This window comes from Flavobacterium sp. (genome assembly GCF_052437795.1).
In the GTDB taxonomy this organism is placed as follows: domain Bacteria; phylum Bacteroidota; class Bacteroidia; order Flavobacteriales; family Flavobacteriaceae; genus Flavobacterium.
Map to the genome: position 1 here is coordinate 288,143 of NZ_JBQVPA010000002.1, position 461,373 is coordinate 749,515.

Annotated in this window: 435 protein-coding genes, 7 tRNA genes and 2 pseudogenes (2 of these 444 only partly in view); 247 read left to right on the forward strand and 197 right to left on the reverse strand. The window is 43.8% G+C overall.

All coding sequences use genetic code 11. From position 1 onward, the window contains the following. From porL to ACT6R0_RS08000, 5 genes are all read left to right on the forward strand, one after another. Positions 1 to 236: the 3' end of a type IX secretion system motor protein PorL/GldL gene (gene porL, locus ACT6R0_RS07980; RefSeq protein ID WP_444653186.1), read on the forward strand. The gene continues 400 nt to the left of window position 1, outside the view; 236 of the gene's 636 nt are visible here — the last part of the coding sequence; its start codon lies beyond the left edge, outside the window; its stop codon occupies positions 234 to 236. Positions 237 to 290: 54 nt separating this feature from the next. After that, on the forward strand, positions 291 to 1,829 hold the full coding sequence (gene porM / locus ACT6R0_RS07985; protein ID WP_444652820.1) for a type IX secretion system motor protein PorM/GldM: 1,539 nt from the start codon (positions 291 to 293) through the stop codon (positions 1,827 to 1,829). 36 nt (positions 1,830 to 1,865) lie between these two features. Continuing rightward, complete coding sequence (gene porN, locus ACT6R0_RS07990) at positions 1,866 to 2,774, forward strand: type IX secretion system ring protein PorN/GldN (protein ID WP_444652818.1); 909 nt, start codon at positions 1,866 to 1,868, stop codon at positions 2,772 to 2,774. A gap of 63 nt (positions 2,775 to 2,837) precedes the next feature. After that, the gene (locus tag ACT6R0_RS07995) at positions 2,838 to 3,875 is read left to right on the forward strand and encodes an NAD(P)/FAD-dependent oxidoreductase (RefSeq protein WP_444652817.1); all 1,038 of its coding nucleotides are present in this window, start codon (positions 2,838 to 2,840) and stop codon (positions 3,873 to 3,875) included. A 44-nt stretch (positions 3,876 to 3,919) separates the two neighbouring features. Continuing rightward, positions 3,920 to 5,833, forward strand: coding sequence for an ABC-F family ATP-binding cassette domain-containing protein (locus tag ACT6R0_RS08000; protein ID WP_444652816.1), 1,914 nt, complete (start codon positions 3,920 to 3,922; stop codon positions 5,831 to 5,833). Between the two features lie 34 nt (positions 5,834 to 5,867). On the opposite strand, the gene ACT6R0_RS08005 is transcribed toward ACT6R0_RS08000, so the two are convergent. Both ACT6R0_RS08005 and ACT6R0_RS08010 read right to left on the reverse strand, forming a co-directional pair. Then, entirely contained in the window at positions 5,868 to 6,185 is a 318-nt protein-coding gene (locus ACT6R0_RS08005; RefSeq protein ID WP_444652815.1) for a hypothetical protein, read from the reverse strand. Positions 6,186 to 6,290: 105 nt separating this feature from the next. Then, on the reverse strand, positions 6,291 to 7,259 hold the full coding sequence (locus ACT6R0_RS08010; RefSeq protein WP_444652813.1) for an App1 family protein: 969 nt from the start codon (positions 7,257 to 7,259) through the stop codon (positions 6,291 to 6,293). An 89-nt stretch (positions 7,260 to 7,348) separates the two neighbouring features. Between ACT6R0_RS08010 and ACT6R0_RS08015 the strand changes: the two genes are divergently transcribed. Then, the gene (locus ACT6R0_RS08015) at positions 7,349 to 8,203 is read left to right on the forward strand and encodes a diacylglycerol/lipid kinase family protein (RefSeq protein WP_444652812.1); all 855 of its coding nucleotides are present in this window, start codon (positions 7,349 to 7,351) and stop codon (positions 8,201 to 8,203) included. Between the two features lie 98 nt (positions 8,204 to 8,301). Here ACT6R0_RS08015 and ACT6R0_RS08020 read toward each other — a convergent pair whose 3' ends face one another. The 3 genes from ACT6R0_RS08020 to ACT6R0_RS08030 all read right to left on the reverse strand — a co-directional run bounded on the left by ACT6R0_RS08020 (position 8,302) and on the right by ACT6R0_RS08030 (position 10,397). Continuing rightward, positions 8,302 to 9,444, reverse strand: coding sequence for a GNAT family N-acetyltransferase (locus ACT6R0_RS08020; protein WP_444652810.1), 1,143 nt, complete (start codon positions 9,442 to 9,444; stop codon positions 8,302 to 8,304). Positions 9,445 to 9,518: 74 nt separating this feature from the next. Further along, the gene (locus tag ACT6R0_RS08025; RefSeq protein ID WP_444652808.1) at positions 9,519 to 9,998 is read right to left on the reverse strand and encodes a DUF1761 domain-containing protein; all 480 of its coding nucleotides are present in this window, start codon (positions 9,996 to 9,998) and stop codon (positions 9,519 to 9,521) included. A gap of 63 nt (positions 9,999 to 10,061) precedes the next feature. Beyond that, the gene (locus ACT6R0_RS08030; RefSeq protein WP_444652807.1) at positions 10,062 to 10,397 is read right to left on the reverse strand and encodes a hypothetical protein; all 336 of its coding nucleotides are present in this window, start codon (positions 10,395 to 10,397) and stop codon (positions 10,062 to 10,064) included. 116 nt (positions 10,398 to 10,513) lie between these two features. On the opposite strand from ACT6R0_RS08030, the gene ACT6R0_RS08035 reads away from it, so the two are divergent. The 7 genes from ACT6R0_RS08035 (at position 10,514) to ACT6R0_RS08065 (ending at position 17,740) form a co-directional block, all read left to right on the forward strand. Further along, positions 10,514 to 10,690 carry a DUF5522 domain-containing protein gene (locus ACT6R0_RS08035; protein ID WP_444652805.1) on the forward strand — a complete coding sequence of 59 codons (177 nt, stop codon included), beginning with the start codon at positions 10,514 to 10,516 and terminating at the stop codon, positions 10,688 to 10,690. Positions 10,691 to 10,757: 67 nt separating this feature from the next. Beyond that, on the forward strand, positions 10,758 to 12,743 hold the full coding sequence (locus ACT6R0_RS08040; RefSeq protein WP_444652803.1) for a urocanate hydratase: 1,986 nt from the start codon (positions 10,758 to 10,760) through the stop codon (positions 12,741 to 12,743). 68 nt (positions 12,744 to 12,811) lie between these two features. After that, positions 12,812 to 13,366 (forward strand): DUF4136 domain-containing protein, encoded by a 555-nt coding sequence (locus ACT6R0_RS08045; protein WP_444652802.1) that lies wholly within the window; start codon positions 12,812 to 12,814, stop codon positions 13,364 to 13,366. Between the two features lie 100 nt (positions 13,367 to 13,466). Continuing rightward, a complete protein-coding gene (locus ACT6R0_RS08050; protein ID WP_444652800.1) occupies positions 13,467 to 14,258 on the forward strand; it encodes a leucine-rich repeat domain-containing protein in 792 nt (263 codons plus the stop codon). Next, on the forward strand, positions 14,236 to 15,696 hold the full coding sequence (locus ACT6R0_RS08055) for a T9SS type A sorting domain-containing protein (RefSeq protein WP_444652799.1): 1,461 nt from the start codon (positions 14,236 to 14,238) through the stop codon (positions 15,694 to 15,696). The genes ACT6R0_RS08050 and ACT6R0_RS08055 overlap by 23 nt, the downstream gene beginning before the upstream one ends. Then, positions 15,684 to 15,746, forward strand: a complete 63-nt coding sequence (locus ACT6R0_RS08060) for a hypothetical protein (protein WP_444653184.1) — start codon at positions 15,684 to 15,686, stop codon at positions 15,744 to 15,746. Before ACT6R0_RS08055 ends, ACT6R0_RS08060 begins: the two co-directional genes overlap by 13 nt. A gap of 233 nt (positions 15,747 to 15,979) precedes the next feature. Beyond that, complete coding sequence (locus ACT6R0_RS08065) at positions 15,980 to 17,740, forward strand: aromatic amino acid hydroxylase (protein ID WP_444652797.1); 1,761 nt, start codon at positions 15,980 to 15,982, stop codon at positions 17,738 to 17,740. A 117-nt stretch (positions 17,741 to 17,857) separates the two neighbouring features. On the opposite strand, the gene ACT6R0_RS08070 is transcribed toward ACT6R0_RS08065, so the two are convergent. The 12 genes from ACT6R0_RS08070 to ACT6R0_RS08125 form a co-directional block, all read right to left on the reverse strand. After that, positions 17,858 to 18,472: a DUF4230 domain-containing protein gene (locus ACT6R0_RS08070; protein ID WP_444652795.1), complete on the reverse strand. Its 615-nt coding sequence runs from the start codon at positions 18,470 to 18,472 to the stop codon at positions 17,858 to 17,860. Between the two features lie 390 nt (positions 18,473 to 18,862). Continuing rightward, entirely contained in the window at positions 18,863 to 19,510 is a 648-nt protein-coding gene (locus tag ACT6R0_RS08075; RefSeq protein WP_444652794.1) for a response regulator, read from the reverse strand. A 9-nt stretch (positions 19,511 to 19,519) separates the two neighbouring features. Further along, complete coding sequence (locus tag ACT6R0_RS08080) at positions 19,520 to 21,460, reverse strand: tetratricopeptide repeat-containing sensor histidine kinase (protein ID WP_444652793.1); 1,941 nt, start codon at positions 21,458 to 21,460, stop codon at positions 19,520 to 19,522. A gap of 48 nt (positions 21,461 to 21,508) precedes the next feature. Further along, complete coding sequence (locus ACT6R0_RS08085) at positions 21,509 to 21,784, reverse strand: hypothetical protein (RefSeq protein ID WP_444652792.1); 276 nt, start codon at positions 21,782 to 21,784, stop codon at positions 21,509 to 21,511. An 88-nt stretch (positions 21,785 to 21,872) separates the two neighbouring features. Further along, positions 21,873 to 22,391, reverse strand: a complete 519-nt coding sequence (locus tag ACT6R0_RS08090; protein ID WP_444652790.1) for a DUF6252 family protein — start codon at positions 22,389 to 22,391, stop codon at positions 21,873 to 21,875. 96 nt (positions 22,392 to 22,487) lie between these two features. After that, on the reverse strand, positions 22,488 to 23,468 hold the full coding sequence (locus tag ACT6R0_RS08095; protein WP_444652788.1) for a hypothetical protein: 981 nt from the start codon (positions 23,466 to 23,468) through the stop codon (positions 22,488 to 22,490). 77 nt (positions 23,469 to 23,545) lie between these two features. Next, positions 23,546 to 24,502, reverse strand: a complete 957-nt coding sequence (locus ACT6R0_RS08100; protein WP_444652787.1) for a GSCFA domain-containing protein — start codon at positions 24,500 to 24,502, stop codon at positions 23,546 to 23,548. Positions 24,503 to 24,505: 3 nt separating this feature from the next. Next, positions 24,506 to 25,243 (reverse strand): hypothetical protein, encoded by a 738-nt coding sequence (locus ACT6R0_RS08105; protein WP_444652786.1) that lies wholly within the window; start codon positions 25,241 to 25,243, stop codon positions 24,506 to 24,508. A gap of 99 nt (positions 25,244 to 25,342) precedes the next feature. Further along, entirely contained in the window at positions 25,343 to 26,080 is a 738-nt protein-coding gene (locus ACT6R0_RS08110; protein ID WP_444652784.1) for a hypothetical protein, read from the reverse strand. Positions 26,081 to 26,219: 139 nt separating this feature from the next. Then, entirely contained in the window at positions 26,220 to 26,984 is a 765-nt protein-coding gene (locus tag ACT6R0_RS08115; RefSeq protein WP_444652783.1) for a hypothetical protein, read from the reverse strand. Positions 26,985 to 27,153: 169 nt separating this feature from the next. Continuing rightward, entirely contained in the window at positions 27,154 to 29,781 is a 2,628-nt protein-coding gene (gene alaS, locus ACT6R0_RS08120) for an alanine--tRNA ligase (protein WP_444652782.1), read from the reverse strand. Positions 29,782 to 29,856: 75 nt separating this feature from the next. Continuing rightward, on the reverse strand, positions 29,857 to 30,276 hold the full coding sequence (locus ACT6R0_RS08125) for a GxxExxY protein (protein WP_444652780.1): 420 nt from the start codon (positions 30,274 to 30,276) through the stop codon (positions 29,857 to 29,859). Between the two features lie 141 nt (positions 30,277 to 30,417). On the opposite strand from ACT6R0_RS08125, the gene ACT6R0_RS08130 reads away from it, so the two are divergent. The 8 genes from ACT6R0_RS08130 to ACT6R0_RS08165 all read left to right on the forward strand — a co-directional run bounded on the left by ACT6R0_RS08130 (position 30,418) and on the right by ACT6R0_RS08165 (position 37,871). Continuing rightward, positions 30,418 to 31,395 carry a M23 family metallopeptidase gene (locus ACT6R0_RS08130; protein WP_444652779.1) on the forward strand — a complete coding sequence of 326 codons (978 nt, stop codon included), beginning with the start codon at positions 30,418 to 30,420 and terminating at the stop codon, positions 31,393 to 31,395. Next, positions 31,395 to 31,724 (forward strand): MerR family transcriptional regulator, encoded by a 330-nt coding sequence (locus ACT6R0_RS08135; protein WP_444652777.1) that lies wholly within the window; start codon positions 31,395 to 31,397, stop codon positions 31,722 to 31,724. Before ACT6R0_RS08130 ends, ACT6R0_RS08135 begins: the two co-directional genes overlap by 1 nt. Further along, a complete protein-coding gene (locus ACT6R0_RS08140; protein WP_444652775.1) occupies positions 31,714 to 32,334 on the forward strand; it encodes a LemA family protein in 621 nt (206 codons plus the stop codon). The genes ACT6R0_RS08135 and ACT6R0_RS08140 overlap by 11 nt, the downstream gene beginning before the upstream one ends. Before the next feature lie 2 nt (positions 32,335 to 32,336). Further along, positions 32,337 to 32,774 (forward strand): TPM domain-containing protein, encoded by a 438-nt coding sequence (locus ACT6R0_RS08145; RefSeq protein ID WP_444652774.1) that lies wholly within the window; start codon positions 32,337 to 32,339, stop codon positions 32,772 to 32,774. Continuing rightward, entirely contained in the window at positions 32,771 to 33,559 is a 789-nt protein-coding gene (locus tag ACT6R0_RS08150) for a TPM domain-containing protein (protein ID WP_444652773.1), read from the forward strand. Before ACT6R0_RS08145 ends, ACT6R0_RS08150 begins: the two co-directional genes overlap by 4 nt. Beyond that, positions 33,441 to 34,427 carry a TPM domain-containing protein gene (locus ACT6R0_RS08155; protein WP_444655788.1) on the forward strand — a complete coding sequence of 329 codons (987 nt, stop codon included), beginning with the start codon at positions 33,441 to 33,443 and terminating at the stop codon, positions 34,425 to 34,427. The genes ACT6R0_RS08150 and ACT6R0_RS08155 overlap by 119 nt, the downstream gene beginning before the upstream one ends. A 99-nt stretch (positions 34,428 to 34,526) precedes the next feature. Further along, the gene (locus ACT6R0_RS08160) at positions 34,527 to 35,369 is read left to right on the forward strand and encodes a TPM domain-containing protein (protein ID WP_444653182.1); all 843 of its coding nucleotides are present in this window, start codon (positions 34,527 to 34,529) and stop codon (positions 35,367 to 35,369) included. A 123-nt stretch (positions 35,370 to 35,492) separates the two neighbouring features. After that, positions 35,493 to 37,871: a DUF5686 family protein gene (locus ACT6R0_RS08165; RefSeq protein WP_444652771.1), complete on the forward strand. Its 2,379-nt coding sequence runs from the start codon at positions 35,493 to 35,495 to the stop codon at positions 37,869 to 37,871. Positions 37,872 to 38,111: 240 nt separating this feature from the next. Here ACT6R0_RS08165 and ACT6R0_RS08170 read toward each other — a convergent pair whose 3' ends face one another. Both ACT6R0_RS08170 and ACT6R0_RS08175 read right to left on the reverse strand, forming a co-directional pair. Continuing rightward, positions 38,112 to 40,940, reverse strand: a complete 2,829-nt coding sequence (locus ACT6R0_RS08170) for an outer membrane beta-barrel protein (RefSeq protein WP_444652770.1) — start codon at positions 40,938 to 40,940, stop codon at positions 38,112 to 38,114. 100 nt (positions 40,941 to 41,040) lie between these two features. Next, entirely contained in the window at positions 41,041 to 43,851 is a 2,811-nt protein-coding gene (locus tag ACT6R0_RS08175; protein WP_444652769.1) for an outer membrane beta-barrel protein, read from the reverse strand. A 153-nt stretch (positions 43,852 to 44,004) separates the two neighbouring features. Between ACT6R0_RS08175 and ACT6R0_RS08180 the strand changes: the two genes are divergently transcribed. After that, complete coding sequence (locus ACT6R0_RS08180; RefSeq protein ID WP_444652768.1) at positions 44,005 to 44,568, forward strand: hypothetical protein; 564 nt, start codon at positions 44,005 to 44,007, stop codon at positions 44,566 to 44,568. 58 nt (positions 44,569 to 44,626) lie between these two features. Here ACT6R0_RS08180 and der read toward each other — a convergent pair whose 3' ends face one another. Together der and era are read right to left on the reverse strand one after the other, a co-directional pair. Continuing rightward, the gene (der, locus tag ACT6R0_RS08185) at positions 44,627 to 45,937 is read right to left on the reverse strand and encodes a ribosome biogenesis GTPase Der (RefSeq protein WP_444652767.1); all 1,311 of its coding nucleotides are present in this window, start codon (positions 45,935 to 45,937) and stop codon (positions 44,627 to 44,629) included. 107 nt (positions 45,938 to 46,044) lie between these two features. Continuing rightward, the gene (gene era, locus ACT6R0_RS08190; protein WP_444652765.1) at positions 46,045 to 46,929 is read right to left on the reverse strand and encodes a GTPase Era; all 885 of its coding nucleotides are present in this window, start codon (positions 46,927 to 46,929) and stop codon (positions 46,045 to 46,047) included. 116 nt (positions 46,930 to 47,045) lie between these two features. Between era and ACT6R0_RS08195 the strand changes: the two genes are divergently transcribed. Together ACT6R0_RS08195 and ACT6R0_RS08200 are read left to right on the forward strand one after the other, a co-directional pair. Then, a tRNA-Met gene (locus ACT6R0_RS08195) sits at positions 47,046 to 47,118 on the forward strand. 123 nt (positions 47,119 to 47,241) lie between these two features. Continuing rightward, positions 47,242 to 48,417, forward strand: coding sequence for a tyrosine-type recombinase/integrase (locus ACT6R0_RS08200; protein ID WP_444652764.1), 1,176 nt, complete (start codon positions 47,242 to 47,244; stop codon positions 48,415 to 48,417). 313 nt (positions 48,418 to 48,730) lie between these two features. Here ACT6R0_RS08200 and ACT6R0_RS08205 read toward each other — a convergent pair whose 3' ends face one another. From ACT6R0_RS08205 to ACT6R0_RS08285, 17 genes are read right to left on the reverse strand one after another with little or no spacing between them, the layout of a single operon-like run. Beyond that, positions 48,731 to 49,069 (reverse strand): hypothetical protein, encoded by a 339-nt coding sequence (locus ACT6R0_RS08205; RefSeq protein WP_444652763.1) that lies wholly within the window; start codon positions 49,067 to 49,069, stop codon positions 48,731 to 48,733. A gap of 15 nt (positions 49,070 to 49,084) precedes the next feature. After that, positions 49,085 to 51,586: a zincin-like metallopeptidase domain-containing protein gene (locus tag ACT6R0_RS08210; RefSeq protein ID WP_444652762.1), complete on the reverse strand. Its 2,502-nt coding sequence runs from the start codon at positions 51,584 to 51,586 to the stop codon at positions 49,085 to 49,087. Then, positions 51,587 to 52,051: a hypothetical protein gene (locus ACT6R0_RS08215; protein WP_444652760.1), complete on the reverse strand. Its 465-nt coding sequence runs from the start codon at positions 52,049 to 52,051 to the stop codon at positions 51,587 to 51,589. Positions 52,052 to 52,053: 2 nt separating this feature from the next. Continuing rightward, positions 52,054 to 52,431, reverse strand: a complete 378-nt coding sequence (locus ACT6R0_RS08220; RefSeq protein WP_444652759.1) for a hypothetical protein — start codon at positions 52,429 to 52,431, stop codon at positions 52,054 to 52,056. A gap of 3 nt (positions 52,432 to 52,434) precedes the next feature. Continuing rightward, positions 52,435 to 53,046: a peptidoglycan-binding domain-containing protein gene (locus ACT6R0_RS08225; protein WP_444652757.1), complete on the reverse strand. Its 612-nt coding sequence runs from the start codon at positions 53,044 to 53,046 to the stop codon at positions 52,435 to 52,437. A gap of 1 nt (position 53,047) precedes the next feature. After that, entirely contained in the window at positions 53,048 to 53,701 is a 654-nt protein-coding gene (locus ACT6R0_RS08230; RefSeq protein WP_444652756.1) for a peptidoglycan DD-metalloendopeptidase family protein, read from the reverse strand. Then, a complete protein-coding gene (locus ACT6R0_RS08235) occupies positions 53,677 to 54,258 on the reverse strand; it encodes a hypothetical protein (RefSeq protein WP_444652755.1) in 582 nt (193 codons plus the stop codon). Before ACT6R0_RS08235 ends, ACT6R0_RS08230 begins: the two co-directional genes overlap by 25 nt. Continuing rightward, positions 54,248 to 54,613, reverse strand: a complete 366-nt coding sequence (locus tag ACT6R0_RS08240) for a hypothetical protein (protein ID WP_444652753.1) — start codon at positions 54,611 to 54,613, stop codon at positions 54,248 to 54,250. Before ACT6R0_RS08240 ends, ACT6R0_RS08235 begins: the two co-directional genes overlap by 11 nt. Next, positions 54,610 to 54,957 (reverse strand): hypothetical protein, encoded by a 348-nt coding sequence (locus tag ACT6R0_RS08245; protein WP_444652751.1) that lies wholly within the window; start codon positions 54,955 to 54,957, stop codon positions 54,610 to 54,612. Before ACT6R0_RS08245 ends, ACT6R0_RS08240 begins: the two co-directional genes overlap by 4 nt. Next, positions 54,954 to 55,766 (reverse strand): hypothetical protein, encoded by an 813-nt coding sequence (locus ACT6R0_RS08250; RefSeq protein ID WP_444652750.1) that lies wholly within the window; start codon positions 55,764 to 55,766, stop codon positions 54,954 to 54,956. Before ACT6R0_RS08250 ends, ACT6R0_RS08245 begins: the two co-directional genes overlap by 4 nt. Continuing rightward, on the reverse strand, positions 55,766 to 56,848 hold the full coding sequence (locus ACT6R0_RS08255; protein WP_444652748.1) for a hypothetical protein: 1,083 nt from the start codon (positions 56,846 to 56,848) through the stop codon (positions 55,766 to 55,768). Before ACT6R0_RS08255 ends, ACT6R0_RS08250 begins: the two co-directional genes overlap by 1 nt. Before the next feature lie 55 nt (positions 56,849 to 56,903). Further along, positions 56,904 to 57,410, reverse strand: a complete 507-nt coding sequence (locus tag ACT6R0_RS08260; RefSeq protein ID WP_444652746.1) for a hypothetical protein — start codon at positions 57,408 to 57,410, stop codon at positions 56,904 to 56,906. Continuing rightward, positions 57,410 to 57,874, reverse strand: coding sequence for a hypothetical protein (locus ACT6R0_RS08265; RefSeq protein ID WP_444652745.1), 465 nt, complete (start codon positions 57,872 to 57,874; stop codon positions 57,410 to 57,412). Before ACT6R0_RS08265 ends, ACT6R0_RS08260 begins: the two co-directional genes overlap by 1 nt. Positions 57,875 to 57,876: 2 nt before the next feature. Then, positions 57,877 to 58,320: a hypothetical protein gene (locus ACT6R0_RS08270; protein WP_444652744.1), complete on the reverse strand. Its 444-nt coding sequence runs from the start codon at positions 58,318 to 58,320 to the stop codon at positions 57,877 to 57,879. Between the two features lie 2 nt (positions 58,321 to 58,322). Next, entirely contained in the window at positions 58,323 to 58,808 is a 486-nt protein-coding gene (locus ACT6R0_RS08275; RefSeq protein WP_444652743.1) for a hypothetical protein, read from the reverse strand. A 1-nt stretch (position 58,809) separates the two neighbouring features. Continuing rightward, positions 58,810 to 59,028 carry a hypothetical protein gene (locus tag ACT6R0_RS08280; protein ID WP_444652742.1) on the reverse strand — a complete coding sequence of 73 codons (219 nt, stop codon included), beginning with the start codon at positions 59,026 to 59,028 and terminating at the stop codon, positions 58,810 to 58,812. A 2-nt stretch (positions 59,029 to 59,030) separates the two neighbouring features. After that, entirely contained in the window at positions 59,031 to 59,816 is a 786-nt protein-coding gene (locus ACT6R0_RS08285) for a hypothetical protein (protein ID WP_444652741.1), read from the reverse strand. 81 nt (positions 59,817 to 59,897) lie between these two features. Between ACT6R0_RS08285 and ACT6R0_RS08290 the strand changes: the two genes are divergently transcribed. After that, positions 59,898 to 60,029 carry a hypothetical protein gene (locus ACT6R0_RS08290; protein ID WP_444652740.1) on the forward strand — a complete coding sequence of 44 codons (132 nt, stop codon included), beginning with the start codon at positions 59,898 to 59,900 and terminating at the stop codon, positions 60,027 to 60,029. 93 nt (positions 60,030 to 60,122) lie between these two features. Here ACT6R0_RS08290 and ACT6R0_RS08295 read toward each other — a convergent pair whose 3' ends face one another. The 5 genes from ACT6R0_RS08295 to ACT6R0_RS08315 form a co-directional block, all read right to left on the reverse strand. Beyond that, on the reverse strand, positions 60,123 to 60,491 hold the full coding sequence (locus tag ACT6R0_RS08295) for a hypothetical protein (RefSeq protein ID WP_444652739.1): 369 nt from the start codon (positions 60,489 to 60,491) through the stop codon (positions 60,123 to 60,125). Positions 60,492 to 60,574: 83 nt separating this feature from the next. Then, positions 60,575 to 61,156, reverse strand: a complete 582-nt coding sequence (locus tag ACT6R0_RS08300; protein WP_444652737.1) for a hypothetical protein — start codon at positions 61,154 to 61,156, stop codon at positions 60,575 to 60,577. Between the two features lie 66 nt (positions 61,157 to 61,222). Beyond that, positions 61,223 to 61,738, reverse strand: coding sequence for a hypothetical protein (locus ACT6R0_RS08305; RefSeq protein WP_444652735.1), 516 nt, complete (start codon positions 61,736 to 61,738; stop codon positions 61,223 to 61,225). Between the two features lie 22 nt (positions 61,739 to 61,760). Then, the gene (locus ACT6R0_RS08310) at positions 61,761 to 62,732 is read right to left on the reverse strand and encodes a hypothetical protein (protein ID WP_444652734.1); all 972 of its coding nucleotides are present in this window, start codon (positions 62,730 to 62,732) and stop codon (positions 61,761 to 61,763) included. Then, positions 62,732 to 64,183 (reverse strand): hypothetical protein, encoded by a 1,452-nt coding sequence (locus ACT6R0_RS08315; protein WP_444652732.1) that lies wholly within the window; start codon positions 64,181 to 64,183, stop codon positions 62,732 to 62,734. Before ACT6R0_RS08315 ends, ACT6R0_RS08310 begins: the two co-directional genes overlap by 1 nt. A 200-nt stretch (positions 64,184 to 64,383) precedes the next feature. Here ACT6R0_RS08315 and ACT6R0_RS08320 point away from each other — a divergent pair, with 200 nt between their 5' ends. From ACT6R0_RS08320 to ACT6R0_RS08340, 5 genes are all read left to right on the forward strand, one after another. After that, positions 64,384 to 64,728: a LexA family protein gene (locus ACT6R0_RS08320; protein WP_444652730.1), complete on the forward strand. Its 345-nt coding sequence runs from the start codon at positions 64,384 to 64,386 to the stop codon at positions 64,726 to 64,728. Position 64,729: 1 nt separating this feature from the next. Then, positions 64,730 to 65,989: a Y-family DNA polymerase gene (locus ACT6R0_RS08325; RefSeq protein ID WP_444652729.1), complete on the forward strand. Its 1,260-nt coding sequence runs from the start codon at positions 64,730 to 64,732 to the stop codon at positions 65,987 to 65,989. 3 nt (positions 65,990 to 65,992) lie between these two features. Then, positions 65,993 to 66,646, forward strand: coding sequence for an SOS response-associated peptidase (locus tag ACT6R0_RS08330; protein ID WP_444652727.1), 654 nt, complete (start codon positions 65,993 to 65,995; stop codon positions 66,644 to 66,646). 9 nt (positions 66,647 to 66,655) lie between these two features. Beyond that, positions 66,656 to 67,144, forward strand: coding sequence for a hypothetical protein (locus tag ACT6R0_RS08335; RefSeq protein ID WP_444652725.1), 489 nt, complete (start codon positions 66,656 to 66,658; stop codon positions 67,142 to 67,144). Positions 67,145 to 67,209: 65 nt separating this feature from the next. Then, positions 67,210 to 67,341 (forward strand): hypothetical protein, encoded by a 132-nt coding sequence (locus ACT6R0_RS08340; protein ID WP_444652723.1) that lies wholly within the window; start codon positions 67,210 to 67,212, stop codon positions 67,339 to 67,341. An 859-nt stretch (positions 67,342 to 68,200) separates the two neighbouring features. Here the strand turns inward: ACT6R0_RS08340 and ACT6R0_RS08345 are convergent. The 18 genes from ACT6R0_RS08345 to ACT6R0_RS08430 form a co-directional block, all read right to left on the reverse strand. Further along, positions 68,201 to 69,346 (reverse strand): hypothetical protein, encoded by a 1,146-nt coding sequence (locus ACT6R0_RS08345; protein ID WP_444652721.1) that lies wholly within the window; start codon positions 69,344 to 69,346, stop codon positions 68,201 to 68,203. Continuing rightward, entirely contained in the window at positions 69,343 to 70,044 is a 702-nt protein-coding gene (locus tag ACT6R0_RS08350; RefSeq protein WP_444652720.1) for a DNA adenine methylase, read from the reverse strand. Before ACT6R0_RS08350 ends, ACT6R0_RS08345 begins: the two co-directional genes overlap by 4 nt. Before the next feature lie 4 nt (positions 70,045 to 70,048). After that, positions 70,049 to 70,630, reverse strand: a complete 582-nt coding sequence (locus tag ACT6R0_RS08355; protein ID WP_444652719.1) for a hypothetical protein — start codon at positions 70,628 to 70,630, stop codon at positions 70,049 to 70,051. A gap of 302 nt (positions 70,631 to 70,932) precedes the next feature. Beyond that, entirely contained in the window at positions 70,933 to 71,079 is a 147-nt protein-coding gene (locus ACT6R0_RS08360) for a hypothetical protein (RefSeq protein WP_444652717.1), read from the reverse strand. A 4-nt stretch (positions 71,080 to 71,083) separates the two neighbouring features. Continuing rightward, positions 71,084 to 71,257 (reverse strand): hypothetical protein, encoded by a 174-nt coding sequence (locus ACT6R0_RS08365; protein ID WP_444652716.1) that lies wholly within the window; start codon positions 71,255 to 71,257, stop codon positions 71,084 to 71,086. Continuing rightward, the gene (locus tag ACT6R0_RS08370) at positions 71,247 to 72,020 is read right to left on the reverse strand and encodes a hypothetical protein (protein ID WP_444652715.1); all 774 of its coding nucleotides are present in this window, start codon (positions 72,018 to 72,020) and stop codon (positions 71,247 to 71,249) included. Before ACT6R0_RS08370 ends, ACT6R0_RS08365 begins: the two co-directional genes overlap by 11 nt. Next, complete coding sequence (locus ACT6R0_RS08375; RefSeq protein ID WP_444652714.1) at positions 72,017 to 72,178, reverse strand: hypothetical protein; 162 nt, start codon at positions 72,176 to 72,178, stop codon at positions 72,017 to 72,019. The genes ACT6R0_RS08370 and ACT6R0_RS08375 overlap by 4 nt, the downstream gene beginning before the upstream one ends. After that, entirely contained in the window at positions 72,175 to 72,471 is a 297-nt protein-coding gene (locus ACT6R0_RS08380) for a hypothetical protein (protein ID WP_444652712.1), read from the reverse strand. Before ACT6R0_RS08380 ends, ACT6R0_RS08375 begins: the two co-directional genes overlap by 4 nt. Before the next feature lie 16 nt (positions 72,472 to 72,487). After that, complete coding sequence (locus tag ACT6R0_RS08385) at positions 72,488 to 72,637, reverse strand: hypothetical protein (protein ID WP_444652711.1); 150 nt, start codon at positions 72,635 to 72,637, stop codon at positions 72,488 to 72,490. 10 nt (positions 72,638 to 72,647) lie between these two features. After that, a complete protein-coding gene (locus ACT6R0_RS08390; RefSeq protein WP_444652710.1) occupies positions 72,648 to 72,875 on the reverse strand; it encodes a hypothetical protein in 228 nt (75 codons plus the stop codon). A 2-nt stretch (positions 72,876 to 72,877) separates the two neighbouring features. Next, positions 72,878 to 73,138: a hypothetical protein gene (locus ACT6R0_RS08395; RefSeq protein WP_444652708.1), complete on the reverse strand. Its 261-nt coding sequence runs from the start codon at positions 73,136 to 73,138 to the stop codon at positions 72,878 to 72,880. Between the two features lie 8 nt (positions 73,139 to 73,146). Next, the gene (locus ACT6R0_RS08400) at positions 73,147 to 73,380 is read right to left on the reverse strand and encodes a hypothetical protein (protein WP_444652707.1); all 234 of its coding nucleotides are present in this window, start codon (positions 73,378 to 73,380) and stop codon (positions 73,147 to 73,149) included. A gap of 1 nt (position 73,381) precedes the next feature. Continuing rightward, a complete protein-coding gene (locus ACT6R0_RS08405; protein ID WP_444652706.1) occupies positions 73,382 to 76,285 on the reverse strand; it encodes a hypothetical protein in 2,904 nt (967 codons plus the stop codon). Next, positions 76,285 to 76,512: a hypothetical protein gene (locus ACT6R0_RS08410; RefSeq protein ID WP_444652704.1), complete on the reverse strand. Its 228-nt coding sequence runs from the start codon at positions 76,510 to 76,512 to the stop codon at positions 76,285 to 76,287. The genes ACT6R0_RS08405 and ACT6R0_RS08410 overlap by 1 nt, the downstream gene beginning before the upstream one ends. After that, a complete protein-coding gene (locus tag ACT6R0_RS08415) occupies positions 76,512 to 76,871 on the reverse strand; it encodes a hypothetical protein (protein WP_444652703.1) in 360 nt (119 codons plus the stop codon). The genes ACT6R0_RS08410 and ACT6R0_RS08415 overlap by 1 nt, the downstream gene beginning before the upstream one ends. 2 nt (positions 76,872 to 76,873) lie before the next feature. Then, positions 76,874 to 77,131 (reverse strand): hypothetical protein, encoded by a 258-nt coding sequence (locus tag ACT6R0_RS08420; protein ID WP_444652701.1) that lies wholly within the window; start codon positions 77,129 to 77,131, stop codon positions 76,874 to 76,876. A gap of 1 nt (position 77,132) precedes the next feature. Further along, positions 77,133 to 77,501, reverse strand: coding sequence for a hypothetical protein (locus ACT6R0_RS08425; protein WP_444652700.1), 369 nt, complete (start codon positions 77,499 to 77,501; stop codon positions 77,133 to 77,135). 7 nt (positions 77,502 to 77,508) lie between these two features. Further along, positions 77,509 to 77,691, reverse strand: coding sequence for a hypothetical protein (locus ACT6R0_RS08430; protein ID WP_444652699.1), 183 nt, complete (start codon positions 77,689 to 77,691; stop codon positions 77,509 to 77,511). A 327-nt stretch (positions 77,692 to 78,018) separates the two neighbouring features. Between ACT6R0_RS08430 and ACT6R0_RS08435 the strand changes: the two genes are divergently transcribed. The 5 genes from ACT6R0_RS08435 (at position 78,019) to ACT6R0_RS08455 (ending at position 81,330) form a co-directional block, all read left to right on the forward strand. Continuing rightward, a complete protein-coding gene (locus ACT6R0_RS08435) occupies positions 78,019 to 78,414 on the forward strand; it encodes a hypothetical protein (protein ID WP_444652698.1) in 396 nt (131 codons plus the stop codon). Beyond that, complete coding sequence (locus ACT6R0_RS08440) at positions 78,411 to 78,899, forward strand: hypothetical protein (protein WP_444652696.1); 489 nt, start codon at positions 78,411 to 78,413, stop codon at positions 78,897 to 78,899. Before ACT6R0_RS08435 ends, ACT6R0_RS08440 begins: the two co-directional genes overlap by 4 nt. 718 nt (positions 78,900 to 79,617) lie before the next feature. Continuing rightward, positions 79,618 to 80,163, forward strand: coding sequence for a hypothetical protein (locus ACT6R0_RS08445; protein WP_444652695.1), 546 nt, complete (start codon positions 79,618 to 79,620; stop codon positions 80,161 to 80,163). Positions 80,164 to 80,388: 225 nt separating this feature from the next. Beyond that, entirely contained in the window at positions 80,389 to 80,838 is a 450-nt protein-coding gene (locus tag ACT6R0_RS08450; RefSeq protein WP_444652694.1) for a KTSC domain-containing protein, read from the forward strand. A 126-nt stretch (positions 80,839 to 80,964) separates the two neighbouring features. Then, positions 80,965 to 81,330, forward strand: a complete 366-nt coding sequence (locus ACT6R0_RS08455) for a CoA-binding protein (protein WP_444652693.1) — start codon at positions 80,965 to 80,967, stop codon at positions 81,328 to 81,330. Here the strand turns inward: ACT6R0_RS08455 and ACT6R0_RS08460 are convergent. Continuing rightward, positions 81,305 to 82,813: a sodium:solute symporter gene (locus tag ACT6R0_RS08460; RefSeq protein ID WP_444652691.1), complete on the reverse strand. Its 1,509-nt coding sequence runs from the start codon at positions 82,811 to 82,813 to the stop codon at positions 81,305 to 81,307. The two genes, ACT6R0_RS08455 and ACT6R0_RS08460, sit on opposite strands and share 26 nt — an antisense overlap. Positions 82,814 to 82,925: 112 nt before the next feature. Here ACT6R0_RS08460 and recR point away from each other — a divergent pair, with 112 nt between their 5' ends. The 27 genes and pseudogenes from recR (at position 82,926) to ACT6R0_RS08595 (ending at position 114,126) form a co-directional block, all read left to right on the forward strand. Next, on the forward strand, positions 82,926 to 83,546 hold the full coding sequence (gene recR / locus ACT6R0_RS08465; RefSeq protein ID WP_444653181.1) for a recombination mediator RecR: 621 nt from the start codon (positions 82,926 to 82,928) through the stop codon (positions 83,544 to 83,546). A gap of 295 nt (positions 83,547 to 83,841) precedes the next feature. After that, positions 83,842 to 84,828 carry an SDR family oxidoreductase gene (locus ACT6R0_RS08470; protein WP_444652690.1) on the forward strand — a complete coding sequence of 329 codons (987 nt, stop codon included), beginning with the start codon at positions 83,842 to 83,844 and terminating at the stop codon, positions 84,826 to 84,828. 3 nt (positions 84,829 to 84,831) lie between these two features. Then, on the forward strand, positions 84,832 to 86,103 hold the full coding sequence (locus ACT6R0_RS08475; protein ID WP_444652689.1) for a nucleotide sugar dehydrogenase: 1,272 nt from the start codon (positions 84,832 to 84,834) through the stop codon (positions 86,101 to 86,103). A 28-nt stretch (positions 86,104 to 86,131) separates the two neighbouring features. Further along, entirely contained in the window at positions 86,132 to 87,529 is a 1,398-nt protein-coding gene (locus ACT6R0_RS08480) for a UDP-glucose 6-dehydrogenase (RefSeq protein WP_444652687.1), read from the forward strand. 101 nt (positions 87,530 to 87,630) lie between these two features. Further along, positions 87,631 to 88,635, forward strand: coding sequence for an NAD-dependent epimerase (locus ACT6R0_RS08485; protein WP_444652686.1), 1,005 nt, complete (start codon positions 87,631 to 87,633; stop codon positions 88,633 to 88,635). A gap of 22 nt (positions 88,636 to 88,657) precedes the next feature. Further along, complete coding sequence (locus ACT6R0_RS08490; RefSeq protein WP_444652684.1) at positions 88,658 to 89,608, forward strand: GDP-L-fucose synthase family protein; 951 nt, start codon at positions 88,658 to 88,660, stop codon at positions 89,606 to 89,608. Position 89,609: 1 nt separating this feature from the next. Beyond that, complete coding sequence (gene gmd / locus ACT6R0_RS08495) at positions 89,610 to 90,761, forward strand: GDP-mannose 4,6-dehydratase (protein ID WP_444653179.1); 1,152 nt, start codon at positions 89,610 to 89,612, stop codon at positions 90,759 to 90,761. A gap of 7 nt (positions 90,762 to 90,768) precedes the next feature. After that, positions 90,769 to 92,199: an oligosaccharide flippase family protein gene (locus tag ACT6R0_RS08500; RefSeq protein ID WP_444652682.1), complete on the forward strand. Its 1,431-nt coding sequence runs from the start codon at positions 90,769 to 90,771 to the stop codon at positions 92,197 to 92,199. A 1-nt stretch (position 92,200) separates the two neighbouring features. Then, positions 92,201 to 93,943: a heparinase II/III family protein gene (locus ACT6R0_RS08505; RefSeq protein WP_444652681.1), complete on the forward strand. Its 1,743-nt coding sequence runs from the start codon at positions 92,201 to 92,203 to the stop codon at positions 93,941 to 93,943. Next, positions 93,940 to 95,034, forward strand: coding sequence for a non-hydrolyzing UDP-N-acetylglucosamine 2-epimerase (wecB, locus tag ACT6R0_RS08510; RefSeq protein WP_444652679.1), 1,095 nt, complete (start codon positions 93,940 to 93,942; stop codon positions 95,032 to 95,034). Before ACT6R0_RS08505 ends, wecB begins: the two co-directional genes overlap by 4 nt. Continuing rightward, complete coding sequence (locus tag ACT6R0_RS08515) at positions 95,024 to 96,145, forward strand: hypothetical protein (RefSeq protein ID WP_444652677.1); 1,122 nt, start codon at positions 95,024 to 95,026, stop codon at positions 96,143 to 96,145. The genes wecB and ACT6R0_RS08515 overlap by 11 nt, the downstream gene beginning before the upstream one ends. Beyond that, entirely contained in the window at positions 96,142 to 97,302 is a 1,161-nt protein-coding gene (locus ACT6R0_RS08520; RefSeq protein WP_444652676.1) for an O-antigen ligase family protein, read from the forward strand. Before ACT6R0_RS08515 ends, ACT6R0_RS08520 begins: the two co-directional genes overlap by 4 nt. Before the next feature lie 2 nt (positions 97,303 to 97,304). Further along, positions 97,305 to 97,832 carry a GNAT family N-acetyltransferase gene (locus ACT6R0_RS08525; protein ID WP_444652674.1) on the forward strand — a complete coding sequence of 176 codons (528 nt, stop codon included), beginning with the start codon at positions 97,305 to 97,307 and terminating at the stop codon, positions 97,830 to 97,832. Positions 97,833 to 97,842: 10 nt separating this feature from the next. Then, positions 97,843 to 98,976, forward strand: a complete 1,134-nt coding sequence (locus ACT6R0_RS08530; RefSeq protein WP_444652672.1) for a polysaccharide (de)acetylase — start codon at positions 97,843 to 97,845, stop codon at positions 98,974 to 98,976. A 30-nt stretch (positions 98,977 to 99,006) separates the two neighbouring features. Then, positions 99,007 to 100,134: a polysaccharide (de)acetylase gene (locus tag ACT6R0_RS08535; protein WP_444652670.1), complete on the forward strand. Its 1,128-nt coding sequence runs from the start codon at positions 99,007 to 99,009 to the stop codon at positions 100,132 to 100,134. Positions 100,135 to 100,142: 8 nt separating this feature from the next. Continuing rightward, positions 100,143 to 100,721 carry a serine acetyltransferase gene (locus ACT6R0_RS08540; protein ID WP_444652669.1) on the forward strand — a complete coding sequence of 193 codons (579 nt, stop codon included), beginning with the start codon at positions 100,143 to 100,145 and terminating at the stop codon, positions 100,719 to 100,721. A gap of 156 nt (positions 100,722 to 100,877) precedes the next feature. Next, a complete protein-coding gene (locus ACT6R0_RS08545; protein WP_444652668.1) occupies positions 100,878 to 101,978 on the forward strand; it encodes a glycosyltransferase in 1,101 nt (366 codons plus the stop codon). Further along, positions 101,966 to 103,093, forward strand: coding sequence for a glycosyltransferase (locus ACT6R0_RS08550; RefSeq protein ID WP_444652667.1), 1,128 nt, complete (start codon positions 101,966 to 101,968; stop codon positions 103,091 to 103,093). The genes ACT6R0_RS08545 and ACT6R0_RS08550 overlap by 13 nt, the downstream gene beginning before the upstream one ends. A gap of 3 nt (positions 103,094 to 103,096) precedes the next feature. Next, the gene (locus ACT6R0_RS08555; protein WP_444652666.1) at positions 103,097 to 104,239 is read left to right on the forward strand and encodes a glycosyltransferase family 4 protein; all 1,143 of its coding nucleotides are present in this window, start codon (positions 103,097 to 103,099) and stop codon (positions 104,237 to 104,239) included. Further along, positions 104,229 to 104,834 carry a sugar transferase gene (locus ACT6R0_RS08560; protein ID WP_444653177.1) on the forward strand — a complete coding sequence of 202 codons (606 nt, stop codon included), beginning with the start codon at positions 104,229 to 104,231 and terminating at the stop codon, positions 104,832 to 104,834. Before ACT6R0_RS08555 ends, ACT6R0_RS08560 begins: the two co-directional genes overlap by 11 nt. Positions 104,835 to 104,846: 12 nt before the next feature. Beyond that, positions 104,847 to 105,857, forward strand: coding sequence for a sugar-transfer associated ATP-grasp domain-containing protein (locus tag ACT6R0_RS08565; protein WP_444652664.1), 1,011 nt, complete (start codon positions 104,847 to 104,849; stop codon positions 105,855 to 105,857). Between the two features lie 12 nt (positions 105,858 to 105,869). Then, a complete protein-coding gene (locus ACT6R0_RS08570) occupies positions 105,870 to 106,934 on the forward strand; it encodes a hypothetical protein (RefSeq protein WP_444652663.1) in 1,065 nt (354 codons plus the stop codon). Between the two features lie 49 nt (positions 106,935 to 106,983). Beyond that, positions 106,984 to 107,544 carry a sugar transferase gene (locus ACT6R0_RS08575; protein ID WP_444652662.1) on the forward strand — a complete coding sequence of 187 codons (561 nt, stop codon included), beginning with the start codon at positions 106,984 to 106,986 and terminating at the stop codon, positions 107,542 to 107,544. A gap of 88 nt (positions 107,545 to 107,632) precedes the next feature. Continuing rightward, the gene (locus ACT6R0_RS08580; RefSeq protein WP_444652660.1) at positions 107,633 to 108,766 is read left to right on the forward strand and encodes a DegT/DnrJ/EryC1/StrS family aminotransferase; all 1,134 of its coding nucleotides are present in this window, start codon (positions 107,633 to 107,635) and stop codon (positions 108,764 to 108,766) included. A 134-nt stretch (positions 108,767 to 108,900) separates the two neighbouring features. After that, positions 108,901 to 110,846, forward strand: a pseudogene (locus ACT6R0_RS08585) (polysaccharide biosynthesis protein). A 102-nt stretch (positions 110,847 to 110,948) separates the two neighbouring features. Further along, positions 110,949 to 111,731 (forward strand): polysaccharide biosynthesis/export family protein, encoded by a 783-nt coding sequence (locus ACT6R0_RS08590; RefSeq protein WP_444652659.1) that lies wholly within the window; start codon positions 110,949 to 110,951, stop codon positions 111,729 to 111,731. A 4-nt stretch (positions 111,732 to 111,735) separates the two neighbouring features. Beyond that, positions 111,736 to 114,126 carry a GumC family protein gene (locus ACT6R0_RS08595; RefSeq protein WP_444652658.1) on the forward strand — a complete coding sequence of 797 codons (2,391 nt, stop codon included), beginning with the start codon at positions 111,736 to 111,738 and terminating at the stop codon, positions 114,124 to 114,126. Positions 114,127 to 114,159: 33 nt separating this feature from the next. Here the strand turns inward: ACT6R0_RS08595 and ACT6R0_RS08600 are convergent, their stop codons facing one another. The 3 genes from ACT6R0_RS08600 to ACT6R0_RS08610 all read right to left on the reverse strand — a co-directional run bounded on the left by ACT6R0_RS08600 (position 114,160) and on the right by ACT6R0_RS08610 (position 117,194). After that, entirely contained in the window at positions 114,160 to 114,897 is a 738-nt protein-coding gene (locus ACT6R0_RS08600; protein WP_444652657.1) for a tyrosine-protein phosphatase, read from the reverse strand. An 80-nt stretch (positions 114,898 to 114,977) separates the two neighbouring features. Continuing rightward, on the reverse strand, positions 114,978 to 116,108 hold the full coding sequence (locus ACT6R0_RS08605) for an Lnb N-terminal periplasmic domain-containing protein (protein WP_444652656.1): 1,131 nt from the start codon (positions 116,106 to 116,108) through the stop codon (positions 114,978 to 114,980). A 12-nt stretch (positions 116,109 to 116,120) separates the two neighbouring features. After that, positions 116,121 to 117,194 carry a putative type IX sorting system protein PorV2 gene (locus ACT6R0_RS08610; protein ID WP_444652654.1) on the reverse strand — a complete coding sequence of 358 codons (1,074 nt, stop codon included), beginning with the start codon at positions 117,192 to 117,194 and terminating at the stop codon, positions 116,121 to 116,123. Positions 117,195 to 117,293: 99 nt separating this feature from the next. Between ACT6R0_RS08610 and ACT6R0_RS08615 the strand changes: the two genes are divergently transcribed. The 5 genes from ACT6R0_RS08615 (at position 117,294) to ACT6R0_RS08635 (ending at position 121,956) form a co-directional block, all read left to right on the forward strand. Continuing rightward, a complete protein-coding gene (locus ACT6R0_RS08615; RefSeq protein WP_444652653.1) occupies positions 117,294 to 118,043 on the forward strand; it encodes a CDP-alcohol phosphatidyltransferase family protein in 750 nt (249 codons plus the stop codon). Between the two features lie 3 nt (positions 118,044 to 118,046). Beyond that, positions 118,047 to 118,907: a GH25 family lysozyme gene (locus ACT6R0_RS08620; RefSeq protein ID WP_444652651.1), complete on the forward strand. Its 861-nt coding sequence runs from the start codon at positions 118,047 to 118,049 to the stop codon at positions 118,905 to 118,907. Positions 118,908 to 119,074: 167 nt separating this feature from the next. Then, entirely contained in the window at positions 119,075 to 120,514 is a 1,440-nt protein-coding gene (locus ACT6R0_RS08625; RefSeq protein ID WP_444652650.1) for an MBOAT family O-acyltransferase, read from the forward strand. A gap of 3 nt (positions 120,515 to 120,517) precedes the next feature. Next, complete coding sequence (locus tag ACT6R0_RS08630) at positions 120,518 to 121,426, forward strand: hypothetical protein (protein WP_444652649.1); 909 nt, start codon at positions 120,518 to 120,520, stop codon at positions 121,424 to 121,426. Positions 121,427 to 121,560: 134 nt separating this feature from the next. Beyond that, a complete protein-coding gene (locus ACT6R0_RS08635) occupies positions 121,561 to 121,956 on the forward strand; it encodes a 2-dehydro-3-deoxyphosphooctonate aldolase (RefSeq protein WP_444652647.1) in 396 nt (131 codons plus the stop codon). 50 nt (positions 121,957 to 122,006) lie between these two features. Here the strand turns inward: ACT6R0_RS08635 and lptB are convergent, their stop codons facing one another. From lptB to ACT6R0_RS08655, 4 genes are read right to left on the reverse strand one after another with little or no spacing between them, the layout of a single operon-like run. Continuing rightward, on the reverse strand, positions 122,007 to 122,795 hold the full coding sequence (lptB, locus tag ACT6R0_RS08640) for an LPS export ABC transporter ATP-binding protein (protein WP_444652646.1): 789 nt from the start codon (positions 122,793 to 122,795) through the stop codon (positions 122,007 to 122,009). A gap of 17 nt (positions 122,796 to 122,812) precedes the next feature. After that, positions 122,813 to 123,175: a carboxymuconolactone decarboxylase family protein gene (locus tag ACT6R0_RS08645; protein ID WP_444652645.1), complete on the reverse strand. Its 363-nt coding sequence runs from the start codon at positions 123,173 to 123,175 to the stop codon at positions 122,813 to 122,815. After that, positions 123,168 to 124,007, reverse strand: a complete 840-nt coding sequence (gene tatC, locus ACT6R0_RS08650; protein ID WP_444652644.1) for a twin-arginine translocase subunit TatC — start codon at positions 124,005 to 124,007, stop codon at positions 123,168 to 123,170. Before tatC ends, ACT6R0_RS08645 begins: the two co-directional genes overlap by 8 nt. 1 nt (position 124,008) lies before the next feature. Further along, on the reverse strand, positions 124,009 to 124,974 hold the full coding sequence (locus ACT6R0_RS08655) for a KpsF/GutQ family sugar-phosphate isomerase (protein WP_444652643.1): 966 nt from the start codon (positions 124,972 to 124,974) through the stop codon (positions 124,009 to 124,011). Between the two features lie 88 nt (positions 124,975 to 125,062). Here ACT6R0_RS08655 and recQ point away from each other — a divergent pair, with 88 nt between their 5' ends. Next, entirely contained in the window at positions 125,063 to 127,258 is a 2,196-nt protein-coding gene (gene recQ / locus ACT6R0_RS08660) for a DNA helicase RecQ (protein ID WP_444653176.1), read from the forward strand. A 162-nt stretch (positions 127,259 to 127,420) separates the two neighbouring features. Here the strand turns inward: recQ and ACT6R0_RS08665 are convergent, their stop codons facing one another. Both ACT6R0_RS08665 and ACT6R0_RS08670 read right to left on the reverse strand, forming a co-directional pair. Next, entirely contained in the window at positions 127,421 to 127,657 is a 237-nt protein-coding gene (locus ACT6R0_RS08665; protein ID WP_444653174.1) for a hypothetical protein, read from the reverse strand. A 128-nt stretch (positions 127,658 to 127,785) separates the two neighbouring features. Beyond that, positions 127,786 to 128,136, reverse strand: coding sequence for a hypothetical protein (locus ACT6R0_RS08670; RefSeq protein WP_444652641.1), 351 nt, complete (start codon positions 128,134 to 128,136; stop codon positions 127,786 to 127,788). Between the two features lie 225 nt (positions 128,137 to 128,361). Between ACT6R0_RS08670 and ACT6R0_RS08675 the strand changes: the two genes are divergently transcribed. Genes ACT6R0_RS08675 through bglX form a run of 3 tightly spaced genes read left to right on the forward strand, consistent with a single transcriptional unit; the run spans position 128,362 to position 133,106 of the window. Beyond that, entirely contained in the window at positions 128,362 to 129,450 is a 1,089-nt protein-coding gene (locus ACT6R0_RS08675; RefSeq protein WP_444652640.1) for a GDSL-type esterase/lipase family protein, read from the forward strand. Beyond that, complete coding sequence (locus ACT6R0_RS08680) at positions 129,437 to 130,819, forward strand: sialate O-acetylesterase (protein WP_444652638.1); 1,383 nt, start codon at positions 129,437 to 129,439, stop codon at positions 130,817 to 130,819. Before ACT6R0_RS08675 ends, ACT6R0_RS08680 begins: the two co-directional genes overlap by 14 nt. A gap of 7 nt (positions 130,820 to 130,826) precedes the next feature. Beyond that, positions 130,827 to 133,106, forward strand: coding sequence for a beta-glucosidase BglX (gene bglX, locus ACT6R0_RS08685; protein WP_444652637.1), 2,280 nt, complete (start codon positions 130,827 to 130,829; stop codon positions 133,104 to 133,106). Between the two features lie 83 nt (positions 133,107 to 133,189). On the opposite strand, the gene ACT6R0_RS08690 is transcribed toward bglX, so the two are convergent. The 4 genes from ACT6R0_RS08690 to ACT6R0_RS08705 form a co-directional block, all read right to left on the reverse strand. Beyond that, positions 133,190 to 133,771: a PhnA domain-containing protein gene (locus tag ACT6R0_RS08690; RefSeq protein WP_444652636.1), complete on the reverse strand. Its 582-nt coding sequence runs from the start codon at positions 133,769 to 133,771 to the stop codon at positions 133,190 to 133,192. 77 nt (positions 133,772 to 133,848) lie between these two features. Further along, complete coding sequence (locus ACT6R0_RS08695) at positions 133,849 to 135,405, reverse strand: NAD(P)/FAD-dependent oxidoreductase (protein WP_444652634.1); 1,557 nt, start codon at positions 135,403 to 135,405, stop codon at positions 133,849 to 133,851. Positions 135,406 to 135,489: 84 nt separating this feature from the next. Then, a complete protein-coding gene (locus ACT6R0_RS08700; RefSeq protein ID WP_444652633.1) occupies positions 135,490 to 135,993 on the reverse strand; it encodes a hypothetical protein in 504 nt (167 codons plus the stop codon). Between the two features lie 4 nt (positions 135,994 to 135,997). Further along, a complete protein-coding gene (locus ACT6R0_RS08705) occupies positions 135,998 to 137,050 on the reverse strand; it encodes a DUF2891 domain-containing protein (protein ID WP_444652631.1) in 1,053 nt (350 codons plus the stop codon). A 186-nt stretch (positions 137,051 to 137,236) separates the two neighbouring features. Between ACT6R0_RS08705 and ACT6R0_RS08710 the strand changes: the two genes are divergently transcribed. Both ACT6R0_RS08710 and ACT6R0_RS08715 read left to right on the forward strand, forming a co-directional pair. Next, positions 137,237 to 137,956 carry an SRPBCC family protein gene (locus ACT6R0_RS08710; protein ID WP_444652630.1) on the forward strand — a complete coding sequence of 240 codons (720 nt, stop codon included), beginning with the start codon at positions 137,237 to 137,239 and terminating at the stop codon, positions 137,954 to 137,956. Positions 137,957 to 138,041: 85 nt separating this feature from the next. Further along, positions 138,042 to 140,411 carry a GAF domain-containing protein gene (locus ACT6R0_RS08715; RefSeq protein ID WP_444652628.1) on the forward strand — a complete coding sequence of 790 codons (2,370 nt, stop codon included), beginning with the start codon at positions 138,042 to 138,044 and terminating at the stop codon, positions 140,409 to 140,411. Between the two features lie 91 nt (positions 140,412 to 140,502). Here ACT6R0_RS08715 and ACT6R0_RS08720 read toward each other — a convergent pair whose 3' ends face one another. Continuing rightward, a complete protein-coding gene (locus ACT6R0_RS08720; RefSeq protein ID WP_444652627.1) occupies positions 140,503 to 141,684 on the reverse strand; it encodes a Pycsar system effector family protein in 1,182 nt (393 codons plus the stop codon). 26 nt (positions 141,685 to 141,710) lie between these two features. Here ACT6R0_RS08720 and ACT6R0_RS08725 point away from each other — a divergent pair, with 26 nt between their 5' ends. Beyond that, positions 141,711 to 145,436 carry a metallophosphoesterase gene (locus tag ACT6R0_RS08725; protein ID WP_444652626.1) on the forward strand — a complete coding sequence of 1,242 codons (3,726 nt, stop codon included), beginning with the start codon at positions 141,711 to 141,713 and terminating at the stop codon, positions 145,434 to 145,436. Here the strand turns inward: ACT6R0_RS08725 and ACT6R0_RS08730 are convergent. Together ACT6R0_RS08730 and ACT6R0_RS08735 are read right to left on the reverse strand one after the other, a co-directional pair. After that, the gene (locus ACT6R0_RS08730; RefSeq protein ID WP_444652625.1) at positions 145,419 to 146,270 is read right to left on the reverse strand and encodes a hypothetical protein; all 852 of its coding nucleotides are present in this window, start codon (positions 146,268 to 146,270) and stop codon (positions 145,419 to 145,421) included. The two genes, ACT6R0_RS08725 and ACT6R0_RS08730, sit on opposite strands and share 18 nt — an antisense overlap. 126 nt (positions 146,271 to 146,396) lie before the next feature. Then, a complete protein-coding gene (locus tag ACT6R0_RS08735) occupies positions 146,397 to 146,885 on the reverse strand; it encodes a hypothetical protein (RefSeq protein WP_444652624.1) in 489 nt (162 codons plus the stop codon). A 232-nt stretch (positions 146,886 to 147,117) separates the two neighbouring features. Here ACT6R0_RS08735 and ACT6R0_RS08740 point away from each other — a divergent pair, with 232 nt between their 5' ends. The 4 genes from ACT6R0_RS08740 to ACT6R0_RS08755 all read left to right on the forward strand — a co-directional run bounded on the left by ACT6R0_RS08740 (position 147,118) and on the right by ACT6R0_RS08755 (position 149,229). Further along, a complete protein-coding gene (locus tag ACT6R0_RS08740) occupies positions 147,118 to 147,645 on the forward strand; it encodes a YciE/YciF ferroxidase family protein (protein ID WP_444652623.1) in 528 nt (175 codons plus the stop codon). Between the two features lie 14 nt (positions 147,646 to 147,659). Then, complete coding sequence (locus ACT6R0_RS08745; RefSeq protein WP_444652622.1) at positions 147,660 to 148,514, forward strand: SDR family oxidoreductase; 855 nt, start codon at positions 147,660 to 147,662, stop codon at positions 148,512 to 148,514. Positions 148,515 to 148,541: 27 nt separating this feature from the next. Beyond that, positions 148,542 to 148,847, forward strand: coding sequence for a hypothetical protein (locus tag ACT6R0_RS08750; protein WP_444652620.1), 306 nt, complete (start codon positions 148,542 to 148,544; stop codon positions 148,845 to 148,847). 109 nt (positions 148,848 to 148,956) lie between these two features. Continuing rightward, entirely contained in the window at positions 148,957 to 149,229 is a 273-nt protein-coding gene (locus ACT6R0_RS08755) for a hypothetical protein (protein ID WP_444652619.1), read from the forward strand. A gap of 79 nt (positions 149,230 to 149,308) precedes the next feature. Here ACT6R0_RS08755 and ACT6R0_RS08760 read toward each other — a convergent pair whose 3' ends face one another. Beyond that, positions 149,309 to 149,599, reverse strand: coding sequence for a hypothetical protein (locus ACT6R0_RS08760; RefSeq protein ID WP_444652618.1), 291 nt, complete (start codon positions 149,597 to 149,599; stop codon positions 149,309 to 149,311). Positions 149,600 to 149,843: 244 nt separating this feature from the next. Here ACT6R0_RS08760 and ACT6R0_RS08765 point away from each other — a divergent pair, with 244 nt between their 5' ends. The 9 genes from ACT6R0_RS08765 to hemL all read left to right on the forward strand — a co-directional run bounded on the left by ACT6R0_RS08765 (position 149,844) and on the right by hemL (position 155,042). Beyond that, complete coding sequence (locus ACT6R0_RS08765) at positions 149,844 to 150,068, forward strand: hypothetical protein (protein ID WP_444652616.1); 225 nt, start codon at positions 149,844 to 149,846, stop codon at positions 150,066 to 150,068. 1 nt (position 150,069) lies between these two features. After that, on the forward strand, positions 150,070 to 150,351 hold the full coding sequence (locus tag ACT6R0_RS08770; protein ID WP_444652614.1) for a SemiSWEET family sugar transporter: 282 nt from the start codon (positions 150,070 to 150,072) through the stop codon (positions 150,349 to 150,351). A 107-nt stretch (positions 150,352 to 150,458) separates the two neighbouring features. Next, a complete protein-coding gene (locus ACT6R0_RS08775; protein WP_444652612.1) occupies positions 150,459 to 150,926 on the forward strand; it encodes a hypothetical protein in 468 nt (155 codons plus the stop codon). 11 nt (positions 150,927 to 150,937) lie between these two features. Further along, complete coding sequence (locus ACT6R0_RS08780) at positions 150,938 to 151,087, forward strand: hypothetical protein (RefSeq protein WP_444652611.1); 150 nt, start codon at positions 150,938 to 150,940, stop codon at positions 151,085 to 151,087. Between the two features lie 152 nt (positions 151,088 to 151,239). Continuing rightward, positions 151,240 to 151,692, forward strand: a complete 453-nt coding sequence (locus tag ACT6R0_RS08785; protein WP_444652610.1) for an MgtC/SapB family protein — start codon at positions 151,240 to 151,242, stop codon at positions 151,690 to 151,692. A 54-nt stretch (positions 151,693 to 151,746) separates the two neighbouring features. After that, on the forward strand, positions 151,747 to 151,911 hold the full coding sequence (locus tag ACT6R0_RS08790) for a hypothetical protein (RefSeq protein ID WP_444652609.1): 165 nt from the start codon (positions 151,747 to 151,749) through the stop codon (positions 151,909 to 151,911). Positions 151,912 to 151,976: 65 nt separating this feature from the next. Further along, positions 151,977 to 152,867 carry a 1-aminocyclopropane-1-carboxylate deaminase/D-cysteine desulfhydrase gene (locus ACT6R0_RS08795; protein ID WP_444652608.1) on the forward strand — a complete coding sequence of 297 codons (891 nt, stop codon included), beginning with the start codon at positions 151,977 to 151,979 and terminating at the stop codon, positions 152,865 to 152,867. 3 nt (positions 152,868 to 152,870) lie between these two features. Continuing rightward, complete coding sequence (locus ACT6R0_RS08800; protein WP_444652607.1) at positions 152,871 to 153,749, forward strand: glucosaminidase domain-containing protein; 879 nt, start codon at positions 152,871 to 152,873, stop codon at positions 153,747 to 153,749. A gap of 6 nt (positions 153,750 to 153,755) precedes the next feature. After that, positions 153,756 to 155,042, forward strand: a complete 1,287-nt coding sequence (gene hemL, locus ACT6R0_RS08805; RefSeq protein ID WP_444652606.1) for a glutamate-1-semialdehyde 2,1-aminomutase — start codon at positions 153,756 to 153,758, stop codon at positions 155,040 to 155,042. Between the two features lie 49 nt (positions 155,043 to 155,091). Here the strand turns inward: hemL and ACT6R0_RS08810 are convergent, their stop codons facing one another. Together ACT6R0_RS08810 and ACT6R0_RS08815 are read right to left on the reverse strand one after the other, a co-directional pair. Beyond that, positions 155,092 to 155,481, reverse strand: coding sequence for a hypothetical protein (locus ACT6R0_RS08810; protein WP_444652605.1), 390 nt, complete (start codon positions 155,479 to 155,481; stop codon positions 155,092 to 155,094). An 80-nt stretch (positions 155,482 to 155,561) separates the two neighbouring features. Further along, the gene (locus tag ACT6R0_RS08815) at positions 155,562 to 156,020 is read right to left on the reverse strand and encodes a hypothetical protein (protein ID WP_444652604.1); all 459 of its coding nucleotides are present in this window, start codon (positions 156,018 to 156,020) and stop codon (positions 155,562 to 155,564) included. A 106-nt stretch (positions 156,021 to 156,126) separates the two neighbouring features. Between ACT6R0_RS08815 and ACT6R0_RS08820 the strand changes: the two genes are divergently transcribed. From ACT6R0_RS08820 to ACT6R0_RS08835, 4 genes are all read left to right on the forward strand, one after another. Further along, a complete protein-coding gene (locus ACT6R0_RS08820; protein WP_444652603.1) occupies positions 156,127 to 156,498 on the forward strand; it encodes a hypothetical protein in 372 nt (123 codons plus the stop codon). 122 nt (positions 156,499 to 156,620) lie between these two features. Further along, positions 156,621 to 157,445 carry an MbnP family protein gene (locus tag ACT6R0_RS08825; RefSeq protein ID WP_444652602.1) on the forward strand — a complete coding sequence of 275 codons (825 nt, stop codon included), beginning with the start codon at positions 156,621 to 156,623 and terminating at the stop codon, positions 157,443 to 157,445. A gap of 3 nt (positions 157,446 to 157,448) precedes the next feature. Continuing rightward, positions 157,449 to 158,492, forward strand: a complete 1,044-nt coding sequence (locus ACT6R0_RS08830; RefSeq protein WP_444652601.1) for a cytochrome-c peroxidase — start codon at positions 157,449 to 157,451, stop codon at positions 158,490 to 158,492. Further along, a complete protein-coding gene (locus ACT6R0_RS08835; RefSeq protein WP_444652600.1) occupies positions 158,492 to 159,421 on the forward strand; it encodes a transporter in 930 nt (309 codons plus the stop codon). The genes ACT6R0_RS08830 and ACT6R0_RS08835 overlap by 1 nt, the downstream gene beginning before the upstream one ends. A gap of 86 nt (positions 159,422 to 159,507) precedes the next feature. On the opposite strand, the gene lysS is transcribed toward ACT6R0_RS08835, so the two are convergent. Next, positions 159,508 to 161,202 carry a lysine--tRNA ligase gene (gene lysS / locus ACT6R0_RS08840; RefSeq protein WP_444652599.1) on the reverse strand — a complete coding sequence of 565 codons (1,695 nt, stop codon included), beginning with the start codon at positions 161,200 to 161,202 and terminating at the stop codon, positions 159,508 to 159,510. A 128-nt stretch (positions 161,203 to 161,330) separates the two neighbouring features. Here lysS and ACT6R0_RS08845 point away from each other — a divergent pair, with 128 nt between their 5' ends. Further along, positions 161,331 to 162,068, forward strand: a complete 738-nt coding sequence (locus ACT6R0_RS08845; RefSeq protein WP_444652598.1) for a hypothetical protein — start codon at positions 161,331 to 161,333, stop codon at positions 162,066 to 162,068. A 114-nt stretch (positions 162,069 to 162,182) separates the two neighbouring features. Then, positions 162,183 to 162,908, forward strand: coding sequence for a lipoyl(octanoyl) transferase LipB (lipB, locus tag ACT6R0_RS08850; protein WP_444652597.1), 726 nt, complete (start codon positions 162,183 to 162,185; stop codon positions 162,906 to 162,908). Here the strand turns inward: lipB and ACT6R0_RS08855 are convergent. Next, positions 162,873 to 163,463: pseudogene (locus tag ACT6R0_RS08855) on the reverse strand (ribonuclease HII); the annotation flags it as partial. The gene lipB and the pseudogene ACT6R0_RS08855 overlap by 36 nt on opposite strands. Here ACT6R0_RS08855 and ACT6R0_RS08860 point away from each other — a divergent pair. From ACT6R0_RS08860 to ACT6R0_RS08895, 8 genes are all read left to right on the forward strand, one after another. After that, entirely contained in the window at positions 163,414 to 163,557 is a 144-nt protein-coding gene (locus ACT6R0_RS08860) for a hypothetical protein (RefSeq protein ID WP_444652596.1), read from the forward strand. The pseudogene ACT6R0_RS08855 and the gene ACT6R0_RS08860 overlap by 50 nt on opposite strands. A gap of 142 nt (positions 163,558 to 163,699) precedes the next feature. Then, the gene (locus tag ACT6R0_RS08865) at positions 163,700 to 165,592 is read left to right on the forward strand and encodes a S8 family serine peptidase (RefSeq protein ID WP_444652595.1); all 1,893 of its coding nucleotides are present in this window, start codon (positions 163,700 to 163,702) and stop codon (positions 165,590 to 165,592) included. Positions 165,593 to 165,854: 262 nt separating this feature from the next. After that, a complete protein-coding gene (locus ACT6R0_RS08870) occupies positions 165,855 to 168,911 on the forward strand; it encodes a SusC/RagA family TonB-linked outer membrane protein (protein WP_444652594.1) in 3,057 nt (1,018 codons plus the stop codon). Between the two features lie 17 nt (positions 168,912 to 168,928). Continuing rightward, positions 168,929 to 170,509 carry a RagB/SusD family nutrient uptake outer membrane protein gene (locus ACT6R0_RS08875; RefSeq protein ID WP_444652593.1) on the forward strand — a complete coding sequence of 527 codons (1,581 nt, stop codon included), beginning with the start codon at positions 168,929 to 168,931 and terminating at the stop codon, positions 170,507 to 170,509. Positions 170,510 to 170,527: 18 nt separating this feature from the next. Then, positions 170,528 to 171,352: a hypothetical protein gene (locus ACT6R0_RS08880; protein ID WP_444652592.1), complete on the forward strand. Its 825-nt coding sequence runs from the start codon at positions 170,528 to 170,530 to the stop codon at positions 171,350 to 171,352. Between the two features lie 116 nt (positions 171,353 to 171,468). Next, on the forward strand, positions 171,469 to 173,451 hold the full coding sequence (locus ACT6R0_RS08885) for a putative porin (protein WP_444652591.1): 1,983 nt from the start codon (positions 171,469 to 171,471) through the stop codon (positions 173,449 to 173,451). A gap of 108 nt (positions 173,452 to 173,559) precedes the next feature. Then, complete coding sequence (locus tag ACT6R0_RS08890; protein ID WP_444652590.1) at positions 173,560 to 174,921, forward strand: pyridoxal-phosphate dependent enzyme; 1,362 nt, start codon at positions 173,560 to 173,562, stop codon at positions 174,919 to 174,921. Between the two features lie 269 nt (positions 174,922 to 175,190). Continuing rightward, positions 175,191 to 175,703 (forward strand): 3'-5' exonuclease, encoded by a 513-nt coding sequence (locus tag ACT6R0_RS08895; RefSeq protein WP_444652589.1) that lies wholly within the window; start codon positions 175,191 to 175,193, stop codon positions 175,701 to 175,703. 57 nt (positions 175,704 to 175,760) lie between these two features. Here ACT6R0_RS08895 and ACT6R0_RS08900 read toward each other — a convergent pair whose 3' ends face one another. Beyond that, on the reverse strand, positions 175,761 to 177,434 hold the full coding sequence (locus ACT6R0_RS08900) for a GLPGLI family protein (protein WP_444652588.1): 1,674 nt from the start codon (positions 177,432 to 177,434) through the stop codon (positions 175,761 to 175,763). Between the two features lie 95 nt (positions 177,435 to 177,529). Here ACT6R0_RS08900 and ACT6R0_RS08905 point away from each other — a divergent pair, with 95 nt between their 5' ends. From ACT6R0_RS08905 to ACT6R0_RS08920, 4 genes are all read left to right on the forward strand, one after another. Further along, on the forward strand, positions 177,530 to 178,798 hold the full coding sequence (locus ACT6R0_RS08905; RefSeq protein ID WP_444652587.1) for a DUF2851 family protein: 1,269 nt from the start codon (positions 177,530 to 177,532) through the stop codon (positions 178,796 to 178,798). Positions 178,799 to 178,869: 71 nt separating this feature from the next. After that, a complete protein-coding gene (locus tag ACT6R0_RS08910) occupies positions 178,870 to 179,097 on the forward strand; it encodes a PspC domain-containing protein (protein ID WP_444652586.1) in 228 nt (75 codons plus the stop codon). Between the two features lie 12 nt (positions 179,098 to 179,109). Next, entirely contained in the window at positions 179,110 to 180,015 is a 906-nt protein-coding gene (locus ACT6R0_RS08915; protein WP_444652585.1) for a ComEA family DNA-binding protein, read from the forward strand. Positions 180,016 to 180,025: 10 nt separating this feature from the next. Continuing rightward, positions 180,026 to 181,168 carry an acyl-CoA dehydrogenase family protein gene (locus ACT6R0_RS08920; protein WP_444652584.1) on the forward strand — a complete coding sequence of 381 codons (1,143 nt, stop codon included), beginning with the start codon at positions 180,026 to 180,028 and terminating at the stop codon, positions 181,166 to 181,168. 85 nt (positions 181,169 to 181,253) lie between these two features. Here ACT6R0_RS08920 and ACT6R0_RS08925 read toward each other — a convergent pair whose 3' ends face one another. Next, positions 181,254 to 181,574 carry a hypothetical protein gene (locus tag ACT6R0_RS08925; RefSeq protein WP_444652583.1) on the reverse strand — a complete coding sequence of 107 codons (321 nt, stop codon included), beginning with the start codon at positions 181,572 to 181,574 and terminating at the stop codon, positions 181,254 to 181,256. 387 nt (positions 181,575 to 181,961) lie between these two features. On the opposite strand from ACT6R0_RS08925, the gene rpsU reads away from it, so the two are divergent. The 17 genes from rpsU to ACT6R0_RS09010 all read left to right on the forward strand — a co-directional run bounded on the left by rpsU (position 181,962) and on the right by ACT6R0_RS09010 (position 196,885). Beyond that, positions 181,962 to 182,156 carry a 30S ribosomal protein S21 gene (rpsU, locus tag ACT6R0_RS08930; RefSeq protein ID WP_444652582.1) on the forward strand — a complete coding sequence of 65 codons (195 nt, stop codon included), beginning with the start codon at positions 181,962 to 181,964 and terminating at the stop codon, positions 182,154 to 182,156. A gap of 68 nt (positions 182,157 to 182,224) precedes the next feature. Next, a complete protein-coding gene (locus tag ACT6R0_RS08935; RefSeq protein WP_444652581.1) occupies positions 182,225 to 183,127 on the forward strand; it encodes a tyrosine-type recombinase/integrase in 903 nt (300 codons plus the stop codon). Between the two features lie 22 nt (positions 183,128 to 183,149). Continuing rightward, positions 183,150 to 183,452, forward strand: a complete 303-nt coding sequence (hpf, locus tag ACT6R0_RS08940) for a ribosome hibernation-promoting factor, HPF/YfiA family (RefSeq protein WP_444652580.1) — start codon at positions 183,150 to 183,152, stop codon at positions 183,450 to 183,452. 92 nt (positions 183,453 to 183,544) lie between these two features. Continuing rightward, positions 183,545 to 183,618: transfer RNA gene (locus ACT6R0_RS08945), tRNA-Thr, on the forward strand. A gap of 42 nt (positions 183,619 to 183,660) precedes the next feature. After that, positions 183,661 to 183,741 (forward strand) — tRNA-Tyr (locus ACT6R0_RS08950). A gap of 97 nt (positions 183,742 to 183,838) precedes the next feature. After that, positions 183,839 to 183,910: transfer RNA gene (locus ACT6R0_RS08955), tRNA-Thr, on the forward strand. 52 nt (positions 183,911 to 183,962) lie between these two features. Continuing rightward, entirely contained in the window at positions 183,963 to 185,150 is a 1,188-nt protein-coding gene (gene tuf / locus ACT6R0_RS08960) for an elongation factor Tu (protein WP_341695648.1), read from the forward strand. 58 nt (positions 185,151 to 185,208) lie between these two features. Next, a tRNA-Trp gene (locus ACT6R0_RS08965) sits at positions 185,209 to 185,279 on the forward strand. Between the two features lie 17 nt (positions 185,280 to 185,296). After that, positions 185,297 to 185,491 carry a preprotein translocase subunit SecE gene (gene secE, locus ACT6R0_RS08970; protein ID WP_444652579.1) on the forward strand — a complete coding sequence of 65 codons (195 nt, stop codon included), beginning with the start codon at positions 185,297 to 185,299 and terminating at the stop codon, positions 185,489 to 185,491. Between the two features lie 9 nt (positions 185,492 to 185,500). Further along, positions 185,501 to 186,052 (forward strand): transcription termination/antitermination protein NusG, encoded by a 552-nt coding sequence (gene nusG / locus ACT6R0_RS08975; protein WP_444652578.1) that lies wholly within the window; start codon positions 185,501 to 185,503, stop codon positions 186,050 to 186,052. Positions 186,053 to 186,121: 69 nt separating this feature from the next. Continuing rightward, positions 186,122 to 186,559 (forward strand): 50S ribosomal protein L11, encoded by a 438-nt coding sequence (gene rplK / locus ACT6R0_RS08980; RefSeq protein WP_444652577.1) that lies wholly within the window; start codon positions 186,122 to 186,124, stop codon positions 186,557 to 186,559. Between the two features lie 21 nt (positions 186,560 to 186,580). Beyond that, positions 186,581 to 187,270, forward strand: a complete 690-nt coding sequence (gene rplA / locus ACT6R0_RS08985) for a 50S ribosomal protein L1 (RefSeq protein ID WP_444652576.1) — start codon at positions 186,581 to 186,583, stop codon at positions 187,268 to 187,270. A gap of 23 nt (positions 187,271 to 187,293) precedes the next feature. Further along, positions 187,294 to 187,809 (forward strand): 50S ribosomal protein L10, encoded by a 516-nt coding sequence (gene rplJ / locus ACT6R0_RS08990; RefSeq protein WP_444652575.1) that lies wholly within the window; start codon positions 187,294 to 187,296, stop codon positions 187,807 to 187,809. 62 nt (positions 187,810 to 187,871) lie between these two features. Further along, entirely contained in the window at positions 187,872 to 188,249 is a 378-nt protein-coding gene (gene rplL / locus ACT6R0_RS08995; protein ID WP_444652574.1) for a 50S ribosomal protein L7/L12, read from the forward strand. Positions 188,250 to 188,386: 137 nt separating this feature from the next. Then, a complete protein-coding gene (gene rpoB / locus ACT6R0_RS09000; RefSeq protein ID WP_444653173.1) occupies positions 188,387 to 192,199 on the forward strand; it encodes a DNA-directed RNA polymerase subunit beta in 3,813 nt (1,270 codons plus the stop codon). A gap of 71 nt (positions 192,200 to 192,270) precedes the next feature. Next, positions 192,271 to 196,569, forward strand: a complete 4,299-nt coding sequence (rpoC, locus tag ACT6R0_RS09005; protein ID WP_444652573.1) for a DNA-directed RNA polymerase subunit beta' — start codon at positions 192,271 to 192,273, stop codon at positions 196,567 to 196,569. A gap of 4 nt (positions 196,570 to 196,573) precedes the next feature. After that, entirely contained in the window at positions 196,574 to 196,885 is a 312-nt protein-coding gene (locus ACT6R0_RS09010; protein ID WP_444652572.1) for a DUF3467 domain-containing protein, read from the forward strand. A gap of 414 nt (positions 196,886 to 197,299) precedes the next feature. Here ACT6R0_RS09010 and ACT6R0_RS09015 read toward each other — a convergent pair whose 3' ends face one another. Continuing rightward, the gene (locus ACT6R0_RS09015) at positions 197,300 to 199,711 is read right to left on the reverse strand and encodes an RNA-binding domain-containing protein (RefSeq protein WP_444652571.1); all 2,412 of its coding nucleotides are present in this window, start codon (positions 199,709 to 199,711) and stop codon (positions 197,300 to 197,302) included. A 154-nt stretch (positions 199,712 to 199,865) separates the two neighbouring features. On the opposite strand from ACT6R0_RS09015, the gene mutL reads away from it, so the two are divergent. From mutL to ACT6R0_RS09035, 4 genes are read left to right on the forward strand one after another with little or no spacing between them, the layout of a single operon-like run. Further along, positions 199,866 to 201,734, forward strand: coding sequence for a DNA mismatch repair endonuclease MutL (gene mutL, locus ACT6R0_RS09020; protein ID WP_444652570.1), 1,869 nt, complete (start codon positions 199,866 to 199,868; stop codon positions 201,732 to 201,734). After that, the gene (locus ACT6R0_RS09025; protein WP_444652569.1) at positions 201,731 to 202,483 is read left to right on the forward strand and encodes a rhomboid family intramembrane serine protease; all 753 of its coding nucleotides are present in this window, start codon (positions 201,731 to 201,733) and stop codon (positions 202,481 to 202,483) included. Before mutL ends, ACT6R0_RS09025 begins: the two co-directional genes overlap by 4 nt. Position 202,484: 1 nt before the next feature. Continuing rightward, a complete protein-coding gene (locus tag ACT6R0_RS09030) occupies positions 202,485 to 203,390 on the forward strand; it encodes a rhomboid family intramembrane serine protease (RefSeq protein ID WP_444652568.1) in 906 nt (301 codons plus the stop codon). Between the two features lie 27 nt (positions 203,391 to 203,417). Then, on the forward strand, positions 203,418 to 204,449 hold the full coding sequence (locus tag ACT6R0_RS09035) for an endonuclease/exonuclease/phosphatase family protein (RefSeq protein WP_444652567.1): 1,032 nt from the start codon (positions 203,418 to 203,420) through the stop codon (positions 204,447 to 204,449). A gap of 94 nt (positions 204,450 to 204,543) precedes the next feature. Here ACT6R0_RS09035 and ACT6R0_RS09040 read toward each other — a convergent pair whose 3' ends face one another. From ACT6R0_RS09040 to ACT6R0_RS09080, 9 genes are all read right to left on the reverse strand, one after another. Continuing rightward, entirely contained in the window at positions 204,544 to 205,158 is a 615-nt protein-coding gene (locus tag ACT6R0_RS09040; RefSeq protein ID WP_444652566.1) for a WbqC family protein, read from the reverse strand. 20 nt (positions 205,159 to 205,178) lie between these two features. Then, a complete protein-coding gene (locus ACT6R0_RS09045; RefSeq protein WP_444652565.1) occupies positions 205,179 to 205,547 on the reverse strand; it encodes a four helix bundle protein in 369 nt (122 codons plus the stop codon). Between the two features lie 67 nt (positions 205,548 to 205,614). After that, positions 205,615 to 207,177: a signal peptidase I gene (lepB, locus tag ACT6R0_RS09050; RefSeq protein WP_444652564.1), complete on the reverse strand. Its 1,563-nt coding sequence runs from the start codon at positions 207,175 to 207,177 to the stop codon at positions 205,615 to 205,617. A gap of 42 nt (positions 207,178 to 207,219) precedes the next feature. Then, complete coding sequence (gene dapB / locus ACT6R0_RS09055) at positions 207,220 to 207,921, reverse strand: 4-hydroxy-tetrahydrodipicolinate reductase (protein WP_444652563.1); 702 nt, start codon at positions 207,919 to 207,921, stop codon at positions 207,220 to 207,222. A gap of 5 nt (positions 207,922 to 207,926) precedes the next feature. Continuing rightward, complete coding sequence (locus tag ACT6R0_RS09060; protein ID WP_444652562.1) at positions 207,927 to 208,496, reverse strand: DUF5683 domain-containing protein; 570 nt, start codon at positions 208,494 to 208,496, stop codon at positions 207,927 to 207,929. After that, the gene (locus ACT6R0_RS09065) at positions 208,496 to 209,395 is read right to left on the reverse strand and encodes a ParB/RepB/Spo0J family partition protein (RefSeq protein WP_444652561.1); all 900 of its coding nucleotides are present in this window, start codon (positions 209,393 to 209,395) and stop codon (positions 208,496 to 208,498) included. Before ACT6R0_RS09065 ends, ACT6R0_RS09060 begins: the two co-directional genes overlap by 1 nt. Continuing rightward, positions 209,392 to 210,171 carry a ParA family protein gene (locus tag ACT6R0_RS09070; RefSeq protein WP_444652560.1) on the reverse strand — a complete coding sequence of 260 codons (780 nt, stop codon included), beginning with the start codon at positions 210,169 to 210,171 and terminating at the stop codon, positions 209,392 to 209,394. Before ACT6R0_RS09070 ends, ACT6R0_RS09065 begins: the two co-directional genes overlap by 4 nt. Before the next feature lie 252 nt (positions 210,172 to 210,423). Continuing rightward, positions 210,424 to 211,713 carry a T9SS type A sorting domain-containing protein gene (locus ACT6R0_RS09075; protein ID WP_444652559.1) on the reverse strand — a complete coding sequence of 430 codons (1,290 nt, stop codon included), beginning with the start codon at positions 211,711 to 211,713 and terminating at the stop codon, positions 210,424 to 210,426. Positions 211,714 to 211,898: 185 nt separating this feature from the next. Then, positions 211,899 to 212,780, reverse strand: a complete 882-nt coding sequence (locus tag ACT6R0_RS09080) for an SDR family oxidoreductase (RefSeq protein ID WP_444652558.1) — start codon at positions 212,778 to 212,780, stop codon at positions 211,899 to 211,901. 160 nt (positions 212,781 to 212,940) lie between these two features. Between ACT6R0_RS09080 and ACT6R0_RS09085 the strand changes: the two genes are divergently transcribed. Both ACT6R0_RS09085 and ACT6R0_RS09090 read left to right on the forward strand, forming a co-directional pair. After that, complete coding sequence (locus tag ACT6R0_RS09085; protein ID WP_444652557.1) at positions 212,941 to 213,450, forward strand: hypothetical protein; 510 nt, start codon at positions 212,941 to 212,943, stop codon at positions 213,448 to 213,450. A 12-nt stretch (positions 213,451 to 213,462) separates the two neighbouring features. Then, positions 213,463 to 214,221 carry an LVIVD repeat-containing protein gene (locus ACT6R0_RS09090; RefSeq protein WP_444652556.1) on the forward strand — a complete coding sequence of 253 codons (759 nt, stop codon included), beginning with the start codon at positions 213,463 to 213,465 and terminating at the stop codon, positions 214,219 to 214,221. Between the two features lie 159 nt (positions 214,222 to 214,380). On the opposite strand, the gene ACT6R0_RS09095 is transcribed toward ACT6R0_RS09090, so the two are convergent. The 8 genes from ACT6R0_RS09095 to ACT6R0_RS09130 form a co-directional block, all read right to left on the reverse strand. After that, positions 214,381 to 216,252 carry a mucoidy inhibitor MuiA family protein gene (locus tag ACT6R0_RS09095; protein ID WP_444652555.1) on the reverse strand — a complete coding sequence of 624 codons (1,872 nt, stop codon included), beginning with the start codon at positions 216,250 to 216,252 and terminating at the stop codon, positions 214,381 to 214,383. A 75-nt stretch (positions 216,253 to 216,327) separates the two neighbouring features. Further along, positions 216,328 to 217,155, reverse strand: coding sequence for a hypothetical protein (locus ACT6R0_RS09100; protein ID WP_444652554.1), 828 nt, complete (start codon positions 217,153 to 217,155; stop codon positions 216,328 to 216,330). A 40-nt stretch (positions 217,156 to 217,195) separates the two neighbouring features. Continuing rightward, positions 217,196 to 217,756 (reverse strand): hypothetical protein, encoded by a 561-nt coding sequence (locus ACT6R0_RS09105; RefSeq protein ID WP_444652553.1) that lies wholly within the window; start codon positions 217,754 to 217,756, stop codon positions 217,196 to 217,198. Beyond that, a complete protein-coding gene (locus tag ACT6R0_RS09110) occupies positions 217,757 to 218,644 on the reverse strand; it encodes a tetratricopeptide repeat protein (protein WP_444652552.1) in 888 nt (295 codons plus the stop codon). 111 nt (positions 218,645 to 218,755) lie between these two features. Next, a complete protein-coding gene (locus ACT6R0_RS09115) occupies positions 218,756 to 219,289 on the reverse strand; it encodes a hypothetical protein (protein ID WP_444652551.1) in 534 nt (177 codons plus the stop codon). A gap of 251 nt (positions 219,290 to 219,540) precedes the next feature. After that, the gene (locus tag ACT6R0_RS09120; RefSeq protein ID WP_444652550.1) at positions 219,541 to 220,059 is read right to left on the reverse strand and encodes a hypothetical protein; all 519 of its coding nucleotides are present in this window, start codon (positions 220,057 to 220,059) and stop codon (positions 219,541 to 219,543) included. 42 nt (positions 220,060 to 220,101) lie between these two features. Continuing rightward, complete coding sequence (locus tag ACT6R0_RS09125; RefSeq protein ID WP_444652549.1) at positions 220,102 to 220,830, reverse strand: DUF72 domain-containing protein; 729 nt, start codon at positions 220,828 to 220,830, stop codon at positions 220,102 to 220,104. Then, entirely contained in the window at positions 220,827 to 221,558 is a 732-nt protein-coding gene (locus tag ACT6R0_RS09130) for a DNA-formamidopyrimidine glycosylase family protein (RefSeq protein WP_444652548.1), read from the reverse strand. The genes ACT6R0_RS09125 and ACT6R0_RS09130 overlap by 4 nt, the downstream gene beginning before the upstream one ends. 118 nt (positions 221,559 to 221,676) lie before the next feature. On the opposite strand from ACT6R0_RS09130, the gene ACT6R0_RS09135 reads away from it, so the two are divergent. From ACT6R0_RS09135 to ACT6R0_RS09160, 6 genes are all read left to right on the forward strand, one after another. After that, on the forward strand, positions 221,677 to 222,078 hold the full coding sequence (locus tag ACT6R0_RS09135; protein ID WP_444652547.1) for a 5-fold beta-flower protein: 402 nt from the start codon (positions 221,677 to 221,679) through the stop codon (positions 222,076 to 222,078). An 83-nt stretch (positions 222,079 to 222,161) separates the two neighbouring features. Continuing rightward, positions 222,162 to 222,737: a hypothetical protein gene (locus tag ACT6R0_RS09140; RefSeq protein ID WP_444652546.1), complete on the forward strand. Its 576-nt coding sequence runs from the start codon at positions 222,162 to 222,164 to the stop codon at positions 222,735 to 222,737. Positions 222,738 to 222,814: 77 nt separating this feature from the next. After that, positions 222,815 to 224,521, forward strand: a complete 1,707-nt coding sequence (locus tag ACT6R0_RS09145; protein ID WP_444652545.1) for a T9SS type A sorting domain-containing protein — start codon at positions 222,815 to 222,817, stop codon at positions 224,519 to 224,521. Positions 224,522 to 224,530: 9 nt separating this feature from the next. Then, positions 224,531 to 226,846 carry a BspA family leucine-rich repeat surface protein gene (locus tag ACT6R0_RS09150; RefSeq protein ID WP_444652544.1) on the forward strand — a complete coding sequence of 772 codons (2,316 nt, stop codon included), beginning with the start codon at positions 224,531 to 224,533 and terminating at the stop codon, positions 226,844 to 226,846. A 94-nt stretch (positions 226,847 to 226,940) separates the two neighbouring features. After that, positions 226,941 to 228,485, forward strand: coding sequence for a glycosyltransferase family 39 protein (locus ACT6R0_RS09155; RefSeq protein WP_444652543.1), 1,545 nt, complete (start codon positions 226,941 to 226,943; stop codon positions 228,483 to 228,485). A gap of 100 nt (positions 228,486 to 228,585) precedes the next feature. Further along, positions 228,586 to 229,485, forward strand: a complete 900-nt coding sequence (locus ACT6R0_RS09160; protein WP_444652542.1) for a DUF808 family protein — start codon at positions 228,586 to 228,588, stop codon at positions 229,483 to 229,485. A 2-nt stretch (positions 229,486 to 229,487) separates the two neighbouring features. On the opposite strand, the gene ACT6R0_RS09165 is transcribed toward ACT6R0_RS09160, so the two are convergent. The 7 genes from ACT6R0_RS09165 to ACT6R0_RS09195 all read right to left on the reverse strand — a co-directional run bounded on the left by ACT6R0_RS09165 (position 229,488) and on the right by ACT6R0_RS09195 (position 234,562). Further along, the gene (locus ACT6R0_RS09165; RefSeq protein WP_444652541.1) at positions 229,488 to 230,111 is read right to left on the reverse strand and encodes a hypothetical protein; all 624 of its coding nucleotides are present in this window, start codon (positions 230,109 to 230,111) and stop codon (positions 229,488 to 229,490) included. Positions 230,112 to 230,122: 11 nt separating this feature from the next. Continuing rightward, positions 230,123 to 230,452, reverse strand: a complete 330-nt coding sequence (locus tag ACT6R0_RS09170; protein WP_444652540.1) for a hypothetical protein — start codon at positions 230,450 to 230,452, stop codon at positions 230,123 to 230,125. 53 nt (positions 230,453 to 230,505) lie between these two features. Next, a tRNA-Pro gene (locus ACT6R0_RS09175) sits at positions 230,506 to 230,579 on the reverse strand. A 66-nt stretch (positions 230,580 to 230,645) separates the two neighbouring features. Next, positions 230,646 to 232,568 carry a choice-of-anchor tandem repeat GloVer-containing protein gene (locus ACT6R0_RS09180; protein ID WP_444652539.1) on the reverse strand — a complete coding sequence of 641 codons (1,923 nt, stop codon included), beginning with the start codon at positions 232,566 to 232,568 and terminating at the stop codon, positions 230,646 to 230,648. Between the two features lie 61 nt (positions 232,569 to 232,629). Further along, the gene (locus ACT6R0_RS09185; protein ID WP_444652538.1) at positions 232,630 to 233,265 is read right to left on the reverse strand and encodes a carbonic anhydrase; all 636 of its coding nucleotides are present in this window, start codon (positions 233,263 to 233,265) and stop codon (positions 232,630 to 232,632) included. A 116-nt stretch (positions 233,266 to 233,381) separates the two neighbouring features. Then, the gene (locus tag ACT6R0_RS09190; RefSeq protein ID WP_444652537.1) at positions 233,382 to 234,080 is read right to left on the reverse strand and encodes an OmpA family protein; all 699 of its coding nucleotides are present in this window, start codon (positions 234,078 to 234,080) and stop codon (positions 233,382 to 233,384) included. A 32-nt stretch (positions 234,081 to 234,112) separates the two neighbouring features. Continuing rightward, positions 234,113 to 234,562, reverse strand: coding sequence for a lipocalin family protein (locus ACT6R0_RS09195; protein ID WP_444652536.1), 450 nt, complete (start codon positions 234,560 to 234,562; stop codon positions 234,113 to 234,115). A gap of 318 nt (positions 234,563 to 234,880) precedes the next feature. Here ACT6R0_RS09195 and htpG point away from each other — a divergent pair, with 318 nt between their 5' ends. From htpG to ACT6R0_RS09220, 5 genes are all read left to right on the forward strand, one after another. Further along, a complete protein-coding gene (htpG, locus tag ACT6R0_RS09200) occupies positions 234,881 to 236,767 on the forward strand; it encodes a molecular chaperone HtpG (protein ID WP_444652535.1) in 1,887 nt (628 codons plus the stop codon). A 380-nt stretch (positions 236,768 to 237,147) separates the two neighbouring features. Further along, positions 237,148 to 237,648, forward strand: a complete 501-nt coding sequence (locus ACT6R0_RS09205; RefSeq protein WP_444652534.1) for a lipocalin family protein — start codon at positions 237,148 to 237,150, stop codon at positions 237,646 to 237,648. 123 nt (positions 237,649 to 237,771) lie between these two features. Next, a complete protein-coding gene (locus ACT6R0_RS09210) occupies positions 237,772 to 238,179 on the forward strand; it encodes a DUF2721 domain-containing protein (protein WP_444652533.1) in 408 nt (135 codons plus the stop codon). A 67-nt stretch (positions 238,180 to 238,246) separates the two neighbouring features. Beyond that, positions 238,247 to 239,623, forward strand: a complete 1,377-nt coding sequence (locus tag ACT6R0_RS09215) for a DUF1800 domain-containing protein (RefSeq protein ID WP_444652532.1) — start codon at positions 238,247 to 238,249, stop codon at positions 239,621 to 239,623. 11 nt (positions 239,624 to 239,634) lie between these two features. Beyond that, a complete protein-coding gene (locus tag ACT6R0_RS09220; protein ID WP_444652531.1) occupies positions 239,635 to 240,801 on the forward strand; it encodes a DUF1501 domain-containing protein in 1,167 nt (388 codons plus the stop codon). Between the two features lies 1 nt (position 240,802). Here ACT6R0_RS09220 and ACT6R0_RS09225 read toward each other — a convergent pair whose 3' ends face one another. Further along, positions 240,803 to 241,414 carry a murein L,D-transpeptidase catalytic domain-containing protein gene (locus ACT6R0_RS09225; protein ID WP_444652530.1) on the reverse strand — a complete coding sequence of 204 codons (612 nt, stop codon included), beginning with the start codon at positions 241,412 to 241,414 and terminating at the stop codon, positions 240,803 to 240,805. Positions 241,415 to 241,539: 125 nt separating this feature from the next. Here ACT6R0_RS09225 and ACT6R0_RS09230 point away from each other — a divergent pair, with 125 nt between their 5' ends. From ACT6R0_RS09230 to ACT6R0_RS09250, 5 genes are all read left to right on the forward strand, one after another. After that, the gene (locus ACT6R0_RS09230) at positions 241,540 to 242,439 is read left to right on the forward strand and encodes an EamA family transporter (protein WP_444652529.1); all 900 of its coding nucleotides are present in this window, start codon (positions 241,540 to 241,542) and stop codon (positions 242,437 to 242,439) included. Positions 242,440 to 242,466: 27 nt separating this feature from the next. Continuing rightward, positions 242,467 to 242,826, forward strand: coding sequence for a DoxX family protein (locus ACT6R0_RS09235; RefSeq protein ID WP_444652528.1), 360 nt, complete (start codon positions 242,467 to 242,469; stop codon positions 242,824 to 242,826). A 249-nt stretch (positions 242,827 to 243,075) separates the two neighbouring features. Continuing rightward, complete coding sequence (locus ACT6R0_RS09240) at positions 243,076 to 243,351, forward strand: DUF2805 domain-containing protein (protein WP_444652527.1); 276 nt, start codon at positions 243,076 to 243,078, stop codon at positions 243,349 to 243,351. Between the two features lie 84 nt (positions 243,352 to 243,435). Beyond that, on the forward strand, positions 243,436 to 244,830 hold the full coding sequence (locus tag ACT6R0_RS09245) for an alpha/beta hydrolase family protein (RefSeq protein ID WP_444652526.1): 1,395 nt from the start codon (positions 243,436 to 243,438) through the stop codon (positions 244,828 to 244,830). A 48-nt stretch (positions 244,831 to 244,878) separates the two neighbouring features. Next, positions 244,879 to 245,220 carry a hypothetical protein gene (locus ACT6R0_RS09250; protein ID WP_444652525.1) on the forward strand — a complete coding sequence of 114 codons (342 nt, stop codon included), beginning with the start codon at positions 244,879 to 244,881 and terminating at the stop codon, positions 245,218 to 245,220. Between the two features lie 376 nt (positions 245,221 to 245,596). Here the strand turns inward: ACT6R0_RS09250 and ACT6R0_RS09255 are convergent, their stop codons facing one another. Beyond that, entirely contained in the window at positions 245,597 to 248,011 is a 2,415-nt protein-coding gene (locus tag ACT6R0_RS09255; protein ID WP_444652524.1) for an outer membrane beta-barrel protein, read from the reverse strand. 513 nt (positions 248,012 to 248,524) lie between these two features. Between ACT6R0_RS09255 and argS the strand changes: the two genes are divergently transcribed. From argS to ACT6R0_RS09280, 5 genes are all read left to right on the forward strand, one after another. Then, on the forward strand, positions 248,525 to 250,312 hold the full coding sequence (gene argS / locus ACT6R0_RS09260) for an arginine--tRNA ligase (RefSeq protein ID WP_444652523.1): 1,788 nt from the start codon (positions 248,525 to 248,527) through the stop codon (positions 250,310 to 250,312). Between the two features lie 99 nt (positions 250,313 to 250,411). Beyond that, a complete protein-coding gene (locus ACT6R0_RS09265) occupies positions 250,412 to 251,908 on the forward strand; it encodes a hypothetical protein (RefSeq protein WP_444653172.1) in 1,497 nt (498 codons plus the stop codon). Continuing rightward, the gene (locus ACT6R0_RS09270) at positions 251,898 to 253,319 is read left to right on the forward strand and encodes a LysM peptidoglycan-binding domain-containing protein (protein WP_444652522.1); all 1,422 of its coding nucleotides are present in this window, start codon (positions 251,898 to 251,900) and stop codon (positions 253,317 to 253,319) included. The genes ACT6R0_RS09265 and ACT6R0_RS09270 overlap by 11 nt, the downstream gene beginning before the upstream one ends. Next, a complete protein-coding gene (locus tag ACT6R0_RS09275) occupies positions 253,319 to 254,989 on the forward strand; it encodes an MBOAT family O-acyltransferase (protein ID WP_444652521.1) in 1,671 nt (556 codons plus the stop codon). Before ACT6R0_RS09270 ends, ACT6R0_RS09275 begins: the two co-directional genes overlap by 1 nt. 106 nt (positions 254,990 to 255,095) lie before the next feature. Further along, complete coding sequence (locus tag ACT6R0_RS09280) at positions 255,096 to 256,490, forward strand: peptide-N-glycosidase F-related protein (RefSeq protein WP_444652520.1); 1,395 nt, start codon at positions 255,096 to 255,098, stop codon at positions 256,488 to 256,490. A gap of 57 nt (positions 256,491 to 256,547) precedes the next feature. On the opposite strand, the gene ACT6R0_RS09285 is transcribed toward ACT6R0_RS09280, so the two are convergent. The 3 genes from ACT6R0_RS09285 to ACT6R0_RS09295 are packed head-to-tail and all read right to left on the reverse strand — an operon-like array spanning position 256,548 to position 260,575. Further along, the gene (locus tag ACT6R0_RS09285) at positions 256,548 to 259,094 is read right to left on the reverse strand and encodes a TonB-dependent receptor (RefSeq protein ID WP_444652519.1); all 2,547 of its coding nucleotides are present in this window, start codon (positions 259,092 to 259,094) and stop codon (positions 256,548 to 256,550) included. 10 nt (positions 259,095 to 259,104) lie between these two features. Next, positions 259,105 to 260,007: a FecR family protein gene (locus ACT6R0_RS09290; protein WP_444652518.1), complete on the reverse strand. Its 903-nt coding sequence runs from the start codon at positions 260,005 to 260,007 to the stop codon at positions 259,105 to 259,107. A 46-nt stretch (positions 260,008 to 260,053) separates the two neighbouring features. Continuing rightward, complete coding sequence (locus ACT6R0_RS09295; protein WP_444652517.1) at positions 260,054 to 260,575, reverse strand: RNA polymerase sigma factor; 522 nt, start codon at positions 260,573 to 260,575, stop codon at positions 260,054 to 260,056. Positions 260,576 to 260,854: 279 nt separating this feature from the next. Between ACT6R0_RS09295 and ACT6R0_RS09300 the strand changes: the two genes are divergently transcribed. Next, positions 260,855 to 261,313 carry a hypothetical protein gene (locus ACT6R0_RS09300; protein ID WP_444652516.1) on the forward strand — a complete coding sequence of 153 codons (459 nt, stop codon included), beginning with the start codon at positions 260,855 to 260,857 and terminating at the stop codon, positions 261,311 to 261,313. A 50-nt stretch (positions 261,314 to 261,363) separates the two neighbouring features. Here the strand turns inward: ACT6R0_RS09300 and ACT6R0_RS09305 are convergent, their stop codons facing one another. Then, a complete protein-coding gene (locus tag ACT6R0_RS09305; protein WP_444652515.1) occupies positions 261,364 to 262,107 on the reverse strand; it encodes a LytR/AlgR family response regulator transcription factor in 744 nt (247 codons plus the stop codon). Further along, complete coding sequence (locus ACT6R0_RS09310) at positions 262,104 to 263,921, reverse strand: tetratricopeptide repeat-containing sensor histidine kinase (protein ID WP_444652514.1); 1,818 nt, start codon at positions 263,919 to 263,921, stop codon at positions 262,104 to 262,106. Before ACT6R0_RS09310 ends, ACT6R0_RS09305 begins: the two co-directional genes overlap by 4 nt. A gap of 156 nt (positions 263,922 to 264,077) precedes the next feature. Between ACT6R0_RS09310 and ACT6R0_RS09315 the strand changes: the two genes are divergently transcribed. Next, positions 264,078 to 264,281, forward strand: a complete 204-nt coding sequence (locus tag ACT6R0_RS09315; protein ID WP_444652513.1) for a hypothetical protein — start codon at positions 264,078 to 264,080, stop codon at positions 264,279 to 264,281. 53 nt (positions 264,282 to 264,334) lie between these two features. On the opposite strand, the gene ACT6R0_RS09320 is transcribed toward ACT6R0_RS09315, so the two are convergent. Both ACT6R0_RS09320 and ACT6R0_RS09325 read right to left on the reverse strand, forming a co-directional pair. After that, positions 264,335 to 265,753: a class I adenylate-forming enzyme family protein gene (locus tag ACT6R0_RS09320; RefSeq protein WP_444652512.1), complete on the reverse strand. Its 1,419-nt coding sequence runs from the start codon at positions 265,751 to 265,753 to the stop codon at positions 264,335 to 264,337. Continuing rightward, on the reverse strand, positions 265,743 to 266,582 hold the full coding sequence (locus tag ACT6R0_RS09325) for an SDR family NAD(P)-dependent oxidoreductase (RefSeq protein WP_444652511.1): 840 nt from the start codon (positions 266,580 to 266,582) through the stop codon (positions 265,743 to 265,745). The genes ACT6R0_RS09320 and ACT6R0_RS09325 overlap by 11 nt, the downstream gene beginning before the upstream one ends. A gap of 99 nt (positions 266,583 to 266,681) precedes the next feature. Between ACT6R0_RS09325 and ACT6R0_RS09330 the strand changes: the two genes are divergently transcribed. Both ACT6R0_RS09330 and ACT6R0_RS09335 read left to right on the forward strand, forming a co-directional pair. Next, a complete protein-coding gene (locus ACT6R0_RS09330; protein WP_444652510.1) occupies positions 266,682 to 267,350 on the forward strand; it encodes a methyltransferase domain-containing protein in 669 nt (222 codons plus the stop codon). After that, a complete protein-coding gene (locus tag ACT6R0_RS09335) occupies positions 267,347 to 268,030 on the forward strand; it encodes a VanW family protein (protein WP_444652509.1) in 684 nt (227 codons plus the stop codon). Before ACT6R0_RS09330 ends, ACT6R0_RS09335 begins: the two co-directional genes overlap by 4 nt. Before the next feature lie 44 nt (positions 268,031 to 268,074). Here ACT6R0_RS09335 and ACT6R0_RS09340 read toward each other — a convergent pair whose 3' ends face one another. The 11 genes from ACT6R0_RS09340 to ACT6R0_RS09390 all read right to left on the reverse strand — a co-directional run bounded on the left by ACT6R0_RS09340 (position 268,075) and on the right by ACT6R0_RS09390 (position 276,918). Continuing rightward, entirely contained in the window at positions 268,075 to 268,572 is a 498-nt protein-coding gene (locus tag ACT6R0_RS09340; protein ID WP_444652508.1) for a hypothetical protein, read from the reverse strand. Beyond that, positions 268,569 to 269,282, reverse strand: a complete 714-nt coding sequence (locus ACT6R0_RS09345; RefSeq protein WP_444652507.1) for a hypothetical protein — start codon at positions 269,280 to 269,282, stop codon at positions 268,569 to 268,571. Before ACT6R0_RS09345 ends, ACT6R0_RS09340 begins: the two co-directional genes overlap by 4 nt. A gap of 87 nt (positions 269,283 to 269,369) precedes the next feature. Next, positions 269,370 to 270,062 (reverse strand): hypothetical protein, encoded by a 693-nt coding sequence (locus ACT6R0_RS09350; protein WP_444652506.1) that lies wholly within the window; start codon positions 270,060 to 270,062, stop codon positions 269,370 to 269,372. 120 nt (positions 270,063 to 270,182) lie between these two features. Then, positions 270,183 to 270,443, reverse strand: a complete 261-nt coding sequence (locus ACT6R0_RS09355) for a TFIIB-type zinc ribbon-containing protein (protein ID WP_444652505.1) — start codon at positions 270,441 to 270,443, stop codon at positions 270,183 to 270,185. Between the two features lie 48 nt (positions 270,444 to 270,491). Then, positions 270,492 to 270,893 (reverse strand): GreA/GreB family elongation factor, encoded by a 402-nt coding sequence (locus ACT6R0_RS09360; RefSeq protein WP_444652504.1) that lies wholly within the window; start codon positions 270,891 to 270,893, stop codon positions 270,492 to 270,494. 11 nt (positions 270,894 to 270,904) lie between these two features. Next, a complete protein-coding gene (locus tag ACT6R0_RS09365; RefSeq protein WP_444652503.1) occupies positions 270,905 to 272,197 on the reverse strand; it encodes a Glu/Leu/Phe/Val family dehydrogenase in 1,293 nt (430 codons plus the stop codon). Beyond that, positions 272,190 to 272,330, reverse strand: coding sequence for a hypothetical protein (locus ACT6R0_RS09370; protein WP_444652502.1), 141 nt, complete (start codon positions 272,328 to 272,330; stop codon positions 272,190 to 272,192). Before ACT6R0_RS09370 ends, ACT6R0_RS09365 begins: the two co-directional genes overlap by 8 nt. 155 nt (positions 272,331 to 272,485) lie before the next feature. Beyond that, entirely contained in the window at positions 272,486 to 273,823 is a 1,338-nt protein-coding gene (locus tag ACT6R0_RS09375) for a sigma-54-dependent transcriptional regulator (protein ID WP_444652501.1), read from the reverse strand. After that, positions 273,823 to 274,932 (reverse strand): sensor histidine kinase, encoded by a 1,110-nt coding sequence (locus ACT6R0_RS09380; RefSeq protein ID WP_444652500.1) that lies wholly within the window; start codon positions 274,930 to 274,932, stop codon positions 273,823 to 273,825. The genes ACT6R0_RS09375 and ACT6R0_RS09380 overlap by 1 nt, the downstream gene beginning before the upstream one ends. Before the next feature lie 126 nt (positions 274,933 to 275,058). Then, positions 275,059 to 275,580, reverse strand: a complete 522-nt coding sequence (locus tag ACT6R0_RS09385; protein WP_444652499.1) for a hypothetical protein — start codon at positions 275,578 to 275,580, stop codon at positions 275,059 to 275,061. Between the two features lie 189 nt (positions 275,581 to 275,769). Then, a complete protein-coding gene (locus tag ACT6R0_RS09390; protein WP_444652498.1) occupies positions 275,770 to 276,918 on the reverse strand; it encodes an SIR2 family protein in 1,149 nt (382 codons plus the stop codon). A 196-nt stretch (positions 276,919 to 277,114) separates the two neighbouring features. Between ACT6R0_RS09390 and ACT6R0_RS09395 the strand changes: the two genes are divergently transcribed. The 3 genes from ACT6R0_RS09395 (at position 277,115) to ACT6R0_RS09405 (ending at position 280,696) form a co-directional block, all read left to right on the forward strand. After that, positions 277,115 to 278,206, forward strand: coding sequence for a hypothetical protein (locus tag ACT6R0_RS09395; RefSeq protein WP_444652497.1), 1,092 nt, complete (start codon positions 277,115 to 277,117; stop codon positions 278,204 to 278,206). A gap of 195 nt (positions 278,207 to 278,401) precedes the next feature. Then, positions 278,402 to 279,508 carry an IS3 family transposase gene (locus ACT6R0_RS09400; RefSeq protein ID WP_444652496.1) on the forward strand — a complete coding sequence of 369 codons (1,107 nt, stop codon included), beginning with the start codon at positions 278,402 to 278,404 and terminating at the stop codon, positions 279,506 to 279,508. Positions 279,509 to 279,538: 30 nt separating this feature from the next. Continuing rightward, positions 279,539 to 280,696: an IS3 family transposase gene (locus ACT6R0_RS09405; protein WP_444652495.1), complete on the forward strand. Its 1,158-nt coding sequence runs from the start codon at positions 279,539 to 279,541 to the stop codon at positions 280,694 to 280,696. A 144-nt stretch (positions 280,697 to 280,840) separates the two neighbouring features. On the opposite strand, the gene ACT6R0_RS09410 is transcribed toward ACT6R0_RS09405, so the two are convergent. The 10 genes from ACT6R0_RS09410 to ACT6R0_RS09455 all read right to left on the reverse strand — a co-directional run bounded on the left by ACT6R0_RS09410 (position 280,841) and on the right by ACT6R0_RS09455 (position 290,740). After that, entirely contained in the window at positions 280,841 to 281,440 is a 600-nt protein-coding gene (locus ACT6R0_RS09410) for a hypothetical protein (RefSeq protein ID WP_444652494.1), read from the reverse strand. A gap of 14 nt (positions 281,441 to 281,454) precedes the next feature. After that, positions 281,455 to 281,883: a hypothetical protein gene (locus tag ACT6R0_RS09415; RefSeq protein WP_444652493.1), complete on the reverse strand. Its 429-nt coding sequence runs from the start codon at positions 281,881 to 281,883 to the stop codon at positions 281,455 to 281,457. A gap of 24 nt (positions 281,884 to 281,907) precedes the next feature. Further along, positions 281,908 to 282,672, reverse strand: a complete 765-nt coding sequence (locus ACT6R0_RS09420; protein WP_444652492.1) for a Swt1 family HEPN domain-containing protein — start codon at positions 282,670 to 282,672, stop codon at positions 281,908 to 281,910. Positions 282,673 to 282,914: 242 nt separating this feature from the next. Continuing rightward, positions 282,915 to 283,283, reverse strand: coding sequence for a hypothetical protein (locus ACT6R0_RS09425; protein ID WP_444652491.1), 369 nt, complete (start codon positions 283,281 to 283,283; stop codon positions 282,915 to 282,917). 50 nt (positions 283,284 to 283,333) lie between these two features. Then, a complete protein-coding gene (locus ACT6R0_RS09430) occupies positions 283,334 to 284,407 on the reverse strand; it encodes a DUF932 domain-containing protein (protein WP_444652490.1) in 1,074 nt (357 codons plus the stop codon). A 34-nt stretch (positions 284,408 to 284,441) separates the two neighbouring features. Then, a complete protein-coding gene (locus tag ACT6R0_RS09435) occupies positions 284,442 to 284,834 on the reverse strand; it encodes a single-stranded DNA-binding protein (protein WP_444652489.1) in 393 nt (130 codons plus the stop codon). 739 nt (positions 284,835 to 285,573) lie between these two features. Then, the gene (locus tag ACT6R0_RS09440; RefSeq protein ID WP_444652488.1) at positions 285,574 to 286,098 is read right to left on the reverse strand and encodes a condensin complex protein MksE; all 525 of its coding nucleotides are present in this window, start codon (positions 286,096 to 286,098) and stop codon (positions 285,574 to 285,576) included. Beyond that, on the reverse strand, positions 286,085 to 287,260 hold the full coding sequence (locus ACT6R0_RS09445; protein ID WP_444652487.1) for a hypothetical protein: 1,176 nt from the start codon (positions 287,258 to 287,260) through the stop codon (positions 286,085 to 286,087). The genes ACT6R0_RS09440 and ACT6R0_RS09445 overlap by 14 nt, the downstream gene beginning before the upstream one ends. Before the next feature lie 28 nt (positions 287,261 to 287,288). Continuing rightward, a complete protein-coding gene (locus ACT6R0_RS09450) occupies positions 287,289 to 288,083 on the reverse strand; it encodes a hypothetical protein (protein ID WP_444652486.1) in 795 nt (264 codons plus the stop codon). Further along, positions 288,080 to 290,740, reverse strand: coding sequence for an ATP-binding protein (locus tag ACT6R0_RS09455; protein ID WP_444652485.1), 2,661 nt, complete (start codon positions 290,738 to 290,740; stop codon positions 288,080 to 288,082). The genes ACT6R0_RS09450 and ACT6R0_RS09455 overlap by 4 nt, the downstream gene beginning before the upstream one ends. Before the next feature lie 551 nt (positions 290,741 to 291,291). On the opposite strand from ACT6R0_RS09455, the gene ACT6R0_RS09460 reads away from it, so the two are divergent. The 5 genes from ACT6R0_RS09460 to ACT6R0_RS09480 all read left to right on the forward strand — a co-directional run bounded on the left by ACT6R0_RS09460 (position 291,292) and on the right by ACT6R0_RS09480 (position 298,501). Continuing rightward, entirely contained in the window at positions 291,292 to 292,374 is a 1,083-nt protein-coding gene (locus tag ACT6R0_RS09460; RefSeq protein ID WP_444652484.1) for a ComEC/Rec2 family competence protein, read from the forward strand. Beyond that, positions 292,367 to 293,716 carry an ABC-three component system protein gene (locus tag ACT6R0_RS09465; protein ID WP_444652483.1) on the forward strand — a complete coding sequence of 450 codons (1,350 nt, stop codon included), beginning with the start codon at positions 292,367 to 292,369 and terminating at the stop codon, positions 293,714 to 293,716. The genes ACT6R0_RS09460 and ACT6R0_RS09465 overlap by 8 nt, the downstream gene beginning before the upstream one ends. After that, entirely contained in the window at positions 293,691 to 294,248 is a 558-nt protein-coding gene (locus ACT6R0_RS09470) for an ABC-three component system middle component 1 (RefSeq protein WP_444652482.1), read from the forward strand. The genes ACT6R0_RS09465 and ACT6R0_RS09470 overlap by 26 nt, the downstream gene beginning before the upstream one ends. After that, entirely contained in the window at positions 294,238 to 297,387 is a 3,150-nt protein-coding gene (locus ACT6R0_RS09475) for a hypothetical protein (RefSeq protein WP_444652481.1), read from the forward strand. Before ACT6R0_RS09470 ends, ACT6R0_RS09475 begins: the two co-directional genes overlap by 11 nt. A 130-nt stretch (positions 297,388 to 297,517) precedes the next feature. Next, positions 297,518 to 298,501, forward strand: coding sequence for an N-acetylmuramoyl-L-alanine amidase (locus ACT6R0_RS09480; RefSeq protein WP_444652480.1), 984 nt, complete (start codon positions 297,518 to 297,520; stop codon positions 298,499 to 298,501). 225 nt (positions 298,502 to 298,726) lie between these two features. On the opposite strand, the gene ACT6R0_RS09485 is transcribed toward ACT6R0_RS09480, so the two are convergent. Together ACT6R0_RS09485 and ACT6R0_RS09490 are read right to left on the reverse strand one after the other, a co-directional pair. Continuing rightward, positions 298,727 to 300,679, reverse strand: coding sequence for a hypothetical protein (locus ACT6R0_RS09485; protein WP_444652479.1), 1,953 nt, complete (start codon positions 300,677 to 300,679; stop codon positions 298,727 to 298,729). Between the two features lie 11 nt (positions 300,680 to 300,690). After that, positions 300,691 to 302,052, reverse strand: coding sequence for a hypothetical protein (locus ACT6R0_RS09490; protein WP_444652478.1), 1,362 nt, complete (start codon positions 302,050 to 302,052; stop codon positions 300,691 to 300,693). A gap of 244 nt (positions 302,053 to 302,296) precedes the next feature. Here ACT6R0_RS09490 and ACT6R0_RS09495 point away from each other — a divergent pair, with 244 nt between their 5' ends. The 8 genes from ACT6R0_RS09495 (at position 302,297) to ACT6R0_RS09530 (ending at position 323,762) form a co-directional block, all read left to right on the forward strand. Then, positions 302,297 to 302,950: a hypothetical protein gene (locus ACT6R0_RS09495; protein WP_444652477.1), complete on the forward strand. Its 654-nt coding sequence runs from the start codon at positions 302,297 to 302,299 to the stop codon at positions 302,948 to 302,950. 279 nt (positions 302,951 to 303,229) lie between these two features. After that, positions 303,230 to 305,443, forward strand: a complete 2,214-nt coding sequence (locus tag ACT6R0_RS09500) for a hypothetical protein (protein ID WP_444652476.1) — start codon at positions 303,230 to 303,232, stop codon at positions 305,441 to 305,443. A 2-nt stretch (positions 305,444 to 305,445) separates the two neighbouring features. Beyond that, positions 305,446 to 307,227 carry a hypothetical protein gene (locus ACT6R0_RS09505; RefSeq protein ID WP_444652475.1) on the forward strand — a complete coding sequence of 594 codons (1,782 nt, stop codon included), beginning with the start codon at positions 305,446 to 305,448 and terminating at the stop codon, positions 307,225 to 307,227. After that, positions 307,217 to 308,272: a hypothetical protein gene (locus ACT6R0_RS09510; protein WP_444652474.1), complete on the forward strand. Its 1,056-nt coding sequence runs from the start codon at positions 307,217 to 307,219 to the stop codon at positions 308,270 to 308,272. Before ACT6R0_RS09505 ends, ACT6R0_RS09510 begins: the two co-directional genes overlap by 11 nt. Positions 308,273 to 308,275: 3 nt before the next feature. Next, the gene (locus ACT6R0_RS09515) at positions 308,276 to 315,172 is read left to right on the forward strand and encodes a hypothetical protein (RefSeq protein ID WP_444652473.1); all 6,897 of its coding nucleotides are present in this window, start codon (positions 308,276 to 308,278) and stop codon (positions 315,170 to 315,172) included. Positions 315,173 to 315,195: 23 nt separating this feature from the next. Beyond that, the gene (locus ACT6R0_RS09520; protein ID WP_444652472.1) at positions 315,196 to 321,087 is read left to right on the forward strand and encodes a hypothetical protein; all 5,892 of its coding nucleotides are present in this window, start codon (positions 315,196 to 315,198) and stop codon (positions 321,085 to 321,087) included. 17 nt (positions 321,088 to 321,104) lie between these two features. Beyond that, positions 321,105 to 321,971, forward strand: a complete 867-nt coding sequence (locus ACT6R0_RS09525) for a hypothetical protein (protein WP_444652471.1) — start codon at positions 321,105 to 321,107, stop codon at positions 321,969 to 321,971. A 48-nt stretch (positions 321,972 to 322,019) separates the two neighbouring features. Then, a complete protein-coding gene (locus tag ACT6R0_RS09530) occupies positions 322,020 to 323,762 on the forward strand; it encodes a hypothetical protein (protein ID WP_444652470.1) in 1,743 nt (580 codons plus the stop codon). A gap of 45 nt (positions 323,763 to 323,807) precedes the next feature. Here ACT6R0_RS09530 and ACT6R0_RS09535 read toward each other — a convergent pair whose 3' ends face one another. The 4 genes from ACT6R0_RS09535 to dinB are packed head-to-tail and all read right to left on the reverse strand — an operon-like array spanning position 323,808 to position 329,137. Then, the gene (locus ACT6R0_RS09535) at positions 323,808 to 324,242 is read right to left on the reverse strand and encodes a DUF1810 domain-containing protein (protein WP_444652469.1); all 435 of its coding nucleotides are present in this window, start codon (positions 324,240 to 324,242) and stop codon (positions 323,808 to 323,810) included. Positions 324,243 to 324,274: 32 nt separating this feature from the next. Beyond that, the gene (locus ACT6R0_RS09540) at positions 324,275 to 324,892 is read right to left on the reverse strand and encodes an alpha-ketoglutarate-dependent dioxygenase AlkB family protein (RefSeq protein ID WP_444652468.1); all 618 of its coding nucleotides are present in this window, start codon (positions 324,890 to 324,892) and stop codon (positions 324,275 to 324,277) included. Next, positions 324,889 to 327,978 (reverse strand): DNA polymerase III subunit alpha, encoded by a 3,090-nt coding sequence (locus tag ACT6R0_RS09545; RefSeq protein WP_444652467.1) that lies wholly within the window; start codon positions 327,976 to 327,978, stop codon positions 324,889 to 324,891. Before ACT6R0_RS09545 ends, ACT6R0_RS09540 begins: the two co-directional genes overlap by 4 nt. Before the next feature lies 1 nt (position 327,979). Next, positions 327,980 to 329,137, reverse strand: coding sequence for a DNA polymerase IV (gene dinB / locus ACT6R0_RS09550; RefSeq protein ID WP_444652466.1), 1,158 nt, complete (start codon positions 329,135 to 329,137; stop codon positions 327,980 to 327,982). Between the two features lie 86 nt (positions 329,138 to 329,223). On the opposite strand from dinB, the gene ACT6R0_RS09555 reads away from it, so the two are divergent. From ACT6R0_RS09555 to ACT6R0_RS09570, 4 genes are all read left to right on the forward strand, one after another. After that, a complete protein-coding gene (locus ACT6R0_RS09555; RefSeq protein ID WP_444652465.1) occupies positions 329,224 to 329,985 on the forward strand; it encodes an XRE family transcriptional regulator in 762 nt (253 codons plus the stop codon). Between the two features lie 192 nt (positions 329,986 to 330,177). Further along, positions 330,178 to 331,719, forward strand: a complete 1,542-nt coding sequence (locus ACT6R0_RS09560; RefSeq protein WP_444652464.1) for a MauE/DoxX family redox-associated membrane protein — start codon at positions 330,178 to 330,180, stop codon at positions 331,717 to 331,719. 74 nt (positions 331,720 to 331,793) lie between these two features. Further along, positions 331,794 to 332,072, forward strand: a complete 279-nt coding sequence (locus tag ACT6R0_RS09565) for a DUF6520 family protein (protein WP_444652463.1) — start codon at positions 331,794 to 331,796, stop codon at positions 332,070 to 332,072. Positions 332,073 to 332,150: 78 nt separating this feature from the next. Then, entirely contained in the window at positions 332,151 to 332,426 is a 276-nt protein-coding gene (locus tag ACT6R0_RS09570) for a DUF6520 family protein (RefSeq protein ID WP_444652462.1), read from the forward strand. Between the two features lie 26 nt (positions 332,427 to 332,452). Here the strand turns inward: ACT6R0_RS09570 and ACT6R0_RS09575 are convergent, their stop codons facing one another. The 3 genes from ACT6R0_RS09575 to ACT6R0_RS09585 are packed head-to-tail and all read right to left on the reverse strand — an operon-like array spanning position 332,453 to position 339,499. Further along, the gene (locus ACT6R0_RS09575; protein WP_444652461.1) at positions 332,453 to 335,029 is read right to left on the reverse strand and encodes a S9 family peptidase; all 2,577 of its coding nucleotides are present in this window, start codon (positions 335,027 to 335,029) and stop codon (positions 332,453 to 332,455) included. Positions 335,030 to 335,052: 23 nt separating this feature from the next. Next, positions 335,053 to 336,447 (reverse strand): RagB/SusD family nutrient uptake outer membrane protein, encoded by a 1,395-nt coding sequence (locus tag ACT6R0_RS09580; RefSeq protein WP_444652460.1) that lies wholly within the window; start codon positions 336,445 to 336,447, stop codon positions 335,053 to 335,055. A 16-nt stretch (positions 336,448 to 336,463) separates the two neighbouring features. Then, complete coding sequence (locus ACT6R0_RS09585; protein WP_444652459.1) at positions 336,464 to 339,499, reverse strand: SusC/RagA family TonB-linked outer membrane protein; 3,036 nt, start codon at positions 339,497 to 339,499, stop codon at positions 336,464 to 336,466. A gap of 671 nt (positions 339,500 to 340,170) precedes the next feature. On the opposite strand from ACT6R0_RS09585, the gene ACT6R0_RS09590 reads away from it, so the two are divergent. From ACT6R0_RS09590 to ACT6R0_RS09670, 17 genes are all read left to right on the forward strand, one after another. Continuing rightward, positions 340,171 to 340,524 carry an XRE family transcriptional regulator gene (locus ACT6R0_RS09590; RefSeq protein ID WP_444652458.1) on the forward strand — a complete coding sequence of 118 codons (354 nt, stop codon included), beginning with the start codon at positions 340,171 to 340,173 and terminating at the stop codon, positions 340,522 to 340,524. 260 nt (positions 340,525 to 340,784) lie between these two features. Continuing rightward, positions 340,785 to 341,132 carry a hypothetical protein gene (locus tag ACT6R0_RS09595; RefSeq protein ID WP_444652457.1) on the forward strand — a complete coding sequence of 116 codons (348 nt, stop codon included), beginning with the start codon at positions 340,785 to 340,787 and terminating at the stop codon, positions 341,130 to 341,132. A 235-nt stretch (positions 341,133 to 341,367) separates the two neighbouring features. Next, positions 341,368 to 342,498, forward strand: a complete 1,131-nt coding sequence (locus tag ACT6R0_RS09600; protein WP_444652456.1) for a hypothetical protein — start codon at positions 341,368 to 341,370, stop codon at positions 342,496 to 342,498. Between the two features lie 49 nt (positions 342,499 to 342,547). Next, a complete protein-coding gene (locus ACT6R0_RS09605) occupies positions 342,548 to 342,952 on the forward strand; it encodes a hypothetical protein (RefSeq protein ID WP_444652455.1) in 405 nt (134 codons plus the stop codon). A gap of 47 nt (positions 342,953 to 342,999) precedes the next feature. Beyond that, positions 343,000 to 343,647 (forward strand): hypothetical protein, encoded by a 648-nt coding sequence (locus ACT6R0_RS09610; protein WP_444652454.1) that lies wholly within the window; start codon positions 343,000 to 343,002, stop codon positions 343,645 to 343,647. 133 nt (positions 343,648 to 343,780) lie between these two features. Then, positions 343,781 to 344,440: a hypothetical protein gene (locus ACT6R0_RS09615; protein ID WP_444652453.1), complete on the forward strand. Its 660-nt coding sequence runs from the start codon at positions 343,781 to 343,783 to the stop codon at positions 344,438 to 344,440. A gap of 145 nt (positions 344,441 to 344,585) precedes the next feature. Then, positions 344,586 to 345,371: a hypothetical protein gene (locus ACT6R0_RS09620; RefSeq protein WP_444652452.1), complete on the forward strand. Its 786-nt coding sequence runs from the start codon at positions 344,586 to 344,588 to the stop codon at positions 345,369 to 345,371. Between the two features lie 152 nt (positions 345,372 to 345,523). Continuing rightward, the gene (locus ACT6R0_RS09625; RefSeq protein WP_444652451.1) at positions 345,524 to 346,042 is read left to right on the forward strand and encodes a hypothetical protein; all 519 of its coding nucleotides are present in this window, start codon (positions 345,524 to 345,526) and stop codon (positions 346,040 to 346,042) included. 138 nt (positions 346,043 to 346,180) lie between these two features. Then, positions 346,181 to 347,788, forward strand: a complete 1,608-nt coding sequence (locus ACT6R0_RS09630) for a DUF4209 domain-containing protein (RefSeq protein ID WP_444652450.1) — start codon at positions 346,181 to 346,183, stop codon at positions 347,786 to 347,788. 107 nt (positions 347,789 to 347,895) lie between these two features. Further along, positions 347,896 to 348,375, forward strand: coding sequence for a hypothetical protein (locus ACT6R0_RS09635; RefSeq protein ID WP_444652449.1), 480 nt, complete (start codon positions 347,896 to 347,898; stop codon positions 348,373 to 348,375). A gap of 11 nt (positions 348,376 to 348,386) precedes the next feature. Beyond that, positions 348,387 to 348,608 carry a hypothetical protein gene (locus ACT6R0_RS09640; RefSeq protein ID WP_444652448.1) on the forward strand — a complete coding sequence of 74 codons (222 nt, stop codon included), beginning with the start codon at positions 348,387 to 348,389 and terminating at the stop codon, positions 348,606 to 348,608. A gap of 70 nt (positions 348,609 to 348,678) precedes the next feature. Beyond that, complete coding sequence (locus ACT6R0_RS09645) at positions 348,679 to 349,770, forward strand: DUF3800 domain-containing protein (RefSeq protein WP_444652447.1); 1,092 nt, start codon at positions 348,679 to 348,681, stop codon at positions 349,768 to 349,770. Positions 349,771 to 349,817: 47 nt separating this feature from the next. After that, positions 349,818 to 350,561 carry a hypothetical protein gene (locus tag ACT6R0_RS09650; protein ID WP_444652446.1) on the forward strand — a complete coding sequence of 248 codons (744 nt, stop codon included), beginning with the start codon at positions 349,818 to 349,820 and terminating at the stop codon, positions 350,559 to 350,561. A gap of 23 nt (positions 350,562 to 350,584) precedes the next feature. Beyond that, the gene (locus ACT6R0_RS09655; protein ID WP_444652445.1) at positions 350,585 to 350,863 is read left to right on the forward strand and encodes a hypothetical protein; all 279 of its coding nucleotides are present in this window, start codon (positions 350,585 to 350,587) and stop codon (positions 350,861 to 350,863) included. A gap of 61 nt (positions 350,864 to 350,924) precedes the next feature. Continuing rightward, positions 350,925 to 351,758, forward strand: coding sequence for a hypothetical protein (locus ACT6R0_RS09660; RefSeq protein WP_444652444.1), 834 nt, complete (start codon positions 350,925 to 350,927; stop codon positions 351,756 to 351,758). 17 nt (positions 351,759 to 351,775) lie between these two features. Next, positions 351,776 to 352,312, forward strand: a complete 537-nt coding sequence (locus ACT6R0_RS09665; RefSeq protein WP_444652443.1) for a hypothetical protein — start codon at positions 351,776 to 351,778, stop codon at positions 352,310 to 352,312. A 50-nt stretch (positions 352,313 to 352,362) separates the two neighbouring features. Continuing rightward, positions 352,363 to 352,827: a hypothetical protein gene (locus ACT6R0_RS09670; protein WP_444652442.1), complete on the forward strand. Its 465-nt coding sequence runs from the start codon at positions 352,363 to 352,365 to the stop codon at positions 352,825 to 352,827. 14 nt (positions 352,828 to 352,841) lie between these two features. Here ACT6R0_RS09670 and ACT6R0_RS09675 read toward each other — a convergent pair whose 3' ends face one another. Beyond that, positions 352,842 to 354,476: a helix-turn-helix domain-containing protein gene (locus ACT6R0_RS09675; protein ID WP_444652441.1), complete on the reverse strand. Its 1,635-nt coding sequence runs from the start codon at positions 354,474 to 354,476 to the stop codon at positions 352,842 to 352,844. 399 nt (positions 354,477 to 354,875) lie between these two features. Between ACT6R0_RS09675 and ACT6R0_RS09680 the strand changes: the two genes are divergently transcribed. From ACT6R0_RS09680 to ACT6R0_RS09720, 9 genes are all read left to right on the forward strand, one after another. Then, the gene (locus ACT6R0_RS09680) at positions 354,876 to 355,580 is read left to right on the forward strand and encodes a hypothetical protein (RefSeq protein WP_444652440.1); all 705 of its coding nucleotides are present in this window, start codon (positions 354,876 to 354,878) and stop codon (positions 355,578 to 355,580) included. Between the two features lie 285 nt (positions 355,581 to 355,865). Beyond that, entirely contained in the window at positions 355,866 to 356,741 is an 876-nt protein-coding gene (locus ACT6R0_RS09685) for a helix-turn-helix domain-containing protein (protein WP_444652439.1), read from the forward strand. Between the two features lie 61 nt (positions 356,742 to 356,802). Beyond that, complete coding sequence (locus ACT6R0_RS09690; RefSeq protein WP_444652438.1) at positions 356,803 to 357,648, forward strand: RteC domain-containing protein; 846 nt, start codon at positions 356,803 to 356,805, stop codon at positions 357,646 to 357,648. 253 nt (positions 357,649 to 357,901) lie between these two features. Then, on the forward strand, positions 357,902 to 358,207 hold the full coding sequence (locus tag ACT6R0_RS09695; RefSeq protein WP_444652437.1) for a helix-turn-helix domain-containing protein: 306 nt from the start codon (positions 357,902 to 357,904) through the stop codon (positions 358,205 to 358,207). Between the two features lie 79 nt (positions 358,208 to 358,286). Then, positions 358,287 to 359,705, forward strand: coding sequence for a DUF3945 domain-containing protein (locus ACT6R0_RS09700; RefSeq protein WP_444652436.1), 1,419 nt, complete (start codon positions 358,287 to 358,289; stop codon positions 359,703 to 359,705). 3 nt (positions 359,706 to 359,708) lie between these two features. Next, positions 359,709 to 361,799 (forward strand): DNA topoisomerase, encoded by a 2,091-nt coding sequence (locus tag ACT6R0_RS09705; RefSeq protein WP_444652435.1) that lies wholly within the window; start codon positions 359,709 to 359,711, stop codon positions 361,797 to 361,799. Next, on the forward strand, positions 361,789 to 362,676 hold the full coding sequence (locus ACT6R0_RS09710) for an ORF6N domain-containing protein (RefSeq protein ID WP_444652434.1): 888 nt from the start codon (positions 361,789 to 361,791) through the stop codon (positions 362,674 to 362,676). The genes ACT6R0_RS09705 and ACT6R0_RS09710 overlap by 11 nt, the downstream gene beginning before the upstream one ends. A 139-nt stretch (positions 362,677 to 362,815) precedes the next feature. After that, complete coding sequence (locus ACT6R0_RS09715; RefSeq protein ID WP_444652433.1) at positions 362,816 to 363,253, forward strand: DUF1896 domain-containing protein; 438 nt, start codon at positions 362,816 to 362,818, stop codon at positions 363,251 to 363,253. Continuing rightward, positions 363,240 to 368,645 carry an N-6 DNA methylase gene (locus tag ACT6R0_RS09720; protein ID WP_444652432.1) on the forward strand — a complete coding sequence of 1,802 codons (5,406 nt, stop codon included), beginning with the start codon at positions 363,240 to 363,242 and terminating at the stop codon, positions 368,643 to 368,645. The genes ACT6R0_RS09715 and ACT6R0_RS09720 overlap by 14 nt, the downstream gene beginning before the upstream one ends. Positions 368,646 to 368,688: 43 nt before the next feature. Here the strand turns inward: ACT6R0_RS09720 and mobC are convergent, their stop codons facing one another. From mobC to mobA, 3 genes are all read right to left on the reverse strand, one after another. Next, positions 368,689 to 370,689: a conjugal transfer protein MobC gene (mobC, locus tag ACT6R0_RS09725; protein ID WP_444652431.1), complete on the reverse strand. Its 2,001-nt coding sequence runs from the start codon at positions 370,687 to 370,689 to the stop codon at positions 368,689 to 368,691. A gap of 181 nt (positions 370,690 to 370,870) precedes the next feature. Continuing rightward, a complete protein-coding gene (gene mobB, locus ACT6R0_RS09730) occupies positions 370,871 to 372,160 on the reverse strand; it encodes a conjugal transfer protein MobB (RefSeq protein WP_444652430.1) in 1,290 nt (429 codons plus the stop codon). 8 nt (positions 372,161 to 372,168) lie between these two features. After that, positions 372,169 to 372,600: a conjugal transfer protein MobA gene (gene mobA, locus ACT6R0_RS09735; RefSeq protein WP_444652429.1), complete on the reverse strand. Its 432-nt coding sequence runs from the start codon at positions 372,598 to 372,600 to the stop codon at positions 372,169 to 372,171. A 373-nt stretch (positions 372,601 to 372,973) separates the two neighbouring features. On the opposite strand from mobA, the gene ACT6R0_RS09740 reads away from it, so the two are divergent. From ACT6R0_RS09740 to ACT6R0_RS09820, 17 genes are all read left to right on the forward strand, one after another. After that, positions 372,974 to 373,144 carry a hypothetical protein gene (locus tag ACT6R0_RS09740; RefSeq protein ID WP_444652428.1) on the forward strand — a complete coding sequence of 57 codons (171 nt, stop codon included), beginning with the start codon at positions 372,974 to 372,976 and terminating at the stop codon, positions 373,142 to 373,144. A gap of 190 nt (positions 373,145 to 373,334) precedes the next feature. Beyond that, complete coding sequence (locus ACT6R0_RS09745; RefSeq protein WP_444652427.1) at positions 373,335 to 374,102, forward strand: ParA family protein; 768 nt, start codon at positions 373,335 to 373,337, stop codon at positions 374,100 to 374,102. 5 nt (positions 374,103 to 374,107) lie between these two features. Continuing rightward, entirely contained in the window at positions 374,108 to 374,557 is a 450-nt protein-coding gene (locus ACT6R0_RS09750) for a DUF3408 domain-containing protein (RefSeq protein ID WP_444652426.1), read from the forward strand. 11 nt (positions 374,558 to 374,568) lie between these two features. Continuing rightward, a complete protein-coding gene (locus ACT6R0_RS09755) occupies positions 374,569 to 375,201 on the forward strand; it encodes a conjugal transfer protein TraD (RefSeq protein WP_444652425.1) in 633 nt (210 codons plus the stop codon). Between the two features lie 30 nt (positions 375,202 to 375,231). Continuing rightward, a complete protein-coding gene (locus ACT6R0_RS09760) occupies positions 375,232 to 376,056 on the forward strand; it encodes a hypothetical protein (RefSeq protein WP_444652424.1) in 825 nt (274 codons plus the stop codon). A gap of 195 nt (positions 376,057 to 376,251) precedes the next feature. Continuing rightward, positions 376,252 to 376,557, forward strand: coding sequence for a DUF4134 domain-containing protein (locus ACT6R0_RS09765; RefSeq protein WP_444652423.1), 306 nt, complete (start codon positions 376,252 to 376,254; stop codon positions 376,555 to 376,557). Between the two features lie 11 nt (positions 376,558 to 376,568). After that, entirely contained in the window at positions 376,569 to 376,901 is a 333-nt protein-coding gene (locus ACT6R0_RS09770) for a DUF4133 domain-containing protein (RefSeq protein ID WP_444652422.1), read from the forward strand. Continuing rightward, positions 376,898 to 379,402, forward strand: coding sequence for a TraG family conjugative transposon ATPase (locus ACT6R0_RS09775; RefSeq protein ID WP_444652421.1), 2,505 nt, complete (start codon positions 376,898 to 376,900; stop codon positions 379,400 to 379,402). The genes ACT6R0_RS09770 and ACT6R0_RS09775 overlap by 4 nt, the downstream gene beginning before the upstream one ends. Before the next feature lie 23 nt (positions 379,403 to 379,425). Next, a complete protein-coding gene (locus tag ACT6R0_RS09780) occupies positions 379,426 to 380,055 on the forward strand; it encodes a DUF4141 domain-containing protein (protein WP_444652420.1) in 630 nt (209 codons plus the stop codon). Between the two features lie 11 nt (positions 380,056 to 380,066). Continuing rightward, positions 380,067 to 381,062, forward strand: coding sequence for a conjugative transposon protein TraJ (gene traJ, locus ACT6R0_RS09785; protein WP_444652419.1), 996 nt, complete (start codon positions 380,067 to 380,069; stop codon positions 381,060 to 381,062). An 11-nt stretch (positions 381,063 to 381,073) separates the two neighbouring features. Further along, positions 381,074 to 381,697 (forward strand): conjugative transposon protein TraK, encoded by a 624-nt coding sequence (gene traK / locus ACT6R0_RS09790; RefSeq protein ID WP_444652418.1) that lies wholly within the window; start codon positions 381,074 to 381,076, stop codon positions 381,695 to 381,697. A 10-nt stretch (positions 381,698 to 381,707) separates the two neighbouring features. Further along, on the forward strand, positions 381,708 to 381,968 hold the full coding sequence (locus tag ACT6R0_RS09795) for a nitrogen regulatory IIA protein (protein WP_444652417.1): 261 nt from the start codon (positions 381,708 to 381,710) through the stop codon (positions 381,966 to 381,968). Positions 381,969 to 381,974: 6 nt separating this feature from the next. Continuing rightward, the gene (gene traM / locus ACT6R0_RS09800) at positions 381,975 to 383,255 is read left to right on the forward strand and encodes a conjugative transposon protein TraM (RefSeq protein WP_444652416.1); all 1,281 of its coding nucleotides are present in this window, start codon (positions 381,975 to 381,977) and stop codon (positions 383,253 to 383,255) included. A 24-nt stretch (positions 383,256 to 383,279) separates the two neighbouring features. Continuing rightward, positions 383,280 to 384,185, forward strand: coding sequence for a conjugative transposon protein TraN (traN, locus tag ACT6R0_RS09805; protein ID WP_444652415.1), 906 nt, complete (start codon positions 383,280 to 383,282; stop codon positions 384,183 to 384,185). A gap of 10 nt (positions 384,186 to 384,195) precedes the next feature. Further along, positions 384,196 to 384,753, forward strand: coding sequence for a conjugal transfer protein TraO (locus ACT6R0_RS09810; RefSeq protein WP_444652414.1), 558 nt, complete (start codon positions 384,196 to 384,198; stop codon positions 384,751 to 384,753). Positions 384,754 to 384,764: 11 nt separating this feature from the next. Next, the gene (locus ACT6R0_RS09815; protein ID WP_444652413.1) at positions 384,765 to 385,199 is read left to right on the forward strand and encodes a TraQ conjugal transfer family protein; all 435 of its coding nucleotides are present in this window, start codon (positions 384,765 to 384,767) and stop codon (positions 385,197 to 385,199) included. Between the two features lie 469 nt (positions 385,200 to 385,668). Continuing rightward, positions 385,669 to 386,235 carry a sigma factor-like helix-turn-helix DNA-binding protein gene (locus ACT6R0_RS09820; protein ID WP_444652412.1) on the forward strand — a complete coding sequence of 189 codons (567 nt, stop codon included), beginning with the start codon at positions 385,669 to 385,671 and terminating at the stop codon, positions 386,233 to 386,235. Positions 386,236 to 386,457: 222 nt separating this feature from the next. Here the strand turns inward: ACT6R0_RS09820 and ACT6R0_RS09825 are convergent, their stop codons facing one another. Genes ACT6R0_RS09825 through ACT6R0_RS09845 form a run of 5 tightly spaced genes read right to left on the reverse strand, consistent with a single transcriptional unit; the run spans position 386,458 to position 390,015 of the window. Then, positions 386,458 to 387,264, reverse strand: coding sequence for a PRTRC system ThiF family protein (locus ACT6R0_RS09825; RefSeq protein WP_444652411.1), 807 nt, complete (start codon positions 387,262 to 387,264; stop codon positions 386,458 to 386,460). Beyond that, complete coding sequence (locus ACT6R0_RS09830) at positions 387,261 to 387,986, reverse strand: PRTRC system protein B (protein ID WP_444652410.1); 726 nt, start codon at positions 387,984 to 387,986, stop codon at positions 387,261 to 387,263. Before ACT6R0_RS09830 ends, ACT6R0_RS09825 begins: the two co-directional genes overlap by 4 nt. Next, the gene (locus tag ACT6R0_RS09835; protein ID WP_444652409.1) at positions 387,979 to 389,148 is read right to left on the reverse strand and encodes a hypothetical protein; all 1,170 of its coding nucleotides are present in this window, start codon (positions 389,146 to 389,148) and stop codon (positions 387,979 to 387,981) included. Before ACT6R0_RS09835 ends, ACT6R0_RS09830 begins: the two co-directional genes overlap by 8 nt. A 19-nt stretch (positions 389,149 to 389,167) precedes the next feature. After that, positions 389,168 to 389,386, reverse strand: coding sequence for a PRTRC system protein C (locus ACT6R0_RS09840; RefSeq protein WP_444652408.1), 219 nt, complete (start codon positions 389,384 to 389,386; stop codon positions 389,168 to 389,170). A gap of 23 nt (positions 389,387 to 389,409) precedes the next feature. Next, positions 389,410 to 390,015 (reverse strand): PRTRC system protein E, encoded by a 606-nt coding sequence (locus ACT6R0_RS09845; protein ID WP_444652407.1) that lies wholly within the window; start codon positions 390,013 to 390,015, stop codon positions 389,410 to 389,412. Between the two features lie 644 nt (positions 390,016 to 390,659). On the opposite strand from ACT6R0_RS09845, the gene ACT6R0_RS09850 reads away from it, so the two are divergent. Continuing rightward, positions 390,660 to 392,228, forward strand: a complete 1,569-nt coding sequence (locus ACT6R0_RS09850) for a recombinase family protein (protein WP_444653170.1) — start codon at positions 390,660 to 390,662, stop codon at positions 392,226 to 392,228. On the opposite strand, the gene ACT6R0_RS09855 is transcribed toward ACT6R0_RS09850, so the two are convergent. Beyond that, positions 392,188 to 392,261, reverse strand: a tRNA-Met gene (locus ACT6R0_RS09855). The two genes, ACT6R0_RS09850 and ACT6R0_RS09855, sit on opposite strands and share 41 nt — an antisense overlap. Positions 392,262 to 392,411: 150 nt before the next feature. Between ACT6R0_RS09855 and ACT6R0_RS09860 the strand changes: the two genes are divergently transcribed. Both ACT6R0_RS09860 and ACT6R0_RS09865 read left to right on the forward strand, forming a co-directional pair. Beyond that, positions 392,412 to 392,804, forward strand: coding sequence for an START-like domain-containing protein (locus ACT6R0_RS09860; RefSeq protein ID WP_444652405.1), 393 nt, complete (start codon positions 392,412 to 392,414; stop codon positions 392,802 to 392,804). A gap of 53 nt (positions 392,805 to 392,857) precedes the next feature. Continuing rightward, the gene (locus ACT6R0_RS09865) at positions 392,858 to 393,697 is read left to right on the forward strand and encodes an aminotransferase class IV (protein ID WP_444652404.1); all 840 of its coding nucleotides are present in this window, start codon (positions 392,858 to 392,860) and stop codon (positions 393,695 to 393,697) included. On the opposite strand, the gene ACT6R0_RS09870 is transcribed toward ACT6R0_RS09865, so the two are convergent. From ACT6R0_RS09870 to ACT6R0_RS09895, 6 genes are all read right to left on the reverse strand, one after another. Beyond that, on the reverse strand, positions 393,694 to 394,254 hold the full coding sequence (locus tag ACT6R0_RS09870) for a YqgE/AlgH family protein (protein WP_444652403.1): 561 nt from the start codon (positions 394,252 to 394,254) through the stop codon (positions 393,694 to 393,696). The genes ACT6R0_RS09865 and ACT6R0_RS09870 overlap by 4 nt on opposite strands. A gap of 209 nt (positions 394,255 to 394,463) precedes the next feature. After that, a complete protein-coding gene (locus tag ACT6R0_RS09875) occupies positions 394,464 to 394,742 on the reverse strand; it encodes an HU family DNA-binding protein (RefSeq protein ID WP_444652402.1) in 279 nt (92 codons plus the stop codon). 187 nt (positions 394,743 to 394,929) lie between these two features. Then, positions 394,930 to 395,877: a methionyl-tRNA formyltransferase gene (gene fmt, locus ACT6R0_RS09880; RefSeq protein ID WP_444652401.1), complete on the reverse strand. Its 948-nt coding sequence runs from the start codon at positions 395,875 to 395,877 to the stop codon at positions 394,930 to 394,932. Continuing rightward, positions 395,878 to 397,770, reverse strand: a complete 1,893-nt coding sequence (locus ACT6R0_RS09885) for a RecQ family ATP-dependent DNA helicase (protein WP_444652400.1) — start codon at positions 397,768 to 397,770, stop codon at positions 395,878 to 395,880. Positions 397,771 to 397,772: 2 nt separating this feature from the next. Further along, the gene (locus tag ACT6R0_RS09890; protein WP_444652399.1) at positions 397,773 to 398,342 is read right to left on the reverse strand and encodes an AAA family ATPase; all 570 of its coding nucleotides are present in this window, start codon (positions 398,340 to 398,342) and stop codon (positions 397,773 to 397,775) included. Between the two features lie 119 nt (positions 398,343 to 398,461). Further along, positions 398,462 to 399,250, reverse strand: a complete 789-nt coding sequence (locus ACT6R0_RS09895; protein WP_444652398.1) for an SRPBCC family protein — start codon at positions 399,248 to 399,250, stop codon at positions 398,462 to 398,464. A 301-nt stretch (positions 399,251 to 399,551) separates the two neighbouring features. Between ACT6R0_RS09895 and ACT6R0_RS09900 the strand changes: the two genes are divergently transcribed. Then, complete coding sequence (locus tag ACT6R0_RS09900) at positions 399,552 to 400,049, forward strand: hypothetical protein (protein ID WP_444652397.1); 498 nt, start codon at positions 399,552 to 399,554, stop codon at positions 400,047 to 400,049. Positions 400,050 to 400,271: 222 nt separating this feature from the next. On the opposite strand, the gene ACT6R0_RS09905 is transcribed toward ACT6R0_RS09900, so the two are convergent. From ACT6R0_RS09905 to ACT6R0_RS09925, 5 genes are all read right to left on the reverse strand, one after another. After that, on the reverse strand, positions 400,272 to 400,496 hold the full coding sequence (locus tag ACT6R0_RS09905; protein ID WP_444652396.1) for a hypothetical protein: 225 nt from the start codon (positions 400,494 to 400,496) through the stop codon (positions 400,272 to 400,274). 183 nt (positions 400,497 to 400,679) lie between these two features. Then, positions 400,680 to 400,964: a hypothetical protein gene (locus tag ACT6R0_RS09910; protein WP_444652395.1), complete on the reverse strand. Its 285-nt coding sequence runs from the start codon at positions 400,962 to 400,964 to the stop codon at positions 400,680 to 400,682. A 99-nt stretch (positions 400,965 to 401,063) separates the two neighbouring features. Beyond that, positions 401,064 to 401,996 (reverse strand): 1-phosphofructokinase family hexose kinase, encoded by a 933-nt coding sequence (locus ACT6R0_RS09915; protein ID WP_444652394.1) that lies wholly within the window; start codon positions 401,994 to 401,996, stop codon positions 401,064 to 401,066. A gap of 167 nt (positions 401,997 to 402,163) precedes the next feature. Continuing rightward, positions 402,164 to 402,463, reverse strand: coding sequence for a hypothetical protein (locus tag ACT6R0_RS09920; RefSeq protein ID WP_444652393.1), 300 nt, complete (start codon positions 402,461 to 402,463; stop codon positions 402,164 to 402,166). A 144-nt stretch (positions 402,464 to 402,607) separates the two neighbouring features. Next, positions 402,608 to 403,207 (reverse strand): alpha-ketoglutarate-dependent dioxygenase AlkB family protein, encoded by a 600-nt coding sequence (locus ACT6R0_RS09925; RefSeq protein ID WP_444653168.1) that lies wholly within the window; start codon positions 403,205 to 403,207, stop codon positions 402,608 to 402,610. Positions 403,208 to 403,299: 92 nt separating this feature from the next. On the opposite strand from ACT6R0_RS09925, the gene ACT6R0_RS09930 reads away from it, so the two are divergent. From ACT6R0_RS09930 to ACT6R0_RS09955, 6 genes are all read left to right on the forward strand, one after another. Beyond that, positions 403,300 to 403,605 (forward strand): hypothetical protein, encoded by a 306-nt coding sequence (locus tag ACT6R0_RS09930; RefSeq protein WP_444652392.1) that lies wholly within the window; start codon positions 403,300 to 403,302, stop codon positions 403,603 to 403,605. 206 nt (positions 403,606 to 403,811) lie between these two features. Then, positions 403,812 to 404,096: a DUF493 family protein gene (locus tag ACT6R0_RS09935; RefSeq protein ID WP_444652391.1), complete on the forward strand. Its 285-nt coding sequence runs from the start codon at positions 403,812 to 403,814 to the stop codon at positions 404,094 to 404,096. An 8-nt stretch (positions 404,097 to 404,104) separates the two neighbouring features. Then, entirely contained in the window at positions 404,105 to 404,803 is a 699-nt protein-coding gene (locus tag ACT6R0_RS09940; RefSeq protein WP_444652390.1) for a DUF4290 domain-containing protein, read from the forward strand. 16 nt (positions 404,804 to 404,819) lie between these two features. Continuing rightward, positions 404,820 to 406,130, forward strand: coding sequence for a UDP-N-acetylglucosamine 1-carboxyvinyltransferase (murA, locus tag ACT6R0_RS09945; protein ID WP_444652389.1), 1,311 nt, complete (start codon positions 404,820 to 404,822; stop codon positions 406,128 to 406,130). 83 nt (positions 406,131 to 406,213) lie between these two features. Next, positions 406,214 to 406,891, forward strand: a complete 678-nt coding sequence (locus ACT6R0_RS09950) for an SIMPL domain-containing protein (RefSeq protein WP_444652388.1) — start codon at positions 406,214 to 406,216, stop codon at positions 406,889 to 406,891. A gap of 37 nt (positions 406,892 to 406,928) precedes the next feature. Then, positions 406,929 to 407,312: a hypothetical protein gene (locus ACT6R0_RS09955; RefSeq protein ID WP_444652387.1), complete on the forward strand. Its 384-nt coding sequence runs from the start codon at positions 406,929 to 406,931 to the stop codon at positions 407,310 to 407,312. Positions 407,313 to 407,357: 45 nt separating this feature from the next. Here the strand turns inward: ACT6R0_RS09955 and ACT6R0_RS09960 are convergent, their stop codons facing one another. Together ACT6R0_RS09960 and ACT6R0_RS09965 are read right to left on the reverse strand one after the other, a co-directional pair. Further along, complete coding sequence (locus tag ACT6R0_RS09960; RefSeq protein WP_444652386.1) at positions 407,358 to 409,004, reverse strand: S41 family peptidase; 1,647 nt, start codon at positions 409,002 to 409,004, stop codon at positions 407,358 to 407,360. A 174-nt stretch (positions 409,005 to 409,178) separates the two neighbouring features. Continuing rightward, positions 409,179 to 411,641, reverse strand: coding sequence for a DUF5686 and carboxypeptidase regulatory-like domain-containing protein (locus tag ACT6R0_RS09965; RefSeq protein ID WP_444652385.1), 2,463 nt, complete (start codon positions 411,639 to 411,641; stop codon positions 409,179 to 409,181). A gap of 160 nt (positions 411,642 to 411,801) precedes the next feature. On the opposite strand from ACT6R0_RS09965, the gene ACT6R0_RS09970 reads away from it, so the two are divergent. Genes ACT6R0_RS09970 through ACT6R0_RS09980 form a run of 3 tightly spaced genes read left to right on the forward strand, consistent with a single transcriptional unit; the run spans position 411,802 to position 413,141 of the window. Beyond that, on the forward strand, positions 411,802 to 411,978 hold the full coding sequence (locus ACT6R0_RS09970) for a hypothetical protein (protein ID WP_444652384.1): 177 nt from the start codon (positions 411,802 to 411,804) through the stop codon (positions 411,976 to 411,978). A 59-nt stretch (positions 411,979 to 412,037) separates the two neighbouring features. After that, entirely contained in the window at positions 412,038 to 412,835 is a 798-nt protein-coding gene (locus ACT6R0_RS09975) for an NYN domain-containing protein (RefSeq protein WP_444652383.1), read from the forward strand. 18 nt (positions 412,836 to 412,853) lie between these two features. After that, complete coding sequence (locus tag ACT6R0_RS09980) at positions 412,854 to 413,141, forward strand: hypothetical protein (RefSeq protein WP_444652382.1); 288 nt, start codon at positions 412,854 to 412,856, stop codon at positions 413,139 to 413,141. 252 nt (positions 413,142 to 413,393) lie between these two features. Here the strand turns inward: ACT6R0_RS09980 and ACT6R0_RS09985 are convergent, their stop codons facing one another. The 4 genes from ACT6R0_RS09985 to ACT6R0_RS10000 form a co-directional block, all read right to left on the reverse strand. Then, positions 413,394 to 415,868 (reverse strand): DUF5686 and carboxypeptidase regulatory-like domain-containing protein, encoded by a 2,475-nt coding sequence (locus ACT6R0_RS09985; protein ID WP_444652381.1) that lies wholly within the window; start codon positions 415,866 to 415,868, stop codon positions 413,394 to 413,396. A gap of 3 nt (positions 415,869 to 415,871) precedes the next feature. Continuing rightward, positions 415,872 to 416,288 carry a type II 3-dehydroquinate dehydratase gene (gene aroQ, locus ACT6R0_RS09990; protein ID WP_444652380.1) on the reverse strand — a complete coding sequence of 139 codons (417 nt, stop codon included), beginning with the start codon at positions 416,286 to 416,288 and terminating at the stop codon, positions 415,872 to 415,874. Positions 416,289 to 416,601: 313 nt separating this feature from the next. After that, a complete protein-coding gene (locus ACT6R0_RS09995) occupies positions 416,602 to 417,147 on the reverse strand; it encodes a porin family protein (RefSeq protein ID WP_444652379.1) in 546 nt (181 codons plus the stop codon). 21 nt (positions 417,148 to 417,168) lie between these two features. After that, a complete protein-coding gene (locus ACT6R0_RS10000; protein ID WP_444652378.1) occupies positions 417,169 to 417,693 on the reverse strand; it encodes a porin family protein in 525 nt (174 codons plus the stop codon). Between the two features lie 226 nt (positions 417,694 to 417,919). Between ACT6R0_RS10000 and ACT6R0_RS10005 the strand changes: the two genes are divergently transcribed. The 4 genes from ACT6R0_RS10005 (at position 417,920) to ACT6R0_RS10020 (ending at position 420,646) form a co-directional block, all read left to right on the forward strand. Continuing rightward, entirely contained in the window at positions 417,920 to 418,525 is a 606-nt protein-coding gene (locus ACT6R0_RS10005) for an outer membrane beta-barrel protein (protein WP_444652377.1), read from the forward strand. A gap of 102 nt (positions 418,526 to 418,627) precedes the next feature. Then, complete coding sequence (locus ACT6R0_RS10010; protein ID WP_444652376.1) at positions 418,628 to 419,155, forward strand: porin family protein; 528 nt, start codon at positions 418,628 to 418,630, stop codon at positions 419,153 to 419,155. Between the two features lie 203 nt (positions 419,156 to 419,358). Continuing rightward, positions 419,359 to 419,922 (forward strand): porin family protein, encoded by a 564-nt coding sequence (locus ACT6R0_RS10015; RefSeq protein ID WP_444652375.1) that lies wholly within the window; start codon positions 419,359 to 419,361, stop codon positions 419,920 to 419,922. 82 nt (positions 419,923 to 420,004) lie between these two features. Continuing rightward, positions 420,005 to 420,646 carry a porin family protein gene (locus ACT6R0_RS10020; protein WP_444652374.1) on the forward strand — a complete coding sequence of 214 codons (642 nt, stop codon included), beginning with the start codon at positions 420,005 to 420,007 and terminating at the stop codon, positions 420,644 to 420,646. A gap of 51 nt (positions 420,647 to 420,697) precedes the next feature. On the opposite strand, the gene ACT6R0_RS10025 is transcribed toward ACT6R0_RS10020, so the two are convergent. Then, positions 420,698 to 421,312: a porin family protein gene (locus tag ACT6R0_RS10025; protein WP_444652373.1), complete on the reverse strand. Its 615-nt coding sequence runs from the start codon at positions 421,310 to 421,312 to the stop codon at positions 420,698 to 420,700. A gap of 93 nt (positions 421,313 to 421,405) precedes the next feature. On the opposite strand from ACT6R0_RS10025, the gene ACT6R0_RS10030 reads away from it, so the two are divergent. The 3 genes from ACT6R0_RS10030 to ACT6R0_RS10040 all read left to right on the forward strand — a co-directional run bounded on the left by ACT6R0_RS10030 (position 421,406) and on the right by ACT6R0_RS10040 (position 424,287). Beyond that, on the forward strand, positions 421,406 to 422,308 hold the full coding sequence (locus tag ACT6R0_RS10030; protein ID WP_444652372.1) for a site-specific tyrosine recombinase: 903 nt from the start codon (positions 421,406 to 421,408) through the stop codon (positions 422,306 to 422,308). An 82-nt stretch (positions 422,309 to 422,390) separates the two neighbouring features. Then, positions 422,391 to 423,905 (forward strand): PAS domain-containing sensor histidine kinase, encoded by a 1,515-nt coding sequence (locus ACT6R0_RS10035; RefSeq protein ID WP_444652371.1) that lies wholly within the window; start codon positions 422,391 to 422,393, stop codon positions 423,903 to 423,905. Further along, a complete protein-coding gene (locus ACT6R0_RS10040) occupies positions 423,892 to 424,287 on the forward strand; it encodes a response regulator (protein ID WP_444652370.1) in 396 nt (131 codons plus the stop codon). Before ACT6R0_RS10035 ends, ACT6R0_RS10040 begins: the two co-directional genes overlap by 14 nt. Positions 424,288 to 424,374: 87 nt before the next feature. On the opposite strand, the gene ACT6R0_RS10045 is transcribed toward ACT6R0_RS10040, so the two are convergent. Continuing rightward, on the reverse strand, positions 424,375 to 424,623 hold the full coding sequence (locus ACT6R0_RS10045) for a hypothetical protein (protein ID WP_444652369.1): 249 nt from the start codon (positions 424,621 to 424,623) through the stop codon (positions 424,375 to 424,377). A gap of 267 nt (positions 424,624 to 424,890) precedes the next feature. Here ACT6R0_RS10045 and ACT6R0_RS10050 point away from each other — a divergent pair, with 267 nt between their 5' ends. The 4 genes from ACT6R0_RS10050 (at position 424,891) to ACT6R0_RS10065 (ending at position 429,994) form a co-directional block, all read left to right on the forward strand. After that, on the forward strand, positions 424,891 to 425,961 hold the full coding sequence (locus tag ACT6R0_RS10050; protein ID WP_444652368.1) for a LamG domain-containing protein: 1,071 nt from the start codon (positions 424,891 to 424,893) through the stop codon (positions 425,959 to 425,961). A gap of 325 nt (positions 425,962 to 426,286) precedes the next feature. Further along, entirely contained in the window at positions 426,287 to 427,627 is a 1,341-nt protein-coding gene (gene ffh / locus ACT6R0_RS10055) for a signal recognition particle protein (protein ID WP_444652367.1), read from the forward strand. A 78-nt stretch (positions 427,628 to 427,705) separates the two neighbouring features. Beyond that, positions 427,706 to 428,587 (forward strand): bifunctional 5,10-methylenetetrahydrofolate dehydrogenase/5,10-methenyltetrahydrofolate cyclohydrolase, encoded by an 882-nt coding sequence (locus tag ACT6R0_RS10060; protein WP_444652366.1) that lies wholly within the window; start codon positions 427,706 to 427,708, stop codon positions 428,585 to 428,587. Positions 428,588 to 428,749: 162 nt separating this feature from the next. After that, complete coding sequence (locus tag ACT6R0_RS10065) at positions 428,750 to 429,994, forward strand: aspartyl protease family protein (RefSeq protein WP_444652365.1); 1,245 nt, start codon at positions 428,750 to 428,752, stop codon at positions 429,992 to 429,994. A 52-nt stretch (positions 429,995 to 430,046) separates the two neighbouring features. On the opposite strand, the gene ACT6R0_RS10070 is transcribed toward ACT6R0_RS10065, so the two are convergent. The 5 genes from ACT6R0_RS10070 to rluF all read right to left on the reverse strand — a co-directional run bounded on the left by ACT6R0_RS10070 (position 430,047) and on the right by rluF (position 434,677). Beyond that, positions 430,047 to 430,880, reverse strand: a complete 834-nt coding sequence (locus tag ACT6R0_RS10070) for an oxidoreductase (protein ID WP_444652364.1) — start codon at positions 430,878 to 430,880, stop codon at positions 430,047 to 430,049. Positions 430,881 to 431,075: 195 nt separating this feature from the next. Beyond that, positions 431,076 to 431,918 (reverse strand): SDR family NAD(P)-dependent oxidoreductase, encoded by an 843-nt coding sequence (locus tag ACT6R0_RS10075; protein WP_444652363.1) that lies wholly within the window; start codon positions 431,916 to 431,918, stop codon positions 431,076 to 431,078. Between the two features lie 82 nt (positions 431,919 to 432,000). Then, the gene (locus ACT6R0_RS10080) at positions 432,001 to 432,897 is read right to left on the reverse strand and encodes a helix-turn-helix domain-containing protein (RefSeq protein WP_444652362.1); all 897 of its coding nucleotides are present in this window, start codon (positions 432,895 to 432,897) and stop codon (positions 432,001 to 432,003) included. Positions 432,898 to 433,206: 309 nt separating this feature from the next. Continuing rightward, the gene (locus tag ACT6R0_RS10085) at positions 433,207 to 433,650 is read right to left on the reverse strand and encodes a hypothetical protein (protein ID WP_444652361.1); all 444 of its coding nucleotides are present in this window, start codon (positions 433,648 to 433,650) and stop codon (positions 433,207 to 433,209) included. Positions 433,651 to 433,822: 172 nt separating this feature from the next. Further along, complete coding sequence (gene rluF, locus ACT6R0_RS10090; RefSeq protein ID WP_444652360.1) at positions 433,823 to 434,677, reverse strand: 23S rRNA pseudouridine(2604) synthase RluF; 855 nt, start codon at positions 434,675 to 434,677, stop codon at positions 433,823 to 433,825. A 105-nt stretch (positions 434,678 to 434,782) separates the two neighbouring features. On the opposite strand from rluF, the gene ACT6R0_RS10095 reads away from it, so the two are divergent. Next, positions 434,783 to 436,441, forward strand: coding sequence for a S8 family peptidase (locus tag ACT6R0_RS10095; RefSeq protein WP_444652359.1), 1,659 nt, complete (start codon positions 434,783 to 434,785; stop codon positions 436,439 to 436,441). A gap of 58 nt (positions 436,442 to 436,499) precedes the next feature. Here the strand turns inward: ACT6R0_RS10095 and ACT6R0_RS10100 are convergent, their stop codons facing one another. The 4 genes from ACT6R0_RS10100 to ACT6R0_RS10115 all read right to left on the reverse strand — a co-directional run bounded on the left by ACT6R0_RS10100 (position 436,500) and on the right by ACT6R0_RS10115 (position 440,030). Next, on the reverse strand, positions 436,500 to 437,342 hold the full coding sequence (locus ACT6R0_RS10100; RefSeq protein WP_444652358.1) for an alpha/beta fold hydrolase: 843 nt from the start codon (positions 437,340 to 437,342) through the stop codon (positions 436,500 to 436,502). A 38-nt stretch (positions 437,343 to 437,380) separates the two neighbouring features. Continuing rightward, a complete protein-coding gene (locus ACT6R0_RS10105) occupies positions 437,381 to 438,160 on the reverse strand; it encodes a zinc ribbon domain-containing protein (RefSeq protein ID WP_444652357.1) in 780 nt (259 codons plus the stop codon). A 126-nt stretch (positions 438,161 to 438,286) separates the two neighbouring features. Then, entirely contained in the window at positions 438,287 to 439,381 is a 1,095-nt protein-coding gene (locus ACT6R0_RS10110) for a Nif3-like dinuclear metal center hexameric protein (protein ID WP_444652356.1), read from the reverse strand. Between the two features lie 67 nt (positions 439,382 to 439,448). Next, positions 439,449 to 440,030, reverse strand: coding sequence for a hypothetical protein (locus ACT6R0_RS10115; protein ID WP_444652355.1), 582 nt, complete (start codon positions 440,028 to 440,030; stop codon positions 439,449 to 439,451). A 236-nt stretch (positions 440,031 to 440,266) separates the two neighbouring features. Here ACT6R0_RS10115 and lpxK point away from each other — a divergent pair, with 236 nt between their 5' ends. Together lpxK and ACT6R0_RS10125 are read left to right on the forward strand one after the other, a co-directional pair. Then, positions 440,267 to 441,292, forward strand: a complete 1,026-nt coding sequence (gene lpxK, locus ACT6R0_RS10120; RefSeq protein ID WP_444652354.1) for a tetraacyldisaccharide 4'-kinase — start codon at positions 440,267 to 440,269, stop codon at positions 441,290 to 441,292. Then, a complete protein-coding gene (locus tag ACT6R0_RS10125) occupies positions 441,264 to 442,076 on the forward strand; it encodes a purine-nucleoside phosphorylase (RefSeq protein ID WP_444652353.1) in 813 nt (270 codons plus the stop codon). The genes lpxK and ACT6R0_RS10125 overlap by 29 nt, the downstream gene beginning before the upstream one ends. Positions 442,077 to 442,118: 42 nt before the next feature. On the opposite strand, the gene gap is transcribed toward ACT6R0_RS10125, so the two are convergent. Further along, positions 442,119 to 443,120 carry a type I glyceraldehyde-3-phosphate dehydrogenase gene (gap, locus tag ACT6R0_RS10130; RefSeq protein ID WP_444652352.1) on the reverse strand — a complete coding sequence of 334 codons (1,002 nt, stop codon included), beginning with the start codon at positions 443,118 to 443,120 and terminating at the stop codon, positions 442,119 to 442,121. Positions 443,121 to 443,157: 37 nt separating this feature from the next. Next, entirely contained in the window at positions 443,158 to 444,048 is an 891-nt protein-coding gene (gene lipA / locus ACT6R0_RS10135) for a lipoyl synthase (protein WP_444652351.1), read from the reverse strand. Between the two features lie 147 nt (positions 444,049 to 444,195). Between lipA and ACT6R0_RS10140 the strand changes: the two genes are divergently transcribed. After that, on the forward strand, positions 444,196 to 444,666 hold the full coding sequence (locus ACT6R0_RS10140; protein WP_444652350.1) for a protease complex subunit PrcB family protein: 471 nt from the start codon (positions 444,196 to 444,198) through the stop codon (positions 444,664 to 444,666). A 32-nt stretch (positions 444,667 to 444,698) separates the two neighbouring features. Here the strand turns inward: ACT6R0_RS10140 and ACT6R0_RS10145 are convergent, their stop codons facing one another. The 8 genes from ACT6R0_RS10145 to recF form a co-directional block, all read right to left on the reverse strand. Next, the gene (locus ACT6R0_RS10145; RefSeq protein ID WP_444652349.1) at positions 444,699 to 445,538 is read right to left on the reverse strand and encodes an energy transducer TonB; all 840 of its coding nucleotides are present in this window, start codon (positions 445,536 to 445,538) and stop codon (positions 444,699 to 444,701) included. A gap of 108 nt (positions 445,539 to 445,646) precedes the next feature. Then, a complete protein-coding gene (locus ACT6R0_RS10150) occupies positions 445,647 to 446,174 on the reverse strand; it encodes an RNA polymerase sigma factor (RefSeq protein ID WP_444653167.1) in 528 nt (175 codons plus the stop codon). Between the two features lie 38 nt (positions 446,175 to 446,212). Beyond that, a complete protein-coding gene (locus ACT6R0_RS10155; RefSeq protein ID WP_444652348.1) occupies positions 446,213 to 447,319 on the reverse strand; it encodes a glycosyltransferase in 1,107 nt (368 codons plus the stop codon). A gap of 92 nt (positions 447,320 to 447,411) precedes the next feature. Continuing rightward, complete coding sequence (locus tag ACT6R0_RS10160) at positions 447,412 to 448,902, reverse strand: LytTR family transcriptional regulator (protein ID WP_444652347.1); 1,491 nt, start codon at positions 448,900 to 448,902, stop codon at positions 447,412 to 447,414. Continuing rightward, complete coding sequence (locus ACT6R0_RS10165; RefSeq protein ID WP_444652346.1) at positions 448,899 to 449,555, reverse strand: hypothetical protein; 657 nt, start codon at positions 449,553 to 449,555, stop codon at positions 448,899 to 448,901. The genes ACT6R0_RS10160 and ACT6R0_RS10165 overlap by 4 nt, the downstream gene beginning before the upstream one ends. A 326-nt stretch (positions 449,556 to 449,881) precedes the next feature. Further along, entirely contained in the window at positions 449,882 to 450,895 is a 1,014-nt protein-coding gene (gene murB / locus ACT6R0_RS10170) for a UDP-N-acetylmuramate dehydrogenase (protein WP_444652345.1), read from the reverse strand. A gap of 96 nt (positions 450,896 to 450,991) precedes the next feature. Continuing rightward, entirely contained in the window at positions 450,992 to 451,663 is a 672-nt protein-coding gene (locus ACT6R0_RS10175; RefSeq protein ID WP_444652344.1) for a DUF2461 domain-containing protein, read from the reverse strand. A 63-nt stretch (positions 451,664 to 451,726) separates the two neighbouring features. Next, on the reverse strand, positions 451,727 to 452,806 hold the full coding sequence (gene recF, locus ACT6R0_RS10180; RefSeq protein WP_444652343.1) for a DNA replication/repair protein RecF: 1,080 nt from the start codon (positions 452,804 to 452,806) through the stop codon (positions 451,727 to 451,729). A 145-nt stretch (positions 452,807 to 452,951) separates the two neighbouring features. Between recF and ACT6R0_RS10185 the strand changes: the two genes are divergently transcribed. The 3 genes from ACT6R0_RS10185 to ACT6R0_RS10195 form a co-directional block, all read left to right on the forward strand. Further along, on the forward strand, positions 452,952 to 453,737 hold the full coding sequence (locus ACT6R0_RS10185; protein WP_444652342.1) for a tetratricopeptide repeat protein: 786 nt from the start codon (positions 452,952 to 452,954) through the stop codon (positions 453,735 to 453,737). Between the two features lies 1 nt (position 453,738). Further along, the gene (gene ribH, locus ACT6R0_RS10190) at positions 453,739 to 454,233 is read left to right on the forward strand and encodes a 6,7-dimethyl-8-ribityllumazine synthase (RefSeq protein WP_444652341.1); all 495 of its coding nucleotides are present in this window, start codon (positions 453,739 to 453,741) and stop codon (positions 454,231 to 454,233) included. A 344-nt stretch (positions 454,234 to 454,577) separates the two neighbouring features. Next, positions 454,578 to 461,373, forward strand: the 5' portion of a protein-coding gene (locus ACT6R0_RS10195; RefSeq protein ID WP_444652340.1) for a GEVED domain-containing protein. 7,478 nt of this gene lie beyond the right edge of the window; 6,796 of the gene's 14,274 nt are visible here — the first part of the coding sequence; the start codon lies at positions 454,578 to 454,580; its stop codon lies beyond the right edge, outside the window.

Sequence of the window (461,373 nt, forward strand, 5' to 3'; positions counted from 1 at the left end):
TTGCTTCACAGAAAAAATACAGCGAAGAAATGTCTCAGGCTGCCGCGCAAATGGAGTCATTGAACAGCCTGTACAGGGTTCAGCTTGAAAGCGCTTCACGTAATGCTGAAGCTAACAAGGAGATCGCTGACAACGCAGTTAAGCTAAAAGAGCAGATGGGTGCTATGACACAGAACATCGCTTCTTTGAACAATGTTTACGGCGGTATGCTTTCTGCTATGGGCAACAGGGGCTAATCTCTAATTAGCAATTAATTTTATTTAACTAAAAGAAAAACAAACTAATTAGAAATGGCAGGAGGAAAATTAACCCCAAGGCAGAAGATGATCAACCTCATGTACCTGGTTTTCATCGCGATGTTGGCATTGAACATGTCAAAAGAGGTACTATCGGCCTTCGGCCTTATGAACGAGCAGTTTGAGTCTTCTAACGTAGAGGCTAAGAAAACTAACGATCAATTATACGAAGTTATTAAGCAAAAGGCTTCTGAAAGCGCTTCATTCGCTCCGGCTAAAGTAATATCGGATAAAGTAAAAGTGATCTCTGAAAAATTCGTTGCTTATATCGAGACACTTAAAGGTGATATAACAAAGGATATTGAAAGGGACGAGAACGGTAAGCTTCCATATGAGGCTATGGACAAAGGAGACAAGATCGACGAAGGCTGGTTCGAAGGAGACGGCTATTCGCCAAGAGGTAAGGAATTTGTTGCCGCTATCGAAAAATACAAATCTGATATCAAAGCTGCTGTAGGTAACGATGTGAAATACAAAGCTATTGTTAGGGAACTTGATAACAAATTCGCTACTGCTGATATCACTGACGGTGAAGGCGTAAAAAAGAAATATCTTGATTACCACTATAAAGGTTTCCCTTCGATCGCATCTTTAACGAAGCTTTCTGCCATGCAGAACAACGTTAAGGTAATGGAAGCTAACGTTTACAACCTTGCTCTTGGTAAGGCGGCTATCGATGCTACATCGATGAACAAATACCAGGCTATCGTTGTATTAGACAAAAATGCATATTTCCAGGGTGAAAAAGTTACCGGTAAGGTAGTTCTTGGAAGGTATGACGAAGATACTAAACCTGTATCTTTCGAAGGCCCGGGTAAAATTGACCCGGCTACAGGCCAGGCAAAAATTGAAATGACCGCAGGTGGTGTAGGTGAGCAGAACATTAAAGGTAAATTCAACTTCCTTGAAGATGGTAAGAATGTTCCATTGGCATTTGAAGGTACTTATGTTGTAGTTCCTAAGCCGAACTCAGCTACTATCTCTGCTGACAAGATGAATGTTGTTTACCGTGGTGTTGATAACCCGATCTCAGTATCATTCGCAGGTATCGGTTCTGATAAAGTTTCTGCTTCTGCTCCGGGTATGAGGGCTGCTGGAAAAGCTGGTCAGTATATGCTTACACCTGGTTCAGGAACTGAAGTTGTTGTAAGTGTTACCGGTAAGCTTCCTGACGGATCATCTGTTAGTGATAGGAGAGCATTCCGTATCAAAGGTCTTCCTAACCCTACCGGTCTCGTAAGGGGCGAGGTAAACGCTAAAGGCTCTAAGTCAAACCTTGAAGTTGTAACTGTATCTGCTATCATGGAAGATTTTGATTTCCCTGTAACAGTTAACGTTACACAATTTAACCTTAGGGTTCCGGGACAGCCAACGATCGTTGTTCAGGGTAACAAAATGGATTCAAGGGCTAAAGCGGCGATCGCTAAAGCAGGTAAGGGTGATATCGTAGTTATTTCTGATATCAAAGCTAAATTCACTGGTATCGACCAGGCGCCGAAAAGAGTTTCAACGTGTACGTTCGAAGTTCAGTAATAGCTTAATTATTTTAACATACAAAAGTATAGACACATGAAAAGGATTTTTTCAATGCTGGTTTTCTTCAGCCTCGTATCCGGGGGAGTGTATGCGCAATCAAACCTTTTGAATGCAAAGACTCCTGGAGAGATAGGTAAGAAGACCGCGCAACAGGATTCACTGGATAATGATAATCCGCTTCCTTACGGCTACGTGGGTGACAGGGATGTATTGCTGGCCAGGAAAGTATGGGAACGCATTGATATTGATCAGAGGGTTAATTTCCCGATGTACTTTCCTATAGAAGGTAATCTTGGTCCTGACAGACAGCCCCTTTACCACGTTCTGTCGAGCGCTATACGTGATGGTAGAATTACCGAAGTGTATGATGACAGCTACTTTACAACTAAGAAAACACTTAAGGATATTGAGGCTTCCCTGACAAAGATCGATACAACCGACGCAGGTATTGAAGAAATGAACACTGATCTTGCAGCATACAGGTCTGGTAAAAAGACCATATCGCCGGAATATATCAACAGGACTGACATTGATGCCAGTCACGTTGCCGGGTATGATGTTGTAGGCTTATGGTACTTTGATAAGCGTCAGGGTGAATTGAAATACAGGATGCTTGGTATTTCTCCTATCGTTCCGGATGTTTACACAATGAACGAGGCAGAGAAGACATACATCAATATTTTTTGGGTATTCTTCCCGGCGGCAAGGAACGAGCTTCACAAAGCCAAAGCCTTTAATGAAAAGAATTCTGCCATGCCAATTACGTTCGACCACCTTTTAAACTCAAGGCGCTTTAGCGGCGTTATGACTAAAGAGGAGAACGTTTACGGCGATAGGCTTATACAGGACTATTTGAAAGATAATTCACAAATGCAGCTGCTTGAAGCGGAACGTATCAAAGATAAGATCCGTAACTTTGAGCAGGACATGTGGAATTACTAATTTCATTGTTCTAAAATAACAAAAACTCTTACCCTTGTGGTAAGAGTTTTTTATTTTTACCCCATGAAAGATCTTATCATTGTAGGTGGTGGGCTGGCCGGGATCAGCTTTGCAGAAACGGCTTTTCGCGAAGGGAAGACCTTTACGATTATTTCTGATGACTCTCAAAATTCATCATTAGTAGCCGGCGGGCTGTATAATCCTGTTATCCTGAAACGGCTGAACATGCCACAGGATGCAGTATCGCACATGGCATTCATCAGACCATTTTATAAAGCCATTGAAGAACGACTGAACATCAGGTTTGACATTCAAATGCCGATATACAGGAAATTTGCTTCTGTTGAGGAACAGAACAATTGGTTTGCTGCAGCAGATAAGCCGGGTCTTGATCAATTCCTGTCCTTAAATATCATCCACAAAAACTATCCGTGCATTCCTTCCCCGTGCGGTTTTGGCGAAGTATTGCATACAGGCTATCTGGATACGGCGGCACTGGTTACAGGCTACCATAACTTTCTTCGGGAACATGATAGTTTAGTAGAGGAGAAGTTTGATCATCATTCTCTTGTGATCCATGAGGGTCATATTGAATACAAGGGCTTACAGGCTTCAAATATTGTTTTTGCCGAAGGATTTGGAATAAAGAAGAATCCGTTGTTTAAAGATCTGCCATTAAACGGCACGAAGGGTGAGATGTTGGTTATTGAAGCGCCAGACCTTGAACTGGATGCCATTATCAAAGCGGATGTGTTTATCCTTCCATTAGGTAATAGTCTGTTTAAAGTTGGTGCGACCTACGAATGGGAAGACAAAACCAATACACCCACCGATGCTGCACGTGCCGAACTCGCTGCCAGGCTTGAGGAGATCATTACCTGCGATTATAAGGTTGTACATCAACTCGCAGGCATTCGCCCAACGACCAAAGACCGCAAGCCCCTGATTGGAACACATCCAGATCATAAGAATGTACACCTGCTAAACGGTTTAGGTACTCGTGGGGTAATGCTCGGCCCACCCATGGCAAGGGAGTTATTCGACTCTATTGTTTCCGGCGATCCTGTCCGTAAGGAAGTAAATCTGGTGCGGTTTATGTAATACGGTTTGTAAATGCTACCTTTGCGCAAAATTGCAGACACATAATGCTGAACATACATAATTTATCGGTGTCCTTTGGCGGGACCTATTTGTTTGAAGAAGTAACTTTCAGGCTCGGCGCCGGCGACAGGGTAGGCCTTGTGGGTAAGAACGGGGCGGGTAAGTCGACTATGCTGAAGATACTCTCAGGAGACATCGCGCCTGATTCTGGTGTTATCGCGACCGAAAAAGAAGTGAAACTGGGTTTCCTAAGGCAGGATATTGACTTTGTCAAAGGCCGCACAGTACTTGATGAAGCTTATCAGGCATTCGAGGAAATTAAGGCTGCGGAGAAGAAAATAGATGACATCAATCACCAGCTGGTGACCCGTACCGATTATGAAAGTGAGTCGTACTCAAAACTAATTGAAGACCTGAGTGACCATAGTCACCACTATGAGATACTAGGCGGTTACAACTACGTAGGGGATACTGAAAAAATATTGCTGGGGCTTGGCTTTAAACGTGAGGATTTTGATAAGCTGACCGATACCTTTTCGGGTGGATGGCGTATGCGTATCGAACTGGCAAAACTCCTGCTCCAAAATAATGACGTGCTGTTGCTCGATGAGCCTACCAACCACCTCGATATCGAGAGTATCATTTGGCTCGAATCCTTCCTGAGGAATTATCCGGGAGTAGTGATCATCGTATCGCACGACAAAATGTTCCTCGATAATGTGACCAATCGGACTATAGAAATTTCATTGGGCAAGATATACGACTTCAATAAACCATATACCGAATACCTTGATCTTCGACACGAGATAAGAGAGAAGCAGCTGGCGACGCAAAAGAACCAGGAGAAGAAGATCGAGCAAACCGAAAAGCTTATCGAAAAGTTCAGGGCTAAGGCATCCAAAGCTTCGATGGCACAATCGCTCATCAAAAAGCTGGATAAGGTAGAGCGAATAGAGGTGGATGAAGATGATAATTCGGTAATGAGCATATCGTTCCCTGTTTCGCAAACTCCCGGGCGTGTGGTGGTCGAAGCCGAACACGTTACAAAAAAATACGGTGAGAAAACTATTTTAAAGGATATTGACCTTTTGGTGGAACGAGGTAGCAAAATTGCATTCGTAGGCCAGAATGGACAGGGCAAATCGACTCTGATAAAAGCCATCACCAAGGACATAGATTATACCGGGAACATAAAGTTGGGTCATAACGTACAGTTGGGTTACTTTGCGCAAAACCAGGCCGAATACCTCAATGGCGAGATCACCCTGCTTGAGACCATGGAAAATGCCGCTACCGACACCAACCGCATGAAAGTGCGCGACATGCTGGGCGCTTTCCTTTTCCGGGGGGATGATGTTGAAAAGAAGGTTAAGGTGCTTTCCGGGGGTGAAAGGAACAGGCTGGCGCTTTGTAAGCTGCTGCTTCAGCCTATTAACGTACTGGTAATGGATGAACCTACCAACCACCTTGACATCAAGTCTAAGAATGTACTGAAAGCCGCCCTTCAGAAGTTTGAAGGTACGCTGCTGCTCGTATCGCACGACAGGGATTTCCTTCAGGGGATGGCCAATACGGTTTATGAATTCAAAGACCAAAAGATAAGGGAATACCTGGGCGACATTAACTTTTACCTTGAGCAGCGCAATATGCAGAATATGCGCGAGGTGGAGAAAAAAGACCCTGTTGTAAAAGAGGCTCCTAAAGCAGCGCCAAAGCAGCCTGTATCTTATGAAGACCAGAAAAAGAATAAAACCCTGCAGAACCGTCTTTCAAAAATAGAGAGCCAGGTACAGGAACTGGAAAGGGAGATCCAAAAGGATGACCGTGCGCTTGCCGAACATCCGGAGAAGTTAATGGGCGACCCTGCCTTCTTCTCGGCTTACGAAAAGAAAAAGAAAGACCTGGATGCCCTGATGGAAGAATGGGGAACGGTACAGGAAGAAATGGAAAAGGCATAAAATAAAAGTCTCCGCAGTGGCGGAGACTTTTTCGTTAATTCTTAGTCTTAATTTCGACTTCCTTCTTTTGGTTGGTGATGATCACATTATTCTTTTTCTCACCATCCTTGCTTTGAATGCTTACACCGTCTTTACCAATGCTTACCGAAGTTCCGTCAGGCTCCTCTTCAGCTTTTGTGGTCGTTGTGGTCGTAGTGCTGGTAGCAGTAGTGTTATTTGTTTGTGGCTGCGGCGTTGGTTCCGGGGCCGGCTCTTCCACTGGTGGAGGTGTTACAGGAACAGGCTCTTCTTTCTTTTTGCAGGATGCCAACATCATTAGCGACAGTCCAGCCATCATGATCACTTTTTTCATATTCTTACTTTTAAGGTTATCTATGCAGATTAAAATTAACCATTTTGTAAGGTATTTTATCTAATAATATCTTAAAATTAACAGATTGTGTATAAAAGTGAATTATCATGCGATGAGCCCTATCCTTTTAGAATGCTCGATCGCTTCACTGCTTTCTTTAAAATAGCATACAGCTACACCCATCGACTCAATATTTTTGATAGCTTTTACCGCTTTGTCTTTTTTGTGCCTCCCGGTCTGGCGTATGTAAACCGCCTTTACAGTAATGGGGAACATCTTACAGATGTCTTCATACAAAAAAGGGTCGTGCTGGGAGTCATCCCCTAGTAGGGTATACTTAAGGTGTGGGTAAAACTCAAGGATATGCTTAATTTTGTCAAATTTATGGTTGTGGTTGCCGCGCCCTGTCACAAAAAAATCCATCAGGCTGGTCTTAATATCTTTGAGTAATAGTACAGCCCTGGGCAGTTCATGTTTTTCGGTAAACTTGACAATGAAGCTATACAGGTTCCATTCGCTGCTGGATACATAGAAAAAAGCGTTCGTCTCTTCCATGGCGTTACGTCCCGCGGTACTCAATGCTTTGTAGTGTGCCACCACATCTTCATATGTCTTTCGATTATTGATGTTCTTCCATAAGAGGATGTATAGCTTCTTGAAAGCATTACGTGTATGTGATACCAGGAACGTGTCGTCGATATCCGAGATGAAGCCGAGATTGCCTGTATAAGGGTGGATGTAACTGCCTTTTTCCCGGATCTCCTCACCCTCATGGAAAATACTCACATAATAATCCGTCCAGCCATATTCGACACTTTTTTTTAACGGTATGCAGAATTTGAAATATCCATCGTCAAACGACTTTGTGTGTATCTTCATACCTCGATGCTCAAGATACACATCAGCATTAGGGATGGTCTTGATGCGGAACATCCGTATGATGGATTTCGCGTTCTTAAATCGCTTCTTTTCAAATTCGTAATCACCTGCCGTATTTGGCCGGAATACATGCCCCAGAACTATGAGTTCCTGCTCATTGGCATAACCACGGTAAAGTTTTAAAACTGGCTTCATGAAATTTTATAAATTTGATAAGAGTTAACGAGCTTCATTTTTCTAAATTTAATAAAAAATTCAGGATGTATCCCCTAAAGAAATGTTTATTGATCGTTAATCCTATTGCAGGAGGGAATGACAAGACCGAAATTATAAATGCTTCACGCGAATTTGCCCAAAACGAGGGTGTGGAACTAATAGAATTTGAAACTACCGGCGAGGATGACGAGAACGCTATCCGCTCCCTATACAAAGAACATAGGCCGCAACGCATACTCGTAGCCGGCGGCGATGGTACCATAAAAATGGTTGCCGAGGCAGTGGAACACAATGATGTGATCATTGGAGTGCTTCCCGCGGGCTCTGCCAACGGCTTATCGGTCGACCTGGAGCTGCCAAACGATATTCAGGAGACCCTGAAGATAGCTTTCCATGGCAACGTGATGGAAATGGATATGGTATGCATAAACGATAAAAAGAGCCTTCACCTTAGCGATATTGGCGTAAATGCAGAGCTCATCCGTAATTATGAAGGCAGTAAAATTCGCGGTAAGCTGGGGTATGCGCTGCAGGCGATCAGCACTCTGACTGACCTTGACCCACCTTTTCATGTTAAGATCGAGGCCAATGGTAAAACGATAGAGACCGAAGCCCGTATGGTGGTAATGGCCAATACGCAGCGCTACGGTACCGGGGTGACTATAAATCCAGTAGGGAAAATGGACGATGGCAAATTTGAGATCGTTATCCTGAAAAGCATGGATGTTTTCCTGATCGGGAAAATAATCGCAGGGAATATACCGCTGGACAGTGAAGAGGATGTCGAGATCATCTCTACACAGCAGGCACTTATTACGACCAATGTACCGGTTTGCTTCCAGATCGATGGCGAATACTGCGGAGAAGAAGAAAGGCTTGAAGTAAGGATCCTGCACAGGCAAATGAAGGTAGCGGTTCCATAGCATTATACTCTCGCAAGTTTTCCGGTAGAGATGCAGTGACTGCGATTTATATCGGCTATTCACTTACGAAATGCATCCAATGTGTTTATACGGTAAGGTCACCTGAACGGACTCCTCTCTTTCCATTCCACTTTCGGGTCGAAATATGGGAATAGCTTTGCCATGAACGCATTCAATAAGGGGTTGGTGTGCTTTATGATGCCGTATACCTCTTCGGCTTTTGCGCCTACAGAACTCTTTATCTCCATAGCCGAACGCGCAAAGATCACGTGCTTAAAACCTTTCTTTATGGCATAGCTTACCATGTCGTAAAGCATGTTCAGATAGAGCATCTTTTCTTTTTGGACGGCATCATCATAGCCAAGGAAATAAGTATCCATGTCGCTGCCGTTCTTGATAAGCGTGTTAAAGCCTATAAGTTTCCCGTTAAGGAAGTAGCCGTAAAAAAGAAAGTCGTCCTTCAGTTCCCTTTTGAAAGATCCAAAATGGTCCTTCGGTAAATGAAACGTATTGAACGAGGCATTCCCGGCTACAGTGAGGTACAATTCGTGGATGCGGTCTTGCTGTTCAATAATTTCCTCTAAGCTCAGCTTTTTCTTTTCGATGCCTTCCGACTTCTTGCGCGCACGGTTGTATTGTGTGCGGTATTTGGTGTTCAGGTCGGCGAGGTAATCTTCAATGTTGCCCCAGTTTTCTTTTATCGAAAAGATCATGTTGGGCTGGGTACAAAACTGGTAATACCCATTAAAACCTGCCGCTTTAAAGTCGGGTAGCTCTTCGCGGTTGAAATCCTTTATTGCCAGCACATTCATGTACACGCATTTTTTGCGGTACTCGCGCGCCAGTTGCTGTAGTGATCTTCGCAACAGCGATAAAGCCGTCGTTTCGGGAACTGCATCGGTAAGCAGGTAAGCATTTTGGCCTGTCAGCGTATTGTTGCCTATGACAAGTATATGCGAAGAAAATTGTTTGAAAATATAGTCTTTTAGAGAAAAACGCCTTTTTTCTTCCACAAAAGTATTCACACGGCTCAGGTTGATGTACTGCGCCAGGGCGATGCCGCAGAGCGTACCGTCCTTAAACAGCCCGATGAAGTGGCACTCCATGTTATCCGGAGCCGATCGCTCCAGCACCGAAAGGTAGCTACGGGAAAGGAAAGCATTCTGTTCGGCTATGGTATCCCATGTAGCCGGGAGCGCTTCCGCGGAATTGAAAATGGTAAAAGAAAAGTTTTGGTCCAAAGTTGTTATTTCACAAAAGCCCCCAAAGATACTGAAACCTCCGTGAGCTGTGTTGCTTTTACATAACGATATGTTTATTCCCATGCGCAAAGTATGCCGCCCATTATTGTAAGGCAGACGATAAAATATCCGGCGTTGATCAATATGTATTTCCAGCCTTTGCCTTCAAACTGGGCATTGATCCCGATAGATGGCAGTATGATGAACAGCCCGGCCATGAAACCATGCAGCGCACCGTGCTTAAAGGTGCGGAAATTATGCGCATAGTCCGCCATGAAGGCAGTATAGGATGGTTTTACCTCGGTGAGGTCACCGCCTGTAAGCTGAAGTGCTCCGATCTGGTGGATAACCAGGGTTGGCAGTATAAACGCCAGCATGAACGAAAATATTAGGGTAAGCCCGAATACCTTGAGCATGTTGGCTTTGCGTGCGCTTTCTTCGGTAACCCCGGTTTCACGCATCCATACGGTGCCGAATACACTTTTGTGATACCAGATAAAGCCTATAGGCAGGGTTACTATCGTTGCCACAAGTATGGCCGGAAAATTCATCATGATCGCTTTGTTTTATGGTTCGTTATAACAAATGTATCAAATTTATCATAAAGCCATAAATTATTATTGTTCTGAATGCAAGTACTTTAAGAAGCTCCACAGCCGCCTGTTAGCCAAATAGTCCAGGTCTGCCTCATTGCCATATGCCTCCCGCTCAAAACTGATATTGCGGTAGGCTTTTTTTGCATCCTTGTACCGTAGACGATTGATAAGATATTCTGTTACATACCAAAGGTAAAAAGGCAGTATGAGCAGTTCGACCTGTTGTCGGAGGTGGATGCGCTCGTGGTTGATGAGTGTCTTATTATCCCTCATATTTTGGTCGTGCACAAAGATGAACGGGAATATTGCCATGGCAGCGTAGCCTTTAGGGACGAGGTATTTGGAGGTGATAATCATTTACATTAATGAAAGAAATCGGCGTCTGTCCGCAAGATCCGTGTCATCCGCCTTCCTTTTTCTATTTATTTTGAATTTAGATCAACAATAAATGTAAAGTTCCTAAATTTGCGCATATGACAGGGCAAAATTTAGGAAATAAATTAACCGAGGGTGAAGATTACTACCTTACCCCCGAAGGTTACAAGGTATTCACCGAGGCATTCCACCTTAAAAGAGGCTACTGCTGCAAGAGTGGCTGCCGCCATTGCCCTTACGGATTTGACAAACGAACAGGAACTAATAAAAAATAGTTTTCAGTCGCAGTCGCAGTTTCCAGTTTGGACTGCTGACTAAGACTGGGACTGCAAACTTAAAAAAATGACATTCCACGAACAGATACAGGAAGGCATCCCTTCCGTTTTACCACAGCCTAAGCCTTACGAAACTGACATCAACCACGCACCCAAGCGTAAGGAGATATTATCTGCTGAAGAGAAGAAACTGGCGCTCCGCAATGCATTGCGTTACTTTGAGCCGCAGCACCATGCTGAACTCGTAAAGGAATTCAGCCACGAACTGGAGACCTATGGGCGCATTTATATGTACCGCCTGCGTCCTGACTACCGAATGTATGCACGCCCTATTAGCGAGTACCCCGGCATTAGCGGGCAGGCCAAAGCCATTATGCTCATGATCCAGAATAATTTGGACTATGCCGTGGCACAGCACCCGCACGAACTGATCACCTATGGCGGCAACGGAGCGGTGTTCTCGAACTGGGCACAGTACCGCCTTACTATGAAGTACCTTAGCGAAATGACCGATGAGCAGACGCTTGTGATGTATTCGGGGCACCCAATGGGACTGTTCCCGTCGCACAGGGAAGCACCAAGGGTAGTGGTAACCAACGGAATGATGATACCCAACTACTCCAAGCCGGACGACTGGGAGAAGTTCAACGCGCTGGGTGTAACGCAATACGGGCAAATGACCGCGGGAAGCTATATGTATATCGGTCCACAAGGCATTGTGCACGGTACGACGATAACGGTGTTGAACGGCGGACGCAAAATATCCAAGAACGGTGAGGGACTGGACGGAAAGGTATTCGTAACCTCCGGCCTTGGCGGGATGAGCGGCGCGCAGCCCAAAGCAGGCAACATCGCGGGCTGCATCACTGTATGTGCCGAAGTGAACCCTAAAGCCGTACACACACGCCATTCGCAGGGGTGGGTGGATGAAGTAGTGACCGACATCAACGAACTCGTGAAGCGTGTCCGTTCGGCGAAAGCCAATAAGGAAGTAGTATCTATTGCTTACCAGGGAAACGTGGTGGACGTGTGGGAAGAATTTGATAAACAAAATATTTATATCGATCTGGGCAGTGACCAGACCTCACTGCACAACCCTTGGGCAGGCGGGTATTACCCGGTGGGGTTATCTCTGGAAGAGGCCAATACCATGATGGCTGAGAACCCGGAGCAGTTTAAGGAAAAAGTACACGCATCGCTGCGCAGGCAGGCAGATGCTATTAATAAGCATACGGCAAAAGGCACGTATTTCTTCGATTATGGGAATGCATTCCTGTTGGAAGCTTCCCGTGCCGGCGCTGATGTAATGGCGGCCAACGGCATCGACTTCAAATATCCGAGCTACGTGCAGGATATCATGGGGCCTATGTGCTTTGATTACGGCTTTGGGCCGTTCCGATGGGTGTGTGCTTCGGGCAAGCCGGAAGACCTGGCCAAGACCGATGTCATTGCCGCGAACATTCTGGAAGAAATGGCCAAAACCGCGCCTGATGAGATAAAGCAACAGATGCAGGACAATATAAAATGGATACGCGGCGCACAGGAGAATAAGCTGGTTGTAGGCTCGCAGGCTCGCATATTGTATGCCGATGCCGAAGGTCGCATTAACATTGCTCGGGCATTTAACGAAGCTATTGCAAAAGGCGAAATAGGCTACGTGATACTGGGGCGTGACCACCACGATGTGTCCGGTACCGACTCCCCGTACCGCGAGACCTCCAACATTTACGACGGCTCGCGTTTTACGGCCGACATGGCGATACATAACGTTATTGGCGACAGCTTCCGTGGGGCTACATGGGTGAGCATCCATAATGGCGGCGGCGTGGGCTGGGGCGAGGTGATCAACGGGGGCTTTGGTATGGTTCTTGATGGTTCTGCAGATGCATCAAGACGCTTAGGATCAATGCTTTTCTGGGATGTTAACAACGGTATAGCGAGGCGCAGCTGGGCCAGGAATGATGAGGCGATATTCGCTATCAAACGGGCCATGGAAGCGCAGCCGCTACTGAAGGTCACACTCCCGAATAAAGTGGACGATACCTTACTCTAAACGGTATTCATAAGAGAGGTTGATCTCAAGATCGGTGCAAATGCTATGAATAATTAACTCTCTATTTTATGAAAACAGTAAAATTGCTATCGTTGCTATTTATTACCGCGCTCACGGTGTCGTGCAGCTCGGTACGTGTTTCGTCAGATCATGACGAATCCGTGAACTTTGACCAATACAAAACATATGGTTTTCTAAAGGACGGTATCGACAAGTTGGAAGTATCCGACCTCGATAAGAAAAGGATCATGCGCGCCATTGATGCCGAGCTTCAGAAGAAAGGCCTTACCAAGAGCGAAAAGCCGGCCCTTTTAGTGAACATCTTTACCAAAGCTAATAAGCAGGTAGATGTGAACCGATGGGGCGGTTACTATGGTTGGGGCGGCGGCTGGGGTCCCGGATGGGGTTGGGGCGGACCCTGGGGCTGGGGCGGTAATTATGCCTCGGTAAGTACTTCCACCCAGGGTACGCTGTACATTGATCTTATCGATGCCGCAAAGAAAGAATTGGTATGGCAGGGCGTTGGAGATGGAGTGCTGACGCTTAAACAGGATAAGAAGCAGGAGCGCATTAATGAATTTGTTGAAGAGATTCTTGCGCAGTTCCCTCCGAAGAAAAAGTAAGGCATAATTTATTAAAAAGTAGTCCGTTATATAACGGACTACTTTTTTTGGCACGCAACCTTTAAGAAATTTCGGTATCTACCAATAAACCAACTTTACTATGAAAAAAACTTTACTATTGTTACCGCTGCTGGTGGCAGGGATAATGCAGGCGCAGATCGTGAATGTTCCGGATGCGAATTTTAAGGCTTTACTGTTATCTGCTAATCCGAATAACTACACTGCAAGGGATGCGGATAATAGCTTTATTAAAATTGACGTAAATGAGGATGGTGAAATTCAGTTGTCAGAGACTATGAATGTATATCATCTAAATGTTACTTCAGATGTAATTGCTTCGTATCAGGGAGTGCAAAGTTTTACCAATCTGGAATCATTTTATTGCGGTGGAGAGAGTCTTATGTCACTTGATATTAACGGGTTGAATAATCTGAAAAAAATAAATTGCAGCAATTCGCCACTTACTTCGGTAGAAATAGGGTCTCTAACAAATTTAGAGGATCTAGCGATTTATTCATGTAATTTAAATGCATTGAATGTTGCCGGTATGAGTAGTCTTAAAAGGATTTTTTGCGCTGAAAATTCAATAGAAGTTTTAGAGGTTTCAAATCTGCCAAACTTAGAACAATTAAACTGTAGTAGTAATTTGTTGACAGAATTGACACTATCAAACCTCCCTGCATTACGAGATTTAAATTTTAGTAATAATCCTTTAGAAACTATAGATCTTAGTCAGGTCAATAATCTATCAAGTTTGAGGGCAAATGATTGTCCATTAACTTCTCTTGATGTTACTATTGCCAACTTTCCGTTTTCTGCAACTCAGAGGCAGCAATATTACAGAACTAGACCTAAGTCAATCAGATCAAATGTTTTTACTTCATTTGGATGATAATGAATTGCTTGAATCTATAAATTTGAAAAATGGAAATATTGAGAATTCATTTGAGATTCATATTAGTGAAAGTAATACAGCTTTACAATACATATGCATCGATGAAGATGATCAAATTTACGCTGATTCTGATGTATTATTCAGTACTTACTGCACCTTTACCCCGGGCGGCGATTACAACGTTATAACAGGTTCATTGCTTTTTGATAATGACGGCAACTGCGATACGAATGGTACGGTTATCAGTAATATAAAACTCAATATCAATGATGGCACAGAGAGTGGCTCAACAATGAGTAGTACTGGTCTTTACAACTTCTTCACCCAGGCAGGAACTTACACCATTACCCCCGATCTCGAGAACGACCTGTTCACTATCAACCCTCCATCTGCCGAGGTGAGCTTTACTGCTGTAGACAGCCTCGTTACCACCCAAAACTTCTGCCTTACGCCAAACGGCGACCACCCCGACCTCGATATCGTAATTGTACCATTCGGTGCACAGCCGGGTTTCGATGCTAATTATAAAATTGTTTACCGTAATAAAGGCAACCAGACACTTTCGGGCTCAGTAGTATTTACGTATCGGGAAGATGTATTGGACTTTGTATCGGCCAATCCTCCGCAGGATGCTTCAGCTTCAGGTTCGCTAACTTGGGATTATAACGATTTGGCACCCTTTCAGCAGCGCGAGATCTTTGTAACGTTAAATGTTAACGGACCAATGGAAATACCTCCTGTCAACATTGACGACCAGCTTGGATTTACGGCAACCGTCAGCCCTGTTGCGGCAGATGAAACTCCGGGCGATAATGTTTTTGAACTCAAACAGATAGTTGTAGGCTCTTTCGATCCTAACGACATTACCTGTCTTGAGGGTGATTCGGTCCATCCGGATAGAATAGGGGAGTACTTGCACTACAATATCAACTTTGAGAATACAGGGACGGCTCCCGCCACTTTCATTGTGGTAAAGGATGTGATCGATACTACGCAGTTCGATATGGCCACCTTGCAGACGATCAATGCATCGCACCCTGTGCAGGCAACTATAACAGGTAACAAAGTAGAGTTCCGTTTTGATGATATCGATCTCGGGCCACAAGGTAAAGGCAATGTGGTTTTCAAAATAAAAACACTCAATACGCTCCAGGTTAATGACGATGTGACCCAGCAGGCCGACATTTTTTTCGATTATAACTGGCCGATAGTGACCAATGAAGCTATAACGGTATTCGAGGTATTGAGTCGTGGCGAATTTGAAAAAGATACGTCGGTAAAAGTATACCCTAACCCATCCAACGGTCTTGTGAGTATTACAGCGGCTTCAGTAATTAGATCGGTTGAACTGTATGATATGCAGGGCAGGCTGCTACAGGCACGAGCAACATTTCGCTTGATATTTCAGGCCGTGCTGCCGGGATGTATTTTGTAAAAGTTGTGACCAAAGCCGGTATTAGGGTAGAGAAGGTCATTAAAAAATAAATTTACGATCTGCGATACTAAAACAGTATTCTTCTCAGTTCTATATAGACTGTTTATTACTGTTATTAAATTATTACTTTGTTTCTGTTCTGGGCCGTGGCGTAAGCCGCGGCTTTTTTATGTTGACTATCTAACCAACCGTTTCCATTGAACGAAAATTAAATATAAACTTTATGTTTTATTGGTATTAGATGAGAAATTCGTAATTTTACGAAGTTACTAATGAAGAAACTATGAGCGCACCCATTGAGAGCAATCCTTTAATTGACAGGCTTCCGAAGCATTTGATGCAATTCATAAAACCGCAGGACTACAGCGATTACACACCAATTAACCAGGCGGTGTGGCGCTACGTGATGCGTAAAAATGTAGATTACCTCAGCAGGGTCGCGCACAGTTCCTACCTCGACGGATTGAAGAAGACAGGCATCGAGATCGATAACATCCCGAGCATGTACGGCATGAACCGCATACTGCGTGAAATTGGCTGGGCTGCCGTGGCTGTGGACGGCTTTATACCGCCCAACGCGTTCATGGAATTCCAGGCATACAATGTATTGGTTATAGCATCAGACATCCGCCAGTTGGAACACATCGAATATACCCCCGCGCCGGACATCATCCACGAGGGGGCAGGGCATGCGCCGATTATCGCCAATCCTGAATATGCCGAGTACTTAAGGCGTTTTGGTGAAATTGGCTGCAAGGCCATATCGTCGTCGCACGATTATGAGATCTATGAGGCGATACGCCTGCTTTCCATATTAAAAGAAGCAGAGGGCACACCACAGGAGGAAATTGACGCTATTGAAAAACGCGTTGATGAATTACAGAACCAGGCGGTTGAACCATCGGAAATGGCGCTCATACGCAACCTGCACTGGTGGACGGTAGAGTACGGGCTCATTGGTACTGTGGAAGATCCAAAAATATACGGCGCCGGCCTGCTTTCCTCCATCGGTGAAAGCGCATGGTGCATGACCGATAATGTAATAAAACTGCCTTATGACCTCGAAGCTGCTTACCAGGGCTTCGATATCACCAAGCCGCAGCCTCAGCTTTATGTAACGCCCGATTTTGCGTTCCTGAGCCAGGTGCTCGAGGAGTTCGCCAACAAAATGGCATTGCGTATCGGAGGGCTTTCAGGGGTACAGAAACTTATTACATCGAAAGCGCTGGGTACAGTTGAGCTAAGCACGGGCATACAGGTGTCGGGGACGTTCACCAATGTGATCGAGAATGAGGGAAAACCTGTTTACATACAAACTACCGGCAAAACGGCCTTGTCCTACCGTGATAAGGAATTGGTGGGCCATAGCGGCGACTATCATTCCGAAGGGTTTGGCAGCCCCATAGGCAAGCTGGTGGGCATCAACCTCGCCATTGAGGACATGAGCCCACGCGACCTGAAAGCATACGACATTTACGAAGGACTGAGGGCAACACTTGAGTTTGAAGGCGACATAAAAGTGAGCGGCGAGATCATTACCGGGACGCGCAACATCCAAGGCAAGATCATCATCATCAGCTTCAAGGATTGTACCGTTACCCATGGTGATACTGTGCTTTTCCAACCGGAGTGGGGCATCTATGATATGGCTGTGGGTAAAAAAGTAGTTTCGGCCTACTCAGGCCCTGCCGATGTGAGCAGCTTCGACCTGATCACACACGTGCCATCGAGTAAGACGATCAAGGCTAAAAAGTCAACCGAAAGGGAAGAATTGGAAGGCCTTTACCAAAACATCCGAAGCATAAGGGAAGGCAAGGGGCAAACGATCACAATTGCCAATACTTTTGAGAAAGTAAAGGAAAGCCACCCTAACGACTGGCTGTTGTCATTAGAGATCGCTGAGGTGCTGAATAAAATTAATGATAGCGAACTGCTGCCTGAAGTGATCGCACACCTGGATGCTGTTAAAAAGGAACGCCCCGAAGTCGCGCACCTTATCGATGGCGGCCTCGACCTCATATTTGAAAAAGAAAAAGCAATTTAGTTTTTTCCTGTATTCCTGTTATTGCGAGCATAGTTTACGGAGCGCGGCGATCGTCCTTGCCGGACATACGACCGGAGGAAAGATAGCTTCGTCGTTCCTCCCCGCAATGACAAGGACCTAAAAAATCCCGTCATTCAGTTTTTGATCATCCATTTGCTGTCCGTTGTACTTTAGTGTCCATCCCATCGAATTGGTCAGTATGAGGATCTTTCCTAACTCGCTTATCAGGCGGTTTTGCGCATTGCTTTTCAGTGATGACCTTTCGATCTTCTTTGTAATGCTTTCCTTAGCCTGTTTGCTGATCTTGTTGTAGTCATCCCCGCTAAACTCGTTGAAGCCATTCTGCTCTACATCATAATATTTCAGTTCAGGACTTATCTTTATTTCTTCCTTGGGGATATTTACGATAGTGATCGTTTTTGCTGCCTCGTCAACATCATATTTAATTTGGCTAAGGTCGTAACCTACGGTTACCTCGGCATTCACTATTACAATGGCTTTTTTCTCGGCATCAAACAGGTTCAGGAACCCTTTTTTTGTGTTCTTGTAAGTAAGGACCTCACTGAAATGCCCTTCCGTTACTACCAGCTTGCTGACATTCCTAAGCTGTTCCTGTATCAGGGCGCTCTCCTCGATCACGGTCGTGCCGCTATCATCCTTAAATCCGCAATATTTGAACAACAGGATGATCACCCCAACCGCAATGATACCCAAAAGTGCCTTCCTTACCATCTTTTTATTTTAAAGTTAGTAAGAATTGTAAGGCAGGGATGTTATAATTAGCTTAAAGTTGACTGCAGGGATGATCACCGAAGACAGAAGATAGGTTAAATGAAAGCCGTAAACCGTAAACCAAATAAGGATATTGCTCTTCGCCTGCTTCACCACCCTCGGTCTTAGAACGCACCCGGAGAGAATAGGTTATCGGCAATAGTGACAGGCCCACGAATAATACGAACTGAATTTTAGCAATTGTTTTCATAATGATCAGAAGTTAAATTTGTTTATCCAAAATTCTGATCTATGATTAAGGCGATCGATAAGGCAACTGACTTATTTTTTAATCCCCAAAACAGATCTCAAATCACAAAAAAGCTCCGGCCCCAAACCTCGGTCCTTTGACTAAATGATATTATTATGCCTTGCCTTTTCAACAGCCTCCATTTTGTTGTGTACCTGTAGCTTTGAGTATATGTTCTCGATATGCTTGCGTACTGTGCCGGTAGAGATGAACAGATTAGTCGCTATCTGATTGTAATTTAGGCCTTTGCTTAGCTGTTCCAGTACTTCGGTTTCGCGGATGGTAAGCGCAACATTGATAGACGATGCCGGTGTACGGTTCTCAATGGGGTTGCGCAGCAGTTTTAAGGCCTTTAAAGCTATGGATGGTGTCATGGCTGCGCCGCCTTCCATGGTTTCGACGATGCCCTTGTGCAATTCGCCCGACTTCACATCCTTAAGCAGGTAACCGTCCGCGCCTGCTTTTATGGAGTCGAATATGCGCTCGTCATTGTCAAAGATCGTCAGCATGATGATCTTTATGTGCGGGTACTTGGCCTTTACGGCAAATGTAGCCTCAATGCCGTTCATTTTGGGCATCTCGATATCCATGATGATAAGGTCGATGTTGGGGTTGGCATCCAGTTTTTCCAACAGTTCTTTTCCGTTCAGGGCTGTGAACCGGCACGCCAGATCATCATAAAAAGATAATTTTTCTTTGACGGCCTTCTGCAGGAAAGTGTTGTCTTCGGCTATTGCTATTCGTATCATGCTATTGTGTTAGGCGTTGTCTTTTTTGTCCGGGAGAATGGCCGTGATCGTGGTGCCCTTGCCGGGAGCAGATGCCAGATCAAAGCTTCCGCCAATGTCCTCAACGCGTTTCTCCATATTCAGCAGTCCATTTCCGGGGTCGGTCCCGTTCAGGTCAAAACCTTTCCCGTTGTCAGTTATAGTGATCTTTATGGCCTCGTCCTCGTGGGTAATGTCGATCGCTACTACGCTGGCTCCGGAATGCTTTATTGCGTTGTTCACGGCCTCCTGTATAGTGCGGTAAATGTTCATGCCTTCCAATGATGAAAGTGTTGCCTGCTCCAGGCTTTCGGCAACGGTAAAGGTAAACGCCACATCTTCTTTTGCCTGTTGCGCCTTATCGATAAAATTGAATATCCGTACCCGCAGCTGTTCGAAGGATATGTCCTTATTGTTCATAGCCCATATCGTGTCGCGCAGTTCCAGTATGGTATCGCGGGTAAAGGCAGAGATATTGTTGAGCCTGCCCGCAATGGCCGGATCCTCTATAGTATATGCTTCGTTGATATTATCTACAGATGATATGATGAAGGTAAGCTGAGAGCCGATGTTGTCGTGCAGGTCCTTCGATATTTCAAGGCGCTGGCGCTGCAGCCTGTTCCTGGTCTCTATTTCTTTTAGGGCCTCCTTCAGGGTAAACTCTTGTTTTAGCTGCATGTTCTTCAGCTTTTGCTGCCTGTAGATAAGGTAGCTTACAATGAGCGAGAATATAACTACTATCGAAAGTATGATGATGAGCGTATTGCGCTTCCGGGCCTCGGCTTCTTTCAGTAAAAGCTCCTTTTCCTTTTTCTCGGTCTGGTATTTCTTCTCAAGTTCCATGGCCTCGCCCAGTACGCGGTCCTCCACCTTTACCCCCATGGCATCCTTATATTTTTGTAAATGGTAGTCGGCACTGTCCTGCATTCCCAGCGAGCCATATATCGGCACCAGGTCCAGGTGGAGCCTTTCGGTCTCACGACGATCCATTTTTTTCATTTCATCCAATGCCTTCAGGTAGTACCCTTTGGCCTTTTCATCCTGGTCCAGTTTTTTATATGAGATACCCAGGCCGTTGTTTATTTTGGCAATGTCATAGTTGGACTTGACCTTTTTAGCGATCTCAAGGCTTTTTTCGAACATGGGGATCGCTTCCTTTGGCTTTTCCATGGCATTGTATAAAAAGCCAAGGTTCATGTAAATGGTCGACAGCACTGTAGGGTCGCCCTGTGTGGTTGCTATCGCCAGTGCCTCCTGATAATAATTTTGTGCTTCAGGCAACCGTTTTTGGACCTTGTTAAGGTTACCCAGGTTGATGAGCACCATGGCCAGCGGTATCTTTTGTCCAGAAGCTTTCCTGTACGTGGCTACTTCCTTGTACAACATTTCGGCCTGTGTGTAGTTTTCCATTTTTTCATACAGCAGGCCTATGTTATTCTTCAGCATGTCCACCTTTTTGTGGTCTTTTACAGATTCAAAATACCTAAGCGCGTGCGTGTAATTTGCCATGGCGCTGTCGCGTTGCCCAATGCGTTCGTATATCACGCCAAGGTTGCTCATTGTTCCCGCCACGCCCGGTACGTCTTTTAATTTTTTGCGCAATTTTAGGCAGGCGAGGTAGTTTTCGTAGGAATCGTCCATGGCCCCTTTGTTCAGGTAAACGGCACCAAGGTCGCTGTGTACCTGCGCTATGAGTTTATCATTATTTTGCCCTTTGGCAAGGGCCAATGCCTTTTTGCCGTAAGCAAGTGCAGAATCTATGGAAACATTGGCATAATACCATGTAAGGTCGCTGTACACAACTGCTTTCCGCTCGGGAGTTATGGGGCGTGATAGCTCTGCCTTGAGCGTATCGATCATTTTTTTTGGATTTTGGGCATGCAGGTGGATGCCCGTGATAAAAAACAGGAGTGTGAGTATTTTTTTTACCATGATCCAAAATTTGAATAAATATAGTTAATAAATGAACAATCGGTAGGTTCAGTCTTTTTTTTCAGCTACCTGTTCCAGGAACTCGCGCATAAGCTCTTCAATGTCGGTAAGGAGGCGGGTTTTCACACGCTTCATCTTTTGCTCCAGATCGCCCGAAATTTCTGCCTCCATAGCCTGCGACCGGTTAATGGCTATTACATCCTGTATCATGCCATGCAATAGTTCCATGTTCTTGCGGTGTTGGGTTATCGAGTTCCGTGCCCTGACAATGATAGCCGCAATAAGGACGAGCAGGGCTGCGTTAAGGAGTATGAGGAAAGCCATGGTTTATGGGATTAAATGAGAAAAGAAATACGGCCGTAGCCGTATTTCGTAAGCAACCAACACAAATTGAAAAAAATACTATGATCTTTTAGTTGGCATAAATGCCCCTGAATTTTCCTTGTGTCACGGTTTTGCTTTGCGAGCAGTCGTCATCGCTCTTGCCTGTAAAAGTGAATGTGCCTTCGATCTTTTCAGCGCTGTAATGCGTTACTTTCAGTTCGCCCTCTGCTCCGGCACAATCTGCACTGCTGGCAAATGCTGTCTCTGTAGCTGTATCAAAAAATGCAACTGCATTTTCGGAAGCAGGGCCTACGTCATAGGTCCCTGTGGCGGTAATTCCCATAAGTGTGATCACCATGGTGTTGGTATTGCCGCTTGTAGCTGTTATGGTGATAAAAGTGTCATCGCCAATAACCTGCTTTGTTGCCGATGCTGCATTGAAGCCCTGTTGTGACAAAGTTTCAAAAGTCGACCCGCCTACTTTCGCGCTGATGTAGGTTCCGCTTGGTGTATTTCCGCCCGTGTTCCCGTCGCTGTCGTCGCTGCAAGAAGTTAGTAGGGTAGTTGCTGCGATAAGTACCATTACTGTTTTGTAGATTGTTTTCATAGTTTTAAAAGATAAATGATTATGTGATTTTTATTTTACAAAGGTTTACAATTGGCGTATGCCGTTCAATACGAAGAGTTGCGTATATTTTAAATTTTAATGTACGTATACGTCAAGCACATTCTCGTCATTGTTCTCAAAAGGAGCGGATACAGTAGCTTCAGTAAGGTTAAAAATGTACGATCTTGACCTGGCATATCCTTCTCCGGTAACGGTCAATACTCCTCTGTTGGAATCTGAGGCCATGGCAACGCGATAGGAGATCCATCCCCCCGAAAGGCCACTAACAATGGTCATGTCTGATGAAGTTTTAGTATCCATGCTTATTATGCGGACCTTGATCTCGTTGCCGTCTGCATATGGTATTACTGCAAGTTTACTGTCGGTAGTAAATACACCATGGCCTACGGCATATTCTCCGATCCCATCAAACATTTCATTGTGGTATAGGCTTCCTGCGCCATTGTCGCCTGTGCGGTCTATTATTTGAACGCGTGGGCCATTGGCAGCAGCAACAGGGTCTAGCAGCAAATAAGCCAGGTCACCTGTAATGTCGGCGGCATCATACTGTCCGGGCAGGGTTTGCAGCCCGGTCCCGTCGGTATTTACAATTTGCAGCTTTCGGGTAGCGTCGGGCCAGTAGGTTTCTTCTACAAAAAATATCTTATTGCCGCTGAGGTATCTTATCGCCCCAAAAGACACATTCGTGTTGTCGGCGGTATATATCGCGTTATCGCCGGCCCCGTCGATCGCTGCTACACGAATTTGGCGGGTGCTCACCACATCAGGAGAGAACGACAGCGTTTGATAGTCGCCATACGCGATCTTGTCGCCCTCCGGGCTAATAGCGAGCCCGCTGAAATAGCTGCTGGAGTTTTGCAGGCGGTCGAGTACGATAGCAGGATTGGCACCGTTCCCGTCCATGGTAATTACCTTTGCGGTATCTATGGCTACAAGTACAAGTTCGCAGGGTTCATTCGGCCCGGGACCCGGATCGGTGGGGTCGTCGCTACTGCATGAGGCCAGAAGCCCGGCAGTGACGCATAAAAATGCAGGAAGGATCTTAGTGAGTTTCATAATTATCGGGTTTGAAGTTTACATTGCAAAGATGTAAAGCTTGCAAAGCCAATTCAATACGAAACTATACGTATATTTTAAAACCGTATATGCGGATGCTGCTGCTGTAAAGCGGTGATCTTATCATTTAGCTTCGATAAGAAATCCCTGTGTTGCGCCGAATCGGCGTTGAACGGGCGATGCTGCAAACCCTTTTGTATATTGTCGGCCAGCTTCATGGTAGCCAGTGCTTCGGGGGTAATGAAAGCATCGGAAAAGCGTTCCCAAATGTAGCTGATGGCTATCTCATTGGGATGTATCATGTCTTCCGCATAAAAGCGGTAATCGCGCAGTTCATCCATCATTATTTCGTAGGAAGGAAAATAAGTGGTTGCCGGTTGATGGTTGTTAGTTGTCAGTATTTGCTGGAGGGCTGTGATGAGGTTGGCCTTGCTCCACTGGTTTTGTGTAAAGCCATCCTTTATGTGGCGCACCGGCGATACGGTAAAGATGATGTGTGCCTCCGGGTTAGCAACTTTTACCAAAGCGATGATGTTTTGCAGGCTTTGGCATATGGCATCGACAGAAAGTAGTTCTTTAGTAAATTCCTTTTGTGGTACTTTGTGGCAGTTGGCAACAAGCTCACCGTTTGCATTGCTGCGGTATACCCATGCCGTGCCCAGCGTAATGATAAGGTGCGATGCGGTTTTTATTTCGGCATTAGCCAATGTGGCAGCGCTGTTGAGGTTTTGAAGCAAAATATCCTTGTAGGGATGGCTGAGGTCAGAATGTGCGTCGAAGCAGTGCCAGCGTTCGTTATGGAAAAAAATATCACCTTCGGTAAACGTTTTCCCGTTTACAGCGAAGGCGATGAATTTTTCAAGGGCAAGCGGGTGGAACAGTATTCCAAACGGGTTGGTGGTATTCGTGAATTTAAAATAGTCCAGCTTTTGCCCTATGTTTACCGCAAAACACGAACCCAACGACACCACCCTGCTATTGTAATCGATAGGATAACTGCTTTTTTGGATGGGTATTTGGGTTGTGAACTGCATTGTCTATTCGTAATAGTATTGCGTGGTATAAACCGAACCGCCAATGTTCTGCTCGGCTTTCACAGGGTAATTGGCAGCATTGTAAGTGTAGGTATAGGTGTAGGGCTCCCCGTCACCGGTGTAGGAAAGGATGTTATTTGGCCCGCCCTGGCGTAGTTCCATATTCATGACATCTATGGCAAATGTGTTCTTAGTAGGGCTGTTCTTAGTATCATACGTGTATGTGTTCTCAGAATTAAAAACGGTATATGCTACAATGTTCCCATTTTCAAACTGATACGATCCATTGCTGACAAGTTCAAGGTTATTCTCCATTCCAGAGAAAAGCTCAAACGATACTGTTCCGTTCGTGTTGTAAGTGAATTCCGTTCTTTGGATATAAGTGGTGTTTTCCCAGGCATTGAATATCGAAGTAGTCGTTGAAGACAGTTTACCCTGTGTATCATAAGCAAATATAGTCCTTGTCGTAACTTCCCCGTCTTCCTGACGCTCCATCTTGATCAGCCTATCGGTAGAATAGGTGTAATTTATAGATAAATAGGTTTCCTCTTCATTACCCACAGTTATTTTCGTAAGCCTGTTGCCATCATAGTCATATCTGAATATGTTGGAAAAGCCGTCATCGCTTGTTACCACTATCTTCTTTAGCAATACAGTGTCATTATTTGAGGCATCATCATCACCTGAACATGATGTCATTAATATTAGGATGACGGATGCCAGTGCAAAAAACTTTTTCATACTATGAGTTTGTCGTTATTTTATGCAATGATAGCAAAAAGCAATGATGTTTTAAAAAAAATACGCCCCGGTCAGGAGGCGTATTGATTTTTCTAAATGTTACTCGTAAATGTATTGGATGTTTATGGTTTCGGTACCCCAATTTTGAGAAACGGTCACGGGGTAGTTGTCAGCATTGTAAGTATACGTAGCCGTATACCCTTCGCTAAATTCCTCGCTGTTGTAGGCCGTGATGTTGTTCACGCCGCCTTCCTGCCATGACAGGTTAAGCATTGCTACGCCTGTAATGTTCTTTTCAGGGCTGTTCTTAGTGTCATAGCTGTAGGTAGATGTGTTGGAGTCAGTAACATATTGCGTGATGTTTCCGCCCAAAACAGTTACAACGCCATCCTGAACGTGGTCCGTTTGCGAGGTGTGGTTGCCGGTGGTTTTTACCGTAGTTATCGTGTTGTTGTCATTGTAGGTAAATACGGTTTTGTCAGCCCATGGTTCCTGTTCGTCAAAAACATATTCGATAACCGATGTAAGCCTGCCCTGTGCGTCGTAAGTCATTACATTTCGTTGGGAAAGCTCGTTCTCTTCTATATATTCGATCTTGGTCACGTTGTCACCAGTGTAGGTAAAGTTGGTCTTAGCGCCATCACTGTGGTGTATGCTCGATATCTTGGTGCCGTTGTAGTGGAATGTAGAGGTAAGCGTGCTTCCGTCCTCATACGTTTCTATTGCCTTCTTTATCAATACCACATCGGTATTGTTGTTGTTTGAAGAACTATCGTCATCAGAACATGATGTCATCATGAACAGCGCAATGGCTGCCGCAGCAAAGATCTTTTTCATTTGGTAATTGATTTGTTAAGTGAGTTATAATTTCTGCAATATTAACAATTAAGGCAGGTAAATATTGCATCGTTCCATAAAAGAAAATGCCATTTCGCAAATAGTTTTGGAAATGGCATTTTGAGGACCTGTTTCAGGATTAATAAAAATACTGAATGTTGTATACTGTACCGTTTGTGTCGGTATGTACAGCCGTTACAGGATAATCTTTATTATTGTACGTGTAGTTGGTAAGGGTGTTAGCGGTTTGCCCATTAACAGATACCAGCGATGAGGTAATGTTATTAAAGCCACCTTCAAATTGCGAAAGCAGCAGGAACCCGTAACCAAAAGCTTCCTTGAGCGGCGCGTTCTTGAAATCGAAAGAATAGTTAACTACTTTATTGCCTGCGCTTCCCTCAAATTTTACGATATTGCCGTTGCTGGCAAGTGTCATCGTACCGGTCTGTATCTCTTCGTCCTGGCTGCTATCGTCGCCTTTTAGCTGTACGAGATCCACTTTGTTGCCATTGTAGGAGTAATTGGTGCGTACGGCATAATTGTTCGCCGGGTTCGCCAGGTCATATACATAGTCTACATGCGCGCCAAATATCCCGCTGTTGTCATACAGGAATGTTTCTTTCCTGATCAGTCCACCATCTTTATAATGCCTTATCTCGGTTAGGAAGTTGCCCTGGTATGCAAAATTTTCAACTGTGCCGTCGTTGTGGTTTATGGCAGTTATCTTATTCTCCTCATAGGTGTAGGTAGATATGGATTCGCTGCCGTCGGGCGCGGTTTCAATGGTTTTTTTAAGAAGGATAACGTCATTTTCACCCGGAGGGTTGCCCACACCCGATGGCCCGTCATCCGAGCATGATGCCAACAGCCCTAAGGCCATAAGTACAAATACGATCTTTTTCATAGCTTTATTTTAAATTCAACCAAAGGTATGAAAAGTTTAAAAGGCGAAAGTCAATAAAGTTGAAAGTTCGAAAATCGCAACTAATGTAAAAAATTAAAGCGGCAGGAATAACAAACCTGCTATCCTGACGCTTTAAGACTTTAAGACTTTTGACTTTAAGACTAATGCATTACTTCACAAACTCCACAGCCGCGCCCAGTGCTTCATTAATGCCTTCAGGGTTCTTGCCGCCTGCCGTTGCGAAGAAAGGCTGCCCGCCGCCGCCGCCCTGTATGTATTTGCCCAGTTCGCGTACCACCTGCCCGGCATTGAGGCCTTTGTCAGCCACAAGCTCTTTGGAGATGTAGCACGTCAGCATGGGTTTGCCATCGGTTACGGTAGCCAGTACAAGGAACAGGTTCGTGCCGAGGCTGCCCAGTTCGTACGCAAGGTCCTTAGCGCTATTAGCATCAAGACCCACCTGTTTGGCAAGGAACTGTATGCCGTTGATGTCCTGCAATTCATTGGCCAGGTCGCCCTTCAGGTTTTTAGCCTTGTCGCGAAGCAGTGCCTCCAGTTGTTTTTTCAGCTTTGTGTTTTCATCCTGCAACGATACCACTGCTTTCAGGGTATCCTGCGGGTTTTTCAATGCATTGTTTATTTCTTCAAGCGCTTTTTCCTGCTTTGCGAAGTGATCTTTCACGGCTTCGTTGGTTATAGCCTCAATTCGGCGTATGCCTGCCGCAACCGCGCCTTCGCTCACGATCTTAAAGTACCATATGTCGGCTGTGTTCTTCACGTGGATGCCCCCGCAAAGTTCCATGCTCTCGCCAAATTTAATTGCACGTACATTGTCGCCATATTTCTCACCGAATAACGCCATGGCGCCTTCTTCCACCGCCTGTTTGAACGGGATGCTCCGGCGTTCGATAAGCGGCAGGTGCTCCTGTATGCGGGCGTTCACGAAGTCCTCCACCTGCTGCAGTTCCTCATCGGTCACTTTGGCAAAGTGCGAAAAGTCGAAGCGCAGGTAGTTCGGGCTTACCAACGAGCCTTTCTGTTCCACGTGCGTACCCAATATTGTCCTTAGTGCCTGGTGGAGCAGGTGGGTAGCCGAGTGGTTACTCGCCGAATCGTCACGCAGCTTTTCGTTCACCTTGGCGGTAAACGAAGCATTCACATTTTCAGGAAGCTTTTTGGCGATATGCAATATCAGGTTGTTCTCTTTCTTGGTGTCGATGATATCGATGGTCTCATTGGCAGTAGCCAAAGTGCCTTTGTCGCCTACCTGTCCGCCGCCCTCCGGGTAGAAAGGCGTGTTATCCAAAACGATCTGGTACAGTACGCCGTCTTTCTTGGAATCCACTTTGCGGTAGCGGGTTATTTTTACTTCATTCTGTGTCTGGTCGTAGCCTACAAAGGTTTCCACGTTGCCATCAACAAGCAGTACCCAGTCGTCCGTAGCTACTTCCGATGCGGCACGTGAACGGTCTTTCTGTTTTTTAAGTTCTGCATCAAAGTCAGCCTCATTATAAGTCATGCCTTTTTCCTTGAGGATAAGTGCGGTAAGGTCTTTCGGGAAACCAAAGGTGTCGTAAAGTTCAAATGCCTTTGCACCCGAAACCTCCTCGCCTTCCGTTTGTGCGATAACATTATCCAAAAGCTGTAGCCCCTGGTCAAGCGTACGCAGGAACGAAGCCTCTTCCTCACGGATAACATTCGTAACAAGCCCTTGCTGGTTCTTTATCTCCGGGAAGAATTCGCCCATTTGGTTGGCCAGTATAGCGACAAGCTCATTGATAAATGGCTCTTTCTTGTCAAGGAATGTAAAGCCGTAACGTATCGCCCTCCTCAATATCCTGCGGATCACATAACCCGCACCACCATTGCTTGGCAGCTGTCCGTCGGCAATGGCAAAAGCCACGGCTCGCACGTGGTCGGCAATAACGCGGATGGCAATGTTGATCTTCTCTTCGGCATCATTGGCAGCCTTAGAATTATATTTTGCACCCGTTAGGGCCTCAATTTTTTCGATAAGCGGGGTAAATACGTCGGTATCGTAGTTGCTCGTCACGTTTTGCAATACCATGCACAGGCGCTCGAAGCCCATACCGGTATCCACGTGCTGTGCAGGGAGTTTTTCCAGTGAGCCATCGGCTTTGCGGTTGAACTCCATGAATACATTGTTCCATATCTCCACAACCTGCGGGTGGTCATTGTTCACAAGGTCTTTACCCGGTACTTCCGCCTTTTCGGCAGACGAACGGATGTCAACGTGGATCTCCGAGCACGGCCCGCACGGCCCCTGATCGCCCATTTCCCAAAAGTTATCCTTCTTGTTGCCCAGCAGGATACGGTCCTCCGCGATAAGCGATTTCCAGATATCATAAGCCTCCTGGTCGAATGGTACATTCTCTTCAGGGCTGCCCTCGAACACGCTCACATACAGGATATCCTTAGGTATTTTGTATACTTCTGTCAGCAGTTCCCACGCCCAGTGTATCGCTTCTTTTTTAAAGTAATCGCCAAAGCTCCAGTTGCCCAGCATTTCGAACATGGTGTGGTGGTACGTGTCAAAGCCCACATCCTCAAGGTCATTGTGCTTGCCACTTACGCGAAGGCATTTCTGGGTATCGGCAATACGCTTGCTCTTCGGTATCGCATTGCCCAAAAAGTACTCTTTGAACTGTGCCATGCCTGAGTTGTTGAACATCAGGGTTGGGTCGTCCTTGGTCACTATAGGCGCCGATGGCACGATGAGGTGGCCTTTGCTTTCAAAAAAATCTAGGAACTGCTTCCTTATTTCGCGGGATTTCATATTTTGAGATGCTATTTATTTTACCATTTATATTATAAAGCCACTATTGCTTTTTTTAACCACATAGATACATAGCTAACTTGGTGGCAGAGAACTAAAATATTCATTTACATACGTTTTTTGGCCTTCCCTGAAAATGTTAGAACAATTAAAGTTTATTAGTATCCCTTTTGGGGCTTTCAATAGTTTCATATAGGTAAGAAGCTGCGCTTCGAAGGCGGGCGTAAATTCCTGTACGGTTTTTAATTCAAGAACGATCAGGTTTTCCACAAAAAGGTCGCATCGAAAATCTAATTCAAGGAGTTTTTCTTTGTAATAAACCGGAAGCCGCATCTCTGTGAAAAAATTTATTTTTCTATGCTGCAACTCTTCTTTAAGGCATTGATGATATACGCTTTCCAACAATCCTCGCCCCATAATTTTATGTACTTCAATTGCAGCCCCGATTATCTCATAGGTTAATTCATCCAGATATTTTTTCGTGACCAAGCTCATCTATGTGCCTATGTGGTTAAACATTTATCGCTCTTAAATTAAAAAGGATTCTGTGAAGTCGTAACATTTACTATATTTGTTCGTTTCACTGTACTTTACAGGGCATTTTCCGTAAGGTGCAAAAATAGAATAATTTAAGACATGGCGAAGGTAAAATATTACTTTGATACCGAAAACCTGGCCTACCGCAAGATCAAGACCAAGCTTAGTAAAAAGATAGGCGTAGTGCTGCTTTTCCTCACGGCGGCGGCACTCTTCGGGTTCCTGTGCTTTGTTGCGCTCCTCAATACGCCTTACTTCGAAACGCCGAAGGACAGGCTGCAGGCGCGTGAGATCGAGAACATGCAGATACGCTACGATATACTCAATCGTAAAATGGATGAGGTGGAAGAGGTATTGGCCAATGTAGAGGACCGGGACAATAACATTTACCGTACCTATTTCAACACGACCCCTATTCCCGAAGAACAGCGCAAGGCAGGCTTTGGCGGGGTGAACCGTTATAAGGACCTGGAGGGTTATAACAACTCCGACCTTGTGATCAATACTACCAAAAGGCTGGATATTATTTCGAAAGAGCTTGTGGTCCAGTCCAGATCATTGGAGGAGATAGCCAGGCTGGCTAAAGACAAAGAGAAACTGTTGGCCTCGATACCTGCCATTCAGCCGGTAAAGAATGAAGACCTGCGCATGATGGCCTCGGGCTTTGGTTATCGAAGCGACCCATTTACCAAGATACGCAAGTTCCACGCGGGGATGGACTTTTCCGCACGTACAGGCACGCCTATTTTTGCCACAGGCGACGGGGTAGTGGTAGTGGCCGACAACAAGATGTCGGGCTACGGCAACCGCATCGTGATACGCCACGGCTTTGGGTATGAAACGCTGTATGGCCACATGAGCAAGTTCAAAGCAAAGGCCGGGCAAAAGGTAAAGCGTGGCGACATTATAGGCTATGTGGGCAGCACCGGCCGAAGCGAGGCGCCCCACCTGCATTACGAAGTGCATAAGAACGGCGAGGTGATCAATCCGGTAAATTTCTATTACGGAAATATTTCTGCCAAAGAATACATTTTAATTTCTAAATTAGCTAACCAGGAAAACCAATCGTTAGACTAATGCATTTAGACCTTCCCGAAAAACGGTATTACAGCATAGGCGAGCTCGCAAAGGCTTTCGACGTCAATGCATCGCTCATCCGCTTTTGGGATAAGGAGTTCGATATCCTGAAACCAAAGAAGAACGCAAAGGGCAACCGCATGTTCACGCCCGAGGATGTGAAGAACCTCCAGCTTATTTACCATTTGGTGAAGGAACGCGGCTTTACGCTCGATGGCGCACGCGTACACCTGAAGGAAGGCCAGAAAAAAACCATGGATAAGTACGATATTATCCGTAAACTTGAAATAATTAAAACAAACCTTATAAATTTAAAAAATGAGCTCTAGTACAGTAAAAAGCGGCAGGCCCGGATGGGTATTGCCTGCGATCATCATCGGTATCCTTGCCGTTATTATTTTCATTTGGTCGGCCAATATTAAAAACGGGGCACTCGAAAAAAGCCAGGGCGTTTCAAAATCCTGGGGCGATGTGAACACATCTTACCAAAGGCGTAACGACCTTATCGGCAACCTTGTTAAGACAGTTGAAGGTGCGGCCAATTTTGAGAAAAGCACCTTAGTAGAGGTTACTCAGGCAAGGGCAGCAGCTACGCAGGTAAAAGTTGACCCGAGCAACATCACGCCTGAAAAGCTGGCCGAATTCAACCAGGCCCAGGCAGGAGTGTCTTCTGCGCTTTCAAGGCTATTGGTGTCGGTTGAGGCATATCCTACGCTGCAAACTAACCAAAACTTCCTGAAACTGCAGGATGAACTGGCTTCGACCGAAAATGAGATACGCACCGCAAGGACACGCTACAATGAAAAAGTAGAAGTGTACAATAATTATGTGCTGCGTTTCCCGAACTCCATGTTCCTGGGCAATTATAAAGAGAAGCCTTACTTTGAGGCAGTGGCAGGTGCCGAAAAGCCTAAAGAGGTAGAATTTAATATCAAATAATAATGGCTAAGGCAAAAGATCTCCTTACCCCGGCCGAAGAGGAAGCCATTGTTGCTGCCATAGGCCAGGCAGAGAAAAATACATCTGGCGAAATACGCGTGCATGTCGAAGATACATCTAAAAAACCTCCGCTCGAAAGGGCACAGGAGGTTTTTCAGCAATTGGGCATGCATGCTACCGAAGCGCGTAATGGGGTGCTGTTTTACGTAGGCGTAAAAGACCATTCCTTTGCCATTGTTGGCGATGAAGGCATTGATAAGGCTGTGGAGAACGATTTTTGGGACTGCACTAAGGATGTTGTCATAGGGCATTTTAAGGAAGGCCGTTTCAGCCAGGGACTGGTGGAGGGTATCCTTCGCGCGGGCGACAGGCTAAAGGCCTACTTCCCGTTTGCCGACAGCGACAGTAACGAGCTCCCTGATAGCATTTCGAAAGGATGAGAAAGGCGGCCTACATAATTATGCTATTGGCGGTACTGCTGCCTGCGGCGGTCTTTGCGCAATTCGACATACCTTCAAAACCGTCATTACAAACAAGTGTTTACGACTATGCCAATGTTTTGGCAGCCAACGAAAAAAGTGCGTTGGAGGAAAAGCTGATCCGCTATTCCGATACTACTTCTACGCAGATCGTGATCGTTACTATTAGATCACTGAAAGGCGAAAGCATTGCCGATCTTAGTACACGTTGGGCGCAGGGCTGGGGTATTGGGCAGGCAGATAAGGACAACGGCGTACTGGTCCTTTTGGCAGAAGCCGAACGTAAGATATGGATAACGCCAGGCTATGGTGTTGATGACCGCCTTACGGCAGGAGAACTAGGGGAGATGACGCGCGACGTCATCATACCCGAATTCAAGGCAGGCAGCTATTACAGCGGGCTCGATAAAGGCAGCGACGCGATCTTCCAGATGCTTACCGGCAAATATAAGGGAGAGGGAAAACGTGCCGACAAAAAAAGTTCAGATGACGGCCCCGGCGGCTTTATCTTTATCGTGATCATCATTGTGATCCTGGCGGCTATTTTCGGTCGACGGGGCGGTGGTGGCCGGGGTGGCCGAGGCTTAACGGGCAGTACCCTGGGCGATATACTGATACTAAGCAGCCTTGGGCGCGGCGGACGAAGCAGCGGTGGCTGGGGCGGTAGCTCCGGTGGTGGCGGTGGCTTTGGCGGCGGTTTCGGCGGCGGCGGCTTTAGTGGCGGTGGTGCGGGCGGAAGCTGGTAATTGCATACTGTCTTTCAAGATGAAGAAACTTTACAGGATAAAGATACTCATTATATTTGTTGCCTTGCTTTCGGTCCCGGTACAGGCAAGGCCTCTTACTGCAATGGTAATGCAGGACACCCTGCCATTTGGGCAGACATTCGTCATACCTGAGAAGCCGTCAACGCAAACCAGCGTTTACGACCATGCCAACATACTTAACGGGAATGAAAGGCAGGTGCTTGAAAACAAGCTTGTGCGCTATGCCGACTCTACTTCGACCCAGATCGTGCTCATCACCATCGCATCGCTACAAGGTGAAAGCATTGGAGAGCTCACGCCCAGATGGGCACATGAATGGGGCATCGGCCAGGCAGACAAGGATAATGGAGTGCTCATACTTTTAGCTAAAGAAGAACGGCAGATATGGATATCCCCCGGATATGGCGTAGACGACCGGCTAACTGCGGGTGTTTTGGGAGAGATGACACGCAACGTTATCATACCCGAATTTAAGACAGGGAATTATTATTCGGGACTTGACAAAGGCGCTGACGCGATATTTTTGATCCTTAAGGGCAAGTACAAAGAGGAAAGGGATTTTGATGAAGGTAACACTTGGGCGTATGCCCTTGCCTGGCTGATAGTAATAGTTGTGGTTTTTGCAGGATTATGGCTTTTTTGGCAAATACTAAAAGTGATCGCAAAAGGAGGAGGAACTACCTACAGCAGTTCCGGAAGGAGCAGCTATTCATCGGGCAGTTCCTATACGCCAAGCCGCAGCTCATCATCTTCGAGGAGCAGTTCCTCAGGCAGTTCCCGCAGCGGGTTCCGGGGTGGCTTCGGCGGAGGGGGCTTTAGCGGCGGAGGTGCCGGAGGAAGCTGGTAGAACCCTTTGTGAAATATGAAACGGAAGTTGGCGGCAAATAACGAAGAGATGATCAGATCGTTTACAATAAACTTTACTTTACTTTGCCTGCTGCTGCTGATGCCTGTGGCAGTAACGGCACAGTTTAAGATCCCTGAAAAACCAAAGCTGCAAACCAGCGTGTATGACTACGCTGATTTTTTTTCGACACGGGAAAAGCAGCAGTTGGAACATAAGCTGGTCAGCTATGCTGACAGTACCTCTACGCAGATCGTTATTATTACCGTCGAAACGATAAATGGCGAAAGCATTGGGGAGCTTACTCCAAAATGGGCACACGAATGGGGTATAGGCCAAGCCGATAAAGACAATGGCATACTGATACTGCTGGCAAAGCAGGAGCGGGACATCTGGATATCACCGGGCTATGGGGTAGACGACAGGCTTACGGCGGGCCTGCTTGGAAAAATGACCCGGGAGGTAATTATTCCCGAATTCAAGCAGGGCAACTTTTACGGAGGCCTTGACAAAGGCACCGACAGTATTTTCGGGCTGCTGAAAGGTAAATATAAGGAAGATAGGATATTTACCGGGAATTCGCCATATGAAAAGCCCAAAAATGAGATCACCATGGGGGCAATTGCCCTGAATTTTATGAAAGGTGCAGGCATAATTATCCTCGCGGCAACTGTATTTATAGGGTTGCTGGTCCTGCTGTTAAAATTATTGTACCGGATGTTTAACCTTAAGCCTGATGACTCCTTTGAGCCGATACGGTTCAGGAATCTCTCACGATCAACATCATCGTTCACCTGGCCCAGCTTTAAAAAGAAGCCGGTCCCCGAGCAGGAGCAAAAGCATTACGGAGGTACGGGTAAAAGCAGCGATACTTCCAGGAGCGGCTTTATTGGAGGCTTTGGCGGTGGCGGCTTTAGCGGCGGCGGTGCGGGCGGAAAATGGTAGGCCAGGTTAATTTGATGATCCGGTAATTTCGTCGGGAAATAAAGTAATAGCTTTAATATATTGTCCCATTAGTACAATTTTAGAGGATCTTTACGTTCTATTTTTGCGATCAAATCACCAATCATGCAACTACGATCATTATTGTTCTTCCTCTCCTTTTTTATAACGGTTTCTTACGGACAACACCGCATCAGCGGTAAGGTAAAGGATAAAGATACCGGCGAGCCTCTAGCATTCGCCTCTGTTATCTTTAACACTGATCCCCGCTTTGGCACTACGACCAACATAGATGGCAAGTTTGTCTATTCCGGCGCCGAGGCCATACACACGATAAAATGCAGCTACGTAGGATATGAGGAACAGGCAGTGCAACTATCAGGCAACAGGCAGGACATTATCATAGAGTTGGCATTTGCCGAAAACATGCTGGATGAGGTAATCGTCAACCAGGGGGAGAACCCTGCCAATGCCATCATGCGAAAGGTGATAGCTAACAAAGAGCTGAATGATCCCGAGAACATCACTTCCTTCAAATACAATTCCTATAATAAAGTTATTTACGATTTTAAGTCAAAGGATAAGAATGACAGCATCAAGCTAAAAGAAAAACTACAAAATGGGCACATCTTCATGATGGAGTCGGTTACAGAAAGGAAATTCATTTCGCACGATAACAGCGAGGAAGTGGTACTGGCCACCAAAGTTTCCGGCTTTAAAGATCCCTCTTTTGCTTCACTCGCCACCGACCTGCAGCCGTTCTCATTTTACAAGGACAATATCCCTTTCATCAATGTCAACTACTTAAATCCGGTAAGCAAAGGCAGCCTGAATAAATACAAATTTATATTGCGGGATACGCTCTATCAGGGCCGCGACACAGTATATGTGATATCCTACAAGCCATTGCCGCGCAAGAATTTTGACGGGCTTACCGGCCTGCTTTATATCAATACGAATAAATACGCGCTGCAAAACGTTTCGGCCACCCCTTTCGAAAAAGGAAAGATCGATATTAAGATCCAGCAGCAGTACAGCCTTATTGACGGGCAATGGTTCCCGCAACAGCTGGAATATGCGCTGATAATGAATGACTACCCCACAAAGAAGATCGGGATGATCGTGCAGGGCAGGAGCTACATTGACAATGTGCAGCTCAATGTGCCGTTGCGTAAAAAAGACTTCAGGCTCGAATCGGTCTGGATCGATGATGATGCCGCGAAAAAAGACAGTATCTACTGGCGATCGGCACGGCGTGAAGCCCTCAATATCGAAGAAGCTACCACCTACAGGGTCATTGACAGCATAGGCGAAAAGAATAATTTCGACGGCCTGCTTACATTGGTCGAAAAGCTGGTACGCGGTAGGATACCGGTAAAATATGTCGATATCGACCTGGGTAAAACACTGGTATACAATAAATACGAAGGCTTCAGGCTTGGGCTTGGAATGCATACCAATGAAAAGTTGTTTGACAGGCTTACGCTTGGCGGGTTTTTTGGCTATGGCCTCAAGGATGAAAAGTGGAAATATGGCGGGGAAATTAACTATGAGCTTTCTAAAAAGCATGAGTTCTCCATTGGGGCAAAGTACCAGGATAATCTGGTCGAGGTGGGCAAGCATGGCTTTAAGCATGCCGATTTCAGTTACTATAACTTCCGCGATGTCATTGCCTACCGAATGGACAGGGTGCAGGAGGAAACTTTTAATGTTGGCTTCAGGACCATGCGCTATTTAAGGTGGAACGTTAGCCTGAACCATCAAAGGGTCAGCCCACTCTATCCCTATGCGTTCGTAAACGACGGTACAGCTTTTACAAGATATGACAACAGTACCATTGGCGTAGGCCTGAGATTTGCCTACAAAGAAAAGATCGTAAACTCTTTTAGGCAGAATATAAGCGCGGGCACGGCCTGGCCGATATTGTATTTTTATTATACAAAGGGCATTAAGGATATGTTTGACGGCGATCTTAATTACAATAAGATAGAAGCGGTCATCGAAGATTCGTTTTACACCAAAAGCTTAGGTAAAACATCATACCGCATAGAAGGCGGCTACATTGATAAGCCGGTGCCGTATGGGCAGCTTTTTACCGGCGAAGGCAGCTACGATGATGATACCAAGATCATTATAAAAAATACTTTCCAGACGGTACTGCCGTATGAATTTTTATCCGACAGGTATGTCAACCTTTTTACTGCCCATAACTTTGAAAGTCTGCTCTTCAAAACCGAATGGCTGCAGCCGGTGTTGTCAATTCATAATAATTTTGGCTATGGCGACCTGCACAACCCCTACAGCCACCTGACCGACTTTAAGGTAAAGAACAAACTCTTTATGGAAACCGGCCTGCAGGTAGATAACCTTGTCAAGATGAATTATATGAACCTGGGTTACCTTGGCCTTGGGGCGGGGGTCTTCTGCAGGTATGGCGGTTATGCCTACGACAATTTCAACGATAACCTGGCGCTCAAGATAACGGCGAGCTTTTCAATAAAGTAATGCCTGATACAATAACCTCACGCCATCCCTCTCCAAAGGAGAGAGTGTAGCTTCACTCTATATTTCGTCATCTAATTCAGTATTTTGAAGGTAATGTAATTCATAATTGTATTGGGTGCAGGCTCCTACTCTTCTTTGGAGAGGTTAGGCGGGGTCTGAAGTAAAGTAGAAGAGATCATGTCGATGAAGTCGATTAAATAAAAAAAGCTGCCCTTTCGGACAGCTTTTGTAGATACTATTTTAGAACCACCAGAACGGGCTTCCCCCTTCTTCTTTCTTCTTGGCAAACTTGTCCAGCTTAAAGGTAAGTGAGAACATCACGTAACGTCTTAATACTGTGTTTTCCTCATCGCGAATGCTGGTTGGGGTAATATTCCGCGTGGTACCAATATTCTGGTTGAGCATGTCGTATACTTTCACTTTGAATAGTAGATGGTCTTGTAAAAAGTTATAACCTAGGCTGCTGTTCCAAAGGAAAAAGTCGGGCTTAAAGCCATTAGCTATCTGTGTGGTATAGGTATAGCCAAAGTCGTTCCCAAATACTACGTGCTTGGGCCAGCGGCTGGTAGTTTGTAAATTGATCCTGTGCACGGCATTGCTTGCCTCCCCTACAGGATAATTGTCAGAGAAATTGGTTTGTCGATAGGTAAAGTTGTATGACGGGCTTATGGTAAGCAGTTCGCCATACTCATAAGTGAAGTTTATTCTTGGAGTTAAGCGTACTGACTTGGAATCAAACAGCACATCATTAAGGAATCCTTTGTCAACATTAAATCCACCGTTAAGTCCTAAGCTGAAACGATAGGTATTTCCTCCTTCCGTCTTGATTGACTTGTTATAATTACCCCCGAACCACGTATAAAATGTGCCGGAAACATTAGTGTATTGGGTAGTACGCTCCCCACTTGTGTTTACTTCGGTAAAGCCTTTTATTTCGTCGTGGTTAAAATTACCTCCGGCCCAAAAGTTATATCCGGAGCGCGTGGCATAATCAAAATCGCGGAAACCCAGATTCACGCTATGGTAGCGTTGCGGGTCGAGGTCGCTGTTACCACGGGTTATGGCAAGCGGGTTGCTTACATCATCTACAGGGAGGATCATGTTGGGCTGCGGGAATGTTACATCATAGTTGTAGTAAAGATACACTGAACTGGATTTCGAAATTTGATAATTCATGTTCATGTTCGCTGCGGGCAGCACATAGTCTTTTACCAGTTTTGTATTAGCGCCCCTGTATAGTGAATAGTTGTCAAACCTTGATATTTGCGGCCCGGCTTCAAAATTGAACCACAATTTACCCTTGCTGATGCTAAAGCCGGCAACTGGCTTTAGCGTGTTGGTCTTTGAGGCCATATAGTTGGTCAGCGAGTCATTGTAAACACTGTAGCGGTTGGTAAGCGGGTCAAGGTCAAAACCATCGCGGTCCTGGAGCATTCTCTTATTCTCATAGATCATGCCTATTTTTACGTTCATCGAATCCGTTACCGGTTCAAGGTATTCAATTCCTACAGTATAATTATCGTTGGCCTGGCGGTTAAGGCGCAACTGGTCCCTGTTCCTGTTTTTTACCGTTTGTTCGCCATTCTCGTATTTGTAGGTATTAATGTCATAAGCATTATATTCCGTCCCATCATCTACTTTATTATCGTTTTGAAGGATTACGTTCATCGACCTGCCTTTCTTCTTAAAAGCTTTGTTAAATACAAAGTAGCTTTCAAAGCCTTTGTTGTCGTTGTTGGTGAAGTTATTGTTCACGCTCTCGTTCATCGGGCGGCCATCGGCTATACGGTAGGATTCCTGGCTCGATGTGTTCCTGTATTTCGAATTGGCTGTAACAAATTTCGGTGCAAAATAGATCGATGTAGTGGAATCGATCTTAATGTCAAACTCGGTGTTGAAGTTGTGTGCGTAGCGGCTTGTATTTGTTTTAGAGCGCGAATCAACGCGATAACTCGGGTCGGTCAGGTCGCCTGTCGTGGCATCTACCGGAAGGAAATTCGTCTCGCTGGAACGGTTTTGATTATCGGTATCGGCGCTACTGTAAAAATAACTCCCATTACCATCAAAGCCTTTTGCCCATTCGTCAGCATAGTTAAGCCCAAGTATGTTGGACTGCGTAATCCCCCTCCCGCCGCCAAACTGCATACCGTTCACGCTAAAGCTGCCATCGTCGCTGCTCCAGAAAGAGCTGTTGCGCCCGCCACCCATGGTATCGAAGATCTCGTCCATGCTAAAGCCGCTGGAGTTGATATTGTTGGATGATGCAAGCAGGCTAATTTTGGTTGGGCCTTTAAAATAATTGGCTAACAGGCTGCTTTCATAACGGTCGTCGCTGCCGTAGCCGCCCATGAGCTTACCGAAGTAACCCTTGTTCTTTTCTTCGTCTATGGTAAGGTTGATGCTGGCGTTATCGGTACTTGCTTTTTGGCCGGAAAGTTCCTCCTGCTTGCTTTTAGATTCAGTTACCTGCACTTTGTTGATGATATCGGCAGGCAGGTTTTGTAATGCCACTTTACCGTCACGGTCAAAAAAGGGCTTGCCGTTCACGAGTATCTGGTTCACTTCCTTGCCGTTCACGGTTATCTTGCCTTCCTCGTCGATGTCAACGCCGGGCAGCTGCTTGAGGAGTGCCTCCACGTTGGCATCGGGGCGTACTTTGAACGACGCCGCGTTAAATTCCAGTGTATCCGATTTTATACGGATAGGAGGGATCTCTGATTCGATGACGACCTCATTCAATTCCGAAGGCTTGTCTTCCAGTTTTACGGTGCCAAAGTCTTTGTCTTCGGTAGCCGAATCAAGCTGCTGCTTATAATCGGACATGCCGATGAATGAGATCTTGAGGAATACCGGCTGCGTGATCTTCCGGGTCTTTATCTCCCAGCTACCGTTTTTTCCGGTAATGGTGTAATCGATCATTGTAGAGTCTTTTACTGAGGTAAGGTAAACCGTTGCCGATTCAAGCGGAATGTCCTGAGCATCGGTGATTTTTCCCTTTAGGGTAATATTTTGGCAGTAGCTTAATGTTGTAAAGGCAAAAAATAATAGGAACGTGAGTAATTTGTGCATGTAATTTTGATAATAGGTTGGTTTAATGGTAAGGTTTCCCCTATAAAACTGCTAAGTAACTATTTTATTATGGAATATACTGAAAACAGCAACTTTTTAACTATGGCCTCATTCTTCTCATGCCAGGGCCGCGTTGCCTTTCCGGAGCTGGGGGAGTGCCGCCGAACTTGTTGAACTTCCAGGTAAGGGAGAACATCACGTACCGCCTTAGCACCGTGTTCTCTTCATTGGTCACAGAGGTAGGGTCAACTGTCCTTTTTACACCGGTATTCTGGTTGAGAAGGTCGTATACCTTTGCCTTGAACATGAGCTTGTCATTCAGAAAGTTGTATCCAATACTGGTATTGAGCAGATAAAAGTCTTTCGGGAACCCGTCCGGTATGTTAGAATTATAAGTATACCCGAGGTCGGCGCCAATAACAGTATGCTTAGGCCAATAGCTGGTAGCTTCGAGGCCTGCGGTATGCATGAAGCTTGAGGCCGAACTTACGCTGTAGTTGCTGTAGTTGTATTCGTTATAGCTGAAGTTGTACGACGGCCTGATATTCAGCAGCTCGCCATAGCGATAGGTCACGTTGAAATTAGGCGTCAGGCCAACAGATCTGGAGTTATAAAGCACAGTATTGAGGTAGCCTTTATCTGTACTGAAGTTGGCATTGATGCCTGCCGCCACGAGCCACTCATGGGCCTCCTGCTTAAAGGTTTTGTTCCAGCTTACGGATAAGGATGATGTCATGGTGCCCGAAATGTTCCGGTAGGTGGTCTCCCGCTTGGCGCTTTCGTCCGTTTCGGTATACCCCACCACTTCATCGTTATACAGTGTTATGTTCCCCGAAATGTTAAGTCCTGAAAGCTTCGCGGTATTATAATTACGATAGCCTGCCATTATATTGTGTGAACTGGTAGGGTCCAGGTTTGGGTTCCCGGTAATAGTGTTCAGTGGGTTGCTGATGTCTACCACAGGCAAAAGTTGTGTAGCCGACGGAAAAGTTGCCGAGTAGCGGTAATTGGCATAGACCGACTTCGATTTATTGAACCGGTAATTGGCCCTTGCCGTTGCCCTTGGCAGTATGTAATTTTTGTTCAGGTCATAATTATCACCTATATACAGGGCGTGGTTGCTGAAGTTTGTAAATTGTGTGCCTATCTCTGCGCTGGCCCTGAGTTTGGACTTGTCTAAAAATAATCCCACCGCCGGCCCAAGTGTACTTGTCCGTGAAGTTGTATAGTTTGAAAGCGAATCGTTAAAAACTGAATAGGTGCCTGATACCGGGTCGAGATCAAAACTGTTCCTGCTGTCAACATCCTTGTTCCAGCGGTAATTGGCTATAAGGTTCAGTTTAAGAGAGTCGGTAAGGGGTTCGATAAATTCGATGTTCACGTTATAAAGGTCGGTTCCCCCGGAATCATCGATCACCTGGTTGCGGTTGTCAATTATGGTTTCAGTAACTCCGCCGGGATATTTGTACCTTGTCGTATTGGACCGGTTAAGGTTCATGCGCCCGTTCTCACTATTGGAGTTGGATGCGTTCAGGCTGAGCCCCCTTCCTTTTTTACCATACCTTTTGAAGTAGTTCAGGTTGCTGCTGAAGGTTTCTGAATCACTTTCAGAGTAGCTGTCGGCTGTATTCTCATTAAGGAGCTTTTCATCAAAAAGCCTTTGCGAATAGCTTTGTGATGATGAGGAGCTCGAGGAATTGGATGTGCGGAAAACGGGCCGGTAATGTATCGTGGCTGTAGAGTCGATCTTATACTGCAGGTCCGAGTTGATGCTGTGCGAATAGGTGTCGCTGTCCGAACGTGATGATGATCCGGTGCGGTAGCTCTTGTCTATGAACGTGCCGGGATTGTCGGTGTCCTCCCCCTCGGGTTGATAATTTATCGCGTCATACCTGCGGCTGTTCCCGGTAGAGGAACTGTTGTAGTTGTAACTGGTAGCCGCCTCAAAATTTTTGAACCACTCATCGCTATAGTTCACGCCGACAGTATTGCTGAGTGTGATCCCCTGTGCGTTGCCACCACTGTTAAACGACCTGATACCCCCGCCACGGCCTACGGCCCCAAAAACTTCGTCCATCGAAAATCCGGAAGAGTTAATGTTGTTGGATGATGCCAGCACACTGAACTTTTTCTTGTCCTTAAAATAGTTGACCAGCCCGCTGGCCTCATACCGTCCGTCACTGCCGTAGCCTGTCGTGACACGCCCAAAGAGCCCTTTGTTCTTATCCTTTTTTATGGTGAGGTTTATACTGGCATTCTCGCCGCTTGCCTGTTGGCCCGCAAGCTCTTCTTTTTTGGTCTTGGTATCACTCACCTGTACTTTGTCGATCATGTCGGCGGGGAGGTTTTGCAAAGCGATCTGGCCGTTCTCGTCGAAAAAGGGCTTGCCGTTCACCAGTATCTGGTTTACTTCCTTGCCGTTCACGGTTATCTTTTTGTCGGGTGTTATAACTACTCCGGGCAATTGTTTCAGCAAGGCTTCCACATTGGCGTCGGGCCTGACCTTGAACGATGACGCATTGAATTCAAGCGTGTCTTTTTTAATGCGGATAGGCGGTATCTCGCTTTCAATGATCACTTCATTAAGTTCAGTAGGCAGGTCCTTAAGCTTTATGGTGCCAAAATCGCGGTCTTTATCTATTGCCGAAAGTGCTTCGGTATAGTTGGCCATTCCCACAAAAGAAATCTTCAGTGTAGCAGGTGCCGCCATGGTGGGCACTTTTAATTCCCAACCACCGCTTTTACCCGAAATGGTATAATCTACCACCGATGAATCTTTCGCACGCATCAGGTATACGGTGGCCGATTCGAGCGGTATGCTGGCACTGTCTGCCACTACGCCGCGAAGCGTTACCGACTGGCCGTAGCCGGCTATCCCAAAAAAGAAAAGCAAAAGTAAAAGTTGGCGCATAGGTTGATAACAGGCTGCTGGTTACATACTAAACCGAATATTCATTGTTTTAGTATGCCATTTAAAGTTCACCGGTAAAAATACCCACTTATAGGTATTGCCTGCAAATCTTATTTGGATGAATTTTACACTATAACCAAAAGATCACCAATTATGAAATTCAGGAATAAATGCCAAAAAACGCTTTGCCTTGCAATGCTGTCGCTGTTCACACTGTCAGTCTTTGCGCAAAAGGAAGCGGACTATACCAACTGGTTCTTTGTACAATCGGATAAAGCCATGCAGGTGCGCTATGCGCTGGTGAAACAGGAGGGCGATGTGGGGCACTACAGCGTGCAGTTCCGCATTAACCAGCAGGATGATATATTTTGCAAAAGTGCCGACTGCGAAGGATATGTCATGGCGTTCTCGTATCCTACGGCGGATAATCAGAACTCCATTTACCACCACTTTATTTTTTATAATACCTTCAGGGGAGTGTATACAATGAAGGACTTGATGCCGGTAAAGAATAAGTGGCCCGATGGCTCAAAGCGCTATCTTTCTAAAGAAGAAGGGATGATGTATGAGCTGGTCGACGGGCAGAAGGGAAGCGCGGCGCAGATCTTCTATAACTGTGTGGACGAAAAGCTGAAAAGCACCAACAAGACACGTTGTGAAGGCAGCGGTGCCTACAGGAACATATTTGTTACTTCAGATGCAATACTTGTCAGGTAGGGAGGGCGGTTTGTTTACTGAAAAACCCGGAGTTAGAGCTCCGGGTTTTGTTTTATGATTACTTCTGCCTGAAGTAAATGTCTATCGGCACACCCTCAAAATTGTATATCTCGCGCATCTTGTTCTCAAGGTAACGCTTGTACGGGTCCTTTACATACTGCGGCAGGTTGCAGAAGAATACGAACTGCGGCGTAGGCGTAGGCAGCTGCATACAGAACTTGATCTTAACATACTTGCCTTTTAGTGCCGGTGGCGGATGATTCTCGATAATAGGCAGCATGGTCTCGTTAAGCTTGGAGGTCGCAATGCGTTGCTTCCTGTTCTCGAATACCTCGACTGCTGTTTCCAGAGCCTTTAGCAAACGCTGCTTTGTTATTGCCGATACGAAAAGGATAGGCACATCGGTAAATGGCTGCAGCTCTTCGCGTATCTTGCGCTCATAGTCGCGGGTGGTCATGGTCTCCTTTTCTACAAGGTCCCATTTGTTAACCAATATTACGACACCCTTGCGGTTCTTTTCGGCAAGCCAGAAGATACTCTGGTCCTGGCCTTCAAAGCCGCGTGTAGCGTCAATAACGAGGATACATATATCGCTGTGTTCTATGGCACGTACGGAACGCATTACCGAATAGAATTCAAGGTCTTCCTTTACCTTCGCCTTACGGCGGATACCCGCAGTATCAACAAGGTTAAATTCAAAACCGAAGCGGTTGTAGGTAGTATCAATGGCATCGCGGGTTGTACCGGCAATGTCGGTAACCACAAAACGATCTTCGCCTATAAGCGCGTTAATGAACGATGACTTACCTGCATTGGGGCGTCCCACTACGGCAAAACGCGGCAGTGTAACGGCATTTTCATCAGGGGCAACAGCCTCCGGCATCAGCTTTACAAGGGCATCCAGCAATTCTCCGGTACCCGAGCCGCTCATTCCCGCAATGGTATAGTATTCGCCAAGGCCAAGGTTGTAAAACTCTACCGCGTCTTTTTCACGCATGGAGTTGTCCACCTTGTTAACGGCAACGAGCACCGGCTTTGTTACTTTACGCAGCAATTTTGCCACTTCATCGTCCATGGGTGTAATGCCTTCTTCGACATCCACCAAAAATATGATAACGTCGGCTTCGTCGATCGCCAGTTCTACCTGGCGGCGTATCTCGGCCTCAAAAACATCGTCAGATCCTTTAATGTAGCCACCGGTATCGATCACCGAAAATTCTTTTCCGTTCCATTCGCTCTTGCCGTAATTACGGTCGCGCGTTACCCCGCTCACCGAGTCGACAATAGCTTCCCTGCGCTGTATCAGCCTGTTAAAAAAAGTGGACTTGCCCACATTCGGCCTACCTACTATGGCTACGATATTATTCATTCCTGATTTTTAATTTTTTGCAAAAGTACGGAAAAGTTTCAGGTTTCAGGTTTAAAGTTCCAAGTTGCCGCCCGGAACCTTAAACTTGAAACCTTAAACAAATAAAACTACTTCTGATTATACCCAAACCTCCTCAACTGGTAGTTGTTGCTTCTCCAGTCTTTATTGACCTTTACGAACATTTCTATGTGTATCTGCTTGCCAAAGAACTTCTCCAGGTCGGCGCGGGCTTCCATGCCTACACGCTTGATGGCTTCGCCTTTGTGGCCAATGATAATACCTTTTTGTGTATCGCGCTCCACCATGATAAGGGCACGGATACGGATGATATCGTCGCTTTCGATAAACTCTTCAGTTTCAATTTCTACGGCATACGGGATCTCTTTGTCGTAATGCAAGAGGATCTTTTCGCGGATGGTCTCATTTACGAAAAAGCGTTCCGGCTTATCGGTAAGTGTATCTTTAGGATAATAAGGTGGCGACAATGGCATTAATTCGATGATGCGGCTGAATACTTCCTTAACGTTGAAGTTCTGCAATGCGGAGATAGGATATATCTCTGCATTCGGTACTTTCTCCGTCCAGAACTGTACCTGCTCCTCCAGCTGCTCCTGCGTCGATTTGTCGATCTTGTTGAGCAATAGCAGTACAGGAATCTTTGCGTGGATGATCTTGTTGAAGAACGCCTCGTCCTTAAGCTCCTTTTCGCCGATCTCTACCATATAGATAAGGATGTCGGCATCCTCAAAGGCCGACTTTACAAAGTCCATCATCGAGCTTTGCAGTTCGTAAGCAGGCTTGATGATACCCGGCGTATCGGATAGCACTACCTGGAAGTCATCGCCGTTGACGATGCCCAGTATACGGTGGCGCGTAGTCTGTGCTTTAGAGGTGATTATAGAGAGGCGCTCGCCCACAAATGCGTTCATGAGGGTTGATTTCCCAACATTGGGGTTGCCTATTATATTAACGAAACCGGCTTTATGTGACATAGAAAAATAATTATCCCGCAAAGGTAGGCATATCAATGGAATAGTAGAAATAAAAGATTTTTATTCAAATTTAGTTGCTAATTCAAATAATGGTGGTATATTTGCACTCGAAACAGCGCGGGATAGAGCAGTAGGCAGCTCGTCGGGCTCATAACCCGAAGGTCACAGGTTCGAGTCCTGTTCCCGCTACTAAGAAAACCGAAAACCCAATCAACACAAGGGTTTTCGGTTTTGCTTTTTAATAGGTCGTGTCAAATTTGTATCAACTTTTGCAGTTCCAAAATTTAAAAATTTTTGGAGCCGTAAAAAAAAATGCAAAATTTTCAGATTTTAACATCACGCGCAAAAGCAAGGGAATTCGTAGATTACATTCCTGCCGAGCTTCGCATCAATCAGGATTGGCTGATTGTATTTTATGCCAAGAATCCGGTTACCGGCAAACTGGAAAGGGAACGCCGCAGGGTACCAAAGCTTAAGAATTTAAAGGAACGCCGAAAGGTGGCCAAGAAAATGGAAGCTGAGATCAACAGGAAGCTGGAGGAAGGATGGCATCCTGCCCTGGAACAGAATGGCCAAAATTCTTTCCGTCCATTCCGCGAGTGCGTGGATAAATTTTTAGACTACACTCAACGAGATGTAAAGAAGCAAGTTAAGAGCGAGGACACATTTAGAACCTATAAGTCGTTTCTCAATATGATAGCGACTTACATGGAGGAGAAAAAAATCACACTAACTTTTGCTCTCGAATTTAACAAGTCATTTATTGTTGACTACCTCGACTGGATCTATTATGATCGCGAAAATTCCCCACGCACCTATAATAATCATCTTAATTTTATTATTACATTTTGTACTTTCCTAATTGAAAAATCATACCTGAAAGAAAACCCAACGAATGAGCTTACTACAAAAGCAACTTCCGGAAAAAAACGAGAGCCAATTCCTAAATGGGTTAAGGAGATTATTCGGGATAAGCTGCCGGAATTCAATTGGTCATTTTTCGTGCTTTGTATGTGTTCATACTATGGGCTGGTACGTAGGACTGAACTCACAAAACTAAAAGTCCGGGATTTTGATTTGGATCGAGGCATCATAACAATACCTTGCGGAGAAGGTAAATATAAAAGCAAAACCGAATTCGCTACAATTCCGGAAAATCTTTTGCCAATGTTGATAGTACAATTAAGAGAAGCCAACATTAATGACTATGCCTTTTCAAAAACTGACCTTGTTCCGGGAGTGCTAAAGTTAGCGCCTAAGAAGATATCAGACCTGTGGGCCATCTTCAGGAAAAAATATGATCTGCCTGCAAATATTCAGTGGTATGACCTAAAACGGACAGGTATTACTGACCTGTTCCTACTCAATATTCCTGCATTGGTTATCCGTGACCAGGCACGCCATAAAGATTTAAAAACGACTGAACTTTATACTCCATACATCAAGCCTGGCAACGAACAAATTAAAAAGTCGGGAGCATCTTTTTAAAAACTTGCGCACCTAAACAAAATAAAAGCTGAAAACTATATAAACATTGTAAACAAAGTAAATAAAAATATTAACACATTGATTTATAGTATTATAGCTTAATATTTATGTTTACATTATTGTTTACAATGTGTTTTGTAAACATATAAACAATGGGGTGTGGGGATAAAAAAACCGCTCAACTGAGCGGTTCTCTTACTTTTTGGCTTTAGCCTTGACCACGCGGCCACCCTTGGCATATTTATAGCCTTTTTTAAGCTGGCCGGTAGTCTTGTTGACACCCTCCTGCTTTACAACTGACCTGCACACTTTTTTAAGTGTGGGTTTCTTCCTTTTGGCCGGAGCCTTCTTCTTGGTTGTTGCCATCCTGTTTTTCTTTTAGAGGTTCTACATTTTGTTTTTTCGTTTTGTCTGCGACCGGCAGATTTACCCAGTATGGTTGTCCATCCTGTGCATCATCCTTGTGCGATATGCTCCAGCCGACTTTTACAGGTTCGCCGGATGCATCAGCAGTATAGATGTTTAGGTTTACATTGTTTTCAAACACCTGGACAACGATTGCCGGTGCGAATTCCATTCCATTCGGCAGGTTGTGGCCTTCAGAGCCATTTGGGTGGAAGTGAACGATCCTTCCGGGAATTGTGCTTTTCATAATTATTGATTTATATTATATTACATTAAATTTAAGTCTTGGTTTGTCTATCGTGGCGGCGGGCTCAACTGGCTTCAGGACAGGTTCTGCCTGCGCTTCCGGGTTGTAGCAAGTTCCATTTGCTATATTGTATTGTATTGTTTCCAGTGGAATAAGTGTATACCGGTTTTTGTCGAAATAGGCATAATTGTCACTGAACCTGGCTTCCTTGATCATTTTTATAATGATATCGCCATCAAAGCCTATTTCAGCACCACCTTTTGTTTTACCATCAGTTGTCTGCTGGAAGATTATCACAAACACTTTAGCGTCAAACTTTTTCCGTAAATCTTCATCCATGCGTATTGAGCCAATCATACGCACCAATTTTTGCCAGCTGTCAATGAATATTATATCGTAATTTTTAACCAGGTCATATAGCTCAGGTGCCGAATCTACTTCAGCCGTTGTATCGAGGCGTTGGATTGTTTCGGGAGATAGATATTTCTCAGCCTTATCTTTAGCCAAGCTACTTTCGGGATGCTCCTCTAAGGATAAAAACAAGCAACTGTTACCTGGCGCCGAAAAAGCTTCGATGAACTTGTATAATGTTGTCGTTTTGCCTGCCCCACGCTCACCGTCCATAGTAATTACCACACTTTCTTTTGGCTTTCGCTCTACGCGTTGCAGGAATTTACCAACTTCACCGGCAACAGTAAAATATTCAGAGGGCTGGCCAGTTCCGCCGATCTTCATAACTTTTGGATGGTGGCTTTTAGGCACTGCTACCGGTGCGGGAACAATGGCTGGTTCAGGTACCGGGCGCGAAAGTTCTATCTCATTTCTTAATGCCTCATAGTTATCATTTAATTCATCCTCATTAACTATACCCCGTAGTCCACGTACACTTCCAGGTTTCCTGCCTAACAATGATAATTGCGCTGGATCTGCTTTAGCTCTCGACCGCGAACGGGCGGCTCTCTCGATCAGATCTTTTTTAAATTCTACCTCGACAACCTTGCCCAACTTATTTTTACCGGCAACTAAAATAACCTCCCTAACGATTGGGGGCAGCTTGGCAAATTTTGCGTCTTTTAATTCGTGGTAAACCTTTTCCAGTTCGGCAAGGGTTTCCTTTGAAGCTGCCATTTTACCGGAAATGTTATCGATCAGCGCATAGCCAACAATTTTATTTATTACCTGTTTCTTATTTGATTTGGTAACGGAAACTTTTTTCTTTGGCTTTATTAAAGGCCCTTTTTTAATTGCCTGACGCTGGTATGCCGGCATACCATCCGCATTTAGGTCAAGTACATGGTTGGTGCCTTTTTGGGCTGCAGCAGCTGCGCGAAAAAAGAAACGGTTGTCCTCTTTCAAGATCTTTGACAACTGGCCGTTCCAGTGCGCCAGATATTTTGCATTGTTCTCTTTGGTAGAAAATAAGATGCCTGCCTCGCTACACAGGTATACTGCGCCAAGCTCTGCTATAAGTTCCTCGAATGCGTAAGCCTTTTTATCATCCATGCTGCCATCACGCCTGCGTGTATCATTGCCACGGTCAAGCCTTTTGGAATGGCCGGTACTGTGTACGATCTCATGAAAGTAAGTGCTATAATAAAATGCCGGTTGTGAAAAGTCCTCGATCACCGGCATATTTATAGTGTCCATGGCCGGAAGATAAAATGCGCCATCGCCACCAAAAGTATATTTTGGTGATGCAGGATAATGATCAATGATAGCTTGTGCCGCTTCTATAGGCTCAACGATCGTGCGCGGCATTTGTTCGGGAAATTTCAGCCCGTCACAATCATCTGCCCGATAGACGTTGTAATATTTCACAACAGGTACCTGATAGGCGAACTTTTTGACATTTTCGGGTGTGATGCCATTTGAACGTATGAAATTCAAGAATTTCTCTTTATCGGAAGTCCGGATCTTTTGACCGTTATTGTCATAAGCAAAAATCGGGGTGTAATAAAATACCCTGCTTGCCCTACTGCCTTTACGTAATGTCGCTTTTGCAGATTGGATCTGCTTAAAAGTTAAGTAATAAGGTTGTTTGAAATTGATCGGCACTAAGTAAGGGTTGCCGTCCTTATCTTCTTTTTGCTCGAAATTGAGCATAATAAAATTGATCCCGGTATATGTCTTTTTTGAAACATAATTTTTGGCAGCATTGCCGCCTGATCCTTTCCATTCTTTTTGCCATGGGAGGTGGCCTACAGTAGCAATAGTATTTAGGATCATATCCGTGACCATATCGTAAATCTCTTGTTGGCCTACACCGTTAAGTCCGGTTTCCTCATTGATCTCATCCATTTGGAAACAACCTGCCATTGAAGCGGGAACACATTCAATTGCAGGTTCTTTAATATCAATATCGAATTTTGCTACTTTTGGGTGGTCGGCAAGCAATGCGGACAACCTGGAAACAATATCATATTGTTCTTCCCGAGCTGCCTGCTGGATCAGTTCCTCGATCCGCACGCGGGACATTACGGCTCCTTTTAAGCCATTGAACTTTTTTACTATATTCATTTACCCCTCAATTATATAATCGTTCCCCAGCACGGTAACTACTGCATGCAGGGACAATTTGTTAATGTCTATTTGGTCTATCGTGAAAATGGCCTCGAGCAGGTTCTGTGTTGATACCTGGAATGGCATCTTTTTTAAGATCGTGTATGACCGTGCCGGGATCTCTATAGCATCAAGGTTTACCTCCGCAATGCCCATGAACCGGCCATCATAGTAAGCCGTGATCCTTTTAAGCCTTGCAATGGATGCGCCCGTAACCGAGAACCCCTCATTTGTCGGATTAGTTATCTTGAAGTCCAACTTGAAATTGATCTGCTGAAGGTTCAGGCTAAAATCGGTAATGCCTGATGGCTTAATGCTCATCCGGTCGAATACCTGCAACAGTGTCTGTACCTTTTGGTAGGCCATTAGCGCAAGGCCGGCCGTCACGATTCCGGCAGTTATAAGTAATGTCTTTGCTTTCATGTCTATAATTTAAACAGTTCCATCAGCTTTGCAGAAACTTTCATTGCCGTGATACCGGAACCTCGCTCGAGCCTTGCCGTATCTCCCGAAATGCTTTTGATAGTCCATCTTAGATTATTGTAAAGGACGGGGTCGCCAATTTTCAGGGCGGCTGTGTTATTTGTGCCTGCTATTGGCGTAGGGGAAGCCGGTGTGGTGGAGTTGTTGTTTCCAGGCGCAGTTACAGATCCTGCCGGAACTATCGGGTTCGTGGCCGTATTGCCTGGTGTGCTTCCTCCTGAAGACGGCGACGTGCCTGTATTCGACTTATCAGACTTCTTATTGGTCATCAGGAAAATACCAACTCCTACAAGTCCTGCAACTATTATAAGCTTTTTCATAATCTACAGTTTTATTACATCAGCAGCATTTACCCACACTTTTGTTTTCAGTGCTGTATTTACTTGCACCTCTACAACATACCGGCTTTTTGTTGGTGTAGATATAGCCACTATCTTACCGATCTCAGTACCATAGCCATATGCCTTATAGGTAGCCCCGGTATCAAAATATGTTTGATTGGCGGCAAGGTTAGCAATGGTGGTTTTGACACCATTTTTATTTGCCATTACCCTGTCACCGACTTTCAGCGGGTTTTGGTTCACACCTGCAACGTTCGCATATTCGTTCAGGGTGATCTGCTTCACACCCTTTTTTGCGTAGAGAGCAGCTTCGGTTTGCGCTCCGAAAACGCCATCAGCAGAAATGCCCAATAGCTTTTGCAGTTCCTTTACCTCGCTACCTTTGCTTCCGTTCTTGAGCAGCAAATTCTTATTAAGCGAAATAGCGACTGGCTGTGTTACCGGAACATTTACAACAGGGGTTGGTTCTGGCGCAACCTGACCGGGATCAAATGTCGGTTGGCTGTCCTTTTTCTTTGTCAACACAAAGGCAGCTACAGCGGCCAGTGCTATACCTCCAACTATCATTGGGGTTTTGTCGTTTGCTTTTGCCATATCAAAAATCTTTTAGTGCTATTTTCTTCACTCCTTTTTTCGCCATCAATGCTGCTTCGGTCTGTGGGCCAAAAATGCCATCAGCTGAAACTTGTACGAACTCCTGCAACTTTACGACTTCCGGCAGGTTCTTCATTCCTTTCTCCAGTACCAGGTTATAGTTGAGCGGGCTTCCGCCAATGAGCTTTGTAGGATCGATGACCTTGCCGGTAGCCTTGTCCCATATCTCAAAGTGTACATGGTTAGTCATTCCCTGGGAATATTTAGCGGCGATGTTCTGTGCAACACCTATCTTTTGGCCGGTTGCTACGTATGCGCCCGCAGGTAGTGAAGCGACCATGTAGAAAATCTTTACGATATACTTGTCATTCTCTATCTGAATGCCTTTATATATCGTATTTCCCGCATAAGGATATGGGAAACGGGTTACCTTTCCCGATATCGGCGAATAGATGTTCTCTCCCGGAGCGGCGATATAATCAATGCCGGAATGTTTTCTGCTTCCGCGTGATGCGCCAAATGAGCCGCACCCGTGCGTATCGCACAGGCGTTGGTCTCCTGAAGCTGTTGGTGCCGAAAATGCTTTTCCTGTTTTCATGGTAAGTAAGTATATGGCTACGATAGCCCCGGCTATATAATAGTAGGATTTAGCCATGAGTAAAATTTTTTAGATGCTTTGAAAACCAAAAATGCAGCGAATGCCCATCCTAAATAAGCAGAGTACCGCCAAAAGTCAGTGACTTTATATTTTGTTTCAGTAATGGTTTTTGTCTTCAGCCTATCCAAATACACAATACTATCGTGCTTTTCTGCTTTCAGATGGTCGATAGTCTCTCCCAACTCTACAATAAGCTTCAGTTGCTTTTGGTTCTTGTCATAGAGCAGTTGATAATTGTTAGTCCCGGACTGCTTGACATGGTTAAGCTGCGACAAATAATTATCCATGGCCTCCTGACAAATGGTGTCGCAATTCTTATCGCCCGTCCTGATCTGCCCAAGCGTTGCAATGAGCTGGTCGAATATTGCCCTGTTCCGGTCAGTGGTTTCGTTTACCTGGCTATTTACCGTTGTGTTATGAGTGGTAGTGTCGGTAATTGCCGTTTCCTTTGTTGGCAATGGCTTTCTGCCGCAACCAACCAAGGCAGTAAGACAAAGCAGGATTATAAACAATGCGAGGCAGCAGCCCCAACCTTTTTGCGCATTATTGTTCATCTTTCGTAATTTTTAAATATTGGTTGACTTTAAATTTTGCCCCGTCAAATAGTGCAATGAGAAATTCCTCCAGCTTTGCGTGAAAAGTAGAACTAACCGACCCTGAAAAGCTGCATATCGCAAAAGTGAACATCCTGTTGAAATGAAAAAACTGGTCGATGAAACCGTACACGATCGATGCGATGAAAAATGACATGAATGCCTCGACAACAAACCTCGCAGCTGTTATCTTTGCGCCATGCTCTTTTTGCTTCATCATTTTATATACTGAACCCATTAAGACGAAGAATGCAAAAAATAATATCTCCAGCAGTTGGTCCGGGATGGCTTTAAAAAAATCGATCAAGTTTTTCATTCTTCTCTGCTTGCTATTTCTGTTAGTTCTACTTTCCTTATAAAATCGTTCAGGATGCCATTCTTCAATATTGTCCATACCTCCGAGATCTGGAACGCATCGAACTCGCTGTCAAAATCCTTAAAGCTGTGGCGGTCCGCAAATACCCGTTCCCCCGTTGGAGTAATGTCGAATGAATAAAATATGGTTTCCTTACGCTTACTTTCCACAGGGCCAATGGCGATATCCTGGAAAACAAAAACCTTTCTTAACCCCGTGCTGGTGTCGTCCCGCTCGATCTCAAAATTTTCTTCAGCGGCAAACCTCACTTCGTAGATGATGCCGTTAGTTGCCGTTATTATCATATATCAAGGTTTTGAAATACTAATTTTTCCTGGTTAAGCAGTGCCATAACCTGCGCATCGAATGAGGCCACTTGTGAACCCGTGTAGCCCGTCCAGTTGTACACTAAGAGCATACCCACCTTGGCCGTAATTCCTGTTGCACCGGCAATGGCAGTGAACGTATAATGATTACCTGTAGGGTACTCTGCCATCGTTGGGAAGAATGCCGGTGACGTTGCAACGGCGTTTCCATGCAATATCTTCACGCCAAGCGTTTGTCCCATGTTCACAAATGATGTCGTGTAGATGGCATTGCTTGGAGAGTAGTTCGGGCTGGCCACGTCCAGGAGGTTCGTTATAAGCTTACTCGGGGAGCTTGCGCTGCCCCTGAGAATATATCCGCTACGTCCGCTTCCTAAATTCGACCCTAATATGCCCTGCAATCCGGTAAAACCCGCACCGCCTGTAAAAATCAGGTTAGCGGCAGATATGGGAGTTGCCAACGACCATACTGGCTTCTGTATGGCATAAATGCCATATTTTTGCCCGTTATGGAGGAAATTGTAATCTTTGCGATTCGACTTTAAATATATCCCCACATCATTGGATGTTACCCATAGTCCTTTTTCGTACGTAGGCTGTTTTGCGACCGTGTATTGATACAAATTGTTGCCTTGGGAGGATTTATCGCCCCACAGGCTTATCTTGCCACCAGCGACCTCTACGCGCTCTCTGCCATCGTTCCACTGCATTAGTCCCGGAATAGAATTGAAATTCTTTTCGGTGTTCAGGGTAAGCCCGCCTAATATCATTCCTTCAATAATATTCATCAGGCTTCCGGCATTAGGGTTATGGTATACTTTATCTCACAGTGTACATTGGTCAGCTTGTCAACAGTATTTACAAAGTTGATGCTGGCTGTCTTGTCCGTGATCGATGCATCAATACGGGAAAGTGTCATTCCATTTGTTATAACAGAGTTTTGGTCATCATATCGCAATGCATTGATGCTAATATTAGATACCACGCCACCATTATTTTTAAATGAAAATTGCGCTTTTCCTGTAACATAGTTCTTATCCACGTTCATAACAGCGATATTGAAGACATCTACTGTCAGAATGGAATTATCCGGAAGTGTTACCGACTTCAACAAGGTTGTTACCAATCCCAGGCACTCTATCGCTTTATACTCGGTTTCATTGAACGAAGAGCCGTTCATCAGGCGGGTAGCTGTGAATATGCGGAATAGCCTTTTTCCGCCCTCGGTACCGGTTGAAAAGAAATTGCCTATGTTGTCAAATAGCTTGAACGATTCGACAGCCCCAATTAAGGCCTTGATACCCATGTTGCCATCGGTCACCTCCATGTAGGCTTCCCAAATGGCCTGTGAGCCTTTGATGGTCAGCTTTTTTAGTGATTCGTTCCATACAAGAAAGTTGCTACGGAAGATCGCGCCTAAACGGTTGAACAGTGCGAAGCCATGTATCTCTGATGTATCAGCAAGATTCTCATACTCCGTATTCGCGCCCTTATTAAGCTTGAGCGCCGGTAGGTTCTCTTTGTCGAACAATACGTATTTATCCACAGTGCCCACCCAATCAATTACAAAATGGGAGTAACGTACCGTGGTCCCGTAGGTATCAGGATCTGGCGAATACAGTGATACGCCGTTCGCGGCACTAACCGCTATCTTTCCTAAACCAAGTTGCTTGATCTCGTAGCGGCCATTTTCGGGCAAGCCTGCCGGAACTTTTACTTTTACCTCTGTATCGGCTGTGAACTGTAGCATCTTATCAATGTCTTCAGCAAGCAGTGTGTAGTCGGTAGCCGCAACGTCTTTAACCACCTTGCGCGCCTGGCTGGTGGAGGAGAATGCGAATACGTCTACTGATGTGCCTATTGAGTTCATTGCTTATATGCTTTGTATAGTAAATATCCTGCGCCTGCCACTGCGGCAAGGCCTATTATTGTTGTGGCAGTGCTGCCGGTGCTTTTTTTTTAATTGGTACCCCGATGATGTCGATGGCATCCTGGTAATCGCTATCGGAGATCAGCTGTTTGGCTATCGGGCCATTCTCTTTTAGTGCTATGGCCTTGGCTATTGTAATGAGAAGCTGGTCGGTAACTTCAAGTTTCATGTTGACGTCAACTCCCAAAGCGGTCGCGACTGACTGGATATAGTTGGCCGTATTGTTCTCACTTGGTGGAGCATATTCAGCAATAAGGCCCGCGATGGTATCATTTCCTTTTTTTATGTCAGAAATAATGTCACGCATCATGGCACGTATGCCGAAATGCAGGTGCGTGAACTGCTCAAAACTGACATCTGTGCTATTGGTGTATGGAATTTTACCTACCCATGCGTTTGCCGAGCGGCGGAGGTTCCCCGGATTGTTATTCCTGATACCACGCGGATAATTTCTTTTAGGATCGTGAGAATTTTTAGGGTCGGGTAAAAAACTCTTTGCCATTACACTGTTACTTTAAGCGGTTTCACTTTATTTTTCTTCATTCGCGGTACGGAAAGGCCTTTTGCTTTTACAGGCTTCTTTTCGGTACCCGTTGCAACGGCAATGACCGCTACAACTGCTATGCCCCCGGCGACCCATAACCAGGTATTGTCTGGCTTTTCTTCCGGCTTTGGAGGTGTATTCGCTTCGATGTAAACCGCCTCCTGAAGTTTTACAACTGCCTTACCGGCCAATGCGGTAAAGTAGGCAGCGGGAAATGATATTGGCTTGTAGCCGAAAGCCTCAAAGCGGATCAGGGAATTCGGATTTAAAATGTAGATAGTGAACTCTCCGGTCTGGGCATTTGCTGTAACATCCGCAGAACCAGTATTGCTTGAGCCGGGCGGAACTTCGCTAACGGTCGCCTCGCTTATCAGGCTTAGCCCGAATTCGTCTACTATCTTACCGGTTATCTTTATTGGCATGGTTACAGGTATAAAGGGTATTTCAAGCGAAGTGTGTTATAGTTCTCATCACTGAGCTCGTTTCGGAGCCATGTCTTAAGATCTTCCAATGGGAGCGGCGTTATTGGAAAGTAATTAATCTGGTTTCCCATAGTTTTATTATAGCTACGCTTTCCAAACTTTCCGTATACCTGCGAGAACATTGCCTGGTTCACAGGCTGAAGTGCATTGAAAATAGCAGCTTCGTCAGTTCCAGTAGTCCTCATGGCATCATACAGCTTTTCTGCAACTACTGACGGATTGAAATTGGAAGGTACCGTACCACCGCCAGGCATTCCATTATTGGTGGGATCATTTGCCCTTCCTGATGAATCCGTTTTTGGCAAAACCAGCTTCAGCAAAACGATCACACCTACACCGCAAGCAGTATAGGTCAGGTACTTTTTATTTTGGGGAGATAGTGCCATAGTTAAAATACGTTTCCTACTAAAAATCGTAACTGTATCAATTCTTCATCATCAAACTGGTCGGTAAGCCATTCTACAAGGTTCATGTCATCGGCAAATGGGTTGACACCACCACGCTTTCCAAAGGCATTGAATACCTTTATCCATCCGTTGTAGTTAAGGCCGTTTATCTGTCCTGCCACTTCATCAAAATTTGCTCCGGGGCCATACATTGCATTGTATAAGGCATCGGCTTTGGCTTCCGCCTGCGCATCGCTGACGTTGGCCGGTGGATAATTAGGGTTTTGCGCGGCTTTCACGAACCTTTTCGTCCATAGTCCTACAGCATACCATATTGCAAATCCGATAAGCCCTGCCTTGATAAGCCACGGGATTATCGAAACGACCTCCGATATGGCCTTTTGTCCCGCAGGAGTAGAAGCCGCTACAGCTACGGGATTGCCCAGGCCTTTCTTTTTCTTTTTGGTATGTCGTTTTACTTTTGCCATGTTATTTCAGGCCGATGAAGCCTTTTAGCGTGTTCCAGTGTTCCATCAACCCCTTGCGTGCTTCAGGGCTGTCTATTATGGTTTCAATGCGTGTTTGATCATCCATGTCGAGGCGGGAGAACTTCTCCAGTATCGCTACTTTCTTTTTCATCTCGAAAGGATCGCCTGCCTTTACCTTGAAGGTCAGTGTAACTTCTTTTGTCATTGCATCTTTAGGCATTACTAAGCAGATTTTAAATTGTGTTTGTCTAATAGTTCGATGAACTCGTTACCGAATTCCTGGTTATCGCGCATACCGTTCAATGCTGTAAGCAGGTATTCCGCGATATAATCTTTGTTGTGCTGTATCGCTTCGATTAGTAGCTGTTGGTTATGGGTAAGGTTAGGCGTTGGACTAGCCAGTCCGGGATCAGGCATTGGAACTCCAGCGCCTTTTAAGGCCCCCATTAATGCAGGTGCCGTGGTAAGCAATGTAGTTACCAGTTCCTTTTGTCCATTTGCCTTACTCTCGCTGAACTGGTTCTCCAGTGCTTCCCGCTCAAGACGCTTTTTCTTTTTCGACAGGCGGTCATTTTTTTCCTTCAGCTCTTTATTTTCCTGTACGACCCTTGCGTAATCCATCATTTGATACTGCGCCTGGAGGGCATTCAACCCGCCATAATTGCCACCTAAACCCGGAAGGATCTCCGGGATATAGCTGGCTTGCTGGGTAGGTGCAATGGGTTCAGGTTGATGTGCAGGTTCTTCAGATGCGAAACTGTACTTAAATACTTCGCCGCCATCAACGAATGATGATCCATTCCTGCGGCGGGGCTGTATCACGATATTTCGCACTCCTTTATCATACAGCGCATTAAAATATTCTTCAACACTGTTACTTTCGGCTTTCATATCCGCCCCTGTCTTGTTGGTACAGATATAAGTACCTTTGTCTGCATCAGTAATGCGGACAGCGTAATACTGGTCAGTGTCCAGTTTGTCAATTATGTCATTGAGATTCGGCTTCATTCTCTCTAACAGGTTAAGGGTTGTAATAGTTTTCGGTAATCTAAGATCGCGCTGCCAATGCCGGTGTCAAAATTGAAGCTTATGCGCAAGTCACAGGCTGTCCCGTCACAAGGTAAACTGAACGAGCCGAAAGGCACGCCGATAGCTGGATTGAATGGCGGGATTATGCGGGTAACATCACCAATAGTTACAGACAGGACAGTATTACCATAATTGGAAATGGTCAGGCTTGTAACATTTTCGATTGTTAGCTCCGAAAGGTCCTGCGTGATAGGAGTAGATTTAAAACCGGATTGCAGCATGATCTTAGTTTAGATATTCTTTGTCGTACACAAGTACCAGTGTGGCATTGAAGTTGGCGGAGAAATTCGCTGTAGCCACAATGGTTACTTCAAGCGTCTTGCCGCAGGTGTCGTAGTCCATCGGCACTAAACCATCGTTATAAGCCGCATCACGGTTACGGTAGTGGCGAATATCACACATAGGTATGATGTCCTCTCCCGAATCTGTCGTGATCTTTGCGCTTATGGTACCGGTAGTAATAGGGCTTGACGAACTGTTGTTATGATAAAAGCTGCAACCCAATATGCGGCCGCTTTGCGGCGTAAATCGCTTTACAATTGTATTGCTTCCCGAGGCAATGGGAAGGGCTTCTGTATGGATAAGTTTTTTCATGATAAAGATTTGAGTAAAAAAAGCCAAAAGCACTGCCTTTGGCTTTTCCAATTAACCAACCAACAAACTATTATGAAACAACCTTACGAATTGTCGCTGTCTGTAAATTCAATGGCATCCAGTTCAAGCCTCCACGCCGTAGTGGATGCGCCGGTACCTACAAGCAGTGCCTGTATGTTAAACTCCGCAAGTTCACGGATCATGAACGGAGTTACTGCCCTGAACTGGTCTTCAGCGTTGATGGCCGCGCCGTTCTTAGCGAATGGTCCAATAGGCGATTCAAGCAGGTTGCCTGAACCCGATTGTGAGATCACGAACTCCCCATTTAGGAATGCAGGCGGGGCAGCATCCACATAGGTTGCGATCAGCGGTGTTACCGATGATGTCGTGGTGTCGAATATCCAGCGCGCGCCTGTTACCAGGATATTTCGGCCGGAGGCCAGCACGTTGCCTTTGTCGAAGTTGTTATAACCATTGGTCTTTACCGTTGACGGCAAAATGAGTTGGTTACTGTTTGCCGCAATAGCATTGCCAAGCCCTGCGATGTAAAATACCTTTGAACGGGCTTTTACTTTCTTGCCGTTCAGTACCGATACTGCTACGCCATTCCCCTGCTGTATCGCGGGAATAAGTGACAGAGCATCCTTTAATTCCAGTTTTTTCATTTTCGTATTTTTAAGAGTTTTTCTTACTTGTGAATTTTTCCTTTTAGCTTTTTCCTTTTTTTATGCTTATGCACTCATCAGGGAGGCGAGCACATTTTCGCCTGCATCAAGTCCGGCACTTACCGGCGCATACTGATCCATTGCTGAATAGTCGTATGATGCATAGCGCAATCCGCCGTTAAGCATTGCGGTACCGTCACAAGGGCAGTTAAGGCCAACGGCCTGCGCTTTGATCTTTTGGGCGGTAGTAGTTGCTCCCGCTTCATTGGTCACGCCATTTTTTACAGCGAGTGTTTTCATGATCTCCTGCCCCTGGTCAAGGGCAAGGCCAATACCGGCGCCTTTGGCAATTGATGTCAGGCTGTCTTTACCGTCGATGCACATTGCAAGTGCAATACCGGCAATAGCAAGCCCCGCACGTTTCATCAATACAGCGTTTTCTTCTTTCTTAGGATCGGTTTGTTCGCCAGGCTTGTGAATTGCACCAAAGGCAATTCGCCCGGCCATACCTCCCGCAAATGCACCACCAGCTACTGCGATGGTGTCCTTCACTTGTGATTCTGATGGCTTTTTAAACTTCATCGTTATTAAAAAATTAAATGGTTTACTGTTTTGTGGCTTTCGCCTTTGTTTTAACTGCTTTCGGCGTGCCCGACTTTACCGCCGCGTATGCGATGACAGCGGCCAGGGAAAGGCCGCCTATGATCAGCACGGTATTACCTTTCTTGCCGATGGATGGTGTCTCCGGGGTGTTCTTAACATTAGGGTTTACCAAAGGTTGCAGTACAAGGGTACCGCCATCCACGCCCTTAGGCAATGTATTGTTTACAGGTATATTCGTTGCTTTGGGACTTCCGGCAGATGCAGATGGTGTCGTACCTGCCGGAATGAGTATCGGGGTGCTGCCTGATGCTAATTTGTAGTTATTGCCCTCTACCGTAGTCACGATCGTAGATGTGAATAGCGGGGCCATACTGTAAGTGTTGGCTTTAAACGTTACAGGTACCTGTACCACGCTTACTCCCATATTGGCTATAACTGCCTTAATGGCTTCGTCAATAGTGCGTAAACCCTCATAAACGAGATACTGGCGATTGTCCTGAGCATCTACCGATAGCCCTGTAGTTTCCGCGACCGCATAATGGTCATTGATAAGGTTTACTTTGTTCTCTATAGCGTTCAGGGCGTTAAGCTTTGCCTGTGGTTCAGTAATGGAAGAGGCAGCTCCTACAGCCTGGGCAAGGCTATTAACATACGGTGTGAACTTATCGAACAGCCACGCATTAAGTATGGCTTTTTCAGCGGTAGTGGGTTCATAAGGGGGGGCTACTTTTTTGGCAGGATCAATGGCTAAGATGGCGGGTACTAGTGCTATCCACTGTTTACGAAGTTTTTCAGTTAAGCCACTTGCCAGTCCCAAAGTAAATGTGTCAATGGTGTCGCATACTTTATTAACTAAATATGTCCCCGCATCCGCGAGCCACTTGCCAACCCTGATGGTCTTGCCGAAAAGGCGAAGTCCCAATCCCTGCTGATAATGTTGTATGCCGCCGTATTGCCTCTGTGCTAAATTCATTACGCCTTTGTTTTTTTAGATGATGATGATCTTGTTTTGGCAGCTCCCGGTCCTTTGTCAGGCATTTTGGAAAATGCATAACCTGCCAATGCCAGTATGGCTATACCTCCCACAATGCCCATGCTGTTCGTTGTGACAGGGGTTTTGGATGGATCATATTTTTCGTAATTCCCATCTGAGCCGGAACCCGACCCGTTGCCGGAAGAACCGCCAACATTGAATACCGCCGCTACCTTGTTCAGCGTGCCAAGGAACTTGCTTACATCGAAATTTGAGTAATTGTCCTTATTCTGAGCATAGGGAGTAACTTCAAAAGCCTTTATCTCTTTGGTTTCGGGCTTCAGCACCAGGCTTGCAATATTTATTACGGAAATGCTGCCGCCATTGAAGCTTGACTTTGTGAATTCGCTTTTTAGTGCCGCATCGTAACCGCCTCGTTTAATGCCATCAATATTCTTGTAGGTAACTGTGAAATAGGTTTCAAGCCATCCACGGAAAGCCTTCAGCACCATGTCATTATAGTAAGCTCCCAACTCCTTGTATGACTTGGTAGCCGCTTTGGAACATCCTGAATCCCAATTGTGGCCCGCATAGCTTGTAGAGTGCGCCGCTACCTGTTGGGAGTTAGTCATTAGCTTGTTGGCCAGCGCCATTACTTCGGGGCTGTTCGCGGCGATCGCATCGTTGACCGCCTTGAAAGCATTGTTGAACCATGGAATAAAACTGGCGAGAGTTTTATCAAAGTCAGCATACGTGTGTGTGCCGCCGATACAGCTAAGCGACCATCCTTTTGAGAACATTCCCTTGATGGTAGAGAAGCCAGGAATATCATTGAATGATACTGCTCCCAATCCCTGTTCTTGTTGCGGCCTTGCCAATCCTACATGTTGCATGCTCATAAACAAATCGCTTTTTTGTGTAAATGGTCCTTCAGTGGGCGTTGCAACGGTACCGTCAACGGTATAGTAGCCTTTGTCGAGGTCTCCCGTTTTCTGATCCTTTGGAACTACCACATACACGTGTGTCCATAGGTCAGGGTGTAAACCCGGCTGCTTAATACGGCGTATGTAATGATCGATGCCGAGATTAAGCAAAACACAGCTCGCAATGATGCTGTAACTTTTGCAGTCAATACCGTCATAGCGCACATGCCATGAGCATGCAGGGCTTCGCAGGTATTGCACATCCGTATCGGCTTTATACTGGAAGTGGCTATAAGCGAAATCGTGTATAGCGTTGCAGGTCTGTTGCAATGAACTTTTCTTCAGGAGCGGCGCGACCTTTTTCATGTGCCAGGTAAATCGCTTTACCATCTTTGCCATTTCCTTTACGGAGAAATCTGTCATACCATTGCCCAATGCGCTTGCCTCACAGCTGCTATAGGGGATCAGTTTTTCAAATTTCTTTCCGTCACGGAGTGGCCGGTACAATAAAAGGTCTAACTCGCTCATGTCCTGACTGAATGATAGTGCAAAGGTTAGACACAATAATCTGATAGTTAGGATTTAACACCCATAAGACAGGGTTAGCGGAAGATAAATTTAACTACGCTGATTTAGGGGGAATTAAGGTGTGTTAACAAGTTTTAGCAAAACCATTGCAAATATTAGAAGAATTATTACATAGCTTTGTATGATTATTTTCTTATATTATGTTTGAAAGCCCGGCGAATGATTTTTTGGAGCAATACCTTGACCTTAACAAGCTGCTTGTGAAGCATCCCAACAGCACATTCTTTATGTGGCTTGGTGGGGAGGGCTTCCGGGATGCAGGTATCGGTAAAGGCGACCTGCTCATTATCGACCGCTCACTGGATGCGGCCAATGGTGCGCTGGCCGTTTGCGTGATCGATGGGGAATTTCTGCTCAGGCGTATATTCCGAACGAAAGCGGAAGTAATGCTTTTGGCCAATGACAATGACAGCGCGCCGGTGCCGTTGGCCGGAGACATCCAAATATGGGGTATCGTTAAATGTGTGGTTAAAATGAGAGTATGATATGTTCGCCCTGGTCGATTGCAATAACTTTTACGCCAGCTGCCAACGGGTATTCGACCCGAAGCTTCAGCACAGGCCCATTGTGGTACTGTCGAATAATGACGGGTGTGTAATTGCGCGCTCCAATGAAGCCAAGGCGTTGGGCGTTGCAATGGGCGCGCCTGCTTTCCAGTTCGAGAAGTTGTTCGAGGAAAAGGGCATCGCGGTATTTTCATCCAACTATGCGCTGTACGGCGATATGAGTAACCGGGTAATGAACACGCTTGCCGACTTTACCCCGGACATACAAGTTTATTCCATCGACGAAGCGTTCCTGAAGCTTTATGGCTTTGACCACTTCGATCTGACCAGGTACGGCCAGCAGATGCACCGTTGGGTTAAGCAGTGTACCGGCATCCCGATCAGTGTAGGGATCGCGCCAACGAAAGCATTGTCAAAAGTAGCCAATAAGATAGCCAAGAAGTTCCCTGATCGCACCGGCAATGCCTATGTGATCGATACAAAGGATAAAGCGGAAAAGGCTTTGCGCTGGACCCAGATCGGCGATGTGTGGGGTATTGGCCGCAGATATGCCGATAAGCTGCAACGATTGGGCGTTCACAATGCCTGGCAATTCACGCAAATGCCGGATGAATGGGTACAGAATAACATGAGCATCGTGGGGCTTCGCCTCAAGCGCGACCTGTCAGGGCTTGCTACACTGGACTTTGAGGACATCAAGCCCAAAAAGAATATTTCGACAACACGTTCCTTTGAGGGTATGGTAAAGGAATATGACTACCTGCGAGAGCGTGTTGCGACATTCTCTTATGCGTGTGCTGAAAAGTTGCGTAATCAAAATTCTAATTGTAACTTAGTTACTGTGTTCCTGAATACCAACCGTTTTCGGCAGGATCTGGCGGCATATAATCCCTGCCTGACCGTTGCAACGGGTTTCCCAACGAGTTCCGCAATGGACATCAACGGATTTGCGCAAAAAGCATTGAAGCTTATCTACAAAGAGGGCTACCATTACAAAAAGGCCGGTGTGATAATTAGCGCGATAAGCCCGAACGAAAGCCGGCAGCTGAATATGTTTTGGGGAGAGGACCCTAGGCAGATGGACCTGATGCGCACCATGGATAAGATCAACCGGAGCATTGGCAGTACAAAGGTCATGCTTGCCGCACAGGATCTGGGGCGCAAATGGAAAATGAAACAGGAAAGGCTTTCGCCGCACTATACAACGCGCTGGCCTGATATTATAACCGTAAAATCGTAATTTATGTGCTATTGGTATTTGAATACAGAGGGTATCGAGGAAGAAGAAGCATGGTTTAATTCACGCTATGAACAGCCGAACCTTTTTACAGGCAGTAACGTTTTCCTGAATGGCTACGACCATCCGGAAACCTACATTATCCTTGACACTGACCCGTCAATTATCACAACGGGTACATGGGGGCTTATTCCAAAATGGGCGGCGCACCAGGACCCGAAAGAATTCTTTAAGAAAGCTAATACCCTTAACGCTAAAATTGAAACCGTAGAGAGCCTGGCATCCTACAAATACTACACCGATAACCGTTGCCTGGTTTTGGCGCGCAGTTTCAAGGAATGGAAGCACATACCTATACCGGGTAAGAAAGCTGTAGACAAATTCCCGTATGAAATTGGAACGCCGGACGGCAAGCCCTTTGCAATGGCCGGTATTTACAATATTATTGATAACATTCCGACTTTTACGATACTCACTACCGAGGCCAATACGCTTATGGCTGAGATACACAACAGTAAAAAGCGCATGCCAGTGATCTTAACCAAAGAGGAGCAAAAGCTTTGGTTACAACGGGATAAACTGGAACCGTACCACTCACGGACGGAGATAGAATTGAACGCAGCGCCGCTAATGGAGGGGGAGCAACAGAATTTATTATAATTTTACGATATGGGATTAATAAATGGCTACATACCTTATGAATTTCCTGAAGGAAGAGATAAGGCTATTATTAAATTAGTTGATTTGTACACTCGAATTACGCCAATTAATGATAAGTTTCATTTCAATGACCTTGGTGATGATATTAGGAAGAACTATCACGACTTCAAGGAATACACGCGCGAATTGAGTGGAGATGCACGAAAAAAAATGGAAGATTTAAATTATATAACCAAGATTGGTAACTTAAATTATTATCAACTTACTCAAATAGGTCAAGATGTACGACTTGCTGGAGGTCATTTTAGTTATGTTCAAAAAAATAATGAACAAGAAATGAGAAAGAAAACTTTTGAAGATACAGAGCACGAACTTAACCTTTCAGCAATAGATGCAAATAAATATTCAAAAAGGACAAGGTGGATAGCATTCATTTCAATTCTTATTTCCATCATAGCAGTCATTTACAGTATAATGGACTATTATTCTACTGACTAAATAATGCTTGCTATTAATGGAGAAATTCTTTAAATTTGAGTTCTAATCAATCAAAATATACAGCTATGGCACTTAAACCAGGACCTAAAAGGACGGCCAAATCTACAGGTGAGCCGGACAAACGCCAACGTGACAATAAGGACACTCCAGGTAACAACGACAAGTTAAAGCCACCTGTAAAAAAAACAGGGAAGTAATTTATACAGCCTCATTAAGTAGGCTGTTTTTTTTATACTGTTGTGTAGTCCGACAATAAGGGGTATAACTCCGACGATTGGGACTTTTACCATCCTGTGATAGAATCCCTGGCAATAAAATTGGTAAAGTCTCCCTTGCGCCGAGATAGTTTGCTGTGCACTCTCCACCATTAGGAGAACAGAACATTCTTTAAGTTGCTTAAAATCAACAAAATGAACGTGTTGTAAAATTTTAACTCTTCGTTGATACCTGTTAAAAACTATACCCGATTGTGAATAAGTAGGGCTTTTATTATTCGATCTAAATACTGAAATTTGTTACTCTCATTAATATCGTGAGCATCAAAAAGAATGGCCCGGGCAGTTTGGGAAAACTGTGGGCCAAATTTAGAAAGCTCGCTCCATCTATTTACAGATTCTCACGCCTGGTAGTAGATATTGCGATATTATTTGCTGAAAAGGCAGAATAATCACTAAACCGTCCTTGTGGCGGTTTTTTGTTTTTAAAAACAGTCTTGGACGTTCTTTTACAAAGATAAATAAGTAAGTAATATGTTGCTTGATTGCTATGGTAATTTTGGTTACGGACAAAATTTACGTAAGCTATTGAAAAATAAGGGATTTTGGATAATTCACATTCTGTTGTTAATAAAATTTTACTCCCTTCACCTGAATACTATTAGAAAAAAACGTCAAATAAATACCAAATGGTAAATAAGATTGAAACGTTGCAAATGATATGAACAGTATAAATAGTACAAATGATCTAAATGCTATTGATAATACAATAGATACTACAATTGCTAATCCTCCGTGTGGAATAGATACTGCCGGTGGTTCAGGAGGTGAATTATTAGCATCATTGAAATAAATCATACTGCTTTACTTTAAAAAAAGTTTCCTTTGTGGCCTTATATTTTACACCGATAAAGTCCAGGACAATACCTAAGCCACATTGGTCCACCATAAATTGATATTGCTTTGGATGGGTAATAGCAAGCCGTTGGAAACGGTTTGGTTCGTCTTTTGGCTCAAGATGAATACCGAACAGGCAGAACATACAGCCCGTGCGTTTTTCTCCCGAAACAAATACTTCAAAATAGCCACCAGTGCCATCCGGCACATTGACAATACGGTCATAATAAACTTCGCAAAATCGTATTTTATATAGCTCAGCCATTTTCCAAACATCATCATCGGTAAAAATCGAGAAAGGCCGGCACATTTCTTTACCTTTATCGAAAGTGTTACATCCAGTCTGTAGGTACGAGCCTCTCCGTTGCAAGGATTCTGATACTGTGGTAGCAGTTATAGGTTTACGTCCAGTTTCTTTGTAATATCGTTCCCATGGCTCTTTTTTAAAAATATCACAACACTTATCCGAGGTTTTAAATGGAGCATTAAGTAAACCGAGCCAACGTTTAGTAAGACCAAAGCTTTTACTTTTCGTGCCATCCTTCTTTATTCCGGTCAAATATAAATTACGGGTAGCTTCATTTTCCGGTGTCGGATTAGCGAGATAATTTATAAGTCGGCTGACCTGCATTGCGACCTTTTTGCTACCAACCGCGACACCAACATTTTTAATAACATCAGGAAATTTCATTTTTGGTTTCAGCCATATTGTGCCGTCAAATGTTTTTACGTGTTTTCTGATCTCAGGAAATTCGAGACCGGTATCGCAAAACACTTTTGGAGGAATGCCATATTTTTTTTCAATTATTATCTCTTGATAAGCAGCATCCCATTTTTCTTTAGTGTCAAGGTTAAGAATGTCAATTAGGCACATTATTACCTGCTCACGCCATTTGCCTTCAAATATACCTTGAATGATCTCGTCGAGGGTTTGGCTATCTTTACCGCCTGAAAAGCTTTGGTAAACGTGACCTTTATAGAAAAGGTAGAATTCCAAAAACTTGTAAATGGCGTGCTCAATCTTATCTTCAAGCGGCCATTGCAAACGCTCGTTAAGCTCGTGGGGTGATATTTTAAATTCCTTACTCATATCGCTAATTTCATTTGTACATTATCGTAATTCGTTTGCTCATTGCTCCAAATGCCTTCAGTGTTAGGCTTTGCTTTAAGTCCTTTCGATTCGCGCAGTGGATTAAAGGGAAGCCATGAGGCATCTGCATTCTCACATACGATCACTTGCCCTTGCCTGGTGCGCGACCATTCGGCCAAGTGCTGAAAGTCAATTTTCCTGTTTGACATAGGATATTTATGCCCGCCATTCTCATAAGGCGGATCAATGAACCACGTTGCAACGGTATTTTCAAGTTCGGTATAACAGCCCAGGATAAATTGCCAATGCTTTATTTTATGCAGATGGCGAAGTACTCTCGCAAGATTGTTCTCAAACCTGGCAGCTCCCCATGGACTAACAGTATTATTTCCGGAAAAAGCACCCTGTACTATCAGGTATCGCATAAGCGTGTATTCGCCATCACAACTGAACATTGAGCGATCAATGACACTGCCGGCAGGAAGAATTGGTAACGCTTTTATATCGTTGGCAGAGCATTGTTGCAAGTGTTGCCATATCGCAATAATGTCAGGGCTTTTATCGACCAGTATAACATTCCTGTCGTGATACATCAATGAGTATTGGCCGCTACCGGCAAATGGCTCTATGATGGTACCATACTTCGGGGGTGGGTAATACTTCACGATCTTGGATTTGGAACCGTAGTAGCTGAACATGGGCTTACAGTTTTTGGTAGTAAAAAAAGTGGCTTAAATCATTCTGTTCCCATGCCTGAAAGGTAGAACCATCAAACGTTACAGCATTGCCAAGAAGTCCTGGTGTATGGTCGGTGGTTTCTTTAGTGCGTGGCTTCCATTGGCAGATGTAAGTTTCATCGCCATATTCAGGCTTTATCCTAATATAGCAGTGTTGTGTTGGCAGAGGCTCTTTTCGGCGGTCAGTCCATCCCGACATTGGATTAGGTTTAGCCTCCAGTTCAATTACCGTAGGAATTTCCCAAAAGCTATACTCGTTAAGGCATTGTAGTGCATTTATGAAAATTCCAAAAGGGTAAAATATCGAGTATGAGAGGCGGTAAGCGTAATGGGCGGCGTAATGATCCGGCAGCACTGGATTGATTGGCCGTCCATAAAAAACATCATGCTTAAAACTTAGCATCAGGTTAAGTATTAACATCAAAATTTGCGTTGCTATATATACCGTTGCAATGATTGGGAACATTAGTATTGAGTAAATGCGGTGTAGTGTTTTCATATTATACAGATTTTTTATACCTTCTGCTATTTGAAATATATTTTTCATAATTAATAGTATTAATCGTTAGTGTTTAAAGGGGTTTCACAGAAAAGCCAGTAAAAGCGTTTCCTTATTTTTGGTAAAAATCTATTTTTAGACGCTTTCTGACCAAAGAGGTATGTCGGGAAGGCATGCCCTCTAAAACCCGGTTAAAAAGCCTTATTTTAAGTTCTTCATTTCCGATGTACACAGAAACTTCATTTGCGGAACAAATGCCGCATCGCAAATATTCCTGTCTTTCTTCTGACCATTCCCACACATGAACGTTGTAATACCGGTTCAATTCAGCGTGTAAAGGGTTGTCTGACTTAACTGCGGCCATGGCTCAAAAGATTAAGCAACCATAGCTTTAGGCCTCCGGTCAGGATCTTAGCTTTCAGGCGGCGTTCGTTGGGCGTTGCAACGGTTCGTTGCGAAATTGCAACGAACCGTTGCTGGGTTTTAATTACTTTCATAGCTTTAAGAATCTGTTAGGTCTGAGATAGTCACATATAGAAAACTTGCAATTGCACTGAGTTCAAAGAGCATTATTCTTTCCCACTTTTTATCGGGATTGATGCCTAAGTCTTGCAGGTCTTTTTTTGTGATAAACCAATTTTGACCGACCGCTTGGTAAATAGTTTCAGCTTTCATCTTTCCAAGGATTGTCAGTTAATTCAAACTCTACACACCACACAAAAGGGTTCTTGTCCCACGTGCCTTTACCGTTGATCATTTCCCAAATTGTGCGGAAAGAATCTTTTGCGGATACATAGAGAGAATTATCATTTTGGTAATCCTTGTAAGCTTGATATTCAATGTCAAGTTCTACACCCTCTGAAATTGCATCGGCTTCGCTTATATCATTCAGGCGCTCAGCCCATCTGCGTTTGATCTTTTGAAAAAAACGGGCAGCTGCTTTGGGCATGAACAACGATGGGCGTTTGTGGTAGCCCATTTTGCCAAGGGAACTGTTAGATAGTATTTCATCGGGGGGATCATCATAGTACCTGTAACCAAATCCTTTATCCTGCCACACAGAATAGCATGAGAGGTCAACGAACCTGTATTTGTGCTTTCCTGTTGCGGTTACGCCATTAGTTATCCAGTAACCATAAGCATAATAGGTTTCACGGACATAAAGCATATCGCCGGGATCCCCGTAGGGGCAGGCAATGTCATCAAACCATCGCCAACGGTCTATAGGTTCATCGCTTTCAGGGTCAAAAACATCATTCCAAAAAATCTGAAATCCTTTAGGCACATCCCGTGGTTCAATAGCCATTTCACATTCATTGTCAGCGAACCATTTTGCATCAGCTGGTAGCAGTTTTAATATGCGGCGTGTCTGTGTTTTCCGGCCATCCTTGATAGCCTGCACCATTTGGGTGGAATATAGTATTGGGCGTACTTTCATGGCTCAACCTTTTTAAGTTTCCACAATGCCATCAGCGCACATCCAACGCATAAGCAGAAGAAGCTCCACAGTACAAGTTGGTAATCATACATGTGTAGGCTGCCCACGATCACCGTTGCAACGGCAAAAAGGGAGATAAAAATTTTTACTCGTATCATTTCATTGCATTTTTAAGGTCTTCGCATGAAGCACAGTTACTACAATCGTTATGGGCCATAGCAAGATTTACACCGCATGTTGAACAAAGTTTAATCGGATTGTTTGACGGGTAAAACATAGCTTCCAAGTCTTTTTCCACATCAGTCTTATCGTCCATGATGTTTTTGTACAATTCCGGTTCATGTTCCTTGATGCAGGGCTCGGACCAAAAAATACCAGTAATTCCTATTTCATTTACTCGTTTCAACGGGCCTTCATCCACAGACCTGCCGCAGTTTTTACATTTATTCATATCAGTCAGTATTTGGTTAATAATAGTTCCTCAAGTAATATTTTGCGGTACCGCGGTTAACAGCATCCCATTGCAATGGCTTACCGTTCCTGTTCAGGAAAATACCTGTGCGGGTAAATTTTCGCGACTTACCGGCAAGAACCTTTGGGACTTCGATTTTTTTCATACTCATAGCATTAGTAATTCTTATCTATCACTCCGCCGCCAACATACACCCTTGGCACTTGTGCGGTATATTCTTCCTTATTACGGGTAACAGACACAACAAAGTCCTGGTCGCGGTGGTTAGGTTCGTCCAGGTCCCACGTTGCAAGGCTTATATATTGTTTGCCGTTACCTGCTGTAATTATTTTCTCCTGTGGCAGATCGCTAAGGCATATCTGCATTGTTCGTAACCTACCCATGGCTATTGATCTTCTATTGGTTTCGCGTATCCTTTCGGTGCGCCGTGTATGGCAACAAACTCCATAAATTCCTTGTTCGTGATGCGCCGCACTCGTGGGGAGCCATCCGAGGGAGTTACATTAGGGCGATTTGCGGCTATTATGGTATTGATCTGAGAAAGGATGTAATCCTCGGTCATTTGGTTCAGGTACAATGCAACCAGTTCGCTTTTAGAGCAGGCGAATGGCAGTTCTTTAAGGGGTGTTTTGCTTTGCGTTTCCATGGGTAGTGTTATGCTTTATTGTTCTTTTCGTAAATCTCTTTGTAGATCTCCCGGATCTTATCCCATACCGACAACTCATTTTTCAGCGGCTTGTCCCGGAAGTATTGCTGTCCTTGTGTAACTATGCCTTTTTTCTCCATTGCGATCTTATATATACCAGGACTGCTCGTTGGCACCGGAAACAGCTTAATGAAATTGGCGTTGCACCAGCTGGCGTATTTATGGGCTTCCTTTGCTTCCATGCTAAAATGGCATTACGTCCGTATCTACTTCACTATCTTCAGCCGTTGCAACGGTTTGTTGATTTGCCGTTGCGAAAAGGTCGCTTTCACTTACTTCAGCAGCTGTTACCGCATTGCCGGTAGTGTTGATGTAATAGTGTTCAAGGATTTGCCGTGTACCGTTGTGGTCATTCCTGGCCCTCTTAATAGTTTTGTCGCTGCCTAACAATTCGGCGGGGTTTAGCTGCCACCCGTTGAACTTGCAGAAAGCATCAAGGGCTACCTTTTGCTTGTTAGCGGTCATGGTCTTGCCGCCAACGAAGTTTTTATAGTCGTTCTGTACATCACTACGGGCGATGTATGTATTGAGCTTATCTTCGCCAAAATATCCTTTGGCCCATTCGTAAAAGTTATCTCCCATCAGCTGCATCAGGTTGCGTAGCTTGACATTGCCATCCGGTGCGGCGATCTTTTCAGTACAGCTCATGTAGAACTTCAGGGCCTGTAAGCAGAAATTGTAAAAAAGGTTATAATCTTCTCTTGTAAATTCTTCCCTGAACATCTTCTTACCGCCAAAATCATCTGTTATTTGGCGGGTTTCCTTGTACTCGTCTGTTTTTTCGTGGTAGTAATCGCTGTATACCATGATCAGGAGGCGGCGAAGTGTTGACGGGTCAAGGTTGGCCGGTACGAAATTGGTCGTAATCACAAGCTTTGGCGAACGGTCAAATGGTAACTCGAACTGCTTGCCATGCTTAGGGTTGATGCGCATATTGCCGGTGATCATCGAAAAGTAAAAACCGAAATTTGTAGAATAATGCGCATCATCCAGGAATATCGTGTCGGTATCTTCGTCTACGCCATCATATATAAACTGGTTATCCTGTAGCTTATAATTACGGCCTTCAAGGTAAAAGCTGTTCTTAAAATGCTCCTGGACCTTGCCTACTCCAAACGATTTACCACTACCGCCATGGCTCTCCGAGCTTACCTCGGGAAGCTTGTTATCCATCACGTACAAACACCATGGCTTTGCATCATCTTTATAGGAATGCAGCAGGTAGCCGATACAAAATATTTTATTGATCAGGTGAAGTTTTTGCTCGTACTTTTCCTCATCGCTTAGATGGCTACCTGCAATATTAAAGCGGTTGGCATCGTGATACTCTTGTTTTACCTTGTCAGATTTTCCCTCAAACGGCTTTTCCAACTCATTGCGCCAGTGGATACGGGATGCGTTGATCAGATAGTTTAGGAACATATTGTTTTTCTCTAAAACCTCAATATCCCAGTTACCGGCAGCATCTTTAGAAATATTGAACTGCGGGTCCGTGACCTTTATGTTGTGCTGCTTAACTTTAGTACTCCATATATAATTCCTGATCTTGCCGGGACTAACCTCTTCTATTTTTTCGGCCGTTACTTTGATCACCTTATTATTGAAAAAGAATAGCTGGTCCTTTTGCGTTGCAATGGTAAAGTCAATGTCCTTTATCGGCAGTGAAAGCAGGTTCTTTTCGCTAAGGAACTGGCTACCGATAACCATGTTGAGCACGTCGAGCGTTATTTGGTTCTCCTTTAGCCATTCGATAACAAAGCCTTTGATCTCTGGGGCAGTAACCTCCCGGACAACGTTGCCATCGATCTTGATAAAAATATAATTGACAGCGCCTTTTTGTTGGTTCTTGTGCTTCAACTGATACACATTGAAACCCTGATGCTCTAAAAAGTAGATCAGGGAAACGTAGTTATATTTCCAGCTTGATGTTTTTTTGTTCCAACGCCACCAACGGAACTCCAACGCCTGGTTAACGAGTTTATCAAAAGCAGTTTTAGCCTTGTCAACGCCGAGATGTTTGTACAGGCCTATCCAGTCGCGGAAGTCCTTTTTATCATTTTCCTTTAGTTTTGCGGGGAGCCACACGGTTTTCATTTCCAAATGCTCGAGACCAAGCTTAACACCTTGCTTAACGCCGGTAGTGTCGAGGTCGGGCACGTTGTATATGTTCTTGCATATTTCGCTAAGCTTACGGTATTCTGCATACTCGATCTGTTCTGACTCGCTGTTGAACCAAATGACATCCTTGCCAAGCGATGCCAGGTTAAGTCCGTCAGAGCCGCCCGATGCAATGTATACATCCTTCAGCAGCAGTTCGTCCAGTTCATCCTGCATGGCTTTTTTGCCTTTGCTCTCGCTATCTTCAGGATAGGATCTGATCTGATCTCGCAATTGAGTGATACGGTCAAAATTTACCTTATCGAAAAGGCGTTGCCATCCGTAAATGTGGCGTTGCGGCTTCTTTCCAAGGAAGCGGAACCGGTATTGCTTATCGTTGAGCGGCTCGTATATTTTTACAAATCCATCCCCAACGAAAGCAAATATTGGGTAATCATCCGTAGCAACGACAATATTGAGTTGCTTTATCTCTGTGGGGTTCCCCTTATCATCTTTTTTATAGCTAACGGTTTCGTATCGCATTACGCTTTCAAACCCATACTCCCCGCAAGTATACGGTGTAAGGAATGGGGCGAAAATTTCGGTTCTTACCGGCACATCGTGGTAATCAATATCGTAATGGTCAATGTCCAGTTCGGTAGCCTTATATTCGCGGACAGGCTTGAACTGCGCCATTGTTTTAGGCTCAAGGCCGTACTTTTGGTACAGGAACTTCATGGCCTCCAAAAAGGTCAGGTTCTCTTCCTGCATGCAAAGGTTGATGGCGTTGAGCGCCTTGCCGCCGCCATGGTCCTTTACATAATAAATATCATTCTCTTTGTATAGCGAGGTGGAGGGTGATCTTTCGTCACGGATCTTAAAGTGCTTATTCCTGTCCTCAAAGCCTACCGATTGCGGGTACACCTCATGGATATAGTCAAGCCCTCCGTTGATCCTGGCGAATAATATTTCTTTATCGTATTTATGCATTAGATAATGGCTGTGTGGTTTTGCACTTCAATGTCTCTTACATCCTGCATGGTGCGGCTTTCCCTTGCAATGATGTTGTCAATGGTACCGATCATGGCATCATAAAGTGTGGTAAGTTGTTTTTTGTCTCCTACCGTTAACCCATCAGCAAGCTGCAACACATCTTTATGGCGTTGCAACGCTTTGCGGTAGTCCGGCAGGGAGGCTATGTCGGTAATGGCGTGCATTACTGTTGGCTTTGGAGTTGAAGCCTTGCAATGGTTTTTTCCAGCGCGGCAATTCGGGGTTTCAAGGCTTCCTCATGTATTTCGGCAATTGAAGTACACTTGATAGGAATTTGACATAGATAGATACTGAATGGCTCAACCCTAAATAAAGTCGAATCCTTTTGAATTTGATAAATAATCTCTTCTTGGAATTCACCTCTGTTCTTTACAAAATAATTGCACAGGCCGTCAAACATGTGTTTTTTTGCTAAATACAGATCCATACCCATCGCACTTTTGATAGTGAGGGCTTCCTGATAATCTGCCAGGCACCTAAGCAGGGCATCTAAAATTGTATCCGTTGCAATGGTTGGGATCATGGCTATCGTTTTTTTAGAATTTTACTCCTTTTCACTTTCAGAGCCTTAATCTCTTTTTGCTTGATAGCGATGAAGTCGATAATATGTGGCTCGACAATGTCGTGCGGCCGGCCACCAACAATGTTCTGAATGCTGGATGCGGAGAAAGGCTCTCCCTTTTCGTTCAGCACTCCATTTTCGGTTAGGTAGGCGATTATCTTTTTGGAATAATGCGCGCCACACAGAGCAATTATCTTCTTTTTAATGGTTGCAGTTATCATGTTACGTTATATTAAAAAAGTCAATTACATCGAAGCGCCTTGTAAAGCTTTGGAAAGTTGGCAGGTCAGAAGCTTTTACAGTGCCTAAAAATTCAATAATGATTTCAGGGAAAATATTAGCCCCACAAGCTAAATGGACACCTCCGGGGATATACTGCATGAGAACTTCCAGACATCCCACTCCGGGAGCATCTTCTATGTAGATAAGTTCTGTGTTAGTATTGCAGCATTGTTGCAGGAGTTCATGGGTTACAGCATTGCAATTGCCATCAACCCAAACAACATTGTCTTTATGGTAGTCCAAAACCATTTCCATAGAAGCACGGCTTTTGCCACTTTCAGCAGGACCTATAATGATTGTTCCTTTCATATTTAAATTAGATTTTGTCATAACTGCCGCAAATTTTCAGCCGTTGCTTGAACATGGCTTCTTCAAATACATAAAGGATCAGCGGGGAATACAAGTGACCTTCCATTAACAGATGAAGCTCTACCTGGAACAATTCCTCGCGGGTAATGCACTGACGTATGATACTGCGGATTTCATGAGCGTTATACATGCCAAAACGATTTTAAAAGTTTCACAACAATATTTGTAACACTACTTTTCGTGTTAATGATCGTGGCACAATGATTGAATTATCTTACTTGTAAATAGTTAAGATTTCGCAATTATTGATAATCAATGCCTTGTAATTTTTAGGCGTTGCAACGGTTCTTTGCGATTTAGACAAAAATGATATGTACCAAAAAATTAACTTTCGTTTAACACACACATTTTGCATCTTTGCTGTTGGTTTTTTGTGCAGTTTTTGTGTGCGTTGTGTGCGTTTTTCTAAAACAAATATACAAAGTAGTTTGTATGTTGCAAATATATTTGTGTAAAAATGAATGATATTTTTAATAGATTATTACAAGTAATTGAATATAAGGGTTTTAAATCTGTAAATGAATTTGCAATTTCGGGTTTAAACTACAATTCAGCTGAAAAATTAAATCGATTAAAGAAAGAAAACACCAAACCAGGCTTTGAAATTCTTTATGACATCACAAATAAGTTTGCAGATATTAACCTGAATTGGTTTGTAAGTGGCGAGGGTGAAATGATATTACCATTTAAAGGTGTTCAAGAACCGGGGTTGAAATACACCGTTAGTAATGCAAGTGAAATTGTACAGGTAAAGAATGAAATGATTGATTTACTCAAGCAAGAAAATAAGGAATTACGTACCGATAAGGAATTTTTACGAGATTTGGTTAAATCAAAAATTATAACACCATGAAAAAAATAATCGTTGCAATTGCATTATTGTTCAGTATCACACTTTCAGCACAGAGTAAAACAGATTTAATAAAAAGAGGGGAAAGCGTGCTTTGGTCGGTAGACCGCGATGTTAAAAAAGGTAGGTCGGCCACTGAAGATTTAGCGTATGCTATTCAAAAACTGGAAGGCATAAAACCCATCTTTAAAATTTCAGGAGAGGATGAAAAAAAATTTACTGACCTTTTTAAATCACAATATCCGGCCTTCGCTGAAAAAGTAAAGAAATACGATGATACCCGGACCCTGCAATCGAAACTGGACCTGATAAAGCTGTTGGTAGATAATGAAGAGTCTTTTAGGGACATGCTCACAAAAGATCAGCTGGTGTCGTACATCGATTACGCTAACGAACACTACAGAGGTAATGGCATCACCTATTTGTATTTACACGAGAATTTCCTTTCGCAAAAGCAGCTGGAGTCCTTCAAAAAGGAATTACAATAATTGTATTGTTTATACTTTTTTTATAAACATATATATAAATATAAACAAAAGAATAAACAGTAAAAACGTTGGAAATACTCGCATTTCGCCTGATGTTTACAATGTTTATACTTTAATATGAAAAAATATAACCTTAGGGGTTTGGGGAAGCCGCAAAACGGGACAAGCTAAAGACACGCTACCCGGGGGCGTTGAGAAATAAGGTGAAAGCTCACTGGCCGGTGCTGTAGGCATTAGCTAATCGCAAATGCCTACAGCACCGGCCAGTGAGCTTTCGGGTTTTATATTTATCCCGCTAATTGCGGGATAAAGCCAAAAAGGGCGGCCAATAGAAAAGGATGTCCTGTGTCAAAATTGAGACAAAACAAGTAATAATAATGTTCTTTGGAGCTGTGAAAGGAAAAATACAATTTGGGCTGAAGTGCAGGTGAAATAGATTACTTTTTGTCAATTAACAAAGTGAAAAACCCATTGCTGACGGCAAGCTAAATGTAGCAAATTAACTGGATGATAGTCCTGTTCCCGCTACTAAGCAACCCTTTCAGAAATGAGAGGGTTTTTTGTTTTGTATAAATGTTACCCGATAATTTCCTCCTGTGCCGCCAAAACCCAACATTTACAATCTATTTACAAAGTTTACATTTTAATTTACGATTCAAATTCTTCATTCACAGAATATCATGTTAGATTCGCTGGATCAATTTAAAAAATGAAACAGATGAAAAAAAACATTTATGTCCTGGTCTTACCGCTGGTTGTGGTAGTCGGACTGGTATTTGCCAATCGTGAAAGTAAGCATGAAACCAAACCATCTCAAAAGTCGGTTGCTGTTGTCCAGAAGGAAGCCGACCCGGATGCCAGGAAAAAGTGGGAGGCTTCTCCTGATGGTATAAAGTATAAAGCGTGGGAAGAATCTCCCGAAGGTAAAAAAGTGCATGCCAGCCATGATAAGATAAGGAAACAGATCGATGCTTTCAGCGCTATGGAGGCCGTGGTGACCTCCGTTACTTTTAAGCGGGAAGGTTCAAGGTCAGGGCCAAAATGGCTTATCGTCAGCATTGATGGCGAAGAGTACATGATGCAATTCGTTCCTGAGGAGTGGCGGCAATTAAGCAGCCTGAAAGTCAACGACAAAATAATTGTAAAAAGCCACAGCGCGGGCTATTCGAATAATCATCCCTATTTGATTGTATCGGGCGACTACATTGAGAAAGCCGGCAAAGTTCTTTTTAAGCGTGATCTTAGTAAAAATAAAGGTTGTTAATGATCTATATACAAACAGAAGAGCTATTCAGGACTGACTGAAGAGAACTCCATTTAAGCAGAGAAAAAATGTCTTGTTCCTGGTGAGAAGCGACGCTAAAGGTCCGAAATAAGGGGCTTTATATAATCCTTAACCTATTATTTACAACCACCTATTGCCTCTTCACATAATTTCCCTACTTTTGCACCCGCTTACTAAAACGCAATTACAGAGGAATTTATGAACATGAACAAGATTGTTGAGTACCGAAAGCTGCTCGACGTTACCAAAACAGCCACGCTTAAGGAACTTAAAACCATTTACAGGAACAGCATGAAAGACTGCCATCCTGATACGCTCCCTACCGAAGAGGAAAGGAACGCCGCAGAAGAAAAGAGCAAGGCCATCATTGAGGCATACCACTTTTTGGTAAGCATTGCCCCGGAAACTTCGGAGAAGAACAAGGAGGAATATACGAAGACTACTTCGGCATCTCCCATAACCGAGTTTTACTTCGAGAAGCAGGCGCTCTATATCAATTTCCTTGATGGCAGCAGCTATGAGTATTTTGGAGTGCCAAGGAACGTGTATGTGAAAATGGTGAACGCTGAGTCGCCCGCACGTTTTGCCCGCAGGCATATTTACGGCACCTACCTATACCGCAGCGCACAGAAAATAGTTGCCAACGCAGAGTAATTATATTCTGATATATAGTAAAAGCTTTCCGTAAGGAAGGCTTTTTTATTTCTATCCTGTTATAGTTAGCCTAAATTATGATACGATCCCGTAGGATTTTAATAAATTTGGGTAAAACAGATAACCATGGAAGCAAAGAAAACACTGGTAATGGGCGCCTCAACAAATCCCGGCCGGTACTCCTATAAAGCGATAAAAATGCTGCAGCGTTACGGACATCCGGTCGTAGCAGTGGGTAGAAAAGAAGAAGACCTGGATGGACTGAAAATAGAGAAGGAGCAGGTGATGTTTGACGGTGTAGATACTGTTACGCTCTACCTGAACCCTATGAACCAAAGGCAGTACTATGACTACATTGTAAGTCTGGCGCCCGGGCGTGTCATCTTCAATCCCGGAACGGAAAATCCTGAATTATTTGAGTTGCTGAAGAAGAACGGTATTGAGATCGAGGTAGCCTGTACGCTGGTTATGCTCTCGATAGATCGATATTAACAGCCTTTTTGCTGATGCATAGCAGCAGCAAAAAGGTGATCAGGCCATTGACGATGATCAGCTCGTTGTCAAAAACATAACCCCCAAGCAGCTCTCCAGAATAAGTGTGCAGCACGAATGTGAGGGCAGGGGAGGCAATGCATATCAAAGGGACGATCTTGTCTTTTACGATGTGGTTTTTCATGAAAAGCCCAAAGGAATAAAGCCCCAGCAAAGGCCCGTAAGTATATCCCGCAATGCGGAAGATCATGCTCACGACCGATTTATCGTTCAGTGAATTGAAAATTAAGATCACAAGGAACATCAGCAATGAAAAAGTGATGTGAACTTTATGGCGGGTCTTTACATTATTCGTTTTGGCCAAATTCTCAGCCTTATCCATTCCCAAAAAGTCAACACAGAATGAGGTGGTCAGGGCAGTAAGCGCTGAGTCGGTCGTGGCGAAAGTAGCGGCCGTTAATCCTAAAAGGAAAATGATGGAAGGTATGAGTGCCAGGTGATGGAAAGCGATCTCGGCAAATAGCAGGTCGGTACGGGGCTTGCCTCCCTCCAGAGGTACATCGATGCCGTTCTTTGCGGCGTAAATGTACAGCAATGCGCCTACCCCAAGGAAAAAGATATTAATGATCACGAATATCCCCGTGAAAGTGAACATATTTTTTTGGGCTTCGCCAATATTCTTGCAGCTCAGGTTCTTCTGCATCAGGTCCTGGTCCAGGCCTACCATGGCAAGTGTCACGAAGATGCCGCCAAGTATCTGCTTTGCAAAATGGAATTTACTCCCTATGAAGTCTTCGAAGAAAAATACTTTGGAATAGCTGCTTTGCTCTACCGCGGTGATCGCTTCACCCAAACTCATGTCCAGGCTATCGCAAATGAAGTAAATAGTAAAGAATACTGATGATACCAGGAAGAATGTTTGAAGTGTATCGGTTATGATGATGGTCTTGAGCCCGCCTTTATAAGTATAGGCGAAGATCAGCAGTAATGACAGCAGTACCGTTACCCAGAACGGAACCCCAAAAGCATTGAACACATAGCGCTGCAATACGATCACCACAAGATACAAGCGGAACGCCGACCCGATAGTCCGGCTGATAAGGAATATCATGGCCGAAGTCTTATAGCTGTAGTAGCCCAGCCTGCCTTCGATGTAGCTGTAGATGGAGGTGAGGTTCAGCCTGTAGTATAAAGGCAGCAATACTTTGGCGATCAGTATGAAGCCTATGGCATTACCCAGTATGAACTGGAAATACTTGAACTGCTCGCCATTGGGCGAGCCTACCTCTCCCGGTACCGATATAAACGTTACGCCAGATAACGCCGTGCCTATCATCCCGAAAGCTACCAGGTACCACTTAGAGTTCTTGTTGGCTTTGAAGAAGGTATCGTTGCTGCTATCTTTGCGGCTTACGATCCTCGAAATGAGGATAAGTAGCCCAAAGTAAACAACGATAATAGAAAGTATGGTTATCGGCTGCATTGCGTTTTTGTTTGTTCTACAAAACAACTAAAAATATTTTGAATAATGCACGAATGCTAAAATTGTATCGGGAATGATCAATGTTTCGGGGGTTTGCTACCTTTGCATTATGATGGAAATGTCTTCAAAATTACTGGAAAGGGCTGTTACAGAGATCTCGCAGCTGCCGGGCATTGGCAAGCGTACGGCGCTAAGGCTGGCATTGCACCTGCTTAAACAGCCGGAGGAGCAAACACAGGAACTGGCCGCTGCACTGCGAAAAATGAGGGAGGAGATACAGTTTTGCAGGCAGTGCCACAATATATCGGACATTGAGATATGCGCGATATGTGCTAATGGTTCGCGCGATAAGTCCATCATTTGTGTGGTAGAAGATGTGCGCGATGTGATGGCTATCGAGAATACCGGCCTCTTTAAAGGCAATTACCATGTGCTGGGCGGCAAGATCTCGCCTATAGACGGTGTTGGCCCGGGCCAGCTTACCATTACGTCGCTTGTTGAAAAAGTGAAGCAGGGCGGGGTGAAAGAACTTATTTTTGCGCTCAGCTCTACCATGGAAGGCGATACGACCAATTTTTACATTTACAGGCAGATCAAAGGGCTTGGTGTAGTAACTTCCTCCATCGCGCGCGGAATAGGTGTGGGCGATGAGCTCGAATTTGCCGATGAAATTACTTTAGGGCGTAGCATCATGCACAGGATACCGTTTGAAAATACATTAAAGGGCCTATGATTTCTGACTTATTAATTAAATTTTAAATAATATGATCGTTATGTAATTGTTTAGTCAAAATCGTTCGTTTTCAGTAGTTATGTGTTCCTAAATTTTGAACCTATCTTCCTTTAAATAAATGGGTTGATTTAGTGCCAACTGTATGGTAATGTGTGGGAATTCTTCCTAATTATGTAAACCTAAGGTTATATTATTGAATTAATAAAAAAAAGCCCGTAACTGAAAATAAAATAATCGAATGTTAAGAATTAAGGTTTATATTTGCATTCCAAATCAGCGCTAAAACCAACCATTAATGCATTCAGTTCTTATTACAGGCGGTGCGGGATTTATCGGTTCAAACTTATGCGACCATTTTATAAGTAAAGGCTATAAAGTAACCTGCCTTGATAATTTTGCCACCGGCCACAGAAAAAATATTGCACATCATCTTGATAATCCCAACTTTACCCTTATAGAGGGCGATATCAGGAATTTTGCCGATTGCCAACAAGCAGTAATATCGGTAAATTATGTGCTTCATCAGGCGGCTCTTGGCTCCGTGCCCCGCTCAATTAAAGATCCTTTTACCAGTAACGATGTCAATGTTAGTGGTTTTCTTAATATGCTGATCGCTTCCAGGGATGCAGGTGTAAAACGCTTTGTTTACGCTGCAAGTTCCTCAACCTATGGCGACTCAGAGTCACTTCCTAAGGTAGAAGAAAATATAGGCAAACCGTTGTCTCCCTACGCCATTACAAAATACGTGAATGAGTTGTATGCGGGGATATTCAGTAAAACATACGGTATTGAGACCATTGGCCTCCGTTATTTCAATGTTTTTGGCAGAAGGCAGGACCCGGATGGTGCCTATGCTGCGGTAATACCTAAGTTCGTAATGCAGTTCATGAAGCATGAAAGTCCGGTTATTAATGGCGATGGCAACTATTCCAGGGATTTTACCTACATAGATAATGTAGTACTGATGAACGAGCTTGCCATGCTTGCGGAAAGCCCTGATGCTGTGAATACGGTTTACAATACTGCCTATGGTGACAGGAATACCCTAAATGACCTTATAGGCTATTTGAAAAAATACCTCTCTGAATATGACCCCGAAATAGCTAACGTTGACGTGGTTTACGGGCCTAACAGGGCCGGAGATATACCTCACTCGCTGGCAAGTATCGATAAAGCAAAGAGCATGCTGGGTTATGATCCGAAATTTTCACTTCAACAGGGGCTCAAAGAAGCTGTTGGGTGGTACTGGGAAAATCTTAAACATACAGATATAGCAAAATAATATATGAAAATAGCAGTAATTGGATTAGGATATGTAGGACTGCCTTTAGCCAGGCTGTTCGCTACAAAATATTCGGTAATTGGTTTTGATATAAACCAGGCACGTGTTAATGAGCTTAATTCGGGTAAGGACAGTACCCTTGAGGTGGAAGATGACCTTCTGCGGTCAGTACTTGTCGGAGGCCCGTCTGAAGGACAGGGTTTGTATTGTTCAACAAGTATGGATGATATTAAAGATTGTAACTATTATGTGGTTACTGTCCCTACCCCGGTAGACAAGAACAACAGGCCGGATCTTACACCACTTTACAAATCCAGTGAAACTGTAGCTAAAGTACTGAAAAAAGGCGATATAGTTATCTATGAATCTACCGTTTATCCCGGTGTTACAGAAGATGAGTGTGTGCCGGTACTTGAGCGCGTGAGCGGCCTTAAATTCAATGAAGACTTTTTTGCAGGCTATTCTCCCGAGAGGATCAACCCGGGCGATAAAGAGCATACTGTAGAAAAAATACTTAAGGTAACTGCCGGGTCTACTCCTGAAGTAGGCGTAAAGGTTAATGATCTTTATAAGTCGGTTATCAAGGCAGGCACCCACCTGGCGCCTACCATTAAGGTTGCCGAAGCTGCAAAAGTGATAGAGAATTCGCAAAGGGACATCAATATCGCATTCGTGAATGAGCTTGCCAAAATATTCAACTGCATGGGTATCGATACACACGATGTCCTTGAGGCTGCGGGCACAAAATGGAATTTCCTTCCGTTCAAACCGGGTCTTGTTGGTGGTCACTGTATAGGTGTTGACCCATACTACCTGGCACAGAAAGCACAGGAGGTTGGGTACCACCCGGAAATTATCCTTGCAGGAAGAAGGCTTAACGACAGCATGGGCGAATATGTAGCCTCACAGGTGGTTAAGCTAATGATCAAAAGGAACATCACTATCAACAACTCAAACTTGCTTATGCTGGGTGTTACCTTTAAGGAAAACTGCCCTGATGTTCGTAATACAAAGATCGTAGATGTTATCAAGGCACTTAAGGACTATGGCATCAATATCACAATATTCGATCCATGGGCTACTCCTTCTGAGGTGCAGCACGAGTACGGCCTGGAAACAGTGACCGAATTGCCGAATGATAAATTTGACGCCATAGTGCTGGGCGTTGCGCATAACGAGTTTAAAGAAATGGACTTTTCAGCGATCCGCACCTCTAACAGCATCGTTTATGATGTGAAAGGCATACTTGGTGCAAAAGCAGACGGGAAGCTGTAATTTTGAACCATCGAATAAAACTGATATAATGAAAATAACAAATATTTGCTGCATTGGCGCAGGATATGTAGGTGGTCCCACGATGGCTGTTATCGCGCACAAATGCCCTCACATTAAGGTAACTATCGTAGACCTTAATGCCGAGAGGATCGCGGCGTGGAATGATGAGGATATCGATAACCTGCCTGTATATGAGCCGGGCCTTGGCGAGATCGTTCAGTCGGCCAGGGGAAGGAACCTTTTCTTTTCGACAGATGTTGAAAAAGCCATTGATGAGGCACAAATGATATTTATCTCGGTAAATACGCCGACCAAAACCTACGGACTTGGTAAGGGCAAGGCTGCAGATCTGAAATATATCGAGCTTTGCGCGAGGCAGATCGCCTCTGTAGCCAAAGACAATAAGATAGTTGTAGAAAAATCGACATTGCCTGTGCGTACAGCCGAGGCTGTGCGAAGCATACTGGATAATACAGGGAATGGCGTAAAGTTCCAGATACTTTCCAACCCTGAATTTTTGGCAGAAGGTACTGCCGTGACCGACCTTCTTGAGCCGGACAGGGTACTGATAGGTGGCGATACCGATGCCGAAGGGCAGGAGGCTATCAATGCGCTTGTAGAAGTATATGCTAACTGGATCCCAAAAGAGCGCATACTTACTACTAACGTATGGTCATCGGAATTGTCTAAGCTTACTGCTAATGCCTTCCTTGCTCAAAGGGTATCATCTATCAATGCGATGTCAGAACTTTGCGAGAAGACAGGCGCAGATGTAAATGAAGTAGCAAGGGCCATTGGGATGGACAGCCGTATAGGTCCTAAGTTCCTTAAAGCATCTGTTGGTTTTGGAGGTTCCTGCTTCCAAAAAGACATACTTAACCTTGTGTACATAGCCAAATCATATGGCCTTCATGAGGTTGCTGATTACTGGGAACAGGTGATCATTATGAACGACCACCAAAAGAGGCGTTTCGCGGCTAATGTAGTTAAGACGCTTTACAACACTGTTTCCGGCAAAAAGATCGCGTTCCTTGGCTGGGCTTTCAAGAAAGACACAAATGATACAAGGGAGTCGGCAGCTATTTATGTGGCAGATGACCTGTTGAACGAGCAGGCGAACATCGCGGTCTTTGATCCTAAAGTAGAAAAGGAAGCAATATATAAAGACCTTGATTACCTTGCCACCAGGACATCTGAGCAAAACAAGGCAGGGGTTAAGACTTTTGAAGATGCGTATGAAGCATGTAATGGTGCACACGCCATTGCTGTAATGACTGAATGGGATGAATTCAAAGGGTATGACTGGCAAAAAATATATGACAACATGAAGAAGCCTGCTTTTGTATTTGACGGCAGGAACGTTCTTGATGGAGACAAGCTAAGGGAGATCGGATTTATCTTCAGTGGGGTAGGGAGCACCTATTAATACTCCTGCTGACGGCCGGATACTGCCATTATCGGAATGATCACATAACTTGCTTTTTCTAAGGGTAAGTTTTACATAACATAAAGCTATAGTCTGAATATATGAAAATACTAGTAACAGGAGCAGCCGGCTTTATAGGCTATCATTTGTGTGAAAGGCTTTTAGCTATGGATCATGAGGTGGTTGGCCTTGATAACATCAATGACTATTATGATGTTAACCTGAAGCTTGGCAGGCTCGCACAGCTTGGAATAGAAGCAGTGGCAGAAAATGCTGCTTTAAGCAACAGCAGCTCCCATACGAATTTCAGCTTTGTAAAAATGGGACTGGAGGACAGGGAAAATCTGCCTCAGCTATTTGAAGGCCAAAAGTTCGATATCGTTTGCAACCTTGCCGCCCAGGCGGGGGTGCGTTACAGCATCGAAAACCCATTTGCTTACGTAGAGAGCAACATTTCAGGATTTATGAATATACTGGAATGCTGCCGCCACCATAACGTGAAAAACCTTGTGTATGCGAGCAGCTCGAGCGTATATGGCTTAAATGACAAGATACCATTCTCTACGACCGATAATGTAGACTTACCGATAAGCCTGTATGCGGCGACCAAAAAGAGCAACGAGCTTATGGCGCATACATACAGCCACCTTTTTGGCATTAAAACCACGGGCCTTCGCTTTTTTACGGTGTACGGACCCTGGGGAAGGCCGGATATGGCCATGTTCCTGTTCACCGATGCCATCCTGAACGATAAGCCTATCAAGGTATTTAACGAGGGGAAGCTTTCAAGGGACTTTACTTATATTGATGATATTGTGGAAGGTATCGTGGCAACACTTTTTAGTACCGACCCAACTTTATATAAAGTGTATAACATAGGTAACAGCAAGCCGGTAGAGCTGTTGAGCTTTATTTCTGAAATAGAGAAGTCTACAGGTAAAGAGGCTAAAAAAGACTACCTGCCGATGCAGCCCGGAGATGTAGAAAGGACCTGGGCTGATGTTGATGACCTGAAAAATGACCTTGGCTATAGCCCTGATACGGATATAAGTGTTGGCGTTAAAAGGTTCGTGGATTGGTACAAGATGTACTACAAGATAGATTAGATAATAAACAGCATATCGTGTTATGAATAAGGATACTAAAATATATATAGCAGGCCACAAAGGAATGGTGGGTAGTGCTGTATGGCGTGCTTTTGAAAAAGAAGGCTATCACAACATTATAGGCTTTGGGAGCAGGGAGCTTGACCTTAGGGACCAGGCAGCAGTAAAAAATATGCTGATCAGTGAAAAACCGGGGATGGTTATTGACGCTGCTGCCAAAGTGGGCGGAATTATGGCCAATAATACGTATCCGTACCAGTTCCTTATGGATAATATGCTGATCCAGAATAACCTTATCGAGGCTTCATTACATGTTGATCTTGATAAGTTCATATTTTTAGGAAGCTCATGCATCTATCCTAAACTGGCACCGCAGCCGCTTAAGGAGGATTATCTTCTTACCGGGCCGCTGGAGCCTACTAATGAATGGTATGCCATAGCAAAAATATCGGGTGTTAAGCTTTGCGAAGCTATTCGCAAGCAGTTTGGCAAGGACTATGTGAGCCTTATGCCTACTAACCTGTACGGACCTTTTGATAATTTTGACCTGCAAACCTCGCATGTACTGCCAGCCATGATACGCAAGTTCCATGACGCTGCGGCTAATGGCAACGCTCCTGTAACCCTTTGGGGCAGCGGAACACCAATGCGTGAGTTCCTACATGTAGATGACATGGCCAAAGCAGTTGTTTTTGCCGCAGAGAATAAGTTGCCTGAGCACCTGTATAATGTAGGTACGGGTGAAGACCTTACCATAAAAGAACTGGCAACGACCATACAGTCGGCAACTGGCCACACGGGAGAAATAATATGGGACAGCTCTAAGCCTGATGGCACCCCTCGCAAGCTAATGGATATTTCTAAAATGCATGGCCTGGGCTGGAAGCACCAAATATCACTTGAAAAAGGAATAAAGGGTACCTATGACTGGTTCCTGGAAAATAGCAATTCGTATAAAGAAGTAAAGATTTAATATTATGAAAACAGCATTAATTACAGGAATAACCGGGCAGGACGGAGCATATCTTGCAGAACTGCTACTGGAAAAAGGTTATATGGTCCATGGCGTTAAAAGGAGGTCGTCATTGTTTAATACTGACCGTATTGACCACCTGTACCAGGATCCGCATGAAAAAGACAGGAACCTGAAGCTGCACTACGGTGACATGACCGACTCGATGAACCTTACGCGCATCATCCAGGAAACGCAGCCTGACGAAATATATAACCTTGCGGCGATGAGCCACGTAAAAGTGAGCTTTGATACCCCTGAGTATACTGCAAATGCCGATGGTATCGGTACGTTAAGGATACTTGAGGCGGTAAGGCTGCTTGGCCTTGAAAAGAAAACACGTATTTACCAGGCGAGTACGTCTGAACTATATGGCCTTGTACAAGCGGTACCACAATCGGAAACTACACCTTTTTATCCAAGGTCACCGTATGCAGTAGCTAAAATGTACGGTTACTGGATCACAGTAAATTACCGTGAGGCATATGATATGTATGCGTGTAACGGTATACTTTTTAACCACGAGTCTCCGCTTAGGGGCGAAACTTTTGTAACCCGTAAAATTACACGTGCCGTTGCCAGGATAGGCCTTGGTATGGAGCAAAAGCTTTACATGGGTAATATCGATGCCCGCAGGGACTGGGGCCACGCGAAGGACTATGTTGAAGCGATGTGGAGGATACTACAGCAGGATACTGCCGAGGATTATGTTATCGCCACCGGTATTACGACTACAGTGCGTGACTTCATCACGATGGCATTTGCCGAGATAGGGTTCAAAATGAGGTTTGAAGGCGAAGGCGTTGACGAAAAAGGTATACTTGAAGCTATCGACGCCGATGTTTACGGTGCTGTTATAGCAGAATGTGCAGAAAGCGTGAACACACCTGAAATAGGAAGTGTGCTTGTATCGATCGACCCGGCTTACTTCAGGCCTACAGAGGTTGACCTGCTTATTGGCGACCCGACCAAATCGAAAACAAAACTTGGCTGGACACCTAAGTACGACCTGCCGATGCTTGTTCAGGAAATGGTAGCTGCCGATGTAACATTGTTCAAAAAAGATATTCACCTGTTAAATGCCGGTCACAAAGTATTAAGGCAGGCAGAGTAATAGTTACATGAGCATAGCAAAGCAATTTTTAAAGGATTCGACTATTTACAGCCTCCAGCCCATATTGGTACAGGCGCTTACATTCGTTCTCCTTCCAATTTATACAAACTATCTTTCTCCGGCAGAGTATGGTAACATGCAATATGTTATCATGATAGCTTCTTTTTTTAAGACTGTTGTCGGGCTGGGCCTTGGTAGTTCGTTCTGGAAGTATACAACAAAGTCGAGTGAGTATGGCGAGAAGGATGTTGTAAAGGCATTCGTGCTGTTACAGGTGTACCTGTCGGCGTCGCTCTTCCTGCTGTATGTACTGATTGACATGGCGTTTGTAAATAGTCTGCTCTTTTATTGCATTGTTATCGCACTTGGTACCGAGATCGTGTCGGTACATTATAAAACCGGGCAGGTACTTTACCGGGCCAAGTTCCAGACAAAAAAGTACATAGCGACCACCTTTATATATTCGGCATTGTATCTATCGCTCAATGCCATATTTATCATTGTGTTCAAAATGGGGCTCATAGGAGTTTTTTATGCATTGCTCATCACTAATGTTGTATTGAGCATTATAACTTTTGTACAGTTCAGGGATATTTTTACAGGAGGTGTTTTCAAAAAAGTACTGGCAAAAGAAATGGTGCACTATGGGGTTCCCATGATGATCGGCAACCTGGTTTTCATGTTCCTCAACCTATCCGACCGCTTTTTATTGAAGACGCTTGTTGATGATGAGGCTCTCGGATATTTTTCTTATGGGTCAAAGTTTGGGAACCTCCTTAATGTATTTGTGGTTACACCATTTTTCATGGCTTGGAACCCGCTGCGCTGGCAAATTTATGAAAGGCCGGACGGTAAGGAGATTTTTGCAAAGTTCAACAATTACCTTATGGTGCTAACACCGATATTTGGAGGGCTTTTTTGTGCGGCAGTGCCATTGGCCATGGAAATATTGACAGTGAACAGTGAATACCTGAACGGCATCAAGATCGTTTCGTTCATTACGTTCGCACAGGTATTCTATTGTTTTTATTATTTCAACTCGATGGGGCTCATGTTCGAGAACAGGACAAAATACCAGTCGGTTATCATTGCGGCTGCGGCGATCGTAAGCATTGGCGTTAACTGCATCATGCTTCCGTTATACGGATTTTATGGAGCGGGACTGGCCTCGTTGCTATCGTACTTTTTCCTTTACATCGTTACGGCCATATACTCGCAAAAGGTATATTCAATTAAAAGGAACTATGTATTCGAAGGGATACAGATAATGTTTTGCTTTGCCCTTGCAGGTGCCTTTTTCCTTGGAGAGAACTATAGCCACCTGTATGCGTCATTATTCGTGCTGGGAGCTATCGTGATATTTACAGGCATCAATTATGTACTTGGGTTTTTTAATCCAAAGGAGATGCTGCAAATGATCAAAAAATTAAAAAAATAAAATGCCATTAAAGCGTGTCATATCGGTTTTGTCCAGGGAGCTGAAGTTCTTTTACGCCCAGCGCCTGGCTTCGTTCGGCTTTGCCTCAGCAAAAAAACGCTGCAGGCAATTGTTTGAGCCTGTAATGCCATTAAGATCTGCCGATACAGCATTTGAACTAAAGATACATAGCCTCGAAATGGACTTTTATAAAGACATTGACTGGCAAAAGGATCATAAGACCGGTAAAGTTTTCCCAAAGCTAAAGTTTGGAAAATTCAACACCAACCTGTTTTTTGATAAAGGCGATGATATCAAATTTCCGTGGGACCTTTCCCGCTGTGCATTTTTGCCACCCTTAGTGGCAGAAATGGCAGCTCAAGGGAAAGTTGCGGATGCTTGTGCTTTTTTCAGGAGTACTACAGGTAGTTTTATTGATAGTAATAAATTCCTTTATGGGGTTAACTGGGTGTGTACCATGGAGGTGGCCATACGGGCATCTAACTGGCTGTTTGCAATGCCGTTTGTGATCAGGGAGCTTGAGGCCGATAAGGGATTTTCGGACAAGGTCGATTTTTCGCTGTACATGCATGCAATGTACATTGATCTTTTTACTGAGGATAAGAACAACAACCACGATATTTCAAATTACGCAGGGCTGCTGCTGCTGGGAATATATTTTGACAGCGGTAAATGGATCAAAAAGGCAATTGATGGTTTAGAGTATGAAATGAACAAGCAAATACTTCCTGACGGATGTACGTATGAGCTTTCAACCTATTACAACCGCCTTGATCTGGAGTTTTTTGCTACATCGTATTATATGGGCAAGCTTCACGGGCATTCTTTTTCTAAACTTTATACAGAAAGGCTTCACCAAATGTTCTCGTTCTCATTTGGCATGATGGAAGAAAATGGCTATATGCCGATAATAAATGATAACGACGGCGGCAGGTATGTCATCTTTAATGATGGTAACGAGAATGATTTTTCGTACCTGTACAGCTTTTACAATAAAATTTTCGACGGTGCTGTTGCCGGTGAAGATAAGTCGAATGTCTTATTCAGGTCTATACCACAGGTTGTGAGAACACAAGCAGGCACACTTAAGAAGGGACATAACATTGCATACGGCAACTCAAAATTCTATAAGCTGGGCGATGGCAACTTTTCGGTCGTTGTATCGGCTGCGGGACCGGCAGATATTAAAAAGCCTGGGCACAAACATATCGATGCCGGCTCGGTTTACATAGGTATAAACGGCAGCCCAGTATTTGTAGACCCCGGGACTTCATCGTATACGAGGTCTTTGGTACAAAGGAATAAAGAAAGAAGCATCGCTGCGCACAACTGTGCAGTGCCGTCATCAAAAATTGGGACTTACACCAGCAATGGAGGGTATTGGGGCAAACTGCCTGCATACCCTGCTGTTTCGGTCACCGGGTTTGAAGAAGGCACAATAGCCATATCAATGGATTTTGACGGTATACCGCTTTCACGAAAAATTGAAGTTGAAGGAAACAGCATAACGATAACAGATGTTTCAAAAGGCGAGGATATAAGTGTCTTTTTCCATTCATCAAAACCTTTTACCCAAAAAGGAAATGTATTGCTATTCGATGGCTTTACTTTTGAAGCAGAGGGAGGGGAGATAACAGTTGAAGATTTTAACTATGCCGAAAACTACGGCCAGCTTGATGATAAAGCTTACAAAATAATCGTACAGGGAAATTCGATAATCAAAACCACAATTACAAGATCATGAACATTTCCATCATAGCCGGGGCACGCCCTAACTTCATGAAGATCGCTCCGATAATCCATGCGATATTAGACCAACAACAGGCAGGCAGGGACATTAGCTATCGCCTGGTCCACACAGGACAGCACTACGACCAAAAAATGAGCGATACTTTTTTTGAGGAGCTCAACATACCACATCCCGACTCCAATTTGGGTTGTGGCGGAGGTACACAGGCTGAGCAAACTGCTGCGATAATGGTGGCGTATGAAAGGGAATTGCTGGATAACCCGGCCGATCTTGTGTTGGTAGTAGGAGATGTGACCTCTACGATGGCTTGCTCTATCGTAGCCAAAAAGCTTGGTATAAGGGTAGCGCACGTAGAGGCCGGGATAAGGTCTTTTGACCTGACCATGCCGGAAGAGATAAACCGTATGGTGACAGACAGCATTACCGATTACTTTTTTACGACAAGTACATATGCCAACGAAAACCTGTTACGCTACGGAGCTAAAGAGGAAAGCATATTTTTTGTAGGCAATGTTATGATCGACACCCTGTTGAAGAACAGGGCAAGGTTCAGTAAGCCCGCTTTCTTTGACGAAATGGGGCTTACAGCCAAAAAATATATGGTCATGACGCTGCACCGCCCTGCGAATGTAGACCAGGGTGAAAAGCTGAAAGAGCTGATCTTCGAGATAGTGAACAATGTACAGGGTTTACCCGTACTTTTCCCGATACATCCAAGAACGGCAAAGATCTTTACCGATCTTGGTATCAGTGCCGATAACCTTTACATTATAGACCCACTTGGATACCTTGAGTTTAACTATCTGGTAGAGAATGCAAAGGGTGTTATTACCGACTCTGGCGGTATTACCGAAGAGACAACAGTAATGGGCGTACCGTGCTTTACCCTAAGAGATAATACAGAGAGGCCTGAAACCATCTCTACAGGTACTAATGAACTGGTAGGGACCGACCCAAAAAACATTAAGCCGGCACTAGATCGCCTTTTTAGTGAGGATATTAAAAAGGGAGGCATACCGCCGCTGTGGGATGGAAATGCGGCAACAAGGATCGTTGACAATATCTTATCTATCTATGGAAAGTAAAAAAATACTAGTGGTTAGCCGCAGTTTTTATCCTGAGAACTCACCACGTTCATTCAGGACGACTGAACTTGTAAAGCAGTTTGCAAAGGATGGCCACGATGTTACCCTGATAACGTTCAAGAACGATAAAGAGCATGTTGCCTTTGAAAAAGAACATAATGTCAAGATAAAAGACCTTGGCCAGTTAAAATACAAGAACATAGACATTGATAAGGGCAGTAAATATGTGAAGGCTTTTAAAAGGGTTGCGAGAAGGGTTGCCGAAATGGTTTTTGAATATCCGAACATTGAACTGATGCAACTGGTATCGAAAGCCCTTAAAAATGAAAAAGGCTATGACATTTTAGTTTCTATTGCCGTTCCGCATCCTGTACACTGGGGTGTTGCTGCGGCCAGGACAGTGAAGAACCCTATTGCCAAAACATGGATCGCAGATTGTGGGGACCCCTATTCCGGCTTCGGGAAAAAGTTCCTTTCAGAAAAGGCATCCAGGCTGAAAAAAAAGGCGTTAAAAGCGCTTTTGAGCGCCGACTATGTTACAGTCCCTTTTGATGGTGCTGTAAATGCATATGACAGTGTATTGAGGCCCAAGATACAGATCATACCCCAAGGGTTCAACCTTGAAGGCATCAATGTATTCAAAGGGGAAATTAATAGTCCAGTAAAAACCTTTGGCTATGCCGGTTCATTCATACCGGGCAGGAGGGACCCAAGGCCATTTATCGATCATCTTCTGTCAAAAGGATATGACTTCAAATTTGTGATATATACAAAGGCTAACGAGCTTTTTGCAGGCTATAAAGACATTATTGGCGATAAGCTTGTATTAAAGAACTATATTCCCAGAGAAGAGTTGCTTTTTGAATTAAGCAAGATGGATTTTTTGATTAATTTTGATAACAGGAACGAAGTACAGCTGCCCAGCAAGATAATTGATTATGCACTAACTACGAGGCCTATCCTCAATGTTGATGCTTATGATATTGATGAAAAAGCCATCGAACAGTTTTTTGCAGGAAAGTATGAGGCGGCGGCAATGAAGATAAACCCGGAAGATTATAATATCAAAACGGTTGCAGGTAAATTTATAAAACTCGCGGATAAAAGTTGAAAGCAAAAAGATTTTTCCTTAAGCTACTGATATTGTCGATACCTTTTAATGAGTTATCGGTGATACTTCCGCAGATAAGGGTTCCGACTTTCATATTTTTTCTTTATCTCTTGGTTGCGATAGGGAGTTTCAGGTATTCAGATGTAAAATACATTAAGAAGCCGTTACTAACCATATTGCTGTTGTATTGTGTTATTGCCTTGTCGTCCTATTTAAAATTTGTACCGGGCTATAACTTTGGATTTTCCTTCCTCAGGCAGTTCGCGATTTATATTGTATTCTTTTATTTTATATCGATAGAGTTCATAAATGGCACTTTAAAGCTCAATGAAATATTAAAGTTTTATAATACAGGGATCTACCTGTTCCTGTCGATGGTTATACTTGGTATTGATACCAACTTTAAAGACGGGCGACTTAGTATATTAGGTACTAATGCTAACCTGGTAGGGGTTTTTTGTGTAAGCTCGATCTTGATCACGGTATATTTTTACAGGGTTACGGGCAATAAGCAGAGCTATCACCATTTTATATTTTTTGCAAAGATATTATTGTTGCTCATTGCTATTGCCAGTACGGGTTCGCGTGGGGCTTTCTTTAGTACGCTCATCACATTGGGGCTATATATTGTATTATTGCAAAAAAGCAGCCTCAAGAGGATACAATATGTTTTTATCGCGATTTTTTTAGGAGGGGCAGTAAGTGCCATCATGCTTGCCGGTGGCCCTCTTGCCGAGCGCCTTTTGGGTGGTGAGGAAGAACTGGCAGCCTCAAGGACCGAGATATGGGAAGCCGCTCTCGAAGTGTTGGGTAATAATTATTTTATGGGAATTGGGCTTTTTACGTACCAAAGGAACATTGAGGCCTTAATGGGACGGATGTTCGCGGTACACAATGAGTTCCTTGCGATCTTTGTATATTCGGGTATTGTTGGCATATTGTTGCTGTTCTTCTTCCTTCGCGGAGTGATAAAAGGGGCAATTAGTTTTTACAACCGATTTAAGAACCCAATATTTTTTTCGCTGCTTTTCGGGATACTTTTTGCGGCATCAAAAGGGGGCGGGATCTTTATCTCCATCAATACATGGTTTTTCTTTAGCCTTATTTATGCCTCAAAATATTTTGTACCCCAAAAGCAACACGATAATATTAGTTAGATATGGAAAATATTAGTTATGCGTATGTTTCTGAGCCGGGATGGAAAGTGCCGGACCATAGCGCTTTTTTGGAACTGTACAATATGGAAATATGGAGGCCCTCATTACTTAAGGTGCTTCCGCCGGGTTTCCCAAAAAAGTACCTGATGTTTTATTTTGCACATCATTTGCATATTTTCAGGAACAGGAAATATTCCGTTATCTATGTGTATGATAAAAAGAACAATGCGCTGGTAAGTTCGACCCTGCTTATACCAAAGTATTTTAAATGGCCCTTTATGAAGAATGGTGACCTGCAGTATTCTTATTCCATCACAAAACCTGAATATAGGGGTAGGGGTGTAAATACCTTTGTAAAACAGTATGCAAGGGTTTTGTATGATAAGGATACCAACTTTTGGGGACTTGTAGATCCCGAGAACATTTCAAGCATAAAGGTATTGGAAAAATCCGGCCTGCACTTTTTGAAAAGGGCAATAAGGGTTAAAAATAAGATGCTCCCGGGGTATCATATTGAATTAATCGATTAATCGTATAAATATGTCTATGATATCAGGCTTAAAGGATACCTTCCTTAAAAATGTAAGGAATATGAACGGCTGGACAACGAGCCGCAAGATCGTAGTCTTTGAATCGGACGACTGGGGAGCGATAAGGATGCCCTCAAAAAAAGATTATGACAGCCTGCTGGCCAAAGGATTGCCGGTAGACAAGAGTTTTTATAATATAAACGATTCGCTTGAAAGCAATGAAGATGTTGAAGCGCTTTTCAACGTACTTTCAAAATACAAGGATAAAAATGGCGATCCCGCCAAATTTACCGCTTTGTCGGTAGTTGCGAACCCGGATTTTGACAAGATCAGGGCGAACGGTTTTACTAAATATGAATATGAAGATGTTTCGAAGACCCTGGAGCGTTATGGGAATTCACATAACAGGGTACACCAATTATGGAAAGAAGGCGTTGCCAGTGGTGTTTACTGGTCGGAGTGCCACGGAAGGGAACATGTACATGTAAAACGCTGGATGCACGCGATAAATGATGCCGGAAGTGAGTCGGCCCTGTCATTTGAGCACGAGTTTTATGGGCTGGGAGGGTCGGATACGCTGGGCCCGGGCAGAAGTTTTATGCCTGCATTTGATATAGACAGTACAGAAGAGATCCCCGCTCAGGCATTAATATTAAAAGATGGGGTAGAGATATTTGACAGGATATTTGGGTACAGGCCTCAATATTTTGTTGCGCCGAACAGTACGGTAAGTACCAAGCTGGAGCCGTTGCTTAAGGAGTATGGCATTGATTACATCATAGGCTCAAGGCATCAGAAAGAGCCCTTGGGTAATGGAAAGTTCACGCATAACTACCGATACCTGGGCAAAAGGAATGACTCCGGGCAAATGTACCTGGCGCGCAACTGCCAGTTTGAGCACGGTCAGTCAAAGTCGCAAAACTATAACGAATGCCTTAAAGACATCCAAATAGCATTTAATTGGAAAAAGCCTGCGGTCATTTCTACTCACAGGGTAAATTATATTGGCTGCATAAATGAGGATAACAGGACGAAAGGCTTGCAGCAACTCGATTCACTGCTTAAGGCGATAGTGCAAAAATGGCCTGATGTTGAATTTATGGATTCCCGTCAACTGGCTCATTTGGCTGATAGCAAGAAGTAATATTTAAGGTAAGTTAAGAAATAATAAAGGATGGTAAAACAGTTACTAGCGGATGCTTTGGTTAACATTGGCGGGTGGACGACAAACAAAAAAATTGTCGTTATAGAATCAGATGACTGGGGTGCTATACGTACTCCGGACAGGCAGGCTTTTGACAATATGCTGAAAAGCGGCATACCGGTAGATAAAAGCTTGTTTTGTCGCTTTGATACCCTTGTAGATGCCAACGAGCTTGAGTCGGTATACGCTATACTTTCAAAATATAAAGACTCCCATGGCAACCATCCTGTCATTACAGCCAATGCTGTTGTGGCTAATCCTGATTTTGACAAGATAAAGGCAGATGGCTTTGAGACGTATTATTACGAAACTGTCGATAGGACATTAGAGAGGTATTTTCCCGGGAAGTCGCCATTCCCGCTCTGGAAAGAAGGAATTGATAATAAGCTCTTTATTCCGCAATTCCACGGCAGGGAGCATGTTAATGTGCCTTTTTGGCTCGACGTGCTTAAAAAAGGGGATGAAGTTTATAAAACTGCCTTTGAAAATGGTTGCTGGGGTATTAGCAATGACATATATAAAAAATACAGCAAGAGCATACAAGCAACATTTGACTGTACAGAGGCGAAAGACATTGAGTTCCTTAAAGGCGCGGTTGCCGATGGCCTGGACGGATTCGAGAAATTGTTCGGTTACAGGTCGGAGACGTTCATTCCTAATAACTATATTTTTCCCGAAGAGCTTTTTGATACATTGCAAAGCAGCGGTGTAAAGGCCATGCAGGGAATGAAGTACTTGAAACTGCCGCACCTGTCCGGCCAGCCCCGTAGGAAAATAAGGAGGTATAACGGCCAAAAAGTTGGCAATGCACCGGGTATGACACAGCTTGTGCGTAATTCGCATTTCGAGCCCAGTGTATTTCCTTTCGCACAACGTCAAAAAGCCCTGGCTACGTGCATCGGACAATTGAAAATGTCATTCCTGCTAAAAAAACCTGGTATAATATCCTGCCACAGGTTCAATTTTTCGGGCAGGTTAGAGGCCGAGAACAGGGATATTAACCTGAGGCTTCTTGATACCCTGATAAAAGAGGTCTTAAAAAGATGGCCTGATGTGATCTTTACCGATTCTGCTTCACTGGCTAAAATGATAAAATAATTCTGGAGATGATAAAAGACAGGAAAGAACTCAGATACTACATTGACCAGGATAGGAAAGCGAACAAATATAACCCGGGGAGCAAGCAAAAGATAATGCACTTTTTTTTCCCCGATCACATTATACTGTTCCTTACCCGACTGAGAAAGTGCGAATACCTTGGCAAAAAGAGAGGGCCTATCAACAAGCTGTTATATGCTTATCATAAGATCAGGCTAAAAAGCATTTCGATAAAGCTTGGCTTCAGCATACCTGAACATGTATTTGGCCCCGGTCTCGCAATACCCCATTATGGGACCATAGTTGTAAACCCAAAGGCAAAAGTAGGCGCTAACTGCCGCATCCATGTTTGTACGAATATCGGTGCCTCAGGTGGCAGTGCTGCTGCACCACAGATAGGGGATAATGTTTACATTGGCCCGGGAGCGAAATTATACGGGGATATTGTGATAGGGAATAATAATGCGATCGCCGCAAATGCTGCCGTGAATAAGTCTTTTACAGAAGAAGGGGTAGTTATAGGAGGTGTTCCGGGCAAGGTGATCGGCGAATTAGGTGATATAAAAAAGCTTATAAAACATATATGATGCGCATGCATTAACGATTTAATAACGATAGTGCGATCTTGTTAAAACCTGATCATAACTAATATTGTTTATTAATCTTATATTTGCACTCAAAAAAAACTATCTACTATATTAGTAATCAGGATGTTTTTAGTGCTGTCCCAAAAGGGTGATCGAATGATGGAAAGACAAATTAAGATAGTTGGCGTAATTCATTCCTTAGGCATAGGCGGTATGGAGCAGGTAATGTCGTCACTGCTAAACCATTTTAGTGAAAAGAAGAATGTGCAGGTGGAGGTTATCCTTATCGGACGTGACCGTGAGGTCGCCTTTCCGTTAAACGGATCGATCAAAGTGCACAAGCCGCCATTCGAATTTAATAATAGATACAGGAGCTACCATACCTTTAAAACCTTAAAGTTTTTGAGGAAAAAGGTAAAGAAACTCGCTCCCGATACAGTTCTGGGATTTGGTGAGATGTGGAATAACCTTACCTTGCTGGCACTGAAAGGACTTAGTTATCCGGTATATATTTCTGACAGGAGCCAGCCGAACAAGAATCTGGGCAAGCTACATAATTACCTGCGTGCTAAAATGTACCCGACAGCATCGGGATTTATCGCGCAAACATCGTATGCGGGCCAAAATGCCGCCCGCAATAACTGGAACCCTAACATACAGGTCATAGGCAACCCGGTAAAGATGGTTGAACCGACACCTCCTGCCGAAAGGGAGAATATAGTATTATCTGTAGGAAGGCTTATAAGTACCAAGCATTTTGACGACCTCATACAGATGTTCGTGCAAATGAACGTACCGGGATGGAAGCTTGTCATCATTGGCGGCAATGCAAAAAACCAAGATCAGCTCTCGGACCTGAAAAGGCTGGTGGCTGAGCTGGGTGCTGAAGATAGGGTAGAGCTTACAGGAAAGATAAGCAATGTAGGCGATCATTATAAAAAGGCATCTGTGTTCGCTTTTACTTCCAGTTCTGAAGGATTTCCAAATGTTGTTGGGGAAGCATCTGCACACGGGCTGCCTGTAGTTACTTATGATTGTGTGGCAGGTCCGGCAGATATCATTACTAATAATGTGAATGGTTTTTTGGTAAAAACCCATGACCATGGAACATTTAAAGAAAAACTGGGAGAATTGATGGGTAACCCGTCTTTAAGGAAAGCCTTTGCCGAAACTGCAGTTGAGCAGATAAGGAAATTCTCGAAAGAAGAAATAGCAGAACAGTATTTTAATTTTATAACCGAAAAGTGCGAATATTAATAAATACAGCTACAACATTTAAAGGCGGCGGGGTACAGGTGGCCAATTCTTTCATTAAGGAATGCAGGAACTATCCCGAAAATGAATATCATGTAATATTGGGAAGCGCTCTTGGGAAAAGCCTTGACAGGGCTTCATTTCCGGATAACTTCCATTTTTACGACATTCCTTTCCGTCCGGCAACAAGGGTCTTTTCTTTAAAGCCTATCGCTTCTTTTTTTGATGCGATCGAGGCAAAAGCTAAGCCAGATGTAGTTTTCACAACGTCCGGGCCTTCCTACTGGAGGCCGAAGGCACCGCACCTTACAGGTTATAACCTGCCTCATTACATATATCCGGAATCTCCTTTTTTTGCCGCTTTATCACCAATAGGCAGGCTTAAGTGGTATTTTAAGGGAGCGTTCATAATATATTTTTTTAAAAAGGGTTCTGATGCCTATGTGGTACAGACCGATGACGTGAACACAAGGCTGAGGAAACTCCTTGGGACTGATAAGGTAGCTACTGTTTCCAACACTTGCAGTACATATTACTATGATCCCGCAACGTTTCCCGATCGCCTCCCGGCGCGCAAAGAGGGAGAGTTCAGGATGCTTACACTATCGGCGTGGTATCCGCATAAAAACCTGTCGGTAATACCAAAGGTGGTTGACAGCCTTGAGCCTGCCATAAAAGACAGGGTGCGTTTTGTAGTTACACTTCCCGAGGATGTGTATGAACAGCATTTTGAGGAACGCTACAGGCAGTATGTGCTCAATGTAGGTGTAGTCCCTATGGAACAGGGGCCATCGTTGTATAAGGAGTGCGACGCCATGTTCCTGCCTACGCTGCTGGAATGCTTTTCGGCCTCCTATGCTGAGGCGATGGCAATGGAAAAACCTATACTTACAAGCGATATGGGCTTTGCACACACTATTTGTGCCGACGCGGCCCTATATTTTGATCCGGTAGATGCTAACGCTATTGCTGCTCAAATAAAAAAACTAATTTTGTCGCCGGAATCGGTACAAGACCTCATTAATAAAGGAACAAGACAATTAAAGGCTTTTGGCTCGGCAGGTGAAAGGGCTCAAAAATATTTGAAAATAGCCGAAGAACTTATAAAGAACACGTAAAGGATGCAGAAGAAAAAGAAGATAGTTTTCATAAATCAGGCCACCGGATACCTAACCATCGACATTATTAATGAATTTGCGAAGGATTATGACGAGGTTGCACTTATAGCGGGTAGCATAAGGGTACAGGACATTCCGCTTGACCGTAAGGTAAAGTGGTCCAAGATCACAAAATATGACAGGGGGAATCCTAAGAAAAAGTTCCTTTCATGGCTTATAGGTACCATCCAGATATTTTTCCTGCTACTTTTCCGTTACCGCCGCTACGAGATCTTTTACATAACCATCCCGCCGTCTGCGTACCTGCTTTCGTTGGTGCTGCCCAATAAATTTTCGGTACTGGTATTCGACGTTTACCCGGATGTGCTGGAGATCTACAACATCAAAAAAACAAGCCTTATTTACCGCTCATGGGCGCGCTGGAACCGAAAGCTTTTCCGAAAGGCCCACAGGGTGTTTACCATTGGCGAAGGGATGGCACGACTGCTGGATGCTTACATGGAGCGTGATAAAATGAAAATAATACCGCTTTGGTCAGGGCTTACTAAAATAAAGCCTGTGGCAAAAGCAGATAATCCCTGGTTGAAGGACCTTGGGTTGCAGAATAAGTTTATTGTGCAATATTCAGGTAACATAGGCTATACGCACAACGTAGAGGTTATGGTAGACCTTGCCCGCGAATTTGTGGGTAACCCTGATATCCATTTCCTGATTATAGGGCGGGGGGAAAGGGTAAACCATATAAAGCAGATCATTGAGGACCATAAGCTTAAAAATACGTCGCTGCTGCCATTCCAGCCCGACGATGTACTGAATTACTCGCTTGCGGCGGCCGACCTTGGCGTAGTGATACTGGATGAGAAGTCAGCTCATGTGAGCCTGCCGAGTAAAATATACAACCTACAGGCGGTAGCGGTACCAATGCTTGGTATTTCTACCCTCGACTCTGAGCTCAACGGGCATCTGGAGCTGTTTGACAACGGTAAATGTTTTGTTGCATCAGACATCAAAGGGATGGTAGGATATATAAATAACCTGAGCAACGATAAAGCGGCTATTCAGGCATTGTCTGAAAATTCTAAAAAAGCCTCGGTCAACTTTACTATCGCGAACGCGAAAAAATACTATGAAGAATATGTATCGTAATTTTTTTAAGAGGCTTATCGACTTCCTTGCTGCCTTTTTTGGGCTGCTGATATTGTCGCCGCTATTCATCATCATTACCATCATATTGTATTTCCAGAATTCCGGCAAGCCTTTCTTTTATCAAAGACGCCCCGGTAAGGATGAGCGCGAGTTCTTTATCATGAAATTTAAAACAATGACTGATGAAAAGGACGAAAATGGTGAATTGCTGCTCAATCACCTGAGAATTACAAAGGTGGGTAACTTTTTAAGGAAGTCTTCACTTGATGAATTGCCTCAGTTGATCAATGTATTAAAGGGCGAAATGAGCCTCATAGGGCCACGCCCCCTTTTGTTCAAATATATCCCGCTGTATAATGAGGAGCAGCTGCGCAGGCATAATGTAAGGCCCGGAATTACAGGTTGGGCACAGGTAAACGGCAGGAATGCCATAAGCTGGACCAAAAAATTCGAACTGGATATTTATTATGTAAATAACGTGTCCTTCGGTCTTGATATAAAGATTATCTTTATGACGTTTTTAAAGGTCGTAAAATCTGAAGGTGTCAATTCGGGTGAAGAAGTTACAATGCCTCCATTTGACGGTACCAATTAAAAAAAAACAATCATGAAAAGATTACTCTACTTAGGCTATTATTTAAAAAACCTTGATAAAGAGAAATTCAACAAGTTTTTTGATCATGTAAAGAAAGAGCATAAGATGGATAGCATATCGCTGATGACAGATATCATATCCTCTTCGCTAAAATACAAGATATCCCTGCTTGAGTATTTCCAGTTCAGGTTCTACGAACTTACAAAAGAACAGCGTAAAAGCTATGCGGGTACAGGCTATATGTACGAATACCAGCTTGCCATGAACCCTAAGCTGTACAGGGAGTGCCTTGATAATAAAATTGACTTTTACAAAAAATACAGTGACTTTGTAAGGCACATGGCATTTGGCATTGACGAACTTAGGGAGAACAGCTCCCTTGCCCCTAAATTGCTGGCTAATCCTTCGGGAAAGGTGGTGCTGAAAGATTCTGTAGGCAAATGCGGCATGCAGGTAAAGGTTTTTAAAACGGAGTTTTTTGAAGGAAAAGACCTTATCAGTTTTATGGATGCCGAAAAGTTTGACTTTGCCGAAGAATTTGTCGTACAGCATCCTGATATCATGGCCCTGTCGCCTTCTGCATTAAATACCGTACGCGTATTTACCCAGCTTAATGATAAGGATGAAGTGGAATTCTTAGGCGCAAGGCTGAGGATATCTGTAAATTCAGAAGTTGATAACATGGCTGCGGGCAACATTGCCGCACCTATAAATATTGAGACCGGCATCATTGATGCCCCGGGAGTGTATAGCGACATTACTAAAGACGATGCTGCCGTTCATCCTGTAACGGGCGTGTCTATCGTTGGTTTCCAGGTGCCATTTTGGCCTGAGATCATAGACATGATGAAAAAATCGGCCCTGCACATGCCGGGCAACAGGTCTATCGGCTGGGATATAGCTGTGACAAAAGACGGCCCTGAGCTGATAGAAGGCAACCATGACTGGTGTAAACTGGTATGGCAATTGCCGGCCAAAAAAGGCATGAAGAAAATTTTAGAAAACCATTTAGCAAAATTATAATTCGGATAAACAATGAAAACGATCTTAGTTACCGGCATTGGTGGGCCTACACCGCGCTCAATAGCAAAAACAATACGTAAAAGCTACCCTGACTATAAAATAATTGGAATTGATGCCAATCCTAAAGCGCTTGGCTTTTTTATGCCGGGACTGGTTGATGAGTACATGCTGGCGCCAAAAGTTAGCCATCCGGGTTACTGGGATTTTATTAAAAACCTTATTGCCGAAAAGAATATCGACATGGCTTTCGTACAGCCTGAAAAAGAAGTTATCGCCTGGGGACAGTATGATATTGACAATGGCGGATTTCCTTGCCCGGTACTTATACCCGGCAAAGAACTTGCGCTAACGCTAATGGACAAGTCTATAATGGCTGATGTGCTTAAAGGTACGCATTACATTCCGAAAACGATAAAAGTTACGCAGGACAACCCGAAATTCGATGAAGTTGAATCGGAGATAGGTTTCCCGTGCTGGATCAGGGCTACACAGGGTTCAGGAGGTTTGGGATCGCTTCGCCTTACAGACATAAGCAGCTATAAGTCATGGCTTTTCATCAACAGCGACCTTCATGAATTTACGGTTAGCGAATTCCTTACCGGCAGGCACCTTGCCACACAACAACTATATGTTGATGGTAAGTATATCAAAGGGGCATCGCTTGAATGTGCTGAGTATGTAATGGCCAGCATCGCACCATCAAAAGTTACAGGGAACACATCGTTCGGAAGGTTCCTGAACGAAGACGCGATACTTGAATTTTGCGATGAATGTGTAAAGTTCATTTGCGAAAAACTGAACCTTACGGCTCATGGCGTACTGTCATTTGACCTTAAGGAAGATGATAAGGGGAATTTCAAGGTTACAGAGGTGAACATCAGGCACATGGCATACACGGGCGTAATGTCTGAAGTTGGTTTTGACCTTGTGTCAGATACGATCAAGCTTCTTAATGACGGAAATACTTCCAACATTGAGGAGGCACCTTATTTCAGATACGATAAGCCTTATGTGTTCCTGAGGGACGTAGATACACCACCTATCGTTTTGGAAAGCGAAGACCTTTTTAAACATTAAAAAAAATAAGGAGGCCCGCCTCGTCGCAGAAGTGTGCCTCCTGATCGCTATGGCCAAACGGATCTTTGACCTGGTAATTTCCCTTATCGGCCTGATAGTTTTATCGTGGCTCCTTGTATTGTTGTATTTGCTTGCATCTGCCGCAACAAGGTCTAACGGGATGTTCCTTCAAAAACGCATTGGCCGTCATGGCATTGCTTTTACGATATATAAGTTCAGGACTATCGATCCTGAAAATGGACAAGTTAGCCGCGTATCGCGTTTCATGAGGAATTCGAAACTGGATGAGCTTCCGCAGTTGTGGAACGTTGTAACAGGCGATATGAGCCTTGTGGGGCCACGGCCGGATGTTGAAGGGTATTATGACATCTTAACGGGAAGCGACCGTAAGGTGTTAGAGCTCAGGCCCGGTATTACCGGTCCCGCCAGCCTGAAATATTTTGATGAGGAAAATTTGCTGGGCAGGCAGGAAGACGGGCAAAAATATAATGACGAAGTGATCTTTCCTGATAAGGTAAAGATCAATCTGGCCTATCTGCAAGAGCGGTCATTACTGCTGGACATAAAGATAATTTTAGGGTCTGTTGCAGGTATTTTTTCTGGAAAATAATGCTTTTTCCTTTGTTTTTTAACTCATTACGGTTTGTGCTGTAGAGTTTTCTATACCTTTGTACTAATTGCGTAAATTTATTTATAATATGAATAATAAGATTTGGCTTTCTTCACCCCACATGGGTGGTACTGAACAAAAATATGTACAGGAAGCTTTTGATACCAATTGGGTAGCTCCTCTTGGGCCTAACGTTACTGCATTTGAGAAAAGCCTTGAAGAATATTTGGGTGATGGCACTTATGTTGGTGCTTTGAGCTCCGGTACCGCAGCCCTTCACCTAGGCTTGATCTTGCTTGGTGTGAAAGCAGGTGATGAAGTTATCTGCCAAAGCATGACGTTCTCTGCCTCTGCGAACCCGATCATGTACCTGGGTGCTCACCCTGTTTTTGTAGATAGTGAAAAAGAGACCTGGAACATGTGCCCGGAAAGCCTTGAAGATGCCATAAAAGGGCGCATTAGCGAAGGCAAAAACCCTAAAGCGATTATTGCCGTACATTTATATGGCATGCCTTATAAGGCAGAAGCCATAAGGAGCATTGCAGATAAATATGGCATCCCTGTTCTGGAAGACAGCGCCGAAGCTTTGGGGAGTACCTATAAAGGGCAGAAGTGCGGCACATTTGGTGACATAGGGATATTGTCTTTTAACGGCAACAAGATCATTACGACCTCCGGTGGTGGTGCTATAGTGGTAAAAAATAGTGAATTAAAAGACAAGGCAGTTTTTTTGTCTACACAGGCCAGGGATAATGCACCACATTACCAGCATAGCGAAGTAGGGTACAATTACAGGATGAGCAACATATGCGCGGGAATAGGCAGGGGGCAGATGGAAGTTTTGGACAACCACGTTCAGTACAGGAGGGAAATGCACGGCCTTTACGTAAAATTATTTAGCAACACTCCGGGCATTACGGTCTTAAGTGAGCCGAACGATGATTACTTTTCCAACCACTGGCTTAGTGCGATAGTTATAGACCCGGCACAGACAGGAGGAAAGACAAGGGAAGACCTGAGGCTGAAAATGGAAGAGCACAATATCGAATCGAGACCGCTTTGGAAGCCGATGCACATGCAGCCGGTGTTTGAAAAGTATCCTTATTACGGTGGTGATGTAAGCAGTAAATTATTTGAGAACGGCTTGTGCCTGCCTTCAGGTTCTAATCTTACAGAGGAAGAAAAAGTCAGGATAGAGAAAGTCATTTCGGATTTTCTTTAAATATTTTGAGATTCGGTTTAGCCGAGTTTACTAAAATTGTATATTTAAGCAGGAAATATAGGCAGCGGTTGTAATTAAATGTTTGGAATGTGAATAAAAAAAATACAAGTACCAAAGGCAGTTTTGTAGATGCAATGCATCATGCGCTGAATAATACAAAGCTTTGGCAAACAGTCAATAATCTTGGCTACCTGCCAAGGTGGATCATCCTGTTGATAGATCTGGCCGTTGTGTCGATCACAGGGCTTTTGGCATATCTTATCATCCACAGGACAGGGGTACTGTACATAGCGCCACGACTGTATGTTATAAGCATTCCTGTGTATATATTCACTAGCCTTATAACATTCAGGGTGTTCCGGACCTACTCAGGGATCATCAGGCACTCGTCATACATAGATGCGGTCAAGATATTCTTTTCTCAGTTCACAACGGCTTTCCTGTTGCTTGCTTTTAACAGCATATATAAATCTGTAACAGGCGACCTGGTCTACCTCAATATAGGGATATTCATTAATGCTGTGTTCTCTTTTACCAGCCTGTTCCTTTACCGGGTGCTTGTAAAGCAATTTTTTGAGAACTACCTTAATACCTCAAGGACAGAAAAACTCGTTAAAGCCATTATCTATGGTACTGATGCCAATGCTATAGCAGTTGCCAATGCGCTTAAATCAGAAATACCAAGCCGTTTTAAACTGGTTGGCTTTGTGGATAAGTACGGACAGAACAGGTCGAAAATGATCTTGGGCCTGCCTATACTGCAGCACAAAAAGAAAACCACGGTCCTTATGCGGATATTTAAGGCAGAAGCACTGATCATAGCAGATAAAAGCCTTACTAAAGAAGAAAAGCTTGCTATTGTTGATGAATGCCTCGAATTCAATTTCAAGATCTATACCGTACCATTGATATCCGACTGGGAAGACCAAAAGGAGATATCAAAAAAACTAAAAAGCTTTCAAATCCAGGACCTTCTCGAAAGAAAGCCTATCGTTTTGGATAACAAAATGATATCCTCACAGCTTCGTAGCAAGAACGTACTAATAACGGGGGCCGCAGGCTCTATAGGAAGCGAGATCGTCCGGCAGGTGATCCAATTCAACCCTACAAGCATTATTATACTTGACCAGGCCGAAACACCACTTCATCACCTCGCCCTCGAAATTGGGAAAGTCACCACCAACTCAAAGATCCATACCATAATTGGCGATGTGAAGAACAGGGTAGAGATCGAGGAGGTGTTCAAAAAATTCAGTCCCCACGTTGTATACCATGCCGCGGCTTACAAACATGTACCTATGATGGAAGAAAACCCGTCGCAGGCTATTTTTGTAAATGTGCGCGGAACTAAGAACGTAGCTGACATGGCTATAAAATATAATGTGGACAGTTTTGTTATGGTCTCTACAGACAAGGCGGTTAACCCCAGCAACGTTATGGGGGCAAGCAAACGCATCGCGGAAAAATATGTTCAGGCCTTACACAACAAACTTTTGGGCGATCCGGGTACTAAAACGAAATTCATCACTACACGTTTTGGTAACGTGTTAGGCTCGAACGGGTCCGTGGTGCCATTGTTCACAAAGCAGATCGAGAATGGTGGCCCCATTACGCTTACCCATCCTGACATCATAAGGTATTTCATGACCATACCCGAAGCTTGCCAGCTGGTACTTGAAGCAGGTGCCATGGGTAAAGGAGGCGAAATATATATATATTTGATATGGGCAAACCTGTCAAGATCATAGACCTTGCGCTTAAGATGATCAGGCTGGCCGGACTGGTACCCGATAAAGATATCGAGATAAAGATAGTCGGGCTGAGGCCGGGAGAAAAGTTATATGAGGAACTGCTTAATGATACCTCCAGAACGCTTCCTACCCACCACGAAAAGATCATGATCGCCGAAGAGGTGTATGATGATTTTATAAAGCTTGAAACGCTTACTGCCGACCTTATAGATTGTGCCTCGACATATTCAGGGGATGAGGTAGTGACGAGGATGAAAGAGATAGTGCCTGAGTTCATAAGCATGAATTCTACTTTTGAACTGCTCGATAAAAATGCGGTCGAAAAGTGATTTAATTTTAATTAAACAGTATAATTAAATAATAAAATTATCTTTGCACAGGTCTGAAAGATCTGAAAATACAAGGAAAACAGTAGCATTCATAATAATTTCATGATGATAAAAAGAGGGATTTTTTTTCTAGTGGTCGCCTTTGCCTTTGCATCTTGCGCATCCAGCAATAAGATAGTATATCTTGGTAATAATGGTGGTTCAGGGTCAGAGAATGGCAACAGTGCTAATGTTAAGTTTGAGACCACACTACAGCCAGATGATAACCTCATTATTACGGTAACATCCAGCGAACCTACACTTGCGAGCGATTTTAACATGTTGTATCTTACAGCGCAGGGGTCGCAGGTTATGCAGGTAGGTGCCAATACTGTATTGTTCAGTTATCTTATTGACCAAAAAGGGGAAATTGATTTTCCGGTTCTCGGAAAGCTGAAGCTGGCCGGCTTGACACGTATTGAAGCCGAAGCGATGGTCAGGGAACGATTAGTCAAACAAATTGCCGATGTAGGTGTGAACCTCAGGGTGCTTAATTTTAAGGTTACTGTACAGGGAGAGGTAAATAATGCCGGTCCTGTAAGCGTTATAGGCGACAGGATAACAGTGTTCGAAGCAATTGGAATGGCAGGCGACATGACCATATACGGTAGAAGGCAGGATGTAACGATCATTCGTGAAAAAGACGGTGTCAAGACTATTGCAACGGTAGACCTTACGGATGCAAATATCATTAACAGCCCATATTATTATCTGGCCCACAATGACGTGATCTATGTAAAGCCTAACAAAACCAGGATCAATTCATCAGTGATCGGGCCAAACCTTACAGTTGGTATATCCGCCCTTTCACTAATTGTCACTATAATAGCCTTAAGCACGAGATAGCATTATGAATATTCAAACTGAACAAAATCTTACCGAGACCAATGTAGAGTTTAATTTTAAAGAGATGTTTTTTAAATATCTTTCTAAATGGCCTTTATTTGTTTTGGGCGTTATTGTGGCTCTTTCCATTGCTTTTATTTACCTGCGTTATTCTGTAAATTATTACAGTGCCTCGGCAGTTATATTGGTAAAGGATGATAAGAAAGGTGGTATTGCCTCCGAACTTGCTGCCCTGAGCGAGATGGACATGTTGGGCAAGGTCAAGAACACTGTAGATAATGAGATCGAAGTCGTAAGGTCAAGGACGATAGCTGAATATGCGGTAAGGGACCTGGAACTGGATATACGATACATTAGCGAAGGGACCGTAAAAAAGCAGGATCTTTACAAATCGTCGCCTATCAGGATCGTTTTTAATGACAAGAACAATATTAAAAAGAACGTGCAGTATAAAGTAACCTCACACAAGGGAGATAAATATACTTTATATGACAGGGACGATAAGGCTTTGGGTACTTATAAGTTTGGTGAAGTGGTTAAAAGTAGCGAAGGCGGCTTTACGATCATAAACCAGTCTACCAACCAGAATGGATTTACCGTGACCATTATGGCCGACCCGATCCTGAAGGTGGCACAGAGTTTTAAGAACCGCATGAATGTTGCCGTTGTAAGCGAAAATACAAGTGTTGTGCAGCTATCGATCGTGGACCCTATAAGGGCAAGGGCCGAAGATTTTCTTAATGCTGTCATTGCAAATTATAATAAAGATGCGGTGAACGATAAGAACCAGATCTTCATGAAAACATCTGAGTTCATTGAAGAGCGCCTTAAACTTATTTCAGGTGAACTTGGTGATGTTGAAAAAGAAGGCGAAGCTTATAAAAAGAGCAATAAAGTTACCGACATAGTTTCTGAAGCCGGTTTGTTCCTGCAGGATGCAAGTTTGGCCAAAAAAGAATATGAAGCTACAGAAACACAGATCAGCGTTGTAGAGTCACTGAGGGATAATGTGAAAAAAGCAGCTAAAACAGAGCTGATACCCGCAAATATGCTTACGACAACTACACTTGATGCCAATACGGTACCAATGCTGATAGGTGAATACAATACCCTGTTGCTTAATCTCGCAAAATTTACATCGGGTGCGGCAGGTCCCGAGAACAGGAAGATAGTCCAGATGGAAAGTCAGGCCGCATCTTTAAAGCAGAACATTATTTCCAGCCTTGACAGGCTTAAAAGTACCCTCGAGATAAAGAGGAGGGATCTTTTGCAGCAACAAAGGTCGTTGAGCGGGCAAATATCTGAGGTCCCGACCCAGGAGAGGGAATATAAATCTATAGTACGCCAGCAAAGCCTCAAGGAAGCACTATATATTTATTTGCTTGAAAAAAGGGAGGAAACAGCCATTTCCCTTGCTTCGACCGCGCCCAACGCAAAGATCATCGATCCCGCCCTCGCATCAGATAATCCGGTATCTCCAAAACGCAATGTTATATATCTTATAGCTCTTGCCCTTGGCTTATTTATACCTTTTGCCTACGTATATATCAAGGATCTTCTTGACACCAAGATACATGGCTTTAAAGAGATCCAAAAACTGTCGGTGCCATTTTTGGGAGATGTTCCACGATTTACTACGGGCAATAACGAACTCGTTAACGCGCACAGCAGGTCAAGTACAGCAGAGTCATTGAGGATCATCAGGACGAACCTTGAATTTATCCTCAGTAAAGTAGATAAAGATAAATGTAAGACCATCTTTGTAACTTCAACTATACCAAAAGAAGGTAAGACCTTTATATCGGTTAACTTAGCAGCAACGATAGCGCTGTCCGGAAAGAAAGTGCTTATCATGGGGCTGGATATCAGGAATCCTAAACTCGATGAATATATTGCCATGCCTTCGAAGGGTATTACCAACTTCCTTTCGTCATCAGGTGAAACGCCTGTCGAATCTTACATTGTAAAGGTTGATGGATTTGACAACATGTTCGTCCTGCCTCCGGGCATCGTGCCTCCTAACCCTGCAGAACTTTTAATGGGGCCGAAAGTTGAAGCTATGTTCGAGGATCTGAAAGCACAATATGATTATATCATTGTTGATACGGCGCCGGTCAGCCTTGTTACTGATACCCTGATCATTGCGAACTATGCCGACAGCTTTGTGTATGTTGTACGTGCTAATCACCTGGATAAGCAGATGCTTGCCCTTCCTGAATCACTTTACAAGGAGAACAAGTTACCAAATATGGCAATTATCCTTAATGATACTTACCAGAAGCAAGGCTACGGTTATGGCTATGGATATGGTTACGGCTATGGTTACGGCTATGGTTACGGGCAAGAGATCAAGAAGCCTAAAACATGGAAAGAAAGATTATTTGGAAAGAAATAATTCAATGAACCTTATAAAACAACAATTCCCTTTTTAATGACTAAAAAGGGAATTGTTGTTTAAGGCCTTTATCAAATTATCTGTTTGCTTTATCTTTAGCGGATTTTTAAAAGCATCAATATGGCGTTGGTGGTGGGTGTCGGATCCGGTAAAGTCGATCATGTTGGCATCAAGTAACTTGCGGCTTATGTCGAGTACTGGTTTCCCATAATACCCTGTAACCGAAAGAAGGTTGATCTGGAACAGGCATCCTGCCTTTTTTAATTTTTGGTATTCATCAAATTTATGGTGAAAAAAATTATACCGTTCAGGATGTGCCAGTACAGGTTTATACCCTGCTATCTGAAGGTCAAATAATATTTCGTACAGCTGCATTGGCGGGTTAATGTAAGACATCTCCACTAATACATAATTGTCTTTAAGCGTAAGCAGCTCTTCAGATCTTATAAGATTGTAAAAGCTGTCATCCATCATGTACTCAGCTGCTGCTTTAAATGGATCGTTTATTCCCTGCCTCGTAAGAAGGTCTTTGGTAACGTTTTGTTTATTTATAATGCCTTCTCTCGTGTTATTCCATACCCCGCTTATAATATGTGGTGTTGTAATAAATTGCGAAAAGCCATAGTCCCTGAGGCTCTGTATCAGGTGTAATGAATTTTCTTCATCGGTTGCCCCATCATCAATGCCCGGAAGCAGGTGCGAATGGATGTCGACATAGCCCTCGGGTATCAGGTCGGACAGGCGGTCTTTAGGTTTGTTGAAAAAAAACACTGGATGATCGTTTTAGTTTACTCTACAAAAATAGCTGAAAATCACTACTGATATGATATTCTAATATTTAATTACCACTGTTATGTAATAGATACCTTTCTCCCCGCATCCGACAGTATTCGCAATAACACCACAACAAATAATACTATCAATGGGAACATCATAAGTAAATGGGGTTTGTTGATCATTAAAAGGACATACACGGCAATAGATAAAAGGCATATGTATGAGGTAGCTTTTATGGCTGTGGCCCTACCTGTAAAGACAAAAGCAAGCAGCAGCAGGTAGAGGGGGTTAAACGCTAAAATGTTATAATTTAAGTGCAATTCTGTATGCAGTGAATATAGGCCCATTAAACAAAATACTATCCCTAAGATCCCCGTGAGCGCAAGCCATGTCCTTGCTACTAATTTTTTTCGGGATAGTATCATCAGCAGGATACAAACGGCTGCATAGGTGTAAAAATTATTCCAGGCCGACATCCTCTTTTCAGCGGTAGTTTTGTAAACCGGTACAACAGGCTGTGCCAATTTTCCCGATGGCGTTGAAACATTCTTTATTCCGTCCATCAGGTGGTCCGGAAGGAACAGCCGCTGCAATTCCTCATCAGTTTTATAACCGAATAGCAGATTGATGCCAAGGCTTTCGTAAAAGTTGTTATCAAGTCGCTCAATAATGATCTTGCGCTTGGTTTTTCCTTTATCGCCATTCTCCATGGGTATCTTTACCAATGCGAACTGCTCGATCAGGTCGGCCACGCGGGTAGTGCAGTTACGGTCGATGAATTTGTACGTATAAAGCCGTTCTTCAGAATTCAATATCCGCTCCAGTTCGGTTACTATTTGCTCTCTTTGCGAAAGCGTCAGGTCGAGCTCCTGCTCAAAAACATCACGGTTAAAATATTGGTAGGTATATACAAAGTCTTCAAACGAACTGGTAGAAAGTTTGTACTGAAGGTCGCCTTTAATAAATTTGAGGTAAAAATTGGGCGTGTCAAAATCGAAGGTGCCAAAGTTATATACGATGTCTTTAGCTAATGCAGGGTCGCTTACGCGCAATGCCGTATGCCCGAAAACCGAATACAGTTCATCGCCGGGGCCACACGTGAGCAACGTTACTTTACTTCCGGGGGAAAGGGATATTTGTGAAGTGGATGTGGTGGTAAATGTAAAGTATACAAGTGCGAAAAGCAATACAACTTTCAGGCGCATGGCGTTTGTTTTTTATCGCCTAAAGATACCTAAATCTACCTTAAGTGAAAATATATTCGAATATAAAGCCGCGCTTTGGTCGCCGATGTCGGTAAGCGCATAATCTACCGCAATGCCCCTGTACTTGAAGCCAAGGCCAATGTTGGGCTGGAAGCTGAGCGATTGTGAGTTGTCAAGAGCTTTCACATTCTGGAAATTTCCAACACCTGCCCTTAAATAAACAAGGTCGATATACCCAAATTCAAACCCGAATGCCGGATCGATGCTCACAATGTCAGATGCTACAATGTCATTGGTCTGGGCAAACTGCATGTTTAGCTGTACTGCCGCCAAAAGTGTATAGTCGTTGTGGAATGAAAATTTCTTTGCCGCCCCAAGCTGTGCCTTTGGTAAGGTGATCTCTGTTGTTTCCGGCAGTTCCTGGTTCTGTCCCGGTACGGCATCGGCAATGTCCTGGTACGCGTCTTCATCAATGGCCCAGGTGTTGTAGGTAGTGGTGATGTCCCTAAGCATGATCCCGAACATCCAGTCGCTCTTATTGGTATATTGAATGCCTACATCAAACCCGAAACCCCAGGAATTGGCAAAGTCGCCTATCGTCCTGCGTATCACCTTGGCATTAATGCCGTAATTGAAGCCGTCCAGCGGAAGCGAGCGGGCATAGGATAACGTGAACCCATAATCGGCTGCTGAGAAAAGGCTGATGCGGTTGTAGTCGATATTGCCTTCGCTGTCAATAAGCTGTGTTGTGTTCAGGATGTCATCTACCCCAAAGCGAATAACCGATACCCCAATGGCACTGCGGCTGTCTAAAGGCATCGCAAAAGCTGCATAGTCATACTGGGCAATGTTAGCAAAATAGCTGGCGTGCATCAGGGAAAGCTGCTTGTCTTTCACCTGTATGAGCCCGGCGGGGTTCCAGTAGCCGGAATTTACATCGGATGTGTGGCCAACAACAGCATTGCTCATACCTAATGCGGCCGCGTCGACACCAATGCTCATGAACTCATTAGAATACTTTCTTACGGTTTGGCTATAGGTATAAACGGTTGAAAAAAGGAATAAGAGGAGCGAAATCTTTCTCAAAGCTGTTATTTTGTGCAAATATGATATAAAATTCTCAATTACTAAACTCCATTTCTAACAACTTATTGTGTTAACTTTGCGCTATAAATAATCATTGCTATGGCTTTTAAGAAACATGTCCCTAACATCATTACGCTTTGTAACCTTGCCTGCGGGCTTGTGGCTTTGATATATGCTTTTGATACGCATTATCAAATGGCATTCGTATGGGTATGCCTGGGTATATTTTTCGATTTTTGGGATGGTTTTTTTGCGCGCATCTTCAAAGCACAAAGTCCTATTGGACTCCAGCTCGATTCACTGGCAGATATGGTTACCAGTGGTGTTGTGCCGGGGCTTATCATGTTCCAGATGCTTGTAGGTATTGAGGACATGAGGGAAGAGTACAATCTGGCTTCAGATAATTTTTATCTTGGCTTGTTACCTTATGCGGGCTTTATCATTACACTGGCTTCCTGCTACAGGCTGGCCAAATTTAATGTAGATACCCGCCAAACGGATTCTTTCATTGGGCTGCCCACTCCTGCCAATGCATTGTTCATACTCAGCCTGCCTATGATACTGGCGCATTCCGATACCGAAAGCGCGCTTTTTACGTTCCTTAGTAATCCATATGTATTAATAGGCATCAGTCTTTTAAGCGCCTTTATGCTTAATGCCGAGATACCCCTATTCTCCCTTAAAGTGAAGTACTTCAACTGGGAAACCAACAAGATACAGATCATTTTCCTTGTAGTGTCGGTGCTGTTGTTGTTCTTTTTCCAGTACCTAGCCATACCGCTTATCATTTTGTTCTATGTGCTGCTTTCGGCCATAACCAATAAGTTATCGGCTAAAACCGCATCATAGTAGATGAAGCGTGTGCCGCCTAAACCTACACCAAAAAGGGCGAAACCGAAGAGACCGTCAAAAAACAAGTCAGGAAAGGTACTCAGGTATTCATTCCTTTTGCTTATCGTGGCATTCCTTGCTGCTGCGGTATACCAATACCGTCACGGCATATTATACTGGATGGGTTTTAAAACGAATAAACGTATTGAATCTCTAACTAAGGAGGAACGCAGGATAGAAGACCTGCGCATTTACGAGATCTTGGGCCGCCACAAAGATAAAGTCTACGGTATTGATGTGTCGCACTACCAGGGAGAAATAGAATGGGACAGCCTTAAACCAAGTAATGCCAATTTCCCGATACAGTTCGTGTTTATCAGGGCGACGGCAGGCAAGGACGGGTTGGATTCTGAATTCAGGGATAATTGGTCAGGGGCAGAACAGGCCGGGCTTATCCGCGGAGCATACCATTACTATCGTCCGGACGAAAATTCTTTGGAGCAGGCCGAAAGTTTTATAAAAACGGTAAAGCTTTCCAAAGGCGACCTCCCTCCGGTGCTTGATATCGAAAAGATACCCGCGGGGCAAAGCATGGACAGCCTGAAAAGCGGCCTGAAGAAATGGCTTAACAGGGTGGAGGGCCACTATGGCATGAAGCCGATACTCTACAGTGGCGAGAGCTTTTATTCTGACTTTCTGAAAGAGGAGTTTAAAGGATATAGCTTGTGGATCGCCAACTACAGTTTTTTTGCCGACGAGATCAAAAAGGAATGGCTTTTTTGGCAGTTTACTGATAAAGCTTCCGTTGGTGGCATCGATGGAAATGTGGATGTGAACATTTATAATGGGCGCATCGAAGCGTTAAGGAGGCTTTGCAAATAAGTTACCCAACTTCCGGACGTACTATTTAATGCTTGATATCTTGTATCGCATTGCATGGTTATTATTGATGGACTGATCATTATCATACGGTAAATGTTAATAAAAATCAAAATACCTCGATTTTTTTTATTTACATTTGCCCGACCAAAACCAAACAATTATTAGCTATGTTATTCAACTCACTTGAATTTGCGCTGTTTTTTCCTTTAGTATTTTTTCTCTATTGGTTTGTGTTCAAAAATCACCTCAAGGCGCAAAATATTATGCTATTTGTTGCGAGCTATTATTTTTACTGTTGCTGGGACTGGCGATTTGGCTTCTTATTGGCCTTTTCTACAGCGCTCGATTTCTATTCGGGCCTTGCCATAGACAGGAGTTCCACAAAGCGGATGAAAAAAATATGGCTCATCATCAGCGTTGGTATCAATCTTGGTTTTTTGGCCTTCTTCAAATATTACAACTTCTTTATCGAGTCATTTGCAGAGTTGTTACGGGGACTTGGGATGAGCCCAAATTATTCGACCCTGAACATCATTCTTCCGGTAGGTATATCATTTTACACTTTTCATGGTTTGTCGTATGTATTTGATATTTATAACGAACGTATAAAGCCAACTACCAATATCGTGAATTATACGTTGTTCGTAAGCTTTTTCCCTCTGCTTGTCGCAGGCCCCATTGAAAGGGCGACCCACCTTTTGCCACAAGTAGAGAAACCACGTAAATTTAATTATGCACAGGCTGTAGATGGCATGAGGCAGATATTGTGGGGGCTGTTCAAAAAGATAGTGATCGCTGATAATTGCGCATTTTATGCGAACCAGATATTTAATGACCACGGCGACTATTCCGGCAGTACGCTCGTATTGGGAGTGTTGATGTTCACATTTCAGATCTATGGTGACTTTTCAGGATATACAGATATTGCATTGGGTACGGCCAGGATGTTAGGTTTTGAGTTGCTCAAAAACTTTAATTATCCTTACTTCTCGAGGGACATAGCTGAGTTTTGGAGGCGTTGGCACATCTCGTTGTCGTCATGGTTCAAAGATTATCTTTATATTCCGCTTGGAGGCAGTAAAGGAGGAAAATGGATGCGTATAAGGAACACCTTCATCATTTTCATTGTCAGCGGCTTTTGGCATGGATCGAACTGGACATTCATAGCCTGGGGTTTTCTCCATGCGTTGTACTTCATACCGTTGCTGGTATTGGACCAAAACCGTAAAAATATTGACATTGCGGGTGGCGACAGGCTTTTCCCGAGTTTGCGTGAGTTCGCGGGCATTGTTGTCACTTTCATCCTTGCCGCATTTGCCTGGATCTTCTTCAGGGCTGCCAACATTGGAGATGCCTTTAGCTACATAGGGGAAATGTTCAGTAAATTCTCCTTCGAGATGCCAACCATATGGCCGGTAACATTAATATGGTTGATCATCGGGTTCATGATCGTTGAATGGCTGGGGCGAAGGGGCAAATATGGAATTGCTTTGATCGACCATGCTTTAACCATTAAGCCTTTGCGCTGGTCATTTTACTTTTTAATAATTTTTGCGATTTTCGCATATGGAGGCAGTGAGCAGGAATTTATTTATTTCCAATTTTAGATCATGAAAAAGTTTATCATTCAAATCGTTGTTTTTACATTTTTATGTGTAGTGGTCGCTGAAGCCGTCATCAGGGTTTTTAACCTTACCATTGATGTGCCGAAATCCTACAGGACTAAATCAGGCATTGCGAAATATTACCCCAATCAAAGCGGAAAATTCCAGGGTGGGTCACATATTTGGGAAATAAACAAATACGGTCATAGTGGGAAAGCTCCGGGATCGCTGGACGACCTTATCATCCTTTATGGAGATTCTTATATTGAGAATTTCATGAACCCTGTTTCCTGCCATCAAAATGTTTACTTAAAAGAACTTTTGCCTGAGTACAATTATTTTGAGATCGCCAGGGCGGGCTGTACGCTTATTGAAGATCTGGAGAATTCTAAGGAAGCGGACAGCCTTAAGCCAAAACTTGAGGTGATCTATGTAAATGATAAAGATTTTACGGAATCGATCGCCAGCATCAATAAGAAAAAAGAATTTGTAAAAGTTGATCTTGACAAAAATAAGATCGTGTACAGCAATTACAGGGAGTCCGTGTATAAAGATATGCTGTACAACTTTAAATTTGCCTATTACCTGTACAGGAATGTCTGGCTCAATGACGGGGGAGAAAAGGAGGGGCAGAAAATAGAAAAGAAAGAGCCACTTCCGTTTAATGAGATAGAGAAGCTATTGGACTATGTAAATAAGAACTACGACCTTAAAGGTAAAATCTTCGTATTCTCTCCTGACTCTGACAAAGACCTTGTAGCGCTATGCAGCAAGGCCGGGTTTAAAACGTTCATGCTTAACGCACCCGATCTAAAAGCCTGGCAGTTAGAAACCGATTCTCACTGGAGTTGTCATGGGCATAATGAAGCTGCCAAGCAGGTGAAAGAGTTCATAATGCATTCTCTTGCTAAATGATACGGGAAAAGTAGCCTGGTGCGTTTGTACATGTAGGTTTTGGTGTAAAGCCTGGCGTATTTTAATTTTGTTACGTATCATATAACAAAACAACAGTAGTTTGCGTTAGCTTATCAACCTAAAACCAACACATTATGAGATCTTTCTTTTTTTCCTGCCTTCTACTTGTTGTTGTGGCCTGTTCCTCTACTAGAAGCAATTCTTCGGCCGTTGATCCTGACGGTTCCGTGGCCGACGACTACGGCTATAGCGAAACCAATCCTGTTAAAGTAGGCGGCGGTTCTAACGGCCCTGCCAATGAGCACAAATACCTGCGCAGGCTTACCGGACCCAATGGTGAACCAATTGCCTACGTACGTCTTGGAAGCTGCTGTCCCTTTTCTACCAAAAACAGCGAATGGGGGAGTGGTATGCTCGACCGTTATGAAGTTGAGATCGACGGCAACCCCAAAAAGAAGATACTCTACCTGAATATGTATGACTCTCATAAGCTATACGCCCCAAAAGGATTTAAGCTGGACGGGAAGTAGAAATGAATTAAAAAGCCGCATTCCTGTTTGAAATGCGGCTTTTTTGTGTTTTATACATTTTCCGGGTCGGTTTCTGTAGCTGCCGACGCTCTCGGTTTGTGGAAGTCGATCTTCTTGCGGCGCAGCTCAAAGTTCTGGCCTAAGTATACCTTTCGTACCATTTCGTCCTGCACCAGCTCATCAGGCACGCCCGCCTTCAGGATGCCGCCTTCGAACATAAGGTAGGTCTTGTCGGTAATGGCAAGTGTTTCCTGCACATTATGGTCGGTGATCAGGATCCCGATGTTCTTGTCTTTCAACTGTGCCACGATACGCTGTATGTCTTCTACAGCAACAGGGTCAACGCCCGCGAATGGCTCATCCAGCAGGATGAATTTCGGGTCGGTTGCCAGTGCGCGCGCTATCTCAGTACGCCTGCGCTCACCACCCGAGAGCAGGTCGCCGCGGTTGGTGCGGATGTGGTTCAGTGCGAATTCATCGATCAGCGACTCCATTTTGGCCTCCTGCTCGTCTTTGGTCAGGTTGGTCAGTTGCAGTACGCTCATGATGTTGTCCTCAATGCTCAGCTTGCGGAATACAGATGCTTCCTGTGCCAGGTAGCCGATGCCGTGTTGCGCACGCTTATACATGGGGAAATCGGTTATTTCCTGCTTGTCGAGGTATATCTTCCCGGCGTTGGGCTTAACCAACCCTACGATCATGTAGAACGAAGTGGTCTTGCCTGCACCGTTCGGCCCTAGTAGCCCCACGATCTCTCCCTGGTTCACTTCTACCGAAATGCCCTTTACCACGCTGCGGCCTTTATAGGTCTTTATTAAATTTTCTGCTCTAAGCTTCATGTTGTTCCCGTTTACAGTTAAACAGCCGTTTCCGGACCTTGTTGTTCCAGCGCTTCCCAAAATTCGTAGGCGCGGCGCAGGTGCGGTATTACTATGGTGCCGCCCACAAGTGTGGCAATGCCAAGCGCCTCCATTACCTGTTCTTTTGTCAATCCTTCTTTATAGGAGGTTTCAAGATGGTATTTGATGCAGTCGTCGCAGCGCAGCACAGCCGAAGCCACAAGCCCCAGCAGTTCCTTCGTCTTCACGTCCAGTGCGCCTTCCATATAGGCATTGGTATCCAGGTTAAAGATACGCTTTATGATCTTATTGTTGTCCGCCAGAAGCTTGTCGTTCATCTTTTGGCGGTAGTCGTTGAATTCCTGTACCGGGTTAGCCATTTGCAAGTTCTTTTTCTTTCTCTTTTTCTTTGTTCTTATTGATCCGTGCCGCTATCAGAATGCTCAGTTCGAATAGTATTACCAATGGTATGGTAACGATCATTTGGCTTACCACATCCGGTGGTGTGACCACAGCGGCGAGGATAAGTATTATCACATAGGCATACCTCCTGTATTTCCTTAGGAAGTCAGCCGTGACCAACCCCAGTTTCGCAAGGAAATAAATGATTATAGGCAGTTCAAATACAATGCCACAAGACAGCACGGTGGTTTTGATGAGGCTAAGGTAGGAGGCAAGGTCCACGTCATTCTTTACGACGTCACTGATCGTATAATTCGCCAAAAAGTTGATGGATAGCGGCATAATGAGGTAATAACCAAAAAGCACGCCCAGGAAAAACAATATCGACGTTGAAAAGATGAATGACAGTGCATACTTCTTCTCTTTATCATATAATGCGGGGCTTATGAATTTCCATATCAGGTAAAGAATGTAGGGGAAAACCAATATAAGGCCTGCCGTAACCGACGTCCAGATGTCTGTAGTGAACTGGCCGTCCATCGTGCGGTTCTGGATCTCGAAAGGTATCTCGGTCACGCAGAAGCTTTTGTCAAGGTCGTATTTGTTTGCCAGATCGCAAAAAAAGCGGTAGGTGATGAAATCCGACTTTTTAGGTGCGAAAATAATATTATCGAATATGAAACGGCTGAAGGCGAACGCAACACTAGCCCCTATAATAATGGCGATACAGCTGCGAACAAGCAGCCAGCGCAATTCTTCCAAATGGTCCAGAAAGGACATTTCGCCCCCGCTATTTTTGTTTTTTGCCATTTTATACTATTCCTTCCTTTAAAATGTCATGCAGGTGCAGTATGCCCTTGTATTCGCCTTCGTCGGCTACTACCAGCTGTGTGATGGAGTAGTTCTCCATCGTGTTAAGTGCATCTACGGCCATATCGGTCGACTTTATCGTCTTAGGTGATCGGGTCATGATGTCCGCCGCCGTAACGCCTGCTATATTGTCCCTGTCGGCAAGCATTCGCCTGATGTCGCCATCGGTAATGATGCCTATGATCCTGTTGTTCTCAATTACTGCCGTAACACCAAGCCTTTTCTCAGAGATCTCAACTATCGCCTTCTTGATGCTGCATTCGGGTGAGACCATCGGCATGTGCGTCCCGTCTAGCATGTCGCCCACGCGCAGCAACAGTTTTTTACCCAATGCGCCGCCCGGATGGTATTTTGCAAAATCCTCGCTTTTAAAGTTCCTCATTTCGATCAGGCATACCGTAAGCGCGTCGCCTAGGGCAAGCTGCGCCGTAGTGCTGTTGGTTGGGGCCAGGTTGTTTGGGTCGGCTTCCGCCTCTACATACGCATTAAGCACAAGGTCGGATCCTTTTCCGAGGAAAGAATCTTTATTGGCGGTCATGCCGATGAGGGTGTTGCCAAAGCGTTTCAGTAGCGGTACAAGCACTTTTATCTCAGGGCTGTTTCCGCTTTTGGATATGCATATCACCACATCGCCGGGCTGCACCATGCCAAGGTCGCCATGTATGGCTTCGGCAGCGTGCAGGAAAAGGGCAGGGGTGCCTGTAGAGTTAAGCGAAGCAACGATCTTGGCCGCGATGATAGCGCTCTTTCCTATGCCTGTTACGACAACGCGTGAAATAGTATTGTAAATAATTTCAACAGCTTTGGCAAAATCATCGTCCAGGTAGTTCACCAGGTTTGCAATGCTCTCGCTTTCAGAAAGGAGGGTTTTTTTGGCAGTTGCCAATATCTCGGCTTTATTGATCAAACGGATGAAATGTTTAAAAAGTTGTGAATATTAAAGATTTTTGTATCTTTAGGTTGTGCAAATTTATGTAAATTACAATTAATAAATGATGAAATTGGCCGAAATTGACTTACATAAAGAGTTAAAAAAGTATTTTGGTTTTAACACTTTCAAAGGCCTGCAGGAAGATGTTGTAAAGAGCATTATCCATGGCAACAACACATTTGTGATCATGCCCACGGGAGGGGGAAAATCCTTGTGTTACCAACTGCCGGCGCTGGTGCTCGAGGGTACCGCGATCGTGGTCTCGCCGCTCATCGCGTTGATGAAGAATCAGGTGGATGCTATCCGCAGCCTGTCCTCCGAGTCAGGCGTTGCCCACGTGCTCAACTCATCCCTTACAAAAACAGAGATCAACCAGGTAAAGAAGGACATATCCTCAGGCCTGACGAAACTTTTATATGTAGCCCCCGAATCGCTTACAAAGGAAGAGTATGTTAACTTCCTGAAGGGCGTTCCACTTTCTTTTGTAGCGATCGATGAGGCGCACTGTATCTCAGAGTGGGGGCATGACTTCCGCCCTGAGTACCGCAACCTTAAGAACATCATACAGCAGCTGGCCGACGTGCCGGTTATCGGGCTAACCGCGACAGCGACACCCAAAGTACAGGAGGACATCCTGAAAAACCTCGACATGACCGATGCCAATACCTTCAAGGCATCGTTCAACAGGCCGAACCTCTACTACGAGATCCGCCCGAAAACCAAGAATGTCGAATCGGATATGATACGCTTCATCCGACTGCACAAAGGCAAGTCAGGTGTAATATATTGCCTTAGCCGTAAAAAGGTAGAGGAGATCGCGCAGGTATTACAGGTGAACGGCATAAGCGCCGTGCCTTATCATGCAGGCCTGGATGCCAAGACCCGGGCCAGGCACCAGGACATGTTCCTGATGGAAGATGTAGATGTGGTGGTGGCAACCATCGCCTTCGGGATGGGTATCGACAAGCCGGACGTGCGCTTTGTCATACACCATGATATTCCGAAATCATTGGAAAGCTACTACCAGGAAACAGGGCGTGCCGGCCGCGATGGTGGTGAAGGGCACTGCCTTGCGTATTACTCTTATAAGGATATTGAGAAACTCGAGAAATTCATGTCGGGCAAGCCGGTAGCCGAACAGGAGATAGGTTATGCGCTGTTGCAGGAAGTAGTGGCCTACGCCGAAACCTCCATGTCGCGCCGCAAGTTCCTGCTGCATTACTTCGGTGAGGAATTTGACGATGAGACAGGCGAAGGTGCAGACATGGATGACAACATCCGCAACCCGAAGAAGAAAGTAGAGGCCAAAGACAATGTGGTCATACTGCTTAAAGTAGTAAGGGATACCAAGCAATTATACAAATCGAAAGAGGTGATCTTTACACTTACAGGTAAGATCAATGCTGTGATAAAGGCACACCGTACCGATGCCCAGAATTTTTTTGGCATTGGTAAAGAGTTTGATGAAAAATATTGGATGGCACTCCTAAGGCAGGTCCTTGTGGGAGGCTATCTTTCGAAAGATATTGAATCCTACGGTGTCCTGAAATTAACGAAAAAGGGTGAGGATTTCATTAAAGACCCAGCATCGTTCATGATGAGCGAGGACCATGATTTTAATGAAACCGATGAAGAGGCGACGGTAACGGCATCTAAATCGTCCGGTACTGCCGATGAGGCATTGATGGCTATGCTGCGCGACCTGCGCAAAAAAGTAGCCAAAAAGCTGGGTGTGCCGCCATTTGTTGTATTTCAGGACCCTTCGCTGGAAGATATGGCGCTGAAGTACCCGGTGTCATTGGAAGAGCTGGGTAACGTACACGGTGTGGGCGAGGGTAAGGCAAAAAAGTACGGCAGGGAGTTTGTAGAGCTCATTGCACGATATGTGGAGGATAACGACATTGTAAGGCCGGACGATCTGGTGGTGAAATCTACCGGGGCCAACTCAGCGCTCAAATTATATATCATACAGAATATTGACCGTAAGCTGTCGCTCAACGATATTGCCAAGGCAAAGGGGTTGGATATGGATGCCTTGATGAAGGAAATGGAGCAGATCGTATATTCAGGCACCAAGCTCAACATCACCTACTGGATCGATGAGATACTTGACGAAGATCAGCAGGAAGAGATACAGGACTACTACATGGAAAGCGAGTCGGACAGTATAAAGGATGCCCTCAAAGAATTTGATGGCGATTATGACACCGAGGAACTGAGGCTGATGAGGATCAAATTCATTAGTGAGGTGGCGAACTAATTATTAGTTGATAGTTGTTGGTTATCGGCTGTCAGATACTATTTCTGTCAATTTTTATATTTACATAATAAAGCCCGACGGAATACTATTCTGTCGGGCTTTAATTTTATGATCTGTCAATGGATATGAGTGAAGCTTCCATCAACCGACAACGGGCAACTATCAACCAAACAATTCCCCCCTGTGAGGCTTCAGCGCATCCCTGACAGGGATCATGTGCTCATCGGTAACAACCATCCAGGCAATAGCATGCATTTCATTCAGGATACCGAAACCCGTGATATTGATAGGCAGTTTCTCTATGGCTATATATTCCTTCAGGTGTTTTTCATGGTGTTCCGCTGTTTTGGCAGAAGCCTCCCCACGGAAATCCCATATCAGTTTTATCTTTCTCATCAGTCGAAAATTACTGATAGCAAAGTTACAAAGTAAACCGCTACGCCACAAAGACGGCAAAGTGAATTCTTATCGATAGGCTGTCCATAATGAATAATAAACAAAAACCCGCCGGAGCAGGTTCTATATAATTATGGCTTCGGGTTATTGGTTCCCGGAGGCGTGGCCGGTGTTGGCGTTTGTGATCCCGGATTGGTTACAGGCGATGATGTGGTAGGCGCCGTGCTGCCCTGCGGGTTTATCCTGTTGGGTGTGCTGGTACGGTTTGGTGTTGTAGTTGTGGCCCTTGTAGTTGTTGTGGTTGGAGAGACTGTGCGGGCATTTTGTTTGCGAACCCTTTCGACACGGGTCGAGGTCGTGGTGGTTGTGGTCTCTGTACGTTCGGGCCCGGCATTAAAACGCCTGGTCGCCGTAGTGTCTGTTTGGGCTGAGGCAAGGCCGAATGCAAGCATTGCCGCCATTGATAAAACTATCTTTTTCATGGTATCGTTATTTTTATGATCTGTAAAATTACAGTTACTAAACTTTCGCAACACTTTGTTTTTGTTTTAATTAACCTCAGTTTAGGCCTAATTTGGCAGGCATTACAAATTTGTGTTAAGCCGCCTTACAGGGTTAAAATGTTATCAGGTTTTGACAGTATCGTATTCGCCGGAGAAAACGTTTTCCCTTAATTTGGCTATATTTACATTTAAACCAAAACAAAAATGTTCACGCAAAAAATACTGCTGCTTTTCATTGCGTCGCTGCTATCGTGCAATACTTCGCAAAAGGCTGAAGCTAAAGGAGAATACGTTACCGCCGGAAGGGTCGAAAAGAAAGGTGATGCGGTGATCCTGATAAGCCCCGCATCGTCTGTTTCCTTTGCTTTTACAGGAGATAAATGCACTTTGAATTTGAAAGCTGAAGATACTTTTGAACATCACAATTATGCGGTTGTTGAGATCGATGGGCAGTATAAAGGCCGATATACCATTAAAACCTCAGCTACACTATTATCATTCAATATGGAGGCTAATAAAGAACATACTGTTACTGTATACAAAGCCACCGAAGCAGGTAATGGCAACGTGCTGTTCCTCGGTGCGGATGTGGTCATGAAAAAGCCAAAAATGCAGCCTAAAAAGAAGATCGAGTTCATAGGTGACTCCATTACGTGCGGAATGGGCAATGACTATGCCGCTATACCCTGCGATACCGCCGAATGGTATGATCAGCACAACGCCTACTATGCTTACGGGCCGATCGCCTCACGCCAACTTGGTGCCGATTTCCTGCTGAGTTCGGTTTCCGGCATCGGGATGTACCGCAACTGGAATGACGAGCACGACCAGGAGGCCATAATGCCCGATGTGTATGAGAACCTTTATCTTAATAAGGACAATTCAAAAAAGTACGGATCCGGGTTTGATCCGGATATTACCTGCATCGCCTTGGGTACGAATGATTTTTCTGATGGCGACGGAAAAAAGGAACGGCTTCCATTCAATGAGGATATATACGTTTCCAACTATGTCGCCTTTGTAAAAACGGTGTATAAGCATTCGCCGAATACGCAGGTCTTACTTCTCAATAGCCCGATGGTAAATGGCCCGAAGAACGACATTTTCATCAGATGCCTTAGCCGCGTTAAGGATGCTTTTTCAGGCGATAAGATACATAAACCGATACAGGTTTTCACTTTTACGGCAGTAACCCCACACGGTTGCGGTTACCACCCGGACATTGAAGACCACAAGAAAATGGCAGGCCAGCTGGCGCCATTCCTAAAAACTTTACTCAATGAAAAGAAATAAACTATTCCTGTTCCTGGCGATCGCTCTTTTATCATTTGCCGCAAAGGCGAACGTAACGCTGCCTTCTTTTTTTTCGGACAATATGGTGCTGCAGCGCAACGCCGATGTAAAGCTGTGGGGATGGGGTAGCCCGTTTGAAGACATAGTGATAACAACCGGCTGGGACAAAAAGGAATACAAGCTGAAGCCCAACCGCGAGGCGTACTGGGAGCTCACCGTGAAAACTCCCGGTGCAGGTGGTCCGTACACCATAAACTTTAAAGGCTATAATGAAATTACGCTGAAAAACGTAATGCTGGGCGAAGTGTGGCTGTGCTCCGGCCAGTCGAACATGGAATGGTCGGCCAACATGAAGATCAATAATGCCGAAGCCGAGATCGCCAAAGCCAATTTCCCTAACATCCGCTTTTTTACCGCGCCCAAGCTGGCTTCAACAGAGCCGCAAATGAACCTGCCCGGAAGCTGGGAAGTGTGCACCCCCGAAACCATGAGGCACTTTAGCGCAGTGGGCTATTACTATGCACGCCATTTGCAGGAAGACCTCAAAGATGTGCCTATCGGGATGATCAACTCCAGTTGGGGAGGGTCGCCTGCCGAACCTTGGATCCCCGCTCAATACGTTAACAATGACCCTGTGCTGAAAAAAGCTGCATCCGACCTGTATAAAGCCGACTGGAGCCCGAGCGACCCGGGGCATATCTACAACGCCATGATACACCCGTTCGTTGGTTACAGGCTGGCAGGGGTGCTTTGGTACCAGGGCGAAAGCAATGTGGGTTCGCACGTATACGATAAAACTTTGGCAGGATTGATAAAAGGATGGCGAAGCGAATGGAAAACCGATCTCCCTTTTTACTTTGTGCAGATAGCCCCTTATAATTATGAAGGCAGCACCGACCTTGGAGCCGTGATACGCGATGCACAAAGACGCGTTGTGAATGCGTTGGAAAAGACAGGAATGGTGGTGGTAAGTGATATTGCTACGGTTGATGACATCCACCCACGCAATAAGAAAGATGTAGGCATAAGGCTGGCTAACCTCGCGCTGAACGATACCTATGGCATCAAAAAAGGCGTGGTGAATGGCCCGCTATACAAAAGCTTCACATCTGATAAAAACAAACTGACCGTAAGCTTTTCCAATGCCGAAGGGCTGCGTTTTAAAGGCAAGGCTTCAACATTGTTTGAGGTGGCCGGTGAAGACGCTACTTGGCACAGGGCCGAAGCCAAAATTGACAAGGGCGCAATAGTGCTTACTTCCAAAAATGTAAAAAAACCTGTAAAGGCACGCTATGCCTGGAGCAATACCGCGCAGGCCGACCTGTTTAACAGTGCCGGGCTGCCGGCATCGACCTTTACAACCGAATAAACAAGCAATGAAACGAACACAAACACTACTGCTGCTGGCACTTTTTGCCATTGGCACATCGCAGGCACAGGACAAAAAGAAAATGGACAAGAAACAAGACATCGAGAAGAAGATCGACGCGCTAATGGCCAAAATGACCCTTGAGGAAAAGGTGGGCCAGATGAACCAGTACAACGGATTTTGGGACGTGACCGGGCCTTCGCCCAAAGAAGGCAGTGCGGCACTGAAGTATGAACACCTTCGTAAAGGATGGGTAGGCTCAATGCTTACCGTACGCGGTGTAAAGGAAGTCCGCGCCGTACAGAAAATAGCTGTTGAAGAAACCCGCCTTGGCATTCCGCTGATCATCGGGTTCGACGTGATACACGGTTACAAGACACTCAGTCCCATTCCATTGGCGGAAGCCGCGAGCTGGGACATGGAAGCCATACGGAGGTCGGCCGAAACAGCGGCAGGCGAGGCATCGGCATCGGGCATTAACTGGACGTTCGGGCCTATGGTCGATATAAGCCGCGACGCACGATGGGGCCGCGTGATGGAAGGCGCGGGCGAAGACCCGTTCCTGGGCAGCAAAGTCGCTGCCGCAAGGGTAAAAGGCTTCCAGGGCGACGACCTTTCATTGCCTACGACCATTGCCGCCTGTGCCAAGCACTTTGCGGGCTATGGATTTTCCGAATCCGGTCGTGATTATAATACGGTGGACATTGGCAATGCCACATTATACAACACCGTACTGCCACCCTTTAAAGCTGCTAAGGATGCAGGCGTACGTACGTTCATGAACGCCTTCAACATCCTCAACGGCGTTCCGGCAACGGGCAACAGCTTTTTGCTGCGCGACATCCTGAAAGGCAAATGGGGCTTTGACGGCTTCGTAATTACCGACTGGGCTTCCATCCGCGAAATGATCGCGCACGGGTTTGCCAAAGACGGTGCCGAGGCTTCGCTAAAGGCAGTTACCGCAGGCGCCGACATGGACATGGAGTCGCACCTGTATGTGAAGGAACTGGTTGGTTTAGTAAACGACGGTAAAGTCGACATCAAACTGGTAGACGATGCCGTACGCAGGATTCTTCGTGTAAAATATGAACTTGGCCTGTTTGACGACCCCTATCGTTATTGCGACGAAAAGCGCGAAAAATCTGTCATTGGCAATAAAGCGAATAATGATGCGGTACTGGACATGGCGAAAAAATCCATTGTACTCCTAAAGAACGAAAAGAACCTGCTTCCACTAAAGAAGAGCGGGCAGAAAATAGCGCTGATTGGCCAACTGGCCAATGACAAAACCAGTCCGTTAGGAAGCTGGAGGATCGCCTCGCAGGACGAAACGGCGGTATCGGTACTGGAAGGCATGCAGCAGTACAAAGGCAACACGCTAACGTATGAGAAGGGTGGCGAAGCCTACAAAGGCAAGCCGACATTCCTTACTGAGGTGGAATGGAACACTACCGACAGGAGTGGATTTGAAGCCGCAAAAGCCGCCGCAAAGAATGCCGATGTGGTAATCATGGTACTGGGCGAGCACGGCTTCCAGAGTGGCGAAGGCCGCAGCCGCACCAACCTGGACCTGCCGGGATTACAGCAGGAGCTGTTGGAAGAGGTATACAAAGTGAACCCGAACATCGTACTGGTACTGAACAATGGCCGTCCGCTGGCTTTGCCGTGGGCTGCTGAACATATCCCAACCATCGTTGAGGCATGGCAGCTGGGTACCCAAACGGGCAATGCCGTGGCGCAGGTGCTGTATGGCGACTACAACCCGAGCGGTAAGCTGCCGATGAGCTTCCCGCGCAACGTGGGGCAGGTACCGATATACTATAACCAGCACAGCACGGGCAGGCCTGTAGATGCAGATAAGAACGTATTTTGGTCGCACTATATGGACGTGGAGAAAACCCCGCAGTTCGCCTTTGGCCACGGGTTGAGCTATACGACATTTAAGTATGGAACTGTAAAGCTTGACAAGAAAACTTACGCGAAAGGGGAGAGTGTAAAAGTTTCCGTTGAGGTAACCAACACCGGGAATTACGATGGCAAAGAAGTTGTGCAGCTTTACATCAGGGACATTGCCGCCAGCCTGTCGCGCCCGGTAAAAGAGCTGAAAGGCTTTGAGTTGGTTTCCATCAAAAAAGGCGAAACTAAAACAGTGAGCTTTACTCTGACGGATAATGAGTTAGGCTTTTTTAACAACAACGGCGATTACCTTGTAGAGCCGGGAACGTTTAAAGTGTTCGTAGGGACAAGTTCGGATAATGTTCAGGAAGCCGAGTTTGAGTTGAAGTAAGAGAGTCGAAAGATTGAAAGTCTAAAGTCAAAAGCCCGATGCAGTTATTGTATCGGGCTTTTGACTTTTATAATCGAGCAGTGCTACTGCTTCTTCACGTACTTGGTAAGGATCACGATAAGCTGCCCGTCTATTTTGCCTTCTACCTGTTCATGGTTATCGTGTACCAGGCGTATGTTGCGCACCGCTGTACCTACTTTGGCGTTGAGTGTTGATCCTTTTACATCAAGGTCTTTAATAAGGGTCACAGTGTCGCCCTGCTGCAGTATGTTGCCGTTGCTGTCCTTGTGGAACTGCACTCCGGCATCCTGGGTATGGTCGCCGGTGGCTTTGGCATATTCCAGCAGCTCATCATCAAGGTACATCATGTCGAGCGCGTCGGCGGCCCAGCCCTCATCACGGAAACGGTTCAGCATGCGCCATGACACCACCTGCACGGCAGGCACCTCGCTCCACATGCTCGTGGGCAGTATGTTTTGCCAAAAGGCGCTGTCAGGTTCTTCCCTCTTTTCTATCTGGGCAAGGCATTTGGCATCGATGTAGATAAAGCCATCGGCGCCTAAGTTGCGCGCAGGCGGTACTTCATATGCTGAAAGGTTGCCGGTCGTACCACTCAGTTCGCATACATTACCACTGCGATCCTGCAGTTGCTGTTCTATTGTCATGATCGTAAATTTAGGGTGTAAAGGTAACTAATTTAGCAAAACTGCCCTCAGTAGATTGTATTTATGTAAGAATAAACTTAGTTTATACATTTTAATGCACATTTCTCCCCATCAATTGCAGCTGAAATTATGCCTCCCGCAAAGCCTGCCCCTTCACCACATGGGTAAAGGCCTTTTATCTGAAGATGTTCTAACGTTTCGGGATCGCGGGGAATTCGTACAGGCGATGAGGTACGTGACTCAGGCGCGTGCAATATGGCCTCGTTGGTAAGATAACCGCGCATCGACTTGCCAAATTCTTTAAAGCCCTCCCTTAAAGTCTGCGTAAGGAAGCCGGGGAATACCTGCCCTAATTCTACAGATGTTGTTCCGGGCACATAAGAGGTTTTGGGAATATTTGAAGATACTTTGGATTGCGTAAAGTCGATCATGCGCTGGGCCGGTACGCGCTGGGTCTCGCCTGCTACGCGCCATGCCTGCTGCTCAATGGCTTTTTGGAATTCCATTCCGGCCAACGCGCCGAATTTGGCAAATGGTTTGAAGTCTTCCAGTTTGAGTTCGACCACAATGCCCGAGTTGGCTGTTTCCTGGTCGCGCTTGGAGGGCGACCAGCCGTTGGTAACCACCTCGCCGGGACTGGTGGCACAAGGGGCTATAACGCCGCCGGGACACATGCAGAAAGAGTACATGCCCCTGCCGCCTACCTGTTTTACAATGGCGTAGGGTGCGGGCGGAAGGAACTCTCCCCTGCCGGAATTGAAGTCGCAGCTGTATTGTATGCTGTCGATAAGGCTTTGCGGATGCTCGGCACGAACGCCCAGGGCGAACGGCTTCGCCTCTATGAATATCTTTTTGCGGTCGAGCAGTTCAAAGATGTCGCGCGCGGAATGGCCCGTAGCCAGTATGATCTTTTTGGCATTGATGGTGTCGCCGTTCTGGGTCACCACGCCTTCCACTGCGCTGCTTTTTACGAGAATGTCGGTCACACGGGTATTGAAGAGCACCTGCCCGCCGAACTCGATGATCTTTTCGCGCATGGCCTTGATGATCTTGGGCAGCTTGTTGGTGCCTATGTGCGGATGCGCCTCTACCAATATCTCCTCGGATGCGCCAAATGCCACGAACAGGCGTAATATCCTGTCAACATCGCCACGCTTTTTGGAACGGGTATAGAGCTTACCGTCGGAATAGGTACCTGCCCCGCCCTCGCCATAGCAGTAGTTGGAATCGCCATCCACAACATGGTCGCGGTTGATCGCCTTGAGATCGCGGCGGCGTTCCTGCACGTCCTTGCCACGCTCGAGGACTATCGGCTTTAGGCCAAGCTCTATCAACTGCAAGGCGGCGAACAATCCGGCAGGCCCGGCACCGATGATGATGACTTCGGGTGCATTAGATACATGTTTATACTCAGGCAGCTGTAGTTTGTTTTCGGTGTACTCTTCATCATGGTAAACCGCCACCTTCAGATTAACCTTTACGGTCTTTTGGCGTGCGTCGATGGAGCGCTTGAGTATGGCTACATGGCGTATTTCCTCAGGCTTCATGTGCATGAGCTTTGCAATGTGCTCTGTAAGCAAGGGCTGCTGTGCGGCTACTTCGGGCGCGACCTGTATCTGGAGTTCTCTTGACATGCCGCAAAAATAGGGATTATTTTTTATTGATGATTTATAGGTTAAACGGCTTAATCGCAACACCAACTTTAAAATATGCACTAATTAGGTTATAACAATACACCTGTATAGTTTATTGTTTTTGAAATCGAGTAAAAATAAATCTATGGAGTCAATATAATCATCAAATCCTTTATAATAATATGCTACAACATAGTCTCCATTATCGACAATTCGTTCCAAATTATTAATTTCTTTTTTAGCTTCATCATCATTAATTTTGTAATTAAACAGCAACTCAAGGACATATTTATTATCTACTTCATTGGCTTTCCAATGCCTAATTTGCCAATTTTTCCTCAGATCGTTGCTCAAAGGATAGCTCTGACTTTTTAATAGCTTTTCCTCAAAATTTTCATTCTTTTCAAAAGTATACACCTCTAACGTATATCCTTCTCCTCGAGGGCTATGAAAATCTTCCCAGTCAAAAACTTTTTCTTTGATTATTATTTCTAGGCCAAGGCTGTCAAGAGAAAACGATTGTTGTGAATTAGTTGTACAGCTAATAACAACTAAAAATGTAATACAAAATAAAACTTTGTTTTTCATAACATTATGATTTCTTATCAAACGCATACAACGCAAATGAAGCCAGCCAGTGTTCCCCTTCATAATTGCCATCGGTGATGGATGGAAGGGAATACACAAAGTGTTTATCGGCCAATGCCTTCAGGTGGCTGAATTGCTTAGGGTATTGCTTTGCGAGAGAATAAAAATTCCAGGCCCGGCTAAAGTTAAGCCCGTCAAGGTGTACGAGGTGGCCGTCAGTACGGTCAGATACTTTGCCTGGCTCCCATGAAAAATTCTTATCGAAAAGCTGTGGGGCGAAATCCTTTAGCCATTTTAAAAAATCCTTTTCGGGCATTACACGCTGCATGACCCCGATCTCCTCCATGCAGGGCGAGAGGAAGTCGGTGCCGCTGGGTTCCCAGTTAAATGGGCAGCCCGCATCATTTTTGAACAGGCGCAGGGCATTCTCCCTGATGCTGTTTTGCAAAGGGATGTTCTTTGCGTGCACGGCATAGTCCCAAGCGAGATTCAGCCCAAAGGCCGTGTTGGTATGTGTGCCATTGCGCAGGGCATAATTGAGCTTCGGCAGGAATTCGATATAGCGATCGGCCAAAAGCGTCGTTAAAGGCTGAAGGTTGTCGGCAAGTTCTTTTGCAAATGGTTCGTTATACGTGTCCAGTTCCTGCTGCAGTTTTAGCAGCCACGCCCAGCCGTAGGTGCGCTCGTATGACTTCTCGTGTTTTTTGTTGAGGTAGGCGACTTCTTCCAAAACATTCTCTTTCGACAGGTTGACCTTTAGTTTGTTGATGATCTCCTCCCTGTTATCCAGTTTGGGAAATTTCTTCAGCAAATACACCAGGCTCCAGTGCCCGTGTACAGAGGAATGCCAGTCAAAACAGCCGTAAAATGCGGGGTGCAGTTTTTTTGGGCCGGCGATCTCGGTGGAGTCGGCAAGCAGCTGGCTGAGTTTGTTGGGATATTCCTGCTGGAGGCATTTGAACGGAAGCGCAGCAAGATCGTTGGCCTGCTTTTGTGTAAGCTGCTGGGAGAATGCGAAAGTGGTCGTTAGGAAAAGAAGGAGGTAACTATGTTTCATCTGTTGTATTTAACGGTTTTAAATATAGGAAGATTTTAGGAATAAAGAATAAAGCCTCTCCATGTGATGAAAGGCCATAATTTCTTTTTGAATAGGAGAGGAGGCTAATGTATTGTTAAAGTAAATGGCGCTCCGCCTTGTGTTCCTTATTTTTAGTATCGCAAAACATTTTAACCGATATAACCCATGGAAAAGCCATTTGAGCCCATAGTGAACCCATCGCAAAAAACCTTAGGCACCATAGAGAGCGCGATCTCCATCATGGGTGGCGCTTACCTGCTGTATGATGCTTTTAAGAAGAAAAAGAAAAGCATCCTGGAGATGGCGGCTGCCGGATTCATGATCTATCGCGGTGTAAAAGGCCTGCAAAAGAACGGGACGCTCAACAGCAAGCTACTGGGAGAACGTGCTGCTAAGCCACATGACAGCAATATTAACATACATGCCCGAATGATCGTGGACAGGCCTGTGAATGAGGTGTACAACTTCTGGAGGCACCTGGGCAACCTGCCCCTGTTCATGGAACACCTGGAAAGTGTTACCGTGCTGGGCGACACACATTCGGAATGGAAGGCAGCCATGCCGGGCGGATTGGGTACAGTGAGCTGGAAGGCTGAAATAGTGGGAGAGGAGCCCAACCGATATATCGGGTGGAGGTCGATGCCCGGTTCGATGATAGCCAATGCCGGGAAGGTGAAGTTTAAGGATGCCGGTGAGCTGGGTACGCTGGTGCATGTCGTGTTCTCATACGAAGCGCCTTTCGGATCTGCCGGTACAGAAGTAGCTAAGCTGGCTAACCCCATATTTGAGAGGATGGTACGAAAAGACGTACTGGGCTTTAAACGCTATATGGAAACCGGGACACCGCAAAAGCTGCAACAGGAGACAGTAGCGATATTTACATGATATCCATACATTTAAAAGGTTTAGCATTCGATCATTACCGAAGAGATTTTTCGTAACTTTACAGACTATTTGTAATGATCGAAAGATGGAAGTTGAGCACCATATAGAAAGCCCGCTTATAGCGAAGATATCATTCCACAAAGTGCTGGAAACACTGGAGGAAATTGCCGGATCGGATGTGGATTACCGTTCAGATTATGCCAAGGCATTACTTCGTCACACCGCCCCATATCCTGAGCTGCGCGACGGGATCACCGACCTTTCGCTGCTCGAAAAGCACGAAAAGCTCATCAAGAACTTACTGGCCGACCTTTTTCCTACTGCATTGACAAAGAATGAGATCAAGGCCGCGGCCATCCCTTTCTTTAATATTACCTTCAACCATACAGAGCGTTTCAAAAAGATACTCATGAATGCCGGGGAAGATTTCGGCATGAGCATACGTAATTTTGACGACCACCAGTTTTATGTGTTCTGCTGCTGTCTGGTGCTAAACAGCTATTACGGGCATCATTTCGACTTCAGCAAGCCGCTGTTTTACGACATACCCGACAGCGAGGGCATCATGCACCATTACCGCATACTGTACAATGCAGATTTCCTTGAATTGCTGCCGACCGAAAAGGCCATCGATATTACCGATGAGGATGTAACGCTGCTGATGGATAATTTTGACGATCTTGAGCTGTGGAAGAAAAAATTCCCCGCAGGGAGTTGGATATCCAAAGGGTTTGGTATCGTGTCGCTATTTGATGCCACTACCGAAAGCGCCATATCCAACCTGAAGACCAACCTGCTGGTAAGCGAAGAATTAAAAGAAGTGACCAAGGCGAATTTTGAAGGTATATTCAGGTCGATCTATCAGATCCCGGACCTCAGGATCGGCTATACTGAAGTAAATGTTGAGGACAATCTATTCAGGCTTGCGCCTTTTCAGGAAATGAAAAGCCACATACTGAATGATTCGGCCGAAATGAGCTGCAACAGCATGATGTGCGATGCAACGTTGGACGGTATGCTGGCACAAAAGAAATATTTCATCCTGTCGGATGTTGAGAGGTATAAGTCTGATGCCGGAGCTGATACTACTTTTGCCGACCATCTGCTGGCGCAGGACATACGCAGCTGTATTTTTGCCCCTATCATAAAGAACGGCAGGCTGCTGGGCTTTATCGAACTGGTTTCCTCAAGATCAAAGGAACTGAACAGCATCAACTCCAACAAGCTGACCTACATATTGCCTTTCCTTACCGATACGATCGACCGCTATTATTCGGAATTGCAGAACGAGGTGGATGCCATCATCCAGAATGAGTATACCGCCATACACCACAGCGTGTACTGGAAGTTCCGCGAGGAAGCATTGCTGCACGTTACCAACAGGGACAAGAAGGATCAGGCGTATAAGGAGATCGTGTTCCGTGAGGTGTACCCCCTTTACGGACAGATCGACATTAAAGGGTCATCTACCGCAAGGAATGAGTCGATCGAAAAAGATCTGGCGCTGCAGCTGAAGGAACTGCACTCGTTGTTTAAGTTCATCTTCAAAAATGAAAAGCTGCCACTGATAGAACAGCATATTTTTGAGCTCGAAAAGCTACAGAATGAACTCAGTGATTCATTGAAAGCCGATACGGAATCGGGCATCCAGACTTATATCATCAATGAGGTGCACCCGGTGCTGAAGCACTTCGATGCATCGAATGCCGAAGTACATGGGAAGATCACAGATTACTTTGAAACGCTCGACCCCAAGATGAAGATGGTATATGACAGCCGCAAGGACTTTGACAACGCGCTGTCCATCATCAACAAGCAAATGGCCGAGGTGCTCGACCGCAAGCAAGTGGAGGCACAGACGTTCTTTCCGCACTATTACGAGCGTTTCAAGACCGATGGCGTGGAACACAACCTGTACATAGGCGCGTCCATTTCGCCAAAACATCCGTACAGCTCCTTATATCTCAACAATCTTAGGTTGTGGCAACTGCAGGCTATGTGCGAAATGGAGAACGAATACTACAAGCTGCGCCCTGGGCTGCCGTATGACCTTGATGTCACCTCGTTGATACTGGTGTTCAGCTCGCCGATATCCATCCGTTTCCGCATGGACGAAAAGCGCTTTGATGTCGATGGTACATATAACGCCCGCTATGAGGTCGTGAAGAAGCGCATCGATAAATCCAACATCAAGGGCACAAAGGACCGCATTACCGAGAAAGGTAAGATCACGATAGTGTATTCGCAAAAGCAGGAGGAAGCCGAATACCGCAGGTATATCCAGTTCTTACAACACAAAAAGATGCTGGGCAATGTGATAGAAACCTTTGAAGTGGAAGACCTCCAGGGCGTTACCGGCCTTAAAGCGCTGCGTATTTCGGTAGAATATGACAGCAATAAGAGACCGGAGGCCACCTATAGCTATGAAGATCTGCTTAAAGAGCTGAATGTTTAGAAAGGAACGCGGATGACACTGATCTGTGCAGGATCAGTCCGGCTTCGTAAAACATATCGCTGACCGTTTGCCGATCGTGAAGGATATTTTTTTAAACCATTTTAAAAGCATAAATGAACGCCCCGACCGAGGCCAGTATCCCTATCATGAAAACTGTATAGGTAATACGCAACAGCCTGTATTTTCGGTGAAGTACCAAGCCAAGAAAATACAAATCCTTTATCATTGAGCCATACAGGTAGTCCCTGCTTTTCATCATTTCGTTCATAGCCCATTCGTACTCCTCCAAAGGCATTTTGTAGAAATTCCCGAAGAATAGCAGGTTTACCTTTTGCTGGTCAATATCCTCGCGGGTAAAGGTGCCGCTGGTTACCTTTGGCCGTGTTGAAAGTATCGCAAAAATGATGGTCGCCACCGTAAATGCCATTAGTATGAGCGTTGGTGTGACCAGGTGCGCGTTCGATGGACTGTCGAGCTTGGGGATGATGGTCGTCAGCACAATGGAAATGATGATCGCATTTACAGAAAGCAGTATGTTGGCCTTGCTGTCGGCGATCTCGCTCAGGCGGGTATGGTTATTGAGCGTTACACGGAACACCGTATCAACACCCCTGTCCGGCCTTTCCAGTTTTTCTAATTTCTTTTTATTAAGTTTTTCCTTCGATTTTTTCTTTCCGCCATCCGCATCGGCATCGCCGATCTCCTTTTGCAGGATCGCAATATTAGCTTCCTTTAAAGGCTGTAGTTCCTTTTTCCCATAGTCGGTATAAAAGCGGTGCTCCTGCATGAGCATCTTACGGTTGCCCAATGCCCATTCCTTATCGCTGAAGGTTTTTCCCTGGATCTTCCATTCCTCCCTCAGCAGTTCAGAAAGTGCACAGTAGTTCTTATCGGCAAAGTGGGAACAGTCGGCATCCTTTATTATCTTTTCATTGAGCGACCGCGGTTCGGCATCTGCCTTTGTTGCCCTTATGAGCGCCGCGACCTGCTCTGCCTTGTCTTCAGGATACCCATTTTCGTTAAGGAAGGCCAACACTGTCTCAGCACCCTTATCTTCATGGTTGTCCGGCCCATCGACATAACCGGTGTCATGAAACCACGCGGCAAGCATAATGATCTCCATATCGTCCTCAATGCCTTCCTCCTTAGCGATCACCGCGGCGTTGTTCACTACACGCAAAGTATGGTTGAAATTATGGTAAATATAATCGGGAGATAACTTATCTTTGAATAGATGGAAGACGTGGCTTTCGGCTTTTTGAACAATATCCATAGGTAGGTAATTAACACAACCAAATTATGAAATTCTTTTCGGATAGCGTGGCAGGTAAGGTAAATATTAAGATTTTGTCCTGTTCGGTTATTATGATGTCCCTGTTTTCGTGTGCTACCTATAAGCCGGAGTATGGCATGAATACAGCGCCCTATCCTGTTGGCGACACCCTTGACAACGAAAAACCCGCCCATCGTTTTTACCTCATCGGCGATGCGGGCTATGCCAATGAGCCTCATACGCAGGCCATGCTGGGAATCATCAGCGAAAAGTTGGACAGGGAAGGGAAGAATACCACTTTATTTTATTTAGGCGACAACATTTATCCCGAAGGGATGGCGCCCGACAATGGTTCGCAGGCACGTAAGGACGGAGAGGCAAGCCTTACCTCGCAATTAAAGCTTTCTAAATTATTCCCGGGGCAAACGCTTTTCATCCCAGGCAACCACGACTGGTACAATGGCTATGAAGGATTGCGGGAACAGGAGAAATTCATCAACAAATATACAGGCAAAAAAACATTCTTCCCCGGCAAGGGCTGTGCGATAAAAGACGTGGAGGTCAATGACAACACTACGCTCATTACCATCGACAGCCAGTGGTATATAGAGGATTGGGACGATTACCCCAACATTAATGACGATTGCGACATCAAGACCCGCGAAGGGCTTTTTACCGAACTGGAAGACCTGCTGAACAAAAACCAGAATAAGACCGTTCTTATTGCCATACACCACCCACTCATGAGCAACGGGTCGCACGGCGGTCACTTTTCAATGAAAAAGCAACTGTTCCCCTTACCCTATAATGTTCCCCTGCCTGTTCTCGGGTCACTGATCAACCTGGCGCGAAAAGCATCTGGCTACAGCACCCAGGACATACAGAGCCGCGTGTACATTTCGCTTTCCAACAGGATAAGAACCCTGATACAGGACAAGGACAATGTGATCGTTATCTCAGGCCACGACCACAACCTCCAATACATACACCATGATAATGTGCACCAGATCATCAGCGGGGCCGGCTCAAAGGTAGAGGCCGCGCGCGTGGTTTACCCCAAAGATTTTTCGTACGGAGGCACAGGCTATTCCATACTTGACATTAATAAAGACGGGACTGCCAAAGTATATTTTTACAGTGTAAAGGACGGTAAGGAAGAACAGTTGTTCGAAAAGAAACTGCTGGAGAAAAAGGAAGTCGAACTTAAAGACTACCCCGACACCTTCCCGCAAAAGATGTCCGCGGCCATCTATACTCCCGAAATGACCGATAAGGGCGGGCTGTACCGTTTTTTCTTCGGGAAGCACTACCGCAAGTACTACAGTGTTCCGGTAGAGGCACAGGTAGTGCGCCTGGATACGCTTTACGGAGGGCTTGAGCCAAAAAAAGCGGGTGGCGGGCACCAAACCCATTCGCTCAGGCTGGAAGGGAAGGACGGTAGGGAATACTCGATGCGGGCATTGAAGAAGAGCGCCATCCGTTTCCTGCAGGCTGTAGCTTTCAAGGAGCGCTACATTGGTAATACGCTCGAAAATACTTTTGCCGAAAAATTCCTGCTGGATTTTTATACTACATCGCACCCATACACTCCGTTCATTGTTGGCCGCCTGGCCGATAAAGTGGACGTGGGCCATACTAATCCAAAGTTATATTATGTCCCGAAACAGAATGCCCTGGGCGAATACAACAGCGCGTTCGGCGACGAGCTGTACATGATAGAAGAGCACGTGCACAAAGAACAGAAAGATGTAAAAGGCTTCGGTGGCCCGGATGATATAACAGATACGCCGGATATGCTTAAAAACCTTACCAAAGACCATAAATACAGCGTCGACCAGAGGTCTTACATCCGCGCGAGGCTGTTCGATATGCTTATAGGCGACTGGGACAGGCATACCGACCAGTGGAAGTGGGGCGAGTACAAAAAAGACGGCAAGGTGATCTACAAGCCCATACCCAAGGACCGCGATCAGGCTTTTACAAAATATGACGGGTCGCTGTTCGCGATCATCATGAACATACCGGCACTGCGCCACATGCAGAGCTTTAAGGATGATATACGCAATGTAAAATGGTTCAACCGCGAGCCGTATGCGCTCGACCTGGCATTGATAACCTCGGCTACCGAACAGGACTGGCAGGACGAAGCAGGATACATTCGCCAAAACCTTACCGATGCGGCCATAGACGATGCTTTTGCCCAACTGCCAAAGGAACTTCAGGATGAAACCATAGAGGACATTAAAAGCAAACTGAAGTCCCGCAAAAGCCATCTTAATGAATTTGCACTGGAATACCGGGCAGTACTATTGAAAACCGTATTGGTGGTTGGGACGGATAAAAAAGACAAGTTCGTTATTACCCGCATGGGCGGAGGGAAGACCCGCATTGAAATGTACAGCCTGAAGGACGATAAGGAAACACTGGTACAGGACCAGACCTACAGCCGTGGGCAGACGAAAGAAATATGGATCTACGGACTGGATGATGATGATGTTTTTGAAGTGAAGGGCAAGCCGGAAAAGCCAATATTGCTCAGGATCCTTGGCGGGCAAAACCACGATACCTACAAAGTGGAGAACGGGCGAAAGGTAAAAGTGTACGATTTTAAGAGCAAAGAAAATACCTATGAGGTTGACAGGCGCACCGGGATGATCATGAGCGATGATCATGAGACTAACAGCTATGATGCCGAAAAGCCTAAGTACAACGTGATAGCGGGCTACCCCGGTATTGGCTATAACCCTGATGATGGTGTAAAGGTCGGTGCAGTAATGGACTATACTGTTAACAATTTTAACCGCAGGCCGTTCTCGCAAAAGCACAACCTAAGAGGGAATTATTTTTTTGCCACCGACGGCTTTGAGCTGAAGTATGCAGGCAAATACATGAATGCCGCCCTGCGCTGGAACATCGGCCTGGATGTAGTATACACCAGCCCCAATTTCAGCATCAATTATTTTGGGATGGGTAATGAGACCGAAAACCCGGATGACCAATTGGGTATGAACTACAACCGCGTTCGCCTGCAGACTTTTAGTGTTGCACCTTCCTTTTTCAAGGAATCCCGCAATGGCAGCTTCACACAGTTTGGCACTGTGTTCGAAACCATAGAGGTAGACGAAAGCACCAACCGATATGTGAACCAGCCGGGGACTTTGGCCCCTTACCTGTTCGAGCACCGGCAGTATTTTGGCATCAACGGAAAATACAGCTTCGCCAATTATGACAATGCCTCCCTTCCCGCTCTCGGGATGTTTTTTTATATATCGGGAGGATGGAAAACAAGCATTGATGATGCCAACCGCAACTTTCCGCATGCGGAAGGTTCAATAGGTGTCATCCACAAAATTACGCCCGATGAAAACCTGGTCTTCTCGACAACAGCAAAAGGGAAGGCCATCTTCAGCAATGATTTTGAGTTTTACCAGGCGGCAACACTTGGGGGAGACTTTGATCTGCGCGGTTACAGGCGGGAACGTTTTACAGGAAAACGTTCGGTGTACCAAAGCATTGACCTGCGGCTAACCTTGGGCAGCGTAAAAACCAGTTTTGTACCCATGAAGTATGGGATATTAGGCGGTTATGACTTCGGGCGCGTATGGGTTTCGGAAGACCCTTCGAGAAAATGGCACCAAAGTGTGGGTGGCGGTGGATGGCTCAACGGGCTAGATGTGGTTACTGCGCGGGTATTTTACTTTTACGGCACCGATGGCGGCCGTGTAGCCTTCGGGTTAAATTTTGGCCTTTAGGTCGGATAATTTTACTTCATAGAGCCTGCCGCCAACATGCTTGTCTTTTTCATCGGCTATAAGCAGTGTGTTCGCATCCCTGAAGGTTATTCCCTCTTTTTGTGTAATGAAGCCCAGCTCTACCGGATGTATCTCATAGTTGCCATCGCCAAAACCCGGCATGACCCAAATTTTATCACCTGAAAGCAAAATCGCCGTTTTGCCGTCGGGGCTTATGTCGGCACCTGTTATCGCACATTTGTTATAATTACCGCAAGCCTTTAACGAAGTGATGAGCTTTGCGGCATGTTTGCCCTCTTTATTGGGCACGCTGTACATAGTAAAGCTGCCGTCAAATTCTTTGCTCCTGTTTTTTGTGAAAATGTAAAAACTGCCTTCATGTTCAAAGAAGGCTTCGGCATCATAGAACATTTCCGATCTTTTTGGGGGAAAATCCTTTTGCTCCGGATAATAGAACTCCGTTTTGCCAACGATACTGTCGTATTTGCCATCATTAAGTTTGTAAATGGCCAGGTCGCGGCGTTTATTGGCGTTGTTGCCAAAATCGCCAATGTACAAATTGCCTTCAGCATCTGACGCCAGATCTTCCCAATCATGGTTTTTGGCATTCCTGACCTCGAATTGGTTCAGTATGTTGCCTTTCTCGTCAATGCTGTACATCTTGTTCTTGTTGCCGCTGTCTTCAAGCGCCCAAAGACCGTTCTCTTTTGTATACTGCAATCCTGATACTTCCTTAAGGTCCAGCGTTCCATTCTCTTTAACAAAATTGGGCAACTCATTGCAGGATATGCATGAGAGGAGCAGGGCAACAGAAAAAACGGTAAGATCTTTCATAAGGTACATTTTCGTAAAAATACGAACAGTAAGATCTAAAGCCAATTATTTTGGCAACTATTTAATTAAAAAACCATCGGCATTGCCGATGGTCCTTTCCACTATTAAAAAAATCAAAGTTCAGGTTTAAAGGAGCGGCGCTTCATACCACTCAGATACTGTTGTGCAAGGGCCTTTTCCTTTTATGGTTGTTGAGCCTTCGATCACAAAACGCCACCTGTAGCAGGTAAAGTCAGGAATAGACTGGTAACCTATTACGATACTGGATTTTGTTGTAGGGACTTTTACAGGTGATGTGCCATTGAAAGTTACCACTTCTCCGGTGCCGCTGTTTATATCTTCACAGTCAGAAAGGTTCTCTATCTCTATCCTGGCCCAGTAGTTCACATTGCTGGACATGCCTGTTAATGCAGCAGTGAAGGTGTATATAGGTTTGTCCAGGCCTTGTGATAGGTTTGCAGTTACTGTTCCGTTCACTGCATCTAAGCAGGTAGGGTTTGAGACCGACCTGTAATAAGAAGCAGTAGCACTGTCCTGAGATGTTTCGAGGGCTGAATCATCGGTTGAGCAGGAAGCAAAAAATGCAATGAACGGTAGTAGTAGAAGCTTTTTCATGAAATGTGGCAGATTATGATAATTGTATTATAGATGTTTTGATGGGACAAACTTATATCGACCGGAATTCAATTAAAAATTAATTGAAAGAAAAACGTTTAAATGTTAATTTTTGACGACGATATGCATAAATGTACTTCGTGTAAAGGCTGTTAATCCTGCGTTAATTGGCCTTTTATTGCATCTTTAAAACATGCAGATCACTAACTTTATGAGACAAAATCAACAAATAATGATCGGAGCGGTAGCAAAAAGGCATAATGAGGCAACAGAATTAAGGGGCCTGTTCGAAAAGCAGCTGAAACAGCTTTACTGGGCTGAAGGGGCCATGGTGAATATGCTTGGTGGCATTATCCAAAATGCGACCTCGAAAGACCTTGTATCCCTGCTGGAACGCCACAGGATCGTTACTAACGGCCACATCGGCAGGATAAGAGATATTTTCACTGCCATCGGCATCGATGCCGAAGAACAGCGCTATGAAGCGGTGCAGTGCCTGCTGAAGGAGGCAGTGGAATTCATAGAGGCAACAAAACCCGGGGTAGTTCGCGACGCGGGCCTGATAGGTGTGCTGCAAAAGATCAAGCATTATGAAATTGCCTGTTACGGTACCATGAGGGCATATGCTATCGCACTTCGTGAGGAAGATGTTGTAATGCTGCTTGAGGAAACACTGAACGAAGAAAAAGGAGCCGACCTGTTGCTGACTTCCATAGCCGAATCGCATATAAACATTGAAGCTGCCGACAAAGAGATCTAAAATAAAGGATAAATATGGAAAAGCCAACATCATTTCCTGAACAGGAGCAAAACCAGCCGGGCGATGAGCATAAAATGATTCCGCAGCCGGAATTTATACGAAAGGATTATAAGGGAAGCAGCAGGCTGAAAGGAAAAGTTGCTCTTGTGACCGGTGGTGACAGTGGGATAGGACGTAGCGCCGTAGTTCATTTTGCCCATGAAGGCGCCGACGTAGCTATAGTATATTATGACGAACACAAGGATGCGGAAGATACCAAAAAGCTGGTAGAGGAACAGGGTCGCAAATGCCTGCTCATAAGCGGTGACCTTAAGGATGAGAAGTTTTGCAGGGATGCTGTTACTAAGACCGTTGAGCAACTCGGCGGTCTGAATATACTGGTGAACAATGCTGCGGTACAATTTCCGAAAAAAGAATTTAAGGACATTACCGGCGAACAGGTGCGTGAAACCTTTGAGACAAATATATATCCGTTCTTTTATATGACCCGCGAAGCGTTGAAACACCTGAAAAAAGGCGATAGCATTATCAATACCACTTCGGTGACGGCCTACAGGGGAAGCGAGCACCTGATAGATTATAGCAGTACCAAAGGCGCAATAGTCACTTTTACACGCTCAACTTCGGCGATGATTGCGGAAAAAGGGATACGAGTGAACGGTGTTGCGCCCGGACCGATATGGACCCCGCTGATACCGGCAAGTTTTGAACCGGAAGACGTCGCAAAGTTCGGGCAGGACACACCGATGAAACGTGCCGGCCAGCCCAGCGAGGTAGGGCCTGCATATGTATTCCTTGCCAGTGAGGATGCATCCTACATTACAGGGCAGATACTACACATTAACGGTGGAGAAATGACAGGAGGATGATCAGTAAACATTTAAAATTATAATATCATGGAAAATAATGCAAATGGCCGCAATGATAACTATCAGGGCCAAAGGACAAATAACAAATTGAGCCACGACAACAGGCTTGAAGAAATACGCAACCTGAAGCCTGACCCAACAATGCCCTATGCAGATCCGGCGGTGATAAATCCGGAAGAGTTGGCATCATTCCCGAAGAAGTCGGAGATCATAGATGCTGCCAGCCTGGAAGCTGAGAACAGCACGACCCTGGTGAACCACAGGTCCCCGGTGAGGGAAGGCCGCAATATTGTACGCACGGATAATGACCCGAAAAATGACGGGTTCATGTAATAAAGTAGGGCTTCGGCCCTTTTTTTATACAATATTGATAATTTAACGCCCGTACTGTTAGTGATGTATTAAAAAAGCCTAACTTTATATAGCTACAAGTCAAACAATTATGATATCTCAATCAAACGACCGTCGGGATCTGGGTGATCAGGGCGGACAAACAGACAAATGGCATGTCAACGACTATTCGATGATGCCATACGATGACCCCGCACTCGTCAATCCAGATGAGCTGGCCACCTTCCCAAAAGCGGTCCGAACGGATGTATTCCATCCATTGCTTGACCATGAGCTGCATACGATCACCAAAAGGACACCGGTGAGGGACGGACGTAATATAACCCGCACAGATAACCATCCTGATAAGAATGGCTTTATGTGAAGATCGATACTCTAATATTCATAATACGAAAAAGCTGCATGGTAAGTGCAGCTTTTTCGTGTTTTAAGAAGGGTACTTGTTATTTTTCCTTTCTGGCTGGAGCTTTTTGTTCGTTAACCGCTACTGCAGAAGATGAGCTCTTAACGTCGCCCGAAGTAGTTTCCACTTTGCGGTCGCTGTTCGGCTTTGCCTGTTGTGCGTTATTGTCCTTATTTTCTGCTGGCTGTTCTTTTACTTCAGTTTTTTCAACTGCCGGCTTTTGGTACTTAACAACTTCATATACCGATGGGTCCGGTTGTTTAGCGTATGATTGGGCTGATACTACGGCAACACTAAATAATGCGATAAGGGATAAAATAGACTTTTTCATGATTTCCAGGTTTTTGCGTTTCTATAATGTAAAATTACCCCGATCGAAATGTTATAATCACAAGATTAGGTTAACGTTAACGGCTAAAATTTTCGTAAAAAACAGTAGTTTTTAAGATAGCATTTACTTAAGGTTTTTAACGTTAATGTATAAATGTGCCAAATTGTATGCGTTCGGTTAAGTGCACGTTAATGTTCACTGTATCAACCGGATTCTTCGTTAAATTTATTTGTAAATTGAAATTATGCAACGCTACAGGAATTTGGAAGGGCATTCGGGTGTGACCGCTTACGAGGTGAGGGACGACGGCATCAGGGTGGAATTCAACCACGATACCGTTTACCTGTATACTTATGCGAGCGCGGGAAAGCGAGTTATCGATAAGATGAAAAAGCTCGCCGGAGCAGGCAAGGGCCTAAGCACGTACATAAGCCGGACCGTAAAAGATAAATTCGAAAAAAGATCATAGTATGGACCATATTGAAATATTAGGATTGGCAGCCGCTTTCTTTACCACGGTGGCCAATGTACCCCAAGCTATTAAGGTGATACGCACGCGTTCGACCAAAAGCCTGTCGGCCCCTACATACGCAATGCTTTTTACGGGACTACTGATGTGGACCGTCTACGGGATCATACGCGAAGACTTACCGGTCATCCTCGGCAATGTGATAGGCGCTGCGCTTTGCGGTATTATCCTCGGGATAAAACTGTGGTATAAATATGTCGCCGGCGAAAAGGATGAAGCATAATGGCATGACTGTTATTTTATTCCTAATTAGATTTTTATTAGGAAGATCACCCTGTTTTATAGGTTAATTTTAAAACCTAAAATCTATAACCATTAAATACCGCGAACATGAAAACCAATTCAGTGATCCGATATACAGTAATGGCCTCGCTCTTTATCGCGGGCCTCAACATAGCTGCATCGTGCGACAGCTGTAGCCGTAAGGATAAAACAGATGCCTCCACCTATACCGAAGGGGGAAGCACTGATACAACTGTGGTAACAACCACCGACAGTACCGAGACTGCATCAGGATCATCAACAGGGAGCAGAACACGCACAGCTAATGCATCAGGCACAGGCACAAAGGGCTCTGGCGTGGACGGTAAAACAGGCGCTAAAGGCTCAGGAAATGATCAGGGCATGACCGAACAGGATATCACTGATAAGATAGAGAACAGCAGCAGTACCCCAAGGGACGCGAATGGCAAGCCTGTTAACAGTGGCGGGACATCTGGATCAGGCACCGGTACAGGAACAGGAAGTACCGGCAACAACAGCAAAGTAACACGACCTGAAGACCAAAAAGGCAATTAAGATCTGCAGCCATGAAACCAATTAATGACAATCCGGAAAAATGCAAGCAGGAGGAAGAGCTAAAAAAAGGCCTGAAAAAGCTTAAGGAAAAAGGTGATGGCGAAAAATTCAGCCCGGGTGCCGATCCTGACCACAACGCAGAGGAATTTTCTACGGACTGATCAAGTATAAGAATAATGGCTTCGGAAAGTATGATCTGACTGAACATTCCTTGACAGGTGCATTAAACATTTCTGGAAAATTAACAGGGAGCTATCATGGCTCCCTGTTAATTTGTGTCTAAATGGCTATCTTTAAGTAAATTATTTACATAATGATACACTGGTACGAAATACTGCTCCGCCTTTTTCTTGCAGCACTTTTTGGTGCTGTCATAGGATTGGAGCGTGAGCACCGCGACAGGGCGGCGGGGTTGCGTACACACATGCTGGTGAGTATGGGGTCGGCGCTTATTATGTTAGTATCATCGTTCGGGTTTCAGGATATTGTAGGTGCCAGTTATGCTGAGTTGGATCCCTCGCGTGTTGCCGCGCAGATCGTGAGCGGCATTGGGTTCATAGGCGCTGGGGCGATATTGTTGCGAAAACCGGGAACGGTAATGGGGCTCACGACCGCATCGGGTATTTGGACCATAGCAGGCATAGGCATGGCTATCGGAGGCGGGATGTATTTTGTGGCAGGGAGTGGGACCTTACTATCTTTCCTGATATTATGGGGAATGCGGGTGCTTCAACGGAAATTCTCCAATAAATTCCAGAACATGTAACTTACCATTACCGCATCGGCGAATGCCAACCCACGTAAGATCATTAACAGATTATTGGAAGACAAAGAGGTTGATCTTTCGGATCTCTCTGTGGCCCATCGCAAAAAAAGCCTTGTCATCGAGGTAAAGCTCCTCAACCCGGCAGGCAGCCACTTTTTGCGTACCGTAGACAGCCTGAAAGACGAGGCTTATATTAAGAAGGTCTCGTGGAACAAATAGCATCACATTGTAAAAATACTTCGCGTTCGGGTTAGTTTGCTATTTTTGCAACGGAATACCCTGCAATGAACCAATTTGTAAACATATCCTTTCCCTACAACATCCGGCTTACTGTAAAGCGCGAAGACCTTCTCCATCCGCACATTTCGGGTAATAAGTTCCGTAAGCTTAAGTACAACATCCTTCAGGCAAAGAGCGAAGGCAAAGCCTCCCTCCTCACTTTTGGCGGAGCCTACTCCAACCACATTGCGGCAACGGCTGCGGCTGGCAGGGAGTTTGGCTTTGAGACCGTTGGCATCATCCGTGGTGAGGAACTGGTTGATAAGATCGTAGATAACCCGACCCTGGCTTTCGCCGCAGCGTGCGGAATGCGTTTTAAATTTGTAAGCAGGGAGGCATACCGACAAAAAACTCATATAGATTTCGTTGCGGCGTTACGCGAGGAGTTTGGTGACTTTTACCTTGTGCCGGAAGGAGGAACGAACGCACTGGCAGTTAAGGGTTGTGAAGAGATACTTTCGTCTGGAGATGAGGATTTTACCCATATTTGCTGTGCTGTAGGTACCGGCGGAACGATCTCCGGGCTTATCAATTCGGCTATGCCGCACCAGCAGGTTTTGGGCTTTCCGGCCCTGAAAGGTGCGGGATTGCGGGAGGAGATCGCTATATTTGCAAAGAACGCCAACTGGGCACTGGTGGAGGATCATCATTTTGGAGGTTACGGAAAAGTGACTGAGGAACTGATCAACTTCATTAACGATATTTTCGTTAAAACCGGTATCCCGTTAGACCCGGTGTATACGGGAAAGATGTTTTTTGGCGTTATAGACAGGATAAACAAAGGTATGTTCCCTGAAAATTCCGATATACTGCTCATCCACACAGGTGGATTGCAGGGTATACCAGGTATGAACAGGGAGCTGATGAGAAAGAAACTACCCATAATAAAAATGTGAGATATGTTTAGAAAGATCTTAGCTTTTGCACTAATAGGCTTACTTGTGAGTTGCGGCACATCGAATTCGCGCATCCGTACGACCAAGAGCGGCGTGGCCAAAACAAAAACATCATCGAAGAAAAAACCTGCGTCCAAAACAACGACTACACGCACATCTACCGCTTCAAATCCCGGCAGTGGCAGGACTACCGAAACGCTGGAGTCTACATCTAAGACCGTTGTGTATTCGGATATGGTAAAAGCCTACGTTTTAGAATATAAAGATATCGCAAAAGATAATATGCGCCGCCACGGCATCCCTGCGAGCATTACACTGGCCCAGGGCATACTGGAGTCAGGGGCAGGCAAGGGTACGCTTTGTGTTAATGCTAACAACCATTTCGGCATCAAGTGCCATACTGATTGGAAGGGCGATACGGTACACCACGATGACGATGCCGAGCAGGAATGCTTCCGCAAGTACGAAAGGGCGGCAGAATCTTATAACGACCACTCACTGTTCTTAACCACAAGGGGCAGGTACGCGTCGCTCTTCAAGCTGGATAAGGATGATTATGAAGCATGGGCACGCGGCCTTAGGGCTGCAGGTTATGCGACCGACCCGAAGTACCCCGAAAAGCTCATTGGCCTCATTGAACGTTATGAACTGGCTTCCTACGATGCTGAGGTCCTTAACAAGGCTTATGTAAAGCCTGAGTCAAAACCTGCGGCTCCTGCCAAAGCAGATGAGGTGCTGGCAGCAGGTTCGTACCGCGTAGCGCAGGGCGACACGCTATACTCCATTTCTAAAAAACATAACCTTTCGGTAGAGGAACTGATGCGCCTTAACGGGCTGTCGAACAATGCCATCTCTATCGGGCAGGTACTTAAAGTAAAATAAATACAGATGCTATACGAACGCAGCAGCCGCCTTTTTGCTGAAGCAGAAAAGGTAATACCCGGCGGTGTGAACTCTCCAGTGCGTGCCTTCAGGGCCGTGGGAGGAACGCCAATTTTTGTAAAAGAGGCAAAAGGCGCCTACCTCTATGATGAGGATGGAAACCGCCTGATCGATTATATTAACTCGTGGGGTCCAATGATATTGGGCCATGCCTACGAACCGGTAGTCAACGCAGTAATTGACAGGGCAAAAAAAGGGACCTCTTTCGGGATGCCAACCGCACTGGAAACACAGATCGCCGAACTTGCTGTTTCCATGGTGCCGAACATCGACAAGATACGTTTCGTGAACTCCGGTACAGAGGCGTGTATGAGCGCCATTCGCCTGGCACGGGGGTTTACCGGACGTGACAAGATCATAAAATTCGCAGGCTGCTACCATGGCCATTCCGATTCGTTCCTGATACAGGCAGGAAGCGGTGCGGCCACATTCGGTTCACCCAATAGCCCGGGCGTAACGCAGGGCACGGCAAAGGATACGCTGCTTGCAGCTTACAACGATCTTGATAACGTAGCAGAACTGTTTACTGTGAATCCAGGAGAGATCGCTGCCATCATCATAGAGCCGGTTGCAGGCAACATGGGTTGTATACCACCTGCTAAAGGTTTTTTGGAAGGGCTCCGAAAGCTGTGCGATGAGAATGGTACATTGCTGATATTCGATGAGGTAATGACAGGGTTCCGCCTTGCAAAAGGTGGTGCGCAGGAGCTGTTCGATATCAAGGCCGACATCGTGGCATTTGGAAAGGTAATAGGCGGCGGACTCCCGGTCGGGGCTTTTGCGGCGCGAAATGAAATTATGGATCACCTCGCCCCGATAGGACCGGTATACCAGGCAGGTACGCTTTCGGGCAACCCATTAGCCATGGCCGCAGGACTCGAGATGCTGAAGGCGCTGAATGCCGATACAGAAATATTTAAAAGACTGGAAGATAAAACGGCCTACCTTGAAAAGGGCATGCGTGAAAAGCTGGATGGATCCAACCTTGCCTACACCATCAACAGGACAGGGTCAATGATATCGGTACATTTTGATGCCAGTCCGGTGACTGATCTGCGATCAGCAGCGAAAGGTGATAATGAAACGTTTAAGAAGTTCTTTCACGGCCTTTTGGCAGAAGGGATCTATATTGCCCCGTCGGCCTATGAAACGTGGTTCATTACCGATGCGCTTACGTACAGCGACCTTGATGAAACAATAGCCGCGATAGGGCGGGTCTCCAAAACACTGTAAATAAAAAATCCTCCGCTATAACGGAGGATTTTTTATGAATGGTAATTTATTAGTTAACCAGCGTTTTTAGTAATTGCGGGTTTGAGTCCAGTTTTGCTATCTGGTCAGGTGTAAGCATTGATTTTATTTTCATCTCAATGTTCGATGCCAATACTGTTTTGCGTTCAGTAGAAAGGTTTTTGTCAGAAAGTGTACGGTGCTTCATTTCAAACAACCCTTTGTATGCATTTTTTTGTTCCTCTGTAAGGGTAATCGACGTTGACATTAGCTCAATGTCACGAGCGGCAGCTTTCTGCACCTCAGGTGTTTCATGGTACTGCTGCTTAGCAGGAGTTGCAGTGGCAGTCGCCGCAGGAGCAGCTTTGGTTTTCTTTTGCTGCGCATTAGCATTAACGCCAAAAGCAAGCATGATAACGAAAAGAGCAATTATTTTTTTCATGATAAACTATTATTTGTTTAGTGTTTATATGCCAAATCTAATTAAATTGTTAAACATCGCAAAACTTTAACACTTAAAATTTATCTCCCGTGCCTCTTTTTAAAGTTTTCATGCTTTTTTGTGATTTTTTCACTCCTGTCATTTTTAATGTGCTCGAGTTTTATCAACTGCTCGGGGTTTAGTGTTCTTTTAAGGAATGCTTTGGTTGCTATCTTCTCGTCAAGCATTTTACTTTTCATGGCAAAACGCTCATCGTCGGTTGGCTTTTTGCCGGCATCACGATCGGCTTTTATCACAGCTGCCACCTTCTCCTTTTCTTTAGCCTTCTCCAAAAAATACGCCTTTATGTCTTTTTGCTGCTTTTCGGTAAGGTCCAGGTCAAGTGTCATTTTTTTAACCTGAAGCTCCGTCCTTTGCTCCGGGGTAAAGCGTTCCGCCTTCTCCCTGCCGTGCATTCCGTCCTCATGCCTTCTTTCACCATGTTGGGCGTTGACCGTGACAGCCGCCACCATTGCCAATGCTAAGATCCACGTTTTCATAATTTTAATTTTTAAGTTTATACCTATAAGACCCTCCACTCAAAAAAAGGTTTAAAATTTGGCAGAAATATTTTTGCGAACGTTATCTGCCCACTACCTTTGCACCGTGAAAAAAGCAATAGTAGCCATAGCGTTGATGATCCTACTGAAGCCGGTCCTGCCTGTTTTGGACTACATTATCAATTACGACTATATTGCCACTGAGCTTTGTGAGAACAAAGCTAAACCAGAGATGCATTGTAACGGGAAGTGCCACCTGGCAAAAGAGCTTGCCAAAGCTGCCGAAGATGAAAAGCCGGTTTCCGAAAAGAGACCAGGCCATGCGGTGATGGAAGTTTTATTCTTCGAAGCACTGCCCCAATTCGCTTTTTCGCCTAAAGCCATTGTGCTTTCACGTATTACCATGCCGGAATACTGCAACAGCTATTCCCATCTTGACGCATCATCATTTTTTCACCCGCCCGTATTTATTTCGTAAAGTTTACGGCTTTGCCATTCGGCAAGGCTATCAAATCATTTTTGCCACGAATTCCACTAATTAGTACAAATAATTGGTGAGATCGGTGCAATTAGTGGCTTTACCTTTATAAATAAATACAAATGAAATTTCAATTAAAAAATATAGCAGCTGTAATGGCCGCAACAGTCCTTTTTTTATCATGCAGTAATGACGATAACGCTTCCGGTGTGACCCCTGATACATTTGGCGATGTAGAAGTCTTTTTCGACAATGGCATTGCCGGCGATGTGCTGACACTTGGTACGACTTATACAAATTCTAATGGTGAGAGGCTAACCATCAACAGGTTTAATTACATTGTAAGCAATTTTGTCCTCATTAAAGAAGATGGTACAGAATATGTTTACTCAAAAGAGGATAGCTATTTCATCATTAGTCAGGAAGCCGGAATGTTCACTGCACATTTGGAAGGTATACCGGCGGGCGATTATAAGAAAGTACGTTTCGGTATCGGGGTTGACCAACAGCGTTACCTACAGGGGGAAACGGCGCAGCAAAGCTTCTGGGATTTGGCCACAGCGAATGAAATGACCTGGACGTGGAGCACCGGTTATCGCTTTATTAATTTTGAAGGGACATTTAATACAGTCGCCTCACCTCAGGACAAAATTTTTCAGGTACACCAGGGCAGCAATACAGTAACTGATAATTACCGTGAGGTAACACTGAACCTGCCTACTACGGCACGCGTTCGTGAAGGCGAAGTGCCATCGATCCACGTAAAGGCAAATGCCAACGTGATACTGGACGGCCAGCAAAAGATAAGACTGTCGGATAACATAAACCAGGCAGGTACGGGGGCAGCGATCATGGGCGGACAAAACCTGATCACGATCGCGGCCAACACTCTGGATATGTTCTTAGTAGATCATGTACATAACGGCGGGACCGGCCATCACGAATAGCGAATGCTCAGGTTATTTTATACGGCAATGGCAATGGTTTTGCTGTTGCCGTTAACCTCATGCAGTGAGGATGCCCTGTATGTGCCTGTAAATGAGGTTGTGGAGTTGAATGTCCCTGCTAATTTTCCGCAACCGGCTCAGGATGTTTCTGTTACCAAAAAAGGCTTCGAACTAGGGCGTAAACTTTTTTACGATGGCCGCCTTTCAGCTGACGGTACTGTGTCATGCTCTTTTTGCCATGAGCAGGGCTATGCCTTTACGCACCACGGGCATCAGTTCAGCCACGGCATCAACGACCATGAGGGAACGCGAAATGCCCCGGCCGTACAGAATATGGCTTTCCAGACCGAATATTTTTACGACGGCGCTTCCAACAGCCTGGAGATGCTCTCGATAGTTCCGATCCATAACCCTATTGAAATGGCGGAAACGCTTGACGGCATTGCCAATAAGCTGAGGACCGACAGGGAATATGTGAAGCTTTTCGGTGAGGCTTTTGATGATGCACAGGTATCATCTGGCAATATACTTAAGGCTTTGTCGCAGTTCATGGCAATGATGGTCTCGGCCAACTCGAAGTACGACAAGTACGTGCGCAATGAACCCGGCAGCAGCCTGGCCCAGCAGGAACTTTCAGGGATGCAACTGTTCCGGAGCAAGTGCGCCACCTGCCATGCCACCGACCTTTTTACCGATAACAGCTTTCGCAACAATGGCCTGCCGCCCAACCCTTTTCTTAATGACAAAGGCAGGGAAATTGTAACAGGCTTTGCTTCTGATGCCTATAAGTTTAAGGTTCCCAGCTTGCGTAATGTGGAGAAAACGGCACCCTACATGCACGATGGGCGTTTCGGGTCGCTGGAGTCGGTGCTTAATTTTTACGCATCGGGCGTACAGCAGTCGGCAACGCTCGATCCGCAGCTAACCCATGGCGGTGTATTGGGCATTCCTATGACCATCGATGAAAAGACAGCAATCATCGCATTCCTGAAAACCCTTACCGATGAGGAATTCCTCACTAACCCTTTATTTTATTACCGTACCTGATGAAAAAAATAGTCTTTCTCATATTAATGACACAGCTGGCATTTGCTAATACCCCGCCACCTGATTTTGCAAAATACCTCGAAGCTTTTGACTGCGATGCCTGCGGGTGTTCGGCAAGCGGGGGAGGCATGGGCTTCAGCTCGATGATTGACCGTAACTTTGTAGGCTTACGCTATTTTAACCAAAGTTACTCCAGCCGCGACGGCATTTTCAACAATTCTCCTTGGGTTGATGAGAATTTTAATACCATTCAGGCCTGGGCACGGATCCCGGTCGCCAAAAACCTGCAGGTATCGGCCCTTGTACCGTACCACTTCCATAACAGGGAGCGTGCAACGGGAGAGCAGTCCATTAATGGTTTGGGTGACATAATGGTATTGGGATTGTATACCGTGTACCAGACAAAGAATGATAGTGTAGCCCTGCGCCATGTACTTCAATTAGGTGGGGGGGTCAAAGCGCCTACAGGCAAGTATGACACTGCCAATAACGGCAGCGTGAACCCAAGCTTCCAGGTTGGTACCGGTAGTTGGGATTACCTGTTGGCAGCAGAGTATGTTATGACCCATAAAAAACTAGGGTTGAACACAATGTTGAACTATATCTTTAAAACAGAGAACAATGAGCAGTACCAATTTGGCAACCAGTTCAATTATGCGGCTACGTTATTTTATATGGCAGAAATGGAAAATCTAATCATTGTGCCACAGGCGGGAATAGCGGGAGAACTATATGCGGCCAATAAGCAATATGGCGAAGAGCTGCCCAATACCAAGGGTGAAATTCTCTTTGGCAAACTGGGTGTTGAGGCTGGTCTGTGGAAATTTTCTGTAGGTTTGAACGGTATGCTCCCGATCAACCAAAACCTTACCGGCGGGAAAGTTGAAGCGAATTACAGGTGGGCTATGAATTTGAATTATAGTTTGTGATATACATTTGAAATCCTGCTAGGTCTCCAAAAATAGAAGCCTCTGAATATCAATTCAGAGGCTTCTTCTATAATAGGTGTTTGAATCTAACCCTTAAACTCAACTGTTTTGCTGTCGCCATCCACGGTCACTTTTACAAGGCCGTGCTTAGATAGGCCTTTCATGGCTGCATCCCATTTCTTGCCGCTCAGGCCTGCCTGTTGCTTTAATGCATCAAGGGCCAGCTGGCCGCTCACCTTTAACAATTCGGCTACTGCTTTTTCGTCATCACTGAGTTCCACTGCTTTCTTCTCCGGCCTCATTTGCGGGAAGAAAAGCACTTCCTGGATCGACGGGTTATTGGTCAGGTACATGATCAGTCTGTCCATACCAATACCCAATCCCGATGTTGGCGGCATACCATACTCTAAAGCGCGAAGGAAGTCGTTATCAATGAATTGCGCTGCCTCCACGTCGCCACGTTCGGCTAGTTTCAGTTGTGCTTCAAAGCGCTCACGCTGGTCAATAGGGTCATTCAGTTCGCTGTACGCATTAGCGATCTCCTTGCCGCATACCATTAGCTCAAAGCGCTCGGTAAGCTCAGGGTTGTCGCGGTGTTGCTTACACAACGGACTCATTTCTTTCGGATAATCGATGATGAACGTAGGCTGAATGAAGTTGCCTTCGCATTTCTCCCCGAATATCTCATCGATAAGCTTGCCTTTCCCCATGGTCGCATCTACAGCGATGCCCATACCTTTAGCTGCTTCAAATATCTCTTCTTCGGTTTTGCCATAAATGTCAAAGCCGGTGAATTGCTTTATCGCATCGGTCATTGTTACCCTTGCGTACGGTGCCTTAAAGCTTACTTTATGCTCCCCAAAAGTAACATCAGAAGTGCCGTTCACGGCTATGGCGCAATGCTCCAGCAGGCTTTCGGTAAACTCCATCATCCAGTTGTAGTCTTTGTAGGCTACATAAATTTCCATGGCGGTAAATTCAGGGTTATGCGTCCTGTCCATACCCTCGTTGCGGAAGTTTTTAGAGAATTCGTAAACGCCATCAAACCCGCCTACGATAAGCCTTTTCAGGTACAGTTCGTTGGCGATCCTCATGTACAGCGGAATGTCCAGGCTGTTATGGTGCGTAACGAATGGCCTTGCGGCAGCGCCACCCGGTATCGGCTGTAAGATAGGGGTTTCCACTTCAAAATAGCCATTGTCGTTAAAGAACGAACGCATTGCATTGAAGAGTTTTGTCCTCTTTATAAAAACTTCTTTTACCTGTGGGTTCACGATAAGGTCTACATACCTTTGACGGTAACGCAGTTCAGGATCGGTAAAGCTGTCGAAAACTTTCCCGTCGGCATCCGTTTTTGGCATCGGCAATGGGCGCAGTGTTTTGCTCAACAGGCTGAAGTCGGTTACCTTGATAGTCATTTCGCCTACCTGTGTCGTAAAAAGTTCTCCCTCAACTCCAATGAAGTCGCCAAGATCGATCAGTTTTTTGAAAAGCTCATTGTATTTTACCTTGTCTTCACCCGGACAGATCTCGTCGCGGTTAAAGTACAGTTGTATACGGCCTTCGCTGTCCTGCAGCTCTGCAAAAGAAGCCTTGCCCTGTATGCGGACAGACATCAGCCTTCCGGCCACAACTACCTGTTTACCTTCAGAAAAATTTTCCTTCACCTGTTTCGAGGTATGGTCTACCGGAAAAAGGTTGGCGGGATAAGGGTCGATGCCGAGTTTCCTCAGCGCATCCAGTTTTTCTCTGCGGATAATTTCTTGTTCTGAAAGCTGCATGATAGTTATGATTTTAAGGCAGCAAAGATAGTGATATTAGCCAAAATCTTTTAAACCGAATTATATGAATTACCAAATTCGTGAAATTCACGGCAAACCACTATATTTGAAGCACTAAATCAATCAAAATGAAAAAAGGATTACTTTGGGGCTTAGGCCTGATGATGGCGTTTTTTACTACATCATGTACATTTAGCGAAACCATAGTTATTAACGAGAACGGTTCGGGTAAAGTGTCATTTGACATTGACGGTTCCGGGCTTATGGCCATGGCAGGAGATAAAATGGCTGAGGATGGCGAAAAACGCATTGACTCATCGTTTACATTCAAAGAGATGTTAGCTGAAAAAGCCGACAGTATCGCCAAGCTGCCTAAGGAAGAGCAGGCACGGCTAAAGAGCCTGGAGCGTTTTACAGTAAAGATGCTTATGGACCCTGCATCTAAGCGGATGGTTATCAATATGTTCGCTGATTTTGACAATGCCGATAAGCTACAGGATATGATGAACCTGTTCGGTAACCTGAACAGCATGAACAAAAAGGCAGGCCAGCCAGACATGGGCGGGTTATTCCAAAATGGGTCTGAAGTTAGTTATGCTTATGATGGCAAGAAGTTCAGTCGTAAGGTAAAGATCGTCGATAAGCCGAAAAAGAAGGATGAGGAAGGCGATGAGGAGATGTATAAGGCGATGTTTGGCGAATCGAACTACCAGCTGAATTATACATTCCCTAAAAAGGTTAAAAAGGTATCGAACAAGAATGCGGTAATAAGCGCCGACAAGAAAACCGTAACGCTTACCTATCCGCTCAATGAGTTCTTCGACAATCCGAAAGCTATGGCGATCGACGTAGAGTTTGAAAAATAATACATGGTTATCAGGAGTACGTGATCCGGATGAGGTTAAACCCATCCGGATCTTTTATTATGTGGGGACTGTTGTTTTGTTTTGTAACTTTGTATTGCATTAGCGCGTACGAAAATGAACAAGACGATACAATTCCTTGAGTTGGGCAAAATGGACTACAAGGACGCCTGGGATCACCAGGAACAGCTCTTTAAAGAGATACTGGATATAAAGATCGCCAACAGGCGGGAAGCGGCAAATACCGAAACACCTAACTATCTTTTGTTCATAGAGCATCCGCACGTATATACTTTAGGTAAAAGCGGCGACATGGCCAATATGCTCCTCAACGAAAAGCAACTTGAGGCGAAAGGCGCATCCTTTTATAAAATAAACAGAGGAGGGGACATTACCTACCACGGTCCCGGGCAGATCGTAGGTTATCCGATATTAGACCTTGAGAATTTTTTTACAGACATCCACAAGTACCTGCGCCTTTTGGAGGAAATGGTGATACTCACCCTTGCTGAATATGGCATAACCGGCACGCGCAGTGAAGGTGAAACAGGTGTTTGGCTGGATGTAGGCACTCCCTTCGCCCGCAAGATATGCGCTATGGGTGTGCGTGCATCGCGCTGGGTGACCATGCACGGTTTTGCATTTAATGTGAATGCCGACCTGGGTTATTTCGATAATATCATACCGTGCGGGATCCGCGGAAAAGCTGTAACTTCTTTAAATGTCGAGCTTGGCGCTGAAAAGGTAAATGAAGATGAAGTGAAGGAAAAACTCCTGAAGCATTTTGTCGCTCTCTTCGAAGCCGACCTACGGTTTATAGATCGTAACGTGCACATCCTCTAAAATATCGAATTCCAGTTCCAGTTGGTCAGGCAATAGCCGGAACGACTTGCGATGATATTTTGTGATGCCATACTTCCTGATGGCCTCGCGGTGTTCTGCCGTAGGGTAGCCTTTGTTCTTTTTCCAGTTATACATCGGGAATTCTTCGTGGATACTTTCCATGTATTCATCCCTGTAGGTTTTAGCCAGTATAGATGCTGCTGCAATGCTCAGGAATTTGCCATCGCCCTGCACGATGCAGCTGTATGGGATGTTGCTTACGGGTTTAAAGCGGTTGCCGTCTACTATAATATAATGTGGTACCGGGTTGAGTTGGGTAATGCATTCCTGCATAGCCTTAATGGAGGCGTTAAGGATATTGATCTCGTCGATCACTTCCGGTTCAATATGCTTTACGTGGTAGCACAAAGCCTGTTGTTGTATAATGGGGCGCAGGTGCTCACGGATCTTTTCGGTAAGCTGCTTGGAGTCGTTCAGCAGGTCGTTCTTAAAATCTTCAGGCAGTATGACAGCAGCCGCGGTCACTGGTCCCGCAAGGCATCCGCGCCCGGCTTCATCGGTACCGGTCTCATATAAGTGTTCTGAAAATTTTAAAGCAAGCATAAACCTTTACGACCTATTTTACCGTATATCGTTGAGGCAAAGATAGTCCGATTGCGTTAAATTCAGAATTAATCCATTTAAATTTGTGATAATTACTATTTTTGCTAATCCTATGTTGCCGGATAATGTATTTTTGCTGGCTTTCAATAGGAAATGCTATTAACTATTTAACTTTTTTTACTATCGACATGAAAAAAAATACCAGGAGGGCTGTGTTACTGACAGGATTCATAATGTCAGGATTTTCAGTTCTCGCGCAAAATGCTGAACAGCGAAAACAGATCATGAAAGATAATAACCTGGAAGAGCTTGCAAAGATGGAAGCTAGAGAAAGGGAATTTAAGACCGCTAATTATGCAGAGGCATTACGTCTGGCGGAGATAAAGGGATGGCCTTTGACTAGGACGAACAGTAATGGGGAGAACCAAAAGCTTTCCGGCGTTACAGAAGATGGTTACCCTGTTTACTTTACAGCCTATAATCTTGGGGCTGCAATAACTACAAGGGCTAACAAACTTCACCCTAACGGCGGCATGGGGCTTAACCTGACCGGCCTGGGGATGGAAGTTGGTGTGTGGGACGGAGAGCAGGTGCGTATGACCCATGAGAACTTTGATAATAACAGGGTGGAGATCGGGGATACATTTTTGGCCTACGGTGACCATGCTACCCACGTAGCCGGTACTATTGCCGGCGGCGGATTGTTCAAACCGACCGCAAGGGGCATCGCGTACCAGGCCAATATAAAATCTTTCGAAGCATTTCAGGTAGATACGCCCGAAATGATCCAGGAGGCAGCTAACGGTATGCTTGTTTCGAACCACTCGTACGGTTTCTCGCCGATCCCTATGTCAACTTGGTTTTGGGGAGCATATGCCAGCTACGCAAGGAGTATAGATGATCTGACATTCAACGCACCACGATACCAGCCGGTAATTGCGGCAGGTAATGACAGGGGTTCCGTGCCTGAGAATAATCCGGCAAAAGGCGGTTATGATCTTATCAATTGTTACGCTACGGCTAAAAATGCCATAGTTGTTGCTGCAGTGCTCAATGTTCCTAATTACACTCAGCCCAGCAACGTAAATATGTCGAGTTTCAGTAGCTGGGGCCCTACCGATGACAACAGGATAAAGCCGGACATTTCAGCTAAAGGTGTAGGTGTGTATTCAAGCTTTGCCGGGAATAACAGTGACTATGGTCCAAGCCAGGGAACGTCAATGGCAGCGCCGGGCATAGCCGGGTGTATAACTTTGTTGCAACAGCATTTCAATAATTTGAACAGCGCATTCATGTGGTCGTCAACTGTAAGGGGGCTTGTAGCTCATACCGCTGATGAGTGTGGCGATTGGGATGGTCCGGACCCTGCTTTCGGATGGGGCCTGATGAATACGCAAAGGGCAGCACAAGCGATCACCGACAGGGGAGGTTTGTCGATCGTTGACGAAAGGCAGCTTTTGAACAATCAAACCTACACAAGGACGGTAACCTCTAACGGTACAACTGATCTTGTTGCTACCATCTCATGGACAGACAGGCCGGGAGTTCCGAACAATGGTACTGTGGACCCAACATCACCGGTGCTAAGGAACAACCTGGATGTTAGGGTAACAAAAGTAGGAGGTGATACGTATATGCCGTGGAAGTTTGGTGACATGTTATCCGATGCGGCGATCCAGGGTGATAATAACGTGGATAATATCGAGAAGATCGAAATTCCGGGTGCCTCAGGAGAATATGTAATAACGGTTACTCACAAAGGTACGCTGATAGGGGGATTACAAAATTATTCACTGATCGTTACCGGTATTGTTGATACGGCAGGAATAGAGGATCAGGCGGCACAAATGTTCTCGGTATGGCCTAACCCGGCCCAGGGTCAGGTTAATGTTGAACTTATTGATGTGGCCGATGATAAAGCTGCGGTGGCTATATATGACATCCAGGGGCGGGTAGTATTCCAAAGCAAGCTTACTTCGGGTGTTAACACCTTTAGTACAGATGGACTTTCTGCAGGTGTCTATGTGGTGAATGTGAACAATGGGAATAAAGTCCAGACTAAAAAGCTGGTGATTAAATAATTTAAAATATTAATTAAATTTTAAACTATAACGCAACCTTTTAATTTTAACGGCATCTAATTATAAAGCGTCAACTTTTAGTTGACGTTTTGGTTTAATTCAAAAATAGATGCATTATGTGGACAATTATTATTAATCTTTTATGGTTTTTCAATTTATATTAAAAATGCGGAGAACTTTAGAAGGTAATGGCAAGTTAAAAGTTTGTTATATTAAAATAAATTAATAGATTTGCAACTTAACTAACTCAAATTAATTAAATATGAAATCAAAGTTTACTTGGATTTTTACGCTGTTACTGGCGTTTTTTATTCAGTTTTCCTTTGCGCAGGAGAGAACTGTTACAGGAGTCGTGAATGACTCTCAGGGAAATCCGATTCCCGGTGTAAATGTAAAAGTTCAGGGTGGCGGTACGGGTATCCAGACTGATTTTGATGGTAATTTTGCCATCCAGGCCGCTGCCGGACAAAAGATCGAATTCTCTTATGTAAGTATGAAGACACAGGTTGTTACTGTGCCGGCTTCTGGGAACATAGGTTCTGTAAGTTTAGAAGAGGATGTTGAGCAGCTTGAAACTGTTGTTGTTGAGGGGTATAGGAGTACAACCAGGCCGCTATCTAACATTGCGGTTACGACTGTTACTTCAAAAACTATCGAAGGCAGGCCGAATGCTTCATTTATCCAGACACTTCAGGGCCAGATACCTGGTTTGAACATCTCTACGGGTTCAGGTCAGCCTGGTGCTAACAGTACAGTGATCCTAAGGGGTTACGGATCTATCAATGGTAAGGTTGAGCCTTTGTTCGTGATAGATGGTGTGCCTTTGGATGCAGATAACTTCCGAAGCCTTAACCCGAATGATATCGAATCGGTTTCAGTTTTGAAAGATGCCGGTGCGACTTCTATCTACGGTAACAGGGGTGCTAACGGTGTTATCATTGTTAAGACTAAGAAAGGTTCGTTTGATTCTGCTCTTCAGATCAAATATACCGGCATTACAAGCTTTACGCAAATGCAGAGCAATAAGTACAATGTAATGAACTCGAGGCAATTGCTTAACCTTGAAAAAGGTGTTGGCCGTGGTTTTGGTGCTACGCTTACAGATGAAGAGATCGCTGCTTATGATGTTAACACGAACTGGAAAGATGTTCTTTTCAGGACCGGTACTTCTCAAAACCACGTATTGAGCCTTACAGGTGGTGGTTCGAACATTTCATCATTTACTTCATTTGGTTTCTTTGATCAGGAAGGTATCCTTCTTGATACAAGGCTAAAGAGGTTCAACTTCAGGAACAACCTTTCTGGTAAGAGCAATAATAATAAGTTCAATTACTCTACAGCTGTTACGATCAACTACTCAAGGAGGGACGAAGCTTCAAGTATAGGTAGCGGTAGTGTGAACATCAACCCTGTATTGGGTGCTAACCAGGGTGCGCCTTACATTGATCCGCGCTGGTATACTAACGGACAGAACCTTGTTGATATGTATAATGGTGATCCTGTAGCTAACCCACTGGGTATTGGTGTTGGAACACTTGCGCTTTCGCCGCTTATGCAGCTTGACATCATGAAGACAGGTACTCTTCAGACAGAAGAATTGAAAATGATAGGTAATGTTCAGGCTAGCTACAAACTAACAGATGACATTACAGCTGGTACTACTTTTGGTGCTGACTATACTCAGGCTACAAGCCTTCAGGTACAGGATCCAAACTCATTTAACTCATTGTTTTTTGAGCAGGGAGAGGATTTCCTTGGATGGCAGTTTGAAAGTTTTGCAAGGAACATATTGTTCAATACAAATACAAGTCTTAACTATAACAAGTCTTTTGGTAACCACACGATCGATGCGTCTGTATTTACAGAATATGTAAAAGCGCATTCAAAGTCATTTAACTATGCTCAGAACGGTTTGGATCCAAAAGTATTTGTGCCTGGCAATGGTGCAGGCTTTACGCCTTTCAACCCAGACACCCCTACTTTCTACGTTCCTGAAGTTGCTTCAGGAAAAGGTACTGCGGGTCTATTCTCGTACTTTGGTAGTATTGACTACGATTACATGCAAAAGTATGGTCTTAGCGCCACAGTGCGTAGGGATGCATCGTACCGTTTTGCTGAAACGAACCGTTGGGGAACTTACTGGTCTGTATCAGGAAGGTGGAACATTGACAGGGAGTCATTTATGGAAGGCCTTCCTTTCCAGATGCTGAAACTAAGGGCTTCTTATGGTACAGCAGGTAACCAGAACATTTTGGGTGAGAGTATATTCAATGCGCCAAACGGTGCAAGGACATTGTTCGCTCAGGGCGCCGGTTATAACCTTGAAACTGCGTACATACTTGGTCAGCTTGGTAACCCGGACCTTATGTGGGAAACAGTTGAGCAAGGGAATATTGGTGTTGACTTTGAAATGTTCAGCCGCAGGTTGAGGGGTACATTCGATGTATACCGTAAAGAGACCAAAGACCTTTACCAGGAAGCTCAGCTATCTGCTGTTACCGGTACCTACCAAATTAATGCTAACGGCGGTTCTATGAGGAACCAGGGTGTTGAAGCACTATTGTCTTATGACCTTTTCAAGACTGAAGACTTCCTTTTCACACTGAACTTTAACGGTTCATACAACAGGAACACAATGCTTGACATTACGAACGTAGACAACTTCCGTGACAACGGCCTTCAGGCTGATGACGAAGGAGGATCACTTGGTCAGTTCTACCTTATAAAATATGCTGGTGTTAACCCTGCTAATGGTAACCTTTTGTTCTATGATAAAGAAGGTAATCTTACTGAGAACCCAACCGTTAATGACAGGAGGCTGACAGATAAGTCGCCGATCCCTACATACCAGGGTGGTTTTGGATTTGATGCTACGTACAAAGGATTCTTCCTTACTACACAGTTCTCTTATGTAGCTGATATCTACAGGTTCGATTATGACCTTGAAGGACTTCAGGACCCTACTGACATCGGTGTATGGAATAAATCAACAGACCTTCTTAACGCATGGACACCGGACAATAGGGAAACTGACATACCATCGCTTACGCTTACCAACAAAGGTATAGATGGTGATTCTGACAGGTACCTTAGGGATGCTTCTTACTTACGATTGAGGTATGTAAGCCTTGGTTATAACTTCAGCAATAAGATATTGGACAAAACTCCTTTCTCAAGCTTAAGGGCTTATTTCCAGGCAGAGAACCTGGTTACATGGTCTAAATGGAGAGGATGGGATGCAGAGAGTAACCGTGGAGCTGACCAGTACCAGTACCCAACTCCAAGAATACTATCTCTAGGTCTAGAAGTACAATTTTAAAAAAAATGAAAATGAATATGAAAAACTTAAAAGCGATCTTATTTATTGTTACAGCTTCACTGTTTGTTGCGTGTGACGATGCTATCGATATAACGCAGCCGAGTGAGCTGCCGCCGGACAGGGTTTACGAAACCGTTGCTGATATGCAAGCCGGTATTAGTGGTGTATACGCATCTATCCCGGGAGAGAATGCTATTTACTTTACTTCCCTTTTTACTGATGAGGTAGCTATAGGTATAGGTAATGGCGGACAGGGGCAAAGCGGAGAGTTGGCTTTCCTTCTTAATGCTAACTCTGGTGACGCGGCCTCTATATGGTTGTCAAACTATTCACTTATCAATGCTGCTAACAGGCTGATAAATGGTGTTGAGAATGTTGTGGTTAATACTGAAGAAGGTTCGGATGAGACAGTGTGGTACAACCACATACTTGCCGAAGCTCACGCTTTAAGGGCGTTTGGTCACTTCCAGTTGCTTACATACTTCTCTGAGGATATGAAGAATGACGGTTCACTTGGTGTTATCATGATGGACTTTGCTCCTGACGGAGATGACATTTATGTACAGTTGCCAAGGAACACTACAGGAGAGGTATTCAACTTTATCGAGAGCGACCTTCAGTTTGCTGAAGACAACCTTTCTGACACCAACCCAAGGCCTGGTGATAATCTTGATACCCCTATCCTGAATACTTACATAAGGCTTCCGTTCATCCACGCTTTCAAAGCGCGTATGGCTGCTTACAGGGGAGACTATGCTACGGCAAAAACGTATGTTGATCTATTGGATACTACTGGCGGACCTACGTTCCCTGTTGCTAACGCAGGATACAACCTTACTCCTAGGAATAGCTACCGTGCTATTTGGACTGACAGTGAGCCGACAGCTCAAAGTGAAGTGATCTTCAAGCTTGAAAGGCGTAATCCGGGTGGTAACACTACAGGTAACTTCTCACAATTCTGGTCTTCTGTTAACAGCTCTGTGACCGGTTCACCATTCTTCGAAGTGAACAGGGCATTGTTTAACCTCGTGTACAACACAGCGGATATCAGGGAAGATGTGCTTGTAGATGAGTCAGCGTTCACTTCAGGTACGATACTTCCGAACTATAATGATGTTAATGATTATGTGTACGCTACTGAGGATGTACTTCCTGTAGGTAAATATACACGTACTGAGAACCTTAACTTCCTTGCGGATGTGAAAGTTTTCAGGTTCTCTGAAATGGTTCTTATCAGGGCTGAGTATTATGCGAGCCTGGGCGATATTCCTAACGCTATTGCACAGGTTAACCTTGTAAGGGCTGCACGTTATGGCAATAACAGTGGTAATATCAATGCTGCGACAGTTACTACTGTACAACAGGCATGGGCCTTTATCCTTAGGGAGAGAAGGATCGAGCTTGCTTTCGAAGGCCACCGTTATGTTGATCTTAGGCGTTTAGGCCCTCTTGCCGGTGTAGGTGTTGATCGTGATCCAAGGGATTGTGAGTTCAATGGTTTCTGTACGCTTCCTGCTGATGATCACAGGTTCGTTCTGCCTATTCCAAGGGCTGAGACTGCTGCGAATACTAACATCCAGCAGAACCCAGGTTATTAATCTTTAAAAAAAAGCAAAATGAAAAAATATCTTTTAAAAATCGCCGCCTGCGCTTTCATTATCGGAACGCTGGCAAGCTGTGAAGAGGACAAGGTTTTTCAGGATGTCAACAATGGACAGGCTTTGGCCGGTTTCAATGCTGACTCAGGCAACCTTAAGGCATTCGATCCTAACGAGTTTACAACACCGTCTGAAATTATAATTGAAGTTGGTGTTACTACCAAGTCCAATCAGGACAGGGCGATACAAGTTGTTGTTAATGAAGAATTGAGCACGGCATTGCCATCTCAATATACAATTGACATGAGTTCTCTTGTTATCCCTGCCGGTGAATACGTTGCAAAAGTAAAGATCACGGCTAATTATGATGCATTGCCTGAAACTGAAAGCACTACTTTAGTCCTTGATCTTGTTTCGGTTGAAGGAATGGATCTTTTGGATTCGGACAGGTCAAGGTTTATTGCTGAGTTGTTCAGGGTTTGCCCTAGGGACATCCCAACTACCTATACTGGATTCGTTACAGGTTCTGTAGGTGCCGGTACTGAAGAATTTACAGTTACATTTACTGCGGGTGCTGAAGTTGCTACATATTCTACTCCTAACCTTTGGGGTAATTTTGTAAGCGGTGCTACAGGAAGTAACCAGTACGATGGTCAATATCCTTATGACGCTACATTGGTTATCAATTGTGATAACACTGTAGATGTTACAGGTAACGTTGATTACGCGACTGGCGGTACAGGAACTTTTGATCCTAATACAAATGAGTTCCAGTTGTATCTGGGCCAGGGATTATTCACGCAGCAATTTACTGCTGACGTATACCTGATGCCTGTTCAGTAATTGGCAATTGTATATAGTATATAAATTAGGGCTTTCATACGAAAGCCCTTTTTTTTGGCGTTTCCTGAATATTCCTGTTGCTAAAATTTAATTACATTTGCCTAAATTTAATCCAAATGCAAAGAATTTTTCTTTCTGTTTTTCTTTTAATGCTTCCTGTCCTGCTGTTATCTCAGGAAAAGAGAAAGGGAAAATTAAATTCCCAGTCAAAAGGCCGGCCGGCCCAAACCCTGGAGCCTTCGGTCAATAATGATCGTGAGAAAAAGGATATTACAGAGGCCGACACTATCGCAACCATCGATATGTACAAGATAGTGACATTGGAAAGGGATACGATAATGGTCGATACCTCGCTTACCGTGCGGGATGAATACAGGAATAACTATTTGAGGAAGGATAACTTTGGCTTATTGTCATTCCCGAATGATGGACAGACCTATAATACGCTTGATTATGGGCTTACCAAATTTAACCCTTTTCCGGAATTTGGCTTTCGCGCCAAACATTTTGCGTATATGGAAGCAGAGGACATTAACTACTATAACGTTGCTACGCCCTACACTGACTTGTTTTACAGATCGGTACAAAAGCAGGGGCAGATACTAGATGCTTTCATTACTGTGAATACCTCTGAGAACCTGAATATGTTCGTAGCTTATAAAGGTATCAGGTCTATTGGTAAGTATATCAATTCAATATCCAGTAGCGGTAATTTCCGCATTGGGGGAAGTTATAATACAACAGGTAAAAGATATTTTGTGAAGTTACATTTTACAGGGCAGGATATTTCCAACCAGGAAAATGGAGGCATTGTCAGCCCCGAACTTTTCGAAAGTGGTGAAGATCCCTACACCCAGCGGGAGCGCCTTGATGTGTATTTTAAAGATGCGACATCAATACTTAAAGGTAACCGTTTTTTTGTCGACCACACTTTCAGGCTTAGTAAAGATAATCCTAACAGCCTGGTCTTTCATCACCGGTTTACGTACGAGACCAAGTTTTTTGAATACACCCAGCCTACCCGAAGCAACCGCTTTGGAGCGTCATATACTACTGCTATCAATAACAAGACTCGCTACAACATGATGTATAATATGGTTGGGGCTGCTTATACAAATGAGGATATTGGTATGCTGGAGTTCTATGTGGAGGACTATAACTACAACTACTTTTATCGTACTATCATTCTTAATCCCGATGGTTCGCTGGGTATCCCTAATGCGATAGACGACAGGATCAATACCTATGGCGCACGATATACCTATCAAAAGGATAAGCTTAAAGGGACTGCCCTGGTGTCAAATTCTATAACTGACCAATCATTGGCTAACATTGACATTTCCGCCAGTTATGAAATTGATGAAGAAAATAGTGTAACGGCACGTTACCAGAACATGAACAAACTGCCTAACCTAAACTTCAGGTTGTACCAGAGTGATTACAAAGCATACAACTGGAATAACAACGATCTGAAGAATGAAAAGATCAACAGTTTTGAGTTTGAGGCCAAGACGAAATGGGTTGACGCGTCGATACAATATACCATTCTTAACGACCATTTGTTTTTTAAGAACGAATTTGTGAACACTATCACGGCTGCGGATAATATCGATACACTTCATGTAAAGCCGCAGCAGTATGGTAATACGATCAACTATTTCTCCGTTAAGGTCGGCCGTGAGTTCAGGCTGTGGAAATTCGCACTCGACAATACGGTACTTTACCAAAAAGTTGATCAAAAAGATAACGTGTTAAATGTGCCGGAGCTTGTCACTAGGAATACGTTTTACTATTCAGAGCACCTTTTTAAGAAAGCACTCTATCTTCAGACAGGCTTTACTTTCCAATACTTTACAAAATATTATGGCAATGATTACAACCCATTGTTAGGTGAGTTTTTTGTACAGGATGAAAAGGAATTTGGTGGTTTCCCGCTGATCGATTTTTTCATCAATGCAAAGATCAAAGAGTTCAGGCTTTTCCTCAGGGCAGAGCATTTAAATTCTTCAATGACCGGATACGATTATTATTCGGCTCCCAATGTTCCCTACCGCGACTTTACTATCAGGTTTGGGGTGATTTGGGATTTCTTCTCCTAAATTACCAAATTGATAAGCGGTCATTTAGTTGGAATGAAATAATTCCGATTAAATTAAAGGATATGCAATATATTTGCAGAGCTCATAATGTAGCACAAAAAACGTAATATGAAATACGCAGAAAATATATTAGGTACCATCGGTAATACGCCAATGGTCAAGCTAAATAAGATAGTCGATGGCATAGATGCATTGGTGCTTGCCAAAGTGGAAACATTCAATCCCGGCAATTCTGTAAAGGACAGGATGGCCGTTAAAATGATCGAAGATGCCGAGGCCGACGGAAGGCTAAAGCCGGGTGGCACGATCATCGAAGGTACATCGGGCAATACAGGCATGGGCCTTGCGCTGTGTGCCATTGTAAAAGGGTACAAGCTCATCTGTGTGATCAGTGATAAGCAGTCTAAAGAGAAAATGGACATACTACGCGCCGTTGGTGCCAAGGTAGTGGTTTGCCCTACTGATGTTGAACCGACAGATCCGCGTTCGTACTACTCCGTATCAAAACGACTTGCGGAGGAGACCCCTAATTCCTGGTATGTGAACCAGTATGACAACCTGAGCAATGCCAAAGCGCACTATGAGCAGACAGGCCCTGAGATATGGGAGCAGACAGAGGGTAAGATAACCCACTTTATTGTAGGTGTTGGCACCGGCGGAACTATTTCAGGTGTAGGTAAATATTTGAAAGAGAAGAACCCAAATGTAAAATGTTGGGGGATTGATACGTATGGGTCAGTATTCAAAAAATACCATGAGACCGGAATTTTTGACGAGAACGAGATCTACTCCTACATAACTGAAGGTATAGGTGAGGACATCCTGCCTAAAAACGTAGACTTCTCGCTAATCGACGGTTTTACGAAAGTAACCGATAAGGATGCTGCCGTATATACCCGCAAGCTCGCTCTCGAAGAAGGTATTTTCGTAGGGAACTCAGCAGGAGCGGCTATAAAAGGACTGCTTCAGTTGAAGGATGAATTTAAACCTGACGATGTAGTTGTTGTGCTTTTCCACGACAGCGGCAGCCGCTATGTAGGAAAGATGTTCAACGACGACTGGATGCGTGAGCGCGGATTCCTTGACGAGGACATCACAAAGGCGGAAGACCTTATAAAAGACCATTCTGATAAGCCGCTTGTGATCGTGCGTACAGAGGAGTTGGTAAGCCATGCCATAGAACGTCTTCGCAAGTATAAAATATCACAGATCCCTGTTATCGATACGAACGGATTTGTAGGCTCAGTAGATGAGACCGACCTCTTCCGCAGCTATGTGGAAGATAAGGACATTGCCGAAAAACCTATACGCGAAGTAATGGGCAAACCGTACCCAATAGTGCAGAAAAATACTTCTATCGAAGAGATCTCTAAACTCATCAATAGGGACAACCAGGCTGTACTGGTAGACCTGGGCGGTGGCAAGCACCATATCATTACCAAGCACGATATCATCAGTTCCATAAAGTAATAGTAAGCCTCGCAATGCGGGGCTTTTTTGTGGTCATTTGTTTTAAATTAAGATAATCGTTTGAAGCAGCTATTTACCGCATTTTTGTAATGGCTTGGTACTGCTGTCCGCTCTATCTGCTCCGCGCCTTGCCTTTGCCGGCAGGCGGGCTCCGCAGGATGCCGCTGCCATCAGGGCTAGCGGTAAATTTAGGTTAGCCAGGAAACGCCGTTACACCTTGTTGGGTCTACAGTTCAAATTAATTAGTATTTTTGCCGCAAACGAATTTTATGAACTTCACCGCCATCGACTTCGAGACTGCTACCGGCCACGCGCAAAGTGCCTGCGCCGTAGGCATTTTTACAGTTGAGGATGGCATCATTACCGAAGAATACCACACCCTCATACAGCCGCCCGATAATGAGTACTGGTACCGCAACATCATGGTACATGGCATCACGCCGGCACAGACACTGGAAGTGCCTACATTTGATGTGTTGTTCCCTGAAATTCAAAAGAGGCTTTTCGGCAGGAAGATAGTGGCGCATAACGAATCTTTTGACCGCAATGTGCTCATGAAGACCATGAGTTGGTATGGCCTGTATTACGATGAGCTCGAGCTCGCCGGCCGTTGGGAATGCACCTGCAAAATATACCGTGCCAAAGGCTACCCAAAAGCCAACCTCAAATACTGCAGCGACCGAAATGGCATCCAGCTCAACCACCATGAGGCCTTGAGCGATGCACGGGCATGTGCGAAATTGTATTTGCTGCATGACGGGCAGGTAGGAATGAAGTTGTGATCTGATCTTACAGATACTGCTAAGATCTTAAAAATATAACATCCAATGATCCAAAGATCACTCCTTCCCAAGCAGCACTCCCGAAACATTCCACGCACTGAAACTGTTGCCCTCGGGTGCGCCCTGCGGAATGGTAATGGTTAGTGTATGCTTACCTGCTTTCAGGTCGCCCAGGTCAATGAATTCAGGATTCGTAACCGTCCCCGGGCACCAGTTAGAGCGGCTGTAGTCAGACGACGATAATCCATTCTCAAAATTGCCCGATGCGGGATTGAACAACCGGTACGACCCGCAATCCTGGCGCCATGGCACAAAGGCAAACGCAATTTTGCCATCAAGGGTTATGGTATTCTTTTTAGGGAGGTATTCGTCACCGTTCTCCCAACCCCCATGGCCTGTGGTGATGTACCGCAGGCGGGCATTTTTTACATCTTTATCTAAAGTGAAGGTAACCTCAAGTCCCTTTGGCGCGTTGAACATGGTGGAATATTCCTGGCCGGCCATCTCCATCACATTTACGGTATTGAAGAGCGGCAGTACAAAATTGTCTTTGTTATATTGTGTTTCATCGTTATGAATGGTGACATCGAGGCTTATCTTATGGCCGCCCTTATCATAATTGCCGATGAACACGCCCACCCACATTTCCTTATTGCTGAACAACGGTGACAGTTCTGACACATCCTGACGGTATGGCACTATTTCATGCCATTCCTTGCCCTTAAGCTGGATATGACCATATTGCTTGATGCCAAAAGGCGTAAAAAAACGCATCAGTTCCAATAGCGGACTGTAGCTGTCGGTACGCGTCACGCCCTGGTACTTTTTGCCATTGCCGTTATCGTACAAAGGGAGTGTATTCGCACCATTTTTAAGGCCATTGAGAAAGGATCGCTTTTCGTCTTCAGGTATCAGGAATACCGACCCGGTGCGGTCATACGCATCGCCGTTGGACTGCTCTATTAGTTCCACAAAAACCTGACTGCCAGTTTTAATTTCGGGGAACTTTATTTTACGAAGGGCTATGGAGCCATTCGCGAACCGTAAAACGCTGTCATTCGATATGGACGCATCCGAAAAATTGATTATCTCGTCTTTAAATACCGGCAGGGTTGTAAACCGCGACCGCCATAATACATCACGATACGTAAGCATGTCTGCCGGTTTGTCCTTAACGGCAGGCTGGCTGGCTGCGGGAATGCTTTTCAGTTTTTCAATTTTGGTCGCGGTAACTATATAACTACCGTTGCGGTTGGTTTCAAGCACCAGCCCAAGTTCCTGTCCCAATAGCGAAGGTGCGCCTTTCAAACCCAGTTCGTCGGTATACCAGATCTCTATGGTATTGGAGTTGATAATGGTTTTTGCTTTTTTGCATTTATAGCCAAGAATGGTCTTTGTGTCAGGCAGCAATTCGAATGACTGCTTTTTGAGCGATAAAGCATCTTTTGTAGCTATGTGTCTTTCTTTAGCCCATTCCGCTGAAACAACGTACGAACTATCAGTATGGTAAACTGTAGACCGTTCGATAGGATAAGATGCTTTGCCTTCAAGTATAGCCTTGTTGGTTACCAATGTTTTTTGCGCATCCGAGAAAATAATTATCGGGTTATCGGCATCATCCACTTTTCCCAGCGATATTTTTTGGTAGGTAACTTTTATGGCGGCTGGCCGTTTTTGGGAGTAGGCTAGCAGTGTAGCAAAGATCAGGACCAGGGAGAGGATTTGTTTCATGTTGTAAATTTGGCGATCTCAAATTTCGATAAAAATTTATTGATGGTAAAGGATTAATTTCAAAGTTCTTTATCTTAGATGATTATTTACACGCCATGAAAGAAGAATTTTTACACCACGTTTGGGAATACAAAAAATTTAGCCTGCAGGGGCTCAAAACCGTACAGGGCGAGCCTGTAGAGGTCATAAACGCAGGGCAATACCTGCAGCGGTCCGGCCCCGATTTCTTTAACGCTCAATTGATCATTGGGGGGCAGAAGTGGGCGGGCAATGTAGAGATCCACATCAAGTCATCAGACTGGTACCTGCACAGCCACGAGAACGATCCTAATTATGATAATGTGGTGCTCCATGTAGTTTGGGACCACGATACCGAGGTAATGCGCCGTGACAATTCGGAGATACCTGTCCTGGAACTGAAACATTACACCGATACCAAACTGATCGAAAGCTATAATGCGCTCGCCGCCGCGAAAACCTGGATATATTGCGAAAAGGAACTGGCGGCGATAGATACTTTCGTCCTCGAGAACTGGAAGGAGCGTTTGTTCTTTGAACGCCTGGAACGCAAGGCCGCACCCATACTTCAACTGGCCGTCGAAACAGGCAACGATTGGGAGGCCGTGCTGTTTTGCTTCCTTGCCAAAAACTTTGGGCTGAACACTAATGGCAATACGTTTTTTACAATGGCACGGTCACTCCCGTTCAGCATTGTGCGAAAGGAAAGTTTCGAAGCAGAAAACCTTGAGGCATTGCTTTTGGGCAGGGCAGGGCTGTTGGAAGGTGATCAGGAAGATGCTTACCCACGCGGCCTGAAAGCACGGTATGCGTATATGAGCCATAAGCATCGGTTACAGTCAGTCCACGTAGACAGCCCCGAATTCTTCAGGCACCGTCCGGATAATTTCCCGACCATACGACTGTCGCAGTTAGCGCAGCTGTACCACACACACCAAAACCTGTTCTCGAAAGTTATAAGCTCAGCCACTGTTGAGGATATTTATAAGGTATTTGAAGTGCAGGTTTCTGCCTATTGGCAAACGCATTATACTTTTGATAAAGAAAGTGCGAAGAAACGCAAAGCCCTCACGGCATCATTCATCGACCTGGTGGTCATCAATACCATAATACCGTTCCGGTTCGCTTATGCAAAAAGTACGGGCAAGGAACTGTCAGAGGAACTTATAAGTCTTTTAAGGACCGTAGCACCTGAGAAGAATGCCGTTATAGATAAATTCCGGTCGTTTAAGGTAGGGGCGGGATCGGCCTACGATACGCAGTCGCTGTTACAGCTGCGAAATGAGTACTGTGAAAAGAAGCGCTGCATGCAGTGTGCGCTTGGCCTGGAACTTTTAAAAAAGTAAATGATTTATTTTTATCTTTGAAGCCTCACCGGTTTGAGTAAGCAAATTAAACTTCAGACCTGAAACTAAAAATGACTGTAATTACCAAGATAAGGCATTTCTTTGAGAAACACGGGTTCGAGGTGTCGCAGCGCCTTGCCGACAGGCTTGGAATGCGGGCTACTAACGTGCGCCTGTTTTTTATTTACATTTCATTCGTTACCATTGGGCTCTGGTTTGGCGTGTACCTTACACTTGCATTTTGGCTCAAGCTGAAGGATATGATCTACACCAAGCGGAGTTCTGTTTTTGACCTGTAATCCCGCTGTCGAATGAAGCCTTTTAACTTTTTTTTGCAATTCACTTCCGGCCAACGAAAAGGGATCTTGGTCCTGTTCCTGTTGGTCATGATATTCCAGGCGGTGTACTTTTTTGTAGCTTCTTACGATATTACAAGGGAAGAAGGGCATTCCGCTGAAAAAAAGGAATGGCTGGCCCACCAGGCAGAAATAGATGCGCTCAAGGCCAAGAGCAACAATAAGAAAGACACGATCTATCCATTCAATCCCAATTATATTTCCGATCATAAAGGCTACGCGCTTGGAATGAGCATTGCCGAGATCGACCGCCTGCACGCGTTCAGGAAAACGGGTAAGTTCGTCAATTCAGCTGATGATTTTCAGGATGTGACCAAAGTATCGGGTGAAGTGCTCGCCAGGATATCACCATATTTCAAATTCCCCGATTGGGTGAACGAAAAGAATAAGAAGGGAAAAGCTGAAACAGGGCCGGCATTCGCCAAAACCGACAGGCCTTTTGCAAAAGAAGAAAAGAAAATAATTCCAACCGACATCAATAACGCGTTGGAAGAAGACTTGGTAAAAGTGTATGGCATAGGGCCTGCTTTTGCAAAGAAGATCCTTCGCCGCCGTGCAGAATTGGGAGCTTTCGGGAGCATGGAGCAGATGGATGAATTTACCGACTTGTCGCCCGAGGCGGTTAAGGGATTGAAGAAAAGTTTTTACATAGGCGCTAACCCTGATGTTTCAAAAATAAACATCAATTCGGCATCATTGCAGCAGCTGTCCCGGTTCCCATACTTCAACAGAAATTTAGCTAAAGCCATAATTACAAAGAGGAGTATGAATGGGAGGGTTGTAAACGTTGATGAATTGTCAAAAATTAATGATTTTCCCGTTGATAAAATAAAAATAATTGCTTTATATTTGGAATTCTAAAATCAAACACATGAATTTCGAATACAGTGAAACGCAAAAAATGATCGCTGGGTCGATCAGGGACTTTGCAGAACAGCATATCCGCCCGAATATTATGGAGTGGGATGAAAGCCAGTATTTCCCGGTAGAATTGTTCAAACAGTTAGGTGAAATGGGCTATATGGGTGTTATTGTCCCTGAAGAATATGGCGGTTCAGGCCTTGGTTACCACGAATACATCACGGTTGTAGAGGAGATATCCAAAGTAGACCCTTCTATCGGGTTATCGGTTGCTGCGCACAATTCACTTTGTACGAACCATATACTTACGTTCGGTAATGAGGAGCAAAAGAAAAAATGGCTCCCTAAGCTGGCTACTGCCGAATTCATCGGAGCATGGGGCCTTACCGAGCACAACACCGGTTCTGACGCGGGTGGTATGAATACTACTGCCGTAAAAGATGGCGATCACTGGATCGTGAACGGTGCCAAGAACTTCATTACGCATGCAGTGTCTGGAGATGTAGCTGTTGTTATTGTGCGTACAGGCGAAAAAGGCGACTCAAAAGGCATGACCGCATTTGTCTTCGAAAAAGGGATGCAGGGCTTTACGAGCGGAAAAAAAGAGAACAAACTGGGTATGCGCGCCAGCGAGACCGCAGAGCTTATATTTGACAACTGCCGCATACCGGATGCCAACAGGCTTGGCGAGGTGGGCGAGGGCTTTATCCAGGCGATGAAAGTACTTGACGGCGGAAGGATCTCTATTGGAGCGCTCTCATTAGGTATTGCCAAAGGTGCCTATGAAGCGGCATTGAAATACTCTAAAGAGCGCCACCAGTTCGGGCAGCCGATAAGCAGTTTTCAAGGGATAGCCTTCAAGCTCGCTGACATGGCTACCGAGATCGAGGCTTCGGAACTGTTGCTTCACAAAGCGGCTTACCTGAAAAATAATGGAAAGAAAATGACCGTTGCAGGAGCAATGGGTAAAATGTACTCGTCTGAAGTTTGTGTACGCGTTTCCAACGAAGCGGTGCAGATACACGGCGGCTACGGCTATACCAAGGATTATCCTGTGGAGAAATTCTACCGCGACTCCAAGCTGTGTACCATAGGCGAGGGAACGACCGAGATACAAAAGCTGGTTATTTCGCGTAACCTCCTTAAGGAGTAGATGTAACTGTACTATATAGGAACGGGCTGCTGAAAAGCGGCCCGTTTTGTTTATTGTACTAATGTGATCTGCTGATAATGTGGTGTTACCATTCGCGCCATTCTTCGGTGATGTCCTCGTCTTTTCCATTATAGCCTTTCTCATGGCCTGCGGAAATGATGATGCTGCAAATCTGCTCCCTTTCTCCCGTTTCGATCAGGGAACCTTCGCAAGCCTCATTAAGTTCGTTAAGATCCAGCAATAATCCTTTTACAAGCTTCATTCCCGATCCTTTATTTGCAGATCTGTTCATGTCATTTAGAAAAGTTTCAATTAACCCAATGCATTTTTCAACATCTTTTTCAGAATATGCAGGTTCGCCAAATTCCATGTAATCGATCATTCCGGTTTTTAGTGTGTCTAACATTGCTTTGTTTTTTGCTTGCACGTTTGTTTCCATTTTTGATTTCGCTAAAGTTGGGGTTTGTTTTTGCTCACAGGCAAAATTGCATATAAGTAAGCTGATGAGAAATGATCTGACTTTTAAGTTCATTGATCTTTGTTGCTTTAAAGGTTTAAATATGATCATATTCATAATAAAGGGGATGGGGTCGCGTGAGGGATGGAGGCGGCAGCCTGCACAGGCATGGAGCATATAAACCGACCCGAGGCTGAAAGCCGAACTGGCAAAAGCCCGGCCCGTGCGCTGGCTTTTGCCGTGGAAGGGATAGCTCAAATAAAAATGCGAATTTATAATTAATAATTTAAAATAATGTTTTAAGTTTGCACCCTTAATGAGAGGAGGTGTTATGCTATGTTAATTATACCAATTAAAGACGGAGAGAATATCGACAGGGCGCTAAAGCGTTACAAGCGTAAATTCGACAAGACCGGAGTTGTTCGTCAGCTTAGGCGTCGTTCTGCTTTCATTAAGCCATCAGTTTCAAGAAGGGCTGAAGTTCAGAAAGCAAATTATATCCAGGGCCTAAGGGACGCTATGGAATCATAAGCATATTTATGCTTTAAATAATTTACCGTTATACGTAAAAGGTTAACTTTGCGTGTAACGGTTTTTTTATGGTCGAAAGCAAACAGGCATACCGCGATTACCTGCAAAAGGAGAAAAATTATTCCCCGCTAACCCTGCGCGCCTACCTGGACGATGTGTCGGCATTTGAGTCTTTTATCAGGGATGGTGATGAGGATGCAACATTGGAAGAAGTAAATTACAGCCATATCCGCAGCTGGATCGTGCGGCTTGTGGATGATGGCATAGCAAATAGATCGGTTAACCGAAAGGTCTCCTCGCTTAAGTCATTCTATAAGTTCCTGCTAAAAACGCGCCAGATCGAGATCAATCCCCTCCTGAAGCACAAATCGCTGAAAACCGAAAAAAAGGTACAAGTGCCTTTTTCGGAAAAGGAGTTGCAGGATGTTGTTGACTTTAATGAGTACCCCGACGATTTTGAGGGTGTGCGCAACCGGCTCATCATCGAGTTGTTCTATACTACAGGGATGCGCCGCGCCGAACTGATAGGCCTTAAGCTGAACAGCTATGACCCCGGGAACCGTACGCTGAAGGTTTTGGGCAAGCGTAATAAAGAGCGGATAATGCCGGTGCTGGACTGTACGGCCCGCGTATTGGCGGAGTACCTTATGAAACGACGGGAGTTGGGGCCTATCGCCGATCCTGATGTGTTAATTGTGAACTTGCGCGGAAATAAAATCAGTGAATCTTTTGTTTATAGGTTAATAAATTGTTACTTTAGTGTTGTCTCCGGGAAGGTAAAAAGGAGTCCGCACGTCCTGCGGCATACCTTTGCAACGCACCTTCTGAACAACGGGGCGGATCTAAATTCAGTAAAGGAACTATTAGGGCACGCGAGTTTATCATCTACACAGATCTATACCCACAGCAGTCTTGCCGAGTTAAAGAAAGTGTATGGGGATTCACATCCTCGCAGCCGTGGTGGCTCCTAAGTTTAACCAAAATAATGATATTATGAAAGTAAACGTTCATGCGGTCAACTTTACAGTTGACAGGAAACTGGTAGGCTATGTTCAGGACAGGTTGGATAAGCTCGAGAAGTACTATGACAAAGTGGTTTGTTCGGATGTATTTTTTAAGCTGGACAATACGAGTGATAAGGAGAATAAGATCGCTGAGATAAAATTATCTGTGCCGGGTGACGAGTTCGTAGTGAAAAAACAGTGCAAGACATTTGAAGAGGCGGTAGAGCTTGCGGCCGATTCAATGGAACGTTTGTTGATGAAAAGAAAGCAGAAGATCAGGGCACATTCATAATTTAAAATTTTTTTATGAAAATGTTTTGATTAAAAAATAAATTCTATACATTTGCAGTCCGTTAGAAATAGCGGACTTTTTTATTGAAAGTTGCCGGTGTAGCTCAGCTGGCTAGAGCAGCTGATTTGTAATCAGCAGGTCGTGGGTTCGAGTCCCTCTATCGGCTCAAATAAATTTTTTTGACAAGCAACTGAATAATAAAAGGTTAGGGGAGATACTCAAGCGGCCAACGAGGACGGACTGTAAATCCGTTGGGAAACCTTCGCAGGTTCGAATCCTGCTCTCCCCACAAAAAAGTTGTTTTAAATGTTGGATGTGTTTTGGGTCATTGCCTGATGGCAAAATTTAAAATAAAAGCATTCAGGATTTAAAATATATGGGATTAAGCCGGTGTAGCTCAGGGGTAGAGTGCTTCCTTGGTAAGGAAGAGGTCACGGGTTCAATTCCCGTCATTGGCTCAAAAATTGAATTTGAACACTAATTATATAACTAAGATTAAATTATTAAATCATGGCAAAAGGAAATTTTGATCGTTCCAAGCCCCACTTGAATATTGGTACAATTGGGCACGTTGACCACGGAAAAACAACATTAACGGCAGCGATTACTAAAGTATTGGCTGATGCTGGTTATTCTGAAGCAAAATCATTTGATCAAATTGACAATGCTCCTGAAGAAAAAGAAAGGGGTATTACTATTAATACTTCACACGTAGAGTATGCTACGGCTAACCGTCACTATGCTCACGTTGACTGTCCGGGTCACGCTGACTATGTTAAGAACATGGTTACAGGTGCTGCCCAGATGGACGGTGCTATCCTTGTTGTTGCTGCTACAGACGGACCAATGCCACAAACACGTGAGCACATCCTTCTTGGCCGCCAGGTAGGTGTTCCTCGTATGGTTGTATTCATGAACAAAGTGGATATGGTTGATGATGCTGAGCTTCTTGAGCTTGTAGAAATGGAGATCCGTGACCTTCTTTCTTTCTATCAGTATGATGGAGATAATGGTCCGATAATCCAGGGATCTGCTCTTGGTGCACTTAACGGTGAGCCAAAATGGGTTGATACTGTTCTTGAGCTTATGGCTGCGGTTGACAACTGGATCGAAATGCCAACACGTGATATCGACAAGCCTTTCCTTATGCCTGTTGAAGATGTATTCACAATTACTGGCCGTGGTACTGTTGCTACAGGTCGTATCGAGGCAGGTATAGCTAACACAGGTGATCCGGTTGAGATCATTGGTATGGGTGCTGAAAAACTTACTTCTACAATAACAGGTATCGAAATGTTCCGTCAGATCCTTGATAGGGGTGAAGCTGGAGATAACGCAGGTATCCTTCTAAGGGGTATCGCTAAAGAAGATATCAAAAGGGGTATGGTTATCGTTAAGCCGGGATCGGTTAAGCCGCACGCTCATTTCAAAGCTGAGGTTTATATCCTTAAGAAAGAAGAAGGTGGACGTCACACTCCATTCCATAACAACTACCGTCCTCAGTTCTACGTTCGTACGACTGACGTAACAGGAACGATCTCTCTTCCTGCAGGTGTTGAGATGGTTATGCCTGGTGATAACCTTACTATCGATGTACAATTACTTAGCTCTATCGCTCTTAGCGTAGGTCTTCGTTTCGCTATCCGTGAGGGTGGCCGTACAGTTGGTGCAGGTCAGGTTACTGAGATCCTTGATTAATTATATTAGGAATTATAAAAAGCCAGCAGGTACATCTGTACCGGCTGGCTTTTAACAAACGGGCGTAGTTCAAGGGTAGAATAGCGGTCTCCAAAACCGTTGATGGGGGTTCGAATCCCTCCGCCCGTGCAAAAAAGAAAAAACAAATGAAGGTTACTAATTATATATCAGAGGCGTTCGGAGAGCTTAAGGATAATGTTACCTGGCCTGAGTGGTCTGAGATACAGCGCCTTACTATTATCGTTGCTGTTTTTTCGGTAATATTTGCTCTTGTTACTTTCGGAGTTGATAAAGGCTTTGAGGTAGTGATAGCAAAAGTGTACAGTTTCTTAAAAAATTAATTTTATCGTATGACTGATAACAATGTCAAAAAGTGGTATGTAGTTAGGGCGGTAAGCGGTCAGGAGAATAAAGTTAAGAACTATATAGAGACCGAGATCAACAAACTTGGAATGGCCGATTATGTGTCGCAGGTCCTTGTGCCTACAGAAAAGGTAGTGCAGGTGCGTGATGGCAAGAAGATCAGTAAAGACAGGGTGTATTTTCCGGGCTATGTAATGATCGAGGCTAATTTGACAGGTGAGATACCGCACGTAATAAAGTCTATTTCCGGTGTTATTGGTTTTCTTGGTGAAACTAAGGGTGGTGATGCAGTGCCATTACGCCTTTCTGAAGTGAACAGGATGCTGGGCAAGGTGGATGAGCTATCGGTAAAAACAGATAATGTTTCTATACCATTTACCACAGGCGAGACCATCAAGGTAATAGACGGGCCTTTCAACGGCTTTAACGGTACGGTTGAAAAGGTGAATGAAGAAAAGCGTAAGCTGGAAGTTATGGTGAAGATCTTCGGAAGGAAGACCCCGCTGGAACTAAGCTTTATGCAGGTTGAAAAAGTATAATTTTTGTTACACTTATTATAAATCACATCCTCGCTTCCAATTGAAGATGTGCTAAATCTTTTTAAAGAAATGGCTAAAGAAATTAGTAAAGTAGTTAAACTACAAGTTAAGGGAGGTGCTGCGAATCCGTCGCCACCGGTTGGACCTGCTTTGGGAGCTGCGGGCGTTAATATCATGGAGTTCTGTAAGCAATTTAATGCCAGGACCCAGGATAAGCCAGGCAAAGTATTACCGGTACAAATTACCGTGTACAAAGACAAATCTTTCGAGTTTGTTGTTAAAACCCCACCGGCTGCTATACAGCTGATGGATGCTGCCAAGCTAAAAGGTGGTTCGGGCGAGCCGAACCGTAAAAAAGTTGCAAGCGTTACCTGGGATCAGATCAGGGCTATCGCAGAAGACAAAATGGCTGACCTGAACGCTTTCACTATCGAGAAAGCAATGAGTATGGTTGCCGGTACTGCAAGGTCTATGGGTATCACTGTATCAGGAGCAGCTCCTTTTTAATTAGTAAAAAGAAAAGAAGAAATGGCAAAATTGACAAAAAAACAGAAAGAGGCTGCTTCAAAAATCGAGAAGAACAAACTGTACTCTTTGAAAGATGCTTCTGCATTGATCAAAACAGTTGCTTCCGCAAAATTTGATGAGTCGGTTGATATCGCTGTACGCCTGGGTGTAGATCCAAGGAAAGCGAATCAGATGGTAAGGGGCGTTGTTGCGCTACCGCACGGAACAGGTAAAGATGTAAGGGTCCTTGCCCTTGTAACCCCGGATAAAGAAGCTGAAGCTAAAGCTGCAGGCGCTGACTTCGTAGGTTTGGATGATTACCTTCAGAAAATTAAAGACGGCTGGACAGATGTTGATGTTATCATCACTATGCCGGCAGTAATGGGTAAACTTGGACCTCTTGGTAGGATCCTGGGACCACGCGGACTTATGCCAAACCCTAAGACAGGTACTGTTACTATGGAGGTTGGTAAAGCGGTTACTGAGGTTAAAGCCGGTAAGATCGACTTTAAAGTTGATAAGACTGGTATCGTTCACGCTGGTATTGGAAGGATATCTTTTGATGCAGACAAGATCATCGAGAACGCTCACGAAATTATTCAAACATTAATCAAATTGAAGCCAACTGCGGCAAAAGGAACATATATCAAGAGTATCCACCTCTCTTCGACTATGAGCCCTGCGATCCCTCTGGATCCGAAAGCAGTTTAATTGGCGGTTAAAAATTTTTTATTATGACCAAGGAAGAAAAATCAAGAGTTATTGAAGATTTAACTGCACAGTTGGCCGGTACTAATGTTGTTTATGTTACCGATATTTCAGGCCTTAATGCTGAGAATACTTCAAACCTTAGGAGAGCTTGCTTTAAAGCCGGCATTAAGCTTGAGGTTGTTAAAAATACCCTGCTTGAAAAAGCAATGGAGGGTCTTGAGAACAACTACGGCGAATTGCCTTCTATCCTAAAAGGAAGCACTTCTATAATGATCGCTGAGAACGGCAACGCTCCTGCAAAGATCATAAAGGAATTCCGTAAAAAATCTGATAGGCCAGTCCTTAAAGGTGCATACATCCACGAGGCTGTATTCATTGGCGACAACCAGCTTGATGCTCTTGTAGCGCTTAAATCAAGGGAAGAGGTTATCGGAGAGATCATCGGTCTTCTTCAGTCTCCTGCTAAGAACGTTATATCTGCCCTTAAATCAGGTGGCAGTACGATCGCAGGACTTGTTAAAACGTTATCTGAAAGGTAACACCACCGCGAGAACGCACTTTATAAATTATATATTACAAACTATTTAAAACGATAGAAAAAATGGCAGATTTGAAACAATTCGCAGAACAACTAGTTAACCTGACTGTTAAAGAAGTTAATGAACTAGCTACAATACTTAAAGATGAATATGGCATCGAGCCTGCAGCTGCTGCTGTAGCTTTCGCTGGTCCTGCTGCTGGCGGTGACGCTCCTGCTGCTGAAGAGCAAACTGAATTTACAGTAGTTCTTAAAGATGCTGGTGCTTCTAAACTTGCAGTTGTTAAAGCTGTAAAAGAACTTACCGGCCTTGGACTTAAAGAAGCTAAAGATCTAGTTGACGGAGCTCCTGCTAACGTTAAAGAAGGCATCTCTAAAGATGAGGCTGAAGGCCTTAAAAAATCTTTGGAAGAAGCCGGAGCTGTTGTTGAGCTTAAATAAGCTTACATAGGTTTGAAAACCCAGGTTTAGGCCTTGAGAAGAACTCTCAAAGGCCTAAACCATTTTTCGTATAATAACTTTAAATAATTTTATTGTACGCCCTTATTAAATTATTTTAATCAAAATTTTGTCCATTGATGATAACAAATCAGACTGAAAGATTAAATTTTGCCTCTACCAAAAACATCCCGGCTTATCCGGATTTCCTTGACATCCAGGTAAAATCGTTCAAAGATTTTTTCCAGTTGGAAACCAAGTCGGATGAGAGAGGCAACGAAGGTCTTTATAACACCTTCATGGAAAACTTTCCGATCACTGATACAAGAAATCAGTTCGTACTGGAGTTCCTTGATTACTTTGTTGACCCGCCACGATATACAATTGAAGAGTGTATAGACAGGGGACTTACCTACAGCGTGCCGCTAAAAGCAAGGCTTAAGCTGTATTGTACTGACCCTGAGCATGAGGATTTTGAGACAATTGTGCAGGACGTTTACCTGGGAACTATCCCATACATGACTCCGAGCGGTACCTTTGTTATCAATGGCGCTGAGCGTGTAGTTGTTTCGCAGCTTCACCGTTCGCCAGGAGTTTTCTTCGGCCAGTCATTCCACGCAAACGGAACAAAATTATATTCTGCAAGGGTAATTCCTTTCAAAGGCTCATGGATTGAATTCGCTACCGACATCAACAGTGTTATGTACGCGTATATCGACCGTAAGAAAAAGCTTCCGGTTACTACCCTGTTCAGGGCTATCGGGTTTGAGAGGGATAAGGACATCCTTGAAATATTCGACCTTGCTGAAGAGATCAAGGTATCGAAAACAGGTCTTAAAAAATATATCGGCAGAAGGCTTGCCGCGCGTGTACTTAACACATGGCACGAAGATTTCGTGGACGAAGATACAGGCGAGGTGGTTTCTATCGAGCGTAACGAGATCATCCTTGACCGTGATACCATCATCGACAAGGACAATGTGGAAGAGATCATTGACTCTAATGTGAAGACCATACTTCTTCACAAGGAGGACAACAACCAGGCAGATTATGCCATCATCCATAACACGTTACAAAAAGATCCTACAAACTCTGAAAAAGAAGCCGTAGAGCACATTTACCGTCAGCTCCGTAACGCGGAACCGCCTGATGAGGAAACAGCTCGTGGCATTATAGATAAATTGTTCTTCTCTGACCAGCGCTACAACCTTGGTGAAGTAGGCCGCTACAGGATGAACAAAAAGCTTGGACTTGATATCCCAATGGAAAAGCAAGTGCTTACCAAAGAGGATATCATTACCATAGTTAAATACCTTATCGAGCTGATCAACTCGAAGGCTGAGATCGATGATATCGACCACCTTTCCAACCGTCGTGTACGTACGGTAGGCGAGCAGCTTTCGGCACAGTTCGGCGTAGGTCTTGCACGTATGGCAAGGACTATCAGGGAGCGTATGAACGTAAGGGACAACGAGGTATTTACCCCGATCGACCTTATCAACGCCAAGACACTGTCTTCGGTTATCAACTCGTTCTTTGGTACCAACCAGCTATCGCAGTTCATGGACCAGACCAACCCACTTGCCGAGATCACTCACAAGCGCAGGCTTTCTGCACTTGGGCCCGGCGGTCTTTCAAGGGAAAGGGCAGGTTTCGAGGTACGTGACGTTCACTATACGCACTATGGCCGCCTTTGTCCTATTGAGACCCCGGAAGGTCCGAACATTGGTCTTATCTCCTCACTTGGCGTATATGCCAAAGTGAACGGAATGGGCTTTATCGAGACACCTTACCGCAAGGTAACCAACGGTAAAGTTGACCTTGAGTCGACACCGGTATACCTTAGCGCTGAGGAGGAGGAAGGTAAGATGATCGCTCAGGCGAATATCGAAATGAGTGCTGACGGACAGATCACTGCTGAAAGGGTAATTGCACGTGAGGAAGGCGACTTCCCGGTTGTTGAGCCTGGTGCGGTACATTATACCGACGTTGCACCGAACCAGATCGCATCGATCTCGGCATCGCTTATCCCGTTCCTTGAGCATGATGATGCGAACCGCGCGTTGATGGGATCGAACATGATGCGCCAGGCTGTTCCTCTTTTACGTCCGGAATCCCCTATCGTGGGTACAGGATTGGAGCGCCAGGTAGCTTCTGACTCTAGGGTACTTATCAATGCCGAAGGGCACGGTACGGTTGAGTATGTAGATGCCAACCAGATCACGATCAAATATGACAGGACCGACCGCGAGCGCAGCGTAAGCTTTGATCCGGACGAGAAAACATACCAGCTTATCAAGTTCAGGAAAACCAACCAGAGCACGAGCATCAACCTTAAGCCTATCGTAAGGAAAGGCGACAGGGTAGCGCCGGGCCAGGTCCTTTGCGAAGGCTATGCCACGCAAAACGGTGAACTTGCATTGGGCCGTAACCTTCAGGTGGCGTTCATGCCATGGAAAGGGTATAACTTCGAGGATGCGATCGTGATCTCTGAAAAAGTAGTGCGCGATGATATATTCACGTCGATCCACGTGGATGACTATTCTCTTGAAGTAAGGGATACCAAACTGGGTAATGAGGAACTGACCAACGACATCCCGAACGTATCGGAAGAGGCTACCAAAGACCTTGACGAGAACGGTATGATCAGGATCGGTGCCGAAGTGAAGCCTGGCGATATCCTTATCGGTAAGATCACTCCGAAGGGGGAATCTGACCCTACACCGGAAGAAAAGCTTCTTCGCGCTATCTTCGGTGATAAGGCCGGTGATGTGAAAGATGCTTCATTGAAAGCTTCCCCTTCACTTCATGGTGTTGTCCTTGACAAGAAACTATTCGCACGCGCTGTGAAAGATAAGCGTAAGCGTACGAAAGATAAAGACGATCTGGGCAAACTGGAGATGGATTTTGAAGTTAAGTTCAATGAACTTAAGGACAAACTTATCGATAAGCTGTTCAACATCATAAACGGTAAAACATCACAGGGCGTTATGAACGACCTGGGTGAGGAAGTACTTCCGAAAGGAAAGAAATATACCCAGAAAATGCTTTATGCCGTTGAAGATTTCGCTCACCTTACCAAAGGGCAGTGGACTACGGATGACGATACCAATGCTATGGTAAACGACCTTATCCACAACTACAAGATCAAGCTGAACGACATTCAGGGTGCATTGAGGAGGGAGAAATTCACCATAACGGTGGGTGACGAACTTCCATCAGGTATCCTTAAGCTTGCCAAGGTTTACATCGCTAAGAAGCGTAAGCTGAAAGTGGGTGATAAAATGGCAGGGCGCCACGGTAACAAAGGTATTGTTGCCAAGATCGTTCGCCAGGAGGACATGCCGTTCCTTGAGGATGGTACCCCTGTAGACATCGTATTGAACCCGCTGGGTGTACCTTCGCGTATGAACATCGGACAGATATATGAAACCGTTCTTGGATGGGCAGGCCTTAAGACAGGCAAGAAGTTCGCAACGCCGATCTTTGATGGTGCTACACTTGACCAGATCAATGAGCTCACCGATGAGGCAGGAATACCGCGCTTTGGCCACACGTATCTATATGATGGTGGTACAGGCGAGCGTTTCCACCAGCCGGCAACCGTAGGTGTTATCTACATGCTGAAACTTGGCCACATGGTTGACGACAAGATGCACGCACGTTCTATCGGCCCGTACTCGCTCATCACGCAGCAGCCTCTTGGAGGTAAAGCGCAGTTTGGTGGACAGCGTTTCGGGGAGATGGAGGTTTGGGCCCTTGAAGCATACGGTGCGTCGAGCACGCTTAGGGAGATACTGACCGTTAAATCGGATGACGTTATCGGAAGGGCTAAAACTTACGAAGCTATCGTTAAGGGAGAGACCATGCCGGAACCAGGCTTGCCGGAATCATTCAACGTATTGATGCACGAGCTTAAAGGCCTTGGCCTTGACATCAGGTTAGAAGAATAAATTTCCATGGGAGTGGCGTTTCGGCGCCATTCCCTTTCCATACTTTTTAATAAATCGATAGATTACATATCATGACGAGATTAAAAGATAAAAATACCGTTAAAAGGTTCAACCAGATCTCTATAGGCCTTGCTTCGCCTGAGTCGATCCTGGCAGAATCAAGGGGTGAGGTTTTAAAGCCTGAAACCATTAACTATCGTACTCACAAACCGGAAAGGGACGGCCTTTTCTGCGAGCGTATCTTCGGCCCTGTAAAGGATTTTGAATGTGCTTGCGGCAAGTATAAAAGGATCCGCTATAAGGGGATCGTTTGTGACCGATGCGGTGTTGAAGTTACCGAGAAGAAAGTTCGACGTGACAGGGTAGGGCACATCAATCTTGTAGTGCCTATCGCCCACATATGGTATTTCCGTTCGCTGCCAAATAAAATAGGTTATATCCTTGGCCTTCCGTCTAAGAAATTAGATATGATCATATACTATGAAAGGTATGTGGTTATCCAGGCAGGTATCGCCAAAGGGCCGGATGGTGAGGATGCCAAAAGATTAGACTTTTTAACCGAAGAAGAGTACCTGAACATACTGGATTCTCTTCCTGCGGAAAACCAATACCTTGACGATAATGACCCTAACAAGTTTATCGCCAAGATGGGTGCTGAGTGTATCATGGACCTGCTTGCGAGGATCGACCTTGACCAATTGTCATACAACCTTCGCCACAGTGCCAATACTGAAACATCTAAACAGCGTAAGACCGAAGCCCTTAAAAGGCTTCAGGTAGTAGAGTCGTTCCGTGAGTCGAACATGAACAGGGAGAACCGCCCTGAGTGGATGATCCTGAAAGTGATCCCTGTGATCCCGCCGGAACTTCGCCCACTAGTGCCGCTTGATGGCGGACGTTTCGCTACTTCTGACCTTAACGACCTTTACCGCAGGGTGATCATCCGTAACAACCGTCTGAAAAGGCTTATGGAGATCAAGGCGCCGGAGGTGATCCTTCGTAACGAAAAGCGTATGCTACAGGAATCGGTAGACTCGCTATTCGATAACACAAGGAAAGCATCGGCTGTTAAGACAGAATCGAACAGGCCTTTGAAATCGCTTTCTGACTCATTGAAAGGTAAGCAGGGACGTTTCCGCCAAAACCTTTTAGGTAAGCGTGTTGACTACTCGGCACGTTCGGTGATCGTCGTTGGCCCTGAAATGAAATTGTTCGAATGCGGCCTTCCGAAAGACATGGCTGCCGAGCTTTACAAACCGTTCGTTATTCGCAAGCTTATCGAGCGCGGTATCGTGAAAACGGTTAAGTCGGCCAAAAAGATAATTGACAAAAAAGAACCTGTAGTATGGGATATCCTTGAAAATGTGATCAAAGGGCACCCGGTACTGCTTAACAGGGCCCCAACCCTTCACAGGCTTGGTATACAGGCGTTCCAGCCGAAACTTATCGAAGGTAAGGCGATCCAGCTGCACCCATTGGTATGTACGGCTTTCAACGCTGACTTTGATGGTGACCAGATGGCGGTACACCTTCCGCTTGGGCCGGAGGCTATCCTTGAGGCACAGCTGTTGATGCTGGCTTCACACAATATCCTTAACCCGGCGAACGGTGCTCCGGTAACCGTTCCTTCTCAGGACATGGTACTTGGTCTGTACTACATGACCAAAGAGCGTTTGTCTACCGAGACGAATACGATACTTGGACAGGACCTTACTTTCTATTCTGCCGAAGAGGCTAACATCGCTTTGAACGAAGGAAGGGTGGAACTGAACGCACGCGTGAAAATACGTGCAAAAGACTTTAATGAGAATGGTGAGCTTGTTTACAAGATCATCCAGACGACCGCAGGACGTGTACTCTTCAACGAAGTGGTGCCGGAAAAAGCGGGCTATATCAATGAAGTACTGACCAAGAAGTCGCTTAGGGACATCATCGGTAAGATCTTGAGTGTTACCGACGTGCCTACAACAGCGGCATTCCTTGACAATATGAAGGACATGGGTTACAAATTCGCTTTCAGGGGCGGTTTGTCATTCAGCCTTGGTGATATCATTATCCCTGAAAGGAAGCAGGAGCTTATTGCCGATGCCAACGAGCAGGTAAAAGGTATTTCCATGAACTATAACATGGGTCTTATTACCAACAACGAGCGCTATAACCAGGTGATCGACGTGTGGACCTCTACCAACGCATTGCTTACAGAGCTTGCCATGAAAAACATCCGTGAGGACCAGCAAGGGTTTAACTCGGTGTACATGATGCTTGACTCGGGGGCAAGGGGTTCGAAAGAGCAGATACGCCAGCTTACAGGTATGCGTGGTTTGATGGCCAAGCCTAAGAAATCGACCGCCGGTGGTGGAGAGATCATCGAGAACCCGATCCTTTCTAACTTTAAGGAAGGCCTTTCGATCCTTGAGTACTTTATTTCTACCCACGGTGCCCGTAAAGGTCTTGCGGATACGGCCCTTAAAACGGCGGATGCAGGTTACCTTACCAGGAGGCTTGTAGACGTTTCACAGGACGTTATCGTTAACTCTGTGGACTGTGGTACGCTTCGTGGTATCGAGGTTAGCGCGCTTAAGAACAATGAGGAGATCGTAGAAACGCTTGGCGAAAGGATACTTGGCCGTGTTGCGCTCCAGGATGTCATCAACCCGCTTACGAATGAGGTCCTTGTTACTACAGGCACCCAGATCACCGAAGCAGAAGTAAAGGCTATCAATGCAGCTCCTATTGAGGCTGTAGAGGTACGTTCGCCACTCACCTGTGAGGCTAAAAAAGGTATTTGTGCAAAGTGTTACGGACGCAGCCTGGCTACGGGTCAGATGACACAGCGCGGTGAGGCAGTGGGCGTAATTGCCGCACAGTCGATCGGTGAGCCGGGTACACAGCTTACACTACGTACATTCCACGTTGGTGGTGTTGCGGGAGGTATGTCTGAAGAGTCGAGCATTGTAACGCGTTTCGCGGGACGTCTTGAACTTGAAGACCTTAAGACCGTGAAAGGTGAGAACAACGAAGGCGAGGAAGTAGATATCGTAATATCACGTTCTACTGAATTGAAGCTTGTTGACCAGAATACGGGAATTGTATTGAATACACACAACATACCTTACGGTTCGAGCATTTTTGTGAAGGACGGTGATATTGTTGACAAAGGGGCTACCATCTGTAAATGGGACCCATATAACGGTGTTATCATCTCTGAGTTCACCGGTAAGATCGCTTACGAAGATATCGAGCAGGGACAATCGTTCATGGTCGAGATCGATGAGCAGACCGGATTCCAGGAGAAGGTAATATCTGAAGCAAGGAACAAGAAATTGATCCCTACGCTATTGATCTACGGAAAAGACAATGAGCTTATCCGTTCGTACAACCTTCCGGTGGGTGCCCACCTTATGGTCGATAACGGCGAGAAGATCAAGGCAGGTAAGATCCTTGTTAAGATACCAAGGCGTTCATCCAAAGCGGGTGACATTACCGGAGGACTTCCTAGGATCACCGAGCTTCTTGAAGCACGTAACCCTTCGAACCCGGCCGTAGTATCTGAGATCGACGGTGTGGTATCGTTCGGTAAGATCAAGAGGGGTAACCGCGAGATCGTTATCGAGTCGAAATTCGGCGAGATCAAGAAATACCTTGTGAAGCTGTCGAACCAGATCCTTGTTCAGGAGAATGACTACGTAAAAGCAGGTATGCCACTATCGGACGGTGCGATCACACCGGAAGATATCCTCAGGATACAGGGGCCGTCTGCCGTACAGCAGTACCTTGTGAACGAGATCCAGGAGGTTTACCGCCTTCAGGGTGTAAAGATCAACGACAAGCACTTTGAAGTGGTAGTACGCCAGATGATGCGTAAAGTACAGGTACAGGACCCGGGTGATACCCTTTTCCTTGAAGACCAGCTGATACACACATCTGACTTTATCCTTGAGAACGACAAGCTATACGGAATGAAAGTTGTAGAAGATGCGGGAGATTCGCAAAACCTTAAAGCGGGGCAGATCATTACGCCGCGCGAGCTAAGGGACGAGAACTCATTGCTGAAGCGCAACGACCAGAACCAGGTTTCCGCAAGGGACGTGGTTGCCGCAACAGCAACCCCGGTACTTCAGGGTATCACAAGGGCGTCGCTACAAACTAAGTCGTTCATCTCGGCCGCATCGTTCCAGGAAACTACAAAAGTACTGAACGAAGCCGCGGTGGCAGGTAAGGTTGACGGACTTGAAGGACTTAAGGAGAACGTTATCGTAGGCCACAGGATACCTGCAGGTACAGGTATGAGGGACTATGACAACACCATCGTAGGTTCTACAGAGGAATACAATGAGCTATTAACTCCGAAAGAGGAATTTAATTACTAATATAATGAGTGACCAAAAACAGGAGCCGGGGCAGATCAACATCGAGCTCGATGAGAAGACTGCCGAAGGCATTTACTCCAACCTGGCGATCATCAACCATTCTGCCTCAGAATTCGTGGTAGACTTCGTGACGATCATGCCGGGAGTGCCAAAGGCCAAGGTAAAGTCGCGCATTGTGTTAACGCCACAGCATGCCAAGCGCCTGCTGAAGGCATTAGGCGAGAACATCCACCGCTTTGAAAGTGCCCACGGCCAGATAAGCGATACGGAGCAGCAGCCGCTTCCACTGACTTTCGGGCCTGCAGGACAGGCTTAAGATAAAAAACAACCCCTTTCGGAAACGGAAGGGGTTTTTTGATGCTTTTCTGGGTATTTTTACACCGCTACTGTATGATTTTTGATCCGGTACATGATGATTTTAGGGTATGCCGCAGGGGTATTTTTGATGGTGTTTAGGGTTATTGTTTGAACTTTTTGCACTTTTTGAGCGATTGAGTGAAGAGGGAGAAGGGATATTTAAAAAGCGCTCGTCATTATATTACTTTTGTTTATAGTAATTAAATTTTGTATAGTTTGTTTCAATGAGTTAAGTTGGAAAGCGGATGACGCTGATTGGGCGGATTTTTCGAGGATTTTTTTGTTGGTGGTAAAAATATTAAAACCCTTCCGGAGAGGAAAGGGTTTTGTTTTTTGTGACCGGCACGAGCTGGAAGCTCGCGGGAGCGTGATATTATTTAATCCACCCTTTGTCTTTTAATTTTTCATGCGCGTACTGTTTAGGATTCACTTTAAAATCCAACTCATCTTTAAGTTTACGGAGTTTTATATCGTTTGGTTCGTTTGTTAATCCAATATTGCAAACTCGATAAGCTTCTTTATAATTTCTCAAATTGGTATTATAATTGAGAGCATGATTAAATGCATTTATTGCATTAGAATGAATTTGTGTTGGTGTTAATGTTTCAGAAATGAGATAGGCTCTTTCAAAGTGGTCATTTGCCAAATTAGCTTTAGCATGTTTCTGAGCTTTATTGTTAAAATAATTTATGTCCTTTGCTTGGGCAGCTAGTGATTTAGCAATCCCGTGATGTGCTCTATGGTTATTTGGATCCACAGAAAGTGCTCTTTCAAAATATCCGATTGCAGTGGAAATAATTTCTTTAGACGTTCGACTTTTTCCAACGCGATTTTTTAATTCTAAGAATCCTAACTCAATTAATGCTTCTAGAAACTCATTGTCTAATTCAATAGCAATAAGAAACTCTTTTTTTGCTAGATTATAAGCATCCGAGTAAAAGCTGTTTTCTAAAATCTTTCCTTTTATCAAATATAGAAATGGAAATTTACTATTATGTTTTATTAGCTCATCTATCGTTTCTTTTGCAATATCGTAATTTATATTGGAAATATATAGCGCTTGTCTTGCCTGATTTGCTGCAACTCTTTCTTGGTGATTACTAGCGTTAGACCTTAGTAATAATTTATGGTTAAGATCTCCATCCAAGAAAGTTTTACGTTCTTGAGAGAAAACCTCATATTTTTCAAGAATATTCTTTTCATTATTTAGCTTTAGAAAATTCTTAGTGTAAATTTTAGCTAAGTGAGGAACTGTATATCCAACATCACCTGAATCTGTCATTTGTGAGTAACAAAGTGAGATTTTTGCAAGCTGAGGTAATGCTTTAAAACCAATTTCATCACTATTCATATCGGAGATATACCTTATATCATCGGCTGTTAGGAGCTCTTCTTTTTCCGATAATGATAATATGTATAATACATTTTTCTCTTCTTCAGATAGCTTATCAATTGAACCTTGAAAACAAAATGTTAATATATCATGATATGCATCGCCACTTTTAAGATTTTGAATTACAGAATCTATCGGAGTTGACATTGCGAGTTGGTGAGTAATCAACTGACCAGCCAAAGGCATACCTTTCGTATATTTATAAAGTTCACTAATATATTGTCCATAATAATTTGTGAATACAATATCTTTTCCTGTAAAATTTTTATATTGAGAGTTTAGAAAGTCAGGGAATTCTCTTTCCTCCTTAAAGCCATTTAAATTTATTCTGGCCATAAAGAAGTCCCCTAGTGTTTCTCGAGTAGTTAAGATGGCTTTTGAACTTGTTGGGAATTTCCCTAAGAATGATATTAAGTCTGGATCATTTAAAGTTTCTAAGTTATCAACTATTAATAAAACAGTATTGTTATTTAAAAAATTTATGACATTATGTTCATTATCAGAAGTGTCAATCTCACTTACTAAATTATTCTCTTCAATAAATTTATAAATATCATCAATTAAATCAGAATAATTAGACACGTATTCAGTTAAAGATTTAATACCATCAGGTGTATATTTATTTCTTTTTGAACTTGTCCAAATAATAAATTCAAAATTATTTGTAAATGTCTCATTGATAATCAATTGTTTGCAAAAATAGTGAACAAAGCTAGTCTTGCCAATTCCACCTATACCGTCAATTTGAATTATTCTGTTATTGTCATTGTTTAACTTATTATATATTTCTTTTATATGTTCCTCTCTGCCAATAAATTCATTATACAGTGTATTTTGCTCAAGAACATTTTCAATTATTTTAAATTGGTTTTGTTTTTTCCGATAAAATAAATTATCAGCCTTTATTGACCTACTACCCCTTCGGCAATATACATCCCCCTTTTTAAAGACAGTTGCTTTAATCTGTTTGGCATTTTTCCCCCATGTACTTTTTTGATACTGTCCATCCTTTTTGAATGGTAATATTACATCAGACGGTTCTATGTAAACGATGAAGAAAGATGATCCATCAATTTCAACTAAATTTGTAAATATTTCAACAAATCCGTCAATAAATTCTTCAATTACATTCGAAATGTGAGCTTCATCTATATTGTCATCACTTTTTTCATCAAGACCTATCCAATCGTAATTATTGTTTATACCATACAAAATATAACCACCTTTAGAGTTTGCAAACGCAGATATGTCTTTTACAAATTCTGCTTTAGATTTCGCATCAGAAAGTTTAAATATCTCTTTAAATTCTAGATCTGTTCTTTCTGACCTGATATTAAGATTCTTTATTTCTTCTATTCTATCTTGACTTAATAATCGAAGTTTTTCTATCATATTAAATAATTGGTGTTTTGGTTAAAGCTAATTTATTAAAATTATGTTAAACACCACCAGGTAATTTCCGCAATAATATCAAACAGGTAATTTCTACGGTCGGTATAAAATCCTTAACTTTGACTCTGCCATTAAAACGATTTTTCCCTACACGATGTCCAGTATAATCCAGTTACTTCCCGACCATGTTGCCAACCAGATAGCCGCCGGCGAGGTGGTGCAAAGGCCGGCTTCGGTAGTCAAGGAACTGCTGGAAAACGCCGTGGATGCCTGGGCGACCGAGATCAAGCTCATCGTGAAGGATGCCGGAAAGACCCTGGTACAGGTGATCGACAACGGCAAGGGCATGAGCGTGACCGACTCCCGCCTGTGCTTTGAGCGCCATGCCACCAGTAAGATACGCCATGCGGAGGACCTGTTCTCCCTGCATACCAAAGGTTTCCGAGGGGAGGCGCTGGCTTCCATTGCCGCGATCGCCCACGTGGAGCTTAAAACAAAGCAGGAGCAGGACGAGCTGGGTACGCACCTGGTTATCGAGGGCAGTAAGTTCACTTCGCAGGAGGTGGCCGTAGTGCCTAAAGGGACATCATTTTCAGTTAAGAACCTCTTCTTCAACATACCTGCCCGCCGCAACTTTTTAAAGAGTGATACGGTAGAGTTCCGCCACATCATCGACGAGTTCGAGCGCGTGGCTTTGGCGCATGCCAACATTGGGTTCATATTGTACCACAACGGCAGCGAGATGTTCAACCTGCCCACGTCGAACATGCGGCAGCGCATCGTGAACATCTTTGGCGGGCGCACCAATGAAAAGCTGGTCCCCATAAAGGAAGCCACCGAGATCGTTGGCATCGGCGGATTTGTTACCAAGCCCGAGTTCGCGAAGAAGAGCAGGGGCGAGCAGTTCTTTATCGTGAACAACCGCTTCATCAAGAGCGGCTATCTGCACCATGCCGTAATGGCTGCCTATGAAGGGCTGCTGAAGGACGGCTGCCAGCCCGCTTACTACATTTACCTTGAAGTGCCGCCGCACACCATCGATATCAATATCCACCCAACCAAGACGGAAGTGAAGTTCGACGATGAGCACGCGCTTTATGCCATACTCCGTTCAACGATAAAGCACAGCCTGGGGCAGTTCAATGTAGCGCCCGTGCTGGACTTTGATCGCGACAACAACCTTGATACGCCCTACGAGTACGAAACGCGTGAGGCCACAATGCCAACTGTGCAGGTCGACCGCGACTTCAATCCGTTTGCGGATGAAAAACCGGTAAGGGCAGTAGCATCGTCGGCAGCGTCGTGGTCTGCCGCACCGGCGTTCAAAAAGGAGCGCCAGCCTGCATGGGAAAGCCTGTACACCGGACTGTCCTCAGCAACCGAGGAAGTTGAAGCCATGACTTTTGAAACGGAGGAGGTTACCGGTTCGCTCTTCAACGATAATGAAGTAGAGCAGACGGTGCACAAAACCTACCAGATACATAAAAAGTACATTGTAAGCCCTATAAAAAGCGGCCTTCTGATCATTGACCAAAAGCGCGCCCACCAGCGTATACTGTACGAACAGTTCCTTACCAACATTACCGTGCATCACGCGGCCAGCCAGCAATTGCTGTTCCCGCTGCTGCTGCATTATAGCCAGGGCGAACTGGCGCTGATACGCGAAATGCGTGAGGCGCTGGAGAATACGGGCTTTGTGTTTGCCGAGTTCAACCACGACCATATTGTGGTGTCGGGCCTGCCGGTGAACGTGTCTGAAAGCGAGGTGTCGATACTGCTCGAGGAATTGCTGAACGACCTCCAGCAGGAAGTTCCCGACAGCAGTTTTAGCCAGAGCGACAGCATCGCCAAGAGCATGGCAAAGAGCCTGGCCGTAAAAACAGGTACGTACATGAACGAGAAAGAGCAGGAGAACATGGTTAACGCCCTGTTTGCCTGTAAAGAACCCGATGTTTCACCTTTCCACAGGCCTACCTTCATCACGGTAAGCGTAGAGGACCTGGATAAACGATTTGCAATATGATGTATCCAATGACCGATGCTGTTAAGCAGCTCATGATCATAAATGTACTATTTTTTGTTGGGACACTATTTGTTGGTGCTCCTGCTATGAACTTATTAGGGGAGCATTATTTTGAGAATCCCGATTTTGGTTTCTGGCAGCTCTTTACCAACATGTTCATTCACATGGGGATAATGCACCTTGCGTTCAATATGCTGTCATTGTACATTTTCGGCCCGGTACTGGAGCAACGCTGGGGAGCGTCAAAATTTATTTTCTTTTATATTTCCTGCGGGCTTGGGGCTTCATTAGCCCAACAGGGGATCCATTACTTCGCATTCCATAACAGCGTTGAAAAGCTAGTTGAAATTGGTTTTGATAAAACTGACATACTGGCAACACTCCAAAAGGGAATGGTCGATACGCGCTGGGCCGAGAACCTGTTGCCAAGAGACTATAATAATTTACGGGGAACTTATTTTAGTTTGGCTGGCGGTGCCTCAGGTGCAATTTATGGCATAATGGTTGCGTTTGCATTCTTATTCCCGAATGTCCCGATGATGCTGATGTTCATACCGATCCCTGTCAAGGCAAAATACCTGATCGGAGGGACTTTGAGCTTAGACTTTTATCTCGGATTTACAGGACAGTCACTTTTTGGCAGCGTCGGGGGCGTAGGTCATTTTGCCCACCTCGGTGGGGCACTTATTGGGTATTTTATAATGTGGTACTGGAAGAAGAATTCATTTAACGACAGACGCTGGAACTAATATGAGCATTTTAGACGATCTAAAGATGGAATACAGGGTGGGCGGCATCACGCAACGGCTCATTTTTTGGAATATAGGGCTTTTTGTAGTACCGATGATACTGTTCAGTATATTGGCGCTCTCGGGTGTGCAGTTGCCTTCGTGGGACTGGCGCGCAAGCGGCGGCCAGGATTGGTTCAGCCTTTCGAGCGTGCCGGGTGACCTTCTTTGGAAGCCATGGTCCATCCTCCTTTACGCATTCCTGCACAGCGGCTTTTTGCACCTGCTGTTCAATATGATTATGCTCCACTTTGCCGGAAGGCTGTTTCTTACGTTTTTTACCCAAAAGCAACTGTTCGGGGTATATGTGCTGGGTGGCATTTTTGCCGGGCTGCTATACATCATCAGCTACAACCTCCTTCCGGCCCTTGCAGGTACACAGGCGGGCATGGTCGGGGCTTCGGCGGCCATCATGGCGATATTGTTTGCTGTTACAGCCTATTCGCCTATGTATTCGGTACGAATGCTGCTCATTGGTACCATAAAGCTGTGGCACATTGCGGGGGTACTGCTTGCGATGGACCTTATCTATGTTTCTGTAGAAAATACAGGTGGGCACATTGCCCATTTGGGTGGGGCACTATTCGGCTACCTGTACATTATTTTGCTGAAAAAGGGGAATGACCTAAGTAAAGGCGTTTCAGGGGTCATCGATTTTTTTGCTAATTTATTCAAACCGAAAAAGAAAACGCCGTTCACTGCCGTACACCGAAATATAGCTCCGCCGTCAACGCAAAAGCCAGCCGGTAAGCCAAAAGACCTTACGCAAAAACAAATCGATGAGATACTCGACAAGATCAGCAGGTCGGGCTACGACAGCCTTACCAAAGAGGAAAAAGAATTTTTGTTCCGATTACAAAATAAATAGTAGATTTGGTAACATAACAGGCAACGGATGAAAAAGCTTTCATGGTTCAACAAGGTCATGTTCTTCTTTAATATAGTCTTGACTGTATTAACGTTTATTGCCTACCTGTTGCCATTCATGGCGCCCAAACTATTCCCGTTCCTTTCAGTTTTCACGTTGGTTTTGCCACTTTTGCTGGTACTCAACTTCCTTTTTTTTATGTACTGGCTGTTGCAAACCAAAAGGCAGATGTTGCTTTCAGGCCTCATACTATTGCTGGGTATAACCTTCGTAAGCAAGTTCTATAAATTCTCCTCGACCAGCCTCCCGGCAGAAGAAGGCGACTTCACACTGATGAGCTACAATGTGCGGATGTTCAACCTGTACGAATGGCTTCCCCGCAAGGATATTGCCGAAAAGATCATGGATTTTGTAAAGGAGAAAGATCCGGATATCGTCTGCCTGCAAGAGTACTCGAAAAAAGGCAAGGCGTCATTCCCTGCCTACAAGCATGCATACGTTTACAGCAGGGAAGGGGAGACCGGCCAGGCGATCCTGTCACGATTTCCCATCATTGACAGCGGATACGTTGCTTTTCCGGGTTCGGCCAATAACGTGGTTTTTGCCGACATAAAAAAGGGAAAGGATACGCTGCGTGTATACAGCATGCACCTTCAATCCATAAAGATAAGCCCGGACATTCACGAAAAGATAGACGAGGAAAAGTCAAAAGTCATCTTCAAAAGGCTTAGCGAAGCTTTTGCCAAGCAACAGCACCAGGCCGAACTGTTCGAAAAGCACAAAGAGGATTGCAGGCATCCGATGATCATTTGCGGCGACCTCAATAACAGCGCATTCTCTTATGTGTACCGCAGTGTAAAAGGAAAAATGAATGATGCTTTCGAGGAAGCGGGCAGCGGCTTCGGGAAATCGTATAACTATAAATACTATCCTGCGCGCATTGACTACATTTTTACCGATAAGTCCTTAAACGTAAAGCAGTATTCAACATTCGGCACGTTCATCAATTCCGACCATTTCCCGGTCATGACGCGCCTTGCCTTTCATAAAGAAGAATAAGCCATATTCACATTAAGGACACAGTGGCATCACCACATCTATACGTCAAATTTCTGATGATATTTTAAATGCTGACTAAAACAGCGACTGATGGCTAAATAGTCTGCTTCTTCAGGTAGTCCAATGCATAACGGCCTTCATTAAAAAGCAGGTCCAATATGCTCAGGTTATTAATGAAGCCATGCTTGTCGCCAAATACCTGAGTGTAGGGTTCAAATTGGCATCTGTCCTTCTTCCCGTCTGCCAGGTAGCGGAAGTCCTGCAACCCGTTCGCCTCGCGGAAATATTCTACTGTCCTTTCGGGGTTGTAGCTCATTCCCAGGCAGGAGGTTACGATGTCCATGATCTCAAAGTTCAGGTCCATCATAAAGTCATGCTTCTTCTCGAATATGGGCTGGATGTCGTCCTCAAAATACTCGAAGAAAGGGGAGGAGCGGTAAGCGGCCTCAAGCGACTTGAAATGCTGCTTCTGCCAGTCGAAAGCCGGCTCTATCCGGACATCTTTAAACAACTGCCTGTTGCCGTCGCTACTGTGCTTAACAGGGATGTTGAGCAGCTGCACGCCGTTGGGACTGTAAATATACATGCGGTTGCGGTTGGTCTGCTTCTGGAAGTTATCCTCTACTTCAAAAAAAACTTTATCAGCACTAACCATAGCTACAAAATGGCTAATGGATGGGAAGTATGTTGAGTGTAAGAGAACGTTCATTTGTCTATTTGTGGATTTGGTTATTTGATCTGCCCGAGTTGATAATTTCTCAAGCCATTTAGCTTATTGGTTATACTTTCAAGCATGGGTCTGCAATCAAAATAATCTTTTTCGGTGACAAAGTTCAGTTCGAACGAAATTATTAATTGATTTAGAACCTCTACAGCCGAACCAAACGCCATTGTAGTAAAATGGGCTTTATCTTTAAATGTGCTTCTTCCCGACCCTTCTGCGATATTTGAACAAATTGAAACTGTCGCACGCCGTATTTGATTTGTCAATCCGAATTTTTCAGTATCTGGGAATGATGAAGTTATTTTATAAATTATCTTAGTAAATTCTTTAGATTCTACCCACACCTCCAACTTTTCAAAAGAATATACATACATAGTATAAGTTTTTAAGTTGCTGAAATTACGTGTTGGTGGTCAAATAACCAAATCACAAATAACCAAATTAAACCTTCTCCTTTTTCTTTTTCCTGAAATAACTAAATCCCAACCATAGTACTACTACAATAACAAAATATTTAAAGTAGGATACAGGTTCGCCATCACCGCCTACGGTAGTGAACATCCTGTCCCAGCGGATCTTTTTCCCGATGTTCTTCCATGATTCTTCCTGGTTGATGCTCATCCATACGAATACCGGCTTGCCTACAATGTGATCTTCGGGTACAAAGCCCCAGTAGCGGCTGTCTTCGGAGTTGTGGCGATTATCACCCATCATCCAGTAGTAGTCCTGCTTGAAGGTATATGATGTCACTGGCTTTCCATTAATTAATATTTGGCCGCCTTTTTCCTCAAGGGTGTTGTGTTCGTAATCGGTTATGGCCATTTTATAGAATGGCAGGGTCTCACTATTCAGTTCAACTGTTTTGCCTTCTTCAGGAATATATATTGGCCCCATATCATCCTGGGTCCATGCCGGTTTTGTATGAGGGAATATAGAGGTGTCGCCTGCAGCAGGATCAGATGTGAATTTATACATTTCAACATTTGTAACCAGCGAATTAGCTTTCAGTTTTTCGGCATTTTCACCCGTCAGCGCCCTGAAAATATATCTGTTGGTGTTAGAATCATAGCCTATGTCGGTCCTGTTGATCTGGAGGTCGTTAATAAGGTATTCCGCGTCCAGCATATTCCCATCCTTAGTAGTGACAAAATAGATGTGCTGTAACCTCGCCCTGTCGCTAAGTTTCAGTTCTTTATTGTTGATATATACTACCCCGCCTTTCAAAGAGAAAGTATCACCAGGTGTCCCTACACAACGTTTAACATAATTTGACTTTTTATCTACAGGTTTTTTAACACGAGTTCCTGACCTGTCCCTGAACTTAACAACAGTATCGATAGGCCAGTTAAATACTACAATATCATTCTTCTCCACTTTTTCAAAACCCGGAAGCCTGAAATAGGGTAGCTGCGGCCAGTTGCTGTATGATCTTGTATTGATAACAGGAATACTGTCATGCACCATAGGCGCTGCAACGGTAGTCATTGGCGTACGTGCGCCATAATGGAACTTGCTCACGAACAGGAAGTCGCCGACCAAAAGTGTTTTTTCCAATGAAGCTGTAGGGATGGTAAACGGCTGCATTACATAAGTGTGTACAATGGTTGCCACCACAATGGCGAACAGCAGTGAGCCTACCGTGCTGTCCTTGCGCTCCTCTTTTTCCTCGGGCGTATACTTGGTAGCGTCGCTGTAATTGATGGCGTAAATGTAAAGCCCAAGCGTGGCAATGCCAATGGCCGCGTCGGTAGCCGACCTTTTGCCGAACGCACGCAGCACCTGTACCCATACCACGGGGAACATGATAAGGTTCACGATCGGTATGAAAAGCAGTATCACCCACCATTTCGGCCTGCGGATGATGTCCATCAGAACGATGGCATTGTATACCGGTACTAAAGCTTCCCAGCGTTTGCGGCCGGCTTTTTCATAAAGTTTCCACGTTCCTGCAAAGTGTACTGCCTGTACCGCCAGGAAAAATATAAACCACTGAAGTAATGTCATTGTATCTTAATTTTTCTATATGTATCGTTTTGTCAGAAAATGTTACGACAGGCCCAGCACATCTTTCATGCTGTACACGCCATTTTTGCCCAATAGCCATTCGGCGGCTACCACAGCACCCAGCGCAAAGCCTTCACGGCTGTGGGCGGTATGCTTTATTTCTATAGAGTCGACCTCAGAGTCGTACGCAACGGTATGTGTTCCCGGAACGCCCTCGATCCTTTTGGCATCAACGAATATCTCGTCTTCTTTAGGGTTGCCAATGGCCCAGCTCGAGTAATCCGAATGGGCAATGATATCTTTAGCCAAAGTAATAGCTGTGCCGCTCGGGGCATCCAGCTTTTGGGTATGATGTACTTCTTCCATCGACACCTTGTACTGCTTCAGGCTGCCCATCATTTTGGCAAGGTACGTGTTCAGCTCAAAAAAAATGTTCACCCCCAAACTGAAATTCGACCCGTAGATGAAAGCACCGTTCTTCTCTTCGCACAGCTGTGCCATGTCGTGATACTGCTCCAGCCAGCCGGTCGTACCCGAAACTACAGGTATGCCTCCGTTAAGGCATGCAGAGATATTCCCGACTGCCGCATCGGGCACACTGAAGTCTATGGCTACATCGGCATCAGTAAGGGCCTCAAAGCTATCGCTGCTGCGCTTGCGTAGTACGATCTCGTGGCCGCGCTCCAGGGCGATGCGTTCTATTACCTGCCCCATCTTGCCGTAGCCTAATAATGCGATCTTCATTGTGTTTAAAATTGGTAGTTGATGGAAAAGCCGGCATTGTATTTCATGTCGAACTGGTTTTGCTCGAGTGTCGGCTTAAAAGTGAGGTTCTCGTTCACGTTGAATTGCTTCAGGTGGGCATCCACGTTGGCATCCACAATGTTCAGCACATAAATGCCAACGGTAATGAGCAGCGAAAGGTCGCGGTTGCGCTGGTGGAAGCGCTGGCCCCGGATGAGGCGGTCGTTGTCAAGATCTGCCAGCTCACCCGTTACCGGCCTTCCGGCCAGCCTGTTCTTGTAAGCACCGCGGTACTCGTGGTACTTATCGTTGTTAAAGGAGTAGTAATAAAAACTAAGTCCCATGCCGCCATATACCAGGGGCAACTTCCAGTATTTTTTGTTATACACCTGCCCGAGGCCCGGCAGTATCGCCGAATAGAATGCCGCCTTGCTGGGTGCGAGGGGGTCTATTGTATACGGCTTCATCATGAGGGAATCTTTAACGGCTGCCTGCTCCACTCTCAGGTCCTGGGCGAACATTGGCACAGAAGATAAAAGTAAAACAAGTATGGCTATGGAAAATTTGCTTCTCACTATCCCTGGATAAGTTTGATGATCCTGTTGAAATCTTCTTCAGAATGAAAAGGTATTGTGATCTTGCCTTTGCCTTTGCTGTCGGCCTTCACGTCTACCTTGGCACCAAAGAAATTAGTAATGGCTTTAGCTTTTTCTTCCCCGATCTTAAAGGGCTCGCCTTTAGCAGGCTTGGCAGGTGCCGGCTTCAGGCTGTCATGGTAGTTCTTAACCAAAGCTTCGGTCTCACGAACAGAAAGGTTGCCCATAACGATCTTCTGGTAAATATCGGCCTGCGCGTCATGGTCCTCAATATTGATGATGGCGCGCCCGTGGCCCATGGATATGAACCCATCGCGAATGCCCGTCTGGATGATAGGGTCAAGTTTTAAAAGCCTCAGGTAGTTGGCGATCGTTGAGCGTTTTTTGCCTACGCGGTCGCTCATCTGTTCCTGGGTAAGCTGTATCTCGTCCATAAGCCTTTGGTAGCTCAGGGCGATCTCTATAGGGTCAAGGTCGTGGCGCTGGATATTCTCCACCAATGCCATGACCAATGATTCGTTATCGTTGGCAATGCGTATGTAGGCAGGAACGGTTTCCAGCCCTGCGAGTTTAGATGCCCTTAGCCTGCGCTCACCCGATATTAGCTGGTATTTATTATAGTCCAGCTTACGCACGGTGATAGGCTGTATCACGCCCAGTTCCTTAATGGATGTGCTCAGTTCACGAAGCGCTTCCTCATTAAAGTTGGTACGCGGCTGGAAAGGGTTTATCTCAATGGCATCAAGCTCTATCTCCAGGATGCTGCCCACCACCTTATCTGCATTTTTGTCCTCAACCGACTTGATGTCGTTCTCCGGGTCTTTAAGCAATGCCGATAATCCTCTTCCTAATGCCTGTTTCTTTATAGCTTTTGTCATAAACCTACTTTAGTGCTGTTTTTCTGTATAATTTCTTCTGCAAGGTTCAGGTAGTTTACCGCTCCTTTGCTGGTAGCGTCATAGTTGATGATGCTTTCGCCAAAGCTTGGTGCCTCGCTCAGCTTGATGTTGCGCTGTATCACCGTCTTGAATACCATGTCGTTAAAGTGCTTTTGCACTTCTTCCACGACCTGGTTTGACAGGCGAAGGCGCGAATCGTACATCGTGAGCAGCAGCCCTTCGATGTCTAACGCCGGATTGTGTATTTTTTGTACGCTCTTTATAGTATTTAGCAGTTTGCCAAGACCTTCGAGCGCAAAATATTCGCATTGGATGGGGATAACCACCGAGTCGGCAGCAGTAAGCGCGTTCAATGTAAGCAAACCTAATGAAGGCGCGCAGTCGATCAGGATGTAATCGTAATCATCCTTTACGCTTTCCAGCGCCTGCTTTAGCATATATTCGCGATTTTCCTTGTCCACAAGTTCAATTTCGATAGCCACAAGGTCGATGTGCGCAGGTATTACCCATACATTGGGCGCGGTACATTCCATGGTCGCCTCTGCAGGGGTGCTGCTGTGCTCCAGTACCTGGTAGGAGCCTATCTCGACCGACTCTACATCAATGCCCAGGCCGGAACTCGCGTTGGCCTGCGGGTCGGCATCTATTAGTAGTACTCTTTTTTCAAGCACCCCCAGCGATGCCGCAAGGTTAACAGTCGTGGTCGTCTTGCCTACACCGCCTTTTTGGTTGGCGATCGCTATTATTTTACCCATTTATCGTTTCTGAATTTAGAACCGTAAAAATACAATTATTTATGGTTCGTGAAAACGGAAATTGTTAACATGGGCAACTAAATCGCACCGGGCTCAGTGTAGAAGAAGTTTTAGCCATGAATTACACGAATTACCCTGATCGTGATCTTAGTGGATCGTGAAAATTTGTGGGATCTGTGTTATCCGGGGTAAGTGAAAAATAAAAAAAAGCCACGCATCGCTGCATGGCTTTCTCCTCCTTTTTCAGTTGGGTTATTGGATAACCAGTTTTTTAGATACTGTATTTTTACCTGATTCAAGCGTTACCATGTAGATGCCTGAAGTAAGGTTGGAAAGGTTGATCTCTTTAGCAGTAAAGCCATCTGCGGCCAGTTCCGTTTCGAACACTTTAGCACCCGTCATCGAGTAGATGCTCACGGTGTTTTTAGAGGTGCCGTTCTGAAGGTCGTAGATAAGCGTGATGTTCTTGTTTACCGATGGGTTAGGGTAGAAACCGAAAGAATCCTTGTTAAAGTCTTCCATACTGGCCGTAGTTGCTACATTCTTGTAGTTGAAGCTAAGCGTACCCGCGGCAGTTCCTGAAAATCCTGTAAAGAACATCCTGTAAATGTTACCGTCAGGATATTTCACGTAGTAGGTATTCGTAGGGTTGATCACATAAGCACCACCCGTGAAAGCTTTCCAGTCGTCGCCAATGGTATTGATCTCGGCAGAGTAAGCCGCTGAGGCAGGGATCGTAGGGGTTTCTGATGTATTTCCTGTCTCGGCTACCTGCGCTACACTTACAAGCGGGCTTTGAAGCGCTCCTGTAACATTGTACATTGCGGTTTGGCCCATTGCCGTTACCGGTGCGTAATATTTCCTGAATACCATGTCCCAGTCAGCATCTGCAGGAGTAACAGTGACCACATTGTTCGTTGTTAGCGAAAAATGGGTAAACCTGTTGGTTGCCGAAGCATCGGTGTCAATTACTTTTGTTTCGTCGGCAGTCCATGCGGTGCCATTCCAGGTGGAATATTTAAATGTCATCTCGCCATTGTACGGGTTGAAGTCATCAATGAATATTTTTTTGTAATTATCAGCTCCGTACCTAAGTACAAAAACTATCACACCCTCAACATGGTGGCTGTCCGTATTATAATTGCCCCATCCAAAGTTCAACGGGCCCGGTGTTGGGTTATTGGCATTATCAAAAGCACCTTCACCCCATGTAAGGTGGCTGTTGTAAAGCTCTGTCCAGTTGGCTTCCTGTGCCACATCAACAGAGGCGTAACCTGCCTCCGACGCTGCTACCTGGAATATCCTGATCCCTTTACCATCATTTACACGTATAGCGCCCATTCCCATCTGGCCAACGGCTTTTTCGAACGAAAGGTCCCAGCTTGCGGCTGCAACAGGGGTTTGTGTATTGGTAGAGAACTTGTAAAATACCTGGTTTGCATATGCTGGCTGCATTTCAACAGTAACCTGCGTATAGCCTTCCTGTGCCGTAGCATACATACCTGTAAGCATCGTAGCCGCGAAAAGTAATTTTTTCATCATGTGGATGTTTATTTAGATTTATTAAGAATAATATTCGATCACAAATATAGATATTATTTAAATTAAGTCTAAATAAAGGAACAGAATTGCAATAAAAAAATAGCGGGATGGTTAATCCTGCTATTTTGATAAAAATTATTCGAAAAAACTAAGGCTATCGTAATAATGGCTTTAAAAAGATGAATTTACTTATCTTTCTTCGCCTTTATCATCATCTCAAGCATATCCCACATCTCTTCAGGTATGGCTTCCAGCAGGTTAAACTGCCCTGCGCCTTTCAGCCATTCGCCACCGTCTATGGTGATCACCTCGCCATTAACATAGGTTGAAAAATCAGAGACCAGGTAGGCCGCGATATTGGCCAGCTCCTGGTGGTCGCCCACTCGCTTGAGCGGCACTTTTTTGGCAAGGTCGAATTTGTCCTTCAGATCGCCAGGCAGCAGCCTGTCCCACGCGCCCTTGGTAGGGAAGGGGCCCGGTGCGATCGCGTTTGAACGTATCCCATATTTTGCCCACTCCACGGCAAGGCTGCGGGTCATGGCCAGTACGCCTGCTTTTGCGGTAGCGCTCGGCACCACATAGGCCGATCCTGTCCACGCATATGTAGTTACAATGTTAAGTATGGTTGATCTTTCCTGCTTCGTATCGATCCAGTGTTTGCCAAAAGCGAGCGTGCAGTTCTTAGAACCTTTCAATACAATGTCGATTATCGTATCAAAGGCATTCGCCGAAAGCCTTTCTGTCGGGGAGATGAAGTTGCCCGCGGCGTTGTTCAGCAGCACATCGGCCTGCCCATATTCGTCAAGCACAGCCTTCAGCATGGCCTCCACCTGGTCGTAATGGCGCACATCACACTGCACGGCAAGGCATTTCCCGCCGGTTTGCTCCTCCAGCTCTTTTGCGGTTCCCTGCAATTTTTCAAGGTCGCGCGAGGTTATGGCTACCTTCGCGCCAAGCTCCATAAAATATTTTGTCATCGATCTGCCCAGGCCGCTGCCGCCACCGGTAACCACAATTACCTTCCCTTCAAGGGCGTTATCGCGAAGCATTTTGTCGGTATAGCTCATAATTCCAGAATGTTGTTTGTTATCGGTAAAGATATAAAATTATTATGCGCGCCTTGTTTTGCCAAATGTATTATCTTTAATGATAAATACCTATGCAATTTACGCAACCGTTCTCACGTTTTGGTATCTGATAAATAAACTTTCTATAAACCAATTAGTTATGAAACAATTTCGACTCCTCTTATTTGGGCTGCCAATAGTGCTGCTCGCTGGCTGCGAAGGTTATGGCGATGGTGACAATGTTGTGCTTACCGACCTACCCCCACAGCAATATGAACCCATCACTATGGACCGCAATGAGTTTGAAGCCGCCGTACAAATGATGCCTGCCCAGGCGATAATAAAAGCGGGTAAGATCTATATTAAGGACGGCTACCTTTTTGTGAACGATGTACACAAGGGATTCCATATTTACGATTACAGCAACCCTGTCAACCCGGTCCCTCTGGGATTCATCAATGTGCCAGGGGCTACCGACCTTGCCGTGCGCGACAATATAGTTTACATCAACCAGGCGACCGATCTAGTTACCATGCAATTTGATACCGGTGCCAATGCCATGACGCTACTGAACAGGAATGAAAATGTATTCCCCTCAATGACATCGCCCGACGGATCTTCTGAGAATGTGGCGAATGATGAAGTTATAATCGGTTGGGAATTGATATAAAAAAACAGCACCATGAAAAATAGAATACTCTTTTATGCAGCATTCCTCTGCCTACTGATAGGATGCTCAGGCGATGGTAGCAGTGATACCGTTACAAATGGCGAAGGCGGGATCGATAAAGGCGATGGACAGGGAGGCTCACTCGCTGTTTTTGCCCTTGTGGGCGACTACCTTTATACGGTAGACCGTACTAACCTCAACGTATTTTCGCTTGCGATAGAGTCGGAGCCCGTTAAGGTAAATACGGTGGGTATAGGCAATGACATCGAAACGCTTTTTGCACGCGATAACTTCCTGTACATCGGCTCTCAGGACGGCATGTACATCTACTCGCTTGCAAACCCCGAAAGTCCTGTAATGGTATCGGCAGTACAGCATTTTACCGCATGCGACCCCGTTGTGGCTAATGGAACACACTCATTCGTTACGCTGCATTCCAATACGTTTTGCGGCAATATGGTTAATGTGCTGAATATCTATAATACTACCGATCCTTCTAATCCGGTGCTTGTGTATACTGAGGAGCTTACGTACCCGAAAGGATTAGGGCTGTATGGCAACTACCTGTTCGTGTGCGATGATGTCATTAAAATATTTGATGTGACCGATCCGGAACATCCTGTAGCGGCCGGAACGATCAATAAAGTGTGCTTTGATGTGATCATTAGGGGTGACGATCTTTTTGCCGTGGGGGAAAATGGCCTGTCACGCTACCAACTGAATCCTACAGACATCAGCAACATTACCTTTAAAAGCGATATTCCTTTTTAAAGGCAGTACAATAAAACTAAAGCCGGTACAGCAATGCACCGGCTTTTTTGTTGTCTATGGCTTGTTGCAAAAAAGCTGCTCCTGAAGACAGAAGCAGCCAAAACAAAACTATGAAAAACACTTTTCAATGAGTTGCACAAGCCTAGCCCTCAACCCTTGTTACATATTCACCCTCTTTTCTTTAGGATAGCGCACTTCGTAGGATAACGACCTTTTTACCGAATCTTTCGGCCTCATGTTCATCTTCCAGGTAAGCAGGCCTTTCTTTTCATCATACTCCGCGCCACCTGTTTTTACCTCTTCCACTTTTATTTCCTTGTTCTGCGATACCGGTATGCGGTCCATCAGCACAAGGTCGATGTCGGTAGCCTTATTGTTACGCACCGTGATCTCATAGTTTTTGGTAATTATGCGGGTGCCTCCCAAGAACGATTTTGCCTTTAGGTTGTCCACCTGCTTGCGTTCTACGATTACGTTAGGGTCAACACCAAGCGATATTACCAACTCTTCGGTGGTTTGAAGCGGGTCAAGGAAGGTCTTGCCTGCAAAGCTGCCCTCAAAGTATATGTTGGCCTCACCCGGCATCAGGTCGAATTTCTCCCAGTCCTTTACCTTCGCGGTAAGGAACACGTTTTCATTGAGCAGCGGAGCGCTAAAGTATTCGTAAGCGGCAGGCATGTCAAACTGATCAATGGTTATCACGGTCACTTCCTGTGTGGAGGCAATGCTGTAAGGCTTGGTGATCTTAAATACGGCATTGGTCACTCCCATTTCTTTTACATCACCGGTAGCGGTTTGCTGCTCAAGGTCGTCACGGCTTAACGTAGTCAAGGAAGCAACATTAGATTTTTCACGTGCTGTTGTACGATACCCTTCCACAACAACAGATTCTAAAAGTTGAACGTCGTCCTGCATGGTCACATTCATCTGCTGGGCATAAATGGGCAGTACCTGGGTTATCATCCCGATATAAGTATAAGCTATGCTTTGCCCCGAGCTGATATTTAAAGTGTAACGGCCGTCAAAGTCGGTTTGTACGCCATTATTCGTACCCTGCTCTATTACATTTACTCCAGGTACCGGCATCCCGGTTTGGTCATATACCACGCCGCTTACCCTCTTCACAGTAGGGTTGTATTTGTAGCCATAGTTTTTGTCGCTTACCGCAGATCTTCTGTATTCCTGAATAAAATTGAGGTATTGCGGCTCAACTGTCGGCTTTATATTGTTCCCGTTGGGATCGCCGGTAGAGAGCGTCACTTTTACATCCGTCCATTCCTCGCCTGTCTGCTGGAATACGTGCGCTTTGTAAAAAATGCTCAGCGGCTGCCTGATGCCTGCGGTCTTGATGTCGTAAATGGGGAACCAGCCGGCCTGCGATACATTGTATTTAGTAATAAGGTTTAACACTACCGGTGTTTGCGCATCGATCTTAACCAGTATCTCGCCGCGCTGTTCGCGGCTCTCTGTCTGCAGTTTGCCCAGCTCCTGCGAGAGGTCATTTATCTCACGGTTAAGCTGCGCGTTCTTTAATGAGGCATCATACATTTCGTTCTGTATGGCAGCGTGCCTTTCACGGTAGTATTTGGCGAAAGCCGTGACCTGTGCTACAGTGAGGCCTTGCTGTTCGCCTTTCAGTGCACGGTTGGATGTAAGCAGTGTCTGCTCTTCCCTAAGTCCGTTGATGAGGTTTTGCACCACCGAGTTCTCCTTGCGCTTTTCGGCCAGCAGCGCCTCAAGCTGTTTTATCTTTCCGGTGTCGGCTTTTTTGTCCACATAATTTACAGCATAGCTTATACTCAGGACAGAGGCATCCTTCAGCCCGCTAACCTGAATGCTGTTCTGGTCGATGAGCGGGGAGAGGCCTGTGAGGTAGACCTCGGATACGCCTTTCGGCAAATTGACCGCCGCTTCCGATGTTACCTGTGCACCGTTTCGGTACACTGTTACTTCTTTAATTGTTGATCTTGGCTTTATCTCGCCCGCAAGTAACAGGGACGGGAGCAGTAAGAATAAAAATAGCTGTCTCATAGTTTTGACGGCCGTATTATATTGGCCTTATAACTACAGAGCACTTTTTTTACCGAAAGGTTGGAACGGTGGGATCTATTTTTTGCCTTCCAGCTCCTGCAGCAGCAATGGAAGTTCAGAGTAAGGGGCAGTATCCACGCTTTCCCAGTCGCGCTTATGCCCGATCATGTATTTTATTGCCCTGATACTTTCGCTTTTGTTGGCTATGAGCAATGCCTTCGCTTTTTTATTGGCGGCATCAAAGTCGGTCGGGTCATAGTACATCCATACGCCTGCGAGCAATTGCAGGTCCGTTTGCAAAAGCTTCTTGCCTTTTAGCTTATCCAAGGCTTTTGTCATTATTGCCTTATTTTCATCCGAGTCGGTAGACTCACCATAATGAACATAATTAGCAAAGATGGCCCTTATGCCATCGATGGGTTCGTAATAGTCGTCCAGCCCTCCACATTCTTCTTCCTCCCAACATTCTTTACACGGCTGAACAATGTGTAAATGGTTCACTTCATCCCATAAGCTGACAAATGTATGATCCCAGTCCCAGCCTTTAGCTTCCCATCTGCCAAGGCCTTTAGATCTGTCAGTCCACGAGAAGCTGAATTGCTGCTTTTCATCTGAGCCGTCCCAAACACCATCCAAAACTATCGTTTTTGTTCCCGATGCCTTTTTTACTTCAAACAGGTAGTCTTCCTGCTGGCCGTAGGATAGCAGATACCATTTGTTCTTTTCTTTGTAAAGCTTCAGCCTGAGGTTCCCACCGTCGCAGGTGTTGTAAACCACCAGGCCGTCCTCCATTTCGGTAAGCTTTGTCCAGTCGGCAGGGATGGAGTTAAGGTCGGCAGTTATTTGGGCAGTGGTATTCAGTGCATTCAGTAACAGGGCTAAAAAGAACAGTTTTTTTATCATGGGGTTGGGGCAATTATATTTTTTGGTTGGAGTTATGACTTTACTTTTCACACAGTTCTTTGGCATTGGTACTTTTCACGCTTTTCACATTGGCAATGGTTTCGGTCAGGAACACTTCGACCTTTGAAATTTCCTGACCGGTGAACTTAGGGGAGGAAAGCCATATGATCATCCCGTCAAGAATGATGGTCGCGTGTACCTGCTGCTCTACATATTCGTCAGTGCCCTTCCAGTCGTGGTGCCACAGCAGGAATGTTTTTCCCGACGGAAGCTTTTTAAGCTGGTATTCGGGCTTCATGGCATCACCCAGGAATTTCCCTTCTTTTTTTATGAACTTCGTCAGCACGGCCGCATCGCTTTTACCGCCGGTCTTTACATATTCGGACTTATTGAGGATATTGTAGTGCAGTGCTGTTTCTTCCACATTCAACAGTTCCGGTACGTCGCTTTCGGCAAGATCGCCGCGCAGCTGCACCGCAAATTTTTTGCCCTTTCCCTTCATGATCCAAAAAGAAGACCCGTCGGTGCATTTCACAAGGTTTTGGGCCGATAATGTACCGGCAAAAAGCAACATCAGGCTATATAAAAAGATCCTTGGCATCTATTTTTCCTTTAGCTTGCTTATCTGCTCTGCAGCAAAGGCTTTCGAGTCGCTGTCGCCGTTCTTCACTATATTTTCGTAATATTTCAGCGCATTGGCCGTATCGCCCTTCATTTTGTAGCAATGCGCTATGTTGCCCTGCACGATCATGTCCGAAGGGTCTATCTTCTCTGCTTTCAGCAGCGGTACCAAAGCTTTGTCGGGCTGGTTTTGCAGCATGTATACGATGGAAAGGTTAGAGAGGCTTTCAATATGATCGGGATAATAGGTAAGTATCCGCGCGGCTATCTGCGCCATATTCGGCAGAAGGCTGTCATCGTTCGTGTTGTACAATTGAAGGACATACGATTGCATAGCTGCTAACATATATTCTTTAGGATCATCAAGTGGTTTGCCGCCGGCCCACAGCCATTTGTTCTTGTTTTTATCTGATCGGTCTATGGTTGCGAGAATGGTATTGGTAAAGCTGTCCCAGTCTTTGTATTCGCCAAGCAGGTGTGTTTTTCCAAACCTCAGGTCCAGCCTGTCCGGGAATTTTGCGATCCCTTTATCAATATATGCAACGGCTTTTTCAACATCGCGTTGGTCGTAACCTATGCTACTGTCCATGTAGCCGGCAATATTCCCTAACGAATCCTTGAGCACCAGCGCGTCGCCTTCGGGTGTTCCTGTTTTCATGGCGATGATCTCCTTACGCCCATGGCTAATGTGGTAGTTGAATGCAGCGATATAATAATCGGGGTCATTGGCTCCCTTCTTTTCCCATTTAGCAAGCAGTACCTGTTGGGCAAGGGTATCTTTTTTTTTGGCCAGGGCATTAAATTCTTCAAGGGTTTGAGCAGATGCCAAAAGCGGCAATAGCGTGAGCAGTAGGCATAAGCGTTTCATACGATCGGTCATTAGGTTGTACCAAATATAGTAAACTTTAGGTGTACTGATATTATTGCAAAAGGAAAAGCCCCTGTAGTGAACAGAGGCCTTCATATCATGATCCAGGTATCAGTCTAATATGTATACTTGCTCAATATCAAATTTACCTTTAATTTGGCCGCTAATGATCTTCTCTTGTCCGGAAACCGCATTTTTGGCTTTAACATCTACAAATTGAAGCATATAATTATTAGCAGTCATTTGGGTCACAATGATCTTACCCGATGTAAAGTCAAACCCTACATTGCCTTCGGCATATGCACCGCCTCTGGTTAGCCCGCTTGCGGTATCCGTCTGGTCAAAAGTGTACGAGCCGCTTGAGTTGCTTTGCCCTTGCGGCAGATTGATATATATTTGTATTTGCTGGAAGCCACTATCATTGGTGCCGTTTCTCGTAAGTTTAAAAAAACGGGTGTCATCATTTTCACCACTCCCTTGTGCAAAGGCAGTGCTCACAACAGGTGCTGTCCCGCCATTGGCAGCAGGCGTAAATATAATGCCGTCCACGGTAATATTCGAATCAAAACCGGTGCTGTCATCGTTACTATCACAGCTTGCAAGTCCCAGGCTAAGTACCGACAATAATAAAAATATTTTTTTCATAGCTTTCAATTTTTGCATTTACACAAATGTAGCAAACAAAGATGATCGATTAATAGCTTTTTGCAATACTATCTTATCATTCATGTCAAAAATGTGATCGGTATGTGGTTTTATATGAGTAAGATACACAATGAATTTGTTGTGTATTATATGCTTCCCGGCTCTTTCTAACATCCGCATACACCTGACGTAATGTTTTAAAATAGTAAAGCCCCTGCATTAGCAGAGGCTTCAGTATAACATTGGTAAGATTATTCTTCCATAGGGTCTACTACCTTGAATTTACCTTTAAACTCGCCGTTTATCATACGGTTATTGGCCATATTGAACACATCGCGGGCCTCAACATCTTCAAATACCAACTTGTAATAGCCATCGGTCATTTCGGTCACGTGTACCGTTCCGCCTGCGATCCCATAGGACATTTCGCCTTCAACATAAATCCCGTTGGCAAATAGGTTGTTCGCTGTTTCACCAATATGGAAAATGTACGAGCCACCTTCATTAGTGCGGCCTTCTTTAAGGTCAAGATTGATATAAATACCCTGGGTTATGGTAGTGCCATTGGTCTTTAAAAGGTTAAGGTGCCTCATGTCCTGTGTTTCGTCAGTGCCCTCCATGTAGTAGGTGAAAAGGCCGTTGGCTGATGGCTTAAAGCTAACATCGTCTACAGTGATCTCAGAGGTCATAATGGTCGAGGCAGATTCATTGTCCTCGCAACCCGTCAGCGTAAGGGCAAGTGCCGATACGAATAAAAATAATCTTTTCATAGCGTTTGTTTTTTTTACAAATATAGCAATTGCATCAATATGCTATGGCAAATGCGATCTTTTGTAATACAATGCGTTCTCAATAGCCGCCTCACTCGCTGTATTATTAAAATAAACGAAAGCCTCATCGAAATTTTGTGCCAATAGCTCTCTGTGCAGCTCGTCAAGGTCTTCTTTGCTATATTCCGAATAAAAAAGTGTCGGGTTGCCGTGCAGGCGTACATAACCGGTCGCTGTTGTTGCTACGATCCCGGTGGGGAGCCTCGGGTAGTTAACGCTGCAAAAAGTTATTCCTGCCTGGGCGAACGCTTCAATGACATCCTGTCGCCACCAGCTTTCATTCCTGAATTCCACCACATTTTTGAATGACACATCCAAAGAACCAATGATCAAGGCAAGTCGTTCTTCTGTATAACTAAAGGAGGGCGGCAACTGGAACAGTACACAGGCAAGCTTTTTGGCCAGGCCTTCCTTTAGCGTGGCATACAGGTCGGCGATCTCCTGTTCGCAGTTATTGAACCTTCTGTAATGTGTGATACCCTTAAAGGCTTTCGCCGAAAAGAGGAAGCTTTCCGGGGTTTTATTGTACCAGTTCTTCAGGGTTTTTACGGTCGGGAACTTGTAAAAGGTACTATTAAGCTCATAGGTGTTAAAGTATTTGCAGTAATGCTGGAACCACCTGCTCTTCGGGATGTCCTCAGGATAAAAAAGCCCTTTCCACGAAGCTGTGTTATAACTGGAGCAGCCAATAATGATATCTTCTTTTTTCATGAGTACGATTTTTGGCAATTGTCACAAAAAAAGCTCCGCCGCTTATTAGTACCGGTATATTCCTTTTTGATGGGCAGGTCGCACCGCGGGCACTTCTTTTTGGTATAGGCTTCCCAATGCTTTTTCAGCTCGCCTTTTTTCTTCCATTTCAGGAAATCGAAAGTGTAGGCGCTCGCTTCGTCGATCAGTTCGGCCAACTTTTTTGCGGGTATTTTCCCCACCTCCGATCTTGGGTGTACCCGCGCACGGAACAGCGCTTCATTCTTTATGATGTTGCCTACCCCGGCAAACACATCCTGGTCGAGCAGCGCGTCGCAGATCATGGTGTTCGGCATTTCCTTTAGCTTGGTTTTCGCTTTTTTAGCATTCCAGCTTTCGTTCATCACGTCGGCGCTCCAGTCATAATGATCGTTCACATCGCCTTCAAGCACTTTAATGTTGGATGTGTAAAAATTAAGCTCCCCACTTTTAAAGGTAAGTCGCAACTTCAGGGGTGTCGTCTTGTGTTCGTCGATGAGGTAGGTCCCAAACATCAGGAAGTGGATACGGACGGTAAACCCGCTAAAGCACAATAACAGATGCTTGCCCCACGTCCGGATCTCCATCAGCTTTTTATGCTCAAGGCGCTCCATGTCGATCGCTGCATTTCCCGATGCGGAAAGTACTACGTGGTTCTCAAACCGGTCTATTGCTTCTTTGGCAATGATAATGCTTGGTCCTTCAGGCATAGCTTTAGTTTATTTAAATTTACGGAGGATTATTTTGTTAATAGATCCGTTTACAGAAGTTTTAACAGCATGCTTGTCCGTCCTCCCAAAATCCTACCTTTGTTTAAAACTAAAAGCCATGAGAGATCTTTTTTTAATGATAATGCTTGTACTTACATTTTCGGCAGGTGCCCAAACCATGCGCGACAAAAGTGGCATCAAGACCGGCGAGGCCGAAAAGAACGGTACGTTTCGCGACAGGAGCGGCATCAGGTCGGGCTCGGCAGATAGTGACGGTACCTTTCGTGATAAGAGCGGCATAAAGATCGGATCTTACGAAAGCGGCACTTTTCGGGATAAGAGCGGTATAAAGATCGGGTCACTGGAAACCGACGGCACCGTGCGTGACAAAAGCGGCACTAAGATAGGTACTATCGAGAAGGATGGAACGGTTCGTGACAGGAGCGGCATTAAGATAGGCTCTGCCGAAGGTGTATCAAAAGAATGGGCTGCGGCCAGGGTCTTCTTTTTTGATCTGTAATAACAATAGATTAGCGTCAGATACGAATACCTTCCGGCTGACGCCTTTGCGATCTGGCGCCTTTGCGTGAAATAAAACCACACATGAAAAAAGTAAGCGAAAAGAAAAAACTGCAGGCACTCGAACTGCTCCAAAGCCGTAACCTGCTTCCTGTAAATAACAATGTCCTGTTCCAATACATGAAGGAAAAGGAAGTGTTTGAAGCACTCCTGATACACGGTGCCGACCCGGACTATTATGACTCGTATTTTAAATATCCCATGCTGTCGGTAGCCTACAATTCTAATTATTTCCAGGCTTTTAAGCTGATGCTGGAATATGGCGCGCATCCAAATGTGCCCTCAATGCTGCGTGCTGAAAAGACCGACCTGCTGTTCGACCTCTTCTTTTCGTACGTACGTAATAAGAAGTATGTGGATGCCCTTGCGAAGAACGGCATTAACTTTAATGTGATCGATCCCCATTCGGGTGGAACGGTGCTGGAATTCATGCTGAGGTATTATCCCATTGCCACCGATGCCATAAGAACGATAGTGGAAGGAGGCGGCGACCCGAATTTCCCGAACAGAGATGGTAAAACTATATTCGACCTTATCGACGGCGGCGAGGTAAAGGTAATTGACCGACTTATGCCAATGCTGGAGGAGCGAAGGAAATAGTTTTAAAACATAACATTGCAACGGTAGGGTATTCATTGGTTTGGCGGTTATTAGGTTACGACCATTAAAACCAACCGATGCTGAATTTTTCCAAACCACTACAGGCGGCAATGCTGTTTGTGTCGCTATTTGCCTTTACCGCTTCCTATGGTCAAAAAGAACTTTGGGGCTATAGGGGCATTCCCGATAATTCTGAAATAATAAAAGTCCCGCTTAATGGTACGAATGCCGATGTGGAAGTGATTCATACCTTTGACCCTTCCGGCATATTGGGCAGGTACCCGCGAAGCATGATGCTGCAGGCCTCCAACGGGAAACTGTATGGCATTGCCGTATCACAGGGAGGGCAGGATATTCCCTGGGGCGTACTGTTCGAATACGACCCTGTTACCGAAGTTTATCGCGTACTGAATATTACTATAGTTAATGGCAACAATGGAAACCTGTACAGTGTCATCGAACCCGTTCCCGGGATGCTTTACGGTATTACCAACGGCGCAAGGTCGATATTCAAATACAACATAGAGACCGAGGAAGCCGGCATTGTGGCAACGATACCGGAATTTCCCTATCAGTTAAGCACACTCCAGCCCCAATTTGACGGCGAGCTGATGAAAGCCTCGGACGGGCAACTTTACATCACGACCTCCATGGCGCCATCTGTGCAAAATGTGCCTTATCCCGGCGGTATCTATCGTCTTAACCTTAACACGCAGCAGCTTACCAAAGTATTCGTTTTCGGGTGGGATGGATCCGATGTACAAGGCCCTATAAGCGGCACGAGGCTCGTTGAAGCTTTTCCCGGAAAGCTGTATGGCACTTCGTGGGGCGGGTCGCACGTTGGGCCTCAGGGTGTAGCCCCCGGTGGCAGCGGTACTATTTTCGAGTACACGATAGCCACCGCCACAATGGTAAAGAAGTTCGACTTTGATTATGCTACCATTGGCCGTGGGCCAAGCCCGCTAATTCTGGATGATGGTAAGCTCTATGGCACACTGGCAGGTTTTCACGATGACAGTACCAACTACCCCAACCGCCGCGGGTCGATATTTACTTATGATGTAGCCACAGGGTCTTTCGCGCTCCTGCATAATTTTGCCGAAGGCGGTGTTGTGAGGCTTCCCCAGCACATGTTGCTGAAGGCTACGAATGGGAAAATTTACGGTCCCTGCCAAAACGGGCATTTTGAGTACGATCCAGCCACAAGCGAAGTGGCATTGAAGACAATGGGCGGCACACAAAACAACTATCAGCCCCTCATTGAGGTATGCCGCAAGCCATCATACCAGCTTCCCGAAACTATGGCATTTACCGTTTGCGAGGGCGAGCCATTCATCTTCGATACCCAAAACAGCAACGCAGCAACCTATGTGTGGCGCAAAGGCTCGACAGTGCAGGCTTCTCAGACTGCGGCGGCATTGAACATTGCAAGTACTTCGATGGCCAATTCCGGCATTTATACCTGTACCATGACCAACGAATGCGGTACAACCATAACCATGCCTGTACAGCTTACTGTTGAGGCCTGTATGGGCGTGAATGACATTGCAGGCCTGATGGGGATAAAACTCTATCCCAACCCGGCAACTACTGTTTTGAACATCCAATTGCCCGAAAATGCTTCTTTCGACGTGCAAAAAATATCTGTAGTGAACATGCTGGGGCAAACGGTTTACGCGGGCAACAGTACAACTATTGATGTAAACACTTTTATGACCGGAATATATCAACTTGTGGTGGCTACCGATAAAGGCAGCTGGAACGGCAAGTTCATCAAACAATGATCCATCCTTATGAAAATAAAATTACTTATCGCCTGCCTCATAGTATCCTGTTCGGTATTCGGGCAATTCATCACCGAATGGAACACTACAGCCTCAACAACCATTACCGTGCCCACCACGGGCAGCGGCTATAACTATACGGCTACCATTGCATTGGTCAGCAGCCCGAACACCGTGATCACAACGCTGAACAATGTAACGGGTAATGCTGTTTTCAATAATCTTGAATATAATACGGACTATCTGGTGAAGATCACAGGTACATTTCCGCGGGTCTACATTAACAATGGCAGTGAGCGTTTTAAACTGAGAAAAATAACACAATGGGGCAATGGGGCCTGGAACAATTTGAACCGGGCATTTTACGGCTGCATGTACCTCAACATAACAGCTACCGACATCCCCAACTTTTCGGGGGTGACGAACATGGCACAGATGTTCCAGTTCTGTCAGGCGCTTAACGGCCCGGCCAACATCGGGAGTTGGAACGTATCTAACGTTACCGATATGAGTAACCTTTTTAACGGCACTACGGTTTTTAATCAAAATATCAGCGCGTGGGATACGGGGGCTGTTACCGATATGACCAATATGTTCGCCAGCGCAACAGCCTTTAACCAGCACATTGGCAACTGGGATGTATCATCGGTAACGAATATGAACTATATGTTCGGTACGGCCACATCCTTCAACCGGGACCTTACGAACTGGAATACGGCTTCGGTTACCAATATGTTCGGTATGTTCCAGGGTGCTGCTGCGTTCAATGGCGACCTGAGTGGCTGGAATACTTCATCTGTAACCGAAATGCAATCCATGTTCCAGGGAGCCTCTTCTTTCAATAAGAACATAGGCAATTGGGATACCGGTGCTGTTACTTCTATGACTGCTATATTCCGTGATGCCGTTGCGTTCAACCAGCCTATTGGCAACTGGGACCTTTCATCGGTCACAAATCTCGGCGGGATGTTCATGAATGCCGAAGCCTTTAACCAGCCGATCGGTAATTGGGATGTAAGCAATGCAGAGACCGCGGGAGGAATGTTCGAAGATGCCACAGCGTTCAACCAGGATATAAGTAATTGGGACGTATCATCGATATGGAACATGATGGGTATGTTCCAAAGGGCAACATCTTTTAACAGGGACATCAGTGGTTGGGATGTTTCGGCGGCATTATATATGGAAGCTATGTTCAAGGACGCCACAGCCTTTGATCAAAACATGGGTGGCTGGGCTGACAACCTAAACCCCAATGTATTGATGAACAGTTTTTTCGGCGGCATATTCGACAACTGCAGCATGAGCGTGGCCAATTATGACGCAACATTGGCCGGCTTCAGCGAAAATGGCCCCAATGGGATCGTGATGGGCGCATTGGGTATGTATTACTGCAATGAGGGAGCGGCGGCAAGGGCCCATCTGGTACTTCCCATAGCCGGCGGCGGCAAAGGCTGGACCATAACGGGCGATACCAACCTCTCGGCATCAATCCCCATACTCGCACCGTCGAACAGCAATAGAATACTTATACCCACCGAATGCAACTATAACTGGGCCGATCCTGCCAACCGTGCCCGCAAAATGCTGACAGTTATTGAAGAGGGCAATGCATTCCTGCCACAATCGGTGGTTATCAATAATAACAGTGTCGGCGCATTGCCCGCGGGGATAACATCGGCCAACAATTACTACCAAAAAAGCAGCGGTCCCAACACTATACGAGTGGGCAACCGCATGGTATCGATAACAGATACGGCAGCCTATACCGAGAATGATGGACTGACAGTGAAGGTATATTACTCGGCAACAGAGTATACCAATATACTGCTTACCCCACCGCCTTCGGGCGAGATCGTAGATGCAGGCTGGTTCCTGTCACAGAATAACACCTCCGGTGGAGTGGTGGGCACAATGTCTGCCAATGCTTATATGCTTCCCGGTGCGGAGAAGATCATCCCTGTAAATTCGGGTACAGAGAACGGCTATGCTTTTGTAGAGTTCAAGATAGCAAAACCAGGCACCATCGGGCTGTATGCAAAGACCACAGAGGGGGCATTGTCTGAAGTGCTTGACATTGAAAGCTTTGAAAAGGCCAATATGATACTCTATCCTAACCCTGTAAAAGGCATTCTCAATATAGCATTTTCGAAAGCAGGAGCTCCCGATGTACAAAGTGTAAGGATAACCAATATGCTGGGACAAGGGGTATATTATGGCAGCAAGGCTTCTTCTATAGATGTGTCAGCATTGACCAACGGTATCTATCATATCAACATCGCTACAGATACGGGCGTTTATACGGCAAAGTTCATAAAGGAATAAATGTGCGGATCTTTGGTTCGCAGCATATTACATTGAAAGTATTTTCTTTTATTTGCAATGTAACCGGACGGCTTACCCGTCTTAATATAGTTATATGGAAGCATTGCAAAATAGGACGGTCAAAAAGACTACCTGGATATTGCTGGCATTTATTGCCGCTAAGTTCATATTGCAGTTTACCCTCATCAACCCGGATTACGACCTGCACCGCGACGAATACCTGCACCTGGATCAGGGAGATCACCTTGCGTGGGGCTACCTTTCGTTACCGCCGTTCACTTCCTGGCTATCCTGGCTAATAAAGTTTATGGGCGGTTCTGTGATCGCTGTAAAGTTCTTTCCGGCACTGTTCGGGGCGCTCACTTTGCTTGTAGTTTGGAGAACTATCGAAGAGCTCAGGGGTAGTCTCTATGCTTTAGTGCTTGGTGCTGCCTGTGTGCTGCTTTCGGTATTGGTGCGCATCAATTTCCTGTACCAGCCCAATTCGGCCGACATACTCTGCTGGACGGCCGTCTATTATTTCCTTATCAAATATATCAATAGCCAACGCCCAAAATGGTTATTCTGGGGTGGGGTGGTGTTTGCATTGGGCTTCCTGAACAAGTACAACGTCGCCTTTTTGGCATTGGGGCTGCTCCCGGCATTGCTCATTACGGGTCAGCGTAAGATGCTGGCCAAAAAGGAATTATATTTAGCTGCCATACTGGTCTTTATCCTTATTTTGCCTAACCTCATTTGGCAGTATGCCAACAACTTCCCGGTAATACATCACATGAAGGAACTGGCCGATACACAACTTGTGCATGTAAGCCGCTGGCTGTTCCTCAAAGAACAGGTTATATTCTTTATCAGTGCACTTCCTGTAATTATGTCATCGTTGTACGCGTTGCTGTTCTACAAACCATTCGCGCAATATAGTCTGTTCTTCTGGTCATTCGTAGCAACATTGGGCATGTTCATGTTGTTCAGGGCAAAAGGTTATTATGCCATAGGGCTGTATCCCGTATACATCGCTTTCGGTTCGGTTTTTTTGGGTAACGTGCTTAATGTAGGTCTCAAAAGATCCCTGAAGCCGGTTTTTGTGCTTATCCCTGTACTATTTTGTGTAATGGTGTTTAAGATCGGCTTTTCGATAGAAAGTCCGCAGCAGGTAATGAACAACGATACTGCTTACCGCGACATAGGCATGCTGCGCTGGGAAGATGGCAAAGACCACCAGCTCCCTCAGGACATGGCCGATATGCTGGGCTGGAAAGAGCTTGCCGCAAAAGTTGATGCTGCCATAAGCCAATTGCCTCAGGGGCATACACTGGTGGTGTGTGATAATTACGGACAGGCCGGAGCCATAAATTATTACAGCGCGAATAAAGACATAAGAGCGGTATCATTCAATGCCGATTATATCAATTGGTTTGAACTGGATAAGTCCGTATATAACCTGATCCGCGTGAAAGAGCTGCAAAACAAGAAAGGCGAACTGGAGGAGACCGCCCCGTTTTTCGAAAAAGGGTTCGTGTCTGATTCGGTGGCCGATCCGCTTGCCAGAGAATACCGTACCACCATATTTGTGTTCAGCAGGCCAAAATTCGATATCAATGCACGTCTAAAGGCTGATATCGCTGAAGAAAAGTGGGACTAAGCACGCGGATACGCACTGTAACATAAAATAGTATTAAACTGCCTGAAAAACTTGTCAGGTTACAGGCTTTCTCACTATTTTTACGCCTCAATTTACAATTATGGCATCAGGTTTTTTTGCGATCTTGGACGACATTGCCGCGTTGATGGACGACGTGGCTGTAACTAGTAAGATAGCGACACGCAAAACGGCGGGCATCCTTGGCGATGACCTTGCGGTGAATGCAGAAAAAGCAACAGGTTTTTTAGCCTCTAGGGAACTTCCCGTACTTTGGAAAATAACCAAAGGCTCGTTCCTGAACAAGCTCATGATCCTTCCGGTGGTTTTCCTGCTCAATTATTACCTGCCGGTCGCCATTACTTATGTCCTGATAGCCGGTGGTTTTTACCTCGCCTACGAAGGCGTGGAGAAGATAGTGGAATACCTTTTTCACCGAAAGCACCATAAAGAAGGTGAAGTGGCCGAAGTAGTTGCTGAGTCACAGGAAGTACAGCAGGCATCGGCTGATGAGGAAAAAGCCAAAGTACGCTCGGCCGTTATTACCGATTTTATCCTTTCGGTAGAGATCGTGATCATCGCGCTGTCAACGGTATTGGAAAAAGACCTTACAACACAGATCATTACAGTATCAATAGTGGCATTGCTGGCAACCGTTGGCGTTTACGGGCTAGTGGCGCTCATTGTGCGCATGGACGATGCAGGTTTCAACCTGATAAAGCGCAGCAATAACAAAGGCTTCCTTGGCGGATTGGGCAACCTGTTGGTAAAGCTGCTGCCTATAGTGATCAAGATATTAGCTGTTGTAGGGACTATCGCATTGCTTTTGGTGTCTGGTGGACTGTTCGCTCACAATATCTATTTCTTCCACGAGCTGCTGCCGAACATCCCTGTAATGCTGAAGGAATTCGTAATAGGCCTTGCGGCAGGTATTGTTGCAGTTATAGTGGTGATGGCAGCTAAAAAGGTCGTAGGACTTTTCAAAGGAAAGCCTGCGCAATAAGTCTATTGCCATCCATTTTCGAAAGGGATGATGTCCTGCAGCTTTGGCAACGGCCTTATCAGGTCTTTTGTTTTTTCATTCCTGGATATTTCCCCGGTCTCATATAATTCCTCCTTATAAAAACGTTCTCCCGTTGACAGGTTAAAATCTTCGCTGTATATTTTCCCGATGCCATCACTGCTTGCATAGGTATAGCCTATAAGCTCGAAGTTGCCGTTCTGGTAGCGGAATTTGTATTCATAGTGGCCGCGAAGCAGTGAATTACTTACAATAAGGATCCCTTTTTTAATTTCTACGCCATCAAAGCCATTTCCGGTCCTGTAACCATCCCTTCCGTCAGGATATTGCGGCTCGATCAGCTGATCTGACGAAACCACTGGCTTATAACCACCACCTTCAAGGCCAAAAAGCACTTGTATCCTGTAAGGCCCCTTGTCGTGAACGCTATCCTGCCTTACGGTAACCAGGTCCTCAATGCCGTCTTTGTTGAGGTCGCCTGTAGCTTTGGAAACCGTGATATTGAAGTTTTGGGCTAAGCATGGAAGTCCTGAACAACATAAAAGCAGTGTAAAGAACAAGCCTTTTAAGGGAAGGCTGCCGGTAAGTGTGAATTGCAAATTTTTCATTTTCTATGTTATTACCAAAAAAACTTGGAATGCTCAATGCTTTTTGAATCCATGAATGTCGCGAAGCGCGAAAAGGCATCATTTGTTGAAAATCCAGATCTTATGGCTTTCAACAGTCCCGGCCGGTCATTATGCTGTAAGTCAAAAACATCATAGAGTTTTTTGATCTCGTCCGGTCCCACAGTAATACAATATTCATAATCATCTTTTCCTTTCAGGTCTTCTACAACGGAGCCGAAGTCATAACCGTCCAGCATCAATTTGTCTTCATCGGTGAAATATAGTTTAATGGACACCGTTAAGCCGGGACTCTTTTGGTAGTAAAGGGTTATTTTTTCCATGCCAGAATTTGATTAAAAGAACAGATCCCTCGTATAACAGGAAGGATCTGTTGTCGGGATGACTGGATTCGAACCAGCGACCCCTGGCACCCCATGCCAGTACGCTACCAGGCTGCGCTACATCCCGATCTTATTATAAGTAAGGATCGCAAATATATTCGTTTTCCCGAAAAATAAAGCCGTTGCGGGCAAATTATCGCTTTACGAATTTTATCCGCCAAACACCTTTTTCGGTCGAAATGGATGCAATGTAGATACCGGCAGCGAGCCCTGAAACATCAGTATCGGCAGTTGTAATTTCAATGACCTTTTGGCCTTGCAGGTTAATGACCTGCCCCGATAGTATCCCGGATTCCGGGTAGATTAAAAGTTTATCACCTACAGGGTTGGGGTACAGGCTAATGGTGATGCTCCCTACAGGGATATTGTTATCCATCGTGCTAAATGCGATACACTCCGATGTGGCTGTGCATTCGCCATTGGTAACTTGCACGGCAAAATTCCCGTTCGCCTGTGGCATAAATGATGCATTTGTCGCACCTTGTATCACACTGTTGTCAGCACAGTCTATCCATTGGTAACTCTCTCCTGTGGCAGCAGTTACCAGTGTCCCTTCCAAAATAGCTACTTCAGGCTGTACCATGATGATCAGTGTCATGGGCTGCGTCTGAGTACTCCCGCATTCATTGGTGAGTTTAGCCCTCCATGTGCCGGCATCGCCCTGGGACAGCTCGTCGAATAAAAGTACAGTGCCTGTTTTTGAGGGGTCGGCAACATCATCGTGATACCAGGTGACCGATCCTGCATTATTACTTTGAAGGTCGTAGCTGAAGGAGCTGCCTTCGCACAAAGGAACTGTCAACAATGGGATATTTACATACGATGGCCTGCGGCATACTGCAGTAAGGGACGGGTAGTCATTAGCCGCTCCGAACTCGATAGAGAACCTTCCTTTAGGGAGAATAATGCCGGTCTCAATGTCATATTCAAAAATACCGTTCCTGGTTGTGCCGTACAGCTTTCCGTTAGTTCCGGCAATCAGTGAAGACGGATAGATGCCAACCTCCATGAACCAACTGCTTTCTATCAGGAAATCGTATTTTTTTATGAAGATGTTGGTGGCAGGGTCAAATTCATAAAGTATCCCGCCGCCACCGGAAAGGTTGTTCTGGGGAAGTCCTCCGGCCGCATAGCCATAAAATTTGCCATTTGAACCCTTTACCATGTAGGGTGACTGTTTCCCCATAAGCCCGCCTTCGAAGTCATGCTTTTTTGTATAGGTGTTCGAAGCGGGGTCATAGCTGTATATGGCACCGTTATTGAATGTACCCCCCTGTCGGGTAGTGCTGTATAGCACATTATCGTGTACAACAAAATCACTGTTGTAACGGTCGCCTTGCCCGAGGGAAGCACAGGGCGCTATATACGGGGTGGTAATACTACCCGTTAAAGGGTTTACTTTTACAATACTGCCTGTCATGGGTATGGCAACAGGGCATTGCGAGCGTTCGTGGGTGGATCCGTATAAAGATCCGTCTTCAGCTTTATAGAGCGATCCGGCAAGGCGCATGCCCCATGTATTACTTCCGGAACCGCCTATGAACTCGGGTAGTACCCCTACCGATGCAAATGTATTTGTTTGTATGTTGTACGAAAAAATGCGGTCGCTGTTTCCCATACGGATGTTGCTGTAAATGATGCCCGGAGCAGCTTCTGTAAGTCCTCTTCGTCCGTCGCCCATCGGCATTACACCTTGCAGATCGGTATTGGTAGCGGTGAATTCCCTCAAGATGGTAAATTCATTGGTAGTCATGTCATATTCATACATGACCCCGCTGGAATAGGTGAAGTCTACCGATGTGCCTATCGTACCGCCCGATGTTGTTACACCATACAGTTTATTATTAGACAAAGCTAAAAGAGCCCCCGGGCTATAGCCGTCAAGGCCGTTAAAATGGTGCATTATGCTAAGGTCGCTGCCATCGGCACCGGAACGGAAAATGTAGCCATAGCCATATTGTCCGCCGTTCGCCACCGTACCCCATATTTCCTGTTGGGCCTGGGCATTTAGTGAAACAAAGCAAAGTAATAATGCCCAAAAGTAGTATTTTATCATTCGTCAGCCTGTTTAGTTTACTAAACAGATGAAAGCGATCTTACCCTAAGGTTAAGGCACATTATTCCTCCGCCCCGATCCTGTAAATATCGGCAATGTTCTTCATGATCTCCCTGAAATCGATAGACAGGTCGATAAGTGAACCGCTATGTATGTCGAAGATCCACCCATGCACGGTAAGCCCCCTCTCAGAAATGGCTTTTTGAACTTCGGCCGTCTTGATCACGTTGATGCATTGCTCCTGTACATTGAGCTCTACCAGGCGCTCGTATTTGCGTTTTTCGTCCTCAATGGCGTTTATCTCTTTGCGGTGCAGGCGGTATACATCACGGATGTTGCGCAGCCACGGGTTGAGTATGCCAAGGTCCTGGTTTTGCATAGCAGCGAGTATGCCCCCGCAGCCGTAGTGGCCGCAAACCACCACATGGTCTACTTTTAGAACGCCGACAGCATAGTTAATCACTGACATCACGTTAAGGTCGGTATTAGGCACAAGATTGGCAATGTTGCGGTGCACGAACGCCTCGCCGGGCTGCAGGCCCATAAGCTCTTCAGCGGTCACGCGGCTATCAGAGCAACCTATGTACAATAGGGCGGGCGACTGGCCTTTTGACAGGTTTTCAAAGTAGTTAGTGTTGCTGTCAAGCTGTTGCGCTACCCATGCCTTATTGTTCTCAAAAACTTTTTTAATGTCCATGTTTTAGTTGTTTACCCAAAAATAATGATTTTTGTGCAACACCTTGCTTAGTGATAGTAATAAGCAAAAAAAAGGGCTGCCTTTCGGCAACCCTTTGGTATCGCTGTGCGATATGCTTATTTTTTTTCTGCCTGTTTTTGGGCATCCTCAATCATTTTCTCGTTCGCGGTAATGGCAAACTCCACGCGCCTGTTCTGACGCATACCTTCGGCAGTTGAGTTATCTGCGATCGGGTCGGCTTCTCCACGTCCTAATGTAACGATCCTGACTGAGCTTATCCCTTTTCCGGCAAGATATGCCTTAACCGATGCAGCCCTTTGCTCAGACAGCTTTAGGTTATAGTCGTCTGCGCCGCTGCTGTCGGTGTATCCGAATATCTGGATGTTCGTATCAGGATATTCGTTGAATACCGGTACAAGCTTGTCAAGGTTAGCTTTAGCTGTAGATGTAAGTGTAGATTTATTGAGATCGAAGTTCACCGAGTTCTCACCCAAAGTGATCTTGATGCCTTCGCCCACCCTTTCAACCTCAGCACCCGGAAGCGCCTGGTCTATTTTCTGGGCCTGCTTGTCCATCCTGTTCCCGATAAGCCCACCGGCCGCACCACCTACTACACCACCAATGATGGCGCCCAGGGCCGTGTTACCGCCTTTGCCTACGTTATTGCCAAGCACACCGCCGATAACCGCACCCGATGCCGCGCCTATGGCTACGCCACGCTGTGTATTGTTTGTGTTTTTTACCGCATCACATGAGGTAAAACCGATGCTGAACATAAACGCCGCAGCAATGGCATAGATCTTAGTTGTTTTCATAATAGTTTATTTACTTTGTTTTATTGAATTATTTACATTTTAGAGAATTGGTAGGTCACCTCTACATTCTTGCCGCCAACATCCACGTTGTCGATAAGCTGGAATGAGCTCTCGGTCTGGTTCCTCATTTGCAGGAAGTAGCCTTCACTTACGCGTTTGGCTTTCTCGCCATTGGTGATCTTAAGCGTAAATGCACCTTCCTTCGTCACCGTCCATACGATAGGGCTGCTGAAAGAAGGGCAGTTGGCTTTGCTTATGCTCATAGAACCCTTGTTGTTGTTCGGAACGAAATTCCACGAACTGCCTTCAAGGCATTTTGAGTCGGCAATGTCAAAGGAAGTTACTTTGATGTACTCCGATCCCGGATAAGTCACACTTGTAATGGTCCAGTTACCTTTAAGTCCGGTTTGGGATTTTGTGTCTAAAGAGCCGCATGATGCCAATGCCATCACGAACAGGCTTAAGAAAAGGAATTTTTTCATAATCAATGATCAGGTTTAAAGTTCAGATTTTCATGTTTCGGTGAATAAAGTTACTATGTTTGATGCATACTTTACAACTATTGAACCGATATTTTAACAGGAATTGCTTTATTTTTATCGTAAATAGCGAGTTAGCGTGAAAGGAAAGTCTGAATTTTTAAGGAATTAGCGTTGGCATAATGACATAAATTGCGGCATATTAATGTTTTCTTAAAATTATTTTCTTTAACAGTTGGTTGGAATGTCAATTTGTCACCAATGCGTTAATGGTATCTTATTTGACAGAATATCGATGACAAACTTTAAAACGATTAATTTATGACAACAGGAAAAATTAATGTTTCGGTAGAGAACATATTTCCACTGATCAAAAAATTCCTATACAGCGACCACGAGATATTCCTTCGTGAGCTCGTTTCCAATGCTACTGATGCCACACTTAAGTTAAAGCACCTGACAGGCATTGGCGAAGCTACTGTAGAATATGGCAACCCGATCATTGAGGTTAAGGCTGACAAAGAAGGTAAAAAGATCCACATCATCGATCAGGGCCTTGGCATGACAGCGGAGGAAGTTGAAAAATACATTAACCAGGTGGCATTTTCGGGCGCCGAGGAATTCCTTGAAAAATATAAGGATTCTGCCAAGGATTCCGGTATCATAGGCCATTTCGGTCTTGGTTTCTATTCGGCGTTCATGGTAGCGGAGAAAGTGGAGATCATCACCAAATCGTATAAGGACGAGCCTGCGGTACACTGGACCTGCGACGGTAGTCCGGAATTCACACTTGAGCCATCCGATAAGACCGACCGCGGTACCGAGATCATCCTGAACATTGCTGATGATTCGACCGAGTTCCTTGAAGAAGGCCGCATTCGTGAATTGCTGAAAAAATACAACAAGTTCATGCCGGTGCCTATCAAATTTGGTACCCGCAAAGAAACATTGCCAACCCCTGACGATGCTACAGAGCATTTCCATCCGGAAGAGATCGAAATAGACAACATCATCAACAATCCTAATCCGGCGTGGACCAAACAGCCTGCCGACCTGAATGAAGAGGATTACAAAGCGTTTTACCATGAGCTGTACCCAATGCAGTTCGAGGAGCCGCTGTTCAACATCCACCTGAACGTGGATTACCCTTTCAACCTGACAGGTATCCTTTACTTCCCTAAACTGTCATCTGACCTACAGGTGCAAAAGGACAAGATACAGCTGTACCAAAACCAGGTATTCGTTACCGATAACGTAGAGGGCATCGTTCCGGAATTCCTTACCATGCTTCGCGGCGTGATCGACAGCCCGGACATCCCGCTTAACGTATCCCGTTCCTACCTTCAGGCTGACGGCGCGGTCAAAAAAATATCCAACTACATTACCCGAAAGGTAGCCGATAAGCTGAAGTCGCTGTTTACCGAGAACCGTGAGGACTTTGAGCAGAAATGGAATGACATAAAGATCGTATTGGAATACGGCATGCTGAGCGAACCGAAATTCTATGAGAAGGCGGGCGTGTTCGTACTTTACCCAACTGTTGACAATAAGTTCTATACCCTTGAGGAACTGAAGGAAAAACTGGCGGCCACGCAAACTGACAAAGATGGCAAGCTTGTGGTGCTGTATGCATCCAACAAAGACGCGCAGCACAGCTATATTGAAGCAGCACAGGCCAAAGGCTATGAAGTGATGCTACTGGACTCGCCGATCATATCGCACCTTATCCAAAAGCTTGAGGCTGACAACGAGAACCTGACATTTGCCCGCGTTGATGCCGACCATATCGATAAGCTTATTAATAAGGACGAAGAGCAGATCTCGAAACTGAGCGATGAGGAGAAAGAAACCCTGAAAACGACTATCGAAGAATTCGTGCCAAAATCGGGATACTCAGTACAGCTTGAACCGATGGACAGCAGTGCCGCGCCTTTCATGATCACACAGCCGGAGTTCATGCGCCGCATGAAGGAAATGAGCGCCAGCGGTGGAGGCGGTATGTTCGGGATGGGCAACTTCCCGGATATGTATAACCTTGTGGTGAACACCAACCACGAACTGTCATCTTCCATCCTGAACAGCGATGATAAATCGCACCAGGAGGCGTTGGTGAAGCAGGCGCTCGACCTTGCCAGGCTGAGCCAGAATTTACTGAAAGGGGAGGAACTTACTGCGTTTGTAAAAAGGAGTTTTGAACTGATAAAATAGATAGTAGACTTTAAGATAATAGACTATAAAGATTATAGATGAAAGACCTGTAGTGAGAGCTACAGGTTTTTTGTTTTAATTGCTATCTTTAAAGATAGAATTAATTTCGGTGATCCGCATGCCTAAAAATAATCAGTTAATTTGGATAATATAGGGACAGATCCTACTGTGACAAGATCTAAAAGTATCCGCAATTGAAGACTGACATCGGTCGATAAGGCATTCTGTAGAACAGACCGGCATACTTTATAAAATTAAGGTTTCATTGCTCCGAAATCCCTTACGATATTGTATTTTAACGGTTAAAGAGATGTTAAGCATTTTCCTTTTTCGGTTGGGCATAGGCTACTTTTGGGTGACTAACTTAAATACACAATGCTATGAGGAACTTGAAAATGCTTATGCTGGCGGCCGCGGGATGCTGTGCGCTGGTGTCGTGCTCGGACGACGATTCTGAAAATGCAAATGCAGGTATTGCCGGCACTTACAGGCTTACGGCCTGGAACGCACCGGTGGCTGTAGACTTTAATGACGATGGAACTGCCAATGTGAACCTGATGAATGAAACGTCGTGCTACAACAATTCAGATCTTATCCTGCACAGGGACGGGACGTATGACATGACCTATAATTATGTGAACATTGACGGTACGGTCTCATGCGGGTCGGAAACCACAACAGGCACTTGGACGCGTACAGGCAATACCGTTACGACCACGCATTTGAGCGGCGGCCAGAACGTAACGGCAGATTTCAATTACGCATCGGGTAACCAGCGCACTCTTACCAGGACAGTTTCTAACTGGAACTATCCAAGCATAGACGGTAATGATCAGGTGTATGCTGTAGGAAGCGTTAACATGGTGCTTACAAAGCAGTAATGATTTGAACGATCGAAAGAGCCGGTTTTAACCGGCTTTTTTTATTAAAGGTGTTTTTTAGATGTCAAAATGGTAAAGCATGAGATCGTGTTTATGTCTATATTTACTGAAAAAACACATAAAATGGACCTGCCTATAGAAACCCCTGCTTTGTTGTTCTCGGCTACATCGCTCATACTTTTGGCCTATACCAACCGCTTCCTTACCATAGCAACCATTGTAAGGGGGCTCAAGGCAAGCTACCAGCAAAACCAGAACAAGAGCATTCTTGTCGAGATAAAGAACCTGAGCCTGAGGCTGACCCTTATAAGGCATATGCAGATGTATGGCGTGCTCAGCCTTTTTTTTTCAGTGTTCGCCATGGCACTGCTTTTTGCAGGCATACAGGATTGGGGTGCTTATGTATTCGGCCTCAGCCTGCTGTTGCTGCTCACTTCACTGGGTGTTTCATTTTGGGAAATAAGCATTTCGGTAAAGGCACTGCGGGTACACCTGAGCGATCTGGAGGACGAAGCAGGAATAAATAAATAATGCAGTCCCTAAACCTATTGCCATTTTAATAGTCTAATCCAAAACATAATAATTAATACCGCCACTTATGGATGCGTACGTACTTTGGTCGCTACGGTTGGGGTTTAGCAGCAAACAGGCCGAAAGGATAAAAAAGAACGGCCTGGAGCGTTACTTGAAGGATTCGTTCGCGAAGCCTCGCGTTTCCATGCCCGACTTTACAAAAGGCTGGCCCAAAACACCTGCGGAAGTGAGCGAAATGAACCGAAAGTTTACCGGAGATGAAGGCAGGAGGGAGGCAAGGGTAATACGCGATGAGGGCAACCTTGCGCTAAAGGCATGGTGGATAGACAGAATGCGGGGCCAGGAGTTACCGCTGCGTGAAAAAATGACGCTGTTCTGGCACAACCATTATGTGGCTGCTTTCAATAAAGTGAGCGTTAATTATTGGTTGCTGGACCATAACATGGCATTGCGCGAAAATGCATTTGGCAACTTCAGGGAACTGACAAAAATCATGCTTCGCACCAATATGCTTGTCCGTTACCTTGATAATAACAGTAATGTAAAAGGGAAATTCAATGAAAACCTGAGCAGGGAGCTTCTGGAGCTTTTTACATTGGGCATTGGCAACTATACCGAGCAGGATATAAAAAATGGCGCCATGGGCCTTGCAGGGCTTACTGTAGGCGATGACGGGGCAGTGTACAGGCGTTCCAAAGAAAATGACGAACCCATTGTTTATTTTGGGAAAAAAGGGAAATTTAAGGCCGATGACATGGTTGATATCATTTTTAAACAGAAGAATACCCCTTACCATATTACCCGTAAGCTGTTGAAATGGTTCATTTATGATGATCCGCCTGAAAAGCTGGTCACATACTACGGCGATCTTTTGCGGGAAAAAGATTTTGAGATACAGCCCTTCCTGATGAAGATGTTCACGGAAGAATTTGGCAAGGTCACTGCGGGTTCAAAGATCAAAGATCCATTATCCTTCATCCTGCAGCTTCTCCATGAATTCGATGCCAGGCCTATCAGCAGCAGGATGGTGGCCCAGTTCGCAAAGATACAGGGTATGGACCTTTTTAACCAAGCCAATGTCAAGGGCTGGAATGGCGGTAATTACTGGCTTTCCCCCCAAATATACTCGCAGCGGCAAAACCTGGCCGATCTGCTGTGTACCAAGGTGGTGAACAGCAGGCGTGTAAAGATATTTGCACAGGAGGGGAGCGATGCACTTGAAAAGCTTACGGTAAACCCCGCCTGGGACAGGAACGGCAACAACAAGTCCATTATTGCCGACCTCTCTAACAGGTTGCTGTTCAATGTTGACAGCAGCTTGCAGGCAGATCTTGAAAATATGCTCAGGCACGATTTTGACCCAAAGGCAAAAGGGGCAGAGAATGGTGTAATGCGCCTGCTGAACTTTATGATCAGGACACCCGAATTCCAACTCATATAAAAACAGGAGTTATGAACAGGAGAAACTTTTTTAAGCTTACAGGTACCTTTACGGGCGGGCTTTTGGTAGTTCCCGATTTTCTGTATTCTTTCGGGATGCAGGATAACCTTGCCAAGGGCGATAGCTCCCTGGTATTCATTCAGCTTAGTGGCGGTAATGATGGGTTGAACACGTTCATACCCTATAAAGACGAAATGTACCGGCGTTTGCGCCCCAATATAGCCCTTTCGTCGAATGATGTGGCGGCGGCAGGAGAAGGTATGGCTTTTCACCCCGCCATGAAAGGCTTTGCAGAAATACTTCAGCAGGGTAATATGTCGGTAGCCCAAAATGTAGGGTACCCCGAGCCTGTGCTTTCGCATTTCAGGGGGCAGGAGATATGGCAAACGGCCTCAGCATCGAACGAATATCTTACCGAAGGATGGCTCGGGCGTTTTCTTGATCATCATTATAAAGACCATCATCCAACCGCGGCAATAAACGCAGATAAGATCGATAACCTTGCCTTAAGGGGCATTGAGCCCAATAGCATGACCCTGACCTACCGCAACAACCTGAATACTAAAGAGCAGGATAGCACTTTAAAGCTGTCCGATAATCCGCAGCTCGATTTTGTAAGGAAGATCGCCGGGTCGATATCCGAAGGTTCGTCCGAAGTGCAGCGGGCATTGAATAATGCAACGGCATCTGAAACAACTTATCCAAAGTCGGAACTGGGTAAAAATATGGAATGGATAGCCAAACTGATAAAGGGAGGGCTGAATTCAAAAATATATTACACGTCCCTTACGGGGTTCGATACCCACCAGAACCAGTTGCTTGCCCACTCGTCTAAACTTTCTATTCTTAACGATGCAGTATATTCCTTTTATAAGGACATAAAAGCTGCCAAAAAGCTGGATGAGGTAACCGTAGTGGTGTTCTCGGAATTTGGCAGGCGCGTTGCTGATAATGGTACAGGTACCGATCATGGCAAAGCCGCACCCATGTTTATTATTGGTGGGGGCACTAAAGGAAAGCTGCTGGGAGGCAATCCCAACCTGGCCGACCTTGACAATGGTGACGTGAAACATACCATCGACTTCAGGAGCGTGTACGCAAGCCTGCTTAAGGATAAGTTCAGCTTTAACCCTGCGCTGATAGGCATAAATAACCAGCCGCTGAAAGGTTTGTTTTAGTTTATTCGATGATCCAGAGCAGCACAGGCTTCGATTTTTTTTTGAGCTTTTCGTCAAGCTTTCTCATAAAATTGTCCGATACTGCGGGGCATCCCCAGCTTAGTGGCGCATAGTCGGGATATACCTCCATGTCGGGCACGGCCGTCCAGGAGTGCAGTACCACAACGCGGGCTACGGCATTGCTGTTAGACCTCTCAAGCCCGTGCATCCAGTACTTTACCTTTATGCCCCAGGAACTGTAGTCGCGCTTGCCTATCTTATATTTACCAAGTGCGGTGCAATGGCTCCCGTCGGCATTACTGTATTTTGCCTTTTCCCATTTCGTATCATTATCCTCATGGATGTCGCAGCTGCCATGGGTCGTAACATTGGAGTCGGTTATCTTCTTTTGGTTGAAGTTGTATACAAAAAACCTATTCCTGCCGGAGTGGATGCTCATGTCTACAAGAAAATAATAGTCTTCGCAAAATTTTTCCTTTTTACAAAAGGCCAGTGCTTCGGAATGCTTTGAGGTGTAGTCTTTCGGTTCTTTACGGCTTTTGGTGGTATCTGCATCAGGTGTGCCGATGCAGCTCATCAGCCCCAAAAGGAGAATGGTGATAATGCGGGTCATAGTCAGGTATGGTATTACATTATAACTACATAACGCACAGTTTAGTATTTCCGAAAAAGAATACCGCAATTTAACGCCCCAATTAAATCTAAGTAATATCTTTGCCCGCTTTTAAATTTTGGGAGATGGAACAAAGAAATGTATTAAAGGGAGTGATATTGGTAGGCCTTGGTGCCTCGAGCTATGGCATGCTGGCCACATTTGTAAAGCTCGCCTATGACAAAGGGTATACAACTGCTGAGGTTACCGCCTCGCAAATGTTCTTGGGCATACTCGGAATGCTCCTCATAAATATGTTCCAAAAAGCAAAGAAAAAAGATGAGGTGGTCAGGGCATCTGCCAATGAAAGGTCGAAGCTTATGATAGCGGGGACCTCCATGGGCTTTACCAGCGTGTTCTATTACCTGGCAGTATACTTTGGCATACCTGTCTCTATCTGTATCGTACTGCTCATGCAAACGGTCTGGATGAGCGTATTTTTAGAATCGATCATTGCTAAAGAGGTACCATCGGCCAAAAAGCTGTTCGCCGTGGCGATCGTGTTGGCGGGAACGGTATTGGCGGCTAATCTTATAAGCAATATCAACGCCCTTAATATTACTGGTGTATCGTTCGGTTTGCTGGCTGCGGCATCGTTTACCGCCACCATGTTCACGAGCAATACCATAGCCACCCATGTATCGTCGGCACAGCGAAGCCTTTTCATGCTGTTTGGCGGCGGGGTAGTGGTGCTGGCGTTTACAGCCTACACCTGGACCGGCAGCTTTAATTTTGAGATCTTCCTGACGTGGGGATTGATATTGGCGCTGTTTGGCACCATCATACCACCGATATTGCTCAATGCCGGCTTCCCGCATGCAGGGTTAGGGCTGGGCAGCATTGTTGCTTCAATGGAGCTTCCGGTATCGGTAATGATGGCCTTTATAGTACTCCAGGAAAAGGTTAGCCTTTTGCAATGGACAGGCATTGCCATGATCCTGGGGGCCATCGTACTGATGAACGTAAAGCTGCCTTCCCGAAAATAATTTGCTATCTTTGGGTAAAACGCACTTATGGCTTTACCCTGGCATCTTTACTTAATGGCATCGTTGTATATCCTTGCCGGCCTCAATCATTTCAGGGTGCCGCGTGTGTATGCACGCATGATACCGCCTGCTTTCCCCAGTCCTAAAACCCTCAATTACATTAGCGGTGCAGCCGAGATCATTTTAGGTATCCTCATTTGCATCCCGGAATATGCATCCTTTGCCGCATGGGGCATAATTGCGTTGCTCATAGCGATCTTTCCGGCCAATGTTTATATGTATATCAATGAAAAAGCAGGTATGGGTGTTCCCAAATGGGTATTATTCATAAGGTTACCATTACAGTTGCTACTGCTGTATTGGGCATGGCTGTATACAAAATTTTAAAACTATCATAAGAATTAGCTTACTGTTTATTGCAGTTGAAAGTTTATCTTGCTTTTGTTCTTTAAAAGGATAAATGCAATACTGCTGAAGGACCTTCAAAATAATGGTGGTTTGGATAGTACAAAAATTCCAACTTCTCAAAAAGGAAAAAAATAACATTGGTTTTTGAAGATGAATTAATTTTTTTAGTAATATTGGTTAACGAATCGTGAACAATTACTTAATTACCTGATTTTAATTTTTCTACTGATGAAAAAGAGCAGCCGTCCGGAGCTGGACAGGGAAGCGGTACTGAGGATCATAACGCTTGCCCGGGAAGAAAGGAAACCTTTCGATGAGATCAAAAAAATATTTGGCCTGGCTGAAAAGGAAGTGACCGAAATTATGCGAAAACAATTACCTGCGGATGATTTTGAAAGCTGGAAGAAAAAGGTCGCGGCCAAAAAGCCAAAGCCGATAACGCAATTCAATATCATACAGGATGACGAACTGGACTCCAGGTATTACATCCGGAATAAGTTTTGAACCGTAGCTCCCCCGAGGGAGTTTTTTATTTTTTAACGGTTGGGAATAATCGATCTTGGCTATCTTTAGCAAAATTTATTTTTGATGAAAAAAGCCTTTGCATTATTACTCTTTTTAGTTTCTACAGCCCTTTTTGCCCAGGATATATCCGGCCCATGGCACGGGTTGCTCACTTTTCCCGGCGGTCAGCTGCGCATAACCGTTACCATCGAAAATGTGGAGGGCGGCGGCTATACAGCTACCATGCTCGTGCCGGAGCAAAGCCCGAAAGCATTGCTCGTAACATCAGTGCTTTACGAGAACGGGATACTTGCCTTTGCACTGCCGGATGCCGATATCCACTACAGGGGCACACTCGAAAATAATGTCTTTAAAGGGACTTTTACGCAAAGCCGCAATGACCTTCCGCTGGACCTGGGCAGGGAAGAGGTAAAGATAAAAGCGAAGGCAAGGCCGCAGGAACCCGTAAAGCCTTACCCTTATCATAGCGAGGATGTAACCTTTAAAAACGAAAAAGGCAGTCTGCTCGCAGGTACGCTGACCTTGCCCAAGAAGGCAGGAATTTACCCAGCAGTGATACTGGTGACCGGCAGCGGGCCGCAAAACCGCGATGAGGAAATGCTTGGGCACAAGCCGTTCTTAGTACTTGCCGACCACCTGACACGTGCGGGCATTGCGGTACTGCGCTATGACGACAGGGGAGTGGGGGCATCTGAGGGGAAATTCTCTACCGCTACAACCGAAGATTTTGCGTCCGATGCCGAATCGGCTTTCCGGTACCTGAGAACGAGGCCAGAAATAAAAAAGAATAAGATAGGCATTGCCGGGCACAGCGAGGGCGGACTGATCGCACCCATAGTAGCGTCTAAAAACCCTGATGTTGCCTTTATTGTCCTGATGGCAGGAAGCGCCATACCGGGCGACGAGCTAATGCTGCTGCAAAATTATATGATGGGCAAGGCCAACGGCATGCCGGAGGAAGAACTCACAAAGCTTGGCGCCATCAACCGACAGATCTATGATGCCATAAAAACCGAAATGGAGCCCAACCCGCTACGGGCAAAGCTGCAAACCATCTTCGACCAGCAGCTCAAGCCGATATTCATATCCAAAGGCATCCCGAAAGACCAGGCGGCACAGTATGTAGACATGCAGGTGGTCGAAATGGCCTCGGCATGGTACAGCAACTTCATCCGATACAACCCGGCGCCGGTGCTGGATAAGGTACAATGCCCTGTACTGGCCATTAATGGCGATAAGGACCTGCAGGTAGCATCTACAGCCAACCTCGATGCTATAAAGCGTTCAGCCGAAAGGAGCGGCAACAAAAAAGTGACCACTAAAGTGCTGCCCGGCCTCAACCACCTGTTCCAGGAAAGCAAGACCGGCTCTCCAACTGAGTATGGTGAATTGGAGCAGACATTCTCGCCTGTGGCAATGAAAGAAATAACGGATTGGGTATTGAAGGTGGTGAGGTAGACTGAAATCCGGGATTTAGAGTGTTACATTATCTCAATAAGCATAATTATGGATTTTAGATTAATCAGAAACATTTCAATGGTATTTCTCGGATTGTTCTTTTTAGTATTTCTAATGCCGACTCAGGAAAAAACTAGGAATTATGTTAAGGAAGAAGTAACCAAAGAGAGTTACAACGGTATTGTGATAAAAAAATATATTGATAAATCTAATCATGCAACGCCTACTGTAATATTAAAAGATGGAAGGGAACTTTCCTTTATCGGTAACATTTATGATAAAATAAATGTTGGTGACTCGATTGTAAAATTTTCAGGAGATATTAAGATGTTTATCTATCGTGCAGGTAACAAAATAGAATTAGATAATCGTGATTATTATGTGTGGTAATTCTGTCGCCTGAACCTTTTCATTACCTCAAAGTCAAGAACCCCACAACACTCCAAACACACTCAAACTTTCCCATTTAGCCCCCCGACCGCAGCGGCATCCCCGACGCAGGAGGGATACAGCGGAGGGCAGGAACATGGCCCGCAAAAAAAGTCCCAGCCTTTCGCTCCAAAAAACCAGTAACAATGACACCTGATTAAGCACATCCCTCGCTCCCCTCTCCTTCGGTGAGGTCTTTTGAGGAAGAGTAAGCACATTCCGCCTCCCTCTCCTTTGGAGAGGGCTGGGGAGAGGACGCAAAAAACCCCGGATCCGCAACTATCCGGGGTTTAACTAACTACTAAACCTAATTATATATGAAAATAATTATTCTTTTTTAGAACATGCCGCCACTGCTTTGCTTGGTATTGTCGTCACGTTGCTTGCGCTGCATGGCCCTGCTCTTTCCGGCGCCGAACATATAGTTAAGCCCGAAGTATACCGTGCGGCTCTCCCAACGGAACTCGCCGCTTTGCGGGAAAGGGTTGGCAGCACTGAAGCCGTAGCGCATCATGTTGAACATGTCATTAAAGCGAAGGCTAAGCGACATTTTATTATTAAGCAGCGTATAGCGCGCGCCACTGTCGATCTTGTACATATCCTTGCTTTCGTTCTGTACGCCATTCACGGCGCCCCTGTAAAATCCGAACAACAGGAAGCTAAGGCGCGGGTTGACCCTGAAGTTACTGTTAAGCCTTGCATTGAACGCATTTACATCTACCTGGCGATCTACCAATTCATAATCATCATCAGAGCCCGGCTCAAGTACTGATACCGTTCCCCTTTGAGAAATGCTTGAGAAGTCGATGGCGGGCTGGATGTCCCACCATTTGAATATCTTATAGTTGGCCGAAAGTTCGAACCCGTAGGCGCTGTTCTTGTCGAAGTTGCCAAAGCTCATGATCTGGTCCTGGGTGTTGGTGGTCGACTCATCCGGGTAGAAGATCCTGTTGATCTCATCATTAATGAACCTGTAGTACACACCCCCCGTGATGGAAGAACCCTGCCCGAACATACGGGTGTAATTCAGTTCTACCGACTGCGTGAACTGTGGTAAAAGTTCCGGGTTACCCAGTGATGTAAGCAACGGTGTGGAGAATTCCCTTACAGGTTTTGTCTGCTCGATACTTGGCCTGTCTACCCTGCGGCTAAAGCTCAGTTGGTACATATTGCTCACGCTTGGGGTATAGGTAAGGTAGGCCGAAGGATATACCGTAAAGTAATCGTCCTTGAATACTGCCTGCCCGTTATTAAAATTATTGTTCACCTGGTAGCTTTCGAAGCGCGCGCCCAGCTGGTAGCTGAATTTCTCGAACTTTTGCCCAAAGGTGGCATAAGCCGAATAGATATCTACATCATACGTGTACCCTGAATCCATCAGGTTAGGGTTGGTCACATTAGGGTTGGTGGTATTGTATACATTATCAGTACGTATTACCCTTGCTTCGGCACCCAGTTCCAATGTAGATCTTTCCGTAAGCGGGTTCACATAGTCAAGATTGGCGGTAACATTGGTACGGTCGTCGATCAGGCGGTCAGCGTAAAGTACCGGCGCTTCCGAACCTGTAGTTGTGCGATAATCCACATCCTGTGTGCTGCGGGAGTCGTTATAGTTGGCCTCGAAGTCCAGCGTGTGGCCTTCTTTCGCGAATTTGTGTTTAAAGGCAATGTTGTACGAATTATTCTTGTTCTCGCTATCCAGTGCCGAATGCTGCGAGATATTCTCCAGTCCCGTTCCGGGTCCGTAGAGTATGTCGGTGCCAATGGTGGCATCGCCTGTAAAATAATTCTGGTTGGTATAGAACGAAAGGGTATTGTTATCATTGATGTAATAATCCATTCCTATTTTCCCTAATACGCCCTCATTATCGTTCACCACATCTACCAGTTGGTTAGAAAAAATATCGTGGCGCTGCACGTGGCCATTGTTGAAATACTTGCCAAAGTTGCTGCCTATATTACCGAAGAAGTTCACTTTCCCGGTGCGGTAGTTCATATCGAGCGAGTTATTGAACTTGGGTGTTTCACCAAAAGTCACGCCTGCGTTGAAGTTGCCGTTAAAGCCATCGTTCGCGTTCTTGTGGAGAATAATGTTGATTATTCCGCTCATTCCCTCAGGATTGTACTTTGCGCTTGGGTTGGTGATCAGTTCTATCTTTTTGATGGAGGTAGATGGTATCTGTTTCAGCAATTGCGCAGGGTCAATATTAGTCGGCCTGCCGTCTACGAGCACCCTTACATTCTGGTTGCCGCGCAAGGAGATCTTGCCGTCCTGATCTACGTTCACCGATGGGATGTTGTTCATTATCTCCGATGCGGTACCGCCTGCCGTGGTAAGGTCGCGGCCTACGGTAATTACTTTACGGTCGATCTTTTGCTCTATGGTCGATACTTCCTTTACTATCTCAACTTCATTAAGCTGGGTGGCTTCTTCTGCCATGGTTATGGTGCCAAGGTCTATCGTTTTAGTGTCGGCAGAAAGGTTCGCCGTGATGTGCTGTGCTTTATACCCCATGAAAAGGATCTCTACAGTATAGCTTTTAAGAGGCAGGTTTTTTACGGAGAAATTTCCATTGTCGTCGGTAATGCCGCCTGAGATCAAGGCATCGCCTTCTTTAACGGAGATGCTTACATAGGGAAGTGTTTCCTTTGTGTTGGAGTCGATCACTTTTCCGGAAACGCTTCCCGGGTTTTGTGCGTGCAGGGTCATGATGCCTCCAAAAAGGAGGACAAGCAGGAACTTGAAATTCATGTTCGTATTTTGATTGATGATTGATGATGGGGCAAATGTACAGCTTTAAAACTAATATGCAATACAAAGTACCTTTTAATGCATAAATTAATGATCTTTTAATGTCGCGAACCTATGCATATACCCATAAGACAGCAAAGGCACGGTTTTGTTACAAAAAAGTTTGAAAAAAGTTATTGAGGTCGAAAGTCGCAAGGTCATAAGGTCATAAAGTTGCAGGATCATAAAGTTTTAAAGTCATAAAGTCGAAAGTTGTTGGTTCTTTGTCACAAGTGTGGGGAATTTGAGTTAAGGACATGGTATATATGTTTTTTTAGATTATATGAGCTTTGAGAAACAGCTTTGACAAGTTCTCCTGATTATCCGAACAGGTTTTATGCATTACATTTCCAAACTTTATGACATTATGACTTTGCGACTTTATGACTTCTAAATTTTACCTATTATTTAAGTTTTTTCCCCTCAGTACGTTGCTTAAATAATTATCTTTGCACGCTTAAAAATAATTGTAAAATGGCGTTGTCACAAATCCTTGTCCCACACATACAAAAAGCGGTAGAAGCTTTGTTCGGTATTTCTGTTGAAAAGATAGAACTGCAGGCGACCCGAAGGGAATTCGAGGGCGATATCACCATGGTTATTTTTCCGCTTTTAAAGCTGGTAAAAAGCAACCCCAACGCACTTGGCAATGCCATTGGTCAGTACCTTGTTGACAATACTGATGAGGTGGAAAAATTCAACGTAGCCGGTGGCGGGTTCCTCAACCTTGTAATTTCCGATACTTTCTATATCAACTTCTTCAACAGCATCAAGGGCGATGAAAACTTCGGTACGCAAAAGCCTGTTGAAGGCGGTAAGGCCGTGATGGTAGAATATGCTTCGCCAAACACCAACAAGCCGCTGCATTTGGGCCACGTTCGTAATGTGCTGCTGGGCTATTCGGTGGCGAACATCATCGAGGCATCGGGCAAAAAGGTATACAAGACCCAGGTGATCAATGACAGGGGCATCCACATTTGCAAGTCAATGCTGGCGTATGAGAAATTCGGACACGGGGAGACCCCGGACAGTGCAGGCGTAAAAGGCGATAAGCTGGTTGGGAATTATTATGTGGAGTTTGATAAAGTATACAAGAGAGAAATTGAAACGCTCATAAACGAAGGCCAAACAGAAGAAGATGCAAAGAAAAATGCGTCAATTCTCAAAGAAGCTCATGCCATGCTCCTGAAATGGGAAGCCGGTGATGACGCCGTTGTTGCCCTTTGGAACAAAATGAACGGCTGGGTGTACGAAGGCTTTGAGGCATCGTTTAAAAACATTGGTGTCGATTTCGATAAGAACTACTATGAAAGCAACACCTACCTTTTAGGGAAAGATGTTGTTGCCGATGGCCTTGAAAAAGGCGTATTCTATAAAAAAGAGGACGGCTCGGTGTGGATCGACCTTACCCCGGACGGACTTGACGAAAAGCTGGTGCTGCGCCGCGACGGTACATCCGTATACATGACCCAGGACATTGGCACTGCCATACAACGGGTAAAGGATTTTCCCGATGTGGGCGGAATGGTCTATACCGTGGGCAACGAGCAGGACTACCACTTCAAGGTGCTGTTCCTTATCCTGAAAAAGCTGGGCTTCGACTGGGCAGCGAACCTCTACCATTTGTCGTATGGCATGGTCGACCTTCCTTCCGGCAAAATGAAAAGCCGTGAGGGTACCGTGGTAGATGCTGACGACCTGATGGACGAAATGGTGTCGACCGCTAAGAACATATCAGAAGAACTGGGCAAGCTTGAAGGCTACTCTGATGAAGAAAAGACCCGCCTCCACCGCATCATTGGCCTTGGCGCGTTGAAATATTACATCCTTAAAGTAGACCCTAAAAAACGTATCCTGTTCAATCCTGAAGAGTCGGTAGACTTTGCAGGCAACACAGGGCCGTTCATACAATATACCTACGCCAGGATCCAGTCGCTGGTGCGCAAAGCTGAGTTCGATTTCTCGGTAACGCTTGCCGTAGAAGATATCAACCTCCACGAAAAAGAAAAAGAGCTGCTGAAAATGGTGGCACAATACCCGGAGATCATCCAGGCTGCCGCCGAAGGGCACAGTCCGGCGCTCATTGCGAACTATACGTATGACCTTGTGAAAGAGTACAACTCGTTCTACCAAAGCGTTCCGGTGCTGGGCAGTGAGGTAGAGAACGAAAGGATCTTCCGTATACAGCTTTCTAAAAAAGTGGGCGAAACCATTAGATCGGCATTCGGCCTGCTGGGGATCGGCGTGCCGGAGCGCATGTAATTTTAAAAACTGGCTTTTGTGAAAGAGAATACCCCGAACCCGAAGGATAAGCCTTATTTTTTCCAGTCATTTGCCATTGTGGCCATCTCCATTGTGGCTATGCTGGTATTCAGGTCTTTCCTGCCCGAAAAGATATTTACCGAAACTGCTTCCACCAAAAACGTGGTGGTAGACAGCCTGATGCTTGAAGCTGTTGAGGCTGATGGCGGCGCAATGGAAAAAGATACCCTTAGCAACAAAAAGATCGTATTTGAGGCGGTGAATGGCATAAAGTTCCCATCAGAAACCTTTGAAGATTATAAAGGCTACCAGCATTTAGTGAACTTTTACGAAAAGCTGCTGCAGCTGGAAACCAAACAGCAGGGCAAGGTACGCATCGCCTATTTTGGCGACTCCATGACCGATGGCGATATGATAGTGAAAGACTTCCGTGAGAGCCTGCAGGAACGCTTTGGCGGTGAGGGTGTAGGCTTTGTCAACATCACATCAGAATCTGCACCGTCACGCAGTACGCTTACGCACCAATTCTCGACCAACTGGAAAACACAATCCTATCTTAACGTAAAGTCCCCGCGCAGTCCGTTCGGTGTGAACGGGCATGTATTCTTCGTTAAGCACGATACCATCAACCCGGTATGGGTGCGTTACAAAGCAAATAATTCAAGGAACCTTACGATGCTGAACAACCCAACGCTGTTCTACGGCAGGTCGGGCAATACAAAAGCACGTCTTGATATAATTGTAGGCAAGGATACCCTGCATAAAAAACTGAGCCCGGTCAACCTTGTGAACACATTGAATGTATCCGGTGACGTAAAAGGCTTTAAAGCTAATTTCGTAGCAGCCGATTCCATCCCGTTCTATGGCTTCAACTTTGACGATGGCAGGGGCGTACACGTGGATAACTTCTCCAACCGTGGCAACTCAGGTCTTCCGATAGGCTCTTTCAATACCAGTGTGATGAAGGCATTCAATGACAAGCTGGAGTACGACCTTATCGTATTACATTACGGTACCAACGTGCTGAACTACGGATCATTGAATTATACATGGTATGAAAAACGCATGTCGAAAGTGGTGGAGCATTTAAGGGAATGCTTCCCGGGGGTGGCGATACTCATCATTTCTACGGCAGATAAATCGACCAAGTACGGACTCGAAATGAAAACCGACTCGGCAGTGGCACCTTTATCGGTCGCACAAAAACGCTATGCGGTAAAAACACAGTCTTCTTACGTCAACCTGTACACGCTGATGGGCGGCGATGGCTCAATGGTAAAATGGGTAGAAGAGGAAGCACCAGCGCTGGCCAACAAAGATTACACGCACTTCAACTTCCGTGGGTCCAAAAAAATATCCGACCTGATCTGGAACCAGATCAACGGCGGCTATGAGCAATACAAGAGGCTGAGGGGTTTTAAAACACCTGTCGCGCCCAAACCTGTTCCAAAAACCACGATAGATACACCAAAAACAAATAAGCCTGTTCAGGCGCGCCCTGTACCGGTAGACAAGCCAAAACCGGAACCGGCGAAGAAACCTGTCGTGAAGAAAGATACCATCATCCGTAAAAAAGATACCACCCATGCGCAATAAGCCGTTTATACTGCTATTTTGCTTTCTCCTGTGGGGAGGTAAGTCTGCCGCGCAGGTTGACTCCCTTGCCGTGGTGATGGACAGCATTGCCGTGGATACCTTTGAGGTCGTGGTTGGCAATAACATCATTACCAACACCTCGTCGCTCAACCTGTTCTTTGAAAAGCTGTATAGCCTGGAGAAGGAAAAGGGGGGCAAGGTGAACATCGTACACATAGGCGACTCACACATACAGGCCGACCTCATGACGGGTATTATCCGAAAAACATTGCAGGCACGCTTTGGTAATGCGGGTGCAGGGTTTACGTTCCCACACCGTTTGGCAAAGACCAACGGAGGACATTATGTATCCTTCAGTTCGAATGCGTCGTGGAACAGCCGCCGCAATATTTATGCCCCCGAAACGGGAATGGAAGTGGGCCTTAGTGGTATTGCCCTGGAAACGAGGGAGGATTTTGTTGTGGAAGTGAATGTGAGGGATAATAGCTATGATTTCAATACTATAAAAATCATCACGCCCGGTAACTCCTCATCTTTCGATGTGGCTACCAGTTCTAAAACGATCGTGCTGGAATCAACAGTCCCCAAAAAGATCACCCACAAGATAAAAAGCGGCGAGGTGCTGGGAAGCATTGCTGACAAGTATGGCATTACCGTTTCGCAGCTAAAGAAAGCGAACAGCCTGAGATCGGATAATATACGTGCGGGCAGGACACTGAAGATACCTACCAACCAGATGCAGAAGAAAGAGGTAAAGCGTTCGGAGTTCATTCCTTTACCTATAACTGCTGATACGCTAAGCAATTATTACCATAGTGATGAAGCGCTTTCTAAAATATACCTGCTGCCCAACAATAGCAGGAAAGAATATGCCTTGAGCGGTGTAGTATTGGAGAAAGATGGGCCGGGCCTGATCTACCACAGTATTGGGGTAAATGGTGCCAAAGCATCGGATTACAATAAATACCCACTATTCTTTGAGCAGCTGCCCACACTGAAGCCCGACCTGATCGTGGTTTCGCTGGGTACGAATGAGTCGTTCGATAAAATGGCCGCGGCTGATTACATTGCCCAAATGAACCTGTTCATTGCGAATGTAAGGGCACAAGATCCGGAGGCATGCGTGATCATCATGACGCCGCCGCCATCACAATTCAAAAGAAAATACCCAAATACCTTTGTGGCGAGCTATGCCAAAGAGATAATGATGCAGGAAACCGCCAAAAATTACGCCTCATGGGACCTGTTCTCGCAAATGGGCGGGCTGTTCGGGGTGAACCGAAATGCGGCACAAGGGATGATGGCAGGGGATAAGGTACACTATTCAAAACCGGGATATGAAAAGCAGGGCACACTATTTACTGAGGCATTGCTGAACGCATACGATAATTTTAAAACCAACAGGGACTGATGCAGCTGAATGATTTTTTGCCGCAATTGACATGGCAGGATATAGGAAATTGGTTTATCTATGACCCTGAGGCGCCGTTGCTTTTCAATACGGGAAGGTTCCTTGGATTGTTCCTGATGTTCTATGCCATTTACATCCTGTTGCGCAATACCTTTAGGGTACGACTGGTATATACGATACTGTTCTCGCTTTTTTTCTACTACAACTCCAGCGGTGTGTATTTCCTGCTGTTGCTTATGTCTTCGGTTGTAGATTATACCCTGAGCTATTTCCTCTACAGGGAGCAGCGAACAGTACAACGTCGGGTTTACCTATGGTTCAGCGTTATCGTAAACCTTACGTTCCTTGGGTACTTTAAATATACTACCTTTGTGCTGGAAAGTACTAATGCGCTTTTCGGTTGGAATTATACGTTCCATAAAGTACTGCTCCCTGTGGGTATTTCGTTCTATACCTTCCAATCCATAAGCTACATCATAGAGATCTACCGCAAGGAGATCACCCCAGCTAAGAACTACATCGACTACCTGTTCTTTGTGTCGTTCTTCCCGCAGTTGGTGGCAGGGCCCATCGTTCGTGCGAAGGACTTCCTGCCGCAGATCTATTCAAAGCTGCAGCTTACCAAATCGGATGTGAACTACGCACTGTTCCTCATCATTGGCGGTCTTATTAAAAAGACGGTCATTTCCGATTACATATCCATCAACTTTGTCGACCGTGTATTCGATTCGCCCAACAGCTATACGGCTTTTGAGAACCTCATGGCGGCTTACGGGTACACGATACAGATATACTGCGACTTTTCCGGCTACAGCGACATGGCGATAGGGGTGGCATTGCTGCTTGGCTTTAAGCTGCCAACCAACTTCCGTACACCATATAAATCATCGTCCATTACAGAGTTCTGGAGAAGGTGGCACATATCGCTTTCCACCTGGCTAAAGGATTTCCTTTATATCTCGGTAGGAGGTAACAGGCACGGTTCTTTCGGCGGCTTCCTGTTCCCGGCGCTGTTCTTCTTTGGGCTTATCGTTTGGGGCATCACCTTTTCGTCAACAAGCATTGTACCGCTCATCATCGCGATCGGTGCTCTTGTAGTATTCACGCTTACTTTCCTTTTTGCGCGAAAAGACAAAGAGCGGACAATGTATACCAATGTCAACCTGCTTACCACCATGCTTTTGGGCGGATTATGGCACGGTGCCAGCCTTCGCTTCATCATCTGGGGGGCATTGCACGGCATCGCGCTTGCGGTACACAAACTGTTTGCCGACTATTTCCCGTCCAATAAAGACGGTAAAACCACGGCCCTGAGTAGTGTATGGACATTCGTTTCGGTATTGCTAACATTCCATTTTGTGGCTTTCTGCTGGATATTCTTCCGTGCGAAAGATTTTTCGATAGCGCTCGACCTTATAAACAACATCGGTAATGTAACTTTCGATCCGGCACAATGGGAGATCATCATAATGGGCTATAAGAATGTGTTCATCCTGATGCTCGTTGGCTATGTATGGCATTTCCTCCCTGATGGTATTACGGTAGCCATGAAAAAAGCGTTTGACAGTTCGCCGCTGGTGGTAAAGGGTATTTTGTTGGGACTCGTATACTGGTTGGTATATGCGGCGGCATCTGCAGGGCCGCAGCCATTCATTTACTTCCAGTTTTAAATGTAACATTTTGCAGTAATTTCGTGTTATTCACACCATAATGTGTTTCTAAAGGGTTAAAAGTTAAAAATTTACTTAAATTACGTCCCTAAACACAACATGGCTTATGAAGAGAACATTACTATTATTTTGCTTTTGCGTTACCATGCTCGCCTCTACAAGTGCATTGGCGCAATTTCCGTACAACCTGAACGTATTTGACCAGGCAGTTTACTACGGTATGTATGAAGGGACAGTTAACGAACCTGTACCTGCAGGCGCCATCCGCCTGAAGAACTGGTCGTATGCAAAAATGCTTACGGCAGAGCAACTTGCTTCTTTTGGCAATACGCTTACCATGACAGTTACCCTGAACCCGCTTTGCGATAACTACGACCGTATTGGCAACGTTAACCTTACGTTGGTGCCTGTGGGGCAGGATAGTTATGGATATAACGATGCCAATATTAAACGTATCGAGATCGGGCGTTTCATTACGCCGTTCATGGATAAGAACGTTACCAGTACTGATGCTGTACCTTATGTGTATGACGTGAACTACCTGACCGATATTTTTCATGATGCCAACATAACATCAGAATATAATATCTGGATAGAACTTGAGGTGTATGGCTATCAGGGCGGTCCGGGCCAGGGAGGCGCAGCGGTAGAGATACCCGGCTGTGCAGGCAGGAACGATGTATACATGGGCAGCCTGGATCTTTCATCCGGCTATGATAGCAATATCATCAACGGCAATCACTTTATGCTTCCGCTGGCATATAAATATGAATTGAAGAACTATACGCTTGAAGGAACGGATGTGTTGGGCGAAACGGTAAAGACGATTAACTTTACCCTGCCTACGGACATGCCAAATGTTAAGCTCCACCTTATCACGTCCAACCACGGTTCTAATACTAATGGCGAGGAATACATACGGAGGGACCACTATGTTTATGTTGACGATGAACAGGTGCTCCTTTACAAGCCCGGCGGGCTATCGTGCGTTCCATACCGTCCCTATAACACGCAGTTCAACTGTATCTATGCCATATGCAATTCGAACGGAACATGGTCATGGAGGCCAAATACCAATGCGGCATGGAGTTGGAACAACTGGTGCCCGGGTAATAAAATACCAATACGCACTATAAACCTTGGCGATCTTGCGGCAGGCCCGCACAGCTTTAAGATCGAGGTTCCCGATGCACAGTTTTCGGGTGGGCAGGGTTATTTCCCTATGTCGGTATTCCTTCAAAGCGTATCGCAGGTGCTTGGTTCCGATGATCATACATCCGGCTCATTCAGTATCCATCCTAATCCGGTGGACGATGTTGCTACGATCGAAACGCTGGGTAAAGGGATACGATCGGTAACAGTGACCAATACGCTTGGGCAGACGGTTTCCAAAGGTTCATCGGGCGAGATCAGTCTTTCGCAGCTTGAAAGCGGTGTATACATCGTAAAGGTACTGTTTGACAACAATGTGTCGGCGACCAAAAAGATCGTAAAAAAGTAAGGTTATATATATTGAATGAAAACGGCCTGTCGCTTCGGTGACAGGCTTTTTCTTTGCCTAAAAGGTAAGTTTTATAAAGGCGTTCGGCGTCCTTTCGATAGAGAACGTATTCACCTGCTCAATGGCATCCTGCTCATTATTGAGTCGGTAATATTGATTAATGATATTTTTACGATTAAAAATGTTCATTACGGAAACCCCGAACTGGAATTTCGTTTTTTCGGTAATGTTAAAAGCATACGATGCTGAGAAATTTACCTGGAAAAAGTTGGCAATGTTATCAGAATTGGGGTAATTATAGATAATTCCCGGAGTATTATCAGCAATATTCGCTACCGTTTTGCTTAGCGGTGGGGTCACAGGCTTTCCGGTATACCATTTGGAACCAAGGGCGATCTTGACTCGGTGCCACTCGTATATCGCAGCGCTGTTTACGGTATGCTGTATCTCGAAGCTGCTCGGGAACCTGCCGGGGTCAATATCCCCAAACCTGTAGTTGTTCTCGTTCCAGGTATAGCTTAGCCACGCATAAAAATTGTTGAATTGCTTTTGCACCAGGAACTCAGTCCCCACAACGGTATAGCTTCCGCTGGCCTGTACCAGTTCCAACTGGTCCTGGAACGCCTGCCCTAAAGTAGTGATGCCATTTACCCTTTTGTAAAAATTCTCCAACGACACCAGCCATCCTTTATCTTTAAAAGTTACGCCGACCGATGCCTGCCGGCTGCGCTGTACGGGGATATCTTTGTCATCGGCCAGTATCCATCGGCGCTTTTCGATACCCAGGAAATCACCCTGTAATTCTACCACCTGCGATGCGGTCTGGCTTTTTTGTTCGGCAAGGAATTCGATCTGCCAAAGCACATTTGGAGTATAGCATACCTGAAGCCGTGGCTCGGCATAAAGCATGGCGAACTGCTCGATGTAGTTCCCGCGGAAGCCTGCCCTGGCGTATACTTTCCTGTCTTCCGTATCAAATTCCATTTCACCTATCAGCGCATGTGTCCTGAGTACTTCCTTCACGCTGCGGCTGTACTGCGGCTCGTTTACCTTATCACTGTTCTTAATGCCTATTTCATTATACTGATAGCCGCTCTTAAGGTTAAATGCCGGGCTGAACCTATAGGAATCGCTTATCCGGAAACCGGCATCGAGTATAACATTCTCCTGCTCTGTCACCTGGTTAAATTCTATTGAGGCATTTTTACCGTCAACATCATAATAGGAACCATACATGCCAAGTTCACTGCTGTGGTTGTCGCTCCACTTCCTGCGCCATGCGGCAGTGGCTCCCAGGGTAAGCTGGTTGAGATTGCTCACCTCGGTAACAACGTTGGTCGCAGTGATGGTACCCTGAGCAAAATCCAGTTGGTTGGTTATGCCCAGCACATCGACATATATATCATCTTTCTCGCCTATTTTATGGTGGTATTGCCCGGTAAAGTCGTAGAAAAAGAATTCCTTGTCACTTTTGTAATTTACATCTATGCTGTTATCAAGCTGTGTTACGATCGTGTTTTGGAAGATCCTTTTGGAATACTTTGAATAGGTAGGGAAGTCCAGCACATCGGTGAAGGACCGTCTTGCCGAAATTTCAAAATTGGTATTGTCGTTAGATTTTACCTTTGTATAGAAGTCGATGCCGATCATGTTGGCACCCAGGCTTGTGGCATTGTTGCCAATGTCTGTCGGGCGGGAGGAAATGTCTACGGCACTTGAAACGCTTTCGCCATAAAAAGCTGATGTACCGTTTTTGGAGATCTTTATCTGGTGGGCGAGGTTGGGGCTAAGGGCCGAAATGAGCCCGAAGAAATGACCTGTCTGGAAAAGGCGTATGCCATTCCAGGTAAAAAGGTTCTGGTCATGTGTGCCGCCCCTTACATTGATATTGGACACGGTCTCATCGATACTGTTGATGCCGGGCAGCTGCTGCATGGCCTGCAATACATCAGGTTCTATCAGTCCGGGAAGGATACCGAACTTGTCAGGGCGAATGTTGAAGCTGCCGTCCTTTTTTTTCGAGATACCCGATGTAAGGTAACGTTCTGCTATTACCTCTTCCAGTTCGTTGATCTCAAGGCCCAGAATGATCTGCCGGCAGTCGTCATTATCCGAGACGTCCTTAGGTTGGAGCGTCTGCTGCTGAAAGCCTATCTGGCCTACTGTTATGTTCTCGGTGATCGGTTTTGGAAGTTCAAAATAGCCATCGGACCCCGTAACGATCTTTTTGCCATAGCCGTATTGTATGACGGCATTGTCGATCGGCTGTCCAAATTCGTCGGTAACAAAGGCACATATCCTCTTTGTGTCAGTCTTTGTGCCTTTGTATATGATGATGTAATTTCCGGTTTCCTTGTAAAGGAGGTTGGTCCGGTTGGATATGTAGATCAATTTTGCCTTCAACGGTAAGGTTGCAGGGGGCGGGAAAATGCTGTGCCCAAAAATGTCTTCCTCGGTATAATTGAATTTTACATTATGCTGAAGAGCGATGGCTTCCAGTATTTTCTTAAGCTCAACACTGTTCTTTTCGACCTGGCCAAATACATTGGCGCCGAAAAAAAAAAGGCAGCTACACAGCAAAAAATGCCGGATGTTTAACCTCATTCAGTCCTCCTTACCTTAGTATGATCCTATTGCCTGCTTTTTCGGCTTTCAGGCCATATAGGGTTTCGATTATTTCGAGGGCGGTTTTCATGTCGTTCATAGGCATTGTACCCGTGTAGGCTTTTCCGCCGTTCGGCAGTGATGCCTTCAGTTCTATCTCTACCCTGTACTGGCGCTCCATTTCATTGATAACATTTTGAAGCTGTTCGGCCGCAAATGTGGTCTCATAAGTGATCCATCCCGGCTCCGCATTTTCATCGGCAGGCAGTTGTGTCATTTTCCCTTTTATAAAAGCAACGCTTTTTCCCGGTGTAAGCAGTACCGACTCATCCCCGTCGGCCACCTTGACCTTGCCTTCAAAGCAGGTTACATCAAAGCGGTCACCGCGTGCTTTTACATTAAATTGCGTACCCACAACAGTTACGGTACCCATATCGGTGACCACGTCAAATTTTTCGCCTTTGGCTACTTTAAAATATGCCTCGCCGTCAAGCTCTATCTTCCTGTTGCCGTCCCAGTTCCATGACCTGTACTCTGCTTCTGAGCCGGAGTTCAGTACTACTTCAGAGTTGTCCGGAAGCAGGAAATCCCGCCTTTCGCCAAGGCCTGCCACTTCGGTAGTGGTTTTTGTAGTATATAAAAAGAAAGTACCGCCAAGCAGGATAACAAGCACTGCGGCTATTCTTGGCAGCCATGGGTTCAGCTGGCGCACTTTAATTTCCTGCGGACTGTTCTTTTTGCTGCTTATCGATCGGTACATGGCATCCATGTCGGCCTCAGGCGCGGTAAGCTGCGCTGAGTATTCACGTATCCTTTTGTATGTCGCAAATTCGGGAGATGCTTCAAAAGCCTTCTGCTCCTGAGCATCCATTTCATCGTTTAGCCATTTGGCTAATGTCACATCATCTTTCATTGTATCCCTGTTTATTACTACTATAACAGCTGATAGTCAAAATCCCCTACCTTATGTTATCAATATCTTTCCTTAATTGCTGTAGCGCACCATGTATCCTTTTCTCTACTGCCTTTACGCTAATGCCCAGGATATCGGCGATCTCGTGGTATTTCTTCCCATCTATCCGGTGTAGCAGGAATGCGCTGCGCTGCGCTTCCGAGAGGCCGCCAATGGCGTTTTGCAGCTTTACCTTAAACTGCTCTTCTTCCATTATGAACTCGGGGCTTTGCGTGTCGTAAACCGATGCCGGGGCCTTTTTGGAATAATCAAGCACCACTTTTTGGTGGGCTATGTGATTAAGTGAAGTGTTGTTCGCAACGGTATAAAGAAATGATTTTGCCTTTTCGGGTGGTACATTGGCACAGTTTTCCCAAAGTTTTATAAAGGCTTCCTGGGTCACGTCTTCTGCCTGCTCTTCATTGCCGAATTTATAGAAAAGATAATTACGTAGCGTTTTTGCATGGCTTTTAAAAAAACCGGAAAAAGTAAGCTCTTCGCAAATGCCTGTCATAGGGTCCTTTTTCATTAGGCTGGTTAATGGCTGTTAAATTACAAAAACTAAACAAGCATAACCCCGAATTCCCTAAAAAATATTTCAGTATAATTTTAGTATCAGGCTATATTCAAAATATCCACCTGCAGATCAGGTATCACAGTGTTTTCTGTAACTTGCTATCATTCAGTCGTGAAAATGATATGCTTTTTGCAAAATAATTGTTAAAGAAATTTACGGACCGTATTGCATTCGCCAAATATTGGATGTAACTTAGTTGTGTACAAACAATTATCACTAAAACTTACTACTATGGAAAGATCCAAAATTTTTATTGCGGCTGTTTTTGCAGGTCTGGCATTTTCATGCTCGGACGAAGACAGCAAAACTACAAATACTGCTACCGTACAGGAAGTATTCGACACTATGAGCGTGGGCAAATGGAAGGTAATAAATTTTGTCGACGGCGGCAATGACCACACTGCAGATTACGCAGGGTTCATATTCCGTTTTAACAAGAATACCAGTGCTATCTCTGCTGTGAATGGCGGCACTACGTACACAGGCATGTGGAGCGTGACCAGCGAAGATGATGGCGATGCGACCAGTGATGTGGACTTCAATATTAATTTCACCGAGCCTGATGATTTTATGGAATTATCGGATGATTGGGATGTAGTTGAACTTGGCGTTAACATGGTAAAGCTCAAAGATGTAGGCGACGAGAGTGATGGGACAGATTACCTGACTTTCGAGAAGGATCTGCAATAACAGGAACTAATATAAAAGTAAAACCGTGGGTTATACCTGCGGTTTTTTTATCATTTAAAATTCCTCAAAAAATCTTCCTTATACGTTGGTGATATTTCCACCTCTGCACCGTCCTCCAGGGTGATGTAGCCGCCTTTGTTGTACTTTTTAATGAAATCGAGGTTCACGATGTGCGATTTGTGCACGCGCAAAAAGGGCAGGGGTAGCATGTCGCCAAAATGCTTCAGGAAGCGGCAGGCCATTTTTTTGGTGCCGTTGGTCAGGTAAAGGTCGGTAAAGTTGCCGTTGCCCTTAAGGCGTACGATCTCTTCCATTTTTACCACCTCAAATCCATCCATGGTGGGCAGGATCACTTGTTGCTTCTCCGGTTTCGGCTCACGGAAGTTCTCCACAATCACCTTGTTGCGGTTAAACAGCTCTTTGTTCATTACTTCCTGCTGCACCTTGTTCACCGCTACGATAAGCTCCTCAATGCTAATGGGTTTTAGAAGGTAATAGGCGGCACTGCGATTGAGCGCCTTTAGCGAATATTCCGAAAAGGCGGTAACGAATATAGTTTCAAATTTAAGGTCACCACAGGCCTCAAGCACATCGAAAGCATTGCCAAAAGGCATTTCCACATCAAGGAATACCAGTTGCGGCTCCAGTTCATGCAGGATCGCTACTGCTTCGCGGCTGTTTTGCGCCTCGCCTACGATCTCCACCTGCGGGCAGTATTTGGTCAGGTACGTTCGAAGCGCCTCCCTTGCCCCAATTTCGTCTTCTACTATTACGCTTCTTATCTTCGTTATCATGGCTTATTTATTATCGGGAACGTGACTTTTACTATGGTGCCGTTCTCGGGCGCAGTTTTTTCGGTCACGGTAAAATCTATGTTCTTTTTGTACAATTCATTGATCAGCGTCATGCGCTCGCGGGTGTTGGTCAGCCCACGCGACTGGTGTGCCTTTTGGTTATGGGTCTTCAGCTCCTGACTTTTGGTCGGGCCAATGCCGTCGTCGTCAACGGTCACCAGCATGTTTTTGCCGTCGGGCTTAAAGCTCAGCTTCAGGAAGCCCTTACCATCTTTGTAGCGCAGGCCATGCCAAATGGCGTTCTCCAAATGCGGCTGAAGCATCATGTTGGGCACCCACAGGCTTTCGCGGTCCAGCTCATCATCTACAATTATCTCAAAATCGAATTTGTCCTTAAACCGAAGGTGCTCCAGCTCGAGGTACTGTGTAAGGTTCTCGATCTCGTTGCCCAAAGTTACAAAATCCTTATTGGAATTTTCCATGGTATTACGCATCAGGCCCGAGTAGGAGGTAAGGTACTTGTTGGCCTGCAACTCATTATTTTGCGCAATGAACTGGTTTACACTGTTCAGGCTGTTGAACAGGAAGTGAGGGTTCATTTCGCGCCTTAATGATTGCAGGGCTATTTCCTTGTTCTTGTTTTTGATGGCATACAGCGCTTTTACTATGGAAACCATCATTAAGATAAGCACGGCAAGGAATCCCAACAGCAGGTAGTTGAAAGTGTTCTTTTTATTAATGAGTTCATCCTTAAGCGTCTTTTCGCTTTCCAGCCGGCGGATGCGCTCTTCGGTAACTCGAAAGGTCTTGGCATCGGTAAGGCTATGGTCAGATAATATAATGCGGTCGAGGTTTTTCAGGAATTCTTCATATACCGCTAAGCCCGACTTGTCGTCTCCTGTATTCTTATAAAATTCTGCAAGTTGCAGCAGGCTTTCTTTTGCTTCAAAAGTTTTACCTGCGGCTGCGGCAAGTTTGTATGAGTCGTCCAGTGACTTTGCCACATTTTCCGGATCCTCCATCAGGAAATATATGGTGGCAAGGTAGCGTAGTTGTATGATCTCTGTATCCAGGTCTTTCAGCGTCCGGGAAAGGTCAAGGAGGTCGTTCATTACTGTTATCGCCTCGCTGTACTGCTTTGCGGCCACGTGCAGCTTCGCCATTTCCGTATATACCTTTATCGCTTTCTGCGGAGGCTCTACGGCATAAGGCAGTGCGAGGCTGTAGTGCTCCAGAGCGCTCACGGTGTCGTTCTGCTTCAGGTTGAGCAGCGCCTGTTGGATGTAGGTATCAGCTACTTCGCCTTTTTTTCCTGTTTTTTTTAGCAGGGCGATGTTTGCATCCAGGTATTTGTTCCCGGCTTCGGGATCGCCTTCGTTCTCCAGGCGGGCAAGATCATTGGCGTTAATCTGCTTTAATGCCTTATCTGTACTTTCCTCTGATGCGGCTTTGTAACTGCGTGTGGCGGCCTTGATCTTGTTTTGCGCCTCCTGGGCCTTTGCAATGTTCCGCAGTATGCGGGGGCGCCTTTTAAGGTCTTTCGCGTTGGTATAGATCTCAAGAGCTTTGTAGAGATTTTCTTCGGCTTTGGCAAATTCCCCTTTGTCAGTAAGCTCCTTGGCCAAAAGCTCATAATTGCCTGCGATCTTATAATCGTCATTCTCAATGAGCGATCTCTCGAGGTCGGTCGTAGCCTTTTTTATCTCTGCAGGGGCATCATCCTTGTCCTGTACAGGCGCCTGTGCCCAAAGGTAAAATGGGGCTAAAAGCATAAGGTACAGCAGTATCAGGGTGTTATATCTGCGCATCATCATAGTATTATTAGTGTAAAGTAAATCAATTTTACATGCTTTTCCTATCGCTTTTACCAAGTGGGAAGCCCGTTTCACCCGTTCTGCAAAAAAGTGCCGCATGATCGCCATACATTTGTCCTATCAAAATTGATCTACTAATCTATAATTTTAAACATTATGAAAAAGCTTATCGTACTTAGCGCTGTATTTGCTTCACTAACTCTAGCAAGCTGCGGCGAGAAAAAAACTGAAACTGAAACTACAACTGTAGATTCTACAACTGTTGCAACTCCTGCTGAAGCTCCAGCTCCTAGCGAAGATTCTACAACTGTTGTTAAAGAAACTACTACTGAAGTTAAGACTGACTCAGTTAAGCACTAATTCTTAGCTGAAATAAGATAATAAGCCGCCTGAAAGCAATTTCAGGCGGTTTTTTATTGCACTAATTTCGAGGCAGGCTCAATTGAAAGAACTGTAATTGACTTAGGCATCATGTATCCCGGCACCTGTCCGGATAGCCATTGCATGAATTCATCCTTATCCAGATAGCTCCCATCAGCCAATACTATGTCAATATGTATACGGGCAATCCCATCAGTTAAAATACCCATTGCCTTCGCCCATTGGATAGATGTGTGCCGGAGCAGGATATCTTCAAGTTCTGCAGGATATACATTTTCACCACCTATAACCATCATGTCGTCGATCCGCCCTTTATAAAAATAATACCCGTCGGCATTTTGCACAACAATGTCCCCGGTGGCAACATAACTGCCATTCCGGTCGTCCGATGACCACGCACACTTAATAAGCAGCTGTCCTTTATCATCTGTTTTAGCATTGACACCCCGTATCATTTTGCCAATGGTGCCGGGATATTTACAAATGTCGTCATCAGTAGCAATGGTACACACGCCTGTTTCAGATGTGCCGTAGAGGTTATAGACCTTAGCGTTGGAAGCTTGCCGTAATTGCTCAACCGTATTTGGAAGCAGCACATCGCCGCCCGATATCACGGTTTTCAGATGGCCTAATTTCAGGTCGCCGCTGCCCAGCACTTTCTGCAGCATCCGTGGCACAATGATCCAGCGATCCGGCTTTTCCTCATTGAGGATTTGCTGGGTTTTTTCAGCATCGAATTTTTTGGTCAATCGTACTGACTTCCCCAGAAAGACCGAAAGCAGCAGTGCCGCCATCCCATAACCGTGAAAGATCGGCACGGACAGGAATACCGTATCAGCATCCTTCAAACGCAGCTTATCAATGATCTCCACAAGCGGATCAATGAACCTTATCGCTGAGACCTTTCTTTTTTCTGATCTTGGCATTCCGGTCGACCCGCCCGTAAGTATGGTAATGCTTCCTTTTTTAAATTTCGTAATGGACCTTGGAGGGTGAGCGATACCTTCGATAGTTTGCTGGTGATCGAAAAAAGAGATGTTCAATCCGGCCAGCTCATCGGCAAGGCCTGTATCGCCCATGATAACATCTATCCTGTTAGCAGGTATAAGTGTGCTAAAATACGCCGCTTTTTGGTTGGGGTTAAGCAGGAATATATCGGCTCCAAGCCCCGAAACCGCAAACAATGATCGTACCAATGCCGTTGAATTTGTCCCCGCAATAGCGACCCTGCTCCCGGAACTAATGCCATATTTTTGATGCAGAAGGTGTGCAAGTTGCAGCGATCGCACGTACAATTCTGCATAAGATATTTTCTCAGCATCATCCTTTACAAAGGCATCCGAATGCTTCACGGCATCCAGCAGCGCCAACAGAGTAAAGCCATACTTACGCACTGAAACCGCTGTACGCAGTATCCGTCCCGGTCCCAACGTGATTAGCTTATTTATCATACTGCCTGCTAATACGGTAAAACGAATATTTTTTCCATAAAGCTGCCCCAAAGAAACCTGCTGCCTGTGCAACTACCGCCCACCATGGCTTGCTGCTGTTACTACGGGAGCATATTAACCGGGCAACCCGGATCGCGGCCTGTCCAGGCTGCAACGCCGGATAGTTTTTATAGTTTTCATTGGGCGCGATCATCCTTGTACGCACCAATGGCAGGTAAATGCTTTTAGCCTGTATGCCCATCGCTTTCCATTCGGCCCAATTACTGCGGGACCATTGATCAAATGCGGTTTTAGATGCCTGATAGGCGGCCCATTTAGGGGCCGGTGGGAGCAGCACATTCATTGCCGATACATTAATGATCTGTCCGTTGGCTGCTCTAAGCTGAGGGGTAATGGCCAAAAGAAGCCTTACCGGGGCAAGATAGTTAAGCGAGTTGGTTCGGGTAAAGTCGTGGTACCTGTCCAGGAAATCTTCTAATGAACGGTTTATGGATTTCCCTGCGTTAGATATGAAGATGTCAATGCTGTCAAGTTTTTTCAGATCTTCAATAACCCTTTCCACTTCACTTTCAAGGTAGAGGTCGGCAGCAATTACCGTGCATTTTGAGCCATTGTTGCTTATGGTTTCGGCAAGAGCATGTAGTTTGTTCTCTGTCCTTGCGATCACTATCAGGTGTACGTGATGTTTTGAAAATAAAAGTGCCAGTTCTTCCCCAATGCCATAGCTTGCTCCGGTTATGGCAATGGTTTTGCCCGAAATGGTTTTGCGCAGCCGTTCGTGGCTGATGTCGGCATTTGGAAATAAAAAGTGTTCGGCTATTGTTCTCAATGCGGGTTTCCTGAAAGATAAATATACTGTTTTAGGCAGAAATACTAAAACGATGAAAACGAAAAGGTATTTTGTTTAAATTGCTCAAAAATAGGCAGCATGAACCCAATTCTCGATTATTATAATGCCTTGGCAAAAGACTACGATGCCGACCGGTTCGGGAATTCCTACGGGCAGTTCATTGATAAGCAGGAGCGGCAAGTGCTTGACAAGTTGCTGAAGGATGCTAACGGTACTATAGTCGACCTTGCCTGTGGCAGTGGCCGCCTGCTTGATCATGCTACTTTTGGGGTCGATGGGAGCAGTGAGATGGTGTATATCGCAAAAAGCAAATTTCCTAATAAAGAGGTCTTTTTATCAGATGCCGGAACATTGCCGTTCGCCGATGCTTCGATCGATACCATCATTTCCTTCCATTTTTTCATGCACCTGGATGAGGCAACGATAGCCAATATCCTTACCGAATGCCACCGCGTGATCAGCCCGGGCGGGCGTATAATTTTTGACATCCCATCAATAAAGCGCCGCAGGCTTCTTAATTATAAAAGCAATAACTGGCATGGCGCGACTGGTTTTTCGTTTAATAAGATCAATGAAATTACCAGAGGCAAGTTTAAAGTACGATCGGCCTTCGGGCTGATGTTCTTTCCTATACACCGCTTCCCGAAAGGGCTGCGCCGGTTTTTGGGTAAAGCCGACGCAGTTATTGCCAATTCTTTCCTGAAAGAATACAGTTCCTACCTTGTTGTTGAATGTGTTAAACTATGAGAAAGGCCAAGATCAGCATAAAGATAGTGTTGCGCCTCCTGAAAGACATGGGTAACGGTACCTATTTCAGGTTTGCCGGGAAGGCAAAAACACAAGCAGTCTTAGGCTATTCGCTTGGAATTACCCAGCAGATAATGCCTTCGCCGACCTTTGAAAATAAAGTGTATAACCTAAAACTGGCCTCGCAAAGGATAAGCGAATATGTTATCCATCCTGGTCAGGTATTCTCTTTCTGGCACATAATAGGCAACCCGGATAAGGGATTTAAAAAAGGCCGTAGCATTATCAACGGGCAACTGTGCGAGGAGATGGGCGGCGGACTGTGCCAGGTATCGGGAATTATTTATCACGCGGCATTGCTGGGCGGCCTCGAGATACTTGAACGCCACAACCACTCCATGGACATCTATAACGATGAGACACGATTTACGCCTTTAGGTACGGATGCCACAGTGGTATATGGCTATAAAGATCTAAGGCTTCGGAATAACTTGTGCTTTCCTGTGCAATTCAGTTTGGTTGTCATGGGCAACAGTATCAGCGTAGTGTTGCGATCCGAAGTAAAGATTAGGGAGAAGGCTTTAGTTTTTGAAATGGAGGATTCAGGGAATGAAATCGTTGTGACGGTTACGGATGAGAAAGGCAACCTGTTGAACACATCGGAATATAAAACGCCTTAATTATAAACGCCCTGAATTATCAGGGCGTTTTTTAAAGTATCAGATCAACAATCCACTAACAAACCATGCGTAATGTGGTCGATCAGTTTCAGGTTGGCAACCTTGAATTCCAATATGGCATATTCCTGAAAGGTATCTTCCATAGGCTCAATTTCAGATACGCTGAAGTCTTTAATTACCTTATCAGCGAAGAATTTAAACTTGGTTTCGTTGTTCAGGATGGTTATTTTATCACCATTTCCTGCATTTAAAGTGCCTTTCAGCAGGGCCAGGCATTCTTTGTAAAAAAGATGTGAGGTTTCGTCGAGGCTGTCGAACAGCGACTCCGCCTGCTCGCGGGTAAGCCCACCGTCGAAGGACATGACCTGGTGGTCGTGCATCGACAGCTTTCGGTAGGTATCTACCAACAGGAACAGGCAAAATGCCTTATTGTCGGCAACGCTTTCAATGCCGCCTTCATATAGGCCGTACAGATTACAGGTTACATAATTGTCATAGCCATTGTTCAGTATAACGTCTCCAAATCGTGCGGATGGTATCATGATCGATCGTTTATTGTATAGTTATTGTCCCAATAATCACTCCAGCGGAATACAAGGAAATTCTTTTTCTTTGCCTCCCCCATCACTTCATCAAAGGTATAGCCGGGTGCAAAGCCGTAGTGTGGCTGTACAGAGTAGGTATCCTCCTTACCTTCATTCAGCATCTCGAAGAGCATAGGGAATGCAAAGGTATCCGATCTCGCCACATGATCTAACCAAATAGTCTTTAGTGCCGCAAACCCAACATCGCAATCTTCATCAGTAATGGGGTCTTCATCAGGGAACTTCATAGCCACTTTTTTCAGGGATATGTCGTAAATATAAAATGGGCTGTCATATACTGCTTTAGATATGTTCAGGTCCAGTTTGCCGAATGTCGCTTCAAACTCCTGCAGGGTGAACACTATGGCACCCGGCCTGTCAGCACTGAATTTATCATTTCTGTTGGCGCAAAACACATCGGCAAAGGAATCATTGTTATAGCATAGCACCATGCCATTGGTGGCATAAGTAGCGGCTTTTGAGAACGTTTCCTGCAGTATGTTCCTTTTTTCAAAGGGTTCGCTGGCCTCAATGGTCAGTTTCCTGTCGAATTCATCAACTTTTAAAAGGGGCGATGAAGTTTCCTTTTCGATCATGTGCATTACTTCATTCAACTCGGCTTTGCTCCCAAAGTAAAGCGACCCTTTGTAGTGTACTGTGTCAGGCATATTGATCTTGGTTATTGGGTGCGGTAAAGATATAAGATCTTGTGAAAGTAAGAAGATACTTGTGGGAATGTATCTTACGTATCTGTTTTAATTGTTATCCCAAAAATCACTCCATCGCAGTACCATAAAATTACATTCCCGTGCTTCTTCAATGGCCTGCTCAAGCGTATATCCGGGTACAAAACCTTCTGTTCCCTGTACGGCGTGGGTGTCGGGCCTGCTTCCTTCGTAAAGCTTGAAGACAATAGGGAATACCGGGGTTGCCGAAATGGCCACATACTCTTTCCATATCTTTCTTAGGATGGCGAACCCGGTATCAAAGTCCTCACCGCTGATGGGGATCTCGTCCTCAAAGCTGGGGCCGATATCTTCCAGCGAAATTTCATAAAAGTAGAACGGGCTGTCATATACCACCTGAGATATCTCCATGTCAAGCTTGCCGAAGGTTTCTTCAAATTCACGAAGCGTGAACAGGATGATGCATGGCCTGTCGAGGCTAAACTCATTGATCCTGCCGGCGCAAAACACATCTGCGAACGCATTGTTATGGTAGCACAGCACCATGCCACTGGCGGCATAGGAGGCAGCTGTCGAGAAAACGCCCTGCAGGGCTTCCCTTTTTTCAAATGGCTCTGTTACCTCAATAGTGATCTTTTTAACGGATCCATCGACTTTTAAAAGTGCTTGTGGGGCTTCCGTTCCTATCAGGCGCTTTACGGCGTCCAGTTCAGCTAAGCTTACGAAATAGAACTCCCCTTTGTAGTGTACTGTGGCGGTCATTAGTGTTTGATCTTTATTGGCTGGGATAAATATACGGTGATCTACAAAAGATCTCTTGGGCTACGGATAAAAAAAAGGCCCCGCGAACGGGGCCCTTACCAAACCAACCAATCTACCAACTTAAAGATCAAAAAGATCACCTAAAAAGGAATCCTTTTTCTTTTTCCTGTATCCGTTACTGGCTTCAAATGAGTAACCTCTGCCGCCATCATGTGAGACCGGGGTACCATTGTGCGAGTGAGGTGCATTAGCGGCACGCTCTATTATTTTGTCAAGTTCGCCACGGTCAAGCCATACGCCACGGCACTCAGGGCAGTAGTCTATTTCAACTGTATTGCGTTCGCTCATTATCAGGTTTATATTACAGCTTGGACATTTCATATAAATACATTTTACAGGTTATTAATTGGGCATGTGATCTTCGCAGGCTTACATTACCGAAGCGGGCTGCTCCACCTTAAGTATCTTTATTTCGTTAACACCCGATGGGAACTCCCATGATATGCTGTCGCCTTTTGCGTAGCCGAACAGGGCCAACCCCATGGGGGCAAGTACGGAAAGCTTGTTTTCGGCGATATTGCTGTTCTCAGGCAATACGAGGCTGAACACTATATTCTTGTTCATAGGTGTCCTGATGGTCACGACGGAGTTGAGCCGGACCACGTCAGCGGGCATCTCCGGGTCGCTTACCGTTCTTGCGAACATCATCTCTTCCGAAAGCTTTTGTACGGAACCCAGGTAAATATGGTCGTTACTATGCCCTGATTCCCTTATAAGCCTTTTCATTAAAGCGAATTCTTTCGTCTCTATTACTAATTTTTCGTATTTCATCTCATTATCATTTATGGGAAAATACCCCTTTGCTCATACGCCATCTCGATGCGCTTGATCGCGATTATATATGCCGCTGTACGCCAGTCAACGCCTTTATCTTCAGCGGTAAGCCTAACGTTTTCGAACGCTTCCCTGATCTTCTTCTCAATTTTTACCATTACCTCATCCAGCGACCATATTTCGCCATTGCGGTTTTGGAGCCATTCAAAATAGCTGCCTATCACTCCGCCCGAGTTACACAGGATGTCCGGAATTATGGTCACGCCATTTTCCAAAAGTATCTTTTCGCCCTCGCTGTCGGTTGGGCCGTTGGCGCCTTCGGCAATTACTTTTGCCTTAATGGCTGCCGCGTTCCCGGTGGTGATCTGGTTGCCAAGCGCTGCGGGGATAATAAAGTCGCAATCCAGGCTAAAGAAGTTTTCAGGATCCATTTCCTCTGCCCCGTCAAAGCCCTTAATGGAATTTAAGCGTGGCTTGGAATGATCCAGCAGGTCTTCAACGCTGATCCCGTTCTCATTGATCAGTGTAGCGTGGGCATCTTGAACAGCATAGAACACAGCCCCTTCATTTACGAGGAAATGCGCGGCCCAATAGCCTACATTGCCAAACCCCTGCACAATGAAGCGTTTTCCTGAAAGTTCTTCCCCACGGTGCTGATAGAACATTTTCAGCGACAGGTACACTCCGAACCCTGTAGCGCGGTCCCTTCCGGCCAACCCGCCTGTGCCGAGTGGTTTCCCTGTCACCACGTGCTTGTTATTAGAGCGTTCCAGCGGCGATTTGGTCGACATGTAAGTGTCCGCGATCCAGGCCATAGTCTGCTCATTGGTGTTCACGTCTGGGGCAGGTATGTCCAGCTCAGGCCCAATGTTATCTCCCAGGGCATAGGTGAACCTTCTGGTAATGCGCTCCAGCTCGTCTACGGAATAGTTCCGGGGATTAAGCTGTATGCCGCCTTTTGCCCCTCCGTACGGAAGCCCGGCAAGTGATGTTTTCCACGTCATCCACATGGCCAGCGCCTTTGCGTCATTTATGTCCAGTGACGGATGGAACCTCAGGCCGCCTTTGTAGGGGCCAAGGATATTGTTGTGCTGTACGCGGTACCCTTTAAAGACCTCGACTTCGCCATTATCCATTTTCACGGGGAAATACACAATGATCTCGCTGTTGGTCAGGGCAAGTATCTTTCTTATATTCGGGTTCAGGTCAATAGCTTCAGCCGTCCGGCTCAGCTGCTCAAGCACGTTATCATACATGCTTTTCTTTATTTGCACATCGGCAATGGTCGCTGTATCATTCATAGTGTTCACAATTTAATTTTATGTTCTCAACCCATACACATTCCGGCCTGTTGGCACAGGTAAGGCACAGGCCGCTTTCTGCTCCCGGCTCCCTAAAGCCGAGCAAGTGCAGTACATCATCTTTTAAGCTCATGATCATTTTGTTTGCTGCCTGATAAACCAAGTGCGTGCCATAAAATAGAAATTCAATATATATCATTGATAATAAACGATATAGAGTTAGTGTTTGCTATTTTTAAAAATGGATGGAATGGGGAGGATCTACCCGGGAAAGGGAGAAATTACCCGTTAGCCAAGCTTGGCACGAAGTGTTTTTCGGTCTATCTGCAGGATCTCAGCCGCCCTGGTCTTATTGTTTCCAACTGCGGCCAGGACTTTTAAGATATGTGCCTTTTCAGCCTCCTGGAGGGATAGGAGCAGGCTGTCGGCATTGTAAAGATGTTGCTGCTCCGGGTTTGTAATAAAAGCGGGAATGTGGTCAATTTGTATTTCGGCATCGGCCATGATGATGAGGCGTTGGGTTATATTCTCCAACTCGCGCACATTACCCGGCCAGTTGTAACCCAGTAATGCCTTCAGGGCATCATCAGCAATGGTAATGGCAGGCTTGCCGTATTCCTTGCCATATTTTGCAAGGAATGTATTGATCAGCAAAGGTATGTCGGCGGGACGGTCGCGTACGGGCGTGGTTTCAATGGTCACCACGTTCAGCCTGTAATAGAGGTCTTCCCTGAATTGCTTTTCGCGTACCATTTGCATAAGGTCGGCGTTTGTCGCGGCAATGATCCTGGCCGTTATTTTTTGGGACCTGGTCGACCCCAGCATCCGGACTTCTTTTTCCTGAAGTACCCGCAACAGCCGCGTTTGTACCGGCATGGGGAGCGTTCCTATCTCGTCTAAAAATACGGTCCCTCCTTCAGCGGCTTCGAACAAGCCTTTCTTGTTTTCAACAGCTCCGGAAAAAGCCCCTTTTACATGGCCGAAAAGTTCAGACTCTATCAGGTTCTCGGGTATCGCACCGCAGTTGATCGCTACGAACGGCTTCGATGCGAATACGCCTTTAGTATGTATCGCCTGTGCAATGAGTTCCTTTCCGGTACCGCTCTCGCCATTTATGAGTACCGTTGCCTTATTGTCTTTAACGCGCTCAATGACATCGATAAGCGCCGTGTATTGCGGGGAAGCACCGACCATGCCGCCGTAAGTGTTCGCTGTTTTGGCCGCAGCCCCTTTTTTTTTATTTTCGACAGGGCTGTCATTCCGCAGGATGGAAAATACGGCATTCTTAAACTCTTCGGCCGTAAAAGGCTTGCTCAGATAATCCCGTGCGCCGAGTTTGGTAGCCTTTAGCGCGGTTTTAACCGTAGGGAAACCTGTTATGACCAGACTGGGCATATCGGGGAAATGCCCGTTCACATATTCCAATAGTTCCAACCCATTGCCGCCGGGCATCTGGAGATCGGTTATCAGCAGGTCGACCGCAGAATACTGAAGCACGTTCATGGCCTCTGCTACCGATGCCGCCTTGTACGTGTGGAAATTAAGGGACCTCAAATTACGCTGTAAAAGTTCGAGCATATCGTAATTGTCATCAACTATCAGTATGTTTTCTTTTTGCAGTCCCATTATCGCATAGTTATTGGTAATTCGATCCTGAATATTGTCCCCGATGGGGAATTGTCACGTACCGAAATAGAGCCACCATGGCTTTTAATGATGCCATGCACCACACTAAGGCCCAGCCCCGTGCCTTCGCCCATGGGCTTGGTGGTAAAGAACGGCTCATATATCTTTGGTTTCACGTCTTCTGGTATGCCGGTGCCACGGTCTGCGATCTCTATCGCGAAACCACCTGCCTGCGCGTATTGGGTAACCGTAATGTGCCCGCCTTCGGGTGAGGCATGTATGGCGTTTAGCAGAATGTTGAAGAGTACTTGGGTAAGCTGTATGCTGTCGACCCTGGTCTTTACAGCCTCTCCTTCGTGGTCAAATGTATATGTAATATCTTTCTTGCTGAAGTTTGGCCCAAGCAGCGCTATGGACTGCGATATCAATTGCGAAAGGTCGACTTCCTCCAGGTGCTGCGGCATTTCGCAGGAAAAATACATGAGCTTTTTAACGATCTCTCTGGAATGGATCGCCGCCGATACGATCTTAGAGGCATCCTCAGCAACCTGGCTTTTCGAAGCATTGCTCCGTATCAGTTCAGCAAAGCCAAGTATGTTGCCAAGCGGGGTATTCAGCTCGTGCGCGATGCCGGCGGTTATTTCACCGAGTATTGACAGCCTGTCGGCATTGGCTATGTTGCGATGGAACAGCTTTTCTTTCTCCTGCATGACCAGCTTTTCAAAGAACAGCCCTGCTTCAACAGCTACTTTATCCAGTAGCATCTGCTCTTCTTCAAGGAAATATTTTTTGCCATCATTGCGATAATGCACTTTTATGTAGCCCATCTCATCCCCAAAAACCAGTATGCGGCTTACCTGGCTGATGCTGCCCTCCGGAAGGGCGTCTGTAAGCACATAATGCGCTTCGAGCCAAAGTTCCGCAATGGCATCGTCGCAATATTGATAGGCCTGCTTTACAATGTAGCAAACTTTTGCAAGTGTAGCGTCAACAGATCCATCGTGCTGTAATATGGCGCTGGTCACATCATACAGGCAGGTAAGTTCCTTTAGCCGTTCTCTAAGTTTATCTTCGGTTGTTTCAGCCATGGTCCGGGTAATGATGTTCAAAGATAGTATTTTATTGGCTGCAGTAAAATCAGGTATCCGGCTATGTTGATTATTTGGCGGTATTAAAAAATAAACCCTGATCGATAGTCACGACCAGGGTTAGTGTTTTTTGCTGCAAGCATCAATTTACATAAATTTCTTTAGATTACCAAATGCTTTATCGAAGATATATATATCCCTGGTATTAGAATACATTTGACTTGAAATTATATATTCATAAGGATAATTAGCTTTATTATAATACCATATCGAAGGGCCAAAGACATTTTCATCGGTTATTGGTTCGTCAGTTCTTTTAAAGCCATTTTCTTCCAGCTTTTCAAACACTGTATTGGTATAATGATCAAAGTCAGTGCGGGCATAAATAAGTTTTTTATCGGCCGAGTACAATAATTTTATCTCCTTTTCGACAAGGGTAAAATACATTGCCTCGGTCCTGTCTTCGTTCTTGTAGCGTTTTATATCCAATTTTTTAGATGTTTCCAGTTCTATCATGTCGTCGTAAGTAGAGGTAAAGGCAATAGACTGGATAATGCTTAAAGACATCTCATTGAAGCTGATCTGGTCCTGTGCAAAACCGTATGTGCTAAGTAAAGATGCTATTAGTACTAAAGCAACGGTTTTGATCTTATTAAAGGTCTGTTTCATGTTGTGAGATTATCATTACTAAAAAAATAATTGGATAAATGCTTAAAACAAAAAACCCTAACCTTTTTAATACCAGGATAGGGTTGTTTTTCGTAGCCTTAACAGGAGACATGTTGAACCTTTTTGAAGAAGATTTAGAGCGTTTATTGAACGTCCCTGGTCGTTTTAATAGTTCGACATTTTAAAATATCATAGTAATTCATCTAAGTTGCGGATGTTTTTTCCAATTCCCGCGTAGGGATAATCTTTGCTTCTATTATGGTTTATAAAATTATGCGCTTTTGCTTCCATCCCTGCGTTGATATGCTCATCACTAAAGGAGTAGCCTGAGATAAATAAGTTTTCTGATTTGGCTATAGTTTTTTCAAAATTGTGAAACAGTTCTTTATACAGGAAATCGTTTTGAATAGTTTCTGTCTTGTTAGTGCCTGTAATGAATTTTGGTACAATGTCAAAATTATAATCTTGTAAAATTTCCTTGGTGGTTGGATCAATTAGTTGAGCATTGTGTTTAGTATAGTAATTAGTTGTAAGGTAGTAGTCTACCTTTGACTTTGGCTGCCACCACATGCCATCTTTTAGGTAGTGCCTAAACTGATAAAAGTCCAAACTGCCATGCAGCTTGTGAATCCTTATATTTGCATCAAACTCATTGTTGAAAAATGGAATTGCAGCATTATTATGGGCAATGGGAGAGTTACCCACACTGAAGCCTTTGGAATAGTTTAGGTCGCTAATTTCTAGAATATGCTCAAGTAGAAGGTCATGGTTAAGGGTAAAGATATCTACTTCGTCAAATGATGAAATATATTTTATAAAGCCCTTATATATATCAATCAAATCAGAATCACTGGTAGGGAATACAGCAAGTATATCGCCGATAAGATAATTAAGAATGGAGCTTACCTTAGAAAATTGTTTATGGTCAAATGCAAATAAGTAGTTTTTACTATAATCATTGTCCTCAAGATATGGTTTATCCGCTACCAAGGCTTTTCTAGCAATAAAAAAAAGATTCTCTACCCAATCAGCATCTTTAAAGTTATCAATAATGTATTGGTAAAAATCTTCGTAATAGATGAAGCTTCCTCGGTCTTCGACATAGGATTGGACAAGCTGATTAAATACATAGGAGTAGGCGAGGTAATCAAAATTTAGTACCCCATTATTTTTTTCTACGTCACTTTTCCCATCAATCCAAGTCCACTCACTTGAAGAAAAGGAGAGTAGTTTCTGCCGCAAGTCGCGGTTAAAACGTTCTGCTATACCCATAGCTGTAGGCATGCCTGCATTTGCAGAAAATCCTGCCCCAAGGATTACAGTCAGATGATTTGTCATAAATTTAGAAGATTTATTTTATTGCTACTACGTACAAACCTAAAGGTAATCACATTTTCATATTTTGTAGCAGACACTAGATATTTATTATATCAAAGTCTGTATTTCCGTTCTAGGTTTATACATAGGATTTTGCCGTATAGTAAGTGAGAGTGAAAATGATGTTCTACTTCAAGATTAAATGGTATTTTTGAATATGGAAAATCTCACATTGTTTGAAAAACCGGCAAACCCAACAACAAGGTCTTATCGAACAGGTGAAAATCTTTTCAGTTATTGGGAGAACTGCATAGCAGACGATGTTTTAAAGGCCAAGCAGTATATGGAAGTTTGGTTTGCAAATTATCCAAAAGAACATCGCAAAAGATTAAAGGAAGATTTCATTAATAAATTCGCGGACGCGTGGTATGAGCTTTTTATCCATCAGTTATTTTTTCTTCAAGGTTATCATCTACAGGTTCATCCCGAGATTCCAAATTCATCAAAACGTCCAGATTTCTTGGCGACTAAGAAGGGATATAGTTGTTATATTGAGGCTAAGGTCATTACAGGTTTGTCGGAGCGGGAACATGGATTAGAAATAATTCGTGAAACGGTTATTGACAGACTGCAACAATTGAATTTACCAAATCATCTTCTTAGCCTGGATAAGATTGAATTTAAGGGTGAAGGTGTCCCATCATTACGAAATATAAGCAAGTGGATTGAAAAGAAGATTGGCGAAATCAAAGTTCCTGAAATTAAGTCAGAATCTGATTATGGCAATCGGGATATACTCCGATTCGAGAATGAAAAAATATTAATTGTCATTCGTATTCTTTCCTCTAATGTTAAAAGTATAGTTCCGGAGGACTTTGAAGACCATCGGCCTATAGGGCTTATTCATTATGAACCGGAAATAATTGTTGGTGGTGATAAAGCTATTCAGGATGCCTTTAAGTTTAAGGCTATGAGGTATGGCGAATTAGACAAGCCTTATCTAATGTGCTTCAATTTGAATAATTGGAAATTGGATTTACATCACGACGTTAATCAGGCTCTACTTAACAGCGTTGGCACTGATAAAGGATTTTGGGCAGTTTCTTCTCCTAAATATAAAAGGGTTTCTGCAGTTCTATTCACTAAAGCTCAGCCTTCCGATTGGATTAATTATAAACACCGATTGATTCTCAATCCTGCTCCTAATTATATTTATCATTTTGACTATTCGCAGCTTACGTTTGAGATGGTGAGGACTGCAACAGATACAATGCAAAGAAAAGATATTAATGACATCTTTCTTCAGTAGCATGCTCTATTTACTCCGATGTGTCAATTTCTGATTGATGCTATATTAAAAATAGAAACAGAAACCGCTCTATGCAATGAAGCGGGTCTTACGGCCATGCCTAACAATGGCAGAAAATTTTGAAAAGGCTTTACTGTTGTTGCTAACCAAAATCCGAAGTAAATACTGCATTAATTTAAAAATGAGTTTTCAGAAATGGAGAAACACAAAATATACGATCGCGATTTTAAAGAGAAAGCAATAAAACTGGTACTTGAAAAGAATCGTTTTAAAGCTGCTAAAGAACTTGGCGTAGCGCATGTGATCGTTTATAGATGGTATGATGCATATAAAAAATTTGGGGAAGAAAGTTTTTGTGGAAAAATAATCAGGAATCCTGAGCAAAGAAGATTTTCAGAACAAAAAAGAAACCTGGAAAAAAAACTAAGGGACGCAGAACTACAGGTTGAAATTTTTAAGAAAGCAAGTAAACATATCGTTGCGGGGAAACCTATGATCTTCCACTTTATTGAGGACAATTTGGAAAAGTACCCGTTATGGAAAATGTGTAAAGCATTAGGTATACTAACAGGAACCTATCATAAGTGGAAAAGCCAGGCAAAATCTCCAAGGCAACAACAGAGCCTTTTATTGGAACAAGAAGTAACTGCTGTCTTCTATGAATATAAGCAGCGGTATGGCAACATCAGGATTTCGGAAGAATTAAAAAGCCGGGGCATTAAATTATCACCGGCTCAGGTTACATTTTACATGAAGAAGCTAGGCCTTGTGAGTAAGCTAAGCACCAGTAATAAATCGAGGTATAGTTCATCATTTATTCCTTACAATCCCTGTATTTTTCCTAACATTCTAAACCGGCAATTTAACGCTGAAAAGCCTGCTCAGGTTTGGGTCTCGGCGATATCGAGCATTGACACAGTAACGGGGCTCTTGTTTCTAACAGTCATTATGGATTTATTTGACGGGAGAGTTATAGGATGGAGCCTTAGTGATGGGCGGACAATAAAAGAAACGTCGCTACCCGCTTGGGAAATGGCTATCAAAGGCCGAAAAATAGACCAAGAATTAATCTTTCATTCCGACCGGGGTCCGCAATATGCCAATAAACTATTTACCCGTAAACTGGCCTCTTATAAATGTCTCACGAGGAGTATGAGCCGCAAGGGTAAACATTTGGATAATGCTGTACCCAGAAACTTTTTTAACTCCCTTAAGTCTGAACTTGCACAATCAGACAATCCTGTGACAAAAAAACAAATCGAAGAAGTATTGATAGCCTTCTCCGGAAATTGTTCTAAATAAACGCATCGGATATAAATCAACACCTTTCAGATGATAAAAAAATATGACCGTGCTTTTAAAGAGTACGCCGTTAAATTAAGTTATGAACGAGGCAAAGGACAAATTCTCGTTATTGAACGTGAACTTGGAATTACGCCAAGTTGCCTGAACAGATGGCGGCAGGACTTTGAAAAATATGGGGCGGGAAGTTTCTGTGGAACGGGTTACTTAAAATTAACGCCCAACCAATTTGTAGTTGCGAACCTTGAAAATAAAATTAAAGATTCAGAAGTTGCTTTGGAAATTTTGAAAAGTGGCACCGAACATGTTATTCAGGGAAAAATTGCAACCAAAGAATTCATTGAAGAGAATAAGAGTAAATTTTCAATTTTAAAAATGTGTGATGTATTGGGCGTGTCGCGGACTACCTACTACCGCAGAAAAAAGCAGGAACTGTCAGATACAGAATCCCGAATAATCTTACTTAAACAGGAAATTGTATCCATATTTAATGAACATAAACAAACCTATGGATGCGGAAAAATTACAAAAGAGCTTCACGAGCGGGGCTTTATGATACAAAGTTCACAAGTAACCCTATATATGCGAATGCTTGGCCTCCGCAGTAAGAGCAAAAGGAAATATAAGCCGACCACCGATTCAAACCATAACCATTATATATTTCCAAATGTTTTAAACCGGCAATTTATTGTTTCTGCACCTGCTAAAGCCTGGGTTTCAGACATCACTTATATTCAAACGGTCAGGGGTTTTGTATATCTTACTATAATTATGGACCTGTTTGACAGAAAAATTATTGGATGGAGCCTGAGTAATGGAATGACAACTAAAGAAACTACCTTACCTGCCTGGGAAATGGCGGTTAAAAACAGGAAAATTACGGAAGATTTGATTTTTCATTCCGATAAAGGTGTCCAATATGCCAATAAGATTTTTTCTAAGGCCTTAAATGTCCACAAGTTTGTCAGGCGGAGTATGAGCCGTAAACAAAATCATAATGACAATGCTGTTTGCGAAAGTTTTTTCCGATCGTTGAAGTTGGAATTAATTTATGGAAGCACACTTTTAACGAGAAAAAAAATGAAAGCCGAAGTACATGAGTATATAGAAAACTGGTATAATAAAAAAAGAAGGCATTCATTTTTAGGTTATAAGACAATTGAAGAATTTGATAGAATTAATAATTGATCCGGATTTAATTAAGTACTATTTTTAGATATAAAATACAAAGAATAACCGTTTTAAGAGATTTAGAAAAGCGGAAGTTGCTCTAAGATTGTTATCCGTAGTGAGAAGGATATGGCAGCAGTTGACTGTTTATATGCAAACCTCTTATTCTACTAAGCTTCGCCTTGACGCTAATAATAATGGCAGTTTTCTATACATATGATTTTGGAGGTTATCCTCATTGAAAACAGCATCTAAATTTTCAGCAATTAAAGTTCTATTCGGAGAGGCAATAAGAGCTGTCCTTACAGCTACTAAGTTCTCCCAAACAGCGTGATCTTGGAGAATTTGACATGTGCATCTGATGGCTTTGCTAATATATTCTTCCCAGTTAATGTCAGGGCTATAAATTTTTATTCTATGAAAAAAGACACTTATCAATTCTGCGTCTCCTGAGTATCTCTCTGTAGCAAATTGAGGGCCCCAACTACCCATATGAAAAAACTTTTCTTTTAAAATGCCATTGTTATTTACAATACCATCCACGCAATATCCAGCTAAAAATATCATGACAATTGCATCATGATCTGCAAATGTCATTTCGGTTCCGAGTTTTCTCGCTCGTCCGTAGATTCCTCCTTCTGATCTTGGGTCAAACTTCCAGCTATAATCTTTATCCAGCGTTACAAATTTTGTTTCAAAATAATCTTCAAATATTTTTGCCATAACTGTATGGCCACTCTCATGATAGGAATTGTCTGTCATTTCGTAATTTAAAATTAAACCTTTACATTTTCGAATGCGTCAATAATTATATGACGATTACTTTTTTTGTAATCTGGGTTATCTTTTAAGTATGTATAGCTGCTATGTAAATTTGGTATATCTGAACCTTCTCTCTTATAAGAATTTCTTGTTTGGAAGGGTAAATGAAAGAAAGCGACGATAGATCGAATTTCATCTTCTGAAAATTCAGAATTCATTTCAGTGCCTTTGCATCCTTCTTTATGACAGGGTTTAATCATAACATAATCAAACAACACGAAGTTTTTAGCATTCATCGCAAATGCTCTTTTTGATTTATGAGGGTCATATCCATTTTCAAGGATGCGCTTATAATGATCCGGATATCTCTCAGAGGTGATTTCAGTAAAACCATTTTTAATTAAAATTTGCGCTAGTTCTTCAGAAGCTTTGTATATTTTCATGGGGTACGTTATTAGATACTTCAATTATATTTTCAATTGGGCTGTAATAATTTTGTAGAAAACTTTTAGCGCATTCCGCTCGTCAATGCCAACGTAGCTATTGTGCGCCACCATGTTTCTTATTTTATATAGTTCTTCTACCATTACATTCAGCCAATGTTCATTTTGTTTCGGAAAATACTTGCCGAAAATGCTCCAGTTTCCAACAATGATTTTACCTAAGTCAATAAAATCGCAATAAAATAGTTCATTATCTCCTCGTAAAGGGAGGTATTTGCTTTCTTGTTCGCTTTTTTTCAACTTCTCTATTGTTTCCTGGACCTTTTTAGGAATAGCTACAGCTTCTGTACGCATTATTTCAGCTATGAATATCCTAAGTGAGTTCTCAATGCAGTAGAGGTATAGGTAAACTTCCGACATTTGTTTTCCCTTATCCTGAATGTCTTGTGGCAGCAAATTGAGGTGCCCGAAGTTTATATTTTGTTGAATTTCCTCTATAGAATTTATTAGGGAGTCAGCATCCTCGTTGAGAAGAAAGGGCAAAAACATCTCATTAATGTACTTCCTTCTTTCAGCATATCCTCCTTTCGTTTGCATTTCTCTCCGAAATTCCTGCAATGAGCTACAGATCTTTAATTCTTTAGGTGTAGAAGATTTGAATCGCGGGAACAGCGCTAGATCCCGCCTTAGGGCCAGGTATTCTTCCTCTTTCTCGGGGTCAACAGGAACATCGGTAGAAGCACCCGTAACTAATATTTTTAGCCGCTCGATTTTTTCTGTAAATGCCATTTATGCTGGTGGTTTTCTGACTTGCAGAAGTTGATTACTTAAAGTCCAAGGAATTACAAAGGTTGGTAAGTATACAAATCGAAGATAGTAAAAAACACCTAATTTTAACATAATTTGGAAATAAAAATTCAGATCGGAACAGCTGTAATAGAAGCCGCGCCCACATTTCCTCGCAAGGAAAGTGGGCGCGGCACGCTATAGGATATTATATCAATAGCGGGGACCTCAGTCCCCGCTTTTTTTTATTCAAAAAGCAGTTCTACCGCTTGTCTAAATTTTGCGTCAACTGTGCCGTACTTGGTTTTTACAATGCAATCTATAGTTAGCATGGCGTTGTAACCGTCAAAAAGCTGGTCAGCAAAAGTCCGCTTGTTTTTAAAAATCCTATTTCCATTCTTGGTAATTGCCTCGCGCAGATTTGCCGCTATGCGGTACCATAGTTCTGCGGGTATAAAGCTAACATCCCACTCCTGTCGTACCTGTTGTTCATTGTCAAAAAGATAGTCACAGGTGCTTTTCACCGCAGCCACGATACGTTCAGTTTCTTCAGGAAATAAGGCGGCGATTAACCTGCCTTTCTCCACATTGTTAATCCTTTTTAATGCTTCCATTACTGTAGATTTTAAGACAGGCAGCAGCATTTGCTGCTGCCTGTGATTGCTTAATTCAGTTGTAAGATGTTGTTCCCCTCTTTTTCAAATGCCCTACACAGGTCGAATGCCTTCTGCGCCTTTCCTTGCGCTGTCCCGCCCATTACAATGGATTGGAGTTTCGCTTCATCGTCCTTATACTTGCGTACATTCTGATAGTAGCCTGTCACGGCATTGTATGCGCCGAACAATGTGCCTTTAGTGGTTTCCATCAGTTGGGTATCACTCATCATTGCGTAAGAGAATGCATCTTCTACAGTATTTTTAAATATTGTAGAGAGGGCATCCTCATCACCTTTTTTCAGGAAGTCGAATGTTTCCTTATTGGGACAAAGGGCAAGTTGAATAAGCTTTTTAACCTCGCTGTCCGTAATACGGATTTTTGACCACTCATTAAATATACCTTCCATCTGTGCACTCATCATATCAGCAAGTCCCATAACCCTGTGAGCGTCTAAAAGCCTCTGTTTTGCATTAGCTGTATGCTTGATACGAACTACGTTTGACATCTTGCCGAGGGCGGCATTCAACGTATTTTGGCAAACAATGCGTATAGGTGTGAAGGCGGCGGTAATGCTTCCTGAACCATCGTGAGATGTAGTAAGGAAAATGTATTTTTCCGTTACATCATCGCCATCTCCCACACGGATATAACCGGGCAATTTGGCGGTAATGAAGATGCGTTCACCACGACCTAATGCTCCCGCTGTCTCGTACAGTATGCCTTCGCCTCCGCCTACTATAGCATCGAAGAATGCGAAGGCATCCCTGTTCTGCACAATATGGTAATCTTTGCCTACCACATCGAAAGCCTCATTGGTATCACTGCGATATGTTCCAAAACGATTTGGGACAGGTAGGTCGCCACCCTCTATAAGTACCCCGTCAGCGCCTATGACATTATCGATACCGTTTATAAATACAGGCTTTTTAAGCACATCGTAATCAAGTCCCGCAAACCTGATAGCCTCAGTGCTTGTTGGGTATTCGCTCACTATTTGCCCGAGATTGTGCCATGCTTTTTGCTGTACGCTGAAAAATGAGTAATTGCCTGTGTGCTCGTTGAAATTTAAATTATGTGCCATGATTTCTAATTTTTAAATATGTAGAATGAGTTATTTAAAAGGGAAGGTCGTCACCTTGGGGAGTTACGACCGTTGCGTGAACCTGCTTCTGTGCTACAGCTTTTTGGGCACTATCCTTTATCGCCGTACTGTACAGCTTAATTTTGGAAGTATGGAAGTTGAGTGCTGCTTTGGGCTCGCCATCTTTTGTCAGCCAAGCACGTGTACTGACCCTTCCCTGAAGTTCGACGACTGCACCCTTTTTAAGGATGCCCGCTACCGTGGTGCTTAGCCAATAAGAGCAGTCAAAATATTCTGTAAGCGTTACACGCTCACCCTGTGTGTTTTTGTAGCTATCGTTTACCGCTACCGAAAAATTTACGACCTGTTTGTCGCCTTTTACTGAACGGATTTGCGCATCCGCTGTCAGCCTTCCTGTAATGTCCATGAGTTTAGTATTAAAGTTATACAGTCCTGTTGCTTCCCTTTTTCTTCCTGCCTTCGGCAAAACATTTTTCCAAAAGAAAAAACGGAAAAAAAGAAAGCCAGCTAACGGGGTGAAGCCTGACACGGAGTGCTATAAGTCGCGGAGCGTGGCACGGCGAGTTTGCGATGCATGCCATTATGCGCACGCAGTTAAGGCTTCGCCATAACTTAGCTGCCTTTTTAGCCGTTTCGAATTGGAAAATTAAATTACATATCTGATTAATTGCAAACTCAGTCGCCATGCGGCGGCGCATCAACGATTGCAGCGAAAATCCTTCCTTGAAGATTGTAGTGAAAAGCGTGGCCCAACGGGGATGCCAAAATCATAAAAAAAACCAGCCCAAAATGGACTGGTTCAACTTGGTATTTAAGAGGAGGGCATGTGTAATGGAAACTAACCCAATTAAATTCAATCTTTCCTATTTTGGATCTTTGTTTGAATGCATAAATCCCCGATCATACAAGTAACTTTTTAAGGTCTTCTCTAATATATAAGCCATTTACGTTCCTTGCGGTAAAAATCAGCGGCATCGGACCATCTTTTTTTACATCCCAAATTTTTTGTTTGGTTTGCTTTTTAGAGAATGGATATTGAGGTAGGGAGTATGCTTCAAATTTTAAATAGGTATTGAATTTATATAAAAATACTCTGATGGAATTAGACTTATGTTCAGATGGGTGACTAAACAAAATAGTTACGGTTATCTAGCGGGTTCGTCCTTGTCGTCTTGTATTAAGTCTTTTGCAAAGTCAATAAATAATTTGTGGGCTTTTGTAAATGAATATCTGTCGTTACTTTGTTTAATAGCAATATTTCTCTTTACCATAGTTCCGATATGTCGCTTTAAACTTTCCTCATTGTAAAGTTGCTTGTTAGCCTTAATTACATCTAACCACGATGAATTTTTAAAATATTCGAGAATTTCATCAATATAAAATTCTGAATAATTAAGTTCTTCTAAAAAATTCTTTCCGTCCTTATCAAGTTCATAACATAGAATTGAAAAAAAAATAGAAATATCTCTGGAAGTGTTTTCATTTGTCTCACTTGAAACCAAGTAATAAAAATCATGATTACCTGTAAGTTCGAAACCAAAAGAAGTTTCAAAAAACTTAATATAGAAATCTTCATTTTTCTTGATGGTTTCAAACAACAATTCTTCAACCGTAATGAACTTTCCATCCATCAAGGAAGTAATTATCTCTCTATGTTTATCCGGATACATCTTCTTGTTTCTTAATTGTAAGTTTAGGCATAATTAGTTCTGATTTGTCATTAGAAACAGTAATCTTTTTTCCTTCTTTGCTAACAGTAACTTCGTAGTCATCTTCAAAAAGTAAGCTTGTTACCATAAAAAAGTTGTCAAATGAAAATTTTTCAGTTTCTTGTTTAATAGAACTCTCGCACCATTTAAAAAAATCCTCTACAGGCAAATTTTTGTTCAAAGTTTCTTTATATCTTGATTTATCAAAAAGCCAGTTATTTGTTTGCTGGGTCTCTGCAACGATAATTAATTCAGCCTCGTTTTTAAACTGTTCAAAGTATTCTTTCGTGTTTTCATAAACAAATCTGTTGTAGATGTTGTCACGAGTAGAAACGAATATTCGAGGTGGTTCTATTCTCTTATAGCAATTTCCGTTATTTAAATAGTGATGAAAACCTCTCAAATATTGGCTTTCAGTTTTTAATCGCTCTATTAACGGTAACAACTCATTTGTAAGAGTTACTGATTGAACGTGTAAGTTCTTGCTAACTTGACGAAGTAGATGATAAAGTTTTTCAAATTCACGTCTTATACTTTCGTCGCCATAATCAAATCTCTTTACATTAGAAAATTGAGAAACATTTAGCAATTCGTTGTAGATGGATTGACTATGATTTACATCTAATATTGTGTTAAGTGGGGATATATAATTTTCAATTAGATATCTTGCTTTATGGATTTTTTCTTCGTAGTCAATTTTCTTACTATTTGCTTTAAGCTCTTTTGATTCTGTTAATAAACTTTTGGTATTATTTACAACGGCATTTGTGAACTTTTTAATTTGGTTTGACAATGCTTCAATTCTTTCCAACAATATGTTTTTATCATCATTAATTCCTTCCTTGATTTTTAAAAATAATGTTTTGATTGCTTGCCCAAAATGTTCGATTTCCTCCGGCAAAAGAGGTTTAAACTGTTGATGAATAAATTCAAAGAGGATCAGATACGGCTCGTTAAAAGTGAAATCATCATTTTGTCCAACCAATATCTGATATTCTGTTAGCTGTACCTGAATATTCTTGTCATAGCTCTCTAAACAAATATTTAGAGACTCTTTAGTAATAATGTCGTTCTTGAGCTGTATATCAAAGAGGTCTTTCAACAACTCATAATGACTTGCCATAAACTGCAATATAGATTTTGGTTCCGACTTAATCATATTTCCAATATTGTTGTTCTAAGAATCTGTTGTTTCTTGTTATACTTTCTCTAATCTTAATCACTTCAGTATCTGAGCTTTGTTTAACTCTATTTGTCATTTCGGCTTTGTTACCTCTTAGACTTTGAGAATATAACCTAAAGAGCTCGTCATAGTTTTTGGGTACGTACAATTGCGCAAATTCAAAAACCTCTCTTATTCTTAGAAATTCTTCAAGTCCGTTAAAATCGTAATCAACAAAAACAAGTAACCGATCTGTAGATAGACCACTAAGAGATTCTTTTCCAATCCGGCCATATTTATGGAGAAAAACATAATTTTTACCTAGAAGTTTTTCAGCAACTAAAAAAGTGTCCAAGTTTTCAACAATACATATGTGCTCTGCTTCTATTTTGCCAGCGTTACAAGCGAATATTTGGAATTTGTTTGTGTAATATTTTAAATTTACTTCATTGCCATTTATCGTAATTGTTTCAAAGCCTCGTAGCATAAAAATTGGTGTAGAAGCTGTTTTTTGAATTTTAGAGTTTCTAAATTTCCTGACGTTGTCTGATTTGTCTATAACTTCTATGTCTTCGGGAAAATGGGTTTTAAAGAAACTTTCAAATTCAGTTACTTTACTTACTTCATATCGAAACCCTCTTCCTGATTTTGTTTTTTCAAGAATCATAGAAAATACTAATCCTTTGAAATGAGGCGAACTCAGAACACTTTTTGGGATTGCTTTTTCTGTCAGAAAAGTATCGTCTTTTAATTTTTTGTATGTTCTAAAATCTGTTTGATTCACGACGTTTTCTTTTTACGATAGATTACATTTCCGTTGATCTCACTCAAAACTATTTTACCACTATTTCGTCTTACTAAGTAGTATTTATCAAAACCGTCATATGGATGCAACGGTGCAGCGGATATTGGAATAAAATTGTTTTCCTTACAGAATTTTAAAATTTCGATTCTATTGGCTTCGTCAATTGTTCCTATTTCGTCAACGAAAATCACTATTTTGTTTTCAACGTCATTAATTACAATTTGATGGATGATCGACATTATAATCACCATTCTAATCATTTTATCTGTTCCGTCAGATTCTATTTGATTTCTTAAATCAACAACTTTATGCTGTCCTTTTTTTTCAAGGTGCAACTTGATGTCAAAAAGGTCTTTAAATTCAATTATAGTTTGGTTATCCAAATATCTATTTAAAACATTAAGGTTTTCTGACTGGTCGTCAAAGATTAGTTCTGAAGTTAGATCTCTGATTTCCATAATCTTCTTCAAATCTTTGATAAGAGTTTCGTTTGGAATAATTTCAATATTTAGAGAATCAATGTCTGAGATTTTAATTTTTCTAATTTTAGAATTGAATTGGTTGTTTATAAAAGCTTGAAACTCTTGAAATTTTGATTGAAGCGTTTTGCAAGGAATAGAGAACTGCGTTGAGATATTTTTCAGTAATGCGTCAATACTTTTTTGTTTGTCATCAAGAGATACAAGTTCTGAATCGAGATATTTGATAAATTCATTCTCTGAAGCAAAAACAGTTTCCGTTTTAGTTTTCAGATTTTCAAATAATCTTTCTTTTTTATTCTTAATATCTTCTCGCTCAAATAAGTTTCTTTCAAAGTTCTTGAAAAGATTATCAAGTGATTCGTTTGTTTGATATTCAACAGGTTTAATTCCTGATTGTTCAATTTTCACTTTCCATTCTTGGATTTTCTCAATGCGCTTTTCTTTGTTGCTAATATCTTCTGTAAGAATGCCGATAGATTCATTAATTCTACTTATTTGCTCGTTTAATTGTCTCAGTTGTTTTTCGGTTTCGTCTTTTTGCTGAATTAAACTTTTTTGCTCTTCATCATCTCTATTTAAGTTTTGTTCAAGTTCCGGTAAAGAAATAAGTTCTTCAATTTTACCATTTACTTCTTTGACTTTTTGCTGAACTTTTAGAAGTTCAGAACGGTATTTTTCAAGGTCTTTTGCAATGGGTAACAACTGTTCATTAAGTCCCTTTTCTTTCAACGCCTCATTTTTGCGAATTCTCAAGTCCTCAATCGAAGCAATAGGTTTGCCTTTAAATTCTTTAGGAATTAAAATTGCTCCATCAAAGATTTTCATTATATCACTTAATTTTTCAATGTGCGATTGAATATTTTCCTTAGGAAGTGAAGTAATAGAATCAGAAAGAATTGCGTTTAGCATCTCTTTATCTTTTAAATTTTGGCTTATCTGATGAATTAGCAAATTTGAGTAACTTTCAATTTGAGCTTCAAATTTTGAAATGTCTTGTGAGAGCTTTGAAATTTTTGTTTCTATTTCTTGGCTACTTAGATTTTGATTTTCAATTTGAGTAAGTCGGGTCTCAATGTTTTTTCTTTCGGTGTCTAAGTTGCTTAATGATTGCTTTAAAAAATCGATCCCTTCATAAGACTTAATCTTTAAAATTTTTTGTGTTAATGAATCAATTGATGCTTGCTTTTGTGACATTGTGATTTTTAAGCCGCCAATTTTTTGATTCAACTCACTTTGTTTTGGATTCAAAATCTCTGTTAGATTAATCCGATATTCTTCTTTTTCTTTCTTCTTTTTTATGACACTTGTACTTAGGTCAATGCTGACCGATGAATAAAGTGCGTCAAATGCATATACAACTTCTGAAAGAATTTGGTTTTTCGCCCTATATTGATTGACGAATTCTTTAAAATCAGAAAAACTATTCTGAATACTTTTAATTACTTTTATTTCTTTATTGTGTTTTAAAAGGGTTTGAATGTCCTTTTGATTTTTTTTAGAAAATTCAACTTGTTCATTCTCTTTATTGTCAGCAATAATCAAAGATTCCTTAAGAGTTTTGTTGTCAATAAGTTTGGAGTTGATTAGGTAACGATAGATTTTTGAAAAGTTGTTGCTAATTTCTCTTTGATCTTGTGATGCTCCTTCATTTAACCATACTACACCATTATTTTTCTTACCTTTTTGATACACAAAATTAAATAGATCTCGTCTATTGGAATATTTGCTGTATTCTACACCTGACGAAGATAGTTCGGTAAGCAAAGAATCAAATTTCTTTAGTTTTTGTCCTTCTGTTGTTTGCTCAAAATAGTGCCTTTCTCTGTAATCACTATCGATTTTGTAATAATCCAAATTTCCTTCTGCATTTTTCTTTACCAATATGCAGTAATATCTCTTTTTAAAAATTTCAAAAATTATGTAGCTCGAATTGATAGAGGGGAAGTAATGATTTATTGTCGTTTTATCGCCTGTCCTATTGCCGCTAAAAGTCATTTGCTTCCCGTCTATGATATACAGAAAGTTAAGAGCATAAATTAAGGTGCTTTTCCCAATATTATTAGGCCCAACTATTTGCAGTGAATCGCAGTCACTTAACTCAATGTCAGCCTTAGAATAAATTTCTGAATGAAGTACTACGATTCTTTTTAGCATTTTCTAATTACTGAAAGTGAAACATTAATACTACGGTATGGTGCTTTAAAAAATTCAAATTTGCTTGAATATACGTTTGCCTTTCTATTTCTAAGTATAATTCTCTTTACTGTCATTTTCTTTATTAATACTTATATTAATTCACAACTGGTAGATTTTTTGCTAAATATTTAGCAAAAGACTCATACATTTCATATAACAATAGTACAACTTATTTCCGCGACTTGTATTCAAGATCCTGTCAAAATCCTATGTATATTAGCCAAACGCTGCTATTTCTTTAATAACTATTATTTTCCTGCTCTATTTTAGATTCAATAATAATTATAGACAAACTATGTATCAATACACATCACAAAGACTTATCATTTCAGTCATTAAAGTTTATTGAACTTAAATATTTTGCATAATAATTAAATAATTTTTGAAGAGTTTTCTTGAATAGGGACCAAAACAACATCTTCCATTTAATAATTGACATTTAATTGTTAAGTTTGAGGATAAATATTAAACAACTTATATCTAATTGGATAAGCTATACTTACAATCATATGACCATACATATTCTTAGGGCTAACAACGGCGACTGCATCCATATTTCCTTTGATGATGAGCAAGGCAATGAAAGAAATGTCTTAATAGACGGCGGTAAAAAGCAAACTTATCTTTTTTACAACGATAATAAAAAAAAACAATCTGGTGACCTCAAACTTACCGTTGATAAACTGCGTGAAAGAGGAAAAATATTTGACCTTGTAGTGTTGACACACATTGATGAAGATCATATTGGCGGATTTATTTCCTGGATTGAAAATGATCCTAAAGCATCTGAAATGATCGGAGAGGTTTGGTTTAATTCAGGGAACGTTATCAAAACGTGGCTTGCATCGGAATCAGAGTGGAAAGGAAATATAACTCTAAATATGAATTCATCGCCACAGACAAGCGTTGGTCAAGGTGTCCAATTTGAGAAATTTTTAAATGATAATAACCTTTGGAGAGGCGAAATCATAATGGCAGGATCCAAAAAGAATTTCCATGGCTTGGATTTTACTATTTTATCACCAGACAGGCAAGGGCTGGAAAATTTGCTTGGAATCTGGGAGAAAGAACGTCCGGATTCATTAACTGCGAAACTAAGCGATCATGAAATTTCTCTTGCCGACCTTCATTCAAAAAACAAGTTGGTGACCGATCAGACATTTAATGAGGATAATGCTGTGCCAAACGGTAGTTCAATAGCTTTCCTGTTGTCGTTTAAAGGCAAAGACTTTCTTTTTTTAGCGGATGCATTTCCATCTGTTATCGTAAAATCCCTCGAAGATTTAGGATATAGTGATAAAGCTAAAATTTCTGTAGAATTTGTGAAAATTTCACATCATGGTTCTAACTCCAACACAAGCCCGAAATTATTTAGAATGATTAACTCTAAGAATTATGTAGTTAGTACAAACAGTAAACAAGATAATCATCCCCATAAACAGTTACTGGGCCGCTTAATCGATCATCATCCAGACTGTGTAATTTATTTTAATTATGGTGAACTTGTCGCGAGAATTTTTAAAAAGCAGGATTACATTGATTATCCCGATTTCATAGCTTTACCATTAACCGAACCTTTCATATATGAATGACATGATCTTGGATGAAATTAGAGAATATATTGTAGTTCTGAACGGAGGTTCTGGCTGCATTTTTCAAGTAAGCGATCCAAATTTTACTTATATTCTGACTGCTAAGCATGTTGTAGCCGATGCCGGTCATTCCGTAAATCTCTTACGAAGGTTCGTATTGCAGGATAATTTTTTTGCACCTATAGAGATACCATTTGACTTTCAAAACGGCGTTAACTATTTTGAACATCCGGACCGCGATGTAGCAATTTTGAAAATTGATAAACTTGAAGGTTTTGGAAAGTTAATCAGGACAGATGAAATTAATCATGACAGGAACAATTACATTTTAGCAGGTTATCCTGTAATGCGCCGGAATCTTGAAGATGACCCAAATTTTACTAACGCTTATCGAACTGATGAAGGAGTTACGATACAAGGCCCTCGTAATAATAGCCTCCGTGAAGCCCAGGTCCCTGACCGCCCAAACCTTGAAGAAATTCGGGGTCATTCAGGAGGTGCTCTCGGTAAATTGTCGAATGAATATTTCTTGTTAGGAGGAATACAGAGCCAGATGGTAGAAGCACTCGACGAACAATTAGGAAAGGTAGAATTTTCGCCTTTAAGCTCTTTTGACGATCTGGTGAGACAATTTCCTGACGACCTAGTTCCCATACTGCCTGCCTATCTGGGATGCTTTTCTTTTTTACAAGATGCCGCGTTTCTTTTGGAAGTAAATGCCTTTGACGAAGAAAGCGTTGTTTATACACGTAATTTTTTGAGGGCTGAAACTGAGAAAATAGTTGGTAGCGCAGCCACGCCGTATTTAATAAAGCAATATTTTAATGTAAGACTGCTATTGAACCAATCAAACAGCAATGCTTTGAATAGTCGGGAAATATGGGTTGTATGGTTGGAATTCCTTACCGTTCTAAACGTTATGGAGTATAATGACTTTAATGAAGGTAATCTAACAGAGATCTTTAATTCTTTTAGACTTTTATTTTCCGATACCGATAAAGATTGGACACACGAATTACAAAATATGATCTATTCGGATTATAGAGGCCTTCCAGCCGGCGGATTGGTTGTAGTAGGCACTAGGACTTCTCCTTTAGGAGATAACTTCGAGATAGAAGCTGGGAAAATACCGAATTTAATGAAGGCGCAGACACAAAGAAAATTTTTGAAAACAGATGATGGTATTAACTTTCCCTTTGACCATTACCGTTTTATACATATAGATCTGTTTAAAAAGAAATGCATCCTTACCAAATTAGAGGAATATAGGGAAATTTTGGATGAGGAAAGATTAATAGCAAAACTTCAGGAAGAATATGAGCAATACATCAAGAGAAGATAAAATAGTAACAATTGTAAGAGAACTCCATCCCGATGTAGAAACGGTATTACATGTAGAGGATTACGTTGGCGATATTCATGCTTTTTTCGCGAAATTCCCCTCGGATGTAGCCTTGGAATCCGAATGGGAACGGCTGTCGAACACTATAGCTATCTATTATCAAAGCCAATTAAACAGTGATTTTGGAATTTGGAATGTTTACTTATTTTATGTTCTTTCCAGCGACGTAGAAAGGCATATCAAGTATAAAATTGAAAATGATACTATTTCCAGCCGGAAGATTGTTTTGGCCCATGACGGGGAAATTACCCAGGATTTTATTAATTCAGCGATTGAAGAACATATAACAAATACCAATTTAAGGTTGTTGCCAACGGAAAAGTCCCCTGCTAACTTGCGGGGTGAGTTTATAAAAAATAAAACGCTATGGGAAGAAATCGCACGCTCGGGAATGTTATCCGACAAGAAGGGCGAATCAACGGTGAGCGCACTTGAACTTATTGAACTAAAGCTGAAACAAAATGAAATTTAAGAAAGTAGAAATTCAGGCTTTCAGGGCTTACAATCTTGTAGAAGAAGGGACGTTTGATTTTGGGAATGGAAAACAAACCGCCGATTTTGTCTCAATCTATGCCCCAAATGGCTTTGGGAAAACCTCGTTCTACGATGCCGTTGAATGGGGTATCACCAACAATATCCATAGATTTTTAAAACGCGACAAAAACAATAAGCAGGCCGCAAAAAGTGAAAAAAATATAAATACATTTGACCAGACTCATATACTAAGAAACAAATTTGCTGATGATAGTCTTCCGGCTTTCGTAAATCTTTATACAACAGCGTCAGACAGACCAATAATAAATGAACTTAAGAAACCAAGAAAAGGCCAGCCTGATTATAAGTTCGATGAACGTGATACCGTAAGGGGATACTTTCAGGAAGTTATACTTTCACAAGAATGGATTGATTCCTTTCTGAAAGAAGACAATGGTGAACAACGTTACCAAACCTTCATTAAATATTTTGGAGACAAAGAACTAGACCGATATCACAAGGCTTTAGTAGCCTTGATTAAGGCAAATGAGGAAAAAGTTCGTGCTTTAAAAATTGAATTGGATGGGTTTCAGCTCGACTTGGCGTTTGACGGCGACCAAAAAATTATGTCCGAAGTTAATGCAGTAATCTCTCAACTTAATAGTAGAGGCCAAAAATTAAATTTGCTTGATAATAATTTTAACGAACAGGAATCAGCCATTTACAGCTCTATAATAACCAGCGGTATTCATTTATTGGAGAGTAAAATTGAACAAAGTAAAAATCTATTAGACAAAGCCACTCAACTGACCAATGGTAATGAGGAACTTGACTCGCTTGAACAGTACGGTTCCAATTTATCAGGAAGCCGTACAATAATGAAAGAGATAGAAGATACCCAAAGTATTATTATAGATTTTAAAGAACTTGCGAGTGTGCTGAACCAACTTGACGCCATAATTAAGACCAAGGCTGAACTTGGTTCTATCCGGAGCTTATACGAAAATTTGCTACCTAAGGTCCCAATATACGAGGAATTGTCAAGAATAATTTCACTTAGTAATAAAATTGAGCAGGAGAGCCGTCTTATACTTTCTTCATTGGGTAAGCAGAAAGTAGATCACGAGTCTGGATTGCAGCAAAATCGGGAAAAAGCGCAAAGCATTACATTTCAAATCGCTAAAGTTAACGCCCTTCTTAATACTATTCCTGATATAGAGAAGAATCTAGAACAAAAAGAACAGCGTCGGGCCGAGCTGTCAGATCTGATTGCAAAAGCTAATGATGAAAGTAAAATAGCAATTGAGCGTCAAAAGGCTGTAGAGTTACAATTATACAACTTCGACAATTTTATCCAAAAAGCCCAACAGAATCAATATGATCCGCCGACAGGTGCGTGGATAGATAAATATAAATCTTCAATACAAGAGCTTTTACAGATACAAGAAGGGGTGACCACCATTGCTGAGGAACTAAAAAAACTGACTACTAGTATTCAGGGCCAAAAGAACTTCCAATCTGAAATATCAGAATTAACTACCAAAGGTTTAAGTATTGTAAATGAGTTACAGTCGAATACCTGTCCTTTGTGCACGCAGACGTACCAAAGTTATAAAGAGTTAGCCGATAAGATTGCAAGTAGTGATATGCTCGACGCAAGCCTGCAGGTTTTGCTCAAAGAACAGAATGATAGTGGTCATCGACTAACCTTAGCAAGAAGTGAAGAATTACATAAAAAAGAGGCGCTTTTAAAAATGATTAAGCGCGACAGGCAACATGAGGCTGAAAAAGTAAAGACGCTTCAAGATGAAGTCATAGCTTTGCAGAATCGTCTTGTAGACCTAGAGCGCCAAAAGGTGACAATTATTGAGGATCTAAGCACTTTGAAGGCAAGCATCCAAAATTTAACTGTGGAAAAATATCAAAGTAAATTGCAAGACGAAGTAGCGGGGCTGAACGCTGAAAATAAAATTTTAAATGACACTTTAGCAAATTTGCAGCAAAACGTGTCGGAAACTAATGAGAAAATTGCCAGTGAGCAACAAAAGATTGAGCAGGCTCGTGAAAGTACCAAGCAGTCAAAAGAAAACCCAATTTATAAAGAGGTTAATGAATACCGTAACTCATTGACAGTTGATGAACAGAATAATTTTAGTTCGGTGCTCGTAAAGATACTTGCTGATGCAAATATTAATAAAATGCATGAAGTGGGTGAAAAAGAGGATCAGCTACAAAAAGATATTGCTGCTCTCCAAAATAAAACTTCTTCATTTTCCGAAGATGAAATTAATAAGCAATTAATGAAATTGCATGGCCAGGCTACATCTTTGAGCCAACGGATAAACGAATACAGAGATTATTTGAAAACTGCCTTTAGATTAGAAGCTTTTGGCGGGGGTATGGAAGAAGCGGCGTCTTATATCAAGAGCGTTCGCGACAGAGAATACGAAAGTATAGAAGAGCATAAAAAAACAATTAGTTTATTTAAGCTTTTGGGAAAACACAAAGAGCAATTAATTCCTTTTTTGCGTTATCAAATTGCAGTATCGAAAGAACAGGACATAAAAGCCAGGATTAAATTTTTAAAGACAAGAGTACAAGATGAGCTAATCGATGAAAAACGAAAAGTTACTGAGCACATAAACGCGCAGATCAACTCATTTTTTTATGAGAATATAATCAATGATTTGTATAGAAAGATTGATCCGCATCCTGAATATAAGGAAATCCAGTTTAAATGTGATTTCACGGATGACAAACCCCAGTTAAATGTTTGTGTGACCGATGAGAAAAGGGAAGTCTTTCAGATTCCGAATTTATATTTCAGCACCGCTCAACTAAATATATTAAGTTTAAGCATCTTTCTGGCAAAAGCGTTACATGCTGTTGATGACCAAGGCAATCAATTGGAGTGCATCTTCATAGATGATCCGATTCAGTCGATGGACAGCATAAATATCTTATCGACGATTGACTTATTAAGAAGCATTGTAGTTAACAATAAGCGGCAAATTATCTTATCCACTCACGACGCGAATTTTCACAATCTGTTGAGAAAAAAAATACCTGAGGAATTGTTTAACTCCAAATTCATGGAATTGGAAACATTTGGAAAAGTAAAAGCTGTAACTGTGTAAAGTTTGCAATACTGTACAAGAGTTCATAGATCAAAATATGTACTTTTTATGTACTGATGTTACCATAAAAATCTTTGATGTTCAGAATGGTTGATGGACTTGTGTATATTAATTAATACCTGATATTGTAATGGAAACAAAATATGGATTCACGAAAATGTCACTGGCTGAATTTGCAATGTGGTTAAGTGGCTTACGGGTGTCACGGACTGTTGTTCAAATACAACACCATCACACCTACAATCCCAGTTACATTTTATTTAATAAGAGTAACCATTTTGAGAGGCAAAAGGCAATGAGAGATTATCATATCAACAGCAATGGCTGGGCTGACATTGGGCAACATTTTACCATTTTTCCTGATGGATCTATTGTTACGGGACGCAATATGGAAAAATCTTCCGCCTGTATTTACGGCCAGAACTCTAAGGCTGTCTGCATTGAAAATTTCGGCAATTTTGATGTAGGTAAAGATGTTATGACAACTGAACAAAAACAATGCATAATTGAAGTTACAGCATTATTGTGTTCTAAATTTAACATTCCTGTCTCAACAGACTACATAGTTTACCACCATTGGTTTGATTTAAGTACTGGTGCACGAAATAATGGTACTAAAAACAACAAATCTTGTCCGGGAACAAATTTTTTTGGAGGGAATAAGGTCTTGAATTGTCAGCAAAATTTCCTACCCCTCGTGACTGAAAAAATACGGGGAAGTATAAAAACAGATGCCTCAAAGGTTTTAAAATACGTTTGCGTAAGCACAGAAACTCTCAATGTAAGGATATTACCAAATTCATCCAGCCCAAAGGCGCCAGAAGGATCTACAGTACAATTGGGTGCGATTCTCAGGGTTTATCAGGAAAAAGAAGGGTGGCTGAAAATATCTGGCAGTAATTCGCGCTGGGTATCTGCTAAATATACAATTGAGGCTACAAGAGCAATCATTAATGCTACGACATTAAATATCAGAACAGGCCCCGGAGCGGCATATCCTAAAGATGGCAGCCTATCTAAGGGACAAATTGTTTTCGTTACCGAATTTCGAGATAGTTGGTGTAAGTTAGCTATGGAAGAGAGATGGTTAAGTAAAAACTTTTTGAAATTTTAGATTATCGACCTTATTTAAATAATGTGGTGGAAAAAAAATGCTTTAGCATATTTTTTTCGCTTTTAAATTGTGCGGCCTGCCCTATGTTTTAATGTAATTTTGATGTCAGACGATTGCAAGCATCAGCGATTGCAATGGAAATCCTTCTGTGAAGATTGGAATGTAAAGCGCGACCTCGCGGTGATGCCCTCGTTCAAAATACCTGACAGTACAGGACTTTGTTTGTCATAGATTCTTTTTCACGAATTTTCTAATTCTAACAGGACTGTTTATTATCCGCTTAAAAGTGACAGGTTCATTTTCCGCGTAGCAAACGATATGAAGGCTTTTAACTTGGTTACTTAATAGTAACTGTTGCTCACCGTCTGCATCGGTAATCACCAAAACATGGTCTCCTTGAATTTTGTTGCCCAAATCGGTGCCACGATCAAATGGTAGCGATAAAAGAGACTCAATATCCGATTCCGTTGGGCCCATCCATTCGCGCCGGATATCTTCATCTATTGCAACAACTTGGCCTACAGCATTTCCTTCAATAGACCACTTCAGCATTGTTTTTAGAAATTTCTTATAACTCTCTAAATTAAGCGAATATGAGATATCAACGAATATACGGTCATATCCTTCGCGTAATGCTAACCAATCCTGGTCGGTAAATTCTGTTACTTTATTATCAAGGCTTGGCAGCAATAGTCTGGGAAGTTCATTCCTAAGCTTTTCCTGGAATATTTCAGCAGTAGGTGTGTTTGGGTAAACCTGGCCTAAAGCAGTGCAACGTTCAGGATTTGACACTTCCATGGCAGGCCTTAGCGTTCCGTAGTTGACCAGAAAAACATGGGCGTTCTCTACTCCCCGGAGATAGTCTATCAACGCATCTTTAAAAATTCGTGTGTTAGGTTTTTCATATTGCTTCACTTCAACTACGACCAAGCCGTTACTTGCTACAGCCGTTTCCCCGGCGTTCTTAAAAAACGTGTAGTCGGGCTGGATGTTGGCCTTACGGCTGTGACCGACCGGATCATTTATAGGCATACGCACCTCAGTCCATAATTCAGTCCTGCCAATTTCAGTTTCAAAGGTGGCAAGTTTGGTTGCTTTGAACTTTATAATGAGCTGTCCTTCTGCATGATGTACAGTGTAGCCGGGATAATTTAGGAGAACCTCATCCATTAAAGCCAGTATCCAAACGCTGTATAATTCATATCTCTTTTGCCATATGGGCAGCTTAAGTATATCTTGTAATTCCTGGACAAGATCAATCTGTTTTTGCGCGTGAACTCCGTGCTTTTCAAAAAAGGCGGCAATCTGTTCTGCCCAAATGACGCTGTCGCCATCCCTTTGAGTATGGGACAGGCCCTGTAGCGACTCAAGGCGGTAGAATAGACGCCTTAGGAATGTTACGGGCCATCGGTCGTGGGTTGCAGTTGCGAGTCTATGAACTGTCCAATCGGTAGGATATATGTCATATTCATCTTCCCGGCTATCGTTGTAATTAAAAAAGTCAGGAGCATTTTTTTGAGTAATGCCAAATGCATTTGCAGCATAGGTGAAACTGCGGTATACATCGTATACTTTTGATAGGTTTGCATCCAGAACATTGTGCCCTGTGAGTGGCAGATCAACTGCAGACCATATACCCCTATTGAAGTCCTGCTCCCATTTATTTATCCAAGGCGCTTCGGATATTTCGGTGTAATCTTTTGAAAGAATTTGCAGCATCCCCCAAATAGCGTTTTGATTGAGGAAGAAATAGCTGACGGTTTCTTGTGCGTTCCTGAATTTGTCCAATTGTTCCCGAAAGTGTTCAAGATCAAACTCCAGATTTTCAAGCCCACCATCCTGAAAATCGAACTTAATGCGGAGGTAATTATTTGTTTCTTTTATAGCATGCCGCTGAAAGAAAGCACAAAGTCCTGACATCATTTGGGCGTAAGGTTGCAAAGTCCTGAAGAAAGCAATTAAAAGCTGTTCTACAGAAATGTCATACGTTTTTAAGTCATCAAGAAAGTCAGGCCCGGGATCCGCTATTCCCAGATTTGTATATAAGCCAGCTGCTGATTCATTACCTGTCAACAGTTCTTTATCGTAGCATATTTTATGCATTTGCGCGGTTGCTGTTAACGCTTTCCAAAGAGTTTGGGCATTCTTCAGTATCTCCGTATCTTTTCGCTCTGCCATTTTTTGTAAATTTAAGCTGGTGAATCTTGTACTTGTAGTGTACTCGCTGTCCCGTCGCGTTCCGGGCTTAATTTTAGTGCTGTTACTATTGCCTCCAATGCTTCATTTTTTTTACCCCCTTTCCAATAGGCTGTATGCCCACCGGGATAAAACCATGTTGATTTACGTCTGATAGGAATGTCACTCATGCCTTTCCCAAAAATTCTTTTCATAGGCCCACCTACAAAATCTGAAGTGTAGAATATGTTGGTCCAGCGTGTAAGAGCGAAAAGTGCAGCATTGTGCGGGATATTAATCCCTTTACTGCGTGTAGCGCCATCCTGTCGCAGATATCCCCGATAGTAGATATCTCCTTTGCCATCATCAGGAACAGGCGGGCACACGGGCAATTCACGCAGGCCTATCATTTCCTCTACGGATAATCTGCTGACCATAAAGTAATCTAACGCATTAAGTGCGGCGCCAACTGTGATAAAGTCACTGATAAGCCAGGGATTTCCCAAATCGTTGCATTCCTGCCAACAGCCGTATTGTGCCTCTGCAAATGCGTTATATTCTTGTTCGATGAGATCCGGATTCTTTGCATAAAAGTTTACTTTTTCCAAGGCGTCCTGTTTTGTTTGTGGTGCCGTGCTGTATAAAGTTCCATAATCGGACCACAAGAGCCTGAGTAAATCATACGCCACAGCGGAACCCAAGCTATGTGCGACAATAATAATCCGATCAGGTTTCGTCCGGGTTTTTATTGAATGGAGTTTTTTGAGAAAAGTGATTCCTTGTTGGCGGATAGCGCTGCGCTCCAGGATATTTTCGGGTTCGGGTGTCAAATAGCGGGCGACATCTCCCAGTGAATTGACAAACGAGTCTTTGACAAAGGATGCGATAATACCACCCAAAAAAGAAATTAAAGCACCACTGAATAGTGCTATGATCGGTTTTAAAAGATCCGGAATAGTTAGGAAAAATGTAAACAAGAGGCTTATCATGCAGGCAAGTATGAAAATGCATCGCATTGTCCACCATATCTTATGAAGGTGGGCAGGCACTTTTCGCAACGGCTTAAGGAAAATATGGGTAAGCCAGGTCCACATATGGCTTATCTTGGTACCTCTCATATTGTGTGCCCAGTAAAATTCGTAAAAATCCGTAATTGGCCTTTTTGCTTTGTAGTTGCTTTCCATGCTTAGCCTCACCGTTTCATAAATGTCCCCGACACTATCTGCTTTACTACGAATTTTGACAATTTTTTCAGAAGGATCAAGTTGCTCCATCTGCCATTTTACACCGTTAACAAAATCCCTTAGCGTGTCCATAGGTCTTTGTTCGCCCATACCATGGATAATAACAACTGCTTGGCGATCTATCTTTTTCATTCTGTATATTAAGTTTATTACATATTTCTGAGATGCCAGTTTTGAATTTTATCAGGTACTAATAAAGTATGATATGCGTTATAAAATATGATGAGGCATATTAGTAATGAGGTCAACACACAGATTTTATACCTACCTTAAATGCATGTCTGTGCGGAAAATACCTGGTCAATAAAAACCCGTAAAATTACCTGGATTTATTAACAATAATCATCTTATATTTCCAGTAACATAATTCAAAAGTATGAATATTTTAATTGTAGATGACCATGCGATGGCAACGAACTTTTATGAAACATCTCTAACCGAGGTATTTGCCACAGTCGATCAATTAAAAATTTCAAAAGCGATCAACTGTAAGGAAGCATATCATTTAATTATCGAACATGCCCAAGGAAGTGATTTTGATTTAGCCGTGCTTGATTTTATGCTACCGTCCTATGATGAGCAAAAAGTTTACAATGGTGCTGATGTTGGCAAGCTATTACGGAAATATCATCCAGGCTGTAAAATTGTCCTGATTACCGCAATTACGCAAACCCTACTTATATACGATCTATGGAAAACATTACACCCCCACGCTTTTGCTATAAAATGCGACATTGGCGTAGAAGATATAATGCAAATTGTCCGAAAAATTTTTAATGATGATCATTTCCAGAGCATAACGGTTAAAAAAAGTACAATGAAGATATACAATGAGAAGATTCTTGTTGATGACCATAACAGGCAGATAATTTTTAATTTGGCAAAAGGTTACAAAGTCAAAGATCTTGCGTCTATAGTTTGTCTTCCTCCTAGTACGATACAAAAACGAATTCTAAATATGAAAAGCGCTTTGGGAATATCGTCCGATAAGAGTTTACTTATTGAACTAAATGATAAAGGGTTTTTATAAGATATTTTAGGTAAGAATAAATTTTAAGGTTGTTCTTTAATTTCCCTTCTTTACGTTACTTATAGAATGTATTGTTAAAAAATTCAGTTAAAAACATCTTTTAACTACAGTGGAAGTTTTAGTGCCATTATAGTTAATGTGCTGAAAATTAACAATTATATAAGCTGGGCGCGTAAAATTTTTTACGTACTTAGATAAAGACTTTAAAGGTGTTAACTGCTGGTTTCTTGTTAAATGGTCTAGAACTATTTACTAATTATTAACTATAACTGAATTTCTATGCCATTAAACTTAATAGACGAAGAAGATAACATAGTAGATACGATTCCAAATCTGCAACGAAAAACTATTCTTGTAAATTCATCCAAGTCTCATTTCTTTCTAGAAATTTCTGACACTTTAACTTTTGCTCAGTCTAACGCAGACAAATTTGGCGCTATATCTGACAATGAATTTTCGACTACTGCAACAGTTTCTTTTCAAGGTTCAAGGAAAGTTTATGCGATAACCGATGGACAAGTTTTACTGCAGCCCCATCCTGATAGTACGAAAATTAACCTGATACTAAAACCCTACCGACAGCCTGTCAGCAGGCTTTCGATAAAATACTTTATATACCGTGGATTAAAAAGAAGTGACTTTTTAACTTCGGGTACAAATCCCACAATTGCTGGCAGCACAACTACCGGAACTGACTTTGTGAAGCATGTTTGGAAGGAATTTTCTACTTTTCTGACTAATAGTAATTCTCCGGCAGCAACGCCTCTATCTGCTGTATTCTTAGGATTTCCGGGACAAAATTCCTGGCAAACTCCTAATCACCTTATAGACCAATTGTACTTTAAGGTTTCGCCAGTCACTGCTGACCCGGGAGATGGTACTGCGCAAGAACCAGCCGATGCCGCCTTTGAGCTGCCTCTCATTTCAAGGGGAATGTACCTGGGTACGGCAGAAAATACAGTTGGACTTGATATAGTATTAAATAATGGCGATTACATTGAGGCAACTAACCAAAACCCTTTCAAGCTGGACCTGGCTTATGCACGCGCTTCGTCGTTCAAATTAAGCAGCGTTGGTATGGGCAATTTAATCGTAAAGAAGCTTTTGAAAGACAATTGCAGGCAATTCTTAGATGCTGCTGCCTTTTACGGGCTACATGGAAATGGCCAGGGGAAGCTTTTTCAAGGCAATAGCACCGATGCCCTGACTTCCAAAGAGCAGATCTACGCATTGCTAAAGGGATTTGCCACAAAAAATATGCAGTATGTATATATTAGCAGCAACCGTCTGCGTGGTTATAATTTTTACAACAATTATACTCAGCAAAGTTCATTGAACAATATCCGTATTGGTGGTGAAGGCAGCACGTCTGAAAAGGCTTTTGGTACATTTGGCTGGCCAATAGAGTCTATAGAACCAATTGTAACTGCAAACACCCTAAGGTTGGAAATACAGTTGCTTACCGGCGCTCCACAGTACTTTCCATCAATGTTTACTACGATAGGACGACTGTATAATGACCATATCAATAATTTACTTGATAAATATGCACTGGTCGTTCCCAGTCAAGTCTTTAGTGTCCCATTGTTGTTTGATGTTCAGGTAATTACCGACAATGCTGTTAATAAGCCAGTATGCACATTTCATATGTTCTCATATGAAGTGAACAATCTGGTACCCGATTATATTTTAAATCTTCCAGACCAGAAGAAAAGAGAACACAAAGTCTTTAACGAAATGTTTAGGGGCTTAGGCTTGACTCCTTTATTCCAAAATGAAGCCGACTTAAAGCGGACTGCGCTGAACAATTATCAATTGCTTGGTTATGAACATTTTCAAGATAACCTCTCCATCCTCCAGCAAGGCGCCGTGTACTTTACCGGAAGGCATTATTCGGATATCGTCGCCAACGAATTTACAACAGAGCAACTTGTACTATTTACCTCTAAAAAGGTAGCGGAGATGGTACAGATTTCAACCACTACCAATCCGCTTTTGCAAAAAACTGTGGTAGGCCGTAATTCTTTGGCTCCTGATCCTCAGGCACGAGACAATTTTGCTAAAGCTCTTTTTGGCGACGGGCAATATATCATTGAATATAAAATGATCAAGCCTCCCTTATCGCAGCTTACAAAAGTGTTGAGGATGCACCACCTTAGCGCTTCCGCAACACCCTACTTCTGCCTTGGAATTACGAAGGGGGAGTATGACGTACTACTGGGCCTTTTGCCGCAGAATGCATCGCAACCATCACTTTGTGTTCTGGAAAATACAACTGAGGTCAAAACAGACGAACTAAACGGATTTTATTATTATGAATATTCTTTGGGCGTACTTTTTGAAAATTCCGCGGGTACGCTTCAGGCATTGTTTCCTTCTCAGGCGGTGCTTATTTACTCTACTGATTTTGTATTCTTTAACTCCAAACAGTTCGGCGATTTCTATCCTGGCAGCATAGATGGAGGTAAGGGCGATAATTTAAATACAAATTAATTATGGCAAGGAATTTTACTCACCTCATGGAAAGCATGAAATATCTATTGTTTCTGGGCAGCAGGTCGGTAACGTTTACCGGTGACGGTAACTTTCTGAAGAAGGCACCCGGCGATTATGAGGAGGTACTTACCCCTGAAGGCCTGACCCTTCAGATTCAGATTATCCATGCACGCACCAATGTTTTAGGTGTCACAGACAGCTATAATAAAAACGAGGCGCTACGTGCAGGGAATAAGCTCACCGGGCCTTTACCAACCAATTTATTCGGGAGTATTGACGATGTAAATAATATACCGGCGCAAAATTTGCAGCAGGGGGTATTCTGTTACCACAATACAGCCCAAGGTTATAAAATTTATGTATTCGCATACCTTGAATACTACCGTAGGTACGCCAGCTATAGTGGACAGAATATTCTTGAACTTGAAGTAAAGAATACCTTACACACGCGGGATTTAATGATATACGGCCTGTCATTTGTCGTTACCACCGCCTCAATATCTGCGTTTGAGACCTTTTTATCCATGCCTATGGGCGATTATTATACCCCCAATACATGGAAATATTACTTCAATCAATCGATAAACGAGGGATTAGCGGGAAATTTTGATAAATTTTTAATGTACGATCCCGCTATACGGTTGTTGGAATTGATGTTCAGCAGGAGAGTTGAAATGCTAAATTATATCGCTGCTTTTGAGCACTGGGGTTCTTGGGACTTTGACGGTCAGAATGAAGCTGACATATTTCTGGATCTGGTAATCAGCGTTCCGGAAGATGAAAAAGTCGCTCTTTACAATTCCTTTTTCAATGTACAGGTAATAGAAGGTGAAGAAACCACGTTGTTTATAAACGCTATGCAAAGTGCCAACCTCGGTTCCTATCCTGAAATAAAGCTTCAAATAGTAATTTTCCTTTTGCAATGTTGGTATAAAAAAATTTCCGAAGAAGGCGATATTGCTAATGTTGAGAGTCAAGTAAGGAATTTACCAGCAAACAGAATTATTCCGATTATAGGAGAAAAATTAATTGAAAATACTGTAGCTGGCCCAACTCAGACTATAGGTCCCGAAATCCAGTCGGAGTTTTTGCCTACTGGCGTTCTTATAAACAGGATACTTATATATACACGGGAAAACATTAACGACAACTATCTTACTCAGAAAGACTACACAGTTGACGGAGAAACTTTAGATGGTACTGTCTTTGCATACAGCACGATATTGGGCGGGGTACCTTTTTACCCAGCCGAAATACTTGGTCTACAAGCCGGAAGAATTTATCCTTTTCCAGCATTTGCGCTATTTGCAATAGATGAGGCTTTAACAAAGAAAATATCAGTGCTACAGATTATCGGTAATATTGCGGGTATTGCCGGAATTTTTATACCTTTTTTCCGTCTAGCGCAAGGCCTTGCTTTAGCAGAAAATTTAACTGCATTAGGTCTTGGTATTCTCGGATTTCAGATCGATGCCGGCTTTGGAGAAATCTTAAAGGCCGAGGAAGCGCAGCCACAGGGTCTAATATTTTTAATGGCATTTAATTTTATTACTGCTTATTACGGCAAGACAGGACTTTATGACGCATATAGGACCTACGGCCCTTTGATGATAAAAGATTATGAAAGCTTCCTAAATGTTTGGGGACTCTATCAAAACACGTCATTTTTCCAAGAGTTATTATCTGCTGGGAATGAAAATGCGATAAAGCTATCGGACCAGATGCAAATCTACCTTAATAATTATGACAAACTTCTTCAATATAATACCAATGGACAATAAGCAGTTTTATAATAATTCAGTCTTGAGCTTTAGTATGCTGGGAATAATGGGTATCATAGGATACAATTTAATCACTGATTTTACTTTTGCATTCGTTAACCATGGCGCAAGTTCGAATTTGAAGATACGCTTTGCGGTGAATATGTTTGTATTCACCATGTTAGCAATACTTCTTTTAATGAAAGGGCTATCACACGGATCAGATTCACGTATAAATACTGCTATTTACCGGATTTTCATAATCTTAATTGCAGCGTTTTTACTGATGCATAAAATGTATATTTTTATGTTATTATTATACCCTTCTGTAGCAGCAGTATTTTTAGGAGTACTCTTTTTAGTTCTCTTTTTCATGTTTTTACGTTATGGTAGACTAAACTATAAAATATCTGCCGGCGATCAAACGAACCCAGATTTTGGGAAAATGTTATCCATACTGTGCAAGGCATTGATTATTGTAATTATAATCTATGATATTTACATCCATATATTGACTTTTCTAACATATGATTCATTGGGGCGTGGTGAGATTGACGTGCTCCACAGCCCGAAGAATTATATTATGTTAATCGCGAGTTGGCTAGTATATATGGCAATGCTTTGGCTGGTAAACCAGTATGGTAAAAAGACCTTGGTCGGACATCTAACATATTCAAGCATATACAGGTTTCTCATTGCCCTTTGTGCCTTTGCAGCTATCAGCATCATTATCAGAGGACTTCGTTACTTCATTACGTTCGGGGATTATTTTTTAAAAGAATTTATGAAAATCGCCGGAATATTGGCTATAGCAGCTGTTCTTCATTACATTGCGAAATCAGATAAAGTTGTCTCTATTCGCATGTTTATACAAATTTGCGTTGTTACGGCATCTGTCTCTAGCTTTCTGATCAATGTTTATTTCCTATACTCCGTAAGGAATGAAATTACACCTACCTATTTAATTAGCTTCGCACTGCAGTTCTGCGTCACCGTTGCATTAATTGTCTACAGGAGCAAGGTAAGCAGCGCATTAGTAAATAACAGTTTTACCAAAAAAAATTAAACGATGCCGACACCAACAACCCCTGTCATTATAAGGTACTATCCTTCATTGGCCTCAATCCTGAGCGCAGAAGACATACCGGAAATTTTAGGTTTCATCAGAGATGGTATAACGGATCTTGTTGGTCGCCTTCATTTTAAGGATTTCCAGTATAGCAAAAGCCCGTACGGAGATGCTGCATTTTATGCATTGGCAATAGTTTCGCCGGACAGAATTGATATTGAACTTCCCGGAACAGGAATATACCTGGTATTGAATCCGGATTATACAGGGGGAGACTTTGAAATATCCTCTTTTCCAATAACAGTTGAATATGAATGGCCGATACTGGCCTATCTTAACAATTTTAATCTCGGTGGTTTTACATATGACCCAATGGCAATATTCGATCTTGGGTTGAGGGTTATAAATGTTTCGGAAGAATTTGCCTTGGCGAATTATATTGATTTTTTTGTAACACCAATAAATCCATCTACTACTAAACTGCAACAGTTTGTAAACGATATTAATGCCGATAATCCTGGTTGGGCAAATCCGATACCTTTGCCTACCTCGCAAACCCAGCTTTCCGATATAGTAGCGCACATACAACAGGAATCAGGAATTAACGCTTCGCTTGTGGCTTTTAACACTTATCTATATTCTGATGATATCGATAAAGCTGCGTCTAAGGTTGAAGATTATTTTTCGTCGTTGATACCTTCCGATGTAAGACAGCTTATCCGCGAAATAGTTACCCCTAAGTTCCGGGCGACCCTCAACCTCAACGCGGCTATAGAATTTCCGAGGTCAATATTACAGCCCGTTTATGACGAGAACGGTGTCAATCCTTACGATATTTCCACCGCACAGCCTGAACGTGCACTGGAGGTTATACCTGCAGATGCGGACGGTAATCCTAAAGTGCTGCTTTCGTTTGGGCAGGCGCTATTTTTTGCCGACAGTCAAGAAGGCTTCGGCTACAATATGGAGATGGTTCTCAACACCATTACGCCGGCCCAAATCGGTAAAACAGGCCTTATAATAGATATCCATAACCTAAAAATAGACCTTAGCAGGACAAAGAATATCGTCGAAGCGGAAATGGATAACCGCCCGCCGGAGTTTGTGGGCGCATATATAGATCATGCCGAGATCTTTCTCCCGAAGAAATGGTTTAAAAAAGAAACGGGCCAAACCTTGGCTATTACAGCAGATCGCTTCCTGGTGGGTACTGGCGGAATTTCGGGAACAATAGGTCTCAGGACAACCTACGCTACAAATGCTCAGGGGATTGCCACCAATTTCTATCAGGATTATTTCCAGATCAATTTCCCGGTAACGGTACTTTCTACAGGAACACCTATTGAAATTATTTCATATACAACACTGCTAGCTCATATAAATGGACTTAGCCAGCAAAGTCGCCTGAAGTTTAGGTATCCTTTTAGTATTACTCCCAATTCGGGAGGAGGAAATGTGGTATTTAATTCCGAGCGGGAGTTCTATGATTTTATAAATGCTATTGACACTGGCCAAGCTATGTGGTTCAGGCTTGGAGGCAATGAATCAAGATCGTGGCGCCTTGGATTTAAGAGTTTCGATATAACCTTTGATAATAACCAAGTAACTGGTTCGCGTCTGCATGCACAGCTTGAAATGAAGAAGTTTAAGCAGGGTGCGGATGAAATTGCTGTGGTCGATTTGTATGGTGAGTGGAAAAGCGCTGAAGATTTTAAACTTGCCGCTTCTTTCCTTCCGGGCGGACTTCCGCTCAACCTTTTTGATATGTTGATAGTTACATTTCAGGGTGCAGAGATCGGACGGGATGGAGGAGACTTTTTTATAGGGGCTGATACGAAAATTTCTTTCCCTGAAGGAACATTAGCTAATTCCTTGTTTAATAATCAGGTTATTGACTTGCCTGCAATCAGATTTTATTTTGATGGACGATTCGAAATTGTAGGAGGAAATGCGTTCATACCTGTAAACTTTACCCTTCCGATAGGGCCTATTAAGATGTCAGTTACAGGCATCCATATAGGCAGTATTCAAAGGGAGCGAGGAGGAAGAATGCGAAAGTATAATTATATAGGTTTCGATGGAGGTATGAATATAGACCCAATCGGCGTTGATATACGTGGAAAGGGCGTTAAATATTATTACACAATTGATAATGATGAGGATGAAGGGAATAGTGCAGATGACTACTTCCACATATCTACCCTGGAATTGGACTTGGTTATTCCCGGCGGCACAGACCCTTCAGAAGCTGTTGCTATAATTAAAGGTTCACTTACTATTCCTGAGCCCGGCGTTTCATCAGAATATAGCGGTAAAATTTCATTACAACTTCCACAATTAAGTATATATGGCGAGGCCGCCATGAGACTTGATCCAAAGTATCCAGCCTATTTATTAGACACCTCAGTAGAGTTTCCTGTTCCAATACCATTAGGTTTTATAGGGATTTTTGGTTTTCGCGGACTCTTAGGCTACCGTTATGTGGCCGCCAAGGAAGCTATTAACATGACCGAGGATAACACGTGGTACGAGTATTACATGGCGCCCCAACGGGGCATCAACTACCGAAAATTCATCGGTCCGCAACACACACCGGAATATGATTCTGCCTTCTCTATCGGCATTGGGGCTTCTATTGCAACAATGGACGGAGGTGGCCGGACAGCTTCGCTTCGTGCGATGATATTGCTTTCGCTTCCCAGTATGTTTGCCATTGATGCAGGACTTACCATCCTGAGTGAACGTATCGGAATGGCTGAGGACGATCCGACTATGCCTCCTTTCTATGCGTTTGTAATTATAGGTGATGATTCCATCGAGTTCGGGGCAGGTGCTAACTTCCAGTTCAACAAAAGCGCGGGCTGGCTTTTGGACATACGGGCTGAAATACAGGCCGGCTTCTTCTTTAAAAACCAGCGCCCATGGTATATTAATTTTGGTACCAGGCAAAACCCGATAACCGCTACGCTTTTTAAAGATATTCTAAGTATACGGGCAACATCGTATTTAATGCTTTCTGCTGCTGGGATAGAAGCAGGTTCAAGGGTTGAGTTTGATTTTGACTTTTTCATAGCTAAGCTGCATGCAAGTTTGGAAGTCGGAGGATATATTAGCTTTGAAAGGCCGCAGATCGGGGGTTATATGAGGGCCGAAGGCAGCTTAAAAGTTGATTTTTGGATTATCAATGTACGGGCTGATGTAATGACTTACTTTAGCGTCGAGTTACCAAAACCATTCCTCATATTCGCTGAAATCCGGTTACGGGTTTGCGGAAGCCTGAAGTTAGGTTTTGTTAGAGTAACGATTTGCATACCGTTAACTTTCACGCTCAAATGGGAAAAAATCAAGGCATTAAATACTGCCGCCATCCCACCTATTACTTATTTACCAGTAACTGATCCCGATTACGCTAAGGTTATACAGGTAGATAATTATGTCAAAGGGATTCACATGATGACATTTGAGACATTCAAACTAGATTATTTAGGTGTGAATCTTACTCAACCACCAAGCCTAGATGATATTGTCAGCATAATTCCGCTTGACACCTACATTGACATAAAGATGGAAAAGGGGACTAACCCATCCGCCGTATCAGGAAAAATTGGCGGCCATACAGGAGGGGCAACTAAATTTATTGACCTCATCCCTCCTCAGGTACAGCAGCCCGGGGGTAGAACGGTGAGGCAGGTAAAACATAAATATTCCATCGAAGAAATTGAAATAATGGCCCTTTCTTCGACCGGACAGTGGATGCCTTATCATCCTTTCAAGGCTATTTTGCCGGATGAAAATGTTGAGCACCTTAAAATAGGGTTTTGGCAAAAGAACAGCTCAAATGGGCAGTACGACACGATAAGGCTCTTGGCAACCAATCCTTTTTCATTTTTGGATGGGGCAGAACCGGGTTGGTTTACACCGGAAAATTATGGGATTACGCCCTCGACTCTGTTTTGTTCTTTCGAAGAGATAGAAAAAGAATGTTGTGATGTTTTGAATAAACCATTAAACAAAGCTTATTTTCCGCCGGCACATTATCCTGCCCACCAAATAAACGGGGCATATTTTAATATAAAAGGCTATTTTACCCAGACGATTTATGCAGATCCTGATATGGCTGTTGCACAAACTCTGCAGGATGCAATGATTGTGCAGGACGTGCCTAATCCTCACAATTTCCAAAAATCACTTGTATTTTATAACTATAATACAATGGTTATCACGCTCCCTAAGCCAACTGTAGTAACCGAGTTACTAATAACTACCGCTGCACAGGGGGTCACTATAAGATACTTTAGGTTAGTGATTGTAGACGGTGCATCATTCCCGTCTTATGAGCTTATCTCTGAAGTATATAAGCCATCTGCTGAATTAGCAGTTCCAGTGGTATATGATAATATGCAACAGTACGATAGTCAGCTAGCTGTTTCACGTGTTGAAATTACGCCTGACTCTGCAAACGGTGCCGAAATCTTACACCTTCAGGGACAGATGGAGGAACTGATGGTGAATGCTCAGGAAGATATTGAAGGGACCTCGACAACCACGCTTGTTGGAGAGGACTTGGCCAAGTATGAAGAATTATATGCGAGAGTCGAGTATTTAAAAGGCCTTGGCTGTTCACAAGATTCATCGCCGTGCAATAAGGATAAAACCCTTTGTGAACTATATGAGCGGCTTTTACAACGACTTAAAGAGTGCTTCCTTCCTTTCACGGTCAAAGACATTTATAAATATTGTGAGTTTATAGATTGTTTCAGAGAGTTTATCCAACTTATTGAACAATTTGACAAGGACCATGGTGAATACAAATTGATATCGGAGCACATCAGGCCCGAGTACGAAAAATACAGGGAACAGCTCGAACAGTTGATGAAATGGTGTGCAAAGCCAGATGTAGGTGCGGAAGAAGTGTATGAGTACTATTCCTCTTTTGTTGCAAATGCTACATCTGTTGTCGGGATTATAAACGCTCTAGGTGACTGTGACTGTAACGATGAGCCTTGCCAAAGGGACGAAAGACTGTGCAATTTATATGCGGAACTACAGCAATTGCAGCAAGAATGCTATTTGGCTTTAACTTCAAAAGACATATATAAATACTGCGATAAGCTTGAGTGTTTCTCCCAATTTATAAAAATCATCGAAAGCTTTGATAAGAATAGTCCTGAATACGAGCTGCTTAGTACACATATCCGTTTACAATATGAGCGATATAAAGAGCAAATCCAACAATTGGGCGCTTGGTGTTCCCGACCTGAGGATTCACAAACTGCACTCGACTACTATAATGCTTTTTTAGCCAACACGCAAAGTATTTTAGATGTGATTGCCGGTATGGGTGACTGTAACTGCTCGGATAACGGAGTTAGTAATTGTACCACATCTTTCCAATCAATCTGCTGGATAAGCCTTGAACACTATGAATATCTGCAAACAATTCCTTCTCAGGACGCAATCCAGGCTGATAGTGCTGCAATGATCGAAGGATTCCAAAGGACGGTCCAGCCGGTTTGGCGCCCCAATACAGCTTATTATGTTCGCTTTAGGTTGAAAGATGAGGTCGCTGACGGCCAGTATGCAGCAGGAGATTACAATTACTATTACGGATTTAGGACTGTCGGCCCGATTGGGCATTTCCACAGGTATCCCGGCGCATATCAAATACCGGAGGGTTCAGTGCCTGAGGAGTATCCGATAGCTTCATTGTCTAAATATATCGATTACAAGAGATCTTATCCAAATGCGGATGGAAATCTTTTAAAAGCTAAACCTTTGTTTTATGGAAATGAGCAGAGTAAAATAAATATATATTTTGATAAGCCCTTTGCATATCACATGCTTAATACATGGAATGCTTATGAAGATTCGGAAGGTAATATATTGCCTGAACGGAAAGGCAAAATGCACATAGCCATTAAGGACCCGGTTTCCGATGTAATTATTCCGTATCCACTTCCTGCAAATTGGGAAGGACACGAATCGGTGCCCGAAACTGTTGGAAACGGTGAGAATGGTCTTGAATGGCAAGGGGATAATGATCCGAGGATACCTTTACCCGTTCAGATATTAAACAATTATATATCTTCTATTGATACGGATCCAAACATTATACCCTGCCAAATAGTCCTAGGGGACCCGATACAGCCTGCTTCATATTACTTTACTGTAAAATTAGAAAATCTGAAACCGCAAAAGCTATATACGGCACTTGTTTACAATGCTTTTGATCAAAACAATGATGGCGATATTGCAGACTATCCTCTGACGCCGATGCCAGGTATTTATGAGGAAAGCCAGCAGGTTCATCAGTTTGTCTTCCAAACATCGAGATATGCAAGTTTTGAAGATCAGGTGGGTAGTTATATATTAAGGGAATTGGATGATGAGGGTAATGTTTTGGCTCAGAAACCAGCGGTATTTGAGTTGCCGATAGAACTAACTCAGAACCAGGTAGATAATGCATATGCAATTATATCAGGCAATCCAAATAGCCAGACCGATGCAATGGCGACACAATTTTATCACTTTTTCGATAGGGTGCTGGAGGGCGTGTTCGGACTTAGTCCTCTTAATCCGCCAATGACCACTGATTTTAATAAAGTCCGTAACAGGGTCACCGGAAATATAATCGCCCTGCTGGTAAGGAATCCAGAACCATTTAACGATCCAAAAATTCCGCTTGACGCAATATCTAACACCGTACAGGTTCTTACAGGAGGCAGCCCAGACCCGGCGTACAAAGTTCTTTATTCAAAAGATTACTCACAGGTGTTGCTTATGCATACGTCAAAGGTCATTACTTCTATGTATATATCGGTAAGATTTAAATACAAATTATGGAATGGCAATTCTTATGACGAAACTATAGTTGACACAACAATCAGCATGATATAAACCTGCAATTAAAAACTTAAGTTATGCTCTTTTTAAACCAATACACTGATAATAATCCTCAATATAATCACTCTGTATACACGGCTGATGCTATTTATGCAGTGGGACAAGCCGCAGGTAAAGCTTCAATATCCAAAATCGATCATAATGGAGATTTGCTTTGGGAAAAAAACTATACGATTACTGGCCAGAATAACTTAATTTTTCATGAAGTAGTTTCCTGTGGGGCAAGTGACATTCTGGTACTAGGAAGATCTAATCAATATACCGTCATGATGCGGGTCAATCCGCAAGGGGGGGTAGTTTGGTGTAAAAATTATCCGGTACCGTTTGTAAATACAGTATATTTTAAGGTACATCTGGAAAAAGTTACCTCCGCTGATTACGTTTTGGCTATATGGATTGATAGCGATATCCATCTCTTTAAGGTAAATGACGCCGGAAATATACAACTGCAAAAAAGAGTCAACGCTCCGCATGTTTCCCAACAGGGAATGACGAATAACGGTTCACGGATCATGTTTCATGGTGCCGGCGGTTTTCTAGAACTTGATTTAAATTTTAACATCTTAAATTCATTTTCTTTTGATCTTCAGCAAAGTAGAAGTAATCATGTGGTGCTTTATAGTGGTAACATGATTTATACAATAGCTGCTGGAGGGACTTTCGGAGCACCAGATTACCATTTTTTTCTGACGAGGTTTCCTTTTTCAAACCAACCAATGAATTTACAGATTCAGACCCGAATGTTCCTGGGTGGGGCATATAGCCTGCACATGTTTATTGACGGCCAGGCCAATATCTTTATGGAAACCGGATTAGGCTCTGATAAGCATATCACAAGAATTAATCAGCAACTCAATACATTATGGACAAAAAGGTTAACGGGATTTACTGACATTAGAATCTTTAGCGCAGACAACGATAACATTTATTTGTACCGACCCGACGGTGTGGTTGGCCATTTAGGCGGACAGGCGAATAGCTGTATCTCATCTACGGTACCCGCACACAATTTTTCAAATGGTCAGGTTCAATTATTTGATAATCCTGTTGCAGTTGTACATTCTCTTTCTATTACTGCGCTAAACATATCTGTGCAGGTGACTACACTTTCATCCGCTAAGGATGTTATTTGTGTTCTTGACGAGCCGAAAATCGAAATAGGGTTAGATGACAATACCTTACTCCAATCTCCTAACTTTTACCTGCAGGCCGCTGGCTCAACTGGTGACGATAGCACTAAAGGCAATCACATACGATGGACTTTTGCCGGAATACTCGGAGATCAGCACCTTCCAAAAGGAGACTATGCCGCTACGAGTCATAATTTTAATAAGCCGAATGATTTTGTCAAGGTCTACCGGACGAGATATGAAAAGGCGCTCTTTACACTTGACTTCTCAGTGTCACCTCAAACTGTAAATGACCAGTTACGGTACTGGCTTTACAAATTTAACGGTGATTCGAGAATATTTTTCGTTCATTTCCGCAACAGCCAAAAGTATGATCAGGTTAGGGCCGCTATTGATCCGATGTCTGATTCATTAGCATTTATCGAGAGCTATGGCAATGAAGTAATTGAGGTTGAAAATAAACGGGAATTGTTTTTTGAAGCAAATCTTGCTGTTGCGGAGACATCTAGTGGCAGTTTGCTCCGGCTGGAAAGCCTCTCAGTCCCTGAAAATAAAGTATTTGTTCCCAAATCATTATCCTTCAGGGGAACATTTGAAGCTCCATACGAGTCAGAGCCATCTGTTATCTGTGAGAATGGAAGAAGTATACGCTTTAGGTCTCAGGCCTGCTATGTTAAGAGAATAGCCTTTGGTTTTTACTCTGACTTTATAGTTAATGCTAATTCACTAGGGAGTTGGGAAGAGATTGGAGAATTCGCCCTAACGCTCGATCAGGCCCCTGCCTATGAGCGACTTGACCCTGATAATTCTAACCCTGTGCACGGCAAATGGCTTCGGTACAACGAAAACGCATTTGTCGACATAAGAAATTACCAGACAAAATGGAATGGGCCTGTGGAATCGTGGAATAGAAATATCAAGGATATTGTTTCAAAATATATCGAATTGAGCAATAGCCTTCAAAACCCACGGGCATTAGAGTATGTTAATCTCAATCTGGCTTATGATGAGAACGATTTTTTAACTGTGGAGCAAGAGCCCACGGAGGGTGCCGCAGAAGTATCAAATCTGGATATGCTCAGGATCGCATCCTATGATTATCATATAGCGCGAATGCTCGGTTTAGGAAAACTAGATACGGATAACGCCGTATTTGATGCTGAATATATTTATTTAGGAGAATATTATACTTTGGGAGATTTAGGTGAAGGGCCCGGCGAGATTCATCACTTGTCAATGTCATTACCCACTTCACAGCAAACTCAGAGGTTGCCTCTGGCTGTGGATCTGAAAGAGCTTGTGCCCGGTCTCACAGAAGATGAGGATGGTGAAAATCAATTGCTACCGGGAGGTTATACACAGGATGGAAAGAAAAGATATGTCAGGATTTTTTCAGAGCCAATATATCAAGGTGAAGAAAATCCCACATTCTTTTCAAATGCCGAGCCAGTCGACACTTCATCATTTACTATTCCTATATATGCCGGACTTGAGTACAGGCTTATGCGTCCCGGTGAAAATGATCCGGGGATCTGGGCAAAACCGGAGCTATCCCACGATGTCAGGTACCTTAATATCGACGCGACTAACAATGAATCCTTTGAGACGGTATCTTTACTAATTCCTGATTACAATAATTCGCTATACACACACCGACAGACATTAAGCGGCAGATATTATTATGCAGGGTATGGTATCAACTGGTTTTCGCGAGCTACTGAAAGTCCGGTTGAGCTTTCTATAGATACAACCATTAAGCCTGCAAATCTTTTACTGCCGCCCGCAAATATTAATGCACTGCTGATACAACGTGAGTCGCCGCTTATGTTTACATCGGCAGACGAACAGGGACGGCTTTCGGGAATACCGGAGTTGCAAGACAAAACACTCATCAGGTTACTATTTGACTATAATAGCGACCATGAGTTGGTTAGTTATCAGATACCTCTGGACTCACCAGTTTCGGATTCGATATATGAAACAGATACAGAATCTCTATTTCCTGACGATGCTGAAGTTTTTGGTGACGAGATTGAAATTTATTTCAGAAATCAAACGCCCAGAAATATTTCAGGTCAAATTACCGGTATCGTTGACCACAGTAACCCACTGCTTTCAATAATCCAAACTCAGGACTACCTCCAGGCGAGTACAGGTGTCACATTAGGCTCAGACTTTCCTACAGGAACTTCAGCCCAAAATTTCTTAGGCGCTCTATTTATAACGGGGACGCAACAATATGTTATCCAGGGCATTCAGCCGACATCAGGAGGATTAACGTTTACGGTCTATAAAAAGCAGTTGAGTGATGGCATTATAACAGGTGAGATACCAACCTTGAGCACACAAAATTTACAGCCACCATTTATAGAGGAAGACGGACTCTTTACAGTATCCGAGAATATGCAAAGCTCCCAAAACTGGGGGATTGTGGACTCGTTAACAATCCAGATAGGCCAAAACTGGCCCTGTCATAGGGAAGTCGTTCGGCTACAGAATGATAATGGTCAAATTGTCCGATATGTCGAGAAAACAAGAGGGATTTGGCATCATGCTAAAGTAGAAAAGTTTTTAGAAAATTTCACATTTGAAAGTACATCAGGGCAGTTGATCAATAAGATAGCTACGCACCGGGGTATCTACAAATTGACGTTTAACAATTATCAGCTTTCCCAAAATACCCCATATAGCGGCAATAGTGTTTCCGTAGAATGGTTTAACGGAATCGTTCGCCTCTTCACATTAACAAATAGCAATGGCGGAACAGTCATAGGTTCACGCAAGAAATTTAAGGTTTTCCGGACAGAAAATATTGGAACATCGGGTAATCTGACTCTTTATATTAAGGATGATGATTTCCAGTCTGACGATAACGGCAATCCTAATCCGGCAAATGATGATATTATAATCGGGAATAACGTATTTGTAAATTATTACCCATCCTATAGAGCGTATTTATATTATAACCAGGCTGACAATCTTACAGAGCAGGCAATTCTGCCTGGTGAGGGTGAGAATGTGCACTATTCTGTATTTGCACTCAGGACAGTAGATAAAAATTATACTAATAACGATATGAGCTTTTATCGTTCCAGGTATAGTGTCCCGGCAATGATATTTGCACAGAAAGTTATCACCCCTATGCAGCCGGAGGCCCCGCTTGGTGCATTATATGCTACGCGACCTGATACCTTTGGTAAGTCAACTTATACGATTACGACGCAGTTTAGGCAAAAACCGTATAGTATAAGCTTCCATCGTGCAGACGACCAAGCTTTGCTCTCAGCAGTTTATTCGACATCAACGATAGCTGTCATTCGCCAGGAACTTGCGCAATTAGGCGGAAACCAGGAACAGTACCTGACAAATCGCTGGAAAAATTTTCTGGATTTTGACACATTGATAAACAAGACCAGTTATAACGCATATCCTCCTATTGGTGGAGAAGAAACCCCTTATAATTTCCCTTTACCGGACAGATTTGACTTCTTTCAGGGAATTAATAATTTTATTATAGAGCATAATCTGTTTTACGGTGACAATGTCGACATAATTGAGCCTGAATCATTTGGAACAATTGCTTTGAATGAAACTATAATACCCGAGGTGACGGGCCGGAATGACGAATTGCGATTACTTGATTTTGTTATAGAAGTGGTCAAGACTGCATTTATTCCACTCACTGAGGTGCCTGTTATTTACGATTATATTCGAGGTTCTTCCTATACTCCTGTAGATAAAAAACAAGTTATCAGGGATAAGGATGGCTATCTGCTGGATCCTAATGTTCCCGGAAATGGTTTTGATATGGCACCTATGATGAAGGTGATAGGAACTAATAAGGTACAATTTACTGACTTTACCCTCGACGGGACTACATCAAACCTGTATTTTTACGCTGCTAAAGAAATCGGCTCACAAATGAAGATGGGACAAATGAGCATCGCACTCGGCCCCATAAAAATGGTCAACACCAATGCTCCCGAAGCGCCTAAAATCCTTCATAGCATACCTGTATTTAGAAATGGATCTGTCGGTCTAGTGCCTTATATAACCTTTGAGATCGCGGCATATTCGCCAGTCCAGGAAATAAAAAAAATAAATATTTATCGAACTTTTGATCGCCTTAACGCCGAAGCTCTGGGACTTATGGATCTAGTAATGGTAATTGACTTGGGCGCGGAAGGCATTGATGTAAATTCACTTTGGAGATTTAATGACCACCTACAAGATTTAGATGAAATTCCTTACGGCAAGCCAATATTTTATCGGATAACAGTTTCGAGGAGGGTGGAATATGCGGATAGCAACAACAACATAATTGTGGAGTACGCCCCTTCGCTGCCATCTAAAATTCTCGCAACACTTATATCTGAAGTTGATAATCCAGAGGCTCCAAGCTTAGATTATTTTTCAGAGCCGCTCAACGGAACAGAACTCCGCGAAGTCATCTTGCATTGGGAAAAAACCTGTTACAATGGTAAGTACCATCTTTATAAGATGAATAGTCAAGGAAATTGGGTTAAAATACATTTCCTGCAGACAAACAACCAGCATATTTACCTTCCTCTTGAACTTACAGAACTTGGAAGCGGTACATTAAATATTCTTAATAGCGATGGTAACGCAGTTTACCACCATTTTAAAGTAGTTGCAGAAAATACTGCCGGTATGTTCAGTACTGAAGAAAGAATCCTGACGATTTATAATCCGGAAACCTGGCAGGACATTGGTGGTATAGGAACTATGATAATTGAGGGAACATTTTTAGTCAGATAACATAAAAAAAACATATTATGCCAACGCAAAGCAGAACTACATTAAAAGGTTACTTTAATACAGGTGACAGGCCAACCGAAAGCCAGTTTGCAGATCTTATCGATAGCGCATTGCACAAGACAGAGGACCGTGCTACGCCAACTGATATCCAGGACGGCGGAGACAACACAAAATTTGTAACACCTGCCGGGGCCAAGGCGGCTGCCATTCAATTTGCCCCTGTAAAAAAAGTCAATGGCAAATCACCGGACACGGCGGGCAATGTTGCCCTGGTGATAGCAGATATTCCAAACTTACAAACTCAATTGGATGCAAAACTTAATAGCAATGGCTTAAAAACAATTAATGGCCAAGTTGTTACAGGAAGCGGGGATTTATTAGTGACTCCACAAATGATTTCTATTCCCAGCGCTAATTTTACTATCGGAACAGCTGCGAATAATTCAGTTTTCACCGCGGCCAATGATACATTTAATCTCTTAGCCAACAGGACGTACAGGTTCCGGGGGAGATACCTTGTCACTAACGCAGTAGCTAGAAACTCCACTTCTATAGGTTTTATATTATCGGGTACTTTGGCAATATCCTCGATTGAATATACAGCAAAATCATTTACTGGTGCTTTAAATACAGTAATTACGTCAATCGGTCTGACCCAGATCAACCAAATTATCCCGACAAAGGTGACTGGTGCGGTAATAGCGGGATCCGTGAGTACTATAGAATTTGAAGGCGTGCTGCGCTGTACAGCAGCCGGAGGATTACGCCCCGTTATTGGATTTGACCCCGCCAGCGGAACAGCTAGCACAATGCGCTTAGGATCTTTTGTAGAATTCGAAGATATTGGAAACAACACGATGGTTAAGATCGGCAATATTAATTAAATTATGGTGATGTAGGTATCACTAGTGTAGCCAGAGGACAGGATGGATATGGCAAATAAAAAATTTCAAATAGGGCTCTGCATGGCTGGTGCTGTTTCTGCCGGGGCGTACACAGCAGGAGTCATGGATTACCTGGTAGAAGCTTTAAACGAATGGGAGAGCAGGCGTGGAATGGATGATGTACCTAGCCATGAAGTCTGTATTCCAATTATGGGAGGAGCTTCAGCAGGAGGCATGACTGCACTACTAACAGCAACTATAATAAATAACCCAATAAAGCCAGTTGACTTGCCAAAGCCCGGTCATCTTATGGACGAGCATCTGGAAAATAAGCTCTATAATGGATGGGTTGACCTGACAGGGCCTGACATGTTCTCAAAAATGCTTGAAACAGACGATTTTGAGAATGGAAAAGTTATTTCTCTTTTAAATTCAAAATTTATAGATGAGGTAGCTGACAGAATGTTACAGAGTAATGTTTCGGAGTGGCGGGAGACGCCGGCATATTTCAAAAGTAATAAGGAAACCCCGGTTAAGATTTTTACTACATTAACTAATCTGGAAGGCTTCGCATATTATGCCGGAATGAAAGGAGCGGGTCGTAAAGACAAATATTACATGGATGTCCATAATGACTATGCTTGTTTTGAAGTTATGGATGACCAGGTTAAATCATCGGGAAAAGCTTGGATTCCATTAGATTTTCGCGGTGGAAAATATTTAAAGACGGCTAAGGACGCTGCAATGGCTACAGGCGCATTTCCCATCGGCCTTGCCCCACGGATGTTAACCCGTGAGGTTAAGTTTGTTCAGAATATCCCGTGGTTTCAAAACATTTTTGCAAACACTCCTCTGGCAAATAATGTTATAACAACCCTGAATGTAGATGGAGGGGTGATAAATAATGAGCCATTTGAAAAGGTGCGCTATTTGTTAAATGAGGCAATTGCTACAAGAGATAAGCTACCCTTTGACAATCCACAGGAAAGCAATGAGACATGTGCCGCTTTGGAGAATTTAAACTGTAGTCCCAATACCTTTGAAAATACAGTATTGATGATAGACCCGTTCCCAAGTGCTAAAAAGAAAGAATTTAAATTTGATAAGGATGTATTTAGCGCTGTTCCCAAAACATTGTCTGCAATGTTATCGCAAATGCGCGCAAAGCCTATTGAATATAAAAAAGCGTTGCTCGAAAATGATGTCAGCAGTTTTATTATTTCCCCATCAAGGGAAATTAGAGACCAAAACGGAAAAGTATTAAAAGAGGTTTTTGGTGAGGAGGCAATTGCCTGTGGTACGCTGGCAGGATTTGGAGGATTTCTCCATAAGGAATTCAGGATACACGACTATTACTTAGGGCGGTACAATTGTGAAATTTTTTTGAGGGATTATTTTACAATACCGGCTTCAGCGTTAAGTGAAAATCCAATATTCCGGGATGGCTACGCGAACGTTAAAAATCTAAGCTTATACGCTTCGGGGGCCACAAAAGGAAATGAAGAAAGGCAATATCAGATAATCCCCATTTTCAGCGACCGGTCAGGTTTTAAGATACCAGTGTTCTCGTCGGGCCAAAATTGGCCTGCAATTACTGAAAAAGACATTGACCGTTTCGATAAGCCACTACGTAAAAGAGTTGAAAAAATACTTATGAATACTTTTGAATTTAAAGGTATCAGCAAGCCACTAATGTATATTGGCGGAAAAGTTGTGATCAATAAGCTTTTAGCGGGAAAAGCAAGAGACGCTATAAAAGAGTCGTTGAACAAATGGCATTTGTTAAAATAATCAGAATAATTTCATTACGTTACTCGCCGACTTGTTTTTTCCTTACTAGCTATTGTGATCTTTTAAGATATTTAGTGTCTTGTCATCCGCCTTTCCGTCGAAATACTTATCTAATATTTTCTGGAAAATTGGATTCGTACCTTCTACCTGTTTGAATAATGTCATAGAAGACCTTAACTTGAGGTCGTCAGGTGAGCCAAAAATTTCTTGAGCTTTTTTACCTTCAATCTCAAGTAAGGCTGATGATATTTGGATGAGGTGTTTTCCAAGTACAGGATGTTGCAGATATGCGGATGCTTCCCCCATGTCAACAATACCATAGTAATCTGCAGTACTGCTCCTGCCCAGTCCCTTGAGTTGCGGAAATATGAACCACATCCAATGGCTCTCTTTTCGGCCATTTCTGATTTCGGCCAAGGCATTAAGGTATATCTGATTTTGGGCGTCCAAAAATCGGGATAGCTTGTAATTGTGTTCCATGTTGTCTATGCAAATTTAATACTTTAGATCGTTTAAACTGATTTGACCTGTCGAAAAGTAAGGTTAATCCTCGGCAGCATCTCTTTTGCCGACTTGGGAATATGATGCTCCCAAAAGGTATTGGTCGTTCCGGACATCAGCAGTAATGTGCGATGATGTAATGGTATTTCAAGATGTTCGATATCCTTATTGAATTTATGCCTGAAACGGAATGGCCGTGTCTGCCCAAACGTTACCGAAGCGATAGAAGGGTTCTTCCCAATCTTGTGCTCCTTGTCGGAGTGCCAGGCTACGCTGTCGCTCCCATTGCGGTAAAGGTTCAGCAGCACGGCATTAAACTCAAGCCCTGTTTCTTTTTCGACTTTACTGCGCAGCTCCAGAAGTTCAGGTGTCCAAGGCAAAGAACTTTCACCTGCTTCCTCCTGCTCGCCATACCATGCGATCATACGGGGCGCGGTAACTATCTTGTCGTACATGGGCATCTGGTACTCGTGCCACGGTGTGTTGTGCAATAGCGTATTGTAATACTTGTCTGCTTCAATTTTAGGAATGAAGGCATCAAGCTTCATGAGTCCAAGGTCCGGGTAATCATATGTTTTTTTACCTTCAGTGCCTGAGGTAAAAAGATCAGTGTCATTAAATAGTGTCATTTGTTGTTGGTGTCTAAGTTAGTTGCTTTGTTCTCGACCATCTTATGCCGCGGCAGATTGATCTCCTGTTCTTGGGGATATGGTGCGCGGTGGGTCATGGAGACATCTTCCCTCAGTTTCTCCTGAGTACGGGAACTCTCGGCATCGGATTCCCTGTAGCGTGGGTCGGGGATGAAAGGCATCTTTTCCATTTTTGATATAGTGATGGTAGGGAAATGATAGTCCACTTCCACAGTGCCCAAAAGCAGGTAGCAGCCGCCGCCTTTAAAAGGATATTCCTTCAGGCTTCCTGTAAAATGAGCCGTATCAAAGAATTCACCATTGGCATCAATCCATGTCCCAAAGTACATAGTGCCCATTTTTGTAGGGACATGCTTCCGGGATACCAGGTAAGCAAGCATTTTTACCTGCTTCTTATGATACTTTACCAAATCACATGCCATGACATCCCCACGATAGGATGTTTTTAAAAGGTTGAACGGCGTAACGGAGACAGGGAACCCTAACAGTTCAATCTCATCAAAAGCATCTTCGAAAGGGGAACGTTTGAGTTCAGGCAGTTTATAGTCCCTGACCGGTTCCGGCAGTAGCTGGGGATAGCGGTTCTCCGGCTTAAAGTTCATCATAATGCGCCTGGCTGTCACTAACAATACATTTTTCGTTTTGCCGGTACAGCGAAGAGCGCCTATATAAATCAGTAGCTGCAAACCTTCAATGCCAATGGGTACGCGGTTTACAAAATCTTCCAGCGAAGCATAGTCCCCATTTAAGATACGTTCATTCACTATCTTTTGCGCAATTTCCCCATTGAGTCCCTGAAGGTGCATAAAGCCGAGGTATACATCTTTGCCGTACAAGGTGGTTTCCACATTGCTTTTATTAATGCAAGGATTATGGATAGCAGCGCCCGACATGCGCGCCTCATGAACATATACCTCAGTTCGGTAAAACCCACCCTGGTTGTTGATGACAGCAACCATGAACTCAATTGGGTAATGCACCTTAAGATAAAGACTCTGGTAGCTTTCCACAGCATAGGAAGCTGAGTGCGCCTTGCAGAACGAGTACCCGGCAAAAGACTCTATCTGGCGATAGATTTCCGCGCTTAGTTGTTCGGGGTGGCCTTTCTCTGCACAGCACCTGAAAAAATTGTCCTTGACTTTTTGGAGCGCAGCCAATGAGCGCCCTTTCCCGCTCATAGCCCTGCGAAGGATGTCCCCGTCCTCAGCCGCAACCCCTCCGTAATGCAGTGCAATTTTGATAACATCCTCCTGGTATACCATAATCCCATAGGTCTCACCAAGCTGCTCCTCAAAAACAAGATGGAAATATTCGAACTTGTCAGGGTAATTGTGCCGGAAGATATATTCTTTCATCATCCCGCTTTGCGCCACACCAGGCCGTATAATGGATGATGCTGCAACCAGGGTCTTATAATTGTTGCATTTGAGCCGTCGCAGCAGGCCGCGCATGGCAGGGCTCTCAATATAAAAGCACCCAATAGTTTTCCCCATACCCAGAAACTCATTGCATGCAACCTCATCCTTTGATATGGATGTATCGCGTATGTTTATGTCTATACCACGGTTTTTCCTGATAAGCTTTACGGAATCATCAATATGCCCAATCCCACGCTGTGAAAGGATATCGAACTTATCAAACCCAATCTCCTCAGCAACATGCATATCAAACTGAACGATTGGAAAACCCTTCGGCGGCATTTCCAATGCTGTAAAATCAGTGATTAGATCCTCGGATATGAGTATGCCGCAGGAATGCATCGAGCGCTGGTTCGGATACTTTTCCATCATCATGCCGTAGCGGTGTATCATGCGTACGATCTCATTCTTGTCATGCTGGTCCATCGACGTCCCGGATAGCTTATCGAGTTCTTCCTTTGGCCGGCCGAAAACTTTGCCGACCTCGCGGAATATTGATTTGTATTTAAATTCTACATTGGTACCGCAGAAGGCGACATGGTCTGCGCCATACCGCTTGAAGATATAATCCAGAATCATATCACGCTCCTTCCATGACCAGTCAATATCAAAATCGGGGGGGCTTTTGCGATTGAGATTTAAAAAGCGTTCAAAGTACAGGTCAAGCTCTAAAGGGCAGATATCGGTAATGCCAAGGCAATAGGCAATGATGCTGTTAGCCCCGCTGCCCCTGCCAATGTGCAGGAATCCCATCGAATTGCTGTACCGGATAATATCCCATGTAATCAGGAAGTAACCGCTGAACTCCAGCTGATGTATCACCTTCAGCTCTTTTTCGACACGTTCCTTTGCCGCTATATCGTCTGAGCCATATCTGCGCATGAGTCCCTGATTCGCAAGGCTGGTTAGCAGTTCCAAGTCAGTTTCTCTGCCGGAAGTGTAATGCTTTTTGTTCCGCGGAATCCCAAATTCATATTCAAACTGGCACGCATCGATAAGGGCATAGGTGTTACGGAGTATCTGCGAATACTGGCTGTATTTTTCAATTAATGTTTCCATGGGAACCATTACCTCCGTTGCGGCGCAATAGTCATCAGGGGTAAGCTTGCTGCCAAGGGTATTCAGGTCAATAGCGCGCAATATGCGGTGCAGGTTATATTCGACTTTTGTCCGGAAGGTGACTGGTTGCAGCACTACCATTTTATCCAGCCTGCATTTCCACTCGGGACGGATGAGCAAAGAAAGGTCCTCTGGGCGTATGCCGATATATTCACAGCTTTTTAAAGATTCCGGAACATTTTGGACGGGATATATGACCGCAACATTTTCAAAGTCTGTGGCAAAGTAGGGCAACGGAGTCCCTTCAAGATTATATTTGGTCCGGTGGCGGTTGATCTCACCCAATCCCTTACGGTTTTTGGCTAATGCGATATATAGCAGCCTGTTACCCTCGCGCATTTCCATGCCCACGATAGGTTTAATGCCTGCTTCAGTACAGTTTTTGTAAAACTCATAAATACCTGTTACGGTATTGATATCGGTGAGCGCCACAGCAGGAGCGCCGCAGGCTTTGCCTAAGGCTACAAGATCTGCAACAGGTATGGTGCCGTACCTAAGACTGTGAAAAGAATGGCAGTTCAGGTACATATCATACAGCTTTAGGTTTTATAAAAGCGCCACTGCAGCGCATTACGGCATTAGCCCCGAACCGGTTCTTAATCCTGTCCATAGCCTGGTAGAGCGACATCATTTCCTGCGTGTCCTCGAAAAGGTTAATCTGGTAAGAGCCGCGTACCAGCTTACTGAAGCGAACTCCTACAAGGCGCAGGCTCATCCGCCGTTGGTATAGCTTATCGAAAACTTCAAGCACTGCCCTTGTCAAGGTGTGATCTGCTGAAGTATACGCGAGGGTAAGCTGCCGCGTTTCGGTATCGAAATTCGAATACCTGATTTTTACGGTCACATTGGAAGTCAGCCATCCTTCGCTCCGGAGCTGGTAGGCCAGCTTCTCGACCATTCCGCAGAGGACAGAACGAAGAAAGACTGTGTCTGTCGTGTCCTGGTGAAACGTATCTTCTGTAGATAAAGATTTGCGTTCCCGATACGGCTCTACCGGATTGTTATCAATACCATTTGCTTTCTTCCATAATTCCATTCCGTTCTGGCCGATCATTTCCTGGAGTACCTTTGCCGGCATCTCTGCCAGGGTCTGGATGTTGCGGATACCGATACGGGATAAAAGGTTAAAAGTCGCATCGCCCACCATAGGTATTTTCCTGATCGAAAGCGGGTTAAGGAATTGCTGCACCTGCGGCTGGGGTATCTCAAGATTTCCCTTTGGCTTTCCTTCCCCGGTAGCGATTTTTGAAACCGTCTTGTTTACCGAAAGTGCAAAACTTAATGGAAGACCCGTTTCATGGGTTACCTTCGCTACCAACTCACGGGTCCATTTGTAGGAGCCGTGGAATTTATCCATGCCTGTAATGTCGAGGTAAAATTCATCGATGGAAGCTTTCTCCATTACCGGTGCATTTTCCTCTATGATCTGCGAGACTGTATTGGAATAACGCGAAAATAATTCCATATCACCCTTTACAATCCTCGCCTCGGGGCACAGCCTGAGCGCCATATTTATCGGCATTGCCGAGCGTACCCCGTACCGCCGCGCCTCGTAGGAGCAAGAGGCTACCACACCACGATCACCACCGCCAACAATTAAGGGAATTCCTTCCAGGCTACTGTTCTGCAACCTGACGCAGGAAACAAAAAAAGTATCTAAATCCATGTGTACAATCGAGCGTTCCATAATCCATCATTTTGTACCAAACAAAATTAGTATAGATAATACCAATTTTACATATATTTGCTGGTACAAATTATACCATTTCGCATATGTCTTTGTTTTCTGACAACATTAGGTACTTAAGGGTGAAAAATGGCTACTCGCAGGAAAAGGTGGCTAAGGACCTTGCTATACAGCGCGAGAGGTACAGAAAATATGACGACGGGACCTCCGAGCCACCATATGAACTTCTAAAAAGAATATCAAGCTACTATGGTGTGACTGTAGACATATTGCTAAGTGTCGATATCAGGAAACTTAAAGAGGACACTCTGATTAAATTGGACAATAACAGACTCCTGTTTCCAATTATGGTAGACAGAAACGGGGATAATCTTGTCGAGATCGTAACCCATAAAGCAAAGGCCGGATACCTAACCGGATACTCCGATCCTGAATTTGTTGGGAGCCTACCCCAATTTCATTTCCCATTTTTAGGCACAGGCAAGCACAGGGTCTTTCCGGTAGAAGGGGACTCAATGCCACCCCATGAGGATGGTTCCTTTATCGTAACCAGGTATATTGAGCAATTGGGAGAGGTTGTAGACGGCAAGACTTACATTCTGATAACCCGCGACGACGGTATGGTGTATAAGAGGCTTAACCGTAATGGCAAGAATGAACTCACCCTGGAATCTGATAATGAACTATATCCACCTTATAAGGTAAGAATCTCTGATATCCTTGAAATTTGGGAATACCAGTACCATCTCGGCAAGAACGATAAGCGCCTGTCGCGGACTCCTAGAGGAATTGAAGAGATGTTCCATGAACTTAAAAAGGAAATACGGCAACTATCCCTCAAGGGATAGGAACAAATTGAATTTAAAACAACAGGTTGGCGAAAAGCCAGCCTTTTTTTATTTACAATTTGAATATTCTCAACTAAAAGCATAAAATGGCCCGATTTTGACAAATTTTGGCTCGATTTCGTCATCAATTCTTTAATCGTGATGGTCTAATTTGGCGTTATGAAAACCTAAACGGTATTTAAAAGTAAAGCCATGAAAATACCTATATCTTTAAAAAACACATTGGTTGATATAATCTGTCTGCTTTACATTTTATTATTTATTTACGCGGCGGTCAGCAAACTTTTAGATTTCGAAAATTTCAGGGTGCAACTTGGACAATCCCCTCTACTGAGCGCTTTTGCAGGAACAATCTCATGGTTTATCCCGGCAATTGAAATTATCATAGCGTTGGCGTTGTTTCATCATCACCTGAGAATTTATGCTATGTATGGCGCATTCGCACTGATGGTCATGTTTACAGCTTATATATTTATCATTTTGAACTTTGGCTCTTTTGTTCCTTGTTCATGTGGCGGCGTGTTAGAAAAAATGGGGTGGACTGAACACCTGATTTTTAATATAGTCTTTATAATTCTTGCACTTATCGGGCTATTGTTAGAGAAAGACAGGGTGGTATCACTCACCAAATCACGAAAATTTGGTGTATTACGGCCGAGGGTATTCTATATGATACTAGCAAGTTGTTTTTTTGGCGGCGTAATGCTGGTCACAGCTTTGTATCTATTGTCAGAAAAAGAAATGCACCGGAATAATAGTTTTCTGCGCCGATATCCACCACATCCTGTAACTACATTGAAAGGCTTATCCGTTAAGTACAATTCATACTATATAGCCGGGGTCGCAAAAGGCCGGATATATCTTGGGAACACCAGCGCTCCCTTGCATATCTTAAGCGTCGATACCACCCTGAACGATTTAAGGACACACCAGATTAAGCTGGATAATAAACAACAGATTACCTTCTATTCTCCACAGATCAGGATACACTTTCCCTATTTTTTTATGATTGACGGTAGTGTTCCTGTTATTTTTAAAGGAGGGTTATCAGATTGGGAAGCACAACACTATTGGCAAGGGGACAGCAAGAACACCTTTGCACGGGTCGAAGCTGTCTCACCTACCGAATTTGTCTATAGCGGTATAGATCAAGGTGGTAATCAAAATGTAATTGGCCGCATCAACATTGGTAAACCAGATTCCGTCCAAATATCCAAAGATTTGCTTCAGAAACAGGTAGATGGGCTTTTTGACAGTGACGGCATGTTAAGGTATAATTCAGAATTAAACCGCTTGATATATGTATACTATTACAGAAATGAATTTTTTACCGTTGATAAAAATTTGCGGCTTGATTATCGGGGGCGTACAATAGATACGATAAAAAACCCATCCATTAAAATTGCCTCTACTAAGTCCGGTCAGGTTAAAAGGTTGGCGGAGCAGCCAATAGTAGTAAACCAGCATAGCTATTCATCAGGAAAATATCTATTTATACAGTCGGACAGATTAGGGAGGCATGAACCAGAAGAAATGCTGAAAGATGCTTTAATAATCGACGTATATGACGTGGAAAAGCAGACCTATGAGTTCAGCTTCTATCTATATAATTATAAGGGAGAAAAGATAAGGGCTTTCCACATCTATAATAATATTTTGGTTGGGCTTAGCGATAATTACATTGTCCTATACCGCCTGCAACCGATAAATTTTGACATGAGATCAGAGAAATAAAAATATACGGCCGTATCAGGGGAAGATCGAAAACCTGTGAGAGAGTAGATCCTAATTATTAAATTTTTAATATTATGAAAACAAATTTTTTAAAAATGGTTTTGCCGGCTTTTGCACTACTGCTGGCAGTATTTGGCGCTTTTGCATTTAAAAGCGTAGAGGACAAAGCTTTATTAGCTGCGCAACCGGGATGGATCAGCCCTCCGGGACAACCTTGTTCTGTACAGGTCCAATGCGATAACACTGTTAAGCCGTTCATGTGCACAGCAATCCACAATGGTGTGGAATACCAGGCTTTTGGAAAGTTGAATCCGCAGTCTCCCTGCAATATAACCCTTTACAGGTTAAACTAATCCAATGTAATAAGGTGTCCTTTAAGGACACCTTATTTACTCTTCGGATACATACTATTTATCATTAAATCATATTTTATGCAATTGAAAAAACATAAAACAGTCTTACCGGCTTTTGCGTTACTGCTGGCAGTATTTAGTGCTTTTGCATTTAAAAGTGTAGGGGATGAACAATTATTGGCTCCCGAGAATGGATGGATAAACTTGCCCACGGAACCCTGTGCAATTCAGGTTCAATGCGATAACACCATAACCCAATTCGTTTGCACCGGAATTTATCAGGGGATAACCTATCAGGCATTTGGAAAAACAGCTCCACTTAGATGTAATAAAGTTTTATACAGGCCATTATAACAAAAGGTGTCAGAGACACCTTTTTGTTATTTCATCCATTCCTCTTTCGGAGAACTTTTAAGATAATAATTGAACCAACCCATTGTTTTTGAGGTTATGTCCTTTTGGTTTACCGGCTTTATAAGAACATGCTCTTCCTCAGGATAAATTAGAAGCATGCTTTGTTTTTGAAGCCTCCACAGCGCAGCGTACAGTTTTTTATTGTAGGATGGGGCAACTGCCCTGTCATTAGCTCCTGTCCAGAGCAAGACGGGTGTATTTATTGTTTTTACATTCATAATCGGCGATTCCGTAATAAATTCCTGCTCTGTAAAAGGGATTTTATTTCTTAGCTGTTCACTTTCGAAACGTTCCATATTGGAAAGGTTTGCCGAATCTATATCAAGGTAAAAGCTTAGCAGGTCAGTAACTCCTGCACCAGCTATCGCTGTTTTGAACCTGTCTGTCTGGCTGATAATATATGTGGTTTCAAATCCTCCGAATGAATGTCCTATCAGACCGATGCTGTCCTCATCAATCGAACCTTTCGCAATTGCCTGGTCAATTGCTGCAGAAACACATTGCAGGGCTGAGCTGCCGGGCTTATTTAACGTATAGGCAATATCGGGCAACAGAACAAAATAACCTTCCAATGTAAAGTTCGTTATATTGAAGCCAGCAGGATTTTCTGATGATGGCGTAACATATTCGTGTAATGAACCTGACATATTCTCATAAATAGAAACGATCATAGGGTATTTTTTAGCTGCGTTGTAATTTGCAGGGTAAAATAGCGCCCCTTTCAGTTTCCTGCCATCAGGACTGTTATAATGCACCAGCGTAGATTTCCCCCAATGGAATTTCTTTTGCTGCTCATTGGCCTGCGCTATCTGTGTCTGCTTCCCATCATGTGAAAGGTTTATTATTTTTGGAGGGGTATCAAAAGCGCTTTCAATGAATTGAAACGCATTATCCTTTCCAACCCTTTTAATGTATAATATTTTAGATTCATGATGGACAAGTTCCTTGAAACCGTCCTTTGCATACCATACCCCAAATCCCTCACTTAACACTTTAGTATCGACAGTCTGGACAAGCAGTCCTTCACTCAAGTCATACGAAGTGGACATAAAGCCAAAGAAGCTGTCCTTTATATTGCTCTCTAGTCGCGAAGGAAGGCGATTTCTCATTCCAGTAAATGCACCACTAGTTATCTTTTGGGTTTTTCTACCTTCAGGAGAAATTATCCATATATCAAATTCGTCATAGACAATCATTTGTCCTGTTGAAGTCCAACCCCCAAAACCATGAGCCCGGTGATCATCCAGCCTGTCACTCGATGATTTATTGAACTCTGTCCCACTATCCTTGGTAATACAAGTGTGAATTTTGGTCTTACTATTATAACTCCACCATTGCTTATCTTTAAAATATGCTATGTAGCGCCCATTTGGATTCGAAACAAGATGATTATATGATATTAATTGCTTCTGGATGATTTTCTCCTTTTTTCCTGTTTTCAGATCCATTACATAAACGTCACTATACCGATCGCCGTATTCGTACAAAGGCAGATAGCGACTATTGTCCAGCAGCACCACTTGTTCCTGATCATTCGCCATGGCACATGCTACAAGGTTTTGGTCTTCTATTGTATATACTCTATTCTGAAAAGGCAGCCACACATGCCATTGTAGGAAGTTGACGGATGTAGCGGGAGGTAACTGCTTATCTGAAGATTTCCAAATCTGAACTTTACTGGAAGTATTTTCTAATAAGTACGCATCGTTCCTTACGTCAAAAAAAACCATATTCCCGTTATCGGATATATGTATTTTCGTTTTGACAACAATGGCTTTTGGAGTGGTAGCCATATATTCAGAAGATTTCAGAAAACGTACAAGAGCAGGCTTATTTATATCGGCAATATGCATAATATCATATTCTCCTTTAACCTTATCAAATATGTAGCATGCCAGCGATTTTCCTTCAGCATTCCATGTTAAATCCTGAAAATAGCATTCGCGACAAGAGTTAAAGGCGATTTGCCTTTTTGTAATCCCTTGATTATCCATTTTAATTATGTAAGCCTCGTTGCTATTTTGAATTATAGCCAAAGACGTTCCTTTCGGGTTCAGGCTATATTCGGTAACGTTCTGTAATTTCTCGGTGCGGCCTGTGACGATGTTATTTATACACAAAGTGGCAGATTCTACCTCGTCCCGTAGGAAAACCAGATATTTTCCATTTTTTGTAAATTCATAACGCATTACATTGGGATAGCGGCTTTTTTTACCGGTCATGGTTTCCAAAACAAACAGAGAGTCCGCTTTCATGTACGCAAAGAATTTACCGTTCGGAGTTATCTGTTCATTATATCCGGAAGGGAATACGTACTGAGAATCATTAATAGAGCTTTTGAGATATAGCGTATCTGTGCTCTGATATGATTTCGAGAAGGAAGTCCATATCCCATTATCCGATGCCTTTCCCATTTTCAGCGTGTTCCATAATGTGTACTCTTCAGGATTCAGTTTCCTTTTTTGCTGTGAATTGCAAGCACAGCTATAGAAAATCATCATCGCCATGAAATAGAACTTTAAATTAAAAGGAATCTTTTTCATTTTATTGTTTTTAATCATAGCAATTAATATCCTGAGTTTTGAGGCAGCAAATTGGGATTGAGCAACAGTTCTGACTCCGGTATCGGCCACACAATATCTGTCGGATCCCATCCTGGCTTAACCCCAGCGAGTGCCGCATTGATCTGTCCTGTCCGCTTTAAATCGAAAAAACGGTGTCCCAACTCACTAAATAATTCTATCCGGCGCTCCTGCAGAATCGCAGCGATAAGCTGTTGCTCGGATATGGCCGGCGTATCCGCCAAGGACGCGCGTGAGCGTATTTTGTTGATGTCTTCTTTAGTTCCTGCGGTATCGCCAAGATGCGCACGGGCTTCAGCTCTGATCAGGTACATCTCTTCCAGCCGGAAAAGGATTGAATATTCGCTGGATGCCGCTTCAGGTGCAGATTGCTTGTACTTGTAGGGGTAATACCATGTTTCGTTACCGTCCGTAGCACTGCCTATCCAATGATCCCTTCGCAAATCGCCTGGCTCAAAGGCATTAATTAATTGCAAGTTTAGTGCACGGTTTGGCGGTGGCCCCATAGTGAAGATAAAACTTTGGCCCTCTTGTGTAGGGAGCCCTTCCTGCGTTGGCATCAGCTGCCAAATGGTGCCCGTGCTGCCTTTCAGGAAAACATCATCAAGGGATTCCACCCACGTAAGGTTTGCAGAACTTATCACCGAACTCGCTTCAGCCTGCGCACCTTCCCAATTGGCAGTGTACAGATGTATCCTTGCCAGTAAAGATTTTACGGCATCTAAACCTGCGCGTACATTAGGTTGGCTTTGATTTACAGGCAAAAGCGCTTTTGCCTGCTCCAAATCAGCTATCAGTAGTGCATACACCTGTAACTGCGGCAGCTTTGCGATGGTGGCATTGACTGTGTAATCTGTTGTCGTAACGTAGGGGATTTCACCAAAAAGATTCAGAAGGTGAAAGTGGATGTACGCGCGTAAAAACAAGGCTTCACCTGAAAGTCGGTCCTTGTCGTTTTGAGAAATGGCTGTAGAATTTTCAAGCCCCTCCAGTATAGCGTTGGAAGCGTAAATTAAATTATAGCTTCCGTTCCATAGGGTGGATACGTCCGTATTGGTTGCAATAAGGCTATTCTGGAAAAACTGGAACTCTAAAAGTCCGGTATTGTAGGTCTGCAACTCATCTGAATAGCTGCCGAGTAGTATGGATATACCGTTGGAATTACCCGTTACAAGTACAGTATTGGATAATTTGCTGTATATGCTCTTGATTGCGGCTTCTGCCGTTCCAACGTCGTTGAAGACCACTTCACCTGTGATCTGCGAATCGGGAAGGTCCACATCAATGAAGTCCTCACAGCTATAGGAAAGTATGGCAAGACACAATAAGCCTATGACCTTCAATGGCTTTCTGTAAATAATAATTATTGTATTTTTCATTTCGTTTAGATTAATATTAAAAATTCAGCTCAACACCCAGAGAAAATACTCGTAAAGGGGGCAGGCTTATCGACGACTGGTTCTCGGGATCAGCACCTTTAAAGCGGGTGACCGTAAAGAGGTTCTGTCCCTGCATGTAAATACGGCAGCTTGTTGAATCAGACCAGATGGTAGGCAAAGTATAGGATAAGGAGAGATTCTTTAGCCTGACAAACGAGGCATCGCTAAAAGCGGCATTACTAGTTATAAATCTATAGTATGCGTCTGTTGTCTCGGCATTTAACCCGGTAGTGTACGGCTGGATAGCAGCATTGTCACCGGGCTGTTGCCAGGCATTTGTAAAATCAGCAGGCAGGTTGCTGGCTATTCCCGGCAGCACGCCTGAAGAATTGTAATTGCTGCCCATCTGCTTGACGAACTGGAACAGGAAATCCAACTGCCACTTTCCGTAACTCAGGCTGTTTTGAAAACCACCAAAGAATGTGGGTGATGTCCTGACTATCTTTTCTCTGTCGTGAGCCGCAGTAATCTGTCCGTCGCCATCATAATCCTCAAACTCATAAATACCTGTCTGCGGATTCATCCCTGTATAATGATATACCTTCTGAATATCCAATGCCTGACCAATGACATAAAGGTTAGCATAGGTAGAACCTTCAAGATTCGGGAATGAGATCAGTTTGTTGCGTGGCAATGTAAAATTTACGCTTGTCGTCCACCTGAAGTTGTCGTTTCTTATCGGTCTGCCCTGCAACTCAAATTCCCATCCCGTATTCTGGACGGTCGCATCCAAATTGGCAGTTATCAACGAAAAACCTGTAGTGCCTGGCAAAGGAATACCCACCAACTGATTTGAAGAGCGGTTAAAATAGTGAGCAGCGCTCACAAGTAACCTGTCTTTGAAAAACCCAAGTTCTAGAGCTGCCTCTAACTTCTTATTGGTTTCCCAGCTAAAATCCGGATTAAATAAACGGGAAGGTTCCAGCCCGATCACACCCTGATAGCCAAACCCTGATAAATCGTAGGTATTGAGGAACTGGTAATCACCGATTTGGTCGCTGCCTGTAGTCCCATAGCTTCCCCTTAGTTTCCCAAAGCTCAGCCACTGCATGTTTTCAGCAACAAAATTTTCCTGAGAGAATAGCCATGCGGCCCCGATAGCGCCAAAGTTGGCAAACCTTTTCCCTGGACCGAAGCGGCTGGAACCGTCCCTTCGCCCCGTCAGGTTCAAAAAGTACCTGTTACCATAGGCGTAGTTGATACGACCGAAAAGTGCCGCGTATCGATACTCGGAGTTATTAGTACCCAATGCAAATATATTGGAGGCTGCCGCTACATTATTTATCAGATTGTTGTTAGTAAAACCGTATGCAAGTAAACCGGACTGAACACGGCTCCGGCTCTGAAAAGTCCCGCCGACCAAGGCATTCACAGTACCTCCTAAAATATCCCTGTTAAAAGAAAGCTGAGGTTCAAAATTCCAAGATTGCAGCTTTGCATCATTCAGGTACAATGACGATTGTTCGCTTCCAAAACCAAATGCAGGGTCATACATTGTATGGGGCGACGCCTTTGATTCACGCAACCGCGAATCGGTGAAACCCAATGCTGCCTTTACCTCCCAACCGTCGAAAGGGCGATACAGTAACACTCCATTAGCAATCAGGTTGTTGTTTTTTGCCAGGTAATTCTCTTCCAATAATCGGTAAGGATTATTCCATGTAGAGTTTTCCCAATTCAGCTCCCCGTCTGCGTTATACGGCTCAGGCGCATTGGGCGCTAGCGTGTAAGCTTGCTTTGTAAGATCAGTGCCTAAGAGATTATTATTGTCCCCGGTATAGTTCCCAGAAAGAGATATTTCAAACTTCCTGTCGTCCGAAAGATGGTTGACATTAAAGTTGACAGAAGTTTTCCGATATGCAAAATCTCCAGGGAATACAGTGGTTTCTCTGTAGTGGGTAGCGCTTAATAAAAATTGTGTACTTTCCGAACCGCCGGATACTGTTGCCTGTGTGCTATTTAGATATGCGGTTCCTCCTATAAGTTGGTCCTGCCAATCCGTAGAGCGGTTGCGATCCCATGTGCCGTTTACATCATAAGCGTAAGAGGGTAGCTCTGTCAAGCCGTCATTAGTGAAAGCCTGCTCACGCATTGCGATATACTGCTCAGTGTTCATTAGCTTAAGCTTTCTGGAAATGCTGCCTACACCCGTATAGCTGTTGACATTAAATCGTGTCTTACCCGCCCTGCCTTTTTTTGTGGTGATAAGCACCACTCCGTTCGCACCTCGCGAGCCATAAATGGCTGTGGCATCCGCATCCTTCAACACTTCAATACTTGCTATATCCGCAGGATTCAGGCTGTTAAGCGGGCTTATCCCATTTCCGGGGAGTATGCCAGCAGATGTAAAAGTGTTTCCAAGATTTTCAGTCCCGAAGGGAATCCCGTCAACAATATATAAAGGCGTATTTCCTTCAGTCCTGATACTGTTCTTACCCCGGATTTGGATATCGAATCCTCCACCTGGCACGCCAGTAGATTGAATTATGCTTACGCCCGCCATACGTCCTTGCATAGCAGCTAGAGGATTGCTGACCGGCTGTTTTTCAATGTCCTTCGCAGAGATACGCGCAATACTCCCTGTACGCTCCTTATCTTTCACAGAATAATAGCCAGCATTAATAGTCACCTCCTCAAGCTGTGTGCTGTCTTCGACCAATACCACATTTATAGAAGTCTGACTTCCGACCGCAATTTCTTTTGTAGCAAAGCCTAGGTAGGAGAAAACCAGAACATCGGCAGAGCTTGCAGTAATAGAGAACTTTCCATTATCACCGGTGGAAGTAAAAATGTTTGTCCCTTTCACATTGATTGTGACATTAGGAAGCGGTCCTGAAGCATCGGTTACAAAACCTGTAATTTGCAGTTGGGATTGCTGCACATAGTTGCCTAACGTTAGGCGTGATGCAAAAACGTGATTACAGACAAAGACAGCAAAAATGATAATACAAAGACAGGAGGGCCTGCCCTTGTTTAATGAAAGATTTTTCATAAATTTAGAAAGGATTAATTGAACGATAGTTTGAGTTTGTCTCGCCTTCTATACTCATATTCGAACCTGGGATATAGAAGGCTTTTCTTGTTAATTAGTTTGACATAGGCATAAGTTGTTTAATAGTTTTAAATTATTACCACTAAAAAGATGTAATTTGATTTTTGAACCTGCATCCTTGCAGGTTAATGCATTGGGCTGAAAGTATAAATAACCTGACCCTTCCCCTAACTAACTCAGCAGGATACCAGTACGGGCCAGGCATAAATAAAAGAAAAATTAGGCGCTACACCATAAGCAAACCGGTTAAGGGTTAAACACAACGGTTGCGATTCTCTTAGATATCGTGCAGTAGCTTTGAGAAGTTGAGAAATAGCCAAAAAAAAGAGGCGCGGGTACTCAGCTTATTGCTCCTAAGGTACTGGTATACCCGTACGCGAATAAGTGAGCCCACGCCCTTTAAGGCGTGAGCATTGACACTTATCGTCCTGCGCGTACGAAAAATTACCAGTTTTAAGGAGCAGGATTCAAAGCGAATGCTTCAAATATTTTTAAATGAAGTATCGCAAAATTACATCATATGATGTAACTGTTCTGACAAATATATAAAATAATTCATTCGATACAAATATGTATCGAATGAATTAACATTTTTTACCAACTTTTACTGTATGAGTAGCCAAGGCGGAGCGGAAATAAAACTTTTGAATTTACAAATAGGTTGTGTACTAAGATTAGCAAGATTAAAAAAAGGCTTATCTCAGCACAGTCTATCTTTGTCATTGGGTTCCAACTCAACAATGGTAGGTAGAATTGAAAGAGCTGAAAACATTAGTGGTTGGGATCGGATATTTTTAATTTGCCAGCATCTTGACGTTGATTTTTGTAGTTTGTTTAAATTGAAAAGTAAAGATGATCTGCTAGCCATAGTCGATGAGTCCTATAAACTTGAAGATAAACTTACTATTGAGAAAGCAGCTTACTATAATACATTAAAGAAAGCAATTAGTAAGCAGTTCGATTAGGTAGTTTACTTTTTTTGGTTAATTACAATTTTATACGGATTATTTTTGGAGTTTTGCTTTATTAACAGGAACTGTTCTAAGCTATTTGTCAGCAGAAGGAGTTCAACAAGTGCTTTTACCCCTTTCTTGGAAAACTTTAAACATCATCGGCGGACTCCTAATTATAGTTGGTGCTTTGTGGCTGCTGCAATCATTTGGTTGGCTGCAAGTTTTGAATAATGCCAGTTTACATTATATCTTATAACTTTAAATCATAGAAAATGGAAGAAAAATTATCTCCGGTAGAAATTAAATCTGAAAATCTGATTCAAAAATATTCGGTGATTTCTGAGACCGATGACCCTGCAAACCCACGAGATTCTGTAGTAATTTCATATGGAAACACGTGTGGGGCTGGGGGCAGATCAGCAATTTTAAATCATAACAATCATGCAAATCGCGGCATTGGTGTTACCATTGAAATACGATACGTCTATCAAGGACAAAATCAAAGTGAAAGTAGATTATATAATATTTTCCCGGGTCAACAAGTGGATTTAGGGTGTACGGTCCCAGGCCCGACTCAGCAGAGATTTAATTATTTTATTGTTGGTGCTTGGTTTTTGTAACATTCTTTATCTTCACTGTTCAGATCATTCTTTAAGCATTTAAATAATAAGTAAAAAATAACATTACTGGGTATCTTGAACGAATAAAATACTACCATTATATTGTTCTCTTAATTGCGACAGGAATCGTAGCGGCATCCTTTTGGAAAAGATATACCGCAAAGCTCGAGCGTCCTCAACTTTCTGCAGATTTGATTTGCCCGCCAAGAGTACTAATAGAATGACAAAATAAAAGATGAAAGAGACAGAACTAGAATATTATTATCCATACCGGATCGACAAAGCACACAGTTATCGTGCACTTAATAATAGTATAAATGAAAATTTTGACGAAGAACGATATTATAGTTTCTTTAGTCGAATCTCAGGGGGAGTTGATGAAGTTGACGGTTATTTCCAAAATGATTTTTCAAGTTGGTCTCTTTGGAAGAACTCAGGCAGGAATATATTTTCATTTTCAAGCGACTTGCTTCTTATGCTTGAGAAAACAGATGTTGACGATATCTCTTATGATATGTTTAGCCTTCCTTATGATAATTTTTATCTTTCACTAAAAGGCTTGGGTTTATATGCAGATTCAGAGCAGGAAATAAATATAGATGGTGTGTATGTTCATTTGGAACGTATGGAGATGGAAGCAATTCCAAAATCAAAACGTAATCCCGATATAAGCGATGATGATTATCAGCCTGAATATAAGTTATTAATCTATTTCCATTTTGTCGGAGATTTTGAGAAAATTGTTAAAGCCAGGCCAGATGATTTGGTGTTTGATGAGGAAATATTACTGAGTTGGAGCTACGCCTTGTCTTTTGCCACCGATGAGCAGTTCCTAACGGTGGGTGACGCTATAAAACATGAAATCAAAAAATTTGAAGGTCAATTATGGGCCAACTTCCCGGACAATGCTGAAAAGCAAAAGAATTTATTGAATTATTATAAATCATTTGTTGATCAGACTGTTAGAGTCTTAGTCAATTCACTACTATATTTATCCCAGCCTAGGGAAAAGTTAGATATAGAAAAAGAATACCCTGCTAATCTACCTTTTAATTTTAATCGGAAATTAAATTTTGCCAAAACCAACAATACTAAAAATAAGATTGAGAAGAAGATTAATGAAACTGGGTTTTCCAAAATATTATTTTTTGGGCGCAATGAAAATCGAAATATAAACGAGTACACAGATTATCATAAAAAATCAATTCACTGGCGAAGAGGACACTGGAGGAAACAGCCTTATGGCGAAGGCTTACAAAAAAATAGAATGGTTTGGATTAGGCCGGTTTTAATAAATAAAGCGGAGGGTGAGGTTCCAAAAGGGCATGTTTATGATGTTCAAAGGAGCGAATCGGAAAAGAGTTAAATTTTGAAATGTTTTGAATCCGCTACTATAATAAAATAAAAATATAGTTATGACTCTGTTTGTTGATAATATTGAAAGTAATAATCTAGGTGGGCTTACAAAAGATGTCCGTAAGATTAGTTACAATCTGGCTAAATACAAGCTTTCTATTGAAGAGATTATTAAAAGATCTTCCCCAAATACTAATTTTCCAGTAGTTGTATTTAGGGCAAATCAATATGTAGCTATATTTAATTGTAGCAAAGATTTATCTCAAGTTCAATTGGCATTCATTAATCATACTGTTGATATACAAGAAAATTTTAACGCATTTGCAGACAGTCTCACACCAAAAACAATCCCTGCGTTTTATGACATGCAAGAGAAAATTAAGAGAGCAAGTGCTGAATTAAAATTACAAAAAGTTGCTCTATCAGATAGTGAATTAATTTTTAATGATGTATTTGAAAATTAAACAATAGATCGAAAATATAAATTCACAATAGCCCCTAAATGAAATCTATGAATTCCCTTGAAAAGTTAGAAAAGAAGTATAATTTTAATACTAATGAACTAATTGAAATTCTACCCAATTATTATAAGTATACTAGCACAATAGATAATCCCGCTTATGAGCCATTTATTGCAGATATACATTTTACAAAGCTTATAAATTATTTAGCGGAAATATTAGAAATTGCAGCAAAGGAATTAAAAATTGAAGGGTACGAGTTGTACGGTACCGAAGAGCGGGAAATAGTTCCAAAAGTTGGATTCGTGACTAAAGATTTGGAATTTACCATTGGTCTTTTCCGGGAGTTCTACATTATTTGGGAAATCAAAAACCCGAATGCCATAAAAGACATGAAAGATGAATTTTGGATGTTACTTTTCGAGTGGTCAACACTTGGGAAGTTCCAGTTCAAAGAAAATGATGTAAACCTCCCAAATCTCCGTAAGAAGCATCCCGATCTCTTTAATAATCGATCAAATTTTTTTAAACTCTTTAGAAACTATTACCTCACACAAATAGAATATAAATCTACAAGACAATTAGGTTTTATAAGATTAACTTGGGATGAAAATTCAATGCCTACAGAAATTGTTTCTAAATTATTAAAAGCTATTGAAATTATAAACAAGTTAAATAAAATGCTGAGTGAGAAATAGAACTGACATCCACAGTTAATTTATCTAATATTGAATCGACTTTTTCAATAACTTCGTCTCTTACGACAAGATTTTGCAGAGACTACCGTAACTGCAGCTAGCAGGGCAATATTAGCCCAAAAATCAAAATACTATGACTGAAAAACAAACTTCAGACGAATTATTAGAAATTCTAAAAGAGTCAAAAAAAACTCATTTAAGTATAGCGGAGAAAATGCTTAAAGCCGATGATAATGCACTATACCCCTTAGACTTATTAGCGGTGGGCGTATTTAAACGATCCATTTCGTTAATACGCGGTTTTACACTTTTAATTGAAAACGAAAATTTTATTTGTGCAGTTCCTCTCATAAGACTACAAATGGATAATCTACTAAGATTTTATGCTTCTTTCATCGTGAAAGAACCTCACAAATTTGCCACCGATATTATAGACGGTAAACATATAAGAAACCTAAAAGATTCTGCAGGAAATAAAATGACCGATCGGTATCTTGTTGACAAAATGACTCAAGAGATTCCTTGGATAAAATCCGTTTACGAAAAAACATCTGGCTATATCCATCTAAGCAGCGAACATGTTTTTGACTCATTTAAAGGCTCGCAAGACTACAACAAAAGAAAACTCTCAATAGCAATTACGGATAGAGACGAAGAAGTTAGTGAAGCCATTAAAATCGAAGCCATCAAAGCAATGTGTCATATTACTCAAGAGCTTTTGAGATATTTATATGGATGGACATGGACAAAAGATAATCCAAAAGAAATGGAAAAAACGATGGCCAGCGGCTAACCGCGTGTACTCGAAATTTATGGGTTAAGTCGTAAGTTGAAGTTTTGTTTCATAACTTCGTTCCGCTCTGCGGAGAGTACAATCTCCGATTATCCGCCGCCGCGCTTAGCGGCCTAACGTTAGCAATAATACCAAAACACAGAACGTGAAAACATACACAATGCTAGAGTATTTAGCAAAAACTTCTTACTTTTTACAAATAGTAAAACCTGAAAGTTCAGATAAACCGATAGCTTTTGGGTCTGGTTTCTTTTTGAATTACAAGGATCATTGTTTTTTCCTAACTGCTGATCACAACATCCACATTGAAGACCATAAACTTAATGAACGAACTGGGATAGATAATAAAGTTGAAGTTTTTAATTGTATTAGTGATAAAGAGAACTTTACAACTTGTGTTACACCTATTGGAGGTTTTTACTATATGGAAAAGTTTGATATAACTAAGCCTAATGATCAACCAGAATTATTCGATGTCGCGCTAAGTTTAATAGATCAAACTAAATTAGAGGCTGCGTTTTTTACTGATGACAATGTTGTTGATTTAAATGGAGAACAACTTTTAAAGCCTGGCGAACAGAAAATTCAATTTTTAGAAGAACAAATAACAGAACCCAATCTTGATGACACATATTTTATATTTGGCAAAATCAAGCCTTTATTGAAAGGTTTGCTATTATATCGAACATTTACTCTAAAAGAAAATATTAAATATGTATCTGAGTTCAGGGATTATTTGCTTTTTAATACTCCCTCAGAAATTTTAGATTATGATGATTGGGCCGGATTGAGCGGCTCGCCAGTTGTCAATCAAAAAGGTGACTGTGTTGGTGTTTTGTGCTCTGTAGGTGTTAACACTAAAAGCTTATGGGTAAAACCATTTTCGAAAATTAAACCTTTGATGGAAGTCGCAATACTTCAAAAGAATTAAGGTACTACTGCTAATCGCCACTGAATACTACGGCCCAGGCAATTTATTTTGTAAGTTTTTTTATTTAACTTCGTTTCTTTCGGCAGAAAGGATTTTCTTCGAAAGAAGCCGCAGCGTGGAGCGGTCTAACAATAGATGAAATTTTATTAAACGTGAAGCATATGATTGAAGGTGTTCTAAAAATACCAGCCAACAATAGTGAAATTAATTTGTATTGTTTTCTCGGAGAAGCTTTATTTAAAACCCAAATGGTTGAACAAGCTTTGAGTCATTCTATTACACTCAAAATGAATCCCGCTGAAACAAAGGAACGAGCTGATGATTTTTTAAAACAAAATCAGAGATATACTTTAGGGCAGGCCATTAAAATTGCAATCAAGAAGAATCTCTATAATTCGTCAATTCAAAATGAATTAAATGCTTTTTTACAGCAAAGGAATTGGTTAATCCACAAAGTTATCTGTGGGAACGAAGAAGATTTAAATGCAGGAAACATAAAAGAGGATTTATTTCAAAAGATTAAATCTATTTCAGACAAGGCAGAAAGTATTCAACGTATGATAGAGTATGATTTGATAGACTTTTGTTCTTCTAAAAGAAAAGATATGTCAAAAATTGTTGCAATATTAGAATTGCAAGAACAAGGAATCAGAATCAAAAGTAGTATTTGAAAACTGCGCCTGATAAACTGCGCCTCTTGTCATATATGGCAGATAATTTCTATTGTGGTCTGAGGGACATGACAAGTAGATTTTAACGTTGCATAGCCCTATAAGGTTAGCTTATAATTTCATCTAAATTCTTCCAATGTGATCAAATCAGCCATACACATACCAAAAGATAAATTTTCCGGATCGCTACGGATTGAGTTGTTTAAGATTGCTAAAATGAACCCTGAGAGTTCTGCTGCAATCTTATTAGCAATTACAGATTGTGAATTATCAGAAACAGCTTTTAAGAATTTAGCGCAACAGCCCGGTTTTAAACTCCCGATAGAGAAATTTGAAAACCTTGAACTAACTGCCAGAATAAATGATATCAAATTCACTATAGGGCGAGATAAAGTCAACAGTATCCAAGTATCTGTGAATGCATATCGGGACTTATATATTGAAACGGAAAATATAGCTTACTTAGTTCGTGCTCTTCAATTGATAAAGAAAACAAAAGCGATATTTGAAAATCAATTAAACGATTTAAGCATTTTTCTCTATGAGGAAATACTAAAAGAAGATTCCTCACATAACCAATTAGCACTTTTAAAATCTTCCTTATTTCTAAGTGATACACCTTTCAAAGACAAGCTCAAGCTGAACTTTTTCAAAAAGTTTAATGAATGTATTGCTAAAAATAGATACCATGATGCTAGGAATTATATAGAAATGTTGTATGAAATAGGATTCTTCGATAAATCTCAATATCATATAGAATTGTCTCAATGCTTAGAAAAGGAGGCTGACCACCATGTTTCTCAAAAACAGCCAAACACTTACTATCCAACTATTTTGAGCCTCTATACAGATAGCCTAAAACAATTAAAGGGCGTTAGTGTGTCCTTAGAAGTTAGGACAAGGATTGAGCAAAAAGTAAAAAACGAACAACTTCTACATACGGAGATGCTGAGAAAAGTCGGGGTTAGTCTGGATATTGAAATGGATATATCTCAAGATGTCGCTTCCCTTAATATAAATGATTTTCAAACTGGATTTGAATATTTAATGGATCTGCCAATTATTGACAATGAAAGTTTAGAATTCATAAATCAAAACAAGGAGCAAAATTTTTTATCAGAGCTATTTGGAAGCTATGTGCATTACACACCTAAAGGAACGGTAAGCGGAATAAGCAATGCTGACCAGTTTTATCTAAATCTGGCCCGTAACAGGTATAGGGATCTGCAGATTAAAATACTACAGGAGATCAAGTGGCACATGGATTTGGATAAGTTAATAACCAAAGAATCAGTTGCCGGTATGATTAATAATTGCCAATCACGTTTTATTCCTGCAGATCGGGAACACGTTTTTATCGAAGGTATTTATGCCGGTTTTCAAAATAATTATATAACTGCCTCACATCTTTTATTGCCCCAAATTGAAAATAGCTTAAAAATAATAATGGAATCAAGTAATAGAAATGTTACTAAGCTTACTGACGAGATACAAAATGATAATACGTTGGGCGGTATATTGAGTTTAGAAGAAAATAGCAAAATGCTTGATGGAATATGCAACAGGAACCTTTTGGCAGAATTGAACAGTTTTTTAGTTGACGGGAGTAATGTAAACTTCAGAAATCAATTGTGTCACGGCTTGATGACACCAATATTAATTAATCATTATGGCTTATATTTGTGGTGGTTAGTTATCAAAATGGTAAAACAAACTAACCACTATTTCCACCTGCCAGTAAAGTAAGCTTCTACAATTAGAAACCTCGCAGCAGGGACCGTAGCGGCATCCTTTTCAGGAAAACATATAGCGGAGAGCCCTGTTGTCGTCCAACAACAAATTTAATTAGAACTATGAACAAAAATCCGTTATGGTATAAGTTAATAAAACTATTAAAGCAGAATGGTAATATAACGACTGGACTAACTGTTCCATATATATTTGGGGCATATGAACTACATGGGCAAGCGTTCTCTTCTACAGAGGAAATGCTTAACCATATTCTGGAAAATCCTATAGATAAATACCCTGTCATTCAAAAATGTCATGTAATTCAACAGCATGTATTAATGGTGGAAAGGAAAGAGATTTGCAATAAAAGTTACTTAAAGGATATTCATATCGAGAATTCAAAAAAAGAAAACAAGTTATTTATTAGTACTAATACCGATCTGGGAAAGTCATTTGATAAAGTCAGTTTAAATTTAAGTAGGACCTACTTAAGTCCTATAGAGCGAAAACATTACTCGTGGGACAATAAGGCAAAAGTGTGGCAAAAATTTTCATCGCTAGAAATCGAGACAATAATGTCTATTAAAAATAATAACCAATAAAAACAAAACCAATGAAAATTATTACGAAAGCTTTTTTTGATGGAAAATTTATAAGCAGGGAAGAGGCAAAAGCAGAATACTTAAATAGATTTCCCGAACCACAAGAAATTGCTAATACAATTTCGCAGCTAAAAAGTAATTCTAGTACTGAATGGGGTTACATAGTTCTGATAAGTGACGAAGGTATTTCAACAAGCCCTATTACAGAGGAAGATCTTACCATTGATTACTAATATGCTTAGTAAAAATTAACCAAAATCACCTATAGCTTGCTATAAAATTGACGCAATAACCCTAATGTCTATGAAAATATACTTTGACGAAGCAGGAAACTCGGGGCAAAATTTATTGGATCCCAGCCAACCGATTTTTGTACTTGCCTCTGTCAATTTCAGTGATGACGAAGCAAGGAAACTATTAGCGCCCATTGAAACCGCCAGCCATGAAATGCACTTTGTTAGGTTAAAAAAATACCGTAAACAACAACTTCAGGTCGTAGAAGCTTTAAACAACAAACTAATAACATCCAAACGGGTCAAAATTATTTACTATGACAAGCGGTTTGGATTAATTGCGCATCTGGTGGATCAACTCATTGAAACATCATTTTATCACAAAGGGATTGATCTTTATAAGAAAGGGCTAAATCTCACTTATAGCAACTCGATTTATTTCTTTGGCAAAAATGTCTGGGATAAGGATTTAAATGAAATGTTTCTTTCTGATTTTCAAAAGATGATTCGGGAGAAATCGAAAGAATCAATTGAAGATTTCTATTTATCTGCAAAGATGCTTCATGATTCAGTTGAATCCTATCAGCAAAAAATTCTTCAACCAGTTTTGGATAGTGAGGAATATATTGAATCAATTCTGGAATCAATTAGAAAGTATTCTATTGATTTGACATTGCCTTCAATTACGCGCCTTGCCGATTTATGGCATAAAGAGCTGGATGAAGCTCTGGATATAATTCATGATGATTCAAAACAGGTTGAATTTTGGAAGAACCTAATTTATTTTTTGGCCAATATGTTGGGAACGGAGAAAGTCGAGGTGGGTTATGATTACAGAAAGATGACATATCCCTTAGCAATCGATTCTGTAACATTACAATCATCAAAGAATGTATTGCAATTACAGGTCGCCGATTTGATTGCAAGTTCGCTTGCATATTGTGTAAAGCGAATTCATATTGATAAAGCGACAGACGATGAATTCGCCAACGAAATCTTGAAAAGCAGAATCGCAAATATTAAAGCTTATCCTATAATGCCTTCGGACAAAGTGACTCCAAAACAATTAGGTACGGAAGATGATAATGGCATTAATCCACTAGATTATCTAGCAGCTAAATCACTTGAAAAAGGTGCTGATTATGATAAGGCTTTTGAGTAAGAATAATAAATTGAAATGAAATATTGCAGTTAACTTAATCGAAACTAATGAGCTACCTTAATTTTACCGTTCCGGATTCTTTACGCAAGAAATACGTAAGTTCTGAAGTTTCCAGACAAATTTTCTTTTTAGACTGCATAAACGATCTATTATATTGTTCCAGTCAAGCCAGTTCTTACCACATGATACGGGCATCAGTCCCCTTGCGCATATTGCTGTTGGACGGCGGCCTCAAAACCATTTTAAGAAATGACCTTGACAAGCTGGTATTTATGGCTAATGAAAATATAATTACAGGAACAGCGCTTACAAAAAAAGATATAAGGAATATAAAAAATTTAGAGCCAAATTTAAGCGGAAGTCATCGCTGTATAAACTATTTATACTTAAGCCATGCACCTTTAAGACCTTATTCCTTTTCAGAGTTTACAGAAAAAATTTGTCTTCAGATCAATACAGCTCAGGAATTCAATTTCAGTGTTCAGAATGTTATTGAAATAGTTGCCAATAAGCATGGAGGTGCGCATTTAGAAGCGGGTTTTAGCTCCTTGACTATTGAATCATTTATGATGGGCAACTTCTCGCCTTTCGCTATGAAGGAGGGAAATTTCTTTCTGGAAAAGATTAAGGAAATATTATTCATTTTCATCGTGGCGATAGGCCCTGCCTGCAAAAAAATCATCGAGAGCCTGCAATCATATGATGCAAATAATATGCTGGCTGAAAGTTCTAATTTTGCGTATGTAATGACATTTGAAGGCAACAAAAGGCAAAAAGAAAATGAAGATTAATTGGCAAAGAAATAGAAACTATCATGAATACAACTAAAGAAAAACTAATTCAATTTTTAGATGAAAGGGTGTTACAACCGACAGAGGCACATCCTGATGCTGATGTTACGATTAAGAGAAAAATCAATGCGACAAGGATGCGGCTGAACCAGCAGGTGAGCGCTCAGAAAGTCAGGGATTACTTTTGGAACGCCATGGCTACAGATAATGGAATAGATTCCTATAACAGAATATCAAAAATTGGCGCGCCGACTTTCGAAGACGTCAGGGCTGAGTTTAAAATCTTGTGCGGAGATAGGTAATCTTCCTTCTATAACAACATAGGTTCTAAACGTTAGTTTAAATATAACTAAACATATAAATATGCCCGAAATTAGTGATTTATCCCACAGGTCAAACATAAATACCAAACATACCTATAATTCGGAAGTTGTAATATATGAAGACCATCGAACTATTCTCAATGTATTATATTTCTTAAAAAAAAATGAGCTTGGTGCTTTTCCCATTGACTTATTCATGTTTGATGATCATGATGATTTTGTAAAGCCGTTAGCACCTGCTTTAGAGAGAATTGCAGAGTTCAACCAGAATGCCCCAACTGAGAGAGAATTTTGGAGTTTCACTGAGTTTGATTTAAGAGTAAAAGATGATGATTGGGTGAAAGCTGGGATGGAATTAGGATTAATTAACAATGTATTTTTATTTCATTCCTCAAAAGCTTCATATTCATTTTCCGAAGCATATCAAACCCAAAATTTTGGTGAAAAGAGAGTATATAACATGGGCGCGGTATGGGACGCATTAGGGTTCCATGGAGCTCTGGACGATTTTTCAAACGAGGCCGAGTACGGACAGCTATGGCAAGACATGGGCTGGATTAAAAATAACGGCAAATTTGAAATTAATAGAATAAATGATTATATAGTCGATTTTGACCTGGATTGCTTTTCAACTTACATTGCCGATAAAAATTATGCCATACCCGAGGAAATCCTCATTAAAAAATTTGAAGAATATAGAAGATCTGAAAATCACTATTATAGCCAACCTTTAACTTTCGTAAAGAAGTTGATTGAAAACTGTTTTCTTACAACCGTTTGTTATGAGAATAATAGCTGTGGTGGAATAAGGGAGAGCCACAAAATTTTTGATACTTTTGATTTTTTATTTTTCGATAGGGAAATAGGAGATTAAACATTGGTATAGATGTGATGAAAGTATTGATTTATAAAAGGACACACAAAGGAGATCCCGGTCCTGAAGGAATATTTGGTATTCAGGATTGCATGGGTAAAATGAGAAATTGGAACTACGATGCTGTAATAGGTATTGGTGGTAAAGCGTCTTGGAGAGGACACGAGGATATCAGATATAAAATAAATTGGATTGGATTAGGCCCAAAGAAAATTATATCAACAAATCAGCATCGAGGTCCTGGCGTAGTCTTTACAAATTTTGCTTTGTTTGAGGCTGCCGGCCAAGATATTGAGACAAATTTTCCGCATCTGTTTAAATACATGTATGACAGCAGAAAGCGTTTTGATATGTCGTCGGTATTACCTGAGAATGTATATCTGGAAGTTATGGGTATTTTAAATTCTGCTGAAAGTTATACGCCATCACAAGAATATCATATTGAGAACATAGAGAACCATCCTATAGAAGATCACAACAATACAAAAAGATGCACAGGCTGCTTTCGGAATGAGGATATGGAAATGGACTTTGACCAGGATTACAGATGTTAATAATAAAACTGGAAAATTTTTTAATTTTTACTCCACTAAAATAATTAGCTATGGATGTAGTAATCAAAAAGCCTGTTGAGGTCTCTGAACATGAAATGGAGCAAATAGTACTATTGATTATCCAAGGAAATCAAATCCAAGGAGATGTTGATACAATAAAACAACGCCTTGCAAACTCGGTATACATCGGCTTTATTATTGAGGAGGGGCAGATTGTTTCAACTGCCACTTTGAAAAGTCCTGTCGAGAGCTATAGAGCTAAAGTTTTTGTAAGTGCAAAAGCGGAAGCGTATAAACCTATTTATAAATATGAACTCGGTTATATAGTTACGGCTAAAAAGCATGAAGGAAGAAAATTATGCCAAGATTTATTGACGGCTTTTTATCAAATAATTGCCAGTAAAAAAATTTTCGCAACTACTAGAAAAGAGTCAATTAAGCATATACTTGGCAAGTATGGCTTTATTAACATTGGGGAAAAATTCAATGGCGATCTTTTTTTGCTGGTAAATTAAAATAGACATTTAAATTACTTAATTCCGGCATCATCTTTTTTTAATTCATCTATAAACTCTCTCGGAGAAATTCCTGTCTGGGTTTCAAATGCATTGACAAACCTCCTGGTGCTACTGAAACCTGCTTCATCACCCAAAGCCTTATCAGTAAAGTTTTGTAGCATTCTTTCGTTCCTGATTTTTTCGGCAATGTAATTTACTTTTAAGCCATTGAGATAATTATTAAAGCTTTTAAGCCGATGCTTGGAAATTATCTCAGAAAGGTACTTTGGATTTGTATTAAAAAATCCAGCAAGTTTAGTAAGAGTTAAATCCTTCTCCCGAAATTTTTTGCTATCCTCAAATTTTTTAAGCTGTGACAGAACCATGGCCTCGGCATCTTTACTCATGGACATTCCATTCTCTTCGCTGAGGGCCGATTTGGCTTTCTTGGAAGCTTCAAGCTTTTGGAGCAGCTCTTCATATTTTCTTCTTGTCACCTTCTTATTCTTAAGGTATCTTATGATAATCGCTATCACAAATAGGCAGAGGCCTACTATTACGGATATGAATATCTGATCGTTATATCTGCGCTTCCGAAGCGAGTTTTCAATTTCATTTTTCTGCTGCTTCAGTTTTTTTGTATCATATTCTTTGTGAATCTTACCTTGCAGATAGGTATAAGTTTTATGCAGCATACGGTCGGCATTCAGAAGCTTCTTGACGTAATATAACTGTACGTCCTGCAGCCCGATACTTTCATAATGGGAAATCATAAGTTCGTAACCTTCCCTCATATCAGGCCGCAGATAGTCTTTCGCATCATAGATTTGATCCATTTTTTTAAAGTAAGATATCGCAAGCTCCTTATTCCCCAGTCCCCAATAGCTTTTTCCGAGGTAAAAGTATCCTATAGCTTCATTAGCGAAATCTCCTGCCTTGTGAATTGCTGGTAAGGCTGCTTTGATTTTTTCAATTGAGAGAGCAAAGTTGTGAATCTTGCACTGGTTTACACCTTCTGAGTGCACAAAATACGACTCCATGTCAGTATTGTCTAATCTATGTCCTTCGGAGATACCTTTTTCATTAACCTCGCTACATAGGCCATGATTTCCTACCATATTGTAGCAAGCCCCCAGCATATGCAGCGAATTTAAGTAGCCGCGCACATCGTCTTTATTAAAAAAGTCTATGCATTCCTCAAATAATGCAATAGCCTCACCATAAAAGCCCAGATAAAACTTTATAAGTCCAATATTGTATTTGACCTTATAAAATTGATATTTATCCGTGGTTCTTGTAATGTAAGTGTCTGCAATCAGATAAGAATCTAGCGCTTCGGCAAGTCTTTTTTGCCTGTAATAAGCCACGCCCTTTGAAAGGTAAGCTGCCCCTATTATTTCATTGTCTTTTGATTGCTTAGCGGCCGCGACCATGCTATCAGCGTAAGTCAGCTTTAGTTTTTCAGGCGCATAATGGACATAATTTTTATACGCATTGGAAAGCTCTTCCCAATCTTTTTCGGATTTAGCTTTAATCAAAAATGATTGAAGATAAATTGAGCGTTGTCCGTCGTTGATTTTCCTGTCTTCTATCCGGTTAAAAATATAATCGAAATCCTTATCGCGGATCGAATCAGGAATTTTTGAAAGAGTTCCTTGGGCATCCATGCACATGCAATTGCACAGGGATAATATCAATAAATATTTTCCCATCATCGGTTAAGTTTTAGTCGTTTCCCTTCCGGTAGTAAGGATGTTGGTCGGTCTTTGCAGGCCAAGCTATAACTAAGGGATCTTTTCTTAACAGAAAGGTTATCAAATATACTTAAAAATCAGGGGACATCCTATAAAAGCACTACAAAATCAGGTTAGCCATTTTCGGAAAATAGGTATCCGAAATGCGGTAAACCGCCAGATACACGCTTGCTTCGGCTACTTGCCGGCTATAGCTTTGCCTGTGAATTCAAAAGCAACTGCTTGGCATTGTCAAGCAAAGTTCTGCTTTCCCCGGGTGAAAAATGAACTGACGAAAAAAAAGTAATCAGTCACATTTAACACGACGACATCATGAAAAGTTTAAAAGTATGGTTAGTAACACTGCCATTGTTTACCATTGCATGTACAAATGATTTTAACGACATAGAAGAAGTTGATATGCCATTGGCCACAAGCGCTAAAAAATCGCTAATTACGCCCGCCAATACATTAAATCCGTATGATTATACCGGAAGGATTCATAATGATATCCTGGAGACCCTTGACGATTTAAATATTGACTCTACATCAGTCGAAGATCTTGGTTTTGTAATAGATTCTATAGCTGCGGCACATCCTGAAGCACCTGGCTCGATTGATTCCCTTACTGGATTGACAAGCGAAATCGCCTGGATCGCTAACGATAATACAGCTATTGATGATATACTTTCAGATTCTTCGCTAAGCAGTACTGCCCAACTTAGTTTATCGGGTTTTATCACTTCTTTACTTTTGGTAAATGACGAACCCTATGAGGATATTTATGATCTTATAGTATTGTATGAATCCTCTGTTATGGCGAATATCGCTTTTACCTCGGAAGAGAAACGTACGATGCTTACCACAACTTCAATTGCAAGATACACGCTACATCGCAAAAAGAGAAAGGATAAGGATTGGGAAACCTCTGTAGGCAGTTATGCTGCAACAGTCTATGGTGCGGAAGAAAATGGATTTCTAGGGCTTAAATTGGCTGCTGCGGTTGGGGTCTACCAAAATTCAACTATTACTCCGTGATTTTGATACAGCACTTCTTAATGCGTAATGAGGGCAAAATAATTATAGCCGCTTGCATTGTCCTCATTGCGCTAAACCTCGTAAGCCTAATATATATAGTACAGCTTTTAGGCTGTAATGAAATTGTACGGTACCTGGATGACGGCGGCATCAGAAGCACCAACCCGCGGGACATCTCATATGCTTTACTGATAACCGTTATGCTCGATACAGTATTCGTACTTACTGCATTATTGGCCAGGCTGCTTTTAAAATAGCCTTCTTTTAACTATTAAGGTCCATCTCATGGAAAAGCTAAAGTCTTTATCGTGGATAAGGGAACTGGAGGTTCATTATCTTGTTCAAATAAACTCAGTCAAACGCTTTAATTTCCTTTTAAAGCAAGGGAGATTTTCTATACTTCTTGTAGATTCAGGCCGGATAGACTTTTCGGTTGAAGGAAAAGAGATTGGTGTCGCAGCCGGTCATATTTATGCTGTCCCGTTACTTGCGAAAACAGAGACATTAACAAAAGATGTACGTCTTTGCCTGATCACTTGCTCTACGTCTTTTGCTTTCAATAGCGCTATATCAAAATTCGGCAGTGGCTACATAGACTTTGCAATAATACACCGCGGAACATTGTTGAGCTTGGAGCCAAAAGAAAAAAGGCAGTTACTTACGATAATTGCGTTGCTTAAGCAAAATGCTAACTTTCGAAAACAGCTGCCTCTGCAGGATGAAAAGATTGTACTCTGCTTCAATCTTCTGCTGTACGAATTTGGTTTATTACAATGCAGGCATGGTGTCGGCTTTTCATTACGTCACAGCAGAAAGGAGAGATTGGTCATTAATTTCATTTCGCTATTAAAACAGCATTGCAGCCAGCAGCACAGCGTTAAATTTTATGCCGATTTGCTATTTGTCAGCGCTGGATATCTTAGCAAGGCTATTCGGGAGGTTACAAATACATCGGCCAAGCATTTTATTGAACTGGCAATTTTATCCGAAGCATATATTTTGTTAGCCAATGAAAACTTAACCATTTCAGACATCAGCATAGCACTCAACTTTACCAATTCTTCAACATTTAGTAATTTCTTCAAAAGGTATGGCAAAATGTCCCCTACGCAATACCGGCTAACGTTGGGGTACTTTGTGCAGGACCAACCTACAAAATAGTTTTCCCAAATTTGCCTGAAGTTATTGTTAGCCGGACATGAAACCTATTAAAATTTTCGCTATGAAATATTCAATCAATACAATCGTATCTGAAATCAGACGTAAAGAAGATAAGCTATCACTGGAAACTGAACATCTTCTTGAAGAAGCTTATCAGATGATACAATATCTGAAAGACCTATTACATTCTAACAGAGAACTTGTAATAAACGAAGGCTTTGCCAACAGCATGGATGAAATAGATTTCTTCCGAAATATCAAACCATACATACTAGGCAAATTAATTTACTATAATAAGGTTTTCAGGATTGAAACCATCTGCCCTGTCCGTCGCGGAAAAATGTATCACAAATTTTTTTTGGGACAGCTTCAAGATCTTAAGCAGGAGTTTAAAGAGCATATCTGCGGCTCTTACTTCTACAGATATTACCGTTCAGGGCGTTCGGACAGAGATGAGGAATATTTCATTCGTGGAAAAATTAACTATCGCGATGGGCTCAACAGCTATGTATTTGAAATTGATGATCAGTTCTCAACCTATTATGATTCAAAGGCAGCGAGAATTGTCGCGAACGAGCTTCTTTATACGTACTTGGTTTCAAAGATCAGCCCGGATGATACTCCGGCAAGTCTTTTTCACGATGCAGATTCTATTAAGGATATTTTTTGGACGGATTCTAAGAATGCGCTTATTGAACTAATATATGCGTTGCACGCGGCCGGTGTGATATCCCACGGCAAAATTGGAATACGGAAAATTACATTAGTGTTTCAAATACTGTTTCGTGTACAGCTCGGTGACATCCACCATGCCTTCCATCGAATGAAAGAGCGTTCGGGTGCAAAGACGTCTTTTCTAGATAGTTTGAAGTTTTCCCTGGAACAATATATGGAAAAAGGAGTATAACACCAGTTTTCAAATATTGCTGACATATTTAGCAGCCCAATTTGCGGGCTGCTTTTTTTTGCCCATGTATGCCCATTGGCAAGCTTGATTTTCCATGACCCTTGGCAGATACAATTTATACAAATGCAGAAATGTGGCTATCAACTTTTGGTCTCAAAAATGTTAAATATAAGAAATCAATGGGTGCAACTTGGCTTAAGACACTTCCGCTAATTGTCAATTTTGTTCTGTTAAACTATTAAATGGACAAACTATGAATATCGACAGATCAGAATTTATAGGATGGATGCACAAGATCATGGAACGGTTTGATATACTTATGGACGCTGCCGGTGTTAGTAAACAACATGTCAGTGCGATTGACGGGGAAGAATTACTGGACAACCAGGATGTCCTTCACATGCTTAAAATAAGCTCGCGCTCTTTACAGCGCTACCGGTCATCGGGAAGGCTACCCTATTATACAATCAGTGGTAAGCTATACTACAAGCTTTCCGATATACACCAATTTATAAGGGAAAGTTTTAATCCAAAATCGCGCAATAAAGACAACGGGTGACAAGCAAGGCCAGCGAGGGCTACTTTCATCTATGATGTGACCACGCGCTCTATTTTCGCGGGTATCAAACAAGGAAGTTATGGAGGCAGAGACAATAAATGACGAGGCGCAGGATGTGCTGCTTGTACATGATAAAGAAAAGAATAAACTACGGGCAGTAAAGGGTATTGGCAGGAATGGCGAATTAGAAACTGTAGAACCTGAAAAAAAGAATGAGAGCCAATTTATGCGTGTGGACAAGCACGGAGACATTTTTTCCAATTTTTTTTCCAATTTTCGCAGCCAGCTCAAAAACCCTTCACATTTCTCATTTTTCAAAGTGCCGCTTGCAAAAGTAGAGGACTTTGCCGCAAAAATTGACAAACACCTTTTGAACCTCACTGAGGAAGCTAAAGCATTCTTTGCAAAAGTAGCCGTTAAAGAAACGCAGGAATATAATCAAAATAAAAATAAGATGGAAACAACAGAAACAAAGCCGGACGGCGAATACCGCTATAAGCCGGAACAGGTTGACTGGGATACAATGAAGAATCTCGGATTGAGCAAGGAGTACCTTGAAAAAAGAAACCTCCTTGACCCTTTGTTAAAAGGTTACAAGACAAATGAACTTGTACCATTAAATCTAAATTTGGGTGTGGCCACTACCAAGATGGATGCCAGGCTGGCGCTACAGACAAATGATGACGGGAAAGTGATCTTTGCAATTCATGGCATCCGCAGGGAACCTAACCTTAATTTTGAGTTCTTTGGACACCGGTTCAGCCTGGCCGACAAGCAAAACCTGCTTGAAACTGGAAATATGGGGCGTGTTGTCAATCTGACCAATCCTAATGATGGTAGTGCGATACCATCCATAATCAGCATTGACAAACTCACCAATGAACTGGTTGCGCTGCGCACTGAGTGGATTAAAGTACCTGACGAAATAAAAGGCGTAAAGCTTGATGATGAGCAAAAGCAGGTATTGTCAGAAGGCCGACCATTGTATTTGGAAGGTATGATGTCCAGCAAAAATGAGCCTTTTAACGCTACCGTGCAAATCAATGCCGATAAGCGTAACATCGAATACTTCTTTGATAGGGAAAATTCCCAGACTCAGAAGCAAAGCAATCCGGAAGGCCAGCAATTCGAGGCGCCACGTGAATTCAGGAAAACGGTTCTCGACGATGGCCAGTATGACAAACTTAAAGCCGGGCAAACCGTGTATCTTGATAATCTGGTTGACAAAAAGGGGCAAACCTACCAGGGCTATATTACTTTCAACAAGGAAAACGGGAAAGTAAATTTTGAATTCCCGAATCAATATAATGAAAGGGTTAAGCCAACTGAGGGCAATAAAACGCAAACTGCCGTCAATTCGGAAGGTAAAACCAACGAAGCGACCAAAAAAGTCAATGAGCCTTTGACATCGGGCCAGCAGGTACCGAAAAATAAGCAGCAGCAGGAGCAGCAGGAAAAACCGGAGGCCCCTACTAAATCCAGAGGCAGAAAAGTATAATGTATGAAAACAATAATTGCAGAGAAACCAAGCGTAGCGAGGGAAATAGCCGGCCTGTTGGGAGTCTCCGATAAAAAGGATGGTTACCTGACAGGTAACGGCTATTTTGTTACATGGGCATTCGGTCATCTAATAGGACTGGGAATGCCGGAAGATTACGGGATTACGGGATTTAATAAATCCGCATTACCTATCTTGCCCGACCCTTTTTCATTGACTGTGCGTAAGGTCAAAAAAGATAAATTCTATACCGATGATCCTGGTGCATTGAAACAATTAAAAATAATCAAAGAATTATTTAATAAAAGTGACAGCATCATCGTGGCAACCGATGCAGGGCGTGAGGGCGAACTCATTTTCAGGTATATGTACGAATACCTGAAATGCAAAAAGCCATTTCAGCGGCTTTGGATAAGCTCGCTTACGGAAAAAGCTATTAAACAGGGTTTTGATAACCTGAAAGACGGCAAAGAATTTGACGGATTATACCACGCGGCAGAAAGTCGGAGTCGTGCTGACTGGTTGGTGGGAATCAACGCTACACAAGCTTTAAGTATCGCCGCAGGCAACGGGGTTTATTCACTCGGCAGGGTGCAGACGCCGACGCTTGCCCTAATCTGCAGACGCTACCTTGACAACAAAAATTTTCAGGTAAAAAATTACTGGCAAATCCAGCTTTTGCATCGCAAAGACATGATTAGCTTTAACAGCCTTTCCAAAAGCAAATGGGAAGACCGGGAACCGGCATATGAAATACTGAAAGCCATCCAGCGGAACGGAAATGTTACAGTTATAGCTGTTGAAACCAAAAGCGTAACCGAGCCATCGCCACTATTATTTGACCTTACAGGATTACAAAAGGAGGCAAATAAGAGGCTAAGCCTTTCAGCTGACGAAACCCTCAACATTGCCCAGAGCCTTTATGAAAAGAAATTTATAACCTACCCACGAACTGGCAGCAAATTTATTCCTGAAGATATGTGGGGAGAAATTTCAGGCCTGGTCAGGGCGTTACAGGAACGAGAGAGCTGTAAGATTGGCGTAAATGCGATTAAGCTTGGACGCCTGAATAAACGTATAGTAAATGATTTACGCGTTACCGACCATCACGGCTTATTAATTACGGATAAGATACCGTCAGCACTAAATGCAAAAGAAAATGCGGTCTATGATATGATTGCACTGCGGCTGCTGGAGGCCGTCTCACAACCATGTGTCAAGCAGATAACGGATGTGGACCTAGAGGTGGCGCAACAACATTTTGCAGCAAAGGGTATTAGGGTAACTGAACCGGGCTGGCGAATGGTAAGAGGCAATTACACCGATGATGATACCGAACCTATTCAGGATCTGCCTGAATTGAAAAAAGGTGAGGAACTTAGAATCGCAGAAGCTGTTGCTTTGGAAAAGAAAACCAAGCCGCCTGTGCTTTATACTGAAGCAGGTCTTTTGTCAGCTATGGAATCCGCCGGAAATGCGATTGAGAATGAGCAAGAGCGGAAAGTCCTACAATATATAGGTATTGGCACTCCCGCTACAAGGGCGGCAATAATTGAAATCCTGTTTACACGCGAATACATTATAAGGGAAAGAAAATCACTGATTCCGACAGAAAAAGGATTACAGGTGTATGAACTTACCAAAGATAAGAAAATTGCAGACGTGTCGATGACTGCAGAATGGGAACTTGCCTTGCAGAGAATCGAAGCGGGCGAAGCGGATGCAGGAACTTTTCAAAGTGAAATGAAAGCCTATGCTTCCTCCATTACCTATGAATTTCTTCAAACTACTATTGCCAAAGATAACTTGCCTGCGCTCACTTGCCCAAAATGCAAAACCAATAAGCTTATCATTCATGATAAAATCGTAAAATGTCCGGATGAGAATTGCAACTGGGTACAGTTCCGCTATGTGTGTGGCGTACAAATCGAGATTGCTGATATTGAAAGCCTTGTCACTAACGGAAAAACTTCACTTATTAAAGGTATGACAAGCAAGGCCGGAAAGAAATTTGACGCATATATCGTATTGAATGACAAATCGGGAAGTTCTTTTGAATTCGCACCAAAAGCTACAAAAAGCAATGGAAAATAGACTTTTTATTAATGGTCAGGAAATCGGAAGCCGTATTTTCATGATCAGGGGCCAACAGGTGATGCTGGACGGCGATCTGGCGGAAATGTATCAGGTGGAAACCAAAGTCTTTAACCAGGCGGTTAAAAGAAATGCCAGCCGTTTTCCTGAAAATTTCCGCTTCCAGCTTACTAAGAATGAATATGATGCTATTAACTTGAGGTCACAAATTGTGACCTCAAGTTTAAATTACGGCGGCAGGCGTTATTTGCCTTACGCTTTCAGCGAACAAGGTATAGCTATGCTTTCTGCAATTCTTCGCAGCGATATAGCAGTGACAGTCAGTATTGCCATAATGAATGCTTTTGTGGAAATGCGGAAAATGCTTATTAGCAATTCCGCATTATTTCAAAGATTGGATAAAATGGAGCTCAAGCAATCGGAGGCGGATCAAAAATTTGAAGAAATTTTCACAGCTCTTGAAGCCGGAAAGCTGCATAGCGATAAAGGTATCTTTTATAACGGCCAGGTCTTTGATGCCTATGCCTTTGCCTCGGATATTCTCCGAACCGCCCAAAGCTCGATCATCCTGCTTGACAACTATGTAGATGATACGGTACTGACACTACTGGGCAAGCGTAATCCAGCGGTAACCGCAAAAATATACACAAAGACTATCAGCAACCAACTGCGGCTGGATTTGCAGCGCTACAATAGCCAGTATCCGCCAATCGAAATAGAGATGTTTCATGATACCCATGACCGTTTCCTTATTATTGATAATGGAGCGCTATACCACATTGGAGCATCATTAAAAGACCTGGGTAAAAAATGGTTTGCATTTTCGCGCATGGATATTGAAGTCGGCAGGATGCTCCAAATCTTAAACAATACGTAACGACCTCTGGATCTTCAGAGGTTTTTGTTGCCATTCCGCCAAATACCGCCTCTCAAAGCCAAGGTGCACGACTTCTATCAAGAGCTTGCCTACTGCTATAATTTTAAGGTTTTCAGCAAAACGAAAAACGAATTATAATATGGCAAAACAAGAAAAAGACCTATCATATTTTAGGTTCCGACTACAAGAGTTACTAAACAATAGTTTTCCCGAAAGAGCAAGCGACCAAAAATTTGTCGAACAAAGATCAACATGGGCTATTAATGCGTATGAAGGTGCTTTTTTGTCCGGAAACACCATCGACCAGTGTGATGAAATCGCCAATTATATACTTTTTGAGGGGTTGCACTTTTCAAGATTCGATACGATTTTTCAAGTCGTATGTAATGAGTTCAACACTTCAATGGCTGACGCAGAGCTGCGGCCTTTCGCCCTTACTATGTTCCCTGTCTGTGAGGGGGTCTTCAGAAGATATGAGCTAACGGATGACTTCGCTTCTAAAGCAGAGTATAGTCTGCTCTATACAGAAATTACCGGGACCATTGCAATATGGATAGCAGAAAATGGGCTTCAGTAAGCGCCAACATCTCCAACTGAACATCGATGCCCTGCGAATAGCTTTTAAACTGGAAGAGGAGAAACGACAAGCCACCGTAGGCGAACGGCTGCTAATGATGCAATACAGCGGATTTGGCGGCCTTAAATTCGTGCTGAATCCCATAGAGAATGAAATTGACATCAATAATTGGAGAAAGACAGAACACGACCTCTTTCAGCTGACCCGGGAGCTTCACAAACTACTCAAAGAAAATTCCCAGGATGACAAACAATACCGCAGGTATGCGGATAGCATGAAAAGTTCCGTACTGACTGCTTTCTATACTCCCCCACAGGTAATCGATACGATTGCCAATGCCATTCGTGAAAGCGGCATAACTATCCAGAGGTTTCTCGAACCCTCAGCGGGTATCGGCTCATTTATACAGTTCTTTTCCGAGAATCAGAAAGCAAACGTAACCGCTTATGAAAAGGATTTGCTAACCGGTAAGATTTTAAAACAGCTATACCCTGAAAGCAATATCCACGTTAGCGGTTTTGAAGAAATATCAGAAAAGGAAAAAAACAGCTACGACATAGTCGCCAGCAACATCCCGTTCGGCGATATTTCCGTATTCGACCTCTCGTATTCCCGAAGCAGGGACATTGCAAAAGTTCAGGCAGCGAGAAGCCTACACAACTACTTTTTTCTAAAAGGTAGTGATATGCTTCGTGAAGGTGGTTTGCTCGCATACATTACCTCACAGGGTATCCTAAACAGTCCAAAGAACGAACCGATACGCAGGGCATTGATGCAGGAGAATAACCTGGTTTCCGTTGTTCGGCTTCCGAACAACCTTTTTACCGACTTCGCAGGTACAGAGGTTGGCAGTGATTTGATTATCCTGCAAAGGAACAGTACAAAACAAAGTCTTAGCGAAAGGGAGGATCTATTTTGCCAAAGCAGGCAAACAGAATACAATACGCCCGGTAATGCCTTTTTTAAGGACAAAACAAGGGTTGTGCACACTGATAGCAACTTAGACACTGACCCTTACGGGCAACCTGCGCTCATCTATACCCATAAGGACGGTGTTGCCGGAATTGCTAAAGAGCTCCATCAGATGCTTTCCGAAGATTTTCGTAATTATCTCAATCTGGGGCTTTATGACAGCAGAGATAATGATGAGCCTGTGGTGCAAAATGCAGTTGGACAAATAGCCCCAGCTACAGTTAATAATCACGTATATGAAGAAGAGAAAATACCGTCCTTATCTGTGCCGGTAATTACCGGTGAAAGCCGGCGAGAAGCAGGGCAATTGAGCATTTTTGACCTGTTTGAAAATACAGACCAATCCAAAGGATTAGCCGCTTCTAACGCAAAAGTTGCAAAAAACAAAAGGCAACCGGTCAAGAAGTTGCAGGCTACTATGGGACGCCAAACCGACCTTTTCGGCAGTACAATGCAGCAAGCTTATTCTCCATCTTCAATTACCAGCGTTGGTGCGCAACAGGCAGTAATCGGCGATTTGTTTTCAGGCTTTGATGAGAACAGGTCTGTGTATAAACCAGCCATTCCTGAAATCAGTCCTAAACCTACTTCATACAGTGGGGAGCTACAATCGTTCTATCGAAACGATTGCCTTGTGATGGATAAAGGTTGGGTGGGCCATCTCCAAAATATAGATATAGCAAATGGAACAGCTATTTTTCACCCACTTGATTTGTCACTCGCACAGAGGGCGAGAGCCGAAGCTTATATAAGTGTCCGGGACACCTACCAAACGCTCTACAATAAGGAGGCACAACTTCAGACGGAGCATAAGGAAGAAAGGGAAACCCTTAACCGTGTTTATGACGCCTTTGTAAAAAAATACGGAAATCTCAATAACGCTGATAACATCAAGCTCATTAAGACGGATAGTTCCGGTAAAGAAATCCCTTATTTGGAGCGTGTGAAAGGCAGCGTGGTACACAAATCGGATATATTCGCCCGCCCGGTAAGCTTCTCAACTGCAACGATAGCTGCTAATAATCCGCAAGAAGCGTTAGCGGCGTCGCTTAACAAGTACGGGAATGTGGACTTGGGCTATATGACCGGTATAAGCGGTATGACCGATGAGGCGTTAAAAGAAGCCCTACAGGGCCGTATATTTTTTAATCCCCTGCAAAAGGAATATGAAATATCAGAACGTTGGATTGCAGGTAACGTAGTAGAAAAAGCCCAAGAGGTACGGAACTATCTCGAAAACAATCCCAACGACGCCCAGTCCCAAGCAAGCCTGTCTGTTCTGGAAGAATCCAGACCAAGAAGGATAGAATTTGAAGAGCTGGATTTCAACTTGGGCGAACGCTGGATACCCACCGGTGTTTATGGAAGATTTGCTTCGCACCTATTTGATACTGAGGTAAATGTGTACTACTCTGAAAGCTCAGATGATTTCTCAGTAAAATGCATTCAGAAGAATATCCATATATGGGATAAATATGCCGTCAAGGCCGAAAGCAGGACATTCGACGGGATAGCCTTACTTAAGCATGCCCTTGTCAATACAACACCGGATATTACAAAAAAAATTATGGTTGATGACAGGGAAGTAAAGGTCCGCGACATGGAAGCCATACAAATGGCGAATACCAAAATCGACCAGATCCGAACCGCATTTACTGAATGGTTACATGCACAGAATGATGAGTTCAAAAGCAGGTTAACCGATCAGTACAATGATACATTTAACTGCTTCGTAAGGCCAAATTATGATGGGTCGCACCAGGATTTTCCGGGACTTGACCGTAAAGCGCTAGGAATTGAAGATCTCTATTCCAGCCAAAAAGATACCGTTTGGATGATAAAGCTGAATAACGGCGCGATTTGCGACCATGAAGTAGGTGCAGGAAAGACGTTGGTAATGTGTACGGCTGCACAGGAAATGAAGCGTTTGGGCTTAGCCCACAAGCCGATGATAATAGGACTCAAGAGTAATGTACACGAAATTGCCGAAGCCTACCGGACAGCTTATCCTCATGCGAAAATATTGTTTCCCGGCAAGGAGGATTTTACCCCGCAGAAACGCCAGCGAATTTTTGGGGATATAAAAAACAATGATTGGGATTGCGTAATACTTACACACGATCAATTCGGGATGATACCTCAATCTTCCGAAATGCAAAAGGAAATTCTTGAAATAGAACTGGATAGCGTAGAACGTAATCTGGATGTCCTGCAATCACAAGGTCAGGAAGTTACCAGAGGGATGCTTGCAGGGGTAATAAAAAGAAAAGAGAACCTTGAGGTAAAGCTCAAAACCCTTGAACATGATATCAAAAGCCGTAAGGATGATGTGGTGGACTTCAAAATGATGGGCGTTGACCATCTGTTCGTTGATGAGAGCCATCAATTCAAAAACCTGATGTTCAATACCAGGCACACACGCGTCGCAGGTTTAGGTAATTTAGATGGAAGCCTGAAGGCAATGAATCTGCTATTTGCTATCCGCACAATTCAGGAACGTATAGGTTCTGATATGGGGGCTACCTTTCTTTCAGGAACGACCATCAGCAACTCACTGACCGAGCTTTATCTGCTCTTCAAATACCTCCGCCCACGAGCCATGGAGAAGCAGGGCATATATTCGTTTGATGCCTGGGCAGCTATTTATGCGAGGAAAACAACAGACTATGAATTCTCAGTAGCTAACAATATTGTAGCGAAAGAACGTTTTCGTTACTTCATTAAAGTTCCGGAACTTGCGCAATTCTATTCAGAAATCACAGATTACAGGACGGCTGAAGATATAGGTATTGACCGGCCAAATAAAAAAGAGGTGCTCTACAATATACCGCCAACGCCCGATCAGGAAGTATTTATCAAAAAGCTGATGGAGTTTGCCAAAACCGGAAATGCGGAACTGCTGGGCAGGCCAAAGCTAAGTGCCAGTGAAGAAAAGGCAAAGATGCTCATAGCTACGGACTATGCGCGTAAGATGTCGCTGGATATGCGAATGGTAAACGGGGTGTACGAGGATCATCCTGACAATAAAGCTTCCCACTGTGCAGCAAATATTGCCAGATATTATAATCAATACAATGCACAGAGAGGTACGCAGTTCGTTTTCTCCGATTTAGGAACTTATAAGCCCGGTGAATGGAATGTGTACTCCGAAATCAAGCGCAAGCTCGTAGAAGATCACGGCCTGCCGGCACACGAAGTCCGCTTTATACAGGAGGCTAAATCTGATAAGCAGCGTAAGGAACTTATTAAAGCGATGAACGATGGTAAAATCCGCGTACTGTTCGGCTCTACAAGTATGCTCGGAACGGGAGTAAACGCACAGAAGAGGGCCGTTGCTGTCCATCATCTGGATACGCCGTGGCGACCGAGCGACCTTGCCCAAAGGGATGGCCGCGCCGTAAGGAAAGGTAATGAAATTGCCAAGTTCTTTGCTGACAACAAAGTAGATGTTATCATTTATGCTGTTGAAAAATCCCTCGATAGTTACAAATTCAACCTTCTGTATAATAAACAATTGTTCATTGACCAATTAAAAAATAACAATCTTGGCAAACGCACTATTGACGAGGGCAGTATGGATGAAAAATCAGGAATGAATTTTTCAGAGTACGTAGCAATCCTCTCAGGTAATACAGACCTTCTGGATAAAGCCAAGCTCGAAAAACAGATTGCTGGGCTGGAAAGCGAAAAGCAGGCGTTTAACCGTTCTAAGTTCAGCGCTAAGTACAAGCTGCAAGATTTTACTAAATCACTTGAAAGCGTACAGTCACGATTAAACCGGATGAGCCTGGATTGGGATAATTTACAGGGCCGCATCCAAAAAAATGCTGATGGGACAATCGCTAATCCTCTGCAATTGGAAGGTTTACCGGCCAATGCGGATGTAAAACAGATCGGTTTCAAGCTTAACCAGATTGCGGATAAAGCAAGGACCGGGGGACAGTATGAAGAAATCGGAAGCTTGTATGGATTCACCTTATTGGTGAAGACAGAAATGTCCGAAAAAGAGGGCGTAGATATACGTGTAAATCGATTTTTGGTGCAGGGCGAAGGCAATATTAAATACACCTACAACAACGGTATTATGGCGAAAGATCATGAAACCGCTGCCGCTAATTTTCTAAGGGCACTTGAGAAAATACCGAACTACATCAAGCAGGAGCAGAAGAAAATCGATGAGCTAAATAAAGATTTGCCCGTTCTTCAGGAATTGGTGAACGGAATTTGGCCTAAGGAAAACAAGTTGAGCGAAATGAAAACGGAACTGGCTGCTGTTGAGCGAAAAATACAGCTATCAATTACCACCGACCTGGAGGGAGAATTTAAAGAAGGACAAGTTGAAGAACAAGTTGAAACTCGGCAGGCACTGGATGTCACCGCGATAACAAAAGGAGTTCAAATATCCCCTGGCAAGTTATAAGATAAGGGAAATGTAAATAAAATTGCCATATGAACTGATGTCTTTATCCCTCCTGGACCAAATGCTGTAGGTTTGGATCGTTTTTTATACGCTCCATTTCGTTTTGAACGATATTCAGAATATCCGATTTTATCTGACGGTAGTTGCCTTCAATCTGCTGTTTCATTTTATCCTCGCCGTGCTCATCTATAAAGGAAAGAATTTGCGGGATCTTTTGATATGCTTTGCCCTCCGAAGCGACCTTTTCATTATCCACAACAATTTCAGCGTGAAAAATCTTTTGCTCAATGCGTTCATCAAAATTATCAGAGACTGCGCCCACGAACATACCTTGTGTCAAGGTAGAAATTTTCGATGCCGGAATAAGGCTGTCCAACTGTGTAGATATTGAGGTAGATTTATCATTACGGTTGATGGATATGCTCTGACGTTTCTGCAATACTTTTCCAAATCGCTCACTTAAGCTCTTAGCCGTTTCGCCCACTACCTGCCCACTGAAAATATTACCAACCGTATTTTGAATTACCTTACTCTCTTTGTCGCCATAATCTCTTGTTAATTGCGAAAAGTCCTGAAAACCCAAACATACCGCCACCTTATTGCTTCTCGCTGTTGCTATAAGATTGTCCAAACCCCTAAAGTAAATCGTGGGCAGCTCATCTATTATAACAGAACTCTTTAGCTGCCCTTTTTTATTGATGAGTTTTACGATCCTTGAATTATATAATCCCAGTGCCGCCGAATAAATATTTTGTCGGTCTGGATTGTTGCCCACGCATAAGATCTTGGGCTCGTTCGGGTTGTTAATATCGAGTGTAAAGTCGTCACCTGTCATCACCCAATAAAGCTGCGGGCTAATCATTCTCGACAATGGGATTTTAGCAGATGCAATTTGCCCCTGCAGCTGGTCTTGTGCGCCGCCTTGCCATGCATCCATAAACGGGGACAGGTAATTTTCCAGATCGGGATATGATGTAAGAATTGTAAATACATCTGAATATTTTTTATTAAGCAATTCAATGGCGTGTGGGAAAGTACAAAACTTACCGTCATCATAAATTTTCAAGTACCATATTATGGCAGCTAAAAGAATTATCGGACTTTCGACAAAGAAGTCGCCCTGCTTCTGTATCCAGCTACGGTTGAGATTAAGCATTATTGTATATGCCGCCTCATAAGCATCCGAAATGTCCGTCATAAATTCAGGGTTGAGTGGGTTGCAGCGGTGGCTCCTGCGCGGGTCGTCGAAATTTATCACATAAAACTTCGGCTGTATTTTGTACTTATCGCGGTGCTTTAGCAAGTGGTTGTAGGCTATTGTTGACAGGTCATCGAACTTGAAATCATAAATATACATACTAAAGCCTTTCTCGATCTGCTGCTTGATGTAGTTGTTCACGATGGCGTACGATTTTCCTGAGCCCGGTGTGCCCAAAACGATAGATGCCCTAAAAGGATTAACGATGTTTATCCAGCCATCGTTCCATTTGCCCTTGTAATAAAACTTAGTAGGGAGGTTGACGGAGTATTCATTTGCCATCAATTTGGTTTCCTGCTGAAAGCTTTCGTTTTCGTTATTGAAAACATCCTCCATGAGGTTAGTGCGGAGAAGGCGGCTCATCCATACACCCGCGACCATTAGAGAAATATAACCTGCTCCGGTAGTAAAAAAATAAAGAATACTCGCGGTTAATGTAGACAGCTTTAATAAAGGGAAGTTCATGAAAAACAGGATAACACCCGCGCTTAATACCATATTGATTTTAGACCAGGTAATCTTTTCGTCCTTTACACCTTTAGAACCCAGACAGCTTAGTGCCAATAATGTTAAAGCGAACAGCTTGGTGTAAATTGTATGTGAGAACAGCCCTGCAGTTCTCTGAAAATTACTTAGTATTTTATTGATAATTGCTAACGTCCACCCATTTTCTAAAAAGAAACCGTAGCAGAACCAATACAGGTGCATCAGCACCAAAATGATGCTTACTGCCCGCATAAATGCCATAATCTTGGCTAAACCTCTTACATCGTCTTCTCCCTGCATTGTCTTGTATATTAATGTCCGGGCGTGAATTTAAGACGCTTAAGAGTGCTATGAGGAAAGTGGCAGTCATTGACTTGGAGTGCCGGTGTTTGGCTTTAATAATAGGCGTTGGCACAGATTTCAATCCTTAACATTTATTAGTGGCCGAGGAAAAATCTTTGGACAAAAGTGGGCTTATTAATTACTGACTTCTCCTGCGTTTGCGTTTCCTTTTCATTTTGTTGGCAAAATCCTGTTCTTCGTAATCTTCACCTTGGGTTTCCGGTAGTAAACCGCCCAAAGCTTCAATCAAACCTTCGTCGCGTTTTCCCGCAGTGTTCAGGAAGTCAAACAAATAGTGCGGCTCTTCTGCAGGTAAATTGTCATGATCAATTAAACCGGATATTTTTGTCGGCTGCTCATCAGGCTTTTTAACTTCAGGGATAATATTATTATTCCAATAGTCATTAAGTATATTGGCAGAAAGTTCTTTTGCCAATCGGGACCCGTTCCACACTGATTTGGAATTATGGTCTACAAAAGTTATTCCGTAAATACGGCCCATATCAGTTCTGCGAACTACAGCGTTTATGCCTTGTTGCGCCAATTGCTTTTTAAAGTTCAATTCATCTTTTGTAGAATTCAGGGCAATAGAGACGGCTGATTTTAAGGTCTGTCTGACAAAGGAGTCTTTTAAAGCCGTTTTGCATTTCGCAAAATACGCATCTAAAGCTGGAAGCCCCGCGTTCTTCCCAAACAGGGAAGCCTTAATCGGATGTCCGGCTCTTTCCCCTTTTCCATTCAGGGGAATGTACAATAAACCTTGTCGCATCACTCCCTGCCGTTCCCCCTCAACTTTTTCTGCAGTAATGTTAAACAGGGAAAGCAAAGCATTGTATTCTCCTAAGGTCTGGTATTTGTAGTAGTTAGGCAAATGCCTTACAATTGAGGCAATCTGGCTTTTTACATCACCGGCTTTATAATCAATCGGCCGGAAAATTTTTTCATTTTGATTTCGCTCTTTGTCCGTAGCGGGAATTAGACCGTGTTTTTTTTCGAGTTCACGGCAAACATTCATGGACTGCATTTTTTCAAATTTATCGGATATTTTTTTACCCTGCTCGTCAACGCAAACCGAGACTATATGGATGTGGCTGCGGTCAATATCTGTATGTTTGAACACCACAAAAGGCTGCTCGCCATAGCCCATTTCCCGCATATATTCCTGCGCCATTTCCCGGTATTTTTCATCGCTTACCCTGTCTGTAGGATCCGGGTTAAGCGAAATGTGTAATGTATGTTTCTCAGTATTGCGGTTGGCTATCAGGTAAGGGGCAAAAGATTGGGCTAATTGAGCAACGGAATATTGCCCGGTGGCGGTTTCAATCATTTTATTGGCATACAAAATTTGCCCTTTTTCATGCTCGACTTTGAGGTGATTGTACGCTAATGCGCCGTATAGATTGCCGCTTCTGCCGATTTTTGCTATCATGGAGGTGCTTATTTTTTAAGGTATTTAGTATCAAATTCTTCTGTCAACTTTATAATTTTTTGGCATAGAGCCGCCATTTCAGCTGTCTGTTTTTCTAATTTGTATAGAAAAGCTGCCGCTTTTTTCTCTGAAAAATTCCTGTATAGCAGTTTCACAATTTGGTTGTAGTTGATGCCGACGGAACGAAACTGGCTGTGAAACGAAGTCAGCCGCATGTAGAAATCGACAGTTCCTTTGTCAATTTTAACCGATTTCATTTCCTTTCCAAACAATAAGGAGATGATAAATTTTGCTTTATTAACAGCTCCCGATGTTTCATATAGCGCTAACAGCTTAGCATTTTCCTGGTCCGTAAGGCGGAAAACGTAACGGTGTTTGCTGGGATTTATTTTCGGCGCACGACCGCCTTTATTCTGTTTTCTGTTACTATCCTCATTCATGATAAATCCATTTTAATCCTGACAAAACCTCGACTTCGGAGAGTGTTTTCTGCCCCCTGCAAGGGCAAGTTGTTTTGAGGCACGATCTCGGTTTCGAGTGCCTCAAAACACAACTTGCCGTGTTCCTGTGAACACAATAATCCGCCCTTCGGGACGGATTGGGCATAGAAGGGAAAACGGCTCGATGCCGTTACGGTTACCCCCTGTTTTATCAAAACACTTGTCCATTAACCCTTTACTAAAAATCATTTTACAAAGTAAGATCCTATTTATCAAATCATTGTACAGTGCGGCAGCGCCAACCAATGCCTCCAAATGCAAAACAGTGTCGCAGTAATGCACCTGAAAGAAAATGATGGGTTATTTGTCATTAATGCCAGAAGGAAGGCAGATCGTCCGTGCTTCAGGAAGCTCAGACGGTACACTTTCAAGATGGCAGGCTTTCCGGCCTGTCTCATTGCAGGAATGCAAGAAAGCAGGATTGCAGGAATGTTGGGAAGCTGGAACGCCGGCCATGCGCATATCCTGCGATCCTGGTAGATGAGTTGATAGCAGGAATGTTAGAATGCGGCAATCCTGCCTTGTAGGATGCCGGCACGAAAGCGGGACCGCTGTACTGCATGAGCACAGGAAATCAATAAGGACTGCAAGCAACTGTGACAACAGTCCTGACTGATAGCGTGAAGCTGGCACAGTTGAAAGAGGAACAAATCGAACTTTAAAATCTTAAAAATATGAATTCAAAAAAGAAACCGCTTTTCGTGGCCTTTTCTTCTCAAAAAGGTGGTGTTGGCAAAAGCACCTTTACCACGCTTGTAGCGAGTACAATGCACTATCGGCTAGGCTACAATGTAGCCGTATTTGACGCGGATTTTCCGCAGCACAGCCTGATGAAAATGAAGACAAGGGATTTGTCAATGGTTATGGAAAATGAGGTTTTGAAAAAGCTGGCGTATAAGCAATTTTCTACCATCAATAAAAAAGCCTATCCTATCGCACAACAAAAAACAGAAAATGTACTGGAAGCTGCACACGATTTTGTAAATGCTTCTTCCGTTCCGCTTGATGTGCTGTTCTTTGACCTTCCTGGGACCGTGAATACACCCGGCATCCTAAAAGCGTTAGCTGGCATGCACCACATTTTTACACCCATCACGGCAGATCGTGTTGTAATGGAGAGTACGCTCATCTTTACCCAGCTTTTGCAGGACGTGATTATGAAAAAGGGCGAAACTTCCATACAAACGATTAACCTTTTCTGGAACCAGGTGGATGGCAGGGAGAGCACACCACTCTATGGTGTGTACAACCAGCTCATTGCCGAGTTGGGATTAAGCCTGATGAAAAGCCAAGTCAAAAACAGCACCCGCTTTCGCAAGGAAAGCGAAGCGGATAGCAAAACCGTTTTTCGTTCTACCGTGATGCCTCCCGATGAGCGGCTGATGAAAGCCTGCCAGTTAGACCTCTTTATTGACGAATTTTTAAAAATCATCCAATTGTAATCCTTATGGAAAGAGATAATAAAAGAAAAGTCACGCCAGACATTAACGAGGAAATGATGATGAACCTGATGGTGGACGGCGTGAAAAAGGATGGCTTGCAACTTCCTCCCGAAACGCCTGAAGAGCCTGAAGAGGCAGCTGTACAAGAAGAGGTGAAACTAGCAGAAATACAGCAAAGCAGGCCTGAACTAAAGGACAGAAGTAGGGTAAAGAAAAACCTTGATGGAAGCTATGGCCAACATTTTTTGAAAACCCACTCAATGACAAAGCGAGGGGATAAAAGCATTTATATCCGGCAGGAATACCATGAGCGCCTATCCCGTATTGTACAGGTCATTGGAAAAGATGAGATTCCGTTGTATGCCTATCTTGACAACATCCTCGAACATCATTTTAAAATGTTTGAGAAAGCAATTACGGACGATTTCAATGAAAAGTTTAAACCCATTTTTTAAAGTGCCTGATTATGGAAATAGTTATTGTAATATGCCTGCTACTCGTTATTGTCCTGCTTTTGCAGGATAAGATCGTGATTAATAGAAAGCCGGAGCAAAAGCCTATACAGGACAAAGCCAATCCGAACCTTCCCGATATTATGGGGCAGCCGAAGCCTGTAAAAAGCCTTTCAATGCCAAAAGATAACAATGAAAGCCAAGTTGAGGAACAAAGCTTTGACCCTGCTAATTTAGACATTGAATACGACGAAAATGAAAACGTAGGTATTCAGATTCCGCAGGAAGAGCTGGACGAAGTTTTCAGCATCACGCCTGAATATGCAGACGAGGAAGAAGAGTGGGACAGGTATGGAATTTCCGGAGGCGATAACAGTTTTGCCCAAGGGGTTACCTATGACGAACTTAGCTCCGTGGGGGCATTGCTCCAAAAGACAAATTTGGAAAAATCCCAAAAGGAAACGGCGGTTGCGATTGTTCAACGATTACAAGGAACTGAATTATTCAGCCTGCTGGAAAATTCCATAGAGGGTGCTTCAGAAAGAATCGCGCAGCTTTTAGATAGCACTCTTGCTGAAAAGGAGAACAGTTCTTCCAATTTGCGGAAAAATAGTTTGGGTGATTTTGACATTGGGGAGTTTATCTAAGCTCCCCTCTGTTTTTAAATAATAGTGAGTATGCAAAGGGACCTGCCAACTATCAGCATCGAGGGGACACCATTCTTTGTCGATGTGAGACAATCAGAATTGAGGGAGTGCGGAAAGGAAACAAATATCATCAGGTTTGATGATATGCGTCATCATGGTAATCACTATACCTTCGATTATGATTTGAGGGAAAAAAATATTCCATCTTTATGGAGTAAAAATAAAACAGTAGTAGTTGATATACCTGATCAGGTGGCAATGGACCCTGTTGGCATGGCTCAAAAATACAATTTACCACTGGAAAAAATAAGGGAAAAGACTGACTTTGAAATAATGGTAGATCCGGTAGCTTATGATTTGCGGGCTAACAAAGGGGTTTTACCTACCATTGAAATAGCCGGACATATATTTTATGTTGATCTGCAGATGGATAAACTAAGGCCGAAAGATGATTTCCTATCCAATGGAATCGTATTCTCAAATATTGAAAACTATTATGATGAAGACAAAAGACATTATACTATTCCTTACAATCCCAAAACACACGAATTTCAGGAACCTGACTACCGGACTATTAAAGAGCTTCCCACAGATTTAATAGCTATAAGATTTCCTTCGGAAAGATTACTTGACAGGATTGGCTGGAATCGAAAATACGGGTTTGAAATTACCCACGGGCTTTTCAGGAACGGTTTACAGTTACAATTTGCGGCAAGGCAAATTCCCTGGAAAAAAACCTTTCTTGCTGATTTGATCAAAAGCAATCTCAAAGTTGAGGGTAACCTGCAAAAATCGGGCGAAAAAGCACGGCCGTTACATAAGCAGAAAAATAATTCCAGGGGCCCTAAATTTTAAACATACTACCGGATTAACGACATGCCAAACTGTAAAGTTTGGTTTTTTTATGCCTTTTTATTTACAGCGAAGCCACAGAATGCCAAACCCTTCCCACGGGTTATACTTTATGATCCCGCCTTCTTTTCTGTTGCATATTTGTCCCATAAGCCCGCCAGTTGCGGGAGATTAGTAACTATTTAATGCATTTTAATTATGAAAGAACAAAGAAAAAAATTGCTGCTCGCAGCAGTTGCCTTACAGTCAGGCTTAATTATATACGCACAGGGAAACGGTTCCGCGGGCATTAATGAGGCTACACAAATGGTAACCTCCTATTTTGATCCTGCGACACAGCTTATTTACGCAATAGGTGCGGTGGTAGGCCTGATTGGAGGTGTAAAAGTGTATAACAAGTTCAGTTCAGGTGACCCTGACACAAGTAAAACCGCGGCTTCGTGGTTTGGAGCTTGTATATTTTTAATAGTTGCCGCTACGGTACTTCGCTCATTCTTCCTTTAATCGCAATCCCTATGCGTAGCTATAATATAAATAAGGGAATCGGCAGGACTGTTGAATTTAAAGGGCTGAAGGCACAGTACCTTTTCATTTTCGCGGGCGGCTTATTAGGAATGTTGGTCTTGGTAATGGTCTTGTATATTGCCGGAATAAGTTCCTATATCTGCCTCGCGCTTGGTGCGGGAGGGACATCACTAATAGTGTGGCAAACATTTTACCTCAATAAAAAATATGGGGAGCACGGCCTGATGAAAATTGCAGCACGCAAAAGGCATCCCAGGTACATTATCTGCCGCAAGGCAATACCGCGATACTTGAAAATTATTCCTAAAGCCGGTTCAATATGAAAAATATTTCTAAATCTGCAACCCTCGAACAAAAGTTTCCACTTCTCGCTGTGGAGAATAATTGCATCATCTCAAAAGAGGCTGATGTTACGGCGTGCTTTCGGGTAAATCTGCCTGAACTCTTTACAGTGGCGTCGGCAGAATATGAAGCAATACATTCAGCGTGGCATAAAGCCATCAAGACCTTGCCCGATTATACAATAGTCCACAAACAAGATTGGTATATCAAGGAGAATTACGCGCCGGACATCGCGGCAGATGGCCTTAGTTTTTTAGGAAAATCATATCAGCAGCATTTTAACGAGCGCCCCTTCCTGAACCATTACTGTTATGTATTCCTGACCAAGACCAGCAAGGATCGAATGCGGATGCAAAGCAATTTTTCAACGCTTTGCAAGGGAACGCTAATCCCCAAGGAAATACTGGACAAGGACGCAATACACCGCTTTATGGAAGCTGTGGCACAATTCGAGCGGATCATCAATGATAGTGGTTTTGTAAAGCTGGAACGACTCACTGAGGACGAAATTGTCGGCAACGACGAAACACAGGGGCTGTTGGAGCAATATTTTACCCTTTCCCGGGAAAAGGGAACCCCGATGCAGGACATCGCCTTGGCAACTGAAGAAGTGCGGATTGGAAATAACAGGCTATGCCTGCACACGTTGTCCGATACAGATGATCTGCCGGGTACCGTTTCAGCAGATACCCGCTTTGAGAAGCTTTCCACCGACCGCAGCGATTGCCGCCTGTCATTTGCTGCCCCGGTTGGCTTGCTGCTTAGCTGTAACCATATATATAACCAGTATATATTTCTGGATAACAGCGAAGACAACCTTCGGAAGTTTGAGAAATCAGCGCGTAATATGCATTCGCTGGCACGTTACAGCCGCAGCAACCAAATAAACAAAGAATGGATTGAGCGCTACCTTAATGAGGCGCACTCGTTCGGGCTCTCTTCCATTCGTGCCCACTTCAATGTAATGTCATGGTCTGACGACCCTCTCGAATTTAAGCAGCTTAAAAATGATGCGGGTAGCGCACTCGCGCTTATGGAGTGTAAACCCAGGCACAACACTTCTGATGTGGCCACGCTCTATTGGGGGGCGATTCCGGGCAATGCCGGTGATTTTCCAAGCGAGGAGAGTTTTTATACTTTCATCGAACCAGCACTATGCTTTTTTACGGAAGAGACAAATTATCAAAACTCCGCTTCGCCATTCGGCATCAAGATGGCTGGCCGCCTGACCGGAAAGCCTATCCACCTTGACATATCGGACCTCCCAATGAAGCGCGGGATAATTACCAATAGGAATAAGTTTATACTGGGCCCATCAGGTTCAGGAAAGTCATTCTTTACCAATCATATGGTGCGCCAGTATTACGAGCAAGGGGCACATGTCCTGCTTGTAGATACAGGTAACAGCTATCAGGGTTTGTGTGAGTTGATTAAAGGCAAGACCAAAGGAGAAGACGGTGTCTATTTCACCTACACGGAGGACAATCCTATAGCCTTCAATCCATTTTATACGGATGACGGTGTATTTGATATCGAGAAGCGCGAAAGTATCAAGACACTGATACTTACCCTTTGGAAACGTGATGACGAGCCGCCTACACGCTCTGAAGAAGTGGCCTTATCCAATGCAGTCAGCGGCTACATTGAAATGATAAAACACGGGACTGAGCAACCTTCTTTCAACGGCTTTTATACCTATGTTCAGACCCGTTACCGTAAAGTGCTGGAGGAAAAGCATGTCAGGGAAAAAGATTTTGACCTTGCCAATTTCCTAAACGTACTGGAACCCTATTACGAAGGAGGCGAGTATGATTATCTGCTGAATTCGGACAAGCAGCTTGACCTGCTCTCGAAGCGGTTTATAGTTTTTGAGATAGATGCTATTAAAGACCACAAGATACTTTTTCCTATTGTTACTATCATCATCATGGAAGTCTTCATTAACAAAATGCGAAGACTGAAAGGTATCCGCAAGCTCATCTTAATCGAAGAAGCATGGAAAGCCATTGCGAAAGAAGGCATGGCGGAGTACATAAAATACCTGTTCAAGACTGTGCGCAAATTCTTCGGAGAGGCCATCGTCGTGACACAGGAAGTTGATGACATCATCCAGTCACCGATAGTCAAGGAAAGTATCATCAATAATTCCGATTGTAAAATCCTTTTGGATCAAAGGAAGTACATGAACAAGTTTGGCGATATACAGGCAATGCTTGGCCTAACCGACAAGGAAAAAGCTCAGGTGCTTTCCATAAACATGAACAATGATCCCTCGCGCCTTTACAAGGAAGTCTGGATTGGGCTTGGTGGCACTCATTCGGCAGTATATGCTACGGAGGTTAGCCTCGAAGAATATTTGGCATACACCACTGAAGAAACGGAAAAACTGGAGGTAATGCAGCTTGCCGCTGAGCTTGGTGGCAACGTGGAACTGGCAATCAAGCGGATTGCAGGAGAAAGAAGGGAAAAACTAGACGAGTAATAATTATTTTAAAATCAAGAAAAATGAAAAAAGCAATGTTTATGGTGCTGGTGGCTATACTATTTGCCACCGTACCGATGAAGGCGCAGTGGGTGGTATCTGACCCTACGAACCTGGCACAGGGAATTGTCAACACCGCTCAGGAAATTGTGCAGACCTCGGCTACAGCTGCTAATACGTTGGACAGCTTTAAAGAAGTACAGAAGGTCTATCAGCAGGGAAAAGAGTATTATGATGCTTTAAAAGCAGTAAACAACCTGGTAAAGGATGCACGAAAAGTGCAGCTTACGGTACTGATGGTTGGGGACATTTCCGAAATCTACGTAGTGAACTTTGGAAAAATGATGAACGATCCCAATTTTAATGCGCAGGAACTCAATGCCATTGGCTTTGGTTACTCCAAGCTTCTTAACGAGAGCGCCGAGCTATTAAAGGAACTCAAGCAAATCATCACTGCCTCAAGCCTTTCTCTAAATGATAAAGAGCGTATGGATATTATAGACAAGGTGTATAGCGATGTAAAGAAATACCATAGCCTGGTACGCTACTATACCAACAAAAATATCTCGGTCAGCCTTATTCGTGCAAAGAAGGCAAACGATACCAAAAGGGTTTTGGAATTGTATGGGAAACCAAATGAAAAATACTGGTAATGCATATTGTTATGGAATTTGAAAACCTTCATCAGGTATTACGGTCGCTTTATGATGAGATGATACCACTTTCAGCTGAAATGGCGACCGTAGCCAAAGGACTTGCAGGTCTGGGCGCACTTTTTTATGTAGCACTAAAGGTGTGGCAGGCCCTAAGCCGTGCTGAGCCAATAGATGTATTCCCACTGTTGAGGCCATTCGCCTTAGGACTATGCATCATGTTCTTTCCTACCATGGTGCTTGGAACTATCAATGCAGTGCTCAACCCTGTAGTGACCGGCACGCACGGCATATTAGAAGGCCAGGTTTTTGACCTTAATGCACTACAGCAGCAGAAAGACCAACTGGAACGTGAGGCAATGCTTCGCAATCCAGAAACGGCTTATTTAGTATCGGACGAAGAATTCGATAAGCAGTTGGAAGAGTTGGGTTGGTCGCCCGGTGACCTGATGACAATGTCAGGAATGTATTTGGAACGTGAAATGTATAATCTTGAAAAAAGCATCAAAGATGGCTTCAGGGAATTTATCGAGATACTTTTCAAAGCAGCAGCCCTTGTCATCGATACCATCAGGACATTCTTTCTCATAGTGCTGTCAATCCTTGGACCTATAGCCTTTGCTATATCGGTATGGGACGGTTTCCAGTCAACTTTGACCCAATGGCTGATGCGGTACATCAGCGTTTATCTATGGCTGCCGGTTGCAGACCTCTTTAGCGCAATGCTTGCAAAAATTCAGACGCTGATTCTTCAGAAAGATATTGAAAGCCTTTCTGATCCCAATTATATCCCTGATAGCTCATCGACAGTCTATATCATATTTATGATTATTGGCATCATAGGCTACTTCACTATCCCAACGGTTACCGGCTGGATAATTCAGGCAGGCGGTGCAGGAAATTATACAAGAAATGTCAACCAGGCGGCGCAAAAAACAGGCAATGTTGCAGGTGCGGTCTCAGGAGCAGGTGTTGGGAATATAAGTGGAAGGCTAATGAACAAATAAAAATTAAAAAGATGGAATTTAAAATTTTAAGAAATATAGAAAACAGCTTCAGGCAAATAAGGCTGTACTCTTTAATCTTTGCAGTGCTTTGCCTGCTCATTGCTGGTTTTGCGGTCTGGAAATCGTACCAGTTTGCGCAGGAACAAAGAGAGAAAATATATGTCCTCGATGATGGCAAGTCACTTATGCTTGCATTATCACAGGATGCATCCATTAACCGCCCTGTTGAAGCTCGCGAGCATGTCAGACGCTTCCATGAACTGTTCTTTACTCTCGCGCCGGAGAAAAATGCAATAGAGAGCAATATGAAAAGGGCCTTTAACCTGGCAGATAAGAGCGCCTTTGATTATTATAAAGACCTCTCGGAAAAAGGGTACTACAACAGAATTATTTCTGGTAACATACAGCAAAGGATAGAAGTAGACAGTGTCGTCTGCAATTTTGATACGTATCCCTATGCGGTCACCACTTACGCAAGGCAAAGTATAGTCCGTAGCAGCAATGTAACCAATAGGAGCCTTATAACTTCTTGCAGCCTTGTAAATTCTGTGCGCTCGGACAGTAACCCGCAAGGTTTTACTATTGAGAAATTCAGCGTCCTTCAGAACAATGACATAGAAACTATAGAACGCTAAAACTTTCATTATGAAATTAAGGGATTCAATTAGCCAGTGGATGGAAAAGCAGGAAGTTCATTGGCGGGCTTTGTCCCGCGAAAGACAACGCAAAATTACCGTATTGCTATTTGCCATTTATCTCGCTATTAGCGTAGGAGTTTACCTTAAATACTGGTACGACGTTGGCTTCGCCACTACGGAAATAGAGTTCAGGCATATTGAAAACCCTGTACTCAAATCCAAATCTGCAACGCAGCAGAAAGACACAATTTTAAATACCTATAAATGATGAATTATGAAAGAGACTGAAAAAAAGAAGGTCGTCAGGGTTACCGAAGGAAACCCTGAGCAGGAAGCTTCGCAGCTTCCGGATGGAAACGTAGGTAAAGCGGAACGCCTTAAAAAGCCGTTGATCTTTGCGCTTATGGGAGCCGTATTTCTCGGCTGCATGTACCTGATATTTTCCCCCTCGGGCGAAAATGACAATCCTTTAGAAAAGGTGGGGATTAATGACGCTGTGCCGCAGGCCAGCGATGCAGGATTACAATCGGATAAGCAAAAAGCCTATGAGCAGGAATTGTTAGAAAAAAAGGATCAGGAAAAAAGAAAGTCGCTTCAGACATTGTCCGATTATTGGAGTTCCGATTCTACAAAGCAGGAAATTGTCCAGGAAGAGACAGTTAAGGAGCAACCAAATCCGGAGAATGGCGGAAATGCCTTAAGCAGCTATCGCAATGTACAAAGCACACTGGGCTCATTTTACCAGAAGAATGATGAGAACGATGCTTTGCGAAAAGAACTTGAAGAGATGAAGGCTGAACTTTCCCAAAAGAAGACTTTACAAGATCCGATGCAGAACCAGCTTGCGCTTATGGAGAAGTCCTACGAGATGGCTTCTAAGTATTTTCCAGGCTCGAGGCCTGCAAAAAATAAGGATTCCGTTGCTGCTACAGAAAAGCAACCATTTGTAGCCTTTCGCCAGCACAGGAAAAATGTTGTTTCAGCTTTGCCCCGCAGTGCGGAAGGGAATCTATCTGCAATAAGCCCCCAGCCTGAAACACGAAGGGTATTTAGTACCGCCCCACAATATCAGGAACCCGAGGTTCGCAACGGGATACGCGCATGCGTACACGAAATCCAAATTATTGCAGGGGAAGGAAACGTAAGGCTGAGGTTGCTTGAAAATGCACACGCGGGCAATATCACTATCCCTCAGGGAGCTAAATTAACGGCTTCTGCAAAATTCCAGACAGGCAGGCTGCAATTGAAAATTTCCTCAATTGAACATCAGGGCAATATTATTCCGGTTGAGATATTGGTGTACGACGTTGATGGGCAGCCCGGATTATACGTTCCCATAACTCCCGAAGCTGGCGCAGCCGGCGAAATGGCAGCCAATATGAGCCAGACGGCAGGTTCTAATATGATGCTTACCCGCTCAGCAGGACAACAAATTGCTGCAGATTTGAGCAGGGGTGTTGTCCAGGGTGTTTCGGGCTACTTCTCGAAAAAAGTGAGGGTCCAAAAAGTAACTCTCAAGGCCGGTCATCAAGTCTTCCTCGTTTCTAAAAAATAACATTTAACTAAATTCAATTAAATCATGAAATCACTATTTAAAAAAGTAGTGGCAATGCTTGCTATTGCCATGTCGGGCCTAACGGCTACAACAGGAGTTGCACAAAGTTCCAATCTTCTTGATGCCGGGAAAGTTGAACCGTATGAAATGGAGGTCACCTTCGATAAGACCAGCCACATTATTTTTCCATCTGCAATCCGATACATTGATCTGGGCAGCGATTACCTTGTTGCAGGAAAGGCAGAGGATGCTGATAATGTGCTGCGCGTCAAGGCTGCTGTGCGTGACTTCGAGGAAGAAACAAATTTTTCCGTCATTACAGAGGACGGTCGCTTCTACAGTTTCAACGCTTACTATAGTGCCTATCCATACGTGCTAAGCTATGACATGCTGAAACTGGGCAGGACATTGCAAAGAAATTCCAGTAACGATGTGTTGTTCGAAGAGTTGGGCAATAATTCCCCTTCTGTGGCGGGGCTGTTATTGGAGACAATCTATCAGAAGGATAAACGCCTGATAAGACATATCGGGTCGAAAAGTTATAGTATTCAGTTCCTGCTTAAAGGAATTTACACGCATCGCGGAAGTTTTTACTTTCATACAGAGCTTCGCAATACTACAAATGTGCCCTTCCGCATTGATTTTGTGAATTTCAAAGTGGTCGATAAAAAAGTGGCAAAGCGCACCGTTGCGCAGGAAAGAGCGCTCACGGCACTAAGAATGTATAAGCCTCTTATGCCAATCGCTGCGCAAAGCAAAGAACAGAATGTTTTCCTTTTGGACCAGTTTACTATTGATGATGAGAAAGTTTTATTGGTAGAGATTTATGAGAAAAGCGGCGGCAGGCACCAGCTATTAGAAGTTTCCAATTCGGATTTGGTTGGTGCTAAGCGCATCGAGGATATGCATCTTAAAATCAAATCACGATAAAGCACAATATATGAAAAAGCTAATATTTACATCAATGATGTTTTTGCTCGTCTTTTCTGGCCATGCGCAACGCATGCTTCCAGGCCAAAAAGGATTGGAAGCAATAGTTGGAACATTTACATCTGATAGTCCTGAAAAGAATTACTTTCTTGGCACTGTCCTGACTATTATGACAAAAAAGGGCAATTATCAGCTATACGGGGTAGAATACGCCCATCGCTACGCCGAATACAAAGGAACAAGCATACCGCTGGAGACTTTCCTTGGTGAAGCAGGTTATAGTTTCAGGTTGCTTGCTGACAGGAAGAAAGCAATAGCAGTATATGCTGGTATAGCTGGTGTTGGTGGTTACGAAACCATAAATCGCGGTGAAGAATTGTTGTTTGACAGGGCTAAAATCCTTGATGAGGAAGGTTTTGTTTATGGAGCTGGCGGCAGATTGTCCCTCGAGGTGTATCTGTTTGACCGTGTGGTGCTGGTACTGCAGGGACGCGCTAAAATGTTATGGGGAACTTCATTAGAGCAATTCCGTCCATCAGCCGGGGCAGGATTACGATTTAATCTTTAAAATTTAAGACTATGAAAAGTATATTGAAAAGAAGTAAGCAGTTCCTTTTAATCTTATCCGTAACGCTGGGTTGCTTATCATGTGCATCCAGCCAGGATGAGGAACTTGACATACAGGACAATTTCCCTTTTGAGGTATCTGTGATGCCTGTTCCTGATGAGGTTGCCAACGGGCAGACAGTTGAAATACGTTTTACGATACAGCCCACAGGAAGCTACGACAATACCCATTATTTTATCCGTTATTTCCAATTTGACGGGCAGGGCACATTGCAGTACTTCGATCAAGCGCCGTACCTGCCAAACGACGTGTACGATTTGCCGGAATTGCAATTTAGGCTATATTACACCTCTGCATCTACAACCTCGCAATCTTTTGATGTATGGATATCTGATAACTTCGGAAATGAGCAACAGGTAAGCTTCCAGTTTAACAGCAGTGATTAAATAAGTGCAAAGCCCCGAAATTCCTTCGGGGCTTTTTTATTCATAACCTTTTCTTTAACAGAAACATTGGATAAAAGCACAGACGTTAGTATCTTTGTACAAAATATAGAAAAATCTTAAAGTGTTTTTGCTTTAAGTCTCGACATTGAAAACTGGTAATTTTTAAAGACCGCGAGACAATAAGTAGGAACGCTCACGCTATTGGCGTGGGCGCTCGCTTATTCGTGGTCGGGCATACCAGTGCCTCAATGCCGGTAAGTGTTGTGGCCTGCGCCATAGTTTTTTATGGCATTTCTTCCGAATTAATAATTAGGAATAAGGCTCCTCAAAATTCTGGCATTTATTCTCATGTTCAACTACCTGTTGAATAATGTTGCCGAACCACCTTGTGCCCTGCGGCATGTTCCAAGCATCATTCTTCACAAACATGCTACGCAAGGAAAAAGAAAATAATTACACACTGTTGCCCATGAAACAGCTCGACACAAGGGTCATTGACCGGACTAATAAATTTTACCTCGAAATGTCAAAAAAGGTTCTGACAGATCGCGAATACGAAATTTTACACAAACTGCTGATAGATAAAAAGCCTATACACGAAGTTTCCAAACTTTACGGGCTTACGAATGAGAGGATACGGCAGATCTACTTGAACACATGCAATAAGGTGAAAAATGCTACGGGGGTTTTGAACAGTATTGACCACTATAAGCAAATCCTGGAAGAATTGAAGAGGCAGTGGCGTATTGCTAGTAAAGGTGAGCTTTCAAAGTCTGAAGACAAGATAGTGCAGAACCTCGATAGGTCGCTGGTGGATTTCAGCTTTCCTTTTAGCAAAAGGATGAATAGCTTCTTTGATTTATTGGAAGTGAAGACATTAAGGGAACTCTCAGCCATTACACTACAGGAATTTTCCTGTATCAGGGGTTTTAAAGGCCAGTTAAAGAAAGAGCTTACTGCATTTATAGAATTTGAGAATATCGAAAGCCTTTTCGAAGGTTTTCATGATTGGAAGGATATTCAAAATCCACTATAAGGCGGCGGCTTTCTTTTGCTTCTTTTCTTGGCCGCCCTATACCTGAAGAAAAGAAGTACCTCTACTACAATAGATGGGATAATGAGTATCCCACGAAAGGGCCTGCAACCTTTTTGATAAAGAAGCGCGGTTATTATATCAAATGGGTTGCATCCGCTTAATTGCAAAAAGGCTGCCCCGACCAACGGTGAGGGAGTGTCTTTTTGCCGCCCGATTTTAGTATCAGGCAACTTTTATCGGGTGGGTACGGAAGTCTTTCAGGTTGTGGAAAAAACCTTTATACTCGGTCATACCTTTACGGAATAAATTCCACAATAGTGAGCAACCCATTTGCGTTAATGAGGAATTGATGAACAAATCTTGGTGCTCCAATGCTTCGGCAAGTGAACAGCTTGGAGTGTCATCTTCCTGTTCTGATTGCCTGAGCAGTTCCCCGTATTCATCGGTAACAAATGGCAGGCTTGCCACCGTTTGGTACTTTTCTGAATTAGGTTGTTCTATCTTTCCGATAGTAGATAGTAACACTTGCCCTGTATCTTGGCTGTTACCAAAATCCAGCCAATATTTCGGCTCGTCCTGATAGTTCCTGTGATAGCTTAGTTCTTTCAAAATTTCAGCAACGCCAAACCTTGCCTGTACATTATCGACGCAGGTAATGGTAATAATTGCCTTTGATTTCTCAGGCAGTCTGCCGAACTTGTCTTTTTCAAATTTTACAGTTTCGGCTTTCCAGTTTGAACCGATGCAACGATTGATGCGGTTTATCAATGCTACGGATTTGTACAATCCTGTTTCACATTCAAAAAAGCGCTGTCTGCCTAAATTGGCACTCGTAACAATATCATCATCCCACAAACGCACCTGCAACCCTGCGTGTCCCAATGCTATCAGGCTTTCATTTATTTCCATCAAGGCAGTCAATACCTTTGAGCCTGTGCCACCTGCGCCTATAAGGTTTACCGAAACGGGGTTGGTGGGGCTGATTAGATAGTTGTCCGTAAAATGAACTGCTGTTTTTATAGTATTCATCGCAATAGATTTTTAAGGGTTTTGTTATTCTTTATCAATAAATCTTTAGGGAATGGTTTAGCAGTTCCGATAAGGTCTTTCCAAACGTTTACGCAATTTCCCTTGACCGGGCTATGGCTTCCTAACAAATGGCTGAAATAGCTGTGGAAAAAGTAACTTTCCCAAGCCTGTATAAATTCCTCGACTGAGGCTGAATTTTTGATGTCGATATTTACAGTACCCATACACACCCTGCCATCCTCATAGATATTGAAAAATGGGGCGTAATGCAAAGCTGTTTTTTCTGTTGGTCGTCTATCCGTTGCAAGTGCAAAGACTGATAGGCTGTCCTTATTGGCAAGCCAAAGCATTGGGGGTACTTGCGCTACTCCGTTGGAGATGCCTAAGCTATTTACAAAATACAGTTGCCGTTCTCGCGCTTTGGTGTACCACAGTACGGTGCCTTTTTCGCCCGAACTGATATGCAGAATATTAGTCGGTAGAACGCCACTCGGTTTCAGGAAAGCTTTGTGCTGTTCTTTTTCAGTCAGTAAAGCCTTTGCCAATACGTTGGCTTCCTTTACCGTAAGGGGATGCGCATTAATCGGATTGCCCTCGCAATCCATATCAAAATGTTCTACATATATATCGGTGTCAGTTTCGTTAGCTTCGTAGAAAACCAAAGCAGATTTTGGGTGGTATAATGTGCCAAAATTTTCGGTGATGTTACCTGTACTATTCATCGTCGGCTTTTTTATAGTTGTTTAATATTCCGCATAAGTCGTTTAAAATCAAAAATAGTCGGTTTTCAAAATCAAGATTGGCAGTGCTTATTGCCCTTCCGTCGAAAGCCTTGCTAACGGTCGGTTCCTCTATTCCTGCATACTCATTGAACTCATTGTTTATACTGTCTTTAAGGTTTTCATACAGCCATCCCTTCGTGTCCGCTATAAATGAAATGTATTTTTCCATTCCAATATACTCACACTCGTAACCATCATCGTACGGGTCTTGTTCAGGAAAATGGGCGTTCCTAAAGATACTTGCAGTCGGATATTCTGTATAAAGGGCAAATGCACTACAAGCCACCTGCCAGCATTCCCTGTCGAAAGCGTTACGGATTTTAAATTGGTTCAAGCGTTGTCGGAATACATCTAAATTGTTGCGGTTAAATAACTTCTGCTCTATCATGTCGCCAAAATATTCGGCTTTCCTGAAGTCGCTCAAATATATTTCTGTGGCATCTGTCTCATCATCCTGTTCTACCCAATCTTTGTGGGTTTCGTACAGCCAATATAAATAGCTTTCTTCTTGCCTGTAATAGGGAATGTCTGCAATATGGTACAGGTAGCTGCATAGTGACAGAAGCAGTTGCCCTGTCTTTCTTTTAGGCTTATCCCTGAGCATCTTGTAGAGAGGTATAACGGGGATATAAAATAATGTGCTGTCCGTATCATATCGTTCTTCGCTCAGTATAAATGTCTTCTTACTATCCTGTATGAGTTTGAGGCCATCGCAATTTATATTTACTCGCTTCACCTTAGTTTCCACATCCCAAAGGGATAACGCTATGTTATAGGGATAGCCTAAATCCTTGGTTGGCATCGGTTCAATCTTATAATGTTCAGCAAGTCGGGAAAGGGACTTGAAATAATCCCTCTCCGTTTTCTGACAAGTCTGTACTGATTGTGCTGTTAACATTTTAGGCAGGAACTTACATTTTAGAATACCATTGGAAGCATTGCTATTGGTACGGCTTTCTGCTTGTCTTTCTGCACCTGTCTTGCATCCTTTGGCTTTTGCATCCAATTTGCGAACTCGCCTAACTGTTGGTGCAACTGTTGTTGCCGTTTTTGTTCGGGCAGGTTGATAATTCCCGATATGATGTTGCGTTGCATAGTTCATTTTTTTTTTAGTTTTTAGTTTAACCTTTCGTACCCATCACACTCTCAAATTTGTACTCTACTGCATCATCTTTTATCAGCGGTGCAGACACTTTTGCTGTGGTGAGTATTGGATACATATTTGCGTAAAAATTCATTACAGCTTCCACGCTCCAACGTGGTTCGGGGTCGGTCAGCCTAATTTCCTGTCCTTTATCTTTGAGTACAAAAACCCGTTCTAATTGTGTGGCTAATAACATGACTTTTGAATTTAGGATTACATTTATTGTTCTTCGACTTCTTCATCAATAGAATAATCGGTGGTAGTTTCTGTTTCTCCCTGAGTTGGTTCGGGCGTTGGTTCTTCCATAGCTCCAAAAAGACTTGGTGTCTCAAACTTTGCAGACAATGACATTTTGCGTTTGCGTATCTCGTCCGCTTTTTCGGGAAACTCGGTTTTATCGGGAACTTTCATCCATGCTTCACGGAACTTGCCCTCTTTCTCCAGTTCATCCGCTTTTGCCATACCGTCTTTAAACTTCTTGTCTTTGGCTTCCTTTTCCTTTTTCTCTTTCTCGGCTTTGTCTTTCTCGATTGCCGAGTGCTTTTTGGCTTCTTCCAATTGTTTCAGGAATTTTTCCATATCCACCAGTAAGCCCGACACCTTTTGTATAGGTGTGGTTATCTGCTCAAAAAATCCTTCGTCAAACTCTTGGGGCGTGGCGTTAAAGGTTAAAGGGGGGATAAGATTTTTTGCGCTATCTCCGCACTGCTCGTTGTTCAGCCATACCGTTACAATTAAGTTGCTTTCTATTCCCTTTGAAATGTTCAGTTGCAATACTCCCGTAAAGTCCAACTGCTGTATCTGATTAAAAAAGTTGGTATTCATCTTATTAAATTTTAATTATATCTATCAACACTAATAATCTATTCTTTTCGTCGGAGTGTTTTCTTCCTCAAAACTTTTTTCAAAAAGAAAAAACGGAAAAAAAGAAAGCCATAAAAAGGTGATGGGTTGCGACCGGAGCCAAAAGGAAACGGAATAATTGGAAGGGACCCTTTGGGAAGGCCGCCGTTTATGCCGTAGTCTTTTGGCTAATTTTTGAACGGTCGCAACCCTTGACACCTTCGCTTCCTTTTTATCCGTTTTGTTGGAAATTCATTAATTGCTTTCAACAATGCAGTCCTGAATAATATGACTTGACATTAGCAGCCAAATTCTACCTTAAAATGTCTCGTCGGGCATCCTTTTGATTAACCAATTTAACTTAGTGAGTTATAGAATGTGCAATAACTTAACGGGTAATATATGAGTGATTTTGAAATGAAAAGGATTCCCTTTGAAGTTGCTTTTAAAAAAATGAGAGAAGCAGGAATGGATGTGTCCCCACAGGAAGCACTTTTAATAATTGATTTCCTACATAATTTAACATACTTAGCTCTAAGAAAGCACTTTAAGTTGCCGTGATTTTCGTATCTTTAAAATGAGGAAAGCTAGTGTGTAGGCGTCTTCCAAACCTTAAAAAAATAGTTATGAAAAGTGCAATTTTGTATATCCGAGTTTCAACAGATGAGCAGGCTGATAAGGGTTACTCCCAAAGGGATCAAGATGAACGTTTACGCAGGTTTTGTAATCAGCAAAATATACACGTCAGCAAGGTAATTTATGAGGATTTTTCCGCTAAGACCTTTAAGCGTCCCGAGTGGGAACGACTGCTAGGTGAAGTTAAGAAATGTAAAACTAGGCCAGATTACGTTCTCTTTACAAAATGGGACAGGTTTAGTCGAAATGCTGGTGATGCGTACCAAATGATTAATATACTGAACGGCTTGGGTATTGAACCCCAGGCGGTAGAACAACCTCTCGACCTGTCAATACCCGAAAATAAAATGATGCTTGCGATTTATCTGGCTGCACCCGAAGTTGAAAATGATAGACGTGCGCTCAATACATTTTACGGAATGCGAAGAGCTAAAAAGGAAGGTCGTGTACTTGGCATCGCACCTTACGGATATATAAATCGTTCAAGGGAAGATGGAAAAAAATATATTGCGACGAAAGAACCTGAAGCGAGTCACATCAAATGGGCATTTAATGAGATTGCAAAAGGGACTTTGGCAGCAGACCAAGTTAGGCAGGCAATGAATAAAAGGGGTAAAAAAATTAGTCGAAGCGCATTTCATGTAGCTATGCGTAATCCTGTCTATTGCGGAAAAGTGTTTATTGATAAATATAAAGATGAAGAAGCATATTTTGTACAAGGCCAGCATGAGCCACTAATTTCGGAAACACTTTTTTATAAAGTTCAAAATATATTAGATGGAAATAAGAGGCATGAACGACCATACACAAAAATTGAATCTGATGCTAATTTTCCGCTGCGTGGATTTTTAATCTGCCCCGACTGTGGAAAAAATCTCACAGGTAGTGCTTCGAAAGGATCTAAAGGGGGATATTATTATTACTACCACTGTATACCCTCATGCGGATTCAGAAAAAGCGCTACACAAGCGAATAAAATGTTTGAAGAAGATTTGAAAAAATTTGAGTTCCCAGTTGTCCTACAAAGTCTGCTAAGCGATATAGTCTCGACCAACTACAAAAATATTACATCAGTATTTGATAGCAAGCGCAAGGCAATCGCACTTGAAATCGAACGCTTAAATGCAAAGTTGAGCAAAGCCAGGGAATTACTTTTTACCGACAAATTAGATGCAGACGACTACAAAGAAATTAAGGAAGAGTGCAGAAAAAATATTGAACTTTTGGAAAATGAACTTACAGTTTCTTTAGATAGAAATCGTAATTCAAGTATTAAGCAAAATTTAGACAAGGCATTACATACTCTTTGTAATATAGCAAGCACTTATAAAGAAGGTGATGTTGAAACTAAAAGATATGTTGTGGGTTCGATATATCCGGAAAAATTACTATTTGACGGAAGTACATATCGAACCCCGCGAATTAACGTACTAGCAGAACATATTTCACTAATTAATAAGGGGTTAGGAGATAAAAAAAACCGAACAAATGAGTCATCTTCTCATTTGTCCGGTCTTGTAGCGAAGACGGGAGTTGAACCCGTGACCTCAGGGTTATGAATCCTGCGCTCTAACCGACTGAGCTACCTCGCCATTTTTATCGGTTGTGCATCTCTCAATGCGGGTGCAAATATATAAATTTATTTAATCGTTCCAAATATATTTTTCAGAAAAAAAATTATTTCCCAAAAGGCTTTTTTATGAATGTTAAATATTATATATTTCCCGAAATTTACTAAACAAATGGACGAAAAAATAAAATACGAACTGGAGTTCCCGATCATGTCCTCGCCGTCACTCCTTTACCAATATATATCTACGCCGTCGGGCCTGCAGGAGTGGTTTGCTGACAATGTGAATTCAAGGGGGGAGTTCTTCACTTTCGTATGGAATGATACCGAGGAGAAAGCAAGGCTGTCCTCTAAAAAATCAGGGGAGAAGGTAAAGTTCCGCTGGGTGGATGATGAAAATAAGGATGGTGATTATTATTTCGAACTGCGCATCCTTGTCGATGAGATCACTAAAGATGTGTCGCTAATGGTGGTAGATTTCGCTGAAGAGGATGACGTTGCCGAATCCAAGCAACTTTGGGAAAACCAGGTATCCGACCTTAAGCATGTTTTAGGCTCGGTTTAGGAAATACCCTATATATAAAGTATATTTGCCCTGAATTTTTCAGGGCTTTTTTTATGATCAATTATAACGGCTCACTCGTTGCCGACTCCAATATATCCATACACGAGAACAGGGGCTTCCTGTTTGGCGATTCAGTTTTTGAGACCCTCCGCGTGCTCGATGGCAAGGTGCTTTTTCTTGAAGACCATTATTTCAGGCTTATGGCATCCCTGCGCATCGTACGCATGGAGATACCTATGTATTTCACCATGGAATATATGGAGGATCAAGTGCTCAGCCTTATAAGCGCAGTTGAAAATGCCCCGGCACACCGCGTACGCATTTCCTTCTTCCGTAAAAACGGCGGTTTTTACCTCCCTACCGATAATAATGTTGAGTTCATTATCACAGCTATGCCGCTGGAGGAAGCATTATATTCGATCGCAGATGGGGAATATGAAGTAGACCTGTTCCGTGATTATTACGTGTCCAAACAGCTCCTTTCAACGCTTAAAACGACCAATAAGATGGTCCAGGTGACCGGCAGCATCTTCGCGAACGAGAACGGCCTGCAGAACTGTTTGCTGGTTAACGATGAGAAGAATGTGGTAGAGGCGCTCCAGGGCAACCTTTTCATGCTTATGGGCAATAAATTGGTGACGCCTCCCGTGAGCGATGGCTGCCTTAACGGCATCATGCGCAAGCAGGTTTTGGAACTTGCTAAAAAACTTGAAGGGATAGAGTTTGCCGAAGCATCCATTTCACCATTTGACCTGCAAAAGGCTGATGAAATGTTTATTACCAATGTAATTCAGGGAATAAGGCCGGTAACTAAATACCGCAAGAAAGAGTACGGCAGTGATCTGGCTGCCGATCTGTTAAAAAGGCTCAACGCAAAAGTGCGTTTGGGTTAATTAAGCGACGGATTTTCGGGGGAGTTGGACCATATCAGGTAATCGCCGCCAAGTTCCATGATCTTTTCCTTCCAAAAGGAAGTACTCGATTTGCCTATGATCTTATTGCGGTAGCTGTTCTCTGTCACGATCCAGGAATTGTCCTCCAGCTCATCTTCCAGTTGTTGGGCATCCCAGCCGGTATAGCCGAGGAAAAAACGTATGTTGTTCTTCCTTATCAGTCCCTCGTTGATGAGCTCCTTTGTCGACTCAAAATCGCCTCCCCAATAAATGCCGTTCGATATTTCAATACTGTTAGGTATCAGGTCGGGAACGTTATGGATAAAGTAAAGGTTATCCTGTTCTACCGGCCCGCCGTTATAAATTTTGAAACTACCCTTAATTTCAGGTATAAGGTCGTTGACGGTATAGCCAAGCGGTTTATTCAGGATAAAGCCTACGGAGCCTTCCGGATTATGGTCGGCTATCAAAAGCACTGACCTGTTGAAAGATAGATCTCCAATAGTAGAAGGCTCCGCTATCAGCAGGCACCCTTTGGTGAGTTTGTGTGAAATCATCTTTTGGCAATTTGAAATAAATTTAACGAAAAAAACCATACATACAAAAAAATTCACAATAATTTAAAGATCCTATCGTTGCAAAAAAGCCGTTTTATCTAATTTTGTGGCGATTACATAATCATATTTAAATAGAGTTTATTCCACGCAAAATGAAAAGGGCTGTCTTAAAAAGACAGCCCTTTTTTGAAATTTTACCGTAACAGTAATTATTTTGTGTTCACATGGCCATCAAGCTCAGCTCCCGGCTTGAATTTTACCACGTTCTTAGCAGCAATGCTGATAGTTTTTCCTGTTTGTGGGTTCCTTCCTTCCCTTGCAGCCCTGTTTGACACTGACCAAGATCCGAAACCTACCAGTGAAACCCTTCCGCCTTTGTTTAGAGCGCCGCTTACGTTTGTTACAAATGATTCAAGCGCTTTTTTAGCAGCACCTTTAGAAATTCCTGCGTCAGCAGCCATTGCATCGATTAATTCTGATTTGTTCATAATAATTGCTATTAATTGTTTGGTTAAATTATAGAATTTTCTACTCCTGTACTACAAATTTAATAGGAAATCCAAACTACGCAAGCGTTTTGGGTATATTTCAAATTAATTGTTGATAACTTTTATTAAAATGTTCAAAAGGACACTTGTTTTATTAAAAATTTGTTAAACTATCAGTGTTTTCGGGCTATGAAGCCATTGCGTCAGCCGAAAATGACATACCATTCAGTACCTCCTTTGCTGCCATTCTCTTTTTTCCGGGAAATTGAAGGCTTTTTATCCTTATGAAACCATCCTGCACAGCAACATTTATCGCCTTTTTATCTGCTGAAATAGAGCCTGTAGCTTTATCGTGGCTTTCCGCTATAAATTCGGTTTCATGCACTTTTACGTCCCATTCCTTTTCGCCGTCCTTGAACAGGAACCATGCGGCAGGGTAGGGGCTCAGTCCACGTATCAGGTTATGTATTTCGATGCCCGGCTTTGTCCAGTCGATCTTGCAGTTCTCACGGTTAAGCTTGTAGGCTGTCTTAAGGTCGCCGGCCACCGGCTGCAGGGTAGTTGCAGCCTTGCCGCTTTCAATGAGTGTTAACGTCTTTATTACGGCATCTTTGCCCAGTTCCATCAGGCGGTCGTGCAATTCGCCGGCCAGCTCATTCGGGCCTATTTCTATTTCCTGTTTCAGGATCATCGCACCGGTATCTATCTTCTCATCAATGAAAAAGGTCGTAACGCCTGTATGCTGCTCCCCATTGATGATCGCCCAGTTGATGGGAGCTGCCCCCCTGTATTGCGGCAGGAGCGAGGCATGCAGGTTAAATGTCCCCAGTTTCGGCATTTTCCATACCGCTTCGGGAAGCATACGGAAGGCTACAACGACCTGTAGGTTGGCGTTAAGGCTCTTTAACTCCGCAAGGAAAGCCTCATCCTTAAGGTTGGTCGGCTGTAACAGCGTAAGCCCCTTCTCTGTTGCGTATTCCTTCACGGCCGAATATTTCACCTTCTGGCCCCGGCCTGCCGGCTTGTCGGGCGCAGTTATAACGCCAACGATATCGTGGTTGTGCTGGTATATGGTATCAAGTATGCCCACGGCAAATTCGGGGGTTCCCATGAAAACAATTCGTAAGCGTTCCATTTATTTCAAAGTGTATTGATTGTTCGTATTCATTTTAATGCGGTTGCTGTCTAATAAAAGCTTCAGGGCAAACACGGTTTCATCGGCCGTCAGTTGTAATCGGCTCTCAATGTCGCGCGAACCCATCGACTGTCCTTTCAGCATGCTCAATATGGCATTTGCCGAATCGACAGGGCTTTGTGGCTTTCGCGCCTTTGTGATGCAGTACGAGCAGGTCCCGCAATCCGTAGTGTCTTTTTCGTCGAAATAGTCGAGTATCAGGCGGCTTTTGCAGGTCGCTGTATCAGTAATGTAGTTAACGACCGATGCAAATTGCTGCACCTTAATTTCATTCTGCCTTTCAAGGAATTTTATCACCCTGTTTATGGTCAGGTCATCCTCCCGCACTTCATTAAAAGTAATGCTGCTGTCATTACCGGAGCTTTTCAGCGTAATGACATCCTTTTGCTGTAGCTTTTGCAACAGCTTCATCAGCTCTTCCTCTGTTACTTTTGCTTTTTTCGTGACAAGGCCTGTGTTTATGGCGCTCTCTATCTCAAAGATACCGGAATAATTGCGCAATATCGCCAGTATCGTCTCCTCGTCGGCTGGGTTAAGACTGATGTAGCGCATCACTTCCTTGCTCGGTATGATGAACTGAAGGCTGACCTTTTCGGAGAATTCCTTGGAAAGGGTTAGTATCCCCTGGTTGTCAAGGAACTGCAATGCGTTGAAGGTTTTGGTAACAGGAAAATTATACTTTTTGCAGAACTCCGTAAAGTTGAACGGATAGGTCTCATTAATGCCTTCGCCATACGCGATCTGCAAAAAGGTATTAAGCCTGTGGTAGATCTCTTTCAGGAAAATCCTGTCGGGCAATACCTCTATGAACTGGCTTTGCGCAGAACGAACATCGGAGGGGCTAACCAACAGCACAGCATACGATCTTTTACCATCACGTCCTGCACGCCCTGCCTCCTGGTAATAGCTCTCCAGATTTTCAGGTAGCTGTATGTGGATCACCGTGCGCACATTCGGCTTGTCTATGCCCATCCCAAAGGCATTGGTTGCCACCATTACCTGAGCGCGCTCTTTGAGCCACAGCTGCATGTTCTTTTCTTTTTCGGCTTCCTTCAGTCCACCGTGGTACAATGTCGCATTAAAGCCCAGTGACTGCAATTGCTGCGATACATCGTGGCATGCCTTGCGGTTGCGAACGTATATGATGGAAGGTTCGGGGTTCTTGGCAAGTATCTGCTGTATGCGGTGCAGCTTATCCTCTACCTCAAAAACCATGTATGCGATGTTTTCCCTTGCAAATGATTTTTTGAAGACTGTCGGAGACTTCAGATCGAGTTGCATTATTATATCCTCCTGGACCCGCTGCGTAGCCGAAGCCGTCAATGCTATGAAAGGCACGTGGGGCAGCTGCTTTTTTAATGCTGAGATCTTCAGGTAGGCGGGGCGGAAATCATGTCCCCATTGCGACACGCAGTGCGCTTCGTCCACTGCCACGAGATTGATGGGCAGGTCCTTGAGTCGCTCTGTTACCCATTCTGACTGCAATCTTTCAGGTGAAAGATAGAGGAATTTATAATTCCCGAACTTGCAGTTGTCCAGCAGGTCGCTCAGCTCGTCGCTGTGGATGCCGCCTGTAAGCGCAATGGCTTTTATATCGCGTTGTGCAAGGTTCTGCACCTGGTCCTTCATCAGGGCGATGAGCGGGGAAATGACAAGGCACAAGCCTTCGTTCATCAAGGCGGGTACCTGGAAGCATACCGACTTGCCGCCGCCAGTAGGCATGAGGGCAAAAGTATCCTTCCCGTCAAGTACCGATCGGATTATCTTGTCCTGCGGTTCCCTGAAGGTATCGTGCTGCCAATATTTTTTAAGGATCCTGAGTGCGTCCTCCATAGTTATTCTGAAAGTTGCCCTAAGATAAAAAGAATTCTGTTATCAGGGGTGTCTTTCGGGACTTCGATCAGGTTGTAGCCGTAATTTTTATAGGTTTCCTGCAAATGGTCGGCGATCAATTTTGCCTGCTCATAGTTCTCATAGCGGGCATCATCGGCGGTGTAGATCTCCTCCCATGGCGGCAAAAAGAAAATACGGGTGTACTTGTGGTCGCGGCAGGCCTCGTCAAAAAAAGCAGGGTAGGAGTCGCCAATATAGTGCATGTAGGCGAGCACATCAGGCAGCCCACGGTCAATGAAAACAATATCGGCTTCCTCGGCAACAGCGCTATGGAATTGTTTCTTGCGGCCTTCCAACAGGAGTTCGCTAAACAATAGCGGCTTCTCCAGGAAGAGCTGCTCAATGCCATTTTTGCGCGCCTCCAGGGTCACTTCGCGCGAGACTTCAGGATAGCAGGTGTATCCTTTTTCAGTCAGCTTTTCGATCAGGGTGGTCTTCCCCGAACCGGGTCCGCCAATAATTACAACAATTTCCTTGCCCACTTTTTTTGAATAAGCGGCAAATTTAATCAAACAGTCCTGATTATGAAAAAGGTTTAGTCATGAATTATATGAATTAACACCAATATGGTTTATAATGAAACAAAAAAAGCTGCCCTTTCAGGCAGCTTCAGTCAACAGATCGATAAATTTTAATGCGCAGGCGCCGTGCCCACTTCAATATATTTTTTAAAATTTTCAATGTCGCTGTGTATCATCCTTTCGAACACAGGGGTTAATAAGCTTGCGGCAAGCTCACCTGCTTTACCCATCGGGGCGCGGTAGGATATGGTTATCTCGACATCAGTTGAATTCCCATTGTCGCTAAACCTTACTTTACCTGCATTGTCTATTGCAGAGCCGGGCATGGAGTGCCAGCTTAATAGCTTGTTTGGCTCGTCCATCAGTATCTCTGCGGTCCAGCTAACGGTGCCTATGCCTGCCGGAAGCTTTGCTTTCCAGTCCGACTTGTATTTGTCAATTACGGCAACACTGTGCAGGTGGTCCATGAACAGGGGAAGGTTTTGCAGCTGCCTCCAGGCATTGTATACTTCTTCAACCGGCTTGTTAACCGTTAACGACGATGTAATGGAAACATTTCCTGCCTGCATTTTTCCCGAACGTTCTACCATATCATACGCAGGGCAATATCCGCTGATGCCCCTGAAGAGCATGGTGCCGGCGGCTACGCCTTCCAGTACTTTCTTGTCTTTTTTCTTTGTCAGCGCACGGTACAAGAGGTACGAGCCTGCGGCTACCATAAGGATGCGCTCCGTTTTCCCGATGTTCACCCTGAGGCCGGGAACAATGCTTTTTTTGTTCTTGTGAAGATAGGAATCTGCTTCCTGCACGTTAGATACCGACGCATAACGGTTCGGATCGGTGCCCGAAGGGTCATATTTCGAGAAATTTTGCTTTGATTGATCTTGAGTAAGTCCCATGGCTATATAAATTTTTAGTTATTGAATTTGCTTTACTATAAAATTACCCATTAAACATCTACTTTTATTTAAATGATATGATAAAGTATTGCTAATATTCTTATTATAAAACCATTAACTAAATTTTGATGTTAAAAAATAGTATGCAGGCATACTTTGTTAACCTAACATTATGGTAACGTCACAAATAAATCGTAAATGTCCCAATATGTTTTTCTGTCTGATTTTCAGTAGATAATTTTACAATAGAATTCAATGAGAACGATACTTAAATGAATATTGTAATTTAAAAGTCACTACTATGAAAAAGCTTATCTTAACCCTGTTATTTTCGCTCCCATTAATGGCACAGCACAGCTTTAGGGCAGAGAATGGAGATATTATTTGGGAAAAATCATTCCCTGTAAATAACGTAGATCTTGTTGCAATGGTCGAGTCGCACCCCGAGTTCACTGTTGATGCTTATATCGATAATCTGCTTCAAGGTACGGCAAAAGACATGGCCATTTCAGGGGAAGGGGGCAGCGGACTAATGAAGAATAACTGTAAGTTCGATTACGTTATTGTTTTGGAGGACGGACAGTATGTTGTAAAGGTAAAGGACTTTAAATTCCTTGAAAAAATGGGCCCCATGCAAATGAGGACTGTTGCCAACAGCTGTGAGAAATATTTTATGGACAACAAAAAAATAAGGCCTACGCCAATAACCCAGGGCAATCTTGAATATCTTGACAATTTTCTTACAGGTATATTCTCTGGTACGGCAATAGCAAGTTCAGGCGAGCTTACATCAAACTAAAGAAACAAAACTATATATCACTGATCCCGGTAACACCGGGATCTTTTTGTTATGATCTTTTGCCATGGATCATAAAATAGGATAATAATAGGAATGCTGGCTCGATCTTAATGTCAGTTCAGTTATTTTGGTTAAGATGCCTCTAAATAAAAAAGCCACTCTCGTAAGAATGGCTCTGAAAAAATTGATCAACCCTATGTTTTTTGCCTTTCGGCGAAGTATTTAGTTAAACCTTACTTCCAAGACATCGATCTCTCCTTCGCTTATCTCGTCGTTGTCATCCGGTATAATGTTGATGCCTGATATGCAAAGCGACCTCACTTTTTGTGTCCCTGTCCTGATCAGTTTGTCGAAGTTAGAGGGGTGCAGCATCAGCATTACATTTTCGTTAAGGGAGTTGGCAAGGATAAAATTCTTGATCGTGGCTAAGTCAATGTTCTTTTTCATGGGAATAGATTTTGCTGGTTTGTGAATGCAAAGATGGCCTATAAACCTTTAAAGTTATTGTAAGGCATTCCCAATAAAACATTAAAATTTTTAAGAATTTACTGAAACTAATACGATGTAGTGTTTTGAGGTCCCAAACAAATTCAACATCCCAGGTAGTGGTCGTAACCTTAAACTAAAAACTTACCACACCAACAGCCTCAGGAAATAGTCCACGTCATTAGAATAGGCCTTTTTAATAACACTGATGCCAATGATGGTATATTGCTCTTCCTCATGGCTGCCCTCTATCTCAAAGCTGCCTGTCGATCGGTGGGTATCCAGGAAGGCAGTAATGTCAAAACCGTCCAACCCATTTTTGGGCAGCAGCACAAAATGATCGATCACGGTATCCGAACCTTTAAGATCGGCCTTGCCTTCAAAGTTCTTCAGTTCCTCAAAGGCATCTTTGGCATATTGGTAATCCATACTTTGTGATATATTGACTTTTATAGAAATGTAAATCTGCAAGTCCGGGTGGGCTCAACCTGCCTGTAGGCAGAAATGTCTGCTATCTGTGGTCTGAAATTATTTGGAGAGCCACTTATATAGTTTCTCTGCATTCTCTATAGTGAATAACCCGGTCCCCTTGCTCATTGTTGCCGCAGAACCGCAGGCTACGCCCATGCGCGCCATTTCTATATGGCCGCCGCCATTGGCAAGCACCGATACCATCCCTGCTACCATACTGTCGCCCGCGCCTACGGTGCTGTTCTTTTTTACAGAAGGAGCATTAATATGCAATGTTTCGTCTTTGGTCACAAGGTAAGCCCCCTGTGGACCCATCGATACCACAACGATCTCAGCCTTGCCTTCGTCGATAAGCTGTTTGGCGGCTTCATCGGCACTGTCGTTATCCAGCTCATCGATACCTGTCAGTTTGCTCAGTTCGCCCAGGTTGGGCTTCAGCAGGTACACGCCTTCCTTCAGTATCTCTGCAAGTGCGTCGCCGGAAGTGTCCGCTATGATCTTTACGTTCTTAGCCTTGAGCTCCTTTACCAGCTTATTCAAAAATGAGGGTTCGATGCCGGGGGGAAGGCTGCCACTGATAACGGCAATTTCCGGCAGGGGAGTAATGCTGAGTATTTCACGGTGAATGGCTTCGGCTTCTTGCTTAGTGATGTCCTCGCCGGGCATCCCGAAACGGAACTGGTCATTGCGGGTGGTATCGACCACAATGAAGTTTTCGCGTGTTTCGGCCCCAACAGGTACCGGCCTGCAGTCCACGTTCTCTTTCTGCAATAGCTTCTCAAGCAGTTCGCCTGTACGCCCTCCCGAGGTAAATAATGCTACGGAATTGATCCCAAGCCTTTCCAGACCCCGCGATACATTAATACCTCCGCCTCCCGGCTCATAATTAGGCTGCGAACAGCGTATTTTCTTGTCGGGTTTAATGCCGTCTGCCTCACAGCTTTTGTCTACGGTGGGGTTCAGGGTAATGGTAAGCACGCTTTTGGCCATGTCAATAGGGGTATGGTTCGTTATATGCTAATATAACAAATATATGGGCGTGGGGGCATTAACGCAATGTTAAATGGCGCAATGATAAATTTAACCACATAAGTACATTACAAACGGGCTGATATAACCCTGTACTTATATGATCGATCATATGTAAATAGGATGGGTCAGCTCACAAACCGCTCCAGGATGCTGTACTCGTTGCTAAGCTCAACATAGTAACAACCCTGCGGTATCTCAATGTCAAAGTTGGATATCTGTCTTTCCGTAAAGCCAAGTTGCCTCAGCTCATTGCGGGTGTGCAGTACAACAGGCTCATCGCCAACGTAGTAAAGGTTGTCATCGTTGCGGTTTATCTCGGTGATCTTGCCGGAGATCCCATAGTCCATGGAATTGTACAGCAGCTCTTTTTCCAACTCTTCATCGGACAGGCTATCGAGCCAGTTTTTGAGGTCTTTCAGCTTCATTTTCGCAATAGTAATTAATTAATGAATAATTCCGGGGGAATACCATCAATACTTTGTGGGGCAAAGAATTAACATGATAAATATAAATAAATATATTTACCCTTAACATTGTTTTAACAATAATTTTTCACAAATGGTTTTACGTTATTTGGATACTATCGTGCGGAAGGTAAGGTTGATCCGCGGATGCTTTATTTTTACTGATGGTGGCAGGCGGTGGAGCCAGTTTGCCTGGGTAGTGCCTTTCATAACGAGCAGGCTCCCGTTTTGGAGTATTATCTCTCTTTTTTTACCTGTTCTTTTGTGTTTGAACATAAATTTCCGCTCTGCACCAAGGCTTATAGAGGCAATTACGGTGTCTTTTCCAAGCGCTTTTTCATCATCGCTGTGCCAGGCCATGCCCTCGTTGCCATCATGGTACAGGTTCATTAGGCAGGAATTGAATATTATCCCCGACATTTTTTCGGCGACGGTTTTCAGTTCCAGAAGTTCCTTCGTCCAGGGCAGGGCGTGCTTGGTAGTGTTGGAGTAGGTGTAGGCATGATCCGTATCACCATGCCAGGCTACTTTCCGCCTGGTAACGATCCTTTTTCCGAATAGTACTGCCTCGTCATGCTGCCAGGGAATGTTATCCAGTAAAACCGAATAGTAATTTGCCGCCTGTTTCTGTGTCAGGACATGGCCGTGATAAATGGCCTCGCCGTCATAGGGTAGGATATTGGGGTCGGATGTGAACAGGTCAATCAAAGCGGTATTCTTTTTGTGGTAAAGATACAATAACCCGAATGGGACTGCTGTTATTTAACATCACGCTTTTAGACTATACATGAAGTAAAATGAAACGATTCGACATTAGGCATACTGCCTATCATATTTTGGTAGCGCTCTATTTTATATGGGCTTTTGTATTTGCCGCCCTGCTGGCAATGGCAATAAGCAACACCATCGGGTCCCTTAATGCCAATTTGGCGGGAATGTTCCCTATGTGGATATTAATGAACCTTGTAATGGGGTCGGCATTGTTCGTGGTCATTAGGATGTTCCGCAGCAGCGAACTCATCAATAGGACAGTAAGGATATCGTTCATTGTCCTCGCCGCGGCCGCACTGGGCATCATGGCCTTCATTGCTGTTAAGGCATAAAAAACCGCCGGCTACCGGGGAGGGAGCGGCGGTTTTCAAAAAATAACCAATTTATAACCTAAACCTATATTGTAAAGATGCCGTAAAATGAAAAAGGTTGCGTGGCGTCGTAAATATTTTTATGCGATCGTAAAATTTTCTAAGGCATTTGTTTTTTGGGTGAAGTTAACGGCGTATGATGTATATTTGCGTTTATTTTATGACGAATGGATAAGAAGAGCGAAGAATTTTACCAGAGGCTGAAAGAAGAGCTTGCGGGCTCTGCCGAATGGCCTGCCGAATACCTGTTTAAATTTATAGTGCCGTCGGATGCTGCCAAGATCCAGCAAGTGGAAGACGCCTTTAATAACATGGGTGCTGTAATAGAGACTACCCAATCGAAAACCGGCAAGTATACCAGCGTTTCTGTGAACGTGAAGATGGAAGGGCCGCAGTCGGTTATTGATAAATACATAGCGCTCTCAGGTATCGAGGGCATCATTTCATTATAATTCATACTATGCGATATAATTCTGGAGATGTCATTGGCAACCTCGAATACAATTCCGAAAGGGAGCACCTCATTATACCTGAATATGGCCGCCACCTGCAAAAGCTGATACAGCAAGCCATAGCGCTTGAGGATAGGGATGAGCGCAATAAGGCGGCGAAATACATTATTTCGGTTATGGGCACGCTTAATCCGCACCTGCGCGATGTGCCCGATTTCCAGCACAAGCTGTGGGACCAGATATTCATAATGTCCGATTTTAAATTGGAGGTGGACTCGCCTTACCCGATACCGTCGCGCGAAATGCTGCAGCAAAGGCCGGACAGGATGGATTATCCGCAGAATTTCCCCAAATACCGCTTTTACGGCAACAACATCAAGTATATGATCGATGTGGCAAATAAGTGGGAGGATGGCGACATGAAGGACGCGCTCATTATAGTGATCGCCAACCACATGAAAAAGTCTTACCTGAGCTGGAACAAGGATACAGTGGTAGATGCCGTTATATTCGAGCACCTGTTTGAGCTTTCCGACGGGAAGATCAACCTTCAGCCCGGCGCGGACGAACTATCGAACGTGACTGACCTGATGAAGGTGAACAAAAAGCTGAGCAACAAAACGCAGTTCAGCAATCCGAAGCAAAAAATGCAAAGGCCGGGCAACGGCAAGAATATCCAAAATAATAACAAGAACAGAAAATCCTAAAATTCCATTCTGCTGCATGGGGACATTTAAAATTGAAGGCGGCGCGCCGCTAAAAGGGGAGATCACACCACAGGGGGCCAAGAACGAAGCGCTCCAGGTGCTATGTACCGTATTGCTTACACCGGAAAAAGTAACGATCAGCAACATACCCGACATTATTGACGTAAATAAGCTGATCAACCTGTTGCGCAGCCTTGGCGTAAAGGTAGAAAAACTGGCCCATGGCTCCTATTCTTTCCAGGCTGATGAAGTTAACCTTACGTACCTTGAAAGCGAAGCGTTCAAAAAAGAAGGCGCCGCGCTAAGGGGATCTATAATGATCGTAGGGCCATTGCTGGCGCGTTTCGGCAAAGGCTACATACCAAAGCCGGGCGGTGACAAAATAGGCCGCAGGAGGCTTGATACGCATTTTGAGGGGTTCATTAACCTCGGTGCGAAATTCAGATATAATGAAGAAGACCATTTTTATGGTGTGGAAGCCGAAAGGCTTAAGGGTACCTATATGCTTCTTGACGAGGCATCGGTAACAGGAACGGCCAACATCGTTATGGCAGCCGTGCTTGCAGAAGGCAAGACCACCATATACAATGCCGCGTGCGAACCCTACCTGCAACAGCTTTGCAAAATGCTGAACAGCATGGGCGCGAAGATTACCGGTGTAGGTTCCAACCTTATCGAGATCGAGGGCGTGGATAGCCTTGGCGGATGCGAGCACCGCATATTGCCGGACATGATCGAGATCGGTTCCTGGATAGGCCTTGCCGCCATGACCAAAAGCGAGATCACGATAAAAGATGTAAGCTGGGATAATCTTGGTGTGATACCTTCTACGTTCAGGAAACTCGGCATTACGCTGGAGCGCAGGGGCGACGACATTTATATTCCCGCGCACACTGACGGTTACGAGATACAAAGCTACATAGACGGTTCGATACTTACCATTGCCGATGCGCCATGGCCGGGCTTTACACCCGACCTGTTGAGCATCGTTCTGGTAGTCGCCACACAGGCAAGGGGCAGCGTGCTCATACACCAAAAGATGTTCGAGAGCCGCTTGTTCTTTACCGACAGGCTGATCGATATGGGCGCCAAGATCATGCTGTGCGATCCGCACAGGGCTGTAGTGATAGGCCTTGATTTCAAATCGCAGCTTAAGGGTATCGTAATGTCATCGCCGGATATCAGGGCGGGCATATCGATGCTTATCGCTGCGCTTTCGGCCAAGGGCGTGAGCACCATACAGAACGGTGACCAGATCGACCGTGGCTACGAAAGGATCGATGAAAGGCTTAAGGCCATCGGTGCTAAGATCGAGAGGATAGATTAAGAATGACACACATAAGAAAAGCCCGCAATTTTGCGGGCTTTTTTGCGTTAATTTATATCCATTAATTAATAAACCAACCGATCATGAAAAAACTTATTGTTGCAGTGGTATTCGCCTTTTGTTGTTCGGCGAATGCCCAAAACATTCCAGCCGATAATGACAATACACCATATATCGAGGTCTATGGGACCGCAGAAAAGGAAGTAGTGCCAGACATTATCTATATCGCAATAACCCTACAGGAAAAACTGAACGGAAAGGCAGATTATACCATCGCGAACCAGGAAACAAAACTTAAGAAAGCACTTCAGGGCATTGGCGTTGACCTTAAAAATTTGTCATTGGCCGATGCTTCATCGGAGATTATAAAATACAAGAGAAAAGATAAAGGCATTGAAGAGCGCCAGGAATATTTACTGAAAGTGAGTACTGCCGATGAAGTGCGCAAGGTGTTTGAGGCGTTGCATAATAATGATATAAAGGAAGCTTCCATTTCAAATGTAGACCATACTCAAATAGATGCCCTGCGCAAAGAGGTACGCATTGCCGCCATAAAGGCCGCAAAAGAAAAAGCGACCTACCTGTTGCAGGCGATAGGTGAACAGCCGGGCAAACCATTAGTCATTACTGAGGAAGCCGGCAGGGCTGTCCCTCAATACTCCAATGTTGCATTTACCGGAAATTTAGAGACTAATGCCGGCACCGATTTTAAAAAGATCACCATCAAATTCTCCTATTACGTGAAATATTCCATAAAGTAATTCCAAAAATTCATTATATTTAGGGAAAACCAAAGCTATGAACAATACTACAAACTCTTACCAACCAATTTTAGAAGCCGACAAACGCAGAAAACGCAAAACGACCACCATTGTACTAATTATCGTGGCGGCAGTAATTGCACTATCCGTGACCTTTTACTTCATGATCTCATCTTTCGTGAAAGACTCCGATGCCTACAAAGCCGCTATCGAACATTTGGGGAACGACCCTGACATTAAGTCTGAGACAGGCGGCATTAACGAATATAATGTGGACGGTTTCCATATCTCAACAACGAATGGTCACGGCGATGCCACCTTCAATATTACCATAGACGGAAAGGACAAAGACATCCCCGTTTACCTCGAACTAACAAAACATCCCGACGGGAAGTGGGAAGTAGTGAAGATGGATAAGTAATTTTTGTATAATGCATAAGGCCCGCGATCGCGGGCCTACTCTTTTTTATTGATCCGCCACCTCAATCGCTTTTTCCAACACCTCATCCCTACCTGCTTTTATCCCTGCAACGGTTGGATGTATCTCAATATCTACTTTTACACCAAGGCGCTGTGTTGGGGTGCCATCGGGATAAAATACGCCTAAGCCCGATATCCAGGTCTTATACCCGCCTGGGAATACGATCGTGCTTACATTCCCATCAGCACCAGCGGTCTGGCTGCCTATAGTTGTCACGTTATCACCTGCCTGAAAGGACATTGTGGTGAATTCGGCGTGGCTTTGCGTGGTCTCATTGACCATCACGATAATCTTGCCGGTATAGGCATACGGACTTTTGCCTCTTGGTCCTGTGCTGTATGTTTTTAACCAAAGATATTTTCCGGGATAGTTAGGATCGGGCCTGGTAAAGTGTACAAATACTTTTTTCTCCTCCATCAGGTAACGGCTTATTTCATACATCGTTCCGTTAGGGTAGTTCCGGATGTCGAATACCAGCGCCTTGCATTTGCCCAACTTTTCGAACATATCGTGCACGTCTGGTACTTCCAGTACACCCATATTAATGTAGCCGATGTTGCCATCGAGTATCTTGTATTTTTCAGGAGCAGCGTCTTTTGGGGCGGTAAACTCTTTTTTTACAAAACGTGTTATGTCTTTTGTAGCAGTGCTTGCGTCTCTTTCAAAATTTATCGTAACCTTGTCGGTACTGCCATTAAAAATGCCGAAGTAAGCATTCCTTTTCCTGCCTCCCGGATTGGATGCCGGGATATAACGGCTTTTCTCGGCAAGTATGTCATTAACGGACATCCCGTTCACATGGGTTATGGCATCCCCTATACGGAGATCATCCTTTTTTGCCTTCTCTTCATCATAATAGCCTGTGACAACTGCTCTTCCATCAATAATGCTGAATTTTACCGGCGCCCAGTAATAGCCAAAGTATTTGTTGGTATTGTCGGTAACGAAGAAACCGTGGCTGTCGTCGATAGAGGCAACGAGTTCAAGCATCGCGAGGTGGTAGGGCTGGGCAGAACCGGCATCACGGAATTTAGGTATCATTTCCGTTAGCACATCGTCCCATTTCTGGTCGGTCTGGTATTTGTACGGGAAGTAGTACTCGACAATATTCCAATAACGGAAAAGGCTTAGTAATCGGTAGTGGGCGTTGGGGTATTCAAAGTCTTTATACTCCGGCTCATTTTTGATGGTCACATTATCGGCGCCCCCAAACCCTGCATAATGGCTTTCGCCCAAATGCCTGTTGGCCTCAATGTACTGTAATTTTTTCGTAAGTTCGGGAGTAAAGGCGGCGGTATCTTGCATCCAAGCCATACTGAAGTTCTTTTCAAATAATTCTTCCTTCGGTTTCTTGCCGCACTTTTTGCACACAGGCACTTCGCCCAGGCCGTCCATCCATTTGATGTATAATGTGCTTAGCTCTTCTTTAGTCGTGGCTTTTTCCACTTCCGGTAGCAGGTCGATCAGTTTTTGGTCCCAGTTGAATTTACCCTTGGCAACCTGCGGGTGGTAATACTTCAGGAAGCCCCAGATGCGGGCGGTAGCCTCCAGCTTTTGGATCTCTGTCACAGGCGTTGAAGCCATGGCCGACTGCATTATAAAGGCGGCCAACACGATGATCAGTTTTTTCATTATTCAGGTTTTTAGTTGGTATCTTTTTGGTTTAACCCCATAGATACATAGCTCTGTTTTTCTTAAATAAGTTTAATATGGCAGCACAGAGTGTGAAGCGTTGCTTCATCTATGTGTAACTATCTGCCCTTTTAGTGCCATGAAAACTATATATCTATGTGGTTAAATAACGTTTTACAGGAAATCTAGGAACTTCAATCCGAAGACAACGCCATCGGTTACAAATCCACCCTGGTAAGCACGTACATAGTCGATACGCAGCATCCTGAACTTGCCAAAGCCCACATTGTCAAATCCTGCTGTAAACTCATGGTACGGCTTATACTGTGGTGTAGCGATACTGTGGTAGCCCAGAACGAGGTTCCATTGCAGGTCTGCCAACAGCGGGATCTTATTCATCAGGTAGCCTTTATCGTTGTGCTCAATGTGTGTTTCAAGATACGAATCGTTTGTGCTGTGGGTGTAGTAGGGCAGGAGGTTGAACACGTTGAGGTATTGTTCCTCTGTTCCTACGTGTGTCTGGTTTCCGTTAAAGTGCTTGTAGTCCATGAAGGCGATATTATCGGCATTGAAGAATTTACCGGCTTTCACATTGAACCCGAAAGTACCTTTATTGTGGAATGTCTCACTGTACGATACCCTTGCCGCAATGAAGTCATACTCATAGCCTTTTACGGTCGATGAAAATGCCTTTTCGTACATGAACGATATACCAGGGTAGTTCACCTCGGTAACCGGGATCTTGCCATCCGGGCGGCTGATGTACTTTTGCCCAAAGCGTATCGTACCGCTGATGTTGGCCTTCCAAAGTTCATGCTTTTCGAATGGTGCAGACGTATAGTTCTCCGGATCGATAGGGTTATTGGACGTATAGTCTTTATTGTCCTTTATCAGCACATAGTCAGTATTGTTGAACAGCGGCCTGCGTTTGTTATATTCCACGCTTCCGGCCATGGTAAGCCCGTTGAAGATCCAGCGGCTGGTGCCTATTTTGGCATAGGTCTTATCATAAAGTTTCATGTAATTCTCCTTGAACAGCAATGAACTGAAAGTGTTCATGATAGGAGTGATGGGCTCGGATGGGTTGAACTGGTTGATCGTATTACCCCCGGCAAAGCTGTATGTACCCAGCTTCCATATCCGTGTACTAAAACCGCCATGTGCCCGGAAACGCTCTTCGGCAATGCCATAGTTCATTTCGGTCCATGCGGAGAAATAGCGTTTTTTATCGGTATTGGAACTGTTATACGATAATCGTGTGTCCAGGTTCCAGCCCTGCACGGTATTGTATTTCGGGAACTGGAGTATACCGTCATAATTGAACCAGGTCTTGTTATCAGCGCTGCGGTAGTTATAGCCCGACAATGCATCAAATACCTTAAAACGGTTGCGCTTGCTGTTCAAAGAATCTTTAGATACTTTGTTCACTTCGGCAAGGCTGTCCTTTTTTACATAGTCGGTACGCTCTTCGCTGGTTAACGGCACGGGCCTCACGCCCGTCCAATAGATGGAGTCTTTCTTGTTGGAATCTTTTTCGAACGAAACCAATTCTTTGGTAAACGTGCCTTTCTCAAATTTGTCGTGGAAAACGTAGTTGCTGTACACATGGGTCATTTTTCCTGTAAAGCCAACGCCGAACATCCCGGCCTTAATGTCGAAAGTCTGGGAATTCTTGGACCAGGTGCCGTTGGTACTGTTATAGCTGAAGTTTTGCTGCAGCTTGAGCACTTCCAGGATATTCTGGCGGATACGGTAACCCTTGATGTCGAGGTCAATGGCCGAGATCGCCCAGCTGTCGTCAACAATATAAATATAACCCTCGAACACAGGTTCCTTGTCACGGCGCGGGATCACTTTGATCTTACTCACCTCAAAGCCGTTCTCATCGGTAAAGCTGCCTTCGTATTTGTATTTGTAGTAGCCGAAGCATCCTTTAGCAATAGGCGATATCATGTCGACATCCTCCATATCCACGTAATCTTCGTAAAAGTTGTAAAATGTACCATCAGCAGTATTGTAGCTAAAGCCATTGTTATCACCGCTTATCTTCGAGGCGATGATCTTTTCCTTCAGGCTGTTGGGCTGCTGGAAAGTAATATGCGAAACCGTCTCGCTAAGATAGATGATGCCGCTCCCGGTCGAGTCCAGCTGGCCTTCGGGTACGTCGACCTTCATGCCCATGATACGCTTGGGTACGTTCTTCACGCGGAAGATACCCTTGGAGTAAAAGTCGGCTTCAAAACGGCCTGTCTTTTCTGAATTTTTCTTTTTGTTTGCTACCGCATTACGAATGATGGCGTATGCCGGATCTTCACCTTTGGTAATGGTCACTTCGTTCAGTTCGTAGCTTTCGTCTTCCAGCACTACGTTAAGCGTGTGTGGAAACGACGTAATGTTTACCGGGATCTTTTTGGCTTTGTAGCCAATCGACTGGAACAGCACTGTGTACTTGCCAGTCTCTTTAAAAGGCAGGTCGTACTGCCCGGCTTCATTGGCCGTAGTTCCCGTGTAGGTGTTTTCGATGGTAACGCTAACAAATGGTATAGGTTCGCCGTTGGTGGAGGTGATTTTTCCTTTTATCTGCGCGGCAGCGGTTAATCCTGCCAGCAGAAAGAGTGCGGTAATGAATTTGTGCATGGTTTTATTGGTTATTGGTAGGTTATTTAAAGGATAGACGATTTTTACATGGGCATGGTTGCATAAGGGTTAAAATTATGTGAACACAGGAAGATAACGGGAGTTAGCGGGGTTTCTTACAAAATGGATACTTTTTTTCTAATATTTGAGTTTTAAAACCATGGAAGAGATATTTTTTGAGCTGATCATTGGCTTTTTCAGATACTCCGGTGCGCTGTTTCATTGGCTGCTTCGGGGCATGAATCCAACTTTTGATGAAGTGCTGAAAAAGTACCGCTTTGTCAATGCAGCATTATCTGTCTTTATCATTGGCATGGCAGTGGCAATCGCATTTTAGTATATCAAGGCTCCTCTCATCAATGCTTTTTCCATACCTTTGGGTAAACACAAAATTCAATGAACACCATTCAGGATCTACGTTTCGCCGTCCTCATCGATGCCGATAATGTACCGTACTCCAACGTAAAAGGCATGCTCGAAGAGATCGCCAAATACGGCACGCCAACCTACAAACGCATTTATGGCGACTGGACCAAGCCCACTGTTTCGGGCTGGAAAGGCGTACTTCTTGAAAATGCCATCACCCCGATACAGCAGTATAGTTATACTTCAGGCAAAAATTCCAGTGACAGCGCGCTCATTATAGATGCGATGGATATATTGTACTCAGGAAAGGTAGATGGCTTTTGCATCGTATCTTCCGACAGTGACTTTACCCGTTTGGCGACACGCCTGAGGGAAGAAGGCATGAAAGTGATCGGGATGGGGCAAAAGAAAACGCCAAAGCCTTTCATAACCGCATGCGATAAGTTTATTTATATTGAGATCCTGCCAGGTAGCTCTGACAGTAAAAAGGTCACTGCTAAAAAGCCTGTCAGGGCCGATAAAAATGAAAAGCCGCATCCTGAACCCGAACATATTGAAACTACAGAAACTAAGGAGACCCTGAGCACTATTGACAGCGGCCTCATAAAAGTGATACGCAACAGCATCAATGACCTTGCCGATGAGAACGGATGGGCATTCCTGGGCGACCTTGGTAATCTTATCCTTAAAAAGCAACCCGACTTTGATGCCCGTAACTATGGCTTTCCGAAAATGCTGCCGATGATAAAGAGCATTGACAGCTTCATCGTGGATGAAAGGGAAACCGGCAAAAATAACATTAAACATGTATTCGTTAAGAATAAATAATACGCATTACGCTCACCCATGAAGAAGATCACCGAAGCGATAGTGCGCAAGGACAAAACAGTCAATAAGATACAGTTCGATAAAGAGTGGTTCTATTCCCTTGAGGATATGCAGGATTTCCTGAACGAAGACCTTTCAGGAGTGGAATATGTTACCCTGCCCATGGATATTTACGGAGAAATACTCGATGTAAAATGCGCCACATGGGAGGATATTGAGCGCTTCCGCCAAAAAGAGCCGCTGGAGGATTTTAGGGGCAGTGTGTTGCGAGGCCCCCTGAACCCCAAAGGGGGAAAGAAAAAATAGTATGGAAAAAGACTGGTACCGAACTTTCCGAAATGCAGAAACTATCTATCCAATGAGGTCTTGACGGCCTTAATAATAGTTGTGTAAGATCTCATTCTTAAGTTATAAAAACAGTGAAAGATAAGCTTGCAAACTTTCGCAAATAATCCGATCATTAAAACGTTAGGACTACAAGGCCTGAGTGAAGCTGCCCCTTCTCCATTGGAGAGGGGGTTGGGGGTGAGGCCTGAAAACTGCGACTGCGACTGAAAACTATTCCAGTATATCCAAAAACGTCAATCCGAAGATAACCCCGTCACTTAAGAAGCCGCTTTCATACGACCGTATATAATCAATACGCAGGAAACGGAATTTCCCCCACCCCAGGTTATCGAACCCTGCCGTGAATTCCATGTACGGCTTGTGTTCGGGAGTAGATAAGGCATGCGCCCCTAATACCAAATGGTAATTCAGTTCGCTGATCAGTGGCAGTTTGTTGGTTATGTAACCTTTAAAGTTGTGTTCCAGATGGCCTTCAAAATACTGGTCATTGGTACTATGAGTGTAGTAGGGGAGGAAGTTGAACACGTTGAGGTAGCGCTCCGATTTCCCTATGTGCGTTTGGTTGCCGTTGAAGTGCCTGTGATCCACAAAAGCGATATTTTCCGAATTGAAGAATTTACCCGCACGTACCGCCATGCCTGTTTCACCCTTATTGCCAACATCAAGCGTATAGGTAATGCGGGTAGACAGGTGGTCAAAATTATAATCCTTAATGCTCGATGCAAAACCTTTTTCATACTTCAGGTACAACCTCGGGTAATCAGGGTTGGTAATGATCTCACGCCCATCCGGACGGGTGCGGTACTTTTGCCCAAAGCTGAAACGTGCCTGCACCGATGCTTTCATCAGGTTGTGCTTCAGAAAGGCGGGTGTTTCGTTGTCAAATGGCAATTGCGGGTTGTTTGACAGGTAAGGCTTGTACAGGTCTTTCAGCGTAGAAAAGTTGGTGTTGTTGTACAACGCATGCCTGCGGGCATATTCTACCGAACCGCTCAGCTGTATCCCGTTCACCACCTCTTCCTCATAAGCAACTTTGATAAACGCATTGTCGTAAAATTTCGCATAGTTGTCGCGGAAGAAAAGCGTGCTTATACTGTTCACGATCTTATTTATAGGCTTTTCGGGGTTAAACTGCTCAATGCTGCTCCCTCCTGTAACAGTAACTATACGTTTGGAAAAGTTGTTGAATTTGTGCGAAAAAGTCCCCGTCGCACGGAAGCGCTGCTCGGCAAAGCCATAGTTAAGGTCGGTACCAAAGGTAGTGTAGGTGTTCTTTTCCGGTCGGTATTTCGTGAAATGGAAGCCGGGCGCCAGCCAGTAAGCCTGTACGGTGTTAAAGGCAAGGCGTGTAGCAATGCCGGTGTACTTTATGTCCCAGTTGCCTTCAGAATTATGGTAGGTGTAGCCTAATATCGGAGCTGTCCACTTAAAGCGGTTGCGTTCATGATCAATGCTGTCGAGATAGGTAGGGGATTTCCGTTGCTCCTGTAATTTGTCTTTCCTGATATAATCGTTTCGCTCTTCAGGTGTAAGCGGGATAGGGCGCATGGTATTCCAGTACGTGTTGGGCTTTTTGTTGGCATCGGTTTCCACGAACTGTACTTCCGGCCCAAATGTCCTTTTATCGAATGCCGGATCGAATTTAAAATTACTGTACACATAGCTGAACCTCCCCGTAAGCCCTACGCCAAACAGCCCGGCATTGAAGTCAAGCGTCTGCACGTTCTTTGTCCACAGCTTTTCTTTAGCATTATAGCCAAAGTTCTGCCTGATGTTGAGCGAGTCCAGCAGTGGCTGCTCGATCTGGCTGCCCTTCAGGATAAAGTCAGTAGCATACAATTCCCATGTTTCATCTACAATGTAGATATACCCTTTCACGGCGGCCTCATTCTTCTTTTTTGGTGATACCTTTATCTTGCTTATTAGTTGTTCGCTGTCATAAAAGGCACTTTCCAGCTTATAATCATAATAATTGAAGGCATTGTCGGCAATAGGGGAGACCACGCGCACTTCGAACGGAAGGAAGTTTTCGTAAAAGTCAAATTCAGCAGTTTCGGCGCTGTTGTAGCTGAAGCCATTATCCTCACCGCTCACTTTAGAGGCCACGACAACCTCACGTATCTTATCCGGTTTTTGTGACTGCACACGTGAAATGGTCTCCGAAAGGTAGATGATGCCGCTTCCGGTGGTGTCTATGGAGCCACCGATATCGCCAATTTCCTGCCCGAGTATTTTGTCGGGGACATCTTTCAGTTCAAAAGTGCCGCGGGAATAAAAATCAGCTTCAAATTTGGCCGTTTTGGCTGAATTTTTCTCACGGTTGGCAATTGCTTCGCTGATGATCATTCGTGCCCTGTCATCTTTATTGGTAATAACAAGCTCGTCCAGGGCATAGCTTTCTTCCTGCAAGGTAACATTCAGCGTATGCGGGAATTTGGAAATATCAACCGATACCTCTTTCGTCTTGTAGCCGATCGAGCGAAATATGATTGTGTGCCTTCCTTTTGCTGAAAGGCTCAGTGTATAATAACCATCTTCATTAGATGAAGTACCATTGTAGGTGCCTGACTGTACTACACTGGCAAAAGGAACGGGCTCGCCGTTTGGCGATACTATGCGTCCTTTTACTTGGGCAAAGGTTGAAACACTGAATAAGAACAGCAAGTACAGCAGGTATTTTTTCATTAGTTATGTGATAAGTGATCGTAAAGCAAGTTCGTAACCCTTAAGGCCAAAGCCGATGATGACCCCGGCGGCGACCGGTGAAAGGAAAGACTGGTGCCTGAAGGTTTCGCGGGAAAAAGTGTTGGAAATGTGCACTTCGATAATTGGTGCTGTAACAGCCTTTACCGCATCGGCAATGCCAATGGATGTATGGGTGTACGCTCCCGCATTCAGGATGATACCGTCATGGCTGAAGCCTGTTCTTTGTATCTCGGTTATGAGTTCCCCCTCAATATTGCTTTGAAAGTATGATAGCTTTATGCCGGGGAATTTATTCTGAAGTTCTGCAAAGTAGTCCTCAAAGGTGCGCCCGCCATATATTTCGGGTTCGCGCGTGCCCAGCAGGTTCAGATTAGGGCCGTTGATTATGTGTAGGTTCATTAGTTAGGGTTTCTATGGTAAAAGTAAGTGATTACTGCAAAGCACGTATTTAGTTTAATACTAATTTTAACATTTAGAGCATAAAGGAGAACGTAATTGATGAAGATCTTGGGGGTCTTTAAAAATAGTATCCTATATGTAGTACCATCATCTTTATTTTTAGTTGTTTAAAGATACTGGTCTTTACCTTTTACCCCTTAACCAAGACATCGAAAAAAGTAACTATCCGCGCCATCCGTGCTCCTTTCCGGTCTATAAAACAAAAACCGGCTTCTTCAATAAAGAAGAAGCCGGCCATTTATTTTTTAATTTCTTAGAAATAGTACCCAACAGATAGCTGGAATACATTGTTCTTGATATCGATCTCATCGTTATCCGATACATTGCTGAGGCCGACATTGTAACGTGCCTGGGCAAATATCCCTGCAATGATCTTCAGTTCGGCACCAATCCCTGCAGAAAGGTCAAAGCTTTTGGTGTCGAAAGCTTCTTCGGCCTCGTCTACAAGAAATGAGAATTGTGGCCCCGCCATAAGGCTTAGCTTCTCAGGCAGCACATAAAATTTTGCCATCACCGGTACGGAAATGTAGCTCAGGTCGATGTCCTGTGCAATGTCAAGTGCGGTATCTTTGTAGGTCGCTCCCTGCGAAGAGAATAGCCCCTCTGCCTGTACGGAAAAGGTTGGAACAAGGTTAAGCTCTACAACTGCCCCTGCGTGGAAACTGGTAATACCGTCGGTATCCACATCGCCCGAAAAGTTAGCGAAGTTGGCACCTGCCTTGATACCGAAGTCAAGGCCCTGCGCCTGCATGGCAAAGCTGCCTGCCAGCGCCGTAAGTACAATAAGGATCTTTTTCATGTTATAAATATAGTTATTGGGTTAAAAATAAAAACCTAACGAAAGCTGTACCACCGAGTTTTTTACGTCGGCATCTTCAAATACCTGTTTTTGTCCCCATACATAACGCCCCTGTATGAACAGCCCGCCTACAATTTCATATTCAAGGCCTGCCGCTATGCCAAAGTCAAAATTTTCGGCTTCGGCAGGCAAAATGTCCTTTGTCTCACCTGCAAGCAAAGAGAATTGTGGGCCGGCATGTATGCTTAACGAACCATCAATGTCAAATTCGGCCATTATCGGCAGCGTAACATAATTGATCTTATATTCGTCGCCATCTACCTTGGCACCCTGTAGAGAGTACAAAAGTTCAGGCTGCAACGTTACACGGTCCAGGATGTAGAACTCCGTAAGCAGTCCTACATGAAAGCCGGTCATGCCATCAAAGCCTTCCGCATCATTTCCCCTAAGGTTGGCAAAATTCACCCCTCCTTTAATTCCGTATGTCTGGGCCTGCATTGCCACGGATGAAAGCAAAAGTACGGCCGCAAAATAAAGTTTTCTCATAACGAATTTGTAATACCGGTTAAGCACAAATGTAGGGGAAAACTTTAAAACCGCAGATGTACTTTAACCCGAATTTGGCTTTTTTTACTTTCAATACAGATCGCCGGGGTTAGTTGACGAACAAGTGTATCGTGTGGAGGCATTGTTTTTTGGATTATTAAATTCATAAATTTTTTGGCACGCCGTTTGTAAGAAGAAGTGTTAAATAACCATAATTTATTCAACTATGAAAAAACTATTATTCTCGCTGGCCGCGCTTGCCGCCTTTGCATCAGCTAATGCCCAGGAAGAAGAGGGTACAACAGGTTTCACTAAAGGTGATGTTTTTGCTTCGGGTTCACTCGGGTACAATTCCCGCAAAACAGGCGAAGAAAAATATACACGATTTGGCGTAATGCCGCGTGTAGGATACTTTGTTAGCGAAAAGATCGCCATAGGGGCACAGCTTGGCTATTCCAGCACCGAGGCAACTTACTATACAGGCATGGAATGGGATGAGCGCACTACGAATTCGCTTACTGCAGGCGCATTTGCAAGGTACTATGGTACTCCGGGGAAAACCTTTTCATTTTTTGGCCAGCTGCATGTAAATTACAATTCAGAAAAAACAGACTATGAAGGTGGTGGTGAAGATAAAAGGAACGGCTTTGACATAGGGATAATGCCGGGTATAAGTTATTTTGTATCTGACCATATTGCGCTTGAGGCTACATTTGGCGCATTGGGTTATGGTACCTCCAAGCCGGATGCTGATGGAGCGGAATCTACGAACACCTTCAACCTTGATCTTGACCTTACAAGTGTAGGGATAGGTATAGTTTATAAATTCTAGGGAATGTTGATACAATTCTTAATAAATACCCACTTTTAGGTATTTTTCTTATTAATTTATTTTATACATTTGCGTACAAGTAACAATAAAAATTAACACAAAATGAAAAAAATCTTATTATCTGCTGTGGCTGTTATGGCTTTCGGCGCTGCTGCTCAGGCACAGTCTGAGGACATGAAATTCGGTGTTAAAGCCGGTGTGAACCTTACTAACTTTACAGGTGATTTTGACGGTGACGGAGCTACAAGTTTTTACGTAGGCGGTCTTGTTGATCTTCCTGTATCTGGTAACTTCCACGTACAGCCTGAGGTTCTTTACTCTATGGAAGGTGCTGACAAAGCAAGCCTTTCTTACGTAAGGGTGCCGATCATGGCTAAATATTATGTTATGGAAGGCCTTAGCCTTCAAGCTGGTCCTGAAGTAGCTTTCAAAGTTGGAGCTGAAGATGATCTAATGGATGAAGCTACCAAATCTATCGATTTCGGTATCGGCGCAGGTGTTGGGTACGAACTTCCAATGGGCTTGTTCTTTGATGCAAGGTACAATCTTGGTATGTCTAACATCAGCGAGAGCGATGCAGTTGATTTCAAGAACACTGGTATCCAGATCGGTCTTGGATGGCGTTTCTAATACATCGCTATAATGAATATAGAAAACCTCCCATTGGGAGGTTTTTTTATGGATCATGGACGTATCATACTATGTACCAACCATTTTTTACGTTATATTTCACTTATTTAAAGAAAATCTTGTTAATGAAAAGCGAAATGCTGTATAATGGATTTTTTTTTAAGAATTATTTCCTATTTTTATCGCACATAAATCAATCACACATGAAAAAACTCTTACTTTCAGCATTGGCCGTCGTGGCATTCGGATCTACAGCGCAGGCTCAAATGGATGAATTCCCCATTTTCGGAATAAAAGGCGGTGTTAACTTATCAAACTTTGGTGGTGACGTCGAAGATACCGATATGGCTACCGGATTTTATGCAGGTGTTTCGCTTGATATCCCTATGAAAGGTATATTCCACCTCCAGGCAGAGGCACTTTACTCTAAGGAGGGTGCTGATAAATTATCTGTTACTTACCTGAGGATGCCTGTTATGGGTAAATTTTATGTCGGCAATAACTTCAATGTTCAGGTAGGCCCGGTACTTGGCGCAAAACTTAATGTTGAGGCTGATCTTGGTGATGAAGAGCTGAACAGCGCTTCCGAAAGATCTTTTAAAGCACTGGATTATGGCGCAGCCGCAGGGCTTTCGTACGAGCTTCCTATGGGTCTTGTTATCGATGCAAGGTATTACCTGGGCTTGGGAGACATTAACAGCGCTACTATAGCTACCGACAAGATCACCAACAATTCGATACAGCTTGGTTTAGGATACCGATTCTAATTCCGGTTCGTCATACTGTTTAAAGCCTCTGTATAGAGGCTTTTTTTTGGTTTGCAATTAACACACACAAATAGTAATACAAATGAAAAAGAAATTATTTGCTGCGGCAGCCCTTATGCTTGGCCTGTCCGCGCTGGCGCAGGAACAACCACCGCTCGAAGCCACAGGTATCGTTAGGTATGGCCTCAAAGGCGGCCTTAACGTAGCATCGCTTCGCGGCGATGTTGATGAACCTTCGCCAAGGCTGGGGGTGCATTTTGGCGTAACCGCCGAGATAAGGGTTTCGGAAAGGTTCTCCATACAGCCTGAACTGATGTACTCGATGCAGGGGATAAAGGAAGAGGGTTCGCTTATGATAGACGGGAACTTTGTAGAAGGAGAGGCTACTACAAAGCTGGACTATATTATCCTTCCCATCATGGCAAAAATATACATGACCGAAGGCTTTACGCTTGAAGTCGGGCCACAATTAGGCCTGCTGAACAGTGCCAGGGTAAAATACGACATCAGGAGTTCTAATGATACCTTTAGCGGAAGTACGGACATTTCCAATCAAATGAAGTCGCTTGACTTTGCGGTCAATGCAGGATTGGGGTATAAATTGCCATCGGGGCTATTCTTTCAGGGAAGATATACATTGGGACTTACCAATGCTTATGACGGTGACGAAGCAGAAATAAAGAATGGTGTGGTACAATTCTCCATAGGATACCAGTTCAAATAAAAAGGTTAGCCTCCCAATGGGAGGCTAACTTATTTTATAATTCCGGGAGAATTAGAATTTATATCCTATACCCAATTGGAATACTGAGTTTTTAGCATCTACATCTTTGTAGATCTCAGTAAGGCCAACATTGTACCTGCCTGTTGCGAATAGTCCCATTTCTGTCTGGAAAGTAAGTCCCGCAGCAACACCAAATTCAAAAGTTTCAGCTTCGTCCATGTCGAAATCACCGTCATCTGAGTTCGGGTTTAGGTCAACTTCTTCGTTTACAAGGAAACTGAACTGTGGTCCTGCTTCGATGCTAAGGCCTTTAGTTACATACACTTTTGCAAGTACCGGTACGTTGATGTAGTCCAGCTGAAGTTCAGCTTTGTCGCCATCAGGTCCGTCAAAGTCAAAATCGAATCCCTGTCCTGAGTACAAAGCCTCTGCCTGGATAGAGAAAATGTCTGCCAATGGGAATTCTGCAACCACACCTACATGGAAGCTTGTCCTTGATTCAGGAGAGTCAATGTCGTTACCGGAGATGGTAGCGAAGTTAACACCACCTTTTACGCCGAAGCTAATTGCCATTGAATCCTTGTTGCTTGCGTCTTCCTGTGCGTTCGATACTGCTACAGCACCCAACATTAAAGCACTTGCCGAAAATAATTTAAATAGTTTCATCTTTTTATAAGTATTAGTTTTGTTTGTCAAAATTATATGATTAAAATTGGGGGTATTATCAAAGAATTCTTAATTCACATAACTTTAACCCCTATGAATAGTTGGGTAAAATACGTAAACGACTATAAATCATACCTTAAAATAGAGCGGGGGCTGTCTGCAAATTCTATTGCCAGCTATGCGTTCGACATACAAAGGCTTGTGGGGTATCTCGAAAGCACAGCGATAGACGTTACACCACTTGCCATAGATGATGAGGCCATCCAGCAGTTTATCTACCATATATCGCCGGAGCTCAGCCCGCGCAGCCGTACCCGCATAATTTCCGGATTGAAAAGCTTTTTTAATTACCTGGTGTTTGAAGACTACCGGAAAGACAGCCCTATGGAGCTTATTGAAGTTCCAAAAACGGGCAGGAAGCTTCCGGATACGTTATCGGTAGAAGAGATCGACAGGCTTATAGGTGCGATAGTGTTTACTGATGACGGGCGGGGTGAGCGCGACAGGGCCATGCTGGAGACCCTATATAGCTGCGGGCTAAGGGTATCTGAGTTGGTTGGCCTGAAAATTTCCGACCTTTTTTTTGAGGAAGGATTCATAAAGATAACCGGTAAAGGCAACAAGCAGCGGTTCGTGCCGGTTGGCGGGTCTACCGTAAAATATATAGAACTTTACAAAAAGCAATGCAGGGTTCTTATCAATGCTCAAAAGGGTCACGAAGATACTTTATTCCTAAACAGGCATGGCAAAGGGCTTACGCGTGCCATGATATTCACCATCATCCGGCGCCTTGCCGACAAGATCGGGCTTAATAAAACTATAAGTCCCCATACCTTCAGGCACTCTTTTGCCACGCACCTGCTGGAAAACGGTGCTGACCTGAGGTCGATACAGCTTATGCTGGGGCATGAATCCATCACTACGACAGAAATTTACATGCATTTGGACAGGAAATTCCTGAGCAATGTATTAAGTACGTATCACCCAAGAAAATAAATATTTTTCCTTTGGCGAAATATTTAGAAAAAAGATAGTACATTTAAAACCAAACCTATTTTTGCAATATAACGGACTAAGTATGAAGTTTTTTGATATGCCTGACATCCATGATGGCGAGCGCCTCGATGCTTTTTATAAAAAGCTGTTGGACCAGGTGCCGGACCTGATCTTTAAGATGATATGGACAGGCAGGGATAACTATGCGATCGTATATGCCAGCGAAACCGTGAATGAGATGTATGAAATGACCGTTGAGGAATTCAAATACAACACACATAAATTCTTTACTGACCGCGTAGTTCCGTCTGACATAAAGGATTTTGTAAAGACCGTTAAAAAGTCGGGCCGCACCATGTCAAAGTGGGATCATGAATTCAGGGTACAGCTTCCCGAAAAGGGCCTGAAGTGGATGCGCGTTACTGCAAATCCGGAACGTTCGCCCGATGGGGTCGTGAGCTTTTATGGCCGGGTCACCGATATTACCACCCGAAAGGAACAGGAAAATAAGATGGCGCACTCTGAACAGCGGTTCAAATATGCGCTCAAAGCGGCATCAGAAGGGTTGTGGGACTGGGATATGGTAACAAATGTAGTGTACATGTCGCCCCAGCTCATGAAGATCATAGGTAAGGAAGAAAAAGAAGCCTATTACCCCAATACGTTCTGGCTGTCGCGCATACATCCGGAAGACATTAACATGTATCAAAGCCTGAAAGGCGCCTACCTGGATGAAGCATCGGGGTCATTTGAGCATATTTACCGGATAATGACCGATCAGGGCAAGTATCGTTGGGTATTGAGCCGCGGTAAGGCCATTTTGGAGAATAAGAAGCCTGTAAGGGCAATAGGTACACTTAAAGATATTACCCAACTGAAGGAAAAGGAGATGGAGCTGGGTAACACCATAGACATCATTGGCAGTCAGAACAACAGGCTGAGTAATTTTGCCCATATAGTATCGCACAATCTGCGATCGCATGCAAGTAATTTGAAAATGCTGCTGGATGTTTTTAAAACTGCGGATAACGAAGAACGCGAGGAACTGCTCACGCACCTGGAGGGAATATCCGATGGATTGTCTATTACGATCGGGCATTTGAAGGAATTGGTCGAGATACAAAATGAGATCAAAATTGTGCGGGAAGACCTTAATTTAAGGCATTACCTTAAGCATATTTTGACGATCTTGCATAATGAAATTATAAAACACGGCATTACTATCGAAATTAATATACCTTTGGATGTAACAGTAAATTATAATCCTGCTTATCTTGAGAGTATATTGCTTAATTTTACAACCAATGCCATCAAGTACTCAAGCCCCGAAAGGAGTCCGATGCTGTCATATGATTTTGAGATAGTTGACGGTAAAAAAGTACTTTCGGTATCTGATAATGGATTGGGTATTGACCTGAAAAGGCATAAGAACTCACTTTTCGGGATGTATAAAACATTCCATAAGAACCAAAATTCAAGGGGTATAGGATTATTTATCACCAAGAACCAGGTGGAGGCAATGGGCGGAAGGATAGAAGTATTTAGTGAAATGAATAAAGGGACTACTTTTAAAATTTATTTTGATGAAGAAAGTTAACAACTTATACGTTATTGACGATGATAAGATATATCATTTCCTGCTTAAAACACTCCTGAAGCAAAACGGTATCGATACAAATGCCACTTTTTTTTGCAACGGGCAGGATGCCATTGACCACATCAAAAAAAATAATACTGAAGAAAGTACTCCCGACCTGATCTTGCTGGATGTGAATATGCCTATAATGAACGGTTGGCAGTTTTTGGAGGAATTCAGGAAACTTAGCCCTAACCTTACTAAAAAGCCAACTATATATATGATCAGTTCATCTAATAATGAGGTGGATATCCAAAAAGCAAAAGATTTTAACGATACGGTAAAGGATTACTTCCTGAAGCCTATATGCAGGGAAGATATCGAAAAGATATTTGTAGTGTAGTCAATATACTAAGCCGATACACTGCCTTTTTAAAACACAAAAACCTCTTCTAAAAAGAGGTATATTCATGTATTTTGTATAGATGATCTAAAGAGCTTTCTCTTCTTTTCTCCTGTTGAAGTAGTAAATAGCGAAAGAAATACCCAATATGGCAAGCCATATCAATTTAGGGTTGATAGATGCTGCAGGTGGGTCACAACCTTCGAGAGTATTTTCGCAGTCTGTCGGGTCGCAATCAACGGTCTGACAATCTCCTGGCTCATCCTGAGCGAACATTACGAAATCACCGATAAATAAGAACGCAAAAATGTACAGCTTTAATAAATTGCTTTTCATAATTTTTGGGGGTTTAAACTATAGGGCAAATGTATAAGTTATTTTCAATATAAAAAAAAATATCAACTTTTTTTGTTTTAACTTATTGTTAACCAAATAATATGCGGCTTCGCAAGGATAGATTATTATCAGAACTGTATATTCCACTAAAGAAAATTCTTATATTTTAATGAAATAATATAACAAAAAACTACACTATCTGTGTTTTTTAAGCGGCAGGTAGGGTTTTTTTCACAGTAACTGTTTCAAATAAAACCCATGTATTTCATGATGATTAAAATAAAATATGTTATGTGCCTGATGCTTACAGGTGTTTTTATGATATCGTGCCAGGAAGATGCTGTACAGGAAGATAACTCGGGCACCCTAAATAGCGATTCTGTACTTACGGGTTTCCTTATGTCTGTCGCCAATGATCATGCTACCGATGAGTGTATATCTTTAAGCTACCCTGTAACCATTTTTGGGTATAACAGTAGTTTTCAGGTAGAGCAGACCTATACTGTTAACAATGATGCTGAGCTATATAGCCTCCTTCAGGCGCTAGATGTTAATGAATATTATTCTATTAGCTACCCGGTAACCATTATAGTGAATGGGCAAACGGTGGCACTGAACAATAACCAGCAGTTGGAACTTGCTGTCAATGCGGCTATTATTGCCTGTGATACCAATGGGTGCGACAACCCCAATGTGCTTACAGATGATCTTATGCTGTACATGACCTTCGCTAATGGTGTTGTTGCGGACCTTAAGGGTAATGCCGTTTCGGCTCCTTTAGAACTGGAGGGTGTGGCCGACAGGAACGGTAACCAAAATTGTGCTGTGGCCTTTAACGGTCAGCAGTACCTGCAGGTTACATCGGCTCCGGCAAATGCACTTTTATCCGGAGATGTGTTCAGCATAAGCCTTTGGTTCAAAATGCAGAATACAGTAGCGGGCGACCTGGAATATTTGTTTAAGAAAGGTGATGCCGCTTTGCAGGGCTTTTATCTTACCGTGTATGACATGAACACTCCCATGTTCGGGATGCCTACTGCCGAAGCCTGGGACAGTAGCTGGAACCAGGACCAGTCCCTGTGGGAGGATACCGAAAACTGGCATCATATTGTTGCCACGCTTGATGCCGATAATACGCTCCGGCTGTATCGCGACGGTGTTTTAAGGGATACCGAGACCGCGTCAGGGAACATTGGTGCCACTGCCATGGATTATTTTATAGGCAAAGGTCTTACAGGCCATTTGGATGATTTGAGGGTGTATAAAAAGGTGCTTACCCAGCAGGAAGTACAAACGCTGTATCAGCTTGAGGGCGATTGCAGCACGTGTTTAGAATAGTTGTGTTTTTTTAAATATTCAAGTTTTCCCGAAACCGGCTCTTTCCCAAAGCCGGTTTTATTTTTTATAAAAAGCTGGTTTTAAGCATGTATTTGATCATTTGTAACAGATGTAAAATAAATTGTGTTAAAAATAGGTTGTTGTGGTAGGGTTTATCCCCATAATATTGTTTTATAATAAATCGGATTTAGTAGTTCCGGTTTCTTCAGACACATTTAAAGTTTATGTTTAAAAGCCCCAGCAGGGGCTTTTTTTTTGCTATTACCCTTAACTTAAAGATCAAATCCTTAAATTTGCACCTCTATAAAGAAAATCACAGGATTTTATGTTCGATAATTTAAGCGAAAAACTCGATAAGGCCTTACATATACTTAAAGGCCACGGAAAGATAACCGAAGTAAACGTTGCAGATACATTAAAGGAAGTGCGCCGTGCGCTCCTTGATGCCGACGTTAACTTTAAGATCGCCAAGGATTTTACCACAAAGGTAAAAGAAAAGGCTATGGGTGAGAACGTACTTACTACGCTCCAGCCGGGCCAGCTGATGGTAAAGCTCGTAAAAGATGAGCTTACCGAGCTTATGGGAGGCGATGCGGCAGGTATCAATCTGTCGGGCAACCCGTCGGTGATATTGATGTCGGGCCTTCAGGGTTCGGGTAAGACTACTTTCTCCGGTAAGCTTGCCAGCTTCCTGAAAACAAAAAAGAACAAAAAGCCGCTATTGGTAGCGTGTGACATATATCGCCCGGCGGCGATCAACCAGCTTCACGTGGTGGGTGGCCAGGTAGGCGTGGAAGTGTATAGTGAAGAAGGCAACCGCAACCCTGTGGAAATTGCCCAAAACGCTATAAAGCATGCAAAGGCTAATGGCTTTAACGTAGTTATCGTCGATACGGCCGGCCGCTTGGCAGTGGACGAGGAGATGATGAACGAGATAGCCAACGTTCACAAAGCGATACAGCCGCAGGAAACATTGTTCGTTGTGGATGCAATGACAGGTCAGGATGCGGTGAATACCGCAAAGGCATTCAACGACAGGCTGGACTTTGACGGTGTTATCCTTACCAAGCTCGATGGTGATACGCGCGGTGGTGCGGCCATCTCGATCAAGTCGGTAGTGAACAAGCCGATCAAGTTCATTGGTACCGGGGAGAAGATGGAGGCTATCGATGTGTTCTATCCGAACCGTATGGCAGACCGTATCCTGGGCATGGGTGACGTAGTATCGCTTGTAGAAAGGGCACAGGAGCAGTATGACGAAGAAGAGGCACGCAAGCTGCAGAAGAAGATCGCCAAGAACGAATTTGGCTTTGACGATTTCCTTGCGCAGATACAGCAGGTAAAGAAAATGGGTAACATGAAAGACCTTGTAGGCATGATACCGGGCGCGGGTAAGGCACTGAAGGATGTAGAGATCGAGGACGATGCGTTCAAGCACATCGAGGCGATCATCCATTCCATGACGCCGCAGGAGCGCAGCAAGCCTGCCATACTTGATGCCAAGAGGAAGAACAGGATTTCAAAGGGTTCCGGCACATCATTACAGCAGGTAAACCAATTACTCAAGCAATTCGATCAGATGAGCAAGATGATGAAGATGATGCAGGGCGGGGGCGGAAAAAACCTCATGCGCATGATGGGAGGAATGAAAGGCATGAAACCTTAAGCATACAAGACGCGGCGACGCGTCTTTTTTTATTTTATAAATGGAACATAAACATCTATCCTAAACATACACAACACAATGCAGATACTCGACGGAAAAAAGACATCGGACGACATTAAGAATGAAATTGCCGAGATAGTTGGCAAAATGAAGGATCAGGGCGAAAAAGTGCCGCACCTTGCCGCAGTGATAGTGGGTAATGACGGCGCCAGCCTTACCTATGTAGGCAGTAAGGTAAAAGCCTGCGAGCGCGTAGGGTTCGAATCGACACTGATCAAATTGCCAAGCACTATTTCGGAACTGGAATTACTGAGAAAGATAGAAGAGCTCAACCAAAATGATGATATCGATGGGTTCATCGTGCAGCTGCCCCTGCCGAAGCAGATCGACGACCAAAAAGTACTGATGGCTATTGATCCAAGTAAAGATGTGGATGGTTTCCATCCGGAGAACTTTGGCAAAATGGCGCTCGACATGACCACCTTCATCCCTGCAACGCCATTCGGCATACTGGAACTGCTGGAACGCTACAACGTAGATACGGCAGGCAAGCACACCGTGGTCATTGGCCGCAGCCATATTGTGGGCAGGCCCATGAGCATATTAATGGGGCGCAAGGGCTTTCCGGGCAACAGTACCGTGACCCTTACCCATAGCCATACCAAGAACATCAATCAGATCACCACGCAGGCAGATATCATTATTACTGCATTGGGTGTGCCTAACTATCTTAAAGCCGAGATGGTAAAGGATGATGTAGTCATCATCGATGTGGGCATTACCCGCGTACCGGATGAGACCAACGAAAAAGGTTATCGCATTACCGGCGACGTGGACTTTGAGAACGTGAGCAAAAAGGCTTCGTTCATCACGCCTGTACCGGGCGGCGTTGGCCCTATGACCATTGCCATGCTTTTAAAGAATACTTTGCTGGCAAGGGAGCAGAGGAAAGTGAAATAATTTTATCCAGATATACCAAAATGCCTGGAGGTTTCATAACCTTCAGGCATTTTTATTTCCGGTTATAATAAGCCTCAAGATCTAAATGGTCTGTGTTATCAGTCTTTCACGATTTTTTTATGCGTAGCCTTTTTCATATATTCACGAAATAAATCATGCTCAATGAATAAACTATTTAACCTGCTCGCGTTATTGATGCTTTTACCTGTTGCCGGGATCTCACAGACAAAAGCAGAAAAGCTGGCGCAGAAGGAGTCGTTTAAAAACCGGGACAAATACCTTTTTGCGGCCCGGCCTGTGCAGAAAAACTTCACCCATACATTACCGTTCGAATACAGCTTCGGCCAGATCATCGTGCCCGTGGTCATTGAGGGCAAAACCTATAGCTTCATGTTCGATACCGGAGCGTCGACCTTAGTGTCGAATGAACTGAGGGATAAACTTGGCATGAGATCCATTTTCAGCAACAGCATGGTAGACGGGTCGGGGCAGGTGGAAGCCCTGCCATTTTACAGTATTGGGCAGTTGCAGCTGGGACCGGTTACTTTTAAGGATGTTGTAGGCCCGGCACTCGACATGGCAAAATTCGAAAAGCTGTTCTGCATTAAGCTCGACGGGATATTCGGTACGAACATCATGCGCACCTGCCATTGGAAAATTGACTATGAGGCGAAAACAATAACATTTTCTGACAAGAAGATCAGGCCTGAAGGAGAGACCACTGAGGTCGGCTTTACCGAAAATTTTTCAGGTAGCCCCATGGTACAGCAGGTCATTGGTAAGTACAGCTTTTACTCCATCATGGATACAGGCTATAACGGCGGGTTTAAAATACGCGACAGCCTTTTCTTTGACAGCCAAAAAAATAAGGCTTTAAAGATGGTTCGGGGCAGGGGCAAAAGCTCTATGACACTGTTTGATAGCAAGGTCGATGATGAATATTCGGCAATTCTTGACAGCATATATTTTGGTGGCCACTTGCTCAGGGACCAGTTCGTAAGTGTCGCTGCAGGAGATTCGTACCTTACAGGCAATGAAGTTTTTCAAAAATTCGGGACGGTCATACTGGACTGGCATAAAAAGAAACTGTATCTGGGCGCTAAGGAAATAAAAGAAGACAAGTTCTTTAAGACAATTGGAATTTCGCCTGTTTACATTGACGGTAGCCTACATGTAGGCATGGTTTGGGAAAACAGCATAGCGGCACGGCACGGGGTAGGACCGGGCGATGCCATCATTTCGATAAACGGCATCCCTTCCAAAAATATGCCTCAGGAAAAATGGTGCGAGATCGTTGACCTGTTACGCAATGCCAAGGCGGCTATCAAAGTGCCAATAGTAGTACAGGGCAAGAACGGGGAGGAAAAGCAGTTTGTATTAGAGGTGACAGACCTGTTCAACCCATAAAATTAAAATCCCGATTCAGTGATCTGAACCGGGATTCTTTATGTAATGGGTTTTAAAAATCAGTGCTTGTACTCAATTCCCTCCATGCGTTTATCTCGCTTTTGATGGTATCGCTTTTCTCTTCACCCATCGCTACAGAGTCGCTGCCCAGGAACAGGTACAACGGTGGGTTTTGCGCTTCAGAGGCTTCGATTATGGCGGCCACGCCTTTTACAGGATCGCCAGGTTGGTTGCCGTTGATCTCCTGCTGGTGCATCTTCTGCGAATCTCGGGTCGACTGGTAGGCATCGATCTGTTTTTGTGGTACCACTATCGAATCCGACTCCAGGAAGTTGGTCCTGAAATAACCCGGCATCACTACCGTAACATTGATACCGAAAGGTTTCGCCTCCACTGCCAGCGCCTCGGTAAACCCGTTTACGGCAAACTTGGTAGCGCAGTAAATGCCAAAGCCGGGAAAGGCGCCCACATACCCGCCAATCGACGAGATGTTGATGATGTGCCCACTTTTTTGCTCACGCAAATGCGGCATTGCCTGGCGGATCACGTTTAGGGAGCCGAATACGTTCACCTCAAAGTTCTTTCTTGCCTCGGCATCGCTAAGTTCTTCGACCGCGCCTATAAGCCCATAGCCCGCATTATTTACTACTTTATCAAGGCTTCCGAATTTTGTGATCGTAGCGTTGATGGCCTGTGCTACACTTTCTTCATTAGTGATGTCCATTTCCAATGGGAGGAAATTTCCATGTGATCCTGCCGCTTTTTCAAGGTCGGATATTTTGCGGGATGTTGCCGCTACGTTATGGCCTTTTGCCAAAAGCTGTTGTACGAATTCCAGTCCGAAGCCCTTAGATGCCCCGGTAATGAACCATGTTTTTGTACTCATGATGTTGTTGTAATTAATGATTGTTTAAATGTGAGAAAATAGTTTAACCGCATAGTTACATAGCTTTAGCTATAGGGTATAGAGTGCGGTCAAGTGGCACAGAGCCTGAAGCTTTGCTTCACTATGTTTAACTATATTTACTTTATGCTCATAAAGAACTATAAATCCTATGTATCTATGTGGTTAATGAAATTTTTAAAAATCTGTTGAAATTGTTGTTTCCCTGCCGGCTTCCAGTTCTTTTGCCATTGTTTCTACTTTTGCTGTCGCACGCTTGTAGGCATCGCTGCCCAAGATCAGGCGCATAGGCGGGTGTTCTTCAAAAGCTGTTTGGATCATTAGCGCTGCGGCTTTTTCAGGGTCGCCACCCTGTTTTCCGTCCAGTTGCAGCAGCCTTTGCTGTGCTTCGCGCATGGTGGTGTAGTCATCAATGTGCTTATCGGCGATCACAATAGAGTCTTTATCTAAAAAGTTGGTGCGGAATCCGCCCGGAAGCACTACAGTGGCAGTGATCCCGAATTCGCGAACGTCTTCCGCCAATACTTCGGTAAGGCCGGTAACTGCGAATTTGGTGGCGGCATAGGCTGCCCAGCCTGTAGATGCCGCGAACCCCGCAATAGAGGAAATATTAATGATGTGCCCGCTTTTTCGTTCCCGCATGTACGGCAGTACATTGCGTATCACGTTGATGGTGCCGAATACATTGATGTCGAAACTCTGCCTTACCTCTTCATCAGAAAGCTCTTCCAGGCTGCCGCCAATGCCATAGCCCGCATTATTGATCGCTACATCAATGGTCCCGAATTTTTCAACCGTTAATGCTAAGGCCTGCTTTACGGACGCGTCATCGGCAAGATCGGTGTATAAAGGAAGGAGGTTCTCATGGGTGCCCACTGTAGCAGCGATCAATGCTTTAGGGTTCCGTGACGTTGCTGCCACATTCTGCCCGAGCGCCAGCAGCTGTTTTACAAGGGAAAGCCCCAGCCCTTTGGAAGCTCCGGTAACGAACCATGTTTTTTTGTTTTGCTTACTTTCCATAAATGTTGTTTTTTATTTATGGCAAAGTTATGGCGGGAACAGGGACCTGTTATTGCCCCGAACAAACGCTTAATTGCAAAAATCAAACATTTCTGTAATTGGATGGAGTATGGGCGGTCTGTTTTTTAAAAAAGTTGTTGAAATGAGCAGCTTCCTCAAACCCCAGGCTGTTGCTTATTTCCGAAATGTTCCAGTCGGTGTGCTTTAACAGCGCCTTAGCTTCGGTTAAAACCCTCTCACTTATGAGCTTGGTGGTGGTCTTGCCTGTTGTAGACTTCACTGCGCGGTTTAGGTGGTTCACATGTACCGCCAGGCTGTCGGCAAAGTCGCTTGCGGAGCGCATCTGGAATCGCTGTACAGGTGTCTCGATAGGGAACTGCCTTTCGAGCAGTTCGTTGAACACAGCGGTAATGCGTGAGTTGGCATTCGGGTGGTCGTACAGGCTCTCGGCAGGTTCTGTTTTTAGGGCCACGTGCAGGATCTCGTTAAGGTAACTGCGCAGCAGGTCGTATTTAAAAGCGTAATCAGTGCTTATCTCCTCCAGCATTTTTTTGAATATGCCAGTAACATTGGCCTCCTGCTCTTTGGTGAGTATGTACGAAGGCTTAGCGCCTGGCGCGAACATCGGCAGCTCGCCAAGGTTGTTGCGTACGCCTTCGCTAAAGAATGATGACGTGAATATGCAGAAGAACCCCGTGACCTCACCACTTATCGATTCCCACGTATATGGCACCTGCGGGTTGAAGAATATCAGTGTAGTGCCGTCTATCTCAATGCTTTTGTCAGCATAGTGATAGCGGTTGTTTCCGTGAATGAGGCTCACTTTATAATAGTCCCTCCGGGCATACTGCACATCTTTGCCGGGTTTCATGCAATCCTCGATGCGGAATACATTAAAATGCCCTATGCCGTCATGAAGCCCGTCCGGGGTAGGGAGGTCTTTTATCTGGTAAAACTCTTCAAGCGATTCATGCTTCATAACTCAGTCATTACAAAATTCAAGCAAAGATAATGAATTCCTTTAAACCTGATGAAGGTATTGTCCTCTCAGTGGGTCTTCCTAAAACAAAACGCCTTGGGATAGGCAAGGCGTTTATTGTATCTATAATGAATCATTTTCTATTTTGTACTCTTTCGATTTTCCCGGCTTTATGGTAGAATTATTGTAATTTGTGGCATCCATATTTGTGGATTCGATCTTTTTCGTTTTGTTTATACGGGAGGAATCGCAACTGCAAAGCAGCCATGAGAATAAAATTAATAATATTATTTTTCTTGTATCCATAATTTATGCCCAGCGAGTCCCTTGTTCTGTACATACATTCATTAATATTTGTGTTGCGATAGATGCTGATGTAAAAGTTACTGTTCCCGCATCATAATCGTAAGTCCATGTTCCATATACCATACAATCATGATCACCGTATGAAGCAAGATGGAATCCCGGAACAACCTCTTTTTCCTTAGACATAATTTGTGTAATATCTGTATTGGCAGCGATTATCTGGCCATGTTTTTTTTCATTTACAAAATATGCATCTAATACGGTAAAGTTCTCTGATTCAATTTTTAAAGGATTTCTTGAGATCACCTTCACTTCGGAAATCGATGCTTCACGTTTGTGTAAAGAATGGGAATTTTGATCAACATTAGTTTTAATACTTTGTTGGTCATCAACTTGACATGAAAGTGTAAATGCAAATAATGATAGTAAAATTAGAAGTTTTTTCATAAAAATTAATTTTGGTTTGTTATTATTATGATGAAACTGAATAAAAAAAATCGATTTTCAAACAAATACGTTTGAAAATCGATATAATGACGTTTTTTTTCGATGAATTTACTTTTGTGATGTTGAAATGTAAATCGTTGTGATGTTGGCAGTTAGTTTTTTTACATTGCTGTCACGATCGCTTTCGTCTGTCATTCGGTTTTTGCCCAAAATTCCTCGGGTTGTTCCTTGTGGACGCAGGTTTTGCAGTTCCTGATCGCAGGTTAGGATCCCCCCTTTGGGGGTTAGGGGGCAGCAAACTCGCCTCTTCGGTTTTGCTTGATGGCTCAATGAGCTTGTTGAGGTCATTTATCTCAGCAGGGGTCAGTTCGCGGTAGCGGCCCACAGGTACGTCCAGCGATATGTTGATGATACGGATGCGCTTTAGTGCAGTAACCTCATAGCCCAGGTATTCGCACATACGGCGTATCTGGCGGTTAAGGCCCTGTGTAAGCACTATACGGAAGATGTATTTGCTGATCTGTTCCACTTTGCACTCACGGGTCACTGTGTCCAGTATCGGGATGCCGTTGCCCATACGCTGGATGAAGCGGTCGGTAATGGGTTTGTCTACCGTTACCACATATTCTTTATCGTGGTTGTTGCGGGCGCGGAGTATCTTGTTAACGATGTCGCCGTCATCCGTCATGAAAATAAGCCCCTCACTGGCCTTGTCAAGCCTTCCGATAGGGAATATGCGCTTAGGGTAGTTAATGTAGTCTACAATGTTGTTGCGCACTTCCTGGTTCGTAGTGCATTCAATACCTACAGGCTTGTTGAAGGCAAGATAGATATGCTTTCCTGTCTTTTCCCTCAACAGCTTGCCGTCAACGCGTACCTCGTCGTCAGGGGTTACTTTAGTCCCCATTTCGGGCACAATGCCGTTAATGGTCACGCGGCCTTCCTCAATGAGCTTGTCGGCCTCCCGGCGCGAGCAGTAGCCTGTTTCTGAAATATATTTGTTGAGCCTTTTCAATTCTTCTTCCATACTGCAAAAGTAAAATATTTTAGCGAGGTGCGAACAAAGCGATCAATCTTGTATATTTGCTTTTTGCAGTTGAAAATGACCGCATTGAATTATTAATTACTTCTCATGAAAAAGAAAATTACTTTCGTTGCCTTTTCCCTATTACTTTCGGGCCTGGTTTTTTGCCAGGGCAGGAAGGGAGATCTTCATTTAGAAAAAGGCAGTACCCTCCACAGGCTCTACGTTTGTTTTAATACACCTGTTCCGGGACAAGGCTATCCCCAAGACCTGGTAACGGCGATCCCGGGCTTTGGAAAGCTGGCAGCGCAATATTCGGCAGTTGCTGAAAGGGCTGTGACCATACCTGAAGAAAAGCTTAAACATCTTGAGGCACTGGCAATAAAAAATACAGGTAGCGGACGATCAGTTGCCAAATTGCGTGATCTTTTTGAGATATCGATAACCGATCCTACCAACGAAAGGATGCTGGACCTGGCTAAAGCGTTAGAAAAACTGGACAATGTTGAATTTTGCAGCCTTATGTCGGCACAACCTATCGCGCCACCCTATGATATCATGCCTGTAACCCCTAACAGGGAGCCGCTTCAGTTATACCTTAACGGGACCATAGGTGTGAATATGCAGTATGCCTGGGATATGGGTCTCAATGGCCAGGGGATGAACATAAGGGACATAGAATATGGGATAAACCTGGATCATGAAGAGTTCAATGAAAGGAATGTAAGCCATGCTCTGCAGATCTCACCCAATGCAAGTGTTGACTTTACAGAGCACGGTACTGCGGTTTTTGGGGTAATGTATGCTGATAAAGGCGCTTATGGTGTGTCTGGAATGGCACACGGGGCTAACCAAATGGTGCTGCATACAGAATATCCTGTGTCCGGGTATAACAGGCTCCAGGCGATCATTGCCGCTATCAACGCCTCTGATGAAGGCGACCTGATCCTTTATGAGCTGCAAATGACAGGTGCGCTGGGAGACTATTGCCCGGCAGAATATGATAATGCGGTATGGATGCTTACCAAATCGGCGACAGATGCCGGTATCGTTATCGTTGCCGCTGCGGGCAATGGTGCAGAGGACCTTGATGATCCGCTTTACCAGTCGTACATGAACCGCGGCGACAGTGGTGCCATAATCGTTGGGGCAGGAACTAATACGGCACAGCACAATCGCCTGGATTTTAGTACTTATGGTTCGCGTGTAGATGTACATGCCTGGGGCCAGGGTGTATATACGTCCGGTTACGGCGATGTGCTTCAGGTAGGTGGCGACTTTAACCAATCGTATACCATGTTCTCAGGAACAAGCTCTGCGACGCCGATAGTGGCTTCTTGTGTTGCCGTGCTGCAATCATATTACCATGGGCTTACCGGAACGTACCTTACCGGCCCCCAAATGAGGGAACTTCTCATTGCGACAGGAACGCCACAGGGATCGGCGACAGCGGGAACACCAATTGGGCCACTGCCGAATATGGAAGCTGCCCTGGCCGAGATCGCCAATATGCTGGGTACACCCTCTGTAGATAAAGCAAGCTTTGCAGTGTATCCAAATCCGGTACAGGACAAACTTACACTTACCACAGAAGGTTTTTCAGGAAATGCCGTGGCCGAAGTATATAATTCCATCGGGCAGCTGGTGGCCAGGCAGGCGGTGTCCGCCGCTGCGATAGTTGACTTTAGCGGATTTTCTAAAGGGATCTACATTGTAAAGGTAAATGATGGTGATAAAACCGCTGTAAAAAGGGTAATAAAGAAATAACGGTCGGCTAAAAAAAATATGATAGACACGGGTGGCAGATCGCTATCCGTGTTTTTTTTTAGCCTAGCAGGAAGCTGTAAATGCGTTTGTAAAGCCCTTCGTCGTGCATGCTGTGGCCAAGCCCTTCAGTAACGATGAATACGGCTTCCGGCCAGGCATCGGCTATTTTTTTGCCCTCCTTAAAAGCTACCACTGCATCATCCTTATCATGGGCAAGAAGGCCTCTTACATTTAATTTTGAAGCAAAAAGATCACCGCAAAAATTATCCGTGTTTATCCTGAAATTGTCCAGAAAATGTTTTTTCAGCATCAGGAACACATTGCTGTTCAGGCTAAGCATGCCGGCATAATTATCCAGGACGGTATTGAAATCGCAGGGAGCGCCAAGTACGACCATTTTCTCAATGATATCGTTAGGGTAGTGCGCCTGGTAATATAATATCGTGGCCCCTCCTATGGAATGCCCGACAAGACTTTGTGGCCTGTGTTTTCTCACGATAATGTCGATAAATCCAGCATAGCGGGGAATTGTGAATTCCGTACCCGATGACAGCCCGTGTGCCGGCGCGTCGAGCGCAATGATCGTACTTCCGGAAAGCTTGAGGTGCGCAATGAGATCTTCCCAACGCGATGCATTGCTTTCCCATCCGTGTACAAGCAATATTACATTCTGATCCCCTTTCCAGGTGTACATCTGGAAAACGAATTGGCCGTGCGTTATCATTTGGGCCTCGGCCTCCTTTAATATGTCCGGCAGACCTTCATTAACCAGCCTGCCGCTCTTTGGCTCACTAAAGTATTTGTAGGCAAGTGCCGTAGCCTTTTTTGGGGAAATGTACCCCAGGACATTAATGTACGACCCGAGAAGCTTGGAGATGATAAAGGTAAGGGCTTTCTGCATGGCAATTAAAAAAGCCCTCCGGTGTGGAGGGCTTGGTATTATATTTTAGCAAACAATTGCTCCATTTTCTCTTTTTCTTCGTCAGCCAGCGCGCTGTCTACAAGTATCCTTCCGCTGTGCTCATCGGTGATGATCTTTTTGCGGGAGGCGATCTCCATTTGGGTTTGTGGCGGAATGGTAAAGAATGAACCTGCCGAAGCACCCCTTTCTATAGAAACTACCGCAAGGCCGTTCCTTACACTGCTCCTGATCCTTTTATATGCTGCCAAAAGCCTTTCCTCGATCATCTCTGAATATTCAGCTGATCTTTCGTTAAGGAAAGTTTCCTCTTTTTCGGTCTCAGACATGATAGCGTCAAGTTCCGATTTTTTATGGTTAAGGTGTGTAGTTTTGGCCTCAAGCTTTTCGGCCGACTGAGAGATGGTCTCTGTTTTGTGCTCGATAGAAGCTTTTAGTTCCCTTATCTGTTTTTCGGCCAGCTGTATCTCAAGTTCCTGGAATTCAATCTCTTTGCTTAGTGAGTTGAATTCCCTGTTGTTGCGTACATTTTTCTGCTGCTCCGTATATTTTTTGATAGCAGCTTTGTGGTCGTCAATGGCATTTTTCTTACCCTTGATCTGCTCTTCGATAGAGTCAAGGTCGGTCTTCAGTTTTTCAAGCCTTGTGCCCAATCCGGCAACTTCATCTTCCAGGTCCTCCACTTCAAGAGGGAGTTCACCTCTCACGTTCCTGATCTCATCGATCCTTGAGTCGATCAGCTGCAGGTCATAAAGGGTCCTTAATTTGTCTTCAACACTCAGTTCCTTGGTATTCGCCATATTAATAAGTACTTAACTTGATTTGAATTTTCTTCCGATAAATAAAATGATTGCAAAATTAATGAATTTTTTCGTAAGACGGAAAACTAAATTTTTTTTTATCGCTTTCCGTCCGCGCCGCCAATCTTACAGGTAATGTACAGGGTTGGTATCCACTCCTGAGATCTCCACGGGTATGCTTTTTATTTTTTCCGAAAGGAACCTTCCTATAAAGTCTTTTGTGAACCGCTCGCTTTCAAAATGGCCTATATCCGCAAGCACGATCTTTCCTTCCGCTTCATAGAATTGGTGGTATTTCAGGTCGGCTGTCAGGAACACGTCGGCCCCCGATGCAATGGCGTTCTTTATGGCAAAGCTGCCGGAACCTCCCAGTACGGCTACCTTTTTTACTTCACGTCCTGTAAACATGCTGTGGCGTATGCCACCCGCCTGCATCTTTTCTTTTACAAATCTCAGGAATGCGGCTTCGTCCATAGGGGTTTCAAGCTCTCCGGTCATGCCGAGCCCGATGTTTTGGTGGCGGTTCTCCAGGCTATAAATTTCATAAGCCACTTGTTCATATACATGGTTGGCAAATAAGGCTTGGAGTATCCTGCCTTCAAGGTGCTTTTCGAAGGTTACTTCCAGTTTTAGCTCTTGAGCTTCTACAAATTCGCCGGGTTCGCCGATCTTAGGATCGCTGTCGGCATTGCCCTTGTAAGTTCCCTTTCCCTGGCTGCTAAAGCTGCAATTCTCATAATTGCCAATATTTCCCGCTCCTGCATCAAACAGTGCATTGCGCAATTTTTCAAAGTTTTCAGTTATGGTATAGGTAATAAGCTTTCTAATAAATCCTTCTTTAGCGACTAATACTTTAGTGTTCCTGAGCCCCAGCGCATCGCAAAATATTTTATTCACGCCATTCTTGTGATTGTCCAGTGCAGTGTGTACCGCATATAGTGCAATATCATTTTTTATGGCTTTGATCACGGCGCGCTCCACATAGTTCCTGCCGGTTATCTTTTTTAGTCCCGAGAATAGGATGGGATGGAAGCAGATCACCATATTGCAGTTCTTGGCTATTGCTTCATCAATAACCGCTTCCAATGCATCGTGGCAGATCAGGATGCCTTTTGCCTCATCATTTGCATTGCCGGTAAGCAGCCCCACATTGTCAAAATCTTCAGCATAAGCCAAAGGTGCCATTTCCTCTAATATCGTAGTGATGTCCTTAATTTTCATAGGAGTTTAGTTTATGGTCGGGCAAAAAAAAACCGCTCTTTAAGAGCGGCCTGGATCATAGTATATTTTATTCGCAGCTTCCGCCGGCCTGTTCAATAGTGTTGATGTATTGGGTGTAAGTCATTCCGGTATCCTGACCTTCCAGATATGCATTGTTATTAGATCCTTTGCATACTTCGCCCATTGATACGTTCATCGCCATGCAGTCTACACAATTTGTAAGGGTTACGGGAACTACAACTGAGCTGTCACAATGTGCTGCTAAGTAATCTGCATATAGTGTTGCAGTATCAGTACCTGTATTCCCTGCGAAAGTGTACGCATTGCCGTTAACTCCTTTACATATTTTCACGCCATCCTGATCTCCGCCTACACACATTACACAGTCTGTGTAAACAGGGGTCTGGCCGGGTATTTCCGGATCGTTGTCGCAAAAAAGTGCAAAATATTGTGCCAACTGTATGCCAGTGTCGGCATTTCCCACAAAAGCGTTGCCGCTGTCGTCGACACATACCTCATAGCCTTCTTCATCAGGGATCGCACAGTGCATGCAGCCCAAATAGTTCGGCGTGTAGTCTTTTTCGTCCTCAGAACAGGCTGCGAACGTCATTACTGCCAATATGGCTATAGAGAGTAATAGTTTTTTCATTGGTTGTAAACATTAGTTGTTTGCGTGGAGCAAAAAAATGAAAAAAGTTTCTAAAAACCTAAAATAAAAACGTTAAACATTGTTTTTTACTGAATAAAAAATGTTATTATTCGTAATGTTTAATTTTTAATATGTTTTAAGCTGTTTAAAAGGCGACACACTGAGGTAAATGCAACAAGGCTGTAGTATACGCCGTTTTTTTCTGACGCTTTCACCTAAAATCGTATCTTCGTACTATGGATCTCCTGCGAAAACTTTTATTTCCTTTATCTATTTTGTATTGGGCCGTAACTGCAGTACGCAATTTTTTGTATGATAAAGGTTTTTTCAAATCGTATGGCTTTCCGGTCCCCGTCATTGCAGTTGGTAACCTAAGCACCGGCGGTACAGGGAAATCCCCTCAAACCGAATACCTCATACGGCTGCTTTCCTCACAGTACAGGGTAGCGACACTTAGCCGCGGGTACAAAAGGAGATCAAAAGGATTTGTACTGGCAGACGGCCAATGCTCGGCCGGAACGATAGGCGATGAACCGTTCCAGTTTTTTACTAAATTCCCAAACATAAGGGTTGCAGTAGATGCCGACAGGAAGAATGGGATCGAAAAGCTATTGGCGATGGAGCCAAAACCTGAGGTCATCCTGTTGGATGATGCTTACCAGCACCGACGCGTAAAAGCAGGGTTTTACATACTTCTAACTACTTATGGCGACCTATATGCCGACGATTTCTTGCTGCCGGCAGGAAACCTGCGCGAGGGCAGGAATGGGGCTGACAGGGCGAATGTGATCATTGTTACCAAATGCCCGACCGGCCTTTCGGGAGCAGAGCAAATAAAGATCAGGGCGAAACTCAGGGCAGCGCCGGGTCAGAAAATTTATTTTACTGCTATCAGCTATGATGATGAAGTATATTCTGAAAGCGGGGCGAGGCAGGTAGCTGCAATAAGGACGATGCCAAAGCTACTGGTCGCAGGGATAGCAAAGCCAAAGCCATTTTTCGACCATTTAAAAAAAGATGGAGACATAGCGCTTACATTTCCGGACCACCACGACTTTACAAAAAGCGACCTTGACGAAATAAATAAACAAGCAAACAATAAGATCATCATTACGACCGAAAAGGACTATATGCGGCTAAAGGGGAGGCTTCCGGAAGATAAGCTGTTCTACCTGCCGATAAAGAGCCGTTTCCTGGCCGGGGGCGATGACTTTGATAAAACAATACTAGATCATGTGGGAACAAGTACAGCGAACCGTTAGATACATTACAGGGAAAACCGGCTTCGAGCCAAAATATGGTGTTATCCTGGGCTCGGGCCTGGGTGGGTTTGCCGATGATATTGATGTGGAATTTACCCTGCCCTATAATGACATCCCAAACTTTCCGGTCTCAACCGTAGAAGGGCACAAAGGCGCACTCATTTTCGGGAAGATCGGCGGCGTTAGCGTAGTGGCAATGCAGGGTCGCTTTCATTATTACGAAGGCTACAGCATGCAGGAGGTTACCTTCCCTGTACGGGTAATGAAGCACCTGGGTGTGGAGAAACTGATCGTGTCGAATGCCTCGGGTGGTGTCAATCCTTTTTACAAAGTGGGCGACATCGTACTGATCTACGACCACATCAACATGATGCCTGAACACCCGCTGAGGGGTAAGAACGATGAGCGTTTCGGGCCAAGGTTCGTCAACATGGCCGAGCCCTACAGCCGCAAAATGATCAGCAAGGCCAAAGAGGTCGCGATTGCCCAGGGGGTCGATGTAAAGGATGGCATCTACCTGGGATTGCAGGGACCAACATTTGAGACCCTTTCAGAATACCGGATGGTGAAAATATTGGGTGCCGACTGTGTAGGGATGTCTACCGTGCCCGAAGTGATCGTGGCACGGCACATGGATATGGAGGTGTTCGGGATCTCGGTGATCACCGATATGGGGAACGAAGATACTATCGACAATGTAAACCACGAAGAGGTACTTATTGCTGCCAGAACTGCCGAGCCGAAAGTACGCGCACTGATAAAGGAGTTGATAATAAAGTATTAGCTTAGAGAGGCAACAGGGATGACACAGCACTTCTGTGTTGCCTCATCTTTTCTCCCAATACCCGATCAGGTCGATCAGCCTTGACGAGTATCCTATCTCATTATCATACCATCCTACTACTTTCACCATCTTGTCGATCACCGAGGTGAGCTGTGAATCGAACAGGCACGAATTGTGGTTGCCTAATATATCGACCGATACGATAGGGTCTTCGGTATAAGCTAAAATGCCTTTCAGTTCACTTTCGGAAGCCGTTCTAAAAGCTGCATTGATCTCCTCAATGGTAACTTCGCGTTTTACATAGCAGGTAATGTCGGTAAGGGACCCATCCGGTACAGGTACGCGTATGCCGCCCCCGCCGATCTTGCCTAAAAGCTCAGGGAATATTTTTGTAAGTGCCTTTGCGGCGCCTGTGGTCGTAGGTACTATGGATTGTGCCGCGCCCCTTGCCCTGCGCAGGTCCTTGTGTGGTTGGTCGTGCAGGCTTTGGTCGGTAGTGTAGGAGTGTACGGTGGTAATGTAAGCCAGCTCAATGCCGCACAGGTCGTTGATCACCTTCATCATTGGAGCTGCATTATTAGTTGTACAGCTGGCGTTGGATATCACACGCTCAGTACCATCAATAATATGTTCATTTACACCCAGCACCACTGTCTTAATACGATCATCTTCCGGCGGTGCGGACAGGATCACCCTCTTTGCACCGGCCGTGATATGCTGCTCTGCTTCCTCCAGCGTTTTGAATTTGCCTGTAGATTCAATGACTATGTCAATGCCAATAATGTTCCAGTCCAGGTCTGCAGCATTTTTCTTGCTGAAATAAGGATAGTGCCTGCCATCAATTATTAGTGAGTCCTCCGTGTATGAAACTTCATAGGGTAATATGCCGTGAATGCTGTCGTACTTGATGAGGTGTGCCATGGTACGGCTGTCGGCAATGTCATTTATAGCGGCCACCTCGATAGAAGGGTGGTCAAGCAAAAGCCTGAAAAGGTTACGGCCGATGCGCCCGAAACCGTTAATGGCTATTTTAGTTTTTTTCATTTCTAAACTGTCAACCGTAAACTGTCAACTTTAAACTTTAAAGGATATGCTTCTGCGCCTTATACGATGAGCGTACCAAAGCCCCGCTTTCCACATGGCGGAAACCAAGCTCAAGGCCTATTTTCTCGTATTTTTCAAACTGCTCGGGAGTAATGAACTCTTTTACCGGCAGGTGCTTTTTGCTCGGCTGCAGGTACTGGCCTATGGTCAGTACATCCAGTTTCACGTCGCGCAGGTCATGCATCGTCTGTATCACTTCATCTTCCCTTTCGCCAAGGCCCAGCATGATGCCGGTCTTGGTACGGTTGATGCCGCTATCTTTAAGGTAGCGCAGTACTTCGAGGCTGCGCTCGTATTTGGCCTGTATGCGCACTTCGCGTGTAAGCCTTTTTACGGTTTCCATGTTGTGCGAAACTACTTCGGGGGCCACTTCAATGATGCGGTCGATGTTGCGCTCTATTCCCTGAAAATCGGGGATAAGGGTTTCAAGGGTAGTGTTAGGGTTCATCCTGCGAATGGCCTTCACCGTTTCCCCCCAAATGATGGAGCCTCCGTCCTTCAGGTCATCGCGGTCTACACTGGTTATTACGGCGTGCTTAATGTTCATCAGCTTAATAGAGCGTGCTACTTTTTCCGGCTCATCCCAGTCTACCGTTTCCGGCCTTCCGGTCTTTACGCCGCAAAAGCCGCAGGAACGGGTGCATATGTTACCCAGTATCATAAAGGTTGCCGTGCCCTCGCCCCAGCATTCGCCCATGTTAGGGCAGCTTCCGGAGGTGCATATGGTATGCAGCTTGTATTTGTCTACAAGCCCGCGGAGTTCGGTGTATTTCTGGCCTGTAGGAAGCTTTACGCGAAGCCATTTCGGCTTTGGTGTGAGCTGGCCGTTGGCGGCTACAGGGCGTGCGGTATCTAAAACAGTTTCCATATAAAAAACGTTATGGCGCAAAGATACTACATATTTGCGTATCTGCTGCACATTGAAGGTGTGACGGAAATAACGTATTTCAGGTAAGAATAGTATTATTATTTTATTTAAATTAGCCTCATTATTAATCAACTAATTCTCTATGCTATGAAAAGAATTATTTTATCTGCTGCGCTGGCAGTTTCCCTGTACAGCTGCCAAAGCGACGAAAGCGGGGCACTCAACACTAACGACGACCCGATCGCTGTCGAATTTACTGTAATTGGCGACCAGGAACTTATGGGGTCCGAAAATTTTCCGGCCTCAAATCTTGTTATTGACAATGACGCGGACTGGAATGCCCTGAAAACACAAATGGACCTTTACAATCCGTATTCAGAAGGTTTTACCGAAACAGACATCGACTTTTCACAATTTAAGGTAATTGCTGTGATCGATGAATTAAGGAACAATGGGGGTAATGACATTAACATTGTCTCTGTAAGCCGGGACAGGGAGCAGATCACGGTAAATGTAGAGCATTCCGATAGTGGGCCGGGCAATGTGGCTACGGTACTCACACAGCCATTCCACATCGTGAAGATAGAACAAACCGACCTGCCTGTCGTGTTTGAATAAGAATTTAAAAAGGCCCCTCACAGGGACTTTTGTTATTTTACATTAACCGTAATAGGAAGGCTGTAGGCTGTCCTTACCGGCTGTCCTTTTTTCTGGCCCGGTACCCATTTCGTTCTTATTGACTTCAATACCCTTATCGCTTCCGCACCAAGGCCATGCCCGGGATCGCGTGCCACTTTGATATCAGACATGGTGCCGTCTTTTTCCACTACGAATGATACATATACCTTAAATGTCCTTGACATTTCCAACTCCGGCACCCTGTATTTGCGCCCCACCTGTTCATAGAAAGCTTCAAGGCCTCCAGGGAATCCCGGCATTTTATCTACTGTGGCAGTGGTTTCCAGTCCGGGACCGGTACCAGTGCTAACTCCGGTTCCCATGCTGTCCCTTGGGCCTGTACCATCGGGTACGCCGTCGGGCCTGCTGTCAGGGTTTCCTGCCGAGGTTATATTTCCGGGGTCGCTATCCACAAAGTCACTTGTCTTAGGCGCCGGGTCTGTAACAGGATCGCTTGTAGCTACCGGTGCATGAAAGGCCGTAGTGGCGGTATTTTTGGCTGGTGCCGATGCAGCAGGTTCTTGTGGTAGCGGTTTCAGAGGCTTTGGTTCTACAAATGTTTTATCGCCGTCGAATTCTACAATTACAGGGCCTGGAAGGTCATTAGGCATCACGTCAGGGACATCTTTCTTTAAATAGTTAGCCATTGCAGGTATCCCTATTAAAAGGCTCATTACACCGAGGCCGGTAAAAAACGCCTTTATGGTGGTCCTTGAATCCTGTTTGCGCAATTGGTATGCGCCATAAGCATGGTTACGGCCTTCAAATACGAGGTCGATCCATCCTTGGTCGAAAACACTTACTTTAGACATAATAGTGGTGATTTTTGGTTTGAAAATAGATTATACCACTAAAACGATATAGTGCTTATGGATATTGTAAAAAATATCATAAATGTTTGCGGAGTAGTGCCGGGCGTCTTAAGAAGTTCCCTTCTTCTTGGTAATGATGTCGGCCAGGAGTTTTTTCGCCCGCAACAGCTTTATCTTGACATTGTTGATGGGTTCGCCTAACTGGTCTGCTATTTCCTGGTAGCTCAATTCCTGGAAATAGCGCAGCTGTATAACCTCCTGGTATTGCGGTTTCAGCTGTTTAATGCAGTTCAACAGGCTGGAAAGGTTTTGTTCTTTTATCAGCTGGTCTTCCACAGTAGGGGTGCTGTCGGCAACGCGGTAGGCCTGCTGGTCTTCCTCATCGGTTATTTCGATGAACAGCACCGACTTCTTTTTGCGTAAAAGGTCGATGTGTACATTTTTACCTATCGCTATCAGCCATGTATTAAAGGAATATTCAGGATCGTAAGAGGCTATTTTGTCGAATGCTTTTACGAAAGTTTCAATGGTAATGTCTTCCGAATCGGTTTCATTTTGTGTACGTTTCAGCATGAAGCCGTACACCTCGTTCCAAAAATGGTCCAATAAAAAAGTAAAGGCAACCTGGTCACCCATTTTTGCCTTTTCTATGTTTTGTTTTATCGATGCCGGATCTACTTCCAATGCACAGGTTTTGAAAAAATATTGGTCAAAAATACATTTACCTGTGTGAAGATAAGGATAATTTCCATAACGGGATACCACCAGGCCACATCTTTTTCCTGAAGCTTAGCGGCGCTATAGCCTATCACGACCCAGTTAATGATGTAGCGCAATGCAACTGCCGGCACAAGGAGCATCCAGTTGAACTGCAGCGCGGCCAATAGTACTGCGAGCACAACAAATGCCAGCTGGGTTATGTGGAAGAACCGTATGTGGAACTTGGCGAACGGCCTGAACCATGCCATCGTGTATACATCCCTTCTTTTTTGCATCCTCCAGCCACTATAAGTACGCTTCGACTCGCTGTAGGTAAAACTATCGGGCGTGTAGCAGGTGGTTATGTTCTTTTTGGTCGCAACCCGGTTAATGAAAAGTGAATCTTCGCCGGTGCGGATGTTCATATGGTCTACAAAGCCGTTCACCTTAAAGAATTCCTCCCTTTTATATGCCATGTTGCGCGATTCGCCGTTGAAAGGCTTACCTGCCTTTGCCCATGAAAAATACTGTGAGGCGGTAAGCATGGCATCAAAACGGATGATCTTGTTCAGGAAAGAGCCTTTTACTTTTTCATAAGCGCCGTATCCGAGTACGATCGTTTTGTTAAGGGTAAAATTAGAGCTCATCTGCGTGATCCAGTTCCCTGATGCGGGGTAGCAGTCGGCGTCGGTGAACAGGAGGTATTCTTTCGAAGCGGCTTTGATGCCCAGTGTGAGCGCATATTTTTTATTGCCCCAAAAAGCTTCATTATTAGCTACTTTTACAAGTTTAACATTGCGGTACTGCTGTTCGAACTCTTCAAAAATATCAAGGGTCTCATCGGTAGAAGCATCGTCTATTAATACTATCTCGAAGTCGGGATAGTTTTGGGCTGCTAAAAGCGGAACAAGCTTTTTGACCTTTTCCGCTTCATTTTTCGCGCATACGATCACAGAGACCGGAATGCGCTTTGGATTGGTGGCCTGAACCTTCGCGAAAGCAAATTTTCCAAGTATGGCCAGGTAATAGCACACCTGGAGCAACACGATACCACAAAATACGTAAAAAATAATGTTCAGCATTAGGCCTCTTCAATTACAATTTGCGGCAAAATTAATGAAAATATGCCTGCATATAGTATTTAAAAATACAATTGGTTTTAAATAATAGGTAATTATAGCCTGAAGCCCCTCGAGGTGGGTATTTCCTCCTTGTTCTTAAGGGTTAATGCTCCCTGCTGGACAAACTGTATGTAATTGGAATTTACAATGTATGAGCGGTGGCATTTCACGAAATTAGGAGGCAGTTCACCAAGTATCTGAGATAGCTTCCCTCTTACAAAGTGGCTGCTGCCATCGTTGCTGAAGGCGTGAAGGTAATGGTCCTCCGCTTTAATGTACATCAGGTCATTGAGGTATAGCTTTGTTTTATCCTTGAGCACAATAAATCCTTCAGTGACAATGCTTTTTACTTTTTCGAGTTCTTCTACCGTCTTATGGTGTATTTCTTCGATCTCTTCTTTCTCTGCAAGGATCTCCTCTTTTTCGGCCTGTATCTCCTGCTTTTCCACTTCAAGCTTTCTCTTGCGGTAGTCTATTTTCTTCCAACGGACAAATGAGTACATGGCTAACAGGAACACCAGGAAAAGCAATACCGCGAATATTAACCTGTTCTTGTGAAATTTGTCTTTAAATTGCTCCAGTGAGCTTATCTGCCGGTCTTTTTCCTCGACCTGGTATTTTACATTGATGTCATGGATGGCAATATTCTGTTCCTCGTCTTTTATGGCATTATCGAGTTCCGTATACATTGACTGGTATTTTCGCCTGTTGGGCTGTTGGTCAAGAGCATCATACGACTCCATGAGCTTTTTATAAAGCACACGTGTTGCCTTTGCCCTGAATTTAGGTATAGGTATCATTTCGGCCTTTTTGAACCACAAAATGGCCTCTATGTAATTTTCCTGCAGGAAGTAATTGTTGCCATAGTTGAAGTGATCTATGAAAAGCTCATATTTATCACCAGAATCCTGTGCAAACCCTATGGCACTGTCATAATAGTCCCGCCCGACCAAAAAGTTGCCCCGGGTAGTTTCGAGTGCGCCCAGATTGGTGTATAGCTTTGCTTTTACTAAGCTGTTATTAGTTTGGCCTGCATAATTGAGCCCTTTTTTAAATGTAGCTGAGGCGCTGTCGAGGACTGCCATGTTGCTTCGCCTTTCAAAATCGAATTTGGCATACATGTCCTTTGCAAATTCGTTGCAGGCGTAGGCAAGCCGCTCGTTCGAACCGGTTTTTTTAGCGTACGTGAAATATTCGTTGAGGAAAGAATCCCCATACTTTTCGTAATTTTCCTGCGACGATATAACTCTGTGGATTTCGAGGGAAAGGTCCTTTGCAGGTTCTTCCAGCCGCAGCTTTTCAAAAGCGGCTCTAGAAAGCAGGAAATATTTCAGCGCCAGGTCTTCCCTGTTCAGATAGTGGTAGCAGCGCCCCAGTACAAATAGGTTCCCGGCCGCCTCGGCAGGCGTTGCCGGTGTTATTTTTGCTGCTTTACGTATGTATTCCTTCGGATCCTCCTCTGCTTCCCGCGATACCCATGCGTCAAGTTTTTGCGCATAGAGGGCAGGGCAGGCAAGGAGCAGTAAGATCAGGACCTTTTTCATTTTTTCAGTTTGAGCGACAGTATGCTGTCATCACGCGTTATACGTGGGGTAAAGTTCTTTTGCGGGGTGCTGCTGTTGGCGCTTCCGCCAGGATTTACCTGGTTACCGGGATTGAGCTTGTTCCAGTCTTCGTTAAAGAGCACCAGTGCGGAATATGTAGTGACCGAATTTTTAAAATGGTCCATCCTGGACTCAAAGTAGGGCTTGAGAGCAGTAAAAGTGGCTTCGGTATCCTCATCAAGGCTCATTACCCTGACAGAGTCATTTTCTACCCACTTGTTGGTATTCTTAAAGTTGAACGTAACATGCAGTGGTACCGATCCGTTGCCATCGTCTCGTGTGTTGTTTACGGCATCGTGGTAACGGAAGGTTACGCCCTTGAATTTTTCGCTTGTTTGCAGGGGCATGAAGTTTTCGTCGTACTTAAAATCAGCATTGGGCACGTTGATGTAAAGATCGGCATAGATAGTTCCTGAGCGTTCGTCCAATTCAAGTGTTCCTGTTATGGGCTGGGCAGATGTTGCAGCCATTGTTTTAACAGCTTCCTGTTTCTCGTTTTTCGCGGCTTCTTCCTTCTCATCAGAGATCTTCCTGCAACAGAATGATATTCCTATAAGCAGCGCATAAAATGGCAAAAGGTAACGTAGTTTCATGATCTTTGTATTAAGGTTAATTGGTGGTTGGTCGTAATTTTACATCTTCAGCATAAGATGCCGGGCAGTTTACCGTGGTCCAAAACAACAACTAAATAAGGCTAATACAAAAAAAATGTCGTGAAATGCATAAAAAACAGCGTGAATGGCAGTTGTCGTTTTTTAATCAGAATTAACATATTAAATGTAAGGAATAAAATGATACGATAACCATTTCGCTAATGTAAAAGTCAATATGGGAGATCTACCTCATTATCAATTTCAGGGAACGAGATATGATCATATTACACAAAGCGATCCCAGGCTCTAAATTTGTCAGATAAAAATTATATTATGTTCACCTCGGCTTCGATGCTGATGCCAAAATTGTCCAATACGGTTTGCTGTATTTTTTTTGAAAGATCTAATAACTCCTGTCCGTTAGCGTTGCCATAATTGACCAATACAAGCGCTTGTTTGGCATGTACGCCCGCATCGCCAAATCGTTTGCCTTTAAAGCCGCTTTGCTCAATAAGCCAGCCTGCGGGGACTTTTACCCGTGTGTCAGATACGGGATAGTGCGGCATTTCAGGGTGCAGTGTTGACGCCTTTTCAAACTCTTCTGCAGTAATAATGGGGTTTTTAAAAAAACTGCCGCTGTTGCCCAGTTCTTTAGGGTTTGGAAGCTTGCTTTGGCGGATGGCGGTCACTGCATTGCTTACGTCTTTTATGGTAGGTACGGCCACGCCATTTTTAGTAAGCTCGGCGGCAATGTCGCCATAGGAGATGTTTATCTTGTGATGAATTGTTGTGAGGCGGAAGGTTACCGATACGATAACATAGCGGTCTTTCAAAACACCTTTAAATATGCTTTCACGATAGGCAAATTCGCACTCTTCTTTTGTAAAAGTACGCAGCTGTTGTGTGGCGATCTCCATGGCTTCGCAGGATACGAAGGTGTCTTTTATCTCAGTCCCGTAGGCTCCTATATTCTGTATGGGAGTGGTGCCAACGTTACCCGGAATGAGGGACAGGTTCTCTAGCCCGCCAAGATCATTTTCGATACAGTACAATACAAATTCATGCCAGTTCTCGCCCGCCATGGCCTTAACGTGCGCATATCCATCGGCTTCATTTATCACTTCGCGGCCTTTAAGGTCTACGTGTATCACCAGCGCGTCAATATCTTTGGTAAGCAGCATATTGCTGCCACCTCCAAGTATGAAAAGCTTTTTGCCGTAGTTTTCACGCAGTGTTTCAGCCAGTTCGGCAACAGTATGCACCTGTACGAACTCTTTTGCAAAAGCACTTATCCCAAAAGTATTGTGATTTTTAAGCGGGTAATGTGAAATGATATCCATGGCGTTGATTTGAACTGCAAAAGTAAGTTTTTAAATGAAATTAAAGCACGATCCATTTTGGGCATGAGTGAGGCTGAGATCAAGATCTGAAATGATCTACTCAGTTGTAAGCGCCCGGTTTAAAAATTCCACTAAAGGTTTCAAAACCAACAGTTTTTTAGCTGTTTTTTTCACAAAGTCCTTATCCTGTATCTCTTTGTCGGTCAGTTTTGCGGTCGCGGTAAAACTTTTGAGCTTAAGGAACCCGATAGCGGGGTGGTCTTTTGTAAAGCCTTTCGGCATGGTTTTCAGCATGTTGTTCTCATCCTTATCCAGGTCGCCAAATAGCTGTTTAAATTTCGGATCGTCCACAATTACTTCCAGGTCCTCGTGAAAGCCGTCAATTTCCCGGCGCACTTTCTTCAGGTCGGCAGCGTCAGGCCAGTGGATCCCGGCCGCTATGAACGAAGCGCCCTGCTCTATATGTACGTAGTACCCGGCAAGGTTGGTATTTTTCGTCCCGGCGCTCATCCAGATGCCCATATTGGTTTTGTAAGGGGATTTGTCCTTAGAAAAACGGATATCCCTGTTGATCCGGAAAGAGCAATCTTTGAATTCAAGCTGGCTAAGGGTTTCATCGCCCTTAATCAATTCGGCCACAAGATCGGCGACAAGCTGTTTATATCCCTTTTTATAGGCGTCATATCGCTTCTGATTTGCCTGGAACCAGTCACGGTGATTATTGTTCTTGAGGTCATTTAGGAAATCGAGCGAAGCTTGTGTTACCATAGTATTAAAATTCTAAATTAGAAAAGCCAAATTACAAACCTTGCGGCAATGATCAATAATTGTTCACAAATTAAAAATGCGGTAGCTTTGATGCGTTTCCTTTATAATGCCTTCCGTCCTTTCGGGGTGCGTATCGGATATGAATATCTGCCCGAAGACTTTGTCATCGATCATCTTAACGATCTTTGATACGCGGTTTTCGTCAAGCTTGTCAAAAATATCGTCAAACAGGAGTATCGGCAGTACGCCTCCCTGCTTTTTCATGAACTCGAACTGGGCAAGCTTTAGCGCGATGAGGAATGACTTCTGCTGGCCCTGTGACCCGAATTTTTTGATCGGGTGGCTATCTATTTCAAAGGCAAGATCGTCCTTGTGTATCCCCATGCTTGTATATTGCAGTACCCGGTCGCGCTGTAGGCTTTCTTCAAAAAGGGAAGAAAGCTGTTTTTCGTGCAGCTGGCTATCGTAGCGCAGGCTCACATTTTCTGCCGAATCGGTTATGGTTTGGTGATGCTTGTTGAAAATGGGTATAAAGTCTTCCAGGAACTGCTTCCTTTTTTCGAACAGGCTGTGGCCCATGGCATCAAGCTGCTCATTATATATATATAAGGTGTCACGGTCAAAAGTATGGTTCAGCGCAAAATACTTCAGCAGGGCGTTGCGCTGGGCAAGCACTTTTTGGTAATTGATAAGTTCCTGCAGGTACAAAGTGTCAAGCTGCGATACTACACTGTCTATGAAGCGGCGGCGCGTTTCGCTGCCTTCAATGATAAGGTCGCTGTCGGAGGGGGAGATGATCACCAGCGGGATGAGGCCGACATGTTCGGAGAATTTATCATAAATACGGCCATTGCGCTTCAGTACTTTTTTTTGGCCTTTCTTGAGGCTGCATACTATCTGCTCCTTGCGTCCATCTTTTTCGAACGTGCCGTCTATCATGAAAAATTCCTCGCCGTGTTTTATGTTATGCAATGCCAGGGGATTAAAATAGCTTTTGCCGTATGCGAGGTGGTATACAGCATCGAGCACGTTGGTCTTGCCCACACCGTTCCTGCCGGTAAAGCAGTTGATCTTGGTGTCAAACTCATAAGCGGCCTCAGCGATATTCTTGTAATTGAGCAGCGATAGATTCTTTAAGTACATCTGCAAATGGATTCCTGATTGTGAGAACCTTGGATGAAATAAGGCCCTTTTGGTAACAAACCTGCAAATTATTGAAAAATAACGACAAAAGATATTTTAAATTTCAATAAAAATTTTATTTTTGCGGCTCATTAAAATAAGATAAATGGCAACATATAACAAAAGGGGCTACAAACCTGCAAAACCTGAACCGGAAGTAAAAGAAGAAAACGTTATTGAACAGGAGGAGACTTTTGACGGCAACAGTACGACCGCAGAAGTATTCAATTCATTAGACGCGGGCGCTTCGAGGACTGAAGAGTGGGTGCAGAAAAACCAAAAGATGATCTTCATTTTTATTGGTGTTATCGCATTGGGTATTGTGGGTTATATGTTATATGATAAAATGCTTGTTGGCCCTAAGGAAGATGATGCTGCAAATGAAATGTTCCAGGCTGAACAGTATTTTGACCAGGCTGTGAATGCCCAGGTCGCAAACGACTCTTTGTATAACCTTGCCCTGAAAGGCGGCGAAGGTAAAAAAGGCTTCCTTTCCATCATAAATGATTATTCAGGTACTGATGCGGCCAACCTTGCACACTACTATGCGGGCATGGCTTACCTTAATACAGGTAAATTTAAAGAAGCGGTAGAGCATCTTGAGCAATTCAAGACTAAGGATGATATCCTTAGTGCGATGGCTCTAGGCGGAACAGGCGATGCTTTTGCACAATTGAAAGATAACAAGTCAGCCCTTGAATACTACGAGAAAGCTGTTAAGGCGAGTGATAATGAAGTTACAGCCCCACGCTTTATGTTCAAGGCTGCACAATTGCAGCTTGCAGCTAATAAGAAAGCAGAAGCACTGAAGTATTTTAACGACATCAAGGAGAAGTATGAAACATCTCCTGAAGGCATGAATATAGACGCCCACATAGCAATGGCTGAATAACATGGCTACAGTAAATAAAAATTTATCACATTACGATAAGAACACGGTCCCAAACGCGAAAGATCTTCGGTTTGGGATCGTTGTTTCAGAGTGGAATGAAGATATAACGTCCGGCCTTTACAATGGTGCTATTGAGGCATTGCTTGAAAATGGGGCAGGGGAGGATAATATCGTTACCTGGCAGGTGCCTGGCAGCTTCGAATTGATATATGGTTCGAAAAGGATGATCGAAACCCAAAAAGTAGATGCCGTAATTGCCATAGGCAGCGTGATACAGGGTGAGACCAAGCACTTCGATTTTGTATGCGAAGCGGTAGCGCAGGGTATAAAGGACCTTAACGTGCAGACCGATGTGCCTGTGGTATTTTGTGTCCTTACCGATAACACACTGCAACAGGCTATAGACCGAAGCGGGGGCATCCATGGGAATAAAGGTACCGAAGCAGCTATTGTCGCCATCAGGATGGCCGAATTGCGAAAATTGTCCGCGCTCTGATAAAATATTTGATCTTTACATACTAAAAGCCTTTCCGTAATGGAAAGGCTTTTTTGTTACAAAAATCACAAGTTACTGTTATAGTGTTTTATTTTTTCAGGCAAAAGGCAAATTTTATCGATATATGACTATTTATTATGTTCTATGTAAGAAAAAAGCTATAGACAATAATTTTTGAATGTAACATTACATTACGTTATTGTTAATTTTATGATATTTTTAACATCTCGTTTTAATGATAATCTAATCTTAACTATGGTTTTGTTGATTATTCAATAAATAACTATTACAAATGTTAACATGTGGTTAATTAGTCTACTTTTAGCATCTTAAATGTTAAAACTATGATGGAAAACTACAAATCGTCTTATAATGGTACGAGACTGTTATGGGCGCTTGAACCCGATACGGGAGGCACGCGAACGAGGCTAGCCTCCCGTATCATGAAGAACTGCAATGTGCAGTTGGTTCTATTTTTGTTTATGCTGTTTGGCGTAATGCAAAATTCATTTGCACAAACCAATGTTGCAGGGTATTCATTTGCAACTACTACAGGAGCAACATATACACCTATTACTGGTGGTACGACCGTAGGGACGAGTTCATATGATAATACCATATTCAGCTCGATCTCCTTAGGGGGGACTTTTACTTATGGTGGCAGCAACTTTACAACCTGCTATATAAGTACGAACGGATTTATAGGATTTGGAACAGCTCTTACAGCTAGTGATTATGCCCCACTATCTACATCAGCAGGCTCGGGTGTTATTGCTGCTTTTGCTCAGGATGCAGGAGCATCAACTGCAACCGGCGCTGCGCCTGAGATAAGGTATCAAACCGTAGGCTCCGAATTTATAGTTCAATATAAAGACCATGCCAATTATTATAACCGTACTACAGAAAGATTAAATTTTCAGATACGACTGAATTTAACTACCGGCGCCATTAACATAGTGTACGGAAGCTGTACTAACCCTGGAACCGTTGCTACTACAGGAACAAGTGTACAGGTGGGTATCCGTGGTAACTCAACGACCTATGCGACAAATGTCAATTCACTATATGCAGGCAATATACCAGCCGGCACAACATGTGATTGGTCTAAAGCGGTCTCTTCTTATAGCAATGCCAGTGCTTTGCTATTTTCCGGTACAACTAACGTTAACGTTAAGATACCCACAGGGCTGACTTATACCTGGACTCCGGGCACCCAGCTTCCTGTAAGGACATTTACTGCGGCTACTGCGGTAGGAGGTACATCAGCTACTCTTGCATGGACAGCCCCGACAGGCGCTACATCATATAATGTTCAGTACCGTGTGCCGGGCACCTGCGACTGGACTAACTGGAGCGGTAACCCTGTTGCTACAAACTCTGTAACTCTAACAGGACTAACCGGAAATACAAGTTATCAGGTAAGGGTACAGGCGATCAATGGGGCGAACGTATCGCCTTATTCACATATTCCAACAGGAGCGAATAATGATGGTTATACCGCTACAGGCACATTTACCACTTCCCCTACATCACCTTACATATCAGCATCCACGCTTACGGCATTTGGCAACGTATGTACAGGTATTACCGCGGGTCCTAACTCATTTACGGTTTCGGGCGGTAACCTTACCGGCGATGTTACCATCAACGCTTTGAGCGGTTATACCTATTCTGCTTCATCGGGCGGTACCTATACCTCTACCCTAACATTGACACCAACATCCGGCAGCCTTTCGGCAGTTCCGGTCTATGTTAAATTTTCACCTGTAAGTGTAATGTCATACAGCGGCAATATCTCCCTGAGCGGAGGCGGAGCCACATCTGTAAACGTTGCTGCATCGGGCTCCGGTGTAAACACTGCACCTGTGTTATCATCTAACGGTACTGCAGGCAGTTTCGGAATAGGTCAGGCAACCATTACAGGTGCGGCCGTTAGTAATATTGGCTGTACCACAGTTACAGCATATGGCATACAATATAGCACGAGCTCCTCCTTCCCGGCCGGGCCAACTACTTTTACTACCCAGGGTTCGGGATTCAGCGGATCCAATGGCGGAACCTTCACAACTCAGCTGACCGGGTTGACTGACAATACTTTGTATTACTACAGGTCGTACGCCACAAATGGTGGTGGAACAACATATTACAGCAGTAATAGCACGTTCACTTCATTGTGTAGTGCCGTATCGTTCCCATGGACGGAAAATTTCGACAGCGTGACCATTCCTGCTTTTCCTTCATGCTGGGCCAAAGAAAATGGCGATTGGGTAACTACTAACAATGCTACCACAACAACTAATGATCCTGACGCGAGGTCGGGCACACAGTTCCTCCGTGAAAGCTGGTCCGCAACAAATGAATATATGTGGTCGCCCGGTTTTCAGTTGACAGCGGGGGTTAAGTATCGTTTTTCATTTTACTGGGCAGCAGGGACAGTTGCCACAGGATGGACAGGAGATGTACTTTATAATAGTAGCCCGTCGGGTACTGCAAGCACCCAATTGGGAGCTTCATTTATAACATCGACGGATGCAGGAACTACATCATACCAGTTATGTTCGCGAGATTTTATACCGTCAAGTAACGGAGTATATTACTTTGCGATCCGTGTAAATGCCAATTCAACGCCTTGGTATTTAGGTTTTGACGATTTTAGTTTTGGACTTGCGCCGTCATGCGAACTGCCTACAGCGCTGACCGCAACGGCTAATGTTTACAATACTGCTAACTTAAACTGGTCAGCGCCTTCAACAGGAACTACTGCTGTGGGGTATGAATATGCGGTTACAACTTCGACTACACCACCCGCCAGTGGCACCGCCGTTACAGGAACTTCCGCTTCAATGTCAACATTATCTGCATCGACAACCTATTACCTTCATGTAAGGACAAATTGCGGAAGCGGTACCTACAGTTCATGGGCTACATCGGCATCATTTACCACGCCTTGTGCGCCGGTAGTCCCTCCATATACCAATGATTTTACTACATTCCCTGGCACATGCTGGAATGCCAACCTTTCGGGTGGTACACCGGCAACAGGCCCTACGGGAACCTCGGCAGGTTGGGCTACAGACGGTTTCCTTAATTCAGGTACCGGTGGAGTTAGCTTTAACCTTGATACTGCCAACCAGATAGGATGGTTGAGGTCCATTCCGTTCGACCTGTCGGCGGGTGGATACCGTGTTAAGTTCAATTATGGTGTAACGGCATATAATACTACTACGGCCGCCACTACTACTGCAACAGATGATTCGGTACAATTCCTTATATCTACTGATGGTGGGGTTACGTGGACAGTATTGCAAAACTGGAGTTCGCCAAACAGCAACGTCAGCAATACGTCAAACCAGTATATTTACAATCTTACATCATACACTGGCTCGAACGTAGTATTCGCTATTTATGCAAGCGAAGGTACTGCAGACGATACGCCAGATTATGATTTTCATATCGACAACTTTATAGTTGAGAGTATGCCGAATACTGCGATTACGACCGGTGACTTCAATACTGCATCGAACTGGTCAAAAGGCACAGTACCTGTTTGTGGTGAACAGGCTGAAATACCAGCCGGCAAGACCATGACCATGAGCTCAGGCACGGCTGCAGTAAAAAACCTTAACATACTTTCGGGTGGTTCACTTGCTGTTACAGGCGGTACATTGACTGTAGGCGCTTGTACAGGGAACAGCGAATACCTTAATAACTCAGGAACGATAAACGTTTCCGGCGGTACACTGGCCGTGAACGGATCAATAATGAACAATACAGGATGTACTTTCATACAAAGCGCCGGTAATATAGTTGTAGACGGCAGCGGTACAACGTCGGTAGCTTCGGGTACACCATTGGTAGCGTTTGGCTCAAGCGCGGCTTCTTTCGCAACGGGTACCGTAACACTTAGCGGTGGTACATTGACAATAGTTGACCCGCACACTGCTACAACGAATACCAATGCTTATGCATTGTACGGTTATTTCTCTTCGGGTGTTAACTTCAATGCTTCTGCAAGCCACACCGTACAGTTTGGCGATGGTACATCTACAACTGCGGGTGGTAACTCAAGTGGTTTCTACTACAGCCTCTTTGCCGGTTCCGGCAGGCTTAACCTTGGTAGCGTTACTGTTAATAACCCGGGTGGCATTGCTACAAGGATCGTTTCTCAGGCAACGACAAGTACGATCAATGGTAACCTGAGCATCACCGGGCAGTACAACCAGACTTCGGGCACGACCAACATAGGCGGTAACCTTACCGTTGAGAACGGATCGGCATTTTATGCCAACGGAACCACGATCTTTGCTTCTACCACAGGTGTTAATACACCGGTAGCACAAACAACTCCTCAGGCTGTGACCGTGAATGGTACTGGTGTTATTCAAAATGCCCTTACAGCGGCATCGGCCAACTTTACAAGTGTAACAATACGAAATACATCTGCTACAGGTGTTACCTTCAATGCGCTTAACCAGGTCGTAGCCAATGCTTCGGTCGCAGCGAGCGTATCAGGTACATTGGTATTTGATGGTAAAGCAAGCACTACCGGCGGCAAAGCGCTCCTATGGGGTACAGCAACACTTGCCGGTACTACGCTAACGGTAACTTCGGGCGGTATGCTTCCGGGCAGTGCATTTGCACGCGGATGGACTTCCGGCGGTGCGGGTGCAACAATAGCAGCATCTACAGTTCCTACATCCGGCGACGGATTCCCATTGCTTGATGAGAACGGTAATGTAAGATATGCATGGATCAACCGTACAGGCGGATCGGCAACCGGTATCATGGCGGTGACTTATACTGCAGCGACAGGAACCAGTGCTACATCGGTAACGGATCTGGGATATGCTATAGATACACGCTCAAACGCAAAATGGAGGGTAAGCACCCTCGGGACCGGTATTGCCGGAACATCATTTAAAATTGCGGTTTCTGCACCTACCATATTCGGAGCGGCACCAACTGCGGCCAATGCGAGGATAGTTACGGCTACAGGCATTCTTGGCTCTCACCAGGCAGGTACGGTATTGCCTCATGCACAAAGGACAGACATGGACTTGTCTGAACTTGTGGGCAGCGATCTTTATATGGGTATAGCAAGTACAGATATTCCTTTTTACACAGTACAATCAGGTAACTGGAATGACATAGCTACCTGGAGTAAGAACGTAGTGCCAACATCAGCAGATGCTATTACAATATCTGCAGGCCATACAGTGACTGTTGACGGAAGCTACACTGCAGCAGTAAATAATATTGCGATCAATGCTACAGGTGTGCTTACGCAAACAGCCAACACACTTACTGTGGGTGGGGTAATAACCAACTCAGGTACGATAAATGAGAACGGCGGTACACTTACAGTGGCTGGTGCTTCAGGAACAGGTATTTCCAATGTTGCCGGAGCAACCTTTAACCTTAACAGCGGTGCCGTAACAATTGGCCCTGCCGGAGGAAGTTTCAGGAGGCTGGATAACGCGGGTACAATGACAGTTGCCGGCGGTACGCTTACAGTAAATGGAAACCTTACTGTATCGGCTTCAACAGCGGCATTTACTCAAAGTGCGGGACTCATTAAAATTGATGGTAACGCAGCCGGTGTACTGGCCAATTCAGTTGCATCGGGTACACCGCTCTTCAATTGTTCATCTGCATCTTTAAGCCTTACAGGCGGTACACTGCAGATCGTAGATCCGCATACTGCTACAACAACTACGAGCGGTTATGCAATGTATTTTGTTGCGGGCCCTGCAGGTTCGCCTTCGGTAAATGCCTCGGCAGCCCACATTACGCAATTTGGCGACGGTACATCTACCAGTCCAGGCGGCCATGCGAGCGGTTTCTTTGTGAACAACTGGGCAGGACAGATATTCCTTTCGCTGGGAAGTGTAGAGGTGAACGGCGCTACTGGAACTAACAGGAACGTAGTGTGTACCAACCTTGGCGTTCGCGGTGATCTTACGGTTAAAGCATCGTCATTGCTGAATGCAGCGACCGTTATCCTTACGGGCAACCTGAACATTAATACAGGGGGTACATTTATAAATACTACCGCCATCAGCGCCGCTATCGTTGCGAGTAATACAACTGCTAGCCTTTCACTTGGAAATTCAACCGTAGCACAGGTGTTTACCAACAACGGTACAATGTCTAATGCTGCTACATCGCCAACAGCCAATACAACTGCTTTTGAGGTGAGGAATTCCAACGCATCAGGTGTAACCTTAAACACACCTTTAAGTGTTAGCGGTACATTGACGCTTAACACCGGTATTGTGAATACGACATCGGTTAACCTGCTATCATTGGGTACTGCGACTGCTGCCGGAACACTTTCTGGAGGTAGCTCAACATCGTATATCAACGGGCCAATGGCAAGGACTTTTGCGGCCAGCAGGACGGCATCAGGAACATACAGTGTCGCTACACTATTCCCGGTAGGTAAAGGAACTTCTTTCCTTCCGATATATATTGATCCTACTACAGCATCAACAGGTGCGGTAATATTCAGGGGTGAAGCGTTCACATCTAACGCAGGTACCATGGGAACAGGCCTTACATCGCTATCTTCTTCAAGGTGGGAAGCTTTGGCAACTACAGCTGCCGCGAACCTAACCAATGCATTTGTACGCTTAGCCGATGCAAGTATTGTCAATACCAATAAGATAGTACAGGCTGACGCTCCGGGCAATGCCTATAACCCGGTTGCCACGGTTACAACGTATACTGCGGCCACAGGTGGCATCCCGAATATGCTAACAACGAATGCTGCCCTACTTGCAGCAGATTATAAAGGCTATTTTGCTTATGCTAATCTTAACTCGTGTACTGCTCCTGCAGACCAGGCTACCGCTTTTGTACTTGCTTCAAAAACAGATACAAGTATCTCTGCGAGCTTTACTGCTGCTGCGAGCGCGCCATCGCATTACCTTGTAGTTCGCTACCCATCTGCAGGAACGACCACAGATCCTGTTGATTATACAGCCTATGCCGCCGGCAATGCCCTGGGTGCGGGTACGGTAGTGTATTCAGGTAGTGCGCTTACATTTAATAACACTGGTTTAACTGCCAATACTACATACAATTATTATGTATACAGCTTTAACAATTCTGGTTGTTTTGGACCGGTATACAACATTG

Coding starts and splice junctions, on each gene's coding strand:
- ACT6R0_RS08045 (WP_444652802.1), top strand. CDS start 12,812: ATGAAAACAGTAAAATTGCTATCGTTGCTATTTATTACCGCGCTCACG.
- ACT6R0_RS09985 (WP_444652381.1), bottom strand. CDS start 415,868: ATGAAAAAATACCTGCTGTACTTGCTGTTCTTATTCAGTGTTTCAACC.
- ACT6R0_RS08800 (WP_444652607.1), top strand. CDS start 152,871: ATGTTTAGAAAGATCTTAGCTTTTGCACTAATAGGCTTACTTGTGAGT.
- ACT6R0_RS08605 (WP_444652656.1), bottom strand. CDS start 116,108: ATGCGCCTGAAAGTTGTATTGCTTTTCGCACTTGTATACTTTACATTT.
- ACT6R0_RS10100 (WP_444652358.1), bottom strand. CDS start 437,342: ATGCAGAAAGCCCTTACCTTTATCATCTCCAAGCTTCTCGGGTCGTAC.
- lepB (WP_444652564.1), bottom strand. CDS start 207,177: ATGACATTACTTCAGTGGTTTATATTTTTCCTGGCGGTACAGGCAGTA.
- ACT6R0_RS08340 (WP_444652723.1), top strand. CDS start 67,210: ATGGCACTTAAACCAGGACCTAAAAGGACGGCCAAATCTACAGGTGAG.
- ACT6R0_RS09115 (WP_444652551.1), bottom strand. CDS start 219,289: ATGAAAAAAATATTTTTATTATTGTCGGTACTTAGCCTGGGACTTGCA.
- ACT6R0_RS09700 (WP_444652436.1), top strand. CDS start 358,287: ATGGAGGCAGAGACAATAAATGACGAGGCGCAGGATGTGCTGCTTGTA.
- ACT6R0_RS09795 (WP_444652417.1), top strand. CDS start 381,708: ATGAAATTAAGGGATTCAATTAGCCAGTGGATGGAAAAGCAGGAAGTT.
- htpG (WP_444652535.1), top strand. CDS start 234,881: ATGACAACAGGAAAAATTAATGTTTCGGTAGAGAACATATTTCCACTG.
- ACT6R0_RS08915 (WP_444652585.1), top strand. CDS start 179,110: ATGAAGCCTTTTAACTTTTTTTTGCAATTCACTTCCGGCCAACGAAAA.
- ACT6R0_RS09155 (WP_444652543.1), top strand. CDS start 226,941: ATGGAAGCATTGCAAAATAGGACGGTCAAAAAGACTACCTGGATATTG.
- ACT6R0_RS09690 (WP_444652438.1), top strand. CDS start 356,803: ATGAAATATTCAATCAATACAATCGTATCTGAAATCAGACGTAAAGAA.
- ACT6R0_RS09270 (WP_444652522.1), top strand. CDS start 251,898: ATGCGCAATAAGCCGTTTATACTGCTATTTTGCTTTCTCCTGTGGGGA.
- ACT6R0_RS08625 (WP_444652650.1), top strand. CDS start 119,075: ATGTTATTCAACTCACTTGAATTTGCGCTGTTTTTTCCTTTAGTATTT.
- ACT6R0_RS08180 (WP_444652768.1), top strand. CDS start 44,005: ATGAAATTCAGGAATAAATGCCAAAAAACGCTTTGCCTTGCAATGCTG.
- ACT6R0_RS10030 (WP_444652372.1), top strand. CDS start 421,406: ATGAATAGTTGGGTAAAATACGTAAACGACTATAAATCATACCTTAAA.
- ACT6R0_RS08910 (WP_444652586.1), top strand. CDS start 178,870: ATGACTGTAATTACCAAGATAAGGCATTTCTTTGAGAAACACGGGTTC.
- ACT6R0_RS09595 (WP_444652457.1), top strand. CDS start 340,785: ATGGAAGAAAAATTATCTCCGGTAGAAATTAAATCTGAAAATCTGATT.
- ACT6R0_RS09160 (WP_444652542.1), top strand. CDS start 228,586: ATGGCATCAGGTTTTTTTGCGATCTTGGACGACATTGCCGCGTTGATG.
- ACT6R0_RS09360 (WP_444652504.1), bottom strand. CDS start 270,893: ATGAAATACGAAAAATTAGTAATAGAGACGAAAGAATTCGCTTTAATG.
- ACT6R0_RS08355 (WP_444652719.1), bottom strand. CDS start 70,630: ATGAAAAATATATTTCAAATAGCAGAAGGTATAAAAAATCTGTATAAT.
- ACT6R0_RS08740 (WP_444652623.1), top strand. CDS start 147,118: ATGATCGGAGCGGTAGCAAAAAGGCATAATGAGGCAACAGAATTAAGG.
- ACT6R0_RS08480 (WP_444652687.1), top strand. CDS start 86,132: ATGAAAATAACAAATATTTGCTGCATTGGCGCAGGATATGTAGGTGGT.
- ACT6R0_RS09485 (WP_444652479.1), bottom strand. CDS start 300,679: ATGGCAGAGCGAAAAGATACGGAGATACTGAAGAATGCCCAAACTCTT.
- ACT6R0_RS08475 (WP_444652689.1), top strand. CDS start 84,832: ATGAAAATAGCAGTAATTGGATTAGGATATGTAGGACTGCCTTTAGCC.
- ACT6R0_RS08280 (WP_444652742.1), bottom strand. CDS start 59,028: ATGCCTAAAGATGCAATGACAAAAGAAGTTACACTGACCTTCAAGGTA.
- ACT6R0_RS10145 (WP_444652349.1), bottom strand. CDS start 445,538: ATGTCTAAAGTAAGTGTTTTCGACCAAGGATGGATCGACCTCGTATTT.
- ACT6R0_RS09275 (WP_444652521.1), top strand. CDS start 253,319: ATGCAGCTGAATGATTTTTTGCCGCAATTGACATGGCAGGATATAGGA.
- ACT6R0_RS09960 (WP_444652386.1), bottom strand. CDS start 409,004: ATGAAAAAACTGATCATCGTGTTGGCCGCCTTTATAATGCAGTCGGCC.
- ACT6R0_RS10140 (WP_444652350.1), top strand. CDS start 444,196: ATGAAAAGAATTATTTTATCTGCTGCGCTGGCAGTTTCCCTGTACAGC.
- rplK (WP_444652577.1), top strand. CDS start 186,122: ATGGCTAAAGAAATTAGTAAAGTAGTTAAACTACAAGTTAAGGGAGGT.
- ACT6R0_RS09030 (WP_444652568.1), top strand. CDS start 202,485: ATGAGCATTTTAGACGATCTAAAGATGGAATACAGGGTGGGCGGCATC.
- ACT6R0_RS08050 (WP_444652800.1), top strand. CDS start 13,467: ATGAAAAAAACTTTACTATTGTTACCGCTGCTGGTGGCAGGGATAATG.
- ACT6R0_RS08270 (WP_444652744.1), bottom strand. CDS start 58,320: ATGGCACTATCTCCCCAAAATAAAAAGTACCTGACCTATACTGCTTGC.
- ACT6R0_RS09195 (WP_444652536.1), bottom strand. CDS start 234,562: ATGAAAAAATTCCTTTTCTTAAGCCTGTTCGTGATGGCATTGGCATCA.
- ACT6R0_RS09860 (WP_444652405.1), top strand. CDS start 392,412: ATGGACGAAAAAATAAAATACGAACTGGAGTTCCCGATCATGTCCTCG.
- ACT6R0_RS09845 (WP_444652407.1), bottom strand. CDS start 390,015: ATGAATACCAACTTTTTTAATCAGATACAGCAGTTGGACTTTACGGGA.
- bglX (WP_444652637.1), top strand. CDS start 130,827: ATGAAACGAACACAAACACTACTGCTGCTGGCACTTTTTGCCATTGGC.
- ACT6R0_RS09130 (WP_444652548.1), bottom strand. CDS start 221,558: ATGCCTGAAGGACCAAGCATTATCATTGCCAAAGAAGCAATAGACCGG.
- ACT6R0_RS08150 (WP_444652773.1), top strand. CDS start 32,771: ATGAGAAAGGCGGCCTACATAATTATGCTATTGGCGGTACTGCTGCCT.
- ACT6R0_RS07995 (WP_444652817.1), top strand. CDS start 2,838: ATGAAAGATCTTATCATTGTAGGTGGTGGGCTGGCCGGGATCAGCTTT.
- ACT6R0_RS08865 (WP_444652595.1), top strand. CDS start 163,700: ATGAAAAAAAATACCAGGAGGGCTGTGTTACTGACAGGATTCATAATG.
- ACT6R0_RS09600 (WP_444652456.1), top strand. CDS start 341,368: ATGAAAGAGACAGAACTAGAATATTATTATCCATACCGGATCGACAAA.
- ACT6R0_RS08735 (WP_444652624.1), bottom strand. CDS start 146,885: ATGAAAAAGCTTCTACTACTACCGTTCATTGCATTTTTTGCTTCCTGC.
- dapB (WP_444652563.1), bottom strand. CDS start 207,921: ATGAAGATCGCATTATTAGGCTACGGCAAGATGGGGCAGGTAATAGAA.
- ACT6R0_RS09265 (WP_444653172.1), top strand. CDS start 250,412: ATGCTGGTATTCAGGTCTTTCCTGCCCGAAAAGATATTTACCGAAACT.
- ACT6R0_RS09535 (WP_444652469.1), bottom strand. CDS start 324,242: ATGGAACACAATTACAAGCTATCCCGATTTTTGGACGCCCAAAATCAG.
- ACT6R0_RS10060 (WP_444652366.1), top strand. CDS start 427,706: ATGCAGATACTCGACGGAAAAAAGACATCGGACGACATTAAGAATGAA.
- ACT6R0_RS09140 (WP_444652546.1), top strand. CDS start 222,162: ATGAAAAAAGTAAGCGAAAAGAAAAAACTGCAGGCACTCGAACTGCTC.
- rplA (WP_444652576.1), top strand. CDS start 186,581: ATGGCAAAATTGACAAAAAAACAGAAAGAGGCTGCTTCAAAAATCGAG.
- murA (WP_444652389.1), top strand. CDS start 404,820: ATGGGGACATTTAAAATTGAAGGCGGCGCGCCGCTAAAAGGGGAGATC.
- ACT6R0_RS09545 (WP_444652467.1), bottom strand. CDS start 327,978: ATGTACCTGAACTGCCATTCTTTTCACAGTCTTAGGTACGGCACCATA.
- ACT6R0_RS09465 (WP_444652483.1), top strand. CDS start 292,367: ATGAATGACATGATCTTGGATGAAATTAGAGAATATATTGTAGTTCTG.
- ACT6R0_RS08860 (WP_444652596.1), top strand. CDS start 163,414: ATGACAGCAGCCGCGGTCACTGGTCCCGCAAGGCATCCGCGCCCGGCT.
- ACT6R0_RS08755 (WP_444652619.1), top strand. CDS start 148,957: ATGATATCTCAATCAAACGACCGTCGGGATCTGGGTGATCAGGGCGGA.
- ACT6R0_RS08675 (WP_444652640.1), top strand. CDS start 128,362: ATGTTCACGCAAAAAATACTGCTGCTTTTCATTGCGTCGCTGCTATCG.
- ACT6R0_RS08380 (WP_444652712.1), bottom strand. CDS start 72,471: ATGAATAAATGTAAAAACTGCGGCAGGTCTGTGGATGAAGGCCCGTTG.
- ACT6R0_RS08680 (WP_444652638.1), top strand. CDS start 129,437: ATGAAAAGAAATAAACTATTCCTGTTCCTGGCGATCGCTCTTTTATCA.
- ACT6R0_RS08305 (WP_444652735.1), bottom strand. CDS start 61,738: ATGAAGTTTAAAAAGCCATCAGAATCACAAGTGAAGGACACCATCGCA.
- ACT6R0_RS09590 (WP_444652458.1), top strand. CDS start 340,171: ATGAGTAGCCAAGGCGGAGCGGAAATAAAACTTTTGAATTTACAAATA.
- ACT6R0_RS09375 (WP_444652501.1), bottom strand. CDS start 273,823: ATGGGACTGCAAAAAGAAAACATACTGATAGTTGATGACAATTACGAT.
- ACT6R0_RS08000 (WP_444652816.1), top strand. CDS start 3,920: ATGCTGAACATACATAATTTATCGGTGTCCTTTGGCGGGACCTATTTG.
- ACT6R0_RS08580 (WP_444652660.1), top strand. CDS start 107,633: ATGAATAATAAGATTTGGCTTTCTTCACCCCACATGGGTGGTACTGAA.
- ACT6R0_RS09955 (WP_444652387.1), top strand. CDS start 406,929: ATGAACAATACTACAAACTCTTACCAACCAATTTTAGAAGCCGACAAA.
- ACT6R0_RS09560 (WP_444652464.1), top strand. CDS start 330,178: ATGAAAATACCTATATCTTTAAAAAACACATTGGTTGATATAATCTGT.
- ACT6R0_RS10115 (WP_444652355.1), bottom strand. CDS start 440,030: ATGAAAAAACTATTACTCTCTATAGCCATATTGGCAGTAATGACGTTC.
- ACT6R0_RS09355 (WP_444652505.1), bottom strand. CDS start 270,443: ATGAAATGTCCAAGCTGTAATATAAACCTGATAATGAGCGAACGCAAT.
- ACT6R0_RS09885 (WP_444652400.1), bottom strand. CDS start 397,770: ATGGAGGACGCACTCAGGATCCTTAAAAAATATTGGCAGCACGATACC.
- ACT6R0_RS09695 (WP_444652437.1), top strand. CDS start 357,902: ATGAATATCGACAGATCAGAATTTATAGGATGGATGCACAAGATCATG.
- ACT6R0_RS08085 (WP_444652792.1), bottom strand. CDS start 21,784: ATGGCTTTCCTCATACTCCTTAACGCAGCCCTGCTCGTCCTTATTGCG.
- ACT6R0_RS09215 (WP_444652532.1), top strand. CDS start 238,247: ATGGATGCGTACGTACTTTGGTCGCTACGGTTGGGGTTTAGCAGCAAA.
- ACT6R0_RS09025 (WP_444652569.1), top strand. CDS start 201,731: ATGATGTATCCAATGACCGATGCTGTTAAGCAGCTCATGATCATAAAT.
- ACT6R0_RS09705 (WP_444652435.1), top strand. CDS start 359,709: ATGAAAACAATAATTGCAGAGAAACCAAGCGTAGCGAGGGAAATAGCC.
- ACT6R0_RS10065 (WP_444652365.1), top strand. CDS start 428,750: ATGAATAAACTATTTAACCTGCTCGCGTTATTGATGCTTTTACCTGTT.
- ACT6R0_RS08890 (WP_444652590.1), top strand. CDS start 173,560: ATGAAATACGCAGAAAATATATTAGGTACCATCGGTAATACGCCAATG.
- ACT6R0_RS09330 (WP_444652510.1), top strand. CDS start 266,682: ATGAACCCAATTCTCGATTATTATAATGCCTTGGCAAAAGACTACGAT.
- hemL (WP_444652606.1), top strand. CDS start 153,756: ATGCTATACGAACGCAGCAGCCGCCTTTTTGCTGAAGCAGAAAAGGTA.
- ACT6R0_RS08230 (WP_444652756.1), bottom strand. CDS start 53,701: ATGGCTAAATCCTACTATTATATAGCCGGGGCTATCGTAGCCATATAC.
- ACT6R0_RS08300 (WP_444652737.1), bottom strand. CDS start 61,156: ATGAAAAAACTGGAATTAAAGGATGCTCTGTCACTTATTCCCGCGATA.
- ACT6R0_RS09400 (WP_444652496.1), top strand. CDS start 278,402: ATGGAGAAACACAAAATATACGATCGCGATTTTAAAGAGAAAGCAATA.
- ACT6R0_RS09670 (WP_444652442.1), top strand. CDS start 352,363: ATGGATGTAGTAATCAAAAAGCCTGTTGAGGTCTCTGAACATGAAATG.
- ACT6R0_RS08885 (WP_444652591.1), top strand. CDS start 171,469: ATGCAAAGAATTTTTCTTTCTGTTTTTCTTTTAATGCTTCCTGTCCTG.
- recQ (WP_444653176.1), top strand. CDS start 125,063: ATGAAATTGGCCGAAATTGACTTACATAAAGAGTTAAAAAAGTATTTT.
- ACT6R0_RS08235 (WP_444652755.1), bottom strand. CDS start 54,258: ATGAACAATAATGCGCAAAAAGGTTGGGGCTGCTGCCTCGCATTGTTT.
- ACT6R0_RS09940 (WP_444652390.1), top strand. CDS start 404,105: ATGCGATATAATTCTGGAGATGTCATTGGCAACCTCGAATACAATTCC.
- ACT6R0_RS08095 (WP_444652788.1), bottom strand. CDS start 23,468: ATGAAACTCACTAAGATCCTTCCTGCATTTTTATGCGTCACTGCCGGG.
- ACT6R0_RS08260 (WP_444652746.1), bottom strand. CDS start 57,410: ATGGCAAAGAGTTTTTTACCCGACCCTAAAAATTCTCACGATCCTAAA.
- ACT6R0_RS08425 (WP_444652700.1), bottom strand. CDS start 77,501: ATGAAAGGAACAATCATTATAGGTCCTGCTGAAAGTGGCAAAAGCCGT.
- ACT6R0_RS08570 (WP_444652663.1), top strand. CDS start 105,870: ATGAAAACGATCTTAGTTACCGGCATTGGTGGGCCTACACCGCGCTCA.
- ACT6R0_RS09895 (WP_444652398.1), bottom strand. CDS start 399,250: ATGGGACTTACTCAAGATCAATCAAAGCAAAATTTCTCGAAATATGAC.
- ACT6R0_RS09205 (WP_444652534.1), top strand. CDS start 237,148: ATGAGGAACTTGAAAATGCTTATGCTGGCGGCCGCGGGATGCTGTGCG.
- ACT6R0_RS08845 (WP_444652598.1), top strand. CDS start 161,331: ATGAAAAAAGGATTACTTTGGGGCTTAGGCCTGATGATGGCGTTTTTT.
- ACT6R0_RS09810 (WP_444652414.1), top strand. CDS start 384,196: ATGAAAAAGCTAATATTTACATCAATGATGTTTTTGCTCGTCTTTTCT.
- ACT6R0_RS09510 (WP_444652474.1), top strand. CDS start 307,217: ATGGACAATAAGCAGTTTTATAATAATTCAGTCTTGAGCTTTAGTATG.
- ACT6R0_RS09235 (WP_444652528.1), top strand. CDS start 242,467: ATGGCTTTACCCTGGCATCTTTACTTAATGGCATCGTTGTATATCCTT.
- ACT6R0_RS09830 (WP_444652410.1), bottom strand. CDS start 387,986: ATGAATAGTACAGGTAACATCACCGAAAATTTTGGCACATTATACCAC.
- rpoC (WP_444652573.1), top strand. CDS start 192,271: ATGACGAGATTAAAAGATAAAAATACCGTTAAAAGGTTCAACCAGATC.
- porN (WP_444652818.1), top strand. CDS start 1,866: ATGAAAAGGATTTTTTCAATGCTGGTTTTCTTCAGCCTCGTATCCGGG.
- rplL (WP_444652574.1), top strand. CDS start 187,872: ATGGCAGATTTGAAACAATTCGCAGAACAACTAGTTAACCTGACTGTT.
- ACT6R0_RS08795 (WP_444652608.1), top strand. CDS start 151,977: ATGAACCAATTTGTAAACATATCCTTTCCCTACAACATCCGGCTTACT.
- ACT6R0_RS09520 (WP_444652472.1), top strand. CDS start 315,196: ATGCTCTTTTTAAACCAATACACTGATAATAATCCTCAATATAATCAC.
- ACT6R0_RS08040 (WP_444652803.1), top strand. CDS start 10,758: ATGACATTCCACGAACAGATACAGGAAGGCATCCCTTCCGTTTTACCA.
- ACT6R0_RS08320 (WP_444652730.1), top strand. CDS start 64,384: ATGTTTGAAAGCCCGGCGAATGATTTTTTGGAGCAATACCTTGACCTT.
- ACT6R0_RS08130 (WP_444652779.1), top strand. CDS start 30,418: ATGGCGAAGGTAAAATATTACTTTGATACCGAAAACCTGGCCTACCGC.
- ACT6R0_RS08810 (WP_444652605.1), bottom strand. CDS start 155,481: ATGAAAAAAATAATTGCTCTTTTCGTTATCATGCTTGCTTTTGGCGTT.
- ACT6R0_RS09445 (WP_444652487.1), bottom strand. CDS start 287,260: ATGGCAAGTCATTATGAGTTGTTGAAAGACCTCTTTGATATACAGCTC.
- ACT6R0_RS10070 (WP_444652364.1), bottom strand. CDS start 430,880: ATGAGTACAAAAACATGGTTCATTACCGGGGCATCTAAGGGCTTCGGA.
- ACT6R0_RS08895 (WP_444652589.1), top strand. CDS start 175,191: ATGAACTTCACCGCCATCGACTTCGAGACTGCTACCGGCCACGCGCAA.
- ACT6R0_RS09305 (WP_444652515.1), bottom strand. CDS start 262,107: ATGATAACGAAGATAAGAAGCGTAATAGTAGAAGACGAAATTGGGGCA.
- ACT6R0_RS08105 (WP_444652786.1), bottom strand. CDS start 25,243: ATGAAAAAGTTTTTTGCACTGGCATCCGTCATCCTAATATTAATGACA.
- ACT6R0_RS08760 (WP_444652618.1), bottom strand. CDS start 149,599: ATGAAAAAGTCTATTTTATCCCTTATCGCATTATTTAGTGTTGCCGTA.
- ACT6R0_RS09385 (WP_444652499.1), bottom strand. CDS start 275,580: ATGAAACAGACCTTTAATAAGATCAAAACCGTTGCTTTAGTACTAATA.
- ACT6R0_RS10040 (WP_444652370.1), top strand. CDS start 423,892: ATGAAGAAAGTTAACAACTTATACGTTATTGACGATGATAAGATATAT.
- ACT6R0_RS09290 (WP_444652518.1), bottom strand. CDS start 260,007: ATGAAAGATGATGTGACATTAGCCAAATGGCTAAACGATGAAATGGAT.
- traJ (WP_444652419.1), top strand. CDS start 380,067: ATGGAATTTGAAAACCTTCATCAGGTATTACGGTCGCTTTATGATGAG.
- ACT6R0_RS08745 (WP_444652622.1), top strand. CDS start 147,660: ATGGAAAAGCCAACATCATTTCCTGAACAGGAGCAAAACCAGCCGGGC.
- ACT6R0_RS09815 (WP_444652413.1), top strand. CDS start 384,765: ATGAAAAGTATATTGAAAAGAAGTAAGCAGTTCCTTTTAATCTTATCC.
- ACT6R0_RS09935 (WP_444652391.1), top strand. CDS start 403,812: ATGGATAAGAAGAGCGAAGAATTTTACCAGAGGCTGAAAGAAGAGCTT.
- ACT6R0_RS08880 (WP_444652592.1), top strand. CDS start 170,528: ATGAAAAAATATCTTTTAAAAATCGCCGCCTGCGCTTTCATTATCGGA.
- ACT6R0_RS09840 (WP_444652408.1), bottom strand. CDS start 389,386: ATGTTATTAGCCACACAATTAGAACGGGTTTTTGTACTCAAAGATAAA.
- wecB (WP_444652679.1), top strand. CDS start 93,940: ATGAACATTTCCATCATAGCCGGGGCACGCCCTAACTTCATGAAGATC.
- ACT6R0_RS08400 (WP_444652707.1), bottom strand. CDS start 73,380: ATGGAAGCAAAGGAAGCCCATAAATACGCCAGCTGGTGCAACGCCAAT.
- ACT6R0_RS08690 (WP_444652636.1), bottom strand. CDS start 133,771: ATGACAATAGAACAGCAACTGCAGGATCGCAGTGGTAATGTATGCGAA.
- ACT6R0_RS09470 (WP_444652482.1), top strand. CDS start 293,691: ATGAGCAATACATCAAGAGAAGATAAAATAGTAACAATTGTAAGAGAA.
- ACT6R0_RS09395 (WP_444652497.1), top strand. CDS start 277,115: ATGGAAAATCTCACATTGTTTGAAAAACCGGCAAACCCAACAACAAGG.
- ACT6R0_RS09240 (WP_444652527.1), top strand. CDS start 243,076: ATGAAAAAGAGCAGCCGTCCGGAGCTGGACAGGGAAGCGGTACTGAGG.
- ACT6R0_RS10105 (WP_444652357.1), bottom strand. CDS start 438,160: ATGGCGAATACCAAGGAACTGAGTGTTGAAGACAAATTAAGGACCCTT.
- ACT6R0_RS08070 (WP_444652795.1), bottom strand. CDS start 18,472: ATGGTAAGGAAGGCACTTTTGGGTATCATTGCGGTTGGGGTGATCATC.
- ACT6R0_RS09460 (WP_444652484.1), top strand. CDS start 291,292: ATGACCATACATATTCTTAGGGCTAACAACGGCGACTGCATCCATATT.
- ACT6R0_RS09120 (WP_444652550.1), bottom strand. CDS start 220,059: ATGAAAAGATTATTTTTATTCGTATCGGCACTTGCCCTTACGCTGACG.
- ACT6R0_RS08670 (WP_444652641.1), bottom strand. CDS start 128,136: ATGAAAAAGATAGTTTTATCAATGGCGGCAATGCTTGCATTCGGCCTT.
- ACT6R0_RS08620 (WP_444652651.1), top strand. CDS start 118,047: ATGAAGCGTGTGCCGCCTAAACCTACACCAAAAAGGGCGAAACCGAAG.
- ACT6R0_RS08370 (WP_444652715.1), bottom strand. CDS start 72,020: ATGAAAGTACGCCCAATACTATATTCCACCCAAATGGTGCAGGCTATC.
- ACT6R0_RS09850 (WP_444653170.1), top strand. CDS start 390,660: ATGAAAAGTGCAATTTTGTATATCCGAGTTTCAACAGATGAGCAGGCT.
- ACT6R0_RS10125 (WP_444652353.1), top strand. CDS start 441,264: ATGTGGGAACAAGTACAGCGAACCGTTAGATACATTACAGGGAAAACC.
- ACT6R0_RS10035 (WP_444652371.1), top strand. CDS start 422,391: ATGAAGTTTTTTGATATGCCTGACATCCATGATGGCGAGCGCCTCGAT.
- ACT6R0_RS09920 (WP_444652393.1), bottom strand. CDS start 402,463: ATGAAGCTGAAAGACCTCAAAAACTGGCTCGATAGCCTGTCCGATGAA.
- lptB (WP_444652646.1), bottom strand. CDS start 122,795: ATGAAGCTTAGAGCAGAAAATTTAATAAAGACCTATAAAGGCCGCAGC.
- lipB (WP_444652597.1), top strand. CDS start 162,183: ATGAACAAGACGATACAATTCCTTGAGTTGGGCAAAATGGACTACAAG.
- nusG (WP_444652578.1), top strand. CDS start 185,501: ATGACTGATAACAATGTCAAAAAGTGGTATGTAGTTAGGGCGGTAAGC.
- ACT6R0_RS08030 (WP_444652807.1), bottom strand. CDS start 10,397: ATGATTATCACCTCCAAATACCTCGTCCCTAAAGGCTACGCTGCCATG.
- ACT6R0_RS08360 (WP_444652717.1), bottom strand. CDS start 71,079: ATGAAAGTAATTAAAACCCAGCAACGGTTCGTTGCAATTTCGCAACGA.
- ACT6R0_RS10080 (WP_444652362.1), bottom strand. CDS start 432,897: ATGAAGCATGAATCGCTTGAAGAGTTTTACCAGATAAAAGACCTCCCT.
- ACT6R0_RS09640 (WP_444652448.1), top strand. CDS start 348,387: ATGAAAATTATTACGAAAGCTTTTTTTGATGGAAAATTTATAAGCAGG.
- ACT6R0_RS09295 (WP_444652517.1), bottom strand. CDS start 260,575: ATGAAAAAGGACCCTATGACAGGCATTTGCGAAGAGCTTACTTTTTCC.
- ACT6R0_RS09525 (WP_444652471.1), top strand. CDS start 321,105: ATGCCAACGCAAAGCAGAACTACATTAAAAGGTTACTTTAATACAGGT.
- ACT6R0_RS09100 (WP_444652554.1), bottom strand. CDS start 217,155: ATGATAAAAAAACTGTTCTTTTTAGCCCTGTTACTGAATGCACTGAAT.
- ACT6R0_RS08140 (WP_444652775.1), top strand. CDS start 31,714: ATGAGCTCTAGTACAGTAAAAAGCGGCAGGCCCGGATGGGTATTGCCT.
- ACT6R0_RS08935 (WP_444652581.1), top strand. CDS start 182,225: ATGGTCGAAAGCAAACAGGCATACCGCGATTACCTGCAAAAGGAGAAA.
- ACT6R0_RS08920 (WP_444652584.1), top strand. CDS start 180,026: ATGAATTTCGAATACAGTGAAACGCAAAAAATGATCGCTGGGTCGATC.
- ACT6R0_RS09230 (WP_444652529.1), top strand. CDS start 241,540: ATGGAACAAAGAAATGTATTAAAGGGAGTGATATTGGTAGGCCTTGGT.
- ACT6R0_RS10155 (WP_444652348.1), bottom strand. CDS start 447,319: ATGCTGAACATTATTTTTTACGTATTTTGTGGTATCGTGTTGCTCCAG.
- ACT6R0_RS09340 (WP_444652508.1), bottom strand. CDS start 268,572: ATGATACCATCCGCACGATTTGGAGACGTTATACTGAACAATGGCTAT.
- ACT6R0_RS08770 (WP_444652614.1), top strand. CDS start 150,070: ATGGACCATATTGAAATATTAGGATTGGCAGCCGCTTTCTTTACCACG.
- ACT6R0_RS08555 (WP_444652666.1), top strand. CDS start 103,097: ATGCAGAAGAAAAAGAAGATAGTTTTCATAAATCAGGCCACCGGATAC.
- ACT6R0_RS09755 (WP_444652425.1), top strand. CDS start 374,569: ATGGAAATAGTTATTGTAATATGCCTGCTACTCGTTATTGTCCTGCTT.
- ACT6R0_RS08055 (WP_444652799.1), top strand. CDS start 14,236: ATGTTTTTACTTCATTTGGATGATAATGAATTGCTTGAATCTATAAAT.
- ACT6R0_RS09650 (WP_444652446.1), top strand. CDS start 349,818: ATGAGCTACCTTAATTTTACCGTTCCGGATTCTTTACGCAAGAAATAC.
- ACT6R0_RS08870 (WP_444652594.1), top strand. CDS start 165,855: ATGAAATCAAAGTTTACTTGGATTTTTACGCTGTTACTGGCGTTTTTT.
- traM (WP_444652416.1), top strand. CDS start 381,975: ATGAAAGAGACTGAAAAAAAGAAGGTCGTCAGGGTTACCGAAGGAAAC.
- ACT6R0_RS10000 (WP_444652378.1), bottom strand. CDS start 417,693: ATGAGAAAACTTTATTTTGCGGCCGTACTTTTGCTTTCATCCGTGGCA.
- ACT6R0_RS09245 (WP_444652526.1), top strand. CDS start 243,436: ATGAAAAAAGCCTTTGCATTATTACTCTTTTTAGTTTCTACAGCCCTT.
- ACT6R0_RS09915 (WP_444652394.1), bottom strand. CDS start 401,996: ATGGCCAAAAGCGTGCTTACCATTACCCTGAACCCCACCGTAGACAAA.
- ACT6R0_RS08445 (WP_444652695.1), top strand. CDS start 79,618: ATGAAAAAAAACATTTATGTCCTGGTCTTACCGCTGGTTGTGGTAGTC.
- ACT6R0_RS09040 (WP_444652566.1), bottom strand. CDS start 205,158: ATGAACGTTCTCTTACACTCAACATACTTCCCATCCATTAGCCATTTT.
- ACT6R0_RS08765 (WP_444652616.1), top strand. CDS start 149,844: ATGCAACGCTACAGGAATTTGGAAGGGCATTCGGGTGTGACCGCTTAC.
- ACT6R0_RS08310 (WP_444652734.1), bottom strand. CDS start 62,732: ATGAATTTAGCACAGAGGCAATACGGCGGCATACAACATTATCAGCAG.
- ACT6R0_RS09970 (WP_444652384.1), top strand. CDS start 411,802: ATGGAAGAGATATTTTTTGAGCTGATCATTGGCTTTTTCAGATACTCC.
- ACT6R0_RS10015 (WP_444652375.1), top strand. CDS start 419,359: ATGAAAAAACTCTTACTTTCAGCATTGGCCGTCGTGGCATTCGGATCT.
- ACT6R0_RS09300 (WP_444652516.1), top strand. CDS start 260,855: ATGGAAAGATCCAAAATTTTTATTGCGGCTGTTTTTGCAGGTCTGGCA.
- ACT6R0_RS09675 (WP_444652441.1), bottom strand. CDS start 354,476: ATGGATGCCCAAGGAACTCTTTCAAAAATTCCTGATTCGATCCGCGAT.
- ACT6R0_RS09370 (WP_444652502.1), bottom strand. CDS start 272,330: ATGAGCTTAAAAGATGATGTACTGCACTTGCTCGGCTTTAGGGAGCCG.
- ACT6R0_RS08275 (WP_444652743.1), bottom strand. CDS start 58,808: ATGGCAAAAGTAAAACGACATACCAAAAAGAAAAAGAAAGGCCTGGGC.
- ACT6R0_RS08255 (WP_444652748.1), bottom strand. CDS start 56,848: ATGAACTCAATAGGCACATCAGTAGACGTATTCGCATTCTCCTCCACC.
- ACT6R0_RS08420 (WP_444652701.1), bottom strand. CDS start 77,131: ATGATAACTGCAACCATTAAAAAGAAGATAATTGCTCTGTGTGGCGCG.
- ACT6R0_RS08265 (WP_444652745.1), bottom strand. CDS start 57,874: ATGCCAATAAAGATAACCGGTAAGATAGTAGACGAATTCGGGCTAAGC.
- ACT6R0_RS08160 (WP_444653182.1), top strand. CDS start 34,527: ATGCCTGTGGCAGTAACGGCACAGTTTAAGATCCCTGAAAAACCAAAG.
- ACT6R0_RS08075 (WP_444652794.1), bottom strand. CDS start 19,510: ATGATACGAATAGCAATAGCCGAAGACAACACTTTCCTGCAGAAGGCC.
- ACT6R0_RS09080 (WP_444652558.1), bottom strand. CDS start 212,780: ATGAGCTATACCGACAAAATGCTTCGCGATAACGCCCTTGAAGGGAAG.
- ACT6R0_RS09220 (WP_444652531.1), top strand. CDS start 239,635: ATGAACAGGAGAAACTTTTTTAAGCTTACAGGTACCTTTACGGGCGGG.
- ACT6R0_RS08290 (WP_444652740.1), top strand. CDS start 59,898: ATGCGCAAGTCACAGGCTGTCCCGTCACAAGGTAAACTGAACGAGCCG.
- ACT6R0_RS08330 (WP_444652727.1), top strand. CDS start 65,993: ATGTGCTATTGGTATTTGAATACAGAGGGTATCGAGGAAGAAGAAGCA.
- ACT6R0_RS08325 (WP_444652729.1), top strand. CDS start 64,730: ATGTTCGCCCTGGTCGATTGCAATAACTTTTACGCCAGCTGCCAACGG.
- ACT6R0_RS09185 (WP_444652538.1), bottom strand. CDS start 233,265: ATGGACATTAAAAAAGTTTTTGAGAACAATAAGGCATGGGTAGCGCAA.
- aroQ (WP_444652380.1), bottom strand. CDS start 416,288: ATGAACCTACACATAATCAACGGCCCTAATCTGAACCTGCTGGGCACG.
- lipA (WP_444652351.1), bottom strand. CDS start 444,048: ATGGAAACTGTTTTAGATACCGCACGCCCTGTAGCCGCCAACGGCCAG.
- rluF (WP_444652360.1), bottom strand. CDS start 434,677: ATGGAAGAAGAATTGAAAAGGCTCAACAAATATATTTCAGAAACAGGC.
- ACT6R0_RS08100 (WP_444652787.1), bottom strand. CDS start 24,502: ATGCAGTTCACAACCCAAATACCCATCCAAAAAAGCAGTTATCCTATC.
- ACT6R0_RS08215 (WP_444652760.1), bottom strand. CDS start 52,051: ATGAAAGCAAAGACATTACTTATAACTGCCGGAATCGTGACGGCCGGC.
- ACT6R0_RS08010 (WP_444652813.1), bottom strand. CDS start 7,259: ATGAAGCCAGTTTTAAAACTTTACCGTGGTTATGCCAATGAGCAGGAA.
- recR (WP_444653181.1), top strand. CDS start 82,926: ATGGAAATGTCTTCAAAATTACTGGAAAGGGCTGTTACAGAGATCTCG.
- ACT6R0_RS08835 (WP_444652600.1), top strand. CDS start 158,492: ATGAAAAAAATAGTCTTTCTCATATTAATGACACAGCTGGCATTTGCT.
- ACT6R0_RS09900 (WP_444652397.1), top strand. CDS start 399,552: ATGAAAAAGCTTATCTTAACCCTGTTATTTTCGCTCCCATTAATGGCA.
- ACT6R0_RS09500 (WP_444652476.1), top strand. CDS start 303,230: ATGCCATTAAACTTAATAGACGAAGAAGATAACATAGTAGATACGATT.
- ACT6R0_RS08405 (WP_444652706.1), bottom strand. CDS start 76,285: ATGCATAAATACGATAAAGAAATATTATTCGCCAGGATCAACGGAGGG.
- ACT6R0_RS09870 (WP_444652403.1), bottom strand. CDS start 394,254: ATGATTTCACACAAACTCACCAAAGGGTGCCTGCTGATAGCGGAGCCT.
- ACT6R0_RS09965 (WP_444652385.1), bottom strand. CDS start 411,641: ATGCACAAATTCATTACCGCACTCTTTCTGCTGGCAGGATTAACCGCT.
- ACT6R0_RS09335 (WP_444652509.1), top strand. CDS start 267,347: ATGAGAAAGGCCAAGATCAGCATAAAGATAGTGTTGCGCCTCCTGAAA.
- gap (WP_444652352.1), bottom strand. CDS start 443,120: ATGAAAAAAACTAAAATAGCCATTAACGGTTTCGGGCGCATCGGCCGT.
- ACT6R0_RS09540 (WP_444652468.1), bottom strand. CDS start 324,892: ATGACACTATTTAATGACACTGATCTTTTTACCTCAGGCACTGAAGGT.
- ACT6R0_RS09405 (WP_444652495.1), top strand. CDS start 279,539: ATGATAAAAAAATATGACCGTGCTTTTAAAGAGTACGCCGTTAAATTA.
- ACT6R0_RS08225 (WP_444652757.1), bottom strand. CDS start 53,046: ATGGCAAAAGCAAACGACAAAACCCCAATGATAGTTGGAGGTATAGCA.
- ACT6R0_RS08350 (WP_444652720.1), bottom strand. CDS start 70,044: ATGTTCAGCTACTACGGTTCCAAATCCAAGATCGTGAAGTATTACCCA.
- dinB (WP_444652466.1), bottom strand. CDS start 329,137: ATGGAACGCTCGATTGTACACATGGATTTAGATACTTTTTTTGTTTCC.
- ACT6R0_RS09495 (WP_444652477.1), top strand. CDS start 302,297: ATGAATATTTTAATTGTAGATGACCATGCGATGGCAACGAACTTTTAT.
- ACT6R0_RS09875 (WP_444652402.1), bottom strand. CDS start 394,742: ATGAACAAATCAGAATTAATCGATGCAATGGCTGCTGACGCAGGAATT.
- ACT6R0_RS09075 (WP_444652559.1), bottom strand. CDS start 211,713: ATGATGAAAAAATTACTTTTCGCGGCTACGATGCTTACAGGTATGTAT.
- ACT6R0_RS08565 (WP_444652664.1), top strand. CDS start 104,847: ATGAAAAGATTACTCTACTTAGGCTATTATTTAAAAAACCTTGATAAA.
- ACT6R0_RS09420 (WP_444652492.1), bottom strand. CDS start 282,672: ATGGCATTTACAGAAAAAATCGAGCGGCTAAAAATATTAGTTACGGGT.
- ACT6R0_RS08515 (WP_444652677.1), top strand. CDS start 95,024: ATGGAAAGTAAAAAAATACTAGTGGTTAGCCGCAGTTTTTATCCTGAG.
- ACT6R0_RS09910 (WP_444652395.1), bottom strand. CDS start 400,964: ATGGATTACCAATATGCCAAAGATGCCTTTGAGGAACTGAAGAACTTT.
- ACT6R0_RS09475 (WP_444652481.1), top strand. CDS start 294,238: ATGAAATTTAAGAAAGTAGAAATTCAGGCTTTCAGGGCTTACAATCTT.
- ACT6R0_RS10095 (WP_444652359.1), top strand. CDS start 434,783: ATGAAAAAGAAAATTACTTTCGTTGCCTTTTCCCTATTACTTTCGGGC.
- ACT6R0_RS09065 (WP_444652561.1), bottom strand. CDS start 209,395: ATGACAAAAGCTATAAAGAAACAGGCATTAGGAAGAGGATTATCGGCA.
- lysS (WP_444652599.1), bottom strand. CDS start 161,202: ATGCAGCTTTCAGAACAAGAAATTATCCGCAGAGAAAAACTGGATGCG.
- ACT6R0_RS09835 (WP_444652409.1), bottom strand. CDS start 389,148: ATGAACTATGCAACGCAACATCATATCGGGAATTATCAACCTGCCCGA.
- ACT6R0_RS08285 (WP_444652741.1), bottom strand. CDS start 59,816: ATGAAGCCGAATCTCAATGACATAATTGACAAACTGGACACTGACCAG.
- ACT6R0_RS08575 (WP_444652662.1), top strand. CDS start 106,984: ATGGCCAAACGGATCTTTGACCTGGTAATTTCCCTTATCGGCCTGATA.
- ACT6R0_RS09975 (WP_444652383.1), top strand. CDS start 412,038: ATGAACACCATTCAGGATCTACGTTTCGCCGTCCTCATCGATGCCGAT.
- ACT6R0_RS08295 (WP_444652739.1), bottom strand. CDS start 60,491: ATGAAAAAACTTATCCATACAGAAGCCCTTCCCATTGCCTCGGGAAGC.
- ACT6R0_RS09210 (WP_444652533.1), top strand. CDS start 237,772: ATGGACCTGCCTATAGAAACCCCTGCTTTGTTGTTCTCGGCTACATCG.
- ACT6R0_RS08460 (WP_444652691.1), bottom strand. CDS start 82,813: ATGCAGCCGATAACCATACTTTCTATTATCGTTGTTTACTTTGGGCTA.
- ACT6R0_RS08065 (WP_444652797.1), top strand. CDS start 15,980: ATGAGCGCACCCATTGAGAGCAATCCTTTAATTGACAGGCTTCCGAAG.
- ACT6R0_RS10005 (WP_444652377.1), top strand. CDS start 417,920: ATGAAAAAACTATTATTCTCGCTGGCCGCGCTTGCCGCCTTTGCATCA.
- ACT6R0_RS09015 (WP_444652571.1), bottom strand. CDS start 199,711: ATGATAGAAAAACTTCGATTATTAAGTCAAGATAGAATAGAAGAAATA.
- ACT6R0_RS09665 (WP_444652443.1), top strand. CDS start 351,776: ATGAAAGTATTGATTTATAAAAGGACACACAAAGGAGATCCCGGTCCT.
- ACT6R0_RS08145 (WP_444652774.1), top strand. CDS start 32,337: ATGGCTAAGGCAAAAGATCTCCTTACCCCGGCCGAAGAGGAAGCCATT.
- ACT6R0_RS09585 (WP_444652459.1), bottom strand. CDS start 339,499: ATGAAAAATCTTTCATTAAACAAGGGCAGGCCCTCCTGTCTTTGTATT.
- ACT6R0_RS09105 (WP_444652553.1), bottom strand. CDS start 217,756: ATGCCAAGGATCTTTTTATATAGCCTGATGTTGCTTTTTGCCGGTACA.
- ACT6R0_RS09425 (WP_444652491.1), bottom strand. CDS start 283,283: ATGGAAGCATTAAAAAGGATTAACAATGTGGAGAAAGGCAGGTTAATC.
- ACT6R0_RS08545 (WP_444652668.1), top strand. CDS start 100,878: ATGATGGAAAGACAAATTAAGATAGTTGGCGTAATTCATTCCTTAGGC.
- ACT6R0_RS08410 (WP_444652704.1), bottom strand. CDS start 76,512: ATGCACGCCATTACCGACATAGCCTCCCTGCCGGACTACCGCAAAGCG.
- ACT6R0_RS08365 (WP_444652716.1), bottom strand. CDS start 71,257: ATGAAAGCTGAAACTATTTACCAAGCGGTCGGTCAAAATTGGTTTATC.
- ACT6R0_RS09555 (WP_444652465.1), top strand. CDS start 329,224: ATGTCTTTGTTTTCTGACAACATTAGGTACTTAAGGGTGAAAAATGGC.
- ACT6R0_RS08025 (WP_444652808.1), bottom strand. CDS start 9,998: ATGATGAATTTTCCGGCCATACTTGTGGCAACGATAGTAACCCTGCCT.
- ACT6R0_RS10010 (WP_444652376.1), top strand. CDS start 418,628: ATGAAAAAAATCTTATTATCTGCTGTGGCTGTTATGGCTTTCGGCGCT.
- ACT6R0_RS09995 (WP_444652379.1), bottom strand. CDS start 417,147: ATGAAAAAGATCCTTATTGTACTTACGGCGCTGGCAGGCAGCTTTGCC.
- ACT6R0_RS09680 (WP_444652440.1), top strand. CDS start 354,876: ATGAAAAGTTTAAAAGTATGGTTAGTAACACTGCCATTGTTTACCATT.
- era (WP_444652765.1), bottom strand. CDS start 46,929: ATGTCACATAAAGCCGGTTTCGTTAATATAATAGGCAACCCCAATGTT.
- secE (WP_444652579.1), top strand. CDS start 185,297: ATGAAGGTTACTAATTATATATCAGAGGCGTTCGGAGAGCTTAAGGAT.
- ACT6R0_RS09070 (WP_444652560.1), bottom strand. CDS start 210,171: ATGGGTAAAATAATAGCGATCGCCAACCAAAAAGGCGGTGTAGGCAAG.
- ACT6R0_RS08705 (WP_444652631.1), bottom strand. CDS start 137,050: ATGAAACATAGTTACCTCCTTCTTTTCCTAACGACCACTTTCGCATTC.
- ACT6R0_RS08240 (WP_444652753.1), bottom strand. CDS start 54,613: ATGAAAAACTTGATCGATTTTTTTAAAGCCATCCCGGACCAACTGCTG.
- ACT6R0_RS08415 (WP_444652703.1), bottom strand. CDS start 76,871: ATGATCCCAACCATTGCAACGGATACAATTTTAGATGCCCTGCTTAGG.
- ACT6R0_RS08440 (WP_444652696.1), top strand. CDS start 78,411: ATGAAAAAAATAATCGTTGCAATTGCATTATTGTTCAGTATCACACTT.
- ACT6R0_RS08630 (WP_444652649.1), top strand. CDS start 120,518: ATGAAAAAGTTTATCATTCAAATCGTTGTTTTTACATTTTTATGTGTA.
- ACT6R0_RS09090 (WP_444652556.1), top strand. CDS start 213,463: ATGAAAAATAGAATACTCTTTTATGCAGCATTCCTCTGCCTACTGATA.
- ACT6R0_RS08470 (WP_444652690.1), top strand. CDS start 83,842: ATGCATTCAGTTCTTATTACAGGCGGTGCGGGATTTATCGGTTCAAAC.
- ACT6R0_RS09125 (WP_444652549.1), bottom strand. CDS start 220,830: ATGAAAAAAGAAGATATCATTATTGGCTGCTCCAGTTATAACACAGCT.
- ACT6R0_RS09135 (WP_444652547.1), top strand. CDS start 221,677: ATGAGAGATCTTTTTTTAATGATAATGCTTGTACTTACATTTTCGGCA.
- ACT6R0_RS09145 (WP_444652545.1), top strand. CDS start 222,815: ATGCTGAATTTTTCCAAACCACTACAGGCGGCAATGCTGTTTGTGTCG.
- lpxK (WP_444652354.1), top strand. CDS start 440,267: ATGGATCTCCTGCGAAAACTTTTATTTCCTTTATCTATTTTGTATTGG.
- ACT6R0_RS08080 (WP_444652793.1), bottom strand. CDS start 21,460: ATGGTAAAAAAAATACTCACACTCCTGTTTTTTATCACGGGCATCCAC.
- ACT6R0_RS09530 (WP_444652470.1), top strand. CDS start 322,020: ATGGCAAATAAAAAATTTCAAATAGGGCTCTGCATGGCTGGTGCTGTT.
- ACT6R0_RS09365 (WP_444652503.1), bottom strand. CDS start 272,197: ATGAATGATACAGCGACCATTGCCGATGTGCAAATAAAGAAAAGCATG.
- ACT6R0_RS08775 (WP_444652612.1), top strand. CDS start 150,459: ATGAAAACCAATTCAGTGATCCGATATACAGTAATGGCCTCGCTCTTT.
- ACT6R0_RS08165 (WP_444652771.1), top strand. CDS start 35,493: ATGCAACTACGATCATTATTGTTCTTCCTCTCCTTTTTTATAACGGTT.
- ACT6R0_RS08115 (WP_444652783.1), bottom strand. CDS start 26,984: ATGAAAAAGATCGTATTTGTACTTATGGCCTTAGGGCTGTTGGCATCA.
- ACT6R0_RS08135 (WP_444652777.1), top strand. CDS start 31,395: ATGCATTTAGACCTTCCCGAAAAACGGTATTACAGCATAGGCGAGCTC.
- ACT6R0_RS08090 (WP_444652790.1), bottom strand. CDS start 22,391: ATGAAAACAATCTACAAAACAGTAATGGTACTTATCGCAGCAACTACC.
- ACT6R0_RS08750 (WP_444652620.1), top strand. CDS start 148,542: ATGGAAAATAATGCAAATGGCCGCAATGATAACTATCAGGGCCAAAGG.
- ACT6R0_RS09580 (WP_444652460.1), bottom strand. CDS start 336,447: ATGAAAAATACAATAATTATTATTTACAGAAAGCCATTGAAGGTCATA.
- ACT6R0_RS09645 (WP_444652447.1), top strand. CDS start 348,679: ATGAAAATATACTTTGACGAAGCAGGAAACTCGGGGCAAAATTTATTG.
- ACT6R0_RS08490 (WP_444652684.1), top strand. CDS start 88,658: ATGAATAAGGATACTAAAATATATATAGCAGGCCACAAAGGAATGGTG.
- murB (WP_444652345.1), bottom strand. CDS start 450,895: ATGGATATCATTTCACATTACCCGCTTAAAAATCACAATACTTTTGGG.
- ACT6R0_RS09740 (WP_444652428.1), top strand. CDS start 372,974: ATGCCAGAAGGAAGGCAGATCGTCCGTGCTTCAGGAAGCTCAGACGGT.
- hpf (WP_444652580.1), top strand. CDS start 183,150: ATGAAAGTAAACGTTCATGCGGTCAACTTTACAGTTGACAGGAAACTG.
- ACT6R0_RS08110 (WP_444652784.1), bottom strand. CDS start 26,080: ATGAAAAAGATCTTTGCTGCGGCAGCCATTGCGCTGTTCATGATGACA.
- ACT6R0_RS09315 (WP_444652513.1), top strand. CDS start 264,078: ATGAAAAAGCTTATCGTACTTAGCGCTGTATTTGCTTCACTAACTCTA.
- ACT6R0_RS09745 (WP_444652427.1), top strand. CDS start 373,335: ATGAATTCAAAAAAGAAACCGCTTTTCGTGGCCTTTTCTTCTCAAAAA.
- ACT6R0_RS09635 (WP_444652449.1), top strand. CDS start 347,896: ATGAACAAAAATCCGTTATGGTATAAGTTAATAAAACTATTAAAGCAG.
- ffh (WP_444652367.1), top strand. CDS start 426,287: ATGTTCGATAATTTAAGCGAAAAACTCGATAAGGCCTTACATATACTT.
- ACT6R0_RS10175 (WP_444652344.1), bottom strand. CDS start 451,663: ATGGTAACACAAGCTTCGCTCGATTTCCTAAATGACCTCAAGAACAAT.
- ACT6R0_RS09490 (WP_444652478.1), bottom strand. CDS start 302,052: ATGAAAAAGATAGATCGCCAAGCAGTTGTTATTATCCATGGTATGGGC.
- ACT6R0_RS08170 (WP_444652770.1), bottom strand. CDS start 40,940: ATGCACAAATTACTCACGTTCCTATTATTTTTTGCCTTTACAACATTA.
- tatC (WP_444652644.1), bottom strand. CDS start 124,007: ATGGCAAAAAACAAAAATAGCGGGGGCGAAATGTCCTTTCTGGACCAT.
- ACT6R0_RS08615 (WP_444652653.1), top strand. CDS start 117,294: ATGGCTTTTAAGAAACATGTCCCTAACATCATTACGCTTTGTAACCTT.
- traN (WP_444652415.1), top strand. CDS start 383,280: ATGAAATCACTATTTAAAAAAGTAGTGGCAATGCTTGCTATTGCCATG.
- ACT6R0_RS09505 (WP_444652475.1), top strand. CDS start 305,446: ATGGCAAGGAATTTTACTCACCTCATGGAAAGCATGAAATATCTATTG.
- ACT6R0_RS09180 (WP_444652539.1), bottom strand. CDS start 232,568: ATGATAAAATACTACTTTTGGGCATTATTACTTTGCTTTGTTTCACTA.
- ACT6R0_RS09440 (WP_444652488.1), bottom strand. CDS start 286,098: ATGTATCCGGATAAACATAGAGAGATAATTACTTCCTTGATGGATGGA.
- ACT6R0_RS09035 (WP_444652567.1), top strand. CDS start 203,418: ATGAAAAAGCTTTCATGGTTCAACAAGGTCATGTTCTTCTTTAATATA.
- ACT6R0_RS08205 (WP_444652763.1), bottom strand. CDS start 49,069: ATGAAAAGCACAATTCCCGGAAGGATCGTTCACTTCCACCCAAATGGC.
- ACT6R0_RS09615 (WP_444652453.1), top strand. CDS start 343,781: ATGACTGAAAAACAAACTTCAGACGAATTATTAGAAATTCTAAAAGAG.
- ACT6R0_RS09170 (WP_444652540.1), bottom strand. CDS start 230,452: ATGGAAAAAATAACCCTTTACTACCAAAAGAGTCCCGGCTTAACGGTG.
- ACT6R0_RS08450 (WP_444652694.1), top strand. CDS start 80,389: ATGAACAAGATTGTTGAGTACCGAAAGCTGCTCGACGTTACCAAAACA.
- ACT6R0_RS08345 (WP_444652721.1), bottom strand. CDS start 69,346: ATGAGTAAGGAATTTAAAATATCACCCCACGAGCTTAACGAGCGTTTG.
- ACT6R0_RS10160 (WP_444652347.1), bottom strand. CDS start 448,902: ATGAAAAAGGTCCTGATCTTACTGCTCCTTGCCTGCCCTGCCCTCTAT.
- ACT6R0_RS09565 (WP_444652463.1), top strand. CDS start 331,794: ATGAAAACAAATTTTTTAAAAATGGTTTTGCCGGCTTTTGCACTACTG.
- argS (WP_444652523.1), top strand. CDS start 248,525: ATGGCGTTGTCACAAATCCTTGTCCCACACATACAAAAAGCGGTAGAA.
- mobB (WP_444652430.1), bottom strand. CDS start 372,160: ATGATAGCAAAAATCGGCAGAAGCGGCAATCTATACGGCGCATTAGCG.
- ACT6R0_RS09255 (WP_444652524.1), bottom strand. CDS start 248,011: ATGAATTTCAAGTTCCTGCTTGTCCTCCTTTTTGGAGGCATCATGACC.
- ACT6R0_RS09515 (WP_444652473.1), top strand. CDS start 308,276: ATGCCGACACCAACAACCCCTGTCATTATAAGGTACTATCCTTCATTG.
- ACT6R0_RS08505 (WP_444652681.1), top strand. CDS start 92,201: ATGCCATTAAAGCGTGTCATATCGGTTTTGTCCAGGGAGCTGAAGTTC.
- ACT6R0_RS08715 (WP_444652628.1), top strand. CDS start 138,042: ATGGAAGTTGAGCACCATATAGAAAGCCCGCTTATAGCGAAGATATCA.
- ACT6R0_RS09480 (WP_444652480.1), top strand. CDS start 297,518: ATGGAAACAAAATATGGATTCACGAAAATGTCACTGGCTGAATTTGCA.
- ACT6R0_RS10110 (WP_444652356.1), bottom strand. CDS start 439,381: ATGAAAATTAAGGACATCACTACGATATTAGAGGAAATGGCACCTTTG.
- ACT6R0_RS10050 (WP_444652368.1), top strand. CDS start 424,891: ATGATGATTAAAATAAAATATGTTATGTGCCTGATGCTTACAGGTGTT.
- ACT6R0_RS08245 (WP_444652751.1), bottom strand. CDS start 54,957: ATGATAATAACGGCAACTAACGGCATCATCTACGAAGTGAGGTTTGCC.
- ACT6R0_RS08700 (WP_444652633.1), bottom strand. CDS start 135,993: ATGAAAAACAAAGTTTTATTTTGTATTACATTTTTAGTTGTTATTAGC.
- ACT6R0_RS08485 (WP_444652686.1), top strand. CDS start 87,631: ATGAAAATACTAGTAACAGGAGCAGCCGGCTTTATAGGCTATCATTTG.
- ACT6R0_RS08385 (WP_444652711.1), bottom strand. CDS start 72,637: ATGAAAAAAATCGAAGTCCCAAAGGTTCTTGCCGGTAAGTCGCGAAAA.
- ACT6R0_RS08390 (WP_444652710.1), bottom strand. CDS start 72,875: ATGGGTAGGTTACGAACAATGCAGATATGCCTTAGCGATCTGCCACAG.
- ACT6R0_RS08005 (WP_444652815.1), bottom strand. CDS start 6,185: ATGAAAAAAGTGATCATGATGGCTGGACTGTCGCTAATGATGTTGGCA.
- ACT6R0_RS08560 (WP_444653177.1), top strand. CDS start 104,229: ATGTATCGTAATTTTTTTAAGAGGCTTATCGACTTCCTTGCTGCCTTT.
- ACT6R0_RS09455 (WP_444652485.1), bottom strand. CDS start 290,740: ATGCTAAAAAGAATCGTAGTACTTCATTCAGAAATTTATTCTAAGGCT.
- ACT6R0_RS09610 (WP_444652454.1), top strand. CDS start 343,000: ATGAATTCCCTTGAAAAGTTAGAAAAGAAGTATAATTTTAATACTAAT.
- ACT6R0_RS09655 (WP_444652445.1), top strand. CDS start 350,585: ATGAATACAACTAAAGAAAAACTAATTCAATTTTTAGATGAAAGGGTG.
- ACT6R0_RS09575 (WP_444652461.1), bottom strand. CDS start 335,029: ATGAAAAAGATTCCTTTTAATTTAAAGTTCTATTTCATGGCGATGATG.
- ACT6R0_RS09045 (WP_444652565.1), bottom strand. CDS start 205,547: ATGTATGTATATTCTTTTGAAAAGTTGGAGGTGTGGGTAGAATCTAAA.
- ACT6R0_RS08525 (WP_444652674.1), top strand. CDS start 97,305: ATGGAAAATATTAGTTATGCGTATGTTTCTGAGCCGGGATGGAAAGTG.
- porM (WP_444652820.1), top strand. CDS start 291: ATGGCAGGAGGAAAATTAACCCCAAGGCAGAAGATGATCAACCTCATG.
- ACT6R0_RS09660 (WP_444652444.1), top strand. CDS start 350,925: ATGCCCGAAATTAGTGATTTATCCCACAGGTCAAACATAAATACCAAA.
- ACT6R0_RS10075 (WP_444652363.1), bottom strand. CDS start 431,918: ATGGAAAGTAAGCAAAACAAAAAAACATGGTTCGTTACCGGAGCTTCC.
- ACT6R0_RS10150 (WP_444653167.1), bottom strand. CDS start 446,174: ATGGGTGACCAGGTTGCCTTTACTTTTTTATTGGACCATTTTTGGAAC.
- ACT6R0_RS09930 (WP_444652392.1), top strand. CDS start 403,300: ATGAAACGATTCGACATTAGGCATACTGCCTATCATATTTTGGTAGCG.
- ACT6R0_RS09770 (WP_444652422.1), top strand. CDS start 376,569: ATGCGTAGCTATAATATAAATAAGGGAATCGGCAGGACTGTTGAATTT.
- mobC (WP_444652431.1), bottom strand. CDS start 370,689: ATGCAGGGAGAAGACGATGTAAGAGGTTTAGCCAAGATTATGGCATTT.
- ACT6R0_RS08695 (WP_444652634.1), bottom strand. CDS start 135,405: ATGTCAAGAGAACTCCAGATACAGGTCGCGCCCGAAGTAGCCGCACAG.
- ACT6R0_RS09905 (WP_444652396.1), bottom strand. CDS start 400,496: ATGAAAAAGAACATTGACTTAGCCACGATCAAGAATTTTATCCTTGCC.
- ACT6R0_RS09780 (WP_444652420.1), top strand. CDS start 379,426: ATGAAAAAAGCAATGTTTATGGTGCTGGTGGCTATACTATTTGCCACC.
- ACT6R0_RS09710 (WP_444652434.1), top strand. CDS start 361,789: ATGGAAAATAGACTTTTTATTAATGGTCAGGAAATCGGAAGCCGTATT.
- ACT6R0_RS09190 (WP_444652537.1), bottom strand. CDS start 234,080: ATGAAAACAACTAAGATCTATGCCATTGCTGCGGCGTTTATGTTCAGC.
- ACT6R0_RS09310 (WP_444652514.1), bottom strand. CDS start 263,921: ATGATGATGCGCAGATATAACACCCTGATACTGCTGTACCTTATGCTT.
- ACT6R0_RS09750 (WP_444652426.1), top strand. CDS start 374,108: ATGGAAAGAGATAATAAAAGAAAAGTCACGCCAGACATTAACGAGGAA.
- ACT6R0_RS10045 (WP_444652369.1), bottom strand. CDS start 424,623: ATGAAAAGCAATTTATTAAAGCTGTACATTTTTGCGTTCTTATTTATC.
- ACT6R0_RS09715 (WP_444652433.1), top strand. CDS start 362,816: ATGGCAAAACAAGAAAAAGACCTATCATATTTTAGGTTCCGACTACAA.
- ACT6R0_RS08375 (WP_444652714.1), bottom strand. CDS start 72,178: ATGATACGAGTAAAAATTTTTATCTCCCTTTTTGCCGTTGCAACGGTG.
- ACT6R0_RS08905 (WP_444652587.1), top strand. CDS start 177,530: ATGAAAGAAGAATTTTTACACCACGTTTGGGAATACAAAAAATTTAGC.
- ACT6R0_RS09570 (WP_444652462.1), top strand. CDS start 332,151: ATGCAATTGAAAAAACATAAAACAGTCTTACCGGCTTTTGCGTTACTG.
- ACT6R0_RS09345 (WP_444652507.1), bottom strand. CDS start 269,282: ATGCCTGACACAGTACACTACAAAGGGTCGCTTTACTTTGGGAGCAAA.
- ACT6R0_RS09320 (WP_444652512.1), bottom strand. CDS start 265,753: ATGATAAATAAGCTAATCACGTTGGGACCGGGACGGATACTGCGTACA.
- ACT6R0_RS09685 (WP_444652439.1), top strand. CDS start 355,866: ATGGAAAAGCTAAAGTCTTTATCGTGGATAAGGGAACTGGAGGTTCAT.
- ACT6R0_RS09415 (WP_444652493.1), bottom strand. CDS start 281,883: ATGAAAATATACAAAGCTTCTGAAGAACTAGCGCAAATTTTAATTAAA.
- ACT6R0_RS09430 (WP_444652490.1), bottom strand. CDS start 284,407: ATGGCACATAATTTAAATTTCAACGAGCACACAGGCAATTACTCATTT.
- ACT6R0_RS09820 (WP_444652412.1), top strand. CDS start 385,669: ATGAAACAGCTCGACACAAGGGTCATTGACCGGACTAATAAATTTTAC.
- ACT6R0_RS08315 (WP_444652732.1), bottom strand. CDS start 64,183: ATGAGCGAGTTAGACCTTTTATTGTACCGGCCACTCCGTGACGGAAAG.
- ACT6R0_RS09980 (WP_444652382.1), top strand. CDS start 412,854: ATGAAGAAGATCACCGAAGCGATAGTGCGCAAGGACAAAACAGTCAAT.
- ACT6R0_RS08595 (WP_444652658.1), top strand. CDS start 111,736: ATGAATATTCAAACTGAACAAAATCTTACCGAGACCAATGTAGAGTTT.
- ACT6R0_RS08430 (WP_444652699.1), bottom strand. CDS start 77,691: ATGTATAACGCTCATGAAATCCGCAGTATCATACGTCAGTGCATTACC.
- ACT6R0_RS08590 (WP_444652659.1), top strand. CDS start 110,949: ATGATGATAAAAAGAGGGATTTTTTTTCTAGTGGTCGCCTTTGCCTTT.
- ACT6R0_RS09085 (WP_444652557.1), top strand. CDS start 212,941: ATGAAACAATTTCGACTCCTCTTATTTGGGCTGCCAATAGTGCTGCTC.
- ACT6R0_RS08175 (WP_444652769.1), bottom strand. CDS start 43,851: ATGCGCCAACTTTTACTTTTGCTTTTCTTTTTTGGGATAGCCGGCTAC.
- ACT6R0_RS08815 (WP_444652604.1), bottom strand. CDS start 156,020: ATGAAAACGTGGATCTTAGCATTGGCAATGGTGGCGGCTGTCACGGTC.
- rplJ (WP_444652575.1), top strand. CDS start 187,294: ATGACCAAGGAAGAAAAATCAAGAGTTATTGAAGATTTAACTGCACAG.
- ACT6R0_RS09095 (WP_444652555.1), bottom strand. CDS start 216,252: ATGAGACAGCTATTTTTATTCTTACTGCTCCCGTCCCTGTTACTTGCG.
- ACT6R0_RS08500 (WP_444652682.1), top strand. CDS start 90,769: ATGAGCATAGCAAAGCAATTTTTAAAGGATTCGACTATTTACAGCCTC.
- ACT6R0_RS08875 (WP_444652593.1), top strand. CDS start 168,929: ATGAAAAACTTAAAAGCGATCTTATTTATTGTTACAGCTTCACTGTTT.
- ACT6R0_RS08530 (WP_444652672.1), top strand. CDS start 97,843: ATGTCTATGATATCAGGCTTAAAGGATACCTTCCTTAAAAATGTAAGG.
- ACT6R0_RS09225 (WP_444652530.1), bottom strand. CDS start 241,414: ATGACCCGCATTATCACCATTCTCCTTTTGGGGCTGATGAGCTGCATC.
- ACT6R0_RS09765 (WP_444652423.1), top strand. CDS start 376,252: ATGAAAGAACAAAGAAAAAAATTGCTGCTCGCAGCAGTTGCCTTACAG.
- ACT6R0_RS08925 (WP_444652583.1), bottom strand. CDS start 181,574: ATGTTAGACACACTAAAAACCGGAATGATCGATTACATGGAATTTGGC.
- ACT6R0_RS08730 (WP_444652625.1), bottom strand. CDS start 146,270: ATGAAAGATCTTACCGTTTTTTCTGTTGCCCTGCTCCTCTCATGCATA.
- ACT6R0_RS09110 (WP_444652552.1), bottom strand. CDS start 218,644: ATGAAACGCTTATGCCTACTGCTCACGCTATTGCCGCTTTTGGCATCT.
- ACT6R0_RS08335 (WP_444652725.1), top strand. CDS start 66,656: ATGGGATTAATAAATGGCTACATACCTTATGAATTTCCTGAAGGAAGA.
- ACT6R0_RS09150 (WP_444652544.1), top strand. CDS start 224,531: ATGAAAATAAAATTACTTATCGCCTGCCTCATAGTATCCTGTTCGGTA.
- ACT6R0_RS08540 (WP_444652669.1), top strand. CDS start 100,143: ATGATAAAAGACAGGAAAGAACTCAGATACTACATTGACCAGGATAGG.
- fmt (WP_444652401.1), bottom strand. CDS start 395,877: ATGGAACGCTTACGAATTGTTTTCATGGGAACCCCCGAATTTGCCGTG.
- ACT6R0_RS08455 (WP_444652693.1), top strand. CDS start 80,965: ATGGAAGCAAAGAAAACACTGGTAATGGGCGCCTCAACAAATCCCGGC.
- ACT6R0_RS09410 (WP_444652494.1), bottom strand. CDS start 281,440: ATGACAGACAATTCCTATCATGAGAGTGGCCATACAGTTATGGCAAAA.
- alaS (WP_444652782.1), bottom strand. CDS start 29,781: ATGAAATCCCGCGAAATAAGGAAGCAGTTCCTAGATTTTTTTGAAAGC.
- traK (WP_444652418.1), top strand. CDS start 381,074: ATGGAATTTAAAATTTTAAGAAATATAGAAAACAGCTTCAGGCAAATA.
- ACT6R0_RS08220 (WP_444652759.1), bottom strand. CDS start 52,431: ATGAAAAAGCTTATAATAGTTGCAGGACTTGTAGGAGTTGGTATTTTC.
- ACT6R0_RS08535 (WP_444652670.1), top strand. CDS start 99,007: ATGGTAAAACAGTTACTAGCGGATGCTTTGGTTAACATTGGCGGGTGG.
- ACT6R0_RS08435 (WP_444652698.1), top strand. CDS start 78,019: ATGAATGATATTTTTAATAGATTATTACAAGTAATTGAATATAAGGGT.
- mobA (WP_444652429.1), bottom strand. CDS start 372,600: ATGAATGAGGATAGTAACAGAAAACAGAATAAAGGCGGTCGTGCGCCG.
- ACT6R0_RS08720 (WP_444652627.1), bottom strand. CDS start 141,684: ATGGATATTGTTCAAAAAGCCGAAAGCCACGTCTTCCATCTATTCAAA.
- ACT6R0_RS09250 (WP_444652525.1), top strand. CDS start 244,879: ATGGATTTTAGATTAATCAGAAACATTTCAATGGTATTTCTCGGATTG.
- ACT6R0_RS08035 (WP_444652805.1), top strand. CDS start 10,514: ATGACAGGGCAAAATTTAGGAAATAAATTAACCGAGGGTGAAGATTAC.
- ACT6R0_RS08395 (WP_444652708.1), bottom strand. CDS start 73,138: ATGGAAACGCAAAGCAAAACACCCCTTAAAGAACTGCCATTCGCCTGC.
- ACT6R0_RS08725 (WP_444652626.1), top strand. CDS start 141,711: ATGAAATTCTTTTCGGATAGCGTGGCAGGTAAGGTAAATATTAAGATT.
- ACT6R0_RS09280 (WP_444652520.1), top strand. CDS start 255,096: ATGAAGAGAACATTACTATTATTTTGCTTTTGCGTTACCATGCTCGCC.
- ACT6R0_RS08830 (WP_444652601.1), top strand. CDS start 157,449: ATGCTCAGGTTATTTTATACGGCAATGGCAATGGTTTTGCTGTTGCCG.
- ACT6R0_RS09760 (WP_444652424.1), top strand. CDS start 375,232: ATGCAAAGGGACCTGCCAACTATCAGCATCGAGGGGACACCATTCTTT.
- ribH (WP_444652341.1), top strand. CDS start 453,739: ATGGCTACAGTAAATAAAAATTTATCACATTACGATAAGAACACGGTC.
- ACT6R0_RS10020 (WP_444652374.1), top strand. CDS start 420,005: ATGAAAAAGAAATTATTTGCTGCGGCAGCCCTTATGCTTGGCCTGTCC.
- tuf (WP_341695648.1), top strand. CDS start 183,963: ATGGCAAAAGGAAATTTTGATCGTTCCAAGCCCCACTTGAATATTGGT.
- ACT6R0_RS08780 (WP_444652611.1), top strand. CDS start 150,938: ATGAAACCAATTAATGACAATCCGGAAAAATGCAAGCAGGAGGAAGAG.
- ACT6R0_RS09165 (WP_444652541.1), bottom strand. CDS start 230,111: ATGAAAAATTTGCAATTCACACTTACCGGCAGCCTTCCCTTAAAAGGC.
- ACT6R0_RS09390 (WP_444652498.1), bottom strand. CDS start 276,918: ATGACAAATCATCTGACTGTAATCCTTGGGGCAGGATTTTCTGCAAAT.
- mutL (WP_444652570.1), top strand. CDS start 199,866: ATGTCCAGTATAATCCAGTTACTTCCCGACCATGTTGCCAACCAGATA.
- ACT6R0_RS08710 (WP_444652630.1), top strand. CDS start 137,237: ATGGAAAAGCCATTTGAGCCCATAGTGAACCCATCGCAAAAAACCTTA.
- ACT6R0_RS08825 (WP_444652602.1), top strand. CDS start 156,621: ATGAAATTTCAATTAAAAAATATAGCAGCTGTAATGGCCGCAACAGTC.
- ACT6R0_RS09605 (WP_444652455.1), top strand. CDS start 342,548: ATGACTCTGTTTGTTGATAATATTGAAAGTAATAATCTAGGTGGGCTT.
- ACT6R0_RS10165 (WP_444652346.1), bottom strand. CDS start 449,555: ATGAAACTACGTTACCTTTTGCCATTTTATGCGCTGCTTATAGGAATA.
- ACT6R0_RS09010 (WP_444652572.1), top strand. CDS start 196,574: ATGAGTGACCAAAAACAGGAGCCGGGGCAGATCAACATCGAGCTCGAT.
- ACT6R0_RS08200 (WP_444652764.1), top strand. CDS start 47,242: ATGCAAAATTTTCAGATTTTAACATCACGCGCAAAAGCAAGGGAATTC.
- ACT6R0_RS10085 (WP_444652361.1), bottom strand. CDS start 433,650: ATGAAAAAACTTCTAATTTTACTATCATTATTTGCATTTACACTTTCA.
- ACT6R0_RS09350 (WP_444652506.1), bottom strand. CDS start 270,062: ATGACCGCCACAGTACACTACAAAGGGGAGTTCTATTTCGTAAGCTTA.
- recF (WP_444652343.1), bottom strand. CDS start 452,806: ATGTACTTAAAGAATCTATCGCTGCTCAATTACAAGAATATCGCTGAG.
- rpsU (WP_444652582.1), top strand. CDS start 181,962: ATGTTAATTATACCAATTAAAGACGGAGAGAATATCGACAGGGCGCTA.
- ACT6R0_RS09435 (WP_444652489.1), bottom strand. CDS start 284,834: ATGGACATTACAGGAAGGCTGACAGCGGATGCGCAAATCCGTTCAGTA.
- ACT6R0_RS08635 (WP_444652647.1), top strand. CDS start 121,561: ATGAGATCTTTCTTTTTTTCCTGCCTTCTACTTGTTGTTGTGGCCTGT.
- ACT6R0_RS08645 (WP_444652645.1), bottom strand. CDS start 123,175: ATGGCTAACCCGGTACAGGAATTCAACGACTACCGCCAAAAGATGAAC.
- ACT6R0_RS08210 (WP_444652762.1), bottom strand. CDS start 51,586: ATGAATATAGTAAAAAAGTTCAATGGCTTAAAAGGAGCCGTAATGTCC.
- ACT6R0_RS09865 (WP_444652404.1), top strand. CDS start 392,858: ATGATCAATTATAACGGCTCACTCGTTGCCGACTCCAATATATCCATA.
- ACT6R0_RS08785 (WP_444652610.1), top strand. CDS start 151,240: ATGATACACTGGTACGAAATACTGCTCCGCCTTTTTCTTGCAGCACTT.
- ACT6R0_RS10185 (WP_444652342.1), top strand. CDS start 452,952: ATGGCAACATATAACAAAAGGGGCTACAAACCTGCAAAACCTGAACCG.
- ACT6R0_RS09775 (WP_444652421.1), top strand. CDS start 376,898: ATGAAAAATATTTCTAAATCTGCAACCCTCGAACAAAAGTTTCCACTT.
- ACT6R0_RS09825 (WP_444652411.1), bottom strand. CDS start 387,264: ATGAATACTATAAAAACAGCAGTTCATTTTACGGACAACTATCTAATC.
- ACT6R0_RS09950 (WP_444652388.1), top strand. CDS start 406,214: ATGAAAAAACTTATTGTTGCAGTGGTATTCGCCTTTTGTTGTTCGGCG.
- der (WP_444652767.1), bottom strand. CDS start 45,937: ATGAATAATATCGTAGCCATAGTAGGTAGGCCGAATGTGGGCAAGTCC.
- rpoB (WP_444653173.1), top strand. CDS start 188,387: ATGATAACAAATCAGACTGAAAGATTAAATTTTGCCTCTACCAAAAAC.
- ACT6R0_RS09285 (WP_444652519.1), bottom strand. CDS start 259,094: ATGAGGTTAAACATCCGGCATTTTTTGCTGTGTAGCTGCCTTTTTTTT.
- ACT6R0_RS08900 (WP_444652588.1), bottom strand. CDS start 177,434: ATGAAACAAATCCTCTCCCTGGTCCTGATCTTTGCTACACTGCTAGCC.
- ACT6R0_RS08250 (WP_444652750.1), bottom strand. CDS start 55,766: ATGAATATTATTGAAGGAATGATATTAGGCGGGCTTACCCTGAACACC.
- ACT6R0_RS09720 (WP_444652432.1), top strand. CDS start 363,240: ATGGGCTTCAGTAAGCGCCAACATCTCCAACTGAACATCGATGCCCTG.
- ACT6R0_RS10025 (WP_444652373.1), bottom strand. CDS start 421,312: ATGAAACTATTTAAATTATTTTCGGCAAGTGCTTTAATGTTGGGTGCT.
- ACT6R0_RS08125 (WP_444652780.1), bottom strand. CDS start 30,276: ATGAGCTTGGTCACGAAAAAATATCTGGATGAATTAACCTATGAGATA.